The organism is Gaoshiqia sp. US2 (genome assembly GCF_059705485.1).
In genome coordinates, this window is sequence record NZ_AP048550.1 from 576,715 (window position 1) to 1,038,087 (window position 461,373).

General features: G+C 45.3%; 327 protein-coding genes, 1 tRNA gene and 3 pseudogenes (2 of these 331 cut by a window edge). 206 read left to right on the forward strand and 125 right to left on the reverse strand.

Annotated elements, in window-relative coordinates:
• Positions 1-545, reverse strand: partial view of a RecQ family ATP-dependent DNA helicase gene (locus AC6H3C_RS02305; RefSeq protein WP_497518973.1) — the 5' portion only. It extends 4,282 nt beyond the left edge of the window; only the first 545 of its 4,827 coding nucleotides appear in the window; the start codon lies at positions 543-545; its stop codon lies beyond the left edge, outside the window.
• Between the two features lie 936 nt (positions 546-1,481).
• On the opposite strand from AC6H3C_RS02305, the gene AC6H3C_RS02310 reads away from it, so the two are divergent.
• The gene (locus tag AC6H3C_RS02310; protein ID WP_497518974.1) at positions 1,482-2,117 is read left to right on the forward strand and encodes a porin family protein; all 636 of its coding nucleotides are present in this window, start codon (positions 1,482-1,484) and stop codon (positions 2,115-2,117) included.
• Between the two features lie 14 nt (positions 2,118-2,131).
• Here AC6H3C_RS02310 and AC6H3C_RS02315 read toward each other — a convergent pair whose 3' ends face one another.
• On the reverse strand, positions 2,132-3,193 hold the full coding sequence (locus tag AC6H3C_RS02315; protein ID WP_497518976.1) for an IS66 family transposase: 1,062 nt from the start codon (positions 3,191-3,193) through the stop codon (positions 2,132-2,134).
• A gap of 74 nt (positions 3,194-3,267) precedes the next feature.
• Positions 3,268-3,690: an IS66 family insertion sequence element accessory protein TnpA gene (gene tnpA, locus AC6H3C_RS02320; protein WP_497518977.1), complete on the reverse strand. Its 423-nt coding sequence runs from the start codon at positions 3,688-3,690 to the stop codon at positions 3,268-3,270.
• Between the two features lie 48 nt (positions 3,691-3,738).
• Here tnpA and AC6H3C_RS02325 point away from each other — a divergent pair, with 48 nt between their 5' ends.
• From AC6H3C_RS02325 to AC6H3C_RS02355, 7 genes are all read left to right on the forward strand, one after another.
• Complete coding sequence (locus tag AC6H3C_RS02325) at positions 3,739-3,924, forward strand: hypothetical protein (RefSeq protein WP_497518979.1); 186 nt, start codon at positions 3,739-3,741, stop codon at positions 3,922-3,924.
• Positions 3,925-4,265: 341 nt separating this feature from the next.
• The gene (locus AC6H3C_RS02330; protein ID WP_497518980.1) at positions 4,266-4,847 is read left to right on the forward strand and encodes a YdeI/OmpD-associated family protein; all 582 of its coding nucleotides are present in this window, start codon (positions 4,266-4,268) and stop codon (positions 4,845-4,847) included.
• Between the two features lie 461 nt (positions 4,848-5,308).
• Entirely contained in the window at positions 5,309-6,499 is a 1,191-nt protein-coding gene (locus AC6H3C_RS02335; RefSeq protein ID WP_497518981.1) for a T9SS type B sorting domain-containing protein, read from the forward strand.
• Positions 6,492-7,502, forward strand: coding sequence for a PorP/SprF family type IX secretion system membrane protein (locus tag AC6H3C_RS02340; RefSeq protein WP_497518982.1), 1,011 nt, complete (start codon positions 6,492-6,494; stop codon positions 7,500-7,502). Before AC6H3C_RS02335 ends, AC6H3C_RS02340 begins: the two co-directional genes overlap by 8 nt.
• A gap of 6 nt (positions 7,503-7,508) precedes the next feature.
• Complete coding sequence (locus AC6H3C_RS02345) at positions 7,509-10,151, forward strand: LysM peptidoglycan-binding domain-containing protein (RefSeq protein ID WP_497518984.1); 2,643 nt, start codon at positions 7,509-7,511, stop codon at positions 10,149-10,151.
• A gap of 17 nt (positions 10,152-10,168) precedes the next feature.
• A complete protein-coding gene (locus AC6H3C_RS02350; protein ID WP_497518985.1) occupies positions 10,169-12,751 on the forward strand; it encodes a beta strand repeat-containing protein in 2,583 nt (860 codons plus the stop codon).
• A 182-nt stretch (positions 12,752-12,933) separates the two neighbouring features.
• Positions 12,934-14,823, forward strand: a complete 1,890-nt coding sequence (locus AC6H3C_RS02355; protein ID WP_497518986.1) for a BspA family leucine-rich repeat surface protein — start codon at positions 12,934-12,936, stop codon at positions 14,821-14,823.
• 126 nt (positions 14,824-14,949) lie between these two features.
• Here AC6H3C_RS02355 and AC6H3C_RS02360 read toward each other — a convergent pair whose 3' ends face one another.
• The 6 genes from AC6H3C_RS02360 to rfbB all read right to left on the reverse strand — a co-directional run bounded on the left by AC6H3C_RS02360 (position 14,950) and on the right by rfbB (position 23,743).
• Entirely contained in the window at positions 14,950-15,372 is a 423-nt protein-coding gene (locus tag AC6H3C_RS02360; RefSeq protein WP_497518987.1) for a DUF1573 domain-containing protein, read from the reverse strand.
• Between the two features lie 57 nt (positions 15,373-15,429).
• Positions 15,430-17,148, reverse strand: coding sequence for a RagB/SusD family nutrient uptake outer membrane protein (locus AC6H3C_RS02365; RefSeq protein WP_497518989.1), 1,719 nt, complete (start codon positions 17,146-17,148; stop codon positions 15,430-15,432).
• A gap of 17 nt (positions 17,149-17,165) precedes the next feature.
• Positions 17,166-20,645: a TonB-dependent receptor gene (locus AC6H3C_RS02370; RefSeq protein WP_497518991.1), complete on the reverse strand. Its 3,480-nt coding sequence runs from the start codon at positions 20,643-20,645 to the stop codon at positions 17,166-17,168.
• Positions 20,646-20,805: 160 nt separating this feature from the next.
• On the reverse strand, positions 20,806-21,891 hold the full coding sequence (locus AC6H3C_RS02375; RefSeq protein ID WP_497518993.1) for a FecR family protein: 1,086 nt from the start codon (positions 21,889-21,891) through the stop codon (positions 20,806-20,808).
• 44 nt (positions 21,892-21,935) lie between these two features.
• Positions 21,936-22,532: an RNA polymerase sigma-70 factor gene (locus tag AC6H3C_RS02380; RefSeq protein WP_497518994.1), complete on the reverse strand. Its 597-nt coding sequence runs from the start codon at positions 22,530-22,532 to the stop codon at positions 21,936-21,938.
• Positions 22,533-22,690: 158 nt separating this feature from the next.
• Positions 22,691-23,743: a dTDP-glucose 4,6-dehydratase gene (gene rfbB, locus AC6H3C_RS02385; RefSeq protein WP_497518995.1), complete on the reverse strand. Its 1,053-nt coding sequence runs from the start codon at positions 23,741-23,743 to the stop codon at positions 22,691-22,693.
• A gap of 177 nt (positions 23,744-23,920) precedes the next feature.
• Here rfbB and AC6H3C_RS02390 point away from each other — a divergent pair, with 177 nt between their 5' ends.
• On the forward strand, positions 23,921-24,940 hold the full coding sequence (locus tag AC6H3C_RS02390; RefSeq protein ID WP_497518996.1) for a DUF6340 family protein: 1,020 nt from the start codon (positions 23,921-23,923) through the stop codon (positions 24,938-24,940).
• 27 nt (positions 24,941-24,967) lie between these two features.
• Positions 24,968-25,450, forward strand: a complete 483-nt coding sequence (locus AC6H3C_RS02395) for a hypothetical protein (protein WP_497518997.1) — start codon at positions 24,968-24,970, stop codon at positions 25,448-25,450.
• A gap of 46 nt (positions 25,451-25,496) precedes the next feature.
• Here AC6H3C_RS02395 and queA read toward each other — a convergent pair whose 3' ends face one another.
• The 6 genes from queA to AC6H3C_RS02425 form a co-directional block, all read right to left on the reverse strand.
• Positions 25,497-26,546, reverse strand: coding sequence for a tRNA preQ1(34) S-adenosylmethionine ribosyltransferase-isomerase QueA (queA, locus tag AC6H3C_RS02400; protein WP_497518998.1), 1,050 nt, complete (start codon positions 26,544-26,546; stop codon positions 25,497-25,499).
• A gap of 99 nt (positions 26,547-26,645) precedes the next feature.
• Complete coding sequence (gene truB / locus AC6H3C_RS02405; RefSeq protein WP_497518999.1) at positions 26,646-27,359, reverse strand: tRNA pseudouridine(55) synthase TruB; 714 nt, start codon at positions 27,357-27,359, stop codon at positions 26,646-26,648.
• A gap of 52 nt (positions 27,360-27,411) precedes the next feature.
• Positions 27,412-28,197, reverse strand: a complete 786-nt coding sequence (locus AC6H3C_RS02410) for an undecaprenyl-diphosphate phosphatase (protein WP_497519000.1) — start codon at positions 28,195-28,197, stop codon at positions 27,412-27,414.
• Between the two features lie 3 nt (positions 28,198-28,200).
• Positions 28,201-28,455, reverse strand: a complete 255-nt coding sequence (locus tag AC6H3C_RS02415) for a DUF3098 domain-containing protein (RefSeq protein WP_497519001.1) — start codon at positions 28,453-28,455, stop codon at positions 28,201-28,203.
• Between the two features lie 99 nt (positions 28,456-28,554).
• Positions 28,555-29,436: a cell division protein FtsX gene (locus AC6H3C_RS02420; protein ID WP_497519003.1), complete on the reverse strand. Its 882-nt coding sequence runs from the start codon at positions 29,434-29,436 to the stop codon at positions 28,555-28,557.
• Positions 29,402-31,915 carry a YfhO family protein gene (locus AC6H3C_RS02425; protein WP_497519005.1) on the reverse strand — a complete coding sequence of 838 codons (2,514 nt, stop codon included), beginning with the start codon at positions 31,913-31,915 and terminating at the stop codon, positions 29,402-29,404. Before AC6H3C_RS02425 ends, AC6H3C_RS02420 begins: the two co-directional genes overlap by 35 nt.
• A 73-nt stretch (positions 31,916-31,988) precedes the next feature.
• Between AC6H3C_RS02425 and AC6H3C_RS02430 the strand changes: the two genes are divergently transcribed.
• From AC6H3C_RS02430 to AC6H3C_RS02445, 4 genes are read left to right on the forward strand one after another with little or no spacing between them, the layout of a single operon-like run.
• Entirely contained in the window at positions 31,989-33,476 is a 1,488-nt protein-coding gene (locus AC6H3C_RS02430) for a lipopolysaccharide biosynthesis protein (RefSeq protein WP_497519006.1), read from the forward strand.
• Positions 33,469-34,224 carry a cytidylyltransferase domain-containing protein gene (locus AC6H3C_RS02435; RefSeq protein WP_497519007.1) on the forward strand — a complete coding sequence of 252 codons (756 nt, stop codon included), beginning with the start codon at positions 33,469-33,471 and terminating at the stop codon, positions 34,222-34,224. The genes AC6H3C_RS02430 and AC6H3C_RS02435 overlap by 8 nt, the downstream gene beginning before the upstream one ends.
• Complete coding sequence (locus AC6H3C_RS02440; protein ID WP_497519008.1) at positions 34,221-35,264, forward strand: N-acetylneuraminate synthase family protein; 1,044 nt, start codon at positions 34,221-34,223, stop codon at positions 35,262-35,264. The genes AC6H3C_RS02435 and AC6H3C_RS02440 overlap by 4 nt, the downstream gene beginning before the upstream one ends.
• Positions 35,261-35,776, forward strand: a complete 516-nt coding sequence (locus tag AC6H3C_RS02445; RefSeq protein ID WP_497519010.1) for a 3-deoxy-D-glycero-D-galacto-nonulopyranosonate 9-phosphatase — start codon at positions 35,261-35,263, stop codon at positions 35,774-35,776. Before AC6H3C_RS02440 ends, AC6H3C_RS02445 begins: the two co-directional genes overlap by 4 nt.
• On the opposite strand, the gene AC6H3C_RS02450 is transcribed toward AC6H3C_RS02445, so the two are convergent.
• From AC6H3C_RS02450 to AC6H3C_RS02460, 3 genes are read right to left on the reverse strand one after another with little or no spacing between them, the layout of a single operon-like run.
• Positions 35,760-37,565, reverse strand: coding sequence for a CDP-glycerol glycerophosphotransferase family protein (locus AC6H3C_RS02450; RefSeq protein ID WP_497519012.1), 1,806 nt, complete (start codon positions 37,563-37,565; stop codon positions 35,760-35,762). The two genes, AC6H3C_RS02445 and AC6H3C_RS02450, sit on opposite strands and share 17 nt — an antisense overlap.
• Positions 37,566-37,575: 10 nt before the next feature.
• Positions 37,576-38,853: a glycosyltransferase gene (locus tag AC6H3C_RS02455; protein WP_497519013.1), complete on the reverse strand. Its 1,278-nt coding sequence runs from the start codon at positions 38,851-38,853 to the stop codon at positions 37,576-37,578.
• Positions 38,854-38,866: 13 nt separating this feature from the next.
• Positions 38,867-41,020, reverse strand: a complete 2,154-nt coding sequence (locus tag AC6H3C_RS02460) for a S46 family peptidase (RefSeq protein WP_497519014.1) — start codon at positions 41,018-41,020, stop codon at positions 38,867-38,869.
• A 194-nt stretch (positions 41,021-41,214) separates the two neighbouring features.
• Between AC6H3C_RS02460 and gltX the strand changes: the two genes are divergently transcribed.
• Positions 41,215-42,738, forward strand: coding sequence for a glutamate--tRNA ligase (gltX, locus tag AC6H3C_RS02465; RefSeq protein WP_497519016.1), 1,524 nt, complete (start codon positions 41,215-41,217; stop codon positions 42,736-42,738).
• Positions 42,739-42,837: 99 nt separating this feature from the next.
• Here gltX and AC6H3C_RS02470 read toward each other — a convergent pair whose 3' ends face one another.
• From AC6H3C_RS02470 to AC6H3C_RS02490, 5 genes are all read right to left on the reverse strand, one after another.
• Positions 42,838-43,560: a hypothetical protein gene (locus AC6H3C_RS02470; protein WP_497519018.1), complete on the reverse strand. Its 723-nt coding sequence runs from the start codon at positions 43,558-43,560 to the stop codon at positions 42,838-42,840.
• A 210-nt stretch (positions 43,561-43,770) separates the two neighbouring features.
• Complete coding sequence (locus AC6H3C_RS02475) at positions 43,771-44,268, reverse strand: pyridoxamine 5'-phosphate oxidase family protein (protein WP_497519020.1); 498 nt, start codon at positions 44,266-44,268, stop codon at positions 43,771-43,773.
• A 13-nt stretch (positions 44,269-44,281) separates the two neighbouring features.
• Positions 44,282-44,812 carry a hypothetical protein gene (locus AC6H3C_RS02480; protein ID WP_497519021.1) on the reverse strand — a complete coding sequence of 177 codons (531 nt, stop codon included), beginning with the start codon at positions 44,810-44,812 and terminating at the stop codon, positions 44,282-44,284.
• Positions 44,813-45,048: 236 nt separating this feature from the next.
• On the reverse strand, positions 45,049-47,052 hold the full coding sequence (gene porE, locus AC6H3C_RS02485; protein ID WP_497519022.1) for a PorE family type IX secretion system protein: 2,004 nt from the start codon (positions 47,050-47,052) through the stop codon (positions 45,049-45,051).
• Between the two features lie 470 nt (positions 47,053-47,522).
• Positions 47,523-49,712: a glutamine synthetase III family protein gene (locus AC6H3C_RS02490; protein ID WP_497519023.1), complete on the reverse strand. Its 2,190-nt coding sequence runs from the start codon at positions 49,710-49,712 to the stop codon at positions 47,523-47,525.
• Between the two features lie 407 nt (positions 49,713-50,119).
• On the opposite strand from AC6H3C_RS02490, the gene AC6H3C_RS02495 reads away from it, so the two are divergent.
• The 3 genes from AC6H3C_RS02495 to AC6H3C_RS02505 are packed head-to-tail and all read left to right on the forward strand — an operon-like array spanning position 50,120 to position 53,431.
• A complete protein-coding gene (locus tag AC6H3C_RS02495; RefSeq protein ID WP_497519024.1) occupies positions 50,120-51,475 on the forward strand; it encodes a glutamine synthetase family protein in 1,356 nt (451 codons plus the stop codon).
• Positions 51,476-51,528: 53 nt separating this feature from the next.
• Positions 51,529-52,572: a hypothetical protein gene (locus tag AC6H3C_RS02500; RefSeq protein ID WP_497519026.1), complete on the forward strand. Its 1,044-nt coding sequence runs from the start codon at positions 51,529-51,531 to the stop codon at positions 52,570-52,572.
• 1 nt (position 52,573) lies between these two features.
• Positions 52,574-53,431 (forward strand): HAD-IIA family hydrolase, encoded by an 858-nt coding sequence (locus tag AC6H3C_RS02505; RefSeq protein WP_497519027.1) that lies wholly within the window; start codon positions 52,574-52,576, stop codon positions 53,429-53,431.
• Positions 53,432-53,458: 27 nt separating this feature from the next.
• Here the strand turns inward: AC6H3C_RS02505 and AC6H3C_RS02510 are convergent, their stop codons facing one another.
• Complete coding sequence (locus tag AC6H3C_RS02510) at positions 53,459-54,598, reverse strand: pyridoxal phosphate-dependent aminotransferase (protein ID WP_497519028.1); 1,140 nt, start codon at positions 54,596-54,598, stop codon at positions 53,459-53,461.
• A gap of 82 nt (positions 54,599-54,680) precedes the next feature.
• A complete protein-coding gene (locus AC6H3C_RS02515; RefSeq protein WP_497519029.1) occupies positions 54,681-55,691 on the reverse strand; it encodes a glutamine synthetase beta-grasp domain-containing protein in 1,011 nt (336 codons plus the stop codon).
• A 414-nt stretch (positions 55,692-56,105) separates the two neighbouring features.
• On the opposite strand from AC6H3C_RS02515, the gene AC6H3C_RS02520 reads away from it, so the two are divergent.
• The 3 genes from AC6H3C_RS02520 (at position 56,106) to AC6H3C_RS02530 (ending at position 60,139) form a co-directional block, all read left to right on the forward strand.
• On the forward strand, positions 56,106-57,632 hold the full coding sequence (locus AC6H3C_RS02520) for a TldD/PmbA family protein (RefSeq protein ID WP_497519030.1): 1,527 nt from the start codon (positions 56,106-56,108) through the stop codon (positions 57,630-57,632).
• A 29-nt stretch (positions 57,633-57,661) separates the two neighbouring features.
• Complete coding sequence (locus tag AC6H3C_RS02525; protein WP_497519031.1) at positions 57,662-58,978, forward strand: TldD/PmbA family protein; 1,317 nt, start codon at positions 57,662-57,664, stop codon at positions 58,976-58,978.
• 162 nt (positions 58,979-59,140) lie between these two features.
• Positions 59,141-60,139: an adenosine kinase gene (locus AC6H3C_RS02530; protein ID WP_497519033.1), complete on the forward strand. Its 999-nt coding sequence runs from the start codon at positions 59,141-59,143 to the stop codon at positions 60,137-60,139.
• Here AC6H3C_RS02530 and AC6H3C_RS02535 read toward each other — a convergent pair.
• Positions 60,136-60,750: a deoxynucleoside kinase gene (locus tag AC6H3C_RS02535; RefSeq protein ID WP_497519034.1), complete on the reverse strand. Its 615-nt coding sequence runs from the start codon at positions 60,748-60,750 to the stop codon at positions 60,136-60,138. The two genes, AC6H3C_RS02530 and AC6H3C_RS02535, sit on opposite strands and share 4 nt — an antisense overlap.
• 67 nt (positions 60,751-60,817) lie before the next feature.
• Entirely contained in the window at positions 60,818-62,335 is a 1,518-nt protein-coding gene (locus AC6H3C_RS02540) for a GH3 auxin-responsive promoter family protein (protein WP_497521242.1), read from the reverse strand.
• 171 nt (positions 62,336-62,506) lie between these two features.
• On the opposite strand from AC6H3C_RS02540, the gene AC6H3C_RS02545 reads away from it, so the two are divergent.
• Together AC6H3C_RS02545 and tyrS are read left to right on the forward strand one after the other, a co-directional pair.
• Positions 62,507-63,046, forward strand: coding sequence for a CvpA family protein (locus AC6H3C_RS02545; RefSeq protein ID WP_497519035.1), 540 nt, complete (start codon positions 62,507-62,509; stop codon positions 63,044-63,046).
• A gap of 252 nt (positions 63,047-63,298) precedes the next feature.
• On the forward strand, positions 63,299-64,591 hold the full coding sequence (tyrS, locus tag AC6H3C_RS02550) for a tyrosine--tRNA ligase (RefSeq protein ID WP_497519036.1): 1,293 nt from the start codon (positions 63,299-63,301) through the stop codon (positions 64,589-64,591).
• 145 nt (positions 64,592-64,736) lie between these two features.
• Here tyrS and efp read toward each other — a convergent pair whose 3' ends face one another.
• From efp to tsaB, 3 genes are all read right to left on the reverse strand, one after another.
• Complete coding sequence (efp, locus tag AC6H3C_RS02555; protein ID WP_423130123.1) at positions 64,737-65,306, reverse strand: elongation factor P; 570 nt, start codon at positions 65,304-65,306, stop codon at positions 64,737-64,739.
• A gap of 91 nt (positions 65,307-65,397) precedes the next feature.
• Positions 65,398-66,150 carry a DUF3108 domain-containing protein gene (locus AC6H3C_RS02560; protein ID WP_497519038.1) on the reverse strand — a complete coding sequence of 251 codons (753 nt, stop codon included), beginning with the start codon at positions 66,148-66,150 and terminating at the stop codon, positions 65,398-65,400.
• Positions 66,151-66,208: 58 nt separating this feature from the next.
• On the reverse strand, positions 66,209-66,922 hold the full coding sequence (tsaB, locus tag AC6H3C_RS02565; protein ID WP_497519040.1) for a tRNA (adenosine(37)-N6)-threonylcarbamoyltransferase complex dimerization subunit type 1 TsaB: 714 nt from the start codon (positions 66,920-66,922) through the stop codon (positions 66,209-66,211).
• A gap of 161 nt (positions 66,923-67,083) precedes the next feature.
• On the opposite strand from tsaB, the gene AC6H3C_RS02570 reads away from it, so the two are divergent.
• Complete coding sequence (locus AC6H3C_RS02570) at positions 67,084-67,839, forward strand: LytR/AlgR family response regulator transcription factor (protein ID WP_497519041.1); 756 nt, start codon at positions 67,084-67,086, stop codon at positions 67,837-67,839.
• Positions 67,840-67,852: 13 nt separating this feature from the next.
• Here the strand turns inward: AC6H3C_RS02570 and arsB are convergent, their stop codons facing one another.
• The 11 genes from arsB to AC6H3C_RS02625 all read right to left on the reverse strand — a co-directional run bounded on the left by arsB (position 67,853) and on the right by AC6H3C_RS02625 (position 77,254).
• Positions 67,853-68,884 carry an ACR3 family arsenite efflux transporter gene (gene arsB, locus AC6H3C_RS02575; protein ID WP_497519043.1) on the reverse strand — a complete coding sequence of 344 codons (1,032 nt, stop codon included), beginning with the start codon at positions 68,882-68,884 and terminating at the stop codon, positions 67,853-67,855.
• Positions 68,885-68,887: 3 nt separating this feature from the next.
• Positions 68,888-69,313, reverse strand: coding sequence for an arsenate reductase ArsC (locus AC6H3C_RS02580; protein ID WP_497519045.1), 426 nt, complete (start codon positions 69,311-69,313; stop codon positions 68,888-68,890).
• 21 nt (positions 69,314-69,334) lie between these two features.
• A complete protein-coding gene (locus tag AC6H3C_RS02585) occupies positions 69,335-69,697 on the reverse strand; it encodes an ArsR/SmtB family transcription factor (RefSeq protein WP_497519046.1) in 363 nt (120 codons plus the stop codon).
• A 109-nt stretch (positions 69,698-69,806) separates the two neighbouring features.
• Positions 69,807-72,347 (reverse strand): DUF3857 domain-containing protein, encoded by a 2,541-nt coding sequence (locus tag AC6H3C_RS02590; protein ID WP_497519048.1) that lies wholly within the window; start codon positions 72,345-72,347, stop codon positions 69,807-69,809.
• 132 nt (positions 72,348-72,479) lie between these two features.
• Positions 72,480-73,250: a pyrroline-5-carboxylate reductase family protein gene (locus AC6H3C_RS02595; RefSeq protein WP_497519049.1), complete on the reverse strand. Its 771-nt coding sequence runs from the start codon at positions 73,248-73,250 to the stop codon at positions 72,480-72,482.
• Between the two features lie 42 nt (positions 73,251-73,292).
• Positions 73,293-74,636 carry a permease gene (locus tag AC6H3C_RS02600; protein ID WP_497519050.1) on the reverse strand — a complete coding sequence of 448 codons (1,344 nt, stop codon included), beginning with the start codon at positions 74,634-74,636 and terminating at the stop codon, positions 73,293-73,295.
• Between the two features lie 68 nt (positions 74,637-74,704).
• Positions 74,705-75,403 carry an aromatic aminobenezylarsenical efflux permease ArsG family transporter gene (locus tag AC6H3C_RS02605; protein ID WP_497519051.1) on the reverse strand — a complete coding sequence of 233 codons (699 nt, stop codon included), beginning with the start codon at positions 75,401-75,403 and terminating at the stop codon, positions 74,705-74,707.
• Between the two features lie 4 nt (positions 75,404-75,407).
• Complete coding sequence (locus AC6H3C_RS02610) at positions 75,408-75,842, reverse strand: nitrophenyl compound nitroreductase subunit ArsF family protein (protein WP_497519052.1); 435 nt, start codon at positions 75,840-75,842, stop codon at positions 75,408-75,410.
• 8 nt (positions 75,843-75,850) lie between these two features.
• Entirely contained in the window at positions 75,851-76,114 is a 264-nt protein-coding gene (locus tag AC6H3C_RS02615; protein WP_497519054.1) for a thioredoxin family protein, read from the reverse strand.
• Positions 76,115-76,181: 67 nt separating this feature from the next.
• Entirely contained in the window at positions 76,182-76,481 is a 300-nt protein-coding gene (locus tag AC6H3C_RS02620) for an ArsR/SmtB family transcription factor (protein ID WP_497519055.1), read from the reverse strand.
• 71 nt (positions 76,482-76,552) lie between these two features.
• Positions 76,553-77,254 (reverse strand): hypothetical protein, encoded by a 702-nt coding sequence (locus AC6H3C_RS02625; protein ID WP_497519056.1) that lies wholly within the window; start codon positions 77,252-77,254, stop codon positions 76,553-76,555.
• A gap of 15 nt (positions 77,255-77,269) precedes the next feature.
• On the opposite strand from AC6H3C_RS02625, the gene AC6H3C_RS02630 reads away from it, so the two are divergent.
• The 15 genes from AC6H3C_RS02630 to AC6H3C_RS02700 all read left to right on the forward strand — a co-directional run bounded on the left by AC6H3C_RS02630 (position 77,270) and on the right by AC6H3C_RS02700 (position 102,670).
• Positions 77,270-77,866, forward strand: coding sequence for an RNA polymerase sigma-70 factor (locus AC6H3C_RS02630; RefSeq protein ID WP_497519057.1), 597 nt, complete (start codon positions 77,270-77,272; stop codon positions 77,864-77,866).
• Between the two features lie 132 nt (positions 77,867-77,998).
• The gene (locus tag AC6H3C_RS02635; protein ID WP_497519058.1) at positions 77,999-78,976 is read left to right on the forward strand and encodes a FecR family protein; all 978 of its coding nucleotides are present in this window, start codon (positions 77,999-78,001) and stop codon (positions 78,974-78,976) included.
• Between the two features lie 153 nt (positions 78,977-79,129).
• On the forward strand, positions 79,130-82,444 hold the full coding sequence (locus AC6H3C_RS02640; RefSeq protein ID WP_497519059.1) for a TonB-dependent receptor: 3,315 nt from the start codon (positions 79,130-79,132) through the stop codon (positions 82,442-82,444).
• 10 nt (positions 82,445-82,454) lie between these two features.
• Positions 82,455-84,083: a RagB/SusD family nutrient uptake outer membrane protein gene (locus AC6H3C_RS02645; protein ID WP_497519061.1), complete on the forward strand. Its 1,629-nt coding sequence runs from the start codon at positions 82,455-82,457 to the stop codon at positions 84,081-84,083.
• A gap of 114 nt (positions 84,084-84,197) precedes the next feature.
• Complete coding sequence (locus tag AC6H3C_RS02650; protein ID WP_497519062.1) at positions 84,198-85,742, forward strand: glycoside hydrolase family 43 protein; 1,545 nt, start codon at positions 84,198-84,200, stop codon at positions 85,740-85,742.
• Positions 85,743-85,807: 65 nt separating this feature from the next.
• Entirely contained in the window at positions 85,808-88,105 is a 2,298-nt protein-coding gene (locus AC6H3C_RS02655; protein WP_497519063.1) for a hypothetical protein, read from the forward strand.
• A gap of 139 nt (positions 88,106-88,244) precedes the next feature.
• Positions 88,245-88,877, forward strand: coding sequence for an RNA polymerase sigma factor (locus AC6H3C_RS02660; RefSeq protein ID WP_497519064.1), 633 nt, complete (start codon positions 88,245-88,247; stop codon positions 88,875-88,877).
• A 73-nt stretch (positions 88,878-88,950) separates the two neighbouring features.
• The gene (locus tag AC6H3C_RS02665; protein WP_497519065.1) at positions 88,951-90,066 is read left to right on the forward strand and encodes a FecR family protein; all 1,116 of its coding nucleotides are present in this window, start codon (positions 88,951-88,953) and stop codon (positions 90,064-90,066) included.
• A 95-nt stretch (positions 90,067-90,161) separates the two neighbouring features.
• Positions 90,162-92,840, forward strand: a complete 2,679-nt coding sequence (locus AC6H3C_RS02670; RefSeq protein ID WP_497519067.1) for a SusC/RagA family TonB-linked outer membrane protein — start codon at positions 90,162-90,164, stop codon at positions 92,838-92,840.
• Complete coding sequence (locus tag AC6H3C_RS02675; RefSeq protein WP_497519068.1) at positions 92,824-93,525, forward strand: hypothetical protein; 702 nt, start codon at positions 92,824-92,826, stop codon at positions 93,523-93,525. Before AC6H3C_RS02670 ends, AC6H3C_RS02675 begins: the two co-directional genes overlap by 17 nt.
• Positions 93,526-93,538: 13 nt before the next feature.
• Positions 93,539-95,332 (forward strand): RagB/SusD family nutrient uptake outer membrane protein, encoded by a 1,794-nt coding sequence (locus AC6H3C_RS02680; RefSeq protein ID WP_497519070.1) that lies wholly within the window; start codon positions 93,539-93,541, stop codon positions 95,330-95,332.
• 148 nt (positions 95,333-95,480) lie between these two features.
• The gene (locus AC6H3C_RS02685; protein ID WP_497519071.1) at positions 95,481-97,988 is read left to right on the forward strand and encodes a hypothetical protein; all 2,508 of its coding nucleotides are present in this window, start codon (positions 95,481-95,483) and stop codon (positions 97,986-97,988) included.
• A gap of 1 nt (position 97,989) precedes the next feature.
• A complete protein-coding gene (locus tag AC6H3C_RS02690; protein ID WP_497519073.1) occupies positions 97,990-99,441 on the forward strand; it encodes a hypothetical protein in 1,452 nt (483 codons plus the stop codon).
• A 46-nt stretch (positions 99,442-99,487) separates the two neighbouring features.
• Complete coding sequence (locus AC6H3C_RS02695) at positions 99,488-101,308, forward strand: FAD-dependent oxidoreductase (RefSeq protein WP_497519075.1); 1,821 nt, start codon at positions 99,488-99,490, stop codon at positions 101,306-101,308.
• Positions 101,309-101,530: 222 nt separating this feature from the next.
• Positions 101,531-102,670, forward strand: coding sequence for a hypothetical protein (locus AC6H3C_RS02700; RefSeq protein WP_497519077.1), 1,140 nt, complete (start codon positions 101,531-101,533; stop codon positions 102,668-102,670).
• A gap of 42 nt (positions 102,671-102,712) precedes the next feature.
• Here the strand turns inward: AC6H3C_RS02700 and AC6H3C_RS02705 are convergent, their stop codons facing one another.
• From AC6H3C_RS02705 to AC6H3C_RS02760, 12 genes are all read right to left on the reverse strand, one after another.
• A complete protein-coding gene (locus AC6H3C_RS02705) occupies positions 102,713-104,269 on the reverse strand; it encodes a family 43 glycosylhydrolase (RefSeq protein ID WP_497519079.1) in 1,557 nt (518 codons plus the stop codon).
• A 37-nt stretch (positions 104,270-104,306) separates the two neighbouring features.
• The gene (locus AC6H3C_RS02710) at positions 104,307-105,227 is read right to left on the reverse strand and encodes an endonuclease/exonuclease/phosphatase family protein (protein ID WP_497519081.1); all 921 of its coding nucleotides are present in this window, start codon (positions 105,225-105,227) and stop codon (positions 104,307-104,309) included.
• 52 nt (positions 105,228-105,279) lie between these two features.
• The gene (locus AC6H3C_RS02715) at positions 105,280-107,562 is read right to left on the reverse strand and encodes a GH92 family glycosyl hydrolase (protein WP_497519083.1); all 2,283 of its coding nucleotides are present in this window, start codon (positions 107,560-107,562) and stop codon (positions 105,280-105,282) included.
• A 60-nt stretch (positions 107,563-107,622) separates the two neighbouring features.
• Positions 107,623-109,704 carry a discoidin domain-containing protein gene (locus AC6H3C_RS02720; protein WP_497519084.1) on the reverse strand — a complete coding sequence of 694 codons (2,082 nt, stop codon included), beginning with the start codon at positions 109,702-109,704 and terminating at the stop codon, positions 107,623-107,625.
• A 9-nt stretch (positions 109,705-109,713) separates the two neighbouring features.
• The gene (locus AC6H3C_RS02725) at positions 109,714-111,984 is read right to left on the reverse strand and encodes a GH92 family glycosyl hydrolase (RefSeq protein WP_497519086.1); all 2,271 of its coding nucleotides are present in this window, start codon (positions 111,982-111,984) and stop codon (positions 109,714-109,716) included.
• A 66-nt stretch (positions 111,985-112,050) separates the two neighbouring features.
• The gene (locus AC6H3C_RS02730; RefSeq protein ID WP_497519088.1) at positions 112,051-113,403 is read right to left on the reverse strand and encodes a hypothetical protein; all 1,353 of its coding nucleotides are present in this window, start codon (positions 113,401-113,403) and stop codon (positions 112,051-112,053) included.
• A gap of 306 nt (positions 113,404-113,709) precedes the next feature.
• Positions 113,710-115,911, reverse strand: a complete 2,202-nt coding sequence (locus AC6H3C_RS02735) for a hypothetical protein (protein ID WP_497519089.1) — start codon at positions 115,909-115,911, stop codon at positions 113,710-113,712.
• Positions 115,912-115,981: 70 nt separating this feature from the next.
• Entirely contained in the window at positions 115,982-116,791 is an 810-nt protein-coding gene (locus AC6H3C_RS02740) for a hypothetical protein (protein WP_497519090.1), read from the reverse strand.
• 19 nt (positions 116,792-116,810) lie between these two features.
• Positions 116,811-118,787 carry a RagB/SusD family nutrient uptake outer membrane protein gene (locus tag AC6H3C_RS02745; protein WP_497519091.1) on the reverse strand — a complete coding sequence of 659 codons (1,977 nt, stop codon included), beginning with the start codon at positions 118,785-118,787 and terminating at the stop codon, positions 116,811-116,813.
• A 99-nt stretch (positions 118,788-118,886) separates the two neighbouring features.
• Positions 118,887-122,324: a SusC/RagA family TonB-linked outer membrane protein gene (locus tag AC6H3C_RS02750; protein WP_497519092.1), complete on the reverse strand. Its 3,438-nt coding sequence runs from the start codon at positions 122,322-122,324 to the stop codon at positions 118,887-118,889.
• Positions 122,325-122,448: 124 nt separating this feature from the next.
• On the reverse strand, positions 122,449-123,477 hold the full coding sequence (locus AC6H3C_RS02755) for a FecR family protein (protein WP_497519093.1): 1,029 nt from the start codon (positions 123,475-123,477) through the stop codon (positions 122,449-122,451).
• 102 nt (positions 123,478-123,579) lie between these two features.
• Complete coding sequence (locus AC6H3C_RS02760; protein ID WP_497519095.1) at positions 123,580-124,182, reverse strand: RNA polymerase sigma factor; 603 nt, start codon at positions 124,180-124,182, stop codon at positions 123,580-123,582.
• Between the two features lie 177 nt (positions 124,183-124,359).
• Between AC6H3C_RS02760 and AC6H3C_RS02765 the strand changes: the two genes are divergently transcribed.
• From AC6H3C_RS02765 to AC6H3C_RS02825, 13 genes and pseudogenes are all read left to right on the forward strand, one after another.
• Positions 124,360-124,980, forward strand: a complete 621-nt coding sequence (locus AC6H3C_RS02765) for an RNA polymerase sigma-70 factor (protein ID WP_497519097.1) — start codon at positions 124,360-124,362, stop codon at positions 124,978-124,980.
• 72 nt (positions 124,981-125,052) lie between these two features.
• Complete coding sequence (locus tag AC6H3C_RS02770) at positions 125,053-126,048, forward strand: FecR family protein (RefSeq protein WP_497519099.1); 996 nt, start codon at positions 125,053-125,055, stop codon at positions 126,046-126,048.
• Positions 126,049-126,196: 148 nt separating this feature from the next.
• Entirely contained in the window at positions 126,197-129,448 is a 3,252-nt protein-coding gene (locus tag AC6H3C_RS02775; RefSeq protein ID WP_497519101.1) for a TonB-dependent receptor, read from the forward strand.
• A 31-nt stretch (positions 129,449-129,479) separates the two neighbouring features.
• Positions 129,480-131,054 carry a RagB/SusD family nutrient uptake outer membrane protein gene (locus AC6H3C_RS02780; protein ID WP_497519103.1) on the forward strand — a complete coding sequence of 525 codons (1,575 nt, stop codon included), beginning with the start codon at positions 129,480-129,482 and terminating at the stop codon, positions 131,052-131,054.
• 141 nt (positions 131,055-131,195) lie between these two features.
• Positions 131,196-132,506, forward strand: a complete 1,311-nt coding sequence (locus tag AC6H3C_RS02785; protein ID WP_497519105.1) for a hypothetical protein — start codon at positions 131,196-131,198, stop codon at positions 132,504-132,506.
• A gap of 47 nt (positions 132,507-132,553) precedes the next feature.
• Entirely contained in the window at positions 132,554-134,149 is a 1,596-nt protein-coding gene (locus AC6H3C_RS02790) for an exo-rhamnogalacturonan lyase family protein (RefSeq protein WP_497519107.1), read from the forward strand.
• A gap of 132 nt (positions 134,150-134,281) precedes the next feature.
• Complete coding sequence (locus tag AC6H3C_RS02795) at positions 134,282-135,757, forward strand: IS4 family transposase (protein ID WP_497516226.1); 1,476 nt, start codon at positions 134,282-134,284, stop codon at positions 135,755-135,757.
• 103 nt (positions 135,758-135,860) lie between these two features.
• Positions 135,861-136,979, forward strand: a pseudogene (locus AC6H3C_RS02800) (exo-rhamnogalacturonan lyase family protein); the annotation flags it as partial.
• Positions 136,976-137,704 carry a DUF6250 domain-containing protein gene (locus tag AC6H3C_RS02805; RefSeq protein WP_497519109.1) on the forward strand — a complete coding sequence of 243 codons (729 nt, stop codon included), beginning with the start codon at positions 136,976-136,978 and terminating at the stop codon, positions 137,702-137,704. The pseudogene AC6H3C_RS02800 and the gene AC6H3C_RS02805, both read left to right, overlap by 4 nt.
• Before the next feature lie 20 nt (positions 137,705-137,724).
• The gene (locus tag AC6H3C_RS02810; protein WP_497519110.1) at positions 137,725-139,149 is read left to right on the forward strand and encodes a glycoside hydrolase family 28 protein; all 1,425 of its coding nucleotides are present in this window, start codon (positions 137,725-137,727) and stop codon (positions 139,147-139,149) included.
• A 59-nt stretch (positions 139,150-139,208) separates the two neighbouring features.
• Positions 139,209-140,612, forward strand: coding sequence for a glycoside hydrolase family 88/105 protein (locus AC6H3C_RS02815; protein ID WP_497519112.1), 1,404 nt, complete (start codon positions 139,209-139,211; stop codon positions 140,610-140,612).
• Positions 140,613-140,820: 208 nt separating this feature from the next.
• The gene (locus tag AC6H3C_RS02820) at positions 140,821-141,738 is read left to right on the forward strand and encodes a hypothetical protein (protein ID WP_497519114.1); all 918 of its coding nucleotides are present in this window, start codon (positions 140,821-140,823) and stop codon (positions 141,736-141,738) included.
• Between the two features lie 12 nt (positions 141,739-141,750).
• Positions 141,751-141,888 (forward strand): annotated as a pseudogene (locus AC6H3C_RS02825) (PKD domain-containing protein); the annotation flags it as partial.
• 72 nt (positions 141,889-141,960) lie between these two features.
• On the opposite strand, the gene AC6H3C_RS02830 reads toward AC6H3C_RS02825, so the two are convergent.
• Positions 141,961-142,842 carry a sugar phosphate isomerase/epimerase family protein gene (locus AC6H3C_RS02830; protein ID WP_497519115.1) on the reverse strand — a complete coding sequence of 294 codons (882 nt, stop codon included), beginning with the start codon at positions 142,840-142,842 and terminating at the stop codon, positions 141,961-141,963.
• Positions 142,843-143,224: 382 nt separating this feature from the next.
• Here AC6H3C_RS02830 and AC6H3C_RS02835 point away from each other — a divergent pair, with 382 nt between their 5' ends.
• The gene (locus tag AC6H3C_RS02835; RefSeq protein WP_497515873.1) at positions 143,225-144,388 is read left to right on the forward strand and encodes an IS4 family transposase; all 1,164 of its coding nucleotides are present in this window, start codon (positions 143,225-143,227) and stop codon (positions 144,386-144,388) included.
• A gap of 60 nt (positions 144,389-144,448) precedes the next feature.
• Positions 144,449-146,920, forward strand: coding sequence for a TonB-dependent receptor (locus AC6H3C_RS02840; protein WP_497519116.1), 2,472 nt, complete (start codon positions 144,449-144,451; stop codon positions 146,918-146,920).
• Positions 146,921-148,033: 1,113 nt separating this feature from the next.
• Here the strand turns inward: AC6H3C_RS02840 and AC6H3C_RS02845 are convergent.
• The 5 genes from AC6H3C_RS02845 to AC6H3C_RS02865 form a co-directional block, all read right to left on the reverse strand.
• Positions 148,034-148,441, reverse strand: coding sequence for a hypothetical protein (locus AC6H3C_RS02845; protein WP_497519118.1), 408 nt, complete (start codon positions 148,439-148,441; stop codon positions 148,034-148,036).
• Positions 148,442-148,943: 502 nt separating this feature from the next.
• Positions 148,944-149,390 (reverse strand): DUF4304 domain-containing protein, encoded by a 447-nt coding sequence (locus AC6H3C_RS02850; RefSeq protein ID WP_497519119.1) that lies wholly within the window; start codon positions 149,388-149,390, stop codon positions 148,944-148,946.
• Positions 149,391-149,398: 8 nt separating this feature from the next.
• Positions 149,399-150,508, reverse strand: coding sequence for an RHS repeat-associated core domain-containing protein (locus tag AC6H3C_RS02855; protein ID WP_497519120.1), 1,110 nt, complete (start codon positions 150,506-150,508; stop codon positions 149,399-149,401).
• Positions 150,462-150,596, reverse strand: coding sequence for a hypothetical protein (locus AC6H3C_RS02860; protein ID WP_497519121.1), 135 nt, complete (start codon positions 150,594-150,596; stop codon positions 150,462-150,464). Before AC6H3C_RS02860 ends, AC6H3C_RS02855 begins: the two co-directional genes overlap by 47 nt.
• 346 nt (positions 150,597-150,942) lie before the next feature.
• Positions 150,943-152,091 (reverse strand): RHS repeat domain-containing protein, encoded by a 1,149-nt coding sequence (locus tag AC6H3C_RS02865; protein WP_497521243.1) that lies wholly within the window; start codon positions 152,089-152,091, stop codon positions 150,943-150,945.
• On the opposite strand from AC6H3C_RS02865, the gene AC6H3C_RS02870 reads away from it, so the two are divergent.
• Positions 151,972-152,451 carry a hypothetical protein gene (locus tag AC6H3C_RS02870; protein WP_497521297.1) on the forward strand — a complete coding sequence of 160 codons (480 nt, stop codon included), beginning with the start codon at positions 151,972-151,974 and terminating at the stop codon, positions 152,449-152,451. The two genes, AC6H3C_RS02865 and AC6H3C_RS02870, sit on opposite strands and share 120 nt — an antisense overlap.
• Here AC6H3C_RS02870 and AC6H3C_RS02875 read toward each other — a convergent pair.
• The 10 genes from AC6H3C_RS02875 to AC6H3C_RS02920 all read right to left on the reverse strand — a co-directional run bounded on the left by AC6H3C_RS02875 (position 152,413) and on the right by AC6H3C_RS02920 (position 167,293).
• Positions 152,413-153,306, reverse strand: a complete 894-nt coding sequence (locus AC6H3C_RS02875) for a hypothetical protein (RefSeq protein ID WP_497519122.1) — start codon at positions 153,304-153,306, stop codon at positions 152,413-152,415. The two genes, AC6H3C_RS02870 and AC6H3C_RS02875, sit on opposite strands and share 39 nt — an antisense overlap.
• 12 nt (positions 153,307-153,318) lie before the next feature.
• A complete protein-coding gene (locus AC6H3C_RS02880) occupies positions 153,319-154,416 on the reverse strand; it encodes an RHS repeat-associated core domain-containing protein (RefSeq protein WP_497519123.1) in 1,098 nt (365 codons plus the stop codon).
• Entirely contained in the window at positions 154,370-154,504 is a 135-nt protein-coding gene (locus AC6H3C_RS02885) for a hypothetical protein (protein WP_497519121.1), read from the reverse strand. The genes AC6H3C_RS02880 and AC6H3C_RS02885 overlap by 47 nt, the downstream gene beginning before the upstream one ends.
• A gap of 346 nt (positions 154,505-154,850) precedes the next feature.
• A complete protein-coding gene (locus AC6H3C_RS02890) occupies positions 154,851-156,176 on the reverse strand; it encodes an RHS repeat domain-containing protein (RefSeq protein ID WP_497519124.1) in 1,326 nt (441 codons plus the stop codon).
• A gap of 48 nt (positions 156,177-156,224) precedes the next feature.
• Positions 156,225-156,785, reverse strand: coding sequence for a hypothetical protein (locus AC6H3C_RS02895; protein WP_497519125.1), 561 nt, complete (start codon positions 156,783-156,785; stop codon positions 156,225-156,227).
• Between the two features lie 5 nt (positions 156,786-156,790).
• Positions 156,791-163,432 carry an FG-GAP-like repeat-containing protein gene (locus AC6H3C_RS02900; RefSeq protein ID WP_497519126.1) on the reverse strand — a complete coding sequence of 2,214 codons (6,642 nt, stop codon included), beginning with the start codon at positions 163,430-163,432 and terminating at the stop codon, positions 156,791-156,793.
• Positions 163,433-163,454: 22 nt separating this feature from the next.
• Positions 163,455-163,898 (reverse strand): T9SS type A sorting domain-containing protein, encoded by a 444-nt coding sequence (locus AC6H3C_RS02905; protein ID WP_497519128.1) that lies wholly within the window; start codon positions 163,896-163,898, stop codon positions 163,455-163,457.
• Positions 163,899-163,969: 71 nt separating this feature from the next.
• Positions 163,970-164,698: a tail fiber domain-containing protein gene (locus AC6H3C_RS02910; RefSeq protein WP_497519130.1), complete on the reverse strand. Its 729-nt coding sequence runs from the start codon at positions 164,696-164,698 to the stop codon at positions 163,970-163,972.
• 240 nt (positions 164,699-164,938) lie between these two features.
• The gene (locus AC6H3C_RS02915; protein WP_497519131.1) at positions 164,939-165,634 is read right to left on the reverse strand and encodes a DNA-binding domain-containing protein; all 696 of its coding nucleotides are present in this window, start codon (positions 165,632-165,634) and stop codon (positions 164,939-164,941) included.
• Positions 165,635-166,759: 1,125 nt separating this feature from the next.
• Positions 166,760-167,293 carry a peroxiredoxin gene (locus AC6H3C_RS02920; RefSeq protein WP_497519132.1) on the reverse strand — a complete coding sequence of 178 codons (534 nt, stop codon included), beginning with the start codon at positions 167,291-167,293 and terminating at the stop codon, positions 166,760-166,762.
• A gap of 346 nt (positions 167,294-167,639) precedes the next feature.
• On the opposite strand from AC6H3C_RS02920, the gene AC6H3C_RS02925 reads away from it, so the two are divergent.
• The 3 genes from AC6H3C_RS02925 (at position 167,640) to AC6H3C_RS02935 (ending at position 171,117) form a co-directional block, all read left to right on the forward strand.
• Positions 167,640-169,133: a glycoside 3-dehydrogenase gene (locus AC6H3C_RS02925; RefSeq protein WP_497519133.1), complete on the forward strand. Its 1,494-nt coding sequence runs from the start codon at positions 167,640-167,642 to the stop codon at positions 169,131-169,133.
• A gap of 132 nt (positions 169,134-169,265) precedes the next feature.
• Positions 169,266-169,547, forward strand: coding sequence for a pyrimidine/purine nucleoside phosphorylase (gene ppnP, locus AC6H3C_RS02930; RefSeq protein ID WP_497519134.1), 282 nt, complete (start codon positions 169,266-169,268; stop codon positions 169,545-169,547).
• A gap of 82 nt (positions 169,548-169,629) precedes the next feature.
• Positions 169,630-171,117, forward strand: coding sequence for a glycoside 3-dehydrogenase (locus AC6H3C_RS02935; RefSeq protein ID WP_497519135.1), 1,488 nt, complete (start codon positions 169,630-169,632; stop codon positions 171,115-171,117).
• A gap of 72 nt (positions 171,118-171,189) precedes the next feature.
• On the opposite strand, the gene AC6H3C_RS02940 is transcribed toward AC6H3C_RS02935, so the two are convergent.
• Positions 171,190-171,927 carry a lysophospholipid acyltransferase family protein gene (locus tag AC6H3C_RS02940; RefSeq protein WP_497519136.1) on the reverse strand — a complete coding sequence of 246 codons (738 nt, stop codon included), beginning with the start codon at positions 171,925-171,927 and terminating at the stop codon, positions 171,190-171,192.
• A gap of 138 nt (positions 171,928-172,065) precedes the next feature.
• On the opposite strand from AC6H3C_RS02940, the gene AC6H3C_RS02945 reads away from it, so the two are divergent.
• The 3 genes from AC6H3C_RS02945 (at position 172,066) to AC6H3C_RS02955 (ending at position 175,126) form a co-directional block, all read left to right on the forward strand.
• Positions 172,066-172,680: a PhnA domain-containing protein gene (locus tag AC6H3C_RS02945; protein ID WP_497519137.1), complete on the forward strand. Its 615-nt coding sequence runs from the start codon at positions 172,066-172,068 to the stop codon at positions 172,678-172,680.
• Positions 172,681-172,712: 32 nt separating this feature from the next.
• Positions 172,713-173,231 carry a DNA-3-methyladenine glycosylase gene (locus AC6H3C_RS02950; RefSeq protein ID WP_497519138.1) on the forward strand — a complete coding sequence of 173 codons (519 nt, stop codon included), beginning with the start codon at positions 172,713-172,715 and terminating at the stop codon, positions 173,229-173,231.
• 149 nt (positions 173,232-173,380) lie between these two features.
• Positions 173,381-175,126, forward strand: a complete 1,746-nt coding sequence (locus tag AC6H3C_RS02955; RefSeq protein WP_497519139.1) for a S41 family peptidase — start codon at positions 173,381-173,383, stop codon at positions 175,124-175,126.
• Here the strand turns inward: AC6H3C_RS02955 and AC6H3C_RS02960 are convergent.
• Positions 175,123-175,635 carry a response regulator gene (locus AC6H3C_RS02960; RefSeq protein WP_497519140.1) on the reverse strand — a complete coding sequence of 171 codons (513 nt, stop codon included), beginning with the start codon at positions 175,633-175,635 and terminating at the stop codon, positions 175,123-175,125. The two genes, AC6H3C_RS02955 and AC6H3C_RS02960, sit on opposite strands and share 4 nt — an antisense overlap.
• A gap of 206 nt (positions 175,636-175,841) precedes the next feature.
• Between AC6H3C_RS02960 and AC6H3C_RS02965 the strand changes: the two genes are divergently transcribed.
• From AC6H3C_RS02965 to AC6H3C_RS02980, 4 genes are all read left to right on the forward strand, one after another.
• Positions 175,842-176,618 (forward strand): type III pantothenate kinase, encoded by a 777-nt coding sequence (locus tag AC6H3C_RS02965; protein ID WP_497519142.1) that lies wholly within the window; start codon positions 175,842-175,844, stop codon positions 176,616-176,618.
• 174 nt (positions 176,619-176,792) lie between these two features.
• A complete protein-coding gene (locus tag AC6H3C_RS02970; protein WP_497519143.1) occupies positions 176,793-177,509 on the forward strand; it encodes a head GIN domain-containing protein in 717 nt (238 codons plus the stop codon).
• Between the two features lie 72 nt (positions 177,510-177,581).
• Positions 177,582-177,971 (forward strand): GIN domain-containing protein, encoded by a 390-nt coding sequence (locus tag AC6H3C_RS02975; RefSeq protein WP_497519145.1) that lies wholly within the window; start codon positions 177,582-177,584, stop codon positions 177,969-177,971.
• Between the two features lie 24 nt (positions 177,972-177,995).
• Entirely contained in the window at positions 177,996-178,976 is a 981-nt protein-coding gene (locus AC6H3C_RS02980) for an isoaspartyl peptidase/L-asparaginase family protein (protein ID WP_497519147.1), read from the forward strand.
• A gap of 130 nt (positions 178,977-179,106) precedes the next feature.
• Here AC6H3C_RS02980 and AC6H3C_RS02985 read toward each other — a convergent pair whose 3' ends face one another.
• The 7 genes from AC6H3C_RS02985 to ric form a co-directional block, all read right to left on the reverse strand.
• Positions 179,107-180,120 carry a branched-chain amino acid aminotransferase gene (locus tag AC6H3C_RS02985; RefSeq protein WP_497519148.1) on the reverse strand — a complete coding sequence of 338 codons (1,014 nt, stop codon included), beginning with the start codon at positions 180,118-180,120 and terminating at the stop codon, positions 179,107-179,109.
• 155 nt (positions 180,121-180,275) lie between these two features.
• Positions 180,276-181,463: a glycine C-acetyltransferase gene (kbl, locus tag AC6H3C_RS02990; RefSeq protein WP_497519149.1), complete on the reverse strand. Its 1,188-nt coding sequence runs from the start codon at positions 181,461-181,463 to the stop codon at positions 180,276-180,278.
• Positions 181,464-181,591: 128 nt separating this feature from the next.
• Positions 181,592-182,344: a carboxypeptidase-like regulatory domain-containing protein gene (locus AC6H3C_RS02995; RefSeq protein WP_497519151.1), complete on the reverse strand. Its 753-nt coding sequence runs from the start codon at positions 182,342-182,344 to the stop codon at positions 181,592-181,594.
• Between the two features lie 149 nt (positions 182,345-182,493).
• Complete coding sequence (locus AC6H3C_RS03000; RefSeq protein ID WP_497519152.1) at positions 182,494-183,201, reverse strand: aspartate/glutamate racemase family protein; 708 nt, start codon at positions 183,199-183,201, stop codon at positions 182,494-182,496.
• A 108-nt stretch (positions 183,202-183,309) separates the two neighbouring features.
• A complete protein-coding gene (locus AC6H3C_RS03005) occupies positions 183,310-185,550 on the reverse strand; it encodes a nitric-oxide reductase large subunit (RefSeq protein WP_497519154.1) in 2,241 nt (746 codons plus the stop codon).
• A 53-nt stretch (positions 185,551-185,603) separates the two neighbouring features.
• Complete coding sequence (locus AC6H3C_RS03010) at positions 185,604-186,155, reverse strand: hemerythrin domain-containing protein (RefSeq protein ID WP_497519155.1); 552 nt, start codon at positions 186,153-186,155, stop codon at positions 185,604-185,606.
• A gap of 6 nt (positions 186,156-186,161) precedes the next feature.
• Entirely contained in the window at positions 186,162-186,863 is a 702-nt protein-coding gene (gene ric / locus AC6H3C_RS03015) for an iron-sulfur cluster repair di-iron protein (RefSeq protein ID WP_497519156.1), read from the reverse strand.
• Positions 186,864-187,031: 168 nt separating this feature from the next.
• Between ric and AC6H3C_RS03020 the strand changes: the two genes are divergently transcribed.
• The 3 genes from AC6H3C_RS03020 (at position 187,032) to AC6H3C_RS03030 (ending at position 189,348) form a co-directional block, all read left to right on the forward strand.
• The gene (locus AC6H3C_RS03020) at positions 187,032-187,472 is read left to right on the forward strand and encodes an RrF2 family transcriptional regulator (RefSeq protein ID WP_497519157.1); all 441 of its coding nucleotides are present in this window, start codon (positions 187,032-187,034) and stop codon (positions 187,470-187,472) included.
• A gap of 110 nt (positions 187,473-187,582) precedes the next feature.
• Positions 187,583-188,815, forward strand: a complete 1,233-nt coding sequence (locus AC6H3C_RS03025) for a DUF438 domain-containing protein (protein ID WP_497519158.1) — start codon at positions 187,583-187,585, stop codon at positions 188,813-188,815.
• A 5-nt stretch (positions 188,816-188,820) separates the two neighbouring features.
• Positions 188,821-189,348 carry a DUF1858 domain-containing protein gene (locus AC6H3C_RS03030; protein ID WP_497519160.1) on the forward strand — a complete coding sequence of 176 codons (528 nt, stop codon included), beginning with the start codon at positions 188,821-188,823 and terminating at the stop codon, positions 189,346-189,348.
• Between the two features lie 55 nt (positions 189,349-189,403).
• On the opposite strand, the gene AC6H3C_RS03035 is transcribed toward AC6H3C_RS03030, so the two are convergent.
• The 3 genes from AC6H3C_RS03035 to AC6H3C_RS03045 all read right to left on the reverse strand — a co-directional run bounded on the left by AC6H3C_RS03035 (position 189,404) and on the right by AC6H3C_RS03045 (position 192,774).
• Positions 189,404-189,808: a group I truncated hemoglobin gene (locus tag AC6H3C_RS03035; RefSeq protein ID WP_497519161.1), complete on the reverse strand. Its 405-nt coding sequence runs from the start codon at positions 189,806-189,808 to the stop codon at positions 189,404-189,406.
• A gap of 228 nt (positions 189,809-190,036) precedes the next feature.
• Entirely contained in the window at positions 190,037-191,140 is a 1,104-nt protein-coding gene (locus tag AC6H3C_RS03040; RefSeq protein ID WP_497519162.1) for a nickel-binding protein, read from the reverse strand.
• A gap of 152 nt (positions 191,141-191,292) precedes the next feature.
• On the reverse strand, positions 191,293-192,774 hold the full coding sequence (locus AC6H3C_RS03045; RefSeq protein WP_497519164.1) for a potassium/proton antiporter: 1,482 nt from the start codon (positions 192,772-192,774) through the stop codon (positions 191,293-191,295).
• A 314-nt stretch (positions 192,775-193,088) separates the two neighbouring features.
• Between AC6H3C_RS03045 and AC6H3C_RS03050 the strand changes: the two genes are divergently transcribed.
• The 6 genes from AC6H3C_RS03050 (at position 193,089) to AC6H3C_RS03075 (ending at position 200,003) form a co-directional block, all read left to right on the forward strand.
• Complete coding sequence (locus AC6H3C_RS03050) at positions 193,089-193,814, forward strand: ABC transporter ATP-binding protein (RefSeq protein WP_497519165.1); 726 nt, start codon at positions 193,089-193,091, stop codon at positions 193,812-193,814.
• Between the two features lie 10 nt (positions 193,815-193,824).
• Positions 193,825-195,075 (forward strand): ABC transporter permease, encoded by a 1,251-nt coding sequence (locus AC6H3C_RS03055; RefSeq protein WP_497519167.1) that lies wholly within the window; start codon positions 193,825-193,827, stop codon positions 195,073-195,075.
• Between the two features lie 133 nt (positions 195,076-195,208).
• Positions 195,209-196,468, forward strand: coding sequence for an ABC transporter permease (locus AC6H3C_RS03060; protein ID WP_497519168.1), 1,260 nt, complete (start codon positions 195,209-195,211; stop codon positions 196,466-196,468).
• A 143-nt stretch (positions 196,469-196,611) separates the two neighbouring features.
• Entirely contained in the window at positions 196,612-197,739 is a 1,128-nt protein-coding gene (locus tag AC6H3C_RS03065; RefSeq protein WP_497519169.1) for an efflux RND transporter periplasmic adaptor subunit, read from the forward strand.
• Between the two features lie 58 nt (positions 197,740-197,797).
• Positions 197,798-199,111 (forward strand): TolC family protein, encoded by a 1,314-nt coding sequence (locus AC6H3C_RS03070; protein ID WP_497519170.1) that lies wholly within the window; start codon positions 197,798-197,800, stop codon positions 199,109-199,111.
• Between the two features lie 295 nt (positions 199,112-199,406).
• Positions 199,407-200,003, forward strand: a complete 597-nt coding sequence (locus AC6H3C_RS03075) for a porin family protein (protein WP_497519172.1) — start codon at positions 199,407-199,409, stop codon at positions 200,001-200,003.
• Between the two features lie 820 nt (positions 200,004-200,823).
• Here the strand turns inward: AC6H3C_RS03075 and AC6H3C_RS03080 are convergent.
• From AC6H3C_RS03080 to AC6H3C_RS03095, 4 genes are all read right to left on the reverse strand, one after another.
• On the reverse strand, positions 200,824-202,353 hold the full coding sequence (locus AC6H3C_RS03080; RefSeq protein WP_497519173.1) for a SusD/RagB family nutrient-binding outer membrane lipoprotein: 1,530 nt from the start codon (positions 202,351-202,353) through the stop codon (positions 200,824-200,826).
• A gap of 18 nt (positions 202,354-202,371) precedes the next feature.
• Positions 202,372-205,533, reverse strand: a complete 3,162-nt coding sequence (locus tag AC6H3C_RS03085; protein ID WP_497519174.1) for a SusC/RagA family TonB-linked outer membrane protein — start codon at positions 205,531-205,533, stop codon at positions 202,372-202,374.
• A 380-nt stretch (positions 205,534-205,913) separates the two neighbouring features.
• On the reverse strand, positions 205,914-206,732 hold the full coding sequence (locus tag AC6H3C_RS03090) for a YjjG family noncanonical pyrimidine nucleotidase (protein ID WP_497519175.1): 819 nt from the start codon (positions 206,730-206,732) through the stop codon (positions 205,914-205,916).
• 196 nt (positions 206,733-206,928) lie between these two features.
• Complete coding sequence (locus AC6H3C_RS03095) at positions 206,929-207,606, reverse strand: dihydrodipicolinate reductase C-terminal domain-containing protein (protein ID WP_497519177.1); 678 nt, start codon at positions 207,604-207,606, stop codon at positions 206,929-206,931.
• 616 nt (positions 207,607-208,222) lie between these two features.
• Between AC6H3C_RS03095 and prmC the strand changes: the two genes are divergently transcribed.
• Entirely contained in the window at positions 208,223-209,086 is an 864-nt protein-coding gene (prmC, locus tag AC6H3C_RS03100) for a peptide chain release factor N(5)-glutamine methyltransferase (RefSeq protein ID WP_497519178.1), read from the forward strand.
• Positions 209,087-209,235: 149 nt separating this feature from the next.
• Positions 209,236-210,315: an endonuclease/exonuclease/phosphatase family protein gene (locus tag AC6H3C_RS03105; RefSeq protein WP_497519179.1), complete on the forward strand. Its 1,080-nt coding sequence runs from the start codon at positions 209,236-209,238 to the stop codon at positions 210,313-210,315.
• On the opposite strand, the gene AC6H3C_RS03110 is transcribed toward AC6H3C_RS03105, so the two are convergent.
• The 8 genes from AC6H3C_RS03110 to AC6H3C_RS03145 all read right to left on the reverse strand — a co-directional run bounded on the left by AC6H3C_RS03110 (position 210,312) and on the right by AC6H3C_RS03145 (position 225,795).
• On the reverse strand, positions 210,312-211,241 hold the full coding sequence (locus tag AC6H3C_RS03110; RefSeq protein ID WP_497519180.1) for a DUF58 domain-containing protein: 930 nt from the start codon (positions 211,239-211,241) through the stop codon (positions 210,312-210,314). The genes AC6H3C_RS03105 and AC6H3C_RS03110 overlap by 4 nt on opposite strands.
• Positions 211,242-211,311: 70 nt before the next feature.
• Positions 211,312-211,629 (reverse strand): thioredoxin, encoded by a 318-nt coding sequence (gene trxA / locus AC6H3C_RS03115; RefSeq protein ID WP_497519181.1) that lies wholly within the window; start codon positions 211,627-211,629, stop codon positions 211,312-211,314.
• A gap of 45 nt (positions 211,630-211,674) precedes the next feature.
• The gene (gene dnaE / locus AC6H3C_RS03120) at positions 211,675-215,310 is read right to left on the reverse strand and encodes a DNA polymerase III subunit alpha (protein WP_497519182.1); all 3,636 of its coding nucleotides are present in this window, start codon (positions 215,308-215,310) and stop codon (positions 211,675-211,677) included.
• Positions 215,311-215,543: 233 nt separating this feature from the next.
• A complete protein-coding gene (locus AC6H3C_RS03125; RefSeq protein ID WP_497519183.1) occupies positions 215,544-218,042 on the reverse strand; it encodes a glutaminase family protein in 2,499 nt (832 codons plus the stop codon).
• Between the two features lie 139 nt (positions 218,043-218,181).
• Positions 218,182-219,171, reverse strand: a complete 990-nt coding sequence (locus tag AC6H3C_RS03130; RefSeq protein ID WP_497519184.1) for a DUF4973 domain-containing protein — start codon at positions 219,169-219,171, stop codon at positions 218,182-218,184.
• A 21-nt stretch (positions 219,172-219,192) separates the two neighbouring features.
• Positions 219,193-221,232: a RagB/SusD family nutrient uptake outer membrane protein gene (locus AC6H3C_RS03135; protein WP_497519185.1), complete on the reverse strand. Its 2,040-nt coding sequence runs from the start codon at positions 221,230-221,232 to the stop codon at positions 219,193-219,195.
• A gap of 26 nt (positions 221,233-221,258) precedes the next feature.
• On the reverse strand, positions 221,259-224,336 hold the full coding sequence (locus tag AC6H3C_RS03140; RefSeq protein WP_497519186.1) for a SusC/RagA family TonB-linked outer membrane protein: 3,078 nt from the start codon (positions 224,334-224,336) through the stop codon (positions 221,259-221,261).
• A 25-nt stretch (positions 224,337-224,361) separates the two neighbouring features.
• Positions 224,362-225,795: an IPT/TIG domain-containing protein gene (locus AC6H3C_RS03145; RefSeq protein ID WP_497519187.1), complete on the reverse strand. Its 1,434-nt coding sequence runs from the start codon at positions 225,793-225,795 to the stop codon at positions 224,362-224,364.
• A 236-nt stretch (positions 225,796-226,031) separates the two neighbouring features.
• Here AC6H3C_RS03145 and AC6H3C_RS03150 point away from each other — a divergent pair, with 236 nt between their 5' ends.
• The 5 genes from AC6H3C_RS03150 to AC6H3C_RS03170 all read left to right on the forward strand — a co-directional run bounded on the left by AC6H3C_RS03150 (position 226,032) and on the right by AC6H3C_RS03170 (position 231,351).
• On the forward strand, positions 226,032-227,225 hold the full coding sequence (locus AC6H3C_RS03150; RefSeq protein WP_497519188.1) for a glycoside hydrolase family 43 protein: 1,194 nt from the start codon (positions 226,032-226,034) through the stop codon (positions 227,223-227,225).
• A 37-nt stretch (positions 227,226-227,262) separates the two neighbouring features.
• The gene (locus AC6H3C_RS03155) at positions 227,263-229,734 is read left to right on the forward strand and encodes a glutaminase family protein (RefSeq protein WP_497519189.1); all 2,472 of its coding nucleotides are present in this window, start codon (positions 227,263-227,265) and stop codon (positions 229,732-229,734) included.
• Positions 229,735-230,326: 592 nt separating this feature from the next.
• A complete protein-coding gene (locus tag AC6H3C_RS03160) occupies positions 230,327-230,722 on the forward strand; it encodes an HU family DNA-binding protein (protein ID WP_497519190.1) in 396 nt (131 codons plus the stop codon).
• Positions 230,723-230,887: 165 nt separating this feature from the next.
• Positions 230,888-231,085 carry a hypothetical protein gene (locus AC6H3C_RS03165; RefSeq protein WP_497519191.1) on the forward strand — a complete coding sequence of 66 codons (198 nt, stop codon included), beginning with the start codon at positions 230,888-230,890 and terminating at the stop codon, positions 231,083-231,085.
• Complete coding sequence (locus AC6H3C_RS03170) at positions 231,082-231,351, forward strand: type II toxin-antitoxin system RelE family toxin (protein WP_497519193.1); 270 nt, start codon at positions 231,082-231,084, stop codon at positions 231,349-231,351. Before AC6H3C_RS03165 ends, AC6H3C_RS03170 begins: the two co-directional genes overlap by 4 nt.
• Before the next feature lie 76 nt (positions 231,352-231,427).
• On the opposite strand, the gene AC6H3C_RS03175 is transcribed toward AC6H3C_RS03170, so the two are convergent.
• Together AC6H3C_RS03175 and AC6H3C_RS03180 are read right to left on the reverse strand one after the other, a co-directional pair.
• Positions 231,428-235,423 (reverse strand): hybrid sensor histidine kinase/response regulator transcription factor, encoded by a 3,996-nt coding sequence (locus AC6H3C_RS03175; RefSeq protein ID WP_497519194.1) that lies wholly within the window; start codon positions 235,421-235,423, stop codon positions 231,428-231,430.
• Between the two features lie 136 nt (positions 235,424-235,559).
• Positions 235,560-236,030 carry a regulatory protein RecX gene (locus AC6H3C_RS03180; protein WP_497519195.1) on the reverse strand — a complete coding sequence of 157 codons (471 nt, stop codon included), beginning with the start codon at positions 236,028-236,030 and terminating at the stop codon, positions 235,560-235,562.
• 196 nt (positions 236,031-236,226) lie between these two features.
• Here AC6H3C_RS03180 and AC6H3C_RS03185 point away from each other — a divergent pair, with 196 nt between their 5' ends.
• The 4 genes from AC6H3C_RS03185 to AC6H3C_RS03200 are packed head-to-tail and all read left to right on the forward strand — an operon-like array spanning position 236,227 to position 241,235.
• Positions 236,227-237,759 (forward strand): TolC family protein, encoded by a 1,533-nt coding sequence (locus AC6H3C_RS03185; RefSeq protein ID WP_497519196.1) that lies wholly within the window; start codon positions 236,227-236,229, stop codon positions 237,757-237,759.
• A 20-nt stretch (positions 237,760-237,779) separates the two neighbouring features.
• Positions 237,780-238,772: an HlyD family secretion protein gene (locus tag AC6H3C_RS03190; protein WP_497519197.1), complete on the forward strand. Its 993-nt coding sequence runs from the start codon at positions 237,780-237,782 to the stop codon at positions 238,770-238,772.
• Between the two features lie 5 nt (positions 238,773-238,777).
• On the forward strand, positions 238,778-239,977 hold the full coding sequence (locus tag AC6H3C_RS03195) for an ABC transporter permease (RefSeq protein ID WP_497519198.1): 1,200 nt from the start codon (positions 238,778-238,780) through the stop codon (positions 239,975-239,977).
• A 34-nt stretch (positions 239,978-240,011) separates the two neighbouring features.
• The gene (locus tag AC6H3C_RS03200) at positions 240,012-241,235 is read left to right on the forward strand and encodes an ABC transporter permease (RefSeq protein ID WP_497519199.1); all 1,224 of its coding nucleotides are present in this window, start codon (positions 240,012-240,014) and stop codon (positions 241,233-241,235) included.
• On the opposite strand, the gene rnhB is transcribed toward AC6H3C_RS03200, so the two are convergent.
• Positions 241,225-241,848, reverse strand: a complete 624-nt coding sequence (rnhB, locus tag AC6H3C_RS03205) for a ribonuclease HII (protein ID WP_497519200.1) — start codon at positions 241,846-241,848, stop codon at positions 241,225-241,227. The two genes, AC6H3C_RS03200 and rnhB, sit on opposite strands and share 11 nt — an antisense overlap.
• Before the next feature lie 135 nt (positions 241,849-241,983).
• Here rnhB and AC6H3C_RS03210 point away from each other — a divergent pair, with 135 nt between their 5' ends.
• From AC6H3C_RS03210 to AC6H3C_RS03220, 3 genes are all read left to right on the forward strand, one after another.
• On the forward strand, positions 241,984-242,637 hold the full coding sequence (locus tag AC6H3C_RS03210) for a DUF3267 domain-containing protein (protein WP_497519201.1): 654 nt from the start codon (positions 241,984-241,986) through the stop codon (positions 242,635-242,637).
• 90 nt (positions 242,638-242,727) lie between these two features.
• Positions 242,728-242,800: transfer RNA gene (locus AC6H3C_RS03215), tRNA-Gln, on the forward strand.
• A gap of 298 nt (positions 242,801-243,098) precedes the next feature.
• Entirely contained in the window at positions 243,099-244,229 is a 1,131-nt protein-coding gene (locus AC6H3C_RS03220; protein ID WP_497519202.1) for a site-specific integrase, read from the forward strand.
• A 522-nt stretch (positions 244,230-244,751) separates the two neighbouring features.
• On the opposite strand, the gene AC6H3C_RS03225 is transcribed toward AC6H3C_RS03220, so the two are convergent.
• On the reverse strand, positions 244,752-245,021 hold the full coding sequence (locus AC6H3C_RS03225) for a hypothetical protein (RefSeq protein ID WP_497519203.1): 270 nt from the start codon (positions 245,019-245,021) through the stop codon (positions 244,752-244,754).
• A gap of 823 nt (positions 245,022-245,844) precedes the next feature.
• On the opposite strand from AC6H3C_RS03225, the gene AC6H3C_RS03230 reads away from it, so the two are divergent.
• The 14 genes from AC6H3C_RS03230 (at position 245,845) to AC6H3C_RS03295 (ending at position 270,023) form a co-directional block, all read left to right on the forward strand.
• On the forward strand, positions 245,845-247,386 hold the full coding sequence (locus AC6H3C_RS03230) for a sulfatase family protein (RefSeq protein ID WP_497519205.1): 1,542 nt from the start codon (positions 245,845-245,847) through the stop codon (positions 247,384-247,386).
• A gap of 114 nt (positions 247,387-247,500) precedes the next feature.
• Positions 247,501-249,117: a glycoside hydrolase family 31 protein gene (locus AC6H3C_RS03235; RefSeq protein WP_497519206.1), complete on the forward strand. Its 1,617-nt coding sequence runs from the start codon at positions 247,501-247,503 to the stop codon at positions 249,115-249,117.
• Positions 249,118-249,152: 35 nt separating this feature from the next.
• The gene (locus AC6H3C_RS03240; RefSeq protein ID WP_497519208.1) at positions 249,153-251,489 is read left to right on the forward strand and encodes a DUF5060 domain-containing protein; all 2,337 of its coding nucleotides are present in this window, start codon (positions 249,153-249,155) and stop codon (positions 251,487-251,489) included.
• Positions 251,490-251,945: 456 nt separating this feature from the next.
• Positions 251,946-253,175 (forward strand): hypothetical protein, encoded by a 1,230-nt coding sequence (locus tag AC6H3C_RS03245; protein WP_497519209.1) that lies wholly within the window; start codon positions 251,946-251,948, stop codon positions 253,173-253,175.
• A gap of 47 nt (positions 253,176-253,222) precedes the next feature.
• Positions 253,223-255,046 carry an arylsulfatase gene (locus AC6H3C_RS03250; protein WP_497519210.1) on the forward strand — a complete coding sequence of 608 codons (1,824 nt, stop codon included), beginning with the start codon at positions 253,223-253,225 and terminating at the stop codon, positions 255,044-255,046.
• 12 nt (positions 255,047-255,058) lie between these two features.
• Positions 255,059-256,798, forward strand: coding sequence for a glycoside hydrolase family 140 protein (locus tag AC6H3C_RS03255; RefSeq protein WP_497519212.1), 1,740 nt, complete (start codon positions 255,059-255,061; stop codon positions 256,796-256,798).
• A 13-nt stretch (positions 256,799-256,811) separates the two neighbouring features.
• On the forward strand, positions 256,812-258,716 hold the full coding sequence (locus tag AC6H3C_RS03260; RefSeq protein ID WP_497519213.1) for a hypothetical protein: 1,905 nt from the start codon (positions 256,812-256,814) through the stop codon (positions 258,714-258,716).
• A 15-nt stretch (positions 258,717-258,731) separates the two neighbouring features.
• Positions 258,732-259,670, forward strand: a complete 939-nt coding sequence (locus AC6H3C_RS03265; protein ID WP_497519214.1) for a TIM barrel protein — start codon at positions 258,732-258,734, stop codon at positions 259,668-259,670.
• A gap of 61 nt (positions 259,671-259,731) precedes the next feature.
• Positions 259,732-261,108, forward strand: a complete 1,377-nt coding sequence (locus tag AC6H3C_RS03270) for a glycoside hydrolase family 28 protein (RefSeq protein ID WP_497519215.1) — start codon at positions 259,732-259,734, stop codon at positions 261,106-261,108.
• Between the two features lie 31 nt (positions 261,109-261,139).
• A complete protein-coding gene (locus tag AC6H3C_RS03275) occupies positions 261,140-262,798 on the forward strand; it encodes a glycoside hydrolase family 140 protein (RefSeq protein ID WP_497519216.1) in 1,659 nt (552 codons plus the stop codon).
• A gap of 31 nt (positions 262,799-262,829) precedes the next feature.
• Positions 262,830-264,725: a hypothetical protein gene (locus AC6H3C_RS03280; RefSeq protein ID WP_497519217.1), complete on the forward strand. Its 1,896-nt coding sequence runs from the start codon at positions 262,830-262,832 to the stop codon at positions 264,723-264,725.
• A gap of 310 nt (positions 264,726-265,035) precedes the next feature.
• A complete protein-coding gene (locus AC6H3C_RS03285) occupies positions 265,036-267,456 on the forward strand; it encodes a TIM-barrel domain-containing protein (protein WP_497519218.1) in 2,421 nt (806 codons plus the stop codon).
• Between the two features lie 269 nt (positions 267,457-267,725).
• Entirely contained in the window at positions 267,726-269,210 is a 1,485-nt protein-coding gene (locus AC6H3C_RS03290) for a hypothetical protein (protein WP_497519219.1), read from the forward strand.
• 9 nt (positions 269,211-269,219) lie between these two features.
• Complete coding sequence (locus AC6H3C_RS03295; RefSeq protein WP_497519220.1) at positions 269,220-270,023, forward strand: cellulase family glycosylhydrolase; 804 nt, start codon at positions 269,220-269,222, stop codon at positions 270,021-270,023.
• Positions 270,024-270,678: 655 nt separating this feature from the next.
• On the opposite strand, the gene AC6H3C_RS03300 is transcribed toward AC6H3C_RS03295, so the two are convergent.
• Positions 270,679-271,869 carry an IS4 family transposase gene (locus tag AC6H3C_RS03300; RefSeq protein ID WP_497519221.1) on the reverse strand — a complete coding sequence of 397 codons (1,191 nt, stop codon included), beginning with the start codon at positions 271,867-271,869 and terminating at the stop codon, positions 270,679-270,681.
• A gap of 238 nt (positions 271,870-272,107) precedes the next feature.
• Between AC6H3C_RS03300 and AC6H3C_RS03305 the strand changes: the two genes are divergently transcribed.
• The 34 genes and pseudogenes from AC6H3C_RS03305 (at position 272,108) to AC6H3C_RS03470 (ending at position 331,498) form a co-directional block, all read left to right on the forward strand.
• Complete coding sequence (locus AC6H3C_RS03305) at positions 272,108-275,458, forward strand: TonB-dependent receptor (protein WP_497519222.1); 3,351 nt, start codon at positions 272,108-272,110, stop codon at positions 275,456-275,458.
• A gap of 22 nt (positions 275,459-275,480) precedes the next feature.
• Positions 275,481-277,031: a RagB/SusD family nutrient uptake outer membrane protein gene (locus tag AC6H3C_RS03310; RefSeq protein ID WP_497519223.1), complete on the forward strand. Its 1,551-nt coding sequence runs from the start codon at positions 275,481-275,483 to the stop codon at positions 277,029-277,031.
• A gap of 55 nt (positions 277,032-277,086) precedes the next feature.
• On the forward strand, positions 277,087-278,637 hold the full coding sequence (locus AC6H3C_RS03315; RefSeq protein WP_497519225.1) for a glycoside hydrolase family 28 protein: 1,551 nt from the start codon (positions 277,087-277,089) through the stop codon (positions 278,635-278,637).
• An 82-nt stretch (positions 278,638-278,719) separates the two neighbouring features.
• Positions 278,720-280,168 carry an arylsulfatase gene (locus AC6H3C_RS03320; RefSeq protein ID WP_497519226.1) on the forward strand — a complete coding sequence of 483 codons (1,449 nt, stop codon included), beginning with the start codon at positions 278,720-278,722 and terminating at the stop codon, positions 280,166-280,168.
• Between the two features lie 87 nt (positions 280,169-280,255).
• Positions 280,256-281,776, forward strand: a complete 1,521-nt coding sequence (locus AC6H3C_RS03325) for a sulfatase family protein (RefSeq protein ID WP_497519228.1) — start codon at positions 280,256-280,258, stop codon at positions 281,774-281,776.
• A 9-nt stretch (positions 281,777-281,785) separates the two neighbouring features.
• On the forward strand, positions 281,786-283,732 hold the full coding sequence (locus tag AC6H3C_RS03330) for a sulfatase family protein (RefSeq protein ID WP_497519229.1): 1,947 nt from the start codon (positions 281,786-281,788) through the stop codon (positions 283,730-283,732).
• A gap of 904 nt (positions 283,733-284,636) precedes the next feature.
• A pseudogene (locus tag AC6H3C_RS03335) lies at positions 284,637-284,891 on the forward strand (alpha-galactosidase); the annotation flags it as partial.
• A 54-nt stretch (positions 284,892-284,945) separates the two neighbouring features.
• The gene (locus tag AC6H3C_RS03340) at positions 284,946-285,230 is read left to right on the forward strand and encodes a GH36 C-terminal domain-containing protein (RefSeq protein ID WP_497521244.1); all 285 of its coding nucleotides are present in this window, start codon (positions 284,946-284,948) and stop codon (positions 285,228-285,230) included.
• Positions 285,231-285,612: 382 nt separating this feature from the next.
• Entirely contained in the window at positions 285,613-286,188 is a 576-nt protein-coding gene (locus AC6H3C_RS03345) for an RNA polymerase sigma factor (protein WP_497519230.1), read from the forward strand.
• 254 nt (positions 286,189-286,442) lie between these two features.
• Positions 286,443-287,651, forward strand: a complete 1,209-nt coding sequence (locus AC6H3C_RS03350; protein ID WP_497519231.1) for a FecR family protein — start codon at positions 286,443-286,445, stop codon at positions 287,649-287,651.
• Between the two features lie 1,183 nt (positions 287,652-288,834).
• Positions 288,835-289,872, forward strand: a complete 1,038-nt coding sequence (locus tag AC6H3C_RS03355; protein WP_497519232.1) for a hypothetical protein — start codon at positions 288,835-288,837, stop codon at positions 289,870-289,872.
• 38 nt (positions 289,873-289,910) lie between these two features.
• Entirely contained in the window at positions 289,911-293,447 is a 3,537-nt protein-coding gene (locus AC6H3C_RS03360; RefSeq protein ID WP_497519234.1) for a glycosyl hydrolase, read from the forward strand.
• A gap of 193 nt (positions 293,448-293,640) precedes the next feature.
• Complete coding sequence (locus AC6H3C_RS03365) at positions 293,641-295,863, forward strand: glycosyl hydrolase family 28-related protein (protein WP_497519235.1); 2,223 nt, start codon at positions 293,641-293,643, stop codon at positions 295,861-295,863.
• Positions 295,864-295,915: 52 nt separating this feature from the next.
• Positions 295,916-297,571, forward strand: a complete 1,656-nt coding sequence (locus AC6H3C_RS03370) for a glycoside hydrolase family 31 protein (RefSeq protein ID WP_497519236.1) — start codon at positions 295,916-295,918, stop codon at positions 297,569-297,571.
• A 34-nt stretch (positions 297,572-297,605) separates the two neighbouring features.
• Positions 297,606-300,368: a glycoside hydrolase family 2 TIM barrel-domain containing protein gene (locus AC6H3C_RS03375; RefSeq protein WP_497519237.1), complete on the forward strand. Its 2,763-nt coding sequence runs from the start codon at positions 297,606-297,608 to the stop codon at positions 300,366-300,368.
• Between the two features lie 82 nt (positions 300,369-300,450).
• Entirely contained in the window at positions 300,451-302,886 is a 2,436-nt protein-coding gene (locus AC6H3C_RS03380; RefSeq protein WP_497519239.1) for a glycoside hydrolase family 2 TIM barrel-domain containing protein, read from the forward strand.
• A 408-nt stretch (positions 302,887-303,294) separates the two neighbouring features.
• Complete coding sequence (locus tag AC6H3C_RS03385; RefSeq protein ID WP_497519241.1) at positions 303,295-305,577, forward strand: beta-galactosidase trimerization domain-containing protein; 2,283 nt, start codon at positions 303,295-303,297, stop codon at positions 305,575-305,577.
• Between the two features lie 117 nt (positions 305,578-305,694).
• Positions 305,695-306,522, forward strand: coding sequence for an SDR family NAD(P)-dependent oxidoreductase (locus AC6H3C_RS03390; protein WP_497519242.1), 828 nt, complete (start codon positions 305,695-305,697; stop codon positions 306,520-306,522).
• Between the two features lie 40 nt (positions 306,523-306,562).
• On the forward strand, positions 306,563-307,456 hold the full coding sequence (locus tag AC6H3C_RS03395) for an ROK family protein (protein ID WP_497519244.1): 894 nt from the start codon (positions 306,563-306,565) through the stop codon (positions 307,454-307,456).
• A gap of 25 nt (positions 307,457-307,481) precedes the next feature.
• Positions 307,482-308,270, forward strand: a complete 789-nt coding sequence (locus tag AC6H3C_RS03400; RefSeq protein ID WP_497519245.1) for a sugar isomerase domain-containing protein — start codon at positions 307,482-307,484, stop codon at positions 308,268-308,270.
• Positions 308,271-308,385: 115 nt separating this feature from the next.
• The gene (locus tag AC6H3C_RS03405) at positions 308,386-309,321 is read left to right on the forward strand and encodes an IS982 family transposase (protein WP_497516243.1); all 936 of its coding nucleotides are present in this window, start codon (positions 308,386-308,388) and stop codon (positions 309,319-309,321) included.
• Between the two features lie 40 nt (positions 309,322-309,361).
• Positions 309,362-310,753 (forward strand): FAD-dependent oxidoreductase, encoded by a 1,392-nt coding sequence (locus tag AC6H3C_RS03410; protein WP_497519247.1) that lies wholly within the window; start codon positions 309,362-309,364, stop codon positions 310,751-310,753.
• A gap of 2 nt (positions 310,754-310,755) precedes the next feature.
• Positions 310,756-311,721: a phosphotriesterase family protein gene (locus tag AC6H3C_RS03415; RefSeq protein ID WP_497519248.1), complete on the forward strand. Its 966-nt coding sequence runs from the start codon at positions 310,756-310,758 to the stop codon at positions 311,719-311,721.
• A gap of 1,034 nt (positions 311,722-312,755) precedes the next feature.
• Positions 312,756-316,103, forward strand: a complete 3,348-nt coding sequence (locus AC6H3C_RS03420; RefSeq protein WP_497519249.1) for a TonB-dependent receptor — start codon at positions 312,756-312,758, stop codon at positions 316,101-316,103.
• An 18-nt stretch (positions 316,104-316,121) separates the two neighbouring features.
• The gene (locus AC6H3C_RS03425; protein WP_497519250.1) at positions 316,122-317,960 is read left to right on the forward strand and encodes a RagB/SusD family nutrient uptake outer membrane protein; all 1,839 of its coding nucleotides are present in this window, start codon (positions 316,122-316,124) and stop codon (positions 317,958-317,960) included.
• 27 nt (positions 317,961-317,987) lie between these two features.
• Positions 317,988-321,035 (forward strand): SusC/RagA family TonB-linked outer membrane protein, encoded by a 3,048-nt coding sequence (locus AC6H3C_RS03430; RefSeq protein ID WP_497519252.1) that lies wholly within the window; start codon positions 317,988-317,990, stop codon positions 321,033-321,035.
• A gap of 21 nt (positions 321,036-321,056) precedes the next feature.
• Complete coding sequence (locus AC6H3C_RS03435) at positions 321,057-322,772, forward strand: RagB/SusD family nutrient uptake outer membrane protein (protein WP_497519253.1); 1,716 nt, start codon at positions 321,057-321,059, stop codon at positions 322,770-322,772.
• 18 nt (positions 322,773-322,790) lie between these two features.
• Positions 322,791-323,804, forward strand: coding sequence for a DUF1735 domain-containing protein (locus tag AC6H3C_RS03440; RefSeq protein ID WP_497519255.1), 1,014 nt, complete (start codon positions 322,791-322,793; stop codon positions 323,802-323,804).
• 1,076 nt (positions 323,805-324,880) lie between these two features.
• Complete coding sequence (locus tag AC6H3C_RS03445; protein ID WP_497519257.1) at positions 324,881-326,437, forward strand: sulfatase family protein; 1,557 nt, start codon at positions 324,881-324,883, stop codon at positions 326,435-326,437.
• An 84-nt stretch (positions 326,438-326,521) separates the two neighbouring features.
• On the forward strand, positions 326,522-327,724 hold the full coding sequence (locus AC6H3C_RS03450) for an anaerobic sulfatase maturase (RefSeq protein WP_497519258.1): 1,203 nt from the start codon (positions 326,522-326,524) through the stop codon (positions 327,722-327,724).
• A gap of 31 nt (positions 327,725-327,755) precedes the next feature.
• Entirely contained in the window at positions 327,756-328,670 is a 915-nt protein-coding gene (locus AC6H3C_RS03455) for a formylglycine-generating enzyme family protein (RefSeq protein ID WP_497519259.1), read from the forward strand.
• An 87-nt stretch (positions 328,671-328,757) separates the two neighbouring features.
• Positions 328,758-329,933: a formylglycine-generating enzyme family protein gene (locus AC6H3C_RS03460; RefSeq protein ID WP_497519260.1), complete on the forward strand. Its 1,176-nt coding sequence runs from the start codon at positions 328,758-328,760 to the stop codon at positions 329,931-329,933.
• A 161-nt stretch (positions 329,934-330,094) separates the two neighbouring features.
• Entirely contained in the window at positions 330,095-330,922 is an 828-nt protein-coding gene (locus tag AC6H3C_RS03465) for an RteC domain-containing protein (protein WP_497519261.1), read from the forward strand.
• Positions 330,923-331,183: 261 nt separating this feature from the next.
• Positions 331,184-331,498, forward strand: a complete 315-nt coding sequence (locus tag AC6H3C_RS03470; RefSeq protein ID WP_497519263.1) for a helix-turn-helix domain-containing protein — start codon at positions 331,184-331,186, stop codon at positions 331,496-331,498.
• Positions 331,499-331,604: 106 nt separating this feature from the next.
• On the opposite strand, the gene AC6H3C_RS03475 is transcribed toward AC6H3C_RS03470, so the two are convergent.
• The 4 genes from AC6H3C_RS03475 to AC6H3C_RS03490 form a co-directional block, all read right to left on the reverse strand.
• Complete coding sequence (locus AC6H3C_RS03475; protein ID WP_497519265.1) at positions 331,605-337,241, reverse strand: helicase-like domain-containing protein; 5,637 nt, start codon at positions 337,239-337,241, stop codon at positions 331,605-331,607.
• The gene (locus tag AC6H3C_RS03480) at positions 337,228-337,674 is read right to left on the reverse strand and encodes a DUF1896 domain-containing protein (protein WP_497519267.1); all 447 of its coding nucleotides are present in this window, start codon (positions 337,672-337,674) and stop codon (positions 337,228-337,230) included. Before AC6H3C_RS03480 ends, AC6H3C_RS03475 begins: the two co-directional genes overlap by 14 nt.
• Before the next feature lie 228 nt (positions 337,675-337,902).
• Positions 337,903-339,363, reverse strand: a complete 1,461-nt coding sequence (locus AC6H3C_RS03485) for a DUF3945 domain-containing protein (RefSeq protein ID WP_497519269.1) — start codon at positions 339,361-339,363, stop codon at positions 337,903-337,905.
• A gap of 152 nt (positions 339,364-339,515) precedes the next feature.
• Complete coding sequence (locus AC6H3C_RS03490) at positions 339,516-341,027, reverse strand: argonaute/piwi family protein (protein WP_497519271.1); 1,512 nt, start codon at positions 341,025-341,027, stop codon at positions 339,516-339,518.
• 50 nt (positions 341,028-341,077) lie between these two features.
• Between AC6H3C_RS03490 and AC6H3C_RS03495 the strand changes: the two genes are divergently transcribed.
• Positions 341,078-342,286, forward strand: a complete 1,209-nt coding sequence (locus AC6H3C_RS03495) for an ISAzo13 family transposase (RefSeq protein ID WP_497519273.1) — start codon at positions 341,078-341,080, stop codon at positions 342,284-342,286.
• Here AC6H3C_RS03495 and AC6H3C_RS03500 read toward each other — a convergent pair.
• The 5 genes from AC6H3C_RS03500 to mobC all read right to left on the reverse strand — a co-directional run bounded on the left by AC6H3C_RS03500 (position 342,262) and on the right by mobC (position 348,447).
• Entirely contained in the window at positions 342,262-343,677 is a 1,416-nt protein-coding gene (locus AC6H3C_RS03500) for a toll/interleukin-1 receptor domain-containing protein (protein ID WP_497519275.1), read from the reverse strand. The genes AC6H3C_RS03495 and AC6H3C_RS03500 overlap by 25 nt on opposite strands.
• 7 nt (positions 343,678-343,684) lie before the next feature.
• Entirely contained in the window at positions 343,685-343,861 is a 177-nt protein-coding gene (locus tag AC6H3C_RS03505; protein ID WP_497519277.1) for a helix-turn-helix transcriptional regulator, read from the reverse strand.
• 260 nt (positions 343,862-344,121) lie between these two features.
• Positions 344,122-345,297: an IS4 family transposase gene (locus tag AC6H3C_RS03510; protein ID WP_497519279.1), complete on the reverse strand. Its 1,176-nt coding sequence runs from the start codon at positions 345,295-345,297 to the stop codon at positions 344,122-344,124.
• A gap of 422 nt (positions 345,298-345,719) precedes the next feature.
• Positions 345,720-346,133, reverse strand: a complete 414-nt coding sequence (locus tag AC6H3C_RS03515) for a hypothetical protein (RefSeq protein ID WP_497519281.1) — start codon at positions 346,131-346,133, stop codon at positions 345,720-345,722.
• 304 nt (positions 346,134-346,437) lie between these two features.
• Positions 346,438-348,447, reverse strand: coding sequence for a conjugal transfer protein MobC (gene mobC, locus AC6H3C_RS03520; RefSeq protein ID WP_497519283.1), 2,010 nt, complete (start codon positions 348,445-348,447; stop codon positions 346,438-346,440).
• Positions 348,448-348,670: 223 nt separating this feature from the next.
• Between mobC and AC6H3C_RS03525 the strand changes: the two genes are divergently transcribed.
• Positions 348,671-349,966: an ATP-binding protein gene (locus AC6H3C_RS03525; protein WP_497519285.1), complete on the forward strand. Its 1,296-nt coding sequence runs from the start codon at positions 348,671-348,673 to the stop codon at positions 349,964-349,966.
• A gap of 109 nt (positions 349,967-350,075) precedes the next feature.
• Here AC6H3C_RS03525 and mobB read toward each other — a convergent pair whose 3' ends face one another.
• A complete protein-coding gene (gene mobB / locus AC6H3C_RS03530; protein ID WP_497519286.1) occupies positions 350,076-351,338 on the reverse strand; it encodes a conjugal transfer protein MobB in 1,263 nt (420 codons plus the stop codon).
• An 8-nt stretch (positions 351,339-351,346) separates the two neighbouring features.
• Positions 351,347-351,778: a conjugal transfer protein MobA gene (mobA, locus tag AC6H3C_RS03535; RefSeq protein WP_497519288.1), complete on the reverse strand. Its 432-nt coding sequence runs from the start codon at positions 351,776-351,778 to the stop codon at positions 351,347-351,349.
• A 735-nt stretch (positions 351,779-352,513) separates the two neighbouring features.
• Between mobA and AC6H3C_RS03540 the strand changes: the two genes are divergently transcribed.
• From AC6H3C_RS03540 to AC6H3C_RS03610, 15 genes are all read left to right on the forward strand, one after another.
• Positions 352,514-353,290 (forward strand): ParA family protein, encoded by a 777-nt coding sequence (locus AC6H3C_RS03540; RefSeq protein WP_497518007.1) that lies wholly within the window; start codon positions 352,514-352,516, stop codon positions 353,288-353,290.
• Complete coding sequence (locus AC6H3C_RS03545) at positions 353,274-353,705, forward strand: DUF3408 domain-containing protein (protein WP_497519290.1); 432 nt, start codon at positions 353,274-353,276, stop codon at positions 353,703-353,705. Before AC6H3C_RS03540 ends, AC6H3C_RS03545 begins: the two co-directional genes overlap by 17 nt.
• The gene (locus AC6H3C_RS03550) at positions 353,702-354,016 is read left to right on the forward strand and encodes a DUF3408 domain-containing protein (RefSeq protein ID WP_497519292.1); all 315 of its coding nucleotides are present in this window, start codon (positions 353,702-353,704) and stop codon (positions 354,014-354,016) included. Before AC6H3C_RS03545 ends, AC6H3C_RS03550 begins: the two co-directional genes overlap by 4 nt.
• 34 nt (positions 354,017-354,050) lie before the next feature.
• Positions 354,051-354,815 carry a hypothetical protein gene (locus AC6H3C_RS03555; protein WP_497519294.1) on the forward strand — a complete coding sequence of 255 codons (765 nt, stop codon included), beginning with the start codon at positions 354,051-354,053 and terminating at the stop codon, positions 354,813-354,815.
• Positions 354,816-354,962: 147 nt separating this feature from the next.
• Positions 354,963-355,265 carry a DUF4134 domain-containing protein gene (locus tag AC6H3C_RS03560; protein ID WP_497519296.1) on the forward strand — a complete coding sequence of 101 codons (303 nt, stop codon included), beginning with the start codon at positions 354,963-354,965 and terminating at the stop codon, positions 355,263-355,265.
• Positions 355,266-355,304: 39 nt separating this feature from the next.
• Positions 355,305-355,634 (forward strand): DUF4133 domain-containing protein, encoded by a 330-nt coding sequence (locus AC6H3C_RS03565; RefSeq protein WP_497519298.1) that lies wholly within the window; start codon positions 355,305-355,307, stop codon positions 355,632-355,634.
• Positions 355,631-358,123 carry a TraG family conjugative transposon ATPase gene (locus tag AC6H3C_RS03570; protein ID WP_497519300.1) on the forward strand — a complete coding sequence of 831 codons (2,493 nt, stop codon included), beginning with the start codon at positions 355,631-355,633 and terminating at the stop codon, positions 358,121-358,123. The genes AC6H3C_RS03565 and AC6H3C_RS03570 overlap by 4 nt, the downstream gene beginning before the upstream one ends.
• A gap of 16 nt (positions 358,124-358,139) precedes the next feature.
• Complete coding sequence (locus AC6H3C_RS03575) at positions 358,140-358,451, forward strand: DUF3876 domain-containing protein (protein WP_497519302.1); 312 nt, start codon at positions 358,140-358,142, stop codon at positions 358,449-358,451.
• Positions 358,452-358,515: 64 nt separating this feature from the next.
• A complete protein-coding gene (locus AC6H3C_RS03580) occupies positions 358,516-359,136 on the forward strand; it encodes a DUF4141 domain-containing protein (RefSeq protein ID WP_497519304.1) in 621 nt (206 codons plus the stop codon).
• A 19-nt stretch (positions 359,137-359,155) separates the two neighbouring features.
• Positions 359,156-360,142, forward strand: coding sequence for a conjugative transposon protein TraJ (gene traJ / locus AC6H3C_RS03585; RefSeq protein ID WP_497519306.1), 987 nt, complete (start codon positions 359,156-359,158; stop codon positions 360,140-360,142).
• A 28-nt stretch (positions 360,143-360,170) separates the two neighbouring features.
• Positions 360,171-360,794: a conjugative transposon protein TraK gene (traK, locus tag AC6H3C_RS03590; RefSeq protein WP_497519308.1), complete on the forward strand. Its 624-nt coding sequence runs from the start codon at positions 360,171-360,173 to the stop codon at positions 360,792-360,794.
• Positions 360,795-360,801: 7 nt separating this feature from the next.
• Positions 360,802-361,110, forward strand: a complete 309-nt coding sequence (locus tag AC6H3C_RS03595) for a TraL conjugative transposon family protein (RefSeq protein WP_497519310.1) — start codon at positions 360,802-360,804, stop codon at positions 361,108-361,110.
• Positions 361,091-362,437 carry a conjugative transposon protein TraM gene (gene traM / locus AC6H3C_RS03600; protein ID WP_497519312.1) on the forward strand — a complete coding sequence of 449 codons (1,347 nt, stop codon included), beginning with the start codon at positions 361,091-361,093 and terminating at the stop codon, positions 362,435-362,437. The genes AC6H3C_RS03595 and traM overlap by 20 nt, the downstream gene beginning before the upstream one ends.
• 63 nt (positions 362,438-362,500) lie before the next feature.
• Entirely contained in the window at positions 362,501-363,421 is a 921-nt protein-coding gene (traN, locus tag AC6H3C_RS03605; RefSeq protein ID WP_497519313.1) for a conjugative transposon protein TraN, read from the forward strand.
• A 200-nt stretch (positions 363,422-363,621) separates the two neighbouring features.
• Positions 363,622-364,065 (forward strand): PH domain-containing protein, encoded by a 444-nt coding sequence (locus AC6H3C_RS03610; RefSeq protein WP_497519315.1) that lies wholly within the window; start codon positions 363,622-363,624, stop codon positions 364,063-364,065.
• Positions 364,066-364,098: 33 nt separating this feature from the next.
• Here AC6H3C_RS03610 and AC6H3C_RS03615 read toward each other — a convergent pair whose 3' ends face one another.
• The 5 genes from AC6H3C_RS03615 to AC6H3C_RS03635 form a co-directional block, all read right to left on the reverse strand.
• Positions 364,099-364,440, reverse strand: coding sequence for a hypothetical protein (locus AC6H3C_RS03615; RefSeq protein ID WP_497519316.1), 342 nt, complete (start codon positions 364,438-364,440; stop codon positions 364,099-364,101).
• Between the two features lie 128 nt (positions 364,441-364,568).
• Positions 364,569-364,805: a DUF7688 family protein gene (locus AC6H3C_RS03620; protein WP_497519318.1), complete on the reverse strand. Its 237-nt coding sequence runs from the start codon at positions 364,803-364,805 to the stop codon at positions 364,569-364,571.
• Between the two features lie 49 nt (positions 364,806-364,854).
• Positions 364,855-366,123 (reverse strand): PcfJ domain-containing protein, encoded by a 1,269-nt coding sequence (locus AC6H3C_RS03625; RefSeq protein WP_497519319.1) that lies wholly within the window; start codon positions 366,121-366,123, stop codon positions 364,855-364,857.
• Between the two features lie 3 nt (positions 366,124-366,126).
• A complete protein-coding gene (locus AC6H3C_RS03630) occupies positions 366,127-366,537 on the reverse strand; it encodes a PcfK-like family protein (RefSeq protein WP_497519321.1) in 411 nt (136 codons plus the stop codon).
• A gap of 50 nt (positions 366,538-366,587) precedes the next feature.
• Positions 366,588-367,589, reverse strand: a complete 1,002-nt coding sequence (locus tag AC6H3C_RS03635) for a hypothetical protein (RefSeq protein WP_497519323.1) — start codon at positions 367,587-367,589, stop codon at positions 366,588-366,590.
• A 707-nt stretch (positions 367,590-368,296) separates the two neighbouring features.
• Here AC6H3C_RS03635 and AC6H3C_RS03640 point away from each other — a divergent pair.
• Together AC6H3C_RS03640 and AC6H3C_RS03645 are read left to right on the forward strand one after the other, a co-directional pair.
• Positions 368,297-368,590, forward strand: a complete 294-nt coding sequence (locus AC6H3C_RS03640) for a helix-turn-helix domain-containing protein (protein WP_497519324.1) — start codon at positions 368,297-368,299, stop codon at positions 368,588-368,590.
• The gene (locus AC6H3C_RS03645; protein ID WP_497519326.1) at positions 368,580-368,891 is read left to right on the forward strand and encodes a helix-turn-helix transcriptional regulator; all 312 of its coding nucleotides are present in this window, start codon (positions 368,580-368,582) and stop codon (positions 368,889-368,891) included. Before AC6H3C_RS03640 ends, AC6H3C_RS03645 begins: the two co-directional genes overlap by 11 nt.
• A gap of 48 nt (positions 368,892-368,939) precedes the next feature.
• Here the strand turns inward: AC6H3C_RS03645 and AC6H3C_RS03650 are convergent, their stop codons facing one another.
• Genes AC6H3C_RS03650 through AC6H3C_RS03665 form a run of 4 tightly spaced genes read right to left on the reverse strand, consistent with a single transcriptional unit; the run spans position 368,940 to position 372,087 of the window.
• Positions 368,940-369,296 (reverse strand): virulence RhuM family protein, encoded by a 357-nt coding sequence (locus AC6H3C_RS03650; protein WP_497519327.1) that lies wholly within the window; start codon positions 369,294-369,296, stop codon positions 368,940-368,942.
• A gap of 5 nt (positions 369,297-369,301) precedes the next feature.
• Positions 369,302-370,654 (reverse strand): site-specific integrase, encoded by a 1,353-nt coding sequence (locus AC6H3C_RS03655; RefSeq protein ID WP_497519329.1) that lies wholly within the window; start codon positions 370,652-370,654, stop codon positions 369,302-369,304.
• Positions 370,655-370,656: 2 nt separating this feature from the next.
• The gene (locus tag AC6H3C_RS03660; RefSeq protein ID WP_497518051.1) at positions 370,657-371,880 is read right to left on the reverse strand and encodes a site-specific integrase; all 1,224 of its coding nucleotides are present in this window, start codon (positions 371,878-371,880) and stop codon (positions 370,657-370,659) included.
• Between the two features lie 48 nt (positions 371,881-371,928).
• Positions 371,929-372,087 (reverse strand): hypothetical protein, encoded by a 159-nt coding sequence (locus tag AC6H3C_RS03665; RefSeq protein ID WP_497518053.1) that lies wholly within the window; start codon positions 372,085-372,087, stop codon positions 371,929-371,931.
• A gap of 148 nt (positions 372,088-372,235) precedes the next feature.
• On the opposite strand from AC6H3C_RS03665, the gene AC6H3C_RS03670 reads away from it, so the two are divergent.
• A complete protein-coding gene (locus tag AC6H3C_RS03670; protein ID WP_497519331.1) occupies positions 372,236-372,424 on the forward strand; it encodes a hypothetical protein in 189 nt (62 codons plus the stop codon).
• Positions 372,425-372,542: 118 nt separating this feature from the next.
• Here AC6H3C_RS03670 and AC6H3C_RS03675 read toward each other — a convergent pair whose 3' ends face one another.
• Together AC6H3C_RS03675 and AC6H3C_RS03680 are read right to left on the reverse strand one after the other, a co-directional pair.
• Positions 372,543-373,682 carry a StlD/DarB family beta-ketosynthase gene (locus AC6H3C_RS03675; RefSeq protein ID WP_497519332.1) on the reverse strand — a complete coding sequence of 380 codons (1,140 nt, stop codon included), beginning with the start codon at positions 373,680-373,682 and terminating at the stop codon, positions 372,543-372,545.
• A gap of 68 nt (positions 373,683-373,750) precedes the next feature.
• The gene (locus AC6H3C_RS03680) at positions 373,751-374,344 is read right to left on the reverse strand and encodes a TetR/AcrR family transcriptional regulator (protein WP_497519334.1); all 594 of its coding nucleotides are present in this window, start codon (positions 374,342-374,344) and stop codon (positions 373,751-373,753) included.
• A 366-nt stretch (positions 374,345-374,710) separates the two neighbouring features.
• Here AC6H3C_RS03680 and AC6H3C_RS03685 point away from each other — a divergent pair, with 366 nt between their 5' ends.
• The 4 genes from AC6H3C_RS03685 to AC6H3C_RS03700 all read left to right on the forward strand — a co-directional run bounded on the left by AC6H3C_RS03685 (position 374,711) and on the right by AC6H3C_RS03700 (position 378,243).
• Positions 374,711-375,268 carry a UpxY family transcription antiterminator gene (locus AC6H3C_RS03685; RefSeq protein WP_497519335.1) on the forward strand — a complete coding sequence of 186 codons (558 nt, stop codon included), beginning with the start codon at positions 374,711-374,713 and terminating at the stop codon, positions 375,266-375,268.
• A 100-nt stretch (positions 375,269-375,368) separates the two neighbouring features.
• On the forward strand, positions 375,369-375,980 hold the full coding sequence (locus AC6H3C_RS03690) for a Crp/Fnr family transcriptional regulator (protein ID WP_497519337.1): 612 nt from the start codon (positions 375,369-375,371) through the stop codon (positions 375,978-375,980).
• Between the two features lie 430 nt (positions 375,981-376,410).
• Positions 376,411-377,943, forward strand: a complete 1,533-nt coding sequence (locus AC6H3C_RS03695; RefSeq protein WP_497519338.1) for a MauE/DoxX family redox-associated membrane protein — start codon at positions 376,411-376,413, stop codon at positions 377,941-377,943.
• A gap of 18 nt (positions 377,944-377,961) precedes the next feature.
• Complete coding sequence (locus AC6H3C_RS03700; protein ID WP_497519339.1) at positions 377,962-378,243, forward strand: DUF6520 family protein; 282 nt, start codon at positions 377,962-377,964, stop codon at positions 378,241-378,243.
• Positions 378,244-378,260: 17 nt separating this feature from the next.
• On the opposite strand, the gene AC6H3C_RS03705 is transcribed toward AC6H3C_RS03700, so the two are convergent.
• The 3 genes from AC6H3C_RS03705 to AC6H3C_RS03715 all read right to left on the reverse strand — a co-directional run bounded on the left by AC6H3C_RS03705 (position 378,261) and on the right by AC6H3C_RS03715 (position 385,448).
• Positions 378,261-380,807 (reverse strand): alpha/beta hydrolase family protein, encoded by a 2,547-nt coding sequence (locus tag AC6H3C_RS03705; RefSeq protein ID WP_497519341.1) that lies wholly within the window; start codon positions 380,805-380,807, stop codon positions 378,261-378,263.
• Positions 380,807-382,177 (reverse strand): RagB/SusD family nutrient uptake outer membrane protein, encoded by a 1,371-nt coding sequence (locus tag AC6H3C_RS03710; protein ID WP_497519342.1) that lies wholly within the window; start codon positions 382,175-382,177, stop codon positions 380,807-380,809. The genes AC6H3C_RS03705 and AC6H3C_RS03710 overlap by 1 nt, the downstream gene beginning before the upstream one ends.
• 226 nt (positions 382,178-382,403) lie before the next feature.
• Positions 382,404-385,448 carry a SusC/RagA family TonB-linked outer membrane protein gene (locus AC6H3C_RS03715; RefSeq protein ID WP_497519344.1) on the reverse strand — a complete coding sequence of 1,015 codons (3,045 nt, stop codon included), beginning with the start codon at positions 385,446-385,448 and terminating at the stop codon, positions 382,404-382,406.
• 568 nt (positions 385,449-386,016) lie between these two features.
• On the opposite strand from AC6H3C_RS03715, the gene AC6H3C_RS03720 reads away from it, so the two are divergent.
• From AC6H3C_RS03720 to AC6H3C_RS03760, 9 genes are all read left to right on the forward strand, one after another.
• Positions 386,017-386,442 (forward strand): helix-turn-helix domain-containing protein, encoded by a 426-nt coding sequence (locus AC6H3C_RS03720; protein ID WP_497519345.1) that lies wholly within the window; start codon positions 386,017-386,019, stop codon positions 386,440-386,442.
• Positions 386,443-386,867: 425 nt separating this feature from the next.
• Positions 386,868-389,681: a type I restriction endonuclease subunit R gene (locus AC6H3C_RS03725; RefSeq protein ID WP_497519346.1), complete on the forward strand. Its 2,814-nt coding sequence runs from the start codon at positions 386,868-386,870 to the stop codon at positions 389,679-389,681.
• Positions 389,681-391,270: a restriction endonuclease subunit S gene (locus AC6H3C_RS03730; protein WP_497519348.1), complete on the forward strand. Its 1,590-nt coding sequence runs from the start codon at positions 389,681-389,683 to the stop codon at positions 391,268-391,270. Before AC6H3C_RS03725 ends, AC6H3C_RS03730 begins: the two co-directional genes overlap by 1 nt.
• Before the next feature lie 217 nt (positions 391,271-391,487).
• Positions 391,488-392,303, forward strand: a complete 816-nt coding sequence (locus AC6H3C_RS03735) for a virulence RhuM family protein (protein ID WP_497519350.1) — start codon at positions 391,488-391,490, stop codon at positions 392,301-392,303.
• Positions 392,304-393,824, forward strand: coding sequence for a type I restriction-modification system subunit M (locus tag AC6H3C_RS03740; protein ID WP_497519351.1), 1,521 nt, complete (start codon positions 392,304-392,306; stop codon positions 393,822-393,824).
• 967 nt (positions 393,825-394,791) lie between these two features.
• On the forward strand, positions 394,792-395,319 hold the full coding sequence (locus tag AC6H3C_RS03745) for a hypothetical protein (RefSeq protein ID WP_497519352.1): 528 nt from the start codon (positions 394,792-394,794) through the stop codon (positions 395,317-395,319).
• Between the two features lie 575 nt (positions 395,320-395,894).
• Positions 395,895-397,469: an IS1634 family transposase gene (locus AC6H3C_RS03750; RefSeq protein ID WP_497516599.1), complete on the forward strand. Its 1,575-nt coding sequence runs from the start codon at positions 395,895-395,897 to the stop codon at positions 397,467-397,469.
• 566 nt (positions 397,470-398,035) lie between these two features.
• Positions 398,036-399,184 carry a hypothetical protein gene (locus AC6H3C_RS03755; RefSeq protein ID WP_497519353.1) on the forward strand — a complete coding sequence of 383 codons (1,149 nt, stop codon included), beginning with the start codon at positions 398,036-398,038 and terminating at the stop codon, positions 399,182-399,184.
• Positions 399,177-400,307 carry a nucleotidyltransferase family protein gene (locus AC6H3C_RS03760; protein WP_497519354.1) on the forward strand — a complete coding sequence of 377 codons (1,131 nt, stop codon included), beginning with the start codon at positions 399,177-399,179 and terminating at the stop codon, positions 400,305-400,307. The genes AC6H3C_RS03755 and AC6H3C_RS03760 overlap by 8 nt, the downstream gene beginning before the upstream one ends.
• Before the next feature lie 45 nt (positions 400,308-400,352).
• Here AC6H3C_RS03760 and AC6H3C_RS03765 read toward each other — a convergent pair whose 3' ends face one another.
• Positions 400,353-401,219, reverse strand: coding sequence for an AraC family transcriptional regulator (locus AC6H3C_RS03765; RefSeq protein ID WP_497519355.1), 867 nt, complete (start codon positions 401,217-401,219; stop codon positions 400,353-400,355).
• 750 nt (positions 401,220-401,969) lie between these two features.
• On the opposite strand from AC6H3C_RS03765, the gene AC6H3C_RS03770 reads away from it, so the two are divergent.
• The 23 genes from AC6H3C_RS03770 (at position 401,970) to AC6H3C_RS03880 (ending at position 437,682) form a co-directional block, all read left to right on the forward strand.
• Positions 401,970-404,099: a hypothetical protein gene (locus tag AC6H3C_RS03770; protein WP_497519356.1), complete on the forward strand. Its 2,130-nt coding sequence runs from the start codon at positions 401,970-401,972 to the stop codon at positions 404,097-404,099.
• A gap of 66 nt (positions 404,100-404,165) precedes the next feature.
• A complete protein-coding gene (locus tag AC6H3C_RS03775; protein ID WP_497517933.1) occupies positions 404,166-404,894 on the forward strand; it encodes an ISAs1 family transposase in 729 nt (242 codons plus the stop codon).
• Positions 404,791-405,282, forward strand: a complete 492-nt coding sequence (locus AC6H3C_RS03780; RefSeq protein ID WP_497517931.1) for an ISAs1 family transposase — start codon at positions 404,791-404,793, stop codon at positions 405,280-405,282. Before AC6H3C_RS03775 ends, AC6H3C_RS03780 begins: the two co-directional genes overlap by 104 nt.
• A gap of 2 nt (positions 405,283-405,284) precedes the next feature.
• Positions 405,285-406,136, forward strand: coding sequence for a CIA30 family protein (locus AC6H3C_RS03785; protein WP_497519357.1), 852 nt, complete (start codon positions 405,285-405,287; stop codon positions 406,134-406,136).
• Between the two features lie 85 nt (positions 406,137-406,221).
• The gene (locus AC6H3C_RS03790) at positions 406,222-409,182 is read left to right on the forward strand and encodes a hypothetical protein (protein WP_497519358.1); all 2,961 of its coding nucleotides are present in this window, start codon (positions 406,222-406,224) and stop codon (positions 409,180-409,182) included.
• 53 nt (positions 409,183-409,235) lie between these two features.
• Positions 409,236-410,402 carry a M24 family metallopeptidase gene (locus tag AC6H3C_RS03795; RefSeq protein ID WP_497519359.1) on the forward strand — a complete coding sequence of 389 codons (1,167 nt, stop codon included), beginning with the start codon at positions 409,236-409,238 and terminating at the stop codon, positions 410,400-410,402.
• A gap of 14 nt (positions 410,403-410,416) precedes the next feature.
• Positions 410,417-411,364: a polysaccharide deacetylase family protein gene (locus AC6H3C_RS03800; protein WP_497519360.1), complete on the forward strand. Its 948-nt coding sequence runs from the start codon at positions 410,417-410,419 to the stop codon at positions 411,362-411,364.
• A 28-nt stretch (positions 411,365-411,392) separates the two neighbouring features.
• A complete protein-coding gene (gene rhaM / locus AC6H3C_RS03805) occupies positions 411,393-411,713 on the forward strand; it encodes an L-rhamnose mutarotase (RefSeq protein WP_497519361.1) in 321 nt (106 codons plus the stop codon).
• A gap of 14 nt (positions 411,714-411,727) precedes the next feature.
• The gene (locus AC6H3C_RS03810; protein WP_497519362.1) at positions 411,728-412,708 is read left to right on the forward strand and encodes a DUF6786 family protein; all 981 of its coding nucleotides are present in this window, start codon (positions 411,728-411,730) and stop codon (positions 412,706-412,708) included.
• Complete coding sequence (locus tag AC6H3C_RS03815; RefSeq protein WP_497519364.1) at positions 412,705-413,745, forward strand: L-rhamnose/proton symporter RhaT; 1,041 nt, start codon at positions 412,705-412,707, stop codon at positions 413,743-413,745. The genes AC6H3C_RS03810 and AC6H3C_RS03815 overlap by 4 nt, the downstream gene beginning before the upstream one ends.
• Positions 413,746-414,541: 796 nt before the next feature.
• Positions 414,542-417,700 carry a SusC/RagA family TonB-linked outer membrane protein gene (locus AC6H3C_RS03820; protein WP_497519365.1) on the forward strand — a complete coding sequence of 1,053 codons (3,159 nt, stop codon included), beginning with the start codon at positions 414,542-414,544 and terminating at the stop codon, positions 417,698-417,700.
• Positions 417,701-417,724: 24 nt separating this feature from the next.
• Positions 417,725-419,584 carry a RagB/SusD family nutrient uptake outer membrane protein gene (locus tag AC6H3C_RS03825; RefSeq protein ID WP_497519366.1) on the forward strand — a complete coding sequence of 620 codons (1,860 nt, stop codon included), beginning with the start codon at positions 417,725-417,727 and terminating at the stop codon, positions 419,582-419,584.
• 21 nt (positions 419,585-419,605) lie between these two features.
• Positions 419,606-420,577 (forward strand): DUF5017 domain-containing protein, encoded by a 972-nt coding sequence (locus tag AC6H3C_RS03830; RefSeq protein WP_497519367.1) that lies wholly within the window; start codon positions 419,606-419,608, stop codon positions 420,575-420,577.
• A 120-nt stretch (positions 420,578-420,697) separates the two neighbouring features.
• Positions 420,698-421,618 (forward strand): hypothetical protein, encoded by a 921-nt coding sequence (locus AC6H3C_RS03835; RefSeq protein ID WP_497519368.1) that lies wholly within the window; start codon positions 420,698-420,700, stop codon positions 421,616-421,618.
• A gap of 188 nt (positions 421,619-421,806) precedes the next feature.
• Positions 421,807-424,119, forward strand: a complete 2,313-nt coding sequence (locus tag AC6H3C_RS03840; RefSeq protein WP_497519369.1) for a glycosyl hydrolase family 28-related protein — start codon at positions 421,807-421,809, stop codon at positions 424,117-424,119.
• A gap of 37 nt (positions 424,120-424,156) precedes the next feature.
• The gene (locus tag AC6H3C_RS03845) at positions 424,157-425,512 is read left to right on the forward strand and encodes a Gfo/Idh/MocA family protein (protein WP_497519370.1); all 1,356 of its coding nucleotides are present in this window, start codon (positions 424,157-424,159) and stop codon (positions 425,510-425,512) included.
• 389 nt (positions 425,513-425,901) lie between these two features.
• Complete coding sequence (locus AC6H3C_RS03850; protein WP_497519371.1) at positions 425,902-427,254, forward strand: sugar MFS transporter; 1,353 nt, start codon at positions 425,902-425,904, stop codon at positions 427,252-427,254.
• Between the two features lie 16 nt (positions 427,255-427,270).
• Positions 427,271-428,470 (forward strand): N-acetylglucosamine-6-phosphate deacetylase, encoded by a 1,200-nt coding sequence (gene nagA, locus AC6H3C_RS03855; protein ID WP_497519372.1) that lies wholly within the window; start codon positions 427,271-427,273, stop codon positions 428,468-428,470.
• A gap of 25 nt (positions 428,471-428,495) precedes the next feature.
• Positions 428,496-429,224: a glucosamine-6-phosphate deaminase gene (locus AC6H3C_RS03860; RefSeq protein WP_497519373.1), complete on the forward strand. Its 729-nt coding sequence runs from the start codon at positions 428,496-428,498 to the stop codon at positions 429,222-429,224.
• A gap of 74 nt (positions 429,225-429,298) precedes the next feature.
• Positions 429,299-431,794 carry a hypothetical protein gene (locus AC6H3C_RS03865; RefSeq protein ID WP_497519374.1) on the forward strand — a complete coding sequence of 832 codons (2,496 nt, stop codon included), beginning with the start codon at positions 429,299-429,301 and terminating at the stop codon, positions 431,792-431,794.
• Positions 431,795-432,120: 326 nt separating this feature from the next.
• Positions 432,121-433,275: an alpha/beta hydrolase family protein gene (locus AC6H3C_RS03870; RefSeq protein ID WP_497519375.1), complete on the forward strand. Its 1,155-nt coding sequence runs from the start codon at positions 432,121-432,123 to the stop codon at positions 433,273-433,275.
• Positions 433,276-433,390: 115 nt separating this feature from the next.
• Entirely contained in the window at positions 433,391-437,452 is a 4,062-nt protein-coding gene (locus AC6H3C_RS03875) for a DUF8693 domain-containing protein (RefSeq protein ID WP_497519376.1), read from the forward strand.
• 32 nt (positions 437,453-437,484) lie between these two features.
• Positions 437,485-437,682, forward strand: a complete 198-nt coding sequence (locus tag AC6H3C_RS03880; protein ID WP_497519377.1) for a hypothetical protein — start codon at positions 437,485-437,487, stop codon at positions 437,680-437,682.
• 458 nt (positions 437,683-438,140) lie between these two features.
• On the opposite strand, the gene AC6H3C_RS03885 is transcribed toward AC6H3C_RS03880, so the two are convergent.
• Positions 438,141-439,298 carry an ISAs1 family transposase gene (locus tag AC6H3C_RS03885; protein ID WP_497521246.1) on the reverse strand — a complete coding sequence of 386 codons (1,158 nt, stop codon included), beginning with the start codon at positions 439,296-439,298 and terminating at the stop codon, positions 438,141-438,143.
• 376 nt (positions 439,299-439,674) lie between these two features.
• Between AC6H3C_RS03885 and AC6H3C_RS03890 the strand changes: the two genes are divergently transcribed.
• From AC6H3C_RS03890 to AC6H3C_RS03955, 14 genes are all read left to right on the forward strand, one after another.
• Positions 439,675-440,265, forward strand: a complete 591-nt coding sequence (locus AC6H3C_RS03890; RefSeq protein ID WP_497519378.1) for an RNA polymerase sigma-70 factor — start codon at positions 439,675-439,677, stop codon at positions 440,263-440,265.
• Positions 440,266-440,515: 250 nt separating this feature from the next.
• Positions 440,516-441,523 (forward strand): FecR family protein, encoded by a 1,008-nt coding sequence (locus AC6H3C_RS03895; RefSeq protein WP_497519379.1) that lies wholly within the window; start codon positions 440,516-440,518, stop codon positions 441,521-441,523.
• A gap of 330 nt (positions 441,524-441,853) precedes the next feature.
• Positions 441,854-445,069, forward strand: a complete 3,216-nt coding sequence (locus AC6H3C_RS03900) for a TonB-dependent receptor (protein WP_497519380.1) — start codon at positions 441,854-441,856, stop codon at positions 445,067-445,069.
• Between the two features lie 34 nt (positions 445,070-445,103).
• Complete coding sequence (locus AC6H3C_RS03905) at positions 445,104-446,606, forward strand: RagB/SusD family nutrient uptake outer membrane protein (RefSeq protein ID WP_497519381.1); 1,503 nt, start codon at positions 445,104-445,106, stop codon at positions 446,604-446,606.
• 344 nt (positions 446,607-446,950) lie between these two features.
• The gene (locus AC6H3C_RS03910) at positions 446,951-447,958 is read left to right on the forward strand and encodes a glycosyl hydrolase (protein WP_497519382.1); all 1,008 of its coding nucleotides are present in this window, start codon (positions 446,951-446,953) and stop codon (positions 447,956-447,958) included.
• 91 nt (positions 447,959-448,049) lie between these two features.
• Positions 448,050-448,517, forward strand: a complete 468-nt coding sequence (locus tag AC6H3C_RS03915; protein ID WP_497519383.1) for a hypothetical protein — start codon at positions 448,050-448,052, stop codon at positions 448,515-448,517.
• Between the two features lie 212 nt (positions 448,518-448,729).
• Positions 448,730-453,964: a PKD domain-containing protein gene (locus tag AC6H3C_RS03920; protein ID WP_497519384.1), complete on the forward strand. Its 5,235-nt coding sequence runs from the start codon at positions 448,730-448,732 to the stop codon at positions 453,962-453,964.
• A 387-nt stretch (positions 453,965-454,351) separates the two neighbouring features.
• Entirely contained in the window at positions 454,352-454,852 is a 501-nt protein-coding gene (locus AC6H3C_RS03925; protein WP_497519385.1) for a DoxX subfamily, read from the forward strand.
• Positions 454,845-456,407 carry a Gfo/Idh/MocA family protein gene (locus AC6H3C_RS03930; RefSeq protein ID WP_497519386.1) on the forward strand — a complete coding sequence of 521 codons (1,563 nt, stop codon included), beginning with the start codon at positions 454,845-454,847 and terminating at the stop codon, positions 456,405-456,407. Before AC6H3C_RS03925 ends, AC6H3C_RS03930 begins: the two co-directional genes overlap by 8 nt.
• A 17-nt stretch (positions 456,408-456,424) precedes the next feature.
• The gene (locus AC6H3C_RS03935) at positions 456,425-457,663 is read left to right on the forward strand and encodes an MFS transporter (RefSeq protein ID WP_497519387.1); all 1,239 of its coding nucleotides are present in this window, start codon (positions 456,425-456,427) and stop codon (positions 457,661-457,663) included.
• A gap of 26 nt (positions 457,664-457,689) precedes the next feature.
• Positions 457,690-458,823 (forward strand): M20 family metallopeptidase, encoded by a 1,134-nt coding sequence (locus AC6H3C_RS03940; protein WP_497519388.1) that lies wholly within the window; start codon positions 457,690-457,692, stop codon positions 458,821-458,823.
• Positions 458,820-459,857 carry an NAD-dependent epimerase/dehydratase family protein gene (locus AC6H3C_RS03945; RefSeq protein ID WP_497519389.1) on the forward strand — a complete coding sequence of 346 codons (1,038 nt, stop codon included), beginning with the start codon at positions 458,820-458,822 and terminating at the stop codon, positions 459,855-459,857. The genes AC6H3C_RS03940 and AC6H3C_RS03945 overlap by 4 nt, the downstream gene beginning before the upstream one ends.
• Positions 459,858-459,937: 80 nt before the next feature.
• A complete protein-coding gene (locus tag AC6H3C_RS03950; RefSeq protein WP_497519390.1) occupies positions 459,938-461,062 on the forward strand; it encodes a dihydrodipicolinate synthase family protein in 1,125 nt (374 codons plus the stop codon).
• A 258-nt stretch (positions 461,063-461,320) separates the two neighbouring features.
• Positions 461,321-461,373, forward strand: partial view of an IS5 family transposase gene (locus AC6H3C_RS03955; RefSeq protein ID WP_497516615.1) — the 5' end (the start) only. It continues 1,309 nt past the right edge of the window; the window shows 53 of its 1,362 coding nt (coding positions 1-53); its start codon is at positions 461,321-461,323; its stop codon lies off the right edge, out of view.

The following is a 461,373-nucleotide window of genomic DNA, read 5'->3' on the forward strand; positions in this document are numbered from 1 at the left end:
AGATCGGCTTGTTCGCAAATTTCATTCTCAAACTTTTGGCGGATCAGTTTTTCAAGGTCAGTTTCCTGACTTGAGTATTTGATGAAACGAAAAAATGACCGGAACTGCTTTTTGTCGTTCAAAAGCAAATAGAAAATTTGTTTTTGCGATTCATCAACCGTTTTAAAAGCGGCCACTTCATCAAAGAATAAATCCTTTGCTTTGATCGCATCATTCAGCGGGTTGTTTGTATCTTCCGTTTGAAGTTTATCGTCTTTGAGTAACGCATGGTAGGGTTTTTCGGGAAACAAAAGCGGGGAGAGGTATAACGTGTCAATGATATTTTCTGGATTTATCCCGGCATCAGTGACGGCATTTCCGATATAGTTCAAATCGTGGCCAATAATATTGTGTCCGCAAATAAACGCTGTTCCGTTTAAAAATTGAATGAAACCGGTTATTGAACCGGAATGAAAAGAATGACCATTGTCTTTGACACTTCCGATATCAAGAATCTTTCGGCTCTTTGGCTCAATTTCGGTATCGATAAACGCGATTGAGTTCATTTTTTGATTGTTGAATATAAAGATAAGCTGAATTTGTATTCCTGCAAAGTTGCTAATCCTGTTATTGCGTTGACTGTTTACTGTTGACTTGACCGTAGTGGAGTGGGTCCCGACTGATGTGCAGACCAGGATACCGGTGTATAACAATGATTACAGCCTGGACCTGGCTGATCTGTTGCCGCACAACTGGAAGGCGTCAAAAAATGGTCAGAAAAGTTGAGGCTGATTCCGACAAATGTCAGGAACCTTCAAAAAAAACAGCAAGTTCGTGCCAATTTTAGAACAGATTCCAAAAAAGTCGACCCTGTGTCGGAATGTTTTTGGAATTTTTAAAACAACGATGGAAAGTATCGGATTGCGTCACCTGTACCAGGCCGATTGCTTACATTGAAGCGCAACAGCCTGCCGGGCCATAGTAAAACCCGATTTCTTTCTCATATTCAGAAATTTTAAGGTAAATAATCTCCGGGTATAAGAAGAATCGGGTAATTTTATACCAGCTACCCGCGAAGGCAGGTTAAGTTCGATATCGCATATAGCAAATGGCTGGGCGACGTGGTTTTTTGAAGCTCTCTGCCCCGCATCAAGTTTTGTAACGGTAGATAAGGAAGTCGCCCGCATTCCACCACTTGCCATTTTGCCGCACGATGGCGGTCACTCTGCCAACTATTAAAATATAGATTAAGTTCTTCCTAATATCAAAATGTAATAGAGAAAAGAAAAAGAATGACAAATTTCTATGAACCATAAAACTAACAACCAAGATAATTTGTTGATTTTTGTCGGAAGAATGACAACATTAATTGTTTAATAATTTAATAATTTGCGTATGAATACAAAAACAAAAAAAACAATTGGTTGGATATTGACGGCATTGGTAATAATCCGCTCCGAAACATGTACCAACCGTTACCACAAATTTTATAAAAGATCAATATGATGAAACTATTAATGACAACTGTTGGACTAATTTTAATGACCTTAATTAGTTTAAATGCGCAGATTCTTGAATTCGGGATTAAATCTGGATTAGGTTTTGCAGATATACATATAACAAATATTCCTGATTCTGAAACCAATTCTGATATTTTCTCCCCAGCAATATCTTTTAGTATCAACGGAACTTTGAAATATAAAAATAAAGGAATCTGGGGATTTTCTTTTGAGCCAGGAATAATAAAGAAAGGTTGGATATCAAACAAAGATGATAATAATGAAAATAAAATTGGATTGCAATATCTCCAATTACCTGTTCTTTCAGATTTATATCTATCCGACAAAATATTTTTTTCTATCGGCCCTGAAGTAAACTATCTGCTAAATGCAAAAAATAAAGCAAGTTATGATACTGAGAAAATAACTGATTTAAATAGAAAATTCGAATTATCGGGAGTAATAGGGGGAACTTATAAAATCCTCAGCAATCTGGATATTGGTATTAGGTATAGCCATGGAATTACTCAGGTTTCAGACAAAGTCTTTTGGGTAGTTGATGAAAGTCCAGTGTCAATGAAGAATTATAATCAATATCTTCAAGGCTTTATAAGTTTGAAAATAAAAAACTTGCGGTAACAAAAGTGCAAATTTCATAGCGGTGCCGGCGAGTATTTCGTAAGCATTCGGTCTGCCACGTATACTGAATTTTCTTTTAGGCCGGGGATACCAGCCCGAGATTTGGAATTTTCTAAGTTCTGTTGGAATCTCTTGGAATTAGTTGGAATTAGTTGGAGTTTTCTGAAAAACGCTGGCAATTGTTGGATTTTTTCCAACGGTGTGGCAAAAGGTCGGCCAGGTCTAAATCGTAATTGCTGTTGGATGAGTTCTTTTAAACGAAGATAAAGCGCCCGAAGTAAATCGCTGCTGCCCTGGAACCAACCATTAACGGTTGATGCGGGCAATCTTACCCCGACCATCTTTAATATGGCAATCTGACGATGAAAAGGCAGGTGGTAAAAATATTTGTTCATCATCAGCTCGGCCAACAACGAAGGGCCGGCATTGCTTCGGGGTAAAGGCAACAGCGGCATGGATGCAATACGGATAGCCGGGATTTCCTCCCGGTCCTGTTCATTCGTAATATTTTCTTCTCCTGCTGATTGCTTTACGGCATACTTGGGGCGTTCTATCCGGCGTACATAAATCTCGCCGGGTTTGTGTTCAAGTATCTCTGTTACTTCCTCGCCAATGCGTACCCAGTTATCCTGGACACCTTCGGGCTCTATGACTTCTATCTCCCGCCTGAGGTGGTCTGGAAGCGGCTGGCGCACAGCCTTCTTTTTCTCTCTTTCAGGCTTGCGCCGTTCATACTCGATTAACTCTTTCTCTGCATCTTTTATGGCGGTCTGTTCTTCAGGAAGTACATCCAGTCCATCCCAGTCAATCTTTCTTTGATTGGGATCTTCTGCAATATGCTTTTCGCTGGATTTTCCAAAAAACTTGTGGCGAAACCAGGCCAGCTGATCGGTAAGCTTATGGATCTGCTGGTCTTTTTGAGCTACTACAAGCTCGAGTTCCTGATTTTTGGACTCCAGCTCTTCCAGTGCCCCGTTATCGACTTTTCGCAACCGGGAAAGCTTCTGGAAGAGCTCATCACGTTCCTGAAGAAGCTCCTGGATCAACACATCTTTACCGGTTGCAAAATCGCTCATTTACCACTGTTTGATTATGAGCGTAAAGATAGTAAAATCAAGGCTTTCAGCCAATTTTTGATACCTGAAAAAAACTAAAAAAGTGCTTCGCTTTGTCGTTTTCTCAAGAGCCTTTTTTTAGGCTTTACATTTTTTACAATCATCATTAAATCGTGCCAATCAATGGACTGAGACGTGAGGGTTTTTCCGAAGGTGGGAAGCTTAAATAAACACATTTTTGTGCCGTTGGGAAACACAAACTCGATGGGGGGATGATTACCTGAGATACCGGAACTGTTGATGGGAGCCTGGATTGTCCGCCGACTGGCAACCGGTAAGTTGGAATCAAAGACCAGCGGAACAAAACTCCCGGGCTGATGCCGCGATGCCTCACCCAATTGTTTCTTCCAGTAGTAGAATGTGGAAGGGGCAAAGCCCTGGTTGAAACAAAAGTCCTTTACGTTCAAGCCCGACTCCTGATACTCCTGGAAGAGCTTCTCAAATGTTGATCGTGTCATCCTCATTTTTTTCCATCAAAGAAACGGCGAGATCCTCTGGCCGACAATATGTATTACGCCGAATGCTTACAATTAAGCAATGCGCGCATCACACGAAATGAGATCCTTTACCTCCCCGAAACCGGTCTGATTGGAGTGGCCTTGTCGGTAAAAATTTACATCAAAGCCATTTTTGGCGTAACAAGCCCCCAGTATAAGCAAGTCTCGGGACTTCTTTTCCGGAACGGCGCCTGATAACGGCATTTTTCAGCCAATAATGCTTCACAAATCAAACTACAGTTGTTAAACAGGCCACTGTAGTTTGCTTTTATGCTCCATCGTTTTACAAATAAGCTCCATCATTTGTCAAACAGGCGCCGTACATTATCAAATAAGCTCCGCACTTTATCAAACAGGCGTCATCGGTTATCAAATTCGCGTCATCATTTTACGAATAGCCATCGTATTTTTTAAAACAACGACGATGTTTAACCGATGACTGATCATTTTTTATAAAACAGCCTCCGTCGAAAATAACCGGCCGTGAACACAAACGAAAAGCAGCTTGTTTGTTATCAAACAGAAGTTTTAAAGGCATGGATCATTCAAAAAAAGAATTACCCGTCATCACCTTCGGCGGGGCAAAAGACTGGCGCGAATGGCTGGCATCGAATCATTCGGGTTCAAACGGGCTGTGGTTACGGTTTTTTAAAAAAGACTCGGGCAAACAGACCTTCAATTACAGCCAGGCGCTCGACGAGGCCCTGTGTTACGGTTGGATTGACGGGCAGGCAAAAAGCTTCGACGACGAGTCGTATTTGCAGAAATTCACTCCCCGCCGAAAAAACAGCTTATGGTCGAAACGGAATACGGAGCACATCGAACGGCTGATCGGCGAAGGGCGAATGCAGCCACGGGGTTTAAAGGAAATTGACGAAGCCAAGGCCGACGGCAGGTGGGCAAAAGCTTACAGTTCGCCTGTCAATATGGAAATCCCCGATGATTTTCTGAAAGAACTGGGCAACGATCAGAAAGCGCTCGCTTTCTTCGAATCGTTAAATAAAACCAACAAGTATGCCATCGTATGGCGTCTTCAAACCGCCAAAAAACCCGAAACCAGGAAACAACGCATGGACAAAATTTTGGACATGCTTTCAAAAGGGGAGAAATTTCATTGAACCCGGTTGGATTACTCGTTTACCCGATCGATTTTAAAAAGCCCGGCGATCGGCGGTGCGTTGAAAGTTGCTCGTAAGCATACCTCTTGCATGCTTTACCCAGGGCGACTTTTCGGTTCGTTCTTCCCTCAACTTTGCCCTGGACTACCCGTATTTTGCCCTACAGGGCAAGAATAACAGGAAGGCTATTTGTGTATAAAGATGAGCTCTTAAGAGAGGCTGGTTCCGGTTCGCCGGAACCGGGTGGGCATGGGAGGGAAACCCGCTGCTTCAAAAACCTTTAGATCGTTAAAGGCGATTTCCCTGAAAGTGGGTGTACATGAAAAAGGTTATATGATTTTTTTTACTAACTTTCCATATAAGAAAGATTCATTATTACGTTCATATTTACAAAAAAGTAACCAGTTAAGTCCGCTGTATAAGTGTCTTTTTGTTATCGTTAGGAAATTAATAATTATGGCATGAGGTATTTGAGTTGTTTGTTCAGGTTTATATCATCTTGGATTTTCTTTTGTTTAGTTCCTCTGACTACCTTTTCGCAGGTAGCTATAACTGATAATCCGGGTTTAAAAATCGACGAGTCTGTTTTTATTGCCGATGGGGCAGAAGTTTGTATCGAAAAAGATACTTACATTTCAAGCGCGTCTTTTCTTGATAACGAAGGAGCGATATACTTCCACAGTGTTGACGGAATGGAGCTTAGATGGCCCGATGGCGACCTTGGCGATGGTTTTTTTTGGTTTGAAGGAGGGGGTCATTCCATTTTTGTCGGAAATGGGAAAGTTGGCAAGCTGGTGACAAACACGCCTGCCCGTGTCGATTTATTGGGGGATTTGGTTGTCGGGAATTCGTTGCAGTTGATGTCGGGAATTGTTAATGTCGCCGACGGGAAAGCACTGTTTGTTGAAAATCCTGAAGAGGGATCTGTCTTGTTCGGGAATTCCCCTTCCAATACCAGTTATGTTATGGGTACACTTGGGCGAAATTGTAATCCGGAAGGAACTTATTTCTTCCCGGTTGGGAGCGACAGAGGGTTTCATCCACTATATGTCACAGATGCATCGGCAACTGCCGGTATAAGTGTTTTGTTTGATGAAACTATACCTGTAACGGTGGGGAATAGGTGGCCCTCAACGACGAAAGATCTTGTCCCGGAAATTGGCTGGAGTATTAGCACTCCCTTCGACTACATTGATTTTAATGTAGCCCCGTCGACCTTAGGGGATAATAATGAAATACTGCAAGCCGATGTTAACCTCCTTTTTTCCCGGGGATCTTTTTATTCAAATTACACGATGATTGGTTTGAGCAACGAAACTAACGGGTTTTATCGTTTGGCGACAGCTAAAACCGGGAATGGGAATTATGTGTTAAGCAACATAGAGGAACTGGTTTTACCAAACTTTTTTCTTATAAGTGCTACGCGTTCAACAGGTTCTTCGCAATTTGTAATACCCGGGTCAGATAAATTTGATTTGGTACGGCTTACCGTTTATAACCGGCTTGGAGTGCGAATATTCTTTAACGATCACTACTCAGGCGAATTTGATGCCAGGAATTACCCCTCGGGTACCTATTTCTACGAACTTGTTTTAGAACAAAATACTGGCAGGCGTTTGATTAGAAATTTCATTGAAATAAAGCATGAATAATAATTTTACATATATAAGAAATTTCTGGCATTTACTACTCCTGATCCATCTGCTCGGGATTAGTCTTGTTGCTCATTCCCAGGATGTAATTATGCATACTCAGGGAGTGACCAAACAAGAGTTTTTAAATCCCGCCTACAATTCGTTTAAAGACTATGTTTCGGTCACCGTGGCAGCAAGGCATCAATGGCAGGCGAAAGTTGCGGGTCGTCCCGAAACCTATGCGGCAGACGTCTATGTGCCCCTTCATCTTTCCAGATTAGGATTGGGATTGGTCGTGTTGAATGAGAAAATAGGATTACGCGATAAAACATCGGTTCAAGGCACTCTGGCACACAATGTTAGACTAGGGGGGACGAGTTTTTTAGCTTTCGGTTATGGATTGGGAGTTGAAAGCACAGCTTACGATCAGGACCGGATTGTGACGGATGATCCTAATTTTGTACCTGGGCTATATGATTTGAATTCCATGTTAATGAATGTTTCCCTGGGCTTGTTTTACTACTCCCCTCATTTCTTTGCCGGTGCCAGTTCTTATGGATTAGTTGATAAAAAGAGAATTACCGACGAATGGTATCTTCCCGGATTTGACTTCAATGTTGGTACAATCCATCAACTAAACCGGAATGTCGTGTTTCGTCCTGACTTAGTGATAAAACATTATCCGGTATCAGACATGGAATATCGCGGGCAAAGCCAGACACAAGACAAATTTACGGAACCCGTTTTTGACCTTTCCGTTAATTTTCTGTTTATGAATAAAATATGGTTGGGAACAAGCCGGAGATTTAAGCAAGCGCAGATTTTTTCATTTGATATTATTCTTGCGGACCGATTAAAATTGGGCTATACCTATGAATTAGGGATTGGTAAAGGCATGAATCAGTTTGATTCACAAGGTGTGCGTCTTGCATGGAACCTATTGTTTGAGAATGCAAGAAGTGAATTTACTGCCGAATCAAGACATAATAAGCCTTTTAATACGAATTATTTATATAAATAAGATGATATGGGATACAAGAACTTTACTTTATTGTCTGTTTTATTCTTTTGTTCCTTTTTCTCCTTCTCGCAGAAACTACATCATGCATTTGAGCGGCAGGATTATGCGATGATCCTTAGTTTTTTGGATAAAAAAGGGGTAGACGGGGTCAATAATGTTGTTGAATGTAAAGACGTTGCTGTAGTTGCTTTGTGGGCAGGCCGGTATGGCGAGGCTGTCAAACTTTACAGGAAGGCTCTTTCTTTGAACGAGAAATCTCTAACGCGGGAAGATTCCAGAAATTATGCATTTGCCCTGATTCAGGAAGGGAGATTTAAAGAGTTCGTCAACGATCCTTTTTTTGCAGACAATAAGGATTTTTGGATTACTCTTCTGGTTGATGCAACGATCCGCGCGATTAATGATAATGACACCGTTTATTCTGCTGAAAAATGGTCCCTGTTGAACCTGCCGGGACTAATACCGCAATACGGTTTCACCACGCAGGGCAATAAAGTAATATATTCCAGACCTAAATATGCAGCAACAGACAGCCTTAAGTCCGTTCTTGAGCACTTTGTCATTAATTCCCGCTATGGCGAGTTGACCGATATCGTTGCCGTATCGCTGGATAAGACTGCCTCCGGCGAAATCGAAACAAAAAAGGCTCGGGTAGATATTCCCCTGAAAACGTATTCCCGTATCGCTACAGCCAATTATGTCGGGCCCGATACACTTTTCTATACAGAAGTACCTTTAAACGGGAAGCCGGAGAAAATAAAATCAATAGACGGTTTTAAAAAGTTTCCTTTCAATTCAAGCAAATATCCTTGTGCAATGCCTTTTTACGATCAACGCGCTGACCGGCTGTATTTTTGTTCGCAAATGCCCGGTGGCTACGGGGGATGGGATGTTTATTACTCTGATTGGAGAAATGGCGAGTGGAGTAAGCCTGTAAATTTGGGAGATAAAGTGAATACTCCTTCCAACGAAATTTTCCCCTCGATCACTAACAACGGCGACCTGGTGTTTGCATCCGACGGAAGGGGAGGTGCCGGTGGTTTTGATAATTACATATTTCATTTTGAGGACAGTACCACGGTAAACCTTGCCTTGTACAATTCCGAACTGGATGATTATTGTTTCAGAAGTATGGAAACCGATACCGAAGAATATGTCCTGACAATGAGGGGAAATGATGCAGTCGGTTTTTATACCAGAAAGGGAGCTGTTGTCCCCGAAAAGTATGATATTCCTGAAAACGCCGCTAAACTTCCTGTAGTCGCGGAAGGCTTGACAAAGGATACCCTAAAACTGATTAACAGGTTTGACGCTGAACAGTATCTTGTTATATATTATGATGTGGATTCGTTCAGGATTAAAGAAAAATACGATGGACTGCTGGATAAATTTGTTGATCTGCTTTCCAGTATCGATGTGGGAACTGTTTTTATCCGGAGCTATACCGATCCGGATGGGAATACGCGGTATAATGACTACCTGTCATACCTGAGGGCAGAAGGCGTAAATAAATATCTGGTCGACCGCCTGGGAAAAAGCTTCGGCGAAAAGGTGACCATGCTTGTTGCCGGAGAAAAATATGCTTCGGGTAGAAATAAAAAGGAAGAGCGAAAAACGGAGATGATGATTTCGGATGACAAACCTCAATACAACCTGCTGTATGCCTATAAAATCGGACAGGGGCACGATCTGGTTGAGGTAGCCAATCTTTTCCATAATAACCTCGCCTATTTACGCGAAATAAATAAAACGGAAGATGACAAATTACCTGCCGACGGCGTTGTATTGGTTGGCATCCGGGCCTTACATAAGGTGAAGGAATTCGATACGATGTACAACATTGCGAAAAGATACGGATGCTCTGTCGAGGATATTAAAAATGTCAACAGGCGGTCAGATCATACCGTCGTGTTAGGCGAAAAATTGATTATCCCCTTGGGTAAAAACAATCGTGAAGGAGTAAAAACGGGCGAACTGGTTTCTGAAAACAGAACTCAAAAGGATCAGTTGTATTCCTACAAAATTGCACAAGGGCAAGACCTGGCCGAAGTAGCTAATCTTTTCCATAACAGCCTCTCTTATTTGCGCGAAATTAATAAGACAGAAGGCGACAAATTACCTGCCAACGGCGTTGTATTGGTTCGCATCCGGGCCTTACATAAGGTCAAGGATTTCGATACGCTGTACAACATTGCGAAAAGATACGGATGCACTGTCGAGGATATTAAAAATGTCAACAGGAGATCAGATGATACCATCGTGTTAGGCGAAAAATTGATTATCCCTTTGGGGCAAAACAATCGTGAAGGAGTAAAAATGGGCGAACTGGTTTCTGAAAGCAGAGATCAAAAGAATCTGTTGTATTCCTACAAAATGAAACAAGGGCAAGACCTGGCCGAAGTAGCCAATCTTTTCCATAACAGCCTCTCCTATTTACGCGAAATAAATCAGACAGAAGGCGACAAGTTACCTGCCGACGGCGTTGTATTGGTTCGCATCCGGGCCTTACATACGGTCAAGGAATTCGATACCTTGTACAACATTGCGAAAAGATACGAAAGCTCTGTCGAGGATATTAAAAATGTCAACAGGAAAGCTGATAATACCATATTGCTGGGTGAACAATTGATTATCCCATTATTGAATTAATTTAAAATCTATATAAAATGAGAAAGAGTTACGTCATTTTTGTTGGTATTCTTTTGCTACTATCGTTTACTGGCTCCGGACAAAGTGGGGGGGTAAGTATTGGCAAAGGAAATTTACCTGCTTATGAAAAGGCAATCTTAGAGATAGTGTCAGAATCTAAAGGTATTCTGATCCCAAGAATGACAACAACACAACGCCTGGCAATTTTCAATGGTAATGACATGGAGGCAAAAGGATTGCTGGTGTACGACACAACGGCGGATTGCCTGTATGCATGGGATGGACAGATATGGAATTCGTTTTGTAATTCCGGTTCGGTTACTGTTGGCTCAGGAAATACCTTTCCGGGTGAACCGGCTTTAGGTGAAATTTTTTTCAATACAACAACCGGACAACTCTATTATTATAACGGGACAACTTGGGTTACAACAGGTAATGCTACTGTTCCAGCCGAAACACTGACCACGCTCACCGACAATGGTGACGGCACAATGACCTACGTTGACGAGAACGGGGCAGGCACGGTGATCAACCTTGCCGCGATCATCTCCGGTAACGAAACGCTAACCAGCCTGGTCGACAACGGCAACGGTACGATGACCTATACCGATGAGGACGGCGCCGTCATGGTAATCCATACCACGGTGCTTGGCGGTAAGGTGCAGATCGCCGATGGCACGGTCGACATTGATGGCGACGGCACACCCGACAACAACGTAAGCCTGCAGGATATTATCAACAACATCGGTAATATCGTGTCTGCGCAGGAAACGCGGACCACGCTCACCGACAACGGCAACGGTACACTGACCTATGTTGACGAGAACGGGGCCGGCACGGTGATCGACCTTGCCGCGATCATCTCCGGTAACAAAACGCCAACCAGCCTGGTCGACAACGGCGACGGCACGATGACCTACACCGATGCGGACGGCGCCGTCACGGTAATCCATACCACGGTGCTTGGCGGTAAGGTGCAGATCGCCGATGGCACGGTCGACATTGACGGCGACGGTACACCCGACAACAACGTAAGCCTGCAGGATATTATCAACAACATCGGTAATATCGTGTCTGCGCAGGAAACACTGACCAGCCTCACCGACAACGGCAACGGTACACTGACCTATGTTGACGAGAACGGGGCCGGCACGGTAATCGACCTTGTCGCGATCATCTCCGGTAACGAAACGCTAACCAGCCTGGTCGACAACGGCAACGGTACACTGACCTATGTTGACGAGAACGGGGCCGGCACGGTGATCGACCTTGCCGCGATCATCTCCGGTAACAAAACACCAACCAGCCTGGTCGACAACGGCGACGGCACGATGACCTACACCGATGCGGAAGGCGCCGTCACGGTAATCCATACCACGGTGCTTGGCGGTAAGGTGCAGATCGCCGATGGCACGGTCGACATTGACGGCGACGGCACACCCGACAACAACGTAAGCCTGCAGGATATTATCAACAACATCGGTAATATCGTGTCTGCGCAGGAAACACTGACCACGCTCACCGACAATGGCGACGGCACACTGATCTATGTTGACGAGAACGGGGGCGGCACGGTGATCGATCTTGTCGCGATCATTTCCGGTAACGTAACGCCAACCAGCCTGGTCGACAACGGCGACGGTACCTACACCTTTACCGATGCGGTGGGAGCGGTGACCACGATCAGTACGAATGGAACTGCAATTTCGAACACGGTAGCAGGTCACCGTATTGCCACTGTAACCGAGGCCGACGGTACCGTAGCACACATCAACGAAACGGTAACCACAATGGCTGACCATGGCGACGGGACTTACACGTTTACCAGTGAGGATGCGACAACAACTACAATCAATACGATTGCCAATGAGCCTTGGTTTGGTACCGACAATAAGGCGGCAGCTACCCTGAATACAGAAGACATCTACACGATGGGACATGTTGCAATAGGGGCCGTAGCAGTTAATGCGAATGCAGACCTGGAGCTTGCATCGCCAACCAAAGGTTTACTGACAAACCGTGTTGCCTTAACAGCTACTACCAACCCTGCCCCGCTAAGCGCACACGTAGCCGGCATGGTTGTATATAATACGGCAACCTCCGGCGATGTAAGCCCCGGCATTTATTACAATGACGGGACAAAGTGGCTGGCAGTGGCCGGAGGCGGTATTAGAAAAGATGTTTACAGCGCTGAATATGCCGGGGCTACCCTGGTAGGCACTGGTCTTGGCAAGATGACCTCTGATAATACTGGTGCGCCAACCTACATGAATTATTATGAGTGGACCACAACTCAAAGTTTGCAGCAGGAGTACCAGGTTGTGTTCAGGTTTACACTGCCGCTCAATTTTGTGGCCTGGACAGCTACCCCGATTACCGTCGACTATGTTGTGTCAGGAGTGGCGTCAATAGCAGTAGATGCGATTCCAATAGGTGGGTCAACTGTGTCAGTCAACGGATCATCCACTACCTGGGCGCAGGTTTCATTGAGCCCCGTTATGGTTGCGGGACAAACCGCGGTAATTGTTCTTAAACTTAGAAGCACCAATGGAGGTATTGCCCGGGTTGGCGATATCACCTTGAATTACAGGGCTAAATAACAAGGGAGGTCAGCGGACAAGCTGTGAAAACAAGCTGCCTGAAAAATATGGTGCAATGGCCGAAATCCTTCAAAAGACAAATCAAATACGAAGGAACCAGGGCAGAGGTTGAGGTCTGTCTACTTTTGTAAAAAGAGATACTTGATTTACAAACAGGAATTTATGGTATGAAAAAAAAATACATGAAGGTTATTGGATTTACGATATTTTGTGTTTTCGTTTCGATAACAGCACATGCCCAAAACGAGTTTATTACGACCTGGAAAACTGATAACCCGGGCACATCGGGCAGTACCTCCATAACGATTCCCACCGATGGAAATGGATACAATTATGATGTGGATTGGGACAACAATGGCATTTTCGACGAGTTTGGCCTCACGGAAAGCGTAACCCACGATTTTGGCGTGGCAGCGACGTACACCATTCGCATACAGGGAACCTTCCCACGGATTTATTTTTCCAATACGGGCGATAAAAACAAAATTCTTTCTGTTGACCAGTGGGGTACAATCGCGTGGGCTGAAATGGCTGACGCCTTTTCGGGTTGTACCAACCTGGTAATCAAAGCTAATGATACGCCCAATCTTGCGAATGTAACAAGTATGGCTCAGATGTTCCGCGGTGCAAGCAATCTTGGCAGCAGCGGCAACTGGGCGTGGGACACGGGTAACGTGACGGATATGTCTAATATGTTTTTTGGAGCCAATACTTTCAACGGGGACATCAGCGCGTGGGACACGGGTAACGTGACGGATATGTCTAATATGTTCTTTGGAGCCACTGCTTTTAACCAAAACATCGGTGCGTGGAATACAGGCAATGTGACTGATATGTCACTTATGTTTGGCGAGGCCAGTTCCTTCAACCAGAACATCTCCGCGTGGAATACGGGTAATGTGACTGATATGTCATATATGTTCGGCGTGGCCGGTTCCTTCAACCAGGATATCAGCGCGTGGGACACGGGCAAGGTGACGGACATGTCCTTTATGTTTAGTGAAGCCACTGCTTTCAACCAGAACATCGGCTCGTGGGACACAGGCAGTGTAACGACGATGTCTAATATGTTTAGTGAAGCCACTGCTTTCAACAAAGACATCGGCTCGTGGGACACGGGTAGTGTGATGAATATGTCCAGTATGTTTTACGGAGCCAAAGCTTTCAACCAGAACATCGGTTCGTGGAACACAGGCAAGGTGACGACGATGTCGAATATGTTCTACGGAGCCACTGCCTTCAACCAAAACATCGGCGCGTGGAACACGGGCAGTGTGACGACGATGGCGAATATGTTTCAGGTAGCCACAGCTTTCAACCAAAACATTGGTTCGTGGAACACGGGCAGTGTGACGACGATGGCGAATATGTTCCAGGGAGCCAGAGCTTTCAACCAAAACATCGGCTTGTGGGACACGGGGAGTGTAACAACTATGGCAAATATGTTCAATGGAGCCACGGCTTTCAACCAAAACATCGGTCCGTGGAACACGGGCAGTGTAACGACTATGGCCAGTATGTTCCAGGGAGCCACAGTTTTCAACCAAAACATCGGTTCGTGGAACACGGGCAATGTGACGACTATGACGAATATGTTCCAGGGAGCTACAGTTTTCAACCAAAACATCGGCCTGTGGGACACGGGCAAAGTGACGGCTATGAATGGTTTGTTCAATGGAGCCAGAGCTTTCAACCAGAACATTGGCGCGTGGAACACGGGCAAGGTGACGACGATGGATGGTTTGTTCTTTAACGCTACTTCCTTCAACCAGAATTTGGGAGGCTGGGATGTAACCGCCCTTACCACCGCGATAGGCATGTTTACCGGCGTTGCCCTCTCACTTGCCAATTACGATGCTTTACTTAACGGGTGGAGCGTGCAGCCCTTGTGGTCGGGTGTGATTTTTACAGGGGGCGAAAGCTATTATTGCGATGGTGAAGCGGCCCGTGCCAGCATGATCAGTTCCAACGGCTGGGCGATTACCGATAAAGGGCTGGATTGTATGGGGTTAGGACTTATGCGGCATGGTAAATATTTTCAGGATTCGGACGAGAAACCAATGAAGTTTTAATTGTTGAGCTGATTTAAGCCGGAAACCTGGAAGTTTTGATCAAAAATAACGATTGTCTCCATCGGGTTCTGCATCAAATATCAACTCGGGGATACCGGGATGTTGTACAGTAAAAAATGAGATAACTTAGTTTGTATCATTTTTTATTACCTCGCCGGTAAGTTTGATTTCAACCGGTGCTTTTTTGAAGTTAAAAAAGATTTTCACCGACTTGCTAAATGGCCCTGTTTGTTCGGCAACAAAGGTGATCTTCATGATCGAAGATTTACCGGGAAGGATCGGATCCGGATCATATTCAGGGAAAGTACAATTGCAGAAAACCCGGGCTTCGTTGATCACGACCGGAAAAGACAGATTGTTGTGCAGGTCTAAAATCAGCTCTGTCCTGGTACCCAGGTTAATGGCCCCGAGGTCGTATATAAAAAGCTCTTTCATATCCGGGATCAAATTCAGGCTGTGTTTTTGTGACGCCGGTCCGGCATGTTTGTCGCAGCCCGTTTTTGAAAGCAGAAAGAGCGGTAGCAAAGCAAAAAATACGATTCTCCTCATATCCAATGATGAGAAGAAGAATTGCCTCCGGCAATTCTTCTTCTCAGGTTTAGCTGGTTAATATCCGGTTGTTTGGGTGAGCGCGCTTTTCCCGCTCTCATCCACCGAAAGGTCAATCTGTGTTTGGGGGACAGGCCAGAGTTCGTGTTTCCCGGTAACAAAAGTTTTACCCGAGAGATGCACCATGCGTGTTCCTTCCACTTCCATGTATTTGTTCATTACCGAAGCGGCAATTCCCCATCGGACCAGGTCGAAAAAACGAAGTCCTTCCATGGCAAATTCGAGGCGGATTTCATGCCTGATGGCTTTCAGTGCATCTTCTTTGTTGGTGAAGTTTGTCGGGTAAGGTTCAACATCATAATTGGCGGCAGGTGTGCCGTCGTCGAATGCAACCACATTGGAGTTTTTTGCACGGTTCCTGATTTCGTTAACCAGTTCGGTGGCCCGCTCAAGACTACCCACCTCGGCTTCACACTCGGCCAGCCAAAGAATGACGTGCCCCAGACGGAACTTACGAAAATTGTTTGGGTTGACCCCGGTAGCCCAACCGGTGGTTGTTGCCAGCGATTTCTCAGCTTTTTTAAACATATTCTTTTTGTACAGATAAGGTCCGCCGTTACTGGGGTCACGAATCCAGCCTTCGCCTACCTGGATACCCCAATCGAGGAACGGGATTCCCGGCCGCCCAACCGTATGATCCAGACGGGGATCTACCGGCCCGGTGTACATGATCGCCTCACCCTGGGTGATATCCGGATCATAAGGCAGGATATCATCAGCGGAGTAAATATCATTCAGCAGGGGAAGGCCGTCATTTCCAACCCGGTATGCACTAACCAGGCTGTGTGTAGGCTGGAAAAATCCGCAACAGGTTCCCATTCCGGCTACGCCATGCGGAAAATTCAACGCATCGCCCCATCCTCCGTTTGGAGAACCTCCAGTCCCGTCATTCGTCGCATACTGGATTTCAAAGATGGACTCTTTGTTGTTATTGAATCCGATCAGGTAGTTTTGTTCGTAACTTTCCATCAATTCAAATGGCCCGTTGGTATAAACATCGTTCAATACAGGTTTGGCTTCGTCGTGTTTTCCCTGAAGCAGATAGATACGGCCCAGATACGTTTTAGCTGCCCAGCGGGTAGCCCGTCCGGGATCACTCCATGATTCGGGTAGCTTTTGTGCGGCAAATTTCATATCAGCTTCAATTTCCGGCCAAACAAGGTGGTCATTGGGGACTACTTTGGGGGTTTCGGTATTTTCATCGATGTATGGAACTTTTCCATGAACCTGGGTCAACTCTGTATAAAAATGTGCCCGAAGAAATTTAGCCTGCGCTTCCACCTCCTCTTTTTCGGTGTCAGTCATATCGTTGGCCATCGCCAGGGCTTTAAGCACATCGTTGGTACGAACAATACCATCATACAATGGTTCCCAGTGGTTGTCCACGTACCCGTTATCGGCATCGGCAAAGAAACCTTCTACCGGATTAATCGTTGCCTGGTCGCCATAGTCAGATCCTTTATAGGCATCATCAGAAGCCACGCTGCCCCACACCCAGTTGGAAACTGCGCTGGCCCAGACTATTCCACTGGTTCCGAGATGTGTTCCGTCAACCACGGCATAAGCGCCTGTCAAAAGAGCATCAACCCCCTTTTCGCTGTGAAAATTTTCCTCAGAAGCCTGTCCTTTGGGTTTGGATTCAAACCAATCGTTGGAACAGGAACTAAAAAGCAGAATAACAAAAACGACTGCAGAAAATATGATTGTTTTCATCATGATTTAAAGTTTTTAGGTTACAAATTCAGGTTGATACCGAACATGAAAATTTGTGAAGTCGGGTAAACTCCTTCATCCACACCAATCAAACGATCCGGGTTGGAATCGGGGTTTGAAAGTTCAGGATCGAGGCCACGGTAATTCGTGACGGTAAAAAGATTTGTTGCCTGAACATACAGGCGCAAACGACTGATGCCGCTTTTTGACAGCCATGATTGAGGTAATGTGTATCCGATTTGCAAATCTTTCATCCTGAAGTAGGAGCCATCCTCAATAAAGAAAGTCGAATTTTTCTGCATGTTCGAGTCATCACGAACGGCAATAGGTTGCGTAATTTTGGCTCCTGAAGCATAACGTTCTTCTGTCCAGGATTCATATAAACGGGCTTTCCCGCGATTACCGGAGAAATTGTTGAACATGATCCAACGATTGACGTAATTGATCAGGTCGTTACCCTGCGATCCCTGGAAAAACATCGTCATATCCCAGTTTTTATATTTCAGGTCGATGTTCAGCCCGTAAGTAAAATCGGGATGCGGATTACCGATTACCGTGCGATCATCGGCAGTAATCTGACCGTCTTTGGTAATATCCTTAAACATCATTACACCCGGCTGACTGTATGTATCTTCGGTTACAACTTTGGTCCCGTATGGCGCATGGACTCCTTCTTTTAACTGGTACTTACCGTTAACCACGTTAAACATATCCGGTGTGAAAAAGCCTTCCACTTCATAACCGTAAAATGAAGAGATCGGGTAGCCGGTCATACTGGCCGTATAAACGTTTTGCCTTAAGGAAGGACCATACAGTACCTCATTGGGGTTATCATTCAGTTTGACGATTTCATTTTTATAATGGGAAACATTGGCCCGGATATTCAGGTCGAAATTTTTTCCGATCTTTTCATGATAAGCAATCATCAAATCGAAGCCGGTATTTTTCATCTCACCGATATTGACCGCAGGCAATACCAGTCTTCCATAGGTGTCCGGGAGATTCTGATTATAAAGCATGTCGGTTGTTTTCCGTTTATAAACATCCAGGTTCACCTCAAGACGGTTATTCAGGATGGTCAGATCGACTCCCAGGTTGGTCGTTACACTGGCCTCCCATTTCCCGTCTGGATTTCCGAGCTTATATTTATGAAAACCGGCCGATGTTGATGAATTGGAACCACTCAGGCTATAATACGATTCACCGTTATAGGCCCTGTAAGTGCTATAGGCATTGTAATAACCTCCTACATTATCATTCCCGTTTTTTCCCCATCCAAAACGGAATTTAAGATTATCCAGCCAGTTGATCCCGCTCATGAAGTCTTCTTCTGAGATTCTCCATCCCACTGAAAATGCGGGGAAGTTTCCCCAACGGTTATTGGAGGAAAAACGCGATGAGCCATCCCTTCTGATTACAGCTTCCAATAAATATTTCCCCATGTAGTCGTAATTGATACGGCCAAAATAAGAAAAGGTAGACCATTCATCGAAAGAACCATTGGCTGTCTGGTCTTTTTCACCGGCATCGAGTACCATATAGTCCGGATCCGTAAAGGCATAGGTTGAACGGCCCGCTCTAAACCAGTCATAGTCCCACTTCACGGCTTCGCTTCCGATCAGGAAAGTGAGATTATTCCCGTTAATTTTTTTATTATAGTTTAGCGTGTTAATCCAGTTGTACTGAAATATTCCGTAATAACCCTGGGTGAGAATATCTGCAGGCTTGGCTTCCGAAAACTCGGGATTTTTCAGAAAGCGGTCCAGGGTCCGGGTAGAAGTGTAATCTGCTCCGACCAAGGTCTTCAAATTCAGGTCAGGCATAATATTAATTTGCATATACGCGTTTCCCAGTACACGCAAATCACGGGTGTAATCGTCTTTATCGCGCGTAAGGGTGGCAACAGGGTTAGCGCCATTACCCGTCGTTTTTACCTGAGTACCGGCAAAATTCCCCCTGATATCATAAACAGGAATAATAGGCTGCATACGATAAGCCTGCGAAATAGAGTTTCCCTCGTCGTTATTTGTTCCCTGTCCCGTTCGGTCGGTATACGAGACACCAAGACTTTCACCGATTTCAAGCCAGTTGCCAATTTTTACATCGGCATTTGAACGTAGTGAGAAACGTTCAAAACCGGTATGAATGACAACACCCTCCTGGTTCATGTAACCACCCGAAAAAGCATAGGTGCCTTTCCCTCCTCCCCCCGTCACGGTGAGATTATATTCCTGGATTGGGGCCGGATCGAAAATCTCATTATACCAGTTGGTGCCTTCTTTGTTGGCCCGGGTGATGCCGTAATACGGATCGGGATAACTGTATGTGCTTTCATCCACTTCCCCTGCCATTTTTCCTTCAGGAATAATATAGTCGGGAATGACAGGTTCGGCTCCGTGGCCGTATAGTGAATTTCCCCATCCGTTATCCCCCTGTTTCAGTCCAATGTTTTTGCTTTCAAGCCAAAGCAGTTCCCCGTACTCCCGTGTATTCAGCAAGTCCAGGCTGTTGGTTGTCCGTTGTATCCCGTAACGGGCATCGAAGCTGACAGCGGGTTTACCGGCCTTCCCGCGTTTAGTGGTAACAATGATCACACCGTTTGCTGCACGTACGCCGTAAATTGCCGACGAAGAAGCATCTTTCAGAACCGACATGGACTCGATGTCATTCGGATTAATCTTACTTAATCCGCCGGTGGTTGGCACTCCATCAATGATGTACAAGGGGTCGTTGTTGTTTACCGAGCCAATACCGCGTATCCGGACCATGGCTTCTCCCCCTGGCGTGTTGTCGTTCGTGATGGTGACGCCGGCAACACGCCCTTGCAGTTTCGCAGCCGCGCTGGCGGCAGGAACCGAACGCAACTGGGTTTCATCAACCGTTGAAACTGCTCCGGTCAGTGTCTTTTTCTGCTGTATACCATATCCAACGACCACCACTTCATCTACTCCGATAATATCTTCATCCATCGTGATCCGGAATGTTGCCTGGTTGCCAATATCGATTTGTTGTGTTCTCATTCCGATATAAGAAACAATAATGGTTGATGCTCCGGGAGGAACAGCGATTCTAAAGCCTCCGTCCGGATCGGTAATTGTTCCGACAGTTGTCCCTTCAAAAATAACCGATACACCGGGAACAGGAGTTCCCGCTTTGTCAGTGACTATGCCGGAAATTTCACGTTCTCCCTGATCCGTTTTCAATGGTTTCAAAACGATCAGGTTATTGGTTTTTAAGCTGTAAGTCAGCTCCTTTCCCATAAAGAGTTCGTTGAGGATATCGCTGATGTCTTTATCTTGCACATCAATGCTGACAAGATCGTCCAACGAAAAGACATCTTCAGAATAAAAAAACCGGTAGTTGCTGTTTTGCTCAATTGTACTGAGAGCTGTTCGCAAGGTTTGGTTTTTGATTTCGAGGTTAAGCCTGGTATTTTGCGACAGTACCCCTGCACTAAGCTGAAGCAGTCCCATCAATAACAGAAAAGTTGTTAGTTTCATAAGTAGGAAAAGTTTTTTCAAATGATTCCGGAGGAATTCAAAGAACAATTTTTTTTTCATAGTTTTACAAATAATTAGTTTGACAATACATATTGATGTGTTGTTGAGAATCCGGTAACAGGATGGTTCCAGCATCCTGTTACTATTTTAGAAGAGCCGGTTATTTTTCGTGAAAATGATGATTATACCATACGTACACATTTTTATTATCAAGTTTATATTCAATGGGTGAGGTAAAGCTCAAGACCTCAAACACTTCTTTCAGATTTTCATCTTTTAAAGTACCGCTGTAAGCAAAGTCATAGAGCGCCAGGTCGTCGATGTGAATCCTGACATCGTAACGTCGTTCCAGTTTTTTCGCCAGTACGGAGAATTTTTCCTTGTAAATGATCCATTCTTTATCTTTCCAGGAGGTGTAGATATCCGTTTTTATATCGGAACTCAGTTCCACACTTTTAATTTTCAGAGGCATTGACGAAAAAGCAGGTTCCCGTGATTTTTCTTCGTGTTTGTCCGGTTTTATCGGATCTTTATAAACCGTCAGCTTTTGATTGGGTTGCAGAACAAGGTCTTTTTTATGGGTCTTTTCGGCATGATTAACTGATATAATGCCCTCGATCAAAGTTGTTTCGATGAATTCCTCGTCTTTATATGCACGTACATTAAATTGGGTGCCTGTAGCTTTTACTTTCAGCCCGAAAGCTTCGACATAGAAAGGTTTTTTTTCATCGGTTACCACATCGAAAAATGCTTCGCCTTCGAGTGCGACCATGCGTGTTTTTTCATTAAAGTCGATCGGGTACCGGATTTTACTGCCTGCATTGATCCAAACCCGCGAACCATCGGGGAGAGTTACCACCGATTTATTGCCGTAGGGCACTTCAGTGACAATATAACCTGCAGTTAAGTTTTGTTTTTCTTTTGACTTAAGTTGAACAGTCAGGTATCCCAGCAGAAAAGCAAAAATAAACAGGGCGGCAATTCTCGCGGATTTGTGTAAAAGAAGCCTTATTCTCCTGCGTGGATCAATTTTTCGCATCAGCTTGTTCCAGTCTTTCTCCGTGTTGAATTTCTTATGGTGAATCAGAGAACCGGATAGTTCAAGAAGTGCGATGGTTTTTGCAAAATACGCTTCATTTTCTGCCGAGGATTCCACCCAGGATTTTAATTCATCTTCCTGATCTTTTGGTAGGTCTCCATGCACATAATCGATAATCAGCAAGTCGATGTCAGCATTTATTGTCATTCAACAACAGGTTATTTCCGTTTATACCTGTAAGACAATAAAACTTAAAAATGGCGTACAAGAATCAGGAACAAAATTTGATCAATAGCCTTAATGTCTTCAAAGTCAGCACGAATTCTTTTTAGTGCACGCGCAATCTGGGTCTTTACAGTTCCCGCCGAGAGGTTCATCTTTTTGGCGATCTCCTTGTAGCTCATTTGTTCGTACCGGTTCAGGTAAAAAATGTACCGGCATTGCCGGGGTAAAGATTCCATTACGTTTTTTAATTTCTCTTCCAACGCTTCAATTTGCTGGAGTTTTTCAATTTGTGCCGAAACTTCTTCCTGTAAATAGAAAGGATAGGATTGACCGGACAGGTATTTCTGCTTCAATTTATTCCTGCTTAAAAAATTGATGGCAATATTTCTGACTGAAATATAGAGATAAGATTTCAACGAAGATCTAATTTCAATATCACCACGTTTATTCCAGCATTCCAAAAAACAATCATTCACAATGTCTCTGGCGTCTTCCTGATTTTTTACAATTCCGTAGGCATAAGAACAAAGTGCTGAATAATAGGCGTGATAAATATATTCAAAGGATTTTTGATCGCTATGATTTTTAACCTGCGTAAAAAGTACATGATCCAGTTTGGGCATACTTGAATCGTTTTGTTGATTTAGGCGCCTTAAGATAATTCGTTTGAATCATAAAAATGGTTAAATATATCAGGTTTTTAATTAATTGAAAGATTTATTAAGCCAAAAAACAAAAAGTCACCGGTTGAAATCCGGCTAACTGGTAATAAAAGAGTGACTTACCGCTTCCGGTATTGTTCTTCGTAATACTTTTGGTAGTCGCCGCTGGTTACTTGTTGCAGCCAGGCTTCGTTTTCGAGGTACCAGTCGATGGTTTTTTCCAGGCCTTCTTCAAATTGCAGGCTGGGCGTCCAGCCCAGTTCGCGTTGCAACTTGGTAGAGTCAATCGCGTAGCGAAGATCGTGTCCGGCTCGGTCTTTCACGTAGGTGATCAGCTTTTCCGAAGCGCCGGTTTCGCGGCCCAGCTTACGATCCATGATGCGGCACATCAGCCGGATCAGGTCGATGTTGGTCCACTCGTTGTGGCCGCCAATGTTATAGGTTTCGCCTGCTTTCCCCTGGTGAAAAATCACATCGATGGCCCGGGCATGGTCTTCCACCCACAGCCAGTCGCGGATGTTTTCGCCTTTCCCGTACACCGGCAGCGGCTTGTTGTGGCAGATATTGTTGATGAACAGCGGGATCAGTTTTTCGGGAAACTGGAACGATCCGTAATTATTCGAGCAATTCGATACCAGTGTTGGCAAGCCAAAGGTGTCGAAATAAGCCCGCACAAAATGATCGGAACTGGCTTTCGAAGCCGAATACGGACTATGCGGATCGTACTTCGTGTCTTCGGTAAACAAACCTTCTTTGCCCAGCGAACCGTACACCTCATCGGTTGAAATATGGTAAAAAAGTTTTCCTTGATGTTGATCTTTCCAGATTGTCCGCGCGGCATTCAACAAGTTGACCGTTCCAATCACATTGGTAAAAACAAATTCGGTCGGGTTCGAAATCGACCGGTCGACGTGCGACTCGGCTGCCAGATGGATCACCCCGTCGAACTGCCGTTCCCTGAACAGGTTTAACATCGCTTCTGCGTCAACGATATCGGCTTTCACAAACTCGTAGTTAGGCTTGTTCTCCAGGTCTTTCAGGTTAGCCAGGTTGCCGGCATAGGTAAGCTTATCGAGATTGACAAGGTGATATTCAGGATATTTGTTGACAAACAGCCGGACCACATGCGATCCGATAAACCCGGCGCCACCGGTAATGAGGATTGTTTTCATTGATTATGTTTTAAGCGATCAAAAATAGGGCTTTCATCACGATTAATGAAAAAGAAGAATGAAAAATGTTGATCTTATTCGCTGCTGTAATTTTATCATTCAAATTCATAAATATTGATAAATTTGAAAAATGAATTGAATCGTTACTGAAAGCTCACTCATCTAAACTTACTGGATATGGTTAAAAATCGTTTGGTTTGCCTGGTTCTCATCATTCTGATCGGCTCAGGATGCAGTAAATACGGCTATGTAAACCTGAATTACCCCTTAGCCCCCGAAGCTTATTTGCCCGATCAGGTAAATACCCTTGCTCTGGTCAACCGTTCGCTTGTCAAAGAGGAAGATAAGCAGGGGAAAGTGATTGAGTCGGTTTTCACCGGCGAAGTTGCCGGCTCCGACCGCCTGGCCTCGGATGAATGTTTGAACGGGGTGCTTGGCCGCATGAACGGGTATCGGGGTATCAAGCTGGTCATTCCCCAACAATTAAACTTGTATGGAACGGGCACAAACAAAACACCCGATTTGCTCGACTGGCAGTTAGTCAAAACCATCTGCCATTCAACGCAGGCCGATGCCTTGCTGGTTCTTGAAACATTTGATTCGAACTCGGACTTGCTGGTATCAACCCTCACCCGCAATATCAACACGGTTCTTCAGGGCGGAAAGCCGGGAATTGCGCCGCCGAACCAAATCCGCATGAACGTAACGGCTTTCTGGCGGCTGTACGATCCGGCTACGCAGAGCATTATCGATCAATACCAGAGTAAAAGTTTTCTGACTTTCAACGGGACAGGCAGCAATTACATGCTGCTTCCGCCCGATGCGCTGCCCCGCACGGCATACCAGGCAGGCGAAGAATACATTCAGCGTTTTTTGCCCGGATACTATACCGTTAAACGCGATATGTATAAAAAAGGGAAAGGATCGGGCAAACAAGCTTTTGAGGCTGCATTCAGGCGAACCGAAATGGCAAACTGGCAGCAAGCCATTGATGCCTGGACTGAATTGGCCGGATATTCCGACCGGGAAACTGCAGGAAGAGCCTGCCTGAATATCGCCGTCTCTCACGAGGTGTTGGGAAATACGGATTTAGCTTTGCAATGGGTAAAACGCTCGTACGAAGAGTATAATGATAAGCTTGGGCGCGAATACGCGAAAATATTAATGAACAGAAGGCACATCGAATACGGCGATTAACCGTCGCCAATTTAAAATCGGTGGAATATGAATGAAATCAACGCGAATAACCTGGAGCTTTTATGTTTGGTTGCCGGGTGGGAACCAAAACTAACTGCACTTTCTGACGATGTCATCAGTAACAGGCGCAACCGCCAGAACAGGACCATCAAACAAATTGTTGGTCACCTGGTTGATTCGGCTTCGAACAATACCCACCGGGTGATTCATTTGCAATATCAACCAAGCCCGCTGATCTTTCCCGATTATGCCAATTTGGGGAACAACGACCGGTGGATTGCGATTCAAAATTACCAGGGCGAGAACTGGAACCAGCTGGTTCAGTTGTGGAAATATGCAAACATCCACCTGGTTCACGTCATTGAACAGGTGAATCCGGAAAAACTGGATCAGGAGTGGATCACCGCTTTAAATGAGCGCGTGTCGCTAAAAACAATGATTCTCGATTACTTGAGGCATTTCAAATTACACATCAGCGAAATCGAAGAGCTGATCAATTTATCCCGGTGAGACCCTGTGACTGATTTTACCGCAGCGTCTCACCGGATTTTATGTTTTAGAGGATAAGCATGGCATCGCCATAAGTACCGAAACGATAACCCTCTTTGATGGCTTTCTTATAAGCGTCCATCACGAAGTCGTAACCGCCAAACGCAGAAACCATCATCAACAAGGTTGACAGAGGCAGGTGAAAGTTAGTAATCATGCGGTTGGCAACGCTGAATTCGTAAGGAGGAAAGATAAACTTGTTGGTCCATCCCTCGTATGGTTTCAAATGCCCCTGGGTCGATACCGAGCTTTCCAGGGTGCGCATCACCGTTGTTCCCACGGCGCATACATTCTTTTTAAGTATTTTGGCGTTGTTGACAATATCGCAGGCCTCGTCGGTAATCCAGATTTGTTCCGAATCCATTTTGTGCTTGGTCAGGTCCTCCACATCAACGCTGCGGAAGTTTCCAAGGCCAACATGCAAGGTCACATAGCTGAAATTAACGCCAAGTATTTCGAGGCGTTTCATCAACTCGCGGCTGAAATGCAAACCGGCGGTGGGGGCGGCAACAGCGCCTTCGTGCCTGGCAAAAATGGTCTGGTAACGGTCTTTGTCTTCGGGTTGAACCGGGCGTTGAATGAATTTAGGAAGCGGGGTCTCGCCCAAACTGTACAGGGTATTTTTAAATTCATCGTAAGGGCCGTCAAACAAGAAGCGCAAGGTGCGACCGCGTGATGTGGTGTTGTCAATGACTTCAGCGACCAGCAGATCGTCTTCTCCAAAATATAATTTATTTCCAATCCTGATCTTCCGTGCCGGATCGACCAATACATCCCATAAACGTTGTTCGCGGTTCAGTTCGCGGAGCAGGAATACTTCAATTTCGGCCCCCGTTTTCTCTTTGTTTCCATATAGGCGGGCCGGAAAAACTTTGGTATCGTTGAATACCATCACATCCTTGTCTTCAAAGTAGTCTGTGATATCCTTGAATAATTTGTGCTCGATTTCCCGTGTCTGGCGGTTCAGTACCATTAAGCGCGATTCGTCACGGTTTCCTGATGGATGCAGGGCAATCAACTCTTCCGGTAGTTTATACCTAAACTTTGATAACTTCATAGGTAATTGATATCTATTTTTATATAATTGACATAACTAAAGCCATTGAACGTAATATAGACGGAGCTTTGGGCTAAGTGACCTTTTACGGGGCAATTCCTAGTTGGTTACAAAAAGTTGCAAATTTTCTAAAAAATAATTGATGCTCATGGCTTCTTCTACGTTAAACCTTCCTATTTTGGTGCGTCTTAATCCAATCAAATAGGCTCCGCTGTTTAATTCGTTTCCAATATCGCGGGCCAATGCACGGATGTAAGTGCCTTTACTGCAAACAACACGGATAATGGCCTGTTGGTTTGAAAATTCCAGCAATTCAATCTCCCGGATCTCAATTAATTTGGCATTCAGTTTCACTTCCTGCCCTTTACGGGCGTGGGTATATGCCCGTTTACCTTCCACTTTAACGGCGCTAAACAGGGGAGGAACCTGCAACTGTTCACCGGTAAATTTCTGTAAGGTGTTCATAAAGAGTTCGCGGGTGATCTGCTCCGTTTGAAATTGGGCATCTTCTTCCGTTTCCAGGTCGAACGAAGGGGTGGTGGCCCCCAGCTTTAGTGTGGCCATGTATTCTTTAACTTCGGCCTGCAGGCTTTCAATTTGTTTGGTTGCCTTCCCGGTACAAAGAATCATCAGTCCGCTTGCTTTGGGATCCAAGGTGCCGGCATGGCCTACTTTGAGCTTCTTAACGCCCAGCGCCCTGCATAATTTATTACGGACTTTTTGTACCAGGTCAAACGAAGTCCATTCCAATTCCTTATCGAAAAGTAAGATCTCTCCCTGCTGAAAGTCGTAGTTCCCGGGTTTTATCCCCATTCGTAAATGCTTTAATATTATCTGATTGGCAACCTGCCGCTGCCCGGATTTTTCAGGCTGCAAAAATAGCAATTAAGCCGATAATCAGGCAATAAACCGAAAAATAAATTAGCTTTCCTTTTTTGACGATCCGGATCATCCAGCTACAGGCTAACAGTCCCGACACAAAAGCAGCAATAAAACCGGCCACCAGCACAGGAATGCCAATCGAAGAATCGTCGCCGGCAATCTTACCGCTAAAGAGATCTACCAGGTTGACCCCGATAATGGGCAGTAAGACCATTAAAAATGAAAAGCGGGCCACTTCGTCTTTCTTTTTTCCGAGTAACAAGCCGGTGGCAATGGTCGAACCGCTTCGTGAAATGCCCGGCATAACGGCCAAAGCCTGGGCAATGCCGATGATGAATGCATCGGGGAGCTTGATCTTCTGTTCTTTGGGTTTTATAAATTGGGTAAAGGCAAGCAGTGTTGCGGTAATGAACAGCATGATGCCAACAAAAAACAAATTACCGGTAAACAGGTTCTCTATATTTTCCCTGAAAAGAATTCCAAGAATCAGGATGGGAAGAGCAGAGGCCAGCAAATAAGTGACGTAGCGGGTTTCCTCATTCCATTTGAAACGAAATAATCCGCTGAACAGCGATACCAGATCTTTTCGAAAAACAACCAGGGTGCTGAGCACGGTAGCCCCGTGTACAACCGTTGCAAACAACAGGTGCCCGTGTCCCTCGATCCCGAGCAAGGCATGTCCGATTTCCAAATGTCCGCTGGAGCTGACCGGCAGAAATTCGGTCAACCCTTGTATGATCCCTAATAAAAGGGCCTGAAATACACTCATGAATTATTCTTCTGATTTGGGTTTTTTCATAATGGCATAAATCTCGAATAAAAACCCGAAAAGCACCACCAGGGGGGCCAGGGTTATTCGTCTGAAACTGAAAATTTCGGGATTAAAAACGGCAGGATCTTCGCTTCTGCCACCAACCATCAGAATAAAACCAATCACGATAATGACAAATCCAATGACCAGGAGGCGATAATTTTCTTTTCCCAGTGCAAATTGCGGATTATCTATATGTTGAAGCTTTTTTGACATAACCAGTACCTTTGTTGCTGTAAAATTATAAAATCTATTTAAGAAATAGAGAATGATTCCGATTATTTCCTGTTAAAATATCTGAAATAAGCATTCCGCTTAGAATAATTCGTTGTACGTTAAGCGCAGGTATTTATTTACTGAAAAATGAGTAGAGATCCAGGAAATCAATATTCCGAAAGCCAGCACGATTAAAAAGACCAGGCCGAGGGTTTCCATTTGCTGTAAGTCGATCATCCCTTCAAAATCCTGCCGGTAGGTAATCACCAGCCATAAAATGCTTAGGTTTGCCAGCATGGCCCCCAGTATTCCGTAAAAGACGTTTTTCAGGATAAACGGACGACGGATAAACGAACGTGTTGCGCCAACGAGTTTCATGGTGTTGATGATAAACCGCTGCGAATAAATGGTGATTCGGATCGTATTGTTCACCAGGGTGGTGAAAATAAGTAACAATAACAGCGAGAAGACAGCCAGGAGCAAACTCAGCCGCTGCACATTTTCATTGATCACTTCTACCAGGTCGCGTTGGTAATAAACTTCTTTAATTTGCGGGTATTCCATGAAGGTATTCTCCAGCCAGACCAAACTGTCGGTTTGCATGTAGTCGGCATACAACTTCACGTCGACTGACGAAAACAAGGGGTTAAATCCCAGGAAACCAACAAAATCTTCTCCCAGCTCTTCGGCTAGCTTTGAGGCCGCTTCTTCCTTGCCAACATATTGGGTCGATTTTACATAGCCGGTGGCGCTCAGCGTTTTCTGCAACTGAAGAACTTCGACTTCTCTCACATTCTCGTGCAGTACCAAGGTAAAACCGATATGTTCGCGGACGTAATCCGACAGGCGTTCGGCATTCAGCATCAGCAACGAAAGTAAACCAACCATAAACAGCACCAGGGTGATGCTGATGGTGGAGGTAAAATAGGAGCGTAGCAGTTTTCGTTTAAGCCTGGCCGGCCGTTTCTTTTTCTTCATCATTCCCTGCGGCTTTTTTAAATTCAATAAAACCAATCATCAGCATGGCCAAAATCAAAATCAGAGAGCTGGCCAGCGAAACCTTATTCCCAATAAAATAGGATGCCGGTTCAAACTTAAATTCAATTTCGTGTTCGCCGGCGGGTACCGGCAAGGCCCGGAGAACATAGTTGGCGCGCAAATATTCTGTTTTGTTACCGTCGATGTAGGCTTTCCAACCTTTTGGATAGTATATTTCCGAAAAAACAGCCAGCGATGTTCCGTTTCCGACGCGGGCGCTGTACTTCAGGTAATTGGGGCGGTATTCAAGCAAGCGGATGGATGCTTCGCCGGCATGTCCGTATCCGATGTCTTTTAACAGGTCGCTGAAACGCTGATCAATCACGGCTTCTTTTGAGGAGTTCAAATCCGAAAGAGCAGCCAGTTCCTCGTTGGCATTTTCCACGATCTTCAACTCGTCGGCAAACCAGGCATGGCCAAGGGCATAACGGTTCTGAAGCGGCGCGCTGTTGGGATCGTAAATGATGTACTTTGTGTTCAGCATATTGATTACCGAAAGCGATTGCATCACCGAATCCATGGAGTTGGGTTGGCGGAAACCGCCGATTAAGTCCCGCATCTCCGGGAACAGCCGGGCATCAAACAGCTCCTGGTAACGTTCCATCTTGGCTCCGTGATAACCACCCAGCGATTTGTGAAAGTACGAGGTTGACGCATCCTGAAAAATACTGACAGTCAGGTTCAGCACACGGTAATCCGGGTCGGTGTCTTTCAAAATCTCCTGATCGGCTTTTGATGCGGTAAAGGGTTGATCGACCTTGTTTTTCGATTCGAAATTACTGTCGTTCAGGTATCTTTTATTCACCGGCCACAGGTCGGCAAAAATCAACAGAACCCACAAGGCCAGGGCATAGGAAGCTTTCATCTTTTGTTTGACGAACAACCAGATAACACCGGCAGCTAAACTAACGAATACCAGGGCCTTAAAAGCATCTGTGCGAAGAATCATGCGCCGGTCGTTACGCAGGGCTTCCAGCAGTTGCTCGGGCCAGCCCGACTGTGCCAGCCTTAAATCCGACGGGCCCCTGAAATCGCCGGCCAGGCCGGGAAGCAGAACAAAGATCAGGGCCAGTCCGCCGGTAATAAACCAGGCGTATTTTAAATCTTTCAGCAGGGTATTTTTATCCGAAGTATTCAGGTAAAGTTCGCGTACAGCCAGCACCCCCATCAGGGCCATGGCGAATTGCTGGATGACAATAATATTTTTCACGTCGCGAAACTTGTTGTAGCCCGGAAAATAATCGATCATCAGGTGGCTGAGGAAGGAGAAATTTTTTCCCAGCGATAACAGGAACGAAATGACCACAACAGCTGCAATCCACCACTTGTCCTTTCCTTTTAAAACGAACAGGCCAAATACAAACAGAAAGCACAAAACTGCTCCGTAATAGAACGGTGCGCTCGAAATAGGCTGGCTTCCCCAGTACATGGGCAATGACTGGCTAAATTGCCGTGCGGCGGCCTTTCCCTGGTTTTTTTCGAGAAAGCGGTAAACTTCCGAGTTTTCGCCAAGCGGTTCGCCCATCCCGCCGCCTTTAAAGCGGGGAATAAAAGCGGTCATGGCTTCTCCCAGGTCATAACTGTAGTCGAGGATGTAACTTTTATCCAAACCGGAGGTTTTTTCGCCATCTTCTTTGGCGAGTTCCGATTCTCCGCGGGTTGAAAACTGGCCGTATTCATAGGTCGTATACAGCCGGCCAAAGTTTGAACCCACGGCTAATATCAAGGCAAGCAGCAGCAACGAGGAGGTTTTCAAAAAGGGGAGGATGGTTTTTTCGCGGATGGCATAAACCAGGTAAACGAGTCCGATGATGGCTACCATGATTCCCGCATAATAGGTCATTTGCGGGTGGTTGCCCCGGATCATCCACGAAAGACCGACGGCAGCAATCAGGCTTCCGGCAACCGGTTTCTTCTGATAGGCGAAGATGATGCCTGCAACCACAATGGAGGTGTACATCAACGTATGGACTTTGGTGAAGTGTCCGGCGCCAATCAGTACAAAATAAAAAGTCGATAGTCCGTACATCAGCGAACCGGCCATGCTGAGCAAGGGAGGCATTCCCCAAATCCGGCAGAGAATAAAAAAACAGATGAAGCCCAGAAAAATCAGGTTGATCGGGCGGGGCAGTATTTTTTGAATGAACGCCGGAATGTTGGCCAATAGTTCCCCTTTATATTTTACATAAATCAGGTAAGCGGGCATCCCGCCAAACATGCTGTTGGTCCAAAGGGCCTCTTCGCCGGTAGCATCCCGGTAATCATTAATTTCTTTTGACATCCCCAACAGGTTGGTATGATCGCCGGTACTGAGTTTTTTACCTTCAAGAACGGGGGAAAAATAAACGATGGAAACAAGCAAAAAGAAGAGAATAATTCCGATAACAACAAATATATTGCGATTGCCTTTTATCTTTGCCATAATTATTTAAGGGTTATGTCGTCATTTCATGATTGAAACAAAAATAAATAAATAATTACGGAATCCTGCATAAATGGGCATTATCATCAAACAAACCATACGGGGGAGTTTCTGGTCGTATTTCGGGACGATTATCGGATTTGTCACCACCTCCTACTTATTTCCCAATTACCTGACAACTGATACGATTGGGCTTTTTAGTTTGCTGGTGGCGTATTCAACCTTGTTTGGCCAGTTTGCTTTGCTTGGCGTGCAGGGAGTTACCGCGCGGCTTTTCCCGCACTTCAGGGACAGGGAAAGCGGGCATCACGGGTTTCTGTTTATCACCGTCATCTTCATGTCCATCGGTTTTTCCTTGTTTATGATAGCCTATGTCCTGTTTTCGCCGGTTTTGATCGAAACGAACCTCAACGACTCGAGACTTTTTGCAGACTACCTGTATTTGCTGGTCCCGCTAACCTTTTTCACGATGATCTTTACGCTCTTCGATACCTATAATAAAGTCTTGTACGACGCGGTGACCGGAACATTTTTGCAGGAGTTTTTTCAGCGTGTGCTGATTTTTTTCATTACCCTGTTCTTCATTTTCCGGCTAATCGACCTGAACCAGCTGATTATTTCGTACGCGCTGGTGGTGTGCCTGAAAGGTATTTTCATCCTGCTTTTCCTGTATTACCGCGGCGAGCTGCACTTTCGCCCCGAATTGAAATTTATCAGCAAAGCATTCCGGAAAGAACTGATCGACGTGGCGCTTTATTCGGTATTGGGAGGATTAGGCTCGATGGTTGTTTTCAAGATCGACAAAATCATGATCAATGAGATGCTCGACCTGGGGAACACCGGAGTTTATACAATCGCCTTTTATTTTGGCACCCTGGTGGTCATTCCGTCGCGCCCCCTGCTTAAAATCTCGGGCACGCTGATTGCCGATGCCTGGGCCAGGGATGATGTTGACCAGGTGAAATCCATCTATTATAAAAGTTGTATCACGCAGTTTTTAATCGGCAGTTTCCTGTTTTTGGGTATCTGGACCAATATCGATAACATCCTCACTATTCTCGGTGACGAATACGTTCAATCCCGGTGGGTGATCTTTTTTGTTGGCCTGGGCTATCTGATTGATATGATGACCGGGGCCAACGGGCACGTTATCGGCTATTCGAAACACTACCGGGTAGCGTTGCATTTTATCAGCATCCTGGTTGTTTTGGTTGTGGCGTTACTCTACATATTCATTCCGCTTTGGGGCATTACCGGCGCGGCGGTAGCCATCGCCATCGCCCTGTTGCTGAATAACCTGATGCGTTTTTATTTTTTATACCTGAAGTACCGGATGCAGCCCTTTAATTACAGGTACCTGCTTGTTACGGCTTTCTTTACCGGCTTGTATTTTTTGCTCGAACTGATCCCGCGACAGTATTTTATCTGGGATATTTTGCTGCGCGGCGCCCTGGTATCGGTGGCAACAGGCCTGTTTTTGCTGGTAGTCCCGGTTTCGGAAGATGTCAGCAATATGATTAAATCAATTCTGACCCGGGTTAAAAAAGGAACCAATGGATAAAACAGCCATTATCATCCAGGCAAGAACCGGCTCGACCCGGATGCCCGAAAAGGTTATTTTGCCATTTTTCGAAGGAAAAAGTATTATCGAAATTCTGATCGAACGTTTGCTGAAAAACTGCTCCCTGCCCGTCGTACTTGCGACAACCGATTCGCCGGCTGATGATCCGCTGGCCGAAAGAGTATCGGCTTTCCCAATCGGGATTTTCAGGGGATCGGAAGAAAATGTTCTGGACCGGTTTATCCGGGCGGCTGAAAAATTCGGATACTCCCGTTTGGTGCGGGTTTGTGCCGATAATCCTTTTTTGGATGCCGGAGCAGTCAATCAACTGATTGCTGCTTTTCTGAAACATCCGTCCGATTACCTAAGCTTCCGCTTCAGCGGAGAACGTCCGTCAATAAAAACACACTTCGGTTTTTTTGCTGAAATGACCCGGCTGGATACGCTTCGGAAAGTAGCCTCACTAACGAGTGATAAATTGTATATTGAACACGTAACCAACTACATATACGGCCACCCCGGGCTCTTTGATGTCCGGTTTTTGCCGGCGCCCGAACTGATTTTTCACCGAAGCGATATTCGCATGACCCTGGATACGCCGGAAGATTTTGTTCTTCAGCAAAAAATCTATGCCGAATTAAGCGGGCAAAAAGGTACTTTTGGGATTCCTGAAATTGTTGGTTATTTGGATGCCCGTCCGAAAATCCTGCAACAAATGAACCTTGAAATTGAAAAGAACAGCAAATGAAGCCAACCTATATTATTGGTGAAATCGGTCAGAACCATAACGGCGATGTGGAGATTGCCAAAAAGTTAATCGACGAGGTGACCAAACCGGTTATCGACTATTTATTTGGCGAGTCGCTGGCGCCGATGGATGCCATTAAAATGACCAAACGCGACCTGAATGAAGAACTGTCGGCGTCGGCCATGATGAGGCCGTATGACAATCCGAATTCATTTGGGAAAACCTACGGCGAGCACCGCCAGGCCCTCGAATTATCAGAAGAAGAGCATTTTGAGGTGTACCGTTATGCCAAATCAAAAGGGCTGGAGGTGGTTGAAACGCTTTGCGCCAAAGGGTGCCTGAGTTTGATGCGCTATTTCATGCCCGACAAACTGAAAGTTGCTTCCCGCGATTTGACAAACCTGCCGCTTTTGCAGGCGATGGCCGAAACGAAAATCCCGATCATCCTGTCAACAGGCATGGCCGGGAAAAAAGAGCTTGACGAGGCCATCGATGTTATCACACCATACCACTCCGACATCAGCATTTTACATTGTTTGTCGCAATATCCGTCGGAATACAGAAATATTAACCTGGGAAGTATCCGGTTTTTGAAAGATCACTATCCTGCATACACGATTGGTTATTCCGACCATTCCATTGGAATTATGGTTCCGGCGGCAGCCGTTGCTTTGGGCGCCGAAATTATAGAGAAACACATTACCCTCGACCGGAATATGAAAGGGACCGATCATCGCGGTTCGCTCGAACCGGAAGGGATCTGGCGTATGGTGCGCGATATCCGGAATGTTGAGATGGCGATGGGAACTTACGGGCTTTCGGTTAGCGATGTGGTTACGGAAAGCCGGGTCAAACTCGAAAGGTCGGTTGCTTCGGCCCGCTTCATCAGAAAAGGGGAGCTGATTCGTGAAAAAGATCTTCACCTGCTCAGTCCCGGCGATGGGTATAAATGGGCTGAAGTACACCAGGTTGTCGGGAAAACGGCCACCGTAGATATTCCTCAGAATGAAATTATTTATCCGACAATGATCCGGCCATGAAGATAAAATTGGTACTTACAGATATCGACGGGGTTTGGACAGATGGGGGCATGTACTACGACCAAACCGGGAATGAGTGGAAAAAATTTAATACATCCGACAGCGCCGGAGTTCTTTTTCTTCGTTTGCTCGGCATACCTGCGGGCATCGTCACCGGGGAGGATACGCAGATTGTGCGGCGGCGTGCCGAAAAGCTCAAAATTTCATACCTGCGAATGGGCGTAAAAAATAAGCTGGAGGTGATCCGGCAACTTGCCCTGGAACTTGGCCTGACACTCGACGAAATTGCCTTTATCGGCGACGACCTGAACGATGCCTTGGTGCTGGAAGCGGTTGGTTACAGCGCTGTACCGGCCGATGCCCCGAAATACATGGACCGCTATGCCCGGCAACGGTTGACAGCAAAAGGCGGCGAAGGAGCTTTCCGTGAGTTTGTGGAGCGCCTTCTAGCCGAGGAAAATTTGCTGGAAACGGCCATTGAAAAATACCTGGCAGCTACTTCAGCGAAGTGATTGCATCAATTACCCGGGTGGCTGCTTTCCCGTCGATCCGGAAAGCATAATCGCTAATAAAAGCATTGTATTTGTCCTGATCAACTGTTTTCTCCCCCGAAAGTACTGCCGCGATCGTTTGTTCCAGTTCCTGGCGGTTTGTTGCATGAAATGCAACTCCTGCCTTCACATAGCCCAGGATGTCCTGACGGAGATGGTCCAGAACAATCAGGGGTTTGTTAAAATAAATGGTTTCGGCGCCAACGGTTGAAAAGCAGGTGATTAAAAGATCACAAGAGGCAATCAGCGCATACAAATCCGAGCTGATGTCGATGTCGTAGTTTGTGCATCCGGCCTCGGCGGCGATCTGCGAATAGTAATCAACGTCTGCAAATTCGCGCGGATGCAGGCGTAAAACCAGGCGAAGGTTTTTTTGACCGGCAACAGCCGAAAATACATCGAAAGCAGCCTGGTATCGCAGGTTCGGGTCGCGTTGAGGCTGAGAAGCAAAAATGACCTTTTTTGAAGAACGGACAGATTCATGATGACGCTGAATTAACCGGGGAATGATATCGGTGCGGAGTTGACCGGTAACCGCCACAGCCCCGGAAGGATAATTACCCTTTTCAATTAGAAATTGTTTCCACGATGCACCCCAGACCAGCGTCAGGTCGGGCATTATGTTGTGATCGCGGTCGTAGGGTGTGTACCGGTATGCCGGATGCAGGTCGTGGATGGTTCCGTGTTGGATGCCAACCGTTTTTATCCCGCAGCTTTTGGCCGCGTCGAGAATGGAACGTGGCAAGGGGCTGTTTTCGTCGGAAGCGATGATGGCTTTCACCGGTGTTTTTTGAAAAAACCGCCTGGCTGCAAAGTACCTGAAAAGATAAAAGCGTGTTGACGGATGCAGTGAGGTTAAAACGGCAGCGGCAATTTTCAGGGAAAGTTTCGTTTGCGACGAAGAAAGAATGTCATAGGCTTTCCGCAAGTCGCTTTCAACGGCAGCCACTTGGCGCCTGACGGATTTATTTGCCAATGCCGATATTAGGATCGGATCTGCAAAAATCTTCTTCCTCCCCGACCATCGCCGCTTTAAAAGATTCGTGCTAAAGCTGTAATCCGAATGGCCGCGCAGCTTTGGGGTGATTACCTCTGTCAATAGTCCGAATTCTGAACCGGTTGCTGTAATTAAGTATTCCAGAATATGGTGACCCCTTTTAGGGCTTAAATCTTTCAGATCGAGGACCGTTGACTGTTTTTCGGCAAAATAGATCAGGTACTCGGCTGTGATCTTTTTTCGGGAAATGAGCCGGATAAACGACCGGTAAAGGACAACAACGGCGAAACTGAGTAAAACCGGGATGTTCAACCTGTCTTTTTTTGTTTTGCGGTAACGAAAATCAACCCGGGGAAATATCGATTCCAGGGATTTTAGCGAACTGTCGCTATACCAGATGATGTTGTTCCCGTCGTTCAGCAGGGGTTGCAGGCGGCTGATCTCGTAAACCAGGTTTAGGACTGAAAAATAGATTCTGAATTTATGATATGGCCAGATATTGGAGGATCCGAATGTTAAAAGATGAATCAGATTCTGCTTGTCTGCCGGTGAATCGCCAAAAGACAAGATATCTTCCAGAATTTGATAGTTGATCGTTTTCTTTTCTTCCGGGCTTAGCTCCTTAACCGGAGTCCCTCCTTCGAAATAAGCGGCATGGGTTACATAGACCGTTCCGCCATTTTGCTTCATCCGGCTGACTTCTGTCAGTTCGGCGGAGGAAAGGGCACGACTTATCAGCAGGCGTTTGTCCATAAGCGATGATTTAGTTCAAAATTTTGGCTAAAACGCCGGTTAATGATTTTCGTGAGTAGGTTTCCGGACTACCGGGTCTGAGCGTGATTTCGTTGTTGTAAAGCGAAAGAATGTAAGCGCCTGCATCGGGAACATGATGCGGGTCAACTATTTTACCGTTTCCGGTTTCTTTCAAAATACCGGCAACATCGCCTTCCGTGTCACCAATGGCCAGAATCGGTTTCTGTGAAGCCAGGTATTCAAAAAACTTCCCGGGAATATGCCCTGCTCCGTTGCCGGATTGGTTCAGCAGCAACAGCAGCGCCGACGATTCGGCATATTCCTGTAAAACCTCCTGATGGGAGAGGTAACCTTTAAAGCGGGTATGTTTCTTTAATTCCGTTTTTTGATTGATTTCATCCATAACTTCCTGGCCGACCTGACCGATCAGGCGAAGTTCGAATTTCGATGCAAAACCGGGGTTCGTTTTACACAGCCGGTCCAAAACGGTCCAAAGCGGAGAGGGGTTCCTGAAAGATGAAATCAGCCCGGTGTGTGTCAGGATGAATTTATCCTGTGTGGGCGCCGAGGTTTCTTTAAAGTCGGTTTCGTCAAAACCATTGGTGATGACTGCCACATTTTTTGCGCCCAGTTTTTTGAGTTCGGCCGCCCAGTTTTTGCTGACAGCAATGGTTATATCCGCTGTTTTCAGCACGTTACGCTCGAGCCGGCCTTGCAGGTTTCGGGCCAGACGCGTTGGTTTAAACCAGTCGAGGTAATCAATTGTGCTCCAGGGATCCCGGAAATCGGCCATCCATTTTATGCCGAACTGCCGGTGTAATTTTAAACCGATTAAATGAACACTGTGCGGCGGACCGGTAGTGATAATCCAGTCGGGCTTTATGGACGGGATTTCTTTTTTCAGCCGTCGGTAGGCCGGCCCGACCCAAAAGACCCGTGGATCGGGGATGAGCAGGTTTCCGCGGAGCCACAGGCTGATTTTCTCCCTCAGCTTTCGTTTCCCCGGATCCTTCAGAAAACCGGAGTTGACTTTCTCGTCCTTTTTTTTCCCGGTAAATAATTTGAACAGATGATAGGGCTCCCAAATGGGGATTTTTATTTCCACGATATCCGGGTGAATTTCACGGGAGAGCGTATCGTCGCTAACCGGGTACTCCGGGTTTTCGGGGACGGCAACATAGGGTTTCCATCCAAATTCAGGAAGGTACTTCGAAAATTTCAACCACCGTTGTACTCCTCCTCCACCCGAGGGTGGCCAGTAATAGCTTATAATTAATACGTTCTTCACCGGTTTGCGATGGTTACTTCACAATCGTCATTTCGTCAATTAAATGTTTGGCGCCGGCAAATTTATCAATGGTCCACAATACAAAGCGGATGTCGACATTAATACATTTTTGCAGTTCCGGTTCGAAGGCCAGGTCGCCGCTCATGGCTTCCCAGTTTCCGTCGAAGGCAACACCAATCAGTTCGCCTTTCCCGTTGATCACCGGGCTTCCGGAGTTACCGCCGGTAATGTCGTTGTTGGTAATAAAACAGGTACGCAGCGAGCCGTCGTTATCGGCGTAATCGCCAAAGTCGCCTGCATAATAAAGTTCTTTCAGGCGGGCAGGCACATCAAACTCGTCGTCTCCGGGAATTTCTTTTTCGATATATCCTTTCAGCGTGGTATAGTAGTCATATTCGACGCCATCGCGCGGGACGTAACCTCCCACGGTTCCGTAAGTCAAACGCATGGTTGAGTTGGCATCCGGGTAAAAATGACGGTCCGGGTTCATTTCCATCAGCCCGGCAATAAACAACTGCTGCCCTTTATTCAGGTCGTCCATCGTTTTGTTGGTGGCCTGACCAATGACCGACATCATATCAAAAATACTGATTGCCGTTTGGAAAGCCGGATCTTTTTCCAGGGTTTTCAGATCGGGTTTTTTCAGAAAGGCTTCCATTTTCGACTGGTTGGCAAAGATGGTTTTCTCGTACATTTTGGCTACGTAGGCATCAATGTCTCCTTTGTATTTCGATTTGATTTCTTTAAAGAATCCGGGATGATAAATGGAGGCGACATTTTTCTCATAAATTTTCAACAAGGCAGCCACCACCTGCTGGTCGGTTTCGGCATTGTAGTCTTTAAAATAATCATGCAGGTCGAGGCCTATCCGGAGCACATTCAGGTCAATACGCTCCTGGTTGTCGCCTTTTTTCAGTGCTTCGTACAAGCCTTTGGCCCCGTAGCTGAAATAAAAGATTTCGGGCCCGCGTAACATGGCTTCTGCCATATATTCGTACGCAATTTCGTCGTCCAGGTCTTTGTACGAGTTTTCAATCAGGCTGAGCGCTTCGCCGTAAATGGCCACTCGTTTTTCATCGGCGTTCACCCACCGGGTAAATTCATCTTCAATGGCTTTTTTGCCTTCAATGACCGACAGAGCAGCCAACCCTTTGTTCTGACCGATGCTGTATTTGTAATAGTTCGAACTGCGGGCATACTTCGAAGCATACTGAATGTTTGCTTTTTGGCTGGAACTCATGTAATTTTTCAGGATGTCCAGCTTGGCTTTACGAACATCTACGCGCACCGGGTTGGTTACCGTCATGGTGTAATCAATGCCAAAAGACGACCGGTAACGGTTGGTGCTTCCCGGAAAACCCATAACCATCGCAAAATCACCTTCTTCATAACCTTTCAGCGAAACAGGCAGGTGGTGCCGGGGCTGGAAAGGAACATTTTCTTCCGAGTAATCAGCCGGCTTTCCGTCGGGTCCGCAGTAAACGCGGAACAAGGTGAAGTCGCCGGTGTGGCGGGGCCACATCCAGTTGTCGGTATCGCCTCCGAACTTGCCGATTGATGCCGGAGGAACTCCAACCAGGCGCACATCGCGGAAGGTTTCGTAAACGAACAGGAAATATTGATTCCCATTAAACAGCGATTGGACCTTGGCATCGTAATGGGTTCCTTCGGTGGCCTCTTTTTGGATTTCGAACGATGTCTTGTGAATTTCCACCTGACGTTTTTCATCGCTGATCCCTTCTTCCAGGCTGTCGAGCACGCGGGAGGTAACATCTTCCATCCGAACTAAAAAGGAAACGGTTTTCCCCGGATTAGGCAACTCTTCGTCATAACTTTTTGCCCAAAAGCCATCCCGAAGATAGTCGTGTTCAACAGAACTGTGGGCTTGGATTTCGCCGTAACCACAGTGATGATTTGTTAATAAAAGACCCTGAGCCGATACCAGCTCGCCGGTGCACGAACCCCGGTCAAGCGCTACAACGGCATCTTTCAGGCTCGAATTGTTGACGCTGTAAATCTCTTCGGCACTCAATTCACACCCCATTTGTTGCATCTCACTGATATTTAATTTGTGAATCAGTGATGGTAGCCACATACCCTCATCTGCTTTAACCGATCCGTTCAAAAATAGGGAAAAGGTTAAAACTACCAGAAAAATCTTCTTCATTCTTTCTCTATTCAGTCATTAATAAATTGATTCGCTTTTTGAAACTGCAAAGATATAGATATCTGTCATATAGCAATGCTGATTTAAAAAATGCGGTATACTTTCATTCCGCCTTATACGTATCGTTTATTTTCGCGCATTACAGCTTTAGGCGATAAATCCATATCTTTGCAGGCAAATTTGAAGACGATAAAATGGAACAGAAAGTAAGAGTTCGTTTTGCCCCAAGTCCGACCGGACCACTGCATATGGGCGGTGTGCGTACCGCTTTATTTAATTATTTGTTCGCAAAGAAGTCGGGTGGCGACTTTTTGTTACGGATCGAAGATACCGACCAAACCCGTTTTGTGCCCGGAGCCGAAGAATACATCATCGAATCGCTGAAGTGGTGTGGCCTGGTGCCCGACGAGGGCGTGGGTTTCGGAGGTGAACTGGGCCCGTACCGGCAAAGCGAGCGTAAAGCTATATACCGGCAATATGCCGATCAGCTGCTGGCAAGCGGAAATGCTTACTACGCTTTTGATACCCCTGAAGAGCTGGATACCTTGCGGGCTGAAGCCGAAGCCGGCAAAACGGTCTTTTCGTATGACGTGCATACCCGCGGAAAACTGAAAAACTCACTGACCCTGCCGGACGAAATATGCCGGCAAAAAATCAGGGAAGGAGAGCCCTGGGTTATTCGTTTCAAAATGCCCGAGAATAAAGAGGTGATTGAAAAAGACCTGATTCGCGGCGAGGTGAAGTTCAACACCAGCCAGTTAGACGACAAAGTGCTGTTTAAAGCCGACGGCATGCCCACCTACCACCTGGCCAACGTGGTTGACGATCATCTGATGAAAATTACCCATGTGATCCGGGGCGAAGAATGGCTCCCGTCTATGCCTTTGCACATTTTATTATACGAAGCACTGGGCTGGTCCGGAAACCGGCCTCAGTTTGCCCACTTACCGCTGATCCTGAAACCAACCGGAAAGGGAAAACTCAGCAAACGCGATGGCGATAAAATGGGGTTCCCGGTTTTCCCGCTGTTGTGGACCGATCCAAAATCGGGTGAAGTTTTCCGCGGATATCGCGAAGACGGCTATTTCCCGGAAGCTTTTATCAACCTGTTGGCCTTGTTGGGTTGGAATGCCGGAACCGAACAGGAGATTTTCAGGATGGATGAGCTGATTGAAAATTTCAGTCTCGAGCGCGTGGTGAAATCGGGCGCCCGTTTCGATCCCGAAAAGGCAAGGTGGTTTAACCGGAATTACCTGCTGCAAAAAACCGAAACAGCGTTGGCCGAGCAGTTTAAACCCATGTTGGCAGCTAAAAATATTCAGGTTGACGACGAAAAATTGCTCCGCATGATCGGGCTGATCAAAGAACGCTGCGAGTTCGTGGACGATTTGTGGCAGCAGGGGAGCTACTTTTTTGAAGCCCCGCAAGCTTACGATGAAAAAACCGTGAGTAAAACATGGAAGGAGGATACTCCTGATAAGCTAAGCGCCATTGCCGGGCTCTTCAAAACGATTGAAAGCTGGACCGCGGCTGAGATCAAGGAGACCTTTTCTGCTTTTATGAATGAGAAAGGCTGGGGATTTGGGGCGGTGATGGCGCCGGTTCGTCTGACCCTTGTAGGCAGCAGTCAGGGTGTCGACTTATTTGATATTTGCGAATTGATCGGCAAAGACGAAACGATCGGCCGCATCGAAAAAGCCATCCGGCAGATTGGTTGAAAAACGGTCTTTCGAGATCAGGGATTACCTTTAAAATTAAACATAGAAAAACCCGGTCAGTCCGACCGGGTTTGAGGTATTTAACCTGTTTTCTGATGACTATTCCCATTTAATTGTTTTAGAGTCGATCGTCAGAAACTGAACATTGTTTGCTTTGTCGGTAGTCACCCCTGTTTCGAATCGTACTCCCCTCAGTTCTACCAGGTAGTTGGTATTGACAACGGGCGATTTTCCGCTTGCCCAACCGGATGAGGCAGCGCCAAACTCATATTCAATCTGGTTGGGTGCCAAGAGATTGCTCGAGTATAAAATTTCTGATTTATTGGCGGTATAGAGCCTGACCATGTAGGCACCGGCGTCGTCAACCTTATCCCAGGTTGTTTTTAGTTTCTGGGAGTTCATGGTTGCCGTTTTGATGACGATCGGATCCAGGTCTTCGTCGCCCAGTACATCTTTTCCGGTTATTTTTTCGTCGCTGAGCGAAGTCAGTTCAAAGGTGTAATCCCCTTTTACCGGTAATTCGTCTGTGTAATCTTCTTCATCAGGCGTAAATGTAAAGAAACGTTTATCAGCCGAGGCCGTTAAATTGTATATTTCGCCACCGGTTCCGGGAGCTGTCACTTTAGCTGTTTTCAGCTCATAATTGGCAGTTGCATAAATCACTACACTGTATTTTACTCCTTCTTCCGTTTTGATGTCCTGAATCATTACATCTACGATGGCCTGAAGAGGAACGGGGTCATCATCTTCGCATGATACAAGTGTAAAAACACCGATTGAGAGGCAAATAATACCTGCAAACAATTTTCTAAATCTTTCCATTTTTAATACATTTGATTTGTTAACAACTGGTAAACCGGTTTATCCGGTTATAATTTTAAAGGGCCGCCCCTCAAGGACGGTTCTTTTTTATGCTGTATAAGATGGGACGATGGAAAGAATGGTTGCGTTCTTTTTAAATAAAAATTCTAATTTGTTGATAACAGGTAAAATATCAGGACATAGCATGTGATTCTGCCAATTAGTGCAGCTTTATTTTGGAATCTGTTTCATGTTTTTACACTTACCCGACCACTGGCTGATATCGAGCCTGATGATTTCCGTCCGGCGGAATGATTTTTCGGCATACTTCATACCGGTAGTTTTGTCATTGGGTGAGTATTTATCGAGGATGAGTTCCAGCGCTTTCATGCGTTCGTCGTCGGGCAGGTTCCGGTATGCTTTTCCATCTAAAACAAGGCTTTCATATTCGGTGGTAAATTTTTCGGAAATGACATTTGTTTTGCCTACGATACAAAATGAAACCGTATTGCAGGTATCCAGGCAGCGAAGCTTTCGGCCTTCGGGGGCACAATGAAAATAAATTGATTCCCTCCCGTCCCAGGCATAATTGATCGGGATGGCATACAATCCCCCGTTTTCACTGTGCATCGACAGAATCCCGTATTCGCCTTTCATCAGGAGTTGGTAAGCTGATTGTTCATCCAGTAGCCGGTCTTGCCGCCTGACGGTTGAGTTTGAGTAAATCATTGTTGTGTGCTTATCAATTTTTCAAATTTAATTCTTTGTTTGCAGCTATCCAGTCCCAAAACAATTGCCGTTGGTAGGTACCCGGCTCAGCGTGGTCGCCATATTCAAAATCGAAATCGACGTACCGGATGCTTTTTAGTTCGGTCAGGGTAAAGGTAGCCGAAATCAGGTATTCCAACGCGCCGGTCGTTCCCATTTGTTGTGTCAACACGTCACTGTTATCGATTTTCACATAGATGGTGTCGTTCGAGATCTTTACAAACTCAAGAAATACCTGGTCTGCATAACTTGAATTAAGAACTGCGATTAATGTTTGAGGATTTAACCGGTCAGCGCCAACTTCGTTCAACTGAATGATGCTGTCGGCCATACAATCGTACGTCCAGATCGGGTTGTTTTCTATTGAACTGCTCCGGGTCCGTGATTCAAGGGCTGCTGAATCTGTCTTCTGAATCTTCGTGTCCTTAGCCGGCCGGTTCTGGTTTGTGCAGGCAACCAGAGCGGCAATGACAAACAGGATGATTAAGTTTTTCGGGCGTTTCATCGTTCGGCGTCATTTAATAATAGGTGTCATTTTTACTTGTTCTGTTAAGGTTACCGGGGCTTCGGTTAAAAAAGATCGTGCAGCCAATCGTTTAAAGAAGTTTCAAAAACTATATTTTTCTTCTGAAAACCCTGGTAGCCATGACATCACAGAAAATCTCAAGTCAGAAATCACACTACGGATCATGGGCAGGTTGATCGGGCAGGATACAAATTTTTAAAACGGTATCGCGATTGTCATTCATTTTCCGGCTCGGGGGTAAATGTTTCCCGGAAATCGGTCGAAAGCACCCTGAATTCGGTACGCCGGTTAATCCCTTTGGCGATTTCCTGTTGTTCGGGTGGCAAGCCGTTAATAAACGTCTCGGTCAGTTCATCATTCCGTTTCAAAAAATCATACTGGCGGGCCAGTTCCCGGGTGACGGTTTTGGGCCAGGTTTCGCCGTAGCCTTTGGCAACCAGACGATCCGGATGAATTCCCTGTTCAATCAGGTAATTGACAACCGACTGCGCGCGCTTTTGCGATAAATCAAAATTAAATTGTTCGGAACCTACATGATCGGTATGTGCCATCAGTTCAATAATAATGGTTGGGTTCAATTCCAGCAGTTGAACCAGGGTGTCCAGCGCATGCAGCGACTCGGGCAATAATTCCCACGATCCGAACGCGTAGTTGATGTTGTCGACCCGAATGGGAGCATCGGTTGGGGTCAGGTACAAATCTACCCGGAAATCTTTGCTGTCCTCGAGCCCAACAGTGGTTGCCCGGGTTTTATCATTCAGGTAACCCTCTTTAAAGGCCGCAAATACATATTCGGTTTCCGGGTTCAGTTTCAGTTGAAATTTCCCGTTGTCGGCCCGCATCCTCAGGTTGGTGCCATCGGTTCCGATTACGCGTAGCCGGACTCCGTCCATCCGTTGACCGGTTTCTTTGTCGTAAATCTCGCCTGCCATACGAAATACGGTTGGCGGCAGGTAAAAGGAATAAATATCATCGCTTCGCGAGCCTTTCCGGTTCGATGCAAACAGGCCGCGAATCTCATCCGAATTTTCGAAAGCCATTCCAAAATCATCGCCCGACGAGTTTACAGGCGCTTTCATATTTTCGATTTGCCATTCTCCGTTTTCATCTTTTTGAGCCTTAAAAATATCCAGGCCACCCATCCCCGTGTGGTAATCGGACGAAAAGTAAAGGTTCCCGTTTTTATCGACGGTCGGAAAAACTTCGTTTCCGGGGCTGTTGATGGTGCGCCCCAGGTTGACCGGTTTCGAAAAGTTTCCGCCTTCTTTGTGGGCCATCCAGATGTCTTTTCCTCCAAAACCTCCCGGCCGGTCGGAAACAAAATACAAAATGCTTCCGTCGGGCGACAAGGCCGGATGGGCGGCGATCAGGCTGTCGCCTGCCAGTGGAATTAAAACCGGATCGGACCAATCGCCCCGCGACATTCTGGTGGAATATAATTCGGCCCCCATGTGATTGTTTTTTTCGTACCGGCAACGGGTAAATATCATAAGATCGCCGGCCGACGAGAGGGTCGCTGCTCCTTCTTCTTCCTGCGTGTTGATGATTCCCGACTCATCAATCAGCTTGGGTTCGCTCCATTTTTGTTTTTGGAGCTGGAATTCGGAGCGGAATAAATCAGCAAACTGTTCGCCGGTAATCGAGCTTTGCCTTTTCCCGGTCACTCCTTCGCGCATGGAAGTCAGCAAAATTTCGTTGCCCTTTCCTCCCACTAAAACAGGCGCATAGTCGCTGTACCTCGAGTTTAACTCTCGGACCGGGCTTACCACATATCGGGTCGGGTTGGCTTCCCATTCAGGGATCAGTTGGCAGGCTTCCAGCCCGTTCAGCGCCTGAGCATTCCCGGGGTCCGATTCCAGGTATTGGCGGTAGGCTTCGGCTGCGTCTTCAAAATTCCGCGATGCCCGCAAACAGTCGGCATAATGAAGTAATATTTTGTCGTTCGGATACCCGCGGCGAATCGCATTTTTATACCAGACAACAGCCCTGGAATAGTCGGCTATTTTACGGTAAGCTTCTGCCGACTGAAAAGCCATTTCAAGCCGCCGGTTGGGGTCTTTTTCTTTTCGGTAAGCTTTGCGAAACCGTTCCGCTGCCCGGTAATATTCTCCCATCTCGTAGGACGATGCGCCGGCATGGTATATTTTCCGGGATGAGCAGGCTCCCATAATCAGCAAAACAGAGAATATACAGGTTACGGCAATAATTGGTGGCTTCATGAATACAGCTGATTAGCGCATTAAATGTACGCAATTTTGTTTGTTTTGAAAAAACGGACAGATCTCAGATAAAGTATAGACAGGTTCCTACATTTTATAAATGAGCTATACATGAACAGGATATATAAAATAAGGTAAATGAGGTTGGACGCAGTGAGGTCGGACAGGGACTACTAAGGTGGATCACAAAAATAAGGTTTCAGGAGATCAGTACCATGACTTTGATCCGTCGGCTAATGAGCCATGCGACGTCAGATCCAGCATATTTTTTAAAAGCGATTTCCTTGATTTCCGGGTTCAGACCGTCTTTCGAGGGGAAGTTTTCGCCGGTTACCGGGGAAAAACAGAATAACCGGGTGGCAGATAAAAGCAGAGGTTGCATCAAAAAGGTCCGGTCGGATTCATTTTCGTCTGAATTGACGGCCTTTCCTGCTTTAATACAACCTCTGATGAAACGGATGATGCTGCAATTACCTTACGAACAGCAATTCGCGGTATTTCGGAAGCGGCCACAACTCGTTATCGACGACCAGCTCCAGTTTATCAATATGGTAGCGGATGTCGTTCAGGTAAGGCATAATGGTTTTTTCGTATGCCCTGGCTTTTTCTACGGAATCGTCTATCACGTTGGCAACTTTCCGGGCTTCCACCATTGCTTTTACTTTGGCTTTAATGGAAGAGATATGTCCGCCGATTTCACGGATCAGTTCCAGGCGGCCGGCTGCCAGGTTCTCAAATTCTTCGGGGGGGAATACCTCTTTCATGTTTCGCACATTGGTCAGCAGCGTTGTTTGATACTGAACGGCTGTGGGCACGATGTGGTTAATAGCCAGGTCGCCAAGCACACGGGCTTCGATCTGGATTTTCATCGTAAATTTCTCGTATTCAACCTCCGCCCGGCTTTTCAGTTCTTTTTCGGTAAGTACATCCTGCTCGGCGAATAGCTTCACAAATTCTTTACGGGTGTAAGCGGTAAGCGCTTCCGGCACACTTTTGATGTTGGTTAAACCGCGTTTAGCTGCTTCCTGCACCCATTCTTCGCTGTAGCCATTTCCGTCGAAACGGATGGGTTTTGAATTGATAATCAGCTTTTTCAGTACCTGAAAAATGGCTTCATCTTTTTTCACACCTTTCTCAACCAGGCCGTCCACTTCGTTTTTAAACCGGACCAACTGGGCAGCGACAGCCGTGTTCAGCGCGATCATTGCGGCGGCACAGTTAGCCGAAGAACCAACGGCGCGGAATTCGAAACGGTTGCCGGTGAAGGCAAAAGGCGAGGTCCGGTTCCGGTCGGTGTTATCCAGGATGATCTCCGGGATCCGGCCGATGTTCAGTTTAAGCGCTGTTTTTTCGTCCGGTGTCATTTTGCGGTCCACCACGGCTTCTTCCATCAGGTTAAGCATGCTGCTCACTTCCGACCCCAGGAAAACAGAAAGAATGGAAGGAGGCGCCTCATTGGCTCCGAGACGGTGGGTATTGCTGGCGGTGAGAATGCTGGCGCGTAACAGATCCTGATTGTCATAAACCGCTTTCAGGGTGTTGATCACGAATGTCAGGAATTGCAGGTTCGATTTCGGGTTTCTACCCGGCGAATACAGGTTGACGCCGGTATCGGTGGTCAGCGACCAGTTGTTGTGTTTTCCGGAGCCGTTAATTCCTGCGAATGGTTTTTCGTGGAAGAGGACCTGAAACTTATGCCGGCGGGCGATCTTTTTCATGATGTCCATCAGCAACTGGTTGTGGTCGTTGGCCAGGTTGGCTTCCTCATAGATGGGGGCCACCTCAAATTGGTTCGGAGCCACCTCGTTGTGGCGGGTTTTCAGCGGAATGCCTAATTTGTAAGCTTCATTTTCCAAATCTTCCATGTACCGGTATACCCGGGTTGGAATGGAACTGAAATAGTGGTCATCCAACTGCTGGTCTTTTGACGAAGAGTGCCCCATTAGCGTACGGCCGGTGAGTACCAGGTCGGGACGGGCCATGTACAAGGCTTCGTCAATCAGGAAATACTCCTGTTCCCATCCCAGGTTCGTCTGTACCTTGGTCACGGTTTTGTCGAAATACTGGCACACCTCCGTGGCCGCTTTATCAATGGCATTGATTGCACGCAAGAAAGGCGTTTTATAGTCGAGCGCCTCGCCGGTATATGAAATAAATACGGTGGGGATACAAAGTGTTCCGTCAACAATAAAAGCCGGCGACGATGCGTCCCAGGCGGTATAACCGCGCGCTTCAAAGGTTTGGCGGATACCCCCGCTGGGAAACGAAGAAGCGTCCGGTTCCTGTTGGGCCAACAGTTTCCCGGAGAAAGCTTCAACCACCCCGCCACCTTCACCATGAACAATAAATGCATCGTGTTTTTCAGCTGTTCCGTCGGTTAGCGGATGAAACCAGTGGGTGTAATGGGTGGCGCCGTTTTCGGTAGCCCAGGCTTTCATGCCTTGCGCTACCTGATCGGCCATTTTGCGGTCAATCGGGGCGCTGCTGTCGATCGCATCAGTCACTGCTTTATACGCCTCCTTCGACAAATATTTTTTCATCTTGGGGCGGTCAAACACGTTGATGCTGTAAAAATCAGAAATCAGGTTATCCTCGCGTTTCACGGTAACCGGCATACGCGATAATACTTCCTGAAGCGCTTTAAATCGAAATTCAGCCATTTTGAATTTATTTTAGTGATTATAATAGGATGATTTTTTTCATGAACTTTTGATCTTTCAAAAATAAGACATTTTAATTCCAGCCTCTAATTTATTGTGGTTTTTGTGTGATTTTATGTGTTTTTTTCGATGAATACCTCCAATTTTTTACAATTTCTATTGAAATTCCATATTTATTTCGAATATTTTCTCTGATTTTTGAAAAATCGGAATTTTTGATTCATCGAAGAAGTCATCCGTGAAAAACCGACTCTGGTTATTAATAATGTTGTTTTCAGGAATGGAATCTATCATTTAACCAGAGGCAGCCGGATTGTCGTATTTTTACATTAGTTTTGGTAAAAACCGGCAAATATCCTTAATTTGATGTTTACGTAGTATGATGAAGAAGTAAAGCAATTTTTGCAATGGGAAAGATCGATATCATTAAAAAGATTGAACAGTCGGGGCATCAGAAGATAAAGTTTGCCGTTTGTGACATTGACGGGATTCTCCGGGCAAAAACGTTGCATATTGATAAATTCAAAGAAATTGCTGATGCCACGATTGGTTTCTGCGATGTTGTTTTCGGCTGGGATGCCAACGATGTATGTTATGATCAGGTTGAATTCACCGGTTGGCATACCGGTTATCCGGATAAAAAAGCCCGGATTGACCTGGATACATACCGCACGATTCCCTGGGACAACAACATCCCGTATTTTTTGGGTGACTTTGATAACGGAGAGGATCATGTGGCGGTTTGTCCCCGCAGTTTGATCAAAAAAATCATTCGGCAGGCTCATGAACTGGGGTACAGGGGGATGTTTTCACAGGAATTCGAATGGTTCAACTTTATTGGCACACCCAACGAACTGGCGGCTAAAGCGTATCAGGATCTGACGCCGATTTCACCGGGCATGTTTGGTTATTCGCAGCTTCGCCCAACCTTGTACCAGGCCTATTTTAATGAGTTGTTTGATTTGCTGGCCGGCTTTAACATTCCGCTGGAAACCTTACACACCGAAACCGGGCCGGGTGTTTATGAAGCGGCTATTTGTTACGACGAAACCCTGGCCGCCGCCGACAAAGCCACCCTGTTTAAAACAGCCGTGAAAGAAATTGCCTCGCGGCACGGTATCGTGGCCAGTTTTATGGCCAAATGGAATGAAAAACTTCCGGGTTGCAGCGGGCATGTCCACCAAAGCCTTTGGGATACCGACGGTTCCCGGAACCTCTTTTACTCGGGTAATCCCAAAGCGCCCATGAGTGAATTGATGCAGAGTTACCTGGCCGGACAATTGCTTTGTCTTCCTGACATTCTTCCAATGTATGCGCCAACCATCAATAGTTATAAACGGCTGCGCGACGGGGCCTGGGCGCCGACTACCGTGAGCTGGGGATACGACAACCGTACCACGGCAATCAGGGTGATCAACGGCGACGAAAAATCGACCCGGCTCGAAATGCGCGTGGCCGGTTCCGACAGCAATCCGTACCTGGCCATGGCCGCATCGCTGGCGTCGGGTTTGTATGGGATTAAAAACAACCTGAAACTGGCGATTCCCGAAGTAACCGGAAACGCTTACGAAAGAAAAGATTTCGTCAAACTTCCGGCCAACCTGCTGGATGCTGCCCGGCGAATGGGCCAATCCCCGATTGCCAATGAGCTTTTTGGCGAAGCCTTTACCGGTCATTTCACCAAAACACGCGAATGGGAGTGGCGCGAATTTGCAAAAGCAGTGACCGACTGGGAACTGAAAAGATATTTTGAAATCATTTAAACAGTTGATTATTCCGACCTGGGTTAAACAGGCACAGACTAATTTTGACAGATATGCACACGCTCGATTATTTTCAAATAATCAGACAGGCCTGGGAAGAATTTGACGACCGGCATAAGATCAAGGGAATCTATGACGTGAGTGCCCATGTTTCGACAAACCAGGTGTATAAAGTATCCTTTTCCGACCGGCAGCCGGTTTTTGCCAAACTGTCGGATTACGGGAAGTTTGAAGATTTCAGGGAAGATCACATCATTATTAATAACCTGGCCAATAACCTGGAAGAACCTTACCAGAACTTTCTCGCCCGGTCGCTGGTTAAGCGGAATGAATTATTCATTTACCGTTATTATCAGCAAAAACATTGTGCCTGGGTGATCTTTTACAACCCGATCCAGGTAAAACACAAGCTTCCCCGGCGGCTGGAGGAAAAACACATTAAAAAGATGGGGCGCGAGTTGGCCCGTTTTCACAAGGCCTGTTCCAATGTGAGCAATCAGCTGCCTCTCGCATCAAAAAATGTGGTTACCGACATCCACCAGCTGATAAAAAATATCCATGCCGGCAAGGTGTGCGCAGGAAAAGAACACCGCGATTTGATTTTGTCGCAATGCGATATCTTCCTGAACAATGCCGACAAAGTGAATTACATGACGGAAGTGGAAAGTATCCCGGTATTTGTCGACTGGAACATCGGAAATTTTTCGGTTACCTCGGAAGGGAAACTTTATTCGCGCTGGGATTACGATTGGTTCAGAGAATCGTCGCGGGTGATGGATTTCTATTTTTTCAGCCGGGTTTGTTCGGATATCGGCGACCGCACCGTGTTCAGTTACCTGATCAATCCGCTGATGGAAGAACGCTTCATCACCTTTTTGAAAGAATACCACCGGATTTACCCGCTAACCGAACCCGAAGTACGCTTAATCCAGGAAGCATACCGCTTTTTCATCCTCAACTATGTGATCAAAGACGGGCAGTATTTTTTCCGGGAATCGTATGCCAGCAAGTTGCAGAAAGAAGCGTATGAGGTTTATCTTCCAACCATTGACAAAAATTACCAGGTCGAAAAATTATTAAAAGCCTTAAAACTCTGATATGAGAATAAAAGAATTCAAGTCGGTCGTCACCAAATACAAAACCGTGTTTTTTGACGCGTTTGGGGTATTGAAAAACCACAGAGGAATTATTCCCGGGATTGATAAAACATTTAACTTTCTCGATGAGAACGGGATTAATTATTTCATACTGACCAACGATGCATCGCGCGGACCTGAAAAACTGGCCGAAGCCTACCAGGCGCACGGGATCAGCAGTATCACTGCCGATAAAATCATCTCGTCGGGTATGCTGGCCCGCGACTGGCTGGCCCTGAAAGTGAAAGAAGGGACGGTGGCTTACCTGGGCACCGAGCAATCGGCGCACTATGTGGATATGCCGCGCTTTGATGTATTGCCAATCAGTAAGATTGATCTGGACGATATTGAACACATCAAATGCCTGGTGTTTTTGGATGATGAGGGATTTGACTGGAATCACGATATCAACAAAGTGATTAACCTGCTTCGTAAAAAAAATATGCCTGTGATTGTTGCCAACACCGACATTAACTACCCGGTAAGTAAAAATGATGTTGCCGTGGCCATTGGCGGACTGTCGGATATGGTCGAAAAAATTCTGGGAAAGAAATTCATTCGTTTTGGAAAGCCTGACGCCCAGATGTTTATGTTTGGATACGAAAGGGCCTGCCAGGTAAAGCCCTTGCAGCGTAACGAAATTCTAATGGTTGGCGATACCCTGTTTACCGATATTATCGGCGGGAACAAATTCGGGATGGATACTGCCCTGGTTCTCTCGGGAAACACGCTCCCCGACATGGCCAAAGTCCGGATTACCAGTTCGGGCATCATCCCGAACTATGTTTGCGAATCGGTACTGATCAACGGAGAATACTAAGGGGCCTTTCGGTTGATCTTTCTGAAATCAAGACAGGTTCGTGTGGTTCAACGCTTCTGCCGACAGGATGCTGAGGGCATCGGTCAGGCGCCGGTCTTTTCTACGCCCCTGCGAAGCCACCCGGATGTGGAAATTGTCCAGCCCCGCTTTGTTGGAACAATCGCGCACATAAACGCCAAAGTCGCTAAGCAGGCGGTATTGCAGCTTTCGCGCGCTCATTCCGAATTCCACTTTCAGCAGGATGAAGTTGCTTCCCGTGGGGTAAACCTTCAGGCCGGGAATTCGGATTAACTCCTGGTACAGACGCTTCATATCGCGAACAATTTTATTGACTGATTTCTGGTAGTCATCGTCGGTTTCAGCCAGCATCGTTAAAAACGATTCGGCGATGGTGTTGATGTTCCAAACCGGCAGCATCCGTCGCAATTGCCAGGCAAATTCGGCGTTGGCCGTGCAGCAGTACCCGAGCCTCAGGCCGGGCACCCCGCAATGTTTGCTCATACTACGTACAATCAGCAGGTTGGGGAAGTCGCTGACCTGTGACATCAGTCCGGGGTCCTCCACTCCCGAAAAGTCGATAAACGACTCGTCAACCAGGATCAGTTTCAGGTGCGACATCCGTTTCAGGAAATTCAGCATATCCGCTTTCGGGATAAACTGTCCGGTGGGATTCCCGGGATTGATAATCAGGGCGGCCGGTATCTGTTGCTCGTCAATCCATTGGGCAAAATCGTTCGGGTTGAGCCGGTAATTGTCAGCAGGGGGCAACTGGTAAAGCCGGGCACAATCAGCAGAACTCAGTTTTTCGAGGTATTCGCTGAAGGTTGGCACCGGAATCGCGATGCGGCTCACCAGTTCCCGTCCGATCAGGGTAATCAATTCGGTGGCTCCGTTGCCGATAATTAAATGTTCCGGGTTAATCTTTAAAACGCGGGCCAGGTTTTCCTGGGCCAGGCGCGGGTTGCTTGACGGGTAATTTTTAATGATGGACGGGATCTTCGCGGTCAGCTTTTTCAGCATGCTTTTGGTCGGGTAATACGGGTTGGCAATGAAACAGAAATCGCTTACCTGCTCAATCATTTCCTCCCCGACGATATCGATAAGAGCCGGAGAATGCGAAGTTTCTTCAAACAATTGTTGGTTGATCTGTATTTTTTTCGGGAGCATAAGTCTGTTTTTTCGCAAAAATAGAAAAAACTAAAAAAGCCGTCCTTTCAGACAGCTTTTTTGTATGGTAAGCGGAATTGGTTTATTTAATCCCGTGAACAGTCGTGATAATCCGTGCAGCCACTTTGTATGGGTCGGCGTTTGAGGCCGGGCGACGGTCTTCCAACCAGCCTTTCCAGTTCGATTCAACGGTGGCCACCGGAATACGGATCGATGCGCCGCGGTTGGAAACGCCATAGCTGAAATCGTTGATGGAAGCAGTTTCGTGTTTACCGGTCAGGCGCTGGTCGTTGTATGCGCCGTAAACAGCGATGTGCTCTTTTACTACCGGACGGAAAGCTTCACAAATTTTCTCATAAACTTCCTTGGAACCACATGTTCTCAATACCGAGTTCGAGAAGTTGGCGTGCATACCCGAACCATTCCAGTCAACGTGCATACCCAGTGGTTTCGGATGTAATTCAATATATAAGCCGTATTTTTCGGCGGTTCTTTCGAGCAAATAGCGGGCAACCCAAATCTGGTCGCCGGCATTGCGGGCGCCTTTGGCAAAGATCTGGTATTCCCATTGTCCGGCGGCAACTTCCGCGTTAATTCCTTCAACGTTTAAGCCGGCCTCGAGACACAGGTCGAAATGTTCTTCCACGATGTCGCGTCCAAAAACTTTATTTCCGCCAACCCCGCAATAATATGGTCCCTGGGGAGCCGGGTAACCGTTTCTCGGGAAACCGATCGGCATATTGGTTTCCGGATCGTAAATAAAGTATTCCTGTTCAAAACCGAACCAGAAATCTTCGTCCTCATCTATAATTGTGGCGCGCCCATTGGTTGGGTGTGGAGTATGATCGGCATTCAAAACCTCAGTCATCACCAAATAGCCGTTTTTGCGACCCGGATCGGGAAAAATAGCTACCGGTTTTAATAAACAGTCTGAAGAACCACCTTTAGCCTGATTGGTTGATGAACCATCGAATGACCACATCGGACAGTCTTCCAGTTTCCCGCTAAAATCTTTGACCACTTTTGTTTTACTTCTCAAGCCTTGCGTTGGCTCTGAGCCATCCAGCCAGATGTACTCCAATTTTGATTTCATTTTGTTACAATTTATAAGTTAATGATGTATATTTCTGATAATATGACGTCAAAAATAGAACTGATTGGTAAAATTATAAATAAAGTTGTGTCAATTTGTAAAAAATTAATAAAAAATTTACATACCATGATAATTTCTAAGCAGTCGTATGGTTTTTTATGGGGGGTAACGGGTTCAAAAATATAAAAAAACGAAAATGAAATACACCGGAATGATAATCCTTCACAAATAAATACCATTTTTTTAACAAACATCCCTCAAAAATGATGAGCCTTGGTTCGAAACAAACTTTTTTGGATTTCAGGTCGAACTATTCTTAAAAGAACAGGTATTTTTTTGCCGGATTATCGTAATTTTATTTGACAAAATCTTACAAATACTTCATTCAACCTGAAATTTCTAATTTGAAGACAAATGAACATTAACCGAAGAATTTTCCTGAAAACAAGCGGCACAGCGGTTGCCGGGAGCATGATTCTTCCTGCATTTATCCAATCCTGTCAGGGAACCCCGGTATCAGCAGGGATTCAGGCCTACCTCGAACATTTTGAAGTGAACCCGCAAATCCTTCAAAAAGTGATCACTACCGCGCTGAGCAAAGGCGGCGATTATGCCGATCTTTATTTCGAGCACAAAGTACTAAACAGTCTGGGTTTGGAAGATGGTCAGGTGAACCGGGCTTACTCCAATATTGATTATGGCGTAGGCATCCGGGTTTTAAAAGGAGATCAAACGGGCTTTGCCTACTCGGAAAGCATTACGCCCGAAGCCATGCTGAAAGCCGCCAGAACGGCTGCAAACATTGCTGATTCGGCCGTGAATGTTCCGGCAAAAGAGCTGGCTGAGGCCATTCCGCCCGACTATTATGCCATTGAAAAATCGTGGGAAGAAGTGTCTGTTCAGGAGAAGATTCCTTTTGTTCAGAAGTTGAATGATCTGATTTTTGACCTCGACCAACGGGTAAGTAAGGTGAACGCGTCGCTTACCGACGAAACCAGCTATGTGCTTTTCTATAATTCGGAAGGAACCATCACTTATGATTACCGCCCCCTGGTTAGCCTGGGCGCGTTTTGCATCATGGAGCAAAACGGACAGATTGAGAATTCGTATGCCTCCCGCTCGTACCGGATGGGATTTGAATTCTTAACGGAAGATACGGTTAAACTGCTTGCAGGCGAAGCCGTCGAAAAAGCAGCCCTTTTGTTCGAAGCCACCAAACCCAAAGCAGGTGAAATGCCGGTAGTGATGGGAGCCGGCGGATCGGGGATCCTGCTGCATGAAGCGATCGGGCATACCTTTGAAGCGGATTTTAACCGCAAGGGGACGTCCATCTTTGCCGACAAAATGGGTAAAAAAGTAGCAGAAACCTTTGTAAACATCATTGACGACGGAACCCTTCCCGGAAATCGCGGATCAATCAATATGGATGACGAAGGGGTCACCAGCGAGAAAACCTATCTGGTAAAAGACGGTGTGCTGAACAGTTACATTCACGACCGGATCAGCGCCAACTTTTACGGCGTCTCTTCTACGGGAAACGGTCGTCGCCAGTCGTTCCGTCATGTTCCGCTGCCGCGTATGCGGGCAACCTACATGGAGCCCGGGCCTCACTCGCGCGAAGACATCATTTCGAGTGTGAAAAACGGTATTTATGTCGACAACTTCAGCAACGGAGAAGTAAAAATTGGCGCCGGCGACTTTACGTTCTTTGTCAAATCAGGCTACCTGATTGAGAACGGACGGCTAACCCGCCCTATCAAGGACATCAATATCATCGGGAACGGGCCGCAGGCCCTGGCCGACATCTCGTTGTGCGGAGGCGACTACCTGATTGATAACGGTACCTGGAGCTGCGGAAAATCAGGACAAACGGTACCTGTTACCTGTGGTTTGCCAACTGTTCTGGTGAAAAAACTCACCGTTGGCGGCACGAACGCTTAATTGATGTGTTACCCGTAAACTGAACAAAAATGACAAAAAAAGAAAAATACAATTTGGCCAGATGGGCCATGCAACAGGCACTGGACAAGGGCGCCAGTGAAGCCGGTATTTCCATCTCGGAAAGTAAAAGCAGCAACATTGATGTGCGCGAACAAAAAATCGACACCTTGAAGGAAGCCATCCAAAGCAGTCTGACCATTCGTCTTTACGTTGAAAATAAGTATTCGTCGCACCGGACCAACAGGCTCGATAAAAAAGAACTGGCACACTTTATCGAACAGGCCATTGAAGCGACCCGATACTTAGCACCTGATCCGTACCGCAGCCTGCCCGACCCTTCGCTGTATTATACTGGCGGAGGAAAAGATTTGCAGACCGCAGACCTGTCGTATGATGATGTTGACCCGAAAACCAAAGTTGACCTGGCATTCCAGGTAGAAGCCGAAGCTTATCAAAAAGACGAACGAATCATTTCGGTGACAGCCAGTTATGCCGATTCGACCAGCAGCCGGCTGATGGTAAACAGCAATGGTTTTGAAGGAGACGCTGAATTTAGCAATTTCCGGCTCTCGGCATCGGTGTCGGTTAACGGCGGCGACGCCCGGCCCAGCGAAGGCTGGATGGAACGGGCTATTCTTTTCGACAGCTTAAAGAAAACTGAAATCGGAACGAATGCCCTGGAACGCGCGCTCCAAAAAATCGGGCAAACAAAAATCGCTTCGGGGAAATATGATATGATCCTGGAAAACAAAGCGGTGAGCCGGATTTTCAGCCCGCTGATTGATGCGCTGAACGGATACAGTATTCAGCAAAAAAATTCATTTTTGATTGACAAGATTGGACAACAGGTAGCATCCGAAAAACTGATCGTGACCGATGATCCGTTTATCGTCGGCGGTCCCGGTTCGCAGCTGTTCGATAACGAAGGGCTGGCGGCCAGAAAACGTGCGGTATTCGACCGGGGAGTACTCCGTACCTATTTTATCGATACCTACTACGCCAAAAAACTCGAAACCGAACCCACATCGGGCGAAACCACCAATTTAATTTTCGAAACCGGCGATAAAAGTTTACAAGCGTTAATCCAGTCGGTAAAAAAAGGTATCCTGGTAACCGGTTTTAACGGCGGAAACACGAATGGCTCTACCGGAGACTTTTCTTACGGGATCGATGGTTTCCTGGTTGAAAATGGTGAAATTGTCAGACCGGTTTCGGAGATGAATATCAGCGGCAATATGAAAGGGTTTTGGATGAGCCTGGCGGAAGTCGGCAACGACCCGTTTATGCTTTCAAGCTGGCAAACGCCGTCGCTGCTGTTCAGTCAGGTTGATTTTAGCGGAATATAGAAAACGATACTTAACCAAAGCAGTCGGCCTCTGAAGACGGGAATACATTTATACCGGATTTCAGAGGCCGCTTTTTCAGATGACGGCAACTGATGGTGTCCGGTTGTCAGATTCCTTCTTCCCTTAGCCGGTCCTTGGCATTTTTCATTATTTTTGTGCCCTATGAAAACCGAATCAGCACAAAAATCAATCGTGGGCGTGGGTAGTGCCCTGGTCGATATCCTGGTACATCTGGAAAATGACGACTTGTTGAACGTATTTGAACTGCCAAAAGGCAGTATGACCCTGGTAGATGCAAGCTTATCACAAAAAATACTCGATTCTACCGCCGGACTTATCCGGAGTATTGAAACCGGAGGCTCGGCAGCCAATACCATCCGGGGAATTGCCCAGCTGGGAGGGGAAACAGGTTTTATCGGCAAGATTGGTCATGATGAAATGGGCCGTTTTTTCAGCGCTGAATTCCGGGACTGGAAGATTCATCCGCATTTGTTTTTCAGCGCCATTCCAACCGGCAAAGCCGCCACCCTGATTTCGCCCGATTCGGAGCGTACTTTTGGAACCTACCTGGGCGCTGCCAGCGAATTGTCGGCTGCCGATCTGTCGCCCGATCTTTTCAAAAATTACGACTACCTGCATGTGGAAGGCTACCTGGTGTTTAACCACGGCTTAATTGAACGTATCCTGCAACTGGCCAAAGGGCAGGGCTTAAGGGTGTCGCTCGATCTGGCCAGTTTTAACGTGGTGGAAGCCAATCATGATTTTCTGCGAAAACTGATCCGCCAGTATGTGGATATTGTTTTTGCCAACGAAGAGGAAGCCCGCTCGTACACCGGGCTTGAACCCGAAGCAGCCTTAACCGAAATTGCCGCTGAATGCGAAATTGCCGTGGTTAAAATCGGGAAAGAGGGCTCCCTGATCCGTTCGGGCAACCGGTTTGTAAAAGTCGGAACCCCCCGGGTAAGCAGTGTGGATACTACTGGCGCCGGCGATGTTTATGCCTCGGGGTTTTTATATGGTTTAGCCCACGATTTTACCCTGGAACAATGCGGACAACTGGGCTCGTTACTGGCCAGCCGGGTGATTCAGGTGGACGGGGCGAAAATTCCGGATACAGACTGGCCCCTGATTTTAGCAGAGATGCAGACCATTCGCGGTTAGAATAAACCGTGAATCTGAGCGTCAATTTTATCAATCACCCCGCTCAGGTCTTCGGGGTTGTTGGTGATGTCGATTTTATCGACATTGATGATCAGCAATTTTCCTTCTTTGTAGCGGCTAATCCAGGCTTCGTATCGCTCGTTGAGCTGTTTCAGGTAATCGAGGCGGATGGAATTCTCGTATTCCCTCCCGCGTTGCTGGATCTGGTTGACCAGGGTAGGCACACTTGCCCTCAGGTAAATCAACAAATCAGGGGCTTTTACCAGCTTGCTCATCAGCTGAAAAAGGGCGGTGTAATTTTGAAAGTCGCGCGTCGACATTAAGCCCATAGCATGAAGATTGGGTGCGAAAATTTCAGCATCTTCATAAATCGTCCGGTCCTGGATCACCGTTTTGCCCGAATGCCGGATGTCCAGCACCTGACTAAAGCGGCTGTTCAGGAAGTAAATCTGCAGGTTGAACGACCACCGCTGCATATCTTCATAAAAATCGTTCAAATAGGGGTTTTCATCAACATCTTCATAATGAGGACTCCAACCATAGTGTTTCGCCAGAAGTTCAGTGAGTGTTGTTTTTCCGGCGCCAATGTTTCCTGCAACGGCAATATGCATGTCAGTCTGTTTGTTTTAATTTATGGATACAAATTTAATCAATGGAGTCCAGTTCCGGCACGGAATATTACATTCTTTTTTGAAGTTCCAGCAATTCATCCAGGTATTTCCGGTCGTTCGACAACCTCGGGATCTTGTTCTGACCACCCAGTTTCCCGCGTTGTTTCATCCATTCGTAGAACAAGCCTTTTTCTGCAATCACCAGGTGTGGCCGTTCCAGGGCCAGGTCTTTATGTCGCTTGGCTTCATAGTCCGAGTTCAGGGTCTTCAGGGTAACATCCAGGATCGAAATAAAATGTTCCGGATCGTCGGGTTCCCGGTCAAACTCAATGATCCATTGGTGGGCGCCTTTCTGGTTTTCGCCCATAAATACCGGGCCGGCCGTGTATTCGCGGATGTTGGCATTGGTGCGGCTACAGGCGATTCTTAAAGCCTCCTCGGCGTTATCGATAATTAATTCTTCGCCAAAAGCATTGATAAAATGTTTGGTGCGCCCGGTAATTTTGATTTTAAACGGGTATTTTGAGGTAAATCTGACCGTGTCGCCTACCAGGTAACGCCATAAACCACCGTTGGTGCTGATAACCAGGGCATAGTTTTTTCCCAGCTCCACTTCGGCGAGGGAAACAGCCGGCGGATTATCTTCATGAAAATTCTCCATCGGGATAAATTCGTAATAGATCCCGTAATCCAGCATTAGCAGCATGTCGTCGCTTTCCGGGTTATCCTGGATGGCGAAAAATCCTTCCGACGCGTTATAGGTTTCCATGTAATTCATTCCCGGCGAAGGAATAATTTTCCGGTATTGTTCCCGGTACGGATCAAATTTAATTCCGCCGTGGATAAATACTTCCAGGTTCGGCCATATTTCCAGGATGTTGTTTTTCCCGGTAGCTTCGAGCATACGCCTCAATAAAACCAGGTACCACGAGGGGACACCGGCCAGCGAGGTCACGTTTTCGTTGCGCGACTGCTCAATGATCTTTTCCACTTTTTTGTCAAATTCCTCGATCAGGGCCACATCGACAGGCGGGGTGCGGTAAAGTTCCGACCAAAACGGGGTGTTTTCGATCAAAATGGCCGACAGGTCGCCAAAATACGAATTGTTGTTGAAGTTGTTCACCCGGTGGCTTCCCCCCAGCGTGAGGGTTTTCCCCGACAGCACCCCCGATTCGGGATTGTTTTTCAGGTAAAGGGCAAAAACATCTTTAATCCCCCGGAAATGGACATCTTCCAACGATTGTTTGCTTACCGGGATAAACTTGCTTTTATCGTTTGTTGTTCCCGACGACTTGGCAAACCACTTGATATCTCCGGGCCACAGCAAATTTCTCTCGCCTTTCATCAGGCGTTCAATATCCGGGGCAAAATCTTCGTAACGCTGAACAGGCAAACGTTCTTTAAAAGTTTCTTCACGCAAAATCGATTTGAAATCGTATTTTAATCCCCATTCCGTGTCTTTTGCTTTCTCCAAAAGACTGAAAAATACTTCCCGCTGGACATCAAGCGGGTGTTTCTGGAATAGTTCGATTTCGTATATGCGTTTAAAATTCAGCCAGTTGATTATAGAATTAATGATCGGCATTTCTATCGTTTTAAAATACAGTTGCGACGAATTTACCTTTTTCCTCAGAATACCGGCGTATTTTCCCGATTTTTTCACACGGCGTAAAATTTAAAACAAGGCTTAGTTTGCAGAACAAAGCATAAAATATTTTCTATTTTTACTAACCAATAACCCATAAGCCGATTTCGAATGAATTATATTGATATCATCCTGGGAGTTTTACTGATTATTGCTGCCATCCGGGGATTCCGGAAGGGATTTATTATTGAGCTGGCTTCGCTGGCCGCCTTGGTGCTGGGTATTTGGGGCGCCATTCATTTTTCACACCTCACAGCCGGCTATATTGCAGATACCTTTGATTATCAATCTGCTCATCTCGGGTTAATTTCCTTTTTTATCACCTTTATTGTGATCGTGATTGTGATTCATATCCTGGGGAACGCCCTTAACCAGATTGTTGACGTTTTGGCACTCGGCTTGATCAACCACCTGGCCGGCTTGCTTTTCGGCGTGGTGAAAACGGCGGTTATTTTAAGTGTATTGTTATTTATTTTTGATCGGGCTGATGAAAACGCCCACCTGATTCCGAAAGAAGACAAAGAAAATTCGCGCGTATACGAACCGTTGAAAAACCTGGTTCCCACCTTGTTCCCTTTTCTGGATATGGAGTTGTATGATCAAATGCAACAGGAGGAAACTCTTCCCCGTGAAACTGAAAAAGTGGCTTAAAAGAGGTAGAACAGGCCTTTTTTTAACGCAGAGAGCGCCATGAAGCGCAAAGCTCGCAGAGGGATGTTCACAATGACCAATTATCCAAATTCCCTGCGATTTTCGCGGATCTTACCAAGCTTAACCGTTCATTTTTATATCTTTGCCAAAATTTTGGCGAAACCTGTTTGGTGTGCGATATAAAACAAGTCGCCCATAGCCAAACGGGCCAACATGGGAACCGGAAAGATCATTAATCCAAAATAATAAGCGATGAATTTTGTTGACGAACTTAGCTGGCGGGGCATGATCCACGATATCATGCCCGGAACGAAGGAACAACTGGATCAGGAAATAACAACGGCTTACGTGGGTATCGACCCGACAGCCGACTCATTGCATATCGGTCACCTGGTGGGCGTCATGATGCTGAAACATTTTCAGTTATCGGGCCATAAACCGCTTGCCCTGATTGGCGGCGCTACCGGTATGATTGGCGACCCATCCGGAAAATCGCAGGAGCGTAACCTGCTGGATGAAGCTACGCTGAGGCACAACCAGGCCTGCTTGAAGGCACAGTTGTCGCGCTTCCTCGATTTTGAATCGGATGCGCCCAATGCAGCCGAGTTGGTTAACAATTACGACTGGATGAAAGAATACAGTTTCCTGGAGTTCATTCGCGATATCGGGAAACACATCACGGTAAATTACATGATGTCGAAAGACAGTGTGAAAAAGCGATTGAGTGAAGAAGCCAAAACAGGCATGTCGTTTACCGAATTTTCGTACCAGCTGGTGCAGGGAACCGATTTCCTTCACCTTTACCGGACAAAAAACTGCAAACTTCAGATGGGGGGCTCCGATCAGTGGGGAAATATTACCACGGGAACTGAACTGATCCGCCGGAAAGAAGGAGGCGAAGCATTTGCGCTCACTTGTCCGCTGATTACCAAGGCCGACGGAACCAAGTTCGGGAAGACCGAATCGGGCAATGTGTGGCTGGATGCCAAGTTAACTTCGCCCTATAAATTTTACCAATTCTGGCTGAATACGTCGGATGAGGATGCAGAACGGTACATCAAAATATTCACCCTCCTGAAGAAAGACGAAGTGGAGGCTCTGGTTGCCAGGCATCAGGAAGCGCCTCACCTGCGCGAACTTCAGAAGAAACTGGCCGAAGAAGTCACCGTGATGGTCCATTCGCGGGCAGATTTCGACCTGGCAGTGGAAGCTTCGCAGATTCTGTTTGGAAGCGGAACTGCCGAAAACCTTCGCAAACTGGATGAACAAACCTTCCTGGCGGTTTTTGAGGGAGTTCCCCAGTTTCCGGTTTCCAAAAACGGGCTTGACGCGGGTATTCCCGTGGTTGACCTGCTGACCGACCAGGCTGCCGTATTCCCGTCGAAGGGCGAACTGCGCAGGGCGATTAAAGGGAACGGGCTGGGTATCAATAAAGAAAAAGTCAGCGATCAGGAACTGATCATCGACAGCAGTTACCTGATTGGCGGCAAGTATCTGCTGATCCAGAAAGGGAAGAAAAACTATTTTCTGCTGATCGCGGAATAATCCTGCTCGTTTAAATCACGAAGAATCAACCCGGCCCCAGGTGATCGCACCGAGTCAGGTTGATTCTTCTTTTTTTGGCACATACCGGTAAAAAGAATGGCCCCCGCAGCCGGGAGCCATTCATCCTATACAGGTATACTTGTGCTTATCTTTTTACACGTTCGCTGTAGCTTCGGTCGCGTGTGTCAACTTTAATCACTTCTCCGGCTTCGATAAACATGGGGACCATAATTTCGGCGCCGGTTTCCAGTGTTGCCGGTTTCAGCGCTGTTGAACTTGCCGTATTCCCTTTTTCTCCCTGAATGGTTGAGCTAATCTCCAGTTCCACAAAAGGAGGCAGTTCGGCGGTAAGCGGGGTTTCTGTTTCGGCGTGGAAGTTAATTTCAATCACCTGGCCTTCTTTCATCAGGTCGGCATTCTCAATCAGGCCATCAGCAATCGATACCTGCTCAAATGTTTCGGTGTGCATAAAATTAAAGCCCATGTCGTCTTTATACAGGTATTGATACGGACGCCGTTCAACGCGGACTGTCGTAATTTTCACGCCTGAATTAAACGTGTTTTCAATCACCTTTCCGGTTTTAATATTTTTCAGCTTTGTGCGGACAAAAGCTGCTCCTTTGCCTGGTTTTACATGTTGGAATTGTACAATGGTGTAGAGTTGATCGTTGAACTCAATAGTCATTCCGTTCTTAAAATCAGCTGTAGTTGCCATATTTGGATGTCTGTTTTAGTTTTTCGAAATTTTGCGCAAAGGTAAAAAAATCCCGATAAATAGCGCTACGGTTCGACTTTAATTCAACAAGTTAAAATTCAAGCTCGTATGGTTTATTCCCATTTTGTTCGGTATACTGTTTATACGATTTGAGTTCGCATTTCAGCGATCCAATATTCATGTCAAACTCAAGCAGTAACGGAATCCGGTTTACATCCTTGGTGATGTAGAACTTCAGTCCGTCAGATCGTTTCAGTAACTTCCCTTTATCGACATAGGGCGATACGATATGACACTCAATCTCGCCGATCTTTGTGGATATCTTTTCTGTTCCCAGGTATTTGGCCACCATGATAAACTCTTTATCGGCATGAAAAACGGGTATCTTAAATTCTTCACCTTTATCCAGCTTGTCGAGATAATGGTTGTGGCGAAGGTAAAAGAATGCCGACAGCATGTCTACCAGGTTGGGAGGTACTTTACGACCGCCCGATCGCTGACTGTAAATAGAGTCATTGTCGTGAAAAAAGAAGGCTTCGTTATAATAACGGTATTTCCTTTCCCTGATATTTCGAATCGCTTTGTAGGGTAAAAAAGTTTCCGGGTTCACCGTGCTTTCGTAAATGTCGTGAACACTAAAAAGCTTATCGGCCAGTCCTACTGTTTTTCCTTCGAGGTGATAATGAATCGACGGCTTATTTTCATAAACGGTGTTGGTGGCTTTCAATAATGCTGTACCTCCTTTTACGAACCCGTACCGGAGTTCATATTTCAATCGTTCGACCGGTTGGGCCACAGCGCCCGTTATGGAGAACAGGAAGAGGATTAAAAAAACATTTTTCATTAGCGTGTTTTTTAGTTTTCTGATAACGGATTAATTAACTCAAGGCTTTTATTGGTGTTTATCTGTTCAGGATGTTTTTTCGCGGTTTTCCGGCGATGAAATCTTTCAGATAAAAAGGTTCAAAATAAGCCAAATCTGCAAATTCTTTGTTTTCAAATGCTTTGTCCGACAGAGAACACATAAATTGTGCCGAAGTTTTTATGCCGTCAATATAAAACACATTCGGGCGCTCCATCACGTTTCGGCATTTGTCGGCCCCGTTCCCAAAAATCACCAAAAGCGTTTCTTCAGGAATTTCACGAAATGAAGACTGGTCGATCAGTTTGGCCGAAACCGGGGCAAGTTCTTCTCCCTGAGCGTTGTACAAGGCGGTATAAACTTCCATTCTCCGGGCATCAATCATGGGGCAAAATACCAGGCTGCCATTCGCCGGTAAGTTCCATAGCCCGGGTTGGGAGCTAATATGTAAACTCATGGCTTGCAGCGGGTTAATCGCGATGAGCGGGAGTTGGTTGGCATAACAAAGGCCTTTGGCCAACGATACGCCAATTCTCAGCCCGGTGTAAGATCCCGGACCCCTGCTTACTGCAACAGCCGAAAGCCGGTTAAACTCCAGCTTGTTTTTTTGCATGATCTCCTGAGCAAACACGCTCAGCAGGCGTGCATGATTTTGCCCTTCGTCGCTTTCCACGATATCGATTAACTGCCCGTTTTCCGAAAGGGCCACGCTACACACTTCTGTCGAAGATTCCAGGTTTAAAATGAATGCCATGTTCAATCTGTATTTAGACACAAAAATAAGGATATTCGCCAGATTTAGCTGCACGAAATGAACACATTGATCCGAGCTGTTCAGCTCCGGGGAATTCTTTTTCGTGAACAGCGGGTTCGTATCAAATTTTTATTAGTTTAGTCCTTGGAAATACAGGGGCTATGTACAGAACAGCAATTATTGATGACGACCAGCTTGCCAGGCGGGTTTTATCACAAATTATCAGTCAGAATTTTACCAATATCGAGATCGTTGGCGAAGCCGACTCGGTCGATTCCGGTACAAAACTGATTATTGAGGAGAATCCTGATCTCGTGTTTCTGGATATTGAAATGCCGGACGGGACCGGTTTCGACCTGATTGACAAACTTCCGGAAGTGAATTTCCGGCTGATATTTACCACCTCGTACAACGATTACGCTATCACGGCTTTTAAGTACTCGGCCTTTGATTACATTGTGAAACCGGTGCTCCCTGAAAATGTAAAATCCACCATTTCACGGATCAAGGATATCCGTTTTGTTCACGGCAAACACGAACTCGACCTCCTGCGAAACCAAATCGGGGTGAAAGAAGATAAAACCGATCCGATTATAGCCCTTCCCGAAATGAACGGTTTTGCCATCATTAAGGTGAAAGATATATTGCGTTGCGAAGGCGAACGCAATTACACCCGGGTTTATTACAAAAACGGAACATCCATCCTGATCAGCCGCACACTGCTCGAGTTTGACCAATTGCTGGTCCCACATGGGTTTTGCCGGATACACCGTTCCCATTTGGTAAACATGTCCTGCATCAGCCGTTATCTTAAAACCGATGGCGGAGTGGTTGAAACCACGGATAAATGTATCCTGAAGGTTTCGCCCAAATACAAAGATGAATTGTTAGACAAGCTGTTGTATAACCGTTTGTAAAAAAACCGGAAATCTAATACCGCCACCTGTTGGCCAGGGCAACCAGCGACAACATAACGGGCACTTCAACCAAAACCCCAACTACGGTCACCAAAGCGGCAGGCGATTGCAGCCCGAACAAGGCGATGGCCACCGCAACAGCCAACTCGAAGAAATTACTGGCTCCGATCATGGCTGCCGGCGAACAAACGGCGTGGGGCAACTTCAGCCAGCGCCCGCCAAACCAGGCCATAAAAAAGATAAAGTAGGTTTGGATCACCAGGGGGATGGCGACCAGCACAATAATCAGCGGCCGTTCGATGATTGTTGTCCCCTGAAAGGCAAATAACAGCACCAGCGTGGTCAGCAAAGCCATGATGGAAACCGGCTTGAACCGGGGCAAAAATTGTTGTTTAAACCAGGTTTCGCCTTTGGAACGAATCAAGATTTTGTGTGTCAGATAACCGGCAACCAGCGGGACAACTACAAAAATCAGGACACTGGCAACCAAGGTGCTGTAAGGGATCTGAATGTTTGTAATTCCCAGCAAAAAGCCAACAATGGGCACAAAGGCGACCAAAATAATCAGGTCGTTCACCGAAACCTGGATCAGCGTATAATTCGGATCGCCATCGGTGAGGTAACTCCACACAAAAACCATGGCGGTACAAGGAGCTGCCCCCAGTAAAATGGCTCCGGCGATGTATTCTCCGGCCTGATCGGGCGAAATAAATGCCGCGTAGAGCTTCGAAAAGAAAATCCAGGCAAAGAAGGCCATGGTAAAGGGTTTGATCAACCAGTTGATCACCACGGTCAGGATCAGTCCTTTCGGGCGTTTGCCGATATGCCTGATGCTGGAAAAATCAACCTGAAGCATCATCGGGTAAATCATCAACCAAACCAGTATGGCTACAGGGATATTCACCCTGAAAACTTCCATATGACTCAGTACCTGAATGTGATCGCCTGAAAAATGGCCGATGGTAATCCCGGCAACAATGCACAGGGCAACCCACAGGCTGAGGTACTTTTCGAAGAATCCGATTTGGCGTTTTTGATTTTTCATGGGTTACAACTGAGGTTTTATTTGTTCGACATAGAGTTTCCAAAAACCTTCCCTGATTTCGTCCCTGACGCGGATAAATTCGCTCCGGATATATTCATCGGTGCCGGTTACATGCGAAGGATCGTCAAAACCCATATGTAACCGGTTTTTTACCTTGCCAAAAAATGCCGGGCAGTTTTCATTGGCGCCGCCACAAACGGTAATTACGTAATCCCATTCCTGTTCGAGGTAAATATCAACCGGGTCGGACGTGTGATGACTGATATCGATTCCGATTTCTTTCATTACGGCAACTGCTTTCTGATTCAGTTTCCCGGAGGCCTCGGTCCCGGCCGAGCAAACCGTGATATTCGGGTCAAACGACTGCAAAAAACCATGCGCCATCTGGCTGCGGCAACTATTGCCTGTACAAAGAATTAACACATTCATTTTTATAGGATTAAATTTTAACTACTTGATCTTATTTGATTCACTTCCTTTATGACAGGAAAAATTATCCGGCAGATCAATATCGTTCAGAAACTCATCCAGCACTGCTCTCATTACTTTTAATTTTGACGGGTCCAGGCAATAATTCACTTTCACCCCGTCGATGGTTCCTTTGATCAGACCCAGTTTTTTCAGCTCTTTTAAATGCTGGTTCACGGTTGTCCTTCCCAACGGTATTTCTTCGGAAATATCGCCGGAGATGCATCCCCGCGTTTCGGCCAGGAATTTTAAAATGGCCAGCCTTGCCGGATGAGACAGGGCCTTAAAGAAACCTGCTGCATGCTGAAGCTTATTGTCAAACAATTCAATCTTTGCCTGTGTCATAACGAAATCCGTTTAATGGCGTAAAGATACGTCATAATTTGTTTCGACATAAGAATACGTCATTAAATTTTGATTAATCATTCGTGCTGTGAAGAAAACAGGAGAAACATTAATTGACTGAAACTTCTTTTACAATACTTTGCAATTTCTGAAACGTACAGGTAAATGTGTCTTTCACCCGTTCTGACAGGTAGAAATACGGAATCCAGATGGCCGCGTAAATTAGCTCCCGGGCCAGGGTTGAATAATCAGGTGTGAGTCCGAATTTTTCAGCGATAATGGCTTCGTCGAGCAGGACCCCGGCAAGGGCAAAAATACGAAAGGCAATGTACAGCGCCGGGAAACTGGATCGTTTTTGGTTCATCAGAATCAGCAGGAAAACAGCAAAAATAATCAGTGTCAGATTGAAAATCAGTTCGAAAAAGAAAGCGGGCAGGGTAGCCTGAACTGAACCTGATTGCTGGGCTACGGCGCTTTCCCATACCTGGGCGTTGAAAAAATTAATATTAAAAAGCTGGTAGGTCACGATCACCGGGGTCAGGTATAACCCAATGACCGGAATGATCAGCCACCCGGCGAATGGAAGCGGTTTGCGGAGAACCGGAGTGGTGCCAAGATCGAGCGGGTATAACATTTTCAAGCCCATGATGGCGCCCAGCGAGAACAGGATGGCGGTGATAATGGCTGCCCAGAACGGGCGGAAGTGGTCGGTGTCGGTCATTCCCCACGACAGATTAATATCACATAAATCCGACAGGTCGTTATAATTGTTAAAATAACCGGTTAGGTTTTCTGTCGGCACATGATCGGTTTTTGTATTGTACAAAAAGTGGATCCGGTAAATGTGCTTGTTGTTATCTGCTTCTGTCCGCCGGATAAACCGGAAGGCATCATTTACAATACTGTCCGTTTCGTTTTCGAGCCCGATGTTTTTGTGTTTGGGGAGGTGCAGCGAAATCGTATGTTCTACCGAAACCGGGTGAAACAGCGCCAGGGGCATCGTGCGTTCCTGGTCTTTCGAATAACTCAGGTATTCGTACAGGTTAAACGGTTCAAAAACGGCGTATAATTCCGGATTACTTTCGTCCCGTTTCTTCCAGGGAGATGAGAGATAAAACTCTTCGGTGATTTTGAAGGTATTTACCTCGGGGTAGTCCCGGTAAGTCAGCGCCGAATCGTTGACCCAGCGAACACTGTTAAAATAGGCGCTGTAAAAATTCAGGTACAGGTCCCGGATTTCATAAACAGACTTATTTTGATGACTGCTCCGTTTCGTGTTTGCCAGGTTCCCGTAATAGTTGGTGATTACCTGGTACAAAACATCCGAAGCGCTGTCGTTGAGCCAATAGTGTTCGTTGATAACAAGCCGGTCCTGGTCCTGTTCGGGTATTTCTTCCGGTTCAGCAGCAGAATCATCCACAACCAGCGCTTTGCCATACTGTGGAAAACACAGGTATTCCAGGGCGCCTTTTTGTTGCGATGTGGTCGGATCAACCCAATAGTCGGTTTCTTTCCAGCGAAACTTCACAATCACATGGTTAAAAACAAACGGCGAAGGGGAGTGGTCGTTCAACTGTTTGGTAATGGTTGTATGAACCAATGCCGGCCAGGCTTCAACCCCAATACGGCGCAACAAAACAGCCAGCAGGTACGATTTGTCTTTACAGTCGCCAAACCGTTGGTCCAGAATTTCTTTCGGATGATGCGGCTTATGGGAGAAAATGCCCATTTCCATCCCCAGATAACGAATATCGTCCTGCACAAAGCGGATCAAGCGGATGATATCTTCGTCGGTAGCCTCAAATTTCCCCTGTTTTATAAAGCGGTCAATCAGAGGGGCTTGAATATTGAAATCGAACAACTGATTTTCCCACTGCTTCACTTCCGCCCAATCTTTGAACGAGCTGATCTCGGCAGCCGGAAAAACAGTGTACCAGCCCGGGGTTTTATCATCTGTGAAAATCGGTTTTACTTCTTTCAGATGCCACTCATAACGCGTTAAATTGCCTTCCCGGCTAACCACCGGCTCGTCCGCGCCGGCAATCAGTTGGTATTGAATGTACTGATCCGAACCGACCAGGGTGCTTTTGTAAAGCTCAAAAATTTCCTGGTTGTAGGCCAGTTGATGGTTGCTGTAAATGTGTTTGCCCCAAATCGGGTTTTTGCCTTTCAGCGTGATTTCGTATTCCAGGATATCGCCAACCCGGACATCTTTTAAGATGGCCAGCGCCGACCAGCTGCCATCGTAAATTAAACGGTCGGCATTTTGCTCATTGCGCATCAGTTCAATCTGTCCGCGCTTGAGTTGGTCGATGGTTTCGTTGCCCCGGTGAATGTTTATCTTATTGATAATCAGTTTCTGATAGGACGGGTCGAAACTAAAATACAACTGCGAATTGTTTTGTACACCGTTTTCATTGTTCAGGCGAATACAGTAGCGATAATTGTATTCTTCGCTTCGTTCGTTTTCCTGCCAGTCGATCAGCAAATAACTGATTTCGCCATTCCTCGAAAAGTCACTGGAGTTTAGTTGAAAATCAATCACTTTCTTCCATGCGGGAGATCTCTCTATCGTGTAATCCGGATTAGCTGCCTGGTAGCTCTGAAGTGACAAAACCAACAACAAGCTTAACAAAAGGAAGGGCTTCATCAGGTTTTTTTGTTAAAATAATTTTTTAAATATATTCATTTTTGAGTGTAGTATAAATAATTTTTGTTCCGGAATTAAAAAAGGAGAACCGTTTAAGATTGTTCTCCTTTCAATATGACTGTTTTTATCCGTTCATGGTTTTATTTTTTCAAACAGCCCCATGAGTTTGCTTTGGTAAATTTCGGCAATCTGCGCTTCGTGTTCGCCAATGGGTTTAACCGGGATGAGGTCAGTTACTTGTTCGGGTGAAAGGCCATGGTCAAAATAAAGGTCCAGTGCGTCTTGCAAAGTTTGCCGCACAGCAGCCTTCGTTTCATCTTCTGATAGCCCCATCGGTTCGCCCAGACTAACCAGCTCTTTCCACTGGAACCAGAAATAAGTGGGTAACATAGCCGACAGCAGGGCATAAGCTTCCAACTTGGCCTCGGGCACTTCAAAAGTTGTTCCCAGGAGTTTAAGTAAGTCCAGGAGCTCACTCTTCTCAGCCGGGTTAATACCTGTTGCAAAAGTTACCGGGTTGTAGCCTTCGTTGATGTACGACGTGGCATTGGGAATCAGACGCAGAATGTTTTTAGTTTTCAGCCTGGAGGCGATTTTTTCAATATTGATTTTTGGAGCCAGTGAAATCACCAATGTGTCAGAAGAAACCATATTGGCAATTTTGTCAAGCGTTTCCATAATCATGGGCGGGTGAAGGGCAATGAAAACGGTTGGCTGACTGGCAGCTTGCTGCAAATCGCCGGTTTGGATAAAAGGGAACTGCTGCTTTAAAGCATGGAGAACTTCGGTATTCGTATCGAAAACGAGTACCGAGTCAAATTCGTGTTTCTTATTGGTAAAAGCCTGTAAGAAAATCCTGGTGATGCGACCACCTCCAATAAAACCGAGTGATTTTGTTTTCATAATTGGTGTTTTTATGGTTCTTTAAATTCGGCATGTTGATAATTAAAAAAATGCTCCGTATAAAAGTCCGGAAACCGTTGCCATCATCACCACCAAAACGACATAAACGGTCGTTTTTTTTGTGCCCATCACACCGCGGATGACCAGCATGTTGGGCAACGAAAGCGACGGTCCGGCCAGTAATAAAGCCAGAGCAGGACCTTTCCCCATGCCCGAAGCGATCAACCCCTGCAGGATAGGCACTTCGGTGAGCGTGGCAAAGTACATAAAAGCACCCACGATGGAGGCAAAAAAGTTGGCCATGACAGAATTTCCGCCTACCAGCCAGGCAATCCACTCGGAAGGAATGACCCCGGCAATACTTTGATCATCGTGCGTTGACCCGAGTAAAAACCCGGCGGTAACCACTCCGACCGCCAGCAAGGGCATAATCTGTTTGGTAAATCCCCACGACGAAAGTATCCACTCTTTGTTGTCTTCGTCTTTCTTGTCGTAAAGCGTGATCAGGCTCAATGCTGCGATGCCAACCAACATGGGTACCAGCGGACTTAATTTGGGATTAGCGATGAATGTCGTTGCCAGGAATGCTGAAAGTCCGGTAAGCAATACGGCCCCTGCCACCCATTGCCACTTGATTTTCAGAATGGAAATGAGCGACCAGGCCAGGAACAAGCTGAAGACTCCGGTGATATGCCATTTGTAATGCCAGATCAGGTACCAGGCGCTACTTGTATCTCCGTTCGACGGAGCGCCCCAGTTGGCAAAAACCAGGATCAGGATCAGGGTGAAGAAGTGAAAAGATGTTTGCCACATCGGTCGTTTTTCGGGTGGAGGAACAATGTTCATCTGCTGCTCCTTCTTCACTTTTTCCTCTTTGTGGTAGATGAGCGACATGGCCGAGCCAATGACAATACTGAAAGCCACGGCGCCAACGGTACGGGCGATACCCATTTCAACCCCCAAAATACGGGCCGTCAGGATGATGGCCAAAATATTGATGGCCGGGCCCGAGTAAAGAAAGGCGATGGCTGGTCCCAACCCTGCTCCGCGCTTATGAATACTTGAAAACAAGGGCAGAATGGTACACGAGCATACCGCCAGTATGGTTCCCGAAACGGAGGCTACCGTGTAAGCCAGCCACTTTTTTGCATTGGCTCCGAAGTATTTCAACACCGAGCCTTGACTAACGAAAACCGAAATCACACCGGCAATAAAAAAGGCCGGTAACAGGCAAAGCACCACGTGTTCGCGGGCATACCATTTTACCAGGTCGAATGTGGCAGCAATGGCGGTATTAAACCGGGCGCTTTCGATGGGCAGGAAAAATGCCAGCCCGAAAAGCGCTGAAATCCAGATCAGTATTTTTAGTTCTTTTTTAGTTTCCACAATTGTGATTGATGAGTAATCGGTGATGTTAATAGTTCGCAAAAAAACGAACAATGGGTGTAAAAAAATTAAAAAAACAAAACGACCATATAATAGATTCCAACTCCGATGAATAATACCGCCACTACCCGGCGGAACCATAGTTCGAAGGTTTTCATCTTATTATAAACGGTCCCGAGCGAACCCACTGAAAAAGCAATCAGCCAGGCAAACAGGATGACGGGAATTCCGGTGGCAAAAGCAAAAACAACGGGCAGGTATAATCCCGATACGCTGCTGACAGTCATTGGAATCAACATACCGAAATAAAGCACGCCGCTGTAAGGGCAAAAGGCCAGCGCAAACACAACTCCCAACAGTAAAACACCCCAAAACCCTTTATTGGAACGGTTTTCCATTTTCTCAGTCAACGATCCGATTCCCGGAATTTTAAAGCGGAGCACACCAAGCATAAGCAGCCCGATGAGGATGAGTAAGGGTCCCAGCAGCTTTTCGCCCCAGGTAGAAAAGAAACCCTGGAGGCTGAATTGCTCGGCGCCAAAAAAGAACAATAAGCCGATGGCCGTGTACGAAAAGGCGCGTCCGAGCGTGTAAACAAGTCCGTTGTAAAACACGGTTTTCCGGCTTTCGATATCTTTACTGATATACCCGATGGCCGTAATGTTGGTGGCCAGCGGGCAGGGACTGATGGCGGTCATCAGTCCCAGTATAAAAGCCGACAATAAGGGGAATTGTGAATTTTCCAGAAAATTTTGCAGAATCTCCATGGGCTTACTTCATTGAGTCGATCGTCGATTTCAGTTTGGCTTTAAAGTTGTCCGGGTTGGTTCGCGCGTTCAGAAAAGCGTCGTTGGTCAGGTTTTCCACTTGATCCCCCTTAACAATCAACAGGGTTTGTCCGCTGATTTTGTACTTTTTGATCAATGGATTTTTGCTGTCTTCTTCGCGGTTAATCGACTGGAAGAAAATTTTGTCTCCGTAATATTCTTTCAAGGCTTCCTTCGTAACGGTTTCAACCGCCTGGCAGGTGGCGCAGCGGCGTGTTGCATGGAAATAATAAGCTTTCACGGCGGTTTCGTCTGTTTGACCGGCGCAGCAGTTATCGGTTCCGGTTAGTTCGGCGACTTTGGTGTCGCAACATTGGGCGTTGGCCGAAAAAATACCGGCTCCCATAGTGATTAACAGTATAAAGGTCAGTTTTTTCATGATGGTGATTATTTGGTTAATAAAGATTTGATTTCGGCCACGCTGGGTACTTTCCCTTTTACCACGACTTTTCCGTCGACCACCAGGGCAGGAGTCGTCATAACCCCGTAGTTCATGATATCAACAATGTCGTCTACTTTGGTTACCGAGGCTGTGATTCCGGCTTCGGCTACTGCTTCGAGGGTTGCTTTTTCGAGCGCTTTGCACTTGGGGCAACCGGTCCCCAACACTTTAATGTCCATTTGAATGAGTTTTAAATCGTTCAGATCCATATCTGTTTTTTTAACAGGTTTCTTTATTCGCAATTCGCAAAACAACGAACGATCAGGTTAAATTTTTTTAATAGTCCAGAAATTTTTTAAATAATTCCTGCGCTTTAACCCAGTTTTCCCGGTTGATGCAATACTTAACCTTGGGCGCTTCAATCTCGCCCTGGATCAATCCGGCCTCTTTTAATTCTTTTAAATGCTGCGATAAGGTTGATTTGGCAATGGGCAGTACATCCGACAGATCGCCGCTGTAGCAGCACGACTGTTTGCTCAGCAGTTCCAACACATACATCCGCACCGGGTGCCCCATTGCTTTGGCAAAACGGGCAGCCTGAATTTGTTCCTCTGTCAATACCGTTGTTTCGTCCATGCTATTTGTTCGTAAAATCACGAACAAAGGTAAGAAGTTTTTTGGTTTGTTATCAACCAGGTGCACAAAATTCAGGAAAAGTGTTTGTCGTCCGAATAACTGTTTTGGTCTTTATTTCGGAAGAAAAGATACAGGTTCCGGCTTTCTTCGGCCATGCCCGACGGATGCTTGAGGATACCTTGTCCCTCGCCCCGCAGGCAGCCGGTTGCGATTGGCCCCGTAATCCGGCCCTTCTGTGTCCAAACAGAAAGCAGTTCATCGTCGGGTGATTCGGCATTGGATTGAGGTTCGGGGTTCCAGCTGATGGTTATTTGCCCCGGATTATCTGCCTTGCATGTGGCCGTCAGTTGCTGGGGCAGCGGCAAGGGACCGGTCGAAAAATGCAGGCGCGAATAATCGGCCAGCCCGCCGTTTTTGTCGAAAGCCCCCAGGTTCGCCTTCAGAAACAGGTTGTAGTCCGTTAGTTTTTTCGTGGCCGATAATTTCCATATCGGGTTCACCACGCTGTCGCGGACGGAATTGTAAAAAACCCGCGCCGCCTGAAACCGCTTGCGCTGTTGCAGTTGCTTTTCACTCCAACTGTCGGGCTTCCGGCGTTTGGGCAAGCTGCGTACAATCACCTCGTCGCCATGTTCTACAAATACCAGGTTGCCTATTTTCCCGCTCAGGTAGAGTCGCTCATCATAGAAAGCAAAATATTCTAAAAACGATTTCTCGGCAAGTAGAAAGCACAAGAGGATACGCCCGTAATTTTTGCTATTTTTGCTTGTCAACCTAACTCCGCCTTGATGATCCGGAATGATAAACAACTTTTCCACTTGCTGCTGACGGGAGATGAAGCTTCCTTCAAAGTTGTTTATCAGCATTTCTACCCACGACTGTATTATTTTGTGCTTGAATACCTTCCGCACCACGAGGTGGCCGAAGATGTGGTGCACGACACTTTTCTGACCTTGTGGCAGAAGAGGGCCGACTTGCAGACCGACAGCAACCTGAATGCCTACCTGTATACGCTGGCTAAAAACAACAGCCTGAAAAAACTGCGCGACGAACGCTATCGTCAAAAGCTGCTGCAGTTGCCCAGCCTTCATCCGCTGGAGCTTGAGCTGAATGCCGGCGCCCTGGTGCGGCTTGAAACTTCCGAGGGCGACTTTACCGAGATTGAGCAACTGGTGCAGGCTACCCTGGAACAGCTGTCGCCGCAATGCCGTCAGGTATTCGAGCTGAGCCGCTTTTCCCATAAGAAAAACCGCGAGATTGCCGATGAGCTGGGCCTTTCGGTCAAAACGGTGGAAGGGCACATCACCAAAGCCATCAAACTACTTAAAATAAACCTGAAAGATTATCTGCCGCTGCTGGGTTTCTTTTTCATCGGTGTTCGGTAAATTCATTCCAAAATTGTGATACCCCTATTTTTATTATGTATAAACAGGCATCGTTGATTCTTTCAAAAAAAAAATGCCAACCGGGCAAGGGTATTTCGGTTTCGGTGGATTATATAACCGAAGTACAAAACTATGGAAAAGGAAAAACGCCTCATTGAACTCATCTCCGGAAACCTGGATGCCGCGCAGCAGCAACAGGTTCTGGAAGAAATAGGGCAGGACCCTGCCTTGCGCAAAGCGTATGAAGACCTGAAAAATACCTGGGCTTTTTCGGCCTCCCAAGCGACGATGGGCAAGCGACAAATCGAAGCCTCCTATTATAAGTTCCGCCAAAAGCAGTCTGCCGGAAAGAGCCGGATGCTGAAGATTTCAATCCTGATGCGGTATGCAGCCGTCCTGCTGGTCGTTTTTGCCCTGGGCATTTACCTGGGACAACTAATCACGGGCAAGCCGGGCAGTCTTTTCGTTTCCGGATCGATGACCGCCGAAATCCGGGTGCCCAACGGCAAAAAGGCCGAACTGACCCTCCCGGATGGCTCGCGGGTGTGGCTCAATTCCGGCACCACTTTCCGTTTTCCGCAACAATTTGCCGAAAACAGCCGGGAGGTGAGTCTTGCAGGCGAGGCCTTCTTTGAGGTGGTAAAAGGAAAGGCGCCCTTCACGGTGTCATCCGTTTACGGCGACATCCGCGTTTTGGGAACTTCGTTTAACGTGAGAGCCTATGATGATCTCGATTTCCAAACTACCCTGGTAGAAGGGAAAATACAATTTCATACCGGAGACCAGGAGCAGCTTCTGGCGCCTGGCCAGCAACTTAGCCTGACAGCCAGGCGGGAACTGATCGTCGGGTCGGTGGACCCGGCAAAGGCCATCAGCTGGAAAAACGGTTTTATTTCTTTTGAAAACGAACCCTTAAGCGACGTGATGAAAAGGCTGGAACGCCATTTCGGCATACAGATTTCGCTGGATGAGCAGCTGGCCCCGATCCGGTTTACCGGGACAATTTATAACGAAACGGTGACCGAAGTTATGGCTTACATCCACATGACCAAATCCATAACTTATGCCTATGATCAAAAACAAGGAACATTAAAAATAAGCACCAATTAATCAGCAAAAAACAAAAAGACAGGATGTGCGAGATCCTGCCTTTTTTAGAATAACCTGATTCAAATCAAATTACTCACTTCAAAATGTAAAACTATGAAAAAAAAACGATGTTGTGATGACATCCTGTCATTTCTTAATTTAAACCTAAGACGCATGAAATTAACATTGGCGCTGGTTATTTTAACAGTTTTCAGCAGTTTGGCTGCCGACCTGTACTCCCAAAACACCAAACTCAGTTTGGGGTACAAAAATGAGAAAATCGTCACCCTGCTCCGCGAAATTGAAGATCAAAGCGAATTCCGCTTTTTTTATAACGAAGAAGTCGACGTGAATACAAAAGTTTCCATTGAAGTTTCGGATGCTTCGATTCAAACTGTTATGGATGAGATTTTTCGGAATAAAAACGTTAGTTATGAGATTGTTGGGCGACAAGTAATTTTACGAACAAATAACATGTTGAAGGCATCACAGCAAAAGACAGTTTCGGGTCGGGTAACCGATGTCAGCGGAGCTCCCATGCCGGGAGTGACCGTGGTGGTGAAAGGAACCAATATTGGTATAATAACCGACACCGACGGGCGCTACAATCTAGCTCAGATGTCAGCTGATGCGATTTTGGTTTTTTCGTTTGTGGGGATGAGAATGCAAGAGATCGCGGTTAATAACCAGCAAAATATTGATGTAGTCATGGTTGAAGACGCGATTGGTATTGAAGAAGTGGTGGCGATTGGTTATGGAACTCAAACAAAAGTTACCATCACTGGTTCTGTTGTATCCACTAAGGGAGAAGAACTGATAAAAAGCCAAACACCTAATGTGCTCAACTCCATTGCAGGACATTTACCCGGAGTGATTATCAACAACCGGTCAGGAGAGCCTGGAAAGGATAGTCCTGAAATATTTATCAGGGGACGAAGTACAACCGGCACAACTGATCCCCTGATTTTGATTGATGGCGTGGAAAGACCTGATTTTGGAAGGATCAATCCCAATGACATTGAAAGCATTTCGGTATTGAAAGATGCGTCTGCAGCGATCTATGGCGCTCGGGCTGCGAATGGGGTAATCCTTGTTACGACTAAAAGAGGCCAGAAGGGAGCCCCGGTGTTTAACTTTACTTTTAACCAGGGATTTGCTCAACCTACAAGAAATCCCAAGATGGCTGATTCCTATACTTTTGCCAAGGTGTATAACGAGATTGAAATTGGCGAAAACCGTTCGCCCAGATATACCGATGCTGAACTGGAAAAGTTCAGGGTGGGCAAAGAGGTGGGGTATACTACCACTGACTGGTATGATGAAATGACGCGGACTTTGACACCGCAATCCCAGGCCAACTTATCTGTTTCAGGAGGTACCGAAAAGCTGGATTACTATATCTCAGTGGGTAAGTTGGGACAGGAAGGCCACTTCAATCATGGTTCGACCAAAGTCGACCGTTATAATTTTCGCTCCAACTTATCGGTGAAGGCCTCAGATTATATTCAGGTAGGACTCGATATCGCCGGCAGACTGGATGATAAACACTACCCGGGCAACCCGGATACCCGGGGTATTTATAGCCATATGTACTTGTATCAGCCAAACTGGACCCTTTTCTGGCCTGGAACGAATTATAAAAGACCAAACCGGAGCAGTGAAAGCTTAATCAATTGGGTGAGCAATGATGGTGGTTGTCAGGATGATACGTACAAGGCGATTGAAACAAAACTTCATTTTAAGGTGGATATTCCCTGGATAAAAGGCTTATCGGTTACCGGGAGCGCCAACTATGATGCCGGGTATAACTTCGTGAAATATTTCGATTTACCCAGCTACGTGTATTATTATGACGAAGCAAGTAATACCTACACCGAAGGCCGTTCGGGTGACGGTTCAAACTTAGCTGATCTGGAGGAGCGATTTGAGCAAAGTACCACGCTGACTATGAACTCCCTGTTGAACTACAATAAGAAATTTAATGCACACAGCATCGATCTGATGGTGGGTTATGAACAAATGGAATACGATGACAATTTTCTCTCGGCCTATCGTACGGATTATCCTTCCACTGCTTTGCCGGAATTGTTTGCTGGCAGCAGCGACAAAAATAAACAAGGGAATGATGGCTCCTCTTCAAAAACGTCCAGACAAAATTATTTTGGCCGGGCCACATACGATTATTCCGGGAAATATCTTGCCCAGTTAATCTTCAGATATGACGGCTCGCCAAACTTCCCGGAAAATGAACGATGGGGCTTCTTTCCCGGAGTTTCTCTGGGCTGGCGGATTTCAGAAGAAGCATTTATGGATCGGTTCAACTTTTTGGACAACTTGAAGATTCGCGGCTCGTATGGCGAAATGGGAAACGATGCCGTTCCTCCGTTCCAGTATTTAACCAGTTATGCCTATGGCAACAACTATGTAATCGGTAACGGTGATGTTATTGGCTTGGTACAAAGCAGTGTGCCCAATCCGAATATCACCTGGGAAGTAGCCAAATCAACCAACTTTGGCTTGGATGCTTCGTTTTGGGAAGGTGCTTTAGGAATTGAATTCGATTTATTCAAAACCAAACGTTCCAATATTCTCACCAAACGTACTGCAGTCATTCCTGATTATACGGGTTTGGTTCTTCCGGACGAAAATGTAGGTATTGTGGAGAACAAGGGTTTTGAGTTGCAATTATCACATAAAAAACGTTTGAATCATTGGAGCTATCGCATTAACGGCAATCTTTCTTATGCCCGAAACAAAGTCATTTTTGCTGATGAGGCTCCTGCCGCCGAAAACTACCAATTAGCGACCGGAAGGCCCATTGGCGCTGAATTGTTTTATGATGCCGTTGGCATTTTTAGCTCACAGTCAGAGATCGATGCAACTCCGCACTTACCCGGAGCACGCCCTGGTGATATTATATACCGCGATGTGAATGGGGACAAGGAATTAAACTCACGAGATATGATCCGCATTAATGAAACGCCTACTCCTGAGATCGTTTATAGCCTCAATACTTCGGTAAAGTATAAGAATCTGGATTTATCCATCATGTTTCAGGGTCAGGAAAATGCACAAACCTATGTAAGAGAACAAGGAGCAGACAATCCTCAACCCTACTTTGCGGTAATGAGCTATAACCTGGGTAATTTTCTGGAATGGCGCGCCAACGATAGATGGTCTCCTGAAAATACGACGGCTTCCCAACCAAGAGGTTCGATTGATAATTTTAATAACAATACGCTGCAAAGCACACACTGGTTAATGAATGCCGGCTTTTTACGGTTGAAGAACCTGGAAATAGGTTATACTGTTCCCTCAGGCTTGTGCCAGAAGCTTGGCATAGACGGACTCCGAGCGTATGTAAGCAGCAACAATCTGTTTATTATCTATGACCACATGAAGGACATCGGTTTTGATCCGGAAACTTCTGACTTCTGGTATTATCCACAGCAACGGACCTTTAACGTTGGCATGAATCTAACATTTTAATCCCATCACTATGAAAAATAAATTTTTGATTATTATACTGGCGCTCTTCACCTTAATCTCGTGTGAGGATATTTTTGAGATTTCGCCGCAAGATAAAATATCTGAAAATGATGTTTGGAACGATGAAACCTTAATTCGATTGTATATGAATGCCTGTTATACCCGGGCCTATGAGCAAGGTTTGTTCCGAAATACACAGATTGGACATGCCACGGACGAGTTGCACAGTATTAAAGGCTCTGTTTACTACTATATCATTACCCGGGGCGATTTAACAGCTGATAATGTCACTACGCTTTCGTCTTATTTGAACAACTGGAAAAATGCCTATGCGCTGATCCGTGATGTAAATATCTTTTTTGAGAAGATTGATGCATCCCCTGTTTCTGAGAATACGAAGAATCTGATGAAAGGCGAAATGAAGTTTATGCGTGCATGGCTGTATGCTCAACTGATTTGGAGATACGGAGGCGTGCCAATTATTGAGCAGGTATTTGGTTTGAATGATGAATATCTGGTTACCCGTGATTCGTATGATAATTGTGTGACTTTTATCGTCAGGGAATTGGATGAAGGCATTACCTTGCTTCCCGACCAACAGACCGGAACTAACCTGGGCAAGGCTTCGGCTGATGCCGCCCGGGCGCTCAAATCGCGGGTTTTGTTGTATGCCGCCAGTCCTTTAAATAATCCATCAAACGATCAGACCAAATGGCAAAAAGCTTCAGATGCCGCAGAAGCCCTGATAAATACCCGATACAGTCTTCAAGGTGATTATCAGCAGGTGTTTTTAGCTTCTAATCAGGAAATCATTTTTGCCAAATATCATACACAGGCCAGCCAACTCGATTTGAGTCGGCAGGTTGGACGAAACGGAAACAACGGTTGGGGTTCGGATTCGCCTACCCAAAACCTGGTGGACGATTACGAAATGATCAATGGGGAACCGCCTTTTTTGGCGAATGGATCGGTGAATCCGGCTTCCGGCTATGATCCAACACATCCCTACGCGAATCGCGATCCCCGGTTTTATGCTTCCATTCTGCACGACGGTGCGCCGTGGATGGGACGTGAGACCGAAACCTTCGTGGGAGGTCTTGATTCGCGCGAAGGTCCGATTGAGGCATGGAACGGATCAATGTCTGGCTATTATCTCAAAAAATTTGTGCCAGAGAATATTCCTCCAATCGGAGGGACCATCTACCCAACATCGCCGTGGATCATGTTTCGCTATGCCGAGATTTTATTGAACTATGCTGAAGCCCAATTCATGCTTGGTTATGAAGGTGTTGCCCGGGACATTCTGAATGAAGTCAGAGGTCGTGCCGGAGTTAATATGCCTGACGTGACCGATAGCGGTGAAGCACTGAAAAAACGTATCCAGCATGAACGCCGGATTGAACTGGTTTTTGAAGGACACCGCTATTTCGATGTCCGCCGCTGGAAAACAGCTCAGGAAATCGAAACGAAAGATATTCGGGGTATCAGCATCGTGAAAGCAGCTGATGGCACCAAAGCCTACAGCACCAAAAATCTGATCACTCGTAGCTGGAATGACCGACTTTATTTGTTGCCGATTCCACGGGCAGAAATCGACCGAAGTATGGAATCTCTCACTCAGAATCCGGGATACAATTGACCTGAATTGTTCAGGCTGTCTGATTATCTTGAGATCTATTTTTCATTCAAGTAGAATCGTGGTACCTTCAGGATTCTCAGACAGCCTCAGTTTCTTGACTTTTTTACTAAACTGATGAGACTATTAGCACTCCTTTTTTTTCTAATTTTTAGCATGGGCCTTTTGGCACAAGACATTTCATTGAATACCAAATCCTGGGGTGATCAGGGAAACGGAACCTATATTAATCCGGTATTAAATGCCGATTATTCCGATCCTGATGTAGTCCGGGTGGGCAGTGACTATTATATGGTGTGTTCTGAATTTCATTTCATGGGGATGCCAGTGCTTCATTCCAAAGATTTGGTAAACTGGACCATTGTCAGCCGGATTTACGATCGGATTGACTTTGATCAGGCCTTTGACACCAACAATCGGTACTCCGGAGGAAGCTGGGCTCCATCCATCCGCTATCACAACAACAAATTTTGGGTTTACTTTTGTACCATCGATGAAGGTCTTTTCATGACTACAGCCGAGAAGGCCGAAGGTCCCTGGGAGCCATTGACTCAGGTGGTGAAAATTGACAAATGGGAAGACCCCTGCCCCTTTTGGGACGACGATGGACAAGCCTATTTGGTACGTAGCCGACATCGGGCCGGACCACTCATTATGCACAAGATGAGTCCCGATGGGAAAACCCTGCTGGATGACGGTGTCACTGTTTATACCGGCCCGGTGGCAGAAGGTCCAAAAATGCACAAACGGAATGGATACTATTACATCAGCCTTCCTGAAGGTGGTGTGGCTGAAGGTTGGCAAACCGTTCTGCGATCGAAGAGCATTTATGGCCCTTACGAGAAAAAGGTTGTGCTGGAGACAGGGTCAACTCAAATCAACGGGCCACATCAGGGATCGTTACTGGAAACTCCCCGCGGAGAGGGGTGGTTCATACATTTTCAGTTGGTACCCAAATTAGGACGGGTTGTACACTTGCAGCCCATGTACTGGGAAAACGATTGGCCGGTGATTGGTGTGGATATCGACCGCAATGGAATTGGAGAACCGGTTTATGTTTGGAAAAAACCTGATCTGGAACCTCAGCCTCAGACTTTTCCACAAACCTCCGATGATTTTAATTCCGTCCGGTTGGGTTTTCAGTGGAGCTGGAACCATAATCCGGTCGACCATAACTGGTCGCTGGAAAAGAACCCGGGAAAGTTAACCCTGGAAGCATTGTATGCACCGGAACTGTTGAAAGCCAGAAATACACTGACCCAAAAAGTGATGGGAAATGGAGGTGAAGTAACCGTTTTACTTGACGGGCACCGGTTAGTAGATGGACAAAAAGCCGGTATCTGTCTGATGTCGAAAGCTTATGCCCTGTTAGGGCTAAAAATGGAAAACGGGCAATTGTACTTGTTCACCTACATCAACGGAGAAGAAAACGCTCAGAAAGTTTCGTATTCGAAAATCTACCTGAAACTGAATATCTCAGGTGAACCCAACAAAAATCAATTTTATTACAGTCAGGACAATAAAAAATACCATCCTATTGGAGGAAAATTTCAATTACTGTTTGGTCACTGGAAAGGACCTAAAATAGGCCTTTTTAGTTTCAATGAGATAAAGAATGGAGGAACTGCCTTATTTGATGATTTTCACTATGAATTTAACTAAATATGTCGGGAGGGAGGTCAAATTCAGTCCTGTCATGTCCAGTTACTAACGTAAAAAAAGGTCTTATGAAACGAATTCCAATAATGTCAACCATATTGTTTCTGGCAAGCTTTGTTAGCGGACAGATCAAGTATCCGGATCTGTCGCCCACGATATCAGGCGATACCTGCTTCAATCAGATCTCCAATCAGTATTTTCCGGTGATGGGAGTCTGGGTTTGGAACCAACACGACTTGGAACCGGATGGTTATAAAAAATCGATTGATGATTTAAGCCAATATTCTCCTTTCAACCTGATTATCCCGTTTCTCCGGTTTCATGACAAGGAATTGCTGGATGAGCCAGTTTTCAACCAGGTAAAACTGGCCGCTGGTTATGCGGCAAAAAATAAGATCGGTCTGGTACTCGATCTGGATGTTCGCTCGGCCCGCCGGGCTTTTTGGCAACAATACCCCGACGAGTTGCAACAGATGCTCCGGCTACAGGAGGTAGAGTTAAAGCAGAAGGCTTTGACAACCATTTCTTTGAGAAGTATCAAGGATCTGAACGATCACTATTCGGGCGGCAACATCCCCAAATACAATTCGGTAGAGAGTACTCTGGTACGGGTTTATGCTTACAACAAAACAACCGAAGGTATCGAGTCCACTTCCATCCGGGATATTACCGGCACTTGTCAGCTGCTTTTTTCAGCCGAAGATTCTCTGCGGGTTCAATTGCCTGTCAGTGAAACCGATCAACAAACCCATGCATGCGTGATGGCTACGTTCACGCTTTTCTATCCTGATGTTTTTGCACCTCATTTGCTTCGATTTCAGCGTGATATATTAAAAAAGTATGCCGACTTGCCGTTGGCAGGCGCTTGCAAAGACGAATGGGGATTTCCGCCCTACTATCCGCGATATTATGCCGAGGGTGCTGCCGACTTCTGGTATTCGGAACACCGGGCTAAAGAATATGCCCAACGCAACAGAGGACGTGAGTTGCTGGCCGATTGCCTGCTGATGGCCTTTTCTGTAAAGGGGCAGGAGCAGGATCGGCAGGTTGCTATCAACCATTTCCGACTGATGTCGTTCCAGCGAAATACTGAAGTTGAGAACGATTTTTACGATGCTGTGAAAGAATACTTTGGGCCGGATGCAGCAGTTACCGTTCACCCAACCTGGTGGCCATATCCGGATTTGAACGAGTTTAAAAAGAATGGGTTGAATTGGTGGGCAGCTAAACGCGATTGGGCACAGACCGATGAGCTGGTGCCTTTTGGGGTGCGAACCGCCTTGTGCAAAAAATGGGATAGTCCGCTGTGGTATAACATGTATTACACGGCGCGGTTGCCGGATCAGGTTTGGGGATCGGCGTTGGCTGGAGGACGAATTAATTACCTCCGCTATTATTCGCTGTATGACCCTGGAGTCATGAGGGCAGAAAGCCGGATACGCCTCTTGAATTACATCAGCAAAAGTCCTTTGGATTGTCCGGTCGCCGTTGTGTTTGGACACTCTTCGGCCATGAACTGGGCAGGCAAGGGCTTCAATGATGTTGGCATGGAGCTGGTAAATCGTTTCTGGAATAAGGGATATCCGGCCGATTTAATTCCGACCAGCGAAATAGAAAATGGAAGCCTCAAAGTGGATGAAGACGGATGGATTCGCTACGGTCCTCAGCGATACGCAGCTGTTGTGCTTTACAATCCCCAGTTTGAAGGAAAAGCCGTCTCTGATTTGTTTCAAAAAGCCAGCGGAGGGAAAACTACCATTCTTCGCATGGGAGAATGGACTTGTAATTTTGACGGAAACCCGGTAGATGCAGAAGAAAATCTACCGCTGGATATGCCGTTTGTCCCCGAGGTATCGCAGGTTTGCGACAGGGTATTTTCGGTGTTGGGCGACAGAAAAATTGAAGCCCAAACTCCGGCGACGGCCGTTCTCGACAGTAGCTTTTTTAAACTTCGAGGTTATAAGCATACCTCCTATTTCCCGGGCAATACTGGCCAATCCAGGCTGATTGACGGCACGCATCTCTTTATTGCCGGCACGCATCTGGTTAGTGGAGATCCAATTCAAGGAAACTATCAAGTTAATGGAATCGATGTATCCGTTGAAGCTGTAGGGGTAGCAGGTGTTCGATTGAATCAGCAGGGAGAACTGGTGGCGCTGGCAGCCAGTGATCTAAGCTACATTCGGGTAGGAGATTTTTCGCTCAGGTTGAAAACTCCGCTGGATATCGCCTTGTGGAAAAATCAGGACGGACACTGGGAAGGAGTGATTCAACACAACGACTTGAAACAAGTGCCGGATGTGCTAAGCGAACTGACAAATAATTGGGCTTTCCTGAAGTTACCCATGCCTCCCCCAATTAAATAACAGGAAGATTAAAATAAAGTTAATTGAATAATGAATTTTTAATTATAAAAGGCGAAAAAAGAATCATCCTGTTTCATTTTTTGGTGCTGATATTTAGTTTTACTTTTGACATGCTCCGAAAGGAGGAAAGGAAAACTAAATGGAGAGAAAGATTGACAAAATAGATGACGCTCTTTTGTGGAAGAGGATGAAGTCGGGCGATCAGGAGTCGTTTTCTCAGATCTTTAAGTTTTATTACCCCAAACTGTATACGTACGGTGTCAAGCTAATCCCTTTCCCCGATTTTGTAAGAGATCAGATACAGGACCTTTTTATTACGATCTGGCAAAACCGGGAAGGTCTTGGTGATGTGTCTAATTTAAAGGCCTATTTATTGGTTTCTTTACGCAGGAGGATTTTGATTGCAAAAAAGGCCAAGCTGAATATTAATCCCTTGGACGATATTTCAGAAGAAGATTCTCATGCTCTGGTGTTTGACCCCGATGAATTTATTGACAAAGTTTATCTGTCGGCTCATATAAAAAACAAGCTTGTCAAAAACCTGAACGCTTTGCCGGTCAGTCAGCGTGAAATCATCTTTCTCCGGTTTTATCACCGGCTGAGCTACCGTGAAATTGCTGCTATTGTCCAGATCAAGGAACAATCGATAAAAAACAACATGCCGCGGATCCTTCAAAAACTGTCGGAAGGTTTAACAGGCATTTCGGAGGAGGATATTAATGATATGGACATCATGTTGTTTAATCTTTTTTTACTCTTTCAAAAAAAATAATCCGGTTTTTTGCAGTACTACTTCCTGATTTCATACTCTTAATAAATAGACAGGGAAATTTATTAATGAAAGTATGACTGATCGCAATCATTTTAACGAACTTCTTGCCGATGAAGAATTCCAAAACGGCTTAGCTCACTTTGACTTGCTGGACGAAGCAAGCCGGAAGGCATTTATAAAACGCTATTCTGTCGGCAAAAAAGAATTTATTAAAGCGAGAACGGTTGTCGGCGGATTGAGCTTCAAAGAGACCAGGTTTTCCGAGGAAGAATTAAATTACCTGTGGGAACGGCTGGGCATAGGAACATCTGCAAATCTGCCACGTCCCAATCGGCACACCCGAACCATTATAAATTGGCTTAGTAAAATAGCTGCCATCCTGTTTATTCCGTTATTTATTGCTTCTGTCTGGTTTTTTAATAAAACCCAGCAATTAACATCTTTCAAAAATGAACAGATCGATCGGTTAGCCGGAATTTATAATACGGTTTCGGCCCCGTTGGGAGGCAGAACAAAGGCGATACTACCCGATGGTTCCGAAGTCTGGTTGAACTCGGGCAGTTCGGTTCAATACCCGATCGTGGGTGATCCGGCATTCCGGGAAGTAAAATTAAGCGGCGAAGGATTTTTCAGAGTCATAAAAGACCCTGAGAAGCCGATGCTGGTGACCGTCTCCGGGATGCAGGTGAAAGTGTACGGCACAACCTTTAACATCCGGGCCTACGAAGATGATCCTGATGTGGAAACCGCCTTGGTTGAAGGTGAGATATCCATCGTAACGTTGAACGGGAAAGGAAATCCGGCAGATACCGAATACCGGATGAAGCCGGGAGAACTGGGAAAGCTGGACAGGCAAAAAAATATGCTTGCCGTTACCAGGGCAGATCATATGGACGTGTTTACCGGTTGGATTAACGGGAAATATGTATTCCGGAACAAACCGTTTAAAGGGATATTAAACCGGCTTGAACGGTTGCATAACGTGGAATTTGTTTTGGAAGACAAAACATTGGAAGAGTACAACTTCGACGCCACTTTTGACGATCAGAACATTGACCGGATTATGGAAATATTTGCAGTATCATTACCGATAACATGGAGGTCGGTTAAAGCGGAGAAAAATAACGATGCGACATTTTCAACGAGAAAAATAATCATATCAAGAGATAACACCAGGAAGTTACAATGAACACTTAAAAATTAAAAATGCAGGAAAGAATGGCCCTCTTCCCTGCATCAGTTTAAAAGGTTTAAAACCTTAATATGAATTAAACACCTAAAATTATGGAAAAAAAACGAATGTTCTACGCCCGTAGCAGAATTATTGGCTTTGAGCAAAAAATTGGTTTGAAAATGAAACTAACACTACTGCTTTTGTTTGTGGGTTTTCTCAACCTGATGGCATCCGAGGTTTACTCGCAAATGGCAAAACTCACGATCTCATTAAAAAATGCAACGGTGGAACAAGTCCTTGCCGGTATTGAAGACAACAGTGAATTCAATTTTGTTTACAACCGCGACGTCATCGATCTGGACCGGAAAGTGGATGTTAATTACAAAGACGCAAAAGTAAATGACATCCTGGGTGATTTGTTCAAGAACACCAACGTGACCTATCGCCTGATTGACAGAACAATCGTGTTGTCGACGCTTTCGGAAACCGGATTCGTTCAGCAGTCCAAAAACGTCTCCGGTAAAGTTACCGACTCCTTCGGCGCTCCGCTTCCGGGCGTCACAGTTGTGCTGAAAGGTACGACGAATGGCACCATCACCGATTTTGAAGGGAGCTACCTGCTTTCCAATGTCAGCTCAAACGCAACGATCATATTCTCTTTTGTTGGGATGAAAACCATTGAAAAAGAAGTTGCCGGACAGTCTGTGATCAACGTATCGTTGACAGATGAAACCATTGGTTTGGAAGAGGTTGTGGCGATTGGGTATGGTACGGCCCGCAAGAGCGATTTGACCGGGGCGGTCGCAAGCGTGCAAGGCGAGAATTTATCCAAACGTTCGGCACAACAGCTTTCTACTGCCATGCAAGGACAGATGGCAGGGGTGCAGGTTACCCGTTCGTCGGGAGCGCCGGGCGCTTCGGCCACAGTGCGTATACGCGGTATCACCACGCTGTCGAACAACGATCCTTTGGTGATTGTAGATGGTGTCCCCTCATCGCTGAACGATGTGGTAGCAGCCGACGTGGAAACCATGACTGTGCTGAAAGATGCGGCCTCTGCCTCCATTTACGGTTCGCGTGCGGCGGCAGGGGTTATCCTGATCACCACCAAACGTGCCAAAGAGAACCAATTTTCGTTCGACTACAACTACGAATACGGCATTGACAAACCCACAACGCAGCCTAAGAATGGCGACGTGATTGACTGGATGAATGTTCAAAATGAAGTAAAATGGAATGATGGCGCTTCAGATCCTTATTCGCAATACTCGCAGGAAACCATTGCTTCGTGGCTCAGCAATAATGCTACCGATCCGTGGCATTATCCCAATACCGACTGGGTGGATTTGATCTTGAAAAAAACGACTTCACACGAACAACACATGCTGAGTGTTTCGGGAGGCACAGAAAAATTACGTACAAAATCCACTTTTAATTACCAGAAAGGCGACGGCTATTACCTGAATAAATCTTATGAACGTTTTGCAGGCCGTGTGAATAACGACTATAAAATAACCGATTGGCTGAGCGCCAATCTCGACCTCGACTTCTCCAAATCAACTTCAATCTCTCCGTCTCAAATCAACGCCATTTATTGGGCCTATCTGGTGGCACCCTACTACACCCCCCGATGGGAGGACGGCCGCTATGCCGACGTGAAGGACGGGGCCAACCCGCTCGCCGGCCTCGAACAGGGCGGCACGAACAACATTGATTATCACAAGTTCGGCGCCAAGGCACAATTCGACCTTACTCCGTTGAAAGGCCTTACGCTGGCAGCCATTTTAGCTCCCCGATATTCGTTCACGAAAGGCAAAAAATTCTCACGCGCCGTGCCGGTATACTACGAAAACGGTTCCACCACCTACATGCAGGCGCACAAAACGACCAACCTGGAGGAATCGCGTAACGACAATAACAGCTTCACTACCCAGTTCTACGGCAACTACCAAAAGAAACTAGGCGAACACTCGTTCAACGCCATGGCCGGTTACGAGGGTTATTCTTATAAATGGGAAGAGCTTGACGCTTCGCGTACCAACTATCTGCTCGACACCTATCCTTACCTCAACATCGGGCCCGAGGATTATCAGTATAATTCGGGCAAAGCGGGGCACAACGCCTACGAATCGGTATTCGGACGCCTGATGTATTCCTATAAAAACAAGTACATGATTCAGGGGAATGTCCGTACCGACGGCTCATCGCGTTTTTCGGAAAAATACCGTTGGGGTACTTTCTACTCCACGTCAGTAGGATGGGTTATGTCGGAAGAATCGTGGTTCAAAAACAATGTGGTTAATTACCTGAAGTTGCGCGGCTCTATCGGCCAACTTGGTAACGAGCGTATTGGTTCGGAATTTCCCTATCAGGCAGCCATTAACTTTGGCAACAGTTACATGTACGACAAATCAACATCATCTGTGACAGCCGTACAAAATGCCGCTCAGGTTTATTACGCGTTCGAGAACATCACCTGGGAAACGACGACAACCTACGGTGGCGGTCTTGATCTTCAGCTCCTCGACAGCCGTTTGCGTTTATCCGGCGATTACTATTACAAAAAGACCAGCGACATGTTACTTGTCCTCGGTTTTCCCTCCTACGCGGGATTTTCGGCGCCTCAGCAAAATGCGGGCGATATGTATACCAAAGGCTGGGATCTGGAAATAGAGTGGTCTGACAATATCGGTGATTTCTGGTACAGCATCTCGGCAAACCTGTCTGACTACCGTTCAAAAATGGGCTATCTGGGAGACAAACGTACGCTTGATGGCAACTATATATGAAAAAGGTTCATACTACTACGAGTGGTATATGTACAAGACAGATGGCCTATTCCAGACCGATGCCGACCTCTACGATGCAAACGGCAACAAATATCCTACGCTCACGGCAAATGATAAAGCGGGAAATATTAAATACATAGATACCGACGATAGCAAAACCATCAATTCCGACGATAAGATACGCCTGGGCAACTCCCAGCCTGAATACCTTTACGGAGGTAATATCGCCATGGGCTGGAAGGGGTTTGACTTCAACCTTTCGTTTCAGGGAGTAGGCCACCAACGCTCACTGTTCAATTCGGCATGGATACAGCCGCTGAAAGAACAATGGGGCGCTGTTCCGGAACTCTTACTGGACAATTACTGGAGCCAACACAATACCGAAGAGCAGAATCTCAAAGCCAAATACCCGCGCCTGACTTACACCAATACCACGAACACCTATACGGGATCGGACTATTGGCTTTTCAATGGCGCCTATTTCCGCGTAAAAAATATCACGCTGGGCTATTCGCTGCCTAAAAATTTGCTAAGCAATGTAAGAATCAAGGACCTGCGCTGCTATTTAAGTATGAATGACCTGCCGGCTATCAGCAACTATCCGAAAGGATGGGACCCTGAAGTGGGCTCATCGTCAGATTTTATATCAACATCATTCATCTTGGGTGTTAATGTCAAATTCTAAAAAATTCTATCATATGAAAAAGATATTAATAATCACCGTTATATTTTCGGCGTTCACCTTCCCGGCCTGTGTTGATCTCGACCTGAATCCCCTGTCAGAAGGATCCAGTGAAAGCTGGTATTCAACGCAACAGGAGATTGAAATGTCGGTAAACGATTATTACCGCACGGACTTTTTCCCCATCGACGACATGACTTGGGGTGACGATGTAACGGCGCGCAATACAACTTCGGTTGTACAAAACGGAACCATGACCGCTGAGAACGGCACCGTGGGCGGCCGCTGGCAAAATTACTATAAGGGTATTGCCCGTTCTTTACGCCTGTTAAACAAGATGGACGATGCCCGTGCCATGGGCGTGCCGGAGGCTAAAATTACGCAATACGAGGGTGAAGCCTGGTTTTATATGGGTTATGCTTACGGAATGCTGGCCTTCCATTGGGGTGATGCCATTCTTGACAAAGTAGGCATGACGTTGGATGAGGCTTACCAGATATCGCGTTCGCCTAAAGCTGACGTGTTAGCATACAGTTACGAGTGCCTGGACAAGGCTGCCGAGCGCCTGCCAACCAGCTACTCGGGCATACAGCGTGCCACGAAAGGCGCTGCTCTGGCATTCAAGGCGCGTATCGCCCTCAGAAACGGCGATTACGAAACGGCTGCAACGGCTGCAAAAGCTTGTATGGATCTGAATGTCTATAAACTCCACAACAATTACCGGGATTTATTTACCGCCTCATGGTCGGACGAATGGATCTTCTTCTTTCGTGGTGATGTGACACTGAAAAAGTATTACTGGGCTGCCGGTGACGTACTCAACAGCATCTCCCGTCTGGCAGGAGGATGGGGAGGACAGAAAGCTCCCTCGTATGAACTGGTATGCGCCTATCCTTGCACCGATGGTAAACCCATTGACGAGTCGCCGCTTTACAATCCCAAAGACTTCTTTGAAAACCGCGATCCGCGGATGGCCATGACCATCATGCCCTTCGCCACGGCACATAACAAAGATGTTCTTACCGGAACTTATAACCCTCAGAATTATGTATGGCTTGGCTATGAGTATTCTCCCGCTCCGGATCGTACGACTGTTTACCGGGCATCCGACGGGGCGCAGGTGAGCAATACCGATTCGAAAGCCCGTGCCGAACACGCCTCATACACCGGCTTATTGTTTAAGAAGTATATAGACAACTCTTTCCTCGAAAACGGCCGCACCGGCGCACCCGCGACCTATCCCATGTTACGTTACGGCGATGTGCTGCTGATGTATGCTGAAGCCATGATTGAGCTCAACAGGTGTACGCAGGAAGTGTTGGATCAAACCATCAATAAATTGCGGGAGAGAGCCTATGCGGGAACAGGGATTGCCTATCCGCCGGTTACTCTTGGCACACAGGGTGAGATGCGTACGATCCTTCGCACTGAACGTTTTATCGAGCTTGCCTGGGAAGGCCATCGTTATGCCGATCTGATCCGTTGGAAACTGGCCGAAAAGGTTTACAACCGGCCCAGCTATTTCCTGCGCCGCGCCTGGTCAGGTTCTACGTCATGGAATGGCAACGAGGCTTCCGTATCTGCAGAATACCGCCAACTGATACAGAACTGGAAAGATGGCAACTACCCCATCGGAGGTATCCCGCAGATTGATGGAAATGGCATCGCCGACCTGAGCGGTATGGTTACTGCAGGTTATATCGTTGTGGCAACTGAACGGAACTTCGACGCGGGACGCGACTATCTGTGGCCTGTGCCTGACGCTGACCGTTTGATTAACGAAAATCTCGATCAGAACCCGAAGTGGTAACAGCATGAACAACATGACCATTGAGCGGGCTACCCGAAGTCACCCGCTCAATATCAACGAATAACCAACCAAAACCAATAACCAGACAGTCAAAAAAAGGGTGATTCGAACTCACCCTTTTTTATAACCAATGCAAATTAGTTCTACTATGAATCATCCAAATCGAATCAGAAGGCTCCATGTTGCTACTGTTCTTGCGACACTGTTTTTTGCTGCCTGTACCGTTCAGGAGAAACAGGGCGAAATCCCTAAATCCTACAGCGGCGTTTACCCGCATCTGGCCTATTACAACAACGAAGGCGAATGCGGTACCGGGGCCGTGGTTCCCTGGGCCGACCGGCTCTGGGTGATCACTTACGGGCCTCATTTACCGCTGGGATCGTCAGACAAGCTATACGAAATCACTTCCGATTTCCAGCAAATTGTTCGCTCCGAAAGTATTGGCGGCACACCTGCCAACCGGATGATCCACCGTGAAAGCAATCAACTTTTTATTGGCCCGTATGCTATCGATTCGGCCAGAAATGTACGCGTTATTCCTTACACGGAAATGCAGGGCCGCCATACCGGAAATGCCCGTCACCTGACCGATCCTGCAAACAAGATTTATTTTGGCACGATGGAAGAAGGTTTTTATGAAGTTGATGTCAATACCCTCATTCCAACCCGGCTTTACAAAGATGGCAACAATGCGCAAGGTAAAAAAGCTATGCACGACGATACGGATGTCAATCCGCAAAATGCCACCTTACCCGGGGCACATGGCAAAGGCTTGTATTCCGGCCAGGGCGTGATGGTTTTCTCGAATAACGGCGAAGCCAGCCAGGAAGCGCTGAAAAAGTTTGACATCGAAGCCGGCGTACTGGCCGAATGGGATGGGAAAGTATGGAAAACGGTTCGCCGCAACCAGTTTGTGGAAGTCACCGGACCGGGCGGAGTTTACGGCAATGCCCATCCCGAAACCGACCCGATCTGGGCAACCGGCTGGGACCACAAATCGGTGCTTGTGGGCGTCCGGAACCCTCAAACAGGCTGGGATTTTTACCGTTTGCCCAAAGCCAGCCACAGTTACGATGGTGCACATGGTTGGAATACCGAATGGCCGCGCATCCGTAATGTTGGCACCGACGAAAAACCGGACTACCTGATGACCATGCACGGCATGTTCTGGCGTTTCCCCGCAAACTTTACGGCAGAAAACAGCGCCGGCATCCGGCCACGCTCGGCTTATCTGAAAGTGATCGGCGACTACGCCCGCTGGAATGATCAACTGGTTTTTGGTTGCGACGATTCGGCCAACAAAGAATTCCTGAACAAACGCAAAGCAAAAGGAAACATTGAAGGACCGGGACAATCCAATTCGAACCTGTGGTTTACTTCTTTCGAAAAACCCGACGAGTTGGGGCCTGCAACCGCAGAAGGTGCCGTATGGATTTCCGAAGAAATCAAAGCCAATCAACCCTCTGAACCTTTTCTTTTTGCCGGCTGGGACATCCGTTCAGCCTGGATGAATAACGAAGGAAAATCTGCTGTTACCTTCACTTTTGAAGTGGACAATGCAGGAAACGGAACCTGGACCGCATTGAAATCAATAAAAGTGGATGCAGGAAAAAGTGTGGATGTTCCATTTGAAAATACCGAATCAGGTGAATGGGTACGCGTAGTCGCCGATAAAGCCATCAAAGCCACCGTTCATTTTTATTATGCTGATAAAGACAACCGGAATACAACCGCGGATGCCCTGTTTACAGGACTTACCGATATCAGCGAAAGTTCGGCGAATGCCGGCTTATTGTGGGGCTTGGGCGACAACCGCCGCGCGTTGGGAATCCTGGCGGGAACAGTTTCTGACGATAAATTTGAAGAAACCGGATATTATGAATTGGATTCGGCCATGAACCTCGTGAAAAAAGAAGACCCGGAAACAGTGGCATTTATTCGCGAAAAATTTGCCATTCCTCAAAATGTGGTCACCATTGATGAGGCATCCGTTTTGGTGGTTGACGATTTGGGACGCCGCTGGCGGCTGCCAAAAGGCAATTCGAAGTTTGCCGCCCTCACCGGTAAAGGCCTGCTTCGCATCTGCCGCGAAGTCGCCACCGAACGCGACCTGTTCAACTGCGCCGGTACTTTTTACGAGTTGCCTGCCGAAAATGCGGATGGTTATGCCAAAATTCGCCCGGTTGCTTCGCACGATTTCCGCATATACGATTATGCATCCTACCGCGGATTGCTTGTTATGACCGGGCTACAGACTGAATTACCCAAAAATGATGAGCACATCGTCCGGTCTGAAGACGGGAAAGCCGCAATTTGGGCGGGTGTCATCGACGACCTTTGGAAAATGGGAAAACCCGTTGGCGAAGGCGGTCCCTGGAAAGACGCTGATGTAAAAGCGAATGAGCCATCGGATGCCTACCTGATTGGTTTTTATGACAAAAGAAGTCTGAAACTTTCACACCATTCGAAAGAACCTGTAACCTTCAAAATTGAAGTGGAACCCATCGGGCATGGGCCCTGGATGCTTTATCAGGAAGTGACTATTAGGTCTGGCGAAACTTTTGAATACAATTTCCCGGAAACCTTCCAGTCGCGGTGGATCCGGTTTGTTGTCAACAGGGATTGTCAAGTAACGGCCTGGTTGAAATATGAATAAAATGAAAACTCAATTACTACTTATACTACCTCTTTTTTTGATGTCGTTGCTTTTGAAGGGACAGGAAGCAAAGTGCCCGCAAAATTTTAGCGGGGTGGTCCCTTCTTTGGCAATGACGGCCAACCATTACCCGCGTACCGAAGCAGGAGTTGGCGCGCTGATGCCGTGGGCTAACCGGCTTTGGGCAATTACTTACGTCGCCCATCTCTCTCCTACCGGCAGCGGCACAGGCCTTTATGAAATTGATGAAAGCCTTCAGCTTAAGAAAAATCCGGCCAGTGTGGTGGGAACTTATGCCAACCGGATCATCCATACACAAAGCATGCAACTGGCAATCGGCCCGTACCTCATTGACACGCTCGGCCATGTTCGCCTGATCAAAGAATTTACACAACATCGGTTGGCTGCAACCATGACGCACCTGACTGACCCGGAAAACAAACTGTACTACCTGGCTATGGAAGGTGAGTTTTTTGAAGTGGATGTTCATAGCATGGAAGTGAAACAGTTGTTTCAGTTGATGGAAGAACTGAAAGAACCCAAAGGTTCAAAACCTCATTTTAAAAGCGGGTACACAGCACACGGACGGGTTGTCGTCTGCAACAACAGCTACAATACCAAAGATTTTAACGGCGAATGGCAGGCGGGGCGTCTGGCTGAATGGGATGGGAAAGGCGAATGGAATATTTTGGAAAAAACCGCTTTTACGGAAGTGTGGGCGGCCGGGTCTTTCGGACAACCGATGATTGCTACCGGATGGGACCATATCTCGGCGATCATGCGGGTTTTTGTCAACGGCGAATGGAAAAGCTACCGGATTCCAAAGGGTAGCCGGACCTTCGACGAAACCAGTTGCACCGAATGGATGCGGGTGCGCGAAATCGAAACCGAACGGGCCATGATGGACTGCCACGGAATTTTTTATGAAGTCGGCATGCACTCATACGGCAACCAACTTTGGGCGATCAAACCAATTTCCAGTCATTTACGGGTAATTCCCGATTTTTGCTCATGGCGCGGCATGTTGGTTTTTGGCGGAAACCAGGCCACCCCGATGAAATTTGGCCCACAGGACTGCAACCCGCTGGCGGGGCAACCACAGGCAGGTTTGTGGTTCGGCAAAACCGATGATCTTTGGAACTTTGGCAAACCTAAAGGTTTTGGCGGCGTATGGTACCAAAGCCCTGTTCGCGCGAATGAACTTTCTGACCCGTACCTGATGTACGGCTTCGATAAAAAGTCGGTGCATTTATATCACGATTCCAACGAAACGGTTGAATTTACCGTTCAAACCGATTTTATGGGCAACGGGGATTTCCGGGACTATAAAACCATTGCGGTCAAACCCGGAGAATATGTGAACTATGAATTTCCGGATGCTTATTCTGCAATCTGGATGCGCTTTAAAATCAACAGCAACTGCAAAGCAACGGCTATCGTTAATTATGATTGAATCAACCTAAAATATGATGAAGAAGACTTTATTAATCACAATTTTTTTGACTGTATGGCTCGGTGCCATTTATGCGCAATCCCTATTCATCGAAGCTGAAAACTTTTCCGACAAAGGCGGTTGGTCGGTTGACCAGCAGTTTATGGACCTGATGGGCTCGTCCTACCTGCTTGCCCACGGTATGGGAGTTCCGGTGGCCGATGCCGAAACAACGGCTGAATTTCCATCAACCGGCGAGTACCAGGTATTTGTGCGAACCTTTAACTGGACAGCGCCCTGGTTCGACGGGGAAGGCCCCGGAAAGTTTGAGTTGTTGGTCAACGGGCAAAGCACCGGCCCGGTGTTGGGGAATTCCGGCTCCGAATGGCTGTGGCAAAATGCCGGGAAAGTGAACATCGCCAACCAAAAAGCGACGGTTTCCCTGCACGACCTGACCGGCTTTAACGGCCGGGTGGACGCCATCTTTTTTACCAAAGAAAAGACCCCGCCACCAAATGAATTGGCCGCACTTGAAAAATTCAGAAAAAAACAATTGGGCATCCCCAAAAAACCTGAAAAAGCAGGCGAATTTGATTTGGTTGTAGTTGGCGGCGGTGTTGCCGGCACAACAGCAGCCATTTCGGCTGCCCGGCTCGGGCTGAAAGTGGCGCTGATCCAGGACCGTCCCGTGTTGGGCGGGAACAACAGCTCCGAAGTGCGCGTGCACCTGGGTGGTCGCATCAATGTGGAGCCTTTTCCGGCTTTGGGAGACGTGGTGAAGGAGATCGGCCCGTCGAAAGGCGGAAATGCCCAGCCGGCTGAATATTACGAAGATGAAAAAAAGACGGAGATGGTGCTCGCCGAAGAAAACATTTTGCTGTTCACCAACTACCGAGCTTTCGCCGTGAAAAAGAAAGGCTCGCGTATTGCCGAAGTGACCGCACGCCATATTGAAACAGCGAAAGAAACGGCGTTTTCGGCCCCGCTGTTTGCCGATTGCACCGGCGACGGCACCATCGGGTTCCTGGCGGGCGCCGACTTTCATATGGGCCGCGAAGGGAAAGATGAATTCGGCGAAGCTACCGCCCCCGAAAAAGCCGACAAAATGACGATGGGTTCGTCGGTACAGTGGTATTCCCTCAAGAATGAAAAGGAAAGCGCTTTCCCGGAATTCAGTTACGGGGTTGAGTTTAACGAAGAAAATGCGCAGAAAGTGACTATGGGCGAATGGACCTGGGAAACCGGCATGAACTTCGACCAGATCAACGACTTCGAACGGGTCCGCGACTATGGCTTGCTGGTGGTCTATTCCAACTGGTCGTTCCTGAAAAACCACAGTTCGGTAAAAGAGGACTATAAAAACCGCGAACTGGAGTGGGTGGCTTACATTGCCGGTAAACGCGAATCGCGCCGGCTGCTTGGCGACTTCATTTTGAAAGAGCAGGACCTGACCAATTACGTGCTATATCCCGATGCGTCGGCGCCAACATCGTGGACCATCGACCTGCACTACCCGGACCCGAAAAATTCAGAACATTTCCCGGGCAATGAGTTTAAATCCATCGCGGTACACAAACCCATTCACCTGTACCCGATCCCTTACCGCTGTTTTTATTCGCGCAATGTCGATAACCTGTTTATGGCCGGAAGGAATATCAGCGTAACGCATGTGGCGCTCGGAACCGTGCGCGTGATGCGCACCACCGGGATTATGGGCGAAGTGGTGGGAATGGCCGCCTCGGTTGCCGCAAAGCACAACACCAACCCGCGCGGCGTTTACCAAAATCATTTGGATGAATTGAACGCCCTGATGGAAAAGGGAGTTGGAAAATACGATGCCGAAAACATGCAAAAGTACAACGAAGGCAGTACGTTGGGGCCGAAATAAAAAATGATTAGTAACTTTTTAGCGATATTAGATAACCGGGTGTACCATGCAAAAAATATCCTTTAATATTCCGGTGCGCTGCACCATTTTTCTTTGTTCTGATATGTGGCAATCAATTGGGGCAAAAGCGGCAGGGCCGCGCTAATATTTGTAGTAGATAAAGAGGGAGAATTATTTCACCCGGGGAATTAAAATTTCACCGGGTGAAAATTTGTTTTAACGATGGCATTCAGAAATAAAAATTACCTAAAAGGATTGACGGCGGTTATTTTCCTGGTGTTTGCCGGGTTCACGGAAATTCCGCCGGGTTTTCGGCAAGCCGGTTTCAGGGATATGGAAGGCAACCGCATCGTTCATCATTTTGAAAACGAAGCCGATTCGCTTTCAGGCACCGGGATTATTGAACTCCTGGACAAAAACGGACTACCGGTCTGGTTTGGCCGGGAATTTCATAAAGATGTCTGCATGACCGGTGAATGTAAGATGATCCGCCTGACTTTGTATTGGGATGGCGCCGGGAATTACCTGGGGATGGAAATCCCGGAAGAAGAACCGTTGACCAAATCGGACCACACCGAATTTGATGCGCCCGACTATCAAAAGCTGGATGCCATCCTGCGCGATACTGCCTCCATCCTTAAAGCGTTAAAATTGGAGGATTTGATTGCAGCGCCCGACTCGGTCGATCTTTACCAAGCTTACGAAGTGGACGGCTATACCGCGGCCACCCAGCCGGCCCTTGCCGAAGTAGTTGTAAAAGACGCCGTTTACACCTGCCACACGCTTTGGCACACGGTTTACGGGCCCACGCAAAAAGAAATTCACAACATCCTGGAGGAACGTCTGAGCGAAGAATACCTTTTGATGATGTTTGAAAGCCAAAATCCAAAGTACATTGAATGGGCCATCCACCGCATTGACAAACATCCCCGATATCATAATGATTTATATCCCCGGATTATCCGGTATATCAGATCAGAGAATGCTGTAATCTCGAAACAGGCGCTTCAATACTTCCAGGGGTTCAGACTGGAAGACATACAAATACAGAAACAATTGGTTGAATTGATGCCTGATTTACCGCCGCAAAAAAAGAATGACCTTATCTGGAGCTTCATCGAGCTTGGGCAGGTAAGTGAAGACGTGGTACTTGGCTTATTGAAACTGTTTCAACAACAACGGATTGGGATTGGGTCGCTTAATTTAATTTACCGCCTTGTTCTTCCGGAATATTTGATTGAAAATAACCAGATTCTGAAGGTCGTCCAGGATCTTTCGGAGCATGAAGACGCCTATGTCCGTATTTTGACAGCCAGACTACTCAACACGAAAACAAGTGTGGAAATAAATAAGAAACGGTGAATCGATGGTTTTTCATCATTCAACCGCCGGGTTCGCAATTGCCTATTCAAACCGGTGGTGGATGTTTAGCTCCGAAAATCTGCCGGTAGCGGGCGAAGTGCCTTCAACAAATAAGCCGGCGCGCATGGCGACTCCCCATTGTGGCAGGAACTTTCCGTCAACCGTGTACTCGTCTGCAATTTTAACCGGAACCCACGATTCATGGTCATGCGACCAAAAGAACTGGTAATAACGTCCGTTCAAAACCTCCACTTTCAGGAAGAAAGGCATAGCTTGCTCTAACTTTACAGTTGCCAGTTCCGACCGGATCCCGTTTTCCGATTTAAATAAGGTTAAACCCCCGGCCTGACCGGGAAAAGCCAGAAAGTTGCGCTGATTCCCGTAAATGCAAATCCCTTTTTTCGCGGCTGATTGGTTAGACAGTTCCGTTTTTAACACATAGTTTCCCGCCTGCGGGCGGAATCCCAGAAAGGCGATTCCTTCGGTTGCCGAAGACAGAACCAACTCTCCGTCTTCGAGCCGGTAGTTTGGCCGGGGCAGGTTCAAATCCCACTGCCAAAGTTTGTCGCTTTTGGCCGATGAAAAATCATCGTCATAAGCGGTTTGCCGGAGTTGTTGTGTGCCGGGAAACGGAACCTGCGCTTGAATCGAGGGACTTGATCCGTTTTTAAATTTCGGCCATTGGCTTTGCTCGTCCCACACCAACTCGTCGAGCATGGCCTGGCGGCCAATGTATTCGAAATCGGTGGCATGATAAGCATGATACAGGTAGAAATAACGACCGTCAGGCGTTGTCACCAGGGTTCCGTGGCCGGTGCAGCGCCACTCATCGCCGCCTTGCATGATCGGGTCGGGGAGTTGTTCCCACGGGCCTTTCAGGCTCCTGGCGCGCGAAACCATAACCCGGTAATCGCAACGGTTGTCGCAACAACCGCCGACCGAGTACAGGTGATAGTAATACGCGCCGTGTTTCACCAGGCACTGTCCTTCGTCTCCTGCCCCCTGCCATCCTTTGGAGTGGTCGGTCAGGGTCAAATGTTCCCCTTTCAGTTTTAAACCATCGTCGCTCAATTCGGAACACAAAATTTCAATTGGCCTTTCCGGGGCTAAGCCGTGAGCTTTCCACGAAATGTAATTTTTCCCGTTTTCATCCTGAAAAATAAAGGCATCAATGGCTTCATTTCCCCATTCGATGATGATCCCGTGATCGGTAAAACCTTTATGAATATCTTTTGTTGTGCCTACCCCGATGCACGAAACGCGGTCGCCCCGGCGTTTTGCCGTGTAATAAACAAAGAAAGTTCCGTCCTTGTAATACAATTCGGGCGCCCAAAAGCTGTCGGAAGTCCACGACGGAAGTTCATTGAAAATATGCCCGATCTGTTTCCAGTTAATTAGATCGGTTGACTCGTACAACGGATAATTTGGCGCAAAATCGGAGCTGGTTCCCGCGGCATAATAGTTATTTCCGACCCGGATCACGGTCGGATCGGGGAGGTCGCCCGCGATTACCGGGTTTTTATACGTATGGATTGACTGGGCTTCTGCGCCTTGACAGCACAGCAAAAAAACCGAAAGGGCAAACATGAAATTTCTCATCGATAATTGGTTTAGATTAGGGAAAACACAGGTAATTTTAGTTTTTAAAATGCAACACCACTTTCACCGGAAAATGATCGGACGGGGTGCGTGCCACATATTTCCGAAGAGACACTTCCTGCGGGAAATTTCCTGATTTTTCCGATTTACTTTCTGCAATCTCTGTCCGGTAGGTATCGGTTAAAACACCGTAACGTTTGACCGAAAAAGCAGGACTGACAAACACATGGTCAATCCGGCTGTCTGTTTTCATATCGGGTTTAAAATCATTAAACGTGCCGTTTAACGCGTATCTTATTTCAGCAACTTCATAGGAGTCATTCAGCAAATCCGATTCTTCCAAAACAGCATAGTTGGCGCTGTGCTGATCAACATTGAAGTCGCCTGTTAAAATTACCGGTTTGTTATCGCACATTTCGGTTATTTTTTTCAAGACCAGTTTGGCGCTGTTTTTCCGGGCTTCCACTCCAATGTGGTCCATGTGCAAATTGAAAAGGAAAAACTCGAAACCGCTTTGGAGGTCTTTAAACCTGGCCCAGGTGCAAATCCGCGGTAAGGCGGCATCCCAGCCTTTGTTGGGCCGGTCGGTAATTTCCGACAACCAAAAATGACCCGATTCCAATGCGTCGAACTTGTCTTTTTGATAGAAAATCGGTGCATATTCTCCTTTTGTTTTTCCGTCGTCGCGGCCAACGCCGGTATAATCGTAGGCCGGAAGGCCGGCGAGCAGGTCCAGTAACTGGTCGTGCAGGACTTCCTGGGCCCCGAAAACCTCGAAATTGTTAAACCGGATTAAATCGCAAATGACCGGACAACGCTGTTTCCAGCCGTTTCCGTTCACCGAGTCGGAAGAATTGTGGTAACGAATATTAAAAGATGCCACCGTTAGCTCTCCGGCTTTTGTTAACTGGGTTCCGGCAAGAATAAACACCAGGAACACCCATAGAATCCGCTTCATATTATTTTATTTCTATTGAAAAAATCATTCAAATCACGACCTTGCTCAGGGACTATTTTTCTCCGGAAAATGAATACGGAAAATCTTTTTTGTCCACTCCCCTGTTTTTATTCGGAACCAAACTCATGTTGAAATTGATCTCTGCCCCTTTCATCAAGTCTTCGTGAGTCAGGTAATTTTTCGTGTATTTTTTTCCGTTCAGTTTCATGTCTGAAATGTAACGGTTTTCCTTTGAATTGTTATCCGCTTTGATGATGATCTTTTTCCCGTTTTCCAGTTCAACAGTTACCGATTTGAAAAGAGGAGACCCTAAAATATACTCGTTGCTTCCCGGACATACCGGGTAAAAACCCAGGGCCGAGAAAACATACCAGGCCGAAGTTTGCCCGTTATCTTCATCGCCGCAATAACCGTCGGGGGTTGCCGCGTACAGTTTGTGCATGATTTCGCGCGCCCAATATTGCGATTTCCAGGGCTCGCCGGCATAGTTATACAGGTAAACCATGTGCTGAATTGGCTGATTCCCGTGCGCGTACTGGCCCATATCCATCACCTGCATCTCGCGCATTTCGTGAATCATCGAACGGCTTTTCATCCCTTTCGATCCGGGAATGATAAACACCGAATCGAGCATGTTTACAAATTCTTTTTTCCCGCCCATCAGGTCGATCAGTCCCTGCGGATCATGAAATACCGACCAGGAGTAGTGCCAGCTGTTTCCTTCGGTGAAATCGCGGCTCCAGTCGGTGGGTTCAAAAGAATCGGAGAAAGAACCGTCGGTAGCCCTGCCGGCCATCAATTTTCGCTTTGGATTGTATAAATTTTTGTAATTCATGGCTCGATGCGCATAAATTTCAATCTCGCTCTTCGGTTTGTTCAGCGCTTTCCCCAGGCGATAGATCGTCCAGTCGTCGTAGGCGTATTCCAGTGTCCGTGCAACATTCTGGCTGATTTTTATATCGTTGGGGATATAACCGTATTGGTTGTATGGCTCGTAGCCCGTTCTTCCCGAAGCAGCAACCGTTGGATGCACCTGGTTGGCTCCGTGTTTCAAGGCTTCCCACAAGGTTTCGATGTCGTATCCGCGCAAACCTTTCAGGTAAGCATCGGCTACCACCGAAGCCGAGTTGTTTCCTACCATGATGTTGCGGTGCCCCGGACTGGCCCATTCCGGGAGGAACCCGCTTTCTTTGTAAGCATTAACCAGGCCCTCCTGCATTTTTTGGTTTTCTGAAGGATAGATAAAATTGAGGAAAGGAAACAAGCAGCGGAAGGTGTCCCAAAATCCGGTATCGGTAAAGAGGTAGCCCGGCAGGATCTTACCATTGTACGGACTGTAGTGAATGATATTTCCCCCGGCATCGATCTCCGAAAGGTTCCGCGGAAATAAAACGGTACGATACAAGTTGGAATAGAAAGTCCGCAGGTTGTCGATGTTATCGTCTTCTACGTTGATCTTTCCCAATACTTCGTTCCAACGCGCTTTTCCTTTTTCGGCAATTTCGTCAAACCCGGCGCTACCCAACTCCTTTAAATTCAGCATGGCCTGCTCTTCGCTGATAAACGACGAAGCGACCCGCGCATGTACCTGTTCGTTGCGGGTAGTTGAAAAGCCAATGATTGCGCCGGCGTGGTTGCCTTTAAATTCGCTTTCGTCACGGGAAATTTCACCGTCTTTAACGGCTGCGAAGTAGGTAAATGGCTTGTCGAACAGGATGACAAAGTAGTTCTTGAAATTATCGGGCACCCCGCCGCTGTTTCGGGTGGTGTAACCTACAATTTTATTTTCTTCGGGGATGATCCGGATGTACGATCCACGGTCGAAAGCATCGGTGACAACGAACGAGTTTTTGCTTTCGGGGAAGGTAAAGCGAAAGATGGCCGCACGTTCGGTTGGCGTTATCTCGGTTGTTACATCAAAATCGGCTAGGTAAACGCTGTAATAATGCGGTTTGGCGGTTCCGGCTTTGTGCGAAAACCAGCTTGCCCGTTCGTCTTCGTGAAAGACGGGTTCGCCGGTAAGCGGCATGATCGAAAACTGACCATAATCGTTCATCCAGGGGCTGGGCTGGTGGGTTTGTTTAAATCCCCTGATTTTATCGGCGGTATAGGTGTACATCCAGCCGTCGCCCATTTTACCGGTTTGCGGCGACCAGAAGTTCATTCCCCAGGGTAATGCCGTTGCGGGATAGGTGTTTCCTGTTGAAAGTTCGTACTTCGAAAGCGTACCGACTAAGGTACTCACATAATCAACCGGACCGGAAGTTTGCGCGTTCACTGTCAAAACAACATTCAACAAAAACAACGCGCCTAAAAATCCTGTTTTTTTAATCATCTCTGTTTATTTTTATTACCAGTTTAAACTTTTTGGGCTTTTTACCACAAATTGCATGGTTCATGGGAGCCGTTTTCCATATACTTCAAATTCTCCGATCCGGGCGGTGCCATCTTGCCCCGCATCTAAAATATTCAAACGAACATACCTTGCTGTAGCCGGAACAATATCAATATCAGTAATATGGTCTTTATTATTTTTGATTTGACTGACTGTTTGCCAAGTTATTCCATCGGCGCTAAGTTCTATTCGAAATGACCGGGTATTCCATGTAGGGTTCATCCCGTCTGTTCCTGCGTGCCGGATGAGATACCTGTTGATCAGAAAGGTATCTTTAAAATCAAATTGGATCCACTTTTCTCCGTTTCCTGACGAAATCCATTTGTGTTCTCCGGAAGGAGTACCATCTGCAGCAAAAGATGCGTTTGTAGCTGTTTTGCTCGAAGTTACTGTCATTTCAGGCGAAAGCGTCAGGTTAAAATCATGTTGGTTGCTTTCGTTGTAGAGATTAAAAAAGTGATCACCCCTACAAATCACGATATTTCCCGGCGACAGTTTTTCCAGTTTTTCTTTTAATAAAACAATGTTTTCGGGCCCCATCTTCCACGATTCTCCTTGGGCTGCCAGAAACAGGGGTTTTGATCCGTCGAAAGCCTGTATCTTTTTTGCCCATCTGACATAAATATCGTCGATATGGCTCGCGTAGCACGGGTGGTTTGGTATAAAAGCCAGTTTATTTTGCTTGACAATCGTTTGGAGCGGCTCAGAACGCTCCCAATCTTCGAGTGTTACACCGTAAAGGTATCGACAATTTGCTGTGTATGTTTCCATTTGTTGTTCGTTGATCTCGTCCCAGATTGTGATGACCCTCAGCCCGCTTTTTTCGAGGTATTGTTGCGTGAACCGGGTGTAAGCTTCGATGTGTTCTGGCCTGGTCATATTCCATAGTTGATTATGCGCGTCATAAATGAGCGTATATCCAAGTCCGGATGGTCCCGATGCAAAGAAATCGTTTGGAGTGGCTGTGGCATAATAATAATTCAATATCCCCGGCCCCATGTCTGCCAGTCCCGGACTTACGGTCCAGTTAATTGGGACGGATCCGCGATTTTTGTTGTCCCACAATTCAGACATGGCATGTTGACAATATTGAACGTTGTCTCCATCGCTTAGGAAAATAGCCAGATAAATTTTATTTTCCAGTTTTGGTTTTTTAGGGACAACAGGGAGTTGAATCCGGTTTGACCCTCCCGCGTAAATGGTCGTATTTTCGTAAAAATCTGATGGAATGGTTGAGATACCAAAAGATGTCCCGATACCAATACCTGAACGTTCTTCGGCCCACCATCCTATTATAATACTTTCTCCGGCTTTCATATCTCCCAAGAAATTCCGAAGCACATCGGCTTCATCGTTTTTCCGGGGATCTAACCAAACAAAAGCAGATTTGGTTGCTACCCCAATGTCGCGGATATAGCCCGAATGCCGGGGATTTGAACTCACCAACAGCCTTTTTGTACATTGATGCCAATAATTGTCATAAAGATATTGATAAATTTCAGCAGGAGCAGTACTTGTCAGGCTGGTCAAATCGGCTAAAACAGGAAAGTTAAACCCTCTTGTTTTCAGGTTATTCCAATCAGAGGGAGTAACAGGAAGAGCGTTTTTTAATCCACCAAGCGTTGAGGCCAGATTTAGGTAATGGATGCTTTTCTCCCGATCGTACAGAACAATGCCTGAAACTTCATGTTGGTACTTCTGCAATAAACCCCATGCATCTGACCACTCGTTGATCGTTAAGTTCAGATTATTTGGCCATTTGTATTTTCCCTCTCTTTCTTCATCAAACAAAATTATACGAGGTTTATTTTTATTCACTAATCCTTGTAATGTAGAGAACATAGCCTTTTCGGAAGGGGATAGGGATGCTTTGTGCAGATCCAATCCATCGAGTGTATCAACGAGACTGGCAAACTGAGGCAGGGCTTGCCCGATTGGCCAAGAGATGCCCCTTTCAAATTTATGGGGCTCAGACAATTTAACTGGCTTGTTCTTAGCTTTCCCACTGATTGATGTGAAAGATATAGACATCGTTATCAGAGAGAACAAACAAAGTATCGTGCGGATATTTTTAGTTTTCATCAGAAAAAATCAATTGTTAGACAAAGAAAAAGGCAAATCTTTTGACTCGGTTCCGCGCGATTTATTTGGCTGATTCCCCATTTCCAGTTTCATAAGCCCGCCAGTCACAATCTCCTGATAACGAATAAAATTACGGTTGTGATTTTCGCCATTCAGTTTGGACGATTGGATATACACATTTTCCCTGTTATTGTTGTTTGCTTCGATGGTAAATTGTTTTCCGTCTTCGAGGGTGATTGTTGCTTTTTGAAAGACAGGGCTTCCTAAAACATATTCATCGGTTCCCGGGCAAACGCTGTAAAAGCCCAACGCGCTTAACACATACCACGACGAAGTTTGCCCCTGGTCTTCATCGCCAGGATAACCGTTTTCGGTGGCATTGTATAACTTATCCATTACGGTGCGTGCCCATCTTTGAGCTTTCCAAGGGACACCGGCGTAATTATACAGGTAAATCATGTGTTGAATGGGTTGATTGCCATGAGCATATTGGCCCATGTTGGCCATTTCCATTTCAGTCATTTCGTGAATTTTTCGTCCGTAGGTACCAACAAGCACGGTATTCGGAATAGAAAATACTGAATCCATTTTTGCTACGAACTTTTCCTTTCCGCCCAACAGATCGATCAAACCCTGCGGATCGTGAAAAACCGACCAGAGATAATGCCAGGCATTGCCTTCGGTGTACGGTCCCCCCCATTCGTATGCGTTGAAATCGGCTTTCCATGCGCCCTGCTCATCACGCCCGCGCATGAAACCAACGGATGGATCGAACAAATTGCGGTAATTGTACATCTGTCGGGAAAAGACCCGTGCATAAAAATCGTTTCCGCTCATTTTTGCCAACTGGTAGCCGCAGAAATCATCATAGGCATATTCAAGAGTTTTTGCGGTAGCTTCGCGGTATTTCGGATAAGGAACATAGCCCAGAGTATAATATTCTTTCCAGCCGTCCCTCCCGTTTGCAGGTCCCCAGGGACCTTTGTTGGTTGCTTCGTGATAATAGGCATCCAGCGCCCGTTTCGGGTCAAAAGTCCGTAATCCTTTTGCCCAGGCATCAGCCAACAGCGAAATCGCGTGGTTCCCGATCATACTTCCGGCTTCACCTGGGAATGACCACGAAGGCAACCATCCGCATTGGTCGTACGAATCCAGCAACCCGGCCACATAACGGCCGTGCATCGTTGGATGCAGCAGTGCATTCAAGGGAAATTGTGCCCGGAACGTATCCCAAAAACCGGTGTCCGTATATAAATATCCCGAATGGATTTTGCCATCGTAAGGGCTGAAATAATAAGGCTCCCCGTTTTCATCCAGTTCGTAAAACTTGCGTGAAAACAAGCTTGCCCGAAAATAACAGGAATAAAATGTGGCCATTTCTTCCTCTGTTCCCCCTTCGACTAAAATACGATTGAGATGATGGTTCCAAATTTCCCAGGCGGCAGCTTTTGTGTCGTCAAACGATTTAAATGGTTCCAATTCGGTAGCCAGGTTTCGATCAGCCTGTTCGGGACTAATATATGAAGAGGCTACTTTTGCCTGAACATTTATGCCATCATCAAAACGTACCCAGGCACCGGCGCCACGCCCTTCTTTTTCAAGTTCACCCTTCCATTGCTTTTTTTCGCAGTTTTCCCATACACCGTAATCCCTGATGGGCCGGTCGAATTGAATGACAAAATAACTTTTAAAATTGTCGGTCAATCCGCGACCATTACGCACGTAACCAACAATCCGGTTTTCCTTTGGAAGAATTTTTACCTGACTAAAACCGGTGTAGCCGTCAAGCACCACATACGAAGCTTGTTTTTTTGGAAATTTAAACCGAAGATGCGCACCTCGTTCGGTTGGTGAAATCTCGGTGGTAATCCGGTTATCCAGCGTCACCTTGTAATAGTTGGGTTTAGCAATTTCATGATCGTGGCTAAATTTTGCTGCACGGGTAAATTGGTCTAAAGCCAGCTTACCCGTAACCGGCATTAGCGAAAATACGCAATAGTCGTTCGACCAGGAACTGCATTGGTGCGCTTGTTGGAAACCCCGGATAGAGTCCTTAAAAAACTGGTATTTCCAGCCATCGCCATTGACGCCAGTTTGCGGGGTCCATGTATGCATACCAAATGGTAAGGCGGTAGTTGGGTAGGTATTTCCCCGTGTCAGTTCAAAACGGGAATTCGTTCCTTGCAAGGTATTCACATGTTTGACCAGGTCAAGCGGCTTAGTGGCTTGCAAGTCATTTATACTGAAGATAATAAAGAGTAGTAAGAATAGGTTTTTCATATTTATGATGAATTAATGATTATACGACCAGATCTGCAATTATTACAACAACAACAACGATTTCACTCAAAACTGAACCGTGTACAGGAGTTCACCGTTTTCGCGGGAATGATTTCCCTGCGATGGTAAAAAACAGGTCACTGCAAATTTGTCCGGTTCAACTTCTGAGATACCCGGATTGGCAAAGGAGGTTGAACCCAAGGTTGTTTCGGGATGCAAGGTGTAGTAGAATACACCGTTCCCGAATAACAAACGCCAACTGCTCCAATCGCCTGAACGGATTTGCGCTTCTTGTAACACAAAGTCTCCGGAATGAGAAAATGCAGTCCTTCCGCCAATATTTCCCTGGTATCCCATTTCCTGAATGGTAAAATTTGCCGGTTCATCTTTCCAGGTTCGCCATTCATTAAAATTGCGCAAAATGCCAAAGGCTTGCTGGTCGCGGATTCCATTATCGTAATAATGGTAGCCAATCAGGATGTGTGAAGAGGATGGAACATTGCCCTCAATGATCCGGATATCCGGCGTCCCTTCGGCTAAATTTGACAAATTTTGTGGAAGGGACTTGTCGTGTGCCGGGTTATTGGCAACTAAACCGGCATACGATGAATAATACCGGATGCGGATGTTATTGGTTCCCTGTACCGGATCTTGCTCATTGGCAACCAGATAACCGTTGCCCCACTTTTTAATGTCTCCCTGGTGGGCACGGTCTCCCAGTTCAGTTAGATTTGTCCAGGTCTTCAGGTCGTTACTTCCGGCAAGGTATAATTTAAACTGGTCGGTATTTGCCATGGCATGATAGACGCCCAGATAAGTGTATGCATCATCGGCTTTTACAATCCGTAAAACATCCATCACGATATTCCTGTCGTCTTTTAAATTGAAGGACGGGCTGCCACTTCTAACGCCATTGAGTTTATCGATTTTCAGCCGGGTTGAACTGTTTTGATAAAACCATTGTTCATAAGCGTCAATAAGATTCCGGGCATTGTTTTTTGACTGAAACCGGGATGCCGGAAGGCCGGTAAGTGTTGCATTCAATTCAATAACCGAATTTCGTTTATCTTCCAGCGTCATCGTTAATAACTGTTCGGCAGTAAAAATCCGGGCATCAAGCAGGAATTTATGCATCATGGCTGCCCAGCACAGGTCTGAGTCGTTCATTTTCTGCAACGAAGCGAGCGACTGATTACATCTTTCACGAAGATTAGAGATTAACGAATTTCTCAGTTCAGCATGCGTCATCGACATGATCGACGGTATAGATGTCCATCCGGTGTACCATAAGGTTTTTGCCACCATATTCTCATTTTTAACGGTTAGCGTTTCCGGAAGCGGTTCGTTGTTTTCTTTTGAACAGCTTTGAATTAAAAATGAGGATACAATCAATATGCCAACGAGACATTTACTTTTCATCTGAAAAAAACGGTTAATAAGACGCAGATGTGTCTTTCTTTCTATGGGTTAATATCCTTCGGGGAAGTCTCTTTTCTCAAATATCATAATCACGTAAACAGTCCGTTTTAAAAGATGATCCGGAGCCAGCGGCTGGTACTCCGGATCATTAAGTTCTTCGTTCTTAAAAGGAACTTCAGTTCGCTTTGCATTCTTTCACGCCATGTATTAAATAAAGTGGTGTCAATACATGCAGTCTGGTAATAACTGGACTGCCTGAGCATGGAATCAGCGCTATCTGATACACGTTAGAATGACGTAGGATTCTTACCAGTAAAATTCGACGTTGATCCCTTCCGGATCATTTTCAAATTTCAACAAACCTGTTTTGCTGGCTTCATCCCATTCCCAAGCGGCCTCGGTTATTTGATTTCCTTCATGATCAGATACCTGATGCTTTATTGGCCCTTTAGGCAACAACACGCGCATCACATTCGATGTATTCAACGGACTTTTGGTGATAAATGAATAGCTGCCTTTTTTAACTTCTTCTTCGTAAACACGCGAGGCGGCAGCTAAAACCTGTGGTTTTTTCTGATTTTCCACGCGATCAACGTTTAGCAGAAACGCCTGCTCACCAGGATAAACTGTTTTTTCATGAAGAACTGGCAGTTCAGGATCGAACAGATCAATCAGTCTGCCTTTTTGCATATAGGGCTTGTCGCTGACGCTTTCGTCCAGTACTGAAATCAGGTCATAGGGCCCCCGTTCAAGGTAGAAATTGTTTTTAAAAACAAATTCTCCTGCTTTGGCTGTTTGTTCGTATAGCTGTTTTATAATAGCTACAAATTCAAGGTCTTGACCAGCTTCTATAATGAATTCCTTGGGGTCCTTCCGGATGATATACACCGTTCCGTCTCCGTATTGGTAAGTTCCATCCTGATCTGTTGCTTTGATATTTAACTTCTCAAACAAGTGTTCCGAAGCTGTTTGATAACGGTTATTCCCGGTATTCCACCACTCCTGAACCGATTGAAAAGGATCGATATCGCGACCGCAGTAGACCAGAATGCCGCCTTTTTTCACCCACTCGGCAATGTGGTTGTGTCCTTCCGGAGCTGATGGTTTCATGTTGGAATAAGACATGACCAGAATTTTAGTGTCTTTCCAGGTTTCCGGATAAGAAACGTTTTCAAAGTGCATAGTTTTTACAGGAATTCCTCTTTTTAGAAATGGTAAAGTCTGACCATAAAAGTTTGAGAAATTCGGGTCTTCATATCCGTGGTGCGTAGGCAAGCGCTGGAACATCAGCGAATTTGCCATCAATACGCTGATCCCGGCAGATCCGTTCAACTTATTGTCAGATAAAGGCATGTGGTTTAACGCATTAATCATGACTTGCATCTGGGTAGAATAAAAGCGGGGAATTTTTTCCTTCACATCGCTGTCAGCGCTGGTTTTGTAAAGTCCCTCATAAATTCGGTCGGGCCACGGCATCACCTCGTAATCGGCGATCTGCGGATACAAGAGTTTAGCGGTAAAGGTGGCCTGATAATTTTTCTTGTAGTCGACCCAGTCGCGCGGCCAGTCTTCAATCGGGTCGGTCAGGAAAAACATTTTACGGCCGGTCGGGGCAGTCATTGATTCCATGGAACCGTATTCCAGGTAAGCTGTTTCAAATACCCGTTCTTTTTGTTTACCATTAAAATAGTTGGGTGATCGGGAAGTGCCTGTCCATACCTGTGCGATATATCCATCAACGCAAGGGAGAGAAGCCAGGCTGGCTTCGGGACTAACAATCTGCCACTGCGAATAATTTACTAAAGAGTGGGTTGGAACATAACACCTGACATTCATTCCTTTACTTTTTCCGTATTCTTTCGCATAAGTAAAGCACTCGTCCAATGCCCGGTAATAAAGATGATATTTGAGTTTATTGGACAGGTAGGTGTTCTCGGGCGATTCGTGTTGCGGACGCCAGTCGAACCCGTAATAATCTTTCCATTCCCGTTTAAAGGCCTCACTGTATCCGGCACGGGCCCAAAATTCGGGCTCTTCGAGGTAGATGGCGTCAATACCGGCATCGATGACCCGTTTGATTTGCGTTTCCTTGATGTATTTAATGAAATTTCTGGTAGGGACAATGTAGGGCACCATGCGTCCGTGCCAAATCGTATCCCCACGCTGGGTCACCTGTCCCTCATCAAGGTGAGGTACTCCGTCCCATTTCCCCGTAAAATAATCCTGGTATTCGCCCCAGGCAATCCCGGTCATAAAATGGGTGATGTACCCTCTGTCACGCCAGGTTTGTACGCGTTCTTCAAAAGTCATGTGGTTACTGCGATGATGATCCCTGACGCTGTAAACAATGGCCACATCAGCTCTTACATCGGTGACTGGCTTCCATGGATTTGAAGTCTGAAACGCCGTTTTTTCCTTTGGTTGCGGATTCTCATTCAGTTTGCCCGTTGCACAAGCGGCAATAAACAAAGCTCCTATAGCAAAATATAAAACATCTTTTAATCTCACAGTTTATGTTTTTTGTTGATGAAAGGTCATCCCGCCAGAACAACAGGATGACCCTGTTCACTGGTTTTATTTAGTTGGTTGGTATATCCACTCTGAGTGCTTCATTGTAGTTATGACGTCTGATATTCTCAGTTGCATAGTTGATCCGGGCCGCAGCGCGGATAAATACGGTCCTGCCAGCAGGGATCGTTCCTTTGGTGGCGATGGTAATCGGTTGTCCGAGCAACGCATCAAAAGCATTACCGCTGTAATTAATTTCGGTGGTATACCGGTTATCCCATTCGCGGTAACCAACGAAAGGCACCTGGCTGACAAATAGTCGTACATCGGTCACATTCAGCATATTGTCGTTATAACCGCCCATCGGTTCAATTTTTGATCTGAAATCGGCAGGACTGACTGCTCTGGTTACTTTTACTGTAGCTGTGATTTGTCCGTTGTTGATCGTGGGTTGACCCACCCATTCTACTTTCAGGAACGGCTGAACTTTGAATTCAACCTCGGTAACGCCTTTTATATCAAGATATTTGCTTTCGTCGGCAATGGTATCGCCGGCGTTGTTTAATCTTACCAGGGGAATAAAAGCGCCGTCGATACGCACGTTATAATGACCTTTAAATATTTTCGTGTTCTGGAAGATGCCTTCTTTCATGCACCAGAAATCGAAATTATCAGGAGAAGCCGTTTCTTTCCAGCTAAGCTCACGTAACCGGATGCGGGTTCCCTCGCTTCCCTGATCTGTCAGAACAAGATCGCCGGTGGCAACATCCACCACTCTGCCCTTCAGTGTTTCTTCCGGTAAATCGTAGTTGTCAATCTCACAGGCGCTGAATGAAACGGCAGCTACGCAAATTAATGTATAATAGAATATTTTTCTCATTGGATTAAAATTTTATAGGTTAACGACCTGGTTGCTGATCAATCACCGGGCTTTTGGATACTTCACCACCCGGTATAGCAAAGTAATATTCCTGTTCGGAAAGGCGGAAACGGCGTCTGCCTTCATCCAGGCCGGCATCAAAGAAGTATTTACCGGTTGTGGATGAATAGAAGGGATACAAACCTTTGTAGTAGGCGCCATCTGCTTGTGTATATCCGTTCAGCATGTCGGAGTGCTGAGTTCTCCAGCGCCGGATGTCCCACAGGATTTTATGTTCGAAAGCGAGTTCTTTTCTCCGCTCTTTGCGAACGATCTGAAGGCCCTGTTCGCCGTTAATATCAGAAATACTTGTCAATGGATCAGCGCCTGCTCTTTCGCGAATCTCCCGGATAGCATCGTAAGCAATTTGCTGGAAGTTATCACCCGAAGGAGCCGGTTCTCCGGCAAGCATCAGCTCCGAAGCAGCTTCGGCCGCATTCAAGAGAATCTCGGCGTAACGCATTAAAATGAAATGTTGTTCTGAACGGGCTTCCAATACCAATGTTTGAGGCATGTTCGGATTCAACCACTTGCGAATGACAAATCCGGTCATCGCAGCCGTACCGTCTGATGTGAAAGGACCGCTTTTCCCGCCGGCATTCATTGTGGTTCCGTTAGGCAGAGTTACCGTTTCGTGCGTTGTTCCGTTTTGAGAAAGGAAAAGTGATTTCTGACCGGCAAATGCGCCTGTAGCTTTATAGGCGTCTACCTGGTTGTAGTTTGACGGGCCGGAAACGGCATAGTCGGGTGCACTCCCGTTAACAACGCGTAGCGGGCTGATCCCGTTTGACGCGTCACCGGTAAAGATTCCCCGGCGGATTTCAATCACTTCGCCTTTGAATACATCTCCAGGTAAGATTACATTAGCGCGAAGACGAGGTTCTGCATTGGCAAAGATACCAGTCACATTATCGAACATCAGGTACTTGCCATTGTCATCAAATACCTTAATCGTCCCGTCTGCATTTTTTGCGAAACCATCAAACAACTCAACAAAGTCGAGCGTCGGGCAGTTACCTGCAGAATAACCGTTACCACCCATCAACTGACGAGGAATGTTATACGCGTCGAAACCGTGAGCCAAATCCGGGTATTTGTATTCTTTAATGTAGATGTTCTCTGAGCTTGAGATATCGAAGAACATATCCACCATATTCTGATACTGGGATTCTTTGTCGTTGGCTGCCCATTTCTTTTTGTATAATGAATATTTTCCGGACTTCATTACTTCGCGGGCTGCATTGTAGGCTTCTTTAAAATATTTTTTCGAAGCGGCAGCAGCTGTATTCGGATCGAAACCAATCACACGCACGCCGGTTTTCTCGCCAAAACCTGTAATCCGGTTGTATTTGGCTACAGAGCCGGCATATAACATGGCTTCGGATTTGAATCCCTGAGCAACATATTTATTGGCATAACCGCGTTTCGGACTTGTCTCGGAGAGATTTGAGATGGCTAGATCAAAGTCAGCCAACACCTGGTTCCAGGTTTCTTCTTCCGTAGAACGGGGTATTTCGAGCTGATCAGCAGGAGTTTCAGGATATTTCAGAACAGATGTAACCAGCGACGTGCCTCCGTACCTTTTTGCCATGGCGTAGAAAACCATGGCCCGTGCAAAATAAGCTTCGCCGATAAAGTGATTGTAATCAACGTCGCTGAAATTTGCTTTATATTGGGGTAAGGTTTCAAGCAAGCGGTTTGCATCGCGAAGTAAGTTAAACGCACGTCCCCAATACGCGCCATTACGGGCCCAGCCTTCTGAAGTCATAGCCGTTCCGGCATCACGGCCAATAGAAGATCCCTCGTTGGTGCCCGGAGTAACCAACCAGTCATCAAAAAACTGACGAGCCGGAGAATATTTAAAGTCTTCGAAAGGCATCTGGCTGTATATACGTGACAGATACACGGTCATCCCAGCTGCATCAGCAAATAGATCTTTGTCTTGCACGACGTTCATCGGTGGTATATCCAAATAATCGTTACAAGAAATTACGACACCACTAAACGCCATTATAGCGATTAAAAAATATTTCAGTTTCATAGTTTGCATACCTTATTAGAATTTAACATTTAGTCCGACGGAAACAGTCTTGTTTAATGGGTACAAATAACCGTATGTGTCATTGGGGTGCTCAGGGTCAACGTATTTGACCCTGGTGATCGTGAGCAGGTTGTAAGTGTTTACATAAAAACGCAGGTTTTTGATTCCGCTTTTCATAATCCACCGGGAGGGGAGGGTATAACCAAGCTCAACACTCTTCAGTCGTAAATAGGCGCCATTTTCAACGTTGAAAGTCGAATTTACATCGGGCAAACTTCCGGTGTAAGCATAATGGCCAGGGATCCATTGTGTTGCCGGATCGTAAGGATCTGCCTTAGGATCGGCAGGGTGCCATCTGTCCATAAACTGTTCCATGGCTCCGGAGTTTCCGCTGCCCCACATCGGTTCCCGAAGCTGCTCGCCATAAACCAATGAACTCATGGCTGATCCCTGCAGCAGGAAGTTCAGGTCAAAGCCTTTATACGATGCATCGAATATCATGCTGAAGTTCATCCAGGGATACTGGTTATATCGAATTGGGTGAACGTCGTTACCGTTGATTTCGCCATCGCCATTCCAGTCTTCATACCTGTAGTCACCCGGAAGAGTTCCACGACCAATGTAAGTCGGGTTTGACCAGATTTCTTCCCATGACTGGTATTGTCCGTCACCCTGAAGCCCTGAATGAACGCCTTGTAAACGGTCATTTTGGTTGTTTTTCCAGTTGTTCCACGAACTGCCGATGGCTCCGCGTTCGACATACAAACGTTTAACACGGGCTAAAGACACCATGCCTTTCATGTTGTAGCGGAAATCCTTGATCCGGTTTCGGTGCGAAAGTTCCAGTTCAAAACCATAGGTACGGTCGCCGTTCAGGTTTTCCTGAGGCAGACCTGCGCCTACTACAGTAGGGATACCTCCGCTCCGTGTAGCCAAAAGGCCCTCGCGCTTTCTGCTGAAATAATCAAACGAGACTCCCAAAAGGCCGTCCCATCCTTCAAAATCGGTACCCACGTCAAATGTTTTTGCCGTGTACCAGGTAATAAAAGGATTGGGAATTCCTTTGTTATCAGCGCTTGCATTGAAACTTCCGTTGAATACATAACCACCGGTGAAGTTTCTCCTGTCGGTAGATGACGGGTAGTTATAACCCGAAATAAACTGATAACTTGAAGCGCCGTCATCCCCGGTTTTACCGTAAGAAGAACGGACTTTCAACTGACTGATAAATGATAACCCTGAAGCATTTTTGAAGAAGCCTTCTTCTGAGATCCTCCAGCCAACAGAAGCTGCCGGGAAGAATCCCCACTGAGAACCTTCGGCAAATTTAGATGATCCGTCGTAGCGGAACAGAACTTCAGCCAGGTATTTGTCGCTGAATGAATAGTTGAGCCGACCGGCCAATGCCAGGTTAGCGTTTTCATAAAGGGCATCAGCGCCTGAGTTCATTGTGGCCAACTGCCCTTCAGCCACACCTGCAAAAATGTACGGTAAAGGCAAAACCAGATCTCTTTGAGCAAAAAAGTTATCACTGGTTCTTTTTTGCGCCTCCCAAATTAAAACACTACCAACCTTATGCCGGTTAAATGTTGCGTCGTAGTTTAATGAGGCTTGTGTCAGAATTTGTGTTTTGAAATAGGATTCTCTTCTGATCCTGTTTGGTGATTGGCGGGTAAATTTGGTGTAGGTGTCAGATGCTTCATCGTACCGGTATTGAATATACTCTTTTTGGAAAAGGTTGGAGCTTGATACGAAATAATCGTAACTGAACAAACCTTTTATATAAAGACCTTTTATGCCGGGGATATCATATTTCAGACTGGCTGCCGATTGGATCCACTTTTTATTGTATTCTTTATACCCGACGATATCTTTATCCATGAACGAAATCGGGTTATCGCCTTCGATGAGGCCATGATACGGTTTGGTAGGATCGTTGTTTGCATAAGCAGGGATGTGAGCGCCCTGTCTCCAGAAACCCCTGATGATCCACCACGAATCCTGATAAGGGCGATCTTGTTCGTCCATCACCAGGTTCAAATTCAAATCGAAAGTGAGGCGATCGGTAATTTTTGTCGTGATGTTTGAACGTACGTTGTATTTCGTGTAGTTCAAATCGCTTGATTTGAAAAAACCTTCCTGATACTGATATCCGAGGCCAACATAATAGGTCGTTTTATCATTACCACCCGTGGCGTTCAAATTGTGCATGGTTTGAGGGGCATAATCGGCAAAAACCAACGGATACCAATCGACACTTTGCTTTACTCCGGTTCTGTAATCTTCGAATTGCTGATCATTGAAGATCGGTGAACCACCGTTTATGTTATGCATAGCCTGCTCGTTTCGAAGAGTCATATACTCGATCGCATCAACCGTTGCCGGTAATCCCGAAGGAATCTGCCAGGTAAAAGACCCGGAATAGTTCAGTTCCACTTGATTGTTGGTTCCCTTCTTTGTAGTTACCAAAACAACACCGTTAGCAGCGCGAACACCGTAGATCGCGGCCGAAGCATCTTTCAGTACCGACATGTTATCGATGTCGTTCGGGTCGAGACGCTGAAAATCATCATTTGTCCGGGGAATCCCGTCGATGATAATAAGGGGAGACCCCATCGCCCGGATGTCGAAATTATTGTTGAATGAGCCTGGTTCGGCCGTTTTTTGTGTTACGCGAACCCCTGAGATTTTTCCGGTAAGCATGTTCTGGGCGTTTTCATTTTTCGTGGTAACAATATCTTCACCTTTAACAGCCGAAACCGCGCCGGTTAATGTTGCTTTCTTTTGAACGCCATATCCTACTGCCACAACTTCTTCAATGCCAATGGTTTCTTCCAGCATAACCACATTAAGCCTGGTTTCTCCGGCTAATTTGATTTCCTGGGTTTTCATCCCGATAAAAGTAAAAACCAAGGTGGCTCCGTTCGGAACATTGGTTAGCGAATAACTTCCGTCGGCGCTGGTAATTGTTCCCTGGCCGGTTCCTTTAATTACGATTGTTACTCCGGGGAGTTGAAATCCTTGACTGTCAGTAATCTTTCCTGAAATTATTCTTTCCTGCTGCGTGTTGACTTTATTGACATCCGCTGTTTTGCTGGTCAATAAAATCTGTCTGTTATTAATTGAGAATGAAACATCTGTATCCATAAATACTTTCTGAAGAATTTCATAAACACTTTCATTTTCAACCTTAACATCAATTTTCCGGTCAACATTGATTATGTTCCGGTTATAGAGAAAAAAGAATTCCGTACTGTTTTCAATCTTATCGATAACCTCTTCTACTCGGGCATTTTTCATATCCAAAGTTAACTTGGTTTGTTGAGAGAAGGAGTTCACCGCAAAAGCTTGTGATAAAGAAATGAGAACGATAAAGATGGTAAAGCGCATCATTTTGATCATTTTTAACAGGCCAATGTCATGCATTAACCTTCGGTTCTGCTTTTTTTTCATAAATTTGTTCTTAGTGGATTTACAACTTCTTAAGTTAATTCTACTTCATTGACAGGGTGGTAGGCCAATACCTCCCTGTTTTTTTACAGTTTTTTCATAGATTGATTTTATAAATTAGTGAATATTAATTCTTTAGCCACATTTCAATTTTTCGTTCTGTAAAGCTGTTATCGGCATTCTTCTTTCTCTCATGAATCCTGTAATTTATTGGAGCAACAGTTGATAACATCTTGCATATTTCTTCCAGGTTTTCATCCAGAAATGTTGCTCTGAATAACGATGATTGAAGCGAATCGCCATGTAAGATTATCTCAGTGTGATACCTGCGTTCCAGTCTCCGGGCTATTTCGGACATGGGCTCGTTCTTAAAGATCATCAAGCCATCTTTCCAACTGGTGTATGACTTCGCGTCAATACTGGTCTTAACCATTTCCTTTGTTGATTTGTTGAAAATCAAATGTTCATCAGGTGTCAGTTCGCTTATAAACCCGTCGTGTTTACCGGATACCTGAACTTTGCCTCTTTCCAGAATAACTTCGGCGAACTTTTCATTCTCATAGGCAACAACATTGAACTGCGTTCCTAGCACGTTGATATCAAAATACGGTGTAATTACTTGAAAAACATTTGATTTTTGGTGAACAACATCAAACCAGGCTTCGCCCGTTACTTCAACATGGCGGTTGTTCGTAAAATTGACAGGATACTTGACTGAAGATCCACTGTTCAGCCATCCAATTGTTCCATCAGGTAATTGAAATTTCGTTCTTGTTCCGATAGGGCAATGAATTTCTGCCCAGGAGTCTTTCCTGTCCATTTTCTCAAATGAAAGATAGGCCAGGAGAGCTATTGTAATAAGCGCCGGAATAATCAAAACAACGGCAACTTTAGAGAATACACGGTAATAACGCTGAAAAACGGAATTCGAAACTGATTGGCCTTGGTTTATCCGGAGGTGGAGTTTATCGAGCATCCGGGTCAACTGTTCCTGATTATGATTTGTGTCCTTCGTTTCGTTCCATTCGTCCTTCATGTACGCCTGTAACTCATCGCTGTATTCTTCTTTACTAAAATAGGAAGACACCGATAAATAGTCATTGAATGAAAATTTACCGGATATAAATCGGTTTAATTTTTTCTTGTTCGTATCCATCTTACTGTCTAATGTCTTTTCAACGGCATTTTCCACTATTCAAAATCAAAAAAAAGTGAAAAAAAGTGCAATGAAAAAGTGATGTCGCTGACTGGATGATCATTACAGTCGGCGGGAGGATATAAAAAAAAAGTAAAAGAGCAGACCTGCCAGTTTTTCATTTTGAAGTTCGCGAAGGATTTGTTTTTGTGCTGCAGCAAGTTGGTTTTCAACAGTATTGGGCGAAATTCCGAGTAATGATGCGATTTGCTTGATCGGCAATCCTTCGTATTTTCTTTTCAAAAAGATTTCTTTTCGTCTCTCCGGCAAATTATCGATAATGGTTTCAACTTTTTCGAGCAAAAATTTGTAGTCGATCGTTTGATCCAGGTTATTCTCCTGCTTCAGGAAAGCATACAGGAGATCATCCTTAAATGCATTGTCCTTCGATTTCCGGATAAAATGCTTCCTGATCATATTATACGCAATGGTGAAAATATAAGAATTGAATGAGCTGTCCGGTTTTAATCCTTCTTTATGCTCCCAGATATACATAAATACCTCCTGGACAACTTCTTCAGACTCTTCGACCGACTTTAAATATTTGATAGAAAAGAGATACAGTCGCCGGGCATATTTGTTAAACAAGGCATCGAATGCTACAGAGTCACCTTTCTTAAGTTGTTTTACATTCAGGGAGTCAATATGTTTGGATGTAGAAGTCAAAGTTTAGAAGCATTAATAACCGTCATAAAATTAATAAAAACAGAATATGAATGGAAGGTGTCACCTGAAATCTAATAGCTTCAGTCCCTTGCTCGTTCTGCACCATTTCTCCGCGATCAACCGGTGCGAAATGGCAGCATGGTGCCGGCATGTTCGCAAACGATATTTTTCATAGCTTTGTCGAACACAGATGAAGCAATGGTTCCCGATACGTCACCATCCATTAGGCAAAAAGCGTTTGATACGGTTTATAACAGCCACTTCAATGCTTTTTATAAGATTGCGCGTCACTTTCTGCATCACGACGAGGATGCAAAAGGGGTGGTGCAGGATGCTTTTATTAAACTTTGGGAACAAAAGGTCGATCTGCATTTGGAAGCCGAAGTAAAAAATTACCTGTTCATTGTTGTACGCAATCAATGTTTGAATTTACTGCGAGAAAGGAAGAAAAAGTACCTGGGTGAAGCGGATGCAGATAACTTGCTGGCAGCAATCAATTTCCGCTTACTTACCGAAACCGGCGAAGATGTGTTGTTGTTCCGCGAGCTGTCTGAGAAAATACAGGCTTCCGTGGCGAAGCTCAGCCCGCAATGCCGCGAGGTCTTTCGAATGAGCCGTTTCGATGATTTGCCGAATAAAGAAATTGCCCAAAAACTCGATATTTCGGTGAAGGCCGTTGAGGCAAATATCACCCGGGCCCTGAAAAGTTTGAGGGAAGAACTTTCCCCCTATCTCCACGGGGAAGATGTTCCAGGCAGTTACCTGCAGATTCGTTCCGTTTTAATTTCTTTTCTGTAATTCCGTTTTTTTTCAGTTTCCATATAGGGTTAGCTTTGCCTTTTGTGTTTTTATAGCATAAACAACGACAAAGTGGACCATACGGATAAAATAATTAGCCGCTTTTTTCAGAAAGACGCCGGTTCTGATGAGTTGCAGGAACTGAACAAATGGATGGACGACACATCCAATAAGCAACAATTAAAAGATTACCTGAAAATTTGGTTATGGTCTGGTCAGGTAACACACGAGGAACCAGCCGTTAAACTAACAGACACCTGGGCGCGGATCAGGGAACGGCAGTTTGCAGTAAAGTCAAAAAAACGAAGTCTGCAAACCTTTCTGCGTTATGCGGCTGTGGTATTCGTTTTGCTGAATGCCGGCTGGTGGGGCGCCCGTTTTTATTATCAGGAACCGGGTGATTCCGACGGGCAGATCGTCACTGTTTCAGCCAACCGTTTAAACAATTCGGTAATTACGCTGCCTGACCAGACCCTCGTGTACCTCCGGCCCGGGACAAGTTTGCAGTATGACTCGCGTTTTAACAAAAAATACCGGCAGGTGTCGCTGGATGGCGAAGCTTTTTTTGAGGTAACCCGCGACGAGACCAACCCCTTCACCGTGCATACCGGACAGGCCGACATCAATGTACTGGGAACCAGCTTTAATGTATTTGCCGAAAAGGGTTCCGACATCTTTCAGGCCACCTTGGTGGAAGGAAAAATTGAGTTAAAAACCAAGGTTGGCGAAAAATTTTTGCTTGAACCAAACCAACTGTTTGAAATGAATACTGCAAACAACGAAGTCCGGATTAAGCAGGTGAATACCGACTTGTACACAGCCTGGAAAGACGGGAAGATTATTTTCAGGGATGCCACCCTGGGGGAAATTACCCGGAATCTGGAAGCAATTTATCACGTGAAATTTATTTACAGGAATAAAAATCTGGCCGGAGATTACCGGTTTTCCGGAACTTTTCATTACGAAACGTCTATTGGAGATGTGATCACCATGTTGAAAATATCCATTCCGATGAAGGTGCAACGCGAAGAACGGTTCCCCGAGCCCGACTTAATTTACCTGGAATAAAAAAGACGGGCAATACTACCAATATTGCCCGTAAATATAAGGGACTACCAATCCCAAATAGTAATAATAATAACAGTACAAACTTATGAAAAAAAAATCTGTATCCAGCGGGTTCTTAGCCCGTTATTACCTGAAAAAACTGGGTCTTATGATGCGATTAGTCTTATTTCTGATTTTGGTGTCTGCATTGATGACAAATGCAAAGACGGTGAGTTCCCAATCGGCTAAACTATCACTGACATTTGAGAATGCCAGTCTGACCGAAGTATTTGAAGTGATTGAAAAGCAGTTGAATATTGGGTTCCTGGTACCAAGCAACCTGCTGACCGACCGGCGCAACATTACCTTATCGGTAAAAGATGCGACGGTGGAGAGTATCCTGCAACAAGTGTTGATTCCCAATGGTTATGAGTTTGAATTTGTTGGAAAGAACGTGGTGATTACCGACCGGAATATGGTTCGGCAGGTTCGGCAACAGCAAACCATATCGGGTAAAGTAGAAGATGTTACGGGTTTTCCGCTACCTGGCGTCACCGTGGTGGTGAAAGGCACAACCATTGGTACCATTACCGACCCGGAAGGCCGTTTCAGTCTGACCAATGTGCCGGCTGACGCTACCCTGGTGTTCAGTTTTGTGGGGATGAAGCTCCAGGAAATCCATCTGTCCGGGAAAACAACGATCAACGTGGTGATGGAAGAAGAGACCATTGGCCTGGACGAAGTGGTGGCCATCGGCTATGGCGTGGTGAAAAAACGCGATGTTACGGGAGCCATGTCTTCCATAAAGAGTGAAGATTTTAACCTGGGCGTAACAGCTGCTCCCGAACAGTTGATCCAGGGAAAAATTGCCGGGGTTGACATTGTACAGAGCAGCGGGCGTCCGGGCGCAACCTCCACGGTACGCATTCGCGGCACCAGCTCTATTTCTGCCGGTAACGATCCGTTGTATGTGATTGACGGGATACCCATGCAGTTTAATTCGGCCAATTTGTATGTCAATGTATCCGGCGAAACCGGAACATCCCCTTTTTCTTCCGAAGGATCCAATCCGCTGAACACACTGAACCCTGCCGATATCGAATCGATTGATATTTTGAAAGATGCCTCCGCCACAGCCATTTATGGTTCGCGTGGAGCTAACGGGGTTATCCTGATTACCACCAAGAGTAAAAAAGAACTTGGCGAATCGATTTCGTATGATACCTACTTCGGAATGTCGTCTATCCGAAAAAAAATGGATTTTCTGTCGGCGGATGAATATCGCGATTATGCCGAAAGCAATGGGTATCCTTATCCCGATGAAGGGGCCGACACGGACTGGCAGGATGCGATTTTCCGTTCGGCGCTCAGCCAAAATCACAACCTGGCTTTTGGAGGTGGTTCGGCCAACAGCAACTATCGCGCTTCAGTAGGTTACAGCACGCAGGAAGGAATTATTTTGTCTTCGAAACTGGAGAAATACACCACACGATTAAATGCGAACCACAAAGCATTGGATGGTAAACTCAATATCGGGATCAACCTGACTTACGCGAAAATTGACAATGATGATGTTCCGGTTTCATCGAATATTGGCAACGAAGGAGGTAACATTCTGAAGGATGCCTTACGCTGGGCGCCAACGCTTCCGGTATACAATGCCGATGGCAGTTACTACCAGTTGGGTGAATTGCGGGTTAACCCGGTTTCGTGGAAAGAGGTGACCGATGAAAGTCATACCAATAATTTTATCGGAAGTACATCATTTTCGTACAAAATTATTGATCCGCTGAGTGTATCGGTTAATTTAGGGCATACCGATGAAGCCATCGAACGGTATATTCATATTCCGTCGACTCACCCGGTTGCCGCCGCAGAAAAAGGACGGGCTTCCATCAGTAAGCTGAAAAACTACAGCTCAACAATGGAAACAAACCTGAATTACGCGAAGGATTTCAACGAAAATACCAGTTTCAGCGCGTTGGTGGGCTATTCTTTCTATCGGTATGTTACACAAAACACCTTTACGCTGGCGAACCAGTTTGTTTCTGACGCAACGTCCTGGAATCTGATGCAATCCGGAAATATCTTATCCAATACTTCTTACAAAAGCGCAAACCGGCTGAGTTCAGTTTACGGAAGGATGAACCTGAAACTGAAAGACCGCTATTTGTTTACCTTCACCTTGAGAAACGACGGTTCCAGTCGTTTCGGTGAAAACTATCGTTGGGGTCTGTTTCCTTCAGGCGCTTTTGCCTGGAACATTGCCGACGAGCCATTCTTTAATAAGAACAAGATTACCAGCCTGAAATTACGTCTGGGCTATGGGGTGACCGGTAACCAGGAAATCCCGAATAACCTGTACCGGGAACAACTGACCGTAAGTGGTTCATCGGTTTATGTGTTGGGCGGGGTCGTTATTCCAAGTGTACTGCCCAGCAATTATGCCAATCCCGATTTAAAATGGGAAGAAACAACTCAGCTTAACCTGGGGTTAGACTGGGAATTGTTCGACGGACGTTTTTCCGGCACAGTTGATTTGTACAAAAAAAACACCAACGACCTGCTTTTGGAATTCTCCACGGTAGCTCCGTCGGTTGTAACAAGCCAGTGGGCCAACGTGGGTGAAGTCGAGAATAAGGGATTTGAGTTCTCGCTGAACGGTACCTTGATAAGTAAAAATGATTTTCAGTGGAAAGCCAGTTTGAATTTTGCCCGTAACCTCAATGAGGTTATCTCGTTATCAAATTCGCAGTTCACGCGCGAAGAAATTAATACCTCTCCTGCTTCCGGTTTGATGAATCATGACGGTAGCGCACAAATTATCAGGCCCGGGTTGCCTATCGGAACTTTTTACGGACCCAAATTTCTCGGACTTAATGAAAACGGGATGGAAACTTATCTGGATATAGATGGGGTTGATGGCGCGGATCAGGTGGTTATCGGTAACGCCAATCCCGATTTTACATTTGGTTTTTCCAGCTCGGTATTCTGGAAACGCTTTGATGCCTCTGTTTCTTTTCGCGGAGTGGTGGGCAACGATATTTTCAACAATACGGCGGCTGAGTTCTCGTATACCAAACCAACGCCGGGAGTCAATGTTCTGAAATATGCCGTTGAAAGCGGGGTGTCTCACGAACAGGCGGCGCAATATTCATCCAGATGGATGGAAGACGGAAGCTACCTGCGGCTCGATAACCTGAGTATCGGGTATACCTTTAATACAAAAAATGTCGCCTTCTTATCAAAAGCCCGGGTATATGTTACCGGACAAAACCTGTTTGTTATTACCAACTATTCAGGCTTTGACCCGGAAGTACGCACCAATACCAACCGGGGAGGAATCGCCCCGATCGGGATTGATTACCTGGTTTATCCACGGCCTCAGGTGTTTATGCTTGGCGCAAATATTACGTTTTAGATAAGATGTCAATTTTAATTAACAATATGATATGAGACCAATAATAAAAACATATAAGACCTATCTGGCGCTTTTACTGGCTTTGTCGGTAAATGTGATGCCCAGCTGTACCCTGGATGAAGATGTCTATTCGGAATATGTTGCCGAAACGTATTACAAGGGCGAAACGCAGGTTCTTTCTTCCTTATCGGGGATTTACCGGAACTTTGCAACCATTACCGGCATGGGGACCGAGTACCGGATCATGGAAATGTCGGCCGACCAGGTTCTGGTGACCGGTAAAATCCAGGGATGGTGGTCGGGAGATGCTTTTGAAAGAATAACCGAGCATAAGTGGACCGCAGATCATTCTTATCTGTCTTCATCCTGGAATTCTTTCTTCGCCACCGTGGGAAGAGCCAATGCGCTGTTGGCTTCTCTCGAAAGTTCAGGCATTGAAGGACTGGAAGGACCTGTTGCTGAATTACGCGCCCTCAGGGCATATGCTTATTTCTTTTTGATGGATTTGTTTGGTAACGTACCTGTTTTTACAGGGGCCAAAGTAGATGCCAATGATCTTCCCAAACAAAACACCCGTACTGAAGTTTTTAATTTCATTATCGATGAGTTGAAAGCTGCTGCCGAAGATTTGCCTTCTCAGGCCAACGTAGGAAGTGGATACTATGGCCGGATCACCAAAGAAGCTGTTTTCGGTTTACTGGCAACAGTTTACCTGAATGCCGAGGTATATACCGGATCGGCGTATAACGACGATGTGATCACCTATTGTGATAAGGTCATCAGCTCGGGAGCCTACCGGTTGCTGAATAATTATTTCGACAATTTTGTTTACAACAATGAAGGAAATGACGAATTCATTTTTGGCGGAATCTATACGCCGAATGTAGCCGGCGGGGTAGGGCATCCCTTGGTACAGAAGGTGCTTCCCGGAATTAGTGGCGGTTTGTTTGGCTTGCCTTACACGCCGCAAAATGGATTTCAGACCCGCGAATCGGTGATGAACCTGTTTGAAGACCAGGATGAACGTAAAAAGATGTTTTTGGGTCACGGACCACTGATTGACCCGAGGAACGGGAATGTGGTCATGGTAGAGCGAGTGGTGCCTGATGGGAATTCTGCCTTGTATGTCGAAGGTAAGTCCACCCAGGGACCGGTACCCTATGAAATCATCCCCGCCACCGGTATACGCAGTCAACCCATGAACGCCGGTATCAAATGGATCAAGTGGGGCCTCGACCCGAGTACCAACGGTGGTAATGCCGGGAATGATATTGCTTTTCTGCGTTATGCCGAAATCTTTTTAATGAAAGCCGAAGCCTATGCCCGTAAAGGGCAAACCGATCTGGCTTTGCCGCTGGTCAACCTGATCAGGGGACGCAGTAATGCCAGCACGCTGAGCGCTGTTAGTCTGAATGATATTCTGGATGAGCGGGGCAGGGAACTGACCTTCGAGATGTCGCGCCGTCGCGACTTGATCCGCTTTGGCAAGTTTACCTCAGCCTGGGAGTTTAAGGCTATTTCAGAGGAGTTTAGAAACCTGTACCCGATTCCTCAGACGGCTTTGGACGCCAATCCGAACCTGAGCCAGAACCCTGGCTATAACTAATAAATTTTTAGCCCGGAATATCATCCATTCCGGGCTAAAACAGAAGCATTCCAGCCCGACTTGTCTGCGATGGCGATCGGGTTGGTCTTGTGTTTTATTAACGGATGCTACGAGGATACCTTTCTTAACTTAAACCAAAAAATGAAAAACAATACCATGCAATATTTCACCGCCAAGGTTCTGGTTCAAAGTCAGTCCGTCGGTCTAAAATTATTTGCCACCGCAATCCTATTTTCATTAATGACACGAAACACCTTCAGTCAGGTGCTGGAAGCTGTGGATTACAGTCGGCTGAAGCATGTTTACCATACCTTTGATATGGCCGGAGAGGATATTTTCGGACAACGTTTCCCGGCTGAAAATTACACCTTTACTGACCGGGAGACCGGTGTGACAGTAAACGCCCTGACGACTTCGCGCCACAGCAGTTCGAAAATGTACCAAACCCATCCGCAATGGACCCCCGACGGAAAATACCTTGTGTTTACTTCCAATCGTACGGCCCGGCAGGAACGCGGAGGGGGACAGGCCTATGCACTTTCGATGGAGGATTTTGAAATCGTTCAGATCACAACCGGCGACCGTGGATACAACCTGCATTTGGGATGGCATAAAAACTCGGCGTACCTCATTCGTGAAAACCAGGTAATAGAGCTAAAACTGGGCAATTTGCTAAGCGACAGCGAACAGCGAGAAGTGGGTGAGCCGGATAACTATGAAGTAGTTTTGGGACATATTCCGGACTCGATAAAGCCTTCTGGTTTAGGTCTGGATGCCAATGAAAAACGGATATTCTTTTCTTCCCGGTTGGAAAAAGATTTATCGGCCATTTACAGTCTCGACTTTGAAACAGGGAAAACAACCAAACTGTTGGAAGTCCCCGTCTGGATCGGCCATTTGCAGGCTAATCCATATGTTTCAGGCGAAATGATGTATTGCTGGGAAACCGGCGGCGACTCGCCCCAGCGCATGTGGTATCTTTCGGTTGACCCTGATGGAAAGGTTACTAACCGTCCGGTTTATCAGGAACGGGATAACGATTGGGTAACTCACGAAGTATTTATGGGGCCTGATCGTATTCTTTTTCACCTGATGGGACATCTTGACCGACTGCAAGTTAATCAAACCGGATTATATTCACTGAACGTCAGGACCAATCAACTAACCTTTCATGGACAAACCGGTGTAGGAGGATACTGGCATTGCAATGCCTCTCCTGACCAAAAATACCTGGTAGCCGATACCTTCGACGGAAAGTTGTACCGCATCAATGCAGGCAAGCCGGACGACGTGGTGTTGCTGACTCAGGGGCATCGCCTTCAAAGCATCAGCCCGTTTACCAAAGAGGCCCATCTTCATCCTTCCGTCAGTCCGGATGGAAAATGGGTTTTGATCAATTCCAGCCTGCTGACCGACAGCGATATCATGCTGGTGCCATTGTTTCCCCAATGATAGGTTTAGTTTCAATGTTCTCAACCCAATCTTTAAAAACCAATAAAATGAGCGATACATTGAGCCAACAGCCCTGTTCCGTTCGTTATTTTTTTCTGCCGTCGGTGTGTTTATTGTTTCTCTGTTTGACATTTTTTACTGCCGCATCACAAGATCAACCTGTTCGGCTAAATTGGCTGGGAGATCGGGCTCCCGGATTTTCCACGGGTGTTAGCTGGGGCGTACCGTTTCGGCAAGGACAGGTACAGCCCGGGCAGGAATACAAGCTGACAACTGTTGCCGGCAGCGCACTGCCTCTGCAAAGCTGGCCCCTGGCCTACTGGCCCGATGGTTCGGTTAAATGGATCGGACTCGGTACAGTGGTCGAGGGAGAGGAGGGCAATACATTCGTTCTTCATACAACCGGTCAGCAGCCAGCTTCCCTGCCTGAAACATCCGTGAGGCTGGTTGAGGAGGATGGTCTGGTTCGTATCCATACCGGACGAATCGAATGTGAAATTTCCCGGGGTGGATCCTGTTTTATTCAATCATTGAAAATAAATGATCGGTTAATTTCATCCGGAGGCCGGTTGGTTTGCCTGTTGCAGAACGGCCCGGGCAACGATTACGGGCCACAGCCGGCTATTGAAAAGTTTACCGGTCGCATAAGCAGGATAACTGTTGAACAAACAGGACCTGTCAGAGCGGTTGTAAAAGCAGAAGGCTTTCATGTGGCTGATTCCGGTGAACGGAGTTGGCTGCCCTTTATCATTCGGTTATACTTTTATGCCGGGCAGGCATCCGTAAAGATGGTGCATACCATCATCTACGACGGCGATCAGGAAGAGGATTTTATCCGCGGGCTGGCTGTGAGTTTTGACGTGCCCCTGGATGAAGAACTGTACAACAGGCATATTCGTTTTTCGGGGCAGGAGGACCGGCTGTGGGACGAACCGGTGCAACCGCTTACCGGACGTGTTCCTTTGTCGTTGACTGAGAATGTCTACGAGAAGCAGTTACAGGGCGAACGTATTCCGCAACAGGAAACATTCAGCGAGAAACAACAATTTTTGCTTCGGCACTGGGCTGCATGGAACGATTTCAAGCTCAGTCAATTGAATGCCGGCGGCTTTACCGTGCAAAAACGAACGAACCCACAGAGCGCCTGGATTGCCGCAGGTGCAGGCAAACGTTCGCTCGGGATGGCCTTCGCGGGCGATGTTTCCGGCGGCCTGGCCGTTTGCGTCAGAAACTTTTGGCAATCGTTTCCCTCTGCGCTGGAAGTGAAGAATGCAAAAACCGACCTGGCCGAGTTGAATGTCTGGCTGTGGGCGCCCGATGCGCCGGCTATGGATATGCGGCATTACGATACCATTCCCTGGGGACACAACCTGGATGCCAGTTACGAGGATGTACAGCCCGGATTCAGTCTGGCGAAAGGCGTTGGCCGGACAAGCGAACTGTGGCTTTTTGCCTGTCCGGGTGTTCCGGATTATGAAACACTCACTGAAATCACCAAGCTGGCAAATAATCCGCCCTTGCTCACTGCTGCGCCCGAATATTTACACCGGGTTCCGGTATTTGGTACTTGGAGCCTGCCCGACCGGAGCTCTGCCGGCAAACAATGGATGGAAGACCAGCTGGATAAGGCCTTCGGTTACTAAAGTTTCCCACGTTGGGAAGTGTTGATTTATATGAGGATTGAAATTAAATAAGTAGTGGTAAAATAGAATTTAAATTGCTATATTTGAGTTAGTTACACATCAAAAAGCAGTTTATTCACAAAACCACTACTTATGGGATCAAAAATAGCATATTTAAGCGAATTAGAGAGCGTTCTTTGCAATGATGAAAAAACCAATGAGGGGATCCTCCATTTCTTTTCGGCCTTCAGGGTTGGCCGGTTTTTAGGCTCCTTCAATTCTTTCAAGAGCAAAGGGTACGACGTTTCTGTACTTTTACTTTCACTTCTGGTTTTCAGGTTACGCAGCGAAAGTATTTGCAGGATGCAAAACCGGTGCAAAAATTTTCTTGAAAGCATTGACGACAATACCTTTTATCGTTTGATGAACAACCAGTGGATGGACTGGCGAAAATTACTGATGGGCTTTGCCAAACAATTTGCCTGGCAGGCAAAGGCCAAGGGCGGTCCTGTTTCAGGGACAACTTGTTTTGTTTTGGATGATACGGACATTGAAAAAACGGGCAAAACAGTCGAGTTTATCGGCAGGGTTTTCAACCATGTGACCAAACTTTACCCGTTGGGTTTTAAAATGCTCCTGCTTAGTTTTTGGGACGGAAAGACACTGGTTGCAACCGACTTCTCGCTCCACCGGGAGAAAGGGCAAAAGGGGACTTACGGTTTGTCAAAGAAAGAGTTGCAATCGCAGTTCAGAAAAAAGCGTGACGGCAAATCTCCCGGGCAAAAAAGGGTCGAAGAATTGGACATGAAGAAAGGCGAAGTTGCTGTTTCAATGCTCCGGCGGGCTGTAAAAAATGGGATTATAGCCAGTTATGTTTTGATGGACAGTTGGTTTGTGAACGATTACATGATCAAAAGTGTCCGTGCCATCAAAAAAGGGGCCATGCATTTACTGGGGATGTGCAAGCTTGACAGGCGAAAATACATGGTTGGCAACAAGGAATTGAACGCCCATCAGTTGATCACTAAAAACCAGAGGAAGAACAGCAAGTATTCCAGAAAATACAAGTCAACCTACATCTCCACCGTGGTCGATTACAAAGGTGAGAAAGTCCGGCTCTTCTTCATACGTTACAATAATGCAAAGAACTGGACATTGCTATTGACAACCGATTTGACCCTGTCTTTCGTACAGGCGGTTGAACTGTACCAAATCCGTTGGACCATTGAAGTCTTGTTCAAGGAATGCAAGCAGTACCTGCGTTTGGGCGCAAGCCAGAACACTGATTTCGATGGACAAATTGCAGATGCAACTATCATCTTGGCAACCCATACGATATTGTCGCTGCAAAAGCGGTTCAGTTCTTATGAAACCATGGGCGAGCTGTTCAGGGAAACACAACAGCAACTGCTCGAACTAACTTTGTGGGAACGCCTGGTCAAGGTATTCTTTAAAATGTTGACCCAGATGGCCGCGATACTAAACATTGACAGTGAAGCATTAATAGAAAAACTAATGCAAAGCGACCAAACAAGTAGGCAACTACTGGCAATGCTCAAGGCACTGGATGAATTTGATGATAATGACCAAAATAACAACAAAACTGCCATCTGCCAGGTAGTAGCTTGATAACATGATAATTAGTTGCCAACTGAACAGATAATTATGAAATTTAACATGCCCAATTATAGGGCTTAATATATGTGGGAAACTTTAGTTCGGTTATTACCAGCAGGAAGTGGAACAACGCAACTGGTACGGTTTCTGGGATTTTGGCGATGTCATGCATGCTTATGATCCCGACCGGCACGTGTGGCGTTATGATATCGGAGGTTATGCCTGGGATAACACCGAACTGATGCCAAACCTGTGGCTTTGGTACAGCTACCTGCGCAGCGGACGACCGGACATTTTCCGCATGGCAGAAGCGATGACACGACATACCGGGGAAGTTGATGTTTATCATCTCGGACGTTTTGAAGGATTGGGTTCCCGTCACAACGTGCGTCATTGGGGTTGCGGCTCCAAAGAGGTACGCATTGCACAGGCGGCATTGGGGCGCTTTTATTATTACCTCACCACCGATGAACGGACCGGCGATCTGATGCGGGCTTCCGCTGAAGCTTCCAACAGGGCAATTGGTCTGTTGGATCCGTTGCGGTTAATTCTCGATAAAAGTAAGTATCCTACACATGCCCGTATGGGCCCTGATTGGCTGGCGCTGGCCGGAAACTGGATGACCGAATGGGAACGAACCGGTGATAAAAAATGGAGGGACAAGCTAATGGCCGGAGTGAGAAGTCTGGCTGAAATGCCTTACGGACTGTTCTCGGGAAAAGGAGCCGCCATGGGATACGATCCTGAAAATCACTGTTTATTCCAATTGCATCCTGAAGATATTGGTTTTTCCCATCTTTCGGTGCTTATGGGCGGACCGGAGGTGGCTTATGAGTTGACCAGTTTGTTGGATGAACCGGAGTGGAGCCGGATGTGGCTTCAGTTTACCCGTCTTTACGGCGCTCCGGCCGACAGCGTGAAAAAAGAGTTTGGAATTTCTGTTCAGTTAGGCTATCCCGGACATTGGTATTCCCGTCTTCCGGCATATTATTCGAAAATGAAAAACGAACCGGCCTGGGGTAAACGAGCCTGGAATGAATTTTTGCAAACTGATACTTCCTTTGAAATGAACTTATTTGACGGGCCGCAAACCCTGGAACCGGTTTATGAGGTGAAAGGAGTTTCAACCAATAACACGGCGCAATGGGGGCTGAATGCCATTCAGTTGCTCGAATTGATTGGAAATCAAATTCCTGAAAATCATGAACGTTTTAAACAGAAAATGGAGAAATGAAAAACCCGATAATGCGACTCTGGAAATCTGCCGGCTTATTGGTTGTCACCATAAGTATAGTGGCGACTTTCCCGACTGCATGTAAATTTCTCCGAAAAGATTTCCCCTTTGAGAAAGATTCCTTAATTTTTCAGGACAGTTTTGATTCAACGCTGGATAACTGGATGATTGAAGTAGATTCGGCGCCCGGCGTAATGATCGGAATCAGAAATCAAAAACTGGTGATTGATGTTGACCGGGGAGCTACTGTATGGTTTAATCAGAAACTGTCGGGAGATTTGCTTTTTGAGTACAAACGAAAAGTGATTATGGATAATGGCCCGAACGACCGCCTTTCGGATATGAACCAATTCTGGATGGCCGGCGATCCGCGAAATCCAAATCTTTTTACACGAAAAGGAGCTTTTGGCGAATACGACTCCTTACGGATGTATTACGCCGGGATTGGAGGAAATTATAATAAAACCACGCGTTTCCGAAAGTACGACGGGAATGGCGGACGGTTCCTGTACCACGATTTGACGGATACAAGCCATTTGCTAAAGCCCAACCACACGTACCGGATTGAGGTGGTGGTGTACAGGAATACCACCAGGGTTTTTGTCGACAACGAAGAATTTTTCAGCTTCACCGACCAGGACCCGATTCAGAGCGGTTATTTTGGTATCCGTACAACCTGGTCGAGACACGAAATTGATGATTTTAAAGTATATCGATTGAAGTAGAAATTTTAAAGAACAACCCAATGACAAAACTAAACGACTTGATTAAAACTTTTCGGAGCCGAAAGTTCAGCGTTCGGGATCTGCTTTTGCCGCTGGTATTGCTTTTGCTTGCAATGGGATGTCGAAATACTGAAAAACAGGCCGTTTTTAATGTGATGGATTACGGTGCAAAAGGAGATAGCCTGACCTTGGACACGGAAGCGATCCAACGAGCCATTGACGCGGCATCAGCACGCGGAACCCAGGCGCAGGTGCTGGTTCCTGCCGGACACAGGTACCTGATTGGCACCTTGGTGTTAAAAAGCAACATGGACTTTCACCTGGAGGGGGATGCCGAGTTGCTGGTAAGTACCCGCGAAGAAGATTATTCGGGAGAAGCAGCTATTGTCGCCAATGGAGCAAACAGGTTAACCATTTCGGGAACAGGAAAGATTAACGGGCGCGCTTTGGAATTCATGGATCATTACGAAGAAAAGAATGAATGGTGGATTCCCAAAAACTGGCGTCCAAAATTGATGATTCTGACCAGCTGTAATGAATTGGTTGTGCGCGAAATTACCGTTGAAAAAGCCCCAAGTTGGAGCCTGCATCTGTTGGGTTGCGAAAATGTTTTGATTGAACATGTCAACATCCGCAACAACCTGGATGTGCCCAACTGCGACGGGATTGACCCCGACCATTGCCGGAATGTGGAAATCCGGAACTGCCACATTGTTTGCGGCGATGACGCCATTGTGGTGAAAGCTACCCGGCAGGATGAAGACTATGGTCCTTCTTCCAATATTTGGGTACACGACTGTGTACTGGAAACACAGGACTCGGGTTTAAAGATTGGTACCGAAACGACACAGGATATTTTTAATGTTGTTTTTGAACGCTGCGAGATTAAAACCAGTTGCCGGGGTTTCACCATCCAGTTGCGCGACGAAGGAAATGTGAGCAACATCACGTTTAAAGACATCACCTTCACCTCCCGTTATCATTCCGACCCGTGGTGGGGACGAGGCGAAGCCATTTCGTTTACGGCCATTCCCCGCCTTCCTGAAGGTAAAATCGGTCAGATCCGGAATGTTCGGGTTGAACAGGTAACCGGTCTGGCCGAAAACAGTGTCCGCATCAACGGCACCCGGGAGAGCCGCATTGAAAATGTGCAGTTCAACCACCTACACGTCACCCTGAACCGCTGGACGGATTATCAGGGGGGACTGATGGACAACCGACCGGCCAAATCATATCCGGATATCGAATTCCGAAGTAATCCGGGCATTTATATCCGTTTTGCCGACCAGGTGAGCATACATCACAGCTCGGTTTCGTGGGGCGACAATTTGCCCGGTTATTATACGCATGCCCTGGAGGCGCACGATGTTACAGGTCTGGTTTTGGATGAATTTAAAGGCGAAGCGGCGCATCCCGGCCGTTATCGTGCCGTGTCGGTTAAGTGAGCTGCGGCGAAAAGTTCGGTATTTATTAAAAGAGTAGAAATATCATAAAATTTAAATACATGAAATTGACAGCATTTACAAACGTTCTAAAAGTAACCATGATCATTTATGGGAGCTTTACGGCAACCGGAACATTAGCCCAGGAAAAACCGGAAACCGATGTGACGACACCTTTACACCTGATGCGTCCGGACTATCCCATGCCTTATGGTCTGCCCGGGGTGAAAGAGATTAAAGCCGTGCTCGACCGGGTATTTCTGTATCTCGATGAAGTCACTCCGGCTAAGGTCGTCAACCGAAATACCAATAAAGAAATCACGGAGTTGAATCAGATTACCAAAGACGCGATGTTACAGCAGGGCGACTTCCGTTTAACCAGTTACGAGTGGGGGGTAACTTATGCCGGCATGTTACTGGCGGGTGAGATTACCGGAGACAAACGCTACTCGGAATACGCGGAAAAAAGGCTAAAGCTGCTGGCCGACCTCACCGCCTTTTACCGTGAACATCCCGATCTGGACGTAGATCGCAGTTCGCCGGTGCATTCGGTGTTACACCCGCATGCGCTGGATGACGCCGGTGCCATGTGTGCTGCCATGATCAAAGCCGAACGCGAAAAGCAGGATGGCAGCCTGCGCCCCATGATCTACAACTTCATCGATTATATTCAGAACAAAGAATTTCGTCTGGAAGATGGCACTCTGGCGCGCAACCGGCCTCACCTGAACACCCTTTGGCTCGACGATTTGTTTATGAGCGTGCCTGCCTTGGCCCAAATGGGGAAACTAACCGGTGAGGTGCAGTATTACGACGATGCGGTGAAACAGGTGCTTCAATTTTCAAAACGGATGTTCAATCCCGGAAACGGATTATACATGCACGGCTGGGTACAGCAGATGGAGGTGCATCCGCAGTTTCACTGGGCTCGCGCCAATGGCTGGGCTGTGATGACAATGGTTGAGTTGCTGGAGGTACTGCCCCAATCGCATCCGGGATTTCCGGCGGTGCTCGAACAACTGCGCGCCCATGTGGCCGGACTGGCCAAATACCAGAGCGGAACCGGCTTCTGGCACCAGTTGATTGACCGGAATGACAGCTACCTGGAAACTTCGGCCACGGCGATCTATACGTATGCCATAGCACGGGCCATAAATCGGGGATACATCGACAAACAGGCATACGCATCGATAGCTGTTTTAGATTGGAATGCAGTTTCAACCCAAGTCAATGAACGCGGGCAGGTACTGGGAACCTGCGTGGGAACCGGCATGGCTTTCGATCCGGCTTTCTATTATTTCCGTCCGGTGAATCCTTATGCCGCACACGGATACGGGCCTGTTTTGCTGGCAGGAGCAGAAATCATCAACCTGATCCGGAATTCCTATCCAAAAATGAACGACAGCGCTCTGATGTTTTATCCCGAAGAAATCAAAACTGACGCGCCAATCTTTGGTGTGGAATAATCAGGGAATAGTGCATCGTGTCAAGTCAACAGTAAACAGACAGAAGTTTAATTTTTACGGCAGGGTGAATTTCTAGTTCTGATTCAGACCGTCAGTTTAAACCTGACCTGACAATAGGTACAAAATACAGCGTACATAAGTTCTCACAGGATGGGTACATCGCTTCTTGAGACTTAAGCACTTACGCAACTCAAACAAAAATATGCGCATGAGAATTTTTTGTCTTCTGATTTCCAGCCTGCTCTTGTCGCTGATCGTTCGGGCGCAGGAAAATCGAGGTTACAAGGTCTTTCAGTTTCCGGTCGACAGGATTCCCCGGGTTGACGGTCATGCCGGCGAGTGGAATATCGTTCCGCCAAATTATACCGTCGGTATGGATCAGCTTTGGGATGACAGCAAAAAACATGCAGCGGCTGATCCGAAAAATCTGTCGGTGAGCGTTAAAGTGGGCTGGGTGAAAGGGCTGAACCGCCTTTACTTTCTGTACGAAGCTTATGATGATTACTGGGATTTTTCGCGTCCCGACCTCCACAACGACACTTTCGAGCTGATTGTGGACGGCGATTTGTCGGGTGGTCCGTTTATCGATCGGTTTCACCCGAACAAGGCATTGGATCCGATGGATGCTTACTTTTCCTTTCATGGTGTCCACGCCCAGAACTATCATCTGTTCACGCCGGCCGAAGGCAAAGACTGGACGCTGGTATGGGGCAGCCAGCCGTGGATTAAAGAACTGCCTTATGCCAATGCGGCGTATCAATATGATTTTAAGCCCGGTGAAGCCGGCAAATTAACCCTTGAATTCTGGCTTACACCTTTCGATTATGCCGGTAATGATCCGGCCCGGGCTGTTGAGACGGTTTTATATGAAAACAAAAAAATCGGTCTGTGCTGGGCCGTAATTGATTACGATGATGTGGAAAAAGAGGGGAACAATGGATTCTGGAACCTCTCCAAAGAACACACCATGTACGGTGATGCTTCCCATTGTTTGGTGTTTGAGTTAATGCCGATTGAAAAACAGTTCCAAAAGCCTGTGGATGCCAAATGGTCGTTTCAGGTGATTGACATGACACGCCGCCTGGTAGCTTTCACCGACGAGTCGTCCGGCGAAATCACTTCCTGAAAATGGGATTTTGGCGATGGACATACTTCAGCCGAACAACATCCGCAACATCAATATGCCGAAGCCGGCAAATACGTAGTGGTGCTTTGGGTGGAAGGGCCTGAAGGAAATTCCCGCCGTGCGAAGGTGTGGGACGTGGCTGTGAAATAAAGCACAGTAAGTTCAACAATAAAGCCCGGCTCAAACGAACCGGGCTTTTTGTATGGAGGGATTGTTTATCCGTTACTTGGTGTATTCGGCCTGGTTCAGGAATTCGAAACTTTTTTCAACGCTGACGATGGGTTCAAAGTTGTAACGTTCCACTTCAACAATATAGGCTTTCATGCCTGCCGTTTCTGCGGCATCGAAGGCCGGTTTAAAGTCAATCGTACCGCTGGCTCCCAGTTCTTCCACATCTTTCACATGGTACAGCTCAAAACGTCCCGGATAGTTGTTAAAATAGTCAAGCGCTTCTTTGCCGCCTTCCTTAATCCAGTATAAATCCAGTTCGAACATAACTTTCCCGGGATCGGTGTTCTGAAGCAGGTAATCGTAAAAAACCACGCCGTCAAACTCGGTGGTAAACTCCTGGGCATGATTGTGGTAACCGAAACGAATACCGGCGGCATTACATTTTTCTCCAATCGCATTGTAATAGTCGCAATACATCTGAAGCGTATCCAGGTTTCTGTAGGAATCTCCTCCCATCGAGGGTTTTACAATCCATTCGGCGCCGGCAGCCTGATGAGCAGCAATGCAGGTATCCCACCATGCCATGGCTTGTTCCCACTCGCCTTCTTTCGGCAGGTTAATACCCGTGTGCGAACCTCTCATGCTCATGCCGTTTTCTTCGAGCAGCGCTCTGAATTCAGTAGGTTCCATGCCATAAAACAGGCCGTCGCCATAGCCTGCAGCTTCGACATAGGTGTAGCCAATTTCGCTCAAACGGGCAATGGTGGCGGCTACATCCGTTTTCATGGCTTCGCGAACCGACCACAACTGGATGCCAATTTCTTTTTTAGTTTCTTTTGGAGCAGGGGCATTACACCCGACAAAGGCTGATGATAAAACAAAAACGGCCAAAATAAACAGGATGGCCCGGGTTGAAATCTTTACATTCTTCATTTTTGGAAGTTTTAATAGATATGAGTTGTTAAAAATTAGTTATCGACCAGGAACAAAGATAATTATTCTGACAAATAAAATTTACATGCTTTTTGTATCGCCGGCAAAATGGATGGCTTATGCGCATGAAATCAGGATTTTGTTGGCGAATTCCTTTATTTTCGCGGCTTTCATGTTTACAAATATTAACACGATTTTCACATCGCTTGATTAAACCAACTTGTTATCCTTCTGTCAGAGAACATATAAAATTATCACTAGTGTCTATTAATTTTTGTTAAAATGCCTCATATCTGTTTTATGCACAGCATGCTAGCTTTTCAAAACCTTGTCGCCCTTTTGAAATTTGTTCCTTTGTACTCAGGTACAAATTGGAACAAGTATGAACGTTGGCAAATATGTTTTCGCACAGATTGTGGAGTTTCTCCCGAAACGTTACTTCGAACGACTGGTAATAAAACACAAAGACAGGACAGTCAGAATGGCACCATCCTACTGGAGCCATATGCTGGTTATCATGTACGGCCAGCTCATAGGCTGCCATAGTCTTAGAGAACTCACAGATGTCACTATTGCTCATGCCAAAAGATCTTTTCACCTCGGGTTTGGAAAGGTTCCCATCAACAGAAGCGTTCTTTCCAAAGCAAACAGCCTTAGAGACCATGGGATCTTTGAGAAGTTTGCCTTTTACATTGTGTCTATTGCCCAGGCCAAACGTATCACCAAAGAGTTTGAACTCCACGGAAGGTTCTATGCCATTGATTCCACTACCATCGACCTGTGCATGTCGGTCTTTAGATGGGCAAAGTTTAGGAGCACAAAGTCTGGCATCAAGATTCATACCCAGATTGATATTGCCACTGAAATACCGGTCTTCTACAGAATCAGCCATGCAAATGTGCATGACACCAAGTCTATGGACTGGTTTACATACGAACGGCACGCTTGCTATGTGTTTGATAGAGGCTACTTTGATCTCTCCAGACTCTACGCAATTGAGCTGGCCGGAGCTTTCTTCATCATACGGGAGAAGTCCCGCCCTGATTATGAAATTACGGAAGGAGATGACATGCTTGAAGGAGATGACAATGTCCTGCGGGACCAAACGGTTAGGTTTACAGGAAAGCGAAACAGTGGAAACTATCCGGTTTCGCTCAGACGCATCGTATTCTATGCCCCTGACCTTGGAAGGGCCTTCACCTACTACACCAACAACTTCTACCTCAAAGCAAATGAAATTGCTCTTCTTTACCGTTACAGATGGCAGGTGGAGCTGTTTTTCAAATGGATCAAGCAGCATCTCCGTGTCAAATCCTTTTGGGGAGAATCCGAGAATGCGGTCCGCATACAGATACATGTCGCCATCATCACGTACTGTCTTGTCGCTATTATTGAACACGACCTCAAACTGGGCAGACCTGTTGTGGAGGTCATGCGTATCCTTGGTAATTCCCTGCTGGTCAAGGATCCCATTCAAGAACTCTTGGCTCCGAGGGAAAATAAGGCCTATGATGATAGCGATTGCCAACTGCATTTGGACTTCTAATTGAATTAACATTTTTTAATAGACACCAGTGTAAAATTATAAAAGCTGGATTATTTAAAGATGAAAAGAACGAGAAATTTATTCGTGATGCTGTTGATCATGGCAGGGATGAACGTCTTGGCTCAAACAGGGCCAAGAGTAGGTGAATCGGGAGATCTTCCGGCCAGTTTCAGCATCAGGGGAAAGGTGATTGATACGGATTCGAATCAGGCGATGGAATACGCCAATATCTCCATTTTTAGCAGTTCAGACTCAAGCCTGGTTACCGGTGGAATCACCGATTTGAACGGCGAATTCCGGATCGGGGGCCTTCCGGCAGGAATATTTTATGTCGAAGCAAACTTTATTGGATTTAACAAAACGCGGATTAATAACGTCAGAATTAGCCCGGCAAACAGGCAAATCGACCTGGGAACAATTAAGCTGGAAGCTTCGACCCAGGAGATCGGGGCCGTTGAAGTGGTCGCCGAAAGGGCCCGGATTGAGTATAAGGTAGATAAAAAAGTCATTAACGTTGCCCAGGATATCAACGCTACCGGAGGAACAGCCGTGGATGTGCTGGAGAATACGCCCTCGGTGCAGGTGGATATCGAAGGGAATGTCACCCTGCGCGGTTCGTCCAACTTTACGGTTTTTATTGACGGACGCCCAAGCGCACTGAGCGGAAGCGACGCCTTGCAGCAAATTCCGGCCTCGGCGCTCGAAACCATCGAAATTATCACCAATCCGTCTGCCAAGTACGATCCTGACGGAATGGCCGGAATTATTAACCTGGTGATGAAAAAGAATATCCTTTCAGGCTTTAACGGGATTGTGAATGCCTCGATCGGCACTGGCGACAAACAGCGCCTTGACCTGACGGTCAATCACAAAACAAAAAAACGGAACTTCTCGTTCGGCTTCGATACCAACAACAATACCTATTCGGGCGAAAATGCCTCGACACGCGAAACCACTACGGGCGATGTGACCGAGCTTTTAGACATGAATGGCGAACGGAGTTTTACGCGGAAAGGTTTCGGGTTGAAAACAGGACTCGACTTGTACCTGACCGATAAAACCACCCTGGGCTTCCAGCTTCACGGCGGACAATTTAATTTCAACTCAAACAGCGAGGGATTGAATCATCTTTCAACGTTGCCGGTCTCAGACGAAAAATATACCGTTGCCACGGAACGGGCCATCCGGGAGAATAACTTTATCAACGGAAACATCAACTTTACCCATAAATACAACGAGCAAGGGACGCACAAGCTCGAAGGAATGTTTTATTACCGCAACCGGAAAGGCGACGACAGCGAGTACCAGTCGGAAGCTATTGCCGATATGAATTTCAACCCGACCGATATTTATGATCTCCAGATCAGAACCACCGAAGACGAGAAATCAAACGATTATCGCTTTCAACTCGATTATACCCGGCCGGCAGGGGCAGGCGGAAAACTCGAAGCCGGCCTGCAAAGCCGGATCGAACGCGAAACGGAAGACTATCTGTTCGAAGATTTTGACCCGGAAACACAAAGCTGGATCAATAACCCCGATTTTACGAGCTCAATGGACTTTAAGCGCGACATTCATTCCGCTTATTCAACATTATCGGGCAAACTGGCCCGGATTGAATACATGCTCGGAATCAGGGGCGAATACACCAACCGCGAAATCAATCATGCCAAAGTAGAAGAGGCTTATACCCTCGACCGCTTTGATTTCTTTCCTTCGCTGCACCTGTCATACCAACTTTTCGACCAAAGCCAGCTGATGGGAAGTTACAGCCGCCGGATTAACCGTCCGGGCGGACGCGATCTGGATCCTTTTCCGAGTTATATGAACCAGTATACCATCCGGGTCGGAAATCCGGGGCTCGAACCCGAATATACCGATTCGTACGATCTGGGGTTCATGAAACGTTTTGGCAAATCATTCGTTTCGCTCGAAGGCTTTTACCGGCAAACCAATAACCTGATTACCCGGCTCACCGAACTGGGCGACGACGGTATTTTATACCTGACATCGGATAACCTGAATAAGGACCATTCGCTGGGAGGCGAAATCATGGGAAACCTGAACCTGACTGACTGGTTTTTGTTGAATACCAGCTTTTCGGTATACCGCTATAAACTCGAAGGAAACGTTCAGGGCGAATCGGTAAACCGGGAAAGCACCAATTACAACGGCCGCCTGAACGGCACGATCAGGTTTTCGCCCGAAAGCCGGATGCAAGTCATGGGAATGTATCGCGGACCGTCGGTTTCGGCACAGGGCGACACCAAAGGCATGTTTTTTTCCAACATTTCGTACCGCCACGATTTGTTTAAGAAAAAGTTGTCGGCAACACTTAGTTTGCAGGATGCATTTGGAACAGCCCGCAGCGAAGGTACGTCGAGCGGATCCAACTTTAAATCGACCTACCGGTTTAAACGCGAGCCGAGGGTATTTATGTTAACCCTCAGTTACAAAATTAACAACTATAAAATGGATCGATCCGGGCAGTCGGACATCAATGAAGTTAATTTCGACGATAACGGGTTTTAAACAGAATAAGGTTTATTCAAATGCAGGGGAGTCTGAAACAGGCTCCTCTTTTTTTATTTTTAAAGGGCACATATCGGATCAAAAAAACCAACCTGTAGCCAGGGAAATCGCTTTTAGGAATTTTGCTTTCTATGATGAGCGCCTTTCTTAATCATTTGATGTGGAACCCTCCACGGATACTTCAAAAACCTTTAGATCGTTAAAGGCGATTTCCCTGAACCTGTAACTGATTTTTGAAAAGGAAGTAAAATCAATCGAATCCTTCTTCCCGAATCGATTGAATCGATCACCATATTAAAAGATGAATCGGCAATTCAGCTATATGGTGAAAAAGGGAAAGACGGGGTAATTCTGATTAAAACCAAAAAGTGACCGGGGATTTTTGGAAGTACCTGAGTGACCTGAGTTCCTAAGTGCCAAAGTAAGACTGCGGTTTTTTCTGAACCTTGCCATTTGGTCATTGGTCATCGCGGCTTGCGGCTTGGGGCTAAAAAGTACCTGAGTAGAACCGCGACTGAATACTGTTACTGAACACTGGTAGTTTCTCCCGTCTTCGGTAATTCGTGTGGTGGTGTCTTCGTGTTCAATTCTTCTTATGGATGCCACCTCCTCCCCCTCGTTTGAGCGAAGCGGGAACGAGGGGTTCGCTGTTTTTGAGTTTTAAACTCAGCATTATATTGTTGTTTGTACATTCACAAATCCAGAATCTCTTGCCGAACTGTATCCGGCAGCTGCCGGACCGCCCGGGAAACCATCATTGCCAGAACCGGATTTTCATTCGAAAAAAACTTAGTTAATATACTATATTTCTGTACGTTCTCATGGAACTCGCATGGACCAGTGACGACTCTTCTATCATTTTTTTTCATTTCTTTTTGTGTTGGCACCATTAAAACTATTTCAGTAACATGCTCGTTTCATGCGTATAATTGATCCGTTGCTCAATCATTCCTGTATTTTTGATTGAAAGATATTAAGTAGTGCTTTTCAATGCAATACGTTTGTTTATTGTCGTTACAAACAGCTTGTCCCGATAGCAATCGGGAACCACCAACTAACCCCTTGTCACCGCTGGCGCTAAGACGAGGGGGCGCCAGCAGGGGGACCTTTTGTTTAATCCATTATTACTACTTCCTCAAATTTCGAATTTTTTACTTCAAATTCTTCAAAAGCTTTCTTTATTCGTTCACTCACAATCAGCATAGGGCGGGCATACCCAACTACTTTCATGGGTCCTGCCTCTAAATTCGACACACCCAAATGTTCCCAGGTGTTAAACAGGTCGGAAGATTCCAAAAAGTCCTGGTTTATCCCCTTGTACATGAGCTTTAACGGAGTAATTACCGTCGGGATACCTTTTTTATAGTTTCCAATTTTTGCGTCAGCGTAGTATCCATTACTTTTACAGACTGGACATTGTCGTTCTGTTACCAAACCTTCGGAAAATGGTAAGGACTTCGGAAAACTTAATTCTGTATAAAAATGATATAAAGGAAGCTCGTTCTTTCTTGGGTCAATCACTTTTTTAAGTCCTGCAATCTTTATACTTTTTGAAAGTAAAAACTTATAAAGATTCTCAGAAATTAAAAAGTCACTATCAAGTGTCTCAAAAAAATCGATGTTGACTTTTGTAAGACCTTTACAATTTAGATTACCAACAAGCTTTGCTCCTGTACCACAATTTTTACAAGCATCCTCTAAATAGTAGGTACTTTTACAACTTTCGCCCTAGGCCTTGCATAATATTTTATTACAAAGTATTTCATTATCAGACTTTTAAGTAATTAATAACCTAAGAATGCTTTTACAATTTCTATCCATGTAGGTTCTGTATAGACATTTTGATAGCTATTCATCATTTGGGTCTTTGTATATTTTTCCTCCGCTGGCGCAAATTTGCAATTTGTGCCTTTGCCCTATTGGGCAAATTCCGTCGAAATCCGGACAAGCCATTTTTTGCTTTTACAAGCAAGACACGGTTTGCAAAACCGCGCCAGCGAGGGGGACTGGAGCTTTTGCTTTTTTAATCCATTAGATTGAAGTATTCCTTGACGGTTAAAGGAATATCATTTAAATGTGGCCGTCTTTTTAATTCATTCAATAAGTCTTCTTTAGTATTTATGACCTGTATTTTAGAAACTAATTTACAAAGTATCAATTGCTTTAATTCCCTTTTTCTATCCTCATCTGGGATGTTATTTTCAAGATCCAACAGTTCTTTAATCCTTGTGTTTTCATTGACGTCAATTGACCCAAATCCATTGAATACGTGCATCATTACATCTTCTAAGGGAATTGACTTTACTATATAGCCATAGTTAATATAAAACCTATTGCTGAATTGCGATTTTTGAAGGTTGACCATTTTGGTAAGTACATCACCGTTTATAACCCAAAAATTGCCTTTCCTTTTAAATCCAATTGGAATAAATAATTCACTTAAAATATCTGTTAATTCTTTTTTTCTCATAATGAACTTTAATAAGTATCCAAAACTGTTTTCCATATACCACCAAAACGTTGCTCAAAGATAGATTGATATTTGTTTAACTGAAGAACGCCTTGTTGTATGGCTCTTGGGTTAAACGGTTTCAATTCATAAATTGTTTTGGTGCTAAAATCAACAAAGTCTGGTCGTATGCCTGATATTTTCCCAAACTCTTTAAACCGACCAAGCTCAGGAGCATGTTCAGCTAATTTATAAGCTGCGTGCATTTCACGCCCAAGAGATAAGCTTGATTTTGTATATTGTAAGGCTTCAACCCCCGTCTTAGCGGCAAATTGAGTCACCGGCCTGGCAGCTTTTGAAGCTATAGAAACCGTTCTAATGCCGCCTACTGCCGGAACTATAGGAAGTACCGCCAACGCGAACTGGGTAACAGGGTGATTTAAAAAAGCAGTATGTCCCTGATGTATCTTTTGCGTAATCGCCGCCACTTTTGAAAGATCGCGTCCATAAACATAAACTGTTCCTAGGGAGTATTTAGCTTCTAATACACCATTCTGTAAGAGACGTACTTTTCCCGGTCCGCCATCATTGGCATAAGCCAGCAAAACGGGGTCTTTGGGTAATTCAAAAAGATTGGACAAGCTTGAGGTTTCAGTTGCAAAACCGTTCAAGCCGCCAATCTGAGAATATGCGCCAAGACCGGACGAAGCCATACCTATGTAAGTCCACGGGCTTTTCCAATTCCAGTTTCCCGGATTAAAAGGGTTACCACCATTATTTGCAGCGTGCATAAAATTGGCTTGCACTCCGCCAAAATAAGCCATTGCTGCAATGTAAATAAGCTCCCCTATAAGTTCCCCACTTGGATCGGTATATATCAACGGGTTATTCAGGCAGTAGCTGTACCTGTTAAAATTCTGGCTGAAATCAGGCAACTGTACGTAATTATCGGGGCTGAGGAATCTTCCCAGCAGGGGGTCATACATCCTGCCGTTCATATCAATCAAACCAAATTCCGGCAAATGCTCATGCCCGGTGTAGCCGCGGTGGAAGCCAATGGTGTTCTGGGTAACAGTCTGTTTTCCCCAAGCATCATAAGTGGCACGAAACAATGCTGCCCAGGTGGTCGGTATGGGCATAATAGATCTTATCCGACTGTCCCGATTGCTTCACGTAAACAGCCGCCAGTCCGTCGCCACCTCCTATATAGTACAGTTCCGGTGTCACGGTTTAGAATTACTTATTTCAAAGAACTTTTTTGCTTTGTTTTAAGGATTTGAAGAAGCCATCCGGCGGTTGGCGGACGGCTTCTTTCCTCAATATATACCTGATAATTAAAATACATAGATAGTAAGCATTACAAATACCATGAGTGCACAAAACCCAATCAAAATATTTGAAAATCCATAGGAAACCAGATTTATTGGATCTTCCTGATCAGGGCCATTCCAGAGTTCCTTAAATGACTTTAGTTCCTGTCTAAAGAAAACATGCATTAAATATTGAAAAAGAAACCTTATTAATACTCCAATAAATTCAAATACAAACGATCCCCAGAACATAAAATTGAATTTTAAAATCCACTAAACACAAAACTTCCAAAGCCAACGCCTTTCCAGACATTTTGAAAATTATTATTATTTCTAATAACATAGTTGTATTGACGGATAAAGACACCTCCCTCTTTCGCTGCATAAATTCCTGTACCTTTGAATAAATGATTAAATTTTGCCGCATTTAAAGGGGCTTTTGCAATGTCCAAAGCTTTACTAATTTTTGAAATTGGCGCAAACGTAGTAATTGTATTAATGCCTGCATCTACAAGCTCAGAACCTTCTAATCCTGCACCGTTTAAGTGAGCAATATGATCTGGTAGTTTTTGGAGAACCATTCTTTGAGTTGTAATCCATGCTTGATCAATAGTATTATATCCCAAATCTCCAACAAATCCAAAATTATCACGAAATCTTTCCCAACCGTTAGATTTATAGGAATTAATAAATTGATTTGGCTGTGCCTGAAGCAGGGCATTCAACGAATTTAAACCACTATTGGCAGCAAATGCCATAGCTGCAATATTCTGCATATTGTCCACTCCTCCAAAGGGAACTTCCGTTATCACTGAAGGCAAAAGTTGTACAAACGCAGAGCGGTTATCAATCCATGTCCCATATCTTTCAAAATTTAATTTGCCTTCACCCAAATGAGACAAGAAACTACGTTTACCAGTTACAATGTCATTGGCCCATTCGCAATGTTCAAGCGTTTGAGAATACCCAAAAGCGGCACTCGAAGCAATCGATACATATGTCCACGGGCTTTTCCAGTTCCAGTTGCCAGGATTAAACGGGTTGCTACCATTTTTAGCTGCGTGCATAAAATTTGCCTGCATTCCTCCAAAATAGGTCATGGCCAGGATTGGCAACCAAGCTATTTCGCCGCTCGGGTCATTATATTTCAATGGATTATTGAAACAATAGCTGTAACGGTTAAAGTTCTGGCTGAAATCAGGCAACTGTACGTAATTATCGGGGCTGAGGAATCTTCCCAGCAGGGGGTCATACATCCTGCCATTCATATCAATCAAGCCAAACTCCGGCAAATGCTCGTGCCCGGTGTAACCCCGGTGGAAGCCAATGGTGTTCCGGGTAACAGTCTGTTTTCCCCAGGCATCGTAAGTGGCTTTAAACAGGGAGGTGCCGTTGGCATCGGTCAGCGAAATAATGCTGCCCAGGTGGTCGGTATGGGTGTAATAGATCTTGTCCGACTGGCCAGCCTGTTTCACGTAAACAGCCGCCAGGCCATCGCCGCCACCAATGTAATACAACTCACTTGCGGCAACAATCTTCAGTTTTTCAAAGAACGCTCTGCTAAGTTAGCGAAAGTTCTAAAGAAGCAGCCCGGCAATCCGAGCAGCTTCTTCTTAATTTTCCCAGTATACATTACAATTGTACACCAACGTGGTACTTTCCTCCCCGCAAGCCTGCCACTGCTCGCAGATCAGCGCCAGCGGGGATTTGTTTTACTAAAAGTACAAGTTTTATTATTCTATATGTGCTATCTCAAATTCAAAACCGCTTAGCTTTTCTTCTTCTACCATTGTTCTAAAGGCAGGGGAACAAAAGTAGATAGGTTCTGGCCGTAGTAGCCCCCGTTTAACTCCCACTTTCTGCTTACTTACAAATAAATCATAAGTGTTAATTGATGGGGCATTTAAAACATAGGGTTCTGACAATAAATTTAAGCCAATAGTATGCCCTTTTGGGCATTTATAAACTTCCTTTTCAATTACAACATCGTAACCCGAGATATTGTAAACACCACCACTACTACCTTCTGAAGATTCAAAAGGATTATCCCCAGCAATGGTATTTTTCGTAATCTCTAATTCTGGCGATAAAGCAACTAACTGGTAATAATTGAAAGCTCCATTCCCAAAAGCCACAGGTTCGAAAGCTATTCCTTTTAATCCCCTTTGTTTAAATGCGGCTGCAAGTCTTTCCGATATTACTACTTCTCCTGCAATGGTTCTCGCAATATCTTTTTTAGGGATTGACCCCTTTTTGAGTTTCAACGCTCCAACCTGCTTCCTGTTTGCTCCGCATATCTCACAAGCCACGGTTTCATCATATATTGTCCCGCATTCTTCGCCTGCTGGTTCAAACGCTGTTTTTATTCTCAAATGAAATAAAGTAGCCGCATCTAATTCTTTCTTGCTGTACTTTCGTTTGATTTGCCAGCTATAAAAAAAGCCTTTATCAAACTTGTCTTTAACATACTTATCTATAAGTGGTATCTGATAATACCTTGGATCATCTTTTGTCAATTCTATAACTTTTACAGATTTAGATAATTGTCCCAAATCTTTTCCTTCATCTGCACTAAAAAGCAAATGTGCAAAGTCATAATTTATTCTAAACTCGGTTATCTCTTTCATCTTATTTTTTGTTTAAAATCCGAAACCTGGTGGTAGTGGATATCTTGAATAAACATCTTTCATAATCTTCAACATTTGCGACTCATCAAGTGGCCCTAAGCCGTAACCTCGAATACTTCTAAACTCGTTTGTAATTACTTGATGGTATGCTCCATCTAAAGGGACAAGAGCTCCATTCTTTGCACCTCCTAAGTATTTCGGGGCAATATGATGTAATTCGGTTATACCTGCTTTTTTAGGGTATAGCTTCTGCGCAGCTTTTACTAAATCATCAGAATATTGAGTTACCCCCTTAGCGGCAAGTTGAGCCACCGGCCTGGCAGCTTTTGAGGCTATAGAAACCGTTCTAATGCCGCCTACTGCCGGAACTATAGGAAGTACCGCCAACGCGAACTGGGTAACAGGGTGATTTAAAAAAGCAGTATGTCCCTGATGTATCTTTTGCGTAATCGCCGCCACTTTTGAAAGATCGCGTCCATAAACATAAACTGTTCCTAGGGAGTATTTAGCTTCTAATACACCATTCTGTAAGAGACGTACTTTTCCCGGTCCGCCATCATTGGCATAAGCCAGCAAAACGGGGTCTTTGGGTAATTCAAAAAGATTGGACAAGCTTGAGGTTTCAGTTGCAAAACCGTTCAAGCCGCCAATCTGAGAATATGCGCCAAGACCGGACGAAGCCATACCTATGTAAGTCCACGGGCTTTTCCAATTCCAGTTTCCCGGATTAAAAGGGTTACCACCATTATTTGCAGCGTGCATAAAATTGGCTTGCACTCCGCCAAAATAAGCCATTGCTGCAATGTAAATAAGCTCCCCTATAAGTTCCCCACTTGGATCGGTATATATCAACGGGTTATTCAGGCAGTAGCTGTACCTGTTAAAATTCTGGCTGAAATCAGGCAACTGTACGTAATTATCGGGGCTGAGGAATCTTCCCAGCAGGGGGTCATACATCCTGCCGTTCATATCAATCAAACCAAATTCCGGCAAATGCTCATGCCCGGTGTAGCCGCGGTGGAAGCCAATGGTGTTCTGGGTAACAGTCTGTTTTCCCCAAGCATCATAAGTGGCACGAAACAATGCTGCCCAGGTGGTCGGTATGGGCATAATAGATCTTATCCGACTGTCCCGATTGCTTCACGTAAACAGCCGCCAGTCCGTCGCCACCTCCTATATAGTACAGTTCCGGTGTCACGGTTTAGAATTACTTATTTCAAAGAACTTTTTTGCTTTGTTTTAAGGATTTGAAGAAGCCATCCGGCGGTTGGCGGACGGCTTCTTTCCTCAATATATACCTGATAATTAAAATACATAGATAGTAAGCATTACAAATACCATGAGTGCACAAAACCCAATCAAAATATTTGAAAATCCATAGGAAACCAGATTTATTGGATCTTCCTGATCAGGGCCATTCCAGAGTTCCTTAAATGACTTTAGTTCCTGTCTAAAGAAAACATGCATTAAATATTGCAAAAGAAACCTTATTAATACTCCAATAAATTCAAATACAAACGATCCCCAGAACATAAAATTGAATTTTAAAATCCACTAAACACAAAACTTCCAAAGCCAACGCCTTTCCAGACATTTTGAAAATTATTATTATTTCTAATAACATAGTTGTATTGACGGATAAAGACACCTCCCTCTTTCGCTGCATAAATTCCTGTACCTTTGAATAAATGATTAAATTTTGCCGCATTTAAAGGGGCTTTTGCAATGTCCAAAGTTTTACTAATTTTTGAAATTGGCGCAAACGTAGTAATTGTATTAATGCCTGCATCTACAAGCTCAGAACCTTCTAATCCTGCACCGTTTAAGTGAGCAATATGATCTGGTAGTTTTTGGAGAACCATTCTTTGAGTTGTAATCCATGCTTGATCAATAGTATTATATCCCAAATCTCCAACAAATCCAAAATTATCACGAAATCTTTCCCAACCGTTAGATTTATAGGAATTAATAAATTGATTTGGCTGTGCCTGAAGCAGGGCATTCAACGAATTTAAACCACTATTGGCAGCAAATGCCATAGCTGCAATATTCTGCATATTGTCCACTCCTCCAAAGGGAACTTCCGTTATCACTGAAGGCAAAAGTTGTACAAACGCAGAGCGGTTATCAATCCATGTCCCATATCTTTCAAAATTTAATTTGCCTTCACCCAAATGAGACAAGAAACTACGTTTACCAGTTACAATGTCATTGGCCCATTCGCAATGTTCAAGCGTTTGAGAATACCCAAAAGCGGCACTCGAAGCAATCGATACATATGTCCACGGGCTTTTCCAGTTCCAGTTGCCAGGATTAAACGGGTTGCTACCATTTTTAGCTGCGTGCATAAAATTTGCCTGCATTCCTCCAAAATAGGTCATGGCCAGGATTGGCAACCAAGCTATTTCGCCGCTCGGGTCATTATATTTCAATGGATTATTGAAACAATAGCTGTAACGGTTAAAGTTCTGGCTGAAATCAGGCAACTGTACGTAATTATCGGGGCTGAGGAACCGACCTAATAATGGATCGTACATTCGGCCATTCATATCAATCAAGCCAAACTCCGGCAAATGCTCGTGCCCGGTGTAACCACGGTGGAAGCCAATGGTGTTCTGGGTAACAGTCTGTTTTCCCCAAGCATCGTAATTGGCTTTAAACACGGAGGTACCATTGCCATCGGTCAGCGAAACAATGCTGCCTAAGTGGTCGGTATGGGCGTAATAGATCTTATCCGACTGGCCGGCCTGTTTCACGTACACAGCCGCCAGACCGTCGCCGCCTCCAATATAATACAGTTCGCGTGTCACCCCGTTTTGAGTTACTTTTTCATAGAACCCATATTTTTTACAAAATTTAAAAGAAGCCATCCGGCAATTGCCTTTGCCGGATGGTTATTACTATCATTTCAATACAAATTATGGTGCAATCTCTATCGGGATATATTCATCCTCAACATCTTCAATATCATAACTGGTTGTATCCAACAAATTTTCCCTTTCAATATAGTCGTATAGCTGTTTATAAGCTTCAGGTACACTGAGGATACCTTTTAAAACCAAAAAGTTGCACCGCCTAATCATATCTCCTTTTAAAAATTGTAACGAAACTGAGTCATGTTCGTTCTTTATTCGTTCATACTTATATATCCGTTCATCTTCTTTCAATTCTAAGGTATCACCAATTATTGATAAAGAATAAATTCTGTAGTCACCTAATTGAAGGGAATCATTCACAAAAGAATATCTATATGGAAAATAAAATGGGATAAACTCCTGAACAGGAATATAAGTACTGTCATTCAGAAAATGTAGTTCCCCATATTTATTTTGCCATGCTCCAGCCCACGAGCCAATTAGCTTTTCCCTTAACTGTTGTTTTTCTGGTTTTTCCTGTCCTTGCGACATAGGAGAATTGCTGCAGCTAATACATATAACAATTAGAAATATAAACCAATTTATAAATTCTACTTTTTTCATGACCTTTATTTGTTAAGAAACCGACTAATATCAAACGGATGAATTATCGAAATCGAGTTATAATAATCTTTCAACGCGTTATAACCAATCTTTGATCCCATCTCGATATCCAGTAATGGAACACCGGTATAACCTATTATGTGTAATCCTAGCTTTCGGCTAAATGGGCTATTCCCAAATCTTATCCCATTCTTTTGATTGATTTTATAGAAAGACGGATCTGTTTTCAACATCATTTCATTGACATTACGCTGAACAATTCTATAGTTATGCTTTCCATTTAATACCCCCAGCCTTTCAGTATACATATCTCCAGGACCTGATCCTATTCCCCATTGAGGGGTAACAATCTCATGTAAATTTTTTATTCCATTGGATGCATTAAGATATTTAATTCTTGCCACAATATCGTCAATTGGCTGATCCCCTTTCATAATATCTACAGGGCCTGTGATATAATCGTTTGCCGCAGATGAAGCGACCAGGTTTCCGCTGTATTCCATGGCAAAAATATTACTTCGGGGTATCCGCCCCGTCCATGGATTAACTCTTGCATCAATTCCCAACTCTGCTAAAATCCGGTTTTGTTCCTGAGCTATGGAATACCCAGAAATTGCGCCACTTACAAATCCCATGGCAGCAGGACCGGCCCAGCCCTGGAAAAACGGGTCGTCATCAATCACATTCCCAATGCCATTAATGCCAACCTGAATTCCCGACTGCAATATTCCGTTCGGAATTGCGCCTGGGGTTTGCATAAAAGTTCCTAAAGAACCTGTCATATTCAGCCCCGACATTGCCCCTGACCCAATCCCAATATACGTGCTGGAACTTTTCCAGTTCCAATCCCCAGGGTTGAACGGGTTATCAGCGGTAAAAAAGTTTGCCTGCATTCCTCCAAAATAGGCCATGGCCAGAATTGGCAGCCAAGCTATTTCGCCGCTCGGGTCATTATATTTCATCGGGTTATTGAAACAATAGCTGTAACGGTTAACGTTCTGGCTGAAATCAGGCAACTGTACGTAATTATCGGGGCTGAGGAATCTTCCCAGCAGGGGGTCATACATCCTGCCGTTCATATCAATCAAACCAAATTCCGGCAAATGCTCGTGCCCTGTATAACCTCGGTGAAAGCCAATGGTGTTCTGGGTAACAGTCTGTTTTCCCCAGGCATCGTAAGTGGCTTTAAACAGGGAGGTGCCGTTGGCATCGGTCAGCGAAATAATGCTGCCCAGGTGGTCGGTATGGGTGTAATAGATCTTGTCCGACTGCCCGGCCTGTTTCACATACACAGCCGCCAGGCCATCGCCGCCACCAATATAATACAGTTCGCGTGTCACCCCGTTTTGAGTTACTTTTTCATAGTCTCCTCCAAAGATAATGGTTTTTACATCGCTGCCGTTTTTCTTCAGCGCCGATTTCCAGCGTTGCCGGTCGGGGCCATAGGTAATATCGAGCCGGTAAGCATCTGCGCCAAGGGTATCGTGCAGGATTTCGGCCTTATTAAAGGTGGTATAACCGATATGCTGCCCTTTCGCCTGAATCAGGTTATCGGTGTTGTCAACCGCGGAAAGCGCGTGTGGGCCAAAACCAATATATTCATAATCGCCCAGGCCGGTTTTCCATTTGATATTCCCATTCGCGTGGTAGTCAATATCCATAGTTACAATGCCGGTCAGCGGGTTATCAACCTTTTCCAGCCTGTCGAGGCCGTCATAAAAAAATCTCTCGACGCCTGATGCGTCTGATCTCCAGTTAAGATTGCCCGTAACCCTGTCAAAACTGTAATTCAGCTCACGGACAACAGTGCTCCCCTTAACGGTCTTCAACTTCGTGAGCAAACCGTCCGAGTTTAGCGTTGTTGTTGAAGTCATAGTACTGCCAAGTTGTGCGGTGGTTACCGTACCGCTGGCATTGGTCAATGACCAAACGGCTTGCCCGCCCGCGGTTACGGTTTCGAGGTTGCCCGAGGCGTCGTAGGTGCGGCCAAGCTGCACCCCACCCGGGTAAGTGGTTGTTTGCAGTTGCCCGTTGCTGTTATAAGCATAGCCGTACTCCAATATACCGGTCCCGCCAACCTGCCGTTTTTCGTTATATACCCTGCCATACTGGTCGTGCAAATAAGAGATGTAATTATTCCCGGTTGTCACCTTGATTAACCGGTTCAGGTCGTAACCTGTTGTCCCGTAAGCATAATCGGTCGTTACACCTGCCAGTTCCGAATAGTCAATGCGCCCCAGGACATCGTAAACGGCTTCGTAGTGGTTACCACGGGCATCGTCCTGGGTTTTTACCCGTCCGGCGGCGTCGTAAGTGTAATTGATCGTTCCGGCGTTGGGGTCAACCAATTGCTTTTGGTTACCTGCCGCATCATAGTCCATCGTAAAAGTTGCCCCTCCCGTAGTTATCGACTTTGGCTTGCCAAGCGACTTATATTCATAAGAAACATTGGATAGCGGATCGGTAGAAAAAACGAGGTTGCCCCAGGCATCGAACGTTTGGACATAGTTTTGCCCGTTCCGGGTCGTGGTCACCTGGCGGTTACCATAGCCATAGGTTATACTTTGCCCGCTGCTGCTGCTTTGCTGTTTGATCCTTCCCCTCGCATCGTACTGGTAACTTTCGGTAATCAACAGGTCGCCTTGTTGGGTATCCGTGCTTTCCAGTTCGCCTTTGTTGTTGTACTGCCTGGTAATAACAATGTCCATCCCCTTTGGTCCAATGGTTTCGGTAACGGTCTCGCGCCCCGTGCGGTCGTACCACTGTTTTACCCAGGGCTGGCCATTGCCCATCGTAAGCGTAAAATACCTTTTTTCGATATTATCGTTCCAACCCGAACGATAAACTGTTTTCCGCCCGTCGGGCAGGATGCTGGTGGTCGCCCGTCCCCAAGTGTCGTAGGCGTGGGTCGTTGTCAGCAAATTTGCCGGGTTGGTTTCGTCTTTCTCCGTTAGCGGGTTCCCCCAGGTATCGTAAGTATATGAGACTACCGATGACGAAGGCGTAGTATATACCTTTGCCGGGAAACGGTTGGTGGCATCGTAGTCGGTGTAAGAGGTCAAAGCCGGCACACCAAAGCCGCTGACTTTCGACTCTTTCAGGTTGCCAAAGCCGTCGTAACTGACAAACTCCGTGGTCAAAGCAAGCGAAGTGCCATCGTTCTCCACTTTTGTTTTTGGGTATCCTTTCGTCGCGTCATAGGTTAGCGAAGTCTTTTGGATAAACTCCTGGCTGTCATCCGCATGTTTCCCGATTGAATTGATCAATTGCGGCTGATAACGGCCACCTGCCAGAATATAGTTACGGAGCTCTGTTTTTTTGTACATCGAACTGCTTCCGTATTCTGTTTTTTCATCAGTCAGGTAGCCATACGTACTGTTATAGGTGTAATATGTTGTATTGGTATTTCCATCGAGGTCTTTGTCCGTTTTTTTGTTTGGATAGGCAAAAAACTTCTTCGACCCCTTATCTACATAGGTGTAATCCACGGTAGTTTCAGCAGTATTTGCATTCACTGTCGTTTTCGAATAGGTTTGAGCGGGAGCGAACCAGGTAGTATTGATCGATGCCGTTCCTTTTTCGGCCGTTATCCCTTTTGTAGTGTTACTGGCAATGGTTGTCATAAAGCCCATAAAACCTTTCCCTTGCAAGTGCACTTTAGCCCCTTTGTAGCTGTATGTTTCGTTCATGGTACCGGCTATGCCGTTGTCGTAGGTTACCGATGTGACAGCAGACATGGGTGGTGTTATATCAATCAGCGGGTATGCAGCCCCGGTACCTTTAATATAAACACTGGCTTGGGTTAAAGGAGCATAGCTTATACTTGAAGCGCCGCCCATGCCGGAAGTTACCGAAGCAATCATGCCGCTACCAGTTGTGAGCCCGGGGTTTTTATAATAACGCCACGACTGGGTAGTACCGGATCCATTGTAGCAGTTGTACCCGTAGTTCATCAGCTCGATTTTACCATCGCCGTTAAAATCTCCGGTAACCATAAACTTACTAAAGGCATCGGCTTCGTTGGTTGAGCGGGCATACGAAACCTGCGACAGGGCAGTACCGGTCGAGCGCATCCAGTAGGTAAGCGTTTCGCGGTAAACACCCCACGGACTGCTCCACATATCATCTTTTTTGTCATACATCGCTTTATGGATGACCACATCCGATTTCCCGTCCAGGTCAAAATCAAACACCTGGCAATCAAATTTATCATCGTCTTTTCCCGTGAAAGTCTGGTCGAACACCGGTAGTGTGCAAGCCAGGTATTTGGCGAACGTTCCGTTGCCATTGTTTAAGGCGATGTACCAACTGCTGTTCCCGGTAGAAGTACTCCCCGAATCGTTCATAATAAAATCGGGCAACCCGTCGCCATTGAAATCGCCCATACGCATCATCTTGTTGTTAGCCAAAGTCGTACTACTATACATATAACTATTGGAAAGCGTTTGTGAACTGATGCCGTTTCCCTGGTTCCAGAAGATTTTATAGCCTCCATTGTAAAATATGATGACATCCGATAAGCCATTTCCATTGAAGTCTGAAGCAAATATTTTCTCCGGTTTTGAAGGCAATAACAGGCTAAATGAGGCACTGTACAAGGTTGTTCCAGAGTTAAGCCCGACAATCTTACATAAATAATACCCGTTGCTGTTCCCTTTTTCAATATAGGCAAGATCACCTTTCCCATCGTTATTGAAATCACCGGTTGCATATAAGGGCATTTCATTTGTATTTTGCAGAATGTCCACAACAGTAATATTGTCCGGAGTACCACTAACAAATTTAAATTCAACATATTTTCCCAGGTCACTTATACTTAAATGTGGCACAACCATCTCCATAATTCCATTCCCATCAAAGTCAATGGGGGTACAGCCGGCTGTTTGTTCTTTCCAATCGTCTAACTGAAGGTCGGCTCCAATATCATAATAGTTGCCGGTCAGAAATTGAGGGTTGCCATACGCATTCAATGATCCCCAGTAAATGTAGGCATAGTTCTTATTGATCCAGGAATTAGGCCCGGTGGGTATCCTGATAGGAAACACACTCACCAAGTCTGTTATTCCATCTCCGTTCAAATCAGCCGCCTGAAACGCCTGATCATCAAAAGGAACAGCAGGATAGACCGATGCCGCGCTTACCGATGAAACAATACATTGTTGCGAGAACGAAGGCAGGTAATTCCAGTTTAACCGGATGGGCTTTAAGGCTTCTCCGTTCCCGTTTTTCCCGGTTACCGAAACCAAGCGTGAAAACTGATCTGAATTGGCATATTGCAGTTCGTATTCGCGGTAAGTGGTTGTCCCGGTCTTGGTTTTAACCTTGCTCAACCGTTGGTACATGCCTCCCTTCGTTGCGTCCAGAACAAACAAAACCGGATCGGGGCGCGATTCGTACGTGAATTCCACCTTGTTCTCAAAAGTTGTGGACACATTTTTATTTTTTCCATAGGAAACTGAACTCAAATACACAAAATAGGAACCTGAGGTGTACGTGTAATCCATATAGTTTCCCAACGGGTCTTCTACCTGGTTTAAATACCAGGCGGTTACTTTACCTCCCGAAATGGTTTGTTTAGAGTTGGGCGTATTGCCGTAGGTGTATTTCATTCCGTCTTTCGAAATCACTTCAAACCAGGTATTACAGGTTGTTCCGCTGTAGGTTCCATGTACAATTACTTTGGTAAACGGATCTGATTCGGGGTAATAAATGGCCCCTTCCTGTCCGGCGTTACCGGAATAATAAATCAACCTTTTACCATCGAGCACATAAGCATCAGCGCCCAGATAGGTTAAACCCTTGGCGGTAGTATCGTAATAAACGCTTTTTGGCGTACGGGTTATCGCGGATGTCCCGGTCAGGTTCGCCCCCCAGCCGGCAATGCCATTGCCTGCTTGACTGTTGTATACGATCGATATGGTTGGTTGCATTCCGCCAACTCCAACAGGAGCCATTACGGGAACATTAATCGTGGCCGCCCCGGTTTCCGAGATTACCAGGTTACCTTGAGTGGCCCCCACGGCATCGGGATCCGAACTGTAGTAATCCGGTGAATCCGGGTAGCTAAACTCATCATAATAACCCGTAATCGCAGTCGTAATAAATCCATCACCATAGTTGCCTTCCGACACCACGTAATAAGCGCCGGCCTCCAAATCCATCCGAATAAAGGCCTGGTAAGTGTTGGTGCAGTGTCCATCGCCGGAGTAATTATCATTGCTCCCGATGAGGACCCCGGATGCATCCAGAAGGGACATAAACGTGTTGGACAAGGCTGAGCCGCAGTGGGTCATTACGACGGTCATCCTGCGGGTCAGCGTAAACTTATAAAATACATCGTTAGTCGTTTTCCCGGTGTATTTGTTCGTAAAATCTACCGTGTTCCGGGTATCTGTAAACGTAAAGCTGTCGCTGAACTGGCCGGCAATGATTGGCATTTCACGGGTATCTCCTGCTTTGAGAATCTCGGCAGTCATTGTTCCTCCGTTAGGGGTATAAGAATACCCAATTGTGAAGGTAATACTGTTGGTGGCCTGGTGAAGCTGATTCCCGCTTTCGGCGCTGCTCAATACCAAATCGGCTGTTTGTCCAACTACCATAAGCGAAGCTGTTACCAGTACCAGCAAGGTAAGGTATATCTGTTTCATAAATAAACTTTTTAGGTTGGTGTTATTCTTTAATAATCTTCCACTCTCTTTTTTCGTCCGTTGTACGGATAAGCAAGATATACATCCCTGAAGGATAAGAAGAAAGGTCCAACTGGTTGCCGGTTTCCCTAACTTGTTTACTGATGAGCAATCTGCCTTGGGAATCATAAACCCCCAGTGTTGGCTCTATTCCGCTTATTCCGGGCATGTCAATGCGTAAAAGCCCTTGTGTTGGGTTGGGGTAAATGCGGATTTCCTGGTTGCCAAGCTTGGATTCAAGGACATCTTCTTCCTGGTTTTGTGAGGCAATGGCGGCGCTTTTTGATTGCAATACAATTACTTCACGGTATTCCCGGTTCCCGCTCAGGTCGTATTTGAAGCGAATCCTGTTTTGAGCAATTGTCCCGGCAGTATTAGCCAGTAGTGTTATGCCCAGCAATATGAGAAAAAGTATTAATCGGTTCATAATAAAGTTGTTTCGGTTGTGATAATATGCTGATAAAGTAAAGCTTCAGATTTCCCGAGACAAAATTTTGTTTAATTGCCTGGAAGCAAGGATTTTACTTTGTCGGCCAGTTCTGTTAATTGGGCTTTCAACTGGTCAATTTCAGACTGCTGGCGGTCAATAAGCTCCTGCTGTTCTTTCATTCCTTCCACGATTACAGGAATTAACTGGGTGTAACTGATAAATTTGTTTCCTTTTTCATCTTCGGCAACCACGCTGGGAAATACTTTTTCAACATCCTGTGCCAGAAACCCGTAATACTGCTGTTGAGATGGGTTGAACTTGTTTTCACCCTCATTGCGGGTCAACTCCTGGGCGTTTATCTTGTAATTGTATGACTTCGCACTTAAGCCGGTTAGTTTGGTCAGGCAACTATTCAAGTTAACAATATTTTCTTTTGCCCTTTCATCGCTGGTAGTAAATGCATTACCACTTCCGTCTATGTACCATTTTTCGATCATTCCGTCTTCATCGTAAACCCTGAGAAGTCGGTTGTAGTCACCGGGGCTGTATATAACGGCATAATCCCCGTCACAATAGAAGCCGGAACTTTCACTCAGGTTTTGTTCCAGCAGGAACCCTTTAGTCGTTACATTGGGGTTGAAATCGAAATTAATAGCTCCTCCTTGGGTGCCGACATCAGTCATGTGCAGGATTGCGTTCGTGTTTACTTTCAAAGAGCCATCGGTAATGACCTGAATTTGAGAAAAAACATTGATGAAAAACAAACACTGTAAAGTTGTAAAAACAATTTTTTTCATAATTAATTTGATTTTAGTTGAACTAATTTTTGTTTATTTATTTACTGCACCCACTTGCCGATCTGACAAGCGGGTACTTGTTTTTATATTTTCCTGCCCTTACCTTCCATACACCGTGGAAAAGGCTTCCGCGGGGTATGGAAAAGGCTTGCAAGGACCGTGCAAAGGGCTTACACCGATCGTGCAAAGGCTTTGCACAGATCATGCAGAAGGCTTGCACGGTGCATGTAAAAGGCTCTCTCAAACGATTGTTAACTCGTCGGGCAGGCTGCCTTTGCGCAGGTTTTTGGTGTTGTAAAGAATTGTCCGCACTTCGAGCCGGTACGTTCCCGCCGCTAAGGCCGGCACCAGGAAATCGACTTGGGCCGGTTTGTTGCGCGAAACGGTGGCCACGCGGGTTTCGCTGCCATTGGGCGCAACCAGGAAAATGCCCTGGGTGGCATCGGCCGGGTCGAACTTCAGGCGGCTGCCTTTCAGCTGGGCAATGTTGCCGGGGGTAAGCGTCTCGTTACGGGTCCCGCTGCCCAGGTCGTCGAGGTAAAGCGGATCGGGTTTCGGGCTGGCGCCCTGCACACGGGTAACATTCACCCCGGCAACCATCTCTTTCAGGCGGATTCCGGGACTTACATTGATCTTTACCGAGTGGACCGAAGGGTTAAAACTTTCATCCTCGCGGGTAAATACGCCTTTCACCGACAGCGAAAGGTTAAACAGGGGCGTGTTCACGGCAAAGCCGTTTTTCACTAATTGTTCAAAGGCCAGGGCATATTCTTCAAACATAGCCAGGGCCTCGGCCTTGGTTACCGTTGAACCGCGGCTGATCATCAGGTTAATCACATCGTCCTGCGTTTTACTTTGCAGGTTTTGCACCACCGCCATGTAGTCGGTCGGGTCGGTGGTCAGGTGGTTTTCAAACAGAGCATAGTTTAATGGCATAATCATTGGTTTTTTTATCTGAAAACGGTTATCTCGCAAACATGCGCCGGGCAAAAGCTGATGTAAAATAACCCGGAACACGAAAAACAGGGCTGTCCGCCGGGCAGGGTTGCCGTTTGGACTAAGGTTAATTAACAGGTCGGAATAATAAAGATCGAATCGATTAAACCGGCTTCATGGGTTAATTCACTGATTCAGACAGAAGTACCCCCCCCTCGATGTGTTGTTAAACAGAAATATTTTGTTCAAGAAAATTTGGATTTTGTTCGTCAAAGACAGTGATTCAAAAACACCCCCAAAAAGTATACTTTCGTTGCAAAAAACGAACATTTCAATTTTGGTGAACAAAATAATACGGGCGAAAAAAAGTGAAAAGAAGTGATCGGTGATCGGTGATCAGAATTCGGTAATCAGTAATCAGTGTCCAACTGAGGATTTGTTTGGTCATTGGTCATTAGTCATTGGTCATTAGTCATTGGTCATTAGTCATTGGTCATTAGTCATTGGTCATTAGTCATTGGTCATTAGTCATTGGTCATTAGTCATTGGTCATTGGGGCTTGGACAGCATGAAACTTGGAACTTGAAATTTGGAGTTTGCAGCTTGTTCTCTGCGGAACTTTGAGCTTCATGGCGTTCTCTGCGTTAAAAAAGTGCCTGGGTGCCAAAGTGCCAAAGTAAATGCGACTTTCTCTTGTCTCCGGTTTCCGATCCTTCGTTAATCGTCAATCCTTGATTGGTAATCTATAATTCGTGTCCTGCTGCCTTCGTGTTTAAATATCTTCCTGCCTGCTCCCCGGGTGTCTCCGGCAGTTGCCGGATTACCCCGGGCTACCCATATTTCACTCCGCCGGGGTGGGAGGACAATCGGGGAAGAGTGATCGGTAATCAGTGGTCAGTGCAGCGTGGAGCACGGGACACGGGGCTTGGGGCAGGAACTTGGAATTTGGAACTTGAAACTAAAAAGTACCTGAGTAGAACCGCGACTGAATACTGTTACTGACCACTGGTACTGGTACTGAACACCGGACACTGCGACTTTCTCTTTTCGGTAGAATGGCCTGAAAAATTAAAGCCGTCCCAATGCAAAGTTTGAGACGGCTTCTTTTTAATCTCTTATCAAAGCTTATGATAATGTTGCCTGACCCGGTGACCAGTCACAGGGAGTCAGTTTGCCGGTTTTTAAGGCTTCCAAAACACGTAACACCTCAGGGACATTACGTCCGATGGCCAGGTCGTTTACCGAAACCCAGCGGATGACACCCTCGGGATCGACAATAAAAGTAGCGCGGTAAGCAATTTTTTCTTCAGCTTCCAAAATACCCAGATCTTCAGCCAGCGATTTGGATGTATCAGCCAGCATCGGGAATCTCAGTTGTTTTAAACCGGCATGGGCGTTACGCCAGGCCAGGTGAACAAACTCAGAGTCGGTCGAAGCGCCGATCAGATTGGCATCCAGCTTGGCAAACTCGTCGTAGTGCTCGTTAAATCCGGTAATTTCGGTGGGGCAAACAAAGGTAAAATCTTTTGGCCACCAGAAAATTACATTCCATTTTCCAAGTGTCTTCTCTTTGGTCAGGGTGTCAAACTCTTTTCCGGCTTCCACCGACACAACAGCCGTTTTTTTGAATTCGGGGAATTTATCTCCAATTGTCTTCATTGTAAGTAATTTAAACGTTAGAATTTTTGATTGTTTTTTTTGAATCAACGAGCTTATTTAGATTAAATAAGATTTGCAGGCAAAGATAACATTGCCCCGTATGCCCGTCAAATTGATTATTTTTATTCGGAATAGACAAAAACTATAACAGCCGACAGAAAATTTGAGATGTAAAAGAGATTTAAGACGAGGCATTTATAAAAACATTTAAGCCCTTGGTCCGAGGAATGGATGAAAACAGTTTGGCATATCGGACGGATAATTTTATCTTTATGTGGTTTTTGAAAGATGTTAAACAATCTGTCATCAACAAAATACCTAAATCAATTTCAATTTTTTTTAAACTATGAAGAATAAGTCAAATGAGACAAGTCAGGTTTCCAGAAGGTCATTTTTGGGAACTACTGCAGCCGCGGCTGCCGGGATTACCATCCTTCCGAGCCATGTAATTGCCGGGCTTGGCCACAAAGCCCCGAGTGACAAACTAAACATCGTTGGTATTGGTGTCGGCGGAATGGGTTTTGCCAACCTGAAAAATCTGGAATCACAAAACATCATTGGTCTTTGTGATGTCGACTGGAAATATGCCAAACGGGTGTTTGACTATTTCCCGAAAGCCGAGAAGTTTAAAGACTGGCGGGAAATGTATGATAAACTGGGTAAATCGATCGACGGAGTTGTGATTGCAACAGCCGACCATACCCATGCCATTACTGCGGCTCATGCCATGACGATGGGCAAACATGTTTACCTGCAAAAACCATTGACACACTCGGTGTACGAGTCACGCTTATTGACCAAGCTGGCTGCCAAATACAAAGTAGCCACATCGATGGGTAACCAGGGTTCTTCGGGCGAAGGCGTTAACCTGACGACAGAATGGATTACCAACGGCGAAATTGGCGAAATTACCAAAGTGGAAGCTTTCACCGACCGTCCGATCTGGCCGCAAGGCTTAAATACCCCTGAAGTAGGGCATTGGGTTCCTGAAACACTGGATTGGGATTTATTTGTTGGTCCGGCAAAAATGCGTCCGTTCAACGAAGTATATCATCCGTGGAACTGGCGCGGTTGGTGGGATTATGGTACCGGCGCCCTGGGCGATATGGCTTGCCACATCCTGCACCCGGTATTCATCGGGCTCGAATTGGGTTATCCGACCAAAGCACAAGGGAATTCAACCTTATTGTTGCAGGATTGCGCTCCTACGGCCCAGTCGGTTAAACTGACCTTCCCGCAGCGGACACCGAAGAAGAAAATGAAAATTAAACTTCCCGAAGTTGAAGTTTATTGGTACGACGGCGGAATCAAACAAATGCTTCCCGAGGGATGGCCTGCCGGCAAAAATCCAAATGATGCCGGTGGTGGCGTGATTTTCCACGGAACGAAAGACAAACTGATCTGCGGTTGCTACGGTGTAAATCCCTGGCTGTTGTCGGGTCGTAAACCCAGCGCTCCGAAATTCCGTCGCCGCGTTGAAACCAGCCACGAAATGGATTGGGTACGGGCATGTAAAGAAAGCGCCGAAAACCGCGTTCCGACGGCATCAGACTTCAGCGAAGCCGGGCCATTCAACGAAATGGTGGTGATGGGCGTACTCGCCGTACGTTTGCAAGGCCTGAACAAAGAACTGGAGTGGAATGGTGAAAAAATGGAATTCACGAACCTGAAAGATGACGAAACCATCAAAACGGTAATCAAAGACGGTTTCAAAATTCACGACGGCCACCCGACATTCGACAAAACCTGGACCGATCCGGTTCCGGCCAAAGAGTTTGCGGCTGAACTGATCAAGCACACTTACCGTGCACCGTGGAGCCTGCCCGATATGCCGGCTTAATCTTGAATTTGTTAAACATCAATATAAAACGGGATCGGATTATTTCTTATCCCGTTTTTTTATTGTTGCCGAACCAAGCCCGCATAATTCCGTTATTTTTGTTTTTTTGAGATAAACCCTAAAAAACGTTTTATGTTGAAAGTGAATGAATATTTCGGGGGAACAGTCAAATCGGTTGCCCTTGAAAATGCAGAAGGAGTCGCTACTGTTGGCGTGATGGAAAGCGGCGAATACGAATTTGGCACCTCATCCATTGAGCTGATGACGGTAACCAGCGGTGTGCTCGACGTTTTACTTCCCGGCGAAACAAACTGGAAAACCTTTGTTAAAGACGAAACCTTCCGCGTTGAAAAGGATGTCCGTTTCAAAGTAAAAGCAAACGGACAAGTCGCTTACTATTGTTTATACCTCTGAGAAATTGACGTTTTAATTTGTCTGTTTTTTTATAATCAGCATTTCTTATTAAATTGTCAGGCGTTTTTCCTAAAACAACCCTATGAAACCGGAACAGCCAACACCCAGTCGCAGAAAGTTTATTCAAGCCACCGCCGGTATGATGGCCGGAATAACCATCCTTCCCAGCCATGTAATTGCCGGACTGGGACATCGTCCGCCCAGCGATAAGCTGAACATTGCCGGTATTGGTGTTGGCGGTATGGGTTACCGTAACCTGAAAAACATGGACACCGAAAACATCGTTGCCCTGTGCGATGTCGATGAAGCCTATGCCGGACGAAACTCCTTTCGGGAGTGGCCGCTGGCTGCTCAGTATAAAGACTTTCGTGAACTTTTCGATAAGCAAAAGAACATTGATGCGGTGATGATTGCTACACCCGATCACACCCATGCTTTACCGGCATTGATGGCCATGCGGAAAGGCATTCATGTGTACCTGCAAAAGCCATTAACCCACACGGTTTACGAATCGCGGGTGCTGGCCGAAACGGCCCGGCGCTACGGTGTGGCCACCCAAATGGGAAATCAGGGCAACTCGGGCGAAGGGATCCGGCAGATTTGCGAATGGATCTGGGCCGGAAAGATTGGCGAAATTACCCGGGTCGATGCCTGGACAAACCGCCCCATCTGGCCACAGGGACTGGAACGTCCGAAAAAAGAGATGCGTATTCCCCGCACACTCGATTGGGACCTGTTTATCGGGCCGGCAAAATACCGTCCGTACAACGAGATTTATACGCCGTGGAATTGGCGCGGGTGGTGGGATTTCGGTACCGGGGCATTAGGCGATATGGCCTGCCATATTCTCGATCCGGTTTTTAAGGCGCTGAAATTGGAATATCCCGCTTCGGTGCAGGCAAGTTCGACCCCCGTAAATACCGAATCGGCCCCCAACGCCGAGATGGTGGTGTACGAGTTTCCGGCACGCGATAACTTACCCAAAGTAGCCATGCCCCCGGTTACGGTGAATTGGTACGACGGCGGGCTGATGCCTGTCCGGCCCGATGAGTTGCTGCCCGGCGAACAAATGGGCGACGACGACGGGGGCTGCATTTTTTACGGCACAAAAGGAAAGATCATGTGCGGCACCTACGCAAAAAATCCAAGCCTGTTGCCAACCAAAGAGATGGCTCATTTTGAGCAGCCTGTCAAATCCATCCGGCGTATTGCCAATGCGATGGAGGGCGGACACGAGCAGGACTGGATCAGGGCCTGCAAAGAAACCCCGCAAAACCGGGTTGAGGCTTCATCCAGCTTTAATTATGCAGGGCCATTAAACGAAATGGTGGTGATGGGTGTGCTGGCCGTGCGCCTGCAAAGCCTGCAACGTAAATTAACCTGGGATGGTCCGAACATGCGCTTTACCAATATCAGCAGTACCGATCAGCTAAAAGTACTGACAAAAGATGATTTTGTAGTGGTGAACGGCGATCCGCGTTTCAACAAAACTTACGCGACCTTGCCGGCTCAGCAAATGGCCGAGGAATGGATCCGCCACAACTACCGGCAGGGTTGGGAACAGATTTAAATGAACCAACAGGTTCTGAAGATTAGAATGTTAGAATATTAGAATATAAGAATGGTTTTTTGAAGTGTGAGGCTATATTTGACCGAGCTGCCGTTTAATTTTTTGTTCGATTTCCTCGGTTAACTCTTTGATATCGCGGCCTGCCGGATCAATAGCCGGCAAAGCCGTGTAAGTTAACCGGACACCGAAGCTGAGCGGGTAGTATCCTTTGTTCGTCAGTTGGCTGTTGCCGTCAATCACAAAAGGAACGATTAAGGCCGATGGGGCCGAACGCAAAAGCGAAGCAATTCCGGCATGCTGAAAACTTTTTACTTTCCCGGTTTTACTGCGCGTTCCTTCCGGGAAAATACTGGCCGAATAACCTTCCTGTTCAATGTGTTTTCCTAACCTGGATATCTCAACAATCGATTGTCGCCCGTTTTTCCGGTCGATCAGGGCAGAGCCGCCGTGCCGCAAATTATACGAGATACTCGGAATTCCTTTTCCCAATTCCTTTTTAGAGACAAATTTGGGGTGATGTTTCCGAAATCCCCACACAATGGGCGGAATGTCGAAGGTGCTTTGGTGATTGGAAACAATCAGGAGGGGGCGGCCTTGCGGGAGTTGGTCAAATCCGCGAAAACGGATACGCGCCCCGATGACAACCAGGCTGTAAAGCAACAGAAAATTCAAGACGTCTACCGATTTTTTCCGGAGTTGATACCCGCCCACTAAACGGCAAACCACCTGGACGGGGTGAAATACCAACAGGAACAAGCCGAATAAAAACAGATAAACCGGAGTCAACAGGTAAGCCAATACGCTCTTCATGCCTTTCGTTTTAAATTATACGCAAAAGAACAAAAAATAAGGGAAACGGCAGCTTCCAACCGGTGCGGACATTTGTTTTCGATTCTTTTATTATTCAAATTATCGGTTAACTTTGCCGCCCTTTAAAAATATTCCGAAATGGGTGAAACCCAAGACGGAACCATAATAACAAACAAGATGAGTATTGAAAAAGCCTTAAGGGCCCGCAGCGGATCGATATGTGAGCTTTGCGGTTCGGCCAACGGACTGACCGTTTACGCCTTGCCTCCTGTTACCGAAAATAACAGCGATAAATGTGTGATGCTTTGTACCGTCTGCCACACGCAAATCAGCAATCCGGAAACAATGGATGTCAATCATTGGCGTTGCCTTAACGACAGCATGTGGAGCACCGTGGCAGCAGTGCAGGTATTGGCCTGGCGTGTACTGAACCGGCTGAAAGGCGAAGGCTGGCCGCAAGACCTGCTGGATCTGCTTTACCTGGATGATGAGATGCTGGCCTGGGCAAAGGCTGATGGCGGCGACCAACCGGAAGCAGGAAAACACATGGATAGCAACGGGTCTGTTTTACAGGCCGGCGACACCGTGGTGCTGATTAAAGACCTGAACGTGAAAGGTGGCGGCTTTACGGCTAAACGCGGAACGGCAGTCCGTAACATCAGTCTGGTAGCCGATCATTCCGGGCAGATTGAAGGCAAAGTGAACGGGCAACAACTTGTGATCCTCACGCAATACGTCAAAAAGTCAAGTTAACCATTCATTCTTAAAATCGGTATCTTCGTGGCATGATAACACCAGACACACGCCTTAAGGCCGAATTTTTTCAGCGCGACACGGTGCGTGTTGCACACGAGTTGGTGGGTAAGATGCTGGCCCGTAAATTTGCCGACGGAGAGATCAGGCGATACCGGATTAACGAAACCGAAGCTTATTGCGGGCACGACGACCTGGCTTGCCATTCGAGCAAAGGGCGAACCCAACGCACCGAGGTCATGTTTCAGGCTGGTGGGCTGATCTATGTTTACCTGATTTACGGCATGTACTGGATGCTGAATTTCGTGACCGAAAAAGAGAATAACCCGTCGGCCGTACTGATCCGCGGACTGGAAGGCTTTAATGGTCCCGGGAAGCTGGGACGCGAATTGCAGTTGGACCGGTCGTTTTACGGCGAAAACACCGAAACATCCGATCGGCTTTGGCTGGAAGATGCCGGACCGGTCGCGGGCGTTCGCGTATCGCCGCGAATCGGCATCCACTATGCCGGCGAACCCTGGGTCAGCAAGGAATGGCGCTTCTTTATTTAGCGACATCTACGGCATTCAGCGCTCGCCCCAAACAGAACCATCCGGTTTCGTTGAAGCTGACAATTAAGATTAATTAACCAATTACTTCAAAACAGCGACTACTTTTAATCAAAGCTTTATTATTTTTGTTGATTGTCTAAAAAGAGCAAATGATGAAATTAAACAGAAAAAAGAAAATTGGGATCGTGGGAGTCGTGTTATTGGCAGCCGTGCTGGTATTTACCGGGTTTAACCGCGATGAGAAACTTTTTCAGATTGATAAGAACCTCGATATTTATTATACGCTTTTCAGAGAGCTGAATCTCTTTTATGTCGACGAAATTAATTCTACGGATTTGGTAAAAACCAGCATCGACAAAATGCTGGAATCGCTGGACCCCTATACCAACTATATTCCGGAGTCTGATATGGAAGATTTTCGTTTTATGACAACCGGCGAATATGCAGGCATTGGCGCCCTGATCAGTAAACACGGGGATCAGGTGATTATTGCTGAGCCTTACGAGGGGTTTCCGGCACAGAAATCCGGTTTACGTGCCGGCGATATCCTGTTGGAAGTGGCGGGGAAATCAACCGAAAAGATGTCAACCGAAGATGTGAGCAACTTATTGAAAGGACCGGCCAATCAGGTTGTTAAGGTAAAAGTTCAGCGTCCGGGTGAGAAAAAGACCTTCGACGTGAATATCGTGCGCGAAAAAATACAGATTGATGCGGTGCCCTATTATGGCATGTTGGATGAAAAAACCGGCTATATCCGTCTTTCAAATTTTACGGTGAATTGCGGCGATGAGGTCAAAAAGATTTATAAAGAGCTGAAACAACAACACGGAGCCCAATCCCTGATTCTGGATTTACGCTCAAACCCGGGAGGCTTGCTGATGGAAGCGGTAAAAATTGTCAATATTTTTGTTCCCAAAGGCGAAGAGGTGGTCAGCACAAAGGGTAAAGTGAAACAATGGGACAAAGTTTACAAGGCCACCGAAAACCCGGTTGATACGCTCATGCCCATCGCGGTATTGGTTAACCGGGGATCGGCGTCGGCCTCGGAGATTGTGGCCGGCGCATTGCAGGACCTCGATCGCGCGGTCATTATCGGAACGCGGACCTTTGGCAAAGGACTGGTGCAAACCACCCGGGAGTTGAGTTACAACGCCAAGTTGAAAGTAACAACGGCCAAATATTACATTCCCAGCGGGCGCTGTATCCAGGCTTTGGATTATTCGAACCGGAATGAAGACGGCAGCGTTGGCGTGGTCCCCGATTCGCTGATCTCTGAATTTTCGACCAAAAAAGGCAGGAAGGTATACGACGGAGGAGGCATTGTTCCCGACTTGCCAATTGATCTGGACCGCATGAGCGCCCTGAGCGCCTATTTGATACGCGATTTCATGTATTTCGATTTTGCCACACAATATGCCAATACCCACGAGTCCATCCCAAGCCCGGAGGATTTTGACATTACGGATGAGATTTTCAATGAATTCAAGACCTTCGTGAAAGGAAAGAATTTTACCTACGAGTCGGAAACCGAGCGTAAGTTAAAAGAGTTGCTTGAAACCGCCAAAGAGGAACGATACTACGAGGTGGCCGAAACGCAGTTTGAAGAACTGAGAACCCGGATTGGACACGAACTGGATAAAGATATGGACCAGTTTAAGGAAGAACTGAAAGAAATGCTGACAGATGAAATTGTGTCACGCTATTACTATCAGAAAGGGGCCATCCGTTCGTCGATTAAAACCGACCGGGGAATTGAAAAAGCCCGGGAAATTTTAGCTAAGCCGTCTTCGTTTTCATCCGTTTTTACACCTGGAAAGATTATTTCGCTGAATCATGATACAAAGAAACCCGACCTGGAAGGCCGGGTTTCTGATTTTATGATGTTTCAAAATTAACCTTTGATTGACAGACCAAAATATTGCGGGTAGATGATGGCCACGGTTGCCAGGGCAATAATAAATAAGATCAGAACAACGAAGAACAGAACAACGCCGGTTTTGAAGCGTTTTTGAGATACTTCCATGTTATGGAACGTCTGGATCTTGTTGATTTTTGTAACCAGCTTTTTTAAGGCCATCTGATCCTTCACAATGTAGTCGAAGGCACCGTACTTGATTGTATTGATGGCGACATCAATATTATCCTGGCCCGATAAAAAAATAAATTCTGCTTTGGGAGCCACTGTTTTTGTTTTTTTCAACACCTCAATCCCATTCATTCCCTCCAGCAAATAATCCTGAATAACTACCATTGGCTGACGAGGCATCGCTTTGACAGCTTCTTCGCCTGTCGAGAATACTTCAACATTTGTATATTTGTTTGTCTTTAAAAAACTGACAATCAGGCGACTGTATACATGATTGTCTTCGACAACAAATATTAAGGGATTCTTATTATTGTTCATAAGTGTGAAAATATGGGTTTTAACTATTCTAATTCGTCAGCGAAAATTTAGAAATGATTGTTAAAAGTAACGAAAAATCGAATAAAATATTTCTTTAACAAAGAAATTAATAAAAACTGTAACGAAAACTCATCATCTTTTCTTTAAAGATTGATTCATTCCTTCAATAGTTTTCTTTTATTTTGTTTCTATAAAAGAAAAGAATCATGCTGTTAGCTATTGATATCGGAAATACAAACATTGTTTTTGGAACGTACGAGAATGACCGGTGGCGAAATGTCTGGCGTATCCAGACCGATACGCAGAAGACGGCGGATGAGTACGAAGTCATTTTCCGTTCGTTGTTTACCAGCGGGGATGTATGCCTGACCGATATTTCCAAGGTGGTGTTAAGCAGTGTGGTTCCATCAATGAACCGTGAGTTTGAATGGATGATTACCAGTTTGTTAAACCTGAAACCCCTCCTGGTTTCCCCGGATATTTACGACCGTTTGCCTGTAAAAATTCTGAATCCTTACCAAATCGGCACCGATTTGGTTGCCAATGCGGTTGCGGCGTTTACCCGCTTCGAACTACCCTGTATGATTGTTGATTTTGGCACGGCCCTGACCTTTACAACGCTTTCGGCGGCCGGCGAAATACTTGGCGTGGCCATTGCTCCGGGCTTGCGTACCGCCATCAAGGCCCTGGCCGGAAATACGGCCCAGTTACCTCATGTCCAATTAACAAACCCGCCTTCGGTGTTAGGAAAAAACACGGTTCACGCCATTCAGTCGGGTGTGGTGATCGGGTACAGCGGCCTGGTTGACCGGATGATTGAAAAGACGGAAGAAGAGTTAAAGCAAAAACTCGTGGTTGTAGCTACCGGTGGCTTATCGGGCTTATTTGCGAGGCAAATGACTGTTATCAAAATTGTGGAGGAAAATTTGACGCTTGATGGCCTGCGGATTATTGGAGAAACAGTTCAAAACAATAAGCTCTGATACAAAGAGAACCTTGTCCCCGGCATTGATCTCATCAATTACAGTGATCGTTTTTCACCGTTTACCGGCTAGATACTTCCGTTTAACGAATTTGAGCTGATTTTGGTGAACCCGGGTCTTAACTTGCGTATTGAAATCACCCGGATGATGTCATCATTCAAAAAAACAGTAGTTATGAAACGATTGGTATCGCTGCTCATCTTTTTCGCAATTAGTTCTTCCTTTGGTTCCTGTATTTTCATAGGCCCGTCGGTGAAAGGCAACGGGCATGTCGTGAAAGAAACCCGTAATCTGACCGGTTTTAAAAGTATAAAAGCGTCAACCGGGCTGGACGTTTTTCTTATTCAGGACAGCATGGACCAGGTGGTGGTTGAGGCAGACGAAAATTTACTTCAGATAATTGATACACAACTGAAAGGCACAGTGCTTGAAATATACACGAATCAGCCGATCAGGTGGTCGAAGTCGAAAAAGGTCTATGTTCATTTCTCGTCGCTCGAAGGGGTGAAATCAAGTTCCGGTTCGGTGGTGCGCAGTCAGTCTGAGATCGTTGCCGGTCAGTTTGAGCTGAGCGCTTCCTCGGGTAGTCAGCAATACATCGGGCTTAACTGCGAGAAGCTTGTTGGACGAAGTTCCTCCGGCGCTCAGGTTCATCTTTCCGGAAAATCAAAAAAGAGCGATCTCAAAGCTTCATCCGGTTCGCACATGAAAGCTGAAGACCTGGTTTGCGAAGAATCTGTGGCCGATGTTTCCAGTGGCGCCCATATTTGGATCCGTGTTAACCGGGAGTTTAGCGGCGAAGCTTCCAGCGGCGGTCATATCTATTATTTCGGGGCCCCGGAACGGGTGACGGTCAATACTTCTTCGGGCGGAAACATTGTAAACAGATAACAGAAACAAAGCAGTCGTTTATACGACACAGAAATTTTACTTACAGAAAACAGAATTTTTAAGTTAACTGAATTGAAGGCATCCGCCGGGTCAGACATCTATTCAACAAACGCGTTTAATCTTCAGGAACTGAAGCTTGACGTCAGCAGCGGATCGGGTATTTGCTTGAAGGAGATCGATGCTCAGTCAGTTCATGTGCGGACCAGCAGCGGATCGGACGCTGAATTGTCAGGAAAAACAAAAGTCCTGATTGCCGAGTCATCCAGCGGGAGTGACATCAAGTGTGGCGACTTACTTGCCGAAAGTTGTGAGGTGAATTCATCCAGCGGGTCCGATGCGGTTGTTCATGCTACCGGAACCATTTCGGCTCGTGCTTCCAGCGGGGCAGATATTATCTATAAAGGAAAACCTGTCAGGAAAAGTATTGACGAATCCAGCGGCGGGCACGTCAAACAGTTTTGATAACAAGGTCAGATTTAAAGAAAAATGATTTTTATACTCCGACTGATTTTTTTTGCAGCTGTTTTTTTTACAACCGGCCTTTGCGCCCAACCGGTAAAGCAACATGTATTGGTCGTTCATGGTGGCGCCGGTGTGATGGATAAAGAAAAGATGGGCCCCGAAATTCAGCAGGCCTACCTGTCTGTTTTAAACCGGGCTCTTCAGGTGGGCGATTCGGTTTTGGCGGGAGGGGGCACTTGCCTGGATGCCGTCGAGAAAACAATTGTTGTTTTGGAGAATTCTCCGCTTTTTAATGCCGGCAAAGGAGCTGTTTTTACACATGAGGGTATCGTTGAACTGGATGCATCGGTGATGGACGGCGATTCGCTGAAGGCTGGCGCCGTGGCTGGTGTGCGGGATATCAAAAATCCGATTACCCTGGCCCGTGCTGTTATGGAACGATCAGAACACGTGATGCTTACCGGATCCGGCGCATCACAGTTTGCCAAAGACCAGGGGTTTGAGACCGTTGAAAACAGTTATTTCCACACCGAAAAACGCTGGCAATCGCTTCAGGAGATTCTGAAACAGGAGAGGGAAACCGGCATCAACGACAAACATGGCACTGTTGGTTGTGTTGCGCTTGATGTATACGGGAATCTGGCCGCCGGAACCTCAACCGGGGGAATGACCAACAAGCGGTACGGGCGGGTAGGCGATTCGCCGGTTATTGGCGCCGGAACTTATGCCAACAATGAAACCGGCGCGTTCTCGTGTACCGGACATGGCGAATACTACATCCGTCTTGGCTTTGCACGCGATATTTCGGCTTTGATGGAATATAAAAACCTCTCCGTAAAAGATGCTTGCCGGGAAGAAATTGCCAAGTTGACCCGATTGGGAGGAACCGGCGGGGTGATTGGTCTGGATCGATACGGAAATATGGCGATGGAATTTAATACCTCCGGGATGTTCCGCGGTTACCTCAAATCAACCGGAGAGAAAGAAATGGCAATTTTCAAATAACCTGCTAAAAATGGGAACAGTAGCCTATTGTTTGGAGCCGTTTTGACTTTTAACTGTCAATCAGTGCAAAAAGATAAAGTCCAATGAATATATTTGTTCATTGGACTTTATTATTAGGATCTGAGTCTGGTTACTCCACAATATGAACCCATCCGTATTGATCGGGTTCATCGCCGTTTTGGATGGCCCGAAGCTTATCGTAAAGTTTTGTCGACCACTTACCGGGTTCAGTCCCGTACAGGTATTCCTTATCCAGGTCGGCATCATAAATCCGTTTGATGGGCGAAATAACGGCTGCCGTCCCGCAGGCTCCGACTTCCTCAAAATCAGCTAATTCTTCCACCGGAACTTTTCTGCGTTCTACTTTCAATCCCAGGTCTTCAGCCAGTTGCATTAGGCTCATGTTGGTGATGGAGGGCAGAATGGAATCAGACATCGGGGTGATATAGGTATCATGTTTAATTGCGAAGAAATTGGCAGGGCCACATTCATCGATGTATTTTCTCTCTCGCGAATCCAGGTACAGAACTGCCGAGTAACCGCCTGCTTTGGCTTTTTTACCGGCCACCAGACTGGCAGCATAGTTTCCGCCGACCTTATATTTCCCTGTTCCCTGAGGGGCGGCGCGATCATACTGGCGCATAATAACCAGATCGGTTGGTTTAAATCCTTCAGGAAAATACGGACCTACCGGCATCACAAAAACCATAAAGAGGTATTCCGAAGCAGCTTTTACCCCAATCTCGGGGCTGGAACCAATCAGCAACGGACGAATGTACAAAGATGCTCCCGACCCGTAAGGCGGGACGAAATCCAGGTTCTTTTTTACCGCCAGCGTTACCGCTTCGGTAAATAACTCAACCGGTACGTGAGCCATCAAAATACCATCGCTTGAGCTTTGCATCCGGCGGGCATTGTCAGTCATACGGAAAATACGGACTTTGCCGTCTTTTCCCATAAATGCTTTCAGCCCTTCAAAGGCTTCCTGTCCGTAATGCAGGCAGGTGGCCGCCATGTGCAGGTTGATGTACTCAGAATCTGATACTTCCAGTGGGCTCCATTCGCCATTTTTATAGTAACTGCGTACGTTATATTCGGTTTTCCGGTAACCAAAACCGATATTTTTCCAATCCAGATTTTCCATAATAAAAATATGTTTTCTGCCAGTTTTTTAAGTGACTCAAATTAACGAAAAAAAGCCTGAGTATGAAAAGCTAAAGCCTGATTTCTGTTGAAAATTATTTTTCAGCAGGGCAATTCAATGCAAAGGTATGCGAGCTTCACAACTGCCGACAGTTTTTAAATAACACTCAACTCGCGGCCAACTTTAATAAACGCATTGACGGCTTTGTCAATTTGCGCTTCGGTATGGGCGGCCGATAACTGCACACGGATACGGGCCTTCCCTTTGGGCACAACCGGGTAAACAAAGCCAATAACGTAAATGCCTTCCCTGAGCAGTTTGTCGGCGAATTTCACGGCCAGGGGAGCGTCGTAAAGCATTACTGGCACAATAGCTGTTTCCCCTTTCACCAGGTCGAAGCCGGCTGTTTCCATTTTACTTCTGAAATAATTGGCATTCTTCATGGTACGGTTTTGCAGTTCCGACGACGATGACAGCATTTCCAGTACTTTCAGGGTGGCTCCAACGGTTGCCGGCGCCAGTGTGTTGGAGAACAGATAGGGACGCGAACGCTGGCGGAGCATCTCTATAATTTCTTTCCGGCCCGAGGTGCATCCGCCGTTTCCGCCGCCCAGGGCTTTGCCAAAGGTAGTGGTGATGATATCGATTTTCCCCAATAGGCCAAAGTGTTCGGCAGTGCCCCGGCCCGTAGGGCCAATATAGCCGGAGGCATGCGAATCGTCGACCATGACCAGGGCATCGTATTTTTCGCAGAGTTCAACAATTTCCGGCAGCCTGGCCAGATCGCCGTCCATCGAAAAAACGCCGTCGGTAACAACAAGCCGGTATTTGGCCGATTGGGCCTCTTGCAGGCATTGTTCCAGTTCGCGCATGTCGGAATGTTTGTACCGGAAGCGCTGAGCCTTGCAAAGGCGGACCCCGTCGATGATGGAGGCATGGTTCAGTTCATCGGAAATCAGGGCCGAATCTTCGCCCAGCAAGGGTTCGAATACGCCGCCGTTGGCATCAAAACAGGCGCAGTATAAAATGGTGTCTTCAGTTCCTAAAAATTCGGAAGTCTTTTTTTCCAGTTCTTTGTGAATAGCCTGAGTTCCGCAGATAAAACGGACCGACGACAAGCCGAATCCCCATTCATTCATAATGGTCTGTGCTGCTTTTACCACCTCCGGATGATTGGCCAGTCCGAGGTAATTGTTGGCACAAAAATTCAGTACCTCGTCACCTGAGCCAACTTTTATGGTCGAACTTTGGGATGAAGTAATGATGCGTTCGTTTTTATAAAGCCCCTGTGTTTTCAGCTCTTCCAGAGTGTTTAACAGATCTTGTTTGATTTTTCCGTACATGATGCCATGAATTTTAAGTTCTTCTTACACAAAATAAGCTATTCCTTAACGGATAAAAAGTGATAAATAGCAGAATCAGAAAAAGCTTGCTGAGGATAAATCCTCGCTGTTCCGGATTTTTGGGAAAGCTATTTTTTTTCTTTTTGATACAGGTTGAACTGGGTAATAATGGCTGCGCGCACATCATATTCCCGGGAGTGAGGCGTTAAAACCGATTTTGCGTTGAAATAAATCATAAAACTGTCGGCTTCCATCTCGTTCAGGCCGGTGAGTGTCATCACCATCTTCTTATTGTAAAATTGGGACAGGTATTCCCATTGCTGGTCGGTAATGATGGCGGCGCGGGCTTCCCGCTTTTGTTTTTCGCGTTTGCTGAGGTGATATTGCAGGAACGAAGCGGGAGAAAATACGGCGGCATACCAGGGTGGTTTCGTATTGTAGGCATCTCCCCGAAGCTCGGGATCAATATTAACCGGCTTTCCGGTTGATATCCCATCCATATTGACCTTATTGGCTTCGCCTGTTACTTTCACCTCGCCAATGGCATACCGGATGGGCCGCAAACCAATAACCAGCAAACTGTCTTCTTTATGAAAGTGCGGAATGTGGATATATTCGGTGACAAAACCCACGGCCGAGATGGCCAGGCTGTCAACATTCAGTACTTCCATCGAGAAATGCCCCATCACATTGGTTGTGGTGCCGCCATGGGTACGCATGTTCACCACGTGGGCATAGGGAACAGGTGAGCCGTCGTCCTTGCTGATCAGTTTCCCTTTAAGATGAAGCAAAACCGGGTCAATCAGGTCATCATGCCGGTTCTGGGCCAAGCCGGTCAGTCCGGTTAAAAGGATGGTGAATATGTAAATCAGTTGTTTCATTCGCACCAAAAATAGCTAATTCGCATTGATATTTTCGTTGCAGGAATCAACGCATCAGTCCTTTTAACAATGTTTAATAAATAAAACAGCCTTTTGTGCTCCTTGTATTTTGTTTGAGCTCCGTTTGGCGGCAATGATGCCAAGGGAGGCTAATCTCCGGAGGTGCAATATTTCACCATCGCATCAACATGGATGCGCGACGTGTTTAAGAAAGGAATGCCCAGGTAACGCCCGTCCTTAAACAGGAGCGGGAATTCGGTGCAGCCGAGAATAATGGAGTCAATTCCGTGCCGGTCAATCATGTTGCCGACGATCTTCAGCAATTCGTTTTTTGTTTCTTCTTTGAAAATACCCAACTCCAGTTCGGTAAAAAGTTTCCGGTTGATCTCTTCAATTTCTTCGCGACCGGGACTAAACACATCGATCCCGGCTTCTTTAAAACTGGCGCTATAGAAACTGGCGTTCATGGTAAATTTTGTACCCAATAAACCGCACCGCTTAAGCCCCTGTTTCCGGGCCTCGTTTTTACATGCCTCCACAATGCTGATTAAGGGCAGGTTGACCAGCTCCCGGATTTCATTAAACAGCAAATGAGGTGTATTGGCGCTAATGGCCGCGAATTCGGCGCCGGCATTTTCCAGCTGATTAATACAGTTCGCGAGGTATTCAGCGGCTTTCTGATAGTCGCGTTTCTCCAAAAAGCCAATAAACACCGACATATTTACGCTGTAAATCACCATTTCGGGATAACTTAAAATTCCCCCGGCATTTCTGCTATTAAATACCGAGATGATTTCTTTATAATAATCAACGGTTGCTTCGGGCCCCAGGCCGCCAAGGATACCAATTTTTTTCATTTTTACAGGGATTGATTAAACACGATCAAAGATCGGACTTTCTGTTTTACAGAACGAACGATCTTTGATTTTTATTGAATATGCCGGGTGCTCCCGGAATCAGGGAAATTATTTTTTCTCGAGGCTCCAGCCGCCTTTCAGTCCAAAAACAAACCACACCAGGGCCACGGTACCCAGTCCAAACATGGTGTCGCCAATGACGCGTAACCATTTGAATACCGAGATATAATCCTGTTGCAGGAATTCGGCCGATCGCGCATACCACAACCCTTCCTGCACGCTGGCTACGGTTTGGGCAAGGCCCACTGGCAATACACTAATCAGTACCATTGCCAACAACCCGATGTTAATCATCCAGAATGCGAATTTGATCCAGGTTTCTTTCCAGATGGCGGTGGTGTCCATGTCGCGCAGTACAAAAAGCATCAACCCGATGCCCAGCATTCCGTACACGCCAAAGAGAGCGGTATGTCCGTGTACCGGGGTCGTGTTTAAACCTTGCATGTAATAGAGGGCGATGGGAGGATTAATCAGGAACCCGAAAATGCCGGCGCCTACCAGGTTCCAGAATGCGACCGCGATAAAGCTGTAAATCGGCCATTTATAGGCTTTGATCCATTTGGAGCTGCGCGATATTTTGAGGTTATCATAGGCTTCGTAGCCCATCAGAACCAGGGGCACCACCTCTAACGCGCTGAAGGTGGCCCCGATGGCCATAACAGCTGTGGGCGTACCGGTAAAATACAGATGGTGAAAGGTTCCCAGGATACCGCCCGATAAAAAGATGATGGTGGTAAACAGCACGGCAATGGTAGCGGTGCTTACCTGTACCAGCTGCATTCTTACAAAGAGGAATGCCATCACCACCACGGCAAATACTTCGAAGAAGCCTTCAACCCAAAGATGAACCACCCACCAGCGCCAGTATTCGGCAATGGCCAGGTTGGTTTGACGGCCCCACATCAGACCGGCGGCATAGAATACCGCGATTGCAATGCAGGCAATCAGGAACAGGATGAGCAAGTGGCGGCTGTCTGACCGTTTTACCAGGGCTGGCCAAATAGCGCGTCCCATTAAGAAGAGCCAGATGAAAAGTCCTGTCAGCAGGAAAATCTGCCAGAAGCGGCCCAGATCAACATACTCGTACCCCTGGTGTCCGAACCAGAAGTTATTGATGAGGCCTAATTTCTGCATCACACCCATCCACTGTCCGGCTAACGAGCCAACCACAATTACCAGCAATGCTCCGAAAAGCACGTTTACTCCCAGCCGCTGGAATTTCGGTTCGTGGCCCGATATGGCCGGGGCATAGTACAGGCCGGTGGCCAACCAGGAAGTGGCAATCCAGAAAATAGCCAGTTGAACGTGCCAGGTGCGCGAAATGGAGTAGGGTAGCCAGTCTGCCAGCGGAATCCCGTAGAAAGCCTGTCCTTCCACCCCATAATGGGCGGTAATCACCCCCATCACAACCTGGACCAGGATCAGCAGGGTAACAATCCAGAAATACTTGAGGGTTGCCCGTTGCGAAGGCGTTTGTTTCGAACTGTCGACCGGAGAAGTTGTCAAGGGTGCCAATTCTTCTTCCTTACGCATCGACGCGTAATACCAAACCATGAGCCCGATACCGGCTAATAGAAGAATAACGCTGAAGCCGGTCCAGAGCAGCATGGCCCCGGTCGGCTTGTTGCCGATCAGTTCATCGGCCGGCCAGTTGTTCGTGTAAGTAATGTCCTGCCCGGGACGCTCGGTGATGCAGGCCCACGATGCCCAGAAGAAAAAAGCGTTCAGCAAGCGTACCCGCTCCGGATCTTTAAGCGAATTTTCAGGAACACTGTATGCATCGCGCAGGTGCGCCAGCTCCGGATCGTTGGTAAACAGCCCGCCATAGTGCAGACTGTTGTTCGCAATGGCTTTTGCCCTTAGCGGCGAAACCTCAATCACATCTTTCCGGGAATCGTAAGTGTTGGTGCGCATGTCCCGTTGTAAGGTCACGCGAAGCGATGCTTTCTGTTCTTCCGAAAGCTGATCGTACAAGGCTCCGTAGTTTTCGGTGGCCAGGTGGTCAAGCATAAAAACGGCTTCCCGGTGAAGCCAATCTGCTGTCCAGTCGGGAGCCTGGTAAGCTCCGTGGCCCCAGATGGTGCCTAACTGGTGTCCGCCTAACGATTGCCAGACATTCTGGCCGTCTTTGATATCCTGACCGGTAAAGAGTACCGTACCGTCAGTGGTAACCACCTTGTCGGGAACCGGCGGCGCCTGCCGGTATATTTCCCGTCCGTAATAGAGCAGTACGGCGAACGAAATCACCATCACAGCAATAAATCCAAACCAAAGTTTTTTTGTCGACATAGATTTATGTATTTAATTAATGATTAGTTGTTTCTTGCCTTATTTCTGATTGTTTAAATGGCGGGCAGATAAACCGATGCCAGCTGATTAATGCGGACAATCGAATTTTCGTAATTGTATCCGGCTTGAACCCGGTTTTCCACTTCGGCAAATTTTTCCAGCAAAAGCTGTTGTTCTTCCGGGCTGAAAGCCTGGTCGGCCATCCGGAACAGGATGTTGTTTTCTTTTGAAATGTGATGCTGAAGCAGCGAGGCATAAGCCTGCATGTTGGAATAGATGTCACTCAAAGCGCTTTTATCGCCTCCGCGCAGACGGGCGATCGCTTCAACCATGCCGCTTACATAATTTCTGCCCTGAACATGTTCGTGCAACATCACCGCTACCGGGCCCTGGCCGGGCGAAAACCCTTTCTCGCCCATCAGCGGGAACAGCAGGTCTTCTTCTTTTGCATGATGAAAACCATCGGCAAAATTCCGGATCAGGCCAACAACCTGATCAAAATGATCGGTATTTACGCTTCCTTTTTGAATCATCGCCTCCATCACCGAAGTTAAGCGGAGAATATGCTCGTGATCGTTTTCCAGGTTTTTTGTTGCTGTTTGCATAACAGACTATTTTGCCAGGTTTAACGCTTTGGGAAACAAGATGTTGTTTTCGAGATGAACATGGATGTGCAGATCGTCTTCGAAGGCTTCCAGCTGTTTAAGCGCTACCCGGTAGGTATTGCAGGCATCGTCGGGTATTTTGTAGCCGGCGGTGATTTCGTTGATTCTATCCATGGCCCCTCCTGCAAACTCGTGTTCGCCGGTCATCCGGCTGATCTCTGAAATAATACTTGCTTTGGCTTCGGCCGAACCGTTTGCCAATACGTTTTTTATCGCCGGGAACAGCACTTCTTCTTCGTGTTGCAGGTGCTGGGTGAGTTCTTTGTTTATTTGATAAAACAAATCTTCCACCACCCGCAGTTCAGGATGGTTTTCGCCATGTACCGCCGAAATTTTCTGTGTATAAAATAACAAATCGGGTAGGTTCTTCCGGACAAACTGGTGGTGCGTGTTCACAATGTAGTCGGACAGAAAGCCCAAATCCCAGCTTTTGAAATCAAATGCCGGGGCCGTCGTCGTGCCTGTTAACTCGGTTAGTTGACTGATCAGATCACGCGGATCCAGTTGCTTTTCTTCGCAGGCTTCTGTGATACTTTTATTTCCTCCGCAGCAAAAATCAATTCCTGCTTGCTTAAATATGGTGGCTGCTCTGAAGTCGTCAGCAACAATTTGTCCAATACTTCTTTGTTCTGTAAAACCGGTGTTCATTTTGTGTAGGATTTAAATTCGGGATAAAACTATAAAATTATTACTAAAGGACAAAAAGGTCTTTTAGTAATTTGAATATTTTTTTAATTTTGTCCTAAATTCGTGGAATAAAAAATCAACCGGGTTGTATGACTGGTAATGGGTACAACCTCTAATCTTTAAAAGAAGGTGTTTAATAAAGAAACGGAATATGCTTTACGGAGCCTGGTTTACATTCAACAGCAGAATGACCGGGACAGGCGGCCTGGCATTGCAGAAATTGCCAAGGAGATTGAAGCGCCCGCCCCGTTTACGGCCAAGGTGTTGCAACGGCTTGTTCGCCTCGGATTTATTGAGTCGATGAAGGGTAAAGGGGGTGGTTTTCACTTCGACCATGAAAAACCGGAGTTGCCGTTGAGAGAATTGATTTTAGCAACCGAAGGCGGCAGTATATTTAACGGATGCGGCTTTGGATTGAAGTATTGCGATTCGGAAAACCCGTGTCCCCTGCACGAACAATATGCGCCGATCCGGAATGCCATCAACAAACTGGTGAGTGAAGAATCGATCCAGTCGCTGGCGCGGAAAGCAGCCTCCGGTATAAAAAATGCACTGATTGAACTTGAATAGAATAACAGGATTATTTTCAAGCCATTCCCTGACAAAAAAATCAACACCAATGGGGATGTTGTCTGAAAGATGGCGTAACTTACTTTAGAAACAAACTAAAATCAGGACAAATGAGCGAATTAATTAATAATTCAGAGAAGCGGAAAGAACTGTTAAAACACATGATTTTACAGCTTCACAGCGGCGAAGCCCCCGATCTGGTGCGTAACCGGCTGACCGAATTGCTCCGGTCGATCCCTTACGACGAGGTGGTGGAAGTAGAGCAGGAACTGATTGCCGAAGGCTTACCGGTGGAGGAAGTCCTTCGCTTATGCGATATCCATTCGATGGTCCTCGAAGGGCATATCGACCAGAGCGGCGCCAAACCGATACCCCCCGGACATCCTGTCGATACCTTTATCAAAGAAAACCGTGAACTGGAGAAAGTGGTTGATGCCATTGAGCAGCTTCTGGCCCGGATACCCGGTTTAAAAGAAGAGGAGATTAAAGATGTCTTTCTTAAACTTCATGCCCGCTTTAACGAGCTGATGGATGTTGACAAACATTACAAACGCAAAGAATACCTGCTTTTTCCGTTTCTCGAAAAATATGAAATTACCGGCCCTCCCAAAGTGATGTGGGGAAAGCACGATGAAATACGCGAACAGCTAAAAGCCGCCATCGAAGTGGTTTCGGCCCCCGGCGAGATAAGCCTTGACGAAGCAAAAACGGTTGCCGAAATGATCATTGCGCCTGCGGCAAGGGCAATCCCCGATATGATCCTGAAAGAAGAGGAAATTCTGTTCCCCATGTCGATGGATGAACTGACGGACGACGACTGGTATGCGGTGTACCAGCAAACCATGGAGTTTGGTTATTGCCTGTACGACCCGCAGGATGAATGGAAGCCCGAGGGAATCGCGGTGAGCGAAGCGGTGTACAACACCAAAAACCTGATCCAGCTGACGACCGGTAGTTTCTCGATCGACGAAATGGAAGCTCTTTTTAAAACCCTTCCCATCGACATTACTTTTGTAGATAAAGATGATAAAGTGAAGTTCTTCAGCCTGGGACCCGACCGGATTTTCAGCCGGAACCGCGCGATCCTTGGCCGCGATGTACGTATGTGCCATCCGCCTTCAAGCGTTCACATTGTCGACCAAATTCTGGATGATTTCAGAAGCGGTAAAGAAAACAGCGCTGCCTTCTGGATTAATATGCAGGGCCGGTTTATCCATATCGAATATTTTGCGATGAGGGACAAACAGGGAGAATACCTGGGTACTGTTGAATTTACGCAGGATTTGACCCATGTCCGGTCGCTCGAAGGGGAACAACGACTTTTATCCTATGGTAAAAAGTAAGGATTATGAACACGAAGAATAAACTCATCATCAGTCCGAAAACCAAAGTGGGAGAGCTGTTGGATGCTTTTCCCTTTTTGGAGGATGTACTCCTCGAACTATCCCCGGCTTTTGCAAAACTTAAAAACCCCATCCTGCGCAAAACAGTGGCCCGTGTGGCATCATTGCAACAGGCAGCCGTTATTGGCGGGTTAAAGGTGGACGAACTGGTAAACCGCCTGCGGGAAGAAGCCGGGCAGGAAGCGCTTACCGGGGAGGTTGAAGAAAGCGTGTATCTGACCAATACCCCGCCAGCCTGGTTCAGCGCCGAAAAAATCACCCGGGCCTTTGATGCTTCGCCTGCGATTAACTCAGGGGGCAGCCCGATGGCTGAAATCCTGGGCATGGCAAACCAATTGCAGCCGGGAGAAATTCTGGAGCTAAAAACGCCCTTTGTGCCTGCTCCGATTATTGATATGCTCCGCGAAAAAGGCTTTGCAACGTTCTCGGTGCAAAAAACGGATGAGGTAACGAGCTACTTTACGAAAGCCTGATCACCGACTTCGCGTCAGCTCATGTGCTACCGCGAAGGGAATGCCCCAATCCGGTTTATTTTCCCATAATCATTCCTTTTAGCGACCAGAGGATCGCAAGCACCTCTTTTTTTGTTTCTTCATCAATCCGGTGTTTGTCCAATACAAGCATTATATCATCCATCACGTGCATGTATTCTGCCGCGCTAATGTTCATACCGGCATGCGTTGTTGGCATATCCCTTCCGGTGTAAATAGCCGGACCGCCGCTTCCGGCGCTGAAAAAATCAACGGTATGCTGCTTGATCACTGCCAAACGTTCCGGTTGGTCTCTGTACGGAAGAAAACGGGGGCTCACCGCCGGGTTGTTCATGTGTGTTTCAACCACATCGTCCACAATCAGGGCAATCCCTTTTGTGCCTCCAAGCCGTTCAAAAAGAATGGCCTCATTCGTACTCTTTTTTGTTGTTACTTCTGTCATACTTCGGATATTAATTGCATTTATAGATCGAAAACAATTTCATCTTTGCCCTGGGCGGAGAAACATGATTTTTGGTTTAATGGGAAAGACTTCCTGAGAATAAATGAATTTCATCACATTCGTTGGTCACCTTCAAACAAAATTACGGCTTGCTGATTTTATACAACAGCACATTTGGTTCTTTTGCAGGTAATTTTGGTTCAACACATAAAAAACAAACAGGCAAAACTACACGAGCATAGTGCCGAGATAGCCGGATGGCATCAGCCCGTATTTTTTTCGGAAACATTTTGAGAAATAAGATGGACTGTTAAACCCGGCTTCAAAAGCGATTTCCGAAATATTGCCTTTTTGTTTATTGAATAATTCCAATGCCATGCTTAACCGGTACGACATTAAAAAATTATTGGGCGATTTGCCGGTCAGGTGCATCATCTCACGGTACAAAGTTGATTTGCTGTATCCCAAATGTTTTTGAAAGTCTTCTACTTTCAAAAACGTATTTTGCCATTCCTTTTCGGTAAAATCCATTAACCGTGTCAGGAACTTCTCGTCGGCAGGCGTTAACGCGAGAATCTGTTCAGCGGTAATAGATTGATTCAAATTTTCGTTTTCAAATAAATCCTTCACTTCGGCCGACATGACGATTTCGGCGCGAGTGACCCGGAACATGCGTTCCGCGAGCTTAATGGTATCTTCAAAAATTGTTTTTTTCCCGGTGACCGGTACACCCGCGTTCAGGCTTATTTTAAGGTCGGCAAAGCCTTTTCCTGCTTTCATCCTGAACCCGGAAAATTCGGATTGTAATTTCAACGCGCACTGAATGGCTTTGGATACTGATTTAAAAGAAATCAGTAGATAACCCTCGTTTTGCTGAACGATACGGCCATCGAAGGTGGCGATAAGTTCAGCAGCCGATTGGTGGTACGCCCGGATCAGGGCAGAATAGGATTCGTGATTCTGTAACGAAGGTTTTTTCAACCCCATGATCATGATGATCCGGAATGCCGGATCATTAATGATATTTAGACGGGTGTTTTGTGCTTTTTCGGGATCTTCGATCCGTCCGAGAAACGATTCAACAACGCTCGCATCCACTTCAATGATCTGGTGAGGCACTTCGCCGTGTGCCTGGTTGTGCATATCCCTGATCAACTGTTCATTGGGAGCCTCGATCAGGCAGAACGCGGTTTTTCTGTTTTCATCAAACCAGTAAGTTAGCCCCCTGCATTTGAACTGATCCTGGATTTTTAAATCTTGCTGATGCAGTTCAGCCACGATCTCAGCCGTAACAGCTTCCGAAACGTCATGACGATCCATGTAAATTGGCATACTCTTTTGGTTTAGTTTCCGAAACCGTTGGTGTTTTGGTATTTTTCCTGTTCTGGTGTGGCTGCCTGGTGCTTCAGGAAAATACGCTAACCCGATCGTTTCAATCTCTGATTAGAACAACGGGTCTTGCTAAAAGGTTCTCTGTTGGTCAGTCATTCTTCCCTTTCATTTTCCTTCAGTTCGAGGCAGGCAAATGCTTTTTCGAGCGACTCTTTATTTTCCGACAACAGGAAAAGTTTATCCTTACCTTCCAGGGTTGTTGAACCGGTTGGCGTGATGTAGCTGTCGCCTCTTTTTATAAAAGAGATCAGAGTGGTTTTGGGCAGCGCCAGTTGAACAATCTGCTTTCCAACAACGGCGCAATCTTCGGGAATGATGATTTCGGTCAGGGCCGATTTGATACTGTCGAATAATTCGAGATCAGACTGGGTTCGTTGTTTTAAACTTCCGGGTAAGGTTAAACCTAACCATTTGGCAACAACCGGCAAGGTGGTTCCTTGAATTAATACTGAGGTTAATGAGATGAAAAACACGATATTAAAGATCATGTGGGCTTTGTGGACCCCGGCCAGAAGGGGATAGGTTGCAAAAACAATCGGGACAGCGCCACGCAGTCCAACCCACGAAATAAACCATTTGCTGCGACTTTTCACCTGGTAGGGGATCAGGCTTAAAAATATACCGACGGGTCGGGCCACTAAAATCAGGAAGGCCGAAATCATCAGGCCGATGCCAATGACAGGAACAATCTGGCTTGGAAATACGAGCAAACCTAAGGTCAGGAACAAGACAATCTGCATTAACCAGGCAAAGCTGTCGAACGACTTTAGAATTTTCTTTTTATGGATCAGGTCCTGGTTCCCCAGGTACACAGCACAAACGTACACCGCTAAAAACCCGTTACCTCCGACAAAATCGGTTGCCGAGAAACTGAAAAACATGATGGCAATCACCAGCACGATGTACAAACCTTCGTAATCGAGCTTTATTTTGTTTATGACCAATTTGCTGATCTTGCCAAAAATTAAGCCCAGCAATCCTCCCAATAACAGCTGTCTGAGAAACATGGGGATGATGCTGATCAGGCCGGCGTCCGGGTTCATGATGAGCCCGGTAAAAACAATGGTCAGGATGTAAGCCATTGGGTCGTTGCTGCCACTTTCCAATTCGAGTGTTGGCCGCAGGTTTCCCTTTAGCGCGAGATTCTTCGCCCGCAAAATCGAGAATACCGCTGCCGAGTCGGTTGACGAAACAATCGATCCAAGTAATAATCCCTCATAAATCGTAAAATCAGTAACCGCCCAAACAAAAAGCCCTACCGACACCGCGGTGATAAATACGCCCAGTGTCGACAAGGTAATCCCTTGCCATAGAACCGGTTTTACAGACTGCCAGTCGGTATCCAGTCCTCCGGAGAAGAGAATGAAATTTAAGGCGATGATTCCGATAAATTGCGCTGTTTTAGGGTTATCAAATTGAATTCCGCCTATACCATCCGAACCGGCAAGCATACCAATCGAAATAAACAAGATTAGCACAGGCACTCCAAACCGGTACGAGGTTTTCCCGGCAAGCAGTGAAATAAACAGCAGGATGGAGCCGATCAGTAAGATGTTTTCAGTGGTTAATATCATGATGTATTTTTGCTTGATTCATGCTTAAAGATAGAAAAACAGACCAAAAATTCTGACCTCTGACTCGATAACATTCTCTGCCAATGTTTGGTTTCCGAAATTTTCTTTCGGCAGTCTGTAACGTTGGTACTTTTCAGGCGTCTTAACGGATGTAAAGCGGTTGACAAGGTAGCAGGTTATCCAAGTTACCAGTTCAAAAATGGCATTTACATTAAAAATTCAACGGTTCATCGAATTAATTCTGTAAATGAATCTTTGAATAATCAACTTTGAAGTGCGGATAAACAGAATCAGAAAACAGAAAACTACAAACCATGATTAAATTAAACAACATCCACAAATCGTACGAGATGGGAAACAGCAAGTTGCACGTGCTTAAAGGGATTGACCTGGAAATTGAGCAGGGCGAATTTGTTTCCATTATGGGATCTTCAGGCTCGGGGAAATCAACTTTACTGAACATTTTGGGGATGCTCGACAATTACGATGACGGCAGTTACCACCTGTCCGGCCGGTTAATCTCGAACATGAGCGAGAAAAAAGCGGCTCAGCTACGCAACGAAATGGTTGGTTTTGTATTCCAGTCGTTCAACCTGATATCATTTAAAAATGCGATGGAGAATGTGGCTCTTCCGTTATACTATCAGCGGGTGAGCCGCAAAAAACGCAACGTGATGGCCATGGAATACCTCGATAAGCTGGGTTTGAAACCCTGGGCCGAACACATGCCTAGCGAGATGTCGGGCGGGCAGAAACAGCGGGTAGCCATTGCCCGGGCGCTGATCTCGAACCCCAAAATTATATTGGCCGATGAACCTACCGGCGCCCTTGATACGGCCACTTCGTACGAAGTGATGGATATTCTCAAGGAAATCAATGAGTCCGGGATCACCGTCATTATTGTAACCCACGAGCATGATATTGCTGCCATGACCCAAAAGATTATCCGGCTCAAAGACGGGCGGATTGACGAAGTAATCCGGAACGGTGAACTGAGCGAGTTCCGCTACAGGTATTCAAAAGAATTACAACCAGCCTAAGCTCTTTACCATGTTTGATATTGATAAATGGCAGGAAATCCTGGCCACTATTAAAAAGAATAAAATGCGCACCTTCCTGACTGGTTTTTCGGTGGCCTGGGGGATCTTTATGCTGATGATCCTGCTGGGTTCGGGAAACGGACTGAGTAACGGGGTTGCTGCGAACTTTATGAACGACGCGGTTAATGCCATGTGGATCTGGACCGGCGAAACCACCATTCCGCACCAGGGCTTAAAATCGGGAAGGGCCATCCGGTTTCACAACGACGACTACGATGTCATCCGGAATATCCCGGGTGTAGAAACCGCCTCCGGACGTTTCTATATGGGAAATACCCGGTATTCGTACGGGAAGGAATCCGGCGAGTACACCACGGTGACCTGTCACCCGGAACTGAATGATGTGGAGAACATGATTATGACCGAAGGCCGCTTCATCAATACGGTTGATATTCAGCAAAACCGGAAAGTGGTGGTTATCGGGAAGGATATTAAAGATGCCCTTTTTAAAGACATACCGGCATTGGGCGAGTATGTCAATATCAACAAGGTGCCCTTTAAGGTTGTCGGGGTTTGTATCGAACCGGGGTCGACACGCAACCGGAATGCATACATGCCGGTGTCGACCGCGCAAAAAGTATTTAACGGCTCCAACCGGCTCCATAATTTCGCCATCACCATTAACGGGCAAACACTGGACGAAAGCCGTCAGATTGAGGAAAATATCCGTCAGACCTTTGCCCGCAAACTGCATTTTGATGAAAAGGACGAAAGCGCCCTGGGCCTGTACAACAAACTGGAGAATTACATCCAGACCATGCGTATTTTTCAGGCGATAAAGATCTTCATCTGGATTATCGGTATCGGGACTTTAATTGCCGGGATTGTCGGGGTCAGTAATATCATGCTGATCGTGGTAAAGGAACGCACCAAAGAAATTGGTATCCGCAAAGCCATTGGCGCCAGTCCGGCGTCGGTTATCGGGCTCATTTTACTTGAATCGATCCTGATTACTACGCTGGCCGGGTACATTGGTCTGGTATTGGGTACCGGCTTGATGGAAGGCATTAATTATATGATGGTACAATCGGCCGGCGATGCAGGCCCGCAGGGTGAAACGGTATTTATGAACCCAACAGTCGATTTTGGGGTGGCCGTGGCCGCAACGGCTTTGCTGGTGATCGCGGGCGCCATCGCCGGATACATCCCGGCCAAACGTGCGGCCAGCATTAAACCCATTGTTGCCCTGCGCGACGAGTAGCCCCTTCTGATCCTCCCCGGGGAGGATTTTAAAATAACCGTTTTGTTAAACCTTTTGCTCTGAAAAATGAATACGATAAATAACGCCGAACGAATTAATCAACCCTCCGTTGGAGGGGCAGGAGGGAAGCTTTATGTTTGACCTGGATCTCTGGAAAGAAGTAACAAGCGCGCTGAAGCAAAACCGCCTGCGCAGCTTTATGACTGCCTTTGGGGTGTTTTGGGGAATTTTTATGCTGATCATCATGTCGGGGGCAGGCCGTGCGCTTGAAAACGGGGTGATGGAAGGGGTGAAAGCATTTGCCACCAATTCGGCCTTTTTCTGGACCGAGCGAACCAGCGTCCCCTACGAGGGATTTCAGCGCGGACGCCGCTGGAATTACGATAATCAGGACATTGAATACATCCGCCAAAACGTGCGCGAAGTGGAATACCTGTCGCCGCGCTTGTTTGGCTGGCAACAAGGCGGCGATAATACCGTACGCGGCGAACGTACCGGGGCCTTCAATATTTACGGCGATTACCCCGACTATTTTAAAATTGATGGCTGGACGCCGGTGAAAGGCCGCCTGATGAACGAGATCGATGTGCTTCAGAAACGCAAAGTCTGCGTGATTGGCGAGCGCGTGGTCGAAGTCCTGTTCAGCAAAGATGAAGACCCGATCGGTCAGTATCTGAAAATCAGCGGCGTATACTTCCAGGTGGTCGGGGTCATTCATCCCGAAACACGCATCAATATTGGCGGAGGACGAAAAGAAGAAACCATTATCATTCCCTTTACCACCATGCAAACCGCGTATAACTACGGTAATGTGATCCACTTCTTTTCGGTGACTGCCCAAAAAGGGTACAGTGTCAGCAATTTGCAGGAAAAACTTCAGCGGATACTGAAAGAACGGCACAAAATTGCCCCCGACGATTTGCAGGCGATCGGTTCATTCAACATCGAAGCCGAATTTAAAAAGTTTAGCGCCCTGTTTTTGGGCATCCAGGGACTCACCTGGATCGTTGGCATCGGGACCCTCCTGGCCGGGGTGATCGGGGTGAGCAATATTATGCTCGTCATCATTAAAGAACGCACCCAGGAAATTGGCATCCAACGGGCGATTGGCGCCACGCCGGCAAAAATCATCACCCACATTGTGGCCGAGAGTGTTTTTCTCACGGTAATGGCCGGGTATGTCGGCCTGTCGCTTGGGGTCGGTATCCTCGAAATTTTAAACCGGATTCTGATGGCCGCCGGCGATGAAGTTTTTTTCCGTAACCCGGAAGTGAATCTGACCATGGCGCTTGCCGCTTTGGCCGTGCTGGTGGTGTCGGGTATTTTTGCCGGACTGATTCCGGCTCAGCGCGCAATCAATATTAAACCCATTGATGCCCTGAGGGACGAGTAGAGGGATTGATGAATGATGATTGATAATTGATGATTGAATAGCAGGATTTTAGTCGTGGAATAATTAAACCGGGTGCTCAGGGACTTACGTACTTAGGAGCTTAGGTGTTATAGAAGAAACAGAAACAATAAAACCAGAACAAGATGAAAAAGATTTTTAGAATTTTAGGAATTGTCATTATCGTGGCGGTATTTGGAGGAACGATTTTTTTCCTGTATACCAAATCAAAAAAACAGCCCGATGTGTTTGAAACAAAAACGCCAATCGTTTCGAACGTGATTAAAAAAACAGTGGCTACCGGTTCGGTGGTGCCGCGCCGCGAAATTGAAATCAAACCCCAGGTGTCGGGGATTATTGATGAACTGTACATCGAAGCCGGCGATTTTGTGGCGAAAGACCAGGTGATTGCCCGGATTAAAATTATCCCCGATATGGTCAACCTGAATACGGCCGAATCGCGGCTGAACCGGGCAAAAATCAACTTCGAGGATGCGAAGATCGATTTCGAACGTCAGCAAAAACTGTTTGATACGGAGGTGATCTCATACGAAGAGTATAAAAAATCGAAAGTTGGTTACGACTCGGCCAAAGAAGAACTGGCGGCGGCCGAAAACAACCTCGAACTCATTAAAAACGGGGTAACCAAAAAAGCCGAAACAGCCACCAATACCCTGGTTCGTTCAACCATCAACGGCATGGTGCTCGATGTACCGATCAAGGTCGGGAATTCCGTCATTCAGTCGAACACCTTTAACGACGGGACCACCATTGCTACCGTGGCCGATATGAAAGATATGATTTTTGAAGGAAAGGTGGACGAAACCGAAGTGGGTAAAATTAAAATCGGGATGCCGATCGAACTGGAAATCGGCGCCATTGAAAAAGATAAGTTTGAAGCCATCCTGGAATATATCTCTCCCAAAGGAAAAGAAGAAAACGGGGCCATCCAGTTCGAAATTAAAGCCGATGTTTCGTTGAAAGATAATCAGTTTATCCGCGCCGGGTACAGCGCTAATGCCAACATCGTACTGGAGCGCAAAGACAGCGTGATGGTGATTCCCGAAGGGATGCTGCGGTTTGAAAATGACTCGGCTTTCGTTGAGATACTGACGAATGAACTTGAAAATACGTACGAAAAGCGGAAGATTACCACCGGGCTTTCGGATGGCATTAACATCGAAGTGATCGATGGATTAAGCAAAGATGATAAAGTAAAAGGGGAGAAAATCGATCCGAAGAAACTGAAGGAAAATAAAAATAAACAAGGCTAAGCGAAATTGATTCATACTGATTGATTAATTTTAGCTCAGCATAAAATAAAATAAACAGATGAAACTAAGATCAGTTACGATAATTGTTTCCGTATTGTTGGCCATCGGCCATGTTCAGGCGCAAAGCTGGAACTTGCAAAAGTGTATCGACTATGCGCTGGAAAATAATATCCAGATCAAGCAACAACAGCTGAACACCGATTATTATCGCAACGAACTGAAACAGTCAAGAAACAACCGTCTGCCCAGTATTAACGGCAGCCTGTCGAATAGTTTTAGTTTTGGCCGTTCGCAGCAAGCTGATGGTACCTACGACAATTTTAATTCGAACACCACTTCGGCCGGTTTAAACGGCAGCCTGCCCATTTGGAACGGGTTTATCCTGAATCATTCCATTGCGCAGGCTGAGTTTAGCCTGAAAGCCACCCTCGAAGACCTGCAAAAGGCTAAAGACGATATGATGCTGAACATCGCAGCTTATTATCTTGAAATTTTGCTGGCTGACGAATTGATCCAGGTAGCCAAAGATCAAATGGCGGTGACTACACTTCAGATTGACCGCACCCGAAAGCTGGTGCAAGCCGGAAGTTTGGCTAAGGGCAGTTTGCTCGAAATTGAAGCCCAACATGCCCAGGAAGAACTAAACCTGGTAAACGCCGAGAACCGCCAGCAATTGGCCTATCTCAATCTGTTTCAGTTACTGGAGCTGCCTTCTACCCAAACGTTTACTATTGAGAAGCCTATTCTTCCCGTGGTTACGGCAAACCGTACGATGCTCAATTCGATGGAGATCTTTCGTCATGCGGTTCAAATCAGGCCTGCCGTGAAAAGCGCCGTTTTTGAGCTTGAAGCATCGCAAAAGCAGCTGTCTATCGCCCGTGGATCACTTTATCCCAGTATTAGTTTAGGAGCCAGCTATTCAAACTGGTACAATAATAAATATCCGTCCGGATTCAATGATCAGAAAAAGAACAACGAAAGCTACGGGTTTGGCTTAAACATGAGCATACCGATATTTAACAAGCTTCAGGTTCGCAACCAGATTAATAATGCCGAATTGCAGATGATGAGCAAGGAGCTGGAAGTACAAAACGTTAAAAACCTGTTGCGAAAAGATATTGAGCAGGCTTATACCAACGCCCTGGCGGCTCTGAAAAAATACATGGCCGGCAACAAAGCCGTGGAATCCATGCAGGAGGCCTTTCGTTATACCGAAGAAAAGTTTAGCGTGGGTATGGTGAATTCGGTGGAGTATAACCAGGCGAAAAATAACCTGACCTCGGCGCAAAGCGACCTGGCCCAGGCTAAATACGACTATATTTTCCGCACCAAAATCCTCGATTTTTATTACGGATTACCAATCGAATTATAAACCCGGGTAAAACAAAATTTAACGTAAATAAGGCCACATAAACGTTTCAATTTGTAGTAAACCGACTCCGTAGCGATTGTTGTGCGGAAGAGTGCGCAGCCCGGTTTTTATATGCAGGCATAAACAAGGCTCAAAAAACAGTTGACAACATAATAGAGTCTGTAAAAATAAGTTTGTTAATCGGGTTTTATATCCATCTCTAAAAATTAGGGCTTTTCCTTGTTAAGCCATCTTCCTTTCAACAAGGCGAGGACGCTGAAAATCGTAAGAGTAAGCCGTATCAAAACCGTATAACATGAAAAAATTATTGGTGATTGCCGTGATTCTTTGTTCATGCCTGTTGGCAGGCGCTCAAAACTTTGGATTAAAGTTTGGCGCTAACTTATCGAATGCCGATTTTAAGGCCGGGGGAATGACCATTTCTCCGGACGACCGGTTTGGTATTCATTTTGGTGTAGTTAGCGAATTCCCGTTGAACGAAGCTTTATTTATTAGCCCGGGACTGGTTTTCTCGCAAAAAGGCTATAAAGTGGAGTTCGAAGGAGATAAGTATCAAGACCGATTGAACTATCTGGATGTACCGGTGAATTTTCTTTATAAGGTAGATTTAACCGGACCGAAACTGGTCCTTCATGCCGGTCCGAATTTTGGTTTCGGCCTGAGTGGAAAATCAGAAGTAGGTAGCATAGAAGAAGATATTGAATTCGGAGGTGGCGAGGACGAGTTTAAACGGATTGATTTCGGGCTGAATTTTGGTGTTGGCGCAGAAATCATGCCGGTTCAACTGACACTCAATTACACCCTTGGACTAAACGACATTTCGAATATTGACGGAATGACAGTGAAGAATAGGCTGTTGTCCTTGTCGTTGGTTTATTTATTTGGAAAGTAAGGTGTAACCACGCCTTGAATATACGAGGCTGTCCGGAAAGCGAATGTTTCTCGCTTTCCGGACAGCCTGTTTTTTTAGCGGGTGTGTCGGTTCTTAAACGACGAAGCTCCATCGGAAAACCAGTTTGCAGGGGAAATTGGATCTTATACAAATTGGCCTTAGCCGGATTAAAAGAGAACGTTCGAAATTTGTAAAGAGAAGTCACAAAACTTATAAAGAGAAGTTCGCAAACTTATACTGAGAAGTGATCGGCACAAATACGGAGAAGTTCTGAAACATGTCAGGAGAAGTTTGTATCAGGGAGTTCAGCATGCTTCTCGCTTCCAATGCGTTTTCAGAAATCGTTGGTTGCTTAGACGAAACGCTGCATCGCGGTTCGGAAACCGCGACACCCCTGCACCGGCGTTTTTTTGGTGGAGAAACCGCTCTTCAAAAGCGGTACGCAGGCTGCAAAACGTTCAGGCCCTGGTGCGTGGGTTTTTAACCCGCGATTGGTGTCATGTCTGGTTTAAACTGACGGCCAGAGTCAGAACAAGAGATTCACCCTGTCGTGAAAATTAAACTTCTGCCTTCTGCCTGTTTACTGTTGACTTCTGGTGCATGCGCGTTTACAAACCGCGCCAACCGCCGAACCGTTTTTGAAATATACGCAGGAGGGCAAAACAACGCCGGAAATTGTTCCTGCTCAAATCTGTCAAAGTACCGACGATCATTTACAAACGAAAGGCCGTCTCAGTTTTCTGAGACGGCCTTTGTATGATCAACACTAGAAGATAAACAATTTTCTGTTAACTAATAACGGTTTTTAAAGCGATAATTTTTAATTTGCCCACCAAAGTTTGGTGTCTTGTCTGTCACCACCGATAGCGCTTGCTGCTGCAGTAACATTGACGTTATTAATGCTCGCTTCATTCAACAGATACTTGTTTCTTTCGGGAACATCCGTCAAACCACCAATGGGCGAGAAGGTGAACGTTGCCGTAGAATCTCTTTCAACACCATTCTTTTTGTATTTCCAGGTGTACTGATAGGGTGTATTTGGGCGAACAATGGTATTTGGATATCCAGTGCGACGGTATTCGCTCCAAGCTTCCATCGGTTGCATGTACAGCGCAATGTATTTCTGCATCATAACGGTTTCTTCCGTTGCGGCCGGGAGTGTGGCCATGTAAGCGGTAATATCAGCAGTGCTTACACCCCATTTTTCCATGGATGCTCTAACTCCTTTTTCATACCAGCTTTGGTTCCAGTTGTTTAATTCGCTCAGTATAAAACACACTTCCGAATATTCCATGTAGTATTCGGTATAGTCGGGAGCAAGAATGGCTGCACCAGGCATGGATTCGAATGTGAATTTTGTTACAGTTCCGTTTGATTCGGTCAGAGGGATACCAACTTTATAGCCATGTTCATTATCTGCAACAAAAATATCCAAACGGGGATCTTCCACACCGAAAGGTCCTCGTTTTCCTTGTAGCAGTTCAACAAATTGCATTGATGGAGCAAAGTCGTTTCGGGCGCTAACCACGAAAGCACGGTACATCGGAGCACCGTTTACCGCATTGGCCTCGTAGGTTACTCCGGCATTGTCGGCATTCGAGGCCATCACACCTTTTGCAATGGCGTCAGTAATATGAGCCTGTGCTCCGCTATAAACATCTTTGATCCGGTTTGCAATACGCAAACGCAGGGAATTGGCAAACTTTTTCCATTTAGCAGCATCTCCACCGTAAAAGTTATCACCATCGATCATTTTTTCTGACGTTTCGATGCTGGCTTGTGCTTCATTCAGCTCTTTTAAAAGGTCGGCATAAATATCAGCCTGTCTGGCATAGGCAGGCTTATCAATCCCGTCAGTTTTCAGTTTGTTGGCCTGAAATGAAGGATCGTCGTTGGCATAAGAAGAATAAGGCACATCTCCCCACAACTCAACGGCATTCAGGTACACAAAAGCCAACATGATGCGGGCTGCAGCAATTTGATTCACGTTTGGGCCATATTGGGCCATATCGCCTTTGGTTGCTTCATCGGTATTTAAAGCAATGAGGTCATGCAAATCCTGAGCATTTTTGTAAAGATCATCCCACCCTCTCTTGTTTACTGTTTCGCGGTACTGGAACCGGTCTTCTTCAGTATAGTTTACCTGATTCCAGTATTGTACCCATAGCAATGACTGACGTCCTGAGACCCATTCGTCGCGTGTATAATCCATCAACCTTTTTTGTACACGGTTCATGATACCGTAGGTAGGTGCTATTTCAGGTTGATTTGGATCACTGTAATAATCCACATCGCATGAAAATAGGGAGACACCTACAATAAGTAATGCGATATATTTTAATGTCTTCATATCTTTTCTTATTAATGATTAGAAATTAATTTTCAGGTTAAAGCCAAATGAGCGTGCTGCAGGAACAATACCGCCTTCCAGCCCCTGAATGTTTCCTGAACCACCCACAACCGTTTCAGGGTCAATACCTTTATTGTCTAGTCCCCAGGTGGCCAGGTTGCGACCATACAAGGAAAGACGTACGGATTGAACAATGTCGGTAAATTTTGGGAAGGTATACCCTAAGGTAATTTCCCGAAGTTTAACGTATGAGGCATCGAAGATGCTCGTTGCACTCGGTGTGCCGTAACCATGATAATGGTATGCACCCCAATCTTCAGCGGCCAGAGCGGTTGTATTAACAGCACCACTTTCTGTTACTCCCTCCAGTATAATTCCATCTTCGCGAATGGTATTTCCTCCTGAGGTGGGAAGTGCTGTTTCTGCCGCCATACCCGAATACATTGACCACATGTGAGTCAGTGAGTAATATTTCCCTCCTTTGGAGATGTCAATTAAGGCACTGAAATCAAAATTCTTATACTTAAACGCATTGAGTATCCCGGCAGTGTAATCTGGCAAAACGGATCCCACTGAAGTTAGCTCTCCTGAAGTAATATACATCCCTTCCTCATCCACAACCTTGTTTCCTTTGTCGTCATAAACAAAATCGTAAGCGTACACTTCCTGGAAGGTAGCACCCTCAACGGCATTGATATAGGCTCCGCCGAAAGGAGCACTGGCCAGCTGGATTTTATCCAATCCTTCCGGTAAACTCATGACTTTGTTTTTGTTCTTGGCATAGTTCAGGGTAATATTCCAGGAGAAATCTTTCAGTTTCACCGGAGTACCATAGAGCAATACCTCAACCCCTTTATTATTGATCTTACCCGCGTTAATTACACGCGAAGTGTAGCCCCCTGCGCCGCTGACTTCTACCGGAACAATCTGGTTCTCAGTATCCCGGGTGTAATAGCTGAAATCAAATCCAAGGCGGTTTTTATAGAATCCACCCTCTAGACCAAACTCAATCTCGCTGGTTAATTCCGGTTTCAGATTTTGGTTTTTCAAACGTACATCATTGGTGAATTGCGGATTACCATTGAATGGATCGCTGATAGCATAAACGTTGTAAACTTGATAAGCACTTGTTCCGTTACCTGTTTCACCATAGTTGGCGCGGATTTTCAGATTGTCCATCCAACTGATCTCCAACAATTCGGAGGCCAAGAAGCTGGCAGAAACCGATGGATAGCTATAAGTATTTTCTCCTGCAGGCAGTGTTGAGTCATAGTCTTTACGGAAAGTCCCGTCAACGTAAACGATGTCTTTGTAACCAACGCTGACTGAAGCAAACCAACTGTTTACTTTCAATTCACGTTTAAAATCATCAAGCAGCGGAGCGTTGGCAGAGTTGTTCAAATTGTAAAGTCCATCAACAACCAATCCTCCATTGGTTTCACCCTGAAATCGGGAGTAGTCCTCTTTACGAGTATTACCACCAACCATAGCCAGTACGCTAAACTCTTCAAAAGTTTTGTTGAATTCCAGTTTGCCTTCCAGGTTGGTTTCGGTTGCCTGACGGTTGATTTGCAGGTAACTCGACATGGCCTGTGATCCCTTGGCTACGCGTTCCCGTTGATTAAACGTATAAGTATCGTAATAGAAGTTACCGGATGCACTCAGATAATCGGTGATGTTAGCTTTAATTCCTGCTTTCCCGAATACACGTGTGCGATCGTCATCCTGGTAGTTCTTATAAGCAGTCCAGTATGGATTGTCTGAGTACTTTGGTGTTGGATTTGTCAACGAAGTACGGTTCCAGGTACGTTGGGTACCATCCGGGTTGATGTACGTTTTCAGTTTGTCAAAATCCAGCTGCCGTTGGCCCCATTGGAAAAATTTCTGCGATTGCGAATTGTCACCATATCCAAATTGAGGACGACCCTTGGTATCAGTACGTACCACATTTAAATTAGCATCTACTTCAATGATGTCGTTGAACAACGATGATTGTCCGTTGATGTTGAAATTATGCTTTTGCTGCTGAGAATTGGGAACAATGCCGGTCAGGTCGACATTGGTATAGCCCATACGCAAAGCAGAAGTTTCGCTGGTAGTAACTATATTTAATGAGTTCTGGTAGGTAACACCTGTTTCATAAAACGATTTCACATCACTTTTAGGTGAAACCCAAGGCGCCGTTTCCGGAGTTGAAGTAATACCTTGTTCGTAGTCGGCAATTCCCCACCAATGAAGAACTTGTTGTCCTTCATATTTGGGACCCCAGCTTTCGTCAACTGCATAAGCAGGAATCAGGTATTGGTTTCCCCCAATTGTCGTGGTGGTAAAGTTGCCGTAGCCACCGCCATACGATTTTTGTTGCTTGGGTAATATGGATACCTGTTCGAAATTGATACCAGAGTTGATTTCGACATTGAATGATTTTTTACCGGCTTTCCCTGATTTCGTAGTAATCATGATTACCCCGTTTTGACCGCGGCTGCCATATAGAGCGGAAGCTGCGCTTCCTTTCAGTACTTCCACACTGGCAATATCGTACGAGTTCAGGTCATTGGTCATTGAACCGTAGTCGTAGCCCCCACCTCCTCTTTGTGTTTCCGTCGTATTGAAGTTTTCGTTACTTACCGGAACCCCATCGACAACAAACAGAGGTTGGTTATTCTGACTGAAAGAACTTGCACCACGAATCAGTATATTTTTTGATCCTGAAAAGTTTTGACCAGCAATTTGCAGGCCGGCAACTTTTCCTGACAGAGAAGATAACGGATTGATAGCATTTGCCGCAGTAAGGTCTTCACTACTAACTCCCTGAGATGCATATCCGAGCGATTTTTTAGCGCGGCTGATCCCCAAGGCCGTCACAACAACTTCATTAATCCCGACGACATCGGCTGCCAGCGAGGCATTAACCGTGTTGCCGGTAATGGCAACTTCCTGGGTTTGCATGCCCACAAACGAGAATACCAGGGTTCTGGCATCCTGCGGTACTTTGAGAACATACTTACCGTCGAGGTCGGTAATGGTACCCAGCGTGGTACCTTTCACTGATACAGAAACTCCGGGAATGGAACTTCCGTCGTCGGCGGAAGTTACCGTACCTGAAATTTCCCTGGTTTGCGCCAATACAGACTGCAACCCAATTGCAAAAATTGCAAGTAAGAATGCGATTCTTTTCATAGAAATAATTTTAAAAATTAAACAGCATCAATTCTTAAATAATAATAAGGACAGTAAAATCAATAGATAAATCCCCCTTAAAACGATTATTTCCATCATGTATTCCCCCAAACACACGACTTCAAATAAATGCGTTTTTTTGATCACGAAACCTTTAGTTTCGATTTGTAACAAAGACTAAAGCATTGTTAAAAAACCTTAATCAATGCAAATATAAAAATTTAAATGTATCCGTAAATAGGGATGCAAAGAAATCACTTTGTCAGAACATGACATATGTCATTATTTTGCAAGATATTGGTTTTCAGCATACATCGACAAAACTGGATATGTTGTTTTATAACAGCAATTTGTATCGGGCGACTTTCAATATTAAGAAATCATAAAAACACTAAAAGATTTTCTAATTTTTCTATAACATGTGTTTTTTGAGGGGGTCGTGTTGACTTTTGATGTATTATTTTCTCGAGACTATCTGTAAAAAATGAAGGGTCAATGGTTTTTTTATTATTTTTTTGAAAATACACCTGGTCCATTCCAAATTGTTTTGCCCCCAAAATATCGGTTTCCCAGGAGTCTCCAATCATCAGACTTTTGCTTTTTTTTGCGTTGCTGCACATCAGCGCATGTTTAAAAATATGTTTGTCGGGTTTTGGAGCCTGAACTTCTTCTGAAATAAATATGCCTGTAAAGAAAGATGCCAGTCCGCAAGTCTGAATTTTTTGCCTTTGTACCTCTTTAAACCCGTTGGTGATGATGTGCATCTGATAGCGCCGCTTTTTCAGATAAGTCAGGGTTTCGAGCGCCCCGTCGACCAGTTTGGTTTGTTGGCCCATGCGTTGCAGGTACCGTTCGTTCATGACTTCCGGATCGATGCCTGCGATCCCAAAATGATTCAGGCTGTCTTCAAACCTTTTCCTGATCAGTTCGGGCTTTCGGATTTCCTGCTTCCGGTAAGCCTCCCACAAACGGCTGTTCAGCTCTTCGTAAAAATGATAAAAGCGGTCGAAGTCGGGAATCTGTTTGCCAAGCTTTAATTCGTCGATGGTCTCCTGCATGGCCTGCCGGGCATTGACGTCAAAGTCCCAAAGGGTATTGTCGAGGTCGAAAAACAGGTGTTCGTATTTCCGGCCTCCCCAGGATTCCCGAGTATTGTTTGAATGGGTAAACGAGCTTCTGTTTATACGTTGTTTATTCATTTCAGTAGTGTCCGACTAAAATAAGTTAAAAGAAAGTACGCTCTTCCGGTTTTCCTTTAAAGTTGTGAACTGATCAAATGTGGGTAGAAAAAGAATAATCTCTGGTGATCTTTTGTCCCTTCAAAATAAAAGAGGGAATGACAATTTTTCTATTCATCTGTTTTCTCTCCGCGAATTTTAAAGCAGTCTCTTACTCTCAAAGCAGATGATTACCGATCAGCTCCAACACAGTATATTTTCTGTTTTCCAAGCGATAATTTAAAACAGTTTCAATAATTTTTTTTACCCCGCCTGCATACGAGTCGTGCCCCAGGACCTTGGTTTCGATGGTCACTTCATCAGTCGCGTCTTTCACAACAATTTTGTGGTAAGCGTGTTTGTCCAGGTACGCTTCGGGAATACCAATTTTAGTTTGCTGAATTTCAGGTTCTCTGACCGATACGATTTGACTGGTCGGAAAATGCAGTGCATCAGCAAAGGCATAGGCTGTTCCGGCTGCTGTTTTTTTAGTTGATTGGTGCGATTCGGTGATAGAAATTTCATAGTGCTCAAAGTAACCGCCACTTGCTTTCAGCATCTGTAGTGTTTTTAACACCAGCATGGAGGTGTTTGGACAAATAATCAACGGGAAATCAGCTTCCATCTTTTCGGTTTCCAAACCGGTTGAAAGCTCAATCAGTACCGACTTTGTTCTTGAACAGAACTCAAAACACTCCGGTAATTGCCGCCCCGAACCGGCATGAACGATAATCGCCTTTTCAGTCGAAGTTTGATCGAACGATTCCCATTTTAAAAGGTCACCCGATGGAACGGATAAGCCGGAATTCATAATGGCCCGGGCTAACTTTCCCGAACCTGCAAGATAGATTTTCATGTTTTCAGCTGGTATCATAATGAATTTCTGCTGTTGGTTGAAACCGCCCCGTACCAAGGCTCGAACTACCGATTCCCGTCAGCGGGAGCGCTGATTTCAGAGTGGGGTTCAACCGTAAAGGAGAAACAGGCAATTTCTGAAAGTGAAATTAGAATAAAGAAAATCAACGAAGTCATCCAGAGTCTTTTGTTTTTCTTTACAATTCCAATGAACAATGTAATCAGCAAAGCAATTGGCAGACTGAGCAAAATAATTACGATCAGGTTCATGATTTCTTAAATTTCAGGTATGGATTCTAAAAGTACAGAAAATTTGCATGATTCAACTTACACCCATGTTGTATCTTCGTAACTGTTAGGAAATATCCGGCTCCTGTCCGATGGAGGTATTGTCTTAACGGATTATGAAACAGTTTAAAAGGCGATTAAATAAACTTCGAATAAAAACCGGCCTTACATTGTCGTTCATTTAACCCTTAAAGATTACCCGATAGGCATCAAAATGGACAAAGAATTGCATATCATCCCGGGATCTCCGAATTAAACTGCGGGATTTATCCGTAGTTTTGGGGATATTATTTTGAACGGTTTTCTTAGTTAGGCAAAAATACAAATAAATGAAAGCAGGCACGGCATCTATCCGCGAAAATTTGAAAGGTCTGTACCCCGAACCGGAAATTGAGGGCTTTATCCGACTGATTTTTTCATCGCTGCGAAACTATAGTTCCACTGATTTGCTGCTGAAACAGGACGAGTTGCTAAGCGCGGATGAACAACATCGGTTGGCCGAAATCGTTACCCGGCTGAAACAGTACGAACCGGTTCAGTACATCTTAGGCGAAACCGAATTTTACGGCTTGCCGTTCCGGGTAACGCCTGACGTGTTAATTCCCCGCCCCGAAACGGAAGAGCTGGTCGACTGGATCGTGAAAGAAAGGGTAGCCGCCAGTCCGGTGATTCTGGACGTCGGAACCGGAAGTGGCTGTATCCCCGTCAGCCTGAAAAAGCATTTTCCTGCGGCAACGGTTTGGGCGTGCGATATTTCTGAAAAGGCGCTGACTGTAGCAGAAAAAAATGCCCGACAAAACCAGGTTGCCGTTACCTTTATTCATATGGATATTTTAAACCCGGTGGTCCCGTCCACGATGCCTTCGCCGGATATTCTGGTCAGCAACCCGCCCTATGTCACCCGGAAAGAAATACAGCTGATGCAGCCAAATGTTTTTGATTACGAACCACACACCGCGCTTTTTGTTCCGGATGATGACCCGCTGAAATTTTATTCAGCCTTGGCTCAGTTTGGGAAAAAATACCTAAAGAAAGGGGGCCGCATCTATTGGGAAATTAACGAGGCCTTTGGGCGCGAATGTGTTTCATTGCTTCAAACCAATGGTTTCGAAAACGTTCGGCTAAAAAAAGACCTGAACGGCAAAGACCGGATGGTTGCTGCTGAGCTGAATAATACCTTCCCGGAAGGTTAATTTATGTTGATCCGGCAGATTTTAGCGCTAACATGAATTGGCCAACCAAGCCAGTTTCCTATATTTGTTAAAGCATAAACCAATTCTGAACAAGCAGTCGGAGATTCCGCGATACCGGAAACCGACCGAAATGTTGTAAATTTGACCGGATGAAGAAATTCTTAAAAACAATCATCATATTCTTTAATTTGCTTGCTGTTTTTGCCTTGCTGGTTGTTTATGCGTCGGTTTATATCAGCCCCGCCCGGTTTTGGATGCCGGCTCTGGTTAGTTTAGCCTATCCGTACATTTTATTTGTCAACATCGTTTTTATTCTTTTTTGGTTGTTGGGATCGAGCAAAAAGACAATTCTTTCGCTTGTTGTCATTTTACTGGGCTACAATCATCTGCAAAACTATTTTCAACTGCTGCCGCGTGAAACCGGCGAAGCAGGAATCGAATTTTGCAGTTACAATGTCAAACAGTTCGAAGGACTGGATCAGCAAAGTTCGCGAAAAGATATCTCCGGAAAAATTTTTGATTTCCTGGAAACAAAAAACGCCGATATTATTTGTATCCAGGAAATGAGCCACCTGGGGAGTAAAAACCTGAAAAGCTTTAAAGAAAAAATGGAGCGCACGGGACTTCCCCGTTACATCCATGCCGACCGCTCAGGCGGGCCGGTAACTTTTTCTGTTTTCCCGATTATCAATAAGGGCGAGATTCATTTCGAGGGGACCGGGAATATGTTCATTTTTACCGATATCGTCACCGGCGACGATACCCTGCGTATTTTCAACTGCCACTTGCAGAGTTACCGGTTTACGCCCCAGGACATCAGTCATTTAGACTCTATCTCTTTTGAACGTCAGGAAAAGAACATGAAGGAAGTCCGGTTGTTTGGTTCGAAGCTGAAACAGGCTTTTATTAAACGGGCCAACCAGGTTGAACAGTTACGCGGACAGATCGATCAGTCTCCTTACCCCGTTATTGTTTGCGGCGATTTCAATGATACGCCGGTTTCGTACACCTATCAAAAAGTGAAAGGTAATTTAAAAGATGCCTTTGTACAGTCGGGTTCAGGCATTGGCAATACCTACATCGGACGTTTACCATCATTTCGCATCGACTATATCCTGCACAGCGATGTGTATAAAGCCTATAATTTCACGATCGACGAGGTGGAGTATTCCGATCATTACCCGATCAGTTGCCGTTTGGTGCGGAAGAAAGATGAAAAAGCGGATTAAAACAAGCGTTTTCGTTTCAACAGGAAGCTCATCAGTACCTGCTTAAAGTCCTGGTTAATATCCGCCTCAACCAAATCAATCCGGTATTGGCCGCATTTCACTTTCAGGTCGTCAAAATATTGGCGGACAGCTTTCCGGTAACCCTCCTTTAATTCATTCGGCCGGAAACGCAGGTGCTGGCCGGTTTCCAGGTCCACAAACCGGTAAGGCCGGTTCAAAAAATCAAATTCGCGTTCCTGCTTATGGTCGGTCACATGGAAGAGAATCACCTCGTGCTTGTTGTACCGCAGGTGTTGAAGCGCCGAAAACAATTCCTCATCCTTTCCCTCGTCCATCATATCGCTGAAAATAATGATCAGCGAACGTTTATGCACCTGTTCGGCAATTTGGTGCAGCACACCGATGGTATTCGTTGTTTTTCGCAGCTCGTCCTTGTTAGCCGCGAGTAGGCCCGCCAACTTACCGTACAGCAGTTCGGCATGTACCGACGACAAACGGTTTTCCGAATGAAATTCAATCTGATCTGAAAACAGGGTGAGGCCAACGGCATCGCGTTGTTTGCGCATCAGGTAAATCAGGGCCGCGGCAGCGTAAACCGAAAAAGCCAGCTTGTTAAACAGGTGGTTTTTGCCTTTCTCATACGGAAACAACATCGACGATGAGTTGTCGATCACGAGCTGGCAGCGCAGGTTGGTTTCTTCTTCGTATTGCTTGATATACAACCGGTCCGACCGGGCAAAAAGCTTCCAGTCGATGTGTTTGGTCGATTCTCCCTGGTTGTATTGGCGGTGTTCGGCAAACTCAACCGAAAAGCCGTGAAAGGGGCTGCGGTGCAGGCCGGTAATAAATCCTTCCACCACCTCGCGGGCAACCAACTCCAGGTTGTCGAACTGTTGGAATTGATGGATGTCGAACAGGTTATTCACTTAACTAAGTAATAGCTAAAAAAGAGGGCACAACCGGAATCCTGCCCTCTTTTTCAATTTGAAACAAAATTTATAAGATGGCTTCGACCTTGGCTGCCAAAGCCGCTTTTGGCGAAGCGCCCACATGTTTGTCAACAATTTCGCCACCTTTAAAAAACAGGATGGTCGGGATGTTGCGGATGCCAAATTTCACAGCGGTATCGGGGTTGCTGTCGACATCGAGTTTGGTAACCAGCAGTTTTCCTTCGTAGTCGTGCGATAATTCTTCAACAACCGGGGCTACCATGCGGCACGGGCCGCACCATTCCGCCCAAAAGTCAACCAGTACCGGTTTATCCGATTTTAGGACAAGCTCCTCGAAGTTTGCATCTGTAGCTTCTATTGCCATAATTTCAATATTTTTTGGGTTATTATTCAAAAGAGTTTTACAAAACTAATTAATTTTAAATGTCAAATTTTCATGGTTCCGAATAAAACGTTCCATCTCGTGATTCATTTCGATCCGGGTGTTTCTTGAAAACAGATTGACAACCGTTTTTGTTTCCGGGTCCCACAGATTAAACTTTAACAGGGTGGATCCTTTATTTTTTTTGCTCACGTTTTCAATTTCGCGGATCAGCTCCGGCGTTACCGACTGAATGGTCATTTGCAGGGTCACACTTTTAATCTGATTTTTCCGGACTTCTTCAAGCATTTCCATGAAACGTACTTTGAACTCAAGCTGACCGGGACGGAAACTTTCCTGAACCTGCCCCTTTACCAGGAGGAAAAGATTGGGTTTGCAGAATTTTGAAAACTCGATATAATCTTTCCCGAAAAAGGCAATCTGGAAAGAGTCGCTGTAATCGGTCAAGGTCATTTTGCAATAAGGTTTCCCATTTTTCGACATGGCTTCGAAGGCGTCTGTGACCATCCCGGCAAAGGTAATTTCTTTGCCTCTCAACAGTTCGATGTGGCTGTTCAGGTCTTTCAGCGCGTACTCCTTGCTGGTAAAATGATCGATCTCCAGTTTGTATTCATCCAGTGGGTGCGACGACAGATAAATTCCGATCAGCGCTTTTTCTTTTTCAAGCAGAATAATTTTTGCCCATTCCGGCACATTGGGGATATCGGGTTTTTTGATCGCCTGCGCGCTCATCACTTCCCCAAACAGGGACTGCTGGGAGGTGTTATTGTCGTGTTGGATTTGGTGCCCGTATTTGATCAGTTTTTCGATAAAGCTCACATCGTTGGGATCGCTTCCTGCAAAAAACTGGCTGCGTTTGTAGCCGAAACTATCGAATGCCCCGGCCATAGCCAGCGCCTCAATGTTCTTTTTATTGACCGATTGCAGATTTACCCGTTCCACAAAGCTGAACACGTCAGCGAACAGGCCCTCTTTGCGGGCCGAAATAATATCGCCCACCGCGCCTGCCCCAACGCCTTTGACGGCTGCCATCCCGAAACGTACATCGCCCTTTTTGTTTACGGTAAATTTCAGGAAACTTTCGTTGACGTCGGGCCCCAGCACGTTAATGCCCATCCGCTGCGATTCTTCCATCAACTTGGTAATCTCCGTAATGTTGGTCATGTTCCGGCTCATGTTGGCCGCCATAAACTCGGCCGGAAAATGGGCCTTCAGGTAACCGGTTTGGTAGGCAATGTAGGCGTAACAAACCGAGTGTGATTTATTAAAAGCGTAACTGGCAAAAGCTTCCCAGTCTTTCCAGATTTTATCGATCAGCGGTTCGGGATCTTTATTCACCTCCTTGCAACCGTCCATAAACCGTGGGTTAGCTTTACATCCTTCCACAAACTTTACCTTCAGTTTGTCCATCATCGCCTTGATCTTTTTTCCCATCGCTTTACGCAGCGAATCGGAGTCGCCGCGGGTAAAGTTCCCCAGGTGGCGCGACAAAAGCATCACCTGTTCCTGGAATACCGTGATCCCGTAGGTGTCGCTCAGGTATTTTTCCATCATGGGGTGATCGTATTCCACCTTTTTACGCCCGTGTTTCCGGTCGATGTAATCGGGGATGTATTCCATCGGCCCCGGACGGTAGAGGGCATTCATAGCCACCAGGTCTTCAAAGCGGTTTGGCTTCAGGTTGCGCAGGTGTTTTTTCATTCCCGGCGATTCGAACTGGAAGATGGCGGTGGTGTCGCCGCGGCTGAACAGCTCGAAGGTTTTTTCGTCGTCCATTGGAATCCGGTCGATATCGATTTCAATTCCTTTGGAGAGGCGGACATTATCCAGCGTTTCTTTGATGATGGAGAGCGTTTTCAGGCCCAGGAAGTCCATCTTCAGCAAGCCGATTGCCTCAACAAAACGTCCGTCGTATTGGGTGGTATAAAGCGACTCGTCTTTCGTGGGCATAATCGGGATGTGGTCCGAAAGCGGGTCGCGGCTGATCAGGATCCCGCAGGCGTGTACTCCGGTTTGGCGCACGGAGCCTTCCAGCGTTTGGGCAAATTTGAGGGTGCTGGCCACGAGGGGGTTGTCCGAATTTTTCTCTCTCAGCAGCTCCGGGCTTTCCTTAAACGCTTTTTCGAAACTCATTTTAGGCGCTTCGGGCACCAGCTTGGCCAGCCGGTCGGCCTCGGGAAGCGGCAGTTTCAGCACGCGCGCCACATCGCGGATCGCCAGTTTGGTGGCCATGGTGCCGAAGGTGCAAATATGGGCTACCTTGTCCTGCCCGTACTTCGCGGTCACCCAGTCGAGGACCATCTGACGTCCGTCGTCATCAAAATCGATATCAACATCGGGCATGGAAATACGGTCGGGGTTCAGGAAACGTTCGAACAGCAGGTCGTATTTAATCGGGTCGATGTTGGTGATGCCCACGCAGTACGAAACCGCGGCTCCGGCGGCCGATCCGCGTCCCGGTCCCACCAGGACGCCCATTTCGCGGGCGGCATTAATAAAGTCCTGCACGATGAGAAAGTACCCCGGGAAACCCATCGTTTTTATGGTATCCAGCTCAAAATCGATCCGTTCGAGCACATCGGCCGGAATCGGGTCGCCATAACGTTCTTTTGCCCCGATGTAAGTCAGGTGTTGCAGGTAGTCAGCTTCCAGCTTCACACGCAGCACTTTGTCGTATCCGCCCAGCCGTTTAAACGAGTCGTCGCCAAACTCCCGGTGCAGGCTTTCTTCCGAATACCGTTGAAAATAGTCTGCCTCGGTCCCAAACTCTTCGGGAATGGGAAACGGAGGCATAATCGGGTCTGAATTCAGTTCAAACTGCTCCACCTTATCAACAATCTCCGCGGTATTAGCCAAAGCCTCAGGAACGTCGGCGAACAATTCGTTCATTTCCCGGGTGGTTTTAAACCACTCCTGTTTGGTGTAACGCATCCGGTTCGGATCGTCAACATCTTTTCCTGTATTCAGGCAGATCAACAGGTCGTGGGCATCGGCATCCTCAGCATTGATGAAGTGGACATCGTTGGTGGCGATCACCTTTACCTGATGTTTTTGCGCCAGTTCCAGGATCACTTTATTCACCAGCACCTGGTTGTTGTAAACCTGCTCGTTGAGCTCGGGCATGTCTGATTTGTGCCGTTGCAGTTCGAGGTAATAGTCGTCGCCAAACACGCTTTTAAACCAGTTGATGGCTTCCTCTGCTTCGGCGATGGACGATTTCATAATCATCTGGGCGATTTCGCCGCCTAAACAGGCTGACGAAACAATCAAGCCTTCGCTGTGTTTTTTCAGCAGGTTTTTGTCGATGCGGGGTTTATAGTAGAAGCCATCGGTGTTGGCCGCCGAAATCAGTTTGATCAGGTTCACATAGCCGGTCCGGTTTTTAGCCAGGAGGATGAGGTGATCGCCCGAGCGGTCAACTTTGTCATTTTTATCGTGAATCGACCGGGTGGCTACATAGGTTTCGCAGCCTAAAACCGGTTTGATCCCTTCGCGTTTGCAGGTGTCCCAAAATTCTTTGACGCCAAACATCATCCCATGATCGGTAAGCGCCAGGGCAGTCATTCCGTCTGCTTTTGCTTTACCAACCAGCCCTTTTATACTGGCGGCTCCATCCAGAATTGAATATTGCGAGTGTACGTGTAAATGTGTAAATGGGATCATTTTCATCTGTTTAATTCAATCATCAACTTATCCGGCAGCAGCATGGGCTGCAAGCATAAAATTACGGTTTTCAATCAGCCTGTGAAACCCATGTTGATAAAACATGAAAAAAGATCTGCCCGCCCGGTTCCTGATCGCGGAAAATAAAAGGGGCGGCCCTGTTATTACAAGACCACCCCGGTTATTTTCATTGAAAATGAGCTTTTTTAACTAGCGCTAAAAGTAATTCGTCATTATTCCAACAACTTAATAAAATAGCCTCCAACAACCGACCTGGCCTGAAAGCCCACCTGAGTGGCGTTGGTTGTTTCGTACCAGTCGCTCATCGGAACGCGTGAAGGGGTTTCGGTCACAAACTTATGCAGCGGATCGATCAGTTTCTGGAAGGTTTCCAGGTCGTCAGCCAGTGTTGCTGTCCATACAATCCAGTCGGATTTGGTATAGGTTCTCCGGTTATCCAGGGGCAGGCCGTAAGCATTCTGCCGGCTCAGGTACCAGGCAATTTCGGTTTGAGCAACTTCGGCGGGGAAGATATTCAACCCCAGCAGTTTGTCCCAAACCAGGTTGTACTTTTGGCTCCAGGTTCCGGGCTGGTCAAAGGTCAGGCGGTAATGATTTCCGTCGCCGGCCATCTTCACCCATTCGGCGGCCATCCGTTTGGCTTCCGAACCATATTTTTCAGCAACCTCATCCTTACCCAGCATTTTTGCCAGCTTGCCATATCCGGCAATGCCCATAATGGCCTTGACCGACAGGTTGGTGTTATGCGCAAAATGTCCGGCAAAGTCGTCGGTACAAAGCTGATTATCCGGGTCCAGCCCGTTCTCGAGCAGGTAATCTGCCCAGACTGTGAGTATATCCCAGTGTTTTTCGGCATACCGGGCATGGCCTTCCCGGGTAGCGATGGCTGTGGTCAGGATCAGCATATTCCCCGATTCTTCCACCGGCATGTCGCCGCCGTAAGTCTGCCCATTGGCCAGGGGATAGGTACCCACGTCGTGTGCCGCAAAAGGCTTGTTCCATTTGCCGCTTTCCGAATAATAAAAGATCGGGTTCATCATGCCTTTCAGCAATTCCAGGTTGTATTTCAGGTATAGCGGGGCCGACGGATAGGTGATATCAACCGTTCCGATGGACCCGTTGCTGAAGTTCTCTTTTGAAAGGAAAAGAATGTTTCCGTCCGGATCTTTCACCAGCTTGTGGGCGGCAATCGACTGGCGGAAGGCCAGCACGCACAGGTCGGCATAGTTTTTTCCGCCGGCTGCAAGGGTTTCGTTCCACAGTTGGTTGTCAAATTCGGCACAACGTTCCATAATCAGGCTGTGTTCGACCGACGCGGCCTTCAGGGCATCGCTGATGGTAACTGCTCCTTCTTTGGCCCACCAGGCCTTCAGGTTTTCGCCGAAATACTGGATCGATTCAATATCGTCGTAAGCCAGCATCACGTAATGACGGGCCGGTTTGTCCGAAACCTTACCCAGGTTTTCGACACAGGCCATCGCCGGCATTTGTTTGCTCGGCCTGACTGTCATGCTCTCCTGACCCGTCACGTTTCCGTTGCGGACAAAAGCGTCCTTGGTTTCAAAATAGTCGCCAATGGCCAGGTTTGTTTGCTCTCCCCCGTTTGAAGCCAGGTAAACATAGCCCCAGTCAATGCGAATGTTGTCTCCTTTCTTTTTCAGGATGGGTTGTTCGGTGGTTCCTGCTTTCACATAAGCAATCCCGCCGGTTTCACCGCCGGTCACTTCTACTTCCTGGCTGGGTTCGTTCACTGCCCATTCGGGAGTAATTTCAAAATAGATTTGCACGTCGTGTTCCTTCCCGTCGGTTGAAACCACTTCGTAGTTGATGTAATTCACCGGGCGCGAAAGCAGATCCAGGTCGCCGGGCAGCAAAGGCGAAACAAACTGAAGTTTCAGGTCGACCGCACCACAGCTAAACCCGTAATGGGTTTGGGTTGCCGACATGGAAACCGTATTCTGTGTGGCAGTTTGTGCAAAAATATTTTTTTGCTCGCTTTCCTGGAAAAGCCCAAAGTCAACGTATCCTCCGCCCGTGCGGTTGTGGCAATGGGCGGCAATCACGTTCTTTTTGCCCGGCAACAGTAAGTTCCGGTCGATTTTCAGCACCACCTGGTTATGCCATTCATAGGCAGTTTTAACAAGCTGTTCGCCGTTCAGGTATAGTTCAAAGATATCGTCGTGCGAGTAAATGAGGTAAATATCTTCGGGGCTCAGCGTTTCAGGGATAACAAATTCCCGGCGCACCCAGATGTCTTTAGTTTGCCAGACTGTGCCCAGTGAGGGCATTTCAGGCGTTCCAAAAGCGCCTTTCGCCGATTTCCAGGATGTGTCATTAAAGTCTTTTTTCTCCCAGCCTTTCCGGGGAGCCTCCAGGCTGTAACGGCCATCCCAGGGTTCTTCGTTGGCCATGGCAACAATTGATTTCCAAGGCGTATCGATCGCCCCCATGAACCGGTAAACCTGCCCGTCGACCCGGAGGGCGCCAATCAACGAATGGGTCTTCCCGGTCCAGTGTTTCACGGGTTGATCATACAACTGATCAGCCATTGACCAGGCGCTGGTGTACGGATCGATGGTTACCAGCGGATATGCCGGAGCGCGAAGCCCGGTTGTCACAGGCTCCTTTTCTGCCAGATCTCTCTGGGCACAGGAAGCGCCGACAATTCCCGCCAGCAGAAGTGTAAACACGAAAAAACGTTTTCTCTTCATCTCTATCTTTATTTGTTCATTATTGATTTATTCATACTTTCTGATCTTTTTTCATGACAAGTCTGTTTTTGGTAAGTTTTGGTCAATGAAAGAGGGGGATACCTTTCAGTACCTCCCTCTCTCGCTTCAGTACAAGTTTTTACCACTCAATGGCCTGATCTTCGTCAGGTATCTCAGTATTAATTTTACGTTCGAGAATCAGTGAACCACGCACCGTGTACGAGATGTTCACATTGGGCACCGAAGTGTAATCCGTAAAACTGTAATCGATGTTTGTGATGGTCACGTAGCGATGCAACAAATACGGACGTGTGGCATCCATCGTTTCTTCCACGGTAAATAAGGGCGTTCCGTAAACCTCAAACTTCATGTCTGGATTATCCGACACTAACGTAACTTTTCTGGTCTGCTCATCGAAGCTCGCGTAAATCTTGTAATTTTCGCGGTCTGTCCGGTTTTCGTCTATCGTACCGGCGTAGAAAAACACTGTATTTTCATCAACCACATAAACATCAACCTCACTTTTCACAATGGCCGGGTCTCCCTCATAACCCCGAAAGAAAGTTTTTAACGCTGTTCCGCTATAAGTACCGGAATAGTCATTGAAAGGCATGATCTGAAGCAAAGCTTTCTTATAGTGTTTTCTCGGATGAACAACGTAATTGTACGACGGGTCGTCGACCACTGTCAGAGGCAGCAGCCATTTGTCAACCAAGTCGATGTTGTTCAATGAGAAGTTTATATCCAACAGCGAAGTGTTCTCTCCTGCCACAATTTCCACGGTTTCAGGCATCGAAAAATACTCGCTGGTCAGTTCCTTATAATAAAGCTCGGTACGGCTTTGGAACTGCTCCATGTTCAAGGCATCCAAAGTATCACGATCTACTGCCACATGAACGGTCATATTTTGATCATTTGTTGTTGATCCGCTTACGACGACCGGAAGCCGGTAAATTGAAACGCCATCTTCCCTGTAGCGGACATAAATTCGCGTAACGCCCTGCTCGTTTAACGGAGCTTTAAACGACACGAAACGCTCATACTGTTCTTTCGTCCATTCATCTTCGCAGGAACTAAACAGGAGTAGTCCAGCCAGCAAGGATAACAGTATATTATATTTCTTTTTCATATACATCTATCGTTTTAAAGATTAGTCATTATAAGTCCAGCCCGGGTTCTGTGTCAGGCGCTTATTCCGCTTCAACTCATTGTGGCTGATTGGCCAGAACCACATTTTACGTGAGAAGGTTGATTGCAGCGCCCACTCCGCTACCGGCCTGTGGAATAAATCCCGCTGGTCGCGGGTCATAATTACATTGCAGCCATAAATAGGCAGCGACTCTTCCACCGGAGCATCTTTCCAACGGCGTAGGTCGTAATAGCGTTGCCCTTCCCCCATCAACTCGATTTGGCGTTCGCGCTTTACCGTTTTGCGGAACTCATCCTGGCTGTCATACACATCGGATGAATAGTCGGGTACACCCCCACGAATTCGGACTGGCCGAATGCCCCGTTTCATTTCGCTGATATCACGACTAATGGTGTAAGTTGTGCTGCCATCCCACGAAGGAATATTGTACGAACCGGTCAACTCATTCAAAGCTTCGGCATACATCAACAGAATATCGGCATAGCGGATGGCCGGTTCAAGCTTGGGAACAATGCGGTCGATAATGCCATCACGATAGGTATCCCGTGGGTGAACAAACTTCATGACACCAATACCTGTGCGAAGCCAAAACATGGTATTCGTATATCCGTTCCCATCTCCCCGGTAGTAAAACACTTGTTTCTCCTTGTTCCAACTGTCCGGTTCATTTTCCAGGTGCCAAAAGCTACCATTGTAAGCAACAGAAGCGTAAAAGCGAGGTTCACGATCGGCGTATTGTAAGGATACATCCTTTTTCAAAGGTTTGTACAAGCCATTATCCACATCGTCCTGTGTTACATATCCGGTTAAACGATCGCTGCCATCGCCGCGTCCGATTTCCTTGTCTTTACCCGGAGCATCTGTTCCGTTGTTCATGTAATAAGCGTCAACTTGCTTTTGTGTCAGCCCGTGCGTATTCCAGCCGTTTGCAATACGGGGCAATTGGTGTGCCACCATGTCCTGTCCTTTTTCTCCGCCGTTGTTTCCCCGAGTGAAGATTAATTCCGGGTTTTCCGCGCCAGCATTACCATTGAATACGGATCGGTAAGATTCAAATGGGTCAATGTTCTTCCATCCTTCCGGCCAGTTTTTTTCCGAAAACTCTGCATCGTAAGGGGGAACAATTGTGGCCGGATACGAAGAGTTACCCGTATTACGGAAACTTGCCGTGTACAAATCATATACCCCTAGTTCCATTACGTCCCGGGCGGCAGCGGCAGCCTTAGCCCATTTCTTTTCGTCATAGGTAGAAGATAACAGTTGTTTCCCTTCATCATCTACCAGTTCACGAGCGTAGTCATCTGTATTTCCGTTCATGAGCGGACTGGCGGCATACAAAAGCACTTTTGCGCGGGTAGCCAGGGCTGCTCCGCGGGTAGGACGCGCTACCGACAAGCGATCGCGACTTTGTTGCAGATCTTTGGCGGCAAGCAACATCTCATTACTGATGTACTCGGCGCAATCCTCATAGGTATTACGGGGAGTAGCCATCTCATTGTAGCTGGCAGTATAATCAATCCCGTCTTCCGGCAGCAAAGGAATCGGACCGTATTTGCGTAAAAGGAGCCAATAATAATAGGCTCTAACAAAGCGGGCCTGAGCTTTATAGTCTGCTATTTCCGCCAGGGTCATCTCCTCATTGATGTCAATGTTCTGAATGAACGTTGTCGCATTGCGGATACCCCTGTAGCATTGCAGCCAAGTACCTTGCTTCTCATTCTCGGAGTACATACCGGTGTGAAACTCATTGTATGACAATGCCGAGGCGTTAGTAATGTCGTAATCAGCATCGCGGTCACCATAATACATGTCGTCGGCAAAGCAATGCGGCGTATAGCCTTTACTGGCAACATCAGCATTCTCATTTCTCAAATCAGAATAGGCATGGGCCAACCATTCTTCTGAATATTGTTTACTCGAGAATACCTTCTCCAAGCTCATGCGATCTTTAAAATACTGGTCGGACTCCAGATAATCTGAACAAGAAGAAAAAAATCCTGCTCCCAAAGTCGTGACTAATAGAAGATATAATGTCTTCATCGTATTTCGTTTCATTTGATAAGATTTTACAGGTTAATGTTTAGTCCCAGCGTGATTGATTTTGCCAATGGATACTCTTCACCCCGGGAACTCGCCATTTCAGGATCCCACAGTTTGAATTTGGACCAAGTCAACAGGTTTGTGCCAAGCACAAAAAAGCGGATATTGTTGCAATGGAATTTGTTGACTAGTTTCTTTGGAAGCGTATAGCCCACATCTACCGTTTTCAGGCGCAGGTAGGCTCCGTTACGCAACCAGAAAGTCGATTCGCGATAATTGTTCCCGTTTCCGCCAAAGCTCAAGCGTGGGTATGAGGCGTTGGGATTTTCGGTTGACGGATCGCCTGAAATATCGGCAGAAATCCATCGATTGGGCCCCATCAAGTCTTTCAACACGGTTCCCCATTCGCCTTCGCTGAACGCGTATACAGTTTTACCATAGGTGAAAAAAGTGGATTTACCAGCTCCCTGAAAATGAACATTCACGTCAAACCCTTTCCATCTGGCCGATGCGCCGGCGCCGTAAATCAGGTTTGGCCGACGGGTTGCGCCGATTGCTACGCGGTCGCCGTCGTTGATCACACCATCGCCATTAACATCCTTATATTTGATATCTCCCGGCTGATAGGGCCCGAAGTGTTGCTCCGGACTATTCCGGATGTCATCATAATCTTCAAATAATCCCAGAGCTACTAAACCACGGGCCTGGTCGACCCGGTAACCTCTTTCCATTTGGTAAGGATAAACATTGTTTTCCTCGTCACGCTCCAAGATCTCGTTTTTACTATAGGTGAAGTTACCCCGCACCGTCATATCGACTGCGCCGACTTTTTGCTTGTACGCCACGCGACCATCAAAACCTTCCGACTTTACGGCTCCCACGTTGGCTCTGGGCGCACTTTCCAAACCCACCATCTGTGGCAGGAAGTTACGTGCCATATAGATTCCTTCACGTTTTTCATCAAAATAATCCACATTGGCGTTCACGCGGTCATCAAACAACGACAGGTCTAAACCCAGGTCGCTTTTGGTCGCCACTTCCCAGGTTACGTAAGGTGAAGCCACCTGAGTAAATCTCATTCCAGTATAATTTCTGTTGAAAGAATAGTGGGCCCATTCGTAACCTGCGCCCCCACCCTCAATGTTATAAAGGTATGGGAATCTTTCGTCGCCCATATTGTCATTACCTACCTTACCGTGAGAGTAACGAATTTTGAACATGTTCATCCACTTGAAATTATCCTTGGCAAAATTTTCTTCGGCCACGTTCCAGGCAAATGAGTAGGCCGGGAAAAATCCAAACTGGTGTCCTCTGGCAAAGTTTTCCGAACCGGTGTAACCAAAGTTGAAATCGGCAAAATAGCGAAGGCTCCAGCTATAGGCAGCGCGTCCCGCGATCCCCTGGTTACGCTTGGCAACCCCGTTTTTCAGATCACCTCCCAGGTTTTGAGTGCGGACAAATGAGTCTTGCGTATACTTGACCGTTCCGCTAAAGTGATGTTCTTTCAAGCCACGATCGTAGTTGAACATCAGATCCAAGAATTCGCGGCGGTCGCCTGATGAACCACTTTCCTGAAACATCTCGCGAGGGTCAGAGATATGGGTAAACACCAGGTTTCCTTCCGAATCGCGCGCCCGTTCGGCTCTCCACTGCTCCGGCCATTTCCTTCGGTTTATATGGTTGAAGTTATTCGTATCATAACCAAAACGCCCGGTAAAACGAAGGCCTTTGGTAATAAAATCAAAATCTTGCTCCAACGAAACATTGGTCTGAATCCGGTTCTCCCAGTCTTCATTGAACCCGGTTTGTGTAGCAGCCACCCAAGGGTTTGTGCGGTTACCGGTACCAACCGCAGGCACATAGCCATTGGAATAGGTGATAGGGGTCCGAATCGGGGAATACCCGAAAAGCTCACCCCAAACTTCACCATCCCCTAACCCCGGGCTGTTCCGTTTTGCCAATGATCCGGAAACCCCAACCTTCAGCAAGGTTGTTTTCGTGATATCGATGTCAGTATTTAAGCGATAATTCCAGCGTTTGTAATTCGCATTGGTATCGTAGTCGTCCACCAGGGACTTGTCGGTATTGTACATGCCCTGTTCTTCCACATAACTGGCAGATACATAATAACGCGCTGTCGATCCGCCGCCGTTGATATTCAGGTTGGCACGGTAGCTCATAGCGCCGTCTTTTAGCAACAAATCTTTCCAATCCACATTGGGGTACAGGTCGGGATCCAGGCCTAAGCGAAGGATTTCGAGTTCTTCAGGCTGATAAATCGGCGCTTGGTTGCGGGTAATACGTGATTCATTCAACAAATTGGCATAGGTAATCCCGTCAACAAACTCCGGCGTAATGGTGCGGGTATTATACGAAGTTTCAACCTTGACATCGATATTGATTTTACCAGCTTTACCCCTCTTGGTCGTGATAAGTACAACACCGTTAGCTCCTTTCGAACCGTAAATAGCTGTTGCCGAAGCATCTTTCAATACGGTAAACGATTCAATATCTTCAATATTCAGCTCATTCAAATCGCGCTCAAACCCATCAACTAAAACATAAGCTCCCGAACTGGCCCCAAATGTTGAGATACCGCGGATCCAGAATTCAGAAACGTTTTTTCCAGGCTGCCCCGAAGTGGCCATGGCCATAATCCCAGGCACATTACCTGCCAGAGCATTCGTAATACTGGAAGATGATGTGGATTTCAGGTCCTTCATGTCAATCGTAGTGATGGCACCGGTCACGCTAATTTTCTTTTGAACACCGGCACCGGTCACAACAATCTCGTCCAACACGCTATCTTCGGATTCATCCATCGCAATATTTACCACGCGCTGCTCTTTGATCAACACGTTAACTTTTTCGAAGCCGATATAGGAAAAGGTCAATTCTTTATAAACAGGCATCTTAATCTTGTATTTTCCGTTACCGTCGGTAATCGTACCCATACCGGGAACATCAATTACATAGACACTTACACCTGGCAGTGGTTCTTTATTAGCATCGGTTACGACACCTGTTACTTCAATGGTCTCCTGTGCAAATACGCCAATAGAGAAACCGAGAAACAACATACTTAATATTAAATATTTAGTCATAAAATCAGTGTGTTTATTTTTTGGTTTATTCATCCTCCAAGGCAATTTTGCGGATACGACGATTCTGATGATCCATTACGTAAAACGCCTTTTCTGCCTCATTGTATGCTAAGCCTGTTGGTTGGTCAAAACGGGCTTCCTGACGCAAATCCCCATTAACATAGCCCCATGGATCGGGGTTAATGCTGGAACTTCCGCGGCCGGCAAATGTGGTCACCTTACCCTGCGGAGTTAAAATACGGATATCGTGATTGTGCTGTTCTGTAAAATAGAAGTCGTATTCATCACCTTCACCGGCATATTCAGGATTTTTCACAAACACACCCTGATAGGGATTCCTTAGCCGGGCTTTTGATCCCACACCATCTTCCCAACCGGCCACCCGGGGTTCACCACAAACCAAATAAGGCTGACTGAATCGTTGCTCGTTCCAGTTGTAGTCGGTACGTAAAATATAGTGCTGGTTCACCACAACGATATACGCATAGTTTCCCGATGGATGGATCTGAACATTAAATTCCCATCCATTATCCTGAACCAGGAACAAAGTTTCATAATCCTTCGGACCGATACCCGCATCTCCAATTACCGGTTTCGAATTCATCACATCGAAACGATAAAACTCTCCCTTTTCATAGCCATTGAAATACATTTCGCCATTCACCGGGTGTACCGAGGCTCCGTTTGCCGCTCTGGATTGCGTCAAAATCTGGGGATCTTTGAATCCATTGGTCCTGGACATAATTGAGGTACTGATTCCGTTCGGATCCCACTGGTCATGAGAAACAATCATATGCTCGCCATCCTGAGTAAACTCGACACTCCGTATCCGCCACCAGTTTCCCGCTGAAGATGTCAGGTGTTGGGTTACTGTACTGTCCTCAAAATTAATCCGGTAAATTCCCGGGCCGTGATCATACGACACATAGAGGTGTTTCGGATTTTTGGGGTCGAACTTCATAAAAGAAGGCTCCCTGAATCCGGCAACTATATCGAATTTGCCGTCTTTCCATCCTTGGTCGTCCCGTTCATTCTTATACCCGCACAAAGTGCTTACCACCATTTTACGCTGATAATCGAATGCATTTGCGCCAATGGCCAAAGGCTCGGTCCCGTTTCCCATATAAATTTCAATATTACCGGCATAAGCTTTTTCGGGTACAATACAGTACAGGCTTTCGCCGTTCACACCAATCACTTTGGCCTCTTTGCCCCCGATAAAAACGCGGATAAGCTCAGGATCGTTCCCGAAGTTTTTGCCGTAAATCACCAATCGCTGCCCTACACCGCCTGTTTTAGGGATGAAGTCAGAAATCAGCACCGGTTGGGAAGGGTCGTAAGGTTCTGCCCCCGTGCTTTCCTCGTCGTCCTTGCAACTCCCCAGGAAAAGGGCGGCCAGCGCCATCGTCATCCACCAGATGCGTAGATACTTACTTTTCATACTCGTTTTAATTCTCATATTCGTATAGGTTTAAAATGTATAATGTTGTCATTCCAATCCATTTACATAAACCGAATGACAAATGGTTACAGTGGAGTTTATCCAACATGAACACCAAGCCAAAAATAGGACCTGAAAAAAAAGGGAACCTGAAATATCTGGTCAAAAAAAGATAATAGCTGTGCAATCTGGCCTGAACAACCATGAGGATTGGACAAAAAAATTAACTTTGATCGTTCTTAATATCAGCAACAATGAATTTAACTTTCGTTTTCAACAGTCGTTTTCGGCGCCCGGCAAACTGTCAAACTTCGGCTGGCCTTTACTACCGTTTTACCGACACGTTCGGATCTGTTGCCGCTTACCTGCTGATTTTGGTTTTGCTCCTGGCCTGCAACAGCAAAAAGCCGGCTCAGCAAGCCGAAACAAAGACGCCGGCCCAAACCTATACCAATCCCTTACTCCCAACCGGGGCACGTCCGTGGGCCACCTGGTATAAAAATCATTACTACTACTTTCAGGATGCCGACAACCGGATCGTTTTATGGAAAACCCCGGATATCACCGATCTGAAAAATGCTCCGAAAAAAGAGGTGTGGATTCCCCGGGATAAAAAAAATGCCTCCCACATTTGGGCCCCCGAAATGTACCGGATCGACAATAAATGGTACATCTATTTTGCCGCAGACGACGGCAATACCGACAATCACCAGATTTATGTCATCGAAAATAGTTCGGACGATCCGTTCGAAGGAGAGTTTACGATGAAAGGGCGTATCAAAACAGATAACGACAATAGCTGGGGAATTCATGCCAGCCTGTTTCAGCATAAAAACGAATGGTACATGATCTGGTCAGGCTGGCAAACCCGGCGGGTAGAAGCCGAAACGCAATGTATTTATATTGCCCGGATGGAAAACCCCTGGACACTGGAATCGGAAAGAATCCTGATTTCGAAACCCGAACACGAGTGGGAACGCCAGTGGATCAACCCGGATGGCAGCAAAACGGGCTATCCCATCTATGTTAATGAAGATCCTCAGTGTTTTTATACCAAAGACAAGAGCCGGATCCTGATTTATTATTCGGCCAGTGGAACATGGACTCCTTATTACGCCGTGGGTCTGTTATATGCCGATGCCAACGCCGATCTGCTCGATCCGGCCTCCTGGCAAAAATCAGATGCGCCTGTTTTTATTCAAAACCCGGATAACCAGGTTTTTGCCACAGGAGCTCCTTGTTTTATCCCGTCACCTGACGGAACCGAGACTTACTTTCTTTACCAGGCCCGTCCAACCGAAAAAGAACCGTATGGCTCCCTGCCTTCCCGGGATACCGATACCCGGTCGCCCCGGCTGCAGAAGCTGGAGTGGGATGATCAGGGGTTTCCGGTGTTCGGGGAAGCGCTGTCGGAAATTGAAAAACTTGCCAAGCCATCCGGCCTGTAATACAAATCAACACAAAACCTGAGGTAAGTAGATACGCATGAAGCGCCTGATTTATTTGATTAGCCTGATGAGCATACTGGGATGCGAAAAATCCGAACCATCGGCCATTATAAAGAACAATCTCCGCCCGCCGGCTTACCCTTTGGTTACCATTGATCCGTATACCAGCGCCTGGTCGATGACCGATCAGTTATACGATGAACCTGTCAGGCACTGGACCGGAAAAGAATTTCCCCTAACCGGCGCCATCCGCGTCGATGGACAGGTTTATCGCTTTATGGGTGTGGAAGAACCGCCGATGAAAACAATTGCGCCCATATCGACCCACAAAGCCTGGTCGGGGAAATACCTGGTCGACTATCCCGGGGATGGCTGGGAAAATGCGGAGTTCGACGATTCCAACTGGCTGGAAGGCGAGGCCTCGTTCGGCACTCCGAACGAAGATAATGTCAACACGCCCTGGCAAACCCCCGGAATCTGGATTCGCAGGCATCTTGAAATCAGGCAAGATCTGGCCGGCAAAAAAGTTTTTCTGAAATATTCGCACGACGACACCTTTGAGTTGTACATCAACGGAATAAAGCTTGTTCAAACTGGCTATGAATGGCGCAAAAACGTCCTTTTGCTCCTGCCCGATACGGTTGTCCAAACATTGAAACCAGGAGAATCAGTCATTGCAGCACATTGCATTAACAATGCCGGGGGCGCCCTGGTCGATTTCGGCCTTTATGCTGAAGACGAAACCGGCGCTTACCTCTCTCAAACCGCCGTGCAGCAATCGTCCGACGTTCAGGCCACGCAAACACATTACACCTTCGAGTGCGGCAGAGTGGAATTGAAACTTTCGTTTCTGTCACCCTTGCTGTTGGATCGGTTGGATTTGATCTCGAGGCCTGTCAATTACATTTATTATAACGTGCGTTCGCTCGACGGAAAAGAACACGATGTTCAAATCTATTTTGACGCCGCTCCAAATTGGGCGCTGAATATTCCTTCACAGGAACACAAGGGTGAAGGGTATGAAAAAGACGGGCTTTTCTTCCTGAAAACCGGCAGCCTAAAACAAAAAATACTGGGAAAACGAGGCGATGATATCCGGATCGACTGGGGATATTTTTTTCTATGCAGCGAAAAGAAAAACAGCACCTACGCGACCGGAAATCCGTATCAGATGCGCAGTGAATTCGTCCGGAGCGGCAGCCTGCCGGGAGATGCAGCTCCGAGGGAAGATGCAAACCTGGCCATCGCGCAAACATTGGGTAACACAAAATCGGCCTCGGGAAAGATCATGATCGGGTATGACGACCTTTATTCAATCCATTATTTTGGAGAGCCTCTCCGGCCGTACTGGAATAAGCAGGGCGACCGGACAATTGAACAGGTTTTTGCCGAAGCGAACCAGGACTTTGATGATTTGCGCGATCGTTGTACCCGCTTCGATTACCGGCTGATGACCGAAGCCTGGGATGCCGGAGGGAAAAAGTATGCCGAGCTGTGTGCCCTGGCCTATCGTCAGGCCATCTCGGCGCACAAGTTAGTGGAATCGCCCGAAGGAGAGCTTCTTTTCTTATCAAAAGAAAATGCCAGTAACGGTTTGATGGCCACGGTTGATGTCACTTACCCCTCGGCGCCTTTGTTCTTGCTATACAATCCGGAACTGGCGAAAGGGCTGTTGAACCCGATCTTTTATTACAGCGAGAGCGGTAAATGGAAAAGGCCCTTCCCGGCACACGATATCGGCACCTATCCCTGGGCCACCGATCAGAACTACGGAGGCGATATGCCGGTAGAAGAATCGGGGAATATGCTGATCCTGACCACGGCTATTGCCGCTCTGGAAGGCCATGCCCGGTATGCCGAAAAACACTGGGATATACTCACCGTTTGGGCCGACTACCTGCTCGAGAACGGGCTGGACCCGGATAATCAGCTTTGTACCGACGACTTTGCCGGACATTTTGCGCATAACACCAACCTGTCGGTCAAAGCCATTATGGGCGTTGCCTGCTACGGGAAACTGGCCAGGATGCTAAGTAAGGATGAGGCCGCTGAAAAATACACCTCCGAAGCCAAACGGATGGCCGGCGAATGGGTGAAAATGGCCGACGATGGCGACCATTACCGCCTGACCTTTGACCAGCCTGGTACCTGGAGCCAAAAGTACAACCTGGTTTGGGACAAACTACTGAAACTTGACATCTTCCCCGCCGACGTAGCCCCAAAAGAAATGGCTTATTACCTCACCAAACAGAATACCTATGGCTTGCCGCTCGATAACCGGAAGAATTATACCAAAGCCGACTGGATCATCTGGACCGCCACCTTAAGCAACGATCAGGAGACTTTTCAAAAATTGATCGATCCGCTGCACCAATTTATGGATGAAACGACCGACCGGGTCCCGATGAGCGACTGGTACCACACCGACAGCAAAAGGGCTGCCGGGTTCAAAGCCCGCTCCGTCGTCGGCGGGTATTACATCAGGCTGCTGGAAGCGAAACTGCGGTAACTCTTAAGTTCAGGAGCTCTTATTTAACGTATTTGAAAGAATGGGTTTATTTTCAGTTTCCCGATATATACGTTCACTTCAGAATGGAATCTGCGTCCAAGTCCGGGGTGCCGTTCACAAAAGAAATGTTCCCTCTACGGACGAAAAAAGGGTGGGGTTTTTTACCCAAAATGATGCGGTTCCATTCCGTCCGAAAAGATTTTGTGTGCTTTGTTCAACGAATTTTTGCGAACGGTGTTCCTCTTGCATGCTTTACCCGGGGCGACGTTTCGGTTCGTTCCTCCCTCAACTTTGCCCTGGGCTATCCATATTTTGCCCCTACAGGGCAAGAAAAACAGAACGGCTTGAACAACTATCTGCCAAATAAGGAAACTGTAATTAAGACGACAAGATGTATTGACAATTTCTTTTAGAGGTGTTAATTTTGAAACCTAGGTCATACATATGTAAGGAGTAGATTATATGGCTGTGAGACCTAGGTGATATAAAATCAAGACTTAGATCTTATTCATACTTGTTTGGTTGCAGGTGGTTAACCGAACAGGAATCCAACATCAGACGATCAGCAAACATTTACTAAAAGACGAAGATCATGAGCATTTTTTACCGTTTGGATCAGCAAACCGACAACCTGAATCAGGAAGAAAACAGGAAGCGGGGCCTGTTTCCCCGCGTGATTCGCAAGCGGACAGTCGGCCTTCGTGAATTGTGCAGGCTTACCGCTTGCGGCACAACCTTCAACGCCATTGAACTGGAGGCCGGCGTGCAACTGGTGCTGAGCCAGCTGCTCGACGAGTTGGCCGACGGCAACCATGTTTGCATCGAAGGGTTTGGGACCTTTTCCGTGAGCGCCAAAGCTGTCCGCCAGGCCGTAGAACAGCACGACATCCGCGCCGAATCGATCCGGTTGAAACGCATTGTTTTCAAAACCTCGAAAACATTGCTGAAGCAAACAAGTTTCCGGTTTCAGCGGAAGCCCGAACCATAAGATCGTGCACGGTGGCCGGCAGAAAAACAGCGCTTAACTTTTCCGGATTTTCGGCAACATAATCTTTTGGCAAAACGCCGAAGTGGGCTTTCGGTGATAATTCAGATCATATCGAGATCGCCCGATCTGCAAAGAAAATTTGTATCTTTGAAAAAAATCAATTTTATGGGAGCAATTATCATAAAAGCAGATAAAAAAAGTAATAAGATTCTTTCTGATCTCGCAAAAAAACTCGGTGGAAATGTAATAAACCTTGACGATGACCAGTATGAAGATTTTGCGCTTGGTTCCTTGATGGATTCTGTAAAAACAGGAAAAACCGTCAGCCGTGAATCCATTATGCAAAAATTAAAAGGTAAATGATCATCGAATTCGATAAATCATTTGAGAAATCTCTTGAGAAAATCAAGAACAAGTCTCTGCTTCAGAGAATTGAAAAGACAATTATTGAATTTGAACATGCCAAGGCTTTTGCTGAATTATCAAATATCAAAAAACTAACAGGTTACAAATATTATTATCGGGTTAGGATTGGCGAATACAGACTTGGATTCGAAAAAATTGCGGACAATACACTTCGGTTTATTATTGTCGCACATCGAAAAGATATCTACAAATTATTTCCTTAGTGCTACAAAAACTCACCACTGACAGTTAACATGCAGATGTGAGAAAACCAACAATTAACCTCTCACTCACAGCGCTTTACTTTTCCGGATTTTCGGCAACATAATCTTTTGGCAAAACGCCGAAGTGGGCTTTGAAGCATTTGGCGAAATACGATGATGAACTAAATCCGGTTTGGGCGCAAATTTCAGAGACCGGGTAATCGCCCTGAAGTAACAGTCCGGCCGCTTTATTCAACCGCACCACCCGGAGGTAATCGTTCGGCGTCATCCCGGTAATACTTTTAATCTTCCGGTAGAAGCTGGACCGGCTCATAAACATGGTTTCAGCAATATTATCGATCGAAAAATCCAGTTCGGCGATATACGCCTCTATGTTATCGTGCAGACGCTCCAGAAATTCTTTATCGCGCTTTGGCACCGGCATACTGGCAACAGCCCGCGAGGGATCTGAGGTCAGGAGTTTTTGAAACGAAATTTTCAGTTGGAGCAGATTTGCGATCTGCCGGCGTAAATATTTTACTGAAAACGGTTTCTCCAGGTACACGTCGGCGCCGTATTCCATTCCTTCGATCTTTGAATCGAGCGCCACTTTTGCCGTTAACAGGATCACGGGAATATGGCTGTAATTGATATCGTTCTTGACCGCTTTGCACAGCTCAAATCCGTCCATTTCGGGCATCATCACGTCGCTTACAATCAGGTCGATGTTTTCGGCAGGGAGGATGTCCAGCGCCTGTCTGCCGTTATGAACTTTTAATACGGTAAAATACGGCTTCAGCGAATCTTCAATCATATCCAGCAACTCGCTGTTGTCTTCCACCAGCAAAACCCTCGAATTTTTGAACGGCGCATCAACCGCTTCGGTTTCCCGGGGAACGTGGTCGTCGGCCAGTTCGCGGATACCTGCCGCCGGAAGTTGTTTACCGTCTGTGGTAAGTTCTTCCTTCCCCGACAGGAAGGGGATGGATAACACAAACGAGGCTCCGTTCCATTCGTTATCCAGCACGGTGATTTGTCCATGATGATTTTCGGCCAGCGATTTGGAAAATGCAAGGCCAATTCCGGTTCCCGGACTACTTTGCGGGCTGTTCGACTGGTAAAAAGCCTCGAAAACTTTCTTTTTCTCCTTATCCGGAATTCCCGGACCGTCGTCGACAACGCGAATTTCGAAATGGTCTTCAAAAATTTCGAGGTGAAGTTCAATTTTCGTCCGCGCGTGTTTCACCGCGTTACCCACTAAATTAATCAGGATCTTGTAAATTTTTTCGCGGTCGATGGCGGCCACCACATCGTTTTCGGGCAGCGACAGGCTGATATCGATCTGCTTCAAGGCGGCCGAATAACCAATCTGATCGTGCAACTCGGTTACCAGGTCGTTAAGCGACTGGTAACGAAGATCGAGTATGGCGCCCTGGTTTTCAATTTTTTGAAAATCGAGCAACTGGTTAGCCACATGAAGCAGATAGTCTACATTCCGGTTTATGACGTTCAGGTATTTTGACCCTTTCGTACCGGCATTGTCCTCCGACAACCTTTCGAGCGGAAGTTTAATGAGGCTCAGCGGTGTTCTGATCTCGTGAACCAGGTTGACAAAAAACAGGATTTTCGACTGGTAAGCTTCTTTTTCTGTTTTAAGCTGATAGGCTTCCAATTGCCGGGAAAACTTGGTCCGCGCTTTAACCGTCAGATACCGTGAAACCAGGTAACCGGCGCCCACCGCCATCAGGAAGTAAGCCCAGTAAGCATAGGCCGAACTCCACCAGGGAGGCAGGATGGTCAGGCGGATACTTGCCCCCTCCTCATTCCATTTATAGTCATTATTGGTTCCTTTCACCCGAAACACATATTCGCCGGCAGGCAGGTTGGTATACGACGCGAAGTCGGCATGGCCGTTATCCACCCAGTTTTTATCGAACCCTTCGAGGATGTATTGATACCTGTTTTTATCGGGTTGCTCGTAACTAAGCGCCCTGAACCCGAAGGTGAGGCTGTTGTTCCCGTACGAAAGCTTTATTTCTTTCGCGGTATAAACCGGTCCGTCCAGGTTTAACACTTGCTCGCTCTCCTTTTCGTTGATGTTGTACAAACGGGCATCGACAATATAAACCGGCGGGATAAAGCGGTTTTCGACAAAATCGTTCGGGAAGAATGAATTAAACCCGTTGATCCCGCCAAAATACAACATGTCGGTACCCGATTTCAGCGATGCCCTGAAGTTGAACTGGTTACTTTGCAAGCCATCTTCCCGTGTAAAAAGCTTCAGGTTGGTCTTATCCGAAGGATCAACCCGCAGTAATCCGGCATTGCCCGATATCCAGAGATTCCCCAAAATATCTTCCTCAATGGCATAAATAACCTTACTGGACAAAATTTGGTTCTGTGGGTCGAAGTCGATAAAAGACTCGGATGTTTCGTCAAAATAACACAAGCCGCCTCCATTTGTACCCAGCCAGATTTTTCCGTTTAAATCTTTATGAAGCGTGATGATTGAATTACTGGTGATGGAGCCCCGGTTATTTTCTTCCCAGACGTAGTGTTTCCATTGATTGTTTTTGGGATCGAGCCGGAATGCACCGGCATTATCGGTGGCAATCCAAAGATAACCCGACTGATCTTCCAGAATATCAAAAACCGAAGTCATGGTCCCGACAAAGTTCATGGTTTCGAAATGATCCGACAGGCGGTTATAACGGCAGAGTCCCCAGGTGGTGCCCACGTAAATATTTCCTTCCCGGTCGCGGTAAAGCGATAACACATCGTTACTGCAAATCGTTGTTGACGAGTTCCGGGTATGGAAATATTCGGTGAGTTTATTGGTCTTCAGATCCAGAACCTTTAACCCGTTGGCGTACGTACCAATCCAAAGCTGATCATCGGCCAAAAGCAATGAGCGGATATCCAACTTCTGTGTCGTCCCGGGGATGAGATACGGACTGACACTCAATGTATTGATATCCAATAATTTTAAGCCATCCTGGCAACCGACCCAGATATTCCCGTCGCTGTTCTCGCAAAACTGACTGATCACTTTCCCGGTACATCGGTTGGGATCATGGGTTGGTGGATAGTAGTTAAATACGATTGCCTGTTTGGGAAGGTAATTTACGCCACCCAGGTAAGTGGAAATCCAGAATCCCCCCTCGGCATCTTTCAAGATAGCCGAAATAGACTGATCGCTGAGGCTGCGGGGATCGAGCAGGTTGTCGATTCGTGTAAATTGTCCTTCCTGAATATGGAAAATGTACAATCCGTTGTCGGAACCGATCAGAAGTTCTTTCTCCGAGTATTTGGCAATCGCCCGGATGGTGCCGATATGCTGCCTGCCGCTGCTGTATTGCTCAATCTGTTTTGTCCGGCTGTTAAGCGAGTATAACATATTGGCGCCCATGCTAAACCAAACCTTTTCATCGGCAATTTGGATGCAACTGATTCTTAGGTTCTCCTTTTTGTCGGGAGCCGGGTTATACGAATCCAGATAGTTCCCGCTCTGATCGTAGCAAATCAGTCCCTCCTGCAGCGACGAGGAGCAGATCCGGTAGGTCTGATCTTCGCAGATATCCCAAACAAAGGAAGTATACAGGCTGTTTTGCCTCAGGACATCCGTCTTCGGGTCATAGATAAAAATTCCCTGCCCCAGGGTCGCGATCCAGATTTGTCCCTTGCCGGTCTGGATGATTTTCTTAACCTCGCTGCTGATTGATACGTTATACTGTGTTTTTTTATCAAACGGCAAAAACCGGCCGCTCAGTCGTTGGTAAATATGGATGCCTTCGCTGGTGCCAACCCAGATATTCCGCTCGCTGTCTTCAAACAGGGCCTGCACCGAATTATTCCCTAACGAGAACTTTTCCTGATGATCACTCCTGAATATTTTGAATTGTTTCCCGTCAAAACGATTAAGACCATCGCTGGTGCCGAACCACATAAAGCCATAACTATCCTGCAAGATACACCATACCGTATTATGCGACAAGCCATTTTCTACCTGGTATTTCTTGAAATAGAATGACTGAGCAAATGATTGGCTTACAATCATCCCGGCAAACAGGCAAAGTATCCAAAATCTCCTCATAGGTTTTGCTCTTACAGACAGAAGTTCAGATTCGGAAGAAGGAACATGAAAGCTTCTCAATAATCACGCGATCATTCTTTTAAATGAAATGCGGAGCAAAAATAGAATAAAAAAAAGACTTAACCGGCTTCACCGGCTAATCCCCCACGATTTCATCAAGCGCCTGATAAATCACATCCGGTTCAAAGCCCCGGCTTTGGGCAAAGCGGAACAATTTGGCTTTCCGGTCGTACGGATTCAGCACTTTCACGCTTTTATCCTTTTCCTTCAACAGGCGAAGCAGTGTTTCACGGTAAGCTTCGTCTCCAATCTCACCGAGGGCCGACCGGATCGTGGCAGGAGCTATTTTTTCGGCTTTCAGGTGGTAGGCTATTTTTATTTTTCCCCATTTGTTAAACCTGAATTTATCGCGCACGAAACTTCGGGCAAAGCGTTCCTGATCGATAAATTTCTCATGGACAAGGTGTTCCATCACCGGCTTAACTTCTTCCTCCGTCAGGCCCCAGTCGTGCAGCTTTTGCTCAATACTTCCCGGACTTCTTTCCGACCGGCTGCACAGAGCAGCTGCCCGCTGGCAGGCATCGCGTTGTTTTTGACTCCAGACCATCGCGTTAAAAGAATGATTTCTGTTTGTAACTAATCGTTAACTGCAAAGGTAATATACTTCGTCCGATTTTAATTTTCTTTTAAAATTGAACTGAAATCGAATATAAAACCGATTTGTTCAAATTTTTGTTCTTTACTTTGTATGCAGAAATCAGAACCGGAAAAATATCAATTAATAAAACAGGAATTCGTTAGTTATGAACAGGATACAATTGATGATTCTATGTGCCGGCCTGGGTGTTATCGTGAGCTTGAATGGTTTTGCACAAGCTGTCGGCCCCAGGATGCTGACCTTTGACAAGGCCTACGAGTACATGATGGCTAACAGCCATGTGTTGAAACAAGCCGATTATCAGATCAGCGAAAAAGAAGCCGAAGTAAAGGCGTCGGCCGGCTTGAGGGCGCCAAAAATCAGTCTGACCGGGCTTGCCGCCCAATTATCCGATCCGCTTCATTTGGATTTAACGCCGGTCCGCGACGCCATTGACCCGCTTTACAGCGCTCTCGGGAATTACGGCGTATTTTCGGGCGTTCCGAATCCTGATCCGGCTACAAACTCCGTGATGCCGGTTTTACCCGATGACGTCAGTACAGCGGCCGTTCGCCGGCAATTACTCGAAGGGCAGCAGGCCATTCGAGCCGCCGACTGGGACAAGATGATCCAGGAAGAACGCTTTGCCAGCCTGAGCGCCAACCTGACCTGGCCGCTGTTTACCGGAGGAAAGATTAACGCTGCCAACGAGGCTTCCCGGATTTATAAAGAAGAAGCCGGATTGCAGAAAGAACAAAAACAAGCTGAGTTATTGAGCGAACTGGTTGCACGCTATTACGGGCTGGTCCTTTCGAAAGAGTCGGAACAAGTGAGGAAGCAGGTGTTGGCAGCAATGGAGAAACATTTGTACGACGCGCAAAAGCTGAGCGAAGAGGGTCAGATTGCCCATGTGGAAAAACTGCACGCGGAAGTGGCGGTGGTTGAAGCCGAACGTGAATTACAGAAAGCCGGCCGCCAGTCGTTTATTATTGAGCGGGCCTTACAGAATACCCTGGCTTTGTCCGAGACCGACTCGCTTGTCCCGGTCAGTAAATTATTCATCCTGAAGAATACAGGCGATATGCACGAATACCTGGCGTTGGCCCGGACCAACAGTCCCTTGCTCCGGCAGGTCGACTCGAAAAAGAACCTCGCAGAAACGGGACTAAAAGCCGAGAAAAGCAATTATCTGCCAACGCTTGCCCTCACCGGCATGTACGATATTGCCAACAAAGATTTATCGCCTTACATGCCCGGGTGGATGCTTGGCCTGGGTCTGAACTGGACTGTATTTGACGGAGCCGCCCGCTCGCGAAAGATACAGGCCGCCCGGTTTAAAGTAGAACAGGTGAATGAAGCCGGACAAAAAGCCGATGCCGATATCAGCACACTGATCGGGAAACTGCACCACGAGCTGGCCATGCAGGTGGAACAACTGGTTAGTTTGGACAAATCGCTGAAGTTTGCCCAAACCTATGCCGAAAGCAAAGAAAAGGCCTTTACCGAAGGGCTTTCCTCTTCATCCGAGTTGGTAGATGCCCAATTGCTGGTCGCCCGGTTCAAAATTGAACGCTTGCAGGCGATGTACCAATACGACCTGACCCTGGCCTCGATGCTGCAAGTATGCGGGACTCCGGATTTATTTAACAGCTATCAGCTTCGCGACGATGTCATTTTCGGCTCAGTCAACGAACACTGAAAACATAAAAACAGATACAGATGAATAAGACGAGAAACTTTATCATTGGTTTATTTTTTACGGCATTGCTGGTTTTTGTGCTCTACACCAGCTGGTTGATTACCCGCCCGGTACGGCTCGAAATACAGGGAGAGATGGAAGCCACGCAGATCCGGGTAGCATCGAAAGTCCCCGGCCGCATCGACCGGATTGCCGTTAAAAAAGGGCAACAGGTAGAGAAAGGCGATTTCCTGTTCGCCATCAACAGTCCCGAGATTGAGGCCCGGTTACAACAGGCCACTGCTGCCCGAAATGCAGCGGCAGCACAAAGCCTCAAAGCCAGAAACGGGGCTCAGGAAGAAGATATTCAGGCGGCCTACAGCACCTACCTGAAAGCCGAAGCAGCTGCCCGCCTGCACGAAAAAACCTTTCAGCGGGTCTCTAACCTCTTTGAAGCCGGCGTGGCGCCCGAGCAAAAGAAAGACGAGGCGGAAACCCAGATGAAAGCTTCGCGCGAAACAGCTAACGCAGCCAGATCGGTATGGGAGAAAGCACAGAAGGGCGCCCGGTACGAAGACAAAACCGCCGCGCAGGAGTTGGTGAACCAGGCAGAAGGCGCCATTGCCGAGGTGGAATCGTACCTGAGAGAAACCCAGATCAGCGCACCGGCGAACGGCGAAATTTCCAATATCATATCAGAAGAGGGCGAATTGGTGGGTACCGGTTTTCCGGTAATTACCATCCTTGATTTACAAGACAACTGGGCAACCCTGTTTATCCGGGAGGATTTGCTGGCCGACATCCGGATGGGAAGCGAGTTTAAAGCGGATATCCCCGCTTTAGGCAAAAAAGATGTCCTTTTCAAAATCAACTACATCAGCCCGATGGCCGATTTTGCCACCTGGACTTCCACCAAAACATCCGGCGGATTCGATATGAAATCATTTGAAATACATGCTGTACCCCTTGAAAAACCGGAAGGCCTGCGCCCCGGAATGAGTGTGCTGGTGAACTGGAAACAATTCAGAAACTAATTCAAATGAGTAAAGGAAAGGAAACAGCCTTCTTTCGCGATAATCCGCTTTTCAGGGTGCTCTTCCGCGAAATTGACCGGATGACGGGTTCCTCCATCTACGTGTTTACCACGCTGATCGGGCCCCTGATTTCGTTTGTCATCCTGCTGGCTGTCTTTTCGGAGGGAGTTCCGCGCGATCTGCCTGTCGGCTTGGTCGACAAAGACCGTACTGTTTTGTCACAAAAAATCGGGATGTGGATTCATGCCACACCGGAAGCCAACATTGTGCTTCACCTGCCCAATACCGACGAAGCTTATAAACAAATGGAAGAAGGGAAAATTGAGGCTGTGATCGTCATTCCCGAAGGAACAGAAAAAAATATACTGAAAGGGAGTCAACAGAAAATACCGGTGTTCATTAATAACACCAACATCCTGAAGGGCGGTTATCTCCAAAAAGGAATCTATAAGGCAATGGCCACTCTTTCCGGAGGCATCAAGCTTCAGGTGGCCCAAAAAAAGGGGCAATCGGTGAACCAGGCGATGGCCACCGCACAACCCGTCAGGTTACACCAGCATATTTTGTTTAACCCGTACGGAAATTACTCCTATTTTCTGCTTACAGCTTTATTGCCCCTGATGGTGGTTGTTTTCACCTTGCTCACAACCGTGTATGCCGTGGGAACGGAAGTACGCGAGGGAACCGGCCCGGATTGGCTTAACCAGGCTTCGGGAAGCGTGATTGTGGCTGTTACCGGGAAACTGATTCCTTATACACTGCTGTTTAGCATCGTATCGGTGGTGATGAATGTGGTTCTGTTTATTCAGATGGGAGCTCCGCTTCGGGGTGAATTTCTGCTGATAGTGACGGGCGAACTGGCCCTGATTCTGACCTACCAGATGCTGGGCATGTTTTTGGTTGCTCTGACAACCAATCTCAGGCTGTCGCTTTCGCTGGGAAGCGCTTATTCGATGATGGCCCTTACCTTTTCAGGCCTCACCTTTCCGGCGATTGCCATGCCGGCGGTTGCCGAGGGGTTCTCGTACGCTTTCCCGTTTACCTATTGGGTGCATATTTTTATATCGCAGGCCATCCGAGGCGAAGCTCCGGTGTACGGCATGAAGTACCTGAGCATGTTCCTCGTGTTCATCCTCATTTCGGTACTGGCTCTGCCCCGCTTAAGACGGGTTTTGCAAAAGGAGAGATACTGGGGAAAAATATAATGGCGTCGATCATTAACCTGAATGAATTTTTAGCATGTTCAAAAAAATAAAAACGGGTATTTCCATGACCGGGCAATTTTACCGGGACGAGATGAAAGCAATCTTTCAGGACAAGGGTGCGCTCCTGATTTTGTTAGGCGCTGTGATCATTTACCCCATTATTTATTCCTTTGCCTATCAGCCGGAAATTGTCAGGCAGATCAGTACCATTGTGGTGGACATGGATCACAGCGCTGCCAGCCGGCAACTGATCCGAATGGTGGATGAAACGGAACAAATTCAGGTGGTTAGCTATGCGCACAGCATGGACGAAGCCCGCCGGACCTTTTTCGACAAAAAGGAAACGGGTGGTATCCTGGCAATTCCGTCAGGCTTTGAAAAGCAACTGCTGAACGGGCGCCAAACAGACGTATCGGTTTATGCCGACGGCAGTTTCTTCCTCATTTACCGTCAGGCGCTGAGCGGTGCAGTAAGCTCGGTCGGTACCTTTGCCGCCGGTGTCGAAATTAAAAAGCTCATGGCCGGCGGACAATCGTATGATCAGGCCCTGGAATCGCGCGACCCCCTGTCGGCCGATCTGCATTTTTGGTTTAATCCTTTTTCGGGCTACGGAAGTTTTATCATGCCGGGACTGATCCTGATCATTCTTCAGCAGACCTTGCTGATTGGCATTGGCATGATCGGCGGCACCGGCAAGGAGGTAAACCGTCACAGTTACCTGGTTCCGGTAGCATTGCGGCGGGGAGGCGTGTTGCCCATTCTTTTCGGAAAAACATTCAGCTACCTTACCATTTACCTGTTCAACACTATTCTGACGATGGTATGGGTTTATCATTGGTTTGGTTATCCCAACCGGGCCGGATTTTTGCATGTATTGATGCTGACGGTGCCTTTTTTGCTGGCGGTCATCTTTTTGGGAATCACCATATCTGTTTTATTCCGCCGCCGCGAATCATCGATCCTGTTTATGGTCTTTTTATCTCCCATCGTATTGTTCATCAGCGGAGTATCGTGGCCGGTATCTTCAATTCCCGGGTTTGTTTATCAGCTGGGGCATGTATTTCCGACCACCGTCATGGTTCCTGCTTATTTAAGGCTGAGGGTGATGGGGGCCGGTTTAGAATCGGTACAGCACGAATACCTGTTATTGCTGTTGCAATGCGGTGTTTATTTCACGACAGCCGCCGCAGCGATTTATCTGGAAGCCCGGCATAACCAGAAACAGGAAACGAACGATCAGACAGAGTTTACAGCATAAAGTCCAGCTTTAACTGATCTTCCAGCAAGCGAAAAGTCATGCGGTGGAAAGGCGAGGTGCCGGTCCGGCGAATCGCTTCGCGGTGTTCTTTGGTAGGATATCCTTTGTTTTTATTCCAGGCATAGTGCGGGTATTTCAGGTGAAGCTCATTCATCAGGTCGTCGCGGTAGGTTTTTGCCAACACCGAAGCCGCAGCGATCGGTAAAAATTTGCCATCACCTTTTACAATACAACTGTGCAGAATGCCGGGATAGGGTTTAAATCGGTTCCCGTCGATCAGCAAATATTCGGGCAGGATGTTCATCTGCTGAATGGCCCGGTGCATGGCCAGAATGGAAGCATTTAAAATATTTATCCGGTCGATTTCGTCGTGACTGACCAGGCCAACTCCGAACGCAACCGCCTGCGCTTCAATCAGAGGACGAAGCTGATAGCGTTGCTTCTCCGTCAGCTTCTTGGAGTCGTTCAACAACTCATTTTTAAAATCAACCGGCAGAATAACCGCGGCTGCCACCACCGGACCAGCCAGACAACCTCGCCCCGCTTCATCGCAACCGGCCTCCATCCGCCCTTCATCCAGAAATAATTGTAACGTGTTTTTCTCCTTACCCATGTTTTACCCGTTAAAAACAGCCGGCAATTTACTTAACAACAACCGGTTTTTAAGCATCTTTTCACCGGTAATGACCAAATTAACGGTTTTTCATTAAATTCACCAGTCTGAGAAAATTATTCAGACTGAAAGCAGATGAGCAAATTGAGACCAGCAGATTTGATTCAGAACGATGACTTTGAATTATTGGCAGAAGTTGAGCACGATCAGATCAAACAGTTTGTGTTAGAGCAGATCAGTCCCTCGGTGTACCTGATCCGATGGTTTTCGGCGTACCAGGTGGCGATGATCGCCTTATTTCTGCTTTTGGCGGGTAAAGCCGGCTTTTTGTTTTTCAGGGGAATGGATGAAGCCATTCAACAGATGGGTTTAGCCCTGCTGTTTTCGTTTACCATACTGATTGTGCTGCACGAATTGCTCCATGCACTGGCCTATTGGACTTTGGGCTACAAACGTTTAAAATTCGGGGCCATCCTGAAAAAGTTTGTCTTCTATGTTGCATCCGACCAGGAAGTTATCGGATATTCAGCTTTTCGGATGGTCGCTTTTGCCCCCTTCGTGCTGGTTAAACTGGCTTGTTTGGCCGGGGGGCTGTTATACTGGTCAACACCTTATGCCTATTTCTTTTTCAGTGTGATGTGTATCCATTCGCTCTTTTGTGCGGGCGACATGGCCATGCTGGCCTTTTATCTGATCCATTCCGGTAAGGAGATTTACAGCTTTGATGATCTGAAATCAGGTAAAACATTCTTCTATTTCAAAACAAACCAAACATCTGTTGTTAAATAATTGAGCTTTGAACCCGTATTTTTTAGCGAAAGTTGCGGATCTGATTCTTTGCGAATTTGATTATTCCGTATATTTGTGGCCTGAATAAATTGTCCTGTGGTGTAATTGGCAACACGTCTGATTCTGGATCAGAAGAGTTTAGGTTCGAGCCCTGACAGGACAACAAAATGACGATTCAAAAAACTGCAAAAGCACTTAAATCCTTGATTTTAAGTGCTTTTTTATTTAACAGCACTTCAAGATAAACCATAAATGGTCAAAGTAAGCGAGACCAAATCGAGACCTATCCGGTTTTATCGGAAACAGGTCTCGGCAAAACTCATAACTCTCTGATTGTTAGATTTTATATGATTCAATTTGGTGCATTTTGGTTGTTGTTTTCAGACTCTTTCAGGCGTATTTTAGTAGACCAGGCGAGACCAAATCTGCACCTCAATTAATAATTTTAAAAATTGCAGGTTATGAGAATTACAATCAATCTTTCACTGAAGAATTCCAAGTCAGGTTCCACGGGTAAAACTCCTGTTTATGCGCGCATCACGCTGGAGGGGCGGCGGGCTGAGATTTCAACAGGTATATTTGTTGATCCGGCACAGTGGGATAACCACCGGCAGCTGATTTCCGGGAAAGGTGAATCGGCCACTATCCTTAACAACCGGCTCAGTAAATTTGTATCTAAAGTAAACGACTTCTATAACCAGTTAGTAGCTGTTGGCGAGGATTTTGATATTACAGACCTGAAAGAACGTATCACGGGGCCAAAGAACCAAAAGCAAGTTCTGGATATGTTTGACCTGACGATTCAATCTGTTGAAGGTAAACTCGGTCATGGTTATACGTATAGCACGTTAAAACATTACCGTACCTGCCGAAAAAGGCTGGATGAGTTTATCCGGAAACAATACGGTAGAACGGATATGGCCTTAAGCAGGGTCAATTACCAATTTCTGGATTCTTTTGACCTGTTCCTTAAATCGGTTGTTAAAGTAACCTCCAATACGGCCTGGGGCTATCATAAGGATTTCAAGAGGGTTCTGAATAAAGCTGTTTTTATGGAGCTTATTTCGAAAAACCCCTACCATTCCTATAAAGTGAAAAGTATGGAATCTAACCGGGATTTTTTGACAATTGAAGAATTGGCGAAACTGATGCACAAAGAGATTTCAATAAAACGGATGAGCATGGTCAGGGATATTTTTGTGTTTGCCTGTTATACCGGTTTATCTTTTTCTGATCTTGAAAAGCTTGGGCCGGAACATCTGTACCAGGGCGACGATGGTGAAACATGGATCATGATCGACCGGACCAAGACGGCAGCCAGATGTCGACTTCCCTTACTTCCCGGTGCAGAGACCATTCTGGCGAAATACCAGAATTGCCCGGTCAATCAATCAAAAGGGAGGTTGTTGCCGGTTTGCTCCAATCAAAAATTAAATGCCTACTTAAAAGAATTGGCTGATATTTGCGGAATAACCAAAAACCTTTCCATGCATGTTGCCCGGCACACCTTTGCCACATCCGTAAACTATTCTTTTAATCAACCTATTATCAGGAAATTAATCGAGTTCAAAAAGAAAAAGGGCAACAGATAAGTAGGAGATAAAGTGCCTTATTACACTTCATTTTTGATACTTTCAAATAACTCTGTTGTAAAGATAAATAAATAAATATCAAAATGCGTTTGGCGGTAACCTGGAACAGGGTCAACTTGTTTAATTTGTAAGTAATTTTAGTAGGAATTTGTTATCCCGCCAGCCCTGAGCCTTTTAGACTTGAGACTTCCTTTAGAACTGTCTTTTTTCAATAAGTTCAAGGTAATTTTGTTGGCCAGAGCAAAATTCTGAGCCGCTATGCCTGCCCTTTTTCATTGGCTATCCTCACCAGATGTCATGTCCAGCACCCCATGCAGTAAGTTTTCCACGCCCGGTACTTGAATTATTGGTTAACCCGCTCGGCCATTGTATCCACACTACTGATGTAGTAACGGGTTTCATTCTCCCTTTTGTCGCAGATAATCCTTTCTGTAGTAATCCTGATAATGCTTAAAAGCCCTTCCCATTTCTCTTTCCCGTGCAAAAATTCCGGGTTGTTGAGCACTTCGCATTTATGTGTTTCTATTCGTCTGTGCCCTTTTTCGGTCCACAGGTTGAGGCAGGTTTCTGTACCCTGAAAATGCTCTGGTTTTCTTCCTGTAGTTCTTTTTGGTTTCCTTTTAAGGCCAGTACGTAGTTGCCTTTCACAATGTCCCTTGCTATTTTTGTTTGTGTACTCGTAGCGTCAATAGGTACGATGCAATCCTCAATATACAGGATATCAGGCAATAAAGAGACCGTAGTGATCAAATACGCCGCCCCAAGTTCTTTGTAATCGCAACTATCCTTCAAGATTTGGTAAACCGACTTCAGGATCGAATGTTCTACTGCTATCAGGACGCTTTTTTTTGCCCCGGCGTCCTGCCAGTTTGGGGTACTTTGCGTGATAAAACCTGTTTCTTGTCCTCTTTGCTGTCCAGGCTATTTCGAACAGTACACCTTTCGCCTGTTTGTTCCCTTAGGTTGTCCTTCCACTTTGGAACTAATATCCGGAACTTTTTTAAGTAGTTACAATGCATTCTCGTAAGGCGACAAAGCTTCTTTTATCTGCTGGTCATACTTTCGATGGTTACTGTGTGCTGGCAATTTTCTTGTGGATAATTTGAAGCATATACACATAGTCTTCGGTAATAAACTCCTGGCATGCTTCATAGATTTCTTCTTTGGTGGCCGCCAGTTTTTTTGTGATAAACTTCCTTGGAGTAGTAACTCCAAAGGCAACTAACCGGGTGGGGTTGAAAAATGACTGGCTCGGTTAATTTTTATAAAGAATCAATGGGCTGGTGTCTATATTCTAAAGTTGTGATCATTTAACGTTAGCTGCATGATTTGGATGCAAGTAATCGGATCTTTATTACAATTTCTATTTGGCATTGAGTATAGATTTCAAAAAGAATGGAAATGGGAAAAGTTATCGAATAATGATTTTATTAAAATGATATATATTCGGTTAACTAGCTTCCTTTTGGGACTTGATACAGACGTTATGAACGTCACGGAAGAATTAACATTATGAATCGAAGAATTGTCAAAATAATGGTGATATCTGTTATGATATCATTTTTGTGTTAGGAGTATGTGGAATAGAAATGCGTCGAATGTTAAAAATAGAGTTATGCAATTAGGAAGATTGAGTCAAATTACCTGCGCTGCGGGTTCGTTTATTGTTACCGGATTGTTTACATTGAATTCATATGCAACAAGTAAGCCAAACATTGTCATCATTTATGCAGATGATTTGGGATACGGGGATGTTAGTTGCTATGGAGCTACAAAGATCGAAACTCCAAACGTTGACGAGCTGGCTAAAAACGGGATACGTTTTACCAACGCCCATGCCTCTTCCGCAACATGCACCCCTTCCCGCTATTCGTTATTGACGGGTGAATACGCGTGGCGAAAGAAAAATACACACATAGCCAACGGTGATGCTTCCCTGATCATCCCAACAGATATCGAGACCCTTCCTTTGATGCTGCAAAAAGCAGGTTATACCACGGCAGCTGTCGGAAAATGGCACCTGGGGCTTGGTCCGCAAGGAGGCCCTGACTGGAACGGGGTGGCAAAGCCCGGAGCGGCGGAAATTGGATTGAATTATTCATTCTTAATTCCGGCTACAGGAGACAGGGTTCCATGCGTATTTGTTGAGAATGGCCGTGTTGCTGGGCTTGACCCTAAAGATCCAATCAAAGTGAGTTACAAAGGGCCAATTGGAGATGAACCCACAGGAAAGGATCATCCTGAACTTTTGAAAATGATGTTCAGCTATGGTCATGATCAGGGCATCGTTAATGGAATTAGCCGGATTGGTTACATGACCGGTGGCAAATCAGCTTTGTGGGATGATGAGAATATTGCACAGGTATTGACCAAAAAAGCAGAAACCTTTATTGAGGAAAACAAGGATCATCCCTTCTTCCTATATTTTGCAACTCATGACGTTCATGTGCCAAGGGTTCCAAGCCAGCGTTTTGTTGGCAAAAGCGACATGGGCCCGAGGGGCGATGCTATTTTACAGTTCGACTGGAGTGCAGGGGAAATTATCCGGACTTTGCACCGGTTGGGGCTGACAGAAAATACACTGGTTATTTTAACTAGCGATAACGGGCCGGTTCTGGATGATGGTTACAGTGACCAGGCTGTTGAGAAGTTAGGAGGGCACAAACCTGCCGGGCCTATGCGTGGCGGAAAATACAGCGCTTTTGATGCGGGCACAAGGGTTCCGTTTATTGTTTCCTGGCCTTCAGAAATTAAGCCGGGCACTTCGGATGCATTGGTATCTCAGATTGACTTATTTGCTTCCTATGCTTCCCTTGTCGGGCAAAAATTGTCCCCCAAAGATGCTCCTGATAGCTACGATGTTCTTCCTGCACTTCTAGGTAAATCAGACAAAGCGCGGGATTTTTTAGTAGAGCATTCGAGGGCTTTGTCGATCATTGAAGGAAATTGGAAATACATCGTTCCCAACAATTCCCCTGCTGTAAAAGTGAAAACTGTTCCGATCGAGCTGGGCAATGCTCCTTATCCTCAGTTGTATGATTTATCGGTGGATTTGGGAGAAAAAAACAACCTGGCTGAAAAATATCCGGAAAAGGTCAAAGAACTGGCGGATTTATTGGAGGCAGTGGAACAGGGCAAGTACAACAGGAAACAGTAAAATTTTACACTGACACTTCTTTTATGTTGGTAATGGCCGTTTCCTTTAGCTCAATTTTAAAAATGATTTTTCAGGAAAAACAAGAAAGTGACAGAAATTCAATAATAATATTGTATGAAATATTTAATCTATGTTATCGGATTACTAATCCTTTCAGTAAATCTGAATGCCCAAAACAAAAAAGAAGTAACAATTCTTGATGGTGAAAAGTGGTGGGGGTGTTACTCGACTTTCGGTCGGATGCAACCGTTTGATCAAACGACAGACATCTCATTTGATCAATTCAACAGCGATAATGGGAATCAGTCATCACCGGTTTGGGTTTCATCAGCAGGGAGATACATTTGGAGTGAAGGCCCCCTGAAAGGTGAATTTAAAAACGGACAGATTTCACTGGAATCGAATAGTGATATAATTGTCGGGCAGGCAGACGCAAATTCGTTGGCTTCTGCTTATCAGGCGGTTTCTTCCAGGTATTTCCCTGCTTCGGGAAAAATTCCGGGTGAGTTACTATTTATCAATCCGCAGTTAAATACCTGGATGGAATTATTGAACAATCAAAACCAGCAGGATATACTGGCCTATGCCCATGAAGCCGTGGAAAATGGGATTAAGCCAGGCGTAATTATGATTGATGGCGGATGGCAAAAGAATTTTGGTCTGTGGGACTTCAACGGTTATTTCCCGGAACCTAAGAAAATGGTGGACGAACTGCACAAATTGGGTTATAAAGTCATTTTGTGGCTGGTGCCCTATGCTGCTGCTGATGATAAAACAACCTATCAAAATATTGGAAAGGGATGCCTGTTGAAAGATCCGGTTAAGCCCAATCAACCTTACTTTGTTAAATGGTGGAACGGTTTTAGCCCGGCTTACGATCTTAGCAACCCGGAAGCAAAAGAATATTTTGTTGGAGTGTTGAAAGGGCTGATGGACAAATACGGCATTGATGGGTTCAAGTTTGATGGGGGTGATCCTGATCATTTTAAATATCCTTTTGATTCATACCAGCCAATGACGAAAGCAGAATACACTATGGCTTATGGACAGTTGGGTTTATTATTTAAATATAATGAGTACCGGGCGTCGTTTAAATTGGGCGGCCAGGCGCTTATGCAAAGATTGAGGGACAAGGAGGCAACATGGGAAGAACTCAGGGCTTTGATCCCCGATATGCTAACGGCTAATTTGATGGGCTATTCCTACACCTGTGCCGATATGGTAGGAGGCGGCTTGGCCGGAAGTTATGTCAGTAAACCTGAAGAATTTTTGAAAGGGATCAGGCATTTGAATGTTTCTGTCGATCAGGAAATGTTTGTCAGGGCAGCACAATGCCAGGCATTAATGCCTATGATGCAAATCTCAATTGCTCCCTGGCGTGTATTGGACAAGGAGCATTATGCCGATTTCCTCGACGCTACAAAAATACATGAGCAATATGCCCCAATGATCCTGAGGTTGGTCAATGAAGCATCAAAAACCGGAGAACCGGTCATGAGAAATATGGAATATGTATTCCCGGGAAAGGGGTATGCAAAGATAAAAGACCAGTTCATGCTTGGCGATTCCTTACTTGTAGCGCCAGTGGTGGTTTCAGGGCAGCGATCACGCGACGTTGTTTTCCCAAAAGGTGTGTGGATGGGTGATGATGGCAGTAAAATTAAGGGAGGAAAAACGGTTAGCGTCAGTGCTCCACTTGGACGATTGCCATACTTCAGGAGGATTAAATAAAATCAGAAATCGCTGTGATAACCGGGTTCCTTTAATTGAAAGGAACGACTAACTTAAAGTGTTATAAACCTAAAATGATAAAGGCATTGCTTTCGAACCTTAAATTATTAGTTGTTTTTGCATTTGCACTGCATCTCAACCTGATTTGTTTTGCTGTTAACCCGATCGCAAAACGAAATCCTGTTTCTTTGGAGAAAGTTGAATCTCCCCGGATTGAGAGTGTCAGGTTTGAACGTAATGAGGTTCCACAGTTTGGTTTGCTGGAAGCCAACATCAATGTAGAAGGCAATTGGAGAAATCCTTTCGATCCGGAAGACGTACGGGTTTTTGCTGAAATAACTACACCCACCCGACAGGTAACAGTTGATGCTTTTTATTTCCAGGATTACCGGTTGGTTGGGGACAGTCTTCTTCCCACGGGCAAAAGTCAGTGGAAAATTCGTTATACACCCGCGGGGAAGGGAGCATATTCATTACGGGTTATTGTGAAAACAAAAGCTGGATCTGATTCCTCCGGCTCGTTTGCTTTTACCTGTACTCCCGGGACCAGTCGCGGGTTCATTGGCCAGTCAAAAAATAACCCGCATTACTTTGCATTTGAAGATGGTACGACTTTCTTCCCAATAGGGACTAATTTAGTTTTCCCTTGGCGTCTTCCGTTGGGCGATGCTAGAAATAAAAGCGATATTTTACTGGAGCGGTTTGCAGATGCCGGGGCAAATATCGTGCGTTCTTGGTTTTGTATGCCACACCACTGTTTAGAGTGTCGTGTTGATCAAAGAAGTGCACATTATGGCCCGGGATGGATGGATCTCGAATCTGCCTGGATGATTGATAAAACGGTGGATAAAGCAAGTGGTCTTGGAATCTATTTGATGTGTTGTTTAGAAAATCAAGGAAATTTTAAAGATTTTTGGCCACAATCGCCATATAATAAAAAAAATGGAGGTCCTATTGTCAAACCAGAGGAATTCTTTACCAACCCTGACGCAAAGCGTTTATTCAAAATGAGGTTGAGATACTTGGTGTCAAGATGGGGATATTCACCCACTATTTTTTCATGGCAACTTTCGAACGAGGTTAACTCAATGCCCAATTTTAACCCAGTTGTGGTAGCCAAATGGCACAAAGAGATGGCAGAGTATATCCGATCAATAGACCCCAATTCACATCTTGTCCATACTAATCTTTCACGTCTTAACGGGATTCAAGAAATCAATCAGCTCCCAGAATTAGACCTTATATCTACTAATGTTTACTTTCAACGAGATGGCGCTTTAACATCGGATTGGACAAGCGACTTTTGTAATAAATTTAATAAACCTTTTTTACTTACTGAGTTTGGTCAGGCTAAATACGAAGGACTGCCTGACGGAGATCCCACAGGTGTACTTCTGAACAATACAATGTGGGGGCAGCTAATGACAGGCTCATCAGGGGCAGGGCTCCCTTGGTGGTGGGATTCCTGGATTGATGAACATGATTTGTATTACCAGTACCGTATCCTTTCCAATTTTGTAGCAGGGGTAGATTTTGCAAATACTAAATGGTCTCCGGTTGACCCAGTTTCCTTCAATTATACAGATTCGGAAATTAAAAAAACGTATGGATCGACTTGTATTGAGCAGTGGCGACGAAATTTTCAACCCGAAGCAGAGACAGGTGATAATCCGCATGTAATTACAGTTGATGCTGATGGAACATTTGACAAGAGAAATAGATATATGTGTCAGGTATTCAATCAGCAAAATTTTCCTGAATGGATAGCTGAAAATAAAGAAGCTTACGGGAAGCGATATTTCGATGTAGATTGGCCTACTGATGGATTTGTTGATTTGATTATTGCTGAAGTTTCTTCAACCCAAACGCCCATGCTCCATGTTTTAGTAGACCAGCAAGAAGTGATAAGTCATCCGCTTATAGCCGGAGACGATCTGACATTGGAAGATCCAGGAGCAAATTATTTTAGGCGTTTTCGTTTTCCTGTTTCCAAAGGGCAGCATCGTGTTATGATAGATAATTCAGGAGACGGATTTTTCACTTTTGCTTTGCGTCTGGGTAAGCACCGCGCTTTGCAAGGACCCGATTTGCAGGTAAGGGGAATTCAATCTGATGAACAGATACTTCTTTGGTTACGTAATCCTGAGTATAACTGGCTCTACGATCGGGTTGGAATTCGGCCAACTCGGCAGCATCCTGGTCTTCTTGTCCTTAAAGAGGTTCTGAACGGGAGATATCGCGCTCGTTGGATCGATACGACAGGCGGGAATATTCTCCTGGAGGAAAAAGTTGTAGCAAAAAATGGTCTACTGTTGCTTTCAACTCCGGAAATTAACGCTTCAGCCGCATGTCGACTGGAACGATTGCCCTGATATTGATGGTTTGGGGTAAAAACGGTTTGAGAGTTTGTTTGGTGAATAAATGTAAGAATTTATTGTGTTTAGCTTGGAATAATTAACTGATCAATAACAGGGTAATGGATGGCTTTGCTGTCAGTTGACTTTTGAGGTCTGAATGAATTCAAATACAATACAAAGAAAATTATTGTGATGTAATTGTCTTAATGTGAGTGTGTTGGTGATAGTAGAAAAGTAATAAGGGGTACATTTCTAATTAAGTGGGATACTACTTAAGCTATAATAGGTTACAATTTGATCTGTTCTCAATATAGAAAATTAACATGATTAAAGAGGATTTGAAGAAAGGCTGATGTTTAATCGTTTTTCAACCAAGACGGAAGAAAACATTAAACGCAAATACCAGCAAGAGATATTTATTTCTGGGAATGAGAAAATATTCTGATATAATGACTAACTAAATTTTTCAATATGATGTTTAAAACAATATTCTTGTGCTTCTTCCTTTTAGGACTGAATTTGCTGTGTTTGGCTGAGCCAGGAGAAGGTGATATCTTTAAAGAGTTCATTTGGAGTAGTGACAACATACAGCTCGTTTTCGGACCTGATGCAGTAAACCCGGAGGCACCAGAGAATCCGAAAGTTGTAAGTGTGCCAATTATTCTTGATTTAGAAAATGCAATAAAAGCAGAAGTTGTCGTCGAATTTTGGAGTGGACATCCTGGAACTTCCAGGAAAAGTATTCGTTTCAATGATAACAAGTGGGTTGAACTTCCTTTGCCGCGAAATACTCTTACTACACCGGAAGCGTACTTTTCAATAATTAATCAGTCCGCAGTTGAGATTCCGTTAAGTAACCTTCAACAAGGAGAGAATGAAATAAACTTTACGTGCGGCCCACAAATCGTTTATAATTTTGATTATCCTGCATTTTCAGTTCACAATGTCATTGTAAGGGTTTATTATTCCCAAGAAAAGGCGCATACTGACGCTCATATTGTTTCACCGGTTTCAGGCAGCGCAATCGAAGACTACCCAGTGTTCGAAGTTAAAGTCACAGGCCAACCACATGAAATCAGAAATGTAGATTTTATAGCCGAGTATGAAGGCTTCTCTTGGGGAGGAGACGGTGTTTTCCGCAAATGGCATTACAACTATAATCATTCTAGGCTAGAACACCATATTGGTACTGCTACTTCTGCACCCTGGAAAGTTACCTGGGATACGAAATGGATCCCGGATCAACGCAAACCGATGCGATTGATTGCCAGGGTTACCGATAAGAATGGAATAACCACCATGACTCCAGTTGTAAATGATCTCACTTTTCACCGCAAACGCTCAGTTGTATTCTATCCAGCTTCAGGCGTTAAGCAATTTTTTAATTCGCAATACGGTAAAAAATCGGTGTGTAGCATTAACTGGTTACAAAACAAACAGAAGGCCAAGGGTGCGAGATTGATTGTTGCAACGCATGGACCTCAGGTCAATGCGGGTGAAATCGGAATAAACGGCTATAAGCTGGGGTTAGTTGAAGCGCAACCCAAGGGACAAGGACGCAAAGTGTATCATGAAGTGGATGTTCCATTGGATTGGCTCGAAGATGGAGAAAACGAGTTCTCCATTTATTCAGACACGAATAACCATGCATTGGAATGCTTATGGCCAGGGCCAAGTCTGTTGTTAGAATTCGTACCATAGTGTATTTATAATTAAATTATTAGAAAATTAAAATAGTTGTTGTTATTATGAAAGTTAACACGCTTTTTCCCACTTTCTGCCTTGCTTTAGCAAGTTGTACCTCTGTGACGTCACCACCACCTCGTCCAAATGTTCTGATTATCCTGACCGATGATCAGGGGTATGGTGATTTTACAGCACATAGTAATCCGGTATTAAAGACACCCAACTTAGATCGGCTTCGTTCTGAAAGTATTCGATTCACTCAATTTCATACGGCACCGATTTGTACCCCCTCACGTGGACAGTTGATGTCAGGTGTAGATGGTTTGCGAAATGGTGCCCAGACAGTTAGCAATGGGAGGGATTTACTTCGACGCGATTTGCCCACATTGGGAGATGTCTTTACAGCAAATGATTATAGTTGTGGTTTATTTGGCAAATGGCATCTTGGTGACAACTATCCCTATAGACCAACAGATCGTGGATTTCAAGAAGTTGTAACCTTTCCGGCTTCACAAATCACCAGTGCGCCAGACTATTGGAATAATGATTGTTTTGATGACGTTTATTTGCATAACAACAGGCGTGAGCAATACCAGGGTTATGCAACCGATGTTTTCTTCGATGAGGCGATGAAATGGATGCAGAGGGAAGCAGATAAAAGTAAGCCTTTCATGTGTTATCTGGCAACGCCAGCTGCACATGTGCCCCATTTCGTTCCCGAACAATACCGTAAACTTTACGAAGGAAGCGAATTGCCTAATATTGACCAGAAGAATCGCGAAGATGTTGCTCGCTTTTTGGGAATGATTTCAGACATTGATCAAAACATGGCAAAACTTGATACCTTTCTAGTAAAAGCCGGCTTGAAAGACAATACCATCGTTGTTTTCATGACTGATAACGGAGGAACCGCAGGAGTTCCACTTTTCAATGCTGGGATGAGAGGTGGAAAATTTTCATTGTTTGATGGAGGGCATCGGGTACCCTGTTTTGTAAGGTGGCCAAATGGTCAATTAATACCTCCTGGTGATATCCCTGAACTAACAGAGATGCAGGATGTCCTTCCTACGCTTTTAGATTTATGCGGACTTGAACCTCCTGTCGGAGCAAAGTTTGATGGAATTAGCCTTGCTCCGCGCTTACGTGGGCAAATCGATGAATTACCCGATCGCACGCTTGTTGTTAACTATGTGAAATTAAGGGACAATATTCCAAGGAAAGATGACTCAGCAGTTCTTTGGAGAAATTGGCGCCTTGTCCAAAACAATTCCCTTTATGACGTTTCATCAGATCCGGGACAAATCACAAATGTGATTGATCAAAACCCTGAAATTGCTGCTAAACTGCTTAAATATCGAGAAGAATGGTGGACGGGTGTCGCTCCGGTCGTTAATAATCGTGGGGCGATTATAATTGGTAGTGATGCAGAACCGGTTACCCAGCTTGGTCCTCAGGACCGAGATGGCTCCATGCTTGACCAGAGTATACAAGTACGTGAAGGAATGACCGAAAATGGCCCGTGGAATCTTGAAGTGAACAAAGCTGGTGAATTTGAATTCGAATTGCGTAGATGGCCACGTGAAATTGATGAAGCTATTGTAGCCAGGTTGCCCGAATTCCAGCATGCAGACGGTATTTTTCCTGCAGGTGTGGCTTTGCCCATTACCGAAGCCCTAATAAGGATAGGTGATGTTGAAAAAACGCTTCCCGTTGCTCCCAAAGATAACTATGTAACGTTTACTGTGCCTTTGCCTGTTGGACGTACTGTCTTTAAAGCATCCTTTATTGGAAAAGATGGAAAAGAGATTTGTGGGGTATATTATGTTTACATAAAACGTAAAGAATTTAAAGGCTCATCCTCAGCAAAAACTGGAGAGGTTCAATAATTTCAAAATAATATGAGCGTTAAAAATAAGATTAGTTCAAAGGCTTTATACTCTCTTTGTGCTGCATTGTTTCTGTGTTTGGCAGGCTCACTGAATGTTCTGTCTGAAAATCAGGTCAAGCATCCTGCTGTTGAGGGAATAGAGAATACGGATGACCATACGATCATCTGGACACGATGGGAACAAACACTTACCAGCTCACTTGTTTATCCGAATCCCTATCAGGATGTTACTATAAATGTGATTTTTGAAGGCCCTAATTCGCAAAGCTTTTCCGGGTACGGTTTCTGGGATGGTGGAAGGATATTCAAAATCCGCGCTGCTTTCCCTACCTTGGGGAAATGGACATGGAGAACAAGTTGTTCGAAAACTGAAGACTTTGGGCTTCACAATCATTGTGGACAAGTATTTGTATCGGAATATTCAGGTTCAAATCCACTATATCAGCACGGATTATTAAGGGTTAGCAATAATCACCGTTACCTTACTTATGCTGATGAGACTCCGTTCCTATGGGTCGGCGACACTCCTTGGTCGGCGTTTCATCAAGCGAAACAGTCAGAGTGGGAGTCATTTCTCGATTATCGTACCAAACAAAAGTTTACCGTGCAACAGGTGCATGCTGCTCAGGGATGGACCCGGAATAGTTCTTCTGACGATATAGAGGGTAACCCTGCATTTTTAGGCGTAGGGACGGATATTAAATGGAATTCTGTTTATTGGCAGGGCGTAGAGCAGAAAGTTCAGGCAGCCAATGAACGTGGAATGGTTGTGTTCATTTGCGCCATGATTGAGCCTATATGGCGATTAGGTGGAGCCTCTCGCGGAGATATTGAAGCTGTAAAACGTTTTACACAACAGCTGGCAGCAAGGTTGGCTGGAAATTTTGTTGTTTGGTCACCAACAGCTGATGATATTTGGTCATCCGCTGCGAATGAATGCGGGCACATGCTAAAAGAAACGAATTCAAGGCAACTGGTAGTAGCTCATCCGCGATTTTTATTGGACCCAAGCATTGAATTTCATGAAAAGGTTTACACCGATGCTGGCGGACTTCAGACTGGTGCTGGTTGGCAGTCAAATCCTTATAATAATGAACCGCAAAAGCCTTTTTCAGCGGAATTAGCCTCAAGATGGGCCGTCGAGTGGCCGTTAGCATTATACAGTAGAGAAACCGTAAAACCGGTTCTCAATCTAGAAGGTCCATATGATAGTGGAAACCTGCACAATGGATTGGCTAAGTTTTATTCCATTCCGTATCCCTTTCGAATGCCACGAAGTGTCGCATATTTGTCTTTTTTATCAGGTGCATTAGGATACTCTTACGGAGTTGGAGGTATTTGGGATTGGGGGACACATACGTCTAATGCCAGTGGAGGTTGGAATTTTCAAACGGCATTACAAGCCAGCTCTGCTAATGAAATTCAGTATTTAAATGAATTCTTGGGATCTATCCAATGGTGGCAGCTTGAGCCTCACCATGAGTTCATTCTCAACCAGGCGGATGCCTGGTTGCATCACATGGTTTTTGCTTGCTCAGAGGATAGAAAGCTGGCAGTAGCTTATCTTCCCGACAACGAATCAATAAAAATAAACCTTTCCAGTTTTCCTGACTCAATACTTGCAAAATGGTTCAATCCCGTAACTGGCAGATACAAAGATATCCCTGGCACAATTTCAGGAACAGATTCGCACATCTTCGTAAAGCCTAATGGTTGGGAAGATGCAGCTCTTTTGTTGACTTCTAATTAAAAAAATCTAAGAAATGTTACATTCAATCAAACTGAAATCTTATTTTCTATTTTCTGTTGGTGTGATAGCACTCGTTGTCTACGGCTGTTCAGTTTCATTAGGGCAAACTTCCACTCCCGGTTTGGCAGGCCCGACTAAAACATCATTATTAAAACATTCCGATGTGGCTATCTGGTTTGATGCTCCGGACGATTACCTCAAATATCCTAATGTGGATGTCATTGTGCAGGATCTTGATATTACGAACGAACTTGATTTGCCAAAGTGGAAGGAGCTTGTTGAAAAGTGGCATTCACAGGGAAAACGGTTTTTTGCGGAAGTGCGGGCGGCAACCCCTTTGGGCAATACATTTGAGACATTGATGGATGATCCCGGAATGCGGGAAGCCGCATGTCTGGATTTCAATTATAACCATATTACTCCTTCATGGCAGCTTACCCGATCATTTCGGGATCAGTCGTTACAATTTTTTTGTTCCAATAATCCTCGCTACCGGGCTTTTCTTCGTTATCTGATTTACCTCTATCAGGAATCCGGGGCCGACGGGTTATTTGTGGATGATACGGGCGGCACACCTGCCAGTTTCTTTCAAGGCGGTTGCTTTTGTCCTTATTGCACAAGACTTTTTCGCGACTTTCTCCGTGACAAATATACTCCGGAACAATGGAAAACATTCAATCTGGGCGACCTTAATACTTTCGAGTACAGGAAGGTGATTCTTCAATATGCTGATGACCAATCTACCCTGGATGCTGCCCGGATGCGCAATGAAATTCCGTTGACAAACGATTTCCAGGAATTCTTGATACAGTCAGATGCGGATTTCTTCCAGGATCTTCATGCTCAAATCGATAAACTAAACGGGAAACATGTGCCGATGGCTTGGGACAACTTCAATTTTTTGTCAGCTCGTATGCCTTATTATCCGACGCTTGATGCACTTGCCCCGGAAACAAATTTTGCCCTTTTCACGGTAAACGGTCAAGGTGACAACACCTTGTTGCCCCCGGCGATTACTCTGCTCAATAGGGTGTCGGATGCTCTCGGCAAATGGTACTCCCCAATTCCTGCACCTCCTACCTGGACGGTAGCAAAAGAAAAAAACCTTACCGGTATGCTACGCCTGTGGGTTGCTGCAACTTATGCCAATGGCGGCATTCCCCGCTATCCGCGAAAAGGGTGGTGTAAAGGCAATTCCGGAAGATGGTATTATCCTCCGAAAGAGGCATTCTCACCTCTTTATGATTTTGTTCGTTCTCATCGTTCATTATTTGATGGCTATGAAAACGTGGCGCAGGTGGGTGTGATAGTTACTGAAAATACGGCTGAAATGAGCGGCAGTGGAGCGGCAGTACCTCTCAAACATATTGCCGAGAGCCTGGTTAACCTGAATGTACCTTTTGGTGTTACACTTGCAGGGGAAAACCAAATTAAACAACGGTTAAATCCGGATGATGGTACAAGGTTTGAACTTCTTCTTATCCCGGAATCTGCCAAATTTGATACACCTCAGCAACAATTGGTTGAAGAGTGGAAAAATAAGGGTATAGCCTTCACGGTTGCTGGCACGGACAATCTTACAACCATGCTCAAAGGGCGCATTGAACCACTTGTTGCGTTGGAGAGCAAGAGTGATGTATGGCTTTTTCCCAGGGCTGTTCCAGGTAATAAGGATACCCCGGTAGTTTGCCATGTAGTGAATTGGAATTATAATTCTACAACGAATACAACTGTTTCACAGAAGAATGTCAAAGTTCGCATACGTACGTCAATAATAGATGGGGCGAAAGTAAAGAAGGTGATTTATCATACTGTTGAAAAACCGGAACAATCTCTTGATTTTGTTATTCGTGACAACGCTATTCATCTTACTGTTCCGGAAGTTGAGTTATGGGGCGTACTTGAGTTACAACATTGATGATGCAAAATGATTATGGAGAAAATAGTTATGAAAAACAATATTGACCGACGTAGTTTTCTAAAAACAACCGGGCTATTAACGGCGAGTGTTGGATTGGCCGGATTCCATTCCAATGTGTTTGCTTGCGGTTTTCCTGCAAGTGTAACACCGAATGCGGATAAACTCGGATGGCGGCTCGGGGTTCACGGCTACAGTTTTAGAAAGTTCACACTTTATGAATCGATAGAAAAAACGGCCTCGATTGGTTTACAATATATCGGGGCATATCCGACCCAACGTCTCAGTCCAAAAAAACCTGAAGTAAGAATTAGCGAAGAATTACCGAAAAGAGATCGTCGTGACATCAGAAAATGGCTTGATGATTCAGGGCTCAAGATGTTACACTTGGGCGTTTGGGGCTTTGATCAGGGTGAAGATAAGTTCCGTCCGGTTTATGACCTTGCCGCTGAACTTGGTGTTGAAACGATTCTCGCTGAACCTCCGGAAGATTCCTTTGATGCATTGGATAAACTTTGTAATGAATACAATATTGCTCTTGCCATTCACAATCACCCCCGATCTCATAAAGGCTCGCGCTACTGGAGTCCGGAGCTAGTATTGAAGGCTCGCAACAGGTACGACGACAGCGTAGGTGCTTGCGCCGATACTGGACATTGGGCACGTACAGGTTGGAATACAGTCAATTGTCTGGAAAAATTGCAGGGTCATATTTTGGCTTTACATTTAAAAGACATGAGCCAATTAGGCGATGACGGACATTGTGTGCCTTTCGGTACAGGCGTTTGCGATGTGAAGGGCATGTTGTCTGAAATTCACAAACAACAGATTAAGCCAGTTTTTATGATTGAATATGAAAGCAATTGGGACAACAACATTTCTGATATAAGACAATGCGTGAACTATTTTGATTCAGTTGCTGGAATGCTTCTTTCAAGATTGGGAGACCATTGAACTTTGTAAGACAAATAATTGATCTTAAATTTTTAGGATTTAAACCTAAAACTGCTATGTTATGTTAAAATCAAACCCAATCAACACATTCATGTTTATATTACTATTTTGGGTGTTGTCGTTGGACGCTTTCCCCTCTGACGACAATCCAATTACTGCTACATTACCTGAAATCCCAAATACCACTTTTCTTTTAGCTAGATATGGAGGTGTTGGTGACGGGAAAACGATGAATACAGAGGCTTTTAACAAAGCGATAGCGGCGCTGGAAGCAGCAGGTGGTGGACATCTCGTTGTTCCTACCGGAATATTTAAAACCTTGCCTATTAAGTTGGTCAGTAGGATGGAATTGCACCTGGAAGAAGGGGCTGTCATTAAGGCGCCTGAAACGTTTGATGAATACGGATTGCCCGATCCTGGCACGCTGAAAGTTTCTACAAAAAATGGAGATGATCAGACAGTGAGGCAAAGTGAAACTGTTGCACCACTTATATCAGGTTTTGGACTGGAAGATGTCGCTATTACAGGAAGTGGAACTATTGATGGTTCTGGAGCACTTTTTTGGCCTTGGTCTGAACGAGAGGGACGAAAAAATCCAGGACGTCCGGTAATTCAACGTCCGATTTTAGTTATGATATCCGGTAAGCGCTTGCATTTCGATGGAGTAACTTTACTTAATTCTCCCAAATTCCATTTGGTGCCAAGTGGTGAAGATATTACAATTGAGAACTTAAAAATTATTGCTTCGGAAAGGGGTGCAAATACAGATGCAATGGATCCAAGAGGAAAACGAATTGTGATTCGTCATTGCTTAACTGATGTAGGGGATGACAATGTAGCCCTTCAAAGTGGTTCGAGCGATATATTGATTGAGGATATGACTTGCCTGCATGGTCACGGCATTTCTATTGGCAGTTACACTATGGATGGTATAAACCATGCGATTATAAGGAATTGTACATTCAACGGTACACATTTTGGTCTGCGAATTAAATCTGCTCGTGGACGTGGTGGCGAAGTACACAATATTCATTATTCCAACATTACAATGAAAAATGTTTCAAAGCCATTTTATATCAGTATGTTATATACTGGGTTTGCCCCGGATATAAAAAATCGAATAGCCCGTTCTGACCAGAAATATTTCATCCCTCATTTTCACGATATTCATATTAATAACCTGACTTCAGAAAATTCACCCATCGCTGGCTGTATAATTGGTATTCCAGAACAAATGGTACGTAATATCAGTTTTACCAATGTTAAAATACAATCAACACGAGGTTTTCTGGTTCAAGATGCAAAAGAAGTGACTTTTAATCATGCAGAAATTGAAGTAGAAGAGGGTGAGCCACTGTTAACAGACAACGCTGAAGTTATTTTGAATGGAAAATATATCAGTGGTAAAACAGGAGGTTCACTTGATCCATTCTATTAATTGGCATCCTTGAAAAACCGTAGTTTGTGTTATGAAATTGATTTTGCATATTTCCCTATTACAGGCTTTTTTGTCATTTAATGCGATTGCTGCAGACACCGTGGACAAGCAATCAGAATCAGTGGCAGTATGGTCCCCATGGGAACAGGTGTTGACAAGTTCTCAAGGGTATAAAAATCCGTATCGCGACGTAACATTGAAAGTGACTTATTTTGGACCTAGCGGGCAAACTTTTTCGGGCTATGTTTTTTGGGATGGTGGCATAACCTTTAAGATCCATGCTGCATTCCCATCTATTGGCGTATGGACATGGGAGACAAGTTGTTCAAAAACGAATGATCATGGACTAAACCAACGAAGTGGAACGGTCACTGTTGTTCCTTATACAGGATCAAATACGCTTTATCAGCATGGTTTTCTTAAAGTGAGTGATAATCATCGTTTTATTGCTCATGCTGATGGAACACCATTTCTTTTGGTAGGTGATACGCCCTGGTCTGCTTTTGTTGCTGCCTCGCAATCTGAATGGGAATATTATTTAAAAAACAGGTTGGCAAATAAGTTCACAGTTGTGCAGGTGCATTGCGGAAATGGTTTTGTTAAACGTGAAACTGACCGTGAGGGTAATGTTCCGTTTTTGGGAACAGGAGAGAACCTTCGATGGAACCCCGCTTATTGGCAGCAAGTAGAGAAAAAGGTTCGTACAGCCAATGAATATGGCATATTTGTATACATTTGTGCAGTACGGCAACCAGCAGCATGGAACGAATCAAAAGACTTTCCTATGAAAAATGTCTATGAGGTTGGAAGGTTTGCACGAAATCTTGCTGCGCGGTTAATGGGCAACTTCGTAATGTATTCACCAATAGCAGATGACCTTTGGAGCCCAATGGCTGAAGCAACAGGTCAGGCCCTCAACGAAGCGACTTGCATGCACCTGATCTCGGCACATCCTCGCTTTTTGTTAGAAGCTGCAGTACTGGAACATAAGAAAGATTACATTGATGTGGTTGGAGTTCAAACAGGTGAAGGTTGGACCAGTGATCCTTATAAAAAAGAGCCTCCAAAACCATATTCAACTCCATTGGCTGCACAAAACGCTTATGAATGGCCACTCTATTTGTATCAATTAAGTCCTTCCAAACCTGTAATCAACCAGGAGGGGCCCTATGATCATCCGGTTGGAGATGACGGACGAGTCTCCCTTCCTCCTCATAAAGCAGGTTACTGGTCTTTCCTGTCGGGGGCATCGGGCTTTAATTACGGTTGTTTTGGTATCTGGAACTGGGGGCTGCCGGTTCATTGGATGAAAACCTATGACTTTCAAACTTCACTCAATTTGCCATCTGTTGCCAATATGAAATACCTCGCTGAGTTTTTTGGCAACATTCGTTGGTGGACACTTGAGCCGCACCCCGAACTTGTGCCCTATCAGACCACTGACCCAATGCACCGGGTAACAGTGGCATCCAGTCCGTCTGGAGATCTTATTGTCGCGTATTTGCCGGATAATAAAAGCATTCAGCTTAACTTGAGTGGTTTGAGGGAATCGATGACAGCCAGGTGGTTTAATCCTAGATCGTGCTTGTATGAGCCCTTTCCAGAAAAAATTTCGGGATCAGGATCCCATATTTTTGAAGGGCCAGATGGATGGGACGATGCAGTGCTGATTCTGTCTGATACAAACTAATTGATTACGCTAATTTTTTTAAACCTTTACTATGAAACTAAAATTAATTCTTTTATCATTATCGAATATTATTGTATTGACTTTTTTCAGTTCCACAATGATGGTAGCCCAAACATTTGAACCGGGGAAGGCAGGGCTGTCTCCATCACCTGTATTAAAGCATTCTGATGTGGCTATATGGTTCGATATGCCTGACGATCACCTGAAATATCCTGATGTTGATGTTATAGTACAGGACCTTGATATTGTCGATGAGATTGACTTACCTGAATGGCAAGAGCAAATCAGTCGGTGGCACGAACAGGGCAAACGGGTTTTTGCGGAGTTGAGGCCGGCCACACCGTTAGGAAAAACCTTTGAACGATTGATGGATGATCCCGGTATGCGGGAAGCAGGATGTGTGGATTTCAACGGCAACCCGATATCTCCGGGTTGGCAGGAAGGCAGAACGTATAAGGGATACCCCGTGCAATTTTTTTGTTCAAACAATCCGAGATACCGATCTTTTCTTCGTTATCTCATTTATTTGTACCATGAAGCAGGAGTTGATGGACTTTTTGTCGATGATGCTGGTGGAAATCCTGCCAGCGTCGCTAGTGGAGGTTGTTTATGTCAGCATTGCCTTAAACGCTTTCAAATCTTTTTGCAGAAGAAATACACACCTGACGAGTGGGATGCGCTAAAGCTTGGTGATTTGAACAAGTTCGATTATAAGCAAATAGTATTGAGTCATGCTTCCAATCTTACATCTTTCCGTGTTGCCCAGAAGGAGCATAAAATTCCTTTACTCCATGAGTTTGCAGATTTTCAAAGAGAATCTGATGCGGAACTGTTTAAAAGCCTCCACGCAGAGATGGATAAGCTGTGCGGTCGTCATGTTCCAATGGCCTGGGATAACTTCAATTTTTCTCCAGCTCGTACCGCTTATTATCCGACGCTGGATGTTTTTGCTCCAGAGATAAACTTTGGAAGTTTTGCAATCAATAACAGTGACAATAGGGAATTGCCCTATACGATTGTCATGCTCAACCGCATTTCGGATGGTATGGGCAAATGGTACTCGCCCATTCCGGCACCACCTACCTGGAAAGCGAACGAGACTGATAACCTGACCGGATTGCTTCGTCTTTGGATTGCAGTTACATACGCGAACGGTGGTTTGCCTCGGTATCCACGTAAGGGTTGGGCAGGTATACAGGATGGAGTGGTTGACTGGTATTATCCAGCCAAGGAGAATTTTAAGCCACTTTACGATTTTGTTCGAGCAAATCGCTACTTGTTTGATGGTTATGAGAACATCGGACAGGTTGGTGTGGTATTTTCAGAACAGCCCGCGGCGGTAATTGGGGGAGGAGCTGCATTACCACTAAAGCACATCACTGAAAGTTTGGTATCATTGAATATTCCTTATGGTATAGTAGTGGCAGGCGAGAAGGTAATTCCACAACGCCTCAACGCCGACGTTTTGAAGCGTTACGAACTCGTATTAGTTCCTGAATCGGCCAGACTTGATGCTCCCCAACAACTATTAGTTGAGAATTGGAAAAACGAGGGTAAAGCTTTTATTGTTTCCGGGCACGACGATCTTGAAACCTTGCTTAAAGAACATATAAGTTCTCTGGTAGCACTGGAAAATCAATGCGATGTCCGACTTTTTCCAAGAGGTGTACCAGAAAAAAAGGATGCCCCGGTGGTCTGTCACATGGTGAACTGGAACTATGACCCGGAAACCAACACAACTGTTCCTCAGAAAGATGTCAAAGTAAAGTTGAGTACCACCTTGGTTGGCGATGCAAAGGTTACTAAGGTGATTTACCATACGATAGGCGAACCAGAGCTTTCGCTCGATTTTGTGATTCAGGACAATGCGATACATGTTACAGTCCCCGAAGTTTCTTTATGGGGAGTGATAGAACTGAAACTATAGTTTATAATACAGAAATACATGGAGAAGTCATCCGCCATGCTAAACATTGCTGTACATGCCGTGGTGAAATAAAGATTAAAACTGGCATTCGAAACCAAAAGCTGGATTGACCTGGTAATATTGGAAAAGTAGTTGAGGTTAGTTGAGGTCATTGCTCAAGGGGAGCCGGTGAAAGAAGTGCCATTGGCGAAAGAACACTTGAAAAAAAAGTTTTAAGAAAGTGGATTTGGGAGGGTTTGAAAAAAATATTGATTACGCTATCTATGTTTTAACCGCTCGATCATTTTGAAATACAAATCAACCTTTGCTTATGAGAAGAATAATTGTTTATTCGACATTGTTTTTATTGGTACTTTGTACTAAATCAGTCGGTGTTTTTGCTCAGGAACCTGGATACTCAATAGTAATTGAAGATTCTCCCGACGATTTAAGGTTGGCAGTTGCCAGTTCAACATTAGTGATCAACAAACTAAGTTGGAAAATGAGTTTATATGGGGAGGATAAAAAACTAAGGATGGTAGAGGCGGCTGCTCCATCATTTTTTATTGGAGGGGAATCAGTTTTTCTCAAAAAAATTATTAAAACCGAAAGACTCGATGATAGTTCAGTTCGACTCATCATTTCACTTTCGAACAATGATAAGGGAATTGTGAAAATTAGTTCTTCCAATGAATTTGATTTCAGAATTCAGATTGAATCGGATAATCCTAAAGTTACAACAATTAAAGGAGTGTTCTCGCTTCAACCAGTGGAGGAAATTTATGGTTTTGGCGAAATGTGGAATGGCCATGTTGCGCAACGTGGACAGTCATTTGATTTATGGGACAAAAGCGGAACGCCCGATGAGTGTGCTTACATGCCCTATTTTGTATCAACCAATAATTATGGGTTCTTCTTGAATTATGGTGGTCAAGTAAGTTTCGATGTGGGGCAAAGCAATTCAAGCGAACTGGTATTCGAGGCTCCTGTTCCAAAATTCGACTTTACGCTTCTAACAGGTAACAGTCTTGCTAATACAGTTCAAAATTATGTTAAAATAACTGGTATGCCGGCCTGTCCACCGCGGTGGGCCTTTAAGCCTTGGTTCTGGTTGATGTCAGCTCAAGATAAGCCTGGGGCAAATATCAATACATTAAAGGGAGAGGATTTTCCTCTTATGGTCAAAAAATTGAAGGAACTTAATTTTCCCGTCGGAGTTACCTGGTTTGAGCCTCCCTGGCAAGATGCGCGTAACTCGTTCATTCCAAACAAAGATTTCAGCGCTGATCTAAAAGGCTTGATCAAAGAAGTTGAAGATTTGGGGGTAAAAATGCTGGCGTGGACAGTTCCCTATACCACCCCCGAAGCCTCCAACTGGGATGAAGCTGTTGAAAAGGGTTACCTGGTGCAGAAACCCGGAGGGGAGAAAGTTGATGTCCAGGTAAAAGTTACCTCTACCGGTGAAGTGGAGGGAAATTATTATACGGCCATCGATTACTATAATCCTGAAGCTTTCGAATGGTGGAAAAAACAAATTGAAGCGTCAGTTGACCTTGGGCTAAAAGGGTTTAAGCCGGATGCGGGTCAGGATATTCCCAAAGACGCCCTGTTGTATGGAAACCGCCTTGGAAAGGATGTGCGCAATTCATATGCCCTTGAGTATAATAAAGTGTATTTCAAAGCGCTGAAGGATAAATTAGGGGATGATTTTTTGATGGTGCCACGTGCTGCATGGATTGGTTCCGCAGCATATACCAATTTCAAATGGCCGGGCGATTTAAGCAGTGATTTTGGCAGTAACGGTCTTCCTTCGTCTGTGTATTCCTCTATTAGTCTCGCTTTAAGTGGAATTCCTTTTGTTTCGTCGGATATTGGTGGTTTTATGGATCGCCCTGCTCCTGAAGACATATGGGTGCGTTGGGCTCAGTTTGGAACCTTTATCCCAGGTATGCAGACTTTGAACATGCCATGGTATTATTCAGAGAGTGCCCTTAAACATTATCGCTACCTGACTTGGCTGCATACCGATCTGATTCCGTTCTGGATGAGTCTTGCTCATGATGCTCATCAGTCAGGTACTCCGTTAATTCGTCCGCTTGTATGGGATTACCAGAATGATGTGAAATGTTGGCGGGTAGACGATGAATTTACAGTTGGGAATGCCTTTTTAATTGCGCCAATAATTAATTCGAATGCTGATCGGGAGGTATATCTTCCGGAAGGAACATGGATTGATTTCTGGAATGAAAAAGAGACCCTTCAAGGACCTAAAAAAATCAGATGGTTTAAAGGGTGGAAAGATTCCAAATATAAATTTCCGGTTTATATTCGTGAAGGTTCGATTATTCCAATGGAGATCAGTAATGAAGAAAGCGGTTTTGGTTCCGTTGCTTCAAAAGGGTATGTAACTCTTTCAATCTGGCCTAAAGTTGAAGGTGAAAGTACATTTGCCTTGAATGACACCGAGGCTGAAGTTTTGATAAAAGTTGAACGTTCGGAGCAAAACAAAATAAATATTTCATGGGGAAAAACCAGTAAAAATTATTTGCTGAGGGTTCATCTTCGAAAAGGGGAAACGCCTGCGGTTGTGAAATCAGTAAAAAATACGAACATGACAAATGAATACAACAGTCTGGAATCTTTCAGAAACGATACGAAAGAAGGTTGGTATTTTGATGCTGCGACACAAAATTTATGGGTGAGGAAGATAAATGGGGGGAATGAAGGAGCGATTGATATTGCTTTACGATAAAATATAAGCCCAAATACGTTATGCACTCTATTTAGAGAAGCGGATAGCCAGTTGCCGACCAATATGCTTTTTTCGAATTCACGGAAGGTTCCCCGTTCAGTATCGAAGGGCTGTCTATATCTTCATTCAGAACCGATAGTTAGGAAATTGAGGGAGATATAAATGATAAAAATTGAAAATTGATGCAATTGATTTGATATAAAACTGAAATGACAACAATAACTAAACCTGATCAAACTAAAAGAAAATTCGTTTTACCGTGTCGTTATTTGACACTTATTACACTCTTGTGTGTCTTTTTTACGGTTGCCTGCCAAAATAATGGAGGCAAAAGCCAGCCCGATGGGAAAACAGCAATTCGCTTGTTACCTGCTAATCCCCATTATTTTTTGTTCAGGGGGAAACCAACTGTGCTGTTGACAGTGGGAGAGCACTATAGTTCATTGCTTAACAAGGATTTCGATTTTGAAGCTTATCATGCTGTTCTTGAATCCAATGGATTGAACCAAACAAGGGTTTTTTCCGGTACTTTTATCGAACAGCCTGTAAAACCTACTTCGCTTTCGCCCCGTGGCAAAAGTAATTTTATAGCCCCTTGGGCATGGAGTAACGAAAAAGGAGGTTTTCACGGTTATAAATTTGATCTGGATAAATGGAATCCGGAATATTTTGAACGAATGCACCGGTTGCTTACTTCTGCGTCAAAACATGGGGTAGTTGTTGAGTTTGTACTTTTTTGCCCATTTTATAATGAGCGAAGTTGGACTGCATGTCCGATGAACCCGGAGAATAATATTCAGGGAGTTGGAGAATTAGATCACTTTCACCGTTTTATTACACTTTCAAATTCCGAATTGGTAGAATACCAGAAGAAGATGGTTCGGAAGATTGTTAGCGAATGCAAGGATTTTGACAATGTTTATTTTGAAATATGTAACGAGCCATACTGGAGTAAAAACGGAAATCCTCCGGTAACCCCGGATGAAAGGGCCGCTTGGCATAAAGTAATGATTAAAACATTTCTGGAAACAGAAAATTCCCTTTCAGAAGAAAAGAGACACATGATTGCTGTAAACGATACTTACAGAAGGATCGATTTTTCGCATGTGTCCACTATTAACTTTCATTATGTAGGCGATCCGGACGTTGGCGCTATGGTCTGGCTGAACAAATTGTATGATTCGGGAAAGGCGTTCATTTTTGATGAAACAGAATTCAAAGATAGCAGAAGGGTTATCCAATATACAGCGGCAGATGCCCGCGTGGAAGCGTGGGAATTTATGATAGGAGGGGGAAGTGGTTATAGTAATCTTGCCTTGACTTCCTATTCCGTGAAAGACGAAGAAGGTTTCACGGCCCATGCTGATTCGCTCCGTAACCAAATGGGAAATCTAAAACACTTTATTGAGGAACTGGATTTAACAAAGATGAGCCGTGAGACGACTGTTCTCATTGGAGGGATAGCGGATAATACGCATTTTAGTGCATTAAGTGATCACGGATCAAAATATGTTATGTATTTCCATCAGGGAGAATTAAAGAAGAGGACTTCCTATACTACCCATTCCGGCAATTATCAGGTTAAGCCTGAACTGAACCTAACTTCAGGAAAATACAAAGCTGAATGGATAAACCCCGCAGATATGAAAGTGATTCAGCCGGTTGATCTTGAATGCGATGGAGGAATAATTTCTTTGGGCTCCCCGGTTTTTGCAATTGATATCGCTTTGAAAATAGATCGCATAACCCTTTAAGTGGAAGGTATGATGAAAAAAATATTTATAATATTCCTGTTTGCTTGTAATACGTTTTTCATACCACAAAATACTTATTCTCAGAAAAGTTGGAGACTGAAGGACGGGTTTGCTTCCCAAAACGGGAAACAAGTGTTCCTTCACGGCGCCAATTATGTGGTGTCCAAAAATTGGTTGCTGAACCTGGAAATATGGAATGAGGCAGCATACGAAAATGACATGAAGATGCTAAGTGAACTGGGTGTGAACTGCCTGAGGTATTTCCCGCTTTGGAGCCTGGTGCAGCCCGAGCCAAACAAGCTGGATAAAGCGATCCTGAAACGTCTGGAAAGGATTGTTGAACTGGCAGAAAAATATCACATCTCATTACAATTAGCCCCGTTGACTGGCTTTGTGTCAGGCCACGTTTTTGTACCTAAATGGGCGACCGACGGCAATCTTTTTACCAATCCGGAATTGATTAAAGCAGAGCAGTTCCTGGTAAGGGGATTGGCCAAAAGGTACCGGGACAACCCGAACGTGCAGGTTTTTGATTTTGGCAACGAGATCAATGTTTTATTGAGCAGCAAAATGAAACTTAATGCTTCAGAAAAACAAATCGATGACTGGATGCAGGCCATTTACAAGGCTTTTAAAGAAGGGGTGGACTTGCCTGTGACCAATGGGATCGGTACCGGTTATCCGAATTTGTGGAAAGTGGGGAACATGAAAAAATCGGTTGACTTTATGTCGACCCATTACCAGTGTGCCGGGCATGCTGTTGATCTAAAGGGTGGAAGTCCCGACGGAGCCGTAATGACCGGAATCCGCTAGCCGAAAGCAAGGGTGTCGCAGGTGACTGCAATCTGTGGAAGGCAGCCGTAGGCAAAAGTCTGACAAGACGAACAGAAACCGGATATAAGACCTGTTTCCCCGGGTAATTGAGCTTGGAATCAAGATGCCCAATAGTCATACGGAGGGGAAGGGGGTAAATCCGGCTTGTCTGGCGTTTGCCCAAATCGGGCTACAGTCATTACTTGTCAGGATGGAAAGGTAAGAAATTAGTAGAAACCGCCGAGGTACGGAAGTATGCCAGGTGGTGTGGGGGGACAGCGGCGTGAGCCGCTTCCTACCCGATTCCCAAGTTTTCAGACACATATTTGCTTATTATTGCCCTATAGGAAGGCGCAGGGAGATATATCTAAAGCTTAATGGAATAAGAATATAGACTGAATAATTACAAATATTCCTGGTTGACTGTCTATATTTAGATTCCATGATCATCTATTGTCGATATTTAATTCCCTATGAATAGAAAGAAGAGAATAGATATTCTGACGGTAATTAGAGATGAAGAATTAACCCATAGGACAAATTTTTGAATGTAGCGATGGAGTATCCCTCAAAGACTATTGAATGTCGATATACGAAAACAGATGAGGTAAACATAAACCATTAAGCAATTGTGATAATTTATAACCCCAAAACACTAGTGTCCCATTAAAATTGGGACGTTATTAATATTAAACAAATTTGGCTCATTAAGCCTAAAACGTTCTTTGTCATTTTGAAATTTAGTTCTCTTAAAAAGGTCTCGAAGATGAGTTTTATCAGTCAATGATATACTCAAGATTTGCAAAACCTCATAAGTACTTCTGTCAAGATTCATGTCTTCCTGGACAATTGCTACCAAGCAGTAGGTACATATAGCAACGTAAATCTGGATTCGAACGGCATTTTCAGTAGTACCCCAGAATTTCTTGATTTTCAGATGTTGTTTTAGCCATTTAAAGAATAGCTCGACTTGCCAGCGGTTCTTATAAAGTTCAGCAACTTGAAGAGCTGAAATGTGCATTGCATTGGTTAAGAATACAAACTCACGCTTTTGTTCTTCATCCCAATATCTGACCATTCGAAGATGTTCTGGATAATATTGCCTGGGATAAAAACCAGTCATTTCAATCGTTACATCTGAAAGTACGTTCTTGGGCATTCTTCGTTTCCATTTGATTATCTTGTATTGAAGATTCTTCTTTGCTCTGACAACGAAGAAGGCTTCTATCTGATGAATCCTGTACAACATCTTGAAGTGATTATATGCACGATCAAATATGTAATATGATCCTGATTCATAAGGAATTTCTTTCATTGCCGTAGAGTCGTGTACCGAAGCTTCAGTAATATGAAAGAATGCTGGGATTTGTGTTTCTACATCATATAATGTATGCACTTTGATTCCGCCTTTTTTCTTGCGGAACTTCGCCCACCAGAATACGGAAAGGCACAAGTCAATCGTTGTTGAATCAAAAGCGTAGACATTACCATCAAGCTTGAAGATGTCAGAAACTCTTTTCTGCCTGGCTTCGTTAACCAGATAGTAAGCATATTCTTCAAAGATGCGACAGTCTCTGTCTTGATTAGCTCTGGCTAAGGATGATTTTGAAACATTCTTGCCTAAACCCAAATGATAAGATTTGGAATGATGAGCATCAATTGCAACAATCAAATCTCTCAGGCTTTCACGATTTGATAATTGCCCGAACATCAGAGCAAGCAATTGATTCCAACAAGTGAAATGCTTCACGTATTTGTCACCGTCATACTTGCGAACGATGTAGTTGAACTTATTCCTATCCAGGAACGATGCTAACTGAGCAAAAACGTATTTATCCTTATGCATTTGCTAATCTGTTAATGAATAGCGAAAATGCAAATTGAAATCCGTTTAATCGAAAAAAGCCTATAACTAACTAAATTTCAAACATTTCAAAGAACATTATTAGATTTTAATGGGACAGCAATGACCCCAAAAACGAACTAAAAAATGAAATGAAATTGGAGGTAGAAGCTAATGGGTGAGCCAACACCCATAAGTCGAATAAGATTAAACTGAGTTACTAATTTTAATAAAACAAATCATGAACAAAATACGTAGGAGATGGGGTATCCATTTGAGATACTTTAAAAGATTATTACTAATAATGAAATTAACAGTTTTGTTGTTATTTGCGGGGTTAATGACTGTTTCGGCATCGATTTATTCTCAGTCAACAAAATTGACGTTAGATTTGGAAGAGGCATCGTATTTAGACGTGTTTCATAAGATCGAGGAAAACAGCGAATTTGTATTTATCTACAAGAGTGAAGTAGTTGATCTGAAAAAAAGAGTGGATTTAAAGGTTGAGGATTCAACAATTGAAGTAATCCTGGACGAGTTATTTAAAGATTCCGGGATACATTATGAAATATTAAAAAAACAAATAATTCTGACCCCGGACCGAACTATCCCAAAACAAGTCCCTGGCAATATCAATGAAAACTCAGAGCAGCCCAAATCAGTAAAAAGGACATTGTCAGGAACAGTGACTGATGTGGACGGGGAACCCATTCCTGGAGCAACAGTTATCGTTAAGGGTACAACCGTTGGTACGATTACAGATATTGATGGGACATTTACTTTAGACGTTTCTGCAGATACGAAAACTCTTGTATTTTCATTTGTTGGCTATGCAACTATGGAAATGCCAGTCGGAAGTCAATCTTCCTTTAATGTTGTTTTAAAAGAGGAAACAGTAGGCATTGAAGAAGTTGTGGCTGTTGGGTACGGTACAATGAAGAAGAGTGATCTTACAGGCGCATTAACTTCGGTGACGTCAGCAGATTTTGACAAACAACCGTTGACAAGGGTTGATCAAGCATTGCAGGGTAGGGCTGCTGGTGTACAAGTTACACAAACTGGTGGTAGTCCTGGTGGTAGCTATAAGATAAGAATCAGGGGAGCAAATTCTATTTCCGGTAATAACACTCCTTTATACATTGTTGATGGATTTATTTCTGATGATATTTCTTCAATTAATATTAATGACATCGAATCCATGGAAGTATTAAAGGATGCTTCAGCTACAGCTATTTATGGTTCCAGAGGAGCGAACGGTGTGATACTGGTTACAACTAAAAGTGGTAAGCGAGGTGGCAAAACAAAAGTATCTTTAGATTCATTTACCGGAGTTTCAAAAATTACCAAGAAACTTCCGGTAATGTCAGCAGCGGAGTTTGCAGAAGGGGTCAACTTTATGGAAGGTTCAGAATGGTTTTCAGATCAAGAAATTGAAGAGCTTCGGACTAATGGAGGAGAAGATTGGCAAGGCCGTTTCTTTAAGACCGGGCAATATGTGAATCATCAGTTATCTGTTGAAGGCGGAAATGAGAAGGTAGATTTTTATTTGTCAGGAAGTTATTATAAGGCAGGTGGCACAATCATAAATACGGATTTTGAGAGATATACGATTAGAGCGAAAATTAATGCTGATATTTCGGAAAAAATAAGATTAGGATTCAACGTCAGTGGAACAAGAAAGATAAGTACAGGTGTTCGGGCAGATTTAAGGCAAGGTTTAACCTGGGATCCAACGACTCCTGCTTATAACGAAAACGGTGAATACAACTTTGCAACATTAAAGCCAGGTGTTGGTAATGGTTTTCCGAATCCATTAATCCGACCAAATGAAAACAAGCATGATTATTACGATAATATCGCGACGGCTTATGGAGATATTGACATAAAATTATTGGATAACCTTACACTGAATATTTCCGGGGGTGTTGATCACGAAAATATAAACAATAATTCCTATGAATCTATACTTTTCACTGGTATTGGTGCTGCTGAGATTTCGGATAAAGAGTATTTGAAATTATTAAACACGAATCGCCTAACTTATGCTAACGACAAAATTAAGGGTCACAAATTTCAGGTTGACGTTATTCATGAGCAATATATGTTAACCTATTCCGGCGTAACAGCAAGTGCAGAAGGATTCTTTTCCGATAACATGACATATAAAAAGTTGTCTTTAGGACTAATACAGAGAAACACAAATTCGGCCTATGACGAAAGTTTACAATCTTTCCTTGGTCGTGTTAATTACTCTTATAAAGATAAATATTTGCTTACAGCTTCAATGCGGGCAGATGGTTCAAGTAAGTTTAGGAAAGGTCAGCAATGGGGATATTTCCCGTCAGGATCATTGGGGTGGAGAATTTCGGAAGAGAAGTTTATTCAGAGGATTGAAGCGATCAGCAATTTAAAATTGCGGGTTAGTTACGGTGTTACGGGTAGCCAGGCAATTAATGCATTAGCAACAAGAGAGCAAGCGCTTGTCGATGCCAGTCTAAACTATCCATTTTCAGGGGGTGCGGCTACAATTGGCATTGCTCCTTCAAACCGAATGGCCAACCCCAATCTGACCTGGGAGAAAACTTCACAAGTCGATATTGGACTGGACTTGGGACTGTTTGATTCAAAGGTTTCGTTTTCAGTAGATGCATATAAAAAGCACACTTCAGATCTTCTATTGGAACGGGCTTTGCCCGGGTTTGTCGGGCCAACGTTTGTTGTTGAAAATATTGGCGAAGTTGAAAATAAAGGATTTGAGATTAGCTTAAACATAATTCCTGTCAGAAAAAAAGACTGGAACATTTCATCCAATATATCTTTTAACCGCAATTTAAACAAAGTACTTGCACTTGTCAATAATGAGCCTATAGAAAAAGGTCTGTCTTATGTTGGATATATTCCTGTAAATCCAACTCGGATAGAAGTTGGTGAACCAATAAGTTCATTTAGGGGCTATGTTTTTGAAGGAGTTTATCAGCTTGGCGAAGAAGCAGAGGCTGCAAAATTTGGAAAGATACCTGGGAATGCGAAATATAAAGATATTTCCAATGACGGAGTAATTTCAACTGATGATATCACAACAATTGGCGACGGAAATCCTGATTTCACTTTTGGTTGGAATACTTCTATTTCATGGAAAGATCTCGATTTGAATTTTTTGTTCACCGGCTCGTACGGGAATGATATTTATAATCTTCAGCGTGCAGCAATGATGGGATTAGCCTCTAGTGTATATCATGCAACCCATCGTGATTATATGGACCGTTGGACTACGGAGAACCCAAGCAATATACCTTCTGGTAGAGATGGAACCGAGATTTTGTCAAGTCAGTTTTTGGAAGACGGTTCATATATAGCGCTTAAAAATATTAGTCTTGGCTATACCTTTAATAAGAATCGTCTTTTTAGCAAAGTTGGGATCAATATGGTCCGTTTATACGCGAGTGTTGAAAACGCATTTATTCTGACAAAATACGCTGGCTACGACCCCGAATCCACTGCAACAGGGAATTCAGATGTTGATTTAGGAATCGATGTAAGTACTTATCCGTTATCAAGGTCGGTTACGGGTGGGATCAAGTTAACATTTTAATGTAACTACTTAATAAAAAATTATGAAAACGCCAAATAAATTAATAGCAATAATTATTACTTCTGTCTCAATTTTGTTTTTTGGGCAGTCATGCGTGTTTGACCTGGAGGAGGACACAAGCAGTGTTTTATCTCTTGAGAATCTGAAATCTGAAAATGACATCGAAGCTTCCTTGGCACCGATTTACCGAATATTCCAAAAATCATTTGCTCCGCACACGTTCCAAATTACAGGGTATGGGTCAGATGACATCACAACCTGGTCTGGCGGAAACAAAGCCCCTCTTAGGGTGTTTGACCGGTTTGATTATGGCGCGGGTGAAAATTCAGCGATTAACTTTCTGGATGCAACATGGGATAGTTCCTGGAAGATGATTTATTATTCCAATACCCTCATTAATGGACTAAAAACATCGACAGCACCAGAAGATGTGATTAAAATTGCCGATGGAGAAGCCCGATTCTTAAGGGCTTTTGCTTACCTGATTTTGGTAAAAAGATGGGGTAATTTACCAATCATATTGGAAAATACCAATCCAACCGGAAATGAAACTCGGGCGACAGTTTTGGAAAACTATCAGCATATCGAAGCAGATTTGAAAATAGCCGAATCATCGTTACCAGAACCTGGGGCCGTTGGTGCTGTTGGGCGAGCATCAAATTCAGCTGCAAAAACTTTGCTTGCTGATTTATATCTTACATGGTCCGGGTGGCCAGTTAAAGATGAAAGCAAATATCAATTAGCTGCAAATAAAGCAAAAGAGGTCATTGATTTGGGCTATTTTCAATTGCTTCCTATCGATAAGCTATGGCTGTTGGAAAACCAAAACAGCAGGGAATCAGTTTTTTCGATTCAATTTTCGAAGTCAGAAGATATACAATCACCTTGGCCCGCCAACACAAGTTTTCATGAGTCCAGAGGATGGTCTGATTTATTTCCGGAACGGCAATTCTTCAATGACTTCCCTGAGAGTCCTAGAAAAGAAGCTACATTTTATAAAGATATTCCACAAAGAGGGGTAGCTAATGGTACCATAGTAGACTTGACACCACCGACTAAACCATGGAAAAATTCACAAAGGAAACACCCGATGTATAAGAAGTTTGCTATCTCAGGTGATCTTACTGTTTCCGATCGTATTGTGGGTTATAGAGCTATTGAATTTTTTAGGTATGCTGAGGTATTACTTATTTACGCGGAAGCGTCAGCCCATATAAATGGTGGAAGTATATCAGGCGATGCGATAGAAGCCTTGAATCAAGTGAGAAGGCGTGCTGCTGGATTGCCTTATGATCAACAAAATTCCATTGTAGATGTAATTTCTGCAACTGCGGATCAAATTGTTGACGAGAAAGGTTGGGAATTGGCAGGAGAAGCTAAACGGTGGAATGATTTGGTGAGATTGGAAAGGGTGGCAGAAGTCGCTGCAAAAAGAGATGTGTCGGAAGAAGTGCCATTGGCTAAACCTGCATCTGAAATTACCTGGAAACAGTATATTGCACCTATTCCATTTCAGGCAATTTCAACAAGTAAACTTGTTCAGAATCCTGAAGGATTTAAAATTGCACCATAGTTAGTTTCTTTAACAGACCTATAATTTTAATTTCAAACCAAAGACTAAATAAGTTATGAAAGTGTTAATCTGTTTTACGTTCATTTTTTCATGCTTGGCGCTACCATCCAATGTTTTTGGAGAGCGATTTAACGTCGTCGATTTTGGCGCAGTTGGTGATGGTGAAACATTAAATACAATTGCTTTTGGCAATGCATTAAACGCTGCATCGGAAGCAGGAGGAGGAACTGTATATGTTCCTGCGGGACGGTTTGTTTCAGGAACAATCGAATTAAAAAGCAATATTACACTTTATCTTGAAGCAGGGGCAATTATCGCAGGGAGTTCTGATTTTGATGATTTTCCATTAGTAAATACCAGAAATGGTTACGAACACGCAGGTCTTATTTATGGAAGGGATCTCGAAAATATTTCAATTCAGGGACGGGGAACTATTGACGGACAAGGAAAACCATGGTGGGATCGTATCCGGTTTTTGCGAGCTAACAACTTTAAGGTGGATTTGCTTACCCCCAGCGAGAAGAGAACACTTGAATTAAATAAAGGAACACGAAATAAAGATGCATTGTCAAGACCCTGCCTGATTGAATTCTTCAACTGCAAGAATATTGAATTGTCAGGTATAACAATAATCAATTCGCCCAAATGGACTGTTCATCCGGTTTTTTGTGAGAACATTAACATTACAGGAATTTCGATTGATAATCCATATGAGGTTCCGAATGGAGATGGAATAAACCCTGATTCGTGTAACGGTGTTCGCATTTCGAATTGTTATTTGTCAACAGGCGATGACTGCGTAACCATTAAATCGGGCTTTAATGAAGAGGGGAGAAAAGATGGAAAGCCATGTGAGAATATTACGATCACAAATTGTGTAATGTTAAGAGGGCATGGAGGGGTAGTTATAGGTAGTGAAATGTCTGGAGGAGTGAGGAATGTGGTTGTTTCAAATTGTATATTTAATGGAACTGACAGAGGAATTCGGCTCAAAGCGCCCCGTGGGAGAGGTAATGTAATTGAGGATGTATCCTTCAACAACATCGTAATGAAAAATATTCGACAGGCAGCAATTGTTTTTGACATGATGTATTATGATACTACCAGGACAGCTCGGGCATTTGATGAAACAACTCCTGTCATAAAAAATATATTTATAGATAATGTCAGGGGGCAAAACGTCAGGGATGCATTATACCTTATTGGGTTGGAGGAAAGTCCTTTGTTAAATATCCGGCTCAGCAACGTTAATGTGAATGCCCAAACTGCTGGAATTATAGAGAATGTGGACGGATTGACTATCAAAGACAGTAATATTTTTTCTGATGATGAAAATCCACTTGAGTTCCGGATTGTTAAGTCTTTAAAGCTGGATAATTTCGAAGTTCGTAATAAAAATACAGAGACTCCAGTGTTCAGTTTTAATAATGCCGAGAATGTATTCTTCTCAGGGTATAATCTCAGCGGTGGATCTTCAATTCCTTTTTACTTGAATGGGGAGATTAAAGACATAAGAATAGAGTATGGTGACAGAAAATTTTCCCTATCTAAAGGCTCCTTCTCCAAGGGGACTAAACTAAATGACAGGCTTGAGCAGATTAGATGATGCTGAAATAAATTTGATTTGTTAGATAATCAGATTTAATAGGTTAGAATAATCCTTTTTGATGAATAGATTGTAATAATATATGGAAACTGATAAAATAATAATTTCTTCGATTACCGTTGCTACCCTGATGACTTCATGTTCATCCATAGGTAATAAAACGAACCTTATAGAGCAGGAAAAGCCAAATGTTGTCTATATCCTAGCCGATGATCTTGGTTATGGTGATTTAGGATGTTATGGGCAAAAAAAAATTGAAACGCCCAATATTGATAAACTCGCGAAAGAGGGCATGCTATTTACACAGCATTATGCGGGATGCGCTGTGTGTGCGCCTTCTCGCTCTTCATTAATGACCGGTCAGGATACTGGACATACGCCTATAAGGGGCAATAAAGGGATGAGGCCGGAAGGACAAGCACCTTTACCGGCTGAGTCTTTTACCATCGCGGAAATGTTAAAAGAAGCGGGGTACGTAACGGGTGCTTTTGGAAAGTGGGGGCTTGGTTTTATCTCGACAGAAGGAGATCCAAATAAGCAAGGCTTTGACCAATTTTATGGATACAATAGCCAAACTCTGGCTCATAACTATTACCCGGATCATCTTTGGAATAATCATGAAAAAGTAGTTTTGTCGGCCAATGCAGGTGACCAGTTTGGGCAATATGCCCCTAAATTAATCCACGAACAAGCGTTAAAGTTCGTGGAGGAGAATAAGAATAGCCCTTTCTTCATGTATTATGCCACAACAATTCCACATGCAGAACTTCTTTTGCCAGAAGCGAATCTTGCTCAATACAGAAATAAATTCTTACCTGAAAGTAGATACGAAGGAGCCAGTCCTGGAGATAAAGGTTTTCGGGTAGGAGCGTATGGTGCTCAAGAAGAACCTCATGCGGCTTTTGCTGCAATGGTATCTTTGCTGGATCAGCAAGTGGGCGAATTGATGGCCAAGTTAAAAGAGCTAGGCTTGGATAACAACACCCTTGTTATTTTTACTTCAGACAATGGTCCTCACTTGGAGGGTGGAGCAGATCCAGATTATTTTGATAGCAATGGTCCGTTAAAAGGTTATAAGCGTGACTTGTATGAAGGTGGCATTCGTGAGCCGATGATTGCCAGATGGCCTGAGAAAATAAAATCAGGTACTACATCGGATCATATTTCTGCTTTTTGGGATGTCATGCCAACTTTTGCCGAACTGGTAGGAGCCAAAATTCCTGAAAATATTCAAGGGATTTCTTTTCTCCCGACATTATTAGGGACCTCGGGGCAAGCAGAGCATGATTATCTTTACTGGGAGTTTCATGAAAATGATGGAAGACAGGCCTTGCGGAGAAACAATTGGAAACTGGTGCGCTACAATGTTCTTGATCAAACAAAGGCCACAACTGAATTGTACGACCTACGAGTTGATTTAGGTGAAGAAGACAATGTCGCTTCTAAATATCCTGAGATGGTTAAGGAAATGATGGCATTAATAGATTCATCTCATACTGAATCCTACAGCTTCCCTTTTTTCGTTAAATAAATATTGGTTTACTCGCTAAAAAGGAGAATTCATTCTGTTGTTTTTCAGATGTTGAATTTAGATCATTACTAACAAAAATATTGGCTTATGAAGAAAATGATAATCCCCTCGATTGCGCTTGCTGTTTTGACGGCATGCAACGAAAGGGAACCTCTGATGGAAAAACCAAATATATTGATTATTTACGTTGACGATCTGGGGTACGGAGATATTGGCGTCAATGGGGCTATCGGCGTTCAAACTCCAAATACAGATCGCTTGGCGAAAAATGGGGTCAATTTTACTGATGCGCATTGCTCTGCAGCTACTTGTACTCCGTCTCGTTTTTCACTACTCACTGGAAGCTATGCTTTCCGCAATAATGCTGCAATCCTGCCAGGCGATGCTCCATTGATTATCAATCCGGATAAAGGGACATTGCCATCCATGTTACAAAGGGTTGGCTACAAAACTGGTGTTGTGGGCAAATGGCATCTTGGAATGGGTAGGGGTAAAGTCGACTGGAATACAGAAATTACACCAGGTCCGCGGGAAGTAGGGTTCGATTATAGTTTTGTAATACCTGCAACTCCTGACCGTGTTCCATGTGTTTTTGTTGAAAATGGAAGAGTCGCTGGGCTAGTGAGCGACGACCCCCTGGAAGTAAATTACGAACGTGACTTGGGGGATTTTCCTGTTGGGACTGAACACTCGGAATTGTTAAAGATGAAAGCCGATTTACAACACAGTGGCTCAATCATAAATGGTGTAAGTAGAATAGGTTATATGAAGGGCGCCAAAAACGCGCTGTGGATCGATGAGGATTTTTCTGAGTTATTGACAAGGAAAGCCCAAACATTCATAGAAGAGAATCGTAACCAATCCTTTTTTCTGTATTTCGCGCTTCATGACATTCATGTGCCACGAATGCCAAACGAACAATTTGTAGGTAAAAGTACAATGGGGCGACGAGGTGATGCTATCGCTGAAATGGACTGGTGTGTTGGTCAAGTAATGAACACTCTGAAAGAACTTGGAATTGAGGATAATACACTTGTTATTTTTTCAAGTGACAACGGTCCTGTACTTAATGATGGGTATGATGACAATGCGGCTGAACTCCTCGGCAGTCATCAACCAGGTGGCCCATTTAAGGGAGGAAAATACAGTGCCTTCGAGGCTGGGACTCGAATGCCGACTATTGTCTATTGGCCGGATGTTGTAAAGCCAGGTGTGAGCAATGCATTGCTATCGCAGGTTGACTTGTACGCATCAATAGCCCGTTTGGTCGATCAGAAACTTGGAAAGGACGAGGCTCCGGATAGTTTTGACTTGCTTGATGCTTGGTTGGGCAAGACGAGAACGGGCAGAAAAACCATGCTTGAGGAGGCATTTACACTATCAGTACGGCAGGGAGACTGGAAGTACATCAATCCACAGGAGAACCCAACACCCGATTGGATGAAAAATAAGGATGTCGCTAGCGGACTTGCAGATTCTGTGCAACTTTATAACCTAAAAGAAGACGTTTTCGAGCAGAATAATATAGCATTGGAGAATCCGGACAAAGTTGCTGAGATGCAGCAGTTGCTGAGTGAAATCATAAAAAGTAATACACGACCAGATTAATTTATTGAAATGAAGAAAGAACGGTTATATTCCCCAAAAAAGCAGTTTGTGCTTTTGGGGACTTTGTTTATATTCCCTTTCGCAACCAACGCACAATTTTCAGACGACATTCAATCTGAAAAGCCAAATATTCTTTGGATAACAATTGAAGACACATCGCCTCAATTTATTGGAGTTTATGGAAATGACGAAGTGAAGACTCCGGTAATGGATAATTTCGCTAAGAGAGGGGTGAGACTGACTAACGCATACGCAACTGCAACTGTTTGTGCTCCAAGTCGAAGCACGATTATAACAGGTTGTTCCACCGAGGTTGTGGGGACAGGTAATCATCGTAGTAAGTATCCTATTCCCCCGTTTATTAAAGGTTTTCCATATTATTTGAAGCAATTAGGATATTACACATCCAACAATGTAAAAACAGATTATAATATTGCTGATGAAAAAGATTTTGTCAACATAGCTTGGGATGAAAGTTCGAATTCTGCAGGTTGGTGGAATAGAAAAAACGACCAACCTTTTTTTTCAGTATTTAATCTGATGGATAGTCATCAGTCCAGAACGATGACCAATTCTTACAGTTGGTACGTAGAAAACATACTAGATAAATTGGATAAAGAGGATAGAACATCTCCAAATGATATATCCATACCCCCTTTTTACCGCGATACACCTGAGATGCGGAAATACTTTTCGAGGGTACACAACTCAATAAAAAGGACAGATATTGAGATAGGAGAGATACTTGAGCGACTGAGGCAGGAGGGGCTTGCTGAAAACACGATCGTGTTTATTTTTGCCGATCATGGCGAGGGTATTCCAAAGGGCAAGACAGTTGCAAATGGATTGGGATATCACGTACCGTTTTTCGTTTATTTCCCTGAAAAATACAAGAATCTTTCACCTTGGCCAATCGGCGGGGTGACTCCTGAATTAATCAGTTTTGAAGACCTAGCTCCAACTATGTTGAGTTTGGCAGGTGCAAATATTCCTGAGTATATGAAAGGTAGGCCATTTCTTGGAAATAGTCGAAAAAATCCGCAAAAGTATGTTTACGCTTCACGGAACCGAATTGATGATGGCCCGGATCTTTGCCGTTCGGTGATGGACGGGAAATATGTTTATACACGCGTGTTTTTCCCTCAGTTACCGATGGTAAAGTTTCAGAAATATGCAGATGTTGCAGACATTTCCATTGCAATCAGAAGAGATCATGCTGCGGGTTTGCTCAATTCGGTCCAAGCTGAACTAATTAACCCAGTTCGTCCGGTAGAGTATTTATTTGATATTGAAAATGATCCGTGGGAGATAAATAACCTTGCTAGTGATAAACGGCATCGTCGCAAATTGTTGGAACTTAGAAAAGCGATGGAGAAGCGCGTTGTGGATATCAGAGACGTCTTGTTTATGCCTGAAGGTGAGATGGTTCGGCAGATGGAGGCTATGACTCCCTGGGAAATGAGGATGGACAAAAAGAATTATGACCTTGTTAAAATATTGAAAGTTGCTGAATTGGTAGGAGAAGGAACATCTGTACTGGATACACAATTCAGATATTTAAGGGATAATGATGTTATTGTCCGCTATTGGGCTGGTGTTGGCCTTGATGCACAGGGCGACAATGTTATAGGCAAAAAGGATGAAATACTTGCAGCGATGAGAGATGACTCTTCTCCGTCGATCAGGATTATCATGGCTGGTATTGCCTGGAAACTTTTCGGGTTACAGGAAGCCAAAGCGGTACTTGAAGAAAACGCTCTCGGTGCTGATCCTTACTTGGCATTTCAATCATTATCGACTATTCAGTATATGTACGAGAAGGGGAAGCCTTTTATTCCGGTATTAACAGAAGTAATAGCAAAATATAAAAATGCAAAAGATGAAATGCCATATGTCGTTGTTAAAACCGCAGAGGTAATCCTTCATTTTATTGATGGGAGAGAATTATCGTATTAATTTTGATTCCCGTTAAGATAAAAGTGAAGAAAGTCGGAGTACACACGAAATTGTAAATAAAATTCTATTGCATCGCATTCTTTAATCAATATTAATTATTATGGACACGGTAAAGATATGATTTTCCCGTGTTTTCTGGAGGCGAAATAAGTCGTTCCCAAATGCCTAGCAGTTTTGAAAGTACTTGAAATATTGATTGAAAAGCGGCTTCATACCTGGCAACGACTGGTTTGACGTATCACAAATAATGACCATGAAGCCATTTTAAGAGAATTGGGTCAAGACCTGAGTCTGGATTAGTGACTCGAGTAGTGTTTTGGAAAATATTGGGGCAGCGTTTTCGTTTCTTTTCAAACAAAATTACTAGGGCCTGTAACGAAAAATCTGAGCGCTGACGATCCTTTAAAATGTTGTACCCTTTGGACGTAACCTTGGTGTGAGTTATAATTACGGGAGATTTATGTGAAAATATTACAATGGAAAGATTTGCTTAAGGAATTCAACTAATATCCGAAATCGCAACTCCGTTTTTGAGCATTTGAATATTTAAAACGTCCTGTTACCGGTTTCGAGATGTAAGAAATTTTGGATACTAATCTTGGTTTGAATGCCGTACTTCGCAACTGGGGGCGCTTTTAGCTTGGCAATTATATTAAGTGGTGTACATAGACAGTGAGTTCAAAAGTGTAGAGGAAGGATGTCAGTCGTTTGCTTTCTCGTTAAGTGTCTGAATTTTTGAATGTAGACCTTTTTACCATGAATATCAAAACAAAGGACAAAATTCTTCTATTAGCTGATGCTGTGCTAGGATTCAAAAGTTTGGGTGAAGTGGTCAACATAGTCGTTGGGGTTGAATATTTTCTTTATAATTTAAAGAGCGTTAAAATCACATGAATTCTGGGCTAGTGACAACACCGACCCATACGAACGTTTGTTAATTCAATGGGGAACAAATTATATTTATCCGCCCATTGCCACGGCTGCTCATGTTACAAAATCTCCAAACCATCAAACCGGCAGGGAATCCTCTCTGAAGTTTAGGTTTGATGTTGCTATTGGCGGCAGGTTAGGATTGGAATTACATCCCGACGATTTGGAGGATGATGAAATTATTTTTGCGAAAGAAGCCATTGAAAATTATAAACTCATCCGTCCGATTATTCAGTTTGGAGATTTATATCGATTACAGTCTCCGTATGATTCAGATGGCTATATGGCAATTAGTTATGTTTCTGAAGATAAAGAAAAGTCAGTGTTGATGGTTTACAGTCAGACCCATCATAGAAGAGAAGAGCGCAATTTTTTGAGAATGAAAGGTTTAGACGAAAACGCGATGTATTTAGTTAGGGAAATTAATTGCACTAGAAAAAACAGCTCAATTAGTTTTAATAACGAAGTAGTATCAGGGAGTGTGCTTATGAATGTTGGGTTTAAAGTCGATTTGAGAATGCCTCAGGAAAGTGCAGTTTTTCAATTTCAAGTTGTATCGCGATTTTGAAGAAAAGTCTTCATGATGATAGTAATCCTAAGTATCTAATCTTTGGTCGTTACAAATTTCAAATTCATTTACAATCTGATTCAAATCGATATTGAGAATTGATTCTAATATTTTTGCTCTCTTCTTATGCATTATGTGGGTTCGGGCTGTCTCACGAGATAGGTTTCAATGAGTTTTTTTGCTAACTATCAGTTAGTTACACCGATGTATGGAGCAATGTTTTTTTGATTGTTTCTAAAATGTACTGTACCGTTTTGAATATTAGTATGCAAATCACTTTCAAGTTAGTTCTTAAAAGCTTTTTAGGGAAATAGTTCATTTTACCGGAGTGATTCTTTTTTATTTGATGAAATGTCTAAATTTGGGTTGAAAAATAGTTCCTATGAAGCTAAATAATGAACAGTTATGGTTAGACTTTCAAAGAGGTAATAGTGATGCTTTAACAAAAATATATCACTTGTTTGCTGATGAGCTATTTACGTACGGGCTAAAGATTGTTAACGATGAACAACTGGTAAAGGATTGCATACAGGATGTTTTTGTTAAATTGATTGACAAGAGGAAATCAATTCGATTGACTTCTAATATTCATCTTTACCTTTTTAAATCAATACGAAACAAGTTGTATGAGGAGTGTCGCACTAAAAATAGGAAACAAAGTATATTAAGTCATTCAATTGAATTTTCTAGTTTTGAAGAGAAGCATCCAGAGCAACTAATAATTGAAACAGAGGAGAGGAACGAAATTCAACGCAAGCTAGTGTCAACGTTGAATACAATGACAAATCGTCAAAAGGAAATTATCTATTTAAAATATACCAAAGGATTGAATTACGATGAAATTGCTGAAATTTTAGCGATAGATAAAGCATCTGCAAGAACACTCGTTTATCGAACTCTTAAGAGTTTAAAAAAAGCGTTGCAGGAAAATGCGTTCATTTTTATGCATATTTTTTAAAGTCAATTGAACGCTAAGGTTTCAAAAATACATATTGATATCGGTTAATTTTTTCCAAAATATTAGATGATGGGCCACTACTCAGAATTGCCAAAGGCGGGGATGTTGAGCCATTTTTTTGAATGTTTTTTGATTCTGGAGTAACAGATTCGAAGATCCATTCCCTACGAAACGCAAAGTGTGATTTGAAAAAATCTAAATTTAATGTCTATATTATCATTAAAAGATCATTTATTGTCGATATTTAATTCACTATGAATAGGAAAAAGAAAATTGATTTTCTGACGTTAATGCGGGATGAAGAATTTGTCCGACGGGTAAGGATATGTGAAAATCCTTCAGAATTATTAAATGAATTGATGGAGGAACGTCCAGAGGATCGCGAAACGATACGGTATGCCTTTGAGTTTATCCGGCTCTGTTTATTGGAAAAAAGAAAAATGTATAGTAAGGACTATGATAATATTTTTGAGAAGATTTCGGAGCATTCTGAGCATAAGAGAAACGTCAGCAAGAGAAGAGTCCTTGTTCCATATCTGTGGAAAGCCGCAATTATATTTATTATATTTGCTATTGGTTCCTTATTGATATACTATCAAAATCAAAAAGATCCATTAGAAGAATTAGCAAATAGAGCTGTAACCGGGGGTGACAAGTCCGTTATAGTTCTTTCAGATGGGACAGAGCGAGTATTGGAAAACAATGATTCTTACATAGATTATAATTCGGATGAAAAAGGAATAATAATAACATCTAAAGGAAGAGACGAAGAGAAGATAGAGAATAAATTAGATAATCATAAATCTTCATTGAATCAGGTTGTTGTACCATATGGACAGCAACAAACAATATTTCTTAGTGATGAGACGGTTGTTCGGCTGAATTCAGGGAGCAGGCTTATTTTTCCAGCGTTTTTTTCAGGGAAGACAAGGGAAGTGTATCTAGTAGGGGAAGCCTACTTTGAAGTGCATCGGAATGATGCAGTTCCTTTTCTTGTCAAAACGGATCATATCGACATTAGAGTTTTAGGTACAAAATTTAATGTTTCTGCATATAATGATGAAAGTATGGCATCAACTGTTCTGGTTGAGGGAAAGGTCAATGTCAGTCAAAAGAATAGAATGTTTGCTAATAGTGAATTTACACTTACTCCAGGCGAGGGCTGTTTTTATTCAAAAGCAGATGAGTCATCAGAAGTAAAGAAGGTCAATGTAGATAATTTTATTTTATGGAAAGATGGTCTTTTCTTGTTTGAAGATATGAAATTGATCGATGTTGTTCGATATATTAAAAGATACTATAATATTCCCATTCAGGTTGAGGGTGATCGACTTGCTAATACGTTGATTTCAGGAAAGTTGGTTTTGTCAGAGGATTTGAATGAGGTGATGGAATATCTCTCTAAGACGATAGAAGGTCAATATATTGAGACGGAGGATGGTAGATATAAACTAGTAAACTAATAGTGTTAATTTACAACCTAAAAACGAACTAAAAAATGAAATAGAAGAATTGGAGGTAAAAAGCCAATGGGTGAGCCAACACCCATTGGCAGGAAAAGATCAAATTGAGTTGCTAATTTAATCAGGACAAATTTATGAAAAAAACAATAACAACCGCGACGGAGTATCTACTTTAGATACATTAAAAGGTCATCATTAATAAAGGAACTAGAAGATTTGTTGTTAATGATGATGACTATGTGAGTATCAATTTATTCTCAATCATTAAAATTGACCCTCGAAATAGAAGAGGTGTCTTGTCTTGGAGGCGGTTTATAGGATATAAGAAAACGGCGGATTTGTGTTTTTCTATAAATATAAAGTGGTAGATCGTAAGAGATGAATGGATTTAGCGACTGAAGATCAGGCAATTGAAGCATCTGTAGAGGCAGTTGTTCAAAGATTCCGGGATACACTATGAGATATTAAAGAAGCAGATAATTCTGCCACCGACCGAAGTATCCCGGCTCGAGTCCCGAGGAGGATTGAAGTAAACTCCGAACAGCCGAAATAGGTTACTATAGACATTGTCCCGGAAAGTGATGGATGCAACCGGAGAACCAATCCTGGTGCGACAATTAGTCTTTAGGTTCAACCAAAGGTATGATTGCAGATATTGACGATAATTATATTAGAAGTTTCTGTAGATGCGTAGGTGCTTGTATTTTTAATTCGTTGGTTGTTCTTCAGAAGAGGTGTGGCAGGCAAACAAACCAATTTCAAAATAGTTTTAAGGTAGACTATAGTTTGTATTGATTGGAACGTAATTGAAGGTTCAGTCCATCAAAAATCGAAGATACTGTTGGTGACATTTCCCGAGCTACCAACGATCTGCTACAGGAAATGAATGTTCCTGATATGGCAAGTCTTTAGCGCGGTTAATTAACGGTGGTTAGGTTCAGATTGTAGTAAGCATCAAGCGGTGTTTAATCTGAATTAGGACAATTAAATTGGTTTATATACTTCTTTATTTGATCTATTCTTTAGAATTATTTACAAATAGCTTGATCTGGATTATTTTATTACAAATGGATGTGAAATAAAGTTGTGGAAAATAATTCTACCTTCTCTCAATTATTTTTTTGGTTCAAATTCAGTTAAATAGACGAACTTTTAATATTCAAATGTTTTAATTGGTAATAAAATGAAAAGAATAATTATGGTATTTGGGATTTTGTTTTTTGCAATAAATGCTAGTTTTTCCCAAGATACCGAATTTAAATGGCATCCTGGTCTATATCAACTTTCAATGAAAGCCGGGAAAATCAGTTCAAAGGATATTTATCCTGAGTTTCGGGGAGTTCAAATTGTATATCCATGGAATGAACTCGAACCGGAGCAGGGGAAATACGATTTTTCATCAATCCGTTCCGACATCAACGCACTTGAGAAACTCAATAAGATGTTGGTTATTCAGGTTCAGTTTAAATCGTTCAAACCGGGAATGAAAAGAGTTCCAGACTATATATCCGGCCCAGAATATGGCGGAGGTGTTTACGAAACAGATAAAGGTGCTTTCGATCCGGTACACTGGAATCCTAAAGTTCAAAACCGGGTGAAAGCGCTGATATATGAATTAGCGAAAGAGTTTGATGAAAACCCGAACGTCGAAGCGATTAACTTGCCGGAATGTGTACCTGGGCCACCTAAAGGGTTTGAACGGAAGCTGAAAATGGATTATGAAGTGAAATTTAACAAATCCCTACCTGCAAATATCGAGCGATTTGATCTAAAGGTCTATACTGGTGTAATTAAATCATACATGAGGGCTCTGAAGGATGCCTTTCATCATACGGTAGCAATACAATACATCAACTGGACTTCTGTTGATGAGTTGATGTCATACGCTGAGGAAATTAGTGTTGGAGTTGGCGGACCAGATCTCCTTCCCCGGCATGAAGCCCTTCGGAAAGTGGCCTATCATTTCTACTCTAAGCTTTCTGGGATAGTACCGCTGGGGACTGCAATCCAACACGGAAACTACAGCCCCAAAGGCCAAGAGATAGACGTGCGTGAGATCTATGATTTCGGACGAAACTATCTCAAGCTAAACTATATGTTTTGGGACATGAATAGACCCCCTTTCGATAAGCAAGTTCTGGAAATGATTCGTGATCGGGATTTTCCCAAGGGGGTTGAAGGAGGTTTGAATCCAGCGATACCTTCAGGATTATTAAAGTGAAAAAGGGTAACCAAATAAAATTAAGGATACGAAGAAGAATGAGCTATTTTAAAAAAGAATTTTCAAAAGTTTCGCACAGGCAGTTTCTGGCTTGGAGCGTTCTGATGATCTCCGGTCTGTCGGTCGTGGGTCTGTCGCTGGCCGACATGGTCACCTTCCAACCAAGGCATTATGAACAGAGCGGCAAGGTTCACGGGCAAATTCCGCTCAGCTCCGCCAACTTTGCGCGGCCGCCCGTGCAAAACCAGGTGTCCGTCTGGTGGCACTGGATGAACGGCAACATCACCAAAGAGGGGATCACCAAAGACCTCGAGGCCATGAAGCTGCAGGGCATCAACGGCTCGACGATCCTGAATGTCCACCGGGGGGACATCGGCGAGGTGGACTGCCCCAAGGTTCACTTTGGCTCCCCGGAGTGGTTTGACATGTTCAAGTTTGCCCTGGCCGAGGCCAACCGCCTCGGAATGACCATCGGCACGGCCAACTGCGACGGCTGGAGCGAGAGCGGCGGTCCTTGGATCACGCCGGAGAAGTCGATGAAACAGACCGTCTGGCGCAAGACCTACATCGAGGGCGGCGGAGCGCGGACCGTTACGCTGAAGCGGCCAATCGGGATCCAAGACTACTATCAGGATGCCTGCGTGGTGGCGTATCTGTCGGGCAAGGCTAACTCCTTCGTCCGGGCGAACCCCGCCGTCACCTACGCGAAGAAGGGCAAGACGGAGGCCATCACAGATGGCAATCCCTTCAGCACCGTGCCGCTGAAGAGCCAGGATCCGATATGGATTCGATTCGCGCAGGCCTTCACGGCCGACGAACTGAATGTCGCGCTTTATGACATGCGCTGGTTGAACACCGTGCCGCTGAAGATTGCGATCGAAGCGTCGGATGACGGCGAACATTTCCGGCCTGTGGCCGAGCTCGTGCTCAAGCAGCAAAACGAGCTGGTTAAGCTGGCGTTTCCCCTCACGACGGCCAAGACGTTCCGCCTGATCGTCGACAAGGATGTGAGCATCGGGGAAATGGCCCTCCTGCGTCACGGCGAACGCAACACGTTCGAGGAAGGCGTGGCCCAGTTCATCGTGAAGTCGGTTTCCTCCCGGCCGCTGAAAGTCGATAATTTCTGGGCCATCGATCCGGAGCCGCCGGCCGGCAGCGTCATCCTCAGTCCCGCGGACGTGATCAATCTGACGGGGCAAATGGATGCCGACGGAACCTTGCGCTGGGATGCTCCACCGGGTGACTGGACGGTGGTCCGCTTCGGCTACACCACCACCGGCTTTCGCAACCATCCCGCCTCGCCGCAGGGGGTCGGCCTCGAATGCGACAAGATGGATCCCACCGCGCTCGACCTTCACTTTCGCAGCTACCCGCAAAAGCTGATCGACCTGGCCGGGTCATACAAGGGAACCACGTTCAAGTATTTTCTCGTCGATAGCTGGGAATGCCACGCACAGAATTGGACGGCAAATTTCCCCCGCGAGTTCGAGCGGCGCCGCGGCTATAGCATCATTCCCTGGATTCCCGTGCTGTGCGGCGAAGTCATCGAAAGCACGCGGTCCACGGAGGCGTTTCTGCACGACTTCAGGATGACCACCAGCGACCTGATCATGGACTATTATTTCAAGCATCTGGCCGACCTCTGTCACGAGCAGGGGATGCAGCTCTACTCGGAGGGGATTTATGGCACGGGCGTCACCCCGCCGGTCGACGTCCTGAAGACCTACAAATATTGCGATGTGCCGATGACGGAGTTCTGGGCGGACATCAACGGGCACCATTGGCCCACCCGGACGGCCCCGCGCAGCAAGCTGAACTCGGTCGGACCGGAGCACAGCGCGTTGCTCTACGACAAACTGCTCGTGGCGGCGGAGGCCTACACCAGCGTGGCGATCTACAGCGACTCGCCGATCGACCTGAAGCTCTTTGGTGATTGCGCGTTCACCAGCGGGGTCAACGCGATGTTCCTGCACAGCTACACGCACCAGCCGATCGAGAAGAAGCCGGGACTCACGCTCGGGATCTACGGGCAGACCTTCAACCGACACAACACCTGGTTCGCCCACGGCCGGAGCTTCTTCGATCAGCAGGCGCGGGTCCAATACCTCCTGCAACGGGGCACCCGCAGGTCGGACGTGCTGGTGTATCTGGGTGACCGGATGCCTTCGGTGGAGTATCAGGCGGAGGAGCTCGCGCAGGTGCTGCCCCCGAATGCGAAATTCAACTACTGCAACGCCGAGGTGTTCCTCGAAAGACTGACGGTGCACGACGGGGAGATCCTGCTCGATGGCAAACATCCGTTCCAATACTTGGTGGTTCGCGACACGGCGCTGAACATCGAAACGGCGAGAAAGGTGGAGGCCTTGGTGAAGGACGGCGCGGTGGTCTTTGCCCCCAAACCGAAGGTCACGCTGTCCCTCAAGGACTTTGACGTCAACAACGCCGAGTTGCGCGCGATCGCGGACCGCGTGTGGGGGGCGGAATCCGGTGGTTCCGCCCGTGCTCACGCCCATGGCAAGGGCCGGGTCGTCTGGAATCTGAGCGAAATCGAAAAGATCTACGCGCCCGATTTCGAAGTGAAGTGCATCGATCCGAACTCCCTCATGCATCTGCACAAGCATGACCACGGTGTGGACATCTACTACCTCGTCAACCCCAACAATGTTTCCTCTGTTTCTTTTGAGGCGCGCTTTCGTGTCAGCGGCAAGACGCCGGCGATCTGGGATCCACTGGACGGGAAAATCCATTCTCTGGCGGTCTATTCCCGGGACGGGCAATACACCGCACTTCCGCTCACGCTGCGCGCGAAACAATCCGTGTTCATTGTCTTCACCGACGAGGCGCCACGGTCGCATTTTACGACCGTAAAATCGCGGGACGGGACGCTGCTCTTTCCGGCCGCCGACGAATCGAGCGTGACGGCATTACCGTTCGCCCGTTTTGAGGCGGATGGCCGGGTGACGATCCAGGGCGGTCGAAGTGGAGACTACATTTTCCTCTCGGACGCCGGAAAGACCTGCGCGGTTGCGATGAAGCCTGCCGAGGTGATGACGCTTTCCGAGGCCGAAGGCACGATCACATTTGCCAACGAACCGGAGTTGGGCGCGCAGCCGCTGGGCAAGTTCATCTCGTTCACGGAGTCCTCCAATCCATTGGTCAGATACTACTCTGGCGATGCCACCTATCGGATGAGTGTCACCCTGCCGCCGGCCTTTGTGGACGAAGCCAGGACCGTTTCCCTGCAACTGGAGCAGTTCGGTTCGACCGCCGCCATTGATGTGAATGGACGCTCTGTCGCGACCATCTGGGATCCGACGGAGAAGGTCGACATCACCGACTGCGTCAAAGCGGGCGTCAACGACCTGACGATCATGGTGACCAACCCGTGGCGGAACCGGCTCATCGGCGACAAGGTGAAATCGCGCGGCGACAAGGATCTCTGGACCACCTCCCCCATGATCATCAAGCGCGACCCAGTTCCGGCGATCTCCAAAGATGCCGAGCTGTTTCCCGCTGGCATAAGTGAGCCGATCAAGATCTTCAGTGAGCACCCGATGGTGCTGGTGGCGCTTTGAACTTAAATAGTATCACTGGAGAGAAGAGTGTTTTTTATTATAGATTGGGTACTGCTGTAATAGAAAATAAACACGCAGTTTGTGACTTTATGTGAACAGGTTTGTATATCTTCTTATTTGGATTAAACTTAAGAATAGAGATGATAGCTAATTTTTTTTAGAGAAAATTTCAAAATTATAGAAATTGAGTAGCATGAGAAATGTAGAAAAAAATATTATGTCCCGCAGAAGGTTCATAAGCAGGAGTAGTCTGTTGTTTTCTGGTATTGCGATAACAGGATCTGCAATAGGTAATATCGGCGAATTCGAAAAATTGACGGGTAGATCTCAATCCGATGAGCTACCTCCTTATATTATTGAAAATGACCTAGTGGATGACCCGCTTCTTAAATTGGGGATTTTGAATGCCAGACATTATACTAAAGGTGACGGAATAACAGATGATTCGAAAGGCTTTAAAAGGGCACTTCAGGATATATATCAATACAAATTGGCTCTATATATTCCAGGTGGAACTTATCTCGTCTCCGAAACTCTGGATTGTCGAGTGGAGCTATTCCCTGAAGGCCTGAATTTCAGGCCGAGAAAGGGGTACGTGATTTTAGGGGATCCGGCAAACCGCCCGACAATTAAACTCGCCGACCATGCCAACGCTTTTCAGAATCCAGATACTCCAAAATCTGTATTGAAAATCTGGGTCGATCATCCTGAAAGAGGGGAGGTAGGAGCTTGGTTGATGGACAGTGGTGGGGTGTCATCTATTCGGATAGATTGTGGGAAGGGCAATCCCGGAGCCATAGGTTTTAATTGTTGGGGTGCCCAGGCTCAGTTCGTCGAAAATATTACAGTCAACGCCCATGGAGCCTTTGCAGGCATAAAGGATGTGATTGGTAATGCTGGTTATATGTCTAATATTGAAGTGTTCGGTGGGAGATATGGAATTTGGGCACAAAAGGGTCAATCGGGAGCGATCAACGGCTTAACGTTAATTGGACAGGAAACTGCGTCAATCCGAAATGACCTTTTTTGGCCCTTAACAATCACCGGGTTTAAGATTGAAAAGGAGAGTGGCCCTGCAATAGAGATTAACGACACTTTTGGTCAGACCTTTAATGGGCATCTTAGTCTTGTTGATGGCACTATTTCACTTACGAAGAAATCAAATGTTGTTATTAATACAGACAATTCTAATGGGAATAGGGGAAGAAATGTTTATATGAGGGATGCGTACATCAGGAACGCCGACACTATAATTCAGAATTTTGGGAAAAAAAGTGTTCCAGCCTTAAATAGTAAATGGACCCATGTAGTAGAGTACGCTTATGCATGCAAAGATGGAGTGATCCAGATAAACGGAAAAAATCAGATTGACGAAGTAATCAAACTTGACAGCGCCAATCCCCCTGAAAAACTTCTGTCCTATCACAATTTAAAAGAGCGCGAGATACCATTTGGCCTTGACTCTGATACTGTTTGCATCACAGATGAGACTATATTGGGAGTTCATGCAGCCAAAGGAGATGGGGTGGAAGATGATACAGAATCGTTTAGATATGCAATTAGTAAATACCCAAAGATATTTATACCTAAAGGCACTTTCAGATTGACAGGTACAATTTCCTTGAAAAAAGAGACGATTTTATTCGGTATCTCGACTTCCCTTTCAGTGCTGAAACCTGAAGTTGACCAATGGAATGTTCAAAGCCAAAGTGCGGTAATTACAACACCTAATGATAAGGATGCCAGCTGTGGTCTATCTCAGTTTTCCATCAAACCGTCCACTAAAAAACCAGATTGGGCTGGAGCCTATCCAATGATCGACTGGAGAGCAGGACGTCATTCTTTTGTGAAAAATGTTTTCCCAAACACCGACCTATTTGATTATACTCCCAATGGTCCAATTATTTTAATTTCTGAAAATGGCGGCGGTAGATGGTATGGCTTTGATGGTGGTTCCGATCCGTTTATAAAAGATCAATATCGGTTTAAAGATAAATACGTGCATCTTCTGGTGACCGGCACCCATGAACCTTTGGTTATTTATTCTCATTGTTCAATTCACGGTTTGATGAAGTGTTACAATAGAATTGAGAAGTCGAAAAACATTGAACTTTATGGTGGTATGGATGAGGTCGGGATTGAAACAGGTACATATATGAAAATAGAAGATAGCTCAAATATCTTGATTTCAGGACACGGTGGACATTTATTAAAAGATGTCGAAGGTTCACCGGTACCTAATTATGAGTTATTGGGATGTACAAATATCACAATGAGTATAATAAGTTCTAACTATCTTGGGTCAAAAGACAAATCCGGGGAGAAATGGTACCGAATAAAAGATGAGAGGGGAGTTATTGCAGGAGATAAAAGTGTATCATATTATAGGCTCGGCGACGGATACTGCAGGAGGTGATGTAGCTATAATTTCCTAAACTATAATACAAAATTGAAATAAAATTGAAAACATGAAAAGATCAAAAATTCAAGGATCGAATAAATGCTCAAATTCTTGTAGATTCCAATTGCAGCATTTTTCAATAATAATTATTTGCTTGTTTTTAAACGTAGCTGCACAAGGGCAAATAGCAACTAAAAATGGACAGGAAATAAAGAGCCCTCTAATTGAGGGTGAAAAGTGGTGGGGAGGATTCAGCGTTGAGGGTACGGAAATGCCCTTTTCAAAAACAAACCCGCATGAAGTTGATTTAAGGAATGATACGAAAGGAAACCAGGGACAGCCATTTTTTGTAAGTAATATGGGACGATATATCTGGTGTGAAGATCCGTTTTCTCTTAAAATAGAAAATAACCAATTAGTGGCTGTTTCCAGCTTAGGTGATATTGAGTTAGGGCAAGCTGGAAGTACCATGAAAGATGCATTCTTATATGCAGGGAAAAAGTTCTTTCCCACGAATGGCCAGATTCCCGACACCTTACTTTTTGTTCGTCCTCAGTATAATACATGGATTGAACTGGTGTATAATCAAAACCAGAAAGATATTTTGAAGTATGCACAGAACATTATTGACAATGATTTTCCGATTGGAGTTTTGATGGTCGATGACAACTGGCAGATTGATTATGGAAATTGGGAGTTTAACCCGGAGAAATTTAGCAATCCTAAAGCGATGTGTGATCAGTTGCACCAAATGGGTTTCAAGATAATGTTATGGGTGTGTCCTTTTGTTAGTCCGGATAGCGAAATATTCCGGGATTTGGAGGAAAAGAAGTTCCTTATCATGAAGTCAGATCGGCCAGATGAGCCTGTAATGGCAAAATGGTGGAACGGTTATTCGGCGGTGCTCGATTTGTCAAATCCTGGCGCAATGGAGTGGTTTAAAGATAGGTTACATTGGCTACAAACTGAATATGGGATTGACGGATTCAAACTTGATGCAGGAGACGCAAGGAATTACGTTAACGTAGAATCCTTTCAGACATTAAATGCTAACGTACATTCTGAACTCTATGCAAAGGTCGGTCTTGACTTTGCGTTCAATGAATATCGCGCATGCTGGAAAATGGCAGGACAACCTTTGGTTCAACGCTTGCGGGATAAGGCCTATTCTTGGAGTGCAGTTCGACAGTTAATACCTGATATGATGGCATTAAGTATGATGGGATATGCTTATGGGTGCCCTGATTTAATAGGAGGGGGAGAAGCCGGAGGTTTTGCCGATAATCCTGAAATTGATCAGGATCTGATTATTCGATCTGCGCAGGTACATGCATTGATGCCAATGATGCAGTTTTCCGTTGCTCCTTGGAGAATACTTGATGCAGAACATCTTGATGCAGCTAGAAAAGCGGCAAACCTTCATGTCCGGTTTAGCGAGTTAATTCTGGAATTGGCTAAGAGATCTTCGGAGACAGGAGAGCCAATCGTTCGGCCAATGGAATATAACTTCCCTCATCAAGGTTTTTCTGAAATTAAGGACCAGTTTATGTTGGGTGAGAATATTCTCGTTGCCCCAATGGTCGAAAGTGGCCGTCTTAAACGGGAAGTGGTCCTGCCTCGGGGAACTTGGGCCGATGATTTGGGGAACAAATACAAGGGGGGAAAAACGATTACAGTAGAAGTACCTATTGACCGAGTACCCTATTTCAAAATGATCAAATAGAAAATGAATTATTGAAGCGCAAAATATTGTTAATGTGAAACTTATAAGTATTTGTTTGTCGTTAGTATTGGTATTTCCCTCGATCCTTGTTGCTCAAAAGACAGAGACTATTTACTTGACCGGCACAGGGGCGGAAAATACAGTGAACTGGGATTTCTATTGTTCGGCAGGAATGAATAGTGGAAAGTGGACAACTATTGCAGTTCCATCTTGTTGGGAGCAGCAAGGGTTTGGTAGTTATAACTATGGACTTGATAAGTTCGAGAACCGATTAAATGAAACAGGTAAATACCAGTATAGGTTTGAAGTACTTCGAGAATGGTCGAGTAAAGAGGTTGACCTTATTTTTGATGGAGTCATGACCGATGCTGAAGTAAAGATAAATGGTAAACTTGCCGGCCCTATCCATCAAGGAGCTTTTTATCAATTTAGATATGATGTAACAAACCTGTTAAGACCAGGAGCAAAGAACCTGCTAGAAGTATTTGTTAAAAAGCATTCCGATAACCCATCCGTAAATATGGCCGAAAGATACGCTGATTACTGGGTGTTCGGGGGCATATTTCGCCCAGTGTACCTTGAGGTAAAACCAAAAACAAATATACAAAGGGTGGCTATTGACGCTCGATCCAGTGGAGACTTCCGAGCAGATGTATATATCTCGAATCATCTAAAAGCTAATGTTTTAAAGGTTGTTGTTCAGTCTTTGGATGGCAACGAACAGACTTCATTCGAGAAAAAGATTGATTCGGATAGCATTCGGATTGAAGGACGGATGGACAACCCTAGGATCTGGTCGCCTGAATTTCCGAATTTATACAACGTCACTTTTAATTTGTTAGATAAAAATGGGATTGTCATCCATCAGCATGATGAACGAATCGGATTTCGTACGGTTGAAGTTCGAGAAAGCGATGGAATTTATGTAAATGGGATCCGGATTAAAATGAAAGGGGTCAATCGTCATACATTCCATCCGCTTTATGGTCGAACGTCGTCAAAAGGGTTAAGTATAACAGATGTAAATCTAATGAAAGAAATGAATATGAATGCGGTGCGCATGTCCCATTATCCACCGGATCAACACTTTCTGGATGTATGCGATTCTTTAGGGATGTTTGTATTGGACGAGCTCGCATCATGGCAAAAACCCTCATTGGATGATACCGTCGGTCGAAAGTTGCTGTACGAAATGATTACCCGCGACGTGAATCATCCATCCATTATTTTATGGGATAATGGTAACGAAGGAGGAGAAAACAATAATCTTAATACATATTTTTCAGAGCTAGATATTCAGCGGCGGGCAGTTTTGCATCCTTGGCAAGATTATGACCGGATTAATACCCTTCATTACATCGATTATGGATATTTGGCCAGTGACGGATTTAGCAAACGCAAAATATTTTTTCCAACGGAATTTTTGCACGGACTATATGATGGTGGCCTTGGGGCAGGATTGGATGATTTCTGGTTTAGAATGTGGAACGATCCCTTGTGTGCCGGTGGATTTCTTTGGGCTTTTGCCGATGAAGCTGTTGCACGGACAGATCGGAACGGTGAATTAGACACTGATGGCAACCATGCTCCTGATGGAATTTTTGGCCCCTATAAAGAAAAAGAAGGAAGTTTTTTTACGATAAAAGAAGTCTGGGCGCCGATTTACTTTGAGAAGCGGTACATCACCTCTGAATTTAATGGGAAATTTCGAATTGAAAACAGGTATCTGTTCACCAATCTTGATCAATGTGCCTTTGTTGCTAATTGGATGAATTTCTCAAACCCGAATCAACGTGTGGAGGAGAAAGTCGAGAAAACGGAGCATATTGAAATTAATTTGGAGCCTGGCCAAAAAGGATCTTTGACCGTGAGTTTGCCTCCAAATTGGCAGACGTATGATGCCCTTCGAATTGACGCTATTGATAGAAGTGGTCGTCATATTAACACGTGGAGCTGGCCAGTGAAAACCGCAGAAACCAAAGCTAAGGAGATCCTTTCTGAGAAACAAACAGGAAAACCACAACTGACAGAAACCGGGAGCGAGCTAAAAGTGGAAATAGGAGCTCTTAAAATAGATTTTGATAAGACGAACGGGACAATTTTACGGATTCAAAAGGATACTAATTCAATTCCTCTTTCCAACGGTCCTGTTTTCGTTAGTAGCGAGAGAACAGTGAAGAATGTAACCCATCATGTTGGGCAGTCAGGGAATATTGAAATAGATGTGCTTTTTGAGAATGGCGATTCAATAAAGTGGACAATTGATTCAAGTGGGTTTGTTCATTTGGATGTAGTATATGAACCAACAAATAATTGTCAATTTGCAGGCATCACTTTTCAATTCTCGGAAAAGCAAGTTGCAGGAATGAAATGGTTGGGTGACGGACCATACAGAGTCTATAAGAACCGGATGAAAGGTGTTTCGTTTGGATTATGGGAAAAAGCATACAACAATTCAATTACAGGTGAATCTGGTTATGAATACCCTGAATTTAAAGGATATCATTCCAATATTTATTGGGCAAAAATCCAGGGAAAAGGTGTGCCAGGTTTCACTGTCTTCGTAAAGAGTAATGACATTTATCTACGAATGCTAACTCCGGATGAGCCCAAAATTCCGGCGAAAACAGCAATGGTGTATCCATCAGGGGGTATTTCGTTTTTACATGCAATTAGTGGAATAGGCACTAAAATGAAAGAAGCGCAGGAAACAGGGCCACAGTCTATCCCTTATTATTTTCGGAGTTCGCGTATTCATGGTGGAAAGCTAATAATGAGACTAACCTTTTTATTTTAAATTGTGGTTAAACGAAGGGGCTATCCCTGATTTTTTCTGATTTGATACAAAAGATACCAAGCACGTTAAAGTATTGTTTATTATGAGTAATAAGATGTATTTTGTATTTTTATTGATTTGTTTTAGTTTCAGTTTAAATGCTCAAGAATCCCGAAAAGTTGAGCTACTGAACTTCGACTGGCGTTACCAGAGTAATGATGATCAATTCGATCATGTTATTGGATTTGATGATTCTGACTGGCAAATTGTTCAATTGCCCCACGATGCTGGCATCTCAGGGGATTTTGATCGTAACAATTCGGATGCTGGAAACGGTTGGAGACCGCGAGGACAGGGATGGTATAGAAAAACTTTCGCAGTTAATGAAAGCTTTAAAGGTAAAAAAGTTTATATAGAATTCGAAGGTGTTTACCGGGATGCGCGAGTGTGGTGTAATGGCAAATTTGTCGGACAAAATTCGAATGGATATCTTGGTTTTGAGCTGGATATAACTCGGTTTATAAAATTCGGTCAGGAAAATTTGATCGCGGTACATTTTGACAATAGGGAGAAAGAAACTTCCCGATGGTATACTGGTGAAGGAATCTATCGCCACGTTTGGCTTAAATTTGTAAATCCAGTTCATGTTCCTAAAGATGGAACCTATGTAACTACTCCTATTATTAAGCCCGATAAGGCAATTGTTTCAGTACAAACAGAAGTTGTAAATCAATCGAGTTACTTATCAAAGATTACCTTAATATCAGAGATAGTTGATCCTCAAGGAAAACTAGTAAGTTCTTTTAAATCGATTGCGGAAATAGATCCGGGTGAACTTTATAAATATCCTCAGGAAATTGAGGTTCCCAATCCTCAACTTTGGGATTTGAGAAAACCAAACATGTATACACTTGTTTCAAAGGTTCTCGATGGAGAAACGGTTTGTGATGAGTATAAAACAACCTTTGGAATTCGGGAAATCCTCATGACACCGGATCAAGGACTTCTTTTAAATGGGAGAAAGATATTCGCCAAAGGAGGAGATATCCACCATGATCTATTATGTCTGGGGTCTGCAGCCTTTAAACGAGGATACGAGAAACATTTGCAGGAATTGTTGGATATGGGCTGTAATTCAGTCAGATTGAGCCATAATCCACAGGCACCTGTTTTGCTTGATTTATGTGATAAAATGGGAATACTGGTGATCGATGAAGTTTACGATAAATGGACCTCTCAGTATTATGGAGGAGAGGTAGCATTCTCGGAAGTATATAAGCAGGACTTAACCCGATTTATACGTAGAGATCGTAATCATCCCTCTGTCTATATCTGGAGTGTTGGAAATGAAGTATTAAAGCAATTGGGTGTTTGGGATCAGAAATTTGAACGGCCGGAGGATGCATCCGACTTTGGAGTAAAAGTACTCAAAGACTTGGTATCGCACACTCATCAGCTCGACCCTTCCCGAAAAGTTACTTGTGCTTTGTTCCCTTTGCGCGAAACGGGATTCAGAGAATGGAAATTTCAGGGGACTCACGAGGAATTTTTAAAAAAGACACCACCTCCAATGGCATTTCACATGGATGTTGTTAGTTGGAATTACACTGAAAATATGTTTGGGATTGATCATGAGAACTATCCTCAAATGATGTTTATTGGGAGTGAAATCGGGACAAATTTGGGACATAAGAATCGAGAAATACCTTGGTTCGAAATGGATACAAGTTATGTTATCGGGGCCTATTATTGGTCGGCATATGCTTATCTTGGTGAATCGCCTTGGCCCGCTAAGGGCTGGGATAGGGCTTTCTTTGATTTAGGGGAAGAAAAGACACCCATCGGATATATGTTTCAGAGTTTTTTCGATTCTGAGCCAATGGTACATATCATGGTATATGAACAGGATGCAGCTTTATTAAAAGCTTGGGACGAGCAATATCGTGACAAGCGATGGAGTTGGTATCCGATGTCAGATCATTGGAACTGGCAAAAGCACAAAACAGTCAAGATTTCGACTTTTACCAATTGTGAAGAAGTTGAGTTATTTCTCAATAGTAAATCTTTGGGAAAGAAAAGGCTCGTTGATTGCAATAAGAAAATGATGGACTGGGATGTTCCATATGAAGAAGGGGAGTTAAAAGCAGTTGCCTACAGAAACGGTGTAGTTGTCGCCGAACATACGATTAAAACATCGGGCGCCCCTGCGCGAATTGTTCTGGAACCAGACCGGAGTGAGATCAGCGCCGACGGTTTGGATCTTTCGTATATCAAAGTTAAGATTATAGATAAAAAGGGCGTAGTTGTTCCAACCGCTGACAGGTTGGTTGAATTTGAAGTCAGCGGTGCAGGCACGCTGGCTGGTGTTTCCAGTAGCGATGTGAACAGCAACGAGTTGTTTCAGTCAAACACCCGTTCTACCGTTAAGGGTAAATGTTTGTTGGTGGTACGTGCGGGAAGAGAAGGGGGAACTATAAAAATTATCGCGAAGGCGAATGCACTCTCCCCAGCTAATATTGAGATATCAGTATCGAATTAACATTAAATCACATGTTTTAATGAGCAATTAATTAAAAATTAACTGAGGAGGTTATCCAAAAGGTCAACAGAATTTTAAATTAACACTTGAAAGTTCACTCCAGGCAGAACCCCGGGAGATTAGAGCCTCCATTTATCCCCCCAATAAGCCTTTTGACAATGACGATAGAACTGGATATTTTCTTTGCATTTACTGTCTATATGATGAAGAGTTGATCGTTTATTAACAGTGTTTCACAAAAGGCAGAACTAACAAGATTCAGAACGTTTTTATTAGAAGTGTTTTCAATCAATCACCACTTTTTATTTAAAAGTGAAATGAAAACTAAATCCAAATGAACTGTTGTTTTAACCGACGTTATTTCAATAATAAAAATTGAGCTATTGCTAACTAAATAAAATTTCAAAAATGAAAAAAGGACCTCTAAAGGTGTTGGTGTTTTTACTCATAATCGAATTTGTATTCTTTAATGTAAAAGTTTATGGTCAAGCTACCAATTCACATGTAAATCGGATTCTTGGCAAACCCGGAGATGTGGAATGGGTTCAGGACATGCAGGTTATACTTGGTATCGGCCATATGCCAGATAGCAAGATACATATTGACGAGTGGATGCGTGATATGGATTTTGATTTTAACGACTGGTGTATGAGCGGGCAATTGAAATACACCGACACGTTGAAGACATATGGAATCTATTCCTCGGGAGCTCAATACCAGTGGACGTCGTTTTGGGATTCAGAAACTCCATGGATTAAAGGAAAAGAAAGAGAAACGCTGATAGAAAAAGGTGTTGGTATCGATATTCATGGAAAGCAGACGATTGGCGATGTAGTATGGGGGAAACGATACTCAATGTGTCCGTCCCGTCCAGCCTGGAAGAATTTTTTAAATGAAGAAAACCAACGACTTTTACCCTACTACGGTGCCATAAACCTGGATGTATTTCGTCCTTGGAAAGGAGGGCAGGGCTTTTGCCCCGAATGTCAGGAAATATTCCGGGGTTACGTCAAGACGCACTATTCTAAAGAATTAATAAAAGAGATGGGTATCAACGACTTGGTGAAGTTTGATATGATAGAATATATTAAAGATGTCTATAGCGGGAAGGAGACTCCAGAAATGCGGGATGATCCGATTATTAGGGCATATATATTGGCTCAGAACTTGTCCCAGAAAAAGCATATGGAGGACTTTATAAAGGAAATACATATTGCAGAAAAGAAATATGGACGTTCTATCCCGGTGACAGGTAACGCAAAAGGATTGCTTTGGTCGGCTACAAATGATTTTATCCAAAATGAAATTGATGTTACACAAGGATATTTTCGTTATCCTCATTATCATCTGGCCGCGTCAACGATAAAGTTGTATCAAGCAGTTGGAGGGAATAAGAAGCCAGTTTGGTTGCGGGGAGGAATCTATGACCGCATCCCTAATCCGGGGAAACGTTATGGACTTGAAATTCCCTTATATGGCCAGGTGTTTCAGGATCTGGCATATGGAGAAGCATTTGCAAACGGTGCGGTACGTGTCTTCAACCTTACCCATGAGGAAGGAGGTACAATTATGCCGAAAGGTGAATTTCGCAGCCCATTTTATAATCGGTTTATCGATTATTCAAACTTGATCCATGACCACAGGAGTGCTTTTCAAGATCGTGAAAATATCGGGGAAGTTGCATTAATATATCCTTTTAGTACAACTTTATGGGAGAGTCCCGGTGTTTTCGATTTTGGTAATTCGACCACTAGTCAGCGGTTTGATGCGTGGGGTCAGTTTCTTGACGAATCACATATTCCTTATCAGGCCATCGTGTTGGGACATCCCGAATTGCTGCCTGACACTAATCTGTATGATCAGTTGACTCGTTTTCGGGTTGTAATAATTCCAAATGCAGTTTGTTTGACCGAAGAGCAGGCAGCAGCGATTCGTGATTATGTCCGCAATGGAGGCGGTTTGGTGTGGACAGGAGAACTTGGAATCAGAAATGCCAACTATGAGTTGTACAATGACACATTGCTGAGTGATTTGCCTAGACTTCCTTTTGGTTATTACGGCAAAGGGCGTGTAGCAGGACTTTATGAAGACGATTTACGATTTGGCAAGAAGAGAATGGAAAATTTAGAGGTTGAGCACCAAGATTACCATACCATGGAGGTTGCGATGGGATGGGCTGGTAATGGAAGGAGACAAATTGAAACAAATGCCAGCCCAGGGACTCAATTCAATTTTTGGTTGGCCGAAAACCGTCTAAGTGCAAGTCTTCATATGGTAAACTACGATGTAGATCTGACTCACGATTATGTATGCCCACAGCGGGATGTTAGGGTGAAAGTCCGCATGCCGGAAAATTTAAAATCTTTTGACCGGGTCACGCTGGTTTGCCCTGGAGAAGATGATCGGGAACTGAGCTATTCAAAAGAAAACGATTTCGTATTATTCACGATACCAGAGATACGTGTTTGGTCCATGGTTGTGTTTTCATCAGGGGATGAACAAGGTGCAGCGACAGCACTTGCAAATGCAAGGAAACAGATTCGCAAGCATGTTGTCCTCAATGCAGATGTCTCTGATTGGTTAGAAGAATATGAAAGAGTGTTCTCTATATACTCATCAGGCGATTATAGCAGAGCTGTGCGTGATGCAAGAATTCTTGAAAAAGAGGCTTACTTATTAAAGCGTAAATAGCATTTCAAAAAAATACAATGTAAGTAAAATCCTATGAGTGTGGTTGTGCCCGTATCATAGTGATAATTGATTATAACTTGTTATTCAATGTTGACTGCAACGAAAAATGTGTACAGCGTGAAAGACTATTTGTTTAAAAAAAATAATTTATCGATGTCAGCTAAAATTTTGTCGGAGAAAAATATAGTTATTATCGGTGGTACCACCGGTTTGGGGCTGTCTGCCGCTAACGCTTTTATTGAGAATGGAGCCAATATAGTTGTTGTGGGCAGAAATGAAGAAAGTGTGGTTGAAGCGCAATCCCAGCTGGGCAGCAAGGCAAAGGCTATTGTTGGTAATGCAGTGCACCCATCAACGGCCATTAAAGCCATAAAAATTTGCATTAGTAGGTACGGAAGTTTTAGCGGCCTTTATCATGTGGCCGGAGGTAGTGGGCGAAAACTTGGAGATGGTCCGTTGCATGAACTAACCCTCGAAGGCTGGAATAGCACCTTGGAATTGAATCTTACTTCTCTGATGCTATCCAATCAGGCAGCAATTAAACAATTCTTAAAGCAAGGAACACAAGGCACGATTTTAAATATGGGATCTGTTTTAGGTTATTCCCCTTCACCTCAATTTTTTTCAACTCATGCATATGCTGCAGCAAAGTCTGCTATCATTGGCTTCACCAAATCAATCGCGTCATTTTATGCTAAAAATAATATTCGGGTTAATGTGATTGCACCAGCATTGGTAGAAACTCCAATGGCTCGGCGGGCAGCGGAAGATGATATAATCTTGTCATTTATTAAGGCCAAACAGCCTTTGGATGGTGGGCGCATTGGGCACCCGTCTGATTTGGATGGATTGTCTGTTTATTTCATGAGTGATCAGTCGAAATTTACCACAGGGCAGGTTGTCGCTGTTGATGGTGGTTGGACTATTAGTGAAGGACGTCCATAAACCTTTCTTGACTAGTTTGTATAATTCAAAAAGACACAATATGTCAGAAATAGCAATTGGAATAGACTTGGGGGGGACAAGAATAAAAGCAGTAGCCATTGACAGGCTCGGAAAGATTTTAGTTCACTATTATCATCCCACAAATGACAATGATGGTGCCACGTGGAGGAATGCCATTAACCTAGCTGTTCAACAGATTAAAAGTAAGCTTCAAGTTACGAATCTAGTTGTCGGCATTTCAGCGCCTGGAATACCTAATGGAGGCAATTCGGCAATTTCTTTTATGCCAGGTCGTTTGAGTGGTCTGGAGAATTTCAATTGGTCTGAGTTTTTGCAAGTCCAGACTTTTGTTTTAAATGATGCCATTTCTGCAATGCTGGCAGAGACCAGATTTGGAGTAGCAAAAAATATATGCAATGTGATTATGTTGACACTGGGAACAGGTGTCGGAGGAGCCATCCAAATAGAGGGAAAACCTTACCAAGGAGCTTTTAACAAAGCTGGGCATATTGGTCATATGGTTATTGATAGTGGTGGTGATGTTGATGTAACTGGAATGCCTGGTAGTCTGGAAGATGCCATCGGAAATTGTACTATTGAGAGGAGGACTTTCGGGAAGTTCAGTTCGACGCGTAAACTTCTGGATGCATATAATCGAGGAGACCGTTTTGCCGGAGAAGTTTGGAATACTTCTGTGAGAAAATTAGCGATTGGCCTAGCTTCTCTTACGAATATTCTTTCCCCCGAAATGATAATACTTGGTGGTGGTATTACTGAAGCAGGAAGCGACCTGTTTGATCCACTGGAAGAATACATGACCCAATATGAATGGCGTACAGGTGGCAGCAAAGCATTGATTGTGAAGGCTCAATATGGAGATTTGGCGGGAGCTGTAGGAGCGGCTTGCTTTGCAATGGAGAGTAAAATCAGTTAAGATTAAAATTATAAGTAAAACGAAAATGAATATTACAGAAAATTATCTACAGAAATGTGACGAGATTCTGGCGACAGTAAAAGCACAGCAGGAGCAAATTAGACAAACCGCTCAGATTTTTGCAGAGACAATACTGGCGGGAAGAATGGTACATGTTTTCGGGAGTGGACATAGTCGAATTTTGGTTGAGGAAATGTGGCCGCGATACGGTTCCTTCCCCGGGTTTAATCCAATTGTTGAGTTGTCGCTAACTTTTCATAACTTGGTGGTTGGCGCCAACGGACAACGGCAGGCGATGTTTTTGGAAAATGTAAGTGGGTTAGCGGATAGAATTTTGCGGAATTTTGACCTTAAGGAAATTGACACTGCCCTAATAATTTCTTCCAGTGGATGTAATGTGGTTCCAATAGAAATGGCAGAATTGTTTAGAGAGAAAAAAATAAAGGTAGTTTCAATTATTACCAAAGAACATTCCGCAAAATCCATCAGTAAACGTAATGATGGGAAAAAACTAGGGGATTTCTCCGATCTGATTCTGGATACTGGAGCTCCGGTTGGCGATGCCATGGTATATGTTCCTGGATTGGATACACCTGTTTCTCCGGGATCAACAATTGGGGGGGCTCTAATCATAAATTGTATCAAAGCGGAATTAGCGGCGCTATTAACTGCTGCCGGACAGCCTCCCAAGGTTCTAAGTGGAGCGGTGGTGGTAGGAAATGAAAGAGCTGTTTCTTTGTTCGAAAACGCTTACGACGAGCATGCGCATCGCATTGCAAAACTGTATGAAAACGTTGGAAAATCTTCGAGCTAATATAACGTGAGTTTTGGATATAAACAGCTATTAGTTAATAACTTATGATAGTTTAATAGAGATTGTATTTAAAAAAATGGGAGCTTTTAAGTGCAAAACATAAAACAAAGCTCCCATGACAGAAAATTTGGAACTAAAATTAATTGAAATTTTTTGTTGTGCCGATGATTTCTGCCAACAATTTGAGAAAGAAATAGAGCATAAATTAATACCCGTGGTATTGCAAAACAAAAAATCCAAAGTCCCCTGCGGGTTATCAATGAGTGAGATGATGGCCGTTGAAATGTTTTACCATTTACAGGGGAGCAAATGTTTCAAATATTATTACAGGTACTTTGTAGAGGTACACCTGAAAGGCTATTTTCCAGGCTTGCCTTCCTACAACCGTTTTGTCCAACTCAAACCCAGGATGCTGCTATACCTTTTTTGTTTTTTGCTGGCCTGCAGGATGGGGGCAGTTACCGGAACTTATTACATTGATTCGGCCAAACTGGTGGTTTGCCATAACCTGCGGATACATTCGCACAAGGTTTTTAAAGGGCTGGCCAAAAGGGGGAAGACCTCGACAGGTTGGTTTTTTGGCTTGAAACTGCATTTGGCCATCAACCAGTTTGGGGAGATTGTTTCCTTCATTATAACCCCCGGAAATGTGGCGGACAACAACCTTGAATTGGGCGTCAAGCTATGTAAAGGTCTGTGCGGAAAGCTTTTCGGGGACAAAGGCTACATTAGTGAAAAGCTCCGGGAAGCATTGGCAAGACAAGGGCTCCTGTTGATTACAAAAACCAAAAAGAACATGAAAAATAAGTTAATGTTTTTCGAAGACAAGAGGTGGCTGCAAAGCCGGGGGGTGATCGAATCGGTCATCGATCTGCTAAAGCATATCTGTGATATAGAGCATTCAAGACACAGAAGCCCGGTAAATGCGATGGTCAATGTCCTGGCAGGCCTTGCTGCATACTCGTTCCTTGACCATAAACCATCGGTTAAAAATAAGAATATAAGGTTCCGGGAGTATTTATTCCTGAACTATTTACCATTAGTCGCTTAACCCAAAACTCACGTTAATATAGTAATCTAAACAGAATTCAATGACTCACTTTTTCAATCCTACAAAAATTCCATTGCTGGCAAAAACAGATATCCTTGTGATTGGTGCAGGTTCATCAGGCTGTGTTGCTGCTTTGGCAGCAGCCATGCAAAAGAAGTTTTCTGTGATGCTCGTTGAGCGTTATGGTTTTCCTGGAGGATCCTCCACTCAAATGCTTGATACGTTTTATGGATTTTTCACCCCAGGAATCAGTCCCCGAAAAATTGTTGGTGGTTTGCCAGATGAGGTAGTGAATGAGTTGGATAAAACTAATGATATTTTTTTGCGACCCAATACATATGGTGCAGGTACGGGTGTTAATTATAATCCAGAAAGGTTGAAGTTGGTATGGGATAAAATGATTTCAGAAGCTGGGATAAATTATTTACTGCATACCTCCCTGGTTGACGTGATCGCAGAAGAAAAAGAACGGACAACCTGTATCTTCTGGAATAAGTCAGGTTTTTATAAAGTAATTGCCCGAAGGGTAATAGATGCTAGTGGCGATGCGGATTTTTGTTCTTTGTCAGCTTGTCAAATTGAACTGGCTGGGGAAAAAGAACCGGCTCAAAGTATGACAACTATCTTCCGGATGTGTAATGTTGATCAGCAAAAATTTGAAAAGGCAGGCGGAAACAAAATGATGAAAGAAAGAATGGCCGATGCCTTCGAAAACAAAACTCATTTGTTACCAAGAAAAGAAGGCTCATCTCATCAGATGTGCCAACCAGGCTGCATTTCTACAGTGGCTGTAAAAGTTTCAGAATTGAGTGCCTTGAAAATTGAAGAATTGACTAAGGCAGAGATTGAAGGGAGGAAACAGTCGTTTGAATATGAAAGATTTTTTCGAGAAAAAGTCCCAGGATATGAAAATTCAAAGATAATTGGATTATCACACCAGATAGGTGTTCGAGAAACCCGCAGGGTATATGGTGAGCATCGTCTTACAAAAGAGGAGTGTCTGGCTGGTGAAATACCAGAAACGTCTGTATTATTATGTGGCGCCCCAATTGAGGACCACCGGAAAGGGGAAAAAGGTGAAGACGAAACTTATTGGGAATATATTCCAGGCACAGGTATTTATGGAGTTCCTTATGGAACTCTTGTTCCTCGTGATAGTAACTTGACCTGGGTGATAGGTCGTTGCTTTTCAGCCACGCATGATGCTCACGCTTCTTGCCGTTCGATGGCTCAGACGATGAGTATGGGACAAGCCGCAGGTTTGGCAGCAATTCAATCATTGAGTAAGGATTGCGATGCAAACGAAGTAGATGTTAAAATACTAAGGGAGAACCTGGTGAATCTGGGTCAAATTTTGGAGGTACCTGATGTGATAGCGGAAACAGGTAGAGATGGTTGGAAATATAATTTTAGTAAGAAAAACGTTTTATAATAATGAAAACGCCGTTTGTCCGAACCGTGTTAGCGGATATACACCCAGAACAGATGGGTCTGACATACTCCCATGAACACATAGTAATAGAGGAAAGCTTTGTAACCATGAGTAATCCGGAATTTATTCTGAATGATACAGAACGGATTAGATCAGAACTAAACGAATTTTATAAGTATGGTGGGCGGTCGATGGTGGATACCATGCCGGCTGCTTGTGGAAGGGGTATTTTGAGATTAGCTGAGATTTCCCAGAGTACAAATGTGAATATAATCGTACCAACGGGGATTCATCATGAAATTTATTATCCACCCAACCATTGGCGATATCAATTGACGGTCGACGAATTGACAGATTTGTTTGTTAGAGACATAACTGAAGGTATTGACTTGCTTGACTATAGCAGCCCAATTGTAAAAAGGACTGCTTACAAGGCAGGTATGATTAAACTGGCAACCGGTGATGAGAAAATTACTGACCATCAGCATAAAATATTTGAAGCGGCGGTAAACGCTCATTCTGCAACTGGAGCTCCCATTCTAACACATACCAACGGAGGAAAACTGGCAATGGAACAAGTCGAATTGTTTTCGAAGTTGGGCGCAAATCTTAATCATGTCGTTATTTCCCATGTTGACAAACAAAAAGATCTCTCGTTTCATCACGATCTGATGCAAACAGGTGTTTATGTTGAATATGATAGTCATTTTCGTTTCAAAATGAAGAAGGATAATTGGACTTATGTTCTGCTTGAAAATATGTTACCTCATTATGCGGAACGAATTGTTGTAGGAATGGATATGGCGAAAAATACTTATTGGCGTTCATATGGAGGAAAACCTGGGTTAATATATTTGTTAACTGAATTCTGGCGCGAATTAGAAACACGAGGGCTAAATATCTATTTAGGAAGCTTATTTTTCTCCAATCCACAAAAGCTTTATTCATTTTGGGATAAAAATGGATAGGTATAAATTGGCAATCACTGTTGATTACTATTAAAAATTTCAAAAAATTCAGATTTACAAGTGTTTTGAAAAGTTACCTTATCACCGGCATTTTTGGTCAGAAGTAATAGTTCTGAAAATAATCAAAGAAGGATATGAATTTTTATTGTTCTTCAATGCTAAAGACTGTTTTGAGAAACAAACAATATATGATTATGTTGGACGTCAAAGGAGCGAGTAACGAAAACTCTAAGTTACTTAGAAAGGCACGAAAGTGTTATAATGTTCTTCGCAAATATAATTTCTCACGATCCTTGGTTTTCAAGTGTGAGAGTTGGTTCAATCAAGAAAGAAGGGCTGGTTATGGTTCTGGTTGCATTGGGTTGACATTCCGCGTCTATTTTTAAGGTAAGCTGAGTCTAAAATACACTATAGAATCAATTTCTTGGTTTTTTAAGTCTATATCTAACGATTTCATTCATTCTATATAAAATTTACCAGACTTCGTAATAATGGATGTTAGAAAATGGGAATTTATTGAGTGAATCGGGAGAAGAATTCTGGGAATAAATAGTATTTATCAAATGAGTGAATAGTCGTGAAACCACTCTGGAGTTGGTGAAAATAAGCTAGATGTACTTAAAAGTCTCACTTAAATAGTTGTAGAGTAGAGGAAAGACACAAAGTACCGTAGAACTTAATTGATTGTAAATACGCGTTGAAAAATATTTGAAAGTCGGAAGTTGGAGAATAATTAATGAATAAAATTTGATACCTAATTATAAAAACCAAAACTTGATAAAATATGAAGTAAAAACGGATTTCAAAAAAACGATGGATGAGCCAACATCCACCGGAAATTACTAAGATTAAATTGAGTTAATAATTTTAATCAGTACAAATTTATGAAAAAAAATCACTTGCAGAAGGGTCCCTTTAGGAGGTACTTGGAGCATCTATTGTTAATTACTAAGCTAACTGTTTTTTTGTTATTTTCAGGGCTGATGACTGTGTCGGCATCGATTTATTCTAATCAAACAAAACTGACGTTCGATTTGAAAGAAGCATCGTATTTGGACGTGTTTCATCAGATTGAGGAAAACAGTGAATTTGTATTTATCTACAAGAATGAAGTAGTTGATCTGAAAAAAAGAGTGGATTTAAAGATTGAGGATTCATCAATTGAAGTAATCTTGGACGAGTTGTTTAAAGATTCCGGGATACACTATGAGATATTAAAGAAACAGATAATTCTGACACCGGACCGAACAATCCCGGCTCGAGTCCAGGAGAGGATCAATGAAAACTCAGAGCAGCCAAAATCAGTAAAAAGAACATTGTCTGGAAAAGTGACTGACATAACTGGTGAACCCATTCCGGGGACTTCAGTTATTGTAAAAGGGACAACTACCGGAACAATAACAGATTTTGACGGAAACTTTACATTAGAAATCCCGGATAGTGCAACTACAATCGTTTTTTCATTTGTGGGTTTTGAAAAACAAGAAGTATTAATTGGTACTTCAATGTTTTTTAATATCGTCCTGAAGGAAACTACTGTAGGAGTTGAAGAAGTTGTTGTGGTAGGATACGGCGAACAAAAAAAGGAAAGTGTTGTTGGGGCGATCTCGCAGGCTACAGGGGACCAGCTGCAGAAGATGAATGTACCTGAGGTGGCCAATTCCCTAACTGGTTTGATCCCCGGTATGGTAACCATTAAGACTTCGGGGTTGCCCGGTGGTTTTTCTCCGAAGGGAGGTGGACAAAATTACGATGCAAGTACCCAGATTTTTCTTCGGGGTCAGTCCACCTGGAACGGTGGAAGCCCTTTGGTACTTGTTGATGGGGTTGAACGTTCGATCGATGATGTTGACCCGAACGAAGTTGAGAGTATCTCGGTGTTGAAAGATGCGTCGGCAACTTCGGTTTTCGGTGTAAAGGGGGCCAACGGAGTTATTTTGGTGACTACTAAACGGGGTGACGAGTCCAAGGCGCAGATCAATTTTGATGCGCAGTACACGATGTCTTTTATATCTAAGATTGCAAGTCCCATGAACTCGTATGATGTGAATGAGCTTAAGAACCGTGCTATTCAGAACGAGTTGGCAGTCAATCCACCTTCGTGGGACTTTTATACGCCATACCGTTACCTGCAGTATTATAAAACTCAAGAATACCCTGAGCTTTTCCCGGATGTGAAATGGCGTGATTATATGGTAAAGGATATCGCCTCATCTTACAAAATGAGTGTGAATGTCGCCGGGGGGACCAAGTTTGTGAAATATTTTGGGGCGTTGAGCTATACCCACGAGGGGAGTATTATTGACGGAAAAGACCTAGGCACAGGCTACAAGCCATCGATGAACTTTGACCGTTTGAATATTCGCAGTAACCTTGATTTCCAATTCACTCCTACTACCCGCGTAGCTTTGAATCTTGCCGGGAGCTACGGACGTCAGTCGGATGTTGCCGCTTATAGTAACAACTGGCGAATTTGGTCCGGGGTTTACCTTCGCCCGCCTGACTCGTTTCCGGTGCAATATTCGGACGGTACTTATGCCGACGATAATTCGGATTTCCCGAACCCCTACGTGTTGTTGAATTTTGGGGGCATTGATTATTTCAGCCGGGTGCAGTTTTCGACGGACATCAAGTTGACGCAGAAGTTGGACATGATAACTAAAGGCTTGTCCGCTGGGGCAAGTGTATCATACGATAATAGGTATTCATCCCAGGGACCCCGGGTTGGCAGCTCTAATATCCAGACTAAATGGATCGATAAGGAGGCTGTGGATGATTTGGAAAACATCGAATTGTACACACACTGGAACACAATTATTCCTAAAACTGGTTACCGCTGGGTTTTAAATCCGACCACATGGAGTGGCGAAGAGTTTAATTCAAACAGCCGGAGGTTGTTTTACGAGTTCCGTTTGGAATATGCAAGAGATTTCGGGAAACATGCCATTTCGGCCCTCGCGCTAATGAACCGTAACGAAGGTGCTTCCGGTTCCGGTTTTCCGAACAAACGTGAAGACTGGGTCGGACGTGTAACCTACAACTTCGGCACGAGGTATTTTTTCGAAGCCAATGGCGGCTACAACGGTTCTGAAAAATTTGACCGGAAGTACCGTTTCGGATTTTTCCCAAGTTTGGCGGCAGGTTGGATGGTCTCAAACGAAAAATTTTTCCAGGATGCTCTTCCGTGGTGGAACCGCCTGAAGGCTCGTTATTCGTTAGGTTGGGTAGGAAGCGATGATGGGATAGATCGTTGGCTTTATGTGAACAGCTGGAATGTTTACGATAAGAGCTGGATTTTTGGCATTCCTACGGGGCAACCTTCTGGCTACTTTCTCTCGGAGGAAGGAGATATCGCAAACCCAGATATACGATGGGAGACTGCGCGGAAGCAAAATCTTGGTTTTGACATGGGTTTTTTCAATGATAAGATTAAGGCCAGTATTGAGCTCTTCAAAGAGAATCGAGACGGGATGTTGATAAAAAGTGCGGACAGAGCGAACTATGATCTTTTCGGGGCAAACCTTCCCCCGGGAAACCTCGGGAAGACAGAAACAAAAGGCTATGAAGCGGAGTTAAAATACGACACGCGTTTTCGTAACGGGATATCATTTTCTCTACAAGCTTCGCACGGATATGCCAAGGATCGTATTATCTTCAAAGATGACCCTCAACTTCGTCCTGATTACCAAAAGGCCGCTGGTTTTGCCATCGGGCAGACCAGGGAATATCTGAGTGCGGGGGTGATCCAGTCTTGGGACGAGTTATACACTACGGTGCTTGATGCGTCTAATGCGAACAGGTTGCCGGGAGATTTCAAGAGCGTTGATTTTAACGCTGACGGAGTCATTGATGCTAAGGATCGCGTACCTTACGGCTATCCTTCTCGTCCTGAACATAACTACACGTTCACGATAGGAGCAGGTTACAAAGGGTTTTCGATCAGCGCAATGTTCTACGGAGTATACAATGTGACAATAGATGAAGGCTACTACACCATATGGCCATATAACGTGTATTCGGTTGCTTTCCCCTGGCATCGGGACGATTCATGGAGCCCTGAACGCGGACAGACTACTTCTGCGTCCCTTAACGCTATCCGGTACAAATCCACCAAGCAAACATCTGGTTTTGCGCAATATAATTTGATTGACGGTTCATACCTGAAGCTCCAGAATGTTCAACTTGCTTATAAACTGAACAAGGCACAGTTGAAGAAAGTTGGAGTTGGTAGTTTGAGCCTATATGTTACGGGGTATGACCTGCTGTTTTTCTCTAAGCTGAGAGAGAACCGCGAAGGGCCCTCCAATCCGGGCGGTGGAGGAGTCTATACCTCTTACCCGCTAATGAAAAGGATTACTTTCGGGTTGAAGGTAGGATTGTAACAACTAAATAAATAGGAGATGAAAATGAAATTCAATAATAAAGTGATATGCTTGCTGTCCCTGTTGGCCATTTTGGGCGCAGGGTGCGATGAATACCTGGACGAGACACCAGAGGCAACCATCTCAGAAGATTACATTTTTGCGAACTACAAAGGTTTTCAAGGCTTTATTGACGAATGTTATACCTTTATGATCGATTATTGGGGGGAAAATGAAGGATCTACGCTTATCTTTTCAAATGAAGGGACCTATAACCAGGTGGCCTCAACAGGAAATGCGCAGCGCGGCAATTACTGGTGGCTGATATCGCCGTCCAACCAAGCACCTTACGATACCGGGAACAACCGAGGCTATGGTGACAAAAGGCGTGGAATATGGCGGGGGAGCTGGTATGGTATCCGTCAGGTAAACCTGGCCTTGGAAAAGCTGCCTATGCTGGTCGATGCGACTCAGGAGGAGAGGGATAAGATAGTGGGGCAGGCCTATTTCTTCCGTGCATGGTACTATTGGGAAATTATCCGATCTTTCGGAGGAATGCCGTACGTTGACAAGTATCTCGGGCCGAACGATGACCTGAACATTCCCCGTTTGACCTTCCAGGAAACGGTAGAGCGGATGGTTGAGGATTATGACAAAGCTATCGCATTGTTGCCGGTGAGTTGGGCGAAAGGGACGGATTTGCACGAGGTCGGACGAGTGACCAAAGGGGCCGCGCACGCTTTTAAGGCTAAAGCCTTATTGTATGCGGGGAGCCCGTTGATGGTCAACGAATCGACAGGAACAGGCTATATTTTTGACACAGATTACATGAAGCGTGCAGCAAAGGCAGCGTATGAGGTGATTAAACTTGCCGACCAGGGCGTTTACAAGCTCTTGCCTATAAGCAAAGGATCAACCAACGTGAACGAGTACAACGATCAGTTTGCGCGTAACGACGGGTTCCAGTGTTACACGGAAGAGACGATTTTCATGGAATTCTTAGACGCTAATCGAAATTTTAGGAATTTTGGATCTAGTATTCTTGGAAGTGTAATTAATCGTAATTATTTAGTCCAAAGACTTGAAGCAGGAGGCGCTCGTGCTGGAAATGTCACTCCGTCGCAGGACTTGGTGGACATGTTCGAGATGCAGGCTTCAGGTCTTCCCATTGACGACCCGGATTCGGGTTTTGATCCAATGAACCCATGGGAGGGCAGGGATCCACGCCTGAGAAACGGTATTCTGGTCGACCGTGACCAGTGGACAGTCAAACAGGCTGCAGCACAGGCTTTGCAGTTCTATAAAGGTGGTCGGGACGACAATTCGACAAACCCTACTCCATATGCATTCAAAAAATTATGGCCCAAGACCGTTAATAAGTTTGACAACCAGATCGCGCAGTACCGTGAAGCCTGCCCACACATGCGGCTGGCTAGTGCTTATTTGATTTACGCTGAGGCGATGAACGAAGCATACGGGCCGAATGGAACGGATTCAGGTCTTCCTCTTAGCGCTGTCGGCGCTATTAACATTTTACGCGACAGGCCTATGTCAGCTGATGATCCCAGCGTCCCAATCATGCCGCCGGTAAACAGCAAGTTTACTTCTGATAAAGAGGTATTCCGTGAACGAATCCACAATGAGATGGAAGTCGAGTTATATTTTGAGGGAGACCGTTGGTTTGACCTTCGCCGCTGGCACGAGGCGCACCTGGAAAAGAACAGACAAATTCACGGGCTTGAGTTTGATAAAAACTGGACATATTTCAACAAAACTCTTTTCAGGACAATTGTGTTCGAAGAACGTCATTACTGGATGCCTATTCCGTTAGATCAGACCCAGTTATACTCAGGCTTTTATCAAAACCCGGGATGGTAAGGATTATCTAATGAAAAAACAAGATCTATGAATCAATATCATAAATTAGCTATTAAGAGAGTATGCCTGTACATGATTTTTGTGCTGGCAGCAATAGGTGCCTTTGCCCAGGATAATAAATCGAAGGTAAACTCGACGGTTACTGATTATGACGGCACACCGATATCGAATGCAGTTATTTACGGTAATGAAGGCACCTTAATGGTCCATTCAGGGCAGTACGGGCAGTTCGAAGTACAGGTTCCCCAGTCGTCTATATTAAGAATTGAAGCTGAAGGTTACACTAGCCGGTTGGTCTCAGCCGGGCAGCTACTTTCAGGTTCTCCGGTTGTGTTGGAAAAGTCCCCGTTGCTTATGGGTGAGGGGGACCAGGTGAATGTACCTTTTGGGCAGTTGTCCAGGCGCCAAATTGTGGGCGCTGTAGATGTGATCAATTCCAACGAAGTGTCTCAGTACGATGCAGAGCAGAGTGTATACGACGCTGTGGCCGGGAGAATCTCAGGGAACAGTCTGATTAACGCCCGCGGGACCGGTAAGGCCATCGTTGTTATCGATGGTTTTCCTCGTGCGTCATCTGATGACGGGTCGTCGTTGAGCACTTTTGACCTGTTAAGCAAGTTAAGAATGCGCGAAGTTGATCAAATTGTGTTACTGAAAGATGGCCTGTCCCGGATGCTTTATGGTGCGCAGGCCAACCAGCCGGTAATTTTGATCACTACGAAGCGCGGTACGCCGTATAAACGAACACTTGACGTTTATGGTGAGCGCGGTATCGGAAAATCAAGGGGAGAATACCCAGATTACCTCGATGCAGCCAACTATATGGAGTATTACAATAAAGCGCTGGCTAACGACGGGCTGTCTGCGTTGTACGATCAGACCAGCATTGAAAATACAAGGGCTGGTATTGATCTGGTTCATTTTCCGAACCAGGAGTATTACACGTCGGAGTTTTTGAACGATTTTTCTAATTTTCATCGGTTGGATGTGGAAACATCGGGGGGTAACGACCGGGCGCAGTATTATTCATTGTTACGATGGAACAGTAACGGCAATCTTTACAAGATGGGAGAAGGGGCAAATGCCCGAAACAACGAGTTTAGCTTCCGGGGCAACATCGATTACAAGTTGAACGACGTGGTGAAAGTCCGGTTAGATGCGCTTGCAGGCTACGGGGCAAACCGCCAACCGAACTTAAATTTTTGGAGCGCTGCCGGTAGTCTGCTACCTAATGCTTTCCCGTTGTTAATCCCCATGGGACAGGTTGGCGATTCTGCCCTGCTTGCATCAGCGAAACCGTATCAAAACCAATACCTTTTCGGTGGTACCGACCAGTATCGAAACAATGTGATAGCCGGCTTTGATCGGGGAGGTTACAGCACCTATCAGTCGCGAACATACGAAATCAGTATTGGGATGAATTTGGATCTGGCCAAAGTTACCCACGGGTTGAGCGGACAGGTCTATTACTCGTTTGACGCTTTAAGTTCGTACACCCTCAGTTATGGGAATCAATACCGGGTCTATGACCGGGGGTATGTGCCTTCAGTTATCGACGGTTCAGACAGTCTTGTTATTGCTAATTATTATGATGAGGATAAAAAGGCCCAAAGCCAGTCGCTTTCGGACGAGGCAACATACCGGTCAAACAAGATATATGGGACACTTAACTACGATCGCACTTTTAAAGAGAAACATCATGTTACGGCGGCCGGTGTAGCATACTGGAGTAATGCCAGGGAATTGTCTGTATATAACGGTATAAAAAACCAGCACGCCGGATTTCGGGCCAACTACACTTATGATGACAGATTCGTTGCTGAATTGTCGGGGGTCTACTTGGGCAGCGGAAAACTAGCCAAAGGCAACAGGTATCACCTTTCTCCTGGTTTTGGAGCCGGATGGGTGATAAGTGAAGAAGGTTTTATGAAAGATAATCGTTTGATAAATTACCTGAAGTTGAAAGCAAGTTATGCCAATATTAAGACCGACCGTGGCATCGGTGATTATAACTATTATCGTACCCTGTATGGTCAAAAAGGAACCTATAGTTTTAACCAGTTATCAGGAAACAATAACAACGGTCGTATCTTCGCACGGGTGGCCAATCTTGGTTTGACTTTTTTGGACAGAAACGAATTCAATGTTGGAGCGGAAGCTATTTTAGCAGACAGCAGGTTATCAGTTGAAGCTAATTATTTCATTAGTACGCTGGATGGACAGGTTGTACAAAAAGAAAGCCTTTCACCTGCATTCAGAGGCGTAATTCCGTATGAAAACTTTGCTAAAGACCGTGATCAGGGGGTTGATTTGAAACTTGGAATTTCGAACAAAAAAGGGGATTTTCGTTACGACATTGGTTTTAACATGACTTATGTCGTTCCCAAGATTCTGAAACGTGATGAAGTTTATGATCCAGAAGCCCCATGCTTGTATCTGACAGGTCAACCTACAGATGCGATTGTTGGTTATGTTGCCGATGGTTTATTTTCGGAAGGGAATGTTACTTCGCAGTTCGGTTTGGAGCTAAATCCAGGTGATATCAAATACAAAGATTTGAACAATGATGGCCAGATTGACTTTAAAGACCAGCAAGTAATCGGGAACTCAAGAGCCCGCCTGAATTATGGTGTTGAAGTAAAATTGAATTATAAAAACTGGAGTTTGTATGCTGTAGGTACGGGTACATCAGGCAGAGACCGAATTTTCTCGAATTCCTATTACATGATAGATGACAATCAAGTCAAGTATTCAGTTGTTGCGCAAGATTACTGGACGCCAGACAATGCGTCTACAGCTACTTATCCTCGTTTATCTACAGGAGCTAATTCGAGCAATAACAACAATTTTAAGACCTCAAGCTACTGGATTGAAAAAGTAGATGTATTTAATATCCACAGGCTCCAGCTGACCTATTCTTTGAATGTTGACCAGTCGTGGTTTAAAGGACTGGATATTTACCTCCGAGGTTCCGACTTGGCTACTTTTTCCAGGTTGAAGGAAAAACTACTTCTCAACCCTGGAGGGAGCCCTTCGATGAGTTCTTTTGCCATAGGTTGTGACCTGAAATTTTAATTCATCAAAATACTGAGAAGAATGAAAAAATACATTTATACATTATTTCTAACAATAACATTGGGTTTCATAGTTTCATCGTGTGAGAGTTTTTTATCTCCTGAGCATGAAAACCGCTTGACTGAGGAGCAGTTAATGGAAAACCCGAGTTACGTAGAGGGCTTGTTGATGAACGCTTATATTGCACTGCCTTCGCAATATGATTTTGAGTTGGATGTTGCAAGTGACGATGCTGTTTCAAACGACCAATCTTCGGCCATCGTCAGAATGGTAAGAGGTGAGTGGACTGCGCAAAACAACCCGGTGGGCACTTGGGGAACCGCTTACAATCAGATTTTTTACATTAACGCTTTTCTTGATCGTCTAGACCAAACAGTATGGGCCGAAGACGAGTATATAAACGAGTTGCATAAAAAGCGTTTAACAGGCGAAGCACACGGGTTGCGTGCTTATTACCAATTTCAGTTGTTACAGGCACATGCAGGAAAGGATGCAAACGGAAATTTGTTAGGTTTCCCCATCGTCAAGGAGACCATTAATGTGGGAGATGATTACCAACTTCCAAGAGATACTTACGAAGCATGTGTTGCACAAATTATCAGTGACTGCGACGTAGCAATATCCATGCTTCCAGATCGTTACGTGAACACAGGAAATGCTGATTTTGATGAGGCAATGGGCTCTTTCTGGTTCAATCGGATGGACGGTTATTCGGTTCGAGCTTTAAAATCCCGGGTTTTACTTTATGCTGCCAGCCCGGCATATAATACTGCTAATGACGTATCAAAATGGGAAAATGCTGCTAATGCAGCAGGTAGTTTTTATCAATCAGCTAAGGGAACTCCTTCTGCCTTGTCTTCTTCGGCCCTCACCTTTTATGCATACGGTTCTGGGCCGGTCAATGATGATGTGATCTGGTCAAGAGCAGTGAGCAGTTCACTTTCAATGGAGTCAGCTAACTTTCCACCTTCCCGGATAGGTCAAGGCAGGACAAATCCGACCCAGAATTTGGTTGATGCCTTTCCGATGAAAAACGGTTATCCTATTGATGATCCATTAAGCGGGTTTGATCCAACCGCTCCCTATAATAACAGGGATATGCGTTTAAGTTTCTACATTCTTTACGACGGGAATACACTGGGACTGGGCGACCCTGAGGTTTTCAGAACTTACGTGGGCGCTCCTAAAGACGGAGTGAACGTACAGCAAAATTCCACGCGTACTGGTTACTACTTAAGAAAGTTCATGCTCCCTAGTGTAAAGCTGGAAAATCCCTCGGTTACCCAACTTCACTTTTATACATTTTTCCGTTACACGGAAGTGTTGCTGAATTATGCTGAGGCGGCAAACGAAGCTTGGGGGCCTGATGTTGACGGAGGTGGAATTGGTTTTACTGCCCGGAATGTTGTTGCTGCCCTTCGCGAACGTGCAGGTATTGAACAACCAGACAACTACCTGACTTCCCTAACATCGAAGGACGAGTTGAGGGTGCTTATCCGTAACGAGAGGAGGCTTGAACTTTGTTTTGAAGGACACCGTTTTTGGGATATCCGCAGGTGGAGCGAACTTACAACAATGAACGCGCCGGTCAGTGGTAGTTTCCGGAACGGAGCCAGCGGGGAGTTCTCTTACCAGAGTGTTGAGAGCCGGGTTTACCAGGATTACATGCAATATGGTCCAATACCTTACGATGAAGTTTTGAAATATGATGCATTAGTTCAAAACAGTGGATGGTAATCTTATAATTAATAAATTATGAAAAAATTATTGTATATAGTTTCTGTGCTATTTCTGGCCTTTGCCTGCCAGAACACAGATATCGAATTTCCGGATTTTGATTTTAATGCGGTTTATTTCCCTCAGCAATATCCTGTCCGAACACTTATCCTGGGAAATGACCGTGGAGATAATTCAATGGATAAGGAACTGAGGTTTCATATTGGTACGAGCATAGGAGGGATGTACGAAAATCCAAAGGATTGGAGTGTGAACTATGTTGTCGACAACACATTGGCCGATAGATTAACTAATCAAAATGGTGATACCATCCGTGTTCTTCCGACCAGTTATTATACCATAACACCAGCGGGAACGATCACCATACCCGCGGGTAGTTTCGACGGGTTGGTCGAAGTCCAGCTGACCGATGCGTTTTTGGATGATCCGGAAGCGCTGAAAGGCACCTATGTAATTCCATTACGAATTACCACTTCTGATGCCGATTCAGTGCTACATGGATTTCCTTATGTTCCCAACCCGAACAGAAACAATCCGGCAGACTGGAGCCCGAATGCACTTCCAAAGGACTATACCCTTTTTGGAATCACTTATATTAATCCATACCACGGTGTTTATTTACATAGAGGAGTGGATGTAAGATACGATGCTACGGGATCTACTCCTTTGGATACTGTTGTGTTTCGTCAAAAAGATGTCGAAAAAGACCAGTTAATTAGTTTGGCGACCACGGGACGCTCCTCTTGTGTTAGCAATGGGGTGGGTAATGATGTTGGTAATGCGAATAACATGTCCCTTTCTGTTGATGTGAACGGAAATGTGACGATAAGCAGTGTAGCATCTTCTCCAAAGCAAGTGACAGGATCAGGCAGATGGGTCGCCGACGGTGGCTCATGGGGGGGCGAGGCATATGACGCTTTATATCTGGAATACCAGTATATGAATGCGGGAAGCTTACACATAGTCAAAGATACTCTCGTTTTCAGGAACAACGATGTTACCTATAGAACGAATACTGTTACCGTGTATTGACTTCAATGGGCAAGTTTAGTTTAGTTTAGAGTTTTTGTAGTAGTAAGGTGGTCCTAGTATATGCTAGGACCACTTGTTTCACAAATCAGTGCCCTTTTTATGAGTGACGATTGCGCTTTTCAGGTGATCAATGCATCTGGGCGTATCTCGTATCATTCACAGAATATTACACGCAATGTAAAGAAGGGGCAATTAATATGTATGGTTGTTTACTCAAGGTTTGTGACTTGGTGCAGAATGCTTTATAAATGGTATTGTTGGAACTAATTAGAAAACTTTATATGGAAGGACATTCTTTTGTTCAGTTTGCTGGTTTGTTTGTTTATTACACTCGATTGGCTTCCTGCATAATCTGTTTTTATGAAATTGTCATGCATGGAAGACTACTATTCATTAAAATTAATTGTAGACTTGCCGATTTAACGAGTTCTAAAAAAATGGGTAACAAATTTAAGCAAGATTTGCGTCGGGTTATATCTTGGGGATAGGTGAGATTAATAGTCAGATGATGACCATATTTGTTTGTACCAATAGGAGTTCTTTTAAGGCTGTAGTTGGAAGCATGTAAATAAAACGGTCGAAGTTGTGCATTTTCGTGTCAAGATCTACTACTGAACACGATTGGTTGTAGCGATGGCAACAAGGTGTCTGATCGTGTCATGACGAACCTGGGCCAAGTTGGTAACATAATTATTGGCTTGAAAGGGTACTCGTCAACCGCAAGTCGGGTGCAATGATGTACTTTTTTTCATTGGCGGAGTTGATGAAAATAGGGCAAATGTTCGGGAATATGAAACCAAGATAGATGCTTAACTGATAGCGTTGCTGAAATCAAGAATGTTGAGGAAACTAAAGCGGAAGCGAGAATTGAGACGATCCTGATTCGAACTGAAGCAATTCAAGAAAGGGGAGGGTAGAAGCAAGAACTGATAGTAGTTTGCCCTATTTCGGATTTGAAATTGATGTTACACAAAAGTCAGACTGATTTTAACAGACGAAATATAAGCAGGAGATGCAGATCTTCAAACGGTGAAGTTTCCCAAATAGGAGTAAATGAATAATAAAAAATTATAAATATGTTAGGTAAAAATACAATTCTCAGCGGTCTTGCAATAGCTACCGCAGGTTCATTTACATCATGCCAGGTGAATACAAATAGGGCAACACCAGAGTCTGAAAAGCCTAATATTGTCGTGATTTATCTTGACGATTTAGGTTATGGCGATCTGAGTTGTTATGGCGCAACTGCCATTCAAACCCCAAACATCGACGAACTGGCCAATGGCGGTATTCGGTTTACAAACGGGTACGCAACCTCGGCAACATGCACACCAAGTCGTTACGGTTTATTAACCGGTACCTATCCGTGGCGGAATAAAAATGCCCGCATTTTACCTGGAACAGCACCGTTGCTGATCGACACCGCGCAGCAAACCCTGCCTAAAATGCTACGGGCCGAAGGTTACCAAACAGCAATCGTTGGTAAATGGCATCTAGGTCTTGGAACAGGAGACGTAGACTGGAACGCGCGCATCTCTCCCGGACCAAACGAAGTGGGCTTTGATTATGCATACATCATGGCCGCTACCCAAGACCGGGTTCCAACTGTTTATATCAACAACGGGAAGGTTGATAATCTGGATCCGAGCGATCCGATTGAAGTGGATTACAAACACAACTTTGATAACCAGCCAACCGGGAAAGACAATCCGGAACTTTGCACCATGAAATGGCATCACGGGCATAACAACACCATTGTGAACGGTATTCCACGAATCGGTTATATGAAGGGTGGCGAATCGGCCAAATGGAGCGATACTGACATGGCAGATCACTTTTTGGCGATCGCGCAAGATTATGTAAGAACTCACAAGGATAAGGCATTCTTCCTGTATTACGCGTTGCAGCAACCGCATGTTCCGCGTACGCCGAACGAACGCTTTGTTGGTAAATCGGGAATGGGACCACGCGGCGATGCCATTTTGGAGGCCGATTGGTGTGTTGGAGAATTTATCAAGACTTTGGAAACTGAAGGACTGCTTGAAAAAACGCTGATTGTTTTCTCAAGCGATAACGGTCCGGTGTTGAACGATGGCTACTACGACGATGCAGTTGAGAAGCTAGGCGCTCATAAACCAGCCGGATCACTTCGCGGTGGGAAATACAGTTTGTATGAAGCGGGAACGCGAGTACCCTTTATTACCTACTGGAAAGGCCGTATTGAGCCGCAAGTATCTGATGCGATGATTTGTCAAATGGACTTGCTGGCTTCGTTGGCCCGCCTGACCGGCACCGAAGAGAAATCGACTGATAGTCAGGATTACCTGGATGTGTTGCTGGGTAAATCGGACGAAGGTCGCGAAAGCCTGATTCTGGAAGCAACCACCAGAACAGCGCTACGCAAAGGAAATTGGTTGATGATTCCTCCGTACAAAGGAGTGGCGGTGTCGCAAGAGGTTGATATCGAAATCGGTAATTCGGAAGACTATCAGCTTTATAATTTGAATGACGATATTAGTCAACAAAATAATGTAGCGAAAGAAAACCCCGCGAAACTGAAGGAAATGATTGATAGTTTTGAGCGGTTAAGAGAGCCTGAATCTACCCAGATAGAACAGTTTAAACTGGAGTAAAACTGGAGCTTTTGGTTGTTTTACTGTAAGCCAAGCTCGTGGCCTTGTCCAGAGAAAATAGATAGAAACCAGAGATTAAAAAAAATGGCAAAAAAGCATAAACCACTAAGTTCTGTTCTAATTAAGCCTTCGGGCCCTGATTGTAACCTGGATTGTACCTACTGTTTTTACCTTGAGAAATCGGCTTTGTTTTCCGAGCAAAAAACACACCGTATGAGTGATGAAATTTTGGAAGAAACAATCCGGCAAGTTATGCAGCAATCGGGAAAAAATGTATCGATTGCTTGGCAGGGAGGAGAGCCGACCTTGATGGGGTTGGACTTTTTCCAGAAGGCCATTCAGTTTGAGATGAAATACGGACACAACCAGTTGGTTGGAAATGGTTTGCAGACCAATGGATTATTGTTGAATCGGGATTGGGCTAAATTTCTGAAGAAATATGACTGGCTAGTTGGCCTTTCGCTCGACGGCCCTGAGTTTATACATAATCGTTATCGGTTTGACCAAGGCGGCAAAGGTACTCACAAAAGAGTACAGGACAATGCCCGGATGTTGATTGAGGAGGGGGTTGCACTCAACGCTATGTGTTGCGTAACCAGCCACTCAGTAAAATACCCGGAAGAGTTGTACAATTACTACAAGTCGATGGGACTGACCTATATGCAATTTATACCGGTCGTAGAAACAGATAAGAATGACCCGACCAAAGCGGCTGACTTTTCTGTAGCTGCGGGGGATTACGGTCATTTTCTGAATAAGTTGTTTGACCTTTGGTTAGCTGATTTCGTGGACGGCCAACCAACGACATCGATCCGGCATTTTGAATCGGTTTTCTACTGTTATGTGGGCATGGAAGCGCCCGAATGTACGATGATGAAAGAGTGTGGCTCGTATGTGGTGATTGAACACAACGGGAATGTTTATAGCTGCGACTTTTTTGTGGAGCAGAAATGGAAGCTGGGCAATGTGATGCACGACCGGCTGATTAATATGCTGAACTCGAAAAAACAGTCGGTTTTCGGACAGGCCAAAGCGGTGTTGCCGCGCGAATGTCGTCAGTGCATCTGGTTACGCAATTGTTATGGCGGATGTACCAAAGACCGGATCAAAGATCCGGCAGATCACCATCGGCCACGGTTCTGTACTACCTATAAAATGTTTTTTAAACATACTGATCCAACACTGAAACAGTTGGCCGCACAATGGCAGGAACGGCAAGCCATTCATCAGGCAAAACAGCAAACCGGTGGTGTTTACAATGCATTTGATGATTTTATGAGAAGGTAGATTTGTCTTTTAAAAGTTAATTGTATTCATTATGAATGTTAGAATTTTAATTGTGGTGGTTTCAATAATATTGTTTGCCTGTACTTCTCGCCTTTGTAATAATCTAAAAGACTGTAAGAGTGAGAGTGAATATTGTAAGGCGGGAATAGCAGAAGGAGTTGATAACGATATATTTTTTTTTAAAGGAGGCACGTACAGGATTGGTTCCTACGAAGGAACGCTGCAGGAACAACCGGTCTTTCAGGTTGAAGTCCCGTCCTTCAAAATTGACAAACATCCTGTCCCCGTAAAAGAGTTTCGACAGTTTATTGAGCAGGCGGGGTATAAAACTGATGCGGATAAATTTGGAGATTCCGGTGTTTCCGATTTTAATACTTCAAGCTGCGTGTTGGTTCCTGGTGCAAATTGGCAACGTCCCCTGGGGAAAAATTCTTCTGAGTCCCAAGATGATTACCCAATGACACAGGTTAGCTGGAATGATGCAATTTCCTATGCAGCTTGGGCTGGCAAAAGACTTCCGACAGAGACTGAGTGGAAATATGCAGCCAAGTGCGGAGGGAAAAGCACATCAAAATTTAGTTGGGGAGACGAACTGATCAAAAATGGGAAATACCTGGCCAATGTTTGGCAGGGAAATGACCTTTTGGCCAAACAAGATGCCGATGGTTTTATATTAACCTCTCTGGTTGGCCATTATGGAGAAATACCATGCGGGCTGACGGATATGGAAGGGAATGTTTGGTATTGGTGTTTTGATGCCTACAAACCTTATCCGGGAAGTACCCTTCCGGATCAACAAAATGCGAAATTAAAAGTCATCCGGGGAGATTCGTTCTTTTTCGATCAGAACAGAGAAAACAGTTACTCCATCACCAGTCGCTCATCCAATACTCAAGAAACATCATTGCTCAATATCGGGTTCAGGTGTGCTATGAATGTGGATTAGGTTTCAATGAAACTGAATTATTAATGTATAGGTACTGATTGTATTAAAATCTGACCAGAATTAAAAAAATGCTTATTCAACTCTGATATGAAACGGATAACATGTAAATATTTTCAAAGAAGGATTGCTTCTGCTGTGTTTCTTGTATTTGTTCTCGGTGGATGCCATTCAAATCCAAAGAACCCGGACAAAAGTTCAGCCAAAAAAGCAGATTCAGTAGGGGTGGACAATAACCTTAGTTGCTGTTTGTCCGGTCTGCCATCCCGACCTTTCATGCCCACAGATAAGGTACAAACTAACAATCGATTAACGAAAGAACCCACGCATGATAATATGGTTTACATTCCGGGGGGAATCTTTGTTATGGGTGGAGATTCGATTTGGGGCAGACCTGATGAGTTTCCCCGGCACAAAGTGAAAGTATCTTCTTTTTACATGGATAGGCACGAAGTATCAAATGCCCAGTTTCGGGCTTTTGTGGAAGCTACACACTATGTCACTACAGCCGAACGCAAACCAGATTGGGAGGAAATAAAAAAGCAACTTCCTCCAGGGACACCTAACCCAGCGGATAGTCTACTGGATGCTGCTTCTCTTGTGTTCTCTCCGCCGAATCATCCAGTCTCGCTAGAAAATGTTTCAGCTTGGTGGAAATGGACTACTGGTGCAGACTGGAGACATCCGCAGGGCCCCAAAAGCACCATTGAAGGAAAAGATAATTATCCTGTGGTACAGGTTTCGTGGGATGATGCAGTAGCGTATGCATCATGGGCAGGGAAACGTTTACCTACGGAAGCCGAATGGGAATATGCTGCACGGGGCGGAAAGCCGAGTTCGATCTATCCGTGGGGGGATCAACCGATTGATCAGGGAGATTTAAAAGCCAACAGTTGGCAGGGACATTTCCCGAATGAAAATACTGAAAAGGATCGCTACTACAGGACTGCACCGGTTATGTCATTTCCACCAAATGGTTTTGGGCTTTATGATATAGCCGGAAATGTATGGGAATGGTGCAGCGATTGGTACCATCCGCATTACTACTCAATTTGCGCAAAACAAGGAATTGTAAACGACCCCCAAGGACCTCAGGATTCCTTTGATCCCGATGAGCCTTATGTCCCTAAACGGGTCGTGCGAGGAGGTTCCTTTTTGTGTACAGATCAATATTGCTCAGGTTTTCGTGTTGCGGCACGGATGAAAACTAGTTGGGATACAAGTTTGGAACATACTGGATTTAGGTGTGTAGTTTCCGTAAGGTAGGATGAGGAAATTTAATTAAAGCCTAAAATGAGGATTTTCTTAAATTATTTCACATTAGAAGTAGAAAATTTCAATTACCGCCAGAAATAAAAAATGAATGACCCGCCGATGTTAGTCCAAAATATCTCAATAAAGTGTTTAATCTTTAATTTACCTGAAACGTGCTTGAATACGTAGCCAAACTGCGAAAAGAAACGGATGAAGCAATAGACTGCATCGAATCATCAGATAGCAATATCCTGAAAAAATCGTTGGAAGCTTCTCATGTCCTTGCCGGGGCATTCGACCGGCTAAAAACTTTTATTCTATCCTATGAATTTAAAAATGAACAGGAAGAAATTACTTTTTTCAAAGAAATCAAGCCCAAACTATGTTATCGCCTGATTTATTACAGAAAATTGTATAATATCGAGATGAACCGCCCGGCGGGTGTAGAAAAGCAAAAGGAGTACCTGATTGAAGAATTAAATGAAATAAACAACTATAACGCCAAACGTCTGGACTTTATCCGTTACTTTCGCTCAGGCGCTACCCATCTGGATTCTTTGTATTTTTTACGTAGGAAAATGGATACGGAACAGTACCTGGAAACATTTTATTATGAACTGGACCCGAATTTTTCCACCAACTACGATTTTAAGGTGGCAAAAATATTGTCTAACGACATGCTTTTGGCTTACCTGATGCAGGAGATAGAACGGTTGAATGGCAATGGGGCAAGCCTCCCTTCAGGATTTCCGTTAATTAAACTGACCTGGATGGGGACAAAAACGGACCTGTTGGAACAGCTATATTCCTGGGATAGTGACAATACCTTCGGAGACGTGCCATTAACGCAATTATCCGATTATATCCAAAACGTTTTCAATATCCGGCTTGATAGAAACCTCTCCCGAGCGTTCAGTGATATGAAAATCCGGAATGTACCTACCCCATTTTTGGATAAACTGAAAGAAGCATTGCTCAGGCGTATGGGCAGAAAAAATTAAGTACCGACTTCGGTATTTAACGGTATTGTTTGCTTGTTACCTCTAATTTTCCAATCTACAAGATAAAAATGGGCCAATTTTGGCATCAATTACCCGATACCGAGTATTTCTTCATTGATTTATTGCTGTTTCCCTTAAAACCAGCCCCGTAAACCATTGGTTATTAGCCAGAAGTAATTTGAAGTAAAAGTACCGATACCGACTTCCTTATCAGCCAAATGGATAGTCCATAATTTCGCAGTAATTCAATGAGTTACTGTCATGTTTATAGATAAGGAATATTTTGAGGCCTGGATGCAACGATTAAATTCAAAGTTGGATGAGGTTATTGGCAAGCTTGATGATGTGGAGGAAGAAGTCCCGTTACTAAATGGCGAAAAATTACTGGATAATTATGATGTTTGCCGGATGCTCAATGTCAGTAAACGAACGTTGCAACGTTACCGCTCATCAGGTGAATTACCCTTTCAAATGATTTACCACAAGACTTTTTATAAAGAAACGGATGTTATTAAATTCATTGAAACCCATTTCAGTCGCTTTCATAGCAAGCGCAACCGAAAAGATAAAAAATGAGCTGTTTGTTTTAGCTATATCCGCTTCGTTGATAAACGGTGCGGGTTCTAAATAAAAAGAAAAGTGCCGGTATCATTTATAGAGTACCGGCTCTTTTCGTTGTAAGCTATACTTTTAAACTTTTAGAAACAATGTGGTTATCTGTTTTCGTCAAATAACCAATACCAGCGAGATTAATTTTCCCGCTTGAAGTTTCAGCAATTTTCTGTAACCGTTCCGGTATTTTTGGTGACTTTTCCGGGTTATACTTTTCTGGAGGAGGTAGCTGTTTGCTTACAGTTCCATTAACCGGAACGGAAATTTGCCCTTCTGTTTCACTGGTTGATTTCAGTGATTGCTGAATTTGCCGTTCCAGCTTTACCAAATCCGATTTCAGTTCGGCTAATTCCGGCTCCCTTCGCCAGTTACTCTCCACTACCTCCTTGAGTACAGGAATATCCTTTAACAGTTTTTCGTTATCCGCTTTATAACGCTCCAACAATCGTGGCATACTTTCCGCCAAGGCATGCAAAAAGTTCTGCGAAGCCAGTTTTGGGTCAATGGCCATCTGCCCGTTGTTGTATTGATAACAGATTTCTCCCTCACCACGGACAGAGAAGCGGTTTTGAATGAAATCGAGACCGTCTTTATGGGTCGTTTCACTTTTCACGTAAAGTGTGAAGCCATACAAATTTCCAATCGGCTCATGTGTCCCATGTGTCTTGGTTGTACCAGCAATTTCATTCAGCTTTTTACCGATTAGCTTGAAGTCGCTGCCGGTAACGCCGTCCAATTGTACCGGGTTACGGTAGGAACCGTCTTCGTTGGTTTGAACGCGGGATTTGAAGTTCTCCACATCTTTGGAAATCCGTTCGATAAGCCCCTCATTTTTTTCAACAGTCTGGGTGATGTCTTCCAACTTGTACCGGCTCGATGACTTACCCCTGACAAATGCCTGGCGTTCGCTTTCTAACGCGGCTATTTTCTTTTCCAATCTTGCTTTTTCCAGCAATTCCGTATTACCTGATAAAATGGCCACATATTCCGAAAAGTTCATCCCGCTTTTTTCGTCCATTGCCCCTTCGTCAATGGTACGGCACCCCAGATTGTTGTTTTTTAGCTGGCGGATAAAAAGCTGTTTATTATGCAGCAAGCCAAACTTATAGGCATCCAGCGATTTTTCCACGGCATAAAGAATAACATCCACCTCATTCCCGGCCACTGCTTTGGCTATTTCGTTCCCTTTTCGTATTGCCCTGCCATCCCGCTGTTCCAAATCCGACGGACGCCAGGGGCAGTCCAGATGATGAACAGCTACGGCACGTTTCTGTGCGTTTACGCCTGTCCCCAGCATTTCGGTGGAGCCAAACATCACCCGGATTCTCCCGTTATTCATATCGGCTATCATCATCTTCCGGGCCTTTTCTGTTTTTGCTTCCTGTATAAAGCGGATTTCGTGTGACGGAATGCCGTGGTTTTCCACCAGTTTGCGCTTAATTTCGCTGTAAGCATTCCATTCTCCCGGTTTATAGGTTCCCAAGTCACTGAAAACAAACTGCGTCCCTTTATGTCGGTCGTATTTTCTGTAATAGTCGTGAATCATCCGGGCACAATGGCTTGCTTTGTTGTCAATGTGGTCTTCAAAGCGCGGGTCAACCATACGCATATCCAGCGACATTTTTCGGGCGTAATCGCTTGCAATCAGCATTTTTGCTTTTTCTTCCCGCTCGTTCAGGGGAGCGCGGTATAATAATGTCGCATCACCGTTTTTTGCAAACTGAACCAAACGAGCTATAAAATCGACCTGGTCTGGTGTTGGCGGAATGTTATGCAGAATTTCATTTTTATTGGGACGGTCAATGCCAATATCAACGGCTGTCCGGTAGTCGGTAATCTCTGCATAGAATTGTGCCAGTTCCGGCACCTTAATGAAATAACGGAAACGCTCTTTTTGTACGATTTCATTGGTTACCGAAAATTCGTAGTCGATGCTTTTCTTGGCGAAAATAGCTGCCCACGCATCGAATGTTTTGATGTTCTGCCGTTCCAGCTCTTTTGGCCGCAGGTATTTAAACAACAGGTACAATTCCGTTAATGAATTTGAAATGGTGGTACCTGAAAGGAAGGTTGCTCCCAAATCCCTGCTGTTACGTTCCTGTATGGTGCGTAGTGCAAAGAGCATATTCAATGCCCGTTGGCTCCCTTCGGGATTTCCCAGCCCAGCCACCCTGTCGTGCCGGGTGGTAAAGGTCAGGTTTTTGAACTTGTGTGACTCATCTACATACAGGTGGTCTATCCCCATCAGACGAAAATCAACGGCATCGTCCTTCCGGTTTTCAATGTTATAAGTAACCTGTTTCAGTTTGGCTTCCAGGTTCAGTTTGCGTTTCACACACCCTTTCAGCATGGTTCGCGAAACTTCTTTACCCTGCCTTTTAAGCACTTCTAGGTTTTCTTCCACGCTATCGAGTTCAGCCTGCAAAATATCGCGTTGTATCTCCGGAGACTGGGGAATCATACCAAACTGTTCATGTGTCAGGATTACAGCATCCCAGTCGTTGTTTTTTATCTCGTTGAAAATCCGTTGCCGGTTTTTGGGTGTAAAATCCTCCTTGCCCGGATAAAGTACACGGGCATTGGGATAAGCCGTGCAGAACGTTTTGGCAATCTCATGGATATTGGCTTTCAAACCTGTGATCATTGGTTTGTTGACCAGCCCGAGGCGTTTCTTTTCGTAAACGCCGCAACACATAATAAGTGTCTTTCCACCTCCAACCTCATGGTCGCAAATACCGCCCCCGTTGAGTTTGTCCATCCAAATAGCATCTTTTTGGCTTCGGTAAAGGCTGTCAATACCCAGCCCTTTCAGGTCAAGTCCGGGAAAACTCTGGTGTGAACCGTCATAGGCCGGGCGGACAAAACAGTTGAAAGTTCGGTTATACAAACCGGCCAGCCGGTCTTTGAACTCCGGTGATTGTTCCCGTAGCCAGTCGGAGAAACCGTTGCGCATTTCATCGATACGGGTATTGGAAAGCTGGATGGCTTCCCCGTCGCGCACTTTTACTTCCTCACCATCAACCAGGATTGTTTTGGTGATGTCCGGCGAAGTGTTCTGCAAAGCGTGCTTCATCAGGGCAAGCCCGTTATAGGTACGGCTTTGAGATTTTACGGCATACTGGTCTGTAATCTTAACATTCGAATACTCGGATTGAACACTGAATTCATCACGGCTGGAGGCGTAATGGATGTTAACTATGGTATCGAAAAGGTGCGAGGCATATTTGTCATAGATACCTGTCGGAATCCAGCGTTCCCCAAAATTAAAATCGAGCTCGTCAAAAGCTATGGGTTTTGGGGTGGCTTCCCGTAGGGCTTGTAAAGATTCTTCTGCCTCCCGGTGCCCGGGATTTCGTTCCAGGAAACGTTCCACTTCTTCTGCTTTGGAAATGACATTGCCTGCTATAAATTTATCAGCAACCTCGTACCCGCCGGTCATTGGATTGAAATAAACCGTTCCCTTCAGTTCTTCTTTCAGAGCATCCACCGTGTTGCCGGTCAGTGAGGCCATATAGACCAGGTTCACCCCGGCATATTTGTTCAGCGAAGCTGCCAGCGCCTCGTGCGGTGTCTCAACCGAGGTAAGTTCGTTTGGATTAAATGCAACCGGTCGGTTGAAAATATCGGCTTTAACCGCTTTGCCGTCGATGTAACGTTCAAGCGATAAAATCTCCGTTCCCCGTGCATCCATCTTAATCAGGTCGAGGTTTTTCTTGTCGTTTAGCAATCCGAACCGAAAGGAAAAATTATCGTACAGATGGTTCAGCATTTCGCGAAGGGCAGGATTGGCTTCATGTCGTTCGGCTTCGTTACGGTACAGGTGGTGATAAGTGTCCCGTATTTCGATGTAAAGGGATACTTTCTGCTTTTGGGCACTGTTTATATCCAAGGGGTGGAACATGGGTTGCAAACCTTCAATATCCCGTAGGTAGCCGATGCGGTTGGTTGGGTCGGACACCAGCGAACCTTCCCGGTAATGAGGTAACAACTCAGTTTTGAATGGCACAGGTTTTATTGCTTCCTCCCGTTCTCGCTGCTCCTGTTCTTTCCTTAAACTTTCCGGCTGCTTTTTATTTCCCGTACCGTTTATAAATTGTATTTTCCTATTTTCGGGGGACTCTTTTTCCAATTGTTTTCTCTTTTGCAGTCCCTCATAATGCAACCGCTCCCGCCACTCCAAAAAAGGAATTTCTTGCTGTTCCGGCTTTTGAGGCAGTTGCATTCTTCTCCGGTTGGAACGCTTCTGTCCGTTACGCTCTTCTTCTGAAAGGCCAAACAGGTCATACAGGGAAAGTAGCGGGTCCTGCGTTACGGACTGTTTTTTTTCCTCTGTAGCCGGCTTTTCCCGGATGGCGGTTTCGTCCATATCTAAAAGCGTACCCTGTCCTGAATATATTGGTTGTTGTTTGAGTGGTTCGGGTTTATTTTCTATCGCAGGTTTTACCGTTCCGGTTTGATTATGGTTGGGGAACCAATCATCCTCGATAGCTTGCCAAAAAGGATCGAGTTCATTGAAACTTGATTCAAGTGCCGGTTTGATTTCGATGGTGGTATCTGCCTGTTTTTCCGGAGTGTTTTGTGCATGGGATTGATAATACTGCAAGTCTAAATGTCTGGAGAAATCTTCTTTCAGCATTTGCCTCAGCTCTTTGGCCATTCCGTCAATGCCCCTTTCATGGGTAAAAACAATGGCAGGTTTCCCGTAAGGGTCGGTGTCGGTTTTGGAATGTGTTTGCAGCACCCGCGAAAAGTCACGGAACAGGTTGTTGACGGAAATCCCGTTCGATAGTTTGCGGGATTCAATAAAATCCATTTGCCGTTGTGAAAATTCTGTTTTCTTATCTTTTCGCTGCAAAACAATCAGATCGCTCCCAACTTCAGTTCCCGCATATTCTGAAAACAGGTTGTTTGGCAGGCGGATAACTGATACCGGTTCGCAGCTGTCCATCAGGTATTCCCTCACCGGGCGGTTTGCCGGGGCGTTCAGTAGTCCCTGCGAGGTAATGAAAGCCACCAGACCTCCCGGACGCAGCATGTCCACCGATTTCAGGAAAAAGTAATTGTGGATGGAGCGTGAGGCAATTTTCTTTGCCGGGTCATTGCCGGATGAAAAGGCAGGGTCAAATACTGCCACATCCCCGAACGGGATATTACTTGCCACTACATCGTAATAACCGGCATATTTTTTTTCGATGTTTTCAAAACCCTGTATCCTTATTTTGTCTTCAGGATTTAGGTGTTTGAGTATCATTCCGGTGATCGGTTCTTTCTCAAAACAGGTTACTTCTACATTGGGAGAGAGCGGTTTAAAAGCTTGGGCAAATACACCTGTCCCGGCGCTCGGATCAAGCAAACGGGACGGTTTAATTCCGCTTTCACTAAGTGCACCTGCCAGCGCATTTACTACATCCGGCGGTGTATAGAATGCCGTCAGTATGGAGCTTTTCAGGTCATCGAAAAGGCGTTTGTATTCTTTTTCATCGCGGGTATTTTCCCTTAGAACATCATGCAATTCATTTATCAGGGGATTGGTTGTGCCTTTAGCAGGAAGTGGTTCGAGTATTTCCTTGATTGCACCGAACCCGGAATACCGGGCGAGTATTTCACTTTCCCCGGCTGTTGCCTGTCTGTTCTCCCGTTCTAAGGTAAACGCCGTTTTTATCGCATCGATATTTGCCCGCAGGTGTTCCTTTTTATTGTAAGCCATCTTCGAGCAGTATTTCGACGGTCCCCGTCAGTTCAGTATATAACTTATCGTATTGCGAAGTACCGGCAAAATCATCCGAAAGGGTGTATCTGTATAGAACTTTACTGCAAAGCGGTAAGATTTGGAGCGCAATCTCTTTTGCCCTGTCTTCAGGGATTCCATCTGAAAATTCGTTCCAAAGGATGTTTACGAGGGTGTTGTAAGGGGAAAAGTGCAGGCCATGGAAGAGTTTCTCCGAAGCCAGTTCTTCCGCCTCAATGGGTGTGTGCCCATCTTTAACAGCATTGCTGTACGTTTCTGCTGCGGCATCTGCGCGTTCTTCAATAAATGTTGTGTTACCGGCCCGGTCGGGGAAATTCTCTTTCAGGTACGAAAGGAGGGATAAACCATAATAAGACAATTGCAGTCCGGTTTTACTTTTCTTGTTTCTCATGATAACGGATATTTAGTGGTTGAAAAGAAGGAAGGTATATCAGGCAAAAGCGCCCCGGGTTCCCACCCGGAGCGCACCACTAAAATATCCGTCACCAACAATCAATAAACAAACAAAGAAATGTTATGCGTATCGAAGAAAGCAGCGGTATATTCAGTGGTAAATATAGCCATTCCAAATTGAACTTGTTCTCTGCTGGTTTGCGTTAGAACCGCCTGAAAACAGAAATCAAATCCTGATGCCGCTTTTCTTTGCAGCGGGCTGGCGAACCTCTTGTTTAAACTGGTTTTCCGTAGGTTTTTGCTGTCCCTGTTTTAATGGCTCTTTTACATTCTTGGTCGCTTCGTTGGTTTTGCCATCGTTGTTTACGGCTACCTGCGTTTTGCTCTCTTCCGCAGGTTTGACTTCTGCACCCTGCTTTTTGGCCTTGTCGGGGTTCCACCTGAAAAAATCGAATTTCATTTTTTCAGGATTCGGTTTTACCCATGCGTTGAATGGTTCCCCTTTGTCGTCTTTCAGCATACCCCGGATATAGGTGGCCTGGCCCGCTTTGAGGTATTCCTGTTGTTTTTCGGTCAGTTCAACGCCAAGCAATTTTTTGGGAATAAATAGTTGCTTTTGATTCCCGGTTTCCCCTTCTGGTGAGTTTTCTTTATGCTGGCGTTGAATTTCTTTGTTCTCTTTTGAATAGCGGTTACGGTCGAGCCCTTCATAAGAGAAATCAAACTTTTTATCCGCAGCATTGATTTGGATATATCCGTCAAAGAACCGGCCTGTTCGGGAAACCATTTTTTCTACCAGCACCTTTTCTCCTGTACCGAGCCGGTTTTGCTGGTCTTCAGAAAGGTCTGCCCCCTTTATTTTATTGGGAATGGAAATGTTTTCCAAGGGCAGGGCTTCGAGTTTATTGGTGAGCCGGTCGAGCGAAACAAAAGCCGGGATTTTCTGCCCGGGCGTAGGTTCCAGTTCAATTACCCTGCCTGCGTTCAATGATTGCCGCAGGTTCTCCTTATCCTGTTCACCAAGAAGGATTCCGTGAAAAGGGGCATCCAGGTTGGGCTTTTCCTGCCAGTAATGCGGGATGATTTTGAGTGAACCATCAGCCTGTTCTTCCAGCGATACGCGCCCTTTGGTAGGAACACGGACTCCTGGTTCCAGTTCAGGGTTCATGGAAATCATTTGAGGTGACTTGTGCCCGTAGGACATGGCTTTGAGGTGAGGTTCCAAATCGGTAGCATTGATACCATATTTTTGAAGTTCCTGCCGGTCTATTTTACTGACATCCATCGGCTGGAAAGTGCCTTGCGAAGTTTCATCCCCGCCCGCCTGCGTTTGCTGCTGGTTCTGTTTCTGTACTTTCTCAAGGTATTCCACTGGGTTTATGCGGTGCAGTTCCAGTTCGTGGGGGTCGAGGTCGATTTTAACAAGCTTATCCAGCATTTGTCCTGTCATCAGGAAAAATCCCGTGTGTGAGGGTTGCTGCGCCTGTTCCAGCATTTTTTTGAAGAATACTTCCAGCATGGCCTCGTTCGTATTCACAGCAAAAAGGCTGTTCTGATTCTTTGCTGTCGGTTCCGCGGTCTGGATGTTGCCTTTTTCATCCATACCGGTAACGGCTTTTATCTTGCCGTCATTTGCGTCTTTGACGAGTAATACTTTTTTTTCGTCATTGTTGATTTTTTCGTCCATCTTACGAATATTTAGTTGTTGCACCACTATTGATGCATGGACGAATTTATGCGTAACTACATGACAAATAAATGGATATGTCGATAATGGCAGCTTGAGGAACTGTGGTGGTGGTTTGTGGCCTCGAAGAAGGGAAGGATAACTTACCCGTTTTAAATATAGTGTTTAAAAGGTAAGACACCTGTTTTAACATCTCTCCCGGCAGTTAAAATTTCACCAATTGAATCTGCAAATTTTAAAGTTACAGGAACACCATCCCCGTATATGCAGGCATTATAATTCAATTTTGTTAGGCTTAATATGTCCCTGGCAACGATATCCATATTTGCCTCTCCTCTTGTTATTGCAATATCAATGGGATTTGGTGTTTCCAATCCAATTTGCGTTTTAAACCTGGGTATAAATCCTTTTGTCCAGAGGAAGGTTCTCTTTTCGTCATATTGGAGCATGGTTCCCCTTGGCACACAATATTGAAATTGTCTATATAGCTTAAACGTATTATTTTCTCTTATCCTAATTCCAATTATTTTTGATTTTTCGGCAACAGCTTCTTCAAATCCGGTCCATTCTATGTCATCGAAATATGTTTTTGCATGTACAAAAATCTCTTTAGGATAATTTCCAAATCTGGAGTGATAGGCTTCTAATGATTGAGATATAATCTCAAATGCATCCTTCTCGGATAAATGAAACTCTCCTGTTTTAGGATTCCACCAAGGGCCAACATTACCCCTGAAAACCATACCGTCTCCGGAGTCTAAAAACATTTGCGCGGCACAGCAAGCGTTCTTATTGTTTGTATCAGCCTCCGTTTTTTTATAAACCAATCCTAAATAACAAACACCATCTCTGATCTCGCCTAGTTTCCATGGAAGCCCTCCTAACTTATAATAAAGACTATTGGAAATATTCCAGGCTTTTGCTGTGTCAAATTTTCTTTCTTCTTCAATCTGTTTTGGATTAAAAATATCTTCATAAGCAATCTTACTTTCCCTAATTATTTGTGTTACAATTTTGGACGACAGAATTTTCGCTTTTAGTTGATTATGGAAATTCACTTCAAACTCATATGCCTCACGTAGTATGTCATTTTCATCTTGAAAAAATAGGTTCAGCTGGTCTGAATTACGCTCCTGCTTTTTCAGCCCGATATTAATATTATCTTCTGCTTTGGGGATTTTGGAATTTGGTCGGCCAAATTTATATATCTCTTCAGGTATAACAATAAACCAGACGTCAGCCGGCATTTCTTCTTTCTCTGTATACTGAATTAATGGATTTACATACAGGTTAACCCAATTATGGACACGTTGGTGAGGATCCGTATATTTTAAATATTTGCTGATATTACTTTCTTTCACATCAATTTGAATGACATTGTCGAAATTGACAGATATACCAAAAACTGTTTCTAAACCGGGAAAATTGGGACGAGCAATGCTTCTATCTGAATTGGTCATGGGAGAATGAATCTTTTTCAGGTAGTCAATCATTTTTGCTCTTAGTTTTTGAGGTCCAATGACCCCAATATTTTTTACTCCCTTAACTTTTTTCTGATCAAATGGACCAAACAACATTAAACCATCTCTGGGGTCAATGGCATTTTGCCCGTTCCCAAAGGTTAGAAGAGGTTCGTTTATGTACTTTAGAATAGGTTCAATCATTGTTAGGATTTGATACGAAATAATATGTACATTTGAAAAAAACAAAATGTATGCAAAGCGATAAACTTTTACAGGAAAAATATGATTTGCTATTGCCCCATTTAGATGAAAAAAGCAAGCGTCTGTATTTGGCATCAGAATCGATCGGGCATGGGCGTGGGGGTATAAGTAAAACTGCTAAACTTACTGGGTTTTCCAGGGTGACGCTAACGTCAGGGATTAAAGAATTGCGGTCGGCAGATGTAAACAAGATTGATTTAAAAAGCAACCGAAAGACTGGTGGTGGCAGAAAAAAGCTGACAGACAAAGAAATTGGATTAACAGAAGCTGTCCGCGAATTGGTAGGCCCCCATACTGTTGGAGACCCGATGAATACACTTTTATGGACAAGCAAGAGTACGAGAAAGATAGCGGTGGAGTTAAAAAGGAAAGGGTATAATGTTAGCTATAACGTAGTTAACCGTATATTGAGTTCCGAAGGGTTTAGCTTGCAGGGTAATAAGAAGGTTGACGAAGGCGGGGAACACGAAGATAGGGATGCACAGTTTGAACATATCAACAAAGTGGCGACAGAATTTATTGCTTTAGGGGACCCGGTTATTTCGGTAGATTGCAAAAAGAAGGAATTAGTGGGGAATTATAAGAATTCAGGACAAGAATGGCACCCAAAAGGCGGATCCCCCGAAGTAAAGGTTTACGATTTTGTCGACAAGGAACTAGGGAAAGCCATACCTTACGGGGTGTATGATATAGAGCAAAACCAAGGCTGGGTAAGCGTTGGGGTTAATTACAACACAGCTAAGTTTGCCGTTTCATCCATACGGAACTGGTGGTATGAAATGGGGGCGGGTTTGTACGGAAAATCAAAACGCCTGTTCATAACAGCAGATGGTGGCGGGAGCAACAGTGCGAGAAGCCGTCTTTGGAAATCAGAAATACAGTCACTTTCAAATGAGTTGGACATGGAAATAATTGTAAGCCATTTTCCGCCAGGGACAAGCAAATGGAATAAAATTGAACACAGGATGTTTTCATATATCTCCATGAACTGGCGGGCAAAACCACTGACAAGCCTACAGGTAATAGTAAGCCTGATTGCAGCTACGACAACAACAAAAGGCTTGTTGATAAAAGCAAAAATCGATGACACGGTCTATGAAAAAGGAATTAAAATAATAGATGAGGATTTGAGAAAGATAAATATCACAAAAAACGATTTTCATGGAGAATGGAATTATTCCATTGTACCAAATATGTAAAGTTTATTTTGTATCAAGCCCTTAGTATCATCTAATTGTTCTTCATAGTAATCTTCTATCTTGTCTGTGTCCATTTTAGAATCAGGATCAATATATCCGACTTCACTCCAAAAGGTTTCCGGCCATTCTTTCATCTTCAAGATTTGATCATCTAATGAAACGTTAATTTTGATATCTCCGTCCTTATCTTTTAGCTGTTGCAAAAAAGCTAATTGTAAATCCCTCCAATGTTCATTAAAAAGTCGCTTCCCTTTACGTCTTCTATAACTATGCAATTTTTTATCATCATCAATGATTTTAAACCCATCGGAAGTAAATAAAATATGAGATTTTATGGAAAACCCCACAAAAGGGAATAATATCGTTTGAATAGAAATGGCATAATGCCAGGTTCCAATATCTTCAAATTTTCCTAAAATAGATTTCGATTTTTTTCTTGTACCAAAGGGATATGTAAATACGATTCTTCTTGGGTTATCATACTTGGGAAGAAAATATGCCAGCCTTTTATTTGACATTTCATGTTTCCATAGACCTTTATGCCTAAACATACTGGATATACAACAATATAAAAGTCTTTTGAAGTGATTTTCTGCATCTCGGTGCTGAGGGAATTTATCGGAATCAAACCCTAACAGAATATCGCTTAATAAAAACGAGTATGTGTGTTCCGGTTGAACATCAATGGTTTCACCATCTCTTTCTACGAGATAGCTTAAGTTTTCGTCAAACGATGACAAGACATTTGACAATAGGCTAATGGGTATATCCCGGTTCAAATCCCTAATTGCTTTTGCCTGTTTTGCGTTTGAGAACTGGTACATGTAAAACCGTTCCGGCATATTGTCGACAGACCACCAAGAGGTGTAGAATAACTCATACGCGGGAATCATAGAACAATTTGATATATATTCATTTTCATACCATTCAGAAAATGAAGACTTTTCACTGTCGAAATTCTTTGGAACAGAATCTTTCTCCAACTTCTTTATTAATTGCTTAAGCCCATCAGCCCAATTGTTGTCAAATGGGATATGGTTAATATTTGGCATTCCTATTGCCAAATTATATAGTGAATCATCAATATGTAACGGAATAATAAAGTCTTTTAAACCGTATTGTCCCGCGATACTTTTGGCATATTCTATTTCATTTTCAATTCCTTGTTTAAGAACACCATCCTGTGTTGCGATATTTTTTGAATATACAAACAAGACCTTTGCTGAGCGGTCAATGGCCTTTTGTATTGTTGCCCAAAAACGTTCACCCCCCAACAATCCTTCTTTATCAATCCATGTTTTATATCCCAACATTTCCAATCGAGATGCTATCCATATCGAAAATTCATTATCTGCTGGAGTTGCGTGACTAATAAATATTGTATCCCTCATAATTGATTCACTTTTTCGTTTCTGTCAGTAACTCTCTGACATTCACATCCAGGGCTTTTGCAATTTCAAATAATGTTTCGATCGAAGGCTGGGATTCATTCGTGCACCACCGGGATACAGTCGCTTCGTTCTTACCTAATTTTTCAGCAAGCCATTTCCCAGTGCGTTTTTTTTCTGCTAACATTATCTTCAGCCTATTAAGATCCATTAATCAATATATTGATGTATTATGCAAATATATTGACTTTTTTGATAGGTCATAATATTAATATCTTACTATCGATAAATCAGTTTTATCCATTCAGGTGTGAAATACTATTAAGAAGTTCAAGCCGATAGAAATGAGCGTTTTAATTTTCCATAATATACAAAAGGGGATCCATCAATTTAGTGGTATTTTTATTACAAATAAATGATCAGCAATCACTGCTGGTGCGTTAAAAATTAAAACATATTATCAAACAAATTATACTGTAGTTCTTTGACATTTTGATTGACTTGAGAGAAACTGAGCAAATCCCGGACAGGGGTTTTGTCGAAAGCTGACACACTTAAAATTTGCATTATCTCATAAATCGAATAATTGCTTTTTAAAGCATGTTTCATATATGCAACGATCAGGTAGGCACAAATAGCCGTCCAAATATGGATTTTAACTGCATTTGGAGAATGTCCCCATAGCTTTTTAACGACAAGGTTTTGTTTTATCCACTTGAAAAACACTTCGATTTGCCAGCGATTTTTGTATAACCTGGCAATTTCGAGGGCGGATACTTCAAAATTATTGCTCAAAAAGACCAGAATCAATTCCTTTTCTGTGTCATAATACTCAACCAGCCGCAATTTGTCCGGGTAAAGTCTTTTAGACTTTGCCACAGTCAGGGCAATTGTCCTGTCGCTTCGTAATCCGGTTGCAAGATCAATGTTGAAGTTCTGTTCCATTACCTCGTATTTCAAAGACGATTTTGCCCTTGTAACAAAGAAAGCATCTTCCATTTGTATGCGATGCAATGCTTCAAAATCGACATAAGCCTTATCCATCAGGTAAATTGCACCGGATTGTGGAACAATTACATCAAGCGCATTGCTGTCGTGATATTTCCCATCGGTAACAAGGATAAATTCAGGAATGCTGCCACGCAAATTGAGCAATGTATGCACTTTGACCGCTCCTCTGGAGTATTTTCCTTCTGCCCAGGTAAAAAGGTTTATACTCAAAGAAATCGTCGTCGAGTCCAAGGCAAAAACCTCATTGTCAATATTTACATTGGGGACAGGAAAGTTAGCGTAAAGCGGACGAACCAAGCCAATGAGATATTCTCCAAAATCGGCAAAAACACGCCAGTCGCGATTTTCGTTGGCGCGCGAAAGAGTTGTATGATCAACGCTTTGTTTAACGCCAAGATGATACAGTTGCCCTTTGTGTGCCTGCAAACAGGTGCAGATTGAACGAAGCGAGTCCAACGAAGTTATTTGTCCGAACAAGAGCTGTACAAACTGGTTCCAGCATTTAAAATCACGCACCCGATAATTGCCAGAATAGCGTTTTACACATTTGTTGAATTCATATTGGTTCACAAAGTCCAACAGTTGACGGAATACATATTTACCTGAATTCATAATTTACACTTTAAAAGTGCAAAATTGAACCTCAAGTCAATTCAAATCTCAAAATCAAAGAACGCTTATAAGTATTTGTTTTTTAAATAATTATATCAATATATTAAAAATTAACGCACCACTAGTAATCAGCAATAGAAAATTAATTAGCATTGAATACAGGTTAATCAATTCTGAATAAAATTTTCTTTATCTGATCCAATCCATCAATTACTTTTATCATATTCAAAATTAAACCTTCCGGAGAAATATCATCTTTAGCCAAACTGCGCAATTCCCAGATAAGTGATCCTGGAGTTTAAACGGTTTTAATTTCCCCTTTAAAGGAGATATCATTTTTACCTTTCTGGTTGAGAAAGCTGGTCAGTGTTTCATCAAATTTAACGGTTTTTTTCTGGGTGTGATTGAAAGAACAGGGGTGGTTAGTCTTGAATTATTTCTTTTATCCTGGCGTATAACTGTATGTCTGTATCTTCCACCAAATATTGGGCTTGGCCGTTCATTTTGTTGAACCACTTACCAAATTGAACTACTTCGTCAAATGAGAAGTAATATTTTTCGGAAAGCTTTTCCCGGGCCTCGGTTTTCTTCCTTTCGCCGTTATAAGCTTCTATTGCCCTAAGCCACATTTCACTTTTATTTCTAACTTCTACCGTTAAGATTGACTGCTTATTTTTCACATAATTGTTTAGGTCTATGACCTTCGTTTTTTCCAGTTTACGTAACTGTTTGGTTAGTTTCGTACATAATGAATTTATCGGTATACCACTTTCTTTAGCGAAGGCTTTCTGTGTTTTCCCTGATTTTAGAAAATCATGTAATAATTGAAGTTCCATGTTCTTTTTTTATTCAATTGATTTTCAACCTGAATTTAAAGGTACCTTTTCCTTTTTACAGGAATTGAGTGCACTGTTCGGGAATACCACCTTTAAAATTTATTCCACGATCTGTTTTTCCTACAATACTAAGCCACTTTGGTAAGTGCGCATTTTAACAAATTTTTTTGAGATATCCAATACGGGAACACAAAGCAAAAAAAGTCGCGATTAGGGTAGAGTAGCCATGGTGATGCCTATTTCGGAGGATGGGTTGCAGGAAATATTTAGCCGTCCCATGCAAATTTGTTGTTACTGTTTTTCATTATTCCTTTTTCGGCAATAAATGACAAAGTGTGGGGTCATTTTTTATCCGGTATAACTCTTCGGCAACAATTTGTTTTGTTTCTTCTTTGATGCGGTTATAGTTGTCCTGAATCATTTCCTTCATGCGGTCAACACCACTTTCATCCACAAAATTGGTGATTACCGGAATTTGCCTGTATCCTTTGGTCTCGACGGCAACTTTTGCACTATCCACCACAATTTCGGCATGGAAAATCTTTTGCTCGATACGTTCATCAAAATTATCGGCAACAGCACCGACAAACATGCCCTGGGTAAGTGTGGAGATTTTGCTGGCGGGAATGAGGCTATCCAACTGGGTGCTGATAGAAGTTGATTTATCATTACGGTTAATGGTCATGGACTGGCGTTTCTGTAAAACCTTGCCGAAACGCTCCGATAGGTTTTTAGCCGTATCGCCCACCACCTGGCCTGAGAAAATATTCCCGACTGTATTCATTACAACGGCTGCTTCCTTATCTCCGTAATCGCGTTTTAACTGAGAGAAATCCTGAAAGCCGAGTAACACCGCCACCTTGTTACTACGAGCTGTGGCAATAAGATTATCCAGCCCTTTGAAATAAATGGTTGGCAACTCATCAATGATAACCGAGCTTTTTAACTGTCCTTTCTTATTGATAAGTTTTACGATACGGCTGTTGTACAAACCAAGCGCAGCACCATAAATATTCTGGCGGTCGGGATTATTCCCCACAACCAAAACTTTTGGGTCACCTGGGTTATTGATGTCCAGTGTAAATTCATCGCCCGACATTACCCAATACAATTGCGGTGAAATCATTCTCGAAAGCGGGATTTTTGCCGATGCAATCTGTCCCTGTAACTGGTCCTGCGCCCCCGACATCCAGGCATCCATAAAGGGAGAAAGGTAGTTTTCCAGTTCGGGGTAGCTCGTCAGGATCGGAAAAATATCTTCATACCGCTTGTTCAGAAACTCGATGGCGTGGGGAAAGGTGCAATACCGACCTTCCTTGTATATGCGCAAATACCAAATAATGGCCGCAAACAGGATAATCGGCGATTCCACGAAAAAGTCGCCCTGCTTTTGCACCCAGGTACGGTTCAGGTTCAGCATGATGGTATAGGCGCTTTCGTAAGCATCGGATATATCGCTCATAAACGAGGGATTAATCGGGTTGCATCGGTGCGAACGTGCCGGGTCGTCGAAATTGATTACATAAAAAGTCGGGACTTTTTTGTATCCGCGTTGGTTCTTCAAAAGATGGTTATAGGCAATCGTCGAGAGGTCGGGGAACTTGAAATCATAGATATACAGTGAATACCCTTTTTCTATCTGCTGCTTTATGAATTGGTTGATTACCGCATAACTCTTCCCTGAACCAGGTGTTCCCAACACAATACCTGCCCGGAAAGGGTTTACCACGTTAATCCAGCCGTTGTTCCATTTCTTTTTGTAATAGAAACGGGTCGGCAGGTTCACAGAATATTCGTTTTCAACCATGCGTGTTTCCTGCATAAAGGATTCGTTCTCGGTATTGAAGACATCGTCCATCATATTGTTTTTCAAAAGACGGCTCATCCACACCCCACCAGCCAGCAGGCAGAGATAACCGACAGCCATTGTGAAAATGTAGAAAGCTGTTTTGGCAACTAATGGCAAGGGCAAATCCAGCAGCCACCAGTTAAAAAAGAAAAAGACAGAGCCAACAAAAAGGAATGTGATAATCTTGCTCCATGTGATTTTTTCTTGTTTGACGCCTCTTGTTCCGAGACAGGATAAGGCCAGAAACACCACTGCGAAAAGTTTTGTATAAAGGATATTGCCAAATAGTTTGGCAGTACGGTTGAAATTCAGGAGTATTTTATCGATTGTGTCAATATTAATGCCCCATTCGGAAATGGATTGGTAACAAAACCAATAGATGTTGATAATAACAAATAAAATACTCAGGGCACGCATAAAGTCCATGACCTTTGCCAGTGCCCTTAAATCGTCTTCCTGTTGCATTGTACTTTCACTTTTTGATATTTGGAAGGCGAAAGTATGGCGTGATTTATATCAATATACAGATTTTAAACAAGTTGGTGGCAAGTGGCACTTTAATGGCAGCTTGTGACCGGAAACCTTGTTGAAAATGTACTTTCTTTTTTTTGTCTGGATAAAAATGTAGTTTAAATACTTTTTTATCTGGATAAAAGTGTACTTTTGGGTGCAATTTAAATGGATAAATATGTACAGGGAGTCGATTGTTAACTTGAAAAACTGGAAAGAAGACAAATTCCGTAAGCCGCTAATTGTAAGAGGTGCCCGGCAGGTAGGGAAAACATGGTTATTAAAGGAGTTTGGACGTACCTCGTATGCAAAACTGGTGTATGTAAATTTTGAAGAGACGCCGGCCCTGCAAACTATTTTCGCAACAGATTTTGATATTGAGCGGATTATTACCATACTTCAAATTCAGTCCCAAACCACGATAACAGCAGAAGATACGCTGATTGTTTTTGATGAGATACAGTCGGCGGAGCGTGGTGTGACATCGCTAAAATATTTTTGTGAAAACGCCCCGCAATACCACGTAATTGCAGCAGGCTCCCTGCTTGGCATGGGATTGCACAGCCAGGTTTCTTTTCCGGTAGGCAAGGTCGATTTTCTTGATTTGCGTCCGCTTTCATTCTATGAGTTCCTGCTTTCATTAAATGAACCGGCGTTGGTTGATGCCCTGAAGGCAAAGAACTGGGGTGTGGTTTCCGTTTTTACTGAAAAGCTGAAAGAATACCTGCGTTATTTTTTTTACGTCGGTGGAATGCCAGAAGTTGTGTCGGCATTTGCAGAAACCCGGGACTGGCAGCTAGTCCGACGGATCCAGAACAGGATTCTCAATTCATACGAAGGTGATTTTTCGAAACATGCTCCCAATGAAACTGTTCCCCGGATCCGGATGGTTTGGCAAAGTATTCCTTCGCAACTGGCAAAAGAAAATAAAAAATTCGTGTACGGGGTTATCAGGGAAGGTGCCCGTGCTAAAGATTTTGAGTTGGCCAGTCAATGGTTACTGGATTGTGGTTTGCTATTGAAAAGCCACCGGATATCGAAACCGGGTATTCCGCTTGCAGCCTACCAGGAAATTTCTGTATTCAAACTATTCCTGCACGATGTTGGTTTACTTGGTGCCATGGCAGGACTGGATGTAAGGACGATTATTGAAGGCGACGAAATTTTTACAGAGTTCAAAGGCGCCCTCACTGAACAGTATGTGATGCAGCAACTGCGCCTGAACAACGAACGCTATATCGGTTACTGGACTAACGACAAGAGCACTTCCGAAGTTGATTTCGTTATCCAGGAAGAAGGAAAAGTTATTCCGGTTGAAGTAAAATCGGGTGAAAACCTGAGGTCAAAAAGCTTTCGTTTGTTTTGTGAGAAATACAAACCCTCAAAAGCCATCCGTACATCAACAACCGATTATAAGGAAGAGGAGTGGATGCTAAATGTTCCATTGTATGCCATTGGAAAGGAGGGTTTGTAAACTTCTTACGGAAAAACAATCGGTTTATATTTTTATGTAAAAATGTACTTGTTGTACAGTCGTAATCAAAAATATAAAACAAAGATAATATCCGGTTAGAATATACCATTTATGTCTGCCTCCCATATTTTCGTTTTTTCTTTTTCCGCTTCTTTCGAAGCTGTTGCTGATTTTCAGTGTAAGATTCCGGTTCCGGTGAAAAAACAGAAAACAGGCTGCCAATGGCGGATTCAATATGCCCGGCCTGATTGTTGGCCGGTGAGGACGGTTCAGCCAAAGGCATGAACGGTTCTCTTTCCCCTGCCTGTTTTGTGTGTCCCTCAACTGACGGGGACTCTCTAAACAGGTCATTGAATACATTGGCAGAAAACTCTTTGCCCAGCCTAGAACCGTTCAGTACACAGCGGCTTTGATGGTCGATAAAAGTTACCCCGGTAATCCGCCCTGTATTGTTTCGCCGGAGATAAAGGTCAACATCCTTTTCTTTTAACTTTTTATGCAGTTCCGTTTCAGTTCCGGTTGCCTGAATAACATCGGCAATGAGTGGATGCAGGCGTTCACGATATCCCTTTTCTTTTATCAGGATGGCCGATTTCTTCATCCGCTCTTCAAGCGCACTGCCCCCGGTTGTTTTCCCGAAAGCAGAGGATTTGATGGGCGTTCCGGCTTTGTTCCCTTCAATATCCAGTGCGGAATAGAGCAATCCACGATAAGGCTTTCCGCTTCGCGTTCCCTGTACCTCTTCCACACCAATGTTGTAGAGCGATAACAGTGCCCGGTATTCCCCCATTGTCTGGAACCGGTACATAGCGGCTGCCGGTTTAATGACCGAACCGATCTGCTTTTTCAAATCGCCTTTCTCTGCATCGACAGGCTTAAACTGTCCTTGTTCAGACTGTTTCTGTCCTTTGGCAGGATGCAAACCATATTTGCGCTCCAGCTTTTCGGTTATGGCGACACTCCGTAAATTGCGTTTGCTGTCGTTGATTTTTTTGCCTTCGCTGTCCACCTGTAATGAAACAATATGGATATGTTCGCGCCCGATGTCCGAGTGTTTGAAGATAAGATATGGCTGTGCGCCGTAACCCATCATCTGCATATACTCACGCCCGATGTCCGCCAGCCCGTCATCCGTCAGCCTGTCATCCGGGTGCGGGTTAAGCGAAATATGGATGACGGGCTTTTCCGTCCGGTAATGCGAGGGCAACCAGCGGTTAAAGGCTTCCGTGCACGCCGCCGCACCAAACCGGCCATCCTCCGGTTCCGGGATGATATTCGAACTGAGTACCTTTCCCAATCCTTCGTTTACCTTTTCCTGGTTGTAGGCAAGCGCGCCGTAAATATCTTTTCCGGTGGTTATTTTGGCAATCATTCGGGCTATTATTGCAAATATTTTTCCTCAAACTCTTTTGTCAAGGCGATGATTTGTTGTCCGGTCACTGCCAGTTCGGTGGTCAGTTTTTCCAGTTTAAAGAGCAATGCCAGCGCTTTTTTATGCGAAAAATTACTGTGCAGTTCTTTTACCACCTGGTTGTAATTGGTCCCCACCCCCCGGAACTGTGCGTAAAAAGTGGTCAGCTTGGCCACGTATTCGAGCGCCGCCCGGTCGGTTTTAACCACGCGGAATGGCTGGTCGAATACCCGGGCCTTAACAAAAACGGCTTTTGCTTTTACCCCGGATTGTTCAAATAATGTCAGAAAACGGGCATATTCACGGGTGTTGAAGCGTACCATAACGCACGCTGTGACGGGGTCGCTTTTTGCAGGGCGTCCCCCTTTTCGCCTTTGGCGGCTTGTATTTTCCTGTTTCATCTGTCGGATATTTTAGTGGGTGGCGCCGGCCACTCCGGTTTATAATGTCCGATACCTTAGTGCAGTCATTAACACTGCCATTATAAAAAAAAGCAGCGACTTCGGAGCCTGCTTTTCTCCCCTTGCGGGCAAGCGGTTTTGGGTTACGCGAAATGAAATGAGTAACTCAAAACACAGCTTGCTATTTGCCACGTTGCAAATAAATCTGTCCGCCATTAGGACAGATAAATTGACGGGCTGCAAACAGGACTGACAGCAGCCTGACCGGTTACCGGTATCGAACCGGAGGCAAAATTACCGGTCTTTTCAATTGCTTGAATATTACATGATTGTGCCAAAGATTGCCACTTTGGAGCCAGAAGCTGCCACTTTCCTCAGCGCCTGTTGAAGCGGGGTTTTATTGGCTTTTATTTGCATGAGATTAAAAATATGACCGATTATGCAAATGACTGATAGCAGGATAAAATGGCTGAAAAATCTTATGAACATTGGGATGAGTGAATAACTTCTCAAAAGGCCGGATATAACACTGTATAGTTGGATGATTGATAAATAATTGGATATACGACTGGCCAGACAGCGAGACATTCAAGCATTCAAATCTTAAGACGGCCAATCATTCTTTTACCCTAATAGCCATGTGATTACACAGATGTCTTGGCTGGCTATCCACCCAACCAGTCTGCAAATCAGAAGTATAAACAACTGTATGTATAACTTATTAAATGATTAAAAATGGAAAAGAAAAATTTGTGTATTGCTTTCTCCACCCAAAAAGGAGGAGCAGGAAAAACAACCCTGACCGTACTGGCAGCTTCCTACCTGCACTACGTGAAAGGTTACGATGTGGCAGTAGTAGATTGTGATTACCCGCAGTACAGCATTGCAGAAATGCGGGAGCGCGATTTAAAAATGGCCACAGAGGACGATTATTACAAGTCGCTGGCATACCAGCAGTTTACCCGTTTGGACAAGAAAATGTACCCGGTGATCAAAAGCCTTCCCGAAAAAGCGCCGGAAGCTGCAGAAGCGCTAATGTCCAAAGGCAAATACGACATCATATTTTTTGACCTGCCGGGAACAGTCAATAAGGAAGGGGTAATTTATACCCTGTCGCTGATGGATTATATTTTTTCACCCATCAGTGCCGACAGGGCAGTACTTGAAAGCACCTTACGTTTTGCCTCCCGCCTGAACGATAACATCATCACCACCGGGAAATCCAGGGTTAAAGGGCTATACTTAATCTGGAACCTGGTGGATGGCCGGGAGAAAACGGATTTGTACGAAGTATATGAACAGGTCATAGCAGAACTTCACCTTCCGCTGCTGAAAACCTTCCTGCCCGACAGCAAGCGTTTTCGCCGCGAGCTTCCCGCTTCACATAAAGCCCTGTTCCGCTCGACCATGTTCCCGGCCGATAAAGCATTGCTGAAAGGAAGTCACCTTGACTCCCTTATGAATGAAATTTTGGAAATCATTAATAATCAATGCCATGGACAAAACCTTTAAAAAAGAAGATATCAACGAAAAAGCGATTATCGCTTCTTTCCTTCAGGATGAGCCAATAGACCATGATTCGCTGATGCGGGAAAACAACGAAGAGGCCGGAGAAACGCCTGCCCAAAAAGCGGAAATATCCAAAGAAGAAACCTGGCGCAAACGTGGGAAAGAGCAGGATTATGAAACGCTTTTTGTCAAAGAATCCCCGGTTACCGCAAGAACAGGTAAGATGGTTTATATCCGCCGCGATTTTCATGATACGATCCAGGCTGTATGCCGGGTAATCGGGAACAATGAAGTGTCATTGTCGGGATACATCGACAATGTGCTGGCCCATCATTTTGAGACGTACGGTAATGAGATTACCCATCTTTATAACGAAAAACACAAAGGAATAAACATTATTAAAAACCTGGAAAAATGAGAAAACTATTCAGAAAGAAAAAGGTTGCTGCCAGGCAATCCCTGGACCAACAAGATGTGAAGTGTATTCCCCTTAAAGAGGAGGATTACGAAGCCCTCTTTTTCAAAGAGTCGGAAGTTAAAACGCGCAACGGCAAAGTGGTCTATATCCGCAAGGAGTACCATGACCGCATCCTGAAAATCGTCCGGGTGATCGGCGAAAACGATCTGTCCCTGTTCAGCTATCTGGATAATGTGCTGGAACATCATTTTACCATGTTCCAGGATGATATTACCCAGCTGTACCGGAAAAAGAATACCGATATTTTTTAATGCATCAGGTAAACAATTCAAATTCTTTAAGCCAATGATAGTTATAACGCCTTATACCGTAGTACTGGTGTTGCTGTTTGCTTTTACAGTGTTCTACGCGCTTTGGACCATGTTCTTTTTCATCTCTGAAAACCGGCGTTTGCGGAAGGAAAACAGCGAAGCAATGCTTAACGAACAGGACGAAAAAAAGCGCAAAGGCGATATTATCGGCAAGAGCCATTTTGTCCTCAAAGAACGCATTCCGGCGCCACAAACTGCCAAAGAACCTGACAATGTAAAAGATAACGGGAAAGAAAATATATTTGTCCCGTCAGATGTACCCAAAGAACATTCCCGGATCATTCCGGCGGATGAGCTGGACGAAGTTTTTGGCGATGTTCCTCCCGGCCAGGCCAACCCGCCGCTCGACATTGACTGCCCGATGCCGGAAAAACCGGACAAGGAAGATGAAGAGAACCAGAACGAGGAGGAAGAATACGAAGCCATGCAGGTTTCAGGCCGCTTGTTGGCCGAGGGAATCAGTTTTGAACAAATGGGCGAAGCCTACCGCACCGTGGTACACAATCCAATTCTAACAGAGGAGAAAAAAGAAGAAACAGGAGGTGTTCTTCTCAACCTGAAGCATACCGATATGTTTGAGGCGATGGTTTCAGGTAAGCCCGAAAGGGAAGACAGGGTCGGCGGATTGATCGATTCGTACCTGAAAGCTTTTCATCAGCGGAAAGCTGAACAGCCGGGAGAAAATAAGACTCCCGCGGCCCCTGTTCCCAAAGGGTTTGACGTCCGAAAGTATGTTTAACACATTAAGTACAAAAAGATGAAAAAGCGCGATTACGGATAGGCCGGTTTCATTTCACACGACCACTAAAATATCCGAAAAAGACAAACATTTTATTCACCCGGGGCGGAGTGTAATTAGGCCCGTTCCATAAACAAAGAAATCAGTATGACAAAAAAGAAAATCCTGATCCAGGCAGCCTTTATCATGGCTGCCGTTTCAACCGCATTTGCACAAGGCGATGGTACTGCCGGAATAACGGAAGCCACCAATATGGTCACCTCGTATTTTGACCCCGGGACCAAACTGATTTACGCCATTGGCGCTGTTGTAGGGCTTATAGGCGGAATCAAAGTGTACAACAAGTTCAGCTCGGGAGATCCGGATACCAGTAAAACCGCGGCCAGTTGGTTCGGCGCATGTATCTTCCTGATTGTAGCCGCCACCATCCTGCGCTCCTTCTTCCTTTAAGGTCACAGACCCCTTTATTATTCATCAAAATAGAATAAAATGGAGTATAATATCAACAAAGGAATTGGCAAAAGCGTGGAATTTAAAGGTTTGAAATCCCAGTACCTGTTTATTTTCGCTGCCGGGCTGCTCGCTGTTTTCGTAGTGTTTGTCATTCTCTACATGGCAGGTGTCAGCCAATGGGTTTGCATCGGTTTCGGGGTGATTGCCGCGTCGGTACTGGTATGGCTGACCTTCAACCTGAATGCCCGTTACGGGGAATTTGGACTGATGAAACTCATGGCCAAAAAACAGCATCCCCGTTACCTGATTAACCGGAAGGTTCTCCGTAGCCTTTTCCAAAAAGCAAGAAGGGAGGTTGCAGCATGAGGAATATCATGAAAGCAACGACCATCGAAAGCAAGTTCCCGCTGCTGAGCGTTGAACAAGACTGTATCGTCAGTAAAGACGCCGATGTAACGGTCGCTTTCCGTGTAAGCCTGCCGGAACTGTTTACCGTGACCTCGCCCGAATACGAAGCCATCCATTCGGCCTGGGCAAAAGCGGTTAAGGTGTTGCCCGATTACAGTGTAGTACAAAAACAGGATTGGTTTGTCCGGGAAACTTACCACCCAAAAACGGATGACGGGGAAATGAGTTTCCTGTCCCGAAGTTACGAACGCCATTTTAACGAGCGGCCTTACCTGAACCATGATTGTTTCCTTTACCTGACCAAAACGACCAGGGAGCGGATGCGGATGCAAAGCAATTTTTCATCGCTCTGCCGGGGCAATATCATCCCCAAAGAAATCAATAAAGACCATACGGTCAGGTTCCTGGAAGCAGTCGGACAGTTTGAGCGGATCATCAACGACAGTGGTTTTATACGCCTTATACGGATTACAACCGATGAAATTGTCGGGACGCCGGAAAATGCCGGGCTGATCGAAAAGTATTTTTCGCTTTCACTCGATGATACCACCTGCCTGGAAGATATGGAGCTGGGAGTGGACGGCCTCCGCATAGGCGATAAACACGTTTGCCTGCATACCTTATCCGATGTGGAAGATTTACCCGGAAAGGTAGGCACGGACATGCGTTACGAAAAACTGTCCACCGACCGGAGCGACTGCCTTTTGTCATTTGCCTCCCCGGTAGGTTTGCTCCTGTCCTGTGACCATGTGTATAACCAGTATTTATTTCTGGATGACAGCGCGGAAAACCTGCGGAAGTTTGAAAAAAGCGCCAGGAACATGCAGTCGTTGTCGCGTTACAGCCGGGGCAATGCCATTAACAGGGAATGGATTGACCTTTACCTGAACCAGGCCCATTCGCTGGGGCTGACTTCCATACGGGCGCACTTTAACGTAATGGCTTGGAGCGGGGATGAACAGGAACTAAAGCATATCCGTAACGAGGTAGGTTCACAGCTGGCGCTGATGGAGTGCAAGCCCCGCCACAATACCGTGGATGCGGCTACCCTTTACTGGGCGGCCATACCGGGCAATGCGGGCGACTTTCCGGTAGAAGAAAGCTTTTACACCTTCATCGAACAGGCGCTTTGCTTCTTTACCGAAGAAACCAATTACCGGTCATCCCCGTCGCCTTTCGGCATCAGGATGTGCGACCGGGTGAGCGGTAAGCCAATCCACCTGGATATTTCCGATCTGCCCATGAAAAAAGGGATTATCACCAACCGGAATAAATTCGTGCTTGGGCCCAGCGGAAGCGGCAAATCGTTCTTTATGAACCACATGGTCAGGCAATACTACGAACAGGGTACCCATGTTGTCCTTGTGGATACCGGGAACAGTTACCAGGGATTGTGTGAAATGATTCACCGAAAAACCAAAGGGGAAGACGGGGTTTATTTCACTTATACCGAAGAAAACCCGATTTCTTTTAACCCATTTTTTACCGACGACTATGTGTTTGATGTGGAAAAAAAAGACAGCATCAAAACCCTGCTCCTGACCCTGTGGAAAAGCGAGGACGACAAAGTGTCCAAAACCGAAAGCGGTGAACTGGGCAGTGCGGTATCCGCTTATATCCGTCGGATACAGCAAAACCGGAATATTACACCCTGCTTCAATACGTTCTACGAGTACATGCGCGATGACTACCGCCGTGAACTGGAAGAAAGGGAAATCAAGGTAGGCAGGGACGATTTTAATATCGACAATATGCTGACCACACTGAGGCAGTATTACCGGGGCGGGCGCTTTGATTTCCTGCTGAACTCGGATAAGAATATTGACCTGCTGTCCAAACGCTTTATTGTTTTCGAGATTGATGCAATTAAGGAAAACCGGGAACTTTTTCCCGTGGTGACTATCATTATCATGGAGGCTTTTATCAACAAAATGCGCCGTCTGAAAGGGGTCCGGAAACAACTGATCGTGGAAGAAGCCTGGAAAGCTATCGCTTCGGCAAATATGGCCGAGTACCTGCGCTACATGTACAAAACCGTCCGTAAATATTTTGGCGAAGCCATCGTGGTCACGCAGGAAGTGGACGACATTATCTCCAGCCCGGTGGTCAAGGAAAGTATCATCAATAATTCGGATTGCAAGATACTTTTGGACCAGCGCAAATACATGAACAAGTTCGACCAGATACAGTCCCTGCTCGGACTGACGGACAAAGAAAAGTCGCAGATCCTTTCCATTAATATGAGCAATGCACCAAACCGCCGGTACAAGGAAGTCTGGATAGGACTGGGCGGCGTTCAGAGCGCTGTCTATGCCACAGAAGTTTCGGTTCAGGAATACCTGGCTTACACCACTGAAGAATCGGAAAAAATGGAAGTGATGCAGCTTGCCGGAAAACTGGGCGGCAACATTGAACTGGCCATAAAACAACTTGCTGAAAGCAAATAGTAAAAACAGTCAGGTCATGTGCTCAAAACCTATCGGGACTAATCCTCTCGGGGCAAAACATGTTTTTGCCCTGCGGGACATTGCAGGCCGGTGGAAAAACCGGGAAGGTGCGCCGGATATCCGGATTTACAGAAACAGTGAAAGAAAAAACGGCGGCTTCTTTATGGAGTTTGCCTATAAAGGTGGCAATGTTTTCCGGCGTCCTGTCAAAAAGCATCAGGGTATCCGGTATGTCAACCTTTACGGAGTAATGAGCCTGTCCTATAATACGGACAACGACGTATTACAGCTTTCCGCTTACGGAAAATATAACCGGGCTAAGGATTAGCATCCCGTGGGAGCTGATCCCCGCCCTTTCAAACAAAAGTATCATCAAACAAAAAAGAAAGAATATGAAACGAATAATTTTAATTGTATGTGTGGCCTTGACAGGTTTTGCCTATCAGGCCAAAGCACAATGGGCGGTAATCGACCCATCCAATCTTGTACAGAATATCCAGCAGGTGGTCAAATCCTCGTCCACCCTCACGAACATGGTGAAGAATGTGCAGCAAACAGTCAAAATTTATGAACAGGGCAAGGCGTATTACGACGCCCTGAAATCAGTTAATAACCTGATTAAAGATGCCCGCAAGGTGAAAAGGACCATCGAGATGATTAGCGAAATCGGCGACATGTACATCACCGGGTTCAACAAGATGGTAGCCGACCCCAATTTTACCGTTGACGAACTGGCCGCTATCTCCGCAGGTTATGCCAAACTGATGGAAGAAGGGGGCGCATTGATAACCGACCTCAAAAACATTGTAACAGGCGGCAACGGGCTTTCCATGTCGGACAAGGAGCGCATGGATGTGATCGACCAGATTTATAACCGGATGCTGGACTACCGCAACCTGACCAGGTATTTTACGCAGAAAAGCATTTCTGTTTCGTTTATCCGCGCCAAGGCAAAAGCCGATACGGACAGGGTGCTGGCGCTTTATGGCAGTCCGTCGGAAAGATACTGGTAACAGGTAAAGGTTGTTTATTATGGAATTTGATAACCTGCACCAGGTTCTAAGGAGCCTTTACGAAGATATGATGCCCCTTTGCGGCGACATGATTGGCGTGGCAAAAGGGCTGGCCGGGCTGGGCGCTTTGTTCTATGTGGCATACCGCGTCTGGCAGGCCTTAGCAAGAGCGGAGCCAATCGATGTATTCCCGCTGCTCCGCCCGTTTGCCATCGGGCTGTGCATCCTCTATTTCCCAACTATTGTACTTGGGACCATCAATGCGGTAATGAGCCCGGTTGTCAAAGGGACACATTCCATTATGGAAACCCAGACTTTCGATATGCGGGCCTACCAGCTAAAAAAAGAAGAACTGGAATACCAGGCACGTGTCCGGGAGGGTAAAGCGTGGCTGGTGGACGACGAGGCTTATGACCAGAAGCTGAAGGACCTTGGGATATGGGACACCCCCGAAATCATCGGAATGTGGAGCGAAAGGTTCTGGTACGACATCAAAATGTGGTTCCGGCAGGTGGTCAGGGACTTAATGGAGCTGTTGTTCAATGCCTCTGCATTGATCATAGACACGATAAGGACTTTTTTTCTGGTCGTGTTGTCCATTCTGGGCCCGGTTGCATTTGCCTTTTCCGTTTACGATGGGTTCCAGGCAACCCTTACCCAATGGCTTGCGCGCTACATCAGCGTTTACCTGTGGCTACCGGTTTCCGACCTTTTTTCGGCGGTGCTGGCACGCATACAGGTTCTGATGCTGGAAGCCGATATCAAGCTGCTGGAAGACCCCAATTATATCCCTGACGGTTCAAACGGAATTTATATTGTATTCATGCTCATAGGCATCATCGGATACTTTACGGTTCCCTCTGTGGCCAACTGGATTATCCAGTCGGGCGGCATGGGCAGTGCCAGCCATGCTGTTAATAAAACCGCCGGAAAAGCCGGAAGCTATGCCGCCGGTATGGCCGGGGGCGCGGCCGGGAATATAGGCGGTCGTCTGGTAGGACGGTAATTATAACAATCAAAAAAACAAAAGAATTATGGAATTTAAGAGTTTGAAAAACATAGAGACCTCATTTAGGCAAATCCGGTTTTTTGTCCTTGTGTTTCTCTGTCTTTGTACCGGGATAACCGTTTATTCGGTGTGGAACGCTTTCAGTTATGCTGAAGCACAACGGCAGAAAATATATGTGCTTGACCAGGGAAAATCCCTAATGCTGGCGCTCTCCCAGGATATGGGACAAAACCGGCCGGTGGAGGCGCGTGACCATGTTACCCGCTTCCATGAATTGTTTTTTACGCTTTCACCTGACCGGGGAGCCATTGAATCCAATATTACCCGTGCACTGTTCCTTGCTGACCGCAGCGCCTACAACTATTATCAGGACATGCAGGAAAAGGGGTATTTCAACCGTATTGTTTCAGGAAATATCCAGCAGGTCGTGCAGGTGGACAGCGTGGCGTGCAGCTTCGCCGGTTATCCGTACACGGCTGTTACCTATGCCCGGCAGCGGATTATCCGGTCGAGCAATGTAACCGAACGCTCGCTTGTCACCCGTTGCAACCTGATTAACTCGGTGCGGAGCGATAACAACCCGCACGGGTTTACCATCGAGAAATTCGAAATCCTTGAAAACAAAGACATCCGGGTTTTGGACCGGTAGAAATGTTATGGCGAAAAAACGAAAGAGATTCACTGCCATCGGAGAACGGATGGAAAACCGTCTCCGGCAGTGGTGCGGGAGGATTCCTCCCGGAAAAAGGATTGCCGTCATACTTTCCCTTCTTTTCCTTTTTGCAGGGTTCTCGCTTTATATCACCTTTTCATCCCTGTTCAATTTCGGAAAAGATGAAAGAGCGAAGGAGAAGTTGAACTTCAAACATATAGAAGGCCTGCAACTGGAATTAAAGGATAAACGGGACAAACCGGACAGTTTAAAACCATCAAATGAAATTCATTATGAGAAAAAAAGAGAATAAAGACGGGGCAAAGCCGGCAGTGGAAGAAAAAAAGCCGCTCTCGCCCCAACAGTTACAAAAACGGAAGAAAATGGTGATTTTCCCGCTTTTCTTCCTGCTGTTTGCCGTTAGTATGTGGCTCATCTTTGCGCCGTCTGCTGATAAAAATGAAGAAACGGGAGATATTTTTAATGCCAACCTTCCCACACCAAAGAAAAGCGGAATTATAGCCGATAAGCGGGATGCTTACCGGCAGGAAGCCATCAGGGCCAAAGAGCAGGAAAAGATGCGCTCTCTCCAGGATTTTGCGTTTATGCTGGGCGATGAAACGCCGCAAGAAAAAACGTCACCCGGAAATGCGGGACTTCTGAAGGCCCCTGAATCTTCGGGAAGCAGTGTCAAACCTTCACGCCTTAAAAACAGTTCGCCGGGAAGCAGCCGGACCAGTGCGTTCCGCTCGTCTGCCGGTCAGTACCAGGATATCAACCTGCAACTGGGCAGCTTTTACAAAGAGCCTGCCCCTGAAGCAAAGGGTCAGGAACAGTCCGTTTTGGAAGAGCGTGTGCGGGAATTGGAACGGCAACTTCAGGAAAAGAACGAAGCGGAGCAGCAACTCGCCCTGGTAGAAAAATCATATGAGATTGCCGCTAAATATATGCCTGCTGATAAGAAAACTGCAGAAACGATAACTGCTCCCGTCTTAAAAACAGCAAAACCGGAAAAGAAAGCCGTTTCCAGCCCGGTATCGCAGGTTTCCGGTAACGTGGTTTCATTATTGGCTGCTCCCATGCCCGATTCGGTATTTATGAAAGAGTATGCCCAACCCCGGAACCTGGGGTTCCATACGGTTGCCGGCAGTGAGCAGGCAACGGAAAAGAACAGCATCGATGCCTGTATCAGTAAAACGGTTACGGTTACCGGCGGGCAGGAAGTCCGGTTACGCCTGCTGGAGCCTGTATATGCAGGGAAAATGCAGATTCCCGAAAATACGCTTGTATCTGGTTTTGCCCGGATTTCGGGAGAACGGATGAACATTGAGATAACCCATATCCAGTATGCCGGGAACATCATTCCGGTTAAAATGGAGGTTTTTGATCTGGATGGCAATCCGGGCATTTCCGTACCGGGTTCGGAAGAACTCAATGCTGTAAAGGATGTGGCTGCCAATATGGGCACTTCGATGGGGAGCAGCATCACCATTGCCGACAATGCCGGTTCGCAACTGCTGGCGGATCTGGGACGGGGCATTGTCCAGGGGGCTTCACAATATGCGGGTAAAAAAATGCGGACGGTCAGGGTTACGCTCAAAGCCGGGCACCGGGTATTGCTGCTCCCTTCCACGCAGTAAAGAAGGCTTATCGCCACTAAAATATCCAAAACAAACAAGTTTCATTTTTAAACAATCAGAAGTATGAAGAAAATTATTTTGATGTTGGCGTTCGCAGCAATACTATTTGCAGTTAACGCACAGGAAAAACCCACGACCGGGGATTATTTTAACGGGCTGACACGCCCGCTGACCTTCGATAGGATGATCCCGCCCTATGCGCTGGAAGTAACCTTTAACAAAACGGTGCACATTATTTTCCCGTCGGCCATCCGATATGTGGATTTAGGCTCGTCCGACCTGCTGGCTGCCAAAGCCGATGGCGCGGAGAATGTACTGCGGGTAAAAGCAGCCGTCCGGGGCTTTTCAAGAGAAAGCAACCTTTCGGTCATAACCGAAGACGGGGCATATTATTCTTTCAATGTAAAATATGCGGATGAGCCGGTCAAGCTGTCCGTGGAAATGGCCGATTTTATCCACGACGGGGAAACGGTAAACCGGCCCAATAACTCGCTGGATGTTTACCTGGAAGAACTGGGGCAGGAATCGCCGCTGCTGGTCAGGCTGATTATGAAATCGGTTTACAAAAACGATAAACGGGAAATCAAACATGTCGGCTCCAAACGTTTCGGGGTACAATACACGCTCAAAGGTTTGTATGTGCACAACGGGCTGCTATACTTCCATACCCAACTGAGAAACACATCGAACGTACCATTTTCGGTGGATTATATCATTTTTAAGATTGTGGATAAAAAGGTGGCCAAACGCACCGCCATCCAGGAACAGGTGATATATCCGCTCCGGGCTTACAACAACGTTCAGGAAATCGGGGGCAAAACAACCGAACGGACTGTTTTTGCCCTGCCTAAATTTACCATCCCCGATGATAAACACCTGCTGGTTGAACTGCACGAAAAACAGGGCGGGCGGCACCAGTCGTTTTTTGTGGGGAATGCCAGTTTGGTTCGAGCCAAAGTGATTGACGAATTAAAAGTGAAGTAATGAGGCAGGCTGTAATTTTTTACGCTGGAAATTGAAAGCTACATAACTGACCGGGTTATAATGCTGCAGACAGGACGAGACATACTTATAAAATTGGGAAAGCGTTCATAAATTGGACGCTTTCCTTTAATTAACAGTAGCTGTTTAAGTAATTAAGTCCGAATTGATTATATTTGCACAACACTTTAAATGCCCTGAATATGAGTTACCTGGAGTCTACATTGCAACCCGGAGAGAAAATTGTATATAAAGCAAATCTGCATTTCTTTCTCTTTTTTCAACCTGTCGTATTGTTGTTGTTAGGCTGGTGGTTCCGGGCATCAGCCGGTGACGTATCACACTTCCTGGGAGGTGTATTGCTATTTTTGGGGGCTGTGTCTTTCATTCAACGGCTGTTGGTAAAAATCGGTGCTGTTTATGCCGTTACCGATAAACGGGTCATTCTTAAAACCGGGGTTATCAGCCGCAAAGCGCTTGACCTTGTGCTGGCAAAATGCGAGGGGCTGCAAATCAAGCAGAGCGTGTCCGGCCGGTTATTCGGTTTTGGAACAATTATCGTTACAACAGGTGGTGCTGCAAGCAGTTATCCCTTTGTCTCCGATCCTATGCGTTTTAAAAAAGAAATCAATACCCAAATAGGCTGAATGGGTATAAAAAAAATATGCCTGATGGTATGGTCAGTTTAAAACTATTGGGGGATTGTTTTTATTTTGTTCTTCTTTCAATGCCCGTTTTTTTGCCTTTTCTTTTTTCTTCTTTTCCTTACGGGCTTTCTCGTCGTCCATAATTTCTTTCAGGGAACGGATGGTAACGGGTCCCTCCCGCTTAAAACGTTTGAAGTATATTTCTTCGATAAATTGTGGCAACGGGGCTTTCCATGTTTCCTGCTTATGGTTGTCTATCTTGCCCAACTTATCAGGGTTCAATCCTAACTCACGGGCCATCTGGACGTGTATATCGGACAGCTTATGTTTCTTTTGGGCAATAACCCATTTCTCCATTTTTGCATTTACAGCCATATCATTGAATTACAATGCAAAGATACCTATTTGCCTGAAAGCAAATAGCTTATAAATGGCTTTTTGTTACTTTTTCTCCCGCTAAGATTACCGGCTCATGGAAAAAGTAACGGGCGGTTCGCCCGTCCTTATTGGGGTCTGTTCTTGCTGATTTGCCCCGTTTCCATTACTTCCCCGTTTTCAACCCGTTCAATCTTTCCGTAACTAAATCCCATCAAAGGAATGGCTATTGTTTCGATATAGGTTTGATATTCTTCATCGGTTTCGTGATTTTTGCCTGTCAGGTTGTTAAAAATGACAGGGATGGAGCAATTATCCTCACTGGTTAAAATTGCTACTGCGTTTTGCCTGATTTCCTGCTTCATGATTATTTGTTGTTTGTATTGTGGGGGATTTCTCCCCCGTGGTCAATGGTTATGCTGACAATCTCTTTTGAATGAGGGGCATGTTCTTTTCGACAAGCTTAATTATCCGGTTGTGGTACTTTGTATTCTCATTACATAGCCCCCTGATCTGGAGTACCTGTAATTTTGCAAGGGAGAGCTCGACGGTCTCTAACCGTTGGTCATTGATACGGGCTGAAAGGATCAGCGAACCGGGTTTGAGGTGGTAATCATTGGTAAAAACACAGTGGTGCAACGCATCGCCTTCCCGCATCACCTCCTCCACACTTTCAAGAACCTGCACCTGAATCAGCCCATCCGTGAACCGGATGCCGAAAAAAGCGGATTTCATTTCCTGAAATTTAGCTTCATCATCCAACGCTTTCTTTCTGGCTTCTTCACGGCGTTGCTGTTCGATAAATTTCATTTTTTTCTTTAAGAACCTGTCGTGTTCGGCTTTAAGGTCAGCCGGGCATACATACCTGGCGTTGTGCAGGTCTTTGCCAAAAAACCGGAGCAAATCCATGTAATCGCACCACAGGGAAGCATCCCCTGGCTTATAGCTGCCACGGATGCAAATACGGATGGATGCCCAGTAATCCGTAATATTGCGGGAGGTATTGCAAGCGAAGAATTTCAACAGTCCTGTTTGCCCGGTTTTCAGCAGGGTTTCGGCTTTGTTCTCCGCCAGTATATATTGGAACAAGTCAAACGGTGTAAGGCCGTAAAAACGTTTTTCATACCCGCTGCGTTTGATTTCCGGGATTAACTTCTGGCATGGATAAACACAGGTCGGGATGATGTTGTACAAGGGCTTTTCGGGACGGATTTCAAGCGGGCTGCCAAAGCTCCACGTATGGACAAAGAACCCCGTTGGCCTCAACCGGGACATTGTTGCATATTTGCCGTCAGGCGCAATCCATCGTTGCACCACTTCCGAATGAAAATAGTGCGCTTTCGCCCCAACCTTTGCCCTGTAATCAATATAAATGAACCGCAATACCTGAAAACCCCCGCAAACCGTAACAATACAGAGGTACTGGTAATCATCGAATACCCGTTGCCTTGTATCTTTAACAACCAGCTTTGTGTTGCACTGCGGGCAGGTGCAATGCTTTTTTGCGGCTTTATCAGTCCATGAATGCCCGCATTCCAGACAGGAAATAACCCCTTTATTTGTCCTGCGCCCGGTATGTTCCATACAGTTCCGGTAGCCCCATTTAACCTGTGCTTCGGTAATGGGGGACAGTTCTTCGCTTAATGCCAAAACTTGTTTCTGAAATTTATTTCGTGGTTTCATCGGTCAAAAATCAAATAAACATGGTTGAATGTTAATCTCTTCTTTTAGGGCTTTTTTTACAGGCTGTTTCAGCTTGTTGTATGCCTCGTCCTGTGCCCGCTGTATGGCATCTTTACGTACCTGCTGTTTTTCTTCTTCAGTCAGTTCCACCACATGGTTGACCACTACATGGCATTCTACCGGGTTGCCGATGTCTATATTGTCTTCATCGTAATAGTGCACCGCCATTGAATAGATTTCTTCATCAGTAAAGCCGTTGCACCCTGATTTTTGCACCGTATTGAGAATGTAGGTAATACAACCGTCCAGGTTCTTTTCAGGTTTGCAGTATTGGCGCGAAAATAATGTATCGTCCTCCGCCCGTTGGTCTAAATAAGCCTTTATAGTGTTTTTGAAATGATTTGATGCTTTCATTTTTTTTGAAATTGTGGGGCAGGGATACTGCCCCGTGTGAAACATTTGTATTAATCCAATCCGAAATAACAGGCTAAACGCTGCTCTTTTGACCTGGGAAATATCCAACCTGCGATTTTTTCTCCCTTAAAAGTCAATCTGTTGTTAAACCGCCCGCCCATCGCTTTGAGTTCTTCCCTGATTGGTTTGGTATCCCTGAAAACTGCGACCGCTTTGGCTGAATACTCAACCATTGTGCAATTTGCCTTGTCTTCTCCTTTGGGGTTATTGGGGGTTGTCCCGTTGAGCTTATTGATGTGTATATTATCTTCGTTCCCTGCGGTATAGGAAAATTCCCCTATCGTGCGGTTCCGGTCATACACGGGTACTTTTTCAATGATCCACCCGTGATATTTGCTTTCTCCCAAATAGTACCCTGCACCCATCGAATACTTTTCCCGGTGTTCGTACTGCTCGTTGTATCCTGCTAACCAAGCTGTTTCTTCAAAGTGTTCGGCATGTTTGCGCATTTCGGAAAAGATGTCCCTTTTGTGCGTGGAAAATCCTAAAATGACGGTGCGCCGGGTACTGCTTGCAAAGTAGTCGGTTTGCATGTCGCTTTCGTCCTGTTTGAGCCGTGCCACGATAACTGCCTGTGCGTTTTCGGGAAATATTCCGGCGAAGCGTTTGCGACCGGCTTCTTTTACTCCTTCCACCCTTGCCCTTTCCCTTTCGGCTTCGTCCGCTTTTGTTTTGGCTTTCTCCTGTGCTTCCTGAAGGAGTATGGCGACCTCAAAAGCGTCCATAAATTCGGGGTTTAAATCATCATAATACCTGCCGATGCCGAATTTTTTGGATAGTGGGTTTAGTATATCCGTTCTGTCCATGTCTCTGGTGCCGGTATTGACAAGATGGTACAGATACCCCCTGTTTTCAATGTGTTCCACCTTACAGACCACGTACCGGGATTCACTCATGGCATAGCCATACCCGATAACAATTTGATTTTCTTTTACCACCTGTACTTCCGTATCTGTGGTAGTTCCCCCAAACAATGAATAATACTTTGCCATAGTTTTAACTGTTAAAAAATTAATGAAACCAGCAAAGCCAGGATAATTAAGAGAACCACGAGAGAGACAAGACAGGAAAGCAGTTGTCTGATGACAGCCCAACCGAGGTATAAGCCCAACATTACCCAAATGAACTCCGTTCCCCATACACAGAACCCCAAAACCACCAAAGCGATTTTTACTACCAATTTTATGTTGATTGGAAGGTAGGCAGATCGTTGTTTCCTGTTTTTTTCAATGCTTCTCATAATTTCTGACTTTTTTTTTATGCCGTATCGGAGCCGGTGAGGAGTGACCGTGTTTCAGGGGCATGGGAAAGTAGTGTTTAGCCGTTGTCAAATTTTTTGCGAACAAATACGCTCGCCCGAAGGGAAAGAGGAAGATTTTTCGCAAAACCGTCAGGCTTGAATTTGCGGCGGCGTAAAGAACACGGAAATACTTTCGCACCTGAACGCGGTTACTCAAACCCGCTTTCCGCATACACCGGCGAACGGGGAAGAAATTATACAGGGAGAAGCATTGGAAAAACTAAACGGTACCCAACCACCGGTTTCAAAAGTAAATCGCAAATAAACTCCAAGGACTATAATGCCTCAAGTGGCCATTACTGTGCCAAGGACTGCCAGCAATATGCTGTATGGCAAATAGTTGAAAACTATTTAGCTACATTTAGCTTCACAAAAGAGGAAACAATAATATATTAAAATATGGAAATTATTAGTCTTGATACAAGGGTTTCCGATTCGCTTGTCAGGCGGGTGGAAACATTGGCTAAAAAAGCCGGGATGTTGGACCAAAAAGACAGGGATATGTCCCTTTCGGACTGGCTGGACAATGAGGACGTGTGCCGGATACTGGGTGTAACCAAGCGCACGCTGCAAAACTACCGCTACAGCGGTATCCTGCCGTATTACCAAATGAGGTATAAGGTCCTTTACAGGCCTGGAGATGTGGAAAGGTTGTTGGATGCTTCACATAAAAATAAAGGTCATGAAAAATAACCTGTTGAATAACTCCGACCCACGGGTGGCAGAACTGTTCAAGCAGTTGGAGCGGGTTAAAGATACCCTTGAACGGTTGGAAAAGGATAACCGTCAAACCTTTGGCAAGGAACGATTTTTAAATGACAGGGAATTGTCGGGAAAATTGAAGTTAAGCCGCCGGGCATTGCAGGACTACCGTGCAGCGGGCATTTTCCCCTACTACCTGATAAACGGTAAGGTTTTATACAAGGAGAGTGAAGTTGAAGAAGTTATCAACGCCGCGCGGAAAAGCGCCCCGGAAATTGAAGACCTGGTATAAAAGATAAAGCAACCCAATTGGTTGCTTTATCTTTTATCGGATTAGCGCTTAATTGAGTATCAGTCCAGTCTGCATCAAATTCCATGGTACAGGCCCATGTACGGCACGCCTTATCACCCACGCCCTGAACACTTCCGCTTTTTCGGAACGGATGCGAAAAGCGAGGGTAACTATCATTTCAAGGTTGTATAATTCAATGGTCTTTCCAGTTGCGGTTTGTTGGTGTAATGCCACATTTTCCTGTTTCAGCAATCCGGCTTTCAGTACGGAGCGGATATGGTTCCCGACAGTCGGAACAAAAGTGCCGAAAAGGTCCGCGATCTGGTATTTTGTAAGCCATACGGTTCCATGGACCGGGTTTACGGTCACGGTATTCCCATTTATATTGATCCTTCCTGTGTTCATGGCTATTATTTTTTTGATTGTTTGTTTTTATTGGGGTTTACTGTTTTGTCCTTTAGCCTGAAATTCTGATTAAGGCTTATACCCACCGGCATCCGCTGATCTTCAAAAAGCGAGTATTTATTGCTGATATTACCGGAGAGGGCTTTCATATCCTCATTTACTTTTGTATCGGTGATACGCGCGTAAACCTGTGTGGTGGTTATAGAACTGTGCCCCATCATCCGGCTGACGGTTTCAATGGGGACGCCCTGCGATAAAGTAATATGTGTCCCGAAGTTATGACGCGCCATGTGGAACGTGATTCGTTCGATATGGCACATCTTTTCTATTTTACGGAAATGGTTGCACATAACAGTCCGTGTTTTTACATTGAATATTTTGCCGCTTTTCCGTTCATGGCGGTATTTTTCAATGATTTGGCGGGGTATCTCCAGCAAGCGGATGTTGCACTCGGTTTTTGTCTTCTGACGGTTTATCTTTATCCATAAACTGCCGTCGGCCCCGGTTTTCAGGTGTTCTTCCGAAAGGTTGAACAAATCGGCGTAAGCCAGGCCGGTGAAGGTCGAAAAGATAAACATATCCCTTGTGTGGCAAAGGCTTTTGCTGTCAATATGCAGGTTCATCAACCGGTCCAGTTCTCCGGCTTTCAGGTGGCGGCATTTGCGTTCGGGCTGTTCCGGGATAAAAGTGACAAAGGGGTCGCGTTTGAGCGTTCCCTGGCTTACCGCACGGCGGACGATCTTTTTCAGGTTGATCAGGTGCCCGGATATCGTGTGCTGCGCCATCAGCCTGTCCTGCCTTAAAAACAGGTCGAAGGCATCGATAAAGGCCAGGCTGAGGCTGCGGAGCGTTACGTCTTCCGTACCGTATTTTTCCCGCAGGAATATTTCCAGTAATTCGTATGTGCGCACATAATGGTCGAGTGTTGCCTGTACCCTGTCCACGCCAACCCGCTTTTGAAATTCCTCATTGTGTTCCTTAAAGAGTTTCATCAGGGTGATTTGTTTCCTGCCGATACCTTTCAATGCGTTTTTTACCAGTTCCGCTGTAACGAAGCCGAGGGATGTACGCAGTTCCCTGTAATGGGCCGTAATTTCTTCTATCAGCTTATCTATGCCCTGGTTGACAAAAATGGCGTTTCTGCTCTTGCCGGTAGCCCGTCCGGCTTTGCCATCCCATACGGATGGGTCAACGGCTATCTTCGTGCCTATCTGCGCCACGCTTGTATCGATGGTTACCCGGCACAAAAGCTGGCACCTACCGTCCTTTTTCGTTTTTGTCCGGTTGATGTAAAACATCACGGCGAACGTGCTGCGGTGTTTACTGCGTCCTTTCAATATTTCTTTGGTTTCCATCATCCTTAATCCGCTAATTGGTATTTGTCGCTTATCCGTTCTTCAAGCTTGCCCATGTCCTCGCTGATCTTATCGTTGGTGATTTTCGCATAGATACGGGTGGAACGCAGGTCGCTGTGCCCCAGCATCCGGCTCACCGTTTCAATAGGGACTCCCTGTGACAGCGTGATTTCGCTCGCGTAGGTGTGCCTGCCCATGTGGAAGATAAGCCGTTTTTTTATCCCGCATATTTGGCCGATTTTCTTCAGGTTAACGTTTAGTTTGCCACAACTCAACATTAAGAGCAATTTTCCTTCAGGGGCCAGGGCCCTGTACTTTTTGATGATCTGTAAAGGAAATTCCAGCAAGGGGATTTCGCAGGGTGTCCCTGTTTTCTGCCGGGTGGTTTTAATCCAGATCACCCCGTCTTCTGCTTTATACAAATCTTTTTCCGAAAGATTGCACATATCCCGGTAGGCAAGCCCGGTAAAACAGGAAAACAGGAACATATCCCGTGTCAGGTAGCGGTTTGGATGGTCCAAAGGAGTGTTCATGATCTTATCCAATTCGGCACGGGTAAGGTATTTTTGTTGCGGTTTGGGACGTTCCGGCGCGTAGTTGATGAAGGGGTCGCTGGTTGTGATGCCTTCGCAAACCGCATACTTAATCATTTTCCGCATCCGGGTTACGATTCCCAGGATCGTATTCGGTTTTAACTGTAATTCCACGCGCAGGTAAAAGTCATAACTGTTGATGAAAGCATCGTCCAATGCGGAAAACGGGACATCCGAAACTTTAAATTTATGTTTCAGGAAGTTTTTAAGATGACGCAGGGCATTTTCATATTCAAAGCTCGTGTGGGAAGTGCGGTTTACCCCAACCCGCTTGGCGAAATTCGTGTTATGCTTTTCAAAATACTTCACCAGCGTTTCCTGTTCGGAGGCAATGCCTGAAAAAGCATTTTTCACTTGTTCCGCCGTTGCTTTTTCTTTGACGGCGACAATCTCCTGGTAATGGTAACTGACGGATAGGCGTATTTTGTCCAGTTGCCCGTTGATTTCAACAGCTTGTTTGCTCTTGCCTTTACAACGTCCGAAAGGGGTATCCCAGAGGGATATGGGTACGTTCATCTTGGTGCTGAATTGCACCATTGTTTTGCCGACGGTAAGACGTCCCATGATGGGGCATGTCCCGTCGGGTTTTCCCTCATTCTTTTTGAGGTAAAATGATAATTTGACTGCTTGTTTCATAACCCTGTTTTTAAATTTTAAAATTAACTGTTACAGAGTCATTTGTAGTTATGCAAAATGCAGCGTGTCAGCACATAAGGCACCGGTTAGCGCTTGTTTTTCAACCTTTTTGCCGATGACCGTTAAAGATTGTCGATCTTTCGCAGGAGAAAGGTTGATGAACTGCTTTATTTCAGGCTTTCCGGCGTTCTTTATTTTCTTTTCCACAACAACCCAAAGGGCAATACATAGGTAATGGAAATTCTGCCTTAGTGCGTGTTATCCTTCCATTTCAGGGGTTGGAAGAATATAGTGAAATAACGCAGTTATACTCTAATAGCCAGCACTTTGTATTTAATTATCTGAGGTTTTCTTTTTGAGTAATACATTTGCCACCTCGGTTACCCTGGCCAATGGGGTTCCTATTGAAACGGTTTCAAAAATGCTGGGACACAGTTCCCTGAAAACAACTCAAATTTATGCCCGGATTGTAGATTCGAAAATTTCAAAGGATATGGCCATATTGAAATTGAGATTAGAGGAAAAATTACCATCGATGCCGTAAGACCGGAGTGATTTACGTTTTTTCAGAAGAACCAACCGAGACCCGTTCCGCTTCCCCGGGAGAAACGAAAAAAAGGGGTGGAGAAATTTTCATTTCGGCGCAACGCCCGGGTTACGGTTTACACCACCGTCAACAGCACCGTACCATAAGAGAACCGGCCGCTTTCGGGCACCATCAGCAGGATCCGGTCACCCGCTTGCAGACGCCGGGATTTGGCCAGCTCATTCAGGGCGGCAAATATGGAAGCGGAGGCGATGTTCCCGATCTCAGTGAGGTTGGTGAACCATTTTCGGGGGCCCAGGTCAATTCCCCTGGCTTCAATTTCTTCGGCTAACTTGCCGTAGAAAAACATGGAAGAAACATGGGGGATGACGTAATCGATTTCCGAGTCGTTTGTCCCGTGTTTTTGCAGGCAGTATTCAAGATGATCGACCCAGTAACGGATAATGTTGGGCTTTAACAGGCGAATATCCTGTTTGACCGTGAATACAGAGCGCTTAATTAAATCCTGACTTTCAAATTCCTTCCAGCTGATCAGTTCCCCGTCATCCCGGAGTTCGGCGCCCATGAACATGCAGGTGGGAAGCTGGTTGGCATAGGAGGTCATTTCAATCCAGCCGATTTTAAACGACAGGCCCGCCTCATTTTTTGTATCCGACAGCAAAACGGCGCTGGCGCCATCGCTCAGCATAAAGCGCAGAAAATCTTTTTCAAAAGCCATGTACGGATCTTCACCCGCATGGGCACAGTGTTCGTATTCCTCTTCGTAGTTTTTTGACAATAAGGTGGGAGAAGCCAGTTCGGACGTGGAGCATATCGCTTTTTTGGATAGGCCTGAAAGGACCGACATAAAGCTGATCTTTAACGCCTGCAGGCAGGTCAGGCAAACCCCGGAAACGGAATACAGTTCCATCGGCCTGTTTTTCATCAGCCCGTGCACCATCGAGGCATGAGACGGCAACAATTGGTCGGGGTTGCCCGTGGCGCATGCCAGCACACCAATATCATCGGGGATTTTCCCGGCGGGAAAAAGTTCCTTCACGGCAAGGTATGCCAGTTCCGCGTTGGTGTGCGTGATCTTTTGATTTTCATCCAGCGCGTAATACCGGCACCTGATCCCGTTTTGCTTTAACACGATGCGCTTCACCCTGGACGGCCTGGAGTTGATCAGACCGAGATATTGTTCCATCTCGTCGTTGTAAACAGGTAAATTCGGGAGGAATTTGCCTGAAGCTGTAATAAAAACATCTGCATTCATTTGAATAAATTATACTGGTTAGTATGTAAAAATAATAATTTTTTTACATATGAATGCAGTAAACCGGCTTAAGATTTCAGCTTCAGTTGTTTGTAGATGTCCTGGTAAATGGAAAATAACTCATCGGTATTCAGCCCGTAGGAGAGACACCGGTCGAAGGCAAGCCCCAAAAAACAGCTCCGGAAAAGGACGGCATACCGCCTGGCATCCACCTGTTTTATTTCTTTGGTTTGAATGGCCCGCTGAATCACTTTTTCCCACAGGTCCACTTCTTCTGCCGCATGCCGGGTCATGATCTCTGAAAAGTTGGGATAGATGCGTGACGCCTGCAGGTATAAGGAGAAATAGTTCTTGTAGATATTGACAACCGACAACGATAACATCTTCGACATGACCTTGTTTATTCCGTTGATATACTGGCTGATAAACTGGTTCAAGGATAAATCATCCGGCAGATCAAATTTCTCCAGGGGATTCTGTGTTTTTACAATGTAGGTATCAATGACCTGGTTAAAGATGTCCTCCTTGTTTTCAAAAAAGTAAAATATGGCGCCCCTGGTTTTGCCTACCGCTTCCTCCAGGTCAGAAATACTTACTTTTTCAAAATTGTGATTTAAAAACAATTTGAAAGCTTCTTCGATGATTCGGTCTTTTGTTGTCATAAGCGTACGGGTCTGTCAGTTGCAAACTTACACAAAAACCATGACCTGATAACAAGCTTCAGGATCAGCAGGCAGGGGTGTGGTTTTTCTGATGTTTATCAATGTGTTTTGTTTATGTAATTTATTTTTATACATTTGAATACCAAATGTACGGTATTTTTTAATACGATTCGTGAAGTACTCGCTTTTTGCTAAGTGACAAGCCCCTGGTGTGTTCTTTAGTCTGCATTTAACTGAAGTTAACCGTAAAAAAAGCATGTGAATGACTGCCCGGGTGCTGAAAGTAACCCGATAATCACCCCCTCTTGTGTCGCGGCAGAGATGTTTACTGGTCCCGTGAAGCATTTAACCTGAAAAATCTTTGCAATGGATAAAAAAAGGATTTTTAAACCGGGAAATGACTTTGGCCCCTCCGGCAGATACGCTGCGGGTGAACGGAAATGGCATATCTTTTACCTGCGTCCGCGGGCTGAAAAGCTGGTTTATAAAAATCTCACGAACCTGGACTATGACGTGTTTTTACCGACAGTGGCCTCACTAAGGACCTGGAAAAACAGGCAGACGAAAAAAATCGAATGTCCGCTGTTCCCGAATTACATTTTCGTGTACAGCTATGTGCACGAGTTGTATGCTATCCGGTCCCTTCCGCGCGTGGTGACCTTTCTTTCCTGTAACGGGAGACCATCGGTGCTTTCGGGGAAGGAGATCGAAGGTGTCAGGAGCATGCTGGGCCTTGAACGGAGGGTCACCGTTGAAAGGGGTTTCTTAAAAGGTGAATTCGTCAGGATCGTGTCCGGCCCATTGGCGGGATATGAAGGCGTGCTTGTCAGGCAGCATGGCAAAACCCGCTTCGGTATCCGGCTGGAGGCCATCAATCATACCGTATTTATTGATATCAAACGGTCAGCGCTGGAACGACGCTGAATGTCCCCAAAATACCCGGAAGAAAACCGGCAACCTGTCCCAGCCTGCGGGAGAAGACTCAACAGGCGGTGAAAGACGATTTAATGGAAACCATGCAGCTATGAAAAAATACAGCCTGTACGATGTCGTTTTTAAATTGCGGCCCCTGCCCAAAAAGCTCACTGAAAAGCAATATGTTAACGAGTTGATTGCGGCCGTTGACGAGCGCCTGACCATAACGGAACACCGGTATCGGTATTTGCTGTTAAATGCCGGCCATACAGCAGACCATCTGTACTTTGTTGAAAAAGGGATTGCCCGCTGTTTCTATTTTGATGAAAATGCCGGGCGGGAAGTGACCCCGATCATCTGGAAGGAACAAAGTATCGTCTGCGATCCGGTTAGCTTCTTCCAGCGGAAACCCTCGGAGATGAATATCGAAGTGATGCCGGGCAGCCTGTTGATCTCCATCTCGTACCTTCAGTTGCAGGATCTTTACCAGGTATTTCCGGAGGCGGAGATTTTCTCGCGTTGTGTTTCCCTGCAGTACGTTTGTTATTTTGCACAGCGGGCCCACCAACTGGCGGGTGCTTCGGCCTGGGAACGCTACCTGCATTTGCTGGCCGCCAACCCGGGAGTCGAATTAAGCCTGTCGAAAGAGATTATCGCTTCTTATCTGAACATCACCCCGCAAACATTCAGTCGGATGCTTCAGAAGCACGGGCATCCATGACTTTAATGCTGCCTTCTGTCCGGTATTGATCCCTGAGATGTTTTGACTGGTTTTTTGAATAAACGGGAGATATCCGCCTTCCGGGCCAAAGGCTTGTATGTTTACAGAAGACTGTGAACCGTTGAAATTCAACTCCGGCCTGAGTCGGATAGCCCCCGGACAGCTGTTTTTACAAATAGGTGATATTCAGTATTATTTGAAGCCTGTTTCAGTTTTTTCTTAACCTGGGTCAAGTTTTTACTTATCCCATGTCAAGTCAATTCTTGCCCTATGATAAGTTTTTTCTTATCCTATGATAAGGTATTTCTTATCCCAGGATAAGTCACTTCTTAACTTAGGACAAGCAGAAAGAGCGACCGCTTGTCTAACTTTGGTACAACACCGACACTGTAAAAACGGGATTTTAAAAACGGTTTAAAAAGTTTGATCCATGAGAACGTTCCTGCCCAAATACCGTGAGCTCATGATCCGGACGGCCGGTTACCTGTACGTGCTGCTTTTTGTGTATGCGGCCGTAAGTAAGTTGCTGGATTTTGAAGACTTCCGGGTGCAGCTGGCCCAGTCGCCTTTGCTGAGCGCCTATGCCGGGCTGACCGCCCCGGCTGTGATCGGCCTGGAATTGCTGCTGGCCCTGTTGCTGTGCTTCCGGTCCACCCGGCTTGCCGGACTGTACGGTTCTTTCTTTTTAATGGTCGCCTTTACAGTCTATATTTACCTGATTTTGAATTTTAGCGATTTTGTTCCCTGCTCGTGTGGGGGCATTATCGAACAACTGGGCTGGACCGAACACCTGGTGTTTAATGTCGCCTTTGCCGCCCTGGCCCTGCTGGCCATCCTGCTTTTGGAAAACGACAAAAACACCCGTGCCGGTGTGGTGGCGCTTAAAAGCGTACTGCCGGCTGTCGCTTCGGCCGGCCTTGTTGTAGGGCTCTTTTTATCGTCGGAGCATATCATCAAAAAGGAAAACAACTTTATTCGCCGGTTCGGGCAACACCCCATCCGGGATGAAAAAGCCTTTGACCTGGGCGCCAACTCGTACTATTTTGCCGGGATCGACGGCGGGCAAATCTACCTGGGCAATACAACCGCCCCGCATGTATTAACCGGCATCGACACCGCTTTGACAACGATAAAAGCCATTAAAATACAGTTGGACAATACGGAACACCGCTTTCGTTTTATCCGTGCACAGGTACAGCCGCCCCATTTTTACCTGTACGACGGGACGGTGCCGGTGATTTACCGGGGACAGTTGGGCGATTCGCTGGCCCGCACCGTCAGTTTCGAAGACTGTTATTTCTCGCAGTTGCAGGTGGTTGATTCGCTGACTTTTGCTTTCAGGGCCCAGAGCAGCCAAAGCAAAGCACAGGTATTGGGACGGCTCAGCCCGGGCCGGGAGCCGAAAGTAATCCTGAACGAAACACTGCTGGAAAAGCAGGTGGACGGCATGTTCGATACCGACGGCTGGTTGCTGGGTGATGATGTGACCGGGGAGCTGATTTATGTATATACCTACCGCAACCGGATCCTGGTGATGGATGAAGAACTGAATTTGTTGCGTAAACTGCATACCATCGACACCATAACAAGGGCGCGGGTACAGGTGCGCACACTCCCGGACGGGAGGCACAAAATGGACGCGCCCCCTTTACAGGTAAATAAAACACCGGCGGTACACGGGCAGGTGCTGTTTAACCGGTCCATGCTCATGGGAAAGTTCGAATCCTGGGAGCTGTGGAAACGGGCAGCCGTTGTCGACCTGTACCGGACCGGTAAACAGGAATACCTGGGCAGCTTTTATGTATATCACCGCGGGAAAGACAAGCTGTCCGGGATGTTGGCCACGGAGAAACACCTGTTTGTTTTGCGTGGCAGCGAACTGGTGCGTTACCGTTTTGCGCAGGCGGTGGCGCGGCATTTCACGGCAGGGGAAGCCGAAAACCTGGAACAGAGTAGGCAATAATTTAATTTTTCGACAAACATGAAAAAGTTAAAAAGTCTCTATCTGCCGGCTGCCATTGTACTGATGGGAGTGGGCGCCGCTTTGGCAAGCCACAGTACAAAAAGTTCGGATGATGACCTGAAAACCGGTTATTATATCGACAATTCTACCAGTCAGTGTGTTGAATCACCGAAAACGTGTTCGACCGAACCCGGCAATATCTGTACATGGACAGACCCTTCAACCAGTACCAGTCACAACCTGCGACAGCTTGATGGTACCAGTTGCGGAGCTTTACTGTTCGAACCGGTAGTGCCTTAGCAGTTAGGGAAGGCGTTCTACGGGGCGCCCTCCCTTTTTATCCCTTCTTCAATCCATCCGGTATCTGTTTCTTCCCCCTTTAAAAAATAGCCGAACCAGTCCAGAATGCGGGTGGTCAGGTCAAATTGATTCTGCAGCTTTTGCAGGCCATGTCCCTCGTTTTTATAAAACAGCGCGATCACATCTTTTTTATTCCTGCGCAGGGCGTTGTAAAAGGCCATGGAGTGGTCGCTGGTTACATTCTGGTCATCCAGTCCTGACCATAACAGCACAGGTGCATTCACTTTTTCCGCATGATAAAGCGGGTTGTTTTTAAAATACAGGCCTTTATCGGATGAGAAAGGCTTTCCCAATCTGTAGTTGTTGGCTTCAATCCGCACATGATCAGGAAAACGAAAGTTATAATTAAAGGCATGGGAAGCCCAAATGAGATCGCTGTGGCCGGAGCCGGAGACATAAGCAGCAAAACGTCCGGAGCGCGTAGCAATGTAACTGGTTTCATAGCCACCAAAGGAGTGCCCGATCAAGCCGGGCCGGTGTTGATCGATCAGCGGGTTGCGGGCCAAGGCATCCAGGGCATGGTTCACACAATCCAAAGCATCGATGCCCGGTCCCGCTTTTCCCTGTATCAGGATATCCGGCAAATACACAAAATACCCGTTTTCAAGCAGCAGCCTGATGTTAAAGCCCAGGCTTTCGTAATACGAAGGGTACGGGTACCGGTTAGCCAGGCGGTATTGCTTTTCGTAAATATGCACCACCATGGGGTATTGTTTTGAATGATCGAAGTTTAACGGGTAATACAAAATACCTTTCAGGGGAATACTGTCGCTGTTGGTATAAGAAATGATCTCCTGTTTCAGTGACAAAACGGCTGTATCCTGCGGGTTGCTTTGGTACAGCGCCTGTTCCGGTTTGCCCGTCACTTTGTAAACCAACCGGGGCGGCAGGTTGTAATCTTCTTCCAGCCAGGAAAAACAGGTAAACGACGGGTTGTAGTTCAGGTTTTGGATACGTTTGGCCGTCGGGGCTACAATTGTCTTATACTGGCCATCTTTCCATAAGATGTAAGTACTCCTGTTTTCTGACGGCTCATACAGCTTAATCACCAAAGGCTTATCCGGGCTGACTGTCTTTTCAAATAAGTTAAACCCCGGCAAGGTCGTGCGTGAAGTTCCGTTCAGGATTGTTGTTTGATATCCTTCGAAACTGTTCCATTGTACAAGTTCTTTTTGCTCCGGGTCATAACGCCACAGCCCGCCATCGCCGTCAAACAGCACCGTTTTGTCATCAGCCTCAAAATAAGGTGTTTTCAGCTGGGCACCACCAACCGTCTCTGCGGTGCCGGATGGGATGTGGTAAACCTGCCAGGTGTTGTTTTTAAAGTACAGGGCATAGTGGCCATTGGGGGAAGTATATAACCGGGAGGAGATGGTATCAATCACCGTGTAAGTATCACTTATCCGGTCGTAGCGGCAGATTTTCAGCGGTGCATTTTCCCGGGTATAATCCTCTAACAGATAAGGGTCAATGCTCAAAAAAAAACGTTCATTCCCGATGTTGGCGCTTTTGGTGAGCTGCTTGTTTCCCAACGGTTGAAGCTTTTTGTTTTTCGGTTCCCAGACATAACAGACCTCCCGGGTAGACGGAAGAAATTTCTCTTTCAACCGGTTATCGTTACCATACCAGATATCAACCGGAGAAGTGTCATCTTTCGGCTGGTGTATCCACAGTCGTAAAAAATAAGTACTCCCTTCGCTGATCACATCGGTAAAGGCCCGCTGAAATGACATGGAAGTTATCTCGTTTAAGGACCAGGCGGTTTTTGTATTGAAGTCCAGGTACAGTACTTCAGGGGACGAACCTTCCGGGTTTTGCTGGTGGACCATCATCCCTTGCTGGTTGGCATCGACTTCCAGGGAAGTAATTTTTTGGGACGTTGTGTACACCTTTTCTGTTGTTTTTCCTTTGAGCCGGAAAACATCAAAAACAGGTTCCGGGTTTTCAGTGACCGCGTAGATGTTTCCATTTCCGGTAAGGTAGAACTGGCTTACATGCTCCAGGGTATTTAGAAGCGCTCCGTTGGTGTCACGCAGTTCCAGCCTGTTGTTTTCGTCTTTGCCATAATGCAGCACCAGTTGATTTTTGCCTTTCAGCACCTGCATGCGCTGCAGGCAGGTAAAATAACGGCTTGTTTGCCTGTTCAGGTCCAGTAATTCTGTTTGCAGTTCACCGGATAAGAGCAGGTGGGTGTTCCCAACAAAGGCCATGTTCCTGACCTTTTGCCGGCAGGCGGCGATTTTAGGCTTACCGGCCTGCCGGAGGTCAAACAACAGTACGGTGTCCTTGTCCAGGTCGTTTGGGTCACGGGCAGGTACCCAGCTTCGTTTGCGTAAAACCAGCCAGTTCCCGTCGTCCGGCATCAGCGGGGATGCCAGTGTGTGAAAGGTTTCCGAAAACAGGCGGCTTTGGTTGTCATACCGGCTTTGCCCGGTTGATTCCCGGCCTGCCGCAAAGAGCAGGCACAGGAATAACAGGAACAAGGAATACATGGACTTTATCATCAGTAACCGGGGTTTTGCGGGTGAAGGTTTGAATTAAGCAACAACTCGCTTTGCGGCAGCGGCCAAAGCTTTTTATCATCATCCCAGTTGGTTTTCAGGGAGCTTAGTTCATCCAGGCGGCCCAGGCGTTTGAGATCGAAAAAACGGTGGCCGAACTCGCAGAAAAACTCGCGGCGTTTTTCTGCCAGCAATTCCGTGATGAAAGCTTCGCCCGATAATGAAGCCAATGCTTCGAGCCCGGCCCTTTCGCGGGTGGCATTCAGGTAAGGCAGGGCATCATCCGGGCGGTTTTGCCGGGCCAAAGCTTCGGCCAGGATAAAATACACCTCTTCGAGCCGGAAGATCACGGAATATTCATTGGTGTTGGTCCCGTTTGTCCGGTTTTTGTATTTAAACGGGCGGTGCCAGGAACTGCCGCTAACGGTGACTACTGCCATCCACGTCTGCCGGCGAAGGTCATTGTTTGCAAAGGAACCCAGCAGATCCGTTGTCAGGGCATAGGCATTGGGCGCCGCACCCGTGAAATAATAGAAGGACGCTTCCCGTGTGGCATCCCCGCTGTTTTGCGGTTTCAACTGCCAGAGGATATGGCTGCCGCTTTTATTAAACACTTCGTTTAGATCAGCCTGGAACCGGTATAAGGGCGATTGCAGGATGCCTTCGGCCGTTTGTTCCGCCAGCTCCCATTCTCCCTGGAGCAAATAAATACGTGAAAGAAGCAGTTCGGCTGCTTTGCGGTTGGGATAAATGCGTTCGGTATCGCGGTATTCGTCTTTCAAAAGGGAAACGGCTTCGGTCAGGTCAAGCGCCAGTTGCTCCAAAACGGCCTCTGCCCCGGTTTTGCTTAAACTCCGGTTGTATTCGTAGTCGGGGCTGGCCGTATAAGGGATATCGCCAAAAAGCTGCTGCAGGTAAAAGTAAATCAACGAGCGGAGAAAGAGGGCTTCGCCTTTGATCCGGTTTTTATCGGCGCCGGACAGGGCCATTGAATGTTCTGCGCCGTTAAGAATGGAGTTGGCATAGTAAATTTGCTGGTAAGCGGTCTTCCAGACACTTGCTATGTAAGTGTTGGTTTGCTGGGGTTGGCTTCGGTAAATATCCATTACCCCGTTCTGGTCATTCAGGTAGCAATCCAGCTCATCAGCAAAAGAGGCGGCCAGGGTGCTGATGGTATAATACCCGGCGCCGGAGATAACCGACTGGTCGCGCAGACCGGCGTATAAACCTGCCAGTGCGGCATTGGCGGTCTGGACATCTTCAAAAACCTGTGCCGTGCCCAGTTGGTTGGTGGGATCGTTTACCTCGACCAACTCTTCGCAGGAGGCCAGGAGCAGCGCCCCGAGGAAGAAATAGAGATATCTTTTTTTCATGTTGTCATTTTTTAGTGATGTGTGTTTCAGTATTCAGTATTCAATGTTCAGTGCACTCTTCAAAGTCCCCTTCAGGGGATTTAGGGGTAAAAGAACTTTTCGAAGCAGGCTCAGTGATCGGTATTCAGTAACCAGTAACCAATGCCCAGTCTTCGGTATTGGAAAATTGAATCCCGATCATTTAAAATCATATTTCATCTGTCTCATCTGCGTTCCATACCTTTTTCTAAAAGTTTAGCTGGACACCGAACGACCAGGTTTTCAGGGGAGGCAAAAAGCCGGTCAGAACAAACTCCGGGTCCACGCCGAAATAATCCGTTATCGTCAGCAGGTTTTGGCCCTGCACGTAAAACCGGATATCCTGTACATATTTGTTTATCGGTAGCCGGTAACCCAGCTGGACATTTTTGAGCCGGATAAAGGAAGCATCGCCGACGGTGGCCGTACTGCCCCTGAAATACCCCAATAATTGGTAGATCGCCGGGTGGGCGCCTGTCGTATAGGGCATGTACCGGCCGTCCGGATTGGTTTCAGACCATACATCCAGCAATTCCACCGGTTGGTTATACATCACCCCGGGATTGGGCAACAGCGCATGATAGTCCTGCTGCCGTTGGTTGACAAACTGGAACAAAAACGAAAACTCCCATTGTTTGTAAGTGATCTGGTTTGACCAGCCTCCGAAATACTTCACGCCCACTTTTTCGATCACCTTGTTATCATCGGGTGAAGTGATGGCCCCGTCGGTATTGTAATCGGTAAAGACATACAGGCCGGTTTCGGGATCGATGCCCTCGTAGTTATACACCTTCATAATGGAGGTTGGATACCCCACCACGTACTGGTTGGCATAGGTGGAGCCTTCCAGCCCCGGAAAGGACACCAGCTTGTTTTTCGGGAAACTGATGTTAAAGCTGCTGTTCCAGTTGAACCGGCCAGTTTTTACAGGTGTGGCGCTGAGTTCCAGTTCCAGCCCCTTGTTTTCCACCGTGGCAGGCAGGTTGGCCTGGATACTGGCAAAGCCGGTAGTGGCCGGCAGGGGGATGCCCACCAGTTGGTTGCCCGAACGGTTGCGGTACCAGGCGGCGCTGAGCCGGATGAGGTCTTTCAGGAAGCCCAGTTCCAGTGCCGCTTCAATTTTGGTTGTTTTTTCCCAGCTAAAATACGGGTTGTGCAGCCGGGAAGGGTTCAGGGCTACGCTGCCCCCGTAACCGGTACTGCTCACCGTGTAGGTGTCCAGGTACTGGTAGTCGCCAATCAGGTCGCTGCCGGTTGTCCCGTAACTGCCACGCAGTTTTCCAAAGCTGAACCAGTGACTGCCCGACAAAAAACTTTCTTCGCTGAAAAGCCAGGCGGCTCCCACGGCCCCGAAGCTGGCAAAACGTTTGTCAGGGCCGAAACGGCTGGAACCATCGCGGCGCCCGGTCAGGTTCAGGATATAGCGGTTTTTGTACTGGTAATTGATGCGCCCGAATACCGCGGCGTATTTGTATTCCGTCTCCTGGTCCTGTGCAACGGTCACCTTTTTGGCAGCAGCCATGTTGGTGATCAGGGCATTGGTATCGAAGCCAACACCCGACAGGCGCAAAGCTGAAGTGGTTGTTTGCTGGTACGTGCCGCCGATCAAGACATCCAGCTGATGGCCGTTAAAGCTGCGGGCATACTGCAACTGGGGTTCGGCCAGGTAAGAAAACCGCTGGCTCCGGCTTTTTGATGCATTGGAACTGGCAGGGGTTATACCAAAGGAGGGGTTATAGATGGTACTGGGACGTAGCACAAGCTCCTCAAAAAACTGGTGGTTGATCCCCCCGTTCAGCCTGGCATATAGAGAAGGAAACAGTTCGTAGCCCAGGTTCAGGTTGATGTTAAAGCTTTTGCTGTCGTTGCCGTAAGTGCTTTCGTAAGCTGCCACGGGATTGGTAAAGGTGTTGTTTTCCCAGTTCAGGCTGCCGTCTTCCTGGTACAAAGCGGGGGCATTGGGACTGAGCCGCAGGGCCTGGCTGGTGATATCGGTTTCAATCAGATTATTCGATTGGACTGAAAACTGCGCGGAGACGTTCAGGGCCAGCCGCTTGTCGCCGGAGCGGTGGCTCAGGTTTCCCGATACGTTATCGGTTTTGTAGCGGAAATCATCAGAGAAAACCGTGGTTTGCCGGTTGTGGCTGCCGCTGATCAGAAAGCTGGTGTTTTCGCTGCCCCCGCTTAGTGAAAGCTGCACGTTGGTATTGACGGCCGTTTTGCCAATCAGTTCATCCTGCCAGTCGGTGTAGCGCTCCTGGTCCCAGACACCATTCACATCATAGGCGTTGGCGGGATAGTTGGCGATACCGTCGTTGATATAAGCCTGCCGGCGCATGTCCAGGTATTGCTCCGTGTTCATCAGTTCCATTTGGTTGGCTACCCGGCTGATTCCGTAACTGCTGTTGATGCTAAAGGATGTTCTACGCGCGGCCTTTCCTTTTTTTGTGGTAACCAGGATCACCCCGTTGGCGCCACGCGAACCGTAAATGGCCGTGGCATCGGCATCTTTTAAAATTTCGATGCTTTCAATATCATTGGGGTTAATGGCCGCAAGCGGGCTGATTTCGGTGTAAGGCAAAATGCCACCGGATAAAGAAGAACTGCCCTCTGCGCTTACCGGTACCCCGTCGATAATGTACATGGGGTAGTTGCCGGCGCGGCGCAGGCTGTTGGTTCCGCGGATCTGTATGCTGTAGCCGCCGCCGGGTACCCCGCTACCCTGGGTGATGCTCACCCCGGCCATACGGCCCTGCACCGACGAAAGCACATTGCTCACCGGCTGGTTTTCCAGCTCTTTGACCGTTACCCGGGCAATGCTGCCGGTACGCTCCCGGTCTTTCACGGTGTAATAGCCCGCGTTAATGGTGACCTCCGAAAGGGTGGTCACATCTTCCTGCAGTTGGACATCGATTTGTGTTTGTTCGCCAACCACTACTTCGCGGATTTTAAAGCCGACAAAAGAAAAGGAAATTACGGCCCCTGCCGGTACGTTTTTGAGCACATAAATCCCGTCGGAGGCGGTAGTGGTGCCGGTAAGGCTGCCTTTGATAATGATGGTAACCCCGGGCAAGGGCTGGCCGGCCCCGTCGGTGACTGTCCCGCTGACGGTGACTACCTTGTTTTGCAACTGGTTGGCAGCCTGCACCGGGCTACCGGCCGGCAGGCTTAAAAATGCCAGTACTACCGGCAACAGCAGGCTGTAAAGCCAATACTTTGTTTTTTGTTTTTGATTTTTGGGTTTATTCTTCATCTGTTCATTTGTTTAAGTTTGGTTGTTCTTGATTGATTTGCTTTTCGGGAAAAACCGAAATACAGGTTAAACACAAAGACACCAAGCCACAACGGATTTGTGATCCGGTAAATGAATCCGTGCCTTTGTATCTTTATACCCTCGTGCCCTCGTGTTTAAATTGACGGGGAGGGTCGGGAAAAGGCATGGCAAGGCCAGGAAGCAGAAATTGGGTTTCATACTTTTAGGATTTTTTTTGGATGATTGGATGGTTAAAACCCCCGGGCTTTGGGAAAATCCCGGAGGTTTACAAACGGGGGAGATATAGCCCCTGTATTTACGGGGCGCGTCGGGGAAACAGAAAGCGTTTAAAGCAAGGCATGATGGATTTTGTTTAATATTGTTATTGAAACCAGCTATTTGAACCCATGTTTCCTTTAAGTTTATCCTTCCGGGTTTCTTTTCAAAGGAAATAAGTTTGAAAGAGTTAATAAAAATAATGCTGCTTATAATTATTGATTTTGCACAAATAATTATCATCATAATCAGGATTTTACTATTTTCGTTATACCTTTCTATCAAATAAAAAATGGAAACAAAAGAAAAACCTTCGAAACACACACACCACGGACATGCCATCAAACGGATCCGTCATACCCTGGGAATCAAACAGGATGCTTTAGCCATTGACCTGGGGATCAGTCAGGCTCAAATCTCCGCTTATGAGCAGAAGAAAGTGATTGAAGACAATATGATTGAAAAGTTCGCCAAGGCCTTAAATGTGGTTCCCGAGTTTATTAAAGAACTGGAAGAGGATCCGGTAACGGTAATTATTGAGAATAATACCTTTGAAAAAGGAAGCGGGGCTTGCTTTAATACAATCCACAACAATCCTGACCCCGTTGAGCGAATAATGGAGCTTGCCAAAGAAAAAACAGCTCTTTACGAACGCATGCTTGAGTTGGAGAAAGAGAAGAATGCGCTGCTGGAGAAGTTGTTGAAGGAGAGGAAATAATCTATTGCGAAAGCAGTAGCGTTAGTTCATGTTTGTTGGGCTTATGGGAAAGAAGTAAATATGAGGGATGACTTCTTAGGTTCCAATATCTTTATTACCGGGTAAAGAAAAATCCTGACTGATGGTTTGATGTGAGTGAGGAGCGTATAAAGATACTTTCCGGATTTGGAAGAATATATTTCACTTTTCACCCGACAAAACGGAAATATATTTCATAGTAAATTTACACAGACGTTAGCGTTCATTGTAAAAAGACAAAAACCAACGACAGAATAATATGGTATTTTTGCTGCATAAAGACAAAAAAGAAAATATGGAAATAGCCACCGCACAAATGGCACATTTGGTTTTTGCCGACACACAGCCAAACGCTGAAAAAACCAAAAGAGCCATTTCTTGCCAACGCTCGATTGAAAGATAACGATATGACAAAAGATAAGAACCAAAATCCTGAACAAATAGCCAGAGACAAAATCGACAAAATGTTGATTGATGCCGGTTGGATTGTTCAATCAAAAAATGAAGTTGACTTAGGAGCTGGCAGAGGTGTTGCGTTAAGAGAATATCAGGCAGAAACAAAGTTTGCCGATTATGTGCTATTCGTGGATAAAAAACCTGTTGGAATTATTGAAGCAAAAAAAGAAGACGAAGGACATAAACTTACCGTTGCCGAAGACCAAGCTAAAGAATACTCATTGGCAAAACTTAAATATTTAGACAACGACCCTTTGCCTTTTGTATTTGAAAGCACTGGTACAATTACACGATTTAGAGATACACGAGACCCAAAGCCAAGAGGAAGAAGTATTTTTTGGTTTTACAGACCTGAAACACTTGCAGAATGGCTACAAAAAGATAAAAGTTTACGGACAAGATTATTAGATATTCCAGTTTTAATTGAAGCAGGGCTTCGCCCTGCTCAGATTAAGGCTATTAATAATCTTGAGCAATCTTTTAAAAAGAACAAGCCCAAAGCCTTAATACAAATGGCTACGGGAGCTGGTAAAACATTTACTGCCTGTACATTTGTGTATCGCTTATTGGAACACGCCAAAGCCAAACGTATTTTATTTTTGGTTGACACCAAAAATTTAGGAGAACAGGCGGAACAGGAATTTATGGCTTTTGTACCCAATGACAGCAACCGCAAATTCACTGAGTTTTATAATGTTCAACGGCTTACTTCAAGCTACATTGCATCAGATAGCCAGGTTTGTATTTCTACAATTCAACGAATGTACGCCATTTTGAAAGGCGAAGAATTAGACGAAGGAGCAGAAGATACTAACCCGAATGAATCAACTTGGATGGAACAACAGCGTAATAAAAAACAGGCATTGCCTGTTGAATATTCTGCTAAAGTTCCTATTGAACAATTCGATTTTATTGTAATTGACGAGTGCCACCGCTCTATTTACAATCTTTGGAAACAGGTTTTAGATTATTTTGATGCTTTCCTTATTGGCTTAACAGCCACGCCCGACAAAAGAACATTTGGTTTTTTTGAGGAAAATGTGGTGAGTGAATATACTTATGAAGAATCGGTTTTAGATGGCGTAAATGTTCCTTATGATGTTTACAATATTGAAACGGAAATTTCGAAAAAAGGAAGCGTAATAAAAGCAGGTTGGTTTGTAGACAGACGAGACAAACTAACGAGAAAAACCCGTTGGACTCAAGAAGATGAAGACACCGAATATGTAACGAACGATTTGGATAAAAAAGTGGTTAATCCAAGCCAGATAAGAAATATTATACGCCAATTTAATAAAGCATTACAAACAGAAATTTTCCCAAATAGAAAAGATGAAAACGGAGAATATGAAGTTCCCAAAACATTAGTTTTTGCTAAAACCGACAGCCACGCCGATGATATTATAAAAATAATTCGTGAAGAGTTTGACGAAGGCGATGACTTCTGCAAAAAACTAACTTACAAAATTCAAGAAGACCCAAAATCAGTGTTGAATCGTTTTCGCAATTCCTATTATCCTCGCATTGCTGTTACCGTTGATATGATTGCAACAGGCACCGACGTAAAACCTTTGGAAGTGCTACTGTTTATGCGTGATGTAAAAAGCACCAACTACTTTGAACAAATGAAAGGGCGAGGAACCCGCACCATAAGCAAAGACAGTTTGCAGTTGGTTTCAAAAACGGCAAAAGTAAAAACCCATTTTATTATTGTTGATGCAGTTGGTGTAACAAAATCGAAAAAAACCGACAGCCGACCATTGGAACGTAAACCCACCGTGGCGTTAAAAGATTTGCTGGGAGCTGTAACAATGGGAGTTGCCGAGGAAGATTTGTTTCTTTCGCTGGCAAACCGCTTAATCCGGTTAGAAAAGGAAATTACCGACAAAGAAAAAGAAAAATTACTGGAACATTCAAAAGGCAAAAACCTAAAACAAATAAGCAAGGAATTATTATCTGCTTTTGATAAAGACGAAATTGAAGAAAAGGCAAAGCCAATCATTGAATCAATTCCAATACAAGACCGCACCCCAGAAAAGGAAGAACAAGCAAGGCAACAGGCTCAAAAAGAGTTGATTAATCAAGCAGCTTCATCATTTAACGGAAAGCTAAACGATTACATTGAAAAAGTGCGTATTGAACACGAGCAAATTATCGACAGCCATAATATTGATAAAGTAACCAAAGCTGAATGGGATACTACTTCGGTGGATAAAGCCAAAGAAATTGTAAAAGATTTTAGCGAATATCTGGAAGCCAACCAAGATGAGATAAAAGCACTCACTATTTTTTACAAACAACCATATAACCGACGTAACATTACTTTTAAAATGATACAGGAGGTTTCAGCAAAACTAAAATTAGATAAGCCGATGCTTGCCCCCGATTATATTTGGGCTGCATACAGCCAATTGGAAGATGTGAAAAGCAAACAACCCATTGACGAATTAACAGCATTGGTTTCGTTGATTCGCCGTGCTTGTGGCATTGACAAAGAATTGAAAGCCTTTGATACCACCATTGACGAAAACTTTAAAAACTGGATTTTTAAACAAAATGCAGGAAAGCACAACCGCTTTACTGCCGAGCAAATGGACTGGCTGCGTGAGCTGAAAAACCACGTAGTAAATTCGTACCACATTGAAATTGAAGACCTCGACTATACCCCCTTTGACGAAAAAGGCGGACGTGGCAAAATGTACCAACTCTTTGGTGCCGAAATGAACGATATTATTAACGAACTTAACGAGGTATTAGCAGCATAATGAGAGAAGATTGGATTGAAGTAGAATTGGGAGAAGTTTGCTTTACTACCTCTGGAGGTACTCCTTCAAGAAACAATATTGAATTTTATCAAGGTTCAATTCCTTGGGTAAAATCAGGTGAATTGGATAAAGGTATCATTTACGATACAGAAGAACATATTTCAGAAGAAGCAGTTAAAAAATCAAGTGCAAAAATTTTTCCCGAAGGCACTTTATTGATTGCATTGTACGGTGCAACGATTGGCAAACTTGCATTTTTAGGTGTTGAAGCTGCAACAAATCAAGCTATTTGTGGTATTTATAAGAATAAAGCCTTCGAATCTAAATACTTGTATAATTTTCTCTTAAACAGAAAACAAAAGTTAATATCACAAGGGACTGGTGGAGCTCAACCCAATATAAGTCAAACTATTTTAAAGAAATTAGAAATACCCCTCGCCCCCCTTCCCATTCAACGAGCGATAGTTTCCAAAATCGAAGCCCTGTTTTCCGATTTAGACAACGGCATAGCCAATTTTAAAAAAGCACAAGAGCAATTAAAAATATACCGCCAAGCGGTGTTGAAAAAGGCGTTTGAGGGCGAACTCACCAAAGAATGGCGTGTAAAGACGCAACACCTTGCGTCTCAGGGCAAGGCAGAGCCACTGCCCACAGCCGAAGAACTTTTAAAACAAATAAAAGAAGAACGCCAAAACCATTACAACCAACAAGTTGAAGAATGGAAAAAAGCGGTAAAGGAATGGGCGAAAAATGGGAAGAAAGGAAAAAAGCCTACAATACCGAAAAAATGGAATGAGATTGAACCTTTAACTGATGAAGAACTTAAAACCCTTTTTGAATTACAAGAAGGAATTGCATGGAGAAAAATTGGTGAAACTTGTGCCGTAAAAGGGGGGAAAAGATTACCCAAAGGACAAGATTTCTCCAAAGAAAAAACACCCTATAATTATATTATGGCAGGCAATCTTAAAAATGGAACTGTTATAAATGAAGTAAATTATATAAACAAGGTAACTTATGATGAATTATACCATTACAGGGTAAATAAAGGTGATGTGTATATTACGATTGTTGGTGCTTGTATTGGTGATGCAGGTGTTATACCAGAATATCATCATTTATCAATTTTAACTGAAAATGCGGCTAAAATTATTTGCACTTCAAGTTTATCAAGTAAATATATTTCATATTGGTTAAATTCCTTAGTTGCACAAATTAAGATAAAACAAAGTGTTTTTTCTATGACTTTGGGTAAGTTGGCACTTAGTAGGATAGAGGAAATTGAGTTTCCTTTGTGCTCATTAGAAGAACAAACCCAAATCGTCGCCGAAATAGAACGCCGTTTATCGGTATGCGACAAAATGGAGCAAAGCCTCAAAGAAAGCATAGAAAAAGCCGAAGCCCTTCGCCAAAGCATTCTTAAAAAAGCCTTTGAGGGCAAACTACTAAGTCAAGCCGAAATTGAGCAATGTAAACAAGCCGCAGACTACGAGCCTGCCAGCGTATTGCTCAAAAAAATACAAGCCGAAAAATTGGCAAAAGAACAAGAGCAGAAAAAAGTAACTGCAAAAAAGAAAAGCAAGAAATAATATGGATTTGTCGAAATACAACCCCAATAGGCAATTTTTACTTTACAAAACCGATAGCGGTGATATAAAGGTAGATGTTTTGCTGCAAAACGAAACCATTTGGTTGCCACAAAGCAAAATAGCCGAACTTTTTGAGGTACAACGCCCCGCCATTACCAAGCACCTGAACAACATTTTCAAAAGCGGCGAACTGGACGAAAAAGTGGTATGTTCCATTTTGGAACATACCACTCAACATGGCGCTATTGCTGATAAAACGCAAACTACACCAACCAAATTTTATAATCTCGACGCCATTATTGCAGTAGGTTATCGGGTAAACTCACATAGGGCTACGCAATTCAGAATTTGGGCAACTGCCGTGCTCAAAGAATTTATTATAAAAGGCTATACCATGGATGTGGAGCGTTTGAAAAATCCACAACCAGTTTTCGGGCAAGACTATTTTAAAGAGCAGCTCGAAAAAATCAGAGACATTCGAAGCTCTGAACGCAGGTTTTATCAGCAGATAACCGATATTTATGCCGAGTGCAGTATTGATTACGATTATGATTCGGAAATAACCAAAGAATTTTTCGCCACTGTTCAAAATAAGTTGCATTGGGCAATTACGAAGCAAACTGCTGCCGAGATAATTGTGTCGCGTGCTAACCACGAAAAAGAAAAAATGGGTTTAACCAGTTGGAAAAACTCGCCCGATGGAAAAATAAGAAAATCAGATGTATCAATTGCTAAAAACTATCTTACCGAAGAGGAATTAAAGCCACTCAACCGAATTGTTTCCATGTATTTGGATTATGCCGAAGACCAAGCCGAGCAAGGAATCGTGATGACAATGAAAGATTGGGCTGAAAAATTAAATGCTTTCCTGCATTTTAACCAAAAGGATATTTTGCAAGATTCGGGCAAAGTAACGGCTGCAATAGCAAAAGAATTTGCCGAGAGTGAATATGAAAAATACAAACCAATACAAGATAAATTGTTCGAAAGCGATTTCGATAAAGAAGTTAGAAAACTATTAAAAGGAAAGTAAATGTCTGAAAATGCAATAGTATCAAAAGTGTGGAATTTCGCCAACGTCCTTCGTGACGATGGCGTGGGTTATGGTGATTATTTGGAGCAAATCACCTATTTGCTTTTCCTTAAAATGGCTGACGAACTCAACAAACCACCCTACAATAAAGGGCTAAAATTCCCAAAACTCAAAAACGCCCAAGGCTTAGAAGAAGCGAATGCTGAAACTTGCGACTGGCAAACTTTATCGCAAAAACGTGGGTTGGAATTAGAAACATTTTACAACCAAATGCTTCGCAGTTTGGGTAGCGAAAAAGGTACTTTGGGGCAAATATTTGTAAAGAGCCAAAACAAAATACAAGACCCAGCCAAACTCTTAAAAGTCATTGATATGATTGATAAAGAGCAATGGAGCTTAATGGGTACCGATGTAAAAGGCAAAATTTACGAAGGTCTTTTAGAGAAAAATGCCGAAGACACTAAAAGCGGTGCAGGGCAATATTTCACCCCTCGTTCCTTAATTAAAACAATGGTTGCTTGTGTTCGTCCACAACCTATGAAAACCATTATCGACCCTGCTTGTGGTACAGGCGGTTTCTTTTTGGCTGCTTACGATTTTATCAAAAGTCAGAACTTAGACCAGGAAGAAAAGGCGTTTTTGAAAAACAAAACCTTTTACGGAAACGAAATTGTTGCCAATACACGCCGAATGTGTTTGATGAATATGTTTTTGCACAACATTGGCGAGATAGATGGCGAAACATTAATCTCTTCGGCTGATGCTTTGGTTTCGGACAATGGCATACGTTACGATTATGTGCTGGCAAATCCGCCTTTTGGTAAAAAAAGCAGTATGACCATTACCAACGAAGAGGGCAAACAGGAAAAGCAGGATTACATTATCAATCGTCAGGATTTTGTGGCAACCACAGCCAACAAGCAGCTAAACTTTTTACAACACATAAAAACGCTTTTAAAACTCACAGGACAGGCAGCCGTTGTTCTTCCCGACAATGTTTTATTTGAAGGTGGTGCAGGCGAAACGGTTCGTAAAGAATTGTTGAAAACAACTGAACTGCATACGATATTAAGACTTCCAACAGGGATTTTTTATGCACAAGGCGTAAAAGCCAATGTCTTGTTTTTCGACAACAAACCTGCTTCCAAAGAACCTTGGACAAAAGAGGTTTGGATTTATGATTACCGCAGTAACATAAGCCATACTCTAAAGACAAACCCAATGAGATTTGAGCATTTGCAGGAATTTGTAAAATGCTACAATCCTGAAAACCGCAACAAACGAGCAGAAACGTGGAGCGAAACAAATCCCGAAGGCAGATGGCGGAAATTTACTTATTCGGAAATCATTGAAAGGGACAAAACCAACCTTGACATATTTTGGATTAAGGATAAAAGTTTAACGGACTTGGACAACTTGCCCGACCCTGATGTTTTGGCAAACGAAATCATTGAAAATATTGAAGCAGGACTAAACAGTTTTAAAGAAATAATGGAAACGATAAACGGAGATGAAAGCTAAACCCAGCCCGAAAGCCATACACATTTGCAATTCGCACGAGCCAACGCTTGACCAAAAATTGCAAAAGAATATGTCTTGCCAACGCACAGGGAAACATTGCAGCAAAAATGATTGATAAATTAACAGGAAAAACAAACAACGAAACGCTAATCGAGTAGACGGCTCCGCCAGTAATTAGCTGACGGAGTGCGCCTCTCACACCACCGTGCGTACGGGTCTCGTACACGGCGGTTCATCAGGTATCAACACTATCGCTCTTTACACCAATAGTACCTCTGTCTTTGTTTAGGATAAGGCTGGCAAACTCGAAGTTTGGACCTCCTTATCGAATTCGAGACAACCCAACGTTCAGTCCTTCACTATCTGGTGAGACCTCCACGGTTTCTATTCGTGGCTCGTTACCGATAGCTACTATGTCCGGCAGCTGCCGGATGACTTCTCACCACAGCCAACACGTGGACGGTGAGATCTCCCCTGGTAAAAGCTTTTCCCTTCCTCCAATGCCTGCGTGATCTACATAGTGACCCTTTTGGTATTCTTGGGGCGTTACAATGATGTGCTTGCTTACCCGAATAACTATGCCTCATATCACGTTTCTGTTCGTCAGTACCGGATTTTGCCGTTTGACTTCCTTCACTGCTGCCGTCGCCAGCAACCAGCTTGTCACTTGCTAATACTTCCGGGCGTTACCCCAGCGTATAGGGACTTACACCCTTTGGAAAAATACACACTTGTTATTTGCTACTATGTAAAGTTTATTTGTATTTTTAAACTTTTTCAACAGCTTACAACAAGTGTGCGCGCTGCTTATGCAGGGCGCACACATCAAGTATATCTAATGGCGGTGTTTAACACATTTTGGGCGGTCAATTGCCCGCTTCAACCATTTAGCGGTTCGAACGGATTCACGTCCGCAGTCCGCCACTAGGCATACTTGTAGCGTTATGGCGCATTTAAAAAAACGACAATGAGAAACATATTGACTATATTTTTGACCTTGTTTTTGATGACATCTTGCTCAACGACAGATAAAAAAGCAATTAACATGACAGATAAATTTACTTGGAATGCTCAATTAGCCGGTTATGACTTCACTAAATATGATGAAAAAGGCGTAACAAATTTTGAAAATTTCATAAATGAATTTGATAAGTTTCCATGGATTGAGCAATTGGAGAACTATCAAAAAATACAAAAAGGATGTTCTCCGACTCTTTCAGTTAAGGACCAAAAGTCTGGAATTGACTTTTGGGTTTCAATGAGCGGTGATAAAAATGAACATGGATACTTAATTGGATATGTTTATCCAAAAACTATTAAGGGATTCTTTGGATTAGGGAAATCTAAAGAAAAAAGGTGGGTCGAAATTTATCTGACTCAGGACACAGAATTAGTAAAAAAATGCTTTAAGATGTTTTTCAATCGAGAGACTGATAATTTAGTTTCGACTATTAAAAAACTTGAAAAGTATGGAGAGATGGAAGCTCAAAACTAAGGAATGAAAAATAAACGCGCCATAATCGAGTAGACGGCTCCGCCAGTAATTAGCTGACGGAGTGCGCCTCTCACACCACCGTGCGTACGGGTCTCGTACACGGCGGTTCATCAGGTATCAACACTATCGCTCTTTACACCAATAGTACCTCTGTCTTTGTTTAGGATAAGGCTGGCAAACTCGAAGTTTGGACCTCCTTATCGAATTCGAGACAACCCAACGTTCAGTCCTTCACTATCTGGTGAGACCTCCACGGTTTCTATTCGTGGCTCGTTACCGATAGCTACTATGTCCGGCAGCTGCCGGATGACTTCTCACCACAGCCAACACGTGGACGGTGAGATCTCCCCTGGTAAAAGCTTTTCCCTTCCTCCAATGCCTGCGTGATCTACATAGTGACCCTTTTGGTATTCTTGGGGCGTTACAATGATGTGCTTGCTTACCCGAATAACTATGCCTCATATCACGTTTCCTGTTTTCGTCACTTTTTTTCCGATAATTTATATCTAATTGAAGCAGAATAAAATAGGCTTGTTTTATTTTGATTTTGGGTGTCTCATGGCTATTTTTGTTGCATGTTTGTTCGTCGCAAAGCAAATAAAACGGGATCGGTCAGTGTCCAGGTTGTTGACAAGAGCCATGGGCGTTACCGGGTAATCAAAAGTTTGGGTGCAGGGAGGACCGAGGCGGAAGTTGTCCGTTTAGAAGAGAAAGCTCGCCAACATGTACGCGAACTTACCGGAACAAACAGGTCTCTTTTTGAGGATGAAGATGAAATCAAGCTGGAGGACTTCCTATCAACCATTTCCAACTCACAGATACAAGTCATAGGCCCTGAAATCATATTTGGGACACTTTATGACCGGATCGGCTATGGCCGTATCCACAATGAGTTGTTCCGGCACCTGGTTATAACCCGGCTGTTTAATCCGGGCAGCAAGCTGAAAACGATCGATTACCTTTTCCGTTATCAAGGCGTTGTCTATAACATCAGTAAGATTTACCGGTTTCTGGACAACCTGTGCTTCCGCAGGGAGGCAGTGGAAAGCCAACCAGATGGGATCCCCGACATAAAAAAGCAGGTGGAAGATATCTCCTATTCCCATACGCTTCGTGTGCTGGGAGGGAAGATCGATGTGGTTTTCTACGACATGACCACGCTCTATTTTGAATCAAGCGACGAAGACGATCTTCGGAAAACCGGTTTCTCAAAGGACGGCAAACATCAATGCCCCCAGATTTTTCTTGGCTTGTTGGTTGGCCAGGGCGGGAACCCCATCGGTTATGAACTGTTTGAAGGGAATATTTTCGAGGGAAATACTTTTATCCCGGTACTGCAACGCATGGAAGAGCGGTATAACCTTGGAAAACCCGTTGTCATTGCCGATTCTGGCCTTTTGTCTAAGAAAAACATCTTGGCATTGGAAGAGAACGGGTATGAATATATCCTTGGGGCACGCCCCAAAAACGAAAACGACTTGATCAAGCAAAAGATTCTTGCCTTTGATTTAAAAGACGGTGATGTGCGGACGATAAAGAAAACAGGGGCCACCCGGTTGGTTTTGTCCCGGACAAACAAGCGGATGTCCAAAGATGCCCATAACCGCAAACGTGGATTGGACAGGCTGACCAAGCGCCTGAACAGCGGAAAACTGACCAAATCAAACATCAACAACAAGGGATACAACAAGTATTTAAAGATGGAAGGGATAGTTACCATCTCTATTGATTTGGAAAAGTTCAATGCCGATGCCGCCTGGGATGGCATAAAAGGATACTTGACCAACACTGCCCTTCAGGCAAAACAGGTGATCGCAAATTACAGGAACTTATGGTTTATTGAACGTGCTTTTCGTATGAACAAAACCGATCTTAGGGTACGTCCAATATACCATCGGCTATATAACAGGATCGAAGCCCACATTTGCATCTGTTTCACTGCATATACGGTAATGCTCGAATTGGAAAGATTGCTCAAGGCCAAAAAATCGGTCATTAGTTTGAAAAGGGCACAAGAAATAACGCACAATATGTACCAAATCCTTTATCAATTACCCTACTCGAAAGATACCAAAGCTCGAATGTTAAGAATGGATAGCGAGCAACAGGAACTATATGATATTATAATCCAATCCAAAACTGTAAATTGAAATTTAGGTGTCCCATTGACGAAAACAGGGGTTATCCCAAAGCCACATCCTTTGGGCGTGGATTTTTACTTGTTTTTTTATTTTCGGCAGCACCAAAATATGTACATCACGCTATATACCAGAAAAGGTCAATTTTTTATAAGATTAAAACTATGAGGGGAAAACTTCTGTTTGTGTGTATGGGGTATAATTTATTATTTTTAAATGCTTTTACCTTGATAAAATTCCTTTGGTTTTGATTAAAATTTATGAATTGTGTTAGTTTTGTGAAAAATTAATTGTGTATAGGTTGAAGAAATTCTTGTTGATAAATGGACTTAAATGAAGGGAAAAAGGAAAGTAGTATTTGGTTTCATTTTCAACTCTTGTTTGTATCTCTTTACTTGTTTCGCATAAAGTACTCCTTTTGCACCAAGGATAAATGTAAAAGACTTGATGGCGGATTATCTTGTTTCCCGGTGGGTGAAATCTATGTATTTGCAAATTAATTTATAACAGATTGGAGGCCTTTCGATTTGAGATACAAATTTTAATTTCTACTTTATCATAGGATAAATCTAAATTAAATGCCAGCAATTCCTCACATAAAAAAGAAAATTGGTCATACTTACCTGCTCTGGTTTCAAAACAGTAATTTGTACCTTCAAATGGAAGAGCCCGCGTGGTTCGTTTTCAGTAAAACAAATAAACGGTATGCAGCGGGTACGATTGCCAAAGAATTTTCCGGACGTTACGGCGTAAGCCCGGAAGACAGCTTGGCCTTTGTCCGGGAAATCCGGCTGAAAATGGCAGAAATGAACCAACCGGATAATGCACACGATGAGCGAAAAGGAATTTCAACCGAGCTAAAGAATTTTGCTTACACTCCTTTTTCTGTTCGCCGTTACAGGCTGGGCAAAAAACAGATTTCATTTTCCTTCGAAACCCGCCTTTTTGAATATTACCTGCACCCGTTGATCAGTCATTTCGAAATTACGGACGAGCAAGATGATGAAATGCAATTCTTTGAGTTATTTGCATTTCGGGGGCGTATTATTTTTCGGGTTGAGGGCGATGTAAAAGGAACTTGGGGAAACGATGAGACTCATTTGGTAAAAGGATTGATCTTTATGTTTTTGATAAACGCGATGCACGGTACAACTGATGATGATTGGCTGATGACCGTACATGCATCGGCTATCACAAACGGGAGGAAGACCATTTTGTTCTCTGCGCCACCCAATCATGGGAAAACCACTTTTGCAGCTTTGCTCCAAGCCAATGGCTACCAATTAATCTCTGATGATTTTGTTCCGGTTGACAGGCGATCTTTCAGCGCATATCCTTTCCCGATAGCCATGTCGGTGAAAGAAACGTCGGTGGATTTGCTCGCATCCTTTTTCCCGGCATTAAAAGAAAGGCCGGTAACGTACATCTCTCCTGAAAAAAGTGTTCGGTTTCTGGCGCCTGATTTTAAATCCGGCCTTCAGGGTGGGATCCATCCCGTCCGGGAGTTTGTTTTTATCCGTTACGATAAATCGGTAGATTTTGCGTGGGAGAAATTGGACCCCCTGAAAGCGATAAAGTCGATGCTCGATCAGGCTTGGGTAACTCCGGCAAAGGGGAACGCTGAACTGTTGTTCGACCGGGTTATGCAGATGTCCTTCTACCAACTCACGTATTCCGATAACCAAAAGGCCATTGGTGCCATCGCCAATTTATTTGACCATGACTAATTTGGAGACATTTTATTTTATTGGCAAATGCCTGACGATGGACGAGCATCTCGGGTTCAGGGATGAGATCATCCGTCAAGCAAAGAATGGTTTGATCGATTGGGAACGGTTTGTGGCCCTCGGCAGTAGTCATTTGATTTTACCTGCAATTTATCTGAAATTCAGGGAACAACAACTCATTGGGTATTTACCGGAGGAATTGGCTGGTTATTTAAAAGAGATATTCGAATTAAACCGTGTGCGAAATATGCAAATTCTAAAGCAGCTTCGCGAGGTCATCGGAATTCTCAACAGAGACAACGTGTTTCCAACGTTTCTAAAGGGGGCTGGCTATTTGTTGGATGAATTGTACTCCGATCCCGGCGAGCGGATGATCGGTGATATTGATTTTCTTGTGGGGGAGAAGGATTACCTGTTAGCTGCTGATCTTTTAAAACAAAGCGGGTACGGCATGGTAGGTGAATTTTTTGGTGCAGATTTCAACGACATGAAACACTTTCCCCGGATCGCAAAGCCAGATGTTACTGATGCGCCCGCCGCCCTCGAAATCCACCGTTTGCCTGTGTCGGATGCGTACCTGTCGTGGTTCGGTCCCGGTACGATTGACAAGGAGAAAAGAGAAGCGCCGGCAGTTCCCGGGGGTTATGTGCTTTCGGACAAGCATAACACGATACTCAATTTTATTCACAGCCAGTTGGGGCACGATGGCCACATTTACGGCATCGTTTCTTTTCGCGATTTATACGATTTATATCTACTTTCGAAAAGATACCGAATTGAAGAGGCTCTTCTTGAAATTAAGACCGAAAAAAAGGCGAAAGCTTATTTTGCTTTTGCGGGTAGGGCATTCGGGTTTCCCGAAAGGTTTTGCCGGGACAGCAATTTTTCATCCCGGTATTTTACCCTGAAACACGACCTGAATCTCAGGTCTGCCGTATTCTATCACGCCCATCGCACGGTCATATACCTAGTCAGCCGGATCGTTGTTGGCTTTACCCGGCAGGTCATAAAATCGTTGTATTCCGCCAAAATGCGTAGGTCGTTAATTCGCCGGTTGGGCAACCGCCACTGGTACCGTGAACATTTTCGTTCATACCTGCGATTTTTCGACGGTGGCAGGTAAATGATTTTAAAGCTGACGCCTTCTTTTGAAAACCGTTGGACCGGGTTAATTCTCGTACTTGTTCTTGTATTTAAGCGGCGTAAAACCCGTTATCTTTTTAAACTGCTTGATGAAATACGAAACATTGGTGTAGCCGCAGGAATAACAGATGCTCGAAACGGGTTCGTTTTCTTCTGTAAGCATACGACAGGCCTGGGCAATCCTGATTTCGTTTAGAGCTTGAATGAAAGTTTTGTTTGTCCGCTTTTTGAAATAACTGCAAAAAGCCGGAATGGAAAGGCATGCCAAGGACGACACCTTCTCAAGTGTAATTTCCTGGTAATAGTTTGAGAAAATATAATCGTAAACTTTGTCGAGCCGATCAGAATCACTCTCGTTAAAACTACCTTGGGTAATTGGGTTGGCTAATAACTGATATTCCTTTTTAGTTGCAATGATGCCAAGTATCGAAAGCAGAATGGTTATCCTGTTAAAACCCGACGAGTTTCTTATAGCCAGCATCAGCGAGGATACCTCTTCGCGGGTTTTTCCGTACAGGATGATACCCCCGCGGCTAATCTGAAGTAATTTTAAGATGCTTTTTGATTCCGGCAAACTCCAGAACTGCTCCCCGAAAATCTCAGCCTTAAAGAGGACAAAGATCACCTCAGAAAAGAGCTTGCTGTTTTCCGAGGTGTATTGGGAGTCGCTATAACTGACATGGGGAACATTCGGACCGACCAAAATCACGTCGCCAGGGCGGAAACGGCTTATGGAATCTCCTACAATACGGGTTCCTGTCCCCTGCAGAATGAGCAAAATTTCAATCTCTGGATGAAACTGGAGAGGATTTGGGAAATAGTGAAATTTCATATGATCAACATGAAACGAATGGTTCAGGTTGGCTTCAATTTTTTGAAATAATGGTGTCATAAAATAATGGTATTTTTAACAATAAACATCAATAACAACTTCATAAATACCCAAAAATAACCTTAATTTATCGTTGAAGTCAAAAATAAAAAATAATTGGTTATTTCCAAATTTATGAAATCTGGTTCATCACCCGGTTTATTATGGTAGGAAAAAGTGGATATAACTAACGTGGAGAAACGACTAAAAATGCTGTGAAACAATCGGATGAATGAGTGTTCGTTCTGAAGACCGTGCTTATTACATTTTGCTTTCTCCTTCTGATTTCATAACGAGAATCATCTGGTGATAGGAAACAAACTTCAAAAACAGATGCCTGCCTTGGTGAAATATCTAGTTACTCTGAACATTCGGGGGAGATTAAAAATGTATTATTTTTTGATAGGATAGTTATACTCTCCCTGATTAAATCGCTGTAAACTTGGCATATAAAACTGGGCTATTTTCAACAATGCTGCTGAGGAATTATGAAATAAACTTTCCCGATGCAGGAACCAATATTTTTCGAATGATGGATACCTTGGATGAAATATACGGATTGGCATATGGGTGCCCGGCCCGGCACAGAAAGCTTGATTGTCCGTTTCAACCGTATGATGCGCTTTCTTTTAAGGAAAAGATACTTTGGATTCAAAACCTGGACCGGGAGAAGAAAGATATGATCATTCAGCATCATACTCAATGTGTTCGGATTAGTTGAGCAATGTCACGGGGTAAGTTTGTGCGAACCTTTTAAATGTCGTGTAAAACATGAAAAAGAGCAATATAGGTAATCGTTTCAGCATACCAGCTTTTCTTTGGCTGGCCCTCCTTATTCCTTTTGCGGGTATGGTAGCTGCAGATAGTCTGAAAAAGAGCAGCAACAATAACGTTGTCATCGAAAATGCCAATTTTAAATACGAGATAGCAGCCAACGGGGACAACCTGCATTTTATTTATAAGGTGTCAGGGACCGACTACTTGAATGCTAATCCGGGCTCCCGCTGCGCATATGTAACCAAAGCCGGCAAGGAATATCCGGTCAGCGAGGTTTCTTTTAACGCCAATCTTTTGAAACTAAAGTTTACCGATGCGGGGGTGGTTGCCGGGATCCGGATCAAAATGGAGGGAAGCCAGGTAACGCTGGAGGTTGGGAGAATTAGCGGGTCGCCCGAATCCCTGACTTTCCTGAATATTCCGCTAACGGTTGAAGGGATGCCTTACGAATCGTTTGCTGCGTGCGCGCTTTCGATGAATTTGCACACCAATGTTTTGCAACTCCCGGCGCTGCAAACGCATCTTCAGGCTACCTGTTATCAGCGGTTTGGCATGAGCGGGGCAAGTGTTGCCTTGTTGGGTGTTCCTCAAAATGATATGCTGCCGGCAATCAAGGAGGTGACAAAAAACGCCAAAGATATTCCCTTTTCCGGCGTCGGGGGCGCCTGGGCGCTTGAGGCAAAGGAAGGATACGGGTCCTATGTGTTCAATTTTGGCGAGCTTACAGAAGAAACGGTGGGGGATTGGGTCGAAATGTGCAGGAATGTCGGGTTTTCGCAAATCGACAATCATGGCAGGTCAGACTTTTTCCGTTTCGGGGATTTTGAACTAAATCGAGAAAAATGGCCTGACGGGTGGGACAGTTTCAAACGGATCAACAACAAGCTTCATGATGCAGGAATTTCTTCCATCTTTCATACCTATGCTTTTTATATCGATAAAAAGGCCAGTTATGTAACCCCTGTTCCCAGTGAGGACCTAGATTATTTCAAGGTCTTTACGCTGGACAAGCCGGCGGGTGAAAAGGACACGGAGTTAATTGTGAAAGAGTCAACTGCTGATATCTCGACGATAACGGGGATGTTTTTGAACAACAGTACGACAATACGGCTTGGCAAAGAACTGATCACATTCAGCGGGGTTACTAAAACAGCGCCATATATGCTCACTGGTTGTAAACGCGGTGCATTGGGCACAAAAGCCTTGTCGCACCCTGCAGGTGAAAAGGCATATCAGCTTAAAGAAAAGTTCAACAGGTTTGTTCCCGGCCCGGAAACACCGTTATTCAGGGAGATAGCCAGGCGAACAGCCGAAATTGTTGATCAGGCCGGTTTTGACGGGATTTATTTCGATGCGATCGATGGGAGCGACATCCTGGCGGGAAGAGAAAGTTCATGGTACTACGCAACGAAATTCGTATTTGAAGTTGCCAAAAATTTAAAACGTCCTGTTGGGATGGAAATGAGCTCGATGCACCATCATTTTTGGAATTATCGGTCACGATGGCAGGCTTGGGACCGTCCCGTGCGCGGATACAAACGGTTTGTCGACATCCATTCGGCAGCTATAAAATTAAGTAAAGGCCAGTCATCTATTAGAAATATCGACACCACGTTGATCAGAAAAACGGCTTACGCAGAAAACGGGAGTCTGATGCTGCCCCTGCAATTGGGGTGGTGGGGGCACGAATCGTGGAATCCTCCACAGGTGGAACCAACGTTCCCGGATGATGTTGAATACATTGCCTGTAAAATGATCGGGCACAATGCGGGACTTTCCATGTTGCGCGGCTTTGATGAAAAAGCAGAAAATGAATACCCCCGCTACAAGCGATTGAATGCAATCATCAGGCAATACGAAACATTGCGCCACCAAAATTATTTTAACGATTCAGTGCGGATGTTGCTCCGCCAACCCGGGAAGGAATTCACCCTCTTTCAGGACCCCGGTGGTAAATGGAATTTTAAACCGGTTAGTTTCCAAAAGCACAAAGTTGACGGGGCTGATCACTCCTCATCGCAATGGCAGGTGGTGAACGCATTTGGACCGCAGCCGGTAAAATTAAGGATAGAACCGCTGATGTCGGTCAATTCGTATACCGACACCAGGGCTGTTCAATTCTAATTCCTCCCCCGGCCATCTAAAAACAAGGAATGTTCATAACTTTGTAATTCACTAAAAAACAGAGCTATGATAATAACATTCCTTGATGAATTAAAGGATCATCGACGATCCCAGGGGCAAAGGTACGAATTGCGGTTCATTGTATTGTTCTCAATAATGGCAATTTTGAGCAATGCCAAGTCATACCGTGACATTGCCCGTTTTATAAAGAAGCACTTCAAAAACCTGCAAAAAGATTTCGGGCTTAAGTGGAAAAAAGCCCCGGGCTACACTACTGTTAGAAATATAATACAAGGGATTGACAAGCAAGAGCTTGAATCATGCTTCAGGGCATATGCCCAATCTTTGTTAGGGACAGACAGGGGCAATCCTGTTGGAGTGGCAGTTGACGGGAAAGTATTGCGGGGGAGCTATGACCATTTTCAAGACAAAAAAGCAGTACAGGTTTTGAGCTTTTTCGACACCCGATCGGAACTCATCCTTGCACATGAGACAATAGATGTAAAAACAAACGAGATACCGGTGGCACAAGCCTTGATCCCACAATTGGAATTGGAGGGGGTCGTATATACCCTGGATGCATTGCACTGCCAAAAGAAAACGTTTGAAATAGCCGACAATGAAAATATGGAAGAAAAAAAAACTCATAATACAGGTCAAAGAAAACCAAAAAGAACTTTTACAAGCTTGCATGGATATTATCCGTTTTTCAGAACCAGAAAGTTGCTCCCAAACTTCAGAAAAAGGGAGGAACAGGATAGAAGAAAGGTCAACTTCGGTATACCACGACCATAAGCAGTTTATCTGTGACAAACAATGGAGCGGATATGTTGAGTCTGTCATTTGTATTGAAAGGCAAACATCTGTTTTTAACACCAAAGAAAAGATATACAAAGATAGAAATGAAGTTGCTGTATACATCGCCAACTACAAAGTGAATGCAACACAGTCCAATGGCCTGATCAGAAAACACTGGTATATCGAAAACAAAGACCACCATGTACGGGATGTAACTTTAAGGGAAGATGAGTCAAGAATAAGGGTGAATCCTGAAAACATGGCTACATTAAGAAGTTTTGCTTTAAATATTCTCAGAAATAACAAAGTCGAAAATATAAAAGGTGAACTATACGTGAATAGCTTGGACTACTATAAGTTATACAGTTATCAACAATTTATATAGAATTGAACAGCCCTGATACCGACACGGCCAATATCAATGTGATTAGCTTTGACCGGTTACCGGGCTTTGACAGACCGGAAACCACCAACGGGATAACTGGTGACCTGGTTGTTTCGGAAGAAAAAACACCGGCAGGTGAGGTTGCAGGGATATTTACAGCCAGTAGTTTGGGGAGGGTACCGCAGAATGCCTCATGGGCCAAAACAGAAAAACGGTTTGAACCTTTCCTTGACCTGAAAGAAACCCAGGCAATAGGCGTATGGATCAAAGGAGATGGCAACGGCCAGTTGTTGAACCTGAGGGTGGCCAACCCGCGCCATATCGCCCACGGTGCGCGGGCCGATCATTTCATTAAGGTCGATTTCACCGGGTGGAAGTATTTTGAACTGGTTGAAATAGAGTCTGCCGAGATCAGCAACTATGAGTGGGCGCCATCTTTTGCCAGCTTATACGATACGTATCGCCATACGGTGGATTTTGAGAAAGTAGACCATTTTCAGTTTTGGTATAACAACCTGCCTGCCGGCAAAACGGTGCAAACCGTTATCGGGCCGGTTAAGGCGCTTTCGCTGGTGTCAAATACGATTAACGATCCAACCGTCACGATTGGGGGTGAAACGATCGTCTTTCAAGTCAGCATGGAGTCAGGGATGTTCCTGGAATTCCAGTCAGCATCAGATTGTAAATTATTTGACTCCAAAGGAGGGTTTATTCGGGATGTTTCCGTTTTAGGAAATATTCCCGAACTTAAAACCGGCGGGAATGAATTATCTTTTTCATGCGGTTTGCCAGGCGACGTAAATCCGCGGGTACAAGTGACCGTGATCAGTGAGGGGAAACCACTTGAAAACTAACACGTATTTTTGGATCAGGTCGATGCTTTCATGTGCAGACAACAACAAAAAGCAACAAAAACATAAAGAATAAAACATGCAGGAAATGAAGAAAAAATACATTAACCGCCGGTTTATCATACCCGTCTTGCTTTTAGCGGGTTTGACCCTACTTCTTTTTATCCGGTTATTTTCGGCAGACGGCCTGGTCCTGTTCCTGTTCAGGGGTACAGGCGTTGTAATTGAAACGGATGATTTTAAGTACGAGATTGCCCGAAACGGGAAGAACCTGCATTTTATCGATAAAATAACCGGTACCGACTATTTGAGCACTGATTCGGGTTCCCTGTGCGCATATGTTGCCAAAGATGGAAAGCAGTACCCGGTCAGCGCTGTTTCGTTGAGCGGTGACACTATGAAACTCGAATTTGCAGAAGCAGGGGTAAGGTCCGTTGTTCTTGTCAACCAAACAAACGATTGTGTCGTACTTAAGGTGGTCAGCGTATCCGGCGACGCTGAATCCCTGACCTTCATTAATGTGCCGCTTATGCTGGAGGGTATGCCCGATGAATCGTTTGCGGCCTGTGTATTGTCAATGAATTTGTTCACCCATGTCCGTCAACTTCCGGCATTGCAAACTCATCTTTGGGCTACTGCGTATACCCGTTTCGGCATAGAAGGGGCGGAAATTACGCTGCTCGGTGTTCCCACCAAAAATATGCTGCCTGCAATCCGTGAGGTGATGAAAGATGCCAAAGAGATTCCTTTTTCCGATGCAGGTGGAGCTTGGGCACAGCTATCAAAAGAAGGCTACGGTTCGTACCTGATGAATTTTGGTACGCTCACCGAAGAAACGGTTGATGAATGGATAACGATGTGCAGGAACTTGGGGTTTACCCAAATAGACAACCACGGAAGAACTGATTTTTTTCGTTTTGGCGATTTTGAGCTCAACCGTAAAAAATGGCCCGACGGCTGGGACACGTTTAAACGCATCAACAAAAAACTACATGATGCCGGCATTTCGTCTATCTTTCACACCTATGCCTTTTTTATCGATAAAAACTCCAGGTATGTAACCCCTGTTCCACGGAAAGACCTGGGTTATTTCAGGACATTTACGCTTGAAAATCCGATCGGCGAAGATGACAAAGAGATCGTGGTGAAAGAGCCGACCGACGGCATTTCATTGATCACCGGTTTTTTTGAACGGAACAGTGTGACCTTGCGTATCGGTAGCGAGTTGATTGAATTTAGCGGGGTAACAAAAAAACCGCCATATAAATTTACCGGATGCAAGCGTGGGGCGCTCGGGACAAAAGCCTCTTCACATCAGGCAAACGAACAAGCCTTCCATCTTCGCGAAATGTTTAACCGTTTCGTCCCAGGTGTTGAAACACCCTTATTCAGCGAAATAGCGGAAAGAACGGCTGAAATTGTTGACCAGGCTGGTTTCGACGGGATTTATTTTGATGCCATCGATGGCAGCGACATCCTTGCTGGACAGGAAAACTTCTGGTATTACGGGGGTAAATTTGTGTTTGAAACTGCACGGCATCTGAAACGTCCGGTAGGGATGGAGATGAGTTCCATGATCCATCACTGGTGGCATTTTCGTTCAAGGTGGCAGGCTTGGGACCGGCCCGTGCGCGGATACAAACGGTTCGTCGATATTCATTGCGCCTCCATCAAGTCGGATGAATACGAACATGGTTTATGGCGCGGGCATACCCCCTTGATCAACAAGTTGGCGTCGGCCGAAAACGGAGGACTAATGTTGCCATTACAATTGGGATGGTGGGGCCATCAGACCTGGAATCCGCCACAGGTTGAAGCTACGTTCTCTGACGATATCGAATACTTGACCTGCAAAATGATTGGCAACAATGCCGGACTTGCCATGCTGGGAGGATTTGACAAAAAAACGTTGGATGAATACCCCGCGTTTGCCCGGTTGAATGGCATCATCAAACAATACGAAGAACTCCGGCATCAAAACTATTTCAGTGATTCGGTCCGCAAACTGTTGCGGGAACCTGGCAAGGAGTTCACCTTGTTCAAAACCCCGGAGAACGGGTGGAATTTCAAGCCGGTCAGTTACCAAAGACATAAAATTGCCGGGCTTGACCACCCGACTGCCAATTGGAACATTGTCCATGAATTTGAAGCGCAACCGATCAAATTGAGAATCGAAGCACTTATGTCTGTGAAGGCTTATGGTGATACCGCCAATATTGTATTATCCGATTTTTCGGGAGAGGTGAAATTTAAGCCGGAGGAAATGGCAGCAGGAGTAACCAGCGAGTTAATGATACCAGGGGAAGAAACACCCGCGGGTGAAGGGAGCGCCATCTTTACAGCTACCAGTTCCGGGGAATCTCCACGGGAAGCCTCCTGGGTAAAAATGGAACAGAAATTCGATCCGATTTTAAACCTGGCAGAAAACCAGGCCTTGGGTGTGTGGGTCAAGGGCGACGGGAACGGGCAGTTGGTCAACCTCCGCATTGAGAGTCCACACCATATTTCACACGGGGCGCGGGGCGATCATTTTATCATGATCGATTTTACCGGCTGGAAATACGTTGAACTGGTTGAAATTGAGTCTTCGGAGTTCAGTAACTACATCTGGCCGGCCCCTTATTCCAGTTCCAGTTTTTATGTGTATGATTCATACCGCCACCAGGTTGCTTTCGATCAGGTCGATAAATTGCAGTTGTGGTACAACAACCTGCCTGCCGGAAAAACGGCGACAGTGCAACTGGGTCCTGTCAAAGCGCTTCCGCTGGTGGCCACTGCAATCACCAACCCAACCGTCACGATAGGCGGGGAGAAAATAAGCTTCCCGGTCAGCCTCGAATCGGGGATGTACCTGGAGTTCAAATCACCTGCCGACTGCAAATTGTACGGGCCCAAGGGCGAGTTTATCAGGAATGTCGCGGTTGAGGAGTCGGTCCCGCTACTCCGTCCGGGGAATAACGAAGTTTCATTTGCCTGCGACCCGCCCGAAGGAATAAATCCGCGTGTGCAGGTAACGGTTATTGGCGAAGGGAAACCGCTTGCCCGGTAAATATTTTAAAAAAAGAACAAAAATTAACCATTTAATCATAATTTTAGAAAATCATGCCTTATTTAAACAAAGTTGAGAGCAACTCAAGAATAGCGAAAGTAAAAGAGATTTTAAAAAGCAAGGAGTTGGATGCAGCACTGATTTATTACGATGAATTCAATATTGGGAATGGCTGGTACATAACCGGATGGTGCCCTCAATTCGAAAGTGGCGCCGTACTGATTCCCCGCGCGGGCGAACCCCGTATTCTCGGTGGCCCGGAGAGTGAACCGTTTGCGAAATTGGATAGCATGGTCACCGAGACCCGCAATTTCCCGGTATTCATGGTTCCCGATGAGGAATACCCAAATGCTATGATCATCGACTTTCCGCAATTGTTTGCTGAGTTAAATGCGGAACTGGGAAGTGTTAAACGTGTCGGAATGGTTGGAGTCGGGCGCATGCCTGCGGATTGTTATCAGCAGATTGTCGATGGTTTTGGCGGTGTTCAACTGGTCGATATAAGTGCGGAGTTCCTGCAATTGCGGGCCAAAAAATCAGACTGGGAACGCGAACAGATCCGTGCCGCATTTAAGTTGGCCGACCATGCCTACGATGCCATGAAAGCTGCGGTAAACGCTGGGGCGTCGGAAATACAGGTGGCAGCGGCCGGCGAGTACGCTTCGAGGAGTCGTGGTGCAAGTGGTTTTGGCTTTAGTACCATCATCGGGAGCGGGACCAGGTCGAATGCCGTGGTGCCTACCGCTAGTTCCAAGCCCTTGCAAAGCGGCGAACTGGTCATGATCGGCATTGCGCCTAAGGTGAACGGGTACGCCGGGGTTGTAGGTGATGTTCTGGCCGTCGACGGGCAGTATACCGATGCACAAAAAGTATGCATCGAACATCTGAAAGAGACTTTTCGACTGACAAAGGCCCAATTGGTCCCGGGAAAATCGGGCAGGGAAATCGATGCCCCAGCAAGAGCTTATTTTGAAAAACACGGGCTGTCGAAATACCTGGTTTGTCCTTTTGTCCACACGATTGGCCTGCACGAGGCAGAGGCGCCATTCTTCGGCCCCAAAAGTGACGACATTTTGCAGGTGGGCATGACGGTCAGCATTGATATCAGCTTTTTCGGTCATCCCGAATTTAACGGCGTGCGCATCGAAACCGGTTATGAGATCGGTAAGAACGGGCCGATTGCGTTTAGTGAAAAAATGGACAAACACTTTTGCGAATAATAGTTGATACAAAAATGATGGTAAAACCGGCAAAACCACACACGGAAACAAAAACGCGCCAGTATCAGTCATTTGATGTTGTGCTGGGTTTTGACATGGAAACGGATATCGGTTCCTATACATCGTACTATGAGGGTGTACAATTTGGTACGCCCATCATTTTGGACGTTTTGAAAAAGCATAACGCACTTGCCACATTCTTTTGGACAGGACATGCGGCTGAGAATAACCCGGAGATGGTTATACAGGTACATAACGCCGGGCATGAAACCGGCTGTCATGGATTGTTCCATGAAACGCTTGGAGATCCAATCTTTCCCTTGCCCAACAACTGGCCCATTCTGCCTTCCGAGGTAGAAGGACGGCTGACCATAGCAACCGAAATTGTGGGGCAAGTTAGCGGCGTTCAACCGAAAAGCTTTCGCTGTCCCAGGTTGTGGGGGAGTACAGAGGTGCTGAATGTTCTCGAAAAATTAGGTTATGTGGCTGATGCTTCGTTGCCCATGTTTTTTTACCGGAACCAGATTGAACCCTACCATCCGTCGGTTGAAAACTGGACAGAAAAGGGAGAAATGAATATCCTGGAGATCCCGAATTTTTGCGATATGGAAATGGAAAGTAACGATCCTTATCAACGGGACAGGGACCAATGGCCCATGTTCAGGACAAAAGGAGCGGGGGCCTTGATGGAGAAGATAAACGGGTTCATCAATTATGTCGTAAGTAAAGGTGTGCGCCCGGTTATTTGCCTTTATCTCCATCCCTGGGAATTTTATCCGATGCCCCAGGGAGCGATTGACTTCGGGGAATGCAGTGTCAAGCCGCTGTCGTTCATCGTGGAGAACTGCGGCCCTGTGGCGGTTAAAGAATTTGATACCTTATGCGGAATGCTGACGCAAGCCGGGGGCAGGTTCATTACGGCGGGGGCATTAGCGACGGAGTACAGCTCGAACGGAAAGTGATCAAATCAAACTTCAACAAAATCAAAATATGGGACGAAGGGCATTTCTGATCCATGCGAAGCCGGGCATGGCCGGGGAATACGAAAAAAGGCACAATCCAGTTTGGCCGGAAATGGAGGCTGCATTGCACGAACATGGGGTGAAGAATTATTCCATTTTTCTCCACGAAGCCACCGGTGCATTGTTTGGTTACCTCGAAATAGAAGATGAAACCTTATTTAACAGGATCGGTGAATCTGAAGTATGCCAAAACTGGTGGAAGTATATGAAAGAGGTTTTGGTTTCGGAAAACGAGGATAGCCCCATGGCCAAAGAAGAGTTATTAAAAGAAGTATTTAATTTGCGTTAAATGAACCAAAAATAATGAAAGCAGCAGATTTGTTGGCTGCCTTTGCGCAAGCTGGAAAAGCGACACACCTTATCGGGAATTTAAATGCGGGCGTGGTCATCGCTTTGGATATGGAAGGCCGTTTATTCACGGTGAAAGATGGCATTGTTTTAAACCGGGTTAACCCGGAAGCCATATCCGGGCAGAACACACACATACATTACTTTAACCCGGGTGGCGACGGTCTTTGGCCTGCCCCCGAAGGCACGACACACGGTTACCAGTATTCGACCGGTAATTGGAGGGTATCGCCCGGGCTGAGGGGTATTCGTTATATGGTCGTCGAAATAAGTAAAAACGGAGCCACGATACAGGGAGAAGTGGACTTGATAAACAATAAAGGTTTCGGGGCCCCAACGCTCTTTAAACGGCAAATCTGCCTGAGTACAACAAAAAGTGCATTGACCGTACAGGTAAGGGAAAGCATATCCTATATCGGGCATGTAGAGCTAAAAAACAAAGATTTCCTGATAGCCCCGTGGTCGTTGTGCCAGTTTGATTCCGGGCCGGGCTGTGAGGTTGTATTTCCCTGCACATCGAAATCATTGGTGTGGGACCTGTATGATGAACCCAGTTCGCATCATCGCCAGTGGACTAAAACGCTATGCCGGTCGGCGACGGACGCAACCATGCGCTACCAGATCGGACTGGACGAAAAAGTTCCTTACATCGAATATCGTGACCCACAACGCGGGTTGTTTGTCCGGCGTAGTGCCGGGGTACTTTCCAGGGACTACGTACACATCGATATCAGGGATGCATCGCCCAAAGTTGTGCCTTCAAAAAAAGGGGTTCGTTACAGTGTGTACAGCGACCCGTCCGGTTTCATGGAGATTGAAGCGGTTGGCGGCTGCCCGGCGATCATTGTTCCCGGAGCTGAGTTGAGCGTTGACATAACAACCCGTTTCCAGGTTAAAGAGCATACAGAGGAATGTATAAAAACCGAACAGCTATGATACAACTCTTAGGGATATTTTTTCATTGGGTAGGCGGATTGTCCTCTGCCAGTTTTTACATTCCAACCTACTCGATGAAGCGGTGGGCCTGGCACACCTCGTGGATTACATTGGGGATGGTGGCATGGGTCATTATGCCCTGGGTTGGAGGATGGCTTACAACGCATGACTTGTTTGGCATTTTGGTCAACAGCGACATGTCCAGCCTGTTCTGGACCTACCTGTTTGGTGTGCTCTGGGGCTTTGGCGGGCTGATGGCCGGCCTTGGCCTGCGTTATCTTGGCATTGCCCTTGGACAGTCAATTAGCCTGGGGGTATCGGCAGTTGTCGGTACATTGGTGCCTGCACTGATCGATCATAAAGCTGCCATGTTAGTGTCTACGCTTTCAGGAAGGATTATCCTGATCGGTTTTATTATCGGTATCGCCGGGATAGTTTTTGGCGGTTACGCTGGTGTGTTGAAAGACCGGAAACTGAATAAGGAGGAAAATGGCCCTTCAGGAAGCGAGTTCTATATCGTCAAAGGGTTGGCAGTCGCAGTGATCGGCGGGGTTTTGAGCGCCTTCATGGCATTTGCCATAAAAGCGGGCCAGCCGTTGGCACAGGAAGCCCTGAGAGGAGGTACGGAAGAAGTATACATAAACAACCCGATATTTGTGCTTGCTTTTGCAGGCGGATTTACGACCAATTTCGTTTATACCATGATCCTCAGCTTCCGGAAAAAATCATTCGGTGATTTTAATTTCCGGCCACGGTCCACGCTATTCCGGAATTATTTACTTGCCGCAGCCAGTGGCGTGATGTGGTACGGGCAGTTCTTCTTTTACGGCATGGGCTCTACCAAAATGGGACAATACGATTTTACAAGTTGGAGTATTCATATGTCTTCGATTATCATTTTCAGTAATTTGTGGGGGCTGTGGTTGAAGGAATGGTATATGGCCGACAGACGAACCCTGGCATCATTATGGGCCAGTATCATTTTGCTCATTCTTTCTGTACTGATGATCGGTTTGGGCAACTACCTGGCCGGGTAATGGCAATTTAAAAGCAGGCCATCCCGAATCTCGTGTATGAAATTTTTTTCAGCAAAAGCGAAAAGTCATTATATGGTCGTCATTCAACGCTTTTTTCAGGAGCATTTTCCCCGACGTTTCAGCGGTAGAAGTGTCGCTTTCCCGAATTCGGTTTTATGAAAAAATCTTCGTTTTTCTACAGACGACCGACATCCGGAGCATTTCTCCGCAAAGGGGCACGTGAGCCTGATATTTTGCTTGGGCCATTGGGCCCTTCCTAATTTTTTCCAAATAATTAACTATAGAGAATAAATTCATGTTCAAATCGATACAGCGATGTTGAATGCAGTTTTGCGGCCTGGTGTAGCAAATAACTATGTTTTTTGAAGCGGTTTGAATCACAGTCTGTCCTTTCAAATCCTTTTATTTTAGTCTAATTATAGATAAAATTGTCCGAAAATTCTCATATTAAAATTGTGTTATTTTTAGATAAAATATTTCTACGCTTTTAAGTCAGATAGGGGTAATATTGTATGGTGGATTTGAAGAAAATAGCTAAAACAACACGTGTTTTTCATGTCGTTTTCTTTTTCAAGAATATAGTTGCCGGTGATGGGTTCCCAAGATGGACATAAGGGGCGGAGCCATGGTTTTGCCACACCAGATTTCATACCTCGGAATAATCGATGTCATTTCCAGGGTTGAGGGGAGTTTCACCTATTGATTCGGTTAAATCAAGCAGTTCTTATGCAGGAAGTACAGGTTACTTCGTATTGAAGTTATTACTATTGCTAACTATCATTTAATAAATTTTATTATGCAAAAACAAACGTATAGAATACAAAGCCAGGTCAGGATTACATGGCTATGTTTGGCATTTGTATTGCTTGGCTCGGGAACTCTCCTGGCGCAAAGCTTCAGCGTCAGGGGCACCGTTCGGGATGTAACCGGGGAAACTCTCCCTGGGGTAAGCGTTTTGATCAAAGGTACGGCAAAGGGAACGATTACAGGCATGGACGGTAATTATTCGTTGACGAATGCAACGGGTAATGAAATCCTCGTATTTTCGTTCATTGGCATGGAAACGCAGGAAGTTGCTCTAAAGAATAAACAACGGATTGATGTGGTCATGCAAACGGCAACCATTGGTCTGGAAGAAATTGTTGCCATTGGTTACGGCACGGTTAAGAAACCGGATTTGACCGGCTCTGTCGGAGTGGCGCCTGTTACCGATATGGCCAAAGCTACGGCTGTGAGTTCGTTCACTGAATCTTTGGCGGGCCGTATGGCGGGCGTTCAGGTCAGTGCAAGCGACGGGCAACCGGGGTCTGAAATGAATATCATCATCCGGGGTGTGAGCTCATTGACCCAAAGCAATACCCCCTTATATGTGATTGATGGATTTCCGGTTGAAAATCCAAGTACGGTATCCCTGAACCCGGAAGAAATAGAATCGCTGACTGTGTTGAAAGATGCTTCCTCCACAGCGATTTACGGATCGAGGGGGGCGAACGGGGTTATCCTGATCCAAACCAAAAGGGGTAAAGCCGGCAAGCAAGTGATTAACTTCTCCAGTTCTATGGGGTACCAACTAAATCCGGATCCTGTGGAGCTAATGAGTCCGTATGAATTTGTCAAGTATCAGGTGGAATTTAACCCGGTTAGTTACAATACGCCGGCTTATTTTGCCGATGGCAAAACTCTGGAAGATTACCGCGATGTGAAAGGAAATAATTTTCAGGATTATTTATTGCGCACCGGGAAATTACAAACGCATAACATATCAATCAGGGGTGGGACCGAACAAACCAAGTATTCCATCTCCGGTTCCGTTTATGATCAGGAAGGTGTAATCATTAATACCGGCCTTAAACGTTATACCGGAAGAGTAACGATAGACCATTCTGTCAGCAAGAAGATAAAGGTAGGCATCACGGTCAATACGAGCGATGTCAAACAATATGGACAGGTTGTCAGCCAGTCGCCTACTGTAACAAACCCTACTACTTATATCCTGGCCCGGACCTGGATGTACCGTCCGGTTTCCTACAATCCGGATGTAGATATTCTGGATGAATTTTTTGATGATAATGTTGGAGCAGGGGACTACCGGGTAAACCCATTGCTGGATATGAAGAACCAGCATCAGATTTACAAATTAAACCAGTTGAATGCCAATGGCTATATCAGTTACGAAATTGCTAAAGGCCTGACGTTTAAAACTACCGCCGGCATGCTGAGAAATGATATCACACAGGAACGTTTCAGTAACTCAAAAACATCACAGGGCGGGCCCCATCCAGGGAACCTGAACGGGGTTAACGGGTCAATCCTGAACAGGTTATCGCTAACGTACTCCAATGAGTACACCCTGACATACAAAACGACCATCAAAAACGACCATACCATAACGGCATTGGGCTTGTTTTCGTTGAATGGAACCGACTTTTCTTCCGATGGCTATAGCAGCAAATTTTTGCCCAACGAACAGCTCGGCATGGATGGCCTGGACGAAGGAGTCGCTTATGACCCGATTTCCGGTTCAAGTACGAATACGATGGTTTCCTACGCGGGGAGGTTGGATTACAACTATAAGTCGAAATACATTGTTACAGGTACATTCAGGGCCGACGGGTCTTCTAAATTTATCGACCATTGGGGATATTTTCCTGGAGTGGCCGTTGCCTGGAATATGCACAAAGAGGTATTTTTCAAAAGTTTGTTCCCCTTTGTTTCCACATCCAAATTCAGGGTTAGTTACGGCAGCAACGGCAATAACCAGATTGGCGATTTTGAACCCTACCAGCGTTTAGTCCAAACAACGAACGGTTATTCGTTCAATAACCAGACACCGACAGGGGCTGCCTATGTTGCGGCTGTGGGTAATCCGGCTTTACAATGGGAAAAATTGAACACACTTGATATGGGGTATGAGATCGGGCTATTTAAAGACCGGATTTCTTTGGAAGTTGACCTGTACCGCAAAACAACCGAAGACCTGCTTTTGAACGCTACCTTGCCCCCAACTACAGGATTTGCTACTGCCGTAAAAAATATTGGAAAGATGAGAAATGAGGGGTTGGAATTTACCCTGAATACCATTAATGTTTCAAAAAGGTCGTTCAGTTGGAAGAGCAATCTCAATATCAGCTTTAACCGGAATAAGGTGATGGAACTGGCCGATGGCCAAAAAAGCCTGCCGACACAGGTGCCCTTTGTATCGCAATACTCGCGCCCGCTTTACCTGGCAGAAATTGGCAAACCGGCAGGCATGATGATCGGGTACATCTGGGAGGGTAATTATCAGTACGACGACTTTGACAGTCCTGCCCCCGGCGTGTTTATCCTTAAACCCTCGGTTCCCACCAACGGCACGGCAAGGAGTACCATTCAGCCGGGCGATATTAAATATCGGGATTTGAACGGGGATGGTATTGTAAGCGATGCCGACGTAACCTTTATTGGCAGGGGACAGCCGATCCATACAGGCGGGTTTACCAATAATTTCACCTACAAGGGATTTACGTTGAGCGCCTTTTTTCAATGGTCGTACGGAAATGATATTTATAATGCAAACCGGCTGATATTTGAAGGCAACGGCGTTTTATATGCCAATACAAACCAGTTTGCCAGTTACGCGAACCGTTGGACCCCTGAAAACCCGACCAACGAGAACTTCCGCGCCCGCGGACAGGGCCCCATCGGGTTTCATAATTCAAAAGTCGTTGAAGACGGGTCCTACCTGCGTTTCAAGACCTTGTCGTTAAGCTACTCCATTCCTGCCAAATACATTAAGAAAGCGTATTTGAGTAGTTTATCACTCAACTTCTCGGCCCAAAATGTTGCCGTATGGACCAACTATTCCGGCATGGACCCCGAGGTCTCTGTCCGTAACAGTGCTCTCACCCCGGGATTCGACTATTCTTCTTATCCGAAATCGCCAACCTATGTTTTTGGTGTTAACATGGCATTTTAGAAAACTTACAAAAATTTGAACGACATGAAAAGAATATATTATACACCCGTTTTGATTTTCCTGATGAGCTTGGTTTCGTGCAAGGACTATCTGGAAACAAAACCAACCGATTTTCTGAATCCGGGAAATTTTTATACAACCGAAGCCCAGTTGCTGGCTGCCAAGGCAAGTGCTTACAACAACCTTGGGGCAAACCAGTTGCACGGGGCATGGGCAAATTATTTGTATGACTGGCACGGGGAAGAGGGTTACATGAACAGGTTGATCATCCATCCGGGAAACTATTTTTACTCCTCATCGGAGAATTATAGTACCAGCCTTTGGGGTAACCTGTGGGATGGGATAAACCGGGCTAACGTGGTGCTGGCCAATGTGGATAAAAATCCCGAAATCAGGCAGGAGATTAGGGACGTAGTTCGTGGGGAAGTGTTGACGTTAAGGGCTTACTATTATTTCACGCTGGCGCAATATTACGGTGGCGTGCCTTTGAAAACCGAACCGACTTCTTCCGTTATCGAAGTGGATGTTCCTCGCGCGAGCCTGGAGGAAACCTACAGGCAGATTATAAAAGACCTGGAAGAGGCAGAGCCGTTGGTCCTCGGAATTGCTGACATCGGATACGGCGGACAAGTGAGCAAATCGGCGGTCCGGGGTATGTTGGCCCGTGTCAACCTGCATATGGCAGGGGCGCCGCTGAACGATAAAACCCGGTATGCTGAATCCCGGAAGTGGGCGAAAATGGTGATGGACGATGCTGAAGCCGGGCATAATTTAAATCCAAGTTACCCGGACGTATTTATCAAATTGGCCCGGGATGAATATGATATCAAGGAAAGTATCTGGGAAGTGGAATTTTGGGGCAACCGGCAGGATCAATACATTGAAACCGGGAATATCGGCGCCATCAACGGGATCAGATGCACCAACCAGCCTAACGGGACCGGTGGGGCTGAAGCCTATGTGAATATTACGTCCCGGTTTTATGATGTATTTGAACCAGGTGATAATCGAAAATGGTGGAATATTGCCCATTTCTACTATCTCGGCACTACTGCGGCGCCTGTGCCAAACGGTACCAAAAACCTGTATAATCTGCCGGCTACCCAGGAAGAAAAAAACAGGGCCCAGCGGTTCTATCCCGGAAAATGGAGAAGGGAATTCGAAGTCCTTTACCCGAAACACAGTGTAACGACACCACAAAACTACCAGATTTTGCGGTTCAGCGACATTCTGTTGATGTTTGCCGAAGCTGAAAATGAAATCAACGGCGGGCCGACTCCCGAAGCAATCGAGGCGGTTAACCGGGTCAGGAGAAGGGCCTGGTCAACCGGGGTCAAAACAATCACCGTAACCAATGGCGGTTCCGGCTATACTTCGGTCCCGGTTGTTGCTTTTTCCGAAGAAACCGGCAGCGGCGCAGCAGCCACCGCCAAAATCTCGGGTGGAAAAGTAACGACGATTACCCTAAACCGTGATTTGACCGGTATCAGGTATTTCCAGGAAGGCGATTACTCTTCAGTCCCGGTGGTTACGATTTCGGGGAGCGGCGGGACCGGTGCGGAGGCAACTGCAATCGTGTACAGCAAAGACGAGGCCGACCTGACAGCGGAACAAACCGCATCGAAAGAAAGTTTCCTTGCGCTTATCCAGGACGAACGGATGAGGGAGCTTGGTTTTGAGAAATTAAGGAAAGGCGACTTGTTGCGCTGGGGAATTTTCCTGGAGGTTTACCAGGAAATGACCAACCGTTTTGAACAGGAGAGCCCGGGGGCCCTGATCATAACAAAATTCAAAAATGCAACGGGAAGGGATTTGCTGATGCCGATCCCGGAAAAGGAAATCACCACAAACCGGGCAATGACACAAAATCCTGGTTGGAATTAATTTAACCCTTAAACGACGATTATGAAAATCAAATACTATCATATGATCTTAGGATTGCTTATTATGGCATCCTGTGAGCGGGAAATCGAAGTCGACATGCCGGATTTTGATGTCGCTACCAACTCCACCACTTACCAGGTCGGGGAACAAATTACCTTTGATATAAAAGGGGGGGATGCCCACATTATTTCATTTTATTCCGGTGAAACTTTAAAAGATTATGCTTTTAAGGAGGGACGGGTGGTTAATGTGAGCGGGGCCGGCGCTACGATGCAATTTCAAAGTAGTGTGCAATTGGGTACGCAGGCCAACCAGCTTTCGGTCATGGCGTCTTCCGATTTTAACGGCGATTACAGCAGTCTTGAAACCGTAAAAGCCGCCACCTGGAGCGATATTACCACCTGGTTTTTGTTGGGCACCAACGCAACGTTCAGAGCTTCCGGCAAAGTAGATATCTCTGACCTCATGGTTGAGGATGAACCCATCTTCATCGCGTTTAAGTATGTAACACAGCCGCAGGAAACAAACGGCCTGGTGCGCCAATGGTTTATCCAGAGCTTTGTGGTAACCAGTATTGCAACACTTGATGGTTCAGTAGCTTTAAATTTGACCGACCAGGCAGGCGCAGGTTTCCGGATCATTGATGAAAACAAAGAAAATGCCCCGGCCCGGGCCAGCGTAACAAACACCCGGGTAACGCTGTATGGCAACGAGTACTATTCTCCAAGCCATCCCAAATATGTCCCCGACAGCCCCTATAATGATCCGCTCAGCGAACATTGGGCCGTAAGCAAACCGATAAACACAACTGAAGTCGACCTTGGGCCCGACTGGGCTACCGCGATCAAGGGCGTGTCCAACCCGGAAGTTCACGTTTACCGGTACACCTACGCGAAAGCGGGGACCTATAAGGCTGTTTTCGTTGCGTCCAATAACTCAATAGATGATGAAAAGAAGGTTATCAAAGAAATAACGCTGACCATTACTGAATAGCAGTTGTAAAAAATGCTTTTTTAACGGATAGGATGCTTGTCACGGGAAAATTAACCAACGATATTTATAAAAGGATAGGCATCCGGATTTATGGAATAATTAATCTTAAATTGAAAAAAAATGGGTTACAAATTCAATCTCAACCGAGTCAACAGACAGGTTATCCAGGCGTCGTTTAGTTTCTGTCTAAGCCTGGCCGTACTAACTGCTTTCGCAAGTGGGAACCAATCGGATAAGAAAAAGGTTATTCCCGGCGCCGCTTCAAAAAATCTGGTGGTCAACGGTGATGCATCACAGGGAATAGCTAACTGGAAAAACGTTGAAACAATCCTTAAAAAGGGCGGGCCCGACAAGGCCCGGTATTTCGAGGTGGAAAACAGCGCCAGTGTCAACAGCCTGGAATTTATTCCGGTGGATGCTACCAGCCAGTACCAGCTTTCCGCCATGATCAAATCAGGCAACGAAAAAATCAACAATGTTTACGTGGGGTTGTACCAGTTTGACGAAAACAAACGCATGATCGCCTCAACGGCGGTAAGCCCGGTCGAACAAACGGAAACTACACTGGAAGCAAATGTTGCAAAAGGGGAAACAGTCGTGAAAGTCAAAAATGCCTCAAGCTGGGAACCGGTTTTCTGGGAAAAACGTTTGACAATTGCCTTCGATGTTGATGACAGCGGTGAATACAAGGACCTGCCAAACTCAAAATTTTATACGGTGGAGAAATTGGTAAAAAAGGACGGTTACTGGGAAGTAACCCTGGCTAAACCGCTTGCCTCCAACTTTAAGTCCGGGATAAAAGTACGCGCACATTTGCTGAGCGGCCAATACATGTACGTGTTTAACGCAAAAAAGAACTTTCCTGAGTGGACAAAAGTTGAAGGGATTATTGAGCCCGTGGTCAAATCAGGGGCCCCAAGGAGTACGTTCTGGCCCGGCACCAAATATGTTCAAGTGATAATCCTGGCCAACTTGGGACAAAAAGAAGGTGAAGTGCTTCAATTTACCAACATCAGCCTTGAAAAAGTAGAAACAAAATAGGTAATCATTGGAAATAGGTAGTTTTTAGAATTAGTAGTAAAGGTCAGAGAATGCCAATTACCGGAATCTCATCGCAGGGTTCTTGTGATTGGCTTCATTTCCCTTTTATTTTATTCACCCAAAATCGTCTGGACCAAAAAGAAGGACTGGATAGAAAATCAAGAATTTTATCAAATTAACTTACTGAAATGATCAGAAACCTAAAGCATATCACATTCTTCATTTTGCTGGCCTTTGCCGCCGTTTTCGGGCACATGGCAAACGCGTCGGATTATATTTATAAAGGGGTAGTCGATGTCAAAGAATTCGGCGCGGTGGGCGATGGAGTTACCGATGACACCGAGGCCATTCAAAAAGCATTGAATTATGCGTTTAAACAGCGAAAAAATATCATTGTAAATACCATGAAGGGATGGTATAATGGCAGTTCGGAGGCCGCATACCCCATGGTTGTTTTTCCTGCCGGAACTTACCTGCTTTCTAATACCTTGGTGGGATACCGCGAAATATATTTAAAGGGTGCGGGTAAGGCTATCCTGAAGCAAACCAATCCCGAAAAAGCAATTTATTACCAACACAAGGCATACCGGTCGATTATCGAGGATTTGACGTTTGAGGGCGGGCGGAGCCATATCCAGGTCTGGACCAACAACGCGGACCAGTCGAAGATGATCGTGTCGGGATGTAAATTTAAAAATTCGAGTTCTGAAGCGATCTGGTGCGATTCCTTTAAAAGGCCAATTCCGGAAGGCGGTTTTGTCAATGTCGGCCCCTATGTCGTTGAGCAGGATGCATACGGCTTTCTCACAATCATTGGCGAGGAGGACTGGTCGAATGTTGTGCACCAATACAATTCGACGATCATCAATATTTTTGACAGTGAGTTTAAAAATTGCATCCGTGCTTTCAGCATTGATACCGACGGGCTTATCGTGAAAAACTGTAAGATAGAGGCGGCTCCGGCCTGCGAGGGGGGCGTGATGTTGCTTCGCGGCAAAGTTGAGCTTAAGAACCTGACCTGTAATGCGCCCGATTCGGACCATACCCAGTATTGGATCGAAGGCAACACGGTTTTGTTGTCCTGCCGTAATTCAACGTTTAACTCAGTGAGGCCCATGAGTGTCGTTAAACTCATTAGCAAGCCTTGGTATATGGGCGGCACGCTCGTCGTGAACAACTGCCGTTTCAATAATATCTGCGGCGGCTGCACCGATCCCGGGATCATCGCATTTGACGCCCTTCCTACGGTTTTTTCTTTTCTGGAGAATGAGGACCTTTCGGGGAAAGATGTAAAAGCCGTGGGTTGGAATATACCGGCCACTGCTGAAACATTTGAGGATCAGCGGTATTTTAAGCTGTTGCCCATCGAGAGTCAGTTTCACTACATGCTGGATTATAACAGCAGCAATATCGATGTTTCGATGCCTGATGCTGCTTTGCCATACATTCGTACGGCCCCGCCCCGGCAAGCGCTGGCGGAGAAGCAAAAAAGCAATGATCCTGTTTTCACCAAAAGCTTTCCAAAGTCGTTTCCCCAGGTTTTGTATGCCGGCGATTATGGCATGAAAGCAGATGGTGTAACCGATGATGCCGATATTTTACAACGGGTACTGGATGAAGCCGGGCGTACTCCCGGAACGGCCGTCCTGCTTCCTCCAAAGAGCATAAAGATTGGCAAAACAATAAATTTACCCGCTTCGGTGACACTCATGGGCAGCGGTTTCTCGTTCCTGACCGGAAACGGTACGTTTAGCGCGTTTGCAGCCGAAGCGTATGAAAATTTGGCATTTAAAAATATCGGTTTGCGCGAATTTTCCAACGGGATGACGATGAACCCGGTTTCCGGGACAAAAAGCTCCGTCACGGTCAATAATTGCAATTTCTACGATTGCGACACAGCGCTTGTCTGCGTTGCCCCGTCGGCAACCGAAAATGCCACCCTCCAGGTGGTCAACAGCAATGTGATTAGCAAGATCTTGTTGAAATCGAATACCCTGGTGAAATTCTCAAACTTCTGGGGCCAGAATAATTTTCTAACCGACAGAAATGGCTTTTTCGAGAATTTGGCTGGCGGGACCCTGATCATTGAAAGCATGCTGGGTGTTCCCCGGGCCATGAAAGGCGATATGATCAAGGACTCGGTATGGGCACTGAACGACAGCTTAAGATGGATTGACAATTACGGCAAGATTATCAGCATTGATAGCCGGTTTGGCGGAGAGTCAGGTGGTGTTTGCGCCATTTACAACCTATCGCCGGATGCAACGATCACTTTCGAGGGTGGGTACGACCAATGTTACGATCTGTACACCCAGAAGTGCAATTCGTATTTCGTAAAAGCCCCAACGTCGGCGCTTTATTTGAATATCATGGGCATTCCCGGTGAGATTGGAAACCCTACACCGCCGGGAAGGCAGTATGTATGGAAACTGGCTCCCGGTGTAGCAGAGCCCCTGCCCGGATCAATATACATTGGAAATGTAATGATCAACCAGGATTGACGGAGTTAACGATTAATCAGCATAATAACCATTCAGAATGACAACAATCAACAGGAGGAATTTTTTAGGCAACACGGCTAAGATTGCTGCTGCCGCTACGGTTTTCCCGCTTTACTCGTTTGCGGGCGACAAAAAGCAGGCTTCTTCTTCAAAAACAAAACTTGCCATGGTGGGGACAGGCGCCCGTGGAATATACAGTTGGGGTATCCCGGTGATAGAGAATTATCACGACCAGGTTGAGATGGTGGCTTTATGCGACATCAACCCAAAACGGGCGGAAGTTGCGAAAGAAATGATGGGCATCTATGCCAAAACATATGAAGCAAAAGATTTCGATCAGATGATCCGGGATACCAAACCCGACCTGGTCATCGTTACCACAACAGACTGCTTTCACGAACAATATATTGTGCGGGCATTGGAGCTTGGTTGTGATGTCCTTTCCGAAAAGCCGCTGGCCATCAGCGCCGAACAATGCCAGCGTATTGCCGATGCGGAAAACCGGACCGGGAAGAAGGTTTACGTGGGGTTCAATGTCAGACACATGAATGAGTCGATTGAGATGAAGAAAATACTTCAATCGGGCGAACTGGGCAAGATCATAGCCATTGAATACCAGGAATGCCTCAATACCGATCACGGCGCACATTATTACCGGCGGTGGCATGGCAAGAAAAAATATTCGGGGTCCTTGTTACTGCACAAGTCTTCACACCAGTTTGATCTGGTAAACTGGCTGCTGGATGCGGAACCGGGCGACGTCCAGGCAATTGGGAAACTGGCATTTTATGGGAGCAACAATAGTTTCCGGGGACGTAATTGCCGCACCTGTCCGTTTACCTATAAATGCAAGTTTTACTGGGACATGACCAAAGACAGCAGTTCCATGAAATTGTATGCGGATTGTGAAGATGTTGACGGATATTACAGAGATGGTTGTGTATGGGACAACGAAATTGACAGTTACGATACGCAATCGGTCCATGTGAATTATAACAACGGGACTCAGCTGACCTATTCGATGAATACCTACCTGCCTTTTGAAGGGCAGTTTATTTGTTTCTCGGGTGAAAACGGGCGACTGGAAGTGCGTTTGAACCATAAACAACCTTGGGAAGTTTCTGGCGACACGGAGTTCCGTCTGACCAAGGACAGGGAAACCAGCAAGTCATGGGTTTTGAGTTCGGCAACAGGGGCACACGGGGGGGCAGACGACCGGTTACGGGATGCTATTTTTGTTCCGCAAACGCCCGACCCTTTAGGAAGCCGAGCTGGCAGCCGGGCCGGGATCATGTCCAGCCTGATCGGAATCGCAGCCCGTCAGTCAATCGAAACCGGGCAAAAGGTAAAAATTGCCGATCTGGTTGTTTTTCCAAAAACCTGGAATGGATAGAAAAAGATGGTTACCGGCAAAAGACGGAACATATAGAAAAACAACTGAAGGAAAATAGCAAGAGTGAAAAGGTAGCCTCTCTGAATATGTTCTGCAAATGGCAGGCGGCTATTTTTTGATACCGCAAGGAAGTCTTGTCTGGCACAGCCGTCATTGCATCAAAAAAATTGAATTTATTGATTCGGCAACTGTTCCAGGGGAATCCACTGTCTGATAATCAATTAAAAGAAGTAGAACTTGAATGACACGCTAAAAAAATATGGCGGTTGGAAGAGGATAAAATTCAGCCTTGGTACGGAGCCTGTTGTTATGCAGTCACATTATTAATAATAATTATAATGAAAATCGGCTTTTGCGGATATGAATATGAATTTGTAAAAATTTAAAATGTGAAAAAGAAATTAGAAATAGTGAATGGCAGTTCTTTGTCAACACGGGACACAATTATTTCCATAATGATTATTGCATTGTTGTTTTTTATTTTTGGTTTTACAACCTGGATAAATGCGATTTTAATTCCTTATTTTAAAATTTCATGTGAGCTAAATAATGCCCTGGCGTTATTGGTGGCTTTTGCCTTTTATATAGCCTATTTTGTGATGGCAATACCGGCGGCGCACTTATTAGAAAGAGTTGGTTTTAAAAGAGGGATCATGATCGGTTTCTGGGTTATGAGCGTCGGTGCCCTAATTTTTGTGCCTGCAGCTATGACCCGCACTTATTGGATTTTCCTTTTGGGACTCTTCTCGATCGGAACAGGTTTGGCCATATTGCAGCCTGCTGCCAACACCTATATCACGATAATTGGCTCGAAGGAAAGAGCGGCGCAGCGGATGAGTATTATGGGTGTATGTAATAAAACTGCCGGGATTATTGCACCGTTGATACTGGCTGCTGTCATACTCAAGCCAACTGATACCGAGCTATTCAATCAGTTGCCAATTATGGACGAATTCACAAGAAATGCTGCATTGGATAAGTTGGTTCAAAGAGTGATTGTGCCCTATTCTGCGTTGGCAATTCTCCTTTTCGGATTTGGATTGATGATTAGATATTCTATTTTGCCGGAAATAGATACCAATCATGAAAATCAAGCAATAGCCAATGCAAATTTCGGTAAAACCAGTATAATCCATTTCCCTCACCTTATTTTAGGAGGAATTGCAATATTTCTTCACGTGGGGTCGCAGGTTGTCGGAATCAACACTATAATTGGATATGCCCAATCAATAGGACTACCTTTGTTAGAGGCAAAAGTATTCCCGTCGTATATTTTAAGTGTAACCATGTTGGGGTTTTTGTCAGGTATTATTATTATTCCCAGATATATCAGCCATCTCAATATACTTCGTGTCTGCACAACATCAGCTATTGTGTTGGCTCTATTGTTTTTCATGGTGCAAGGTCAGATTACATTTCTCGGGCATACAGCTGACCTGTCCATATGGGTTCTGGTACTTTTAGGTCTTTCCAATTCATTGATGTACTCTACAATTTGGCCATTGGCGCTAAGTGAATTAGGAAGGTTTACCAAAATGGGAGGATCCATCCTGGTAATGGGATTAAGTGGAAGTGCTATTGTGCCGCTTATTTATGGGTACGTTGCTGATCTTTACAGTCCTCGCACTGCATACTGGGTACTTTTGCCATGCTATGTTTACCTGGTTTACTATGCCTATTACGGATACCGGGTCAAACGATGGTCCCTGAAAATATTAGTATATTCATTAAACAGGGGTTAAAACTTTAAATATAATTATGGATTCAGAACATACACTACTGAAGATATCTAATGCGCAAGTAATAACTCCGGTCGGCATTGTCGAGAACGGGACTGTTATTGTCAAGTCTGGTATTATAGAAATAGTTGCTGAAGGTAATTTGGATATGCCGGGAGCAACAGAGATTGATGCAAATGGTAAATATATTGCACCCGGGTTAATCGACATTCAGATTAATGGCTTTTTAGGCGTTGATTTTTCAGATCAGAATTTGACTATTGACGACATGCATAAGGCTACAAAGGCGTTGTGGAAAGAAGGTGTAACTACATTTCTCCCTACTGTAATTACCAATGATAAGACGAACCTTAAAAATAGTTTTTCAGCTCTTGCCAAGGCTCTTGATGATGAAAAGATAGGCCTGTCTATCCCTGGTTTTCATATGGAAGGGCCTTACATTTCACCAATTCAGGGGTTTAGGGGAGCACATCTTGAAAAATACATTCGGGATCCCGACTGGGTGGAGTTTTCGGACCTCCAAGAAGCAGCCCGCAACCGGATAAGGCTGATTACGGTTGCACCCGAGATGAACGGCGCTATTCCGTTTATCCGGAAATGTAAAGAAGCAGGGGTGATTGTTGCCTTGGGGCATCACAACGGGTCTGCAGATATAATAAAACAGGCCGCCGATGCCGGCGCTTCTATGTCTACACATTTGGGGAACGGTTGTGCTAACCTGATTGACCGCCATCATAATCCATTATGGCCACAGTTAGCAGAACCCCGAATTACGGCTACTATTATTACTGATGGATTTCACCTGAATCAAGAGGAAGTGCAGTGTTTTTATAAAATGAAAGGACTTGAACACATTGTACTTGTATCAGACGCGTTGGATCTGGCAGGTCTTCCTCCAGGAGAATACACACGGGTAGAGAGAGTTGTTGTGTTAACACCTGATGTAGTGAAATATCCGGCTGAAAATGTACTGGCGGGAGCAGCAAGTCCCCTTGTTGTATGTGTTTCGAATATGATGAAGTTTGTGGGATGCAACTTAGAAGACGCTATTCAGATGGCCTCGGCTAATCCTGCTAAGTCTATTAATTTGAATAATATTGGTGAAATCAGTCCTGGCAAACGCGCTGACTTGATCCTGTTTGATTTCGAAGAGGGCAGAATTTCTATTCATAAAACCATATTGGCAGGTAAGGAAGTATATTCAAAAACAAATAATTGATTAAATCTTTTATAAACAGAAAGGTATGGAAGTTGTGATTTCAAGGACCAAGCAGGAGCTTGGCGAAAAGGCTGCCGAACAGGGAGCCGGTTTAATACGTAAAGCAATCTCGGAAAAAGGATATGCAAATATTATTGTGGCTACTGGAGCATCCCAGTTCGAAATGCTTAATGAGTTGGTAAAAGAAGACATTGACTGGTCGGTGGTCCGGGCATTTCACCTGGACGAGTACATCGGTATAACGGAAAGCCACCCGGCATCGTTCCGCAAATACCTTAGAGAGCGGTTCGTCAATATCGTATCACCCCGCGAATTTATATACGTAAATGGCGAAACCAATCCCCAAAAGGAATGTTCCAGGTTGCATGAACTGATTTGTAAACACCCGATTGACGTGGCCTTTGTGGGAATCGGTGAAAATAGCCACCTGGCTTTTAACGACCCCCCTGCCGATTTTAAAACGGAAGATGCATACCTGGTGGTTAATCTGGACGAAGAATGCCGCCGTCAGCAAATGGGTGAAGGCTGGTTTGCTGCATTGAACGATGTCCCCAAGCAGGCCATTAGCATGTCGGTAAAGCAGATCATGAAATCGAAAGCCATCATCTGCAGCGTTCCCGACAAACGGAAAGCAGACGCAGTGAAAAAGACCGTTGAAGGTGTGATTTCACCTGCAATCCCGGCCTCGGTCATGCGCCAACACACGGCAACCTGGCTATACCTGGATCAGGATTCAGCTTCGCTTCTATCCTAAAAACAGAGGACCTGGTTGTTTATGCTCTCGGAGAGCCAGAAAAAAGATAGCTATAAACAAAAAAAGAGTTGAAGATGTTGAAAATAATTAAGCTTGGTTTTTGTTTTCTTTTGGTGATGGCTTCAGGCATACAACCTGGTTTTTCCCAAAAGAATACAGAAGCTGCCAATTTGCTCTTAAACCCGTATTTTGAATTCCATTCATTCACCAACCATCGCGACGGTAAGCCGGAAGTTTATTCTTCGGGCAATGTTGCGTTTTGGAATACGGAGAACTGGGGGGATATCCAGGTAACCCGCGAATCGCATGTTGCCGACTCCATACGTCCATCATTTTCTACCCATAACATGGTAGCTATTCAGCCCGGTAAAAAATTTTGGCAGTTTTTCACCTTGCCCGAAGTCGGCCTGGCACATGGAGAATACCTCAACTTGTCGGTTTTTGGCTATCAACCGGAAGGGCATATGCTCAAAGCAAAAATTAAACTGCTGAAATTGGATAGTGAGGACGGGGAATGGAGCCCCGCTGATTTTGGCATGACGGATAAACGCTCTTTCCCGAAGCATTCGCGGGGGGAGTTGGTCGTGGCAAAAGAGTATGTTGCGTCAACGGCGGGCAAAGGACGTATAACATTACAGGTTGTAGGTGCTGAAATCATTGGGAAAGTAAGTGTAGGCACCCAATCGAATTCGGGAGATATCAATACGATTGCCGTTCAAGTAGAATTTGAGAATACGGATGTTTCGGAAACAGCATGGGTTTATTCGCCAAACCTGACAAAAGTGGGTGGCGGCCTAAGCACCCTGCCTGAATGTCGCAAGATGGAGCCTGTTTATCGTTATCTTCCGAGGACGATGCAAAAACTGTGGAAAGGCGAATCGGTACATATTGTCATGATGGGTTCGAGTATCGATCGCGGCAGCGCAAACCCGCCCATGTATTTGTATGACGAGGACCCGGATTCGGGAACCTTCAAACAACCACTTGCCGAAGGGCCGTTCGATGCTGATTTGGCGGGAAGGAAAGACCTCGAAGGTTACCTGGGACAATGGCGGCATTACTTCAGCCATGCAGGGAGATTAAAACTCGAACTGATGCGTAAATTCGACCTTCCGGCAGATAAGATTTGTTTGAACTATATGGCCTGCGACGGCTCTTCGGTTGGTGAGGCGCATTCCGGCCTGGCAGAGTATTTCAGCCTTTCCCTGCCACCCGATCCCGAACTTAACGGCCAGGCCAAAGGGAAAACATGGGCGGAATTATACCCCGGCTTGTTTTCCCGGACGGAAGGACCGGCCCCCGACCTGGTCATATTTGGGAGCGGTGGAAATGAAAAAACGGACACCCCGGATGAAGTAGCGGTCTTTGAAGGCATGATTCGCTGGATACAAACCCATTACCCCAATACCGAGTTCCTTTTCGGACAGTTTATGAATTTTGGAAGTTATACGTCCAATCCCGGCGACCTCCAGGCGCTTTCCTTGCGGTACCAGATACCCTTTCTGGATTATGGCAAAGTTGGCGATGATCTGGTCCGGTGGTGCAACCAATATGCTTTTGTACCCATTGACGGTCACCCGCAGGCGGCATCACATTTCATCCGGTTCAAACAATTTGAAAAAGCTTTTGAGTGTTGGGATCCCATCGTTCCCGGTCAAGTACAGGTACGGTTACCGGAACGGGGTCATCCGAATTCGTATGGATGGGAAGGTGAAATGGTGAGTTTCGACAAAAACAGCGCCCGGATAAAAGGCAACCGGTTTATTTTTGAAGATGTTGCCATCAATTGCTGGGGAAAAGTGGACGGGGACAAACCTGTGCCGTATGTGGACGGGGTAAAGTCAACCTACGAGTCCCGCCGATCGTACCCCGAGCGTGATGTGCGAAATTCGATGTTCCGGTTTGGCCATGCCCGTCTGGGCGACAGGCATATCCTGGAGATCACCGGTGAAAACCCGGAGCTAACATATGTTGATGCAAAAATTTGTCCAAACAGGCATATACTGACTGTAGATAATCCTAACTGGAATCTGTCAAAATTAAAAGTGGAAAATTTCGAATCGGAATGGGGTGCGCCCTACGGATCGAAAAAAGTGGTCCTCAAACCGGGCCAGTCGATCGAAATAGACGTGGCTTGCACCGATGTGTCTGTGGCGTACGTTGACGGCGTCAACGGAGGCATTTTGAACGTATTCGTCAATGAAGAGCTAAAATTGTCCCAACCTACGGATCAGGCTTTTGTGGATACAGATAGCAAGGCTGGTTACCTGGAGAACCGGAAGGGGATTTTAGACCTGGGTTTCGGCTTGCACAAAGTGCGCCTGGAGGCCAATGACGCGCCGGTTGCCGTGTTGGGTATATTTACCTACGATTCACGCTCAAGTCGTGATTCGGAACGCCGAATGACAGGTATCGCCGCGGGAGGCGAGGTGGTCCGGTTTACACGGCCGTTCAAGAACAGGCCTTTGGTGATTTGCTCAGGGGGATTGTCCGTGAAGAACGGTGATGTCACAAATACCAATGTTAAATTTACCGGTACCTCCGGAACCTTTGAGATTATAGGGGAGTAAAACCTTCGTTTGTGGTGAACATAGATGGCATATTAAAATTGTGTCATTTTCGGATAAGATTGTTTTACCGTTTTGGGTTAATCCGTTGTAAAATTACATTGTGAAGTTAATTTTAAGACGTTATTAAATAATATGTTAACAAAAAATAGGAACTGATTGCCGGACTTAAAGAAGAGATGTAATCATCGATTAATGTATGTTCTTTTTAGATGAATAGGATGATTTTAATGTTACCGGGCCAAAAATCGGGTTGCACGGAACAGAGCGGGCGGCCGGCAATCATGCGAGGTGACAGGTTTTGAAACGAAGATTTAAAGACAAGCCATATGAAACAGTTGCTGATTTCTATCTTGATTTACGCACAATTTGTCGTGTCGGCACAGGACAACAACTTGTGTATGGGAGCTTTTTGGACCGAAGATCAGGCAAACAAAATCATGAAAAGCTGGGAAACCGAATGGAAAACGCAATCTGATTGGGAAAAACGTGCCGAAGTGATCCGCCGGGGACTGATCAGCGGGATGAAACTGGACCAGATGCCCGACCCGGGCAACAATTTTAGCTCGATCATCCGGAATACCCGCACCATGGATGGTTATATTGTCGAGAACGTCGCCATCGAAAGCTTTCCGGGATTCTACATCACAGGGAACCTTTACCGACCGGTCAACGCGGAGAAAAAGTGCCCCGCTATTTTGAGTCCCCACGGCCATTGGGAAGACAGGCGCATGAGCGCAGACGTTCAGATACGCTGCGCGGCTTTTGCCCGGATGGGGGCTGTGGTATTTGCGTACGACATGATCGGTTACGGGGATTCCCGGCAGGTATCGCATAAAATTCCGATCGGCCTTTTGCTTCAAACCTATAACAGTAAACGGGTCTTGGACTACCTGGTGTCACGTCCGGATGTTGATCCTGACAGGATCGGGATAACAGGCGAATCAGGCGGCGGGACCCAAACGATCATGATCACGGCTATTGACGACCGTATAAAGGTTTCCGTTCCTGTGGTTATGGTGTCGGCCCATTTTTTTGGCGGCTGTACCTGCGAAAGCGGGATGCCTGTCCACCGGGGAGAAAACTACCAGACCAATAATGTTGAAATTGCCGCGCTTTGTGCGCCGCGCCCCATGATGCTGATTTCCGACGGCGGCGACTGGACCAAAAACACACCCCGGATCGAGTTTCCGTACATCCGGAAAGTATATACGCTGTATGATGCTGAAGCCAAGCTCGATAATGTTCATTTCCCGGGCGAACGGCACGATTATGGCCCGGTAAAACGATACCCGGTCTATAACTTTTTCAGTCATTACCTGAAAATTGATGCGAACAAATTACCATATAATGACGGCTTTGATGAGCGTTTTGTAACGATTCTGCCGAAAGAAGACCTGATGATCTTTGACAGGCAGCATCCAATACCTTCCAATGCTTTGATCGGAGACGCCGAGGTGACCGGTTATTTGAGACTGAAATAGAATTTTACTGAAGGCCGCGATCTGAAAATTGTTGGTTCGGTTCAATCTGGGTGCCTTTGTGCTTGCATGAAAAATTGACAGTATAAAAATTAATTATACACATAACCAAATTATTATGAAAAGAAAATGTACTTCAAAAATCGGTCGCATCATTGCGTTGATGTTTGTTTTTTTGCTTTCGGCGGTTCACGGGTGGACCGTTAACTTATCCGGGACCTATGATGTTGGGGCATCCCAGGTCCTTAAAAACTTGAACGATGTCGCAGTACATCTCAACGGAAGTAATCTGATCGGTCATGTGATCTACGAATTAAATGCAGATTATGCCGGTGGTGAAACATTCCCGGTTGTTTTCACCTCATTCACAGGGACTTATACTGCAACAGTCAGACTGAAGGGCGGTGCAGGGGTGAAAACAACCGAGGGGGCCGATCCTGTTAACCTGATCCGTTTTGACGGGGTTGCCAATTTGATTTTTGATGGCCGTGAGGGTGGCGTAGGTACATCCATCATCGATAACAAATGGACCATTTCAAACACGAACACAACAGGCACCACCTTCACGTTTGTTAACGACTCGAAATGCAACGTGTTGCGGTATTGTAATATCCGCAGCGTGAATACATCGATTGACAGTGGTGCTATTTTGTTTAGCACGGCTTCGGTTGCCGGTAACGATACGATCACGATTGACCATTGCGCCATTTTTAACGGGGCCACCAATCCGCTCAATGCCATTTATTCTGCAGGTTCTGACATTTACACGAACAGTGGCAATATCATCTCGAACAACCACATTTACAATTTCCGGAACCTGGCTACAGGTACAACAACATCATCGTCTGGGGTTGTTTTGGAGGCAAACTCAACCGGCTGGGTAATCAGCGACAACAGCTTTTACCAGACTGAGGCTTATGAAGCTGCTTCAACGCTTGAAACCACAACCTATGGTATCAGCATTAAAGACGGGGTCAGCCACCTGGTCACCGGCAACTTTATCGGCGGCAGCGCCCCTAATTGCGGTGGCGACCCATGGACTGTGAATGGGGAAGGTGTCCCTTTGCCTGCTATCCCAGTTAAATTCAGGGGTATTTCCGTTGATTATTTGAATACAGATGTTGCGACCGCTCCATCCATTCAAAGCAATACGGTCAGCAATATTCGTTGGGGAACTTCATCCCCTGTAACAATTAGCGCAACATCGTCAGGGAAATTCTGTGGTATTGAAATCCTGAAAGGGTCTGCCAATGTCGGTACGCTTGAAGGAAATGTCATTGGCCGCATCGACAGCACCGATGACATTGTGGTAACCGGAATAGGTAAACCGGCCTGGATAACCTTTATCCATACAGGTTCAGCGAGCGGGAGTACGGTAAATATTACGAATAACACCATTTCCGGAGTAACCAATGTTGGCGCAACGACCAGCCAGGGTACATTTACTTATTGCATTTATTTAGGTTCTTCCGCTGCCTCGAATATGATCAATAATACGATCGGAAACCCGGCCGTTGCCAACAGCATCAGCGGAGGATTACCCGGAACAACAGCCGGAAGTTTTATGAGAGGGATCATGTCTGCCAGTAACGGTTATGCCACCATTCAAAACAACACACTGTCAAATTTTACATTAAGAGGTACTGGCGCATCAAATGTACTACATGGAATATATCTTCCTGGTGGAAATAACATTATAACAGAAAATACAATTAGTAATTTTACAATGGACGCAGCCAACTCAACTGACGGTGGCGGGGCTTCCGTAATTGGGATCAGAGTAGCCTCGTCAAGTGGCATATACCGGATTTGGCAAAATATGATTTCCAACTTAAGCAATACGCACGCCACTGCGGCGGTAAAGGTTTTAGGGATTAACAGTATAGCAACCGGTACGGCTATCAGCACAATTTATCGCAATTCAGTATCCGGATTAAGTGTTGTTTCGTCCAGCGCAACAGCAGCGGTGCGTGGTATTAATTTTGAAAGTGGCAAAGCCGACATACAGAATAATGTTGTTGAACTTGGGGAAGGACTAACCTTCGGCATCAGTATTACAGGGATAAATGTTACAGCAAACACTGCTGGCACCGGCGTTTATTTTAATACGGTTAAAATCAGAGGGTCAGGGGTGACCGGGGTACTGGATACCTACGCTATTCGCTGTGATGAAGCAACAAACAGCCGTACCGTTCAGAACAATATTTTCTACACCGACCGTTCGAACGCCTCGGGAACGGGAAAATATTATGCCGTTCGGGTTGCCGGCAACACCGGCCTGACCATCGACTACAACGACTATTATGCTACGGGCACAAGCGCTGTTTTTGGATTTAACGGGGCCGATGTGGCCGACCTTGCCGCATGGAAAACAAGCACAGGCCAGGATGTGAATTCCATTTCGGTGGCGCCAAACGATCCGGCCCTGATAGCCGGCCTAACCATCGCTGGCATCACGACTGATTTTAACGGTACAACCCGGGCGGCTACGCCAACGATCGGCGCCGTTGAGTTGGCCCCTTCGGTGGCAACCTGGACAGGCGCCACCAGCACCGACTGGAACACACCCTCCAACTGGAGTAGCGCTGCTGTTCCCTCGGCAACAACCGATGTGGTTATTTCAACAGGCGTGTCGCGGTATCCTGTTGTCAACCAGGTTTCCGGGTCTCCCGCTGTTTGTGCTGCACTGACTATCGAGTCAGGCGCCACCGTGACCATTGCCCCGGCTAAAGCGCTTACCGTAAACGGCTTACTGACCAACAATGGCACATCATCCGGCCTGCTCATTCAAAGCAATGCCACCGGCACCGGGTCGCTGATCGCAGGTTCTGTTTCCGGACCGGGCACAGCACAACGCTGGATGACAGCCGGCGCATGGCACATGGTTGCTTCTCCTGTACCCGGCCAACCGGTCGCCGGTTTCCTTGCTGCCAACGGTAATGTAGCTACCAACGACAGCTACAGGGGGATGATGGATTATAATTCTGCATCGAACAGTTGGAACGCCTTTTTTACTGATGGAACGGGAAATGGTAATGTGACGCCCGGTAAGGGTTTTTCGATGCGCGTTGGGGCAACAGACGCCGCTGTTACCTTCAACGGGTCGCTTCAGGCCGGGCCAACATCAGTTAGCGGCCTCACGTCCGGTTTGTGGAACTGTATCGGAAATCCGTATACTTCGGCTATCGGCATCAACGCAATGAGCGGCAGTATGGATAAATTTATCACAGCAAATGTGATCGATGAAGCGAACATTGACCCCGTATACGGCGCTGTTTATGTTTGGGACCAACCGGATGATAGCAACGAGATGCCTGGAAAATATACTGTGATTAGTAATGCATCTGCCGGATTTGAGGTTCAGCAAGGACAAGCTTTTTTCGTAAAAATGAATGCGGGGGCGTCTTCTGTCAATTTTACTCAGAAAATGCAACTTCATAAAGGTACGCTTCCTTTAAAGGCTGCCAAAGTTCCCTGGCCAACCATTAATCTCATCACCCAAGCGGGCAGTCAGTTAAGCGAAACGATTATTACATTTAACAACACCATGACTTACGGTTTAGATCCGACCTTTGATGCTGGATTATTCAAAGGAGGATCCGATTTAACAGTTTATACCTGGTTGGTGGAAGATATTGGTATCCCCTTTGCCATTCAGGCCTTACCGAATTATAGTTATAGTGCAATGATCATTCCGATTGGTGTAGATTTCAAATCGGGAGGAGAAGTAGTTTTCTCAGCCCAATTGTCCAACTTGCCGGAGGAATGTGATGTAATACTTGAAGATAGACTAAACAAAACATTCACAGACCTATCGAAAACCAGTTACGCTGTATTGCTTGAATCAAATTCGGAAATTGCTGACCGTTTCCAGCTTCATATGTCATCACTGACTACCGGATCCGGTTCGGATCAGATCCTGATTCCCGGATTTGATATGTCATTTGGAGAATTGAAAGCTTATGCTGTAAGTAACGCAGAGATTCAGGTTGCTGGTGAGGTAGGTAGGAATACTATTGCAACTCTATACGATATTCAGGGAAGAAAAATCGTAATAAAAATATTGGAAGAAGGGAACTTGAATATTATACCGACACCTTACCTAAGAACCGGAATCTATCTGTTATCTGTTCGGGATAACGAGAAAACGCAAAGGTTTAAAATACCGGTAAAAGAATAACGCTATTGTAGGACTCATTAAAAAAACAAAATATGAAAAAAAGAATTAAAGAAATTGTACAGAAAAAGACCACCGATATCGAAGTGGAAAAGATATCGCGTAAAGATGCTCTCAAAAAAACCGGATATTATGCTGTTTCAGCAGCAACAATGATGATTCTGCTTAGTAATCCGAATAAAGCACAGGCCGCTTCACCCGGTCCTGCCGCTCCACCCAGATGGGGTATATAATTGGAATGTCTCAAATGAAAACGTTTTTAGATGGTTTCATCTTTTGGTAAAAAGTTTAAAGAATGAGGGGAGCAATCCCCGCATTCTTTAAAATCAGTCCAGCGAAATCCAAAGTATTGGTAGAGTGTGTTCCGGATGAAAAACGGTCCAATATGAATTTGGATACTTATAAAATAAGAATAATCTTGCTTTCGTGCTGATTCGAATGCAGATTTGTTTGTATATGTTCATTATATGTAAAATAGTCATTTTTGCAATTCGAAATGAACATACCTGCAGATCCCACAATAAAGAAAAATTTGCCAGAAATGAAAAATATCCATTGTTGATGAAATACATTTTGTGTTAGAACCGGAGCATATATAGCGGGAATTAATCATGGAGTGAATGGTGGTTGTTCAGTACAATTCTAATATTTTATGTCCTGTACTTGAGAAATACAGGCAGGGCAAACGCATTTAAATTTTGAGTAAAGTTTCCCTGTATTTTTCGTTCTGTAAAGCTTTTGATCTTTTTCTCTTTTTGCTGGCTTTCCAATGTTGCTCGTTTACCAGCAAAGCCATGACTGTTTTTCGTATGGTGTTAAAATTCTGGGCGGCATAACCTTTTCTTTTTCTGGATTGATCTTCGCCAAAGACTACATCCAAAGTCCAATGCAGGTTGTTCTCGATAGCCCAGTGGTTGCGTGTCCAGGTGTTGAACTGTTTTGCCTGGGCTTCCAGACTTGATATGTAATATCTTGTTTGCCGGGAAGTTTCTCCGGTTGACTTGATAACCCGTTGAGAATCGATCCGGAAAATTGTTTTCAGCCCTTCCCATTGATCCGCGCCTTCGATCATCTCAAGGTTGCTGTACGCAGAGCATTCGCGGGTTTCGATCCGGCCATGCCCGCAATCAACATCTACATCGGAACTGATGGATTTATTGAACCGGATTGTATCCAGAATACCTTCTTCGAGCGACGGCTGGTTGCCTTTGACTGCAAGAATATAATCGGCCCCCTGTTTTAATATTTTCGAGGCAATGTTCTTTTGGCAGCCCATTGCATCAATGGTCACGATGCACCCTTTGACATCCAGGAGAGAAAGCAGTTGGGGAATGGCCGTGATCTCGTTGCTTTTCTCCTGAGTGGCTACCTGTCCCAGGCACAGCCCGTTTTGGGTGGCGAAAGCAGAGACCATGTGTATCGCCGGATTGGTTAAATAATGGGAGTTGCACATGCGCTTGCCATCAATAGCAACCACCTCCTGGTCGCATTGAGCCCGCAAACTGTTGGCCCACTGGGAAAAACAGGCCGAAAACTCAACTGGGTCAATGGCCGAAAAAACCCGGTTAAGCGTGTCGTGCGAGGGAATGCCATAAACAAAAGAGCCGTACTTGCGCAACCAATGCTGCTGTTCCAGGCCAAAGTCCGCGATTTCCTCCCATTCGTCCATTCCGCACAAAACGGCGGACAGTACCAGCAACAGGATGTCATGCAACTGGTGCCGGAAATTACCCCTGTTTGTCCTTCTTGGTTCGCTCACCTTGCTGAAAATCTGGTGGAAAAGCGAACTCTTCCATGCTTCTGAAATTTGTTCTTCTGTCTTCTTATTAATATAGCAAAACTGGCAAATTTTTTATCCAATCATGTAACTAATCAACAGATATTTAGTATATTAGCAAAACGAAAGGCGGGCCATTTACAACATGCAAAACCCGCCTTTCAAAAATATTAATCATTCAAACATAATGAAGAGTTATGAGGAAACCAAGCTCCTCGGCAGGAGCTTATGGCTTAAACCAAACTTTCTTAAATGCGTTTGCCCTGGAAATACAGGTCGCAAACTTTGAAAGCCGCCATAAAAGATATAACTTCATTTTATATACACTTATGCCGCAACGAATTCCATGCCAGAACCATTATCAACAATATGGGGCAGGCTTTTATTGGAGTGCAGGTAGGGTTTCACTTATTTTTGTAGTTTTGTCCCTCTACAAGATTCCACAAGAATGACTGAAAGTGAGAAATATTTATTTGAAAGGATAAAAAAAGGCGATGAAGCCGCATTTAAAGTCATATACAACAAGTATGTCCCCCGGTTGTACCATTTTGCTTATGAATATGTTCCGTACCGCGACCTAGTTGAAAACATTGTGCAGGAGACCTTGATGGTTTTGTGGGGAAAGAAAACTGAACTGGCGGAGGACACAAATCTCGGAGCATATTTGTTTACCGTCGCAAAAAATAATTGCCTATACAAACTGCGCGACCGGCGTTATAAACAACAACTGTTCGACTCGACCGAAATCGGCGAACTGGAATTAAAATTCAATCTGGACGCTTTATCTTCGCTTGATACATCACAAATTGCTTTTTTTGAAATTGAAAAGATCATTGCAGATACCCTCGAACAGTTACCTCCACAATGCCGCGAAGTGTTCAGGCTAAGCCGGTTTGAAGAAAAGAAAAACAGGGAAATCGCGGCGGAACTGGGTATCTCCGAAAAAACGGTTGAAGGGCATCTCACGAAAGCCCTGAAGCTGTTCCGGGCTACCTTAAAAGACTATCTTCCCATTGTTACATTCCTATTTGCTTCATAAAATTTTGCGGTGAGATAAAAAATATTTTCCATAGTTGGTTTAAAATGAGGGATTTGTGATTTTTCATGAAAAATATTTCAATTCTGGGCAAGGGTAAATGCGGTTTCATGTTTTAGTGTATATGAAACGATCTTGCAAGAAAAGGCACAACAGAAATTTTCATGTTGGCATCGTTTGGAGGGTAGCCGTTCAATGAGATAAATACCCCGGTGATGTAAACGAAAATGCGGTTAGACGTTGTAAAGGGCTTATGAAGGACATCGACAACATATTAAAAATAGTTTTGGGGACCATAGATAGCGGCCAAAAAAATGAAATCCTTTCCCTGCTTGACCAGAACCCCATCGCAAGAGAAGAATTCGGGAAGATAAAAAACGCCTGGGCGCTGGCCGCATCAAAAAAGGCAATGCCTGGTTACCAGGTTGAACAGTTGTACATAAACTTCAAAAAACAAGTGACAAAAAGGTTTGAGTCACGTAGCTTGCTTGTTTCCGGATTGCTAAAGTACGCTGCTGTTTTTATTTTGGCGGTTGCCATTTCAAGCCTTTACTTCTACTTTCCGCAAGACCGTTTCAACGACCTGGAAAAAATTAATTACACCACGGCCATTGCAGGTTATGGGCAGGTTTCTAAAATCATACTTCCTGACAGTTCGGTTGTCTGGTTGAATTCCGGCTCGCAAATTAAATATAACAACAATTACGGGCTTGACAACCGGGAAATATACCTTTCTGGGCAGGCGTATTTCCAGGTTGCAAGAAATGAAATGATCCCGATGAAAGTGTTTTGTGGCAACCTGGAAGTAAAGGTTCTGGGGACCAAGTTCGATATGAGCGCCTATCCGGAGGACGAGAACATCAGCGTTTTCCTGGAATCCGGCAAAGTAGAAATGCAGAATCTCAAACTAAAATTGGTAGGTTGCGAGCTGAAACCCGGGGAGATGGCGCAATATAATAAGTCAACCGAGGATTTGACTTTCGTTAAAGTCAGCCCCGATAAATTTATATCGTGGAAAGAAGGAATTTTGATTTTCAGGGATGACCCGATGGCCGACGTGATCCCCAAACTTGAACGGCGTTACGATATCGAAATAGAAGTGTCGCACCCGGAGATCTATCAATCCATTTTTACCGCGACAATCAAAAACGAAACACTCGAGGAAATATTCAAATCCATAAGTTTTGCGTGTTCCATCAACTACCAAATTCTGAAAGGGGACAGTCTGAATGCTAAAACTAAAATCATATTGACCAAATAATACTAAAAAACAATACTAACTAATTTACGAAAAAGGACTTGCTTATGAAAAAATGACCGATTTTACGACAAAAAAAGGAGATGCTGTGAACATCCCCTTTCATCTCTTTGCCTTGATTACTGGTTTTGAGAGGCAAAAGTTAATCTGAATCGTCAAAATTCAAATCAAAACAAATTTATGAAAAAAAATCATTATTCATTGATCCCGGTTTTTCATGAAATCTGGAGTTCTAAATTTTGCAGGAATATGAGGATAACTCTGTTTGTGTTATTGGTAACGATCTCACAGGTATTTGCTACAAGCACATACTCTCAAAATACCCGGTTGAGTATGAACCTTCGAAATGCTTCAATCAGGGAAGTTTTAATGGAAATAGAGAATAATTCTGACTTCTATTTTATGTATGACGCTACAAAAGTAGATGTTTCAAGACGGGTAGATATGTCGGGAGAAAATTTGCTGGTGACGGAAGTATTAGATAAAATATTTCAGAATACAGGCGTCACATACGAAGTGAACAACCGGCAGATTGCATTGAGCAGCACCCAGGCCGTGAAACCGGTAGGTCAGGCAGCACAAGGACTGTCAGGGAGCGTCACCGATCCTTCAGGCGTACCGCTTCCGGGAGTAACCGTATTGATTAAAGGTACCGCGCTGGGGACAATTACAGATATCGACGGGCGTTATTCGCTTGACAATGTACCGGCCAATGCCACGGTCATCTTTTCATTTGTGGGGATGACCAAGCAGGAGGTTGCGGTCTCAGGAAGAACAACGGTCAATGTCTCGCTGTCCGAAGAGATGGTTGGCATCGAAGAAGTGGTCGCAATTGGTTACGGTACCATGAGAAAATCGGACCTGAGCGGCTCGATAGCCAGCGTAAAATCCGAAGATTTGACCGCTTACCCGACAACGCTTGCGATGCAGGCTTTGCAGGGACGGGCATCCGGTGTGCATGTGCAAGCTACGAACGGAGAACCGGGTTCTGACTTTAGGGTCCGTATCAGGGGGGCAAAGTCGATCAGTTCATCCAGCGACCCCTTGATTGTTGTCGATGGTTTTCCCGGTGTGGCCATGCCTGCAAGTGAAGATATCCAGTCTATTGAGATATTGAAAGATGCTTCGGCTACAGCCATTTACGGGTCTCGTGGGGCTAACGGTGTTATTATGGTGACCACAAAAATCGGCAAGGCAGGAAAAGCCAGGATTGAATTCAATTCTTCCTATTCTGCACAAAAAGTACTCAATAAACTGGACCTGCTTAAAACAGCAGATTATATCAATTATGTGAATGAAATTGAGCCGGGAACACTAACAGGTTCAAATTATGAAGATACCGACTGGCAGGACGAAACATTCCGGCAGGGCGGCATACAAAATTACCAGCTTTCCATCTCAGGAGGCAATGATGATGCCCGGTACTACGTTTCCGGTGTTGTTTACGACCAGAAAGGGATTGTGCTTGATTCCAAGTTCAAACGTTATTCAATCACCAGTAACCTCGACTTACAGGCGTCAAAAAAACTCAAGGTAGGTGTTAAACTTTTTGCATCAAGAGAACTAAGGGATGGAACCGTAAGCATGGAAGGAAGCGGCGGCGCCGGACAGACAGGCGTCCTGTCGGCAACTGTTCTGACGGAACCGACCATCCCGGTATACAATGCAGACGGGACTTATCACAGTTCGTTTATGACCGGGCTGGAACGCGACAACCCGGTTGCCATCGCCAAAGAAACGGCAATCGAAAGTGAAAGTGATAACCTGCAGGCCAACGTCTTTGGTGAGTACCAGATCACGAAAAATTTAAAATTCCGGTCAACTTTTGGCGCGCAGACCTGGTCAAACCGCTATGGAAACTATTTGCCATCCTCTATGTATGGTGGCAGGAGCCTTGCCGGTCGTGGGTTTATGGAGGGCCGCAGGATCACCAACTTATCCAATGAAAACTATTTTACCTTTAGTGAAAAATTCAACGGAATTCACGATGTCAACTTAATGGCAGGTTACACGTATGAATCATACCGGTCCGAATACTGGCGTGGCTCAAGTCAAAACTATATCACTGACGCATTTGGATATTGGAATTTGTCAGGAGGGTCGGTTTATAACGCACCGCTCTCAAGTTTAACAGAATCGGAGATGACATCGTTCTATGGAAGGCTTCACTATAAACTCTTTGACCGTTACTTGTTTACGTTTACAGGCCGCTATGACGGATCATCGAAGTTTGCAAAGAACAATAAATGGGGTTTCTTTCCATCGGGCGCTGTCGCCTGGAACATAGCAGAGGAAGGTTTTATGGATGCCATACCACAAATCAGCCAGTTGAAACTGCGGGGTAGCTATGGGATTGCCGGAAACCAGTCAATTCCTGCTTACGGATCGTTGGCCTTGATGGGTGTTGTCCGCGGTGTTATTTTGGGTAACGAAGTGGTGAATGCAGTTACCCCAAACACCGTGGCAAACGACAACCTGACCTGGGAAAAGACTGCACAAACGGACATTGGTATCGATTTGGGCTTGTTTAACCAGCGAATCTCATTAACTGCCGATTACTATTACATGAAGACCACCGACCAACTGTTCCAGGTTCCCTTAGTTTCATACTCCGGGTACAACAACATGTGGAAGAATTTTGGTTCGGTTGAAAATAAAGGGTTTGAATTTACCTTATCGACTATAAACGTCAACAAGGACTTTAAATGGACAACCGAATTCAACTTCTCGAGAAACCGGAATAAGGTACTGGATTTACCGAACGGCGCAGATGTTTTAGGAAGCGTGTTCCCGGGACATATGGTTGGAATCGGTGCAACCAACGTGCTGAGGAAAGGCGAACCGATGGGGTCATTCTTCGGGTACATTTATGACGGCGTTTACCAGGAAGGCGATACTTTCCTTCCCGGCGGCGGTTTTGAGCAGGTTGCCGGCGGCGAAAAATTCCGCGACATTAACGGCAAGGAGGATGGAGTGCTTACCGGCCAACCGGACGGACAATTGAATGCAGATGACCGCACCATTATTGGCGACCCGAACCCAGATTTCATCTGGGGGTTAAACAATACGTTTGAATATAAGGGGTTTGATTTGAATGTGTTTGTCCAAGCTTCGCAGGGTAACGATATTTACAGTTTTACCTTGTTTGAACTGGAATTGATGCAAGGATTTAACAATTCAACCACCAAGGCGCTCGACCGCTGGACCCCGACAAATACCAAAACCGATGTCCCCAAAGCAACAGCCTTCCGTTCAAGGATATCTTCAAGCCGGTTTGTATATGACGGTAGTTATATCCGGCTGAAAAACGTGTCGATCGGCTACCAATTACCGAAGTCGTTGCTGCGTGGGGCTGGCATCAGCTATGCAAGGATTTATGTAAGCGGCCAAAACTTGGTTACCATCACCGATTACCCGGGTTATGACCCGGAAGTAAACTATCTGGGGGCTACAGGTATGGGTACCACAAGCAATGTCAACGTAGGGTATGATTATGGGAGCTATCCAAGTGCAAAATCTGTTACGGTTGGGGTACAGGTTAAATTTTAAAGTTTCCGATTAATTCACTTCAAAACTGAAAGAAATGAAATTATCTAAATTTTTTATATTGCCATTAGTAACACTTTTCGTGTTTGGTTGTGTTGATCTGGACGAAGACCCGGTTGGAAGGTTAATTCCTAAAGGTTTTATTAAATCGGAGAGGGATGTTCAAACCGTTATCAACGGCGCTTATGGAAAGATGGCTTCCGATAATTACTGGGGAAGAGAAATGGCTGCTGCGATCATGCTCCGAGGTGATATGGTTGACATCGGGAACCGGTCAACCGTTGTGGCAAGGATCCAAATTAACGATTTTAACGCCAATTCTACAAATGCGATGATCGGTACGTTTTGGCCTATGGCTTACCAGGTTATCGATGCAGCAAGTACGGCCATTGAAGGGGCAGAAGCTCTTGAGCAAACAGCCGGTATAAAAGCCCTTATTGGTGAAGCAAAGTTTGTGCGTGCTTTCACGTATTTCAATCTTGTGCGCCTCTTTGGAGATATCCCCTATTTTGATGGGCCTATAAAAGATCCCGAGGCGGCTGCATCTATCTCAAGAACACCTGAGGCTACGGTATATGAGAATATAATTAAAGATCTGGAGTATGCCAAAGAAAACCTGCCCATGGCGCATCCCCAGAATGGCGTTCGCAGCAGGCCGTCCAGAGGATCAGCCTATACGATGTTGGCCGATGTCTATTTGACCTTGGGAAACTGGCAGGAAGCCTATGGCCATGCCAAATGGGTGATTGACAATGCGGGGGGCCTGAACTACTCGCTTGAGGCCGATTATCAGGATTTGTTTGTTTCCAGCAAGCAGGATGGCATGCCGGAGCACGTTTTTGCCATAGAGTATAAAAAAGCAGGTAACACCTGGCCAATTGACTATGACAGCCATGCTGCATTTACAGGATTGAACGGGGCGGATGAAGTTGGAGGTTTTGATGTGGCTGTCCCCTCCATGGCGGTTTATAATACATGGGACAGCCGGGACTATCGTAAAAAAGTAGCCTTGGCAGACAGCGCCCATTATGGTGGCGTACTCGTTCCTTATACCAAATTTCAAGGTACAAAACGTCCGCATATAGCCAAATACTGGCGCTTCATGGGCGTACCGCGCGACCAGGTTACCGACACCGAAAACAACTATGCTATCTACCGGTATGCCGAAGTTTTGCTGATTGCTGCAGAAGCATTGAATGAGATCAGCGGCCCTACCGCAGAAGCACGGGGATATGTGAACCAGGTGCGTGCCAGGGCCCGGAATTGGGCGGGGACGGCAACCGCTTTCCCGGCAGATGTCGATCCCGCAATTTCCAAAGACGATTTCAGGACTCTCGTCTTGGAAGAAAGAAGGCTCGAGCTTAGCTTTGAGTTTAAACGCTGGTGGGACATCAAACGCCGGCAAATGGGGGACGAAGTTTTCAAAGGCCCGAACTCCCTCGAACCTCATGATAACTTTAATAACAACCAATATTTGTTGCCAATCCGGCAACGGGATATTGACCTGAATAAGAACCTGACCCAAAACCCGGGTTATTAAGGTAACCGTTAATCTACTGTTTCAGCGCCCACCAAAGCGGGAGTGGCGCTGAAACAGATTCTTAAGTCCTGAACTTAAGGCTGTATTGATTTATGATCGTTCTTCCTGGTTTTAGGTTTGTTTAGGACCGATAACCAGGTTTATCGATAGTTTTTAAGTCAATCTTTTTTACTTCTTCCATGAGGGGGGCTGCATCTGTCAGCTTTTTCCCTTTATGGACGGGTAAAATTCACCCGGATAAACTTATCCGGGTTTGCCGATACAGGTTGAGGCAGGAGGTACATGTCCACGGCGATACCACGATGGAAAACTTCAATTATGCTAACTTCATAAAATTTTCTTTTGTGAAAAGGTTGTTCCTGTTGGTCGTGTTATTTATGGCCCGGTTTGCTGTGTCTGCTGTTGAACCCGTAAATCCTTCGGTTACAGAAGATGTAAAAAGGGTTTTGAACTACCTTGTCGGGCTGAAGGGGAAGGGGATACTGACCGGCCAGCAAAACCTTGCCGACGATGTTACCCGGTGGACAAACAACGTGTTCGAACTGACCGGCGAATTTCCGGCTTTATTGGGCGAAGATTTCAGTTACGGCAACGATGCTTTCAAAAAGCGTTTGAACATAGTGCGTGCCGCTGTTGAACAATGGAAACAGGGCGGATTGGTTACCATATCGTGGCACCAGGTTACCCCTGATACCTGGGATGGAACGATGAACGAAGGGAACTTCAGGGATACTCAAAAGGACATGACCAACGAACGTTTTCAGGAGCTTTTACTTGATTCAACGGTGATTCACGAAAAATATATCGCCCACATTGATACGGTAGCAACCTACTTAAAAATGTTAAGGGATTCAGGGGTTGTGGTGTTGTGGCGCCCATATCACGAGATGAACGGACGTTGGTTTTGGTGGGGTGCGAAGCCTGAGTTTAGAAAGCTGTGGAAATTGATGTATGAGAGGTATACAAGCCATCATGGTTTGAATAACCTGATTTGGGTGTGGGCGCCAAACATTTCCAATCCGATTTCGAGGTATTATCCGGGAGACGATTATGTTGATATGGTTGGATTTGACGGATATCCGGATGGCGTCCGGAATTGGGATCGGGACGAAACATTAAAAAAGGAATTGGATGAAATGACGTCGTTAAGTAAAAACGGTGTCATTGCGTTGACTGAGGTTGGCTGGCTGCCCGATATGAACTGGTTGCAAACCAGCCGACCTGAAATTGTATGGTTTTTATGCTGGTGGACCCACCTTACGAAAGAAAATACTGAAGACGAAATCAAACAGGTGTACCATCACCCCTATGTAATCAACAGGAATCGGGTAGACTGGAAATCAGTCCGTTAAATGCTCTTGCACCTCCCGTTGATCAGTCGGCAATTAAGATAACATTTTGTCAAGCGCAAGTCAGGTTTTGTTATCAAAAAACGATTAAGTTATGACATTTAATAAAATCAAATTTTTTGTTTTTCTGGCCTGTTTCTTCAACGTCTTTTTGCTTTGGGCTCAACCAACCGAAAAGCGGGTTAAAATTCTGGTTGCACCCGATCATGCCAACTGGGTGTATAAACTTGGTGAACCCGCCCGTTTCCAGGTAACTGTACTGAAAAACAACAACCCGATAACCAATATACAAATCAGGTATGAAATTGGACATGAAATGATGGACCCGGTCGTAACCGATTCGATCGTGCTTAACGAAAATAAGTTTGTAATTGATGGCGGATCAATGGAAGAGGCCGGTTTTCTTCGCTGCAAGGTAACAACGGAAGTGGATGGCAACCGGTATGAAGGTCTTGCTACAGCTTCTTTTGCACCCGAACAAATAATACATGCGTTAAGAAACGAAGCGCTGCCCGAACCTACTGTTATATTCTATAACAGGTGCTCTGCAATGACCCGTTAAATGAAGTCTGATGTTAAAAATGGATTATGATAATAATTTTACATTCTGTTTTTAAGTATTCCCCGAAGAAAGATTATCCTGGTTATCAGTCAGGGTGGTTTTCTGTATGAATTCATCGACGGTCATTACGATGTGTTGAGAGTTGCCTGAGTATAAACATGGTAACTGGAGATGCTAAATCAATCACAAGTTTTAACCTAAAATTGGACATTATGAAATTAAGAAACTTTTTTCTGGTGTTATTTTTTAGCTTTCTGGTTTTACTTTACCCTAAAATCACGAAAGCACAACTGCCGGTCGATGCAAACGGCTGGACAGTATTTACACCCTCGGCTGATACCCGTATCTACTACGTGGATGATGTGAACGGGGATGATGCCACGGCACAATATGTTGATGCTTCAGCAGTGCCCGATCCTAAAAACCCGGGGACGGTTAATGCGTACAAAACGGTTACTGCAGCAGCTCTGGCTGCACGCGACGGCTATCCCGACTGGATTCTGTTAAAACGAGGCGGAACCTTTGTGCATAATGGCTGGCCAACCATTAACGATGCCCGTTTTAAAAGCGGGCGAAGCGCCACCGAACCGATTATGATCGGATATTACGGAACTTCGGGCGACCGGCCGGTTATTAAACTTAATGCCATGTTTATCGATCACAATGGCAAAGTCAGGAACCATGTTGTGCTGAACGGGTTGTTTTTGTACAACTATAAACAAGACCCGGACAATCCGGGCTATGTTCCCGGTTCGCTCAATATACCGCTACGTTTGATCGGCGGCGGCGAAAACATCCTGATCGAGGATTGTAAATTCCGGTTTATTGAAATTGCCGTTCAAAATTACGCCGGGGCATACAAGAACTTTAAATTCAGGAGAAATATTGTTATCGATGCCTATCATCCCAAAAGCGGACTTAGCAGCAGCAACCGTTCTTCGGGTATCTTTGCCAGCGATGTGGACGGGCTGCTTATCGAGGAATGTACTTTTGACCACAACGGCTGGAACGAGAGTATCCCTACCGCCGATGCCACGCAGTACAACCACAATATTTACATTCAATACACAACTTCAGGTGTAGTCTTGCACAACAACCTGATCACCAGGGGTGCGGCGCATGGTGTGCAATTGCGCGGTTGCGGGATTGCCGAAGAAAACCTGTTCGTCCAGAATGCCGTTGCCCTGAACCTTGGCTACCATGCCCATGAATCGGACAAAGACACCATCGCCATTGCGAAGAACAATGTGATCCTGGAAGGCCGCCTGATGGACCCGGACGGGAGCACCGGCTCGCTGAGCACGACTGCGGTATGGGGCATATGGACCAGCTACGAACGTTTTGTTGTGGAAAACAACATTGTAGCGAACCGGATATCGCCCAACAATAATTCCGCTTTTCCAACCGACCATGGCGCAGTCACCGACTATGTGAATAACATCGTGTACAAATGGGACAACGCGAAAAATATGACCAATCCCAACTGGATCGACCCGGAACGTTCTATCGCGACCTACAACGGCTCGCTTGGAAAAACAGCAAGCCACGAAGCATTCTTGGCAGAAGTAAGGGAAAGGCCATTGGGGACCTGGTACCCCGAATACGAAGCCAAAGCCGTGAATGATTATATCCGCGAAGGCTTTTCAATTGCCGGCAACCAGGCGCCCACGGTTTCATTTGTCAACGGCGGTATCAACAGCGACGTACCGGTTACGGTCAGTTTTACGTCCACAACAAATGACCCTGAAGGCGATGCGTTGAGCTACATCTGGAAGTTTGAGGACCGTTTTTCCTATCCGGACGGTTCAAGCCGCGAACTGGACAAAGCTTTCGCCACAACGGCCAACGCTTCCTATGCCTATACGTATCCCGGTACCTATACCGTTACCCTGACTGTTTACGACGGAAAGGGAGGAACGGCCACCTATGTTGACAGCATAACCGTTGCAGGAAATTATCCTCCTCTGGCTGCATTGACTGCCGACGTAAAAACAGGCGAGGCTCCGTTGACGGTCAATTTTGACGCTTCAGCTTCCTCGGATGGAAATGGGGACGAACTGACCTACATTTTTGAATTTGGGGATGGTTCGGTAGTTTCAACCAAAGACCCGACGGTATCGCATGTGTACCCGGCCGGAAGCTATACGGCCAAGGTAACGGTGGATGACGGAAACGGCTCGTTGGATACCAAAACAGTCACAGGAATTAGCGTTAGCGATCCAACTGCCGAGTTCACGAATTACCCGGTAGAAGCTGATGCTTATTTGTATTCAGTTAACCCGGATACAAATTACGGGACGGTACTGTATTCGAATATTGACCAAAACACAAGACACGGTATTTACCGGGTTAATTATACCGCCAGTACCAACGAGATTTTAGGCGCAGAGTTTAATGTCCCGGTCAAATTTGGATCCACCGAATGCGCCGTCAAATATGTCGAAGACGACAGTTGGGGCGAACTCTCAGTTACCTGGAACAATAAACCGGCTTCATTTGAAGAGTTGGCCAGCAGCACCAACGGGAAATTCGACATTACCGATAAAGTGAAAAATGAAGCCGACAAGGTTATTTCTTTGCTGTTGTATGAGCATGGTAACGTTTGGCAGGAATTCCGTTACCGGGAAACCGGGTGGGCTTTCCCTTACCTGAGGCTGCAAACCCGGTTTGCAACGAACAACCATACACCGGTTGCCCATATTTCGGCTGACCAAACCTATGGCGATGCGCCGCTGACCGTAAATTTTGATGCCTCCGGCAGCGCTGACGAAGATGGTGATGTCCTGAGCTACACCTGGAACTTTGGGGACGGTTCTCCCAACATGAACGGGGTTACAGCACAACATACGTTTACGATTGAAGGAACGTATATCGTTACTGTTATTGCCAATGACGGCCAGGGGGCCAAATTCGGGAGCAAGGACATCGACACGTTGTACATCACCGTGCCAACATACGTAACCGGCGTAACCGTAATCCCGGCCACAACCGAGGTTTCGGTGGGTTATACAACACAGCTGGACTATCTTGTATCTCCTTCCGGGGCAACAAATAAGTCGGTTATCTGGAGTTCAAGCGATGAAACCATTGCCACAGTTGATGCCGATGGCCTGGTTACCGGATTGGCTTTCGGTTCGGCAACCATTACTGCGACTACAAATGACGGTGGCTTTACGGGCAATTGTCAGGTTACTGTTGTGCCTGTGCAGGTTGCCGGAGTCACGTTGGATCAAACAGTTCTCACGGTTGCCAAATGGGAATCGGCTCAGCTGACGGAGACCATCGTTCCTGATGATGCAGAAGATAAATCGGTGAGTTGGAGTTCAAGTAATGAATCCATTGCTGGTGTTGATGCCAACGGCTATGTAACTGGTATGGGCCCGGGAACCGCTACCATTACCGTTACGACAAACAATGGTGGTTTTACAGCATCCTGCGAAGTCACCGTAACCGGAGGGAATGGAGTGGCCCATGAAACATTTACCAATCTTACTGCATCCACCAGTTCATACAACGGAGGAACTTACGTTGGCGATAACCAGCAAGATTGGAAATATAACAGTGTATTGAAAAGGACCGATGGCATTAACGGTGTAACAGCAGAAGTACGCCGGTACAGTGGATACATTGAAACGGTATTGCCTGATGGGTTAAATGACCTGACATTTACGATCCGGACCGCTCCCACATCTACACTTACTGCCCACTCAAGACTTTCAGTTTTTATTGACGGGGTTAGTTATGGTATGTTCCAACCTACAACTGTTGGTGTCCCCAGGACTATTACAATCACCGGGATCAATAAAACGGGCAATGTTACCTTAAGGTTTAAAGGTGAGGGTTATCTGGAAACCTGGTTGGATGATATTAACTGGACGGATAATTATAATCCAAATCCACCGTTGCTTACCTTTACCGAACCTTCGGATATGAGTGTACAGGCCTGCGACTTTGCCGATCAGGCGGCCCTTGACCTTGCTTTTGATGCCTGGATGGATGAGGTGGTTGCTGAAGCCAATCCCCAGGGAGGCTGCGGACATGTTGTAATTTCAAATGATGCTGCCGGCGCTCCCGATCTTTGTACTGGCGGAACCCGCACGGTGACCTGGATTGCTTCCAATTTCTGCGATACCGTTTCTTTTGATGCTTCATTCACGCTGTCAGCGCCCCCGGCCATCCTTCCGACCTGTCCGGCCAGCGTTACGTTGACCCAATGTGCTTCGGTTGAAGAGATTCAGGCAGCTTACGATGGCTGGAAAGCCGGATTCACCTTTACAGGTGGGTGTAGTGAGGCTACGGACAACCTGACCGAAATTCCGGCTTTGAACATTGACCCGGTAGAAGGGGGAAGTATCTCCTTTACCTATCAGGCTTCGGATAGGTGTTCGCAAGTAAGTTGCACCTCCGAATTCACAGTTGTGCCATGTCCGATTGACGAACTGTGCACCTACGGACAAGGTTTCTACGGTTCGCAGAACGGAATGGCCTGCAACCTGGAATCTTCTGCAGCAGGCACAGAACTGGTAGCCTCATTATTGGCAAAAGGTCCGCTGGCGATTGGTTCGGGCGACAACCAGGTCATTTTTAAAGAAGGTGATGCCGGACTGATTGCCGATATCCTTCCTGGAAGCAATAAAGAGGATATCGTGCTGAATGGTGTTTGCATTCCGTCGGAAGATGCTACCTGCCTGGGAACGTATCTGAACAACCAGGGACGGATCACCAGCCAGCTGTTTGCCCAAACCCTGACCCTTGGTTTGAACCTGCGGGTTTATGGCGGACTGCAATTCCTGCCGCTTGAAGCTGGGAAAAAACTGACCACTCAGGAAAAAGTCAGCTGCGAATACGGCTCAGGTCTGGTACCGATCAGCTGTGAGCCCGAGTATGACCCGTACCGGTACTACGAATTGGAAGAGGACATGCTTTGCTACCTGGCTGCAAATGGCTATGAACTGACGGTGAAAGGCCTGTACAAACTGGCCAACGAAGTGTTGGGCGGGGCAGTTGATCCAACAAATGCTTCTTCCTGCGCAGTTGACTCAAAGAAAATTGCCGAAACCATCGAAACCATCAATAGTGCATTCATCGGTTGCCGGGCTTTCGTCGGTTATCTTGACGACGAAATTGCATGTGATCAGCAGGCCCTGCTGAAATCTGCCTCGACTTCCGGTTCGGATCAACCTGGCGGCGATCTCGAAGTAAAGTCTTATCCAAATCCGTTCAGCGAACAGGTACGGTTTGAATTCCGTTCAAGCGAGGGTGGCCATGCAATCATCAGCCTGTTCAATCTGCAGGGTAGTAAAGTAACCGAAATAGTTAATGAAAACCTGATCAAGAACAAGAGTTATGCTGTTGTTTTCAACGGTACATCCTTGGTCTCGGGTGTTTATTATTACCAGTTTGTATGCAATGGACAAACGCTGACCGGTAAAATTGTGAAACAATAACAAACCTGACAAACGAATAGAAAATAGGCCGTCTCAAAATGAAATTTGGGACGGCTCTAATTATCCCGCATTAGAGCTGAATCTTGTGTGTACGTACGGACTCTTTTTAAAATTAGTATCTTCGAATCAAATTCAAATATGGCGAATCAACGTCTTCAATCAGTCTCATACCGTTTTCAAACGTTGAAGTCAAAGACAACTTGAACCAGTGGGGGTGAGGCAAATTTATCAATGCTGAATTTTTCAGATAACCAGACATAAAAAATTTGGAATCAAAATGCAGCCGGATAATCTCAGACAAGAGAGACCAGTTACTAATAGGGATTTCTTTATGCAAATATAAATTCCATCGTCATTTAAAAAGAATTGAAAAACAAATGTTTAAAAATGAATCTACACAATGAGTTCACCAAGTTGCAATTCAGTTTTTTATTGTTGTTGCGATTTACAGCAGGCTGGCACCTTTTGTACGAAGGGGTTGCCAAGCTGCTGGACCCGGCCTGGTCGTCGGCTGGTTTTTTAAAACAATCACAATGGGTACTGTCTGGCTTTGCCCGCTGGGTCGTTTCCGACGCGGCTATCCTGAATGTGGTCGACCTGCTCAATACCTGGGGACTGATCGCAATCGGGCTGGGACTGATCATGGGGATGTTCTTCCGGGTCGCGGCCATTTCAGGGGCAGTTCTGTTATTGGTTTATTACCTGAACTGCCCGCCGCTGGTGGGTTTGGAATATTCAGTCCCCACCGACGGCAACAATTTGGTAATCAACAAGACCCTGATCGAGGCCATTGCCCTGGCGGTGCTGGCCCTTTTCCCAACCAGTAACGTTTTCGGGCTGGACGCCCTGGCTCGCCGCTTCATCAAGAAAGGAGAAAAAAATGACTGACAAATTGAAAAATGCACAAAACATGCCCCGGCGTACTTTGTTAAAAGCGCTGGCGGGAGTCCCGGTACTGGGACTGTTCGGCGCCGGGTTGCTGGAAAAAAGAAGTTACGACCTGTCCAAACGAAACTCGGTGATCAAAGAGTTGGGACTTGGGCCTATAGAGGTGTCCCTTCCCGGTTATGGTACCCAAAAGCCCGTGGGCAGCCTGGTTCGTATAGGCATCATCGGCTTTGGCACCCGCGCCACCCAACTTGCCAACGCCCTGGGGTTTATGCACCCCGATGAGGTGAAAAACCGGCAACAGCGCAACACGCTGGAAATCTGGATGGCACAGGAATACCTGGAAGTGGCTATCACCGGCATCTGCGATGTGTTCGACCTTCATGCCGAAAAAGGGATCGCCACGGCAGAAAACACGGTCCGCCCCGGCGGGGAACAAGCTCCCAAACTGCCGGTCAAACGCTACCGCAGCTACCACGAAATGCTGGCCGACAAGGACATTGATGCGGTGATCATCGCCACACCCGACCATCACCATGCCCGCATGTCTATTGATGCAGCCAAAGCAGGGAAGCATGTGTATTGCGAAAAAAGCCCGGCCCTGCACGAAGACGAGTTGAACGAACTGTACCACACGGTAAAAGATAGCCCCATTGTTTACCAACTGGGGCACCAGATCACCCAAAGCATCGTTTTCCGCCAGGCCAGGGAAATCATAAAAAAAGACATCCTCGGAAAAATCACCCTGGTCGAAACCACCTCCAACCGAAATACCGCAGAAGGCGCCTGGATCAGGCATCTTGACGCCAAAGGTAATCCTAAACCAGGCAACCAGGCAACTATCGACTGGCAACAGTGGTTGGGCAGCGCCCCGCCTGTACCTTTCAGCATCGAGCGTTTTTACAACTGGACCCAATGGTTCGACTACGACCACGGCATGATCGGGCAGCTGTTCACACACGAGTTCGACGCTGTGAACCAGTTGTTGCAGATAGGTATCCCGGAAACGGCGGTTGCTTCGGGCGGGATTTATTACTGGAAAGACGGGCGCGACATGCCCGATTCGCTACACTGCGTGTTTGAATACCCCGAAAGGGAACTGACCTTGCTGTACAGCGGCAACCTGGCTTCGAGCCGGGGAAGGGGAAGGGTATTCATGGGACACGATGCCTCCATGGAACTGGGCAGCGCCATAGTTATCAAAGCCGACCGGAACTCGACCCGCTACAAAAAAGGGATCGAGTCGGGGCGTATTGACCCCAATTCTCCCCTGTTGGCTTACAACCCCGGGGCCGGACAGATCGATGCGGTCACATCAGCTTCAGAGAGGTATTATGCAGCGCGCGGACTCACTACGACCACGGTCAACGGACAGGCGGTGGATGTCACCCACCTGCACCTGCGCGAATGGCTGCACTGCATTCGTAACGGGGGCACGCCAGGCGCCAATATCGACATGGCCTACCAGGAAGGGGTCGCCTGCATCATGGCACACCGTTCGTATGCCGAAAAACGAATGGTCAGGTGGGATGCGATAAACCGGAAAATTGTGTGACCCATATTTTTTAAATAATGACAATCAACACTACACAAAAAAATGTGCCTTTGCGTCGAAGTTCACAAGCTCACATGGTAGCAACAGCCTTTTTGTCGTTGTTGGCATTGTCGGGTTTTGCCTATTACGGGCTTCCGTTTTTTTACGATTTTATGACCGGAGAATACGGTTGGTCGCGGGCTGTTGTCACTTCGGGCAATGCAGTCGGGAAACTGGTGGTTGGCCCGTTGTTCGGATTTATTGCCGGATGGATGATCGACCGTTACGGCCCACGGCGGCTGATGATTTCCGGTTCGCTGATGATGGGCGCTGCTCTGATGGGGCTTAGTTTTGCCGACAACCTGAGTATGTTCTACCTGTTTTATCTGATCAACGCGCTGGGCTATGTACTGGGAGGCCCTATCCCCTGCCAGGTCCTAATTTCCAGATGGTTTGATAAAAACAGGGGCAAAGCCATGGGAATTGCCTACCTGGGCATTGGCACAGGAGGAGCTATTGTACCCCTGTTGGCAACTCATCTTGAAAAAGTGTTTGGATGGCACATGGCGCTATGCATATTGGGGGTCATGGTTGTGTTGATTTCCCTGCCCATGGTTTGGTTTATCAAAGATCCTTCTCCCCGGCAAACCATAAAACAAGAAAAGGGAAAAAAAACAATGCCTCCGATGAAAAAAATTCTGAAGAAACCTGAATTTTATCTTTTAGCCATAGGGAGTATGTGTGCTATCGGCACTGTTGGAGGGGTAGGCCAACATCTGAAACTTTACCTGCGCGATCTGGAATTTACCCAGACAGAAGCGGCCCAGGTGATGTCGTTTGTGTTGCTGGCAAGCTTGGTTGGAAGAGTATTGATGGGCTTTCTTTCCGACCTGATCAGCCGAAAATACGTGATGATCCTTATTTACCTGCTGGTTGCTTCGGCAATTCCCTTGCTGATGCTACCCGATTTCTCAGGTCGTATTTATCTGTTTGCCTTCATCTACGGCATAGGCCTTGGGGGCGATTATATGATTATCCCTTTAATGGCTGGCGACCTGTTTGGCGTTAAGGTACTTGGCCGGGTTATGGGAATTATTTTAGTGGCCGACGGGGTGGCCGAATCGCTGTTCCCGGTTTTGGTTGGAGCTTTGTATAACGAAGCAACTAAAAGCTACAAGCTGGGTTTTATGATACTGATTTGTGTGGCCTTGGCCGGGGTAGCGTTTATTTCATTTTTACCTAAATCTGCATTAAGAAAAGAGGGATATTCTGAATAGAAAACAACCGGGAAAAAGAACAAAATATGATTACTGACGATGTTATTGCACTTACACAAAAACTTATTTCATTTGATACCATCAATCCCCCGGGAAACGAACAGGCAATTGCCCGTTTTACCGGTAAACTTCTGGCTGAAAACGGTTTCAATGTAAAATACGATGAGTTGGCGCCTGGCCGTTTGACCCTGATTGCGGGAAAAGGGCTTTCCGGCGATCTCCCTCCACTCGTTTTAACTGGTCATTTCGATACCGTTCCGCTGGGGGCAAGACATTGGGTTGAAGATCCCTTTTCAGGAACGATAAAAGAAGGGAAAATACACGGGCGGGGTTCAAGCGACATGAAAGGCGGGCTGGCCGCCATGATTTGTGCCGCTGTACAGGCATTTCGTGAAGCTGTTCCACCGGGGGGCATCCGGCTTATTTTTACTGCCGGCGAAGAAACCGGTTGCCATGGAGCGAAACACCTGGCCGACACCTGCTGCGATGTGGGCCGGGCAAGCGCTATTATTGTGGGCGAACCCACTTCCAACATCCCTGCCATCGGACATAAAGGAGCTTTGTACCTGAATGTTTCCGCGTCAGGGAAAACAGCCCACTCATCCATGCCCAATCTGGGCGATAACGCTATCTACAAAGTGGCAAGGGCAATCGGCCAAATCGAAAAATTCCAGTTTAATGTCGAATATGATACATTGCACGGATGGCCGACCATCAATGTCGGAATGGTTAGTGGCGGGAAAAACCTGAACTCGGTCCCCGACAGCGCTACTTTTACTATCGACATCCGCTCTACAGCAACAGTCAGTCATACTGACCTGCTGGAGCGTCTTTCACTGAAAATGGGATCCGAAGTGTCCATCGGGAAACTGGTCGACCTTTTGCCGGTCAGTACTGGCGAATCGGATCCTTTTGTACGGCTTGTTTACGATGTGTGCGGTATCGATCCTCATAAAGGGGTCGACCGGAAGTCGCTACCTTACATGACCGACGGGGCTGTGTTGCAACCATTATACGGAGGCGTACCTACGGTCATTTTGGGACCGGGTCAGCCTGAAATGGCGCACCAGACCGACGAGTTTTGTTATATCGAAAAGATCAGGGACGCAGTGACTATCTATAAAAATATCATTTTAAGAATAGGAGAAACCTACCGATGACCGAATATCCTGAAACCATTGCAAACGAACAGCAACTGGAAGAACTCCTTTCGGCGCCCACGATTGAGGTTGTTGAGTTATTTAAAAACCTAGAAGGGGACATCCTTTTTCTGGGTATTGCCGGGAAAATCGGCCCTTCATTAGCGCGGATGGCCAAAAGGGCCAGCGAACAGGCCGGCATTCCCCGTCGGATCATCGGGCTGTCCCGCTTCAGTAATGAAAAAGAACAAAAAGAAATCGAAAACTTTGGCATTGAAACCCTCCGGGGCGACTTACTTGACCCGGATTTCGTAAAAAGCCTTCCTAAAGTAAAGAATGTTATTTTTCTGGCAGGTATGAAATTCGGCTCCGAATCGAACCTCTCCCTCACTTGGGCCATGAACACCTACGTGCCGGCATTGGTAGCCGAACATTATAAAGACTCGGTAATTGTTGCCTTTTCAACCGGCTGCGTGTACCCGCTGGTGGATATAAACTCTGGCGGGTCGCTCGAAACCGACCGACCGGAAGCGATTGGCGAATATGCCCAGTCGTGTCTTGGCCGGGAGCGGATGTTTGAATACAGCAGTAAAAAATACGGCACTCCCGTTTCTTTGATCCGGCTGAATTATTCAGTAGAAATGCGTTATGGCGTTTTAGTCGATATTGCCCGGAAGATACAAAAAGAGGAACCTCTTGACTTGTCGATGGGTTATTTTAACGTGATCTGGCAGGGCGATATGAATGCCATGACCCTTTTGTCGCTTCAACATTGCAGCAGCCCGGCCAGAATAATTAACCTGACGGGGCCTGAAACTCTTTCTGTCAGACAGGTTGCTCTTAAATTTGGGGAACTTTTGGGTAAATCCCCAAAAATTGTCGGCCAGGAATCTTCCACAGCCCTGCTCAGCAATGCGTCATTTTCCCATTGTTTATTCGGAAAACCCAAGGTAAACGTCGATCTCATCATCCGGTGGATTGCCGGTTGGATAAGCCACGGGAACCGTTTACTGAACAAACAAACCCATTTTGAAGTAAGGGACGGAAAATATTAGCCTCCTCCATCTCCACCGAAGGAGGAAGGGTAAGAGAGCAATAACCAAGCAGAATACAGTAAGAAAATAAAAAGAAAAAAATGAAAGAAAAGCTGACAAAAAGCGCCGATCAGTCCCCATCTCCGTTGGAGAGTGCTGGGGAGAAGCCTTTATCCAAAGACCTATTGGAAACCTTGCATAAAGGCATGGTCATTCCGGCGCTCCCTCTGGCATTAAACAAAAACAGGCAATTGGACGAACGCAGACAAAGAGCACTATTGCGTTATTATTTTGATGCCGGGGCAGGCGGGTTGGCCGTTGCGGTACATACCACCCAGTTTGAAATACGACTGCCTGAAATCGGGTTGTTCAAACCCATACTTGAAATAGCAAAAGAAGAACATGCCCGGTTCACAGAAAAGAATCAATGTACAAAAATACTGATCGCCGGGGCGATGGGCCCGACCCCTCAGGCAGTGCAGGAAGCCAGCCTGGCCGCCGGCCTGGGGTACAATGCCGTTTTGTTAAGCCTGGGAGCGCTCAAAGAAGCATCGAACCGAGCATTGCTCGAACACTGCAAAGCAGTAGCCGAAATCATCCCGGTAGTGGGTTTTTACCTTCAGCCGGCAGTTGGCGGAAGAAAACTCAACGTAGATTTCTGGCGTGAATTTGCCCGCATTGAAAATGTAGTGGCTATCAAAATGGCGCCTTTCAACCGCTACCAGACACTCGACGTGGTACGTGGAGTCATCGAATCGGGACGGGCAGGCGAAATTGCCCTTTACACCGGGAATGATGATAATATTGTAGCTGATTTGTTGACTGCATACAAGCTGTCAGACGAAAAAGGAACCTTGGTGACAAAACGTATTTGTGGCGGATTGCTGGGACATTGGGCTGTGTGGACAAAAAAAGCAGTTGAACTGCTTGATGACATACGTGCCCCGGCGGTAAACGAAAACATCGGTGAATTACTGGCGCGAGGAGTGCAGGTTACCGATTGTAATGCGGCCTTTTTCGATGCGGCCAACCACTTTGCAGGTTGTATTGCCGGCATCCACGAAGTACTACGCCGCCAGGGGCTGCTCGAAGGAATATGGACATTGAATAAAAAGGAAACCCTTTCGCCGGGACAAAAAGAGGAAATCGACCGGGTTTACAGGGTATACCCGCACTTGAACGACGATGAATTTATTGCCGAAAACCGCGACCGGTGGTTGAAGTAACAAATTGACAAAATTTAACCATTTCCAATTCTTTTTAAGAAATAATACATGCCTTAAATGTCCGTCGCTTTAGGAGATTCGGAGTGAGAAAGAAAAGTCCGTGCTTTTATGATTAACCTGATCTTATATGTCAAACGTGAAAAATCAAAATAATGCTTCCACATTGTTGATAATCAATACAATATTGTTGATTAAATTTGATTTTGGGGGAGTAAAATCTACCGGATTTTTGCCAAATTTGAGAAAAAGCTGGTAGAAATGATAGGTCAAAAAGAAAAAAATCCGCAATTAAGTATGTTCCGGGTCCCGTT

Bases quoted from the DNA above. Each gene is read 5' to 3' on its own strand.
- AC6H3C_RS02715 (WP_497519083.1), bottom strand. From the start codon at position 107,562: ATGATTAAAAAAACAGGATTTTTAGGCGCGTTGTTTTTGTTGAATGTT.
- AC6H3C_RS03485 (WP_497519269.1), bottom strand. From the start codon at position 339,363: ATGGACGAAAAAATCAACAATGACGAAAAAAAAGTATTACTCGTCAAA.
- AC6H3C_RS03195 (WP_497519198.1), top strand. From the start codon at position 238,778: ATGAGTAAAGGAAAGGAAACAGCCTTCTTTCGCGATAATCCGCTTTTC.
- AC6H3C_RS03940 (WP_497519388.1), top strand. From the start codon at position 457,690: ATGATTACTGACGATGTTATTGCACTTACACAAAAACTTATTTCATTT.
- AC6H3C_RS03745 (WP_497519352.1), top strand. From the start codon at position 394,792: ATGAGAAACATATTGACTATATTTTTGACCTTGTTTTTGATGACATCT.
- AC6H3C_RS03425 (WP_497519250.1), top strand. From the start codon at position 316,122: ATGAAAATGAAATTCAATAATAAAGTGATATGCTTGCTGTCCCTGTTG.
- tsaB (WP_497519040.1), bottom strand. From the start codon at position 66,922: ATGGCATTCATTTTAAACCTGGAATCTTCGACAGAAGTGTGTAGCGTG.
- AC6H3C_RS03830 (WP_497519367.1), top strand. From the start codon at position 419,606: ATGAAAATCAAATACTATCATATGATCTTAGGATTGCTTATTATGGCA.
- AC6H3C_RS02460 (WP_497519014.1), bottom strand. From the start codon at position 41,020: ATGAAGAAGATTTTTCTGGTAGTTTTAACCTTTTCCCTATTTTTGAAC.
- AC6H3C_RS03180 (WP_497519195.1), bottom strand. From the start codon at position 236,030: ATGGTCTGGAGTCAAAAACAACGCGATGCCTGCCAGCGGGCAGCTGCT.
- AC6H3C_RS03265 (WP_497519214.1), top strand. From the start codon at position 258,732: ATGGAGAAAATAGTTATGAAAAACAATATTGACCGACGTAGTTTTCTA.
- AC6H3C_RS02605 (WP_497519051.1), bottom strand. From the start codon at position 75,403: ATGGAGATTCTGCAAAATTTTCTGGAAAATTCACAATTCCCCTTATTG.
- AC6H3C_RS03340 (WP_497521244.1), top strand. From the start codon at position 284,946: ATGGCAATTAGTTATGTTTCTGAAGATAAAGAAAAGTCAGTGTTGATG.
- AC6H3C_RS02840 (WP_497519116.1), top strand. From the start codon at position 144,449: ATGAAAAGAACGAGAAATTTATTCGTGATGCTGTTGATCATGGCAGGG.
- AC6H3C_RS03270 (WP_497519215.1), top strand. From the start codon at position 259,732: ATGTTAAAATCAAACCCAATCAACACATTCATGTTTATATTACTATTT.
- AC6H3C_RS03025 (WP_497519158.1), top strand. From the start codon at position 187,583: ATGAGCGAATTAATTAATAATTCAGAGAAGCGGAAAGAACTGTTAAAA.
- AC6H3C_RS02420 (WP_497519003.1), bottom strand. From the start codon at position 29,436: ATGATGAAGAAAAAGAAACGGCCGGCCAGGCTTAAACGAAAACTGCTA.
- AC6H3C_RS02340 (WP_497518982.1), top strand. From the start codon at position 6,492: ATGAATAATAATTTTACATATATAAGAAATTTCTGGCATTTACTACTC.
- AC6H3C_RS03835 (WP_497519368.1), top strand. From the start codon at position 420,698: ATGGGTTACAAATTCAATCTCAACCGAGTCAACAGACAGGTTATCCAG.
- AC6H3C_RS03140 (WP_497519186.1), bottom strand. From the start codon at position 224,336: ATGACTAAATATTTAATATTAAGTATGTTGTTTCTCGGTTTCTCTATT.
- mobB (WP_497519286.1), bottom strand. From the start codon at position 351,338: ATGATTGCCAAAATAACCACCGGAAAAGATATTTACGGCGCGCTTGCC.
- AC6H3C_RS03675 (WP_497519332.1), bottom strand. From the start codon at position 373,682: ATGAATGCAGATGTTTTTATTACAGCTTCAGGCAAATTCCTCCCGAAT.
- AC6H3C_RS02775 (WP_497519101.1), top strand. From the start codon at position 126,197: ATGATGCGATTAGTCTTATTTCTGATTTTGGTGTCTGCATTGATGACA.
- AC6H3C_RS03730 (WP_497519348.1), top strand. From the start codon at position 389,681: ATGAGAGAAGATTGGATTGAAGTAGAATTGGGAGAAGTTTGCTTTACT.
- AC6H3C_RS03010 (WP_497519155.1), bottom strand. From the start codon at position 186,155: ATGCAAACAGCAACAAAAAACCTGGAAAACGATCACGAGCATATTCTC.
- AC6H3C_RS02490 (WP_497519023.1), bottom strand. From the start codon at position 49,712: ATGGCTGAATTTCGATTTAAAGCGCTTCAGGAAGTATTATCGCGTATG.
- AC6H3C_RS02515 (WP_497519029.1), bottom strand. From the start codon at position 55,691: ATGAAATCAAAATTGGAGTACATCTGGCTGGATGGCTCAGAGCCAACG.
- AC6H3C_RS02790 (WP_497519107.1), top strand. From the start codon at position 132,554: ATGAGCGATACATTGAGCCAACAGCCCTGTTCCGTTCGTTATTTTTTT.
- AC6H3C_RS03925 (WP_497519385.1), top strand. From the start codon at position 454,352: ATGAATCTACACAATGAGTTCACCAAGTTGCAATTCAGTTTTTTATTG.
- AC6H3C_RS03615 (WP_497519316.1), bottom strand. From the start codon at position 364,440: ATGGCTGTAAATGCAAAAATGGAGAAATGGGTTATTGCCCAAAAGAAA.
- AC6H3C_RS03160 (WP_497519190.1), top strand. From the start codon at position 230,327: ATGAGCATTTTTTACCGTTTGGATCAGCAAACCGACAACCTGAATCAG.
- AC6H3C_RS03620 (WP_497519318.1), bottom strand. From the start codon at position 364,805: ATGAAGCAGGAAATCAGGCAAAACGCAGTAGCAATTTTAACCAGTGAG.
- AC6H3C_RS03380 (WP_497519239.1), top strand. From the start codon at position 300,451: ATGAGTAATAAGATGTATTTTGTATTTTTATTGATTTGTTTTAGTTTC.
- AC6H3C_RS02710 (WP_497519081.1), bottom strand. From the start codon at position 105,227: ATGAAGCGGATTCTATGGGTGTTCCTGGTGTTTATTCTTGCCGGAACC.
- AC6H3C_RS02730 (WP_497519088.1), bottom strand. From the start codon at position 113,403: ATGAAAAGTAAATGTCTCGTTGGCATATTGATTGTATCCTCATTTTTA.
- AC6H3C_RS02700 (WP_497519077.1), top strand. From the start codon at position 101,531: ATGGCATTCAGAAATAAAAATTACCTAAAAGGATTGACGGCGGTTATT.
- AC6H3C_RS03595 (WP_497519310.1), top strand. From the start codon at position 360,802: ATGGCGAAAAAACGAAAGAGATTCACTGCCATCGGAGAACGGATGGAA.
- rhaM (WP_497519361.1), top strand. From the start codon at position 411,393: ATGGGACGAAGGGCATTTCTGATCCATGCGAAGCCGGGCATGGCCGGG.
- AC6H3C_RS02665 (WP_497519065.1), top strand. From the start codon at position 88,951: ATGACTGATCGCAATCATTTTAACGAACTTCTTGCCGATGAAGAATTC.
- AC6H3C_RS02415 (WP_497519001.1), bottom strand. From the start codon at position 28,455: ATGTCAAAAAAGCTTCAACATATAGATAATCCGCAATTTGCACTGGGA.
- AC6H3C_RS03475 (WP_497519265.1), bottom strand. From the start codon at position 337,241: ATGGCTTACAATAAAAAGGAACACCTGCGGGCAAATATCGATGCGATA.
- AC6H3C_RS03330 (WP_497519229.1), top strand. From the start codon at position 281,786: ATGAAGAAAGAACGGTTATATTCCCCAAAAAAGCAGTTTGTGCTTTTG.
- AC6H3C_RS03005 (WP_497519154.1), bottom strand. From the start codon at position 185,550: ATGTCGACAAAAAAACTTTGGTTTGGATTTATTGCTGTGATGGTGATT.
- AC6H3C_RS03890 (WP_497519378.1), top strand. From the start codon at position 439,675: ATGACTGAAAGTGAGAAATATTTATTTGAAAGGATAAAAAAAGGCGAT.
- AC6H3C_RS02870 (WP_497521297.1), top strand. From the start codon at position 151,972: ATGCTCGTGCCCGGTGTAACCCCGGTGGAAGCCAATGGTGTTCCGGGT.
- AC6H3C_RS02670 (WP_497519067.1), top strand. From the start codon at position 90,162: ATGGAAAAAAAACGAATGTTCTACGCCCGTAGCAGAATTATTGGCTTT.
- AC6H3C_RS02395 (WP_497518997.1), top strand. From the start codon at position 24,968: ATGAATGAAATCAACGCGAATAACCTGGAGCTTTTATGTTTGGTTGCC.
- AC6H3C_RS02855 (WP_497519120.1), bottom strand. From the start codon at position 150,508: ATGCCCATACCGACCACCTGGGCAGCATTGTTTCGTGCCACTTATGAT.
- AC6H3C_RS02635 (WP_497519058.1), top strand. From the start codon at position 77,999: ATGGAAAAGGAAAAACGCCTCATTGAACTCATCTCCGGAAACCTGGAT.
- AC6H3C_RS02685 (WP_497519071.1), top strand. From the start codon at position 95,481: ATGAATCATCCAAATCGAATCAGAAGGCTCCATGTTGCTACTGTTCTT.
- AC6H3C_RS02675 (WP_497519068.1), top strand. From the start codon at position 92,824: ATGGCAACTATATATGAAAAAGGTTCATACTACTACGAGTGGTATATG.
- AC6H3C_RS02910 (WP_497519130.1), bottom strand. From the start codon at position 164,698: ATGAAAAAAATTGTTTTTACAACTTTACAGTGTTTGTTTTTCATCAAT.
- AC6H3C_RS02680 (WP_497519070.1), top strand. From the start codon at position 93,539: ATGAAAAAGATATTAATAATCACCGTTATATTTTCGGCGTTCACCTTC.
- AC6H3C_RS03825 (WP_497519366.1), top strand. From the start codon at position 417,725: ATGAAAAGAATATATTATACACCCGTTTTGATTTTCCTGATGAGCTTG.
- AC6H3C_RS02915 (WP_497519131.1), bottom strand. From the start codon at position 165,634: ATGCCATTAAACTATGCTCTGTTTGAAAACCACCTGACCACCGACCCG.
- AC6H3C_RS03580 (WP_497519304.1), top strand. From the start codon at position 358,516: ATGAAACGAATAATTTTAATTGTATGTGTGGCCTTGACAGGTTTTGCC.
- AC6H3C_RS03315 (WP_497519225.1), top strand. From the start codon at position 277,087: ATGAAAGTGTTAATCTGTTTTACGTTCATTTTTTCATGCTTGGCGCTA.
- AC6H3C_RS03275 (WP_497519216.1), top strand. From the start codon at position 261,140: ATGAAATTGATTTTGCATATTTCCCTATTACAGGCTTTTTTGTCATTT.
- AC6H3C_RS02620 (WP_497519055.1), bottom strand. From the start codon at position 76,481: ATGGACGAAACAACGGTATTGACAGAGGAACAAATTCAGGCTGCCCGT.
- AC6H3C_RS03645 (WP_497519326.1), top strand. From the start codon at position 368,580: ATGAAAAATAACCTGTTGAATAACTCCGACCCACGGGTGGCAGAACTG.
- tyrS (WP_497519036.1), top strand. From the start codon at position 63,299: ATGAATTTTGTTGACGAACTTAGCTGGCGGGGCATGATCCACGATATC.
- AC6H3C_RS02650 (WP_497519062.1), top strand. From the start codon at position 84,198: ATGAGACTATTAGCACTCCTTTTTTTTCTAATTTTTAGCATGGGCCTT.
- AC6H3C_RS03360 (WP_497519234.1), top strand. From the start codon at position 289,911: ATGAGCTATTTTAAAAAAGAATTTTCAAAAGTTTCGCACAGGCAGTTT.
- traM (WP_497519312.1), top strand. From the start codon at position 361,091: ATGAGAAAAAAAGAGAATAAAGACGGGGCAAAGCCGGCAGTGGAAGAA.
- AC6H3C_RS02410 (WP_497519000.1), bottom strand. From the start codon at position 28,197: ATGAGTGTATTTCAGGCCCTTTTATTAGGGATCATACAAGGGTTGACC.
- AC6H3C_RS02950 (WP_497519138.1), top strand. From the start codon at position 172,713: ATGATAACACCAGACACACGCCTTAAGGCCGAATTTTTTCAGCGCGAC.
- AC6H3C_RS02780 (WP_497519103.1), top strand. From the start codon at position 129,480: ATGAGACCAATAATAAAAACATATAAGACCTATCTGGCGCTTTTACTG.
- AC6H3C_RS02535 (WP_497519034.1), bottom strand. From the start codon at position 60,750: ATGCATATTGCCGTTGCAGGAAACATTGGCGCCGGAAAAACAACACTC.
- AC6H3C_RS03840 (WP_497519369.1), top strand. From the start codon at position 421,807: ATGATCAGAAACCTAAAGCATATCACATTCTTCATTTTGCTGGCCTTT.
- mobC (WP_497519283.1), bottom strand. From the start codon at position 348,447: ATGCAACAGGAAGACGATTTAAGGGCACTGGCAAAGGTCATGGACTTT.
- AC6H3C_RS02945 (WP_497519137.1), top strand. From the start codon at position 172,066: ATGGGTGAAACCCAAGACGGAACCATAATAACAAACAAGATGAGTATT.
- AC6H3C_RS03200 (WP_497519199.1), top strand. From the start codon at position 240,012: ATGTTCAAAAAAATAAAAACGGGTATTTCCATGACCGGGCAATTTTAC.
- AC6H3C_RS03760 (WP_497519354.1), top strand. From the start codon at position 399,177: ATGACTAATTTGGAGACATTTTATTTTATTGGCAAATGCCTGACGATG.
- AC6H3C_RS03050 (WP_497519165.1), top strand. From the start codon at position 193,089: ATGATTAAATTAAACAACATCCACAAATCGTACGAGATGGGAAACAGC.
- AC6H3C_RS03915 (WP_497519383.1), top strand. From the start codon at position 448,050: ATGACATTTAATAAAATCAAATTTTTTGTTTTTCTGGCCTGTTTCTTC.
- AC6H3C_RS03920 (WP_497519384.1), top strand. From the start codon at position 448,730: ATGAAATTAAGAAACTTTTTTCTGGTGTTATTTTTTAGCTTTCTGGTT.
- AC6H3C_RS02495 (WP_497519024.1), top strand. From the start codon at position 50,120: ATGGGAAAGATCGATATCATTAAAAAGATTGAACAGTCGGGGCATCAG.
- AC6H3C_RS03575 (WP_497519302.1), top strand. From the start codon at position 358,140: ATGTGCTCAAAACCTATCGGGACTAATCCTCTCGGGGCAAAACATGTT.
- AC6H3C_RS03415 (WP_497519248.1), top strand. From the start codon at position 310,756: ATGAAAACGCCGTTTGTCCGAACCGTGTTAGCGGATATACACCCAGAA.
- trxA (WP_497519181.1), bottom strand. From the start codon at position 211,629: ATGGCAATAGAAGCTACAGATGCAAACTTCGAGGAGCTTGTCCTAAAA.
- gltX (WP_497519016.1), top strand. From the start codon at position 41,215: ATGGAACAGAAAGTAAGAGTTCGTTTTGCCCCAAGTCCGACCGGACCA.
- AC6H3C_RS02905 (WP_497519128.1), bottom strand. From the start codon at position 163,898: ATGAACCGATTAATACTTTTTCTCATATTGCTGGGCATAACACTACTG.
- AC6H3C_RS02890 (WP_497519124.1), bottom strand. From the start codon at position 156,176: ATGGCTTCTTTTAAATTTTGTAAAAAATATGGGTTCTATGAAAAAGTA.
- AC6H3C_RS03065 (WP_497519169.1), top strand. From the start codon at position 196,612: ATGAAAAAGATTTTTAGAATTTTAGGAATTGTCATTATCGTGGCGGTA.
- AC6H3C_RS03795 (WP_497519359.1), top strand. From the start codon at position 409,236: ATGCCTTATTTAAACAAAGTTGAGAGCAACTCAAGAATAGCGAAAGTA.
- AC6H3C_RS03780 (WP_497517931.1), top strand. From the start codon at position 404,791: ATGGATATTATCCGTTTTTCAGAACCAGAAAGTTGCTCCCAAACTTCA.
- AC6H3C_RS03035 (WP_497519161.1), bottom strand. From the start codon at position 189,808: ATGACAGAAGTAACAACAAAAAAGAGTACGAATGAGGCCATTCTTTTT.
- AC6H3C_RS02380 (WP_497518994.1), bottom strand. From the start codon at position 22,532: ATGCCCAAACTGGATCATGTACTTTTTACGCAGGTTAAAAATCATAGC.
- AC6H3C_RS03875 (WP_497519376.1), top strand. From the start codon at position 433,391: ATGAAAAGAAAATGTACTTCAAAAATCGGTCGCATCATTGCGTTGATG.
- AC6H3C_RS02925 (WP_497519133.1), top strand. From the start codon at position 167,640: ATGAAGAATAAGTCAAATGAGACAAGTCAGGTTTCCAGAAGGTCATTT.
- AC6H3C_RS03325 (WP_497519228.1), top strand. From the start codon at position 280,256: ATGAAGAAAATGATAATCCCCTCGATTGCGCTTGCTGTTTTGACGGCA.
- AC6H3C_RS03300 (WP_497519221.1), bottom strand. From the start codon at position 271,869: ATGCATAAGGATAAATACGTTTTTGCTCAGTTAGCATCGTTCCTGGAT.
- AC6H3C_RS03085 (WP_497519174.1), bottom strand. From the start codon at position 205,533: ATGAAAAGAATCGCATTCTTACTTGCAATTTTTGCAATTGGGTTGCAG.
- dnaE (WP_497519182.1), bottom strand. From the start codon at position 215,310: ATGATCCCATTTACACATTTACACGTACACTCGCAATATTCAATTCTG.
- AC6H3C_RS03045 (WP_497519164.1), bottom strand. From the start codon at position 192,774: ATGATATTAACCACTGAAAACATCTTACTGATCGGCTCCATCCTGCTG.
- AC6H3C_RS02985 (WP_497519148.1), bottom strand. From the start codon at position 180,120: ATGGAAAATCTGGATTGGAAAAATATCGGTTTTGGTTACCGGAAAACC.
- AC6H3C_RS02795 (WP_497516226.1), top strand. From the start codon at position 134,282: ATGGGATCAAAAATAGCATATTTAAGCGAATTAGAGAGCGTTCTTTGC.
- AC6H3C_RS03145 (WP_497519187.1), bottom strand. From the start codon at position 225,795: ATGAGAATTAAAACGAGTATGAAAAGTAAGTATCTACGCATCTGGTGG.
- AC6H3C_RS03125 (WP_497519183.1), bottom strand. From the start codon at position 218,042: ATGAAGAGAAAACGTTTTTTCGTGTTTACACTTCTGCTGGCGGGAATT.
- AC6H3C_RS03080 (WP_497519173.1), bottom strand. From the start codon at position 202,353: ATGAAGACATTAAAATATATCGCATTACTTATTGTAGGTGTCTCCCTA.
- AC6H3C_RS02585 (WP_497519046.1), bottom strand. From the start codon at position 69,697: ATGACACAGGCAAAGATTGAATTGTTTGACAATAAGCTTCAGCATGCA.
- AC6H3C_RS03625 (WP_497519319.1), bottom strand. From the start codon at position 366,123: ATGAAACCACGAAATAAATTTCAGAAACAAGTTTTGGCATTAAGCGAA.
- AC6H3C_RS03095 (WP_497519177.1), bottom strand. From the start codon at position 207,606: ATGAAAATCTATCTTGCAGGTTCGGGAAAGTTAGCCCGGGCCATTATG.
- AC6H3C_RS02660 (WP_497519064.1), top strand. From the start codon at position 88,245: ATGGAGAGAAAGATTGACAAAATAGATGACGCTCTTTTGTGGAAGAGG.
- kbl (WP_497519149.1), bottom strand. From the start codon at position 181,463: ATGTACGGAAAAATCAAACAAGATCTGTTAAACACTCTGGAAGAGCTG.
- AC6H3C_RS02960 (WP_497519140.1), bottom strand. From the start codon at position 175,635: ATGAACAATAATAAGAATCCCTTAATATTTGTTGTCGAAGACAATCAT.
- AC6H3C_RS03310 (WP_497519223.1), top strand. From the start codon at position 275,481: ATGAAAACGCCAAATAAATTAATAGCAATAATTATTACTTCTGTCTCA.
- AC6H3C_RS02720 (WP_497519084.1), bottom strand. From the start codon at position 109,704: ATGAAAACTAAAAATATCCGCACGATACTTTGTTTGTTCTCTCTGATA.
- AC6H3C_RS02835 (WP_497515873.1), top strand. From the start codon at position 143,225: ATGAACGTTGGCAAATATGTTTTCGCACAGATTGTGGAGTTTCTCCCG.
- AC6H3C_RS03345 (WP_497519230.1), top strand. From the start codon at position 285,613: ATGAAGCTAAATAATGAACAGTTATGGTTAGACTTTCAAAGAGGTAAT.
- AC6H3C_RS02370 (WP_497518991.1), bottom strand. From the start codon at position 20,645: ATGAAACTAACAACTTTTCTGTTATTGATGGGACTGCTTCAGCTTAGT.
- rnhB (WP_497519200.1), bottom strand. From the start codon at position 241,848: ATGGGTAAGGAGAAAAACACGTTACAATTATTTCTGGATGAAGGGCGG.
- AC6H3C_RS03720 (WP_497519345.1), top strand. From the start codon at position 386,017: ATGGAAACAAAAGAAAAACCTTCGAAACACACACACCACGGACATGCC.
- AC6H3C_RS02725 (WP_497519086.1), bottom strand. From the start codon at position 111,984: ATGAAAAACCTATTCTTACTACTCTTTATTATCTTCAGTATAAATGAC.
- AC6H3C_RS03445 (WP_497519257.1), top strand. From the start codon at position 324,881: ATGTTAGGTAAAAATACAATTCTCAGCGGTCTTGCAATAGCTACCGCA.
- AC6H3C_RS02810 (WP_497519110.1), top strand. From the start codon at position 137,725: ATGACAAAACTAAACGACTTGATTAAAACTTTTCGGAGCCGAAAGTTC.
- AC6H3C_RS03165 (WP_497519191.1), top strand. From the start codon at position 230,888: ATGGGAGCAATTATCATAAAAGCAGATAAAAAAAGTAATAAGATTCTT.
- AC6H3C_RS02940 (WP_497519136.1), bottom strand. From the start codon at position 171,927: ATGAAGAGCGTATTGGCTTACCTGTTGACTCCGGTTTATCTGTTTTTA.
- AC6H3C_RS03040 (WP_497519162.1), bottom strand. From the start codon at position 191,140: ATGCCAATTTACATGGATCGTCATGACGTTTCGGAAGCTGTTACGGCT.
- AC6H3C_RS03245 (WP_497519209.1), top strand. From the start codon at position 251,946: ATGATGTTTAAAACAATATTCTTGTGCTTCTTCCTTTTAGGACTGAAT.
- AC6H3C_RS03810 (WP_497519362.1), top strand. From the start codon at position 411,728: ATGAAAGCAGCAGATTTGTTGGCTGCCTTTGCGCAAGCTGGAAAAGCG.
- AC6H3C_RS03695 (WP_497519338.1), top strand. From the start codon at position 376,411: ATGAGAACGTTCCTGCCCAAATACCGTGAGCTCATGATCCGGACGGCC.
- AC6H3C_RS03210 (WP_497519201.1), top strand. From the start codon at position 241,984: ATGAGCAAATTGAGACCAGCAGATTTGATTCAGAACGATGACTTTGAA.
- AC6H3C_RS03680 (WP_497519334.1), bottom strand. From the start codon at position 374,344: ATGACAACAAAAGACCGAATCATCGAAGAAGCTTTCAAATTGTTTTTA.
- AC6H3C_RS03105 (WP_497519179.1), top strand. From the start codon at position 209,236: ATGAAGAAATTCTTAAAAACAATCATCATATTCTTTAATTTGCTTGCT.
- AC6H3C_RS03845 (WP_497519370.1), top strand. From the start codon at position 424,157: ATGACAACAATCAACAGGAGGAATTTTTTAGGCAACACGGCTAAGATT.
- AC6H3C_RS03540 (WP_497518007.1), top strand. From the start codon at position 352,514: ATGGAAAAGAAAAATTTGTGTATTGCTTTCTCCACCCAAAAAGGAGGA.
- AC6H3C_RS02615 (WP_497519054.1), bottom strand. From the start codon at position 76,114: ATGGATCTGAACGATTTAAAACTCATTCAAATGGACATTAAAGTGTTG.
- AC6H3C_RS03150 (WP_497519188.1), top strand. From the start codon at position 226,032: ATGAATTTAACTTTCGTTTTCAACAGTCGTTTTCGGCGCCCGGCAAAC.
- AC6H3C_RS03435 (WP_497519253.1), top strand. From the start codon at position 321,057: ATGAAAAAATACATTTATACATTATTTCTAACAATAACATTGGGTTTC.
- AC6H3C_RS03255 (WP_497519212.1), top strand. From the start codon at position 255,059: ATGAGCGTTAAAAATAAGATTAGTTCAAAGGCTTTATACTCTCTTTGT.
- AC6H3C_RS03655 (WP_497519329.1), bottom strand. From the start codon at position 370,654: ATGATGGAAACCAAAGAAATATTGAAAGGACGCAGTAAACACCGCAGC.
- AC6H3C_RS02610 (WP_497519052.1), bottom strand. From the start codon at position 75,842: ATGAAAAAACTGACCTTTATACTGTTAATCACTATGGGAGCCGGTATT.
- AC6H3C_RS03565 (WP_497519298.1), top strand. From the start codon at position 355,305: ATGGAGTATAATATCAACAAAGGAATTGGCAAAAGCGTGGAATTTAAA.
- AC6H3C_RS02315 (WP_497518976.1), bottom strand. From the start codon at position 3,193: ATGAGCGATTTTGCAACCGGTAAAGATGTGTTGATCCAGGAGCTTCTT.
- AC6H3C_RS03055 (WP_497519167.1), top strand. From the start codon at position 193,825: ATGTTTGATATTGATAAATGGCAGGAAATCCTGGCCACTATTAAAAAG.
- AC6H3C_RS03440 (WP_497519255.1), top strand. From the start codon at position 322,791: ATGAAAAAATTATTGTATATAGTTTCTGTGCTATTTCTGGCCTTTGCC.
- AC6H3C_RS03750 (WP_497516599.1), top strand. From the start codon at position 395,895: ATGTTTGTTCGTCGCAAAGCAAATAAAACGGGATCGGTCAGTGTCCAG.
- AC6H3C_RS02805 (WP_497519109.1), top strand. From the start codon at position 136,976: ATGAAAAACCCGATAATGCGACTCTGGAAATCTGCCGGCTTATTGGTT.
- AC6H3C_RS02965 (WP_497519142.1), top strand. From the start codon at position 175,842: ATGCTGTTAGCTATTGATATCGGAAATACAAACATTGTTTTTGGAACG.
- AC6H3C_RS03555 (WP_497519294.1), top strand. From the start codon at position 354,051: ATGATAGTTATAACGCCTTATACCGTAGTACTGGTGTTGCTGTTTGCT.
- AC6H3C_RS03090 (WP_497519175.1), bottom strand. From the start codon at position 206,732: ATGAATAAACAACGTATAAACAGAAGCTCGTTTACCCATTCAAACAAT.
- AC6H3C_RS03130 (WP_497519184.1), bottom strand. From the start codon at position 219,171: ATGAAAAAGAAATATAATATACTGTTATCCTTGCTGGCTGGACTACTC.
- AC6H3C_RS02430 (WP_497519006.1), top strand. From the start codon at position 31,989: ATGGGCATTATCATCAAACAAACCATACGGGGGAGTTTCTGGTCGTAT.
- AC6H3C_RS03000 (WP_497519152.1), bottom strand. From the start codon at position 183,201: ATGAAAAAAATTGGTATCCTTGGCGGCCTGGGGCCCGAAGCAACCGTT.
- AC6H3C_RS02900 (WP_497519126.1), bottom strand. From the start codon at position 163,432: ATGAAACAGATATACCTTACCTTGCTGGTACTGGTAACAGCTTCGCTT.
- AC6H3C_RS02480 (WP_497519021.1), bottom strand. From the start codon at position 44,812: ATGAAACGCCCGAAAAACTTAATCATCCTGTTTGTCATTGCCGCTCTG.
- AC6H3C_RS02750 (WP_497519092.1), bottom strand. From the start codon at position 122,324: ATGAAAAAAAAGCAGAACCGAAGGTTAATGCATGACATTGGCCTGTTA.
- AC6H3C_RS03395 (WP_497519244.1), top strand. From the start codon at position 306,563: ATGTCAGAAATAGCAATTGGAATAGACTTGGGGGGGACAAGAATAAAA.
- traN (WP_497519313.1), top strand. From the start codon at position 362,501: ATGAAGAAAATTATTTTGATGTTGGCGTTCGCAGCAATACTATTTGCA.
- AC6H3C_RS02980 (WP_497519147.1), top strand. From the start codon at position 177,996: ATGATTTTTATACTCCGACTGATTTTTTTTGCAGCTGTTTTTTTTACA.
- AC6H3C_RS03510 (WP_497519279.1), bottom strand. From the start codon at position 345,297: ATGAATTCAGGTAAATATGTATTCCGTCAACTGTTGGACTTTGTGAAC.
- AC6H3C_RS03820 (WP_497519365.1), top strand. From the start codon at position 414,542: ATGCAAAAACAAACGTATAGAATACAAAGCCAGGTCAGGATTACATGG.
- AC6H3C_RS02545 (WP_497519035.1), top strand. From the start codon at position 62,507: ATGAATTATATTGATATCATCCTGGGAGTTTTACTGATTATTGCTGCC.
- AC6H3C_RS03945 (WP_497519389.1), top strand. From the start codon at position 458,820: ATGACCGAATATCCTGAAACCATTGCAAACGAACAGCAACTGGAAGAA.
- AC6H3C_RS02815 (WP_497519112.1), top strand. From the start codon at position 139,209: ATGAAATTGACAGCATTTACAAACGTTCTAAAAGTAACCATGATCATT.
- traK (WP_497519308.1), top strand. From the start codon at position 360,171: ATGGAATTTAAGAGTTTGAAAAACATAGAGACCTCATTTAGGCAAATC.
- AC6H3C_RS03030 (WP_497519160.1), top strand. From the start codon at position 188,821: ATGAACACGAAGAATAAACTCATCATCAGTCCGAAAACCAAAGTGGGA.
- AC6H3C_RS03305 (WP_497519222.1), top strand. From the start codon at position 272,108: ATGAACAAAATACGTAGGAGATGGGGTATCCATTTGAGATACTTTAAA.
- AC6H3C_RS03710 (WP_497519342.1), bottom strand. From the start codon at position 382,177: ATGAAAAAAAGATATCTCTATTTCTTCCTCGGGGCGCTGCTCCTGGCC.
- AC6H3C_RS03725 (WP_497519346.1), top strand. From the start codon at position 386,868: ATGACAAAAGATAAGAACCAAAATCCTGAACAAATAGCCAGAGACAAA.
- AC6H3C_RS03765 (WP_497519355.1), bottom strand. From the start codon at position 401,219: ATGACACCATTATTTCAAAAAATTGAAGCCAACCTGAACCATTCGTTT.
- AC6H3C_RS02740 (WP_497519090.1), bottom strand. From the start codon at position 116,791: ATGAGAAAAATATTCTATTATACATTAATTTGCGTAGCTGCCGTTTCA.
- prmC (WP_497519178.1), top strand. From the start codon at position 208,223: ATGAAAGCAGGCACGGCATCTATCCGCGAAAATTTGAAAGGTCTGTAC.
- AC6H3C_RS02970 (WP_497519143.1), top strand. From the start codon at position 176,793: ATGAAACGATTGGTATCGCTGCTCATCTTTTTCGCAATTAGTTCTTCC.
- AC6H3C_RS03740 (WP_497519351.1), top strand. From the start codon at position 392,304: ATGTCTGAAAATGCAATAGTATCAAAAGTGTGGAATTTCGCCAACGTC.
- AC6H3C_RS03755 (WP_497519353.1), top strand. From the start codon at position 398,036: ATGCCAGCAATTCCTCACATAAAAAAGAAAATTGGTCATACTTACCTG.
- AC6H3C_RS02690 (WP_497519073.1), top strand. From the start codon at position 97,990: ATGAAAACTCAATTACTACTTATACTACCTCTTTTTTTGATGTCGTTG.
- AC6H3C_RS03905 (WP_497519381.1), top strand. From the start codon at position 445,104: ATGAAATTATCTAAATTTTTTATATTGCCATTAGTAACACTTTTCGTG.
- AC6H3C_RS02335 (WP_497518981.1), top strand. From the start codon at position 5,309: ATGAGGTATTTGAGTTGTTTGTTCAGGTTTATATCATCTTGGATTTTC.
- AC6H3C_RS03185 (WP_497519196.1), top strand. From the start codon at position 236,227: ATGAACAGGATACAATTGATGATTCTATGTGCCGGCCTGGGTGTTATC.
- AC6H3C_RS02560 (WP_497519038.1), bottom strand. From the start codon at position 66,150: ATGAAAAATGTTTTTTTAATCCTCTTCCTGTTCTCCATAACGGGCGCT.
- AC6H3C_RS02830 (WP_497519115.1), bottom strand. From the start codon at position 142,842: ATGAAGAATGTAAAGATTTCAACCCGGGCCATCCTGTTTATTTTGGCC.
- queA (WP_497518998.1), bottom strand. From the start codon at position 26,546: ATGAAGTTATCAAAGTTTAGGTATAAACTACCGGAAGAGTTGATTGCC.
- AC6H3C_RS03320 (WP_497519226.1), top strand. From the start codon at position 278,720: ATGGAAACTGATAAAATAATAATTTCTTCGATTACCGTTGCTACCCTG.
- AC6H3C_RS03280 (WP_497519217.1), top strand. From the start codon at position 262,830: ATGAAACTAAAATTAATTCTTTTATCATTATCGAATATTATTGTATTG.
- AC6H3C_RS02510 (WP_497519028.1), bottom strand. From the start codon at position 54,598: ATGCTCCCGAAAAAAATACAGATCAACCAACAATTGTTTGAAGAAACT.
- AC6H3C_RS03455 (WP_497519259.1), top strand. From the start codon at position 327,756: ATGAATGTTAGAATTTTAATTGTGGTGGTTTCAATAATATTGTTTGCC.
- AC6H3C_RS02630 (WP_497519057.1), top strand. From the start codon at position 77,270: ATGATCCGGAATGATAAACAACTTTTCCACTTGCTGCTGACGGGAGAT.
- AC6H3C_RS03770 (WP_497519356.1), top strand. From the start codon at position 401,970: ATGAAAAAGAGCAATATAGGTAATCGTTTCAGCATACCAGCTTTTCTT.
- AC6H3C_RS03545 (WP_497519290.1), top strand. From the start codon at position 353,274: ATGGACAAAACCTTTAAAAAAGAAGATATCAACGAAAAAGCGATTATC.
- AC6H3C_RS02520 (WP_497519030.1), top strand. From the start codon at position 56,106: ATGAACATTAACCGAAGAATTTTCCTGAAAACAAGCGGCACAGCGGTT.
- ric (WP_497519156.1), bottom strand. From the start codon at position 186,863: ATGAACACCGGTTTTACAGAACAAAGAAGTATTGGACAAATTGTTGCT.
- AC6H3C_RS03190 (WP_497519197.1), top strand. From the start codon at position 237,780: ATGAATAAGACGAGAAACTTTATCATTGGTTTATTTTTTACGGCATTG.
- AC6H3C_RS02475 (WP_497519020.1), bottom strand. From the start codon at position 44,268: ATGATTTACTCAAACTCAACCGTCAGGCGGCAAGACCGGCTACTGGAT.
- AC6H3C_RS02590 (WP_497519048.1), bottom strand. From the start codon at position 72,347: ATGAAGCCCTTCCTTTTGTTAAGCTTGTTGTTGGTTTTGTCACTTCAG.
- AC6H3C_RS02310 (WP_497518974.1), top strand. From the start codon at position 1,482: ATGATGAAACTATTAATGACAACTGTTGGACTAATTTTAATGACCTTA.
- AC6H3C_RS03460 (WP_497519260.1), top strand. From the start codon at position 328,758: ATGAAACGGATAACATGTAAATATTTTCAAAGAAGGATTGCTTCTGCT.
- AC6H3C_RS02525 (WP_497519031.1), top strand. From the start codon at position 57,662: ATGACAAAAAAAGAAAAATACAATTTGGCCAGATGGGCCATGCAACAG.
- AC6H3C_RS02500 (WP_497519026.1), top strand. From the start codon at position 51,529: ATGCACACGCTCGATTATTTTCAAATAATCAGACAGGCCTGGGAAGAA.
- AC6H3C_RS02880 (WP_497519123.1), bottom strand. From the start codon at position 154,416: ATGCCCATACCGACCACCTGGGCAGCATTGTTTCGTGCCACTTATGAT.
- AC6H3C_RS03705 (WP_497519341.1), bottom strand. From the start codon at position 380,807: ATGATAAAGTCCATGTATTCCTTGTTCCTGTTATTCCTGTGCCTGCTC.
- AC6H3C_RS02425 (WP_497519005.1), bottom strand. From the start codon at position 31,915: ATGGCAAAGATAAAAGGCAATCGCAATATATTTGTTGTTATCGGAATT.
- AC6H3C_RS03220 (WP_497519202.1), top strand. From the start codon at position 243,099: ATGAGAATTACAATCAATCTTTCACTGAAGAATTCCAAGTCAGGTTCC.
- traJ (WP_497519306.1), top strand. From the start codon at position 359,156: ATGGAATTTGATAACCTGCACCAGGTTCTAAGGAGCCTTTACGAAGAT.
- AC6H3C_RS02995 (WP_497519151.1), bottom strand. From the start codon at position 182,344: ATGAAACAACTGATTTACATATTCACCATCCTTTTAACCGGACTGACC.
- AC6H3C_RS02820 (WP_497519114.1), top strand. From the start codon at position 140,821: ATGAGAATTTTTTGTCTTCTGATTTCCAGCCTGCTCTTGTCGCTGATC.
- AC6H3C_RS03355 (WP_497519232.1), top strand. From the start codon at position 288,835: ATGAAAAGAATAATTATGGTATTTGGGATTTTGTTTTTTGCAATAAAT.
- AC6H3C_RS03870 (WP_497519375.1), top strand. From the start codon at position 432,121: ATGAAACAGTTGCTGATTTCTATCTTGATTTACGCACAATTTGTCGTG.
- AC6H3C_RS02935 (WP_497519135.1), top strand. From the start codon at position 169,630: ATGAAACCGGAACAGCCAACACCCAGTCGCAGAAAGTTTATTCAAGCC.
- AC6H3C_RS03385 (WP_497519241.1), top strand. From the start codon at position 303,295: ATGAAAAAAGGACCTCTAAAGGTGTTGGTGTTTTTACTCATAATCGAA.
- AC6H3C_RS03660 (WP_497518051.1), bottom strand. From the start codon at position 371,880: ATGAAACAAGCAGTCAAATTATCATTTTACCTCAAAAAGAATGAGGGA.
- AC6H3C_RS03400 (WP_497519245.1), top strand. From the start codon at position 307,482: ATGAATATTACAGAAAATTATCTACAGAAATGTGACGAGATTCTGGCG.
- AC6H3C_RS03370 (WP_497519236.1), top strand. From the start codon at position 295,916: ATGAAAAGATCAAAAATTCAAGGATCGAATAAATGCTCAAATTCTTGT.
- AC6H3C_RS03815 (WP_497519364.1), top strand. From the start codon at position 412,705: ATGATACAACTCTTAGGGATATTTTTTCATTGGGTAGGCGGATTGTCC.
- porE (WP_497519022.1), bottom strand. From the start codon at position 47,052: ATGAAGCCACCAATTATTGCCGTAACCTGTATATTCTCTGTTTTGCTG.
- AC6H3C_RS02440 (WP_497519008.1), top strand. From the start codon at position 34,221: ATGAAGCCAACCTATATTATTGGTGAAATCGGTCAGAACCATAACGGC.
- AC6H3C_RS02360 (WP_497518987.1), bottom strand. From the start codon at position 15,372: ATGAGGAGAATCGTATTTTTTGCTTTGCTACCGCTCTTTCTGCTTTCA.
- AC6H3C_RS03070 (WP_497519170.1), top strand. From the start codon at position 197,798: ATGAAACTAAGATCAGTTACGATAATTGTTTCCGTATTGTTGGCCATC.
- AC6H3C_RS03950 (WP_497519390.1), top strand. From the start codon at position 459,938: ATGAAAGAAAAGCTGACAAAAAGCGCCGATCAGTCCCCATCTCCGTTG.
- AC6H3C_RS03490 (WP_497519271.1), bottom strand. From the start codon at position 341,027: ATGATTGAACCTATTCTAAAGTACATAAACGAACCTCTTCTAACCTTT.
- AC6H3C_RS03900 (WP_497519380.1), top strand. From the start codon at position 441,854: ATGAACCTTCGAAATGCTTCAATCAGGGAAGTTTTAATGGAAATAGAG.
- AC6H3C_RS03295 (WP_497519220.1), top strand. From the start codon at position 269,220: ATGATGAAAAAAATATTTATAATATTCCTGTTTGCTTGTAATACGTTT.
- AC6H3C_RS02505 (WP_497519027.1), top strand. From the start codon at position 52,574: ATGAGAATAAAAGAATTCAAGTCGGTCGTCACCAAATACAAAACCGTG.
- AC6H3C_RS03500 (WP_497519275.1), bottom strand. From the start codon at position 343,677: ATGAGGGATACAATATTTATTAGTCACGCAACTCCAGCAGATAATGAA.
- AC6H3C_RS03450 (WP_497519258.1), top strand. From the start codon at position 326,522: ATGGCAAAAAAGCATAAACCACTAAGTTCTGTTCTAATTAAGCCTTCG.
- AC6H3C_RS02355 (WP_497518986.1), top strand. From the start codon at position 12,934: ATGAAGGTTATTGGATTTACGATATTTTGTGTTTTCGTTTCGATAACA.
- AC6H3C_RS02580 (WP_497519045.1), bottom strand. From the start codon at position 69,313: ATGAATGTGTTAATTCTTTGTACAGGCAATAGTTGCCGCAGCCAGATG.
- AC6H3C_RS02375 (WP_497518993.1), bottom strand. From the start codon at position 21,891: ATGACAATAAATGCTGACATCGACTTGCTGATTATCGATTATGTGCAT.
- AC6H3C_RS03700 (WP_497519339.1), top strand. From the start codon at position 377,962: ATGAAAAAGTTAAAAAGTCTCTATCTGCCGGCTGCCATTGTACTGATG.
- AC6H3C_RS03570 (WP_497519300.1), top strand. From the start codon at position 355,631: ATGAGGAATATCATGAAAGCAACGACCATCGAAAGCAAGTTCCCGCTG.
- AC6H3C_RS03685 (WP_497519335.1), top strand. From the start codon at position 374,711: ATGGATAAAAAAAGGATTTTTAAACCGGGAAATGACTTTGGCCCCTCC.
- AC6H3C_RS03410 (WP_497519247.1), top strand. From the start codon at position 309,362: ATGACTCACTTTTTCAATCCTACAAAAATTCCATTGCTGGCAAAAACA.
- AC6H3C_RS03515 (WP_497519281.1), bottom strand. From the start codon at position 346,133: ATGGAACTTCAATTATTACATGATTTTCTAAAATCAGGGAAAACACAG.
- AC6H3C_RS03075 (WP_497519172.1), top strand. From the start codon at position 199,407: ATGAAAAAATTATTGGTGATTGCCGTGATTCTTTGTTCATGCCTGTTG.
- AC6H3C_RS03405 (WP_497516243.1), top strand. From the start codon at position 308,386: ATGACAGAAAATTTGGAACTAAAATTAATTGAAATTTTTTGTTGTGCC.
- AC6H3C_RS03610 (WP_497519315.1), top strand. From the start codon at position 363,622: ATGAGTTACCTGGAGTCTACATTGCAACCCGGAGAGAAAATTGTATAT.
- AC6H3C_RS03550 (WP_497519292.1), top strand. From the start codon at position 353,702: ATGAGAAAACTATTCAGAAAGAAAAAGGTTGCTGCCAGGCAATCCCTG.
- AC6H3C_RS02470 (WP_497519018.1), bottom strand. From the start codon at position 43,560: ATGGAAAGATTTAGAAAATTGTTTGCAGGTATTATTTGCCTCTCAATC.
- AC6H3C_RS02330 (WP_497518980.1), top strand. From the start codon at position 4,266: ATGGATCATTCAAAAAAAGAATTACCCGTCATCACCTTCGGCGGGGCA.
- AC6H3C_RS03175 (WP_497519194.1), bottom strand. From the start codon at position 235,423: ATGAGGAGATTTTGGATACTTTGCCTGTTTGCCGGGATGATTGTAAGC.
- AC6H3C_RS02655 (WP_497519063.1), top strand. From the start codon at position 85,808: ATGAAACGAATTCCAATAATGTCAACCATATTGTTTCTGGCAAGCTTT.
- AC6H3C_RS03640 (WP_497519324.1), top strand. From the start codon at position 368,297: ATGGAAATTATTAGTCTTGATACAAGGGTTTCCGATTCGCTTGTCAGG.
- AC6H3C_RS02875 (WP_497519122.1), bottom strand. From the start codon at position 153,306: ATGAAAGAGATAACCGAGTTTAGAATAAATTATGACTTTGCACATTTG.
- AC6H3C_RS02445 (WP_497519010.1), top strand. From the start codon at position 35,261: ATGAAGATAAAATTGGTACTTACAGATATCGACGGGGTTTGGACAGAT.
- AC6H3C_RS03170 (WP_497519193.1), top strand. From the start codon at position 231,082: ATGATCATCGAATTCGATAAATCATTTGAGAAATCTCTTGAGAAAATC.
- AC6H3C_RS02390 (WP_497518996.1), top strand. From the start codon at position 23,921: ATGGTTAAAAATCGTTTGGTTTGCCTGGTTCTCATCATTCTGATCGGC.
- AC6H3C_RS03865 (WP_497519374.1), top strand. From the start codon at position 429,299: ATGTTGAAAATAATTAAGCTTGGTTTTTGTTTTCTTTTGGTGATGGCT.
- nagA (WP_497519372.1), top strand. From the start codon at position 427,271: ATGGATTCAGAACATACACTACTGAAGATATCTAATGCGCAAGTAATA.
- AC6H3C_RS02640 (WP_497519059.1), top strand. From the start codon at position 79,130: ATGAAATTAACATTGGCGCTGGTTATTTTAACAGTTTTCAGCAGTTTG.
- AC6H3C_RS02705 (WP_497519079.1), bottom strand. From the start codon at position 104,269: ATGAGAAATTTCATGTTTGCCCTTTCGGTTTTTTTGCTGTGCTGTCAA.
- AC6H3C_RS03155 (WP_497519189.1), top strand. From the start codon at position 227,263: ATGAAGCGCCTGATTTATTTGATTAGCCTGATGAGCATACTGGGATGC.
- AC6H3C_RS03715 (WP_497519344.1), bottom strand. From the start codon at position 385,448: ATGAAGAATAAACCCAAAAATCAAAAACAAAAAACAAAGTATTGGCTT.
- AC6H3C_RS03505 (WP_497519277.1), bottom strand. From the start codon at position 343,861: ATGTTAGCAGAAAAAAAACGCACTGGGAAATGGCTTGCTGAAAAATTA.
- AC6H3C_RS02540 (WP_497521242.1), bottom strand. From the start codon at position 62,335: ATGCCGATCATTAATTCTATAATCAACTGGCTGAATTTTAAACGCATA.
- AC6H3C_RS02530 (WP_497519033.1), top strand. From the start codon at position 59,141: ATGAAAACCGAATCAGCACAAAAATCAATCGTGGGCGTGGGTAGTGCC.
- AC6H3C_RS03635 (WP_497519323.1), bottom strand. From the start codon at position 367,589: ATGGCAAAGTATTATTCATTGTTTGGGGGAACTACCACAGATACGGAA.
- ppnP (WP_497519134.1), top strand. From the start codon at position 169,266: ATGTTGAAAGTGAATGAATATTTCGGGGGAACAGTCAAATCGGTTGCC.
- tnpA (WP_497518977.1), bottom strand. From the start codon at position 3,690: ATGACACGATCAACATTTGAGAAGCTCTTCCAGGAGTATCAGGAGTCG.
- AC6H3C_RS03260 (WP_497519213.1), top strand. From the start codon at position 256,812: ATGTTACATTCAATCAAACTGAAATCTTATTTTCTATTTTCTGTTGGT.
- AC6H3C_RS02325 (WP_497518979.1), top strand. From the start codon at position 3,739: ATGTATTACGCCGAATGCTTACAATTAAGCAATGCGCGCATCACACGA.
- AC6H3C_RS02755 (WP_497519093.1), bottom strand. From the start codon at position 123,477: ATGGATACGAACAAGAAAAAATTAAACCGATTTATATCCGGTAAATTT.
- AC6H3C_RS03860 (WP_497519373.1), top strand. From the start codon at position 428,496: ATGGAAGTTGTGATTTCAAGGACCAAGCAGGAGCTTGGCGAAAAGGCT.
- AC6H3C_RS02920 (WP_497519132.1), bottom strand. From the start codon at position 167,293: ATGAAGACAATTGGAGATAAATTCCCCGAATTCAAAAAAACGGCTGTT.
- AC6H3C_RS02345 (WP_497518984.1), top strand. From the start codon at position 7,509: ATGGGATACAAGAACTTTACTTTATTGTCTGTTTTATTCTTTTGTTCC.
- AC6H3C_RS02785 (WP_497519105.1), top strand. From the start codon at position 131,196: ATGAAAAACAATACCATGCAATATTTCACCGCCAAGGTTCTGGTTCAA.
- AC6H3C_RS03060 (WP_497519168.1), top strand. From the start codon at position 195,209: ATGTTTGACCTGGATCTCTGGAAAGAAGTAACAAGCGCGCTGAAGCAA.
- AC6H3C_RS02450 (WP_497519012.1), bottom strand. From the start codon at position 37,565: ATGGACAAACGCCTGCTGATAAGTCGTGCCCTTTCCTCCGCCGAACTG.
- AC6H3C_RS03470 (WP_497519263.1), top strand. From the start codon at position 331,184: ATGTTTATAGATAAGGAATATTTTGAGGCCTGGATGCAACGATTAAAT.
- AC6H3C_RS03365 (WP_497519235.1), top strand. From the start codon at position 293,641: ATGAGAAATGTAGAAAAAAATATTATGTCCCGCAGAAGGTTCATAAGC.
- AC6H3C_RS02745 (WP_497519091.1), bottom strand. From the start codon at position 118,787: ATGAACGTCGTGCAAGACAAAGATCTATTTGCTGATGCAGCTGGGATG.
- AC6H3C_RS03235 (WP_497519206.1), top strand. From the start codon at position 247,501: ATGAAATATTTAATCTATGTTATCGGATTACTAATCCTTTCAGTAAAT.
- AC6H3C_RS03880 (WP_497519377.1), top strand. From the start codon at position 437,485: ATGAAAAAAAGAATTAAAGAAATTGTACAGAAAAAGACCACCGATATC.
- AC6H3C_RS03775 (WP_497517933.1), top strand. From the start codon at position 404,166: ATGATAATAACATTCCTTGATGAATTAAAGGATCATCGACGATCCCAG.
- efp (WP_423130123.1), bottom strand. From the start codon at position 65,306: ATGGCAACTACAGCTGATTTTAAGAACGGAATGACTATTGAGTTCAAC.
- AC6H3C_RS02645 (WP_497519061.1), top strand. From the start codon at position 82,455: ATGAAAAATAAATTTTTGATTATTATACTGGCGCTCTTCACCTTAATC.
- AC6H3C_RS02350 (WP_497518985.1), top strand. From the start codon at position 10,169: ATGAGAAAGAGTTACGTCATTTTTGTTGGTATTCTTTTGCTACTATCG.
- AC6H3C_RS03630 (WP_497519321.1), bottom strand. From the start codon at position 366,537: ATGAAAGCATCAAATCATTTCAAAAACACTATAAAGGCTTATTTAGAC.
- AC6H3C_RS02850 (WP_497519119.1), bottom strand. From the start codon at position 149,390: ATGAGAAAAAAAGAATTAACAGATATTTTAAGTGAATTATTTATTCCA.
- AC6H3C_RS03480 (WP_497519267.1), bottom strand. From the start codon at position 337,674: ATGAGAAACAAGAAAAGTAAAACCGGACTGCAATTGTCTTATTATGGT.
- AC6H3C_RS02570 (WP_497519041.1), top strand. From the start codon at position 67,084: ATGTACAGAACAGCAATTATTGATGACGACCAGCTTGCCAGGCGGGTT.
- AC6H3C_RS03935 (WP_497519387.1), top strand. From the start codon at position 456,425: ATGACAATCAACACTACACAAAAAAATGTGCCTTTGCGTCGAAGTTCA.
- AC6H3C_RS02365 (WP_497518989.1), bottom strand. From the start codon at position 17,148: ATGATGAAAACAATCATATTTTCTGCAGTCGTTTTTGTTATTCTGCTT.
- AC6H3C_RS02435 (WP_497519007.1), top strand. From the start codon at position 33,469: ATGGATAAAACAGCCATTATCATCCAGGCAAGAACCGGCTCGACCCGG.
- AC6H3C_RS03930 (WP_497519386.1), top strand. From the start codon at position 454,845: ATGACTGACAAATTGAAAAATGCACAAAACATGCCCCGGCGTACTTTG.
- AC6H3C_RS03430 (WP_497519252.1), top strand. From the start codon at position 317,988: ATGAATCAATATCATAAATTAGCTATTAAGAGAGTATGCCTGTACATG.
- mobA (WP_497519288.1), bottom strand. From the start codon at position 351,778: ATGAAACAGGAAAATACAAGCCGCCAAAGGCGAAAAGGGGGACGCCCT.
- AC6H3C_RS03650 (WP_497519327.1), bottom strand. From the start codon at position 369,296: ATGAACACAGGAAGGATCAATATAAATGGGAATACCGTGACCGTAAAC.
- AC6H3C_RS03495 (WP_497519273.1), top strand. From the start codon at position 341,078: ATGCAAAGCGATAAACTTTTACAGGAAAAATATGATTTGCTATTGCCC.
- AC6H3C_RS02955 (WP_497519139.1), top strand. From the start codon at position 173,381: ATGATGAAATTAAACAGAAAAAAGAAAATTGGGATCGTGGGAGTCGTG.
- AC6H3C_RS03135 (WP_497519185.1), bottom strand. From the start codon at position 221,232: ATGAAGACATTATATCTTCTATTAGTCACGACTTTGGGAGCAGGATTT.
- AC6H3C_RS02595 (WP_497519049.1), bottom strand. From the start codon at position 73,250: ATGAAAACAAAATCACTCGGTTTTATTGGAGGTGGTCGCATCACCAGG.
- AC6H3C_RS03350 (WP_497519231.1), top strand. From the start codon at position 286,443: ATGAATAGGAAAAAGAAAATTGATTTTCTGACGTTAATGCGGGATGAA.
- truB (WP_497518999.1), bottom strand. From the start codon at position 27,359: ATGGGGATAAAACCCGGGAACTACGACTTTCAGCAGGGAGAGATCTTA.
- AC6H3C_RS03285 (WP_497519218.1), top strand. From the start codon at position 265,036: ATGAGAAGAATAATTGTTTATTCGACATTGTTTTTATTGGTACTTTGT.
- rfbB (WP_497518995.1), bottom strand. From the start codon at position 23,743: ATGAAAACAATCCTCATTACCGGTGGCGCCGGGTTTATCGGATCGCAT.
- AC6H3C_RS03250 (WP_497519210.1), top strand. From the start codon at position 253,223: ATGAAAGTTAACACGCTTTTTCCCACTTTCTGCCTTGCTTTAGCAAGT.
- arsB (WP_497519043.1), bottom strand. From the start codon at position 68,884: ATGAAAAATCAAAAACGCCAAATCGGATTCTTCGAAAAGTACCTCAGC.
- AC6H3C_RS03230 (WP_497519205.1), top strand. From the start codon at position 245,845: ATGCAATTAGGAAGATTGAGTCAAATTACCTGCGCTGCGGGTTCGTTT.
- AC6H3C_RS02895 (WP_497519125.1), bottom strand. From the start codon at position 156,785: ATGAAAAAAGTAGAATTTATAAATTGGTTTATATTTCTAATTGTTATA.
- AC6H3C_RS03790 (WP_497519358.1), top strand. From the start codon at position 406,222: ATGAAGAAAAAATACATTAACCGCCGGTTTATCATACCCGTCTTGCTT.
- AC6H3C_RS03560 (WP_497519296.1), top strand. From the start codon at position 354,963: ATGACAAAAAAGAAAATCCTGATCCAGGCAGCCTTTATCATGGCTGCC.
- AC6H3C_RS03800 (WP_497519360.1), top strand. From the start codon at position 410,417: ATGATGGTAAAACCGGCAAAACCACACACGGAAACAAAAACGCGCCAG.
- AC6H3C_RS03690 (WP_497519337.1), top strand. From the start codon at position 375,369: ATGAAAAAATACAGCCTGTACGATGTCGTTTTTAAATTGCGGCCCCTG.
- AC6H3C_RS03895 (WP_497519379.1), top strand. From the start codon at position 440,516: ATGAAGGACATCGACAACATATTAAAAATAGTTTTGGGGACCATAGAT.
- AC6H3C_RS03525 (WP_497519285.1), top strand. From the start codon at position 348,671: ATGTACAGGGAGTCGATTGTTAACTTGAAAAACTGGAAAGAAGACAAA.